The sequence below is a fragment of the Streptomyces sp. NPDC022552 genome (assembly GCF_055561875.1).
Window position 1 is genome coordinate 1 of the sequence record NZ_JBVHGJ010000008.1, and the last position, 334,045, is coordinate 334,045.

Genomic DNA, 334,045 nt, shown 5'->3' on the forward strand with positions numbered 1-334,045 from the left:
CCCTCGACCGTGCCCCAGCCGGTGATGACACCGTCGGTGTACGGCTTCTTGGCCTCCAGGCCGAAGCCGGTGGCCCGGTGCCGGCGCAGCTGCTCGACCTCGTTGAAGGAACCAGGGTCGAGCAGCAGCTCGATGCGCTCACGAGCGGTGAGCTTGCCCTTGGCGTGCTGTGCCTCGGTCGCCCGGTCGCTCGGTCCGCGCCGCGCCTCCTCGCGCAGGGCGTGCAGCTCGGCCACGCGGCCTCGGGCGTCGGTCGGCTCGCTCGGGATCTGGTCCACAACGGTCATGTACCGACCCTACGAAGCCGACCAAGGAAATCCTGCCGTTGACTCCGTACAGTCTCCTGAGTCGAATCCTGGTGGAGTAAGACAGAACCGTCTCCCGGACGGACCGAGTCGACAGCCGGACACCCCTCCCTCTTGTGGAGTTCCCACAGAGGCCCCTCCAGCGCCACCTGACAACGGTAGGTTGCCCCCGCAGTCCCGGGCGTGATCCCCAGGCCCGTCGGGCGGGGCGGTGACCGTCAGGCGCCCCACCGTACCGGCCCGCCGGAGGTTCGCGGCCGACAGCCCGGGAGGGGGACGCAGACGACCTTGCGGTTCCGCGAGGTTGTCGAGGATCCGCAACCAGGACGGGCCGGCGGCGCGTGCGAGCGGGGTGCGCGGGGAGGCGCGACGGGACCGGGGGCCGCCCTACGGGGACTGCGGGGAGCCTCCGCAGTGGAAGCGGGCGTTCCCCCAGTCCGCGTGATCGTTGCCGTTCCCGTCGCCGCCGTCGTCGGCCACGAGCTCCACGTAGGAGGCCCCGGTGACGTCGGCGGTGAGCGACCAGGCCGTGTCGGTGGCCTTCAGGACCGGCGACATCACCTTCTCCGTGCCGTCGGCGACGACGCCGAACCGCACCGTGCCGCGGCTGGACTGGACGTCGTCCACGCCGACCTCGGCGGTGAAGGAGGTGCACCTCCCGCCCAGGTAGTAGCGCACCTTCGACGGGGCGTGGGCGCCCAAGCCCTTCGCGTACGTGACTCCCCCGATCCGCAGCGGGCCGCCGTCGCCGGTGCCCGTCTCGCCGTTGGACCCGTCGCGCTCGACCGGTCCCCATCCGTTGGCGGCCGAGGTCCAGTCCAGGTCGCTCGCCCAGCTGTCCGTGGTGGGCGGCGGGGGCAGCGTACGGACGGTGGTGGCGGCGCTCAGCTTCCGTGCCTCTCCCCCGACGGTGTAGGCGAGTGCCGCACCGAGCGGGTACGGCTGGTACGTCGCGTCCACCGGAGGCGTCACCTTCCACGTGGCGGTGGCCTCGGCTCCGGCCGCGACCGTCCCGAGCGCCACGGCTGCGGCCGGCTCGGCGGTCCAGCCCGCGGGAAGCGCCAGCGTCGCCGTGGCAGCGTCGGCCGCGCCGGCCTCGTCGTTGGTGAAGGTGGCCGTGACCTGGTTCGGACGGCCCGGCTCCAGCGTCTCCGGGGCGGCGAGCGCGAGCGTGCCGCAGGCGGCCTTCTCGGGCGCCGGGCCGAGGTCGGTGACGGCGAAGGAGTCGAGGACGAAGTCGGCTCCGTCGGGCGCGTCGGCGCGCTTGCGCAGTCCGGTCCAGGTGTCGCCGCAGCCGGCCGTCACGGTCTCGGAGAAGTGGCCGGTGGTCCGCTGCTGTCCGACGGGCGTTCGACGGGTCTCGACCGCGGTCCCGTTGGTACGGTCGTAGCCGGTGACCCACTCGTAGGCGCCCGCGTGGCTCGACTGGTAGGCGAACTCGACGCGGTAGCTGCGCCCCTCCTTCATGGGCACGGTCCACGGCGCGGTCCGGTAGACCAGGCCGCTGTTCTCGTCATGGGACTTCAGGGACTCCGCGCCGCCGATGACGTCGTCGACGAGCTTCCCGTTCCAGCCCGCCTGGGTGTACGGGGCGTGGAGCTGGGCGATGTGGGTGCGGGGGTCGGTCGTCCCTCCGGAGTCGCCCTTGAGGAAGGGGCCCCAGCCCTGGTCGACGGCCTCGAAGTCCTCGTACGCGAGCGCTCCGGCCCTGGTCGCCGGGTTGTTGGCGACGACCCGGACGTCGTCGACGCGGACGCCCGCCGTGCTGCCCCCGGCGGCCTCGATCGCGAGCGTGGTGGAGCCGCCGGCGGGGGCGTTGAAGGTGACCTTGGCGCGCTGGAGGCGAGTGCCGTTCCAGTCGGACGCGGCGACCCGGTCCTCGATCGACGAGCGCTCCACGGTGACCGACTTCCCGCCGATGGAGAGGGTGGTCGGGCGGCTCCTGCCCGGCTCGACCTCGATCAGGGCGGAGGCGGTGTAGCGGGAGCCGGGGGTGAGGCCGCTGATCCGCTGGCGGACGGAGGCGGCGGCGGAGCCGGTGAGCTCGGCGCTGTTGCGCCCCTGGTCGTCGGTGTCACGGGCGACCGCGCCCGTCGTGGACCAGGCGTCGAGCCCGGCGTCGTTGAAGCCGGGGTCCTCGACCGGGGTGCCCTGGCCCCAGCGCGGGTCGCGGGGCTCGGGGGCGCGGTCGGGGTAGAGGACGTAGGGCTGACCGGCGACGGCGTCGAGGGTGATCGTGCCGCCGCTCGGCCGGACGGTCGCGGTCTTGACGCGTCCGTTGTCGGTGAGCTTGTAGACGCTGTACGAGCGGGTGCCGGGCACCGCCCAACTCGTCTTCCCGCCCTTCTTGTTGTAGTGGTACAGCTTCTTCCCGCCGTCCCACGGCAACAGGTAGTTCTCGCCGTCGAGGACCTTACGGCCGTTCTCGTAGAACGTGCGCCGGCCGTCCTCGACGGCGCCGCGGACACCGCCGGTGAAGGTGAGGTCGTTGCCGTCCCAGCGGGTGATCCGCTGCTGCTGGAGGTACTTGGCGGGCAGGTTCTTCTGCCAGATGTTGGCGTAGAAGTGGTTCCAGTCGGTCTCGCCGGTCCAGCCCTCGAAGTCCTCCAGGGCGGTCTGGCCGAGGACCGGGTGGTTGTTCCAGACGTCCTTCTCGCCGTTGCGGATGAAGCGGACGATCTGGGAGTTGAGGCCCTTGTTGGTGGCGCCGCCGTAGTTCAGGTCGTTGGCCCAGTGGGACCAGAGCGAGGCCCGCTCGAACTTCTCGGACCACTCGGTGGCCACGTTCCAGCCCTGGGACTGCACGGCCCGCAGTGTCTTGTCGGCGATCCAGCCGTGCGTGTAGTAGACGTCGATGTAGAGCATCGACAGGTTCGGGTCGGTCTCGTCGCGCAGCTGCTGGAAGCGGCGGGCGAGGTCGCCGCTGTTGATGTCCCGGCGCTGGTCGATGTAGTAGCTCTGGTTGAGCCAGTTCCAGCCGGGTTTCGTCTTGTCGACGAGGGTCTCGCTGAAGTTCTTCGCCTCGGGGTACGACTCGGTGGCGTTGACGTGGACGCCGAAGCCCGCACCCCACTTCCTGCCCTCCTTGAGGAGGGTGTTGAGGTCCGCGAGGCCGCCTGCGCGCTTGTTGTAGTTGCCGCCGTAGTCGGGGTGGGCGGAGTCGTGGCCCTCGGAGCCGTACCCCTTGAGCAGGGCGAACTGACCGAGTCCGTCGGTGGCGAGAGAGATCCGCTTGACGTCGTCGAGGGTGCGCAGGAAGGGGTGGGTGGCGTTGGAGGCGAAGTTGAACGGGATGTGGGCGATCACCCGGTCCGGGGTCTGCTCGCCGCCGGGGGCCTTGATGCCGATGGCGGGGAAGGCGAGGGCGCCGTCCTGCCAGTCCACCGTCCCGTCGGCGTTGGCGTCGGGGGTGACGACGACCTTGGCCCAGGGAAGGTCCTTCCCCTTCTCGGGGGCGGGGGCGCCCTCACCGCGGTAGGTCCACTGGCCGGACCAGACGCCGACGCGGGTCTCGGTGCCGCGCTTGCGGGCCTGGTGCCAGAATCGGGCGCCGTCGCGGGCGCTCGGGCCGGAGGGCTTGTCGTAGGAGGAGTTGGACTCGACCGCGGCGGCGAGGGAGCCGGTGTTGACGATCGCGTAGCTCGCGCCGGTGGCGGTGGTCTCGGCCGGGGTGGCGTCGGTGATGCCGGCAAAGACGTCGGCGGTACGGGTGGAGTCGGGGTCGAGCCGGGTGAAGGCGGTCTCGGCGCCCGCGTCCGAGGAGCCGACGGAGACCAGGTCGTGGCCGGGTATGTCGATCGTGCCGACCCGGAAGGCCTCGGTGTCCCGGACGGCGGTCACCCTGAAGGTGGTGGCCCGGCCGCTGACGCTCAGGCTCGCGTCGATCTCGACCCCGGGCAGGTCCGGGAAGGCCAGGGTGTAGGCGGCGGAGGAGGCGGTCAGGACGGGGGCGCCGGTGACCCGGACGGCGTGGGCGGTGCCGTTGAGGACGACCTGGGTGACCGGGGCCGTACTGCCGAGGAGGCGGGCGCCGGTGGCGCGGTCCGTGTAGGAGACGACGCGCGGGAAGTCCTCGGCGACGGCGACGGAGAGCTGGGCGGAGCCGATGCGGGCCTCGGCGGCCGAACGCCCGGGTTCCTCGGCGAGGGCCGGTCCCGACAGGGCGAACACGGCGGATGACGCGGCGGCGAGCGCGCAGGCCACACGGATTCTTGGCGACTTGGGGAGGGACATGGGGACTAGTTGGGCCCGTTCGGCAGGACACCGTCAACGAGATCGTGTCCCGGCGGCCCCGCCAGTCCAAGAACCCCCTTCGGTTAGTCCAAGCGGATGAACATCTCGCCGGGATGTTGAATGTTGAACGGAATAGCGCTACAGTCGTTCTCGTTGAAGGTTCAACGAAACGAAGTACAGCCTCCGCGCCACCCCCGCGCACCGTCCCCAAGGAGCACGTCATGGGCATCTTCAACCGCAAGAACGACACCGCCACCGCCGTCGCCACCCTCCCCGTCGACCCGGCGCTCGCCGCGCTGACCGGCGAGTACGCGATCGACCCGGCGCACAGCAGCATCGGCTTCACCGTCCGTCACGCCATGGTCACCAACGTGCGCGGCTCCTTCGCCGAGCACGAGGGCACCCTGCGGCTCGACGGCTCGGACCCGGGCGCCTCGGCCGCCTCGATCGAGGTCAAGATCGCCTCCATCGACACCGGCATCGGCGACCGCGACAACCACCTGCGCAGCGGCGACTTCTTCGACGCCGAGCAGTTCCCGCTGATGACCTTCCGCTCGACCGAGGCGGAGCAGCTGGGTGGCGACAAGTACCGCGTGACCGGCGACCTCACCATCAAGGACGTCACGAAGCCGCTCTCGATCGACCTGGAGTTCAACGGCGCCGCCACGGACGTCTACGGCAACGAGCGCGTCGGCTTCGAGGGCTCGGCCGAGATCCTCCGCTCCGACTGGGGCCTGACCTGGAACGCGGCGCTGGAGACCGGCGGTGTGATGGTCAGCGACAAGGTGAAGCTGACCTTCGACATCTCCGCGATCAAGAACGCCGCCTGACCCCCGGCCCCCGCCCGCGAGGGCACCCACGAGCGCGCCCGCCTCTCCGTCACGACGGAGGGCGGGCGCTCGGCGTTGCTCGTCCGGAGCACCCTGCACGGCCTCGCCTCCCTCGACGGAACCGACCGACTCCGTCCCGACCTCGCAGAAGGACGCCGGGAGCGCCTGGTCGGCGCCGTTGTCAGTGGGGGCCGTTAGCGTCGTCGGCATGGAATTCCGTATCGACAGCAGTGTGTTGACCGACGCGGTGGCCTGGGCTGCCCGCGTGCTTCCGGCCCGGTCGCCCGTCCCTGTGCTCGGCGGGCTGCTCCTGGACGCCGCTGACGGCCGGTTGCGCGTATCCGGCCTCGACTACGAGGCGTCGGCGCGCATCGAGGTCGAGGCGGACACCGTGCGGGTCGGCCGGGCGCTCGTCCTCGGGCGGCGGCTGCTCGACATCTGCAAGGTGCTGCCCAAGGGGCCGGTCGAGTGCGCGGTCGAGGGGGCGCGGCTCTCGGTGACGGGCGGGGACGCCCGCTTCGGGCTCTCCCTGCTGCCGCTGGACGACTATCCGGCGCAGCCCGAACTGCCCGCGTTCCGGGGCGTCGTGGACACCGAGGCGTTCGCGGCGGCGGTCGGGCAGGTGGCGGTGGCGGCCGGCCGGGACGACTCGCTGCCGGTGCTGACGGGGGTACGGCTCGCCCTGGACGGTACGACGATGACGCTCGCCGCGACCGACCGCTACCGCTACGCGGTCCGCACGCTGGAGTGGGAGCCGGAGGGCGACGAGCCGGGGGAAGGTGGCGGCGCGGACGTCGTCGTACCGGCCCGTCGGCTGACCGAGATCGCCCGCTCCCTGACCTCGGCGGGGCCCGTCCGTCTCGCCCTCGACGGTGGCTCGATCGGCTTCGAGAGCGAGGGGACGCGGACGACGACCCGGCTGCTCGACGGCCGTCTCCCCCGCCACGACAAGCTCTTCTCCCTCGGTGAGCACGCTGTGGCCGTGACGGAACGGGCCCCGCTGGTCGAGGCCGTGAAGCGGGTCGCGGTGGTGGCGGAGGGAGACAGCCCGGTCCAGCTCGCGTTCAGCGGCGACGCCGTCCACCTCCAGGCGGGCTACGAGGACGACGTCGCCTCCCAGCGGCTCCCGGCGCTCCTGGAAGGCGCGACCGCGATGACGGTCGCCTTCAACCCCGGCTACCTGCTGGACGCGCTCGGCTCCTTCGGTACGGACTCCGTCCGCTTCCATCTCCTCGGCCCGGGGCAGCGCGCCCTGATCACCGACCGGGAGGACGGGGTCCACCAGCATCTGCTGATGTCGGTGAAGCCCCTGGTGTAGCCCCTGGTGCAGCTCCTGCCCCGGCTCTCCGTGGCGGCCGCCCCTCGGGGTGACGCCGACGCCCCAAGTGGAGCCCACGAGTGGTGGGCCTCCTCCCTCGCGCTCAGGCTGACGTACGCAGTGCCCGCCCCGATCATGCGGCAGCGGGCTGAGCCACGCGACGTCGCCCCGGTCGGGGCGGGTGGGGACGTCAGAGAGACGGGATCACATGACGGAGCAGGGCATCAGAGCAGGGCACCTGCCGTTCGCTCGCGGGAGCGACAGGTCCGTACGAAAGCGGGTGCAGCACCGCCGCGCACCGCGACCCGCCCGCCGGTCGCCCACCGGGGTGGCGCTCGTCGCCGCCGGGCTGGCATTCCTGAGCGCGGCCGGTACGACATCGAGCAGTGCCGCGTCACCCCCCTTCACCGAGCCCCAGCCGGGAGGTCCGGCGAGGTTCGTGCCCGGTCCCTGCCCGCAGGCGCCCGAAGAGATCCCCGGACGGTGCGGGGTCCTGGAGGTGCCCGAGAACCGGCAGCACCGCGGTGGACGGACCATCAAACTAGCCGTCGCCATCATTCCGGCCACGTCGGCGAAACCGGCCGGGGACCCGGTGGTGTTCATGGAGGGAGGTCCCGGCGGCGACGCGATCGGAGCCATCCCCTTCCTGATCGACTCCGGGGTGAACCGGGATCGCGACCTGATCGTCATGACCCAGCGCGGCGGGCCCTACTCGGAGCCGTACCTCGCCTGCCCGGAGATCGACCGGTTCAACGCGAGCGCCGTGGGGCTGCCCTACGACGCGCCCTCGACCGGACGGCTGCTGGTACGAGCGGCGAAGGAGTGCCGGGACCGTCTGACCGCCGACGGAATCCGGCTGAGCAGCTACAACACCACCGAGAACGCCGCGGACTTCGCCGACCTGCGCAAGGCGCTCGGCATCAAGAAGTGGAACGTCTACGGCTACTCCTACGGCACCGACCTGGCCCTCACCTACCTGCGCCGGCACCCCGACGGGATCCGCTCGGTGACCATCGACTCGGTCGTGCCGCCACAGATCGTGAGCCTGCCGTGGGCCTGGGACAGCGCCCAGGAGGGGATCAACACGATCTTCGCGGCGTGCGAGGCCCAGCCGAGCTGCAAGAGCCGCTACCCGGACCTCTCCCGCACGCTCACGGAGCAGGTCCGGCGCCTTGAGGCGAACCCCCTGACGCTGACGGTGCAGCCGCCCGGGGGCGGCAGCCCGGTGAAGGTCGTCCTCGACGGGGGCGCGCTGGTGAACCTGCTGGTCACCAACGGCGGCGCCCTGCCGGCCGCCGAGGTCCCCGCGGCGCTCGACGAACTCGCCCGCGGCAATCCGGAACGCCTGGCGCAGGCACAGGCCGCCGGCGCTGCGCCGCCCGCCGTCCCCCAGGCCCACGGTCTGACGCATTCGGTGGTGTGCGCCGAGTGGGCGCCGGGCTTCACGGAGTCCGACGTCCTGGAGGCGGGGCGCCGGGCCTTCCCCGGGTGGCCGGACACGGTCCTCGCCCACGCGCCGCAGCTGCCCTTCGAGTACGACCTGTGCCGTGTCTGGAACGTCCGGGACCGCACCTCGATCCAGCGCGTGGCCACCTACAGCAAGGTGCCGACGCTGATCATCTCAGGGACGTTCGACGCGAAGACGGGCGCGAGCTGGGGACCGTACGCCGGTCGCACGCTGCCCCGCTCGACCGCCGTGCGGATTCCCGGGATCGGCCACTTCGTGGTCCCCCAGTCGCCCTGTGCGCAGAGCGTCCTGGCTTCCTTCCTCGCGCGTCCGACCTCGCCCGACACCGGGTGCGTGGCGGGACTCGCACCGGGTCCGTTCACCATCACCCCCGAACCGGAGAGAGCATGATGTCCATCCGCCCGCCCCACGACCGTCGCGCCCCGCGCCGGTTCCCCGCCACGCTGGCCGGAGCCACGGTCGGTGCCCTCGTCGTCGGCCTGGCCGCGATGCCCGCCCGAGCCGAGTCCGACGCCGGAGCTCCGCTCGGCACGGTCGCCCGGACGGCGGGCGACGCCCGCTTCGAGCCCGGACCCTGCCCGCGGACGGCGGACCCGATCCCCGATCTGGCGCGCGCCCGCTGCGGCACGCTCACCGTTCCCGAGAAGCGCTCCCACCGCAAGGGACGGAAGATCACCCTCGCGGTCGCGATCATCCCCGCGGTCACCAGCAGACCGGCACCCGACCCGATCATCTGGCTCGCCGGCGGACCCGGCGACGACGCGGTCTCCGAGATCCCGATGGCGGTCGGCGGCGGCCTCAACCGCGACCGCGACGTGATCTTCATGTCGCAGCGAGGGACCTACTCGGCCGACCCGGAGCTCACCTGCCGGAACGTCGACGAGTTCGCCGCGGACTCCCTCGATCTCGTCTTCGGTGCGCCGTCCACCGGACGCCTGCACGTCGCGGAGACGCGGAAATGCCGTGACCAGCTGGTGCGCCGTGGGGCCGACCTCAGTGCCTACAACGGCACCGAGAGTTCCGCCGACTACGACGGCCTGCGCAAGGCACTGGGCATCAGGCAGTGGAACGTGTTCGGCATCTCCTACGGCACCGACCTGGCGCTCCAGTACATGCGTCTGCACCCGAAGGGCATCCGGTCGGTCGGCATCGACGGCGTCCTGCCGCCGTCCCTGGCCGGCGGGGCCGTGACCTGGAAGGCCGCACGAGAGGGTTTCGACGGCATCTTCAAGGCCTGCGCGGACCAGTCCGCCTGCAACACCCGCTATCCGAACCTCAAGGCCACCTTCGAGCGCCTGGTGGTCGAGCTCGAGGCCCGACCGGTCACCACCACCGTCACGGTCCCGGGCCAACCGGAGCCGGTGAAGGTCGTGCTGGACGGCGGGCTCCTGGTGAACTGGCTGACCTTCGCCAGCCATCTCGCGGCCGGAGTGCCCCGCTCCATCGACGAACTGGCCCACGGCAACCCGCAGCGGATCGCCGAGCAGTACGCGGGCGGAAAGCTCAGCCCGCAGGCCATCGGGAGGGTCTCTCACGGGCTCGTCTTCGGCGTCTTCTGCAGCGAGTGGACACCGTTCGAGAGTGAGGCCGACGTGATCCGGGCAGGGCGGCGGCTGTTCCCGTCGTTCCCCCGCTCGGTGCTGGCCAACGCTCCGCTTCTCAGCTGGATGCACGCGGACTGCCGCGCCTGGGACATCCCCGCGGCGCCCCGCTCGATCCGGAGCGTGACGCGCAGCGACATCCCGACGCTCGTCCTGTCCGGCGGGTTCGACGCCCAGACCGCGCCGAGCAGCGGGCCGTACGCCGCCCGTACGCTGAGCCGGTCCACGGCCGTCACGGTCCCCTACGTCGCCCATGTGGTCTTCGCGGACTCGCCGTGCGCGCAGAGGATCACCCGCTCGTTCTTCGACACTCCGACCGCGCCGGACACGGGATGTCTCGCCGGTCTCCAGCCACCCGTGTTCGAGATCGCACCGTGAGGGACGGCCCGGTGGTGACCCGGGGAAGCCCGGCGGCCTAGAAGCCGCCGCCGCCGAAGTCCCCGCCGCCACCGAAGTCGCCGAAGCCTCCACCACCGCCGCCGAAGTCGCCCGACCCGAAGTCGCCGGAGTTGAAGTCGCCCCCGGAGACGTCGCCGCCCCCGAACTCGCCTCCGCCGTACTCACCGGCGTAGGCGGGGGTGGCGAGCATCGAGCCGAGCAGGGTGCCGGCGAGGAGGCCGGGCAGCAGGCCGCCGCCGAAGTAGCCGCCTGCCCACGGGCCGTACGCCGGTCCCGCCTCCCAGTACGGGCGGCGGCCGGTGTCGGTCTCGACCGTACGGGCCAAGGGGTCCTGCCCGTCGTCGAGGCGGGTGGCGTCGGCGGCGCACACCGGGACCTCGCGCGCGGTGCCACCGGCCGGGATCCAGGTGCGGTCCTCGGTCGAGGGTCCGTGGCGCGGGTCGAAGAAGCAGGGCGGACGGCGCTCGGGCAGCGGCCGGGACTCGCGGCGGGCGGCCAGGGCGGCGAGCGAGAAGCGGCCGTCCTCCAGCGCCTGGGTCACGGCCTTGACGTCGTGCGGGTGCGTGGCCGAGCCCATCAGGGACTTCGCCTTGTCGTACGAGTCGAGCGCGCGCTCGTAGTCGGCGCGCATCGCGTCGTCGGCGCCGGCCTCGGCGGGGTGGAAGTCGAGCCGTTCGAGTTCCTCGCCGAAGGCGGTGATGTCCTCGTCGACGACGACCCGGAGCTTGTCGAGGGCCTCGCGCTCCTCGGCCTGCTTGCGGAGCCGGTTGCGGCGGACGATCGCGTAGGCGCCCGCGCCACCGGCGGCGAGGAACGCGCCGAGGGTGATCAGACCGCCGACCGGCACACCGTTGTCGGCGCCGACCGAGCCCCAGGAGGCGGGGGCGGTCCCGTCCATGGTGGGCAGGGCCTGGTCGACGAAGTTGTTCAGCTCGGTGGCGGCGTCCACCCCGGGCTGGCGCACGGAGGTGACCAGGTTGTCCACGGCCTGCGCGGACATCACCCTACGGTCGGCGGCGGCGTCGAACCCGTCACCGAGCCGGACGGCGTACAGCCCCGTCACCCCGGTCTGGGTGCGCAGATTGCGCAGCAGGTTCTCGGGCGGATACTCGCTGTTCGCGGGCAGCACGGCGATGAAGAGCGGCTTGTCCGCGTCCTCGATCTTCTGGGCGAGGGCATCCGCCTGGGCCGTCGAGAGCTGGTCGGCGGCCCCTGGATCGACGTAGACCGGCCCCTGCTTCAGGGCCGCTCCGGCGTCCGGGATCCCGGTGATCCCGGCCCCCGCGGAGGGGGCCAGGACCAGGAGCAGCAGCATGGCCAGCCCCGCGAGGGCCGACAGAAGGTGGAACGGCCTGGTCCTCATACCATCGAAACTACCCCCAAAGGGGGATTCCGAGACATTGTGGACCGAAGGTTATGACCGATTCCGTGCCTACTCCGCGGGGTCGATGCCCACACGCAGCAGTCCGTAGGTGAACGCGTCCTCCAGCGCCTGCCAGGAGGCGGCGATCACGTTCTCCCCGACGCCGACCGTCGCCCACTCGGCGTTGCCGTCGCTGGTGGTGATCAGGACGCGGGTCGTGGACTCCGTACCGTGGCGCCCCTCCAGGATGCGGACCTTGTAGTCCACCAGCTCGAACTTGGCGAGCTGGGGGTAGATCCGCTCCAGACCGACCCGCATCGCCCGGTCGAGGGCGTTGACGGGGCCGTTGCCCTCGGCGGTGGCGACGATCCGCTCGCCCTTGGCCCAGAGCTTCACGGTCGCCTCGTTGGCGTGGGTGCCGTCCGGCCGGTCCTCGACGATCGCGCGCCAGGACTCCGTACGGAAGTAGCGGCGGGCGCGGCCCTCCACCTCCTCGCGGAGCAGCAGTTCGAAGGAGGCGTCGGCGGCCTCGTAGGTGTAGCCGGAGAGCTCGCGCTCCTTGACGCGCTCGACGACACGGGCGACCAGCGCGCGGTCGCCGCCCAGGTCGACGCCGAGCTCCTTGCCCTTCAGCTCGATGGAGGCGCGGCCGGCCATGTCGGAGACGAGCATCCGCATGGTGTTGCCGACCAGCTCGGGGTCGATGTGCTGGTAGAGGTCCGGGTCGACCTTGATCGCGGAGGCGTGCAGCCCGGCCTTGTGCGCGAAGGCCGAGACACCCACGTACGGCTGATGCGTGGAGGGCGTCAGATTGACGACCTCGGCGATGGCGTGCGAGATCCGGGTCATCTCGGCGAGCGCGCCCTCGGGCAGCACCCGCTTGTCGTACTTGAGTTCCAGGGCGGCGACCACCGGGAAGAGGTTGGCGTTGCCGACCCGCTCGCCGTAGCCGTTGGCGGTGCACTGGACGTGCGTGGCGCCCGCGTCGACCGCGGCGAGCGTATTGGCGACGGCGCAGCCGGTGTCGTCCTGGGCGTGGATGCCGAGCCGGGCGCCGGTGTCGGCGATCACGGTGGCGACGACGGCCTGGACCTGGGCGGGGAGCATGCCGCCGTTGGTGTCGCAGAGGATCACGACATCGGCGCCGGCCTCGGAGGCGGCCCGGACGACGTCCTTGGCGTACTGCGGATTGGCCTTGTAGCCGTCGAAGAAGTGCTCGCAGTCGACGAAGACGCGGCGGCCCTGGGAGCACAGGTAGGAGACGGTGTCGCGGACCATCTCCAGGTTCTCGTCCAGGGTGGTGCGCAGGGCCAGCTCGACGTGCCGGTCGTGCGACTTGGCGACCAGGGTGATCACAGGGGCGCCGGAGTCCAGGAGCGCCTTGACCTGCGGGTCGTCGGCGGCGTTGCCGCCGGCCCTGCGGGTCGCGCCGAACGCGACGAGCCGCGCGTTCTTGAACGTGATCTCCTGCTTCGCCCGGGCGAAGAACTCCGTGTCGCGCGGGTTGGCTCCGGGCCAGCCGCCCTCGATGAAGCCGACGCCGAAGTCGTCGAGGTGCCGCGCGATGGTCAGCTTGTCCGCGACGGTGAGGTTGATGCCTTCACGCTGCGCTCCGTCGCGCAGCGTCGTGTCGAAGACATGGAAGCTGTCGTCGAGGCGCGAGCTCTCGTCGGTCTCCGTGGTCATGGCTTGGATGGCTCCTGTCGGATGTGGCTCCGGAAGGTCTGGATCCACTTGCCCCCATTCTCACGCGCTGTCCGTTTCCGGCGACGGTGGGGCCGGAAAACGAAAAAACCTCTCGCGGGTGCGAGAGGTCTGCGCGCGGGTCTGGGGCACGGTGTCCACTGCCGCGGGGGTGGAGTCGCGGTTCAGTGGCCACTGCGGACCGGCGCGCTGCTGTCCATAATCATGGTGGTAGCAAGCACGCTCGCAGTCTGCCATACCCCAGCCGCACGCGGGACGCCGGTCTCAGGATGCGGTCACCTGGTCGGCCGCCGTCCGCTCCGCCCGCCGGGACGCCCCGGTGCCGACCCTCCCGAGGTCGATGTCCCGGGTCTCGCGCATCGTCAGGTAGACGATCAGGGAGACGGCCGCGCAGCCCGCCACGTACCAGTAGTAGCCGGACTCGATCCCGGCGTCCTTGAACCACAGCGCCACGTACTCGGCCGTGCCGCCGAAGAGGGCGTTGGCGATGGCGTACGGCAGGGCGACGCCCAGGGCGCGGATGCCGGTCGGGAAGAGCTCCGCCTTCACGCACGCGTTGATCGAGGTGTAGCCGGTGATGACGACCAGCGCGAGCAGCGAGAGGCCGAGGGCCGGCCAGAAGGAACCGGCGTCCTGGAGCAGCGTCATGATCGGCACCGTGAGGAAGGTCGAGCCGAGCGCGAAGGTGATCAGCAGAGGACGCCGCCCGATCCGGTCGGAGAGCCGTCCCGCGAGGGGCTGCAGACAGGCGAAGACGATCAGGGCGCAGAAGGAGACCAGGGTGGCGGTCTGCTTCGGCAGTCCCGCCGAGTTCGAGAGGTACTTCGTCAGATAGGTGGTGTACGTGTAGTAGGCCACAGTGCCGCCCATGGTGAGGGCGACGACGAGGAACGCCTCGCGGCGGTGCGCCCACAGCGCCGTGAGCGTGCCCTTCTCGCCGCTCGCCACGCCGTCGTCGGCCGTCTCCTCGTACACCTCCGTCTCCAGCATGTTGCGCCGCAGATAGAAGACGACGGCCGCGCCGAGCGCACCGATGATGAACGGGATGCGCCAGCCCCAGCTGTGCAGGGCCTCCGCGGACATCGTGCGCTGGAGGACGATCTGGAGACCGAGGCCGAGGATCTGGCCGGCGGTCATCGAGACGTACTGGAAGCTGGAGGCGAAGCCCCGGTGCCGCGGGGCCGAGGCCTCCGTCAGGTAGGTCGCGCTGGCCGCGTACTCGCCGCCGACCGAGAGGCCCTGGAGGAGCCGGGCGATCAGCAGGACGGCGGCGCCGCCGTAGCCGGCGACGGCGTACGTGGGCGCGATCGCGATCAGGAGGGCCGAGGCGGACATCAGCGTCACGGTGAGCGTGAGCGCCGCCTTGCGGCCCTTGCGGTCGCCGACCCGGCCGAGCAGCCAGCCGCCGACGGGGCGCATGAAGAAGCCGACGGCGAAGATGCCGGCGGTGTTCATGAGCTTGGCGGTGTCATTGCCCTCGGGGAAGAACGCCCCCGCGAAGTACGTGGCGAAGCTCGCGTACACGAACCAGTCGAACCACTCGACCATGTTGCCTGCCGAGCCGACCCAGATCTTCTTCCAGTGCTCTCGTCCCATGATCCGGAACCGTGCCGGAGGTGACGGCCGGGCAACAAGGGTGTAGTCCGCAACGATCGGGAGTACTTACGTTCGTTGTGTTCGCAGCAACAAGGTTTCGGCGACGAACTCCCCTACGTGCGCGAGAACTTGCTCACGCCCCGTGCCCGGGATGCCGACCGCGACATGGACACTGAAGCCGTCGAGCAGGGCCCGCATCCGCGCCGCGTACCGGTCGGGGTCGACGGGCCGGAACTCCCCGCGCGAGACGCCTTCGGCGATCAGGGCGACCAGGTCACGGTGCCAGGCGCCCTCGATGGCGGCCTGCCGGGCGCGCGCGTCGTCGTCGGCGTTCTGGGACCGGTTCCAGACCTCCAGCCAGAGGGTCCAGTGGGGGTCGCGCGGGCCGTCCGGGACGTAGACGTCGATGTATCCGTCGAGCCGCTCGCGGGCGGTCCCGGGCCGTGAGAGCAGCGCGCTGCGTTCGGCACCGAGCCGCCCCTCGCTCCACTCCAGGGTCTGCAGCAGCAGCTCGTCCTTGGTGCGGAAGTAGTAGAGGAGGTGCCCGCTGCTCATCCCGACCTCGCGCCCGAGCCCGGCCATGGTCAGCCCGTCGAGACCGCGCTCGGCGATGGTGTCCATGGCGGCGGCGAGGAGCTCCTCACGGGGAGGGGCGGCGTTGTTGCGTCGCCGGGGTCCGGCGGGGCTGATGCGGGTCACTCGTCTGTTCTACCTCACGCCTCCGCCGACCCCCGGCCGAAGGCCGCCTCCAGCACAGCGGGGACGTCCTCGACGGGCACGGTCGCCCGCAGCTCCGCCGACACGCGCCGGAACCGCTCGTCGTCGATCACGCCGAGGTACTCCTCGCGCAGCTCGCGGATGATCTCGACGAGCTCGGGCCTCAGCCGCATCCACCCCCGTGACGTGCGGATCTCCTCCTCCACGTGCTCCATGAACCAGCGCATGACGTCGTACGGGACGGAGTGGTGCCCCGACACGGGGTCGACGCACACGGTCGGCTCCCGGGCCGGGTCCTCGTCCGGCACGACGGCCGTCAGCACGGTCCGGTTGCCGGCGACGTGGTCCAGCTCCAGGTACCAGGCGTCATCCGGTACGGAGTACAGGATCTGGAGCGCGTAGTCGGCGCCGTCGTGGGTGATCAGTGGCATGGCCGCAGGCTGTCACGCCGCCCGCGGCCGTCGCCAAGGGGTTTCAGACCTTCGGCTGCTGCTGCGTGATGCAGTGGATGCCGCCGCCGCCCGCGAAGATGCCGCGCGCGTCGACCAGCGTGACGATCCGCTCCGGGAACAGCCGGCGGAAGATGCCCGCGGCGATCTCGTCGTTCGGGTCGTCGAAGCCACACAGGACGACGCCGCCGTTGCAGAGGTAGTGGTTGATGTACGAGTAGTCGACCCAGTCGCCCTCCTCGTCCTTCAGGACCGTGGGGGCCGGGATCTCCACGACCTCCAGCCGACGGCCCTTGGCGTCCGTCTGGCGGCTGAGGATGTCGACGTACATCCGGGAGCGCTCGTAGTCCGGGTGGGCCGGGTCCTGCTGGCTGTGGACGACCACGGTGCCGGGCCTGGCGAAGGCGGCGACGATGTCGACGTGGCCCTGCGTGCCGTACATGCCGTAGTCGCCGGAGAGGCCGTGCGGGAGCCAGATGGCCTTCGTGGTGCCGAGCTTCGCGTGGATCTCCGCCTCGACCTGCGCCCGGGTCCACTCGGGGTTGCGGCCGGAGCCGAGCTGGACGGTGTCGGTCAGCAGGACCGTTCCCTCACCGTCGACGTGGATCGCGCCGCCCTCGTTCACCAGGGGGCTGCTCAGCACCGGCACGTCGACGAGATCGGCGACATGGCGGGCGATCTTGGAGTCGTGCTCCCAGCGGGCCCAGTCCTGCGCGCCCCAGCCGTTGAAGACCCAGTCGACGGCGGCCAGCTCGGTGCCGTCGGTGACGAAGGTCGGGCCGATGTCGCGCATCCAGGCGTCGTCGAGCTCGCGCTCGACCAGGTCGACCGCGTCGCCGAGCAGGGCCCGCGCGGATTCCAGCTGGCCGGGGCCGACCACCATGGTGACCGGCTCGAAACGGCGTACGGCACGGGCCACGGAGGCCCACGCGGTACGGGCCTCGGCCAGCTCCTCGTCGTTGGTGAAGGTGGGGTTGGGGCCGGGCCAGGCCATCCACGTGCGCTCGTGCGGGGCCCACTCGGGCGGCATACGGAAGGTCTCGGAGGTCATGGGTCAGGTCCTAGAGGAAGTAGAGGCGGTTGAGGGAGACGGACTCGGCCGGCTCGGAGCGGAGCGGGTCGCCGTCCAGCGACACCAGGCCCGTCCGGCCGTCGACCTGGACGTCTCCGACGCGGGAGTTGAGGAGCAGGTCGCCGGGTCCGATGCCGCGTGTGCCGCGGACGGCGACCCGGCGGCGCCGGGTCGGCATCCGGTCGGCGCCGAGGTCGACGGCGGCCTGGGCCACGAACGCGACCGAGATGTCGGCCGGGGTCGCGCCATGGGCGCCGAACAGCGGTCCGAGGACGAGGGGTTCGCAGGTGTCGGTGGCGGCGTTCGGATCGCCCACGACCCCCCACGCGGGGAAGCCGTTCTTGATGACCATCTGTGGTTTGGCGCCGAAGAACTCGGGCCGCCACAGCACGATGTCGGCCATCTTGCCGGCCTCGATCGAACCGATCTCGTGCGCGAGGCCGTGGGCGATCGCCGGGTTGATGGTCAGCTTCGCCATGTACCGCAGCACACGCGCGTTGTCGTCGTGCGCCCCGTCGCCCTCCAGCGGGCCCAGCTCGGCCTTCATCTTCCCGGCCATGGCGAAGGTCCGGCGTACGGTCTCGCCGGCCCTCCCCATCCCCTGGGCGTCGGACGAGGTGATCCCGATCGCCCCCAGGTCGTGCAGGACGTCCTCCGCGCCCATCGTCCCCGCCCGGATCCGGTCCCGCGCCATGGCCGCATCGCCGGGCAGATCGGTCTTCAGGTCGTGGACGGAGACGATCATCCCGTAGTGCTCGGCCACCGCGTCCCGCCCGAACGGCAGCGTCGGGTTGGTGGACGAACCGATGACGTTCGGCACACCCGCCATCTTCAGCACGTTCGGCACATGACCGCCACCACAGCCCTCGATGTGGAACGCGTGGATGGTCCGCCCGTCCAGCACCCGGAGGGTGTCCTCCACGGACAGGCACTCGTTCAGGCCGTCACTGTGCAGGGCGACCTGCACATCGTGCTCGTCCGCGACCCGCAGCGCGGTGTCCAGCGCGCGGGTGTGGGCGCCCATGTCCTCATGCACCTTGAAACCGGACGCACCGCCCTCGGCCAGCGCCTCCACCAGCGGAGCCGGGTCCGAGGACGACCCACGCGCCAGGAAGCCGATGTTGACCGGCCACGCGTCGAAGGCACTGAACGCGTGCTTGAGGGCCCATGGCGAGTTGACGCCAACCCCCCAGACAGGACCGAACTCCTGTCCGATGATGGTGGTGACACCAGAGGCGAGGGAGGCCTCCATGATGCGCGGGGACAGCAGGTGGACATGGGTGTCCACGGCACCGGCGGTGGCGATGAGGCCCTCGCCGGAGACGATCGACGTGCCGGTGCCGACGACGACGTCGACACCGTCGAGCGTGTCCGGGTTGCCCGCACGCCCGATGGCGTGGATCCGGCCCTCGCGAATACCGATCGACACCTTGCGGATGCCCTGGACGGCGTCGATCACCAGCACGTTGCTGATCACCACGTCACAGGTCTCACGGACGGCAGCGGCCTTGAGGTGAAGACCGTCGCGGGCGGTCTTGCCGAAGCCGGCGAGGAACTCGTCGCCCGGCTTCTGCGAGTCGGACTCGACGCGGACGACGAGCCCGGAGTCGCCGAGGACGACCCGGTCGCCCGCGCGGGGCCCGTGCACCGATGCGTACTCGTACGGGTCCATCACGCCTCAACTCCCAGGTAGCCGCAGGCCGCGGCGCGTCGCAGTGCCTCTTCCTTCGCGCCGGGCGCGTCGAGCGGGCCGTCGACCAGGCCCGCGAAGCCGATGGCGACACGCGCGCCGCCGATGGGCACGAGGCCGACCTCGGCCTCGCCGCCCGGATCGAAGCGGAAGGACGCTCCCGCGGCGATCGCGAGCCGCATGCCGTAGGCGGCGGCCCGGTCGAAGTCGAGGCGCGGGTTGGCCTCGAAGAAGTGGAAGTGCGAGGTCACGCTGACCGGCACCGCCGCGGTGTTGCGGACGTTCAGGGTCAGCGCGGGCGGCTCCTCGGCCACCGTGGGGGCCGGCAGCAGCGCGCCCGGCGCACTCTCGCCCAGCGAAGGACCGCCGATCGGGTCGGAGACGACCGCGAGCCGCGAGCCGTCGTCGAAAACGGCCTCGACATGCACTTCGGTGACGACATCGGCCACACCCGGCAGTACGTCGTCCGGACCGAGCACGGACCGGGCGGCCGCGATCGCCTCGGCGAGCCGCCTGCCGTCGCGGGCCGCCTCGCAGACCGTGTCCGCGATGAGCGCGGTCGCCTCCGGCACATTGAGCCGCAGGCCCCGTGCCCGGCGGGCCCGGGCGAGCTCCGCTGCGCCGAAGAGCAGCAGCCGGTCTCGTTCCGTGGGGGTCAGTCGCACGTCCACACACCTCCTGTTTGAGCGACACTCTAAACGTTCGGTGCGCCGTATCCAAGCATTGACGTACGCGTCGGTAGTGGGTCACATTGAGCGCCACTCTAAATCCCGTCCGCCCGCTTGCCCCGCAGGGAGCCCCATGCCGATCGAACAGCGCGGAGTCGACACCATCCCCGAAGCGGAACGCACCAGCGGTCCCCGTGACCTGCTGGCGATCCTCCTCGGCTCCAACCTCTGCCTCGGAGTGATCGTCTTCGGCTGGCTGCCGGTCTCCTTCGGCCTCGGGCTGTGGGCGTCGGTGACCTCCGTCGTGACCGGAACGCTCGTCGGCGTCGCCGTGACCGCCCCGCTCGCCCTGGTCTCGCTGCGCACCGCGACCAACCTCTCGACCTCCAGCGGCGCCTTCTTCGGCGTCCGCGGCCGGCTCGTCGGCTCGGTGGTGGGGCTGCTGCTCTCCCTCGGCTACACGGCGCTGACGCTGTGGATCGGCGGCGACGTGGTGGTCGGGACCCTCGCCCGGCTGACCGGTCTGCCGACCGGCGACACCACGCACGCGGTGGTGTACGCGGTGCTCGCCGCCTGCACGGTCGTCTTCGCCGTCTTCGGCTACGGGCTGCTGCTCCGCCTCAGCAAGGGGCTCGCGATCGGCATGACCCTGCTGCTCGGCCTCGGCCTCGTCGCGTACGCGGGCGATGTCACCGCGGCTCCGGTGCCCGAGACCCCGTATCTGCTCGGCTCGTTCTGGCCGACGTGGGTGCTCTCGGCGGTGGCCGCCGGACTCAGCGGCCCGGTCGCCTTCATCACGCTGCTCGGCGACTACACCCGCTACATGTCCCCCGAGCGGCACAGCCCGAAGACCGTCTGGCGGACCACCTGTATCGGCCTGGTCTTCGGCCTGCTGATCCCTCAGCTCTTCGGTACGTACACGGCGTTGGCGGCCCGCGGCGCCCTGGACTACGCGGGCCCGCTCGTCGCGGCCTCCCCCGCCTGGTACGTGGTGCCGCTGCTCCTCGCGGCGACCGCGGGCACGGTCGGCAACGCGGGTCTGATGCTGTACTCGATGGGCCTGGACCTGGACGCGATCCTGCCGCGGGCGACCCGGGCGCGGGCCACGCTGGTGGTGGCGGCGGTGGCGACGGCCTTCGTCTTCCTCGGCCACTTCGCCTCGGACGCGCAGTCGGCGATGACGTCGTTCGTGCTGCTGCTGACGGCCATCGGCACGCCGTGGGCCGTGATCACGCTGATCGGTCACGCGCGCTGCCGTGGGGCGTACGACCCGGAGGCGCTCCAGGTGTACAACCGCGGGGCGCGGGGTGGCGCGTACTGGTTCTCGGCGGGCTGGCACCCCCGGGCGACGGTCTGCTGGGCCCTGGGGGCGGCGGTGGGCCTCGCGTCGGTGTCGACCCCGCTGTACGAGGGCCCGCTGCTCGCCCTGACGGGCGGGATCGACTGCAGCTTCGTCCTGTCGGCGCTGGTGGGTGGAGTGCTGTACGCGGTGCTGACGCCGGGCCGCGCGGCGGCGGTCGTACGCGAGCGGGCGGCGGAGAAGGAAGTCGCCGTCTCCTGAATCCCAGGCAGGCCCGAGAAGTGACCGGGCCTGCACGCACAGCAGCCCCGGGCATGCCCACCCCGGCCCCCGGGCGTGCCACCCGTTCCGTCCCGCGGAACGGGTGCCCACACCCGGGGGAAGAGATCCCCTCAGCCCAGCTGGTGCGTCCAGCCGTGGACGTCCTCGGACTTGCCCGTCTGGATCGCGAGCAGCGCGTCACGGAGCTTCATCGTGACCTCGCCGGGCTGCCCGCCCGACTGCTGCCACTCGCCGCGCGCCGACTTCACCGTGCCGACGGGCGTGATGACGGCGGCGGTGCCGCAGGCGAAGACCTCGGTGAGGGTGCCGTTCTCGCTGTCGGCCTGCCACTGGTCGATGGAGACGCGGCCCTCCTCCGAGCTGTAGCCGAGGTCCTTCGCGAGCTGGAGGAGCGAGTCACGGGTGATGCCGGCGAGCAGGGAGCCCGTCAGCGTCGGGGTGACGATCTTGTCCCCGTACACGAAGTACAGGTTCATGCCGCCGAGCTCCTCGACCCACTTGTGCTCCACGGCGTCGAGGTAGGCGACCTGGTCGCAGCCCTTCGCGGCCGCCTCGGCCTGGGCCAGCAGGGAGGCCGCGTAGTTGCCGCCGGTCTTGGCGTCGCCCACGCCGCCCGGGACGGCGCGGACGCGGTCCTCGGAGAGCCAGATCGAGACGGGCTTCACGCCACCGGGGAAGTACGGTCCGGCGGGCGAGGCGATGACGACGAAGAGGTACTCGTTCGCCGGGCGCACCCCGAGGCCGACCTCGGTCGCGATCATGAAGGGGCGCAGGTAGAGCGACTCCTCGCCGCCGTGCGCCGGGACCCATGCCTTGTCCTGCTGGACGAGGACGTCGCACGCCTCGATGAAGGTCTCGACGGGCAGCTCCGGCATGGCCAGCCGGTGGGCGGAGGCCTGGAAGCGCCGGGCGTTGGCGTCGGGGCGGAAGGTGGCGACGGTGCCGTCGGGACGGCGGTACGCCTTGAGGCCCTCGAAGATCTCCTGGGCGTAGTGCAGGACGTTCGTGGCCGGGTCGAGCGAGAGCGGGCCGTACGGAACGAGCTGGCCGTCGTGCCAGCCCCGCCCCTCGGTCCAGCGGATGGTCACCATGTGGTCGGTGAAGTGGCGGCCGAATCCGGGGTTGGCCAGGATCGCCTCGCGCTCCGCGTCGGACAGCGGGCTGGAGGAGGGCTTGAGCTCGATCGTGGGCGTCGTCATGAGTGCTAGTCCTTCACCGGTTGTGTGTGACGGACCGCGCTCACGCCGCTATCAGTGCTCTGCTAGGACGTCCGAGCTTTCCCGCATGCCGCGGCCCCACGTTCGATTATCGCCCGTGGGGACCGGTGCACGAAACGGTGTGTGGTGCGGTCCAGGGTTTGATGGTGGCACCCCGCGACCGCATAGGTACAGCCGCCGGGTGCTCGATGCGACCCGGCGGCTGTGTGACGTTCAGTCGACGGGTCAGCTCGCTACGCGTACCGCGAGCGCGTCGCCGATCTCGGCCGTCGTACGGACGGAGTCGCCGCGCTCGGTCAGATCCGCGGCGACGGCGGCCTCGACACGGCCGGCCTCGGCCTCGTGGCCGAGGTGGCGCAGGAGGAGGGCGACGGAGAGCACGGTGGCCGTCGGGTCGGCCTTGCCCTGGCCCGCGATGTCCGGCGCGGAGCCGTGGACGGGCTCGAACATGGAGGGGAACTCGCCGCTCGGGTTGATGTTGCCCGAGGCGGCGACCCCGATGCCGCCGGAGACGGCCGCGGCGAGGTCGGTGATGATGTCGCCGAAGAGGTTGTCGGTGACGATCACGTCGAACCGCTCGGGCTGCGTGACGAGGAAGATCGTCGCCGCGTCCACGTGCAGGTAGTCGGTGGTGACCTCGGGGAACTCCTCGGCCACCTTGTTGAAGATGTTGGTCCAGAGGTGACCCGCGTACGCCAGGACGTTGTTCTTGTGGACCAGCGTCAGCTTCTTGCGCGGGCGGGCCTGGGCGCGGGCGAAGGCGTCACGGACGACGCGCTCGACACCGAAGGCCGTGTTGACGGAGACCTCGGTGGCGACCTCGTGCGGGGTGCCGGTGCGGATCGAGCCGCCGTTGCCGGTGTACGGACCCTCGGTGCCCTCGCGGACCACGATGAAGTCGATCTCGGGCTGGCCCTTGAGCGGGGTCGAGACACCCGGGAGCAGCTTCGACGGACGCAGGTTGACGTGGTGGTCGAAGAGGAAGCGGAGCTTCAGCAGGAAGCCGCGCTCCAGCACGCCGGACGGGACCGACGGGTCGCCGATCGCGCCGAGCAGGATGGCGTCGTGCTCCTTGAGGGCCTCGACGTCGGCGTCGGTGAGGGTCTCACCGGTCGCGTGGTAGCGCTTGGCGCCGAAGTCGTACTCCTTCGTCTCCAGCTTCACGTCCTGCGGGAGCGCGGCAGCGAGGACCTTGAGGCCCTGGGCCACGACCTCCTGACCGATGCCGTCGCCGGGAATGACTGCGAGATTGATGCTGTGAGACATGTCGGCACCCTACTCCTCGTCCCACCGTCTGACACTCGTAGTCCACGATGCGGACGACCGCGAGCCTTCGAATGTCGTCCGTCCCGCGTCCTGGACACGTTCCACTGGACCAGGCTGCGACTGCCGGACCCGGACACGGTGGAGTGGTCGCGGGTCCGGGGTCCTCGCGGTCCTCAAGGTGTCCGCGCTCGCCGAGAGCGGCGAGCGCATCGACCACTTCGAGGTCAGGCGGACGGCTTAAGGGCTTGCGGTGGATCAGCGCGTCAGTGCCCGGTGGAGCCGCCGTTGTCACGGCGGTCGAGGGCGCGCTGGAGGGCGGCGGCGGCGTTCTTACGGGCGTCGTCACCGCTGGGGCGGGCGACGGAGTGGCGGACACGGCGGGTGGTCTCAGCGGCCATGAGGGATCGACTCCTTGAGATCAGTGATGATCCGAGATCAGTGGTGATCGAAGGCGCCGGAAGGGGCGGGAAGCGGGCCCGCAGGGGTTGCCTGCAGAGGGGCAGCGCGCTCACGACCGCCATTCGCTGATGGAGCGAGACGTTCGGCTCCTACAAAGCTAGGACAGGCGGCCGCATCTGTCTCCACAATTACTCGGACTTCCTACTATCTGAGACGGCGCTCGGCTCACACCGGCCGGCCGACGGCCCGCAGCTCCCGGATGAGAGCGCGCACGGCGAGGGATTTCGCCAGCTCAGGGGTGGTGACATAGCCCACGGACCGGGTCGGGCGCTCCGGACCGAGATCGGTGATCTCCACCGAGGGCGGTGCTCCGATCAGGGAGAGTTCCGGCATCACGGCCATACCGAAACCACTGCTCACCATCGAGAGCACCGCTCCGTCGTCCTCGGCCTCGACGGTCGCCGCCGGCAGCCACTCCTGCTCCGCCCACCACCGGCGGGTGTAGGAGGTGCAGTTCTCCGCCCAGTCGACGAGCGGCAGCGAGCGCGGCGCCGCGTGCCCGGCCGGGTGCACCAGCGCGTACGCCTCCTCGACCAGCACACCCCCGACGAGCTGCGGCGGTACGGGCGAGGTCGTCCCGATCGTCGCGATACCGAGGTCCGCCCGCCCGTCCAGGACCTCGCCGGCCGTCCCGCGCCCCACCTCCCGTACGATCCGCACCTCCGGGACGAGGTCCGGGTGGTGGGCGGTCAGCCGTTCCAGGGCGCGCGGCAGCAGATGCAGGGCCGCGCTGCGGAAGGCGGCGATCCGCAGCGGCCCGGCGACGGTGCCGCTCCCGGCCTCGCGCACCTCCGCGCCCATGACGTCCAGGAGCCGCAGCACCCGCCGGGCATGGGCGAGAGCCCGCTCCCCGGCGGCGGTGGGCGTGGCCCCGGACCGCCCGCGGTCGAAGAGGACCGCACCGAGCTTGCGCTCACTGGTCCGTACGGAGTGGGAGACGGCGGACTGGGTCGTTCCGAGGGCCCGGGCGGCGGCCGAGAAGCCGCGCTCGCTCCCGACGGCGAGGAGAACGCGCAACTCGTGCGGCGCGAGGTCGGTCATCGGGTCTTCCACCTCGGAGTATGAGGAACTTCGATGGATCGGGGCGATCCATCGAAGCAACCTACTGCCCGGCCTGCTGATTCCTTCCTACGGTCTCCCCCATGACGCACGACACCATGATCACCGTCCACCAGACCGCCCGGCCCGACGGCTTCCCCACCCCCGGTCACTTCGCCTTCGTCGAGGCCCCGGTCCCCGCCCCGGCGCCCGGCACCGCACTCGTCGAGAACCTCCTCTGGTCCGTGGACCCGTACCACCGCGAGGCGATGGACGGGGACTCCCTGTGGACGCTCGGCTCCCCCATGGAGGGCCGCACCCTGGGCCGCGTCCTGGACTCCCGTACCCCCGCACTCTCCCCCGGCGACCTGGTCCTGCACCGCAAGGGCTGGCGTACGCACTCCCTCGTCGCGCCCGACGAGGTGCGCGCCGTTCCGGACTTCGAGGGAGTGCCGCTCACCGCGCATCTGAGCGTCCTGGGCGGTACGGGCCTCTCGGCGTACGTCGGCCTGGCCCGGATCGCGCGGCTCCAGCCGGGCGAGGACCTGTTCGTCTCGGCCGCCGCCGGCGGGGTCGGCACGGCGGCCGGCCGCTTCGCCCGGCTTCTGGGCGCCGGGCGGCTCGTCGGCAGCGCCGGTTCGGCCCGGAAGGTCGCGTACCTGACGGAGGAGGCGGGCTTCGACGCGGCCTTCGACTATCACGACGGGCCGGTGAAGGAGCTGCTCGCGAAGGCGGCGCCGGCGGGTCTGGACGCGGTGCTGGACGGGGTGGGCGGGGACCATCTGGAAGCCGCGATCGCCTCGCTGCGCGAGCACGGCCGGATCGCCTGGGTGGGCGCGGTCGCGCAGTACCACGCGCTGTCCGCTCCCCCGCCGGCGCCGCGCAATCTCTTCGACCTGGTGGAGAAGAGCATCCGCCTCGAAGGCTTCCTGGTGAGCAACCACGCCGACGCGCAGCAGGAGTTGTACGACTTCGCCGTGCCGCATCTGCGGAGCGGGCGGCTGCCTCTGGACGTGACGGTGGTGGAGGGCTTCGAGCACATCGTGGACGCGTTCCTGGGGATGCTGCGCGGCGAGAACATCGGGAAGATGCTGGTGTCCCGATCCAGCTAGCGATGCCAGCTAGGTTGCATTCCTACCTAGCTGGTGGTGGAATACAGCCATGGCCGCAGACCGCAGATCGAGTTGGCTCAAGGGCGTCCTGGATCTCCTCGTCCTCTCCTGCCTCACGGAGGAGGAGAGTTACGGGTACGAGATCTCCAAGGCGCTCGCCGAGGCGGGGCTCGGGGAGATCAAGGGCGGGACCCTCTATCCCGTACTGAACCGGCTGGAGGAAGCCGGGCTGGTGGAGGCCGAGTTCCGGGCCGCGGAGCGGGGACCGGGGCGACGCTACTACTGCCTCACCGAGCAGGGCCGGAGCCACCTCACCACCGAGAGCGGGGCGTGGCTGACCTTCCACACCGCCGTTCGCACCATGCTGAAGACCGGGGGAACACGATGAACACCGAGCCGAGCACGTACTTCGACGAGCTGACCACCGTGCTGCGCGGGGCCGGCGTACCGGCGGAGCAGATCGCCTCCACCGTCTCCGAACTGCGCGGGCACCTCGCCGATACGGGCACGTCGCCGGAGGAGGAGTTCGGCCCGGCCGCCGACTTCGCGGCACGCCTGGGCGGCACGGTGCCTGCGGCGGCGGAGCCCGCCGAGAAGGCCGAGACCTGGCTCTGGACGGCCGACATCTACAACGACCGGCGGCTGCTCGCACTCCACGGCGACCAGGGCTGGGAGGTCGAAGGGCTCGACACGCTCGGCCGGTTCATGTGCCGGCGGGTGCCGGGCGCCGCTCTGCGCTGGGAGTACCGCCGCGAGCTGATCAGCGGGAAGCGGCGTGACGAGGTGCTCGACCGGCTGACGCCGGAGGGGTGGGAGATGTGCGGGGAGTGGATGCTCTTCGCCTACTTCAAGCGCCCGAAGGCCGCGAGCGAAGGACCGGCCGGGGCCCTCGACACGCTGCCGCAGCGGCCCGGCCGCTGGCTCTTCCTCAGCCGCAAGGGGAAGGCGCTCTTCGCGGTCTGGCTGCTGCTGGTCGTCGGCGCGGCCGTGACGACCACCGTCGGCGCCTTCGACCTGCCGCCGTCGGTGGCGATCTTCGCCGCGCTGTTCGGACTGGCGGGCGGGATGATCGGCCTGAAGCGGGACGCCGCCAAGGGCTGCCAGGGCTGAGGCCTCCGCCCACTCAGAGCACGTCGCCGTCGCGCCAGTCGAAGAGGAGCGCGACGGCGGGGTCCGGCAGCCGCCGACCGGCCGCCGGCCGTACATAGGTCGACCCCTCCTCCTCGGGCAGCCGGGCGATCCCCTGGGGGCCGAGCACCTCGATCCGGCCCTCCCACAGGCGCCAGCCGCGCGCCGTGTAGAGCGTGGCCCCGCCCTCGGAGGCGGACAGCGCCCCGAACGCGAACGCGCCGTCGATCACCCGCTCCAGCTCGGCCATGACGAGCCCGCCGAGTCCCTGCCGGCGCCGGTCGCCGCGCACGCCCACGCCTTCGACGTAACCGACGCGGCACGAACGCCCCTCGTGGAGCACGCGCCGCATGACGACGCTGCCGTGGGCGGCGATGCCACGCTCGTCCTCGATCCACGCATGGACGCCCCCGAGGGCATGGTCCCAGTCCTCGTCCGAGAAACCACCCCCGAAGGCGTCGTCGAGCATCTCCCGTACGGCACGCAGACGTTGGGGCCCGAGCCGGTGGGTGGGGTCGATGTGCAAGGAGTCCGCCATGCCCCCAGTCTGACGCACCCACGGAGAGACTTCTAACCTCTTTGAGTTCATTGACAGGTTACACACAGTACTGCTTGACTCATTTCATAACCACTCACCGCTCTTTAGGAGGTTAGGGATGACGAATGCGGCGCGGGTCCACCAGGTTCACCACCGCACCACCAGCGTCCGGGGCCACGAGGTCTTCTACCGGGAGGCCGGCCCCGCCGACGCGCCCGTACTGCTTCTGCTGCACGGCTTCCCCACCAGCTCGCACATGTTCCGCGACCTGATCCCACGGCTCGCCGGCCCGTTCCGGCTGATCGCCCCCGACCATCTCGGCTTCGGCCGCAGCGCGGCGCCGCCGGCCGGGGAGTTCGACTACACCTTCGCCGAACTGGCCGCCGTCACGGCGGAGTTCACCGAAGCCCTCGGCCTGGAACGGTTCGCCCTCTACATCCAGGACTACGGCGCCCCCATCGGCCTCCGTCTCGCCCTCGCCCACCCCGAACGCGTCACCGCGATCGTCACCCAGAACGGCAACGCGTACGAGGAGGGTCTCGGCGCCGACGCCTGGGCTCCCGTCCTCGCGATGATCGCCGACCGCACCCCCGAGACCGAGGAGCCGGTGCGCGGCATCCGCTCCCTGGACGGCATCAGGTGGCAGTACGAGACGGGCGTCCCGCCCGAGTTCCGTGACCTGCTCAGCCCCGACGCCTGGCACCACGACGCCACCCTGATGGCGCGGGACGGCCAGGACGCAGTCCAGCTGGACCTGATCGGCGACTACGGCTCCAACTTCGCCCTCTACCCGGCCTTCCACGAGTACTTCCGCACCACGCAGGTCCCTCTGCTCGCCGTCTGGGGCGAGGGCGACGAGGTCTTCGTCCCGGCGGGCGCCAAGGCCTTCCTCCGCGACCTTCCCGACGCGGAGGTCCACCTCCTGCCGACGGGTCACTTCGCCCTGGAGACGCACGCGCCGGCGATCGCCTCGCTGATCGGCGACTTCCTCGCGCGGCGCGTCCTTCTCAGGCCGTAGCCTTCTCCAGGTCGCGGGCCATGCGCTCCACCCAGTCGGTAAGGCCCTCCCGATGGTGGGCTTCCCCGCTCAGGGCCGCGACCTGCGCGTCCGTGAACCGGTCGGATCCCGCCTCGGTCAGCAGCCGGTGCAGCTCCTTCATCAGGGACATCATCCGCAGCGCGTCGAGGTGCTCGATCGCGTCGACCCCGTGCCCGGGGCCGAGCGTCGTCGAACCAGGCATGTCGTCCTCCTCACCGAGCCCCCTCCCAGCAGCGTAAGCCCCCCGCATGAGAACCGCCCCCGTCCTGGTTTGGGGGTCCAGGAGGGGGGCGGTGTCAGGGGTGGGCCGCACTGGCGGCCCAGGGGGCTTCAGCCCATGTGGGGGTAGCCGTACTCGGTCGGCGGGACCAGCGTCTCCTTGATCGCGCGGGTCAGCGTCCAGCGCATCAGGTTCTGCGGGGCGCCCGCCTTGTCGTTCGTACCCGAGGCGCGGCCGCCGCCGAAGGGCTGCTGGCCGACGACGGCGCCGGTCGACTTGTCGTTGATGTAGAAGTTGCCCGCGGCGAAGCGGAGCTTCTCCATCGTGTACGCCGTGGCGGCACGGTCGCCGGAGATGACCGAGCCGGTCAGCGCGTAGTCCGAGGCCGACTCCATCTGGGTCAGCATCTCGTCGTACGTGTCGTCCTCGTAGACGTGGATCGCGAGGATCGGGCCGAAGTACTCGGTCGTGAAGACCTCGTTCTCCGGGTCGGAGCACTCGATGACGGTCGGGCGGACGAAGTAGCCCTCCGAGTCGTCGTACGTGCCACCGGCGACGATCGTGCAGGTCTCGTCGGCCTTCGCACGGTCGATCGCGGCCTTGTTCTTGGCGAACGCACGCTCGTCGATGACGGCGCCGATGAAGTTCGTCAGATCGGTGACGTCACCCATCTTGATGCCGTCGACCTCGGCCGCGAACTCCTCCTTGAAGCCCGAGTTCCAGATGGAGGCCGGGACGTACGCACGCGAGGACGCGGAGCACTTCTGGCCCTGGAACTCGAAGGAGCCGCGGGTCAGCGCGGTCTTCAGGATCGCGCGGTCGGCGCTCGGGTGGGCGACGACGAAGTCCTTGCCGCCGGTCTCGCCGACGATCCGCGGGTAGGAGCGGTACGACTCGATGTTGTTGCCGACCGTCTTCCACAGGTGCTGGAAGGTCTTGGTCGAACCGGTGAAGTGGATGCCGGCCAGGTCGCGGTGGTTCAGGGCCACCTCGGAGACGGCGATGCCGTCGCCCGTCACCAGGTTGATGACGCCCTTCGGCAGACCGGCCTCCTCCAGGAGCTCCATGAGGAGCACGGCGGAGTGGGTCTGGGTCGGGGACGGCTTCCAGACCACCACGTTGCCCATGAGGGCGGGGGCGGTGGGCAGGTTGCCCGCGATGGCCGTGAAGTTGAACGGCGTGATCGCGTAGACGAAGCCCTCGAGCGGGCGGTGGTCCAGGCGGTTCCACACGCCGGGCGAGTTCGCCGGCGGCTGCTCGGCCAGGATCTGGCGGGCGTACGCCACGTTGAAGCGCCAGAAGTCGACGAGCTCGCAGGGGGTGTCGATCTCGGCCTGCTGCGCGGTCTTGGACTGGCCGAGCATCGTGGAGGCGGCCAGGGTCTCGCGCCAGGGGCCGGCGAGCAGCTCGGCGGCGCGCAGGATGATCGCGGCGCGGTCGTCGAAGGACATCGCGCGCCACGCCGGGGCGGCGGCCAGGGCGGCGTCGATGGCGTCCTGGGCGTCCTGCTGGGTGGCACCGGCGAAGGTACCGATGACGGCCTTGTGGTTGTGCGGCTGCACGACGTCGACGCGCTCGCCGCCGCCCATGCGCTTGACGCCACCGATGGTCATCGGCAGGTCGCGCGGGTTGTCGGCCAGCTCCTTGAGCGCCGCCTCCAGACGGGCGCGCTCGGCGGAACCGGGGGCGTAGCTGTGCACCGGCTCGTTGACCGGAGCGGGGACCTGGGTCACAGCGTCCATGAGTCTCGTAACTCCTTTTGAGGGGTGGGCTCAGCCCTTGGTGAGGATGGAGCGGACGAAGAAGAGGAGGTTGGCCGGCTTCTCCGCGAGGCGGCGCATGAAGTAGCCGTACCAGTCGGTGCCGTACGCGGTGTAGACACGCATGCGGTGTCCCTCGGCGGCGAGACGGTTCTGCTCCTCGCTGCGGATGCCGTACAGCATCTGGAACTCGTACTCGTCCAGCTTGCGCCCCGCGCGGCGGGCGAGCTCCTGTCCGACGGAGATCAGACGGGGGTCGTGGGAGCCGATCATCGGGTAGCCCTCGCCCTCCATCAGGATCTTCATGATCCGGACGTAGGCCTTGTCGATCTCGGGCTTGGCCTGGATCGCGACGGAGGCGGGCTCCTTGTAGGCGCCCTTCACGATCCGGACGCGGGAGCCGTTGGCGGCGAGGCGGCGGGCGTCGTCCTCCGTGCGGAAGAGGTACGCCTGGATGACGCAGCCGGTCTGCGGGAAGTCCTTCCGCAGCTCCTCGTGGATGGCGAACATCGAGTCGAGGGTGGTGTGGTCCTCGGCGTCCAGGGTGACCGTGGTGCCGATCTCCGCGGCGGCCGCGACGACCGGGCGGACGTTGGCGAGGGCGAGCTCGTGGCCGCCCTCCAGCGCTTGTCCGAACATCGAGAGCTTCACGGACATCTCGGCGCGCTCGCCGAGGCCCAGCTCCTTCAGGCGGCCGATCAGCTCCAGGTACGCGTCGCGCGCGGCGTGGGACTGCTCGACGGTGGTGATGTCCTCACCGACGACGTCGAGGGTGACCTCCAGGCCGCGGCCGGTGATGTCCTGGACGATCGGGATGACGTGATCGACCGTCTCGCCGGCGATGAACCGGTCCACGACCTGCTTGGTCCCGGGGGCGGCCGACACGAAACGGCGCATCTTGTCGCTGCGGGACGCGGCGAGGATCACGGGACCCAGCACGGGGACCTCCAGAAGGGCAGGGTGACGAAGGGTGCCTACCCGAACTTTCGTAAGCAATCGGGAACAGCACGGAGAACCACCGTGAAACCTAAGGATCGCTCCGATCCTCTGCCATCGACAGCTGTCACGCATCCGTGCGCGGCATCTCATACAAATGTCTGAAGGGGTGCGAGAATGGCGCCGTGAAGGGCGATTACCAAGAACTGGTGGACGAGATCTCCGCGCTTCTGGGAGCGCCGGCGACGCTGGAGAACCGTGACTTCGGGCTGATCGCCTTCGGCGCCCACGACAGCGACGACGACACCGCCATGGACCCCGTCCGGACACGGTCGATCCTGACGCGGAAGTCGACCCCGGCGGTCCGCGCCTGGTTCGAGGGCTTCGGCATCACGCGGGCGACGGGCCCGGTCCGTATCCCGGCGGCCCCCGACGCCGGGGTGTTCCGCGACCGGATCTGCCTTCCCGTACGTCATCGGGGCGTCGTCCTCGGATACGTCTGGCTGCTGGACGCCGAGCCGCATCCCACGCACGCCCAGCTCACGGCGGCCATGGAGGTCGCCACCCGGATCGGCGGCCTGCTCGCCGACGAGGAACGCGCGGGCTCGGACCTCTCCCGGGAGCTGCGGGCGGCCCTGACCGCCGAGCGCGGCTGGCAGTACGACATGGCACTCACGGCGCTGCGTACGGCCCTGGGCCCGGACGCGGACGGGCTGCACGCGATGGTGTGCGTGGCGCCCTGGCCGGGCGAGGACAGCCCGTCGTCCCGTACGGTCCCGGCCGCGGCGGCGCTCTGCACGGTGCCGTGGCACCTCCCCGTGGGCCCGAGGAGACGGGGAGGCGGCCGGACCGGCGGGCCGGACGGCGAGCCGGAGCCGGCACCGGACACGGCGCTCGGCGGCGAGGGCACGTGGGCGCTCGGGGGGCTGGTGCGGCTGCGGGCCGCGGACAACCTCGCGCCCGCCGCCTCGGCGGCCGGGCGGCTGCGGGACACCGCGGGCCCGGGCGCCGTCGCCGGCGTCTCGCTCCCGCGCCGAGGGCTCGCCGACCTGGACACCGCCTGGCGCGAGGCCGCGGCGGGCGCGCGGGCGGCGACCGCCCAGCCGGGGCTCGGCCCGCTCGCCGAGTGGTCGGCCATCGGCCCGTACCGCCTGCTCACCGCCCTCCCGCGAACCGCCCCGGACCCGGCGGTCCGCGCCCTGCTCACCCCCGCCCATGCCGAACTGGCCCACACCGCCGAGGTGTTCCTCGACCACGCGGGCCAGGCGGGCCGCACGGCGGCGGCCCTCGGCATCCACCGCCAGACGCTCTACTACCGCCTCTCGCGCGTCGAGCAGCTGACGGGCCTCGACCTGGACGCGGGCGAGGACCGTCTGCTGCTCCACATGGCACTCAAGGCGGCGAAGTTGTAGTCATCTTTCGGCTTTTCCGTCCCCGGGACTTTCTCAGGGATCCGCAGGGGTGTTCTGGGGGCCGTCCCCGATACCCCCGGGCGCCGGGAGCTCGTACCTTCGCAGAAGAGGCGGGGGAAGGCGGAGGACCATGAAGGCAATCGTTCAGGACCGGTACGGCTCGGCCGATGTGCTGGAGTTCGGCGACATCGGGACGCCGGTGCCGGGCGACCGCGAGGTGCTCGTACGGGTCCACGCGGCCTCGGTCAACGCGCGCGACTGGCATCTGATGCGAGGCGATCCGTATCTGGCGCGTCTGGCGCTCGGCGTCCGCAGACCGAAGGAGCGGATCCCGGGTACGGATTTCGCGGGCCGGGTGGAGGCGGTGGGCGCGGGGGTGACACGGTTCCGCCCCGGTGACGAGGTGTTCGGCGAAGCCCCAGGAGCGTTCGCCGAGTTCCTGTGCGCCTCCGAGGACGTCGTGGAGCGAAGACCGGCGAACCTGTCGTACGAACAGGCGGCCGCGATTCCGCTGGCCGGCACCACCGCACTCATGGGGCTGCGCGATGCGGGGCGCGTGCGGCAGGGGCAGAGGGTGCTGATCAACGGTGCGTCGGGAGGGGTGGGGACCTTCGCCGTCCAGATCGCGAAGGCCCTCGGCGCGGACGTCACCGGCGTGTGCAGTACGAGGAACGTGGACCTGGTCCGCTCGCTCGGCGCGGACCGCGTCGTCGACTACACGCGGGAGGACTTCGCCACCGGCGCCGAGCGGTACGACCTCCTGTTCGACCTGGTGGGGAACCGTTCGCTGGCCGAGTGCCGACGCGTCCTGACCCCCACCGGGACGCTCGTCCTGTCCGGCGGCGGTGTCTTCGAAGGGGGCAGCCTGGTCGGGCCGATGGCGCTCCTCCTCAAGGGGCAGCTGATGTCGCGCTTCGTGCGCCAACGGCTGCTCGTGCTCTCGGCCTCCCCCGGCAGCGAGAAGCTCGCGGTACTGCGGGACCTCGCCGAGAGCGGCAGCGTCACCCCGGTGATCGACCGGACCTATCCGTTGAGCGAGGCGGCCGAGGCCATCCGCTACGTGGAGATCGAGCACGCGCGCGCCAAGGTCGTCGTCAGCTCCCCTCCCCCATCAGCACCTTGAGCCCCTCGGTCAGGTCGTCCGCCGTCGGAGCCGTCTCCGGGTCGACCATCCACTGGATCATCACTCCCGTCGCGAGCGCCTGGCAGAGCAGCCCTGCGACCCGGGCCTTCTCCGGGTCCGCCTCCGGGTCCAGGCCGAGGAACACCTCGGCCATCCCCAGCCGGCCCTCGCGCTGCGGCTCCTTGATGGCCTCGCGGAGCTTCGCGTCGTCGTCGAGGCGGGTGACGACCTCCGTCTGGAGCTTCCAGACCGGACGGCTGGCGTCGGCGGCCGCGATGACCTGCTCCCAGACCGTGTGGAATCGCTCGTACGGGTCGGCCGGGAGCGTCTTCCTGTCCTCGCCGCTCCCCGCCGGGCCCACGCGGTTGCCCCACTCCTCGGTGAGCGCGAGGAACGCCTTCTGGAGCAGGGCCTCCTTGGAGCCGTAGTGGTAGCCGATGGAGGCCAGGTTGGTGCCCGAGGCGGCGACGATGTCGCGGGCCGTGGTGCGGGCGTAGCCCTTCTCCAGGAGGCAGCTCTTGGCGCCCTCCAGCAGGTCTTCCTTGTGTCCCATGACAGCACTGTACCCGGCGGCTAGACGCTCGTGTAAGACGATCGTCTAGCGCACCGGGTACGGGTACCTGTGCGGGACCGGGCGGCCGGGCCCGGACCGGGATCAGACCAGGTTGACCGAGCGGGCCGAGGCCGCGCCGATCTCCTCCGAGATCTCCGCGAGCACCGCCGGCGGGACGGTGTCGTCCACGGTGAGCACGACGAGCGCCTCGCCGCCCTCCTCCGCGCGCGCCACCTGCATGCCCGCGATGTTCAGACCGGCCTCGCCGAGGATGCGGCCCACGGTGCCGACGACACCCGGGCGGTCCTCGTAGCGGAGCACCACCATGTGGTCGGCGAGCGCCACGTCCACGTCGTAGTCACCGACGGCGACGATCTTCTGGAGGTGCTTGGGGCCGGCCAGCGTGCCGGAGACCGCGACCTCCTCGCCGCTCGAGAGCGTGCCGCGCACGGTCACCACGTTGCGGTGGTCGGGGGACTCGCTGGAGGTCGTCAGACGGACCTCGACACCGCGCTCCTGCGCGAACAGCGGGGCGTTGACGTACGAGACGGTCTCGTCGACGACGTCCTCGAACACGCCCTTGAGCGCGGAGAGTTCGAGCACCTTGACGTCGTGCTGGGTGATCTCGCCGTACACCTCGACGTCGAGACGGGCCGCGACCTCGCCCGCGAGCGCGGTGAAGATCCGGCCGAGCTTCTCGGCGAGCGGCAGACCGGGCTTGACGTCCTCGGCGATGACACCGCCCTGGACGTTGACCGCGTCCGGGACCAGCTCGCCGGCGAGCGCGAGGCGCACCGAACGGGCGACCGCGATACCGGCCTTCTCCTGGGCCTCGTCCGTGGACGCGCCGAGGTGCGGGGTGCAGACGACCTGGTCGAGCTCGAAGAGCGGGGAGTCCGTGCAGGGCTCCTTCGCGTACACGTCGAGACCCGCGCCGGCGACCCGGCCCTCCTTGAGCGCCGAGTACAGCGCCTCCTCGTCCACGATCCCGCCGCGCGCGGCGTTGACGATGCGGACGGACGGCTTGACCTTGTGCAGGGCCTCGTCGCCGATGAGACCGAGGGTCTCGGGGGTCTTCGGCAGGTGGACGGTGATGAAGTCGGCGACCTCCAGGAGCTCGTCCAGGGCCAGCAGCTTCACCCCCATCTGCGCGGCGCGGGCGGGCTGCACGTAGGGGTCGTACGCGACGATCTTCATGCCGAACGCGGACATCCGCTGGGCCACGAGGACGCCGATGCGGCCGAGGCCGACGACGCCGAGAATCTTCTCGCTGAGCTCGACGCCCGTGTACTTGGAGCGCTTCCACTCGCCGTTCTTCAGCGCGGTGTTGGCCTGCGGAATGTTGCGCGCGGTGGCGACGAGCAGACCGCACGCGAGTTCGGCGGCGGTGACGATGTTGGAGGTCGGGGCGTTCACGACCATCACGCCGGCCTTGGTGGCGGCGGAGACGTCGACGTTGTCCAGACCGACACCGGCCCGGGCCACGACCCGGAGCTTGTTCGCGGCGGCGATGGCCTCCGCGTCGACCTTGGTGGCGGAGCGGACCAGGATCGCGTCCACGTCGGCGATGGCGGGGAGCAGCTCGGCGCGGTCCGCGCCGTTGCAGTGCCGGATCTCGAAGTCCGGGCCCAGTGCGTCGACGGTGGCGGGCGACAGCTCTTCAGCGATGAGTACGACGGGTTTCGAGCTCACGTGAGTCCTCACAGATCCAGTGCGGACGGCCGTCCCGACGGCCGCAGGCGGTGGAGGGGGCTTGCCGCGTGAAAGCGCACGACGCTGTGGGCCTGAACGCGAATGTTGTTGAGCAGTGTAGTGGTGCGTCGGCGCCGTTCATGCGCCTCGTTGGAAGGATCACCCGTCCGTGGTTGGACGGCCTGTCCAACGGTGTGGCGCGGGGCCGGACGGTGTGTCCGGCCCCGCGCCGAAGGCTTACGCCTCCTCGTCGTTAACCCAGCTCATGAGCTTGCGCAGCTCCTTGCCGGTGGTCTCCAGGAGGTGCTTCTCGTCCTGGGTCTTGTACTCGTTGTACTTCTTCAGACCGCCGTGGTACTCGTCCATCCAGTTCTGGGCGAAGGTGCCGTCCTGGATCTCCGTGAGGACCTTCTTCATCTCGGCCTTGGTGGCGTCGGTGATGATCCGCGGGCCGGTGATGTAGTCGCCCCACTCGGCGGTCTCGGAGACGGACCAGCGCATCTTCTCCAGGCCGCCCTCGTACATGAGGTCGACGATGAGCTTCAGCTCGTGCAGGCACTCGAAGTAGGCGATCTCCGGCTGGTAGCCGGCCTCGACCAGGGTCTCGAAGCCCGCCTTGACGAGGGCGCTGGCGCCACCGCACAGGACGGCCTGCTCACCGAACAGGTCGGTCTCGGTCTCCTCGGTGAAGGTCGTCTTGATGACACCCGCACGCGTGCCGCCGATGGCCTTGGCGTACGAGAGCGCCAGGGCGAAGGCGTTGCCCGTCGCGTCCTGCTCGACCGCGGCGATCGCGGGGACGCCGCGACCCTCCTCGTACTGGCGGCGGACCAGGTGACCCGGGCCCTTCGGGGCGACGAGCGCGACGTCGACGCCGGCCGGGGGCTTGATGAAGCCGAAGCGGACGTTGAAGCCGTGCGCGAAGAAGAGGGCGTCGCCGTCCTGCAGGTTCGGGGCGATCGACTCCTCGTAGACCTTGGCCTGGATCGGGTCCGGGATCAGGATCATGATGACGTCGGCCTCGGCTGCGGCCTCGGCGGGCGTCACCACGCGCAGGCCCTGCTCCTCGGCCTTGGCCTTGGACTTGGAGCCCTCGTGCAGACCGACACGGACGTCGACACCCGAGTCACGGAGCGACAGCGCGTGGGCGTGGCCCTGGCTGCCGTAACCGATCACCGCGACCTTGCGGCCCTGGATGATGGACAGGTCGGCATCGTCGTCGTAGAACAGCTCGGCCACTGGGATTCTCCTTGGTGTGCTGGTGTTGCGTCCCACCGTACGGCGGGCGGGGGAAGGGAAGTCTTCTGTCTCGTCAGGCGGACCGGTCGGCGGACGAGCCGTCGGACCGGTCCGACGGCCGGCCGGGAAGGCCGGTCAGGCGCTGCGGTCGAGGGCCCGCAGGGAACGGTCCGTGATGGACCGCGCACCACGCCCTATGGCGATCGTGCCGGACTGCACGAGCTCCTTGATGCCGAACTGCTCCAGCATCTTGAGCATCGCGTCGAGCTTGTCACTCGAACCGGTGGCTTCGATGGTGACCGCCTCGGGCGAGACGTCCACGGTCTTGGCGCGGAACAGCTGGACGATCTCGACGATCTGGGAGCGGGTCTCGTTGTCGGCGCGGACCTTCACCAGGACGAGCTCGCGCTGGATCGCAGCGGAGGGCTCGAGTTCGACGATCTTCAGGACGTTGACCAGCTTGTTGAGCTGCTTGGTCACCTGCTCCAGCGGCAGGTCCTCGACATTGACCACGATGGTGATGCGGGAGATGTCGGGGTGTTCGGTGACACCGACGGCGAGCGAGTCGATGTTGAAGCCGCGGCGGGAGAAGAGCGCGGCGATCCGGGCGAGGATGCCGGGGGTGTTCTCCACCAGGACGGAGAGCGTGTGCCTAGTCATGTGCGTGGTACCTCTTCCTACGGCTCTCGGTCTCAGTCGTCTTCGTTGTCGCCGAAGTCGGGGCGGACGCCCCGGGCGGCCATGACCTCGTCGTTGGAGGTGCCTGCGGCGACCATGGGCCAGACCTGGGCGTCCTCGTGGACGATGAAGTCGATCACGACCGGGCGGTCGTTGATGGCGTTGGCCTCTTCGATGACCTTGTCCAGGTCGGCCGGGTCCTCGCAGCGCAGGGCGACACAGCCCATGGCCTCGGACAGCTTGACGAAGTCCGGGATACGGGTGCCCTTGCGGGGCGCCGTGCTGGCGCCGACCTGGGAGCCGGTGGCCTCGTGGCCGGTCTCGTCGGAGTGCAGGACCGTGCTCGAGTAGCGCTGGTTGTAGAAGAGGGTCTGCCACTGGCGGACCATCCCGAGGGCGCCGTTGTTGATGATGGCGACCTTGATCGGGATGTTGTTGAGCGCGCAGGTGACGAGCTCCTGGTTCGTCATCTGGAAGCAGCCGTCGCCGTCGATCGCCCAGACCGGGCGGTCCGGCATGCCGGCCTTGGCGCCCATGGCGGCCGGGACCGCGTAGCCCATCGTCCCGGCGCCGCCGGAGTTCAGCCAGGTGGCCGGCTTCTCGTAGTCGATGAAGTGGGCCGCCCACATCTGGTGCTGGCCGACGCCGGCCGCGTAGATGGTGTCGGCGGGGGCGAGCTGGCCGATGCGCTGGATGACCTGCTGCGGCGAGAGGCTGCCGTCCTCCGGCAGGTCGTAGCCGAGCGGGTAGGTCTCGCGCCAGCGGTTCAGGTCGCTCCACCAGGAGGTGTAGTCGCCCTGGTTGCCCTCGCTGTGCTCGGCCTGGACGGCCTGGACCAGGTCGGCGATGACCTCGCGGGCGTCACCGACGATCGGGACGTCGGCGGCGCGGTTCTTGCCGATCTCGGCCGGGTCGATGTCGGCGTGGACGATCTTGGCGAAGGGGGCGAAGCTGTCCAGCTTGCCGGTGACGCGGTCGTCGAAGCGGGCTCCGAGGGCGACGATCAGGTCGGCCTTCTGCAGCGCGGTGACGGCGGTGACCGCACCGTGCATGCCCGGCATTCCCACGTGCAGCGGGTGGCTGTCGGGGAACGCGCCCAGCGCCATCAGGGTGGTGGTGACGGGGGCTCCGGTGAGCTCGGCGAGAACCTTCAGCTCGGCGGTGGCGCCGGCCTTCAGGACGCCGCCGCCGACGTACAGGACGGGGCGCTTGGCGGCGGTGATCAGCTTCGCGGCCTCGCGGATCTGCTTGGCGTGCGGCTTGGTCACCGGGCGGTAACCGGGCAGGTCGGTCTGCGGCGGCCAGCTGAAGGTGGTCTTCGCCTGCAGGGCGTCCTTGGCGATGTCGACCAGGACCGGGCCGGGACGGCCGGTGGAGGCGATGTGGAAGGCCTCGGCGATCGTCCTCGGGATGTCCTCGGCCTTGGTGACCAGGAAGTTGTGCTTGGTGATCGGCATCGTGATGCCGCAGATGTCCGCCTCCTGGAAGGCGTCCGTGCCGATGGCCTTCGAGGCGACCTGGCCGGTGATCGCGACCAGCGGGACGGAGTCCATGTGGGCGTCGGCGATCGGGGTGACCAGGTTGGTCGCGCCGGGACCTGAGGTCGCCATGCAGACGCCGACCTTGCCGGTCGCCTGGGCGTAGCCGGTGGCGGCGTGGCCCGCGCCCTGCTCGTGGCGGACCAGGATGTGGCGGACCTTCTGCGAGTCCATCATCGGGTCGTACGCGGGGAGGATGGCGCCGCCCGGAATACCGAAGACGGTGTCGGCCCCCACTTCCTCGAGAGAACGGATGAGGGACTGCGCACCCGTGACGTGCTCGACGGTGGTGGCGGACTGTCCGCCGCTACGGGCCCGCGGCTGCGGATGGTGCCCGGTGGCCTGCTCGGTCATCAGCATTCTCTTCTCGAAGCAGAGGGTTTTTGCGAGGGTTTGGGAGGAGCCGGTGCAACAAAAAACCCCTCGTGCCGGGAGGCAAGCGAGGGGAGCGCGTCGGTAGCGTTTCAAGCCGGGCCGTCTTGGCCCTGCTTCAGCCGACGCGCTTTCCAAGTACGAGAATTCGGGTGCGCATGGCACTGACCCTCCCCCCGACGCACCATCAGTGTCAAGTGGGTGGGACGGGCGTCTCATTATTTGAGCGGATCGGGGGACGGTTTCCGGCTGGAACCGCCTCTCCACCAGGGACGGGGTACTCGTCCCGTACGAGCGCGCGGCGCAGCCGGTACTCGTCGAGGGGACCCGAGAAGGCCATGCCCTGGCCGTGGGTGCACCCCATGGCGCGCAGGGCGAGCACCTGCTCGGGGACGTCCACGCCGTCGGCGACGGACTGCAGGCCCAGGTCGGAGGCGATCCGGAGCAGCCCGCTGGTGATCTTGCGCAGCCGGGCGGACTCCACCACGCCCTCGACGAGCCCTCTGTCCAGTTTCAGTACGTCGACGGGGAGGCGGCGCAGCGCGTTGATGGCCGCGTAGCCGCTGCCGAAGCCGTCGAGCGCGATCCGTACCCCGAGCCGGCGCAGAACGACCAGGCGCTGCTCCAGGTCGTCGAAGGAGACCCGGGGGTCGCTGTCGGCCAGCTCGATCATCAGGGAGCCCGAGGGGAGCTCGTAGCGGGTCAGCAGCGCCTCGACGGAGCCGAGCGGCAGCGAGCGGTCGAGCAGGCGGCGGGCGGAGAGCCGGACGGAGACCGGGGTCCGGTGGCCGAGCCGGGCCCGCTCGGCGGCCTGCTCGACGGCCTGCTCGAGGAGCCAGCGGCCGAGCTGGGCGACGCGCTCTCCGTCCTCGGCGACCCGCAGGAACTCGGCGGGGGTGAAGAGGATGCCCTGAGCGGAGCGCCAGCGGGCCTGGGCGGCGACGGCGGTGATCCGGCCGGTGGAGAGGTCCACGACCGGCTGGTGGAGCAGGGCGAACTCGCCGTCGTCCAACGCGGTGCGCAGCCGGGTGGCCAGCTCGGTCCTGCGGACGATCTCGGCCTGCATCTGCGGGGCGTACATCTCGACGCGGTCCTTGCCTGCGGCCTTGGCCCGGTACATGGCCAGGTCGGCGTTGCGCAGCAGATCGCCGGCGCTGATGCCGGGCTCGGCGAAGGCGACGCCGATGGAGGCGGCGACCCGCACCTCGTTCCCTCCCTCGACCTGGTACGGCTGGGAGAGCGTGAGGCGCAGCCGGTCGGCGATCTCGTGGACCTGGTACTCGCGGGCGGAGCGGTCCCGTGAGCCGTCGCCGAGGATCAGCGCGGCGAACTCGTCGCCACCGAGCCGGGCGGCGGTGTCCCCGGCCCGTACGGAGTCCTGGAGGCGGCGTGCCGCCTGGACGAGCAGCTCGTCGCCCGCCTGGTGGCCGAGCCGGTCGTTGACCGCCTTGAAGCCGTCGAGGTCGATGAAGAGCACGGCGGTGCCGGGGTCGGAGGAGCGCCGGCCGGCGAGCGCCTTGCGGACGCGCCGGGTGAACAGCGCCCGGTTGGGCAGGTCGGTGAGCGGGTCGTGCTCGGCGTTGTGCTGGAGCTGGGCCTGGAGGCGGACCCGTTCGGTGACGTCCCGGCTGTTGAAGATCAGACCGCCCTGGTGACGGTTGACGGTGGACTCGACGTTGAGCCAGTCGCCGCGGCCGGAGCGGAAGCGGCACTCGATCCGTGTGGTGGGCTCCTCCGAGGGAGGAGCGGCGAGGAAGCGGCGGACCTCGTGGACGACTCCGCCGAGGTCCTCGGGATGGATGAGCGAGGCCAGCTCGGAGCCGATCAGGTCCTCGGCCTCCCGTCCGTAGACCCCCGAGGCGGCGGGGCTGACGTAGCGGAGTATGCCGGTGGGCGCGGCGATCATGATGACGTCGCTGGAGCCCTGCACCAGGGACCTGAAGTGGTTCTCCTTCTGGGCCAGTTCGTGGGTGAGGGCGATGTTGTCGAGGAGCATGATGCCTTGGCGCACGACCAGGGCGAGCACGACCGTACAGCCGGTGAAGACGACCACGCGGTCCACTCTGCGTCCCTCGACGACGTTGTACAGGATGCCGAGCGTGCAGACCGCCGCGGCGAGATACGGGGTGAGAGCGGCCAGCGAACCGGCGACCGGCCGGCTGTGCGGGCGCTGGCCGCGCGGGGAGGAGACCCCCTCGGTGGTCCGGCGCACCCCCCAGGGGGCGTATGCCAGGAGCAGCGAGCCGGCGAACCAGCCGGCGTCGAGCAGTTGGCCGGAGGTGTAGTTCTCGCGGAACAGCGGCGAGGTGAACAGGGCGTCGCACAGCACGGTGAGGGCGAGGGCGGCGATGGCGGTGTTGGTCGCCGAGCGGTTCACCTGAGAGCGGCGGAAGTGCAGGGCGAGGACCATGCTGACGAGAACGATGTCCAGCAGGGGGTACGCCAGGGTGAGCGCGGCCCGGGCGACGCTCTCGCCCTCGAAGTGGGCGGTGTGCGCGAGGGCGAGGCTCCAGGAGAGGGTGAGCAGCGAGCCGCCGATGAGCCAGGCGTCGAGGGCGAGGCAGACCCAGCCGGCCCGGGTGACGGGCTTCTTGGCGAGCACGAGCAGGCCGACGATGGCGGGCGGCGCGAAGAGCAGGAAGAAGACGTCGGCGAGGGAGGGGCTTGGGACCTCCCTGCCGAGCACGACTTCGTACCACCCCCAGACGGCGTTCCCGGCGGCGGCCATGCCCGAGGAGAAGGCGAACAGCAGCCAGGCGGGGCGGAAGCGGCTGTCGTGCAGGCGGGCGTAGAGGAAGCAGGAGACGCCCGCGGCGAGGGCGGCGGCGCTGAGGCCGAAGTCGCCCATGATGAGGGCCAGTTTCTCGGATCCCCAGCCGAGGGCGGCACCGGTCGCGTATCCGGCGCAGACCAGCCCGAGGAGGACCTGGGTCAGGACCACCGGGCTCCCGGAGCGGGCGGGGCCGCGGCGGCCCTCCCCCGGCCCGGGGGCGACGCCGGCTCGCGCGACGCGGCCGCGCTCGATGAGCGCGCCGGGGGCGCTCATCGCCGCCACCGGGGTTTCGTGCCCGTCAGAGCGCGGGGACGCGGTGAAGCGCCGGACCCACGAGCGGACGGCGCCCGGGGCGGGGTCTGAGGCGGCCGGGGGCGGACCCGAGGCGGCCAGGGCGGGGTTCGGCGAGGCGAGCGGGCCTGGGCCCGGTGTGTCCGCGTCGCGGTCCGGGGCGCCTGGGCCCTGGACCGCGGCCGGGTCCGAGGCGTCCGGCTCGGAGGTGCGCCGGTCGGCCTGGACGGGGAGACCGGCTCCGCCGGTCGACCTGCGGAGGCCGGGGCCCTGCGGGTGCGGCCCGGTGCTGTCGTCGCGTGCGAGGGTCGTCGACGGCGGCCCCGCCGCGTCGGCTCGTCGGTCCATCGGCCGTACATCACCCGTCGCCCCCCTCGGAATCTGATGTCCCGTCACTTCGCTCCCCGGCGTCAGCTCGTACTCGACGCAGCCCCCCGCTTCGGGACGATACACCAGGACCGTCACTCAGGGACAGGGGTGCTGTACTCTGCGTGACGGTCCGGAGGCTCGCGAGAGGCGCACTGAGGGGGCGCTCTGCACGGCCGCGCGGCTCAGGTCGTCAGGACCACGTTCGCCAGCCGCTCCCCCGCCGCGAACCGGGTGAGCTGGGCGGCGATCAGCCGCTTGGCGCGGGGCATGAACGCCGAAGTGGAACCACCGACATGGGGACTCAGCAGAACACCGGGAGCGTGCCACAACGGGTGACCCGGCGGCAGGGGTTCGGGGTCGGTGACGTCCAGCGCCGCGGTGATCCTGCCGCTCTCGACCTCCTTGAGCAGCGCGGCGGTGTCCACGACGGGACCGCGGGCCACGTTCACCAGAAGGGCGCCGTCCTTCATCCGGCCGAGAAACCCCGCGTCGGCGAGGTGCCTGGTCCCGGGCGTGAGCGGAGTGGAGAGGACGACCACGTCCGCCTGCGGGAGAAGGGCGGGGAGCTCCGTGAGGGGCAGCACGGGACCGCGCTCCGTGGTGCGTGCGGAGCGCGCGACGCGCACCACCCGCGCGCACTCGAACGGCACGAGCCGGTCCTCGATGGCGGCGCCGATCGATCCGTACCCCACGACGAGGACCGACTTGTCGGCGAGCGCCGGATAGAAACCGGCCCGCCACTCCTCCTTGTCCTGGCCCCGGACGAAGCCGGGGATCCCGCGCAGGGAAGCGAGGATCAGGGCGAGCGTCAGCTCGGCGGTGCTGGCCTCGTGGACGCCCTTGGCGTTGCACAGCTCGACGCCCGGGGGCAGTGAGCCGAGTCCGGGCGTCACATGGTCCGTGCCCGCCGAGAGCGTCTGCACCGCGCGCACCGAGGTCATCCCGGCGAGCGGCCGCACGGCGATCTCCGAGCCCTTCATGTACGGGACCACGTAGAAGGCGCAGCGCGCCGGATCGGCGGGGAAGTCGGGACCGCCGTCCCAGAAGCGGTAGTTGAACCCCGACGCACCCGGATCGGGAAGTCCTTCGATCTCGTCCGCGGGAATCGGAAGCCAGACGTCGGCGGTCGTCTCATCGAGTGTCATGACCGGGAGGCTATGCGAAGAATCCCGGTCGCCATTGGTTACTTTGGGGACGGCACAGGGAGGGGTACCGGCAGGTGGAGCGCAGGACTATCGGGGCGGCGGCGCTCGACGTGGGCGCGGTCGGCCTGGGCTGTATGCCGATGAACTGGGCGTACAGCGCCTCGCAGCAGCGCGGGGACCGCTCGCTGCGTACGGTGCACGCGGCGCTCGACGCCGGGGTGAGCCTGCTCGACACCGCCGACATGTACGGGCCGTTCACCAACGAGCTGCTGGTGGGGCGGGCGCTGAAGGAACGCCGGGCGGAGGCGTTCGTGTCGACGAAGTGCGGTCTGCTCGTGGGCGATCAGCATGTCGTGGCCAACGGCCGGCCGGGGTACGTGCGGCGGGCGTGCGACGCCTCACTGCGGCGGCTGCAGACGGATGTGATCGATCTCTACCAGCTGCACCGGGCGGACCCGGAGGTGCCGGTCGAGGAGACCTGGGGCGCGATGGCCGAGCTGGTGTCGGCCGGCAAGGTGCGGGCGCTCGGGTTCTGCGCGGTCGGGGCGCGGGCTGCGCGGCGCGGTGGAACCGCACACCTGCATGACGAAACGATCCGGCAGTTGGAGCGGATCCAGCAGGTCTTCCCGGTGAGCGCGGTGGAGGCCGAGCTGTCGGTGTGGTCGCCGGAGGCGCTGGAACGGCTCCTGCCGTGGTGCGAGGCGCGGGGTGTGGGGTTCCTGGCGGCGATGCCGCTGGGGAACGGTTTCCTGACCGGGACGCTGACGCCGGGCGGGGGTTTCGAGCCGGACGATCCACGGGCCCGGCATCCTCGGTTCACGGCCGAGATGATGGCGGCGAACCAGCCGCTGGTGGCGGGGCTGCGGCGGGTGTCGGCACGGCACGGGGAGGACGTCACTCCGGCGCAGGTGGCGCTGGCGTGGGCGCTGGCTCAGGGGCCGCACGTGGTACCGATCCCCGGGGCGAAGCGGGAGTGCTGGGCGGTGGAGAACGCGCGGGCGGCGGAGCTGGTGCTCACGGCCGGGGATCTCGCCGAGATCGCGCGGCTGCCGGCGCCGCGTGGATCGTGGGACTGAGCGGGGCCGGGAGTGTGGGGCCGAGCGGGGCCGGGAGTGTGGGCCCGAGTTCGTGGGAGTGAGGTTGCCGGGGTGAGCGCGGGAACCTGATCGGGCCGAGCGGTGTATCAAGGGTAGTGATCGCCGCTCGAAGGGATCGGGACCGTGAGCCGAGCTTTTGTGGGAGCCGTGGGGGCCGCCGCCGTGCTGGGGCTGCTGGCGGGTTGCACGTCGGGGGGAGACGGGGGCGGGGAAGGAGCCGCGTCGCCGTCAGGAGCCCCCTCCGTGTCCGTGTCCGCGCCGGAATCGGGGACGCGGGGCTCTCCGGGCTCCGTGCGCGTCGCCGGGACGCTGACCGAGGATCTGGAGTCTCCGTGGGGTGTGGCCGCGCTGCCGGACGGTGATCTCCTCGTCGCCTCGCGTGACGAGCGCACGATCACCCGGGTCGACGCGGGGACGGGCAGGAAGACGCCGGTCGGAGAGGTGCCCGGGGTGGTTCCCGGCGGCGAGGGCGGCCTCCTCGGCCTGGCCGTGCGGGACGGCCATGTGTACGCGTACTTCACGGCGGAGTCGGACAACCGCATCGTCCGCATGCCCTACGGAGGCGGGGCGTCGGACCGTCTCGGCGCGCCCGAGGTGGTCCTCTCGGGCATCCCGAAGGGGAACGTGCACAACGGCGGGCGGATCGCGTTCGGCCCGGACGGAATGCTGTACGCGGGCACGGGCGAGCGCGGCGAGACGGGGCTCGCCCAGAACGTGGAGTCGTTGGGCGGCAAGATCCTGCGGATGACACCGGAGGGGAAGCCGGCGCCCGGCAATCCGTTCCCCGGCTCGGTGGTCTACTCGTACGGTCACCGCAATGTGCAGGGGCTGGCCTGGGACGCGGACGGGCGGCTGTGGGCGGCCGAGTTCGGCCAGAACACCTGGGACGAGCTGAATCTGATCGAGGCCGGGAAGAACTACGGCTGGCCGAAGGCCGAGGGCACGGCGAACGTGTCGGACTTCGTGGACCCGGTGGCCCAGTGGAGGACGGAGGAGGCGTCGCCGAGCGGTATCGCCTATGCGGAGGGCGCGATCTGGATGGCGGGCCTGAGAGGCGAGCGCCTGTGGCGGATCCCGCTGTCCGGAGCGGAACGCTCCGGCGACCCCGAGGCGTTCCTCGTGGAGGAGTACGGCCGGCTGCGCACGGTCCTCGCGGCGGGTGACGGCAGGCTCTGGCTGACCACGAGCGAGACAGACACCCGGGGCACGCCCGAGCGCGGCGACGACAAGATCCTCCGCCTGGAGGTCGGATAGGGGCCCGATGTTCAACCTGATGGAAGAACTGTTCGCGCCGAGCCAGAAGCACACCGCCGACGAGCGGCAGCGGCTCGAACTGACCCGGGAGGACCTGGGCGACGCCGACCCCGGCCGCGGGCCGATCGACCTCGGCTCGGGCGCGGTGACGATACGGGTGCCGGCCCTGGTGACCCGCGACGACGACGAGGGCAACGGGGACGGGGACGACGACGGGGACGAGGGGCCCTGACCGTGGGGACGGTGCCGGCTTCTAGGGCGCCGGCTCCAGCAGGCGGAGACGGTGGGCCAGGGCGGCCGCCTCGCCTCGGCCGGAGACGCCCAGCTTGGCCAGGATGTTGGAGACGTGGACGCTCGCCGTCTTCGGGGAGATGAAGAGCTCCTCGGCGATCTGACGGTTGGTGCGGCCCGCGGCGACCAGCCGCAGGACGTCCTGCTCACGGGGGGTCAGACCGAAGGCGTCGTCGTCCGGTTCGGGTTCCGGGGTGCGGTCGGGCGAGGTCAGCGGGAGGCGGGCCCGGCCGGCCAGGAGCTCGACGTCCTCACGGAGTGGGTGCGCGCCGAGACGGACGGCCGTGGTGTGGGCCTCGCGGAGCAGCGCGGCGGCCTCGTCGCGCCGGCCGCCCTCGGCGAGGAGGGCGTCGGCGAGGCGGTGCCGGGCGAGGGCCAGCAGATGGGGCCGCTCGAGCGGCTCGTGGGCGGCGACGGTCTCCGCCCAGCGGTCCACGGGTTGGCGGCCCTCGGCGCGGTCCAGCTCCGCCGAGGTGTGCAGGGCGTACGCCTCCCAGACGGGTGCCGGGGTCGCCGTCCCCCGGGCGGCGCGGCGGAGCAGTGCGAGCGTCTCCGCCCGGCCCTCCTCGGCGGCGGGCAGGCCGAGGGCGTCCGCCTCGGCCGTCGCGGCGGCGAGGAGCAGCGGCCAGGCCTCGCGGTGCGTGCCGGGCGGGAAGCCGGCCTCGACGGCGGCGGCGAGCACGGTCCGCACGTCCTGGATCCGTCCGGTGACAGCGGCGAGGCTCAGCTCGACCATGCGGGTCGGGATGACGTACTGAGGCATCGGGTCGGCCTCGCCGAAGTACTCGCCTGCGACGGCGAGCTGGGTGACGGCCGTGGCCGGCTCGCCCCGGACGAGGGCCAGTTGGGCGAGCCGGAGCGCTACGGAGCCGCGCGGCTTGGACCGGGTCCCGGCCCGCTCCAGCCACTCGCAGTTGCGCTGTGCCTCGCACCACAGCCCCAGCGCGAGCTGTGACTCCGCCAGGTTGGAGCGGATCCAGCCCTCGCTGTCGAGGAGCCCGTGGTCCCTGGTGAGCCGGATGCCCTCCTCGGCGACCTGGGCGGCCTCCCGGGAGCGGCCGAGGTTCTCCAGGGAATGGGAGAGGTTGACATAGGCGCGGGAGGCCTCGTGGTGGAGGCCGAGGGCGCGGGTGCGATCGCGTACCTCGCGCATGGTGGCCAGCCCGACCTCGCGGTCGCCGGCGCCGACCTGCAGGGTACCGAGGGTGAGGCGGGCGGCGAGTTCGATGGACTCGTCCTTGACGAGACGGGCGTATTCGACGGCCCGTTCGGCGGCGGTGAGGCTCTCGGGGCCGGGCTGGTGGAGCATGCCCCAGCCCGCGGCCACGACGAGAACACGCGCGTGCACGCTGGACGGGGGAAGGCCCTTGACGAGTTCCTGGGCGGTCGCGATCTCGGCCCAGCCGTCGGAGCGGCCGAGTCCGGAGACGATGCGGGAGCGTTCGGTCCAGAACCAGGCGGAACGCAGCGGGTCGAGCTCCTCGGCCTCGTCCCCTTCGAGGAGCCGCAGCGCCATCTTGCCGATCTTCAGGGCGCGTTCGCGCTCTCCGCACAGGCGGGCGGCGTACGCGGCCTCGGCGAGCAGGTCGAGATAGCGCAGGGGGGTGGTCTCGGGGTCGCAGCCGCACGGCGGGTACGCCTCGGCGTAGTCCATCGGTCGCAGGGAGCGGCGCACCTCGTCGGGGACCTCGTCCCAAAGCTCCATGGCCCGTTCGAGGAGCCGGAGTTGCTCGGCGTACGCGTAGCGCTTGCGGGTCTCGACGGAGGCGCGGAGCACGGCCGGCAGCGCCTTGGCGGGGTCGTGGGCGCGATACCAGTAGGTGGCGGTCCGGGTCGCGCGCTCGTCGGCGCGGACGAGGGAGGGATCGGCCTCCAGGGCCTCGGCGTAGCGCCGGTTGAGGCGGGAGCGTTCGCCGGGCAGCAGGTCGTCGCTGACGGCCTCGCGGACCAGCGAGTGCCGGAAGCGATAGCCGTCGCCGTCGGGGACGGCGAGCAGGATGTTGGCGCCGACGGCGGCCCTGAGCGCCTCGATGAGCTCGTCCTCGGAGAGCCGGGCGACGGCGGCCAGCAGCGCGTACTCGACGGTGGAGCCGCCCTCGGCGACGATCCGGGCCACGCGCTGGGCGTCCTCGGGGAGCGCCTCGACCCGGACGAGCAGCAGATCGCGCAGCGAGTCGCTGAGGGAGCCGGGGGCGCAGCCGGCCTCGTGGGAGACGACGAGCTCCTCGACGAAGAAGGCGTTGCCGTCGGACCGGTCGAAGACCCCGTCGACGAGGGCCGCGTCGGGTTCGGCGGCGAGGATGCCGGTGAGCTGGCGGCGCACCTCGGCGCGGGTGAAGCGGGCGAGTTCGATGCGGCGGATGGTCCGCAGCCGGTCGAGTTCGGCCAGGAGCGGGCGCATCGGGTGGCGGCGGTGGATGTCGTCGGAGCGGTAGGTGGCGACGACGACGATCCTGCCGCGGCGCAGGGTGCGCAGGAGGTAGGCGAGGAGGTGCCGGGTGGAGGCGTCGGCCCAGTGCAGGTCCTCCAGGACGAGCACGATCGTACGGTCGGCGGCGAGGCGTTCCAGGAGCCGTACGGTCAGTTCGAAGAGGCGGGCGGTGGAGTCCTCGTGGGAGGGCTCGTGGCTGCCGACGTCGCCGAGTTCGGGGAGGAGCCGGGCGAGTTCGCCCTCCTGCCCGGCCGCGGCGGCGGCGAGTTCGTCCGGGAGCCGGCGGCTCAGGGCGCGCAGAGCCGTGGAGAAAGGCGCGAACGGGAGCCCATCCGCGCCGATCTCGACACAGCCCCCGACGGCGACGTACGCGCCGCGGTCCTGGACCGTGGCCACGAACTCCTCGATGAGCCGGGTCTTGCCGACGCCCGCCTCGCCGGCGACGAGCAGAGCCTGGGGCTCTCCGTCGGCGGCGCGGACGAAGGCGTCGGTGAGGGCGGTGAGTTCACCGGCCCGGCCGACGAACACGGGGCTGACTGACCTGGTCTCCACGGCGCCGAGCATCGCACAGACGTCCGTCGTCCGGGCCATGCGGGTTCACGCGGCCTTGACGAACCGGCCGGGCCGGGCGCTCACCCGCCCCTCGGCTTCATGGTCGCCGGACCGCTCGGCCTTCGCGGCCCGCCGCGCCTGGACGGCCTGGCGGACCAGGCGCTGGGCGGCGGCCTCACGGACGAGCTCGGAGTGGTGCATGCGGTGCAGTTCGTACGCGAACATCTCGTTCTCCCTGGTGTCGGTATCGCTCCTTGCGATGCCTCGACTCTCGTCTCCCAGGGGGTGCGGCCACATCGGGCGTGTGCCGCATGTTCGGCGTACGGGGGGCCTTAGGCGGGCCTCAGGGGGCCTTAGGACGCGGTCGGGAGGTTCAGGAACAGGTCGAAGAACATGCCCGCCGACAGGAACAGGCCGATCGCGCCCAGGACGGCGCCGGCGAGGGCCACGGCGCGGACCCAGGTGGGCCGCTGCGGGCGGACGAGGACGAGCAGGGCGACGACGAGGGCGAGGAACGCGAAGACGCCGTTGACCAGTGCGGTGCTGTGCCAGGCGTCGGCGTAGATCTCGTTGATCTGCTGGGCCGCGGTGCCGCCCTGGGCCTTGATCTGCCCGATGAGGGTCTCCCGCTCGCTGACGACCTTGCCCATCCAGGTGCCGGTCAGGGCGGCGAGCCCGAGGCCGGCGGAGACGACGGCCGCGGCGGCCGCGCCGACTCCGTCGCCGGAGGCCGCGGCGGAAGCCGCCTCGACCTCGTCGATGTCCTCGTCGTCGTCCAGCTCGTCGAACTCGTCCGACTCCTCAACAGACTTGGCGGTCCCGGCGTTCTCGGCCGCCTCGGCCTTCTCGGCCGCCTCGGCCTTCTCCGCCGTCCCGGCCTTCTCCGCCGTCTCGTCGGGCGCCGGCGTCTCGTCAGTCTTGATAGTCATGCGCCGCACGCTAGGTGCCACATATGAGAAGCGCCTTAACGAACGGCCTCGGACCGGGGCTTCAGGACGCCGGCTCGGCCTTCTGGGCCTGCCACTCCGGTGCGAGCACCGACCAGACCTCCATGTCGAGGCGCCGGCCGCGGTACGCGTAGCTCTCGCGCAGCACGCCGTCCTTGGTCATCCCCAGCCGCCGGGCCACCGCGATGCTGCTCTCGTTCTTCGAGGAGACCAGCCACTCGACACGGTGGATGCCGCGTTCCCCGATCGCCCAGTCGATGATCGTCCGCGCGGCCCGGGTGACCAGACCCTTGCCGACGGCCGAAGGCTCCAGCCAGCAGCCTGCCTCGGCCGTCGCCTGGTCCACGTCCATCGCGCGGAAGAGCACGCCGCCGACGAGGGTGCCCTCGGTCCAGATGCCGTAGATCCGGCCGGCGTCGTTCGCGGCCTTCTCGGCGTACGCCTGGAGGAAGGAACGGGCCGAGTCGAGGTCCGCCACGACGTCGGCGAGGGCGATGTGCTGCCCGACGAACTCGCGCCCCCGGTCCATGTGGGTGAGGAACTCCTCGGCGTAGGAGGGCTCCAGCGGCCTCAGTTCGGCGCCGTCGTCACCCAGCGATATCGCGAACACTGTTCTCGTCCTCCGCAGTCGAAACCGTCACACGCTGTGTGGGGATCTTCGCACGGGCGTCGGCGGCGGCGCGGGACTCCGGAGGTTCGATGCTGATGCGGGGCAGCCGGCGGTCGAGCCAGCGGGGCAGCCACCAGTTCGCCCCACCCAGCATGTGCATGAGGGCGGGGACGAGCAGGGTCCGCAGGACGAAGGCGTCCAGCGCGACGGCCGCCGCGAGCGCGATGCCGAACATCGCCACGACCCGGTCGCCGGAGAGCACGAAGGCGAGGAAGACGGAGATCATGATGACCGCCGCGGAGTTGATCACGCGGCTGGTCTCGGCGAGCCCGACCCGGACCGCCCGCCGGTTGTCGCCGGTCTCCAGCCACTCCTCGTACATCCGGCTGACCAGGAAGACCTGGTAGTCCATGGAGAGCCCGAAGAGCACCGACACCATGATGACCGGCAGGAAGGGTTCGATCGGGCCCGCGCTGCCGAGGCCGAGGAGCTCGCTCCCCCAGCCCCACTGGAAGATCGCGACGACGATGCCGAAGGCGGACGCGACGGCGGCGACGTTCATCAGCGCGGCCTTCAGCGGGATGCCGAGGGAGCGGAAGGCGACCAGGAGCAGCACGGAGCCGAGGGCGACGACCACGCCCACGAAGAGCGGCAGCTTGCCGACGATGATCTCGGCGAAGTCGTCGTACGAGGCGGTGACGCCGCCCACGTGCACATCGAGCGAGGTGCCCTGCTCGGCCGCAGGCAGCACGTCCGTGCGGAGCCGGTCGACGAGTTCGCTGGTGGCCTTCGACTGCGGCGAGGAGTCCGGTACGACGGTCAGGGCGGCGGTGTCCCCGGCGCTGTTGTAGACGACCGGGGAGACGGCTTCGACACCGCGGGTGTGTGCCAGCTCGGCCGGCAGCTCACCCATCGCGACACGGTCGTCGGCGCCGTCGATCTCGGCGACGAGGGTGAGCGGCCCGTTGACCCCGGGCCCGAAACCGTCGGCGAGCAGGTCGTACGCCTGCCGGGTGGTCGAGGTGGCGGGGTCGTTGCCCTGGTCGGAGGTGCCGAGGTGGAGCGAGAAGGTCGGCAGCGCCAGGACCAGCATGACGACGGCGGCGACCGCGCCGAGCAGCTTGGGGTGGCGCTCGACGAAGGCGGACCAGCGGGCGGCGAAGCCGGTCGGCAGCTCGGGCTGGGGCCCGTGCTCGGCGAGATGCCGGCGCTCGCGGCGCGAGAGCGCCCGCATCCCGATGAGCGAGAGCAGCGCGGGCAGCAGGGTGACGGACGCGGCGACCGTGAGGACGACCGTCAGCGAGGCGGCGATGGCGACGCCGTTGAGGAAGCTGAGTCGCAGTATGAGCATGCCGAGGAGGGCGATGCAGACGGTTGCGCCGGCGAAGACGACGGCACGGCCGGTGGTCGCGACGGCGATCTGCGCGGATTCGGGGACCGAGAGCCCGCGTTTGAGCCCCTTGCGGTGGCGCGTGACGATGAAGAGCGCGTAGTCGATGCCCACGCCGAGGCCGATGAGCATGCCCAGCATGGGGGCGAAGTCGGCGACGGTCATGACATGGCCGAGGAGCACGATCCCGGAGTACGCGATGCCGACGCTGACGAGCGCGGTGGCGATGGGGAGTGCGGATGCGGCGAGCGAGCCGAAGGCGAGGAAGAGGACGACGGCCGCGACGACGACGCCGACGGCCTCGGCCACATGGCCGCCGGAGGCCTCGGTGAGGGCGACGGCGCTGCCGCCGAGCTCGACCTGGAGGTGGTCGTCGGCGGCCCCGCGGGCCGTGTCGACCAGGGCCTGGGCCTGGGACTTCGGGATGTCGTCGGCCTGCTCGTGGAAGATCACCGGGGCGTAGGCGGTCCGCCCGTCCTCGCTGATCTGCGCCTGGGCGGCGGGGCCGTCGTCGTAGGGCGAGGTCACGGACGCGATGCCGGGCAGTTCGGCGACCTCGTCGAGCATCTCGGTCATGCGCTGCTCGACACCGGTGGCGCGGACGCTGCCCTGGTCGGTGTGCCAGACGATGGTGTTGCTGTCGCCCCCGGAGCCCGGGAAACCCTTCTCGAGGAGGGCGGTGGCACGGCCGGACTCGGTGCCGGGGACCTCGTAGTCGTTGGAGTACGCCGAGCCCGCGACCGATGCTCCGGCGACGGATCCGCCGAGGACGGTGAGCCAGAGCAGAACGGCGACGAGGCGGTGCTTGATGCACCACCGTGCGATGGCTGCCAAAGGACGTGCTCCCTGGTGGGTGGTTCGTGGATCTTTACCGGGGAACAGCCCGCAAAGAACGCATGACCTGGATAAGGCCACTGTTACAGCCTTAAGAGATCCTTTGTCCCTTTCGTGTCGTTACTCACAGCGCTGCGCGGAAGCTCAGGCCTTTGGTCCTGTGCTCCCGCGCGGGCCCTGCACGGAGGGGTCAGCCGGAGACGCTCGCCCGCCCGTTCTCGATGTGCCCCATGAGCCGTCGGCGGAAGCCGCCGGGAACGGTCACCTCGACGTCGTACCAGCCGTGCGCGTCGGCCGCCGAGTGCACGAGGGTACGGCTCCTGCCGGGCTTCACCTTGACCGTACGGGTCCAGTCGCGGAGGTCGTCCCGGTCCACGTAGCCGAGCGGGCGGACGGTGAAGGAGACCGGCGCGGTGCCCGTGTTCCGTACGGTGAGGTGCAGGTCACGGTCACGATGATCGATGTGCGTGGCGAGGTCGGCGCCGCCCGCCGCCGGGCCCTCGAACTCGCGGCGGAAGCCGTTGGGGCCGGTGATCGTGAACCGGTAATGATCACGCGTAAGGGGTACGGCCCATCGCGCCGTGCCCCTTACATCCCGGTGCTGGGGGACGGCGAACTCACCGGCGTACGGGTACAGCGCGAAGTGTGCGGAGGCCTTCCCGCTGTTCGTGAGGTCGACGGTGAGCGCACCGCCGCCGACCCGCGCCTGGGCGTCCGGCTGGTACGGCAGCGGGCGGGCCGGGCGGGTGCCCGGCTCCTGGACCGGCATCTGCTGGACGGCCGGGGGCTGCGGGCGCCAGCGGCCGGAGAACGGCGGGATCGGGCCGGGCTCGTCGACGTCGGGCTGCCGGTGGGCGCGCCGGAAGTCGAAGGCGGAGGTGAGGTCGCCGGTGACGGCGCGCCGCCACGGGGTGATGTTGGGCTCCTTGATGCCGGTGAGCTGCTCCAGGAACCGGATCACGGAGGTGTGGTCGAAGGTCTCGGAGCAGACGTAGCCGCCGACCGACCAGGGCGAGACGACGAGCAGTGGGACGCGGATGCCGAGGCCGGTGGGCAGGCCCTTCCAGCGCTCGTCCGTGTTGTCGGCCGGCGGGACGGGCGGCGGCACGTGGTCGAAGAAGCCGTCGTTCTCGTCGTAGTTGATCAGGACGACGGTGTGGCGCCAGACGTCCGGGTGCGAGCCGAGGGCGTCGAGCACCTTGTAGACGAGCGAGGCGGAGGCGATCGGCGAGGAGGAGCCGGGGTGCTCGGAGTCGATCGCGGACGGGACGAGGTACGAGACCTCGGGGAGCGTTCCGGCGGCCACGTCGGCGCGGAAGGCGTCGGCGAGCCTTCCGGTCTCGACGCGGCGCAGGCCGCGCTCGAAGAGCGAACGCTCGGAGGTGGTGAGCGTGGCGACGCCGTCCTCGAGGGCGGCGAGCAGACGGGCCCGCTCGGCGGCGTCGTCCGTGTCGCGGACGGCGGCGTAGAAGGACTCCATGAAGGTGTGCCCGCCGGTGGGGGCCAGGGCCTTGCGGGCGATCTTCTTGAACGAGGTGAAGAACTCGATGTTGTTGTCGGTGAAGTTCTCCCACTCGGTGTACGTCTTCCAGGTCCGCCCGGCCGCTTCGAGACGCTCGGCGTAGGTGGGCCAGGGGTAGCCGGGGTGGGTGCCCTCGGCGTACGCGGCGTTGGTCACGGCGCGGCTGCCGTCGGCCTCGTAGCCGGTCCAGCCGGACCAGAGGTGGTTGCGGTTGGGGCTCGTCGAGGTGTGGGTGGACGAGTGGTAGGCGTCGCAGATGGTGAAGGTGTCGGCGAGCTCGTAGTGCAGCGGGATGTCCTGGCGGTCGTAGTACGCCATCGTCGCCGCGGTCTTGGCGGAGACCCAGCCGTCCATCCAGCCGTCGTGCCAGGCCTTGGCGCCGCCGCTCCAGGAGTGGTCGAGGTCGCCGATGTACTGGAGGTCCTTCTTCTGCGTCTCGGCGGCGCCGCGGATCGGGAACGGCAGCACGGTCCGGCCGAGCGCGGCGGGCTGCTCGAACACCGGTGTACCGGAGGGGAGCTCGATCGCGTTGCGGTCGCCGAAACCGCGGACACCGCGGAGGGTGCCGAAGTAGTGGTCGAAGGACCGATTCTCCTGCATGAGGATCACGACGTGGCGGACGGCCGACATACCCCCGGCCGGCGGTCCCGCGGCGATCGCTTCCTGGAGCGACGGCGGGAGCAGCGAGCCCGCAGCGGCGGCGCCGAGCGCGCCTCCGCCCAGCGCGAGGACCCTGCGGCGGGACATCCGGGACTTCTCGGGGGACAAGACCGACCTCCAGTCGACGGCCAATGGTTCGCCTTCGAGCCATTGGGTGGTACCCCGGGGACGGTAGTGAGGCCGGATGACGCGCGGAAGACCCGACGCGGGCCGCGCGGTGAACGTCCAACACCCGGTGACAGGAGTCCAAGCGCGGAGATATTCGCTGCCGTGCCGGTCGATGGGCGTGCAGACTCGATCCATGGCGGACATGTGGGCGTTCCGGGACGCGGTCGGTGAATGGGCGGCGGGCGGTCCCGGCGGACCGGCGAGCGAGCTGGCGGTCCGACTGGGGCTGCGGACGGCGGTGTTGCTGGAAGGTCCGAGCGACCTCGCGGCCGTCGAGACGCTGGCCGCCCGGCGGGGCCGGGACCTCGGCGCCGAGGGCGTGTGCGTGGTGTCGATGGGCGGGGCGATGAACGTGGGCCGGTACGCGGGCCTCCTCGGGCCGCCCGGTCTCGGTCTGCGCCTGACAGGGCTGTGCGACGGGCGCGAGGAGCGGTACTACGACCGCGGTCTGGAACGGGCCGGGGCTCCGCGCGACGGCATCTTCGTGTGCGTGGCGGACCTGGAGGACGAACTCATCCGCACCCTGGGCACGGAGAGGGTCGAGGAGATCGTCCGCGCCGAGGACGACGACCTGCGCGCCTGGCAGACGTTCCTACGCCAGCCGGCCCAGCACGGCCGGGACCGCCATCAGCAGCTGCGGCGCTTCCTCGGTACGAAGAAGGGCCGCAAGATCCGCTACGGCACTCTGCTGGTCGAGGCCCTCGCCCCCGACCGGGCCCCGGCCCCGCTCGACGGCCTCCTCGGGAGCCTGTGACCGCCGGGCTCAGATGCCGGTGGAACTCGCACCAGACGATCTTGCCGGGGTTCCGCTCCCCCACACCCCACCGGTCGGCCAGCGCCGCGACGAGGAGGAGCCCGCGCCCGGACTCGCGGCGGGTTCACGGAGGGCCGGGGTGCCGTCGCCGCTGTCGTGGACCTCGATACGGAGCGTGGGGCCGGGGCAGCCGGGGCCCCTCAGGGCGAGGTGCAGGGCGTAGCCGCGGCCGGGCGGGGCTCCGTGGAGGAGGGCGTTGGTGGCGAGTTCGCTCACGCACAACAGTACGTCGTCCGCACGGGCCTCCAGGCTCCATTCGGTCAGGACCTTGCGCGTGAAGTCGCGGGCGAGGGGGACGGATCGGCGCTCACAGCGGAAGAACGCCTGGTGTTGAAGGGTGAGTTGGTCGGTCATGGCGTCACGATGACGACTCGCGCCTCATGCGCCCCAGGGGGGAAGCCGTACAAATTCTTTGTACGGGACGGAAATGCGTCGGGTACGCGCGCGGAGGGGAAGGCAGTGCCCATGCAGCCAGGGAAGAAACCCGAGAAGAAGGTCCCTTCGTGGGAAGTGGTCGGCGCGCTCGTGGGCCTCTACCGGAAGCACGCGGGCATGACACAGCCACAGCTCGCGTCGCTCGTCTGCGTCGGACTGGAGACGCTGGGGTCGATCGAGCAGGGGCGGCGGCCGTTACGGCTGAAGCTCGCGGAGGGGCTGGACGAACTGCTCCAGACGAAGGGGGCGTTGACGGCGACGGTGGAGAAGGTCCCGCAGAGGGAGCGGTATCCGGCGTTCGCGCAGGAGTTCATCGATCTTGAAGAAGCGGCGCTCAGCCTGCTCTCGTACGAGAACCAGGTCGTGCCCGGTCTCCTCCAGACACCTGAGTACGCGGGCGCCGTCTTCGACTGCCTCTATCCGCCCATCACCGAGCAGGAGGCCAAGGAGCGGCTGCTGGGCCGAATTGACCGACAGCGCATCTTCGAGCAGAAGCCCTGGCCGCCGATGATGACCTTCGTTCTGGACGAGTCCGAACAGTCGCACCACGCACGCGGGGCTCGACGGGCCCATGGCCCTTATCGAGACCCCGGAGCATCAGCACCTCGCCTACATCGAAGGCCAGCGCGTCAGCTTCCTCATCGAGGATGCCGACGAGGTCGGGATCCTTCAGCTGAAGTATGGAATGCTGCGATCACAGGCCTCACGCCAGAGGAAACCAAGGGCCTGCTGGATCGTCTGGCAGGAGTGACATGAGCGCAGCAGAACTTTCGTGGTTCAAGTCCAGCTACAGCGGAAGCGACGGCGGCAACTGCCTCGAAGTCGCCTACGACTGGCGCAAGTCGAGCTACAGCGGCAGCGAGGGCGGGGCCTGCGTCGAGGTCGCCGCTCACCCCGCCGCCGTCCACGTCCGAGACTCCAAGCTCGCCGACAGGAGCCCCGTCTTCACCGTCTCCCCCACCGCCTGGGCCGAGTTCATCGCGGAAGCGACGTGTTAGAGGAGTCGCTGACCGCCCTGGCCGCCGCCGGTGGCGGGGCCGTTGTCGCCGCCATGGCCTCCGACGCCTGGCAGGTCACCCGGGACGGAGTCGTACGGTTGTTCCGGGGGCGCGCGGAGGTCGCAGGGCGGCTTGAGGAGGACGCCGCCCTGGTCGCCGGAGCCGAGGACGCCGACGAGGCGCGGCAGGCGCTCGTGCCCGCCTGGGCCCTGCGGCTCCGCGCTCTCCTCGCCGAGCACCCGGAGTACGCCGACGAACTGCGCGAGCTGATACGGGACGCCCCGGGCGCCCAGCACTCCGTGCAGCGCAACACCGCCCACGACAACGGGCGCGTCTTCGGGGTCCAGTACGGGAACATCGTCTTCCATCGCGACCCGGGCGCGTGAGCTTCGAGCAGCACGTCACCGCGCTCTCCGGATACGCGTACGGCGTCATCGGGGCCGACATCCATGTGTTCGGAGACGGGTCGCCCGTCTACCTCCTCCAGAACTGGCGTCCCGCGCCCTCGGCCGACCCCGAGTGGCTGCGGGAGTTACCGAGCCGGATGCTCAACTCCCGTTTCGAGGTGGTGCCGTTCACCGGGCGGGAGGCCGAGCTCGCCGACCTGCGCGCGTGGCGTGACCAGGGGACCCGGCTCTCCGTCCGCTGGATGCACGCGCCCGGCGGGCAGGGCAAGACCCGCCTCGCAGCACGGTTCGCGAACGAGACCCTGCAAGCGGGCTGGCGGGTCGTCGCCGCCACCAACGGCCCGGGGTCGGTCCAGCCGCCGCCCGGCAGCCAGGACCTGACGATCGACGGGCACCCCGGCGTCCTGCTGGTCGTCGACTACGCGGACCGGTGGCCGCTCACCCACCTCACCTGGCTGTTCAGCAACGCCCTGCTCCACCGGCCCGGGCTGCCGACGAGGGTTCTGCTGCTCGCCCGTACCGCCGATGCCTGGCCCGCCCTACGCGCCTCGCTCGCCAACCACCAGGCCGCCACCTCCAGCCATGCCCTGGGCGAGCTTCCCGGCGGCACCAGCGCTCGCGCCGCGATGTACACGGCCGCCCGGGACGCCTTCGCCGTACGGTACGCAGTCCCGGCCGCGCCCGGCCCCCCTCCCCCGTACGGGCTGACCCTCGCCCTCCACATGGCCGCCCTCGTCTCCGTGGACGCCCATGCGCGCGGACGCCGGCCGCCCACCGATCTCGCCGGTCTGACCGTCTACCTGCTCGACCGCGAGCATCTGCACTGGGGCACCCTCTTCGCCCGGGGCGGGCCGTACGCCACCCCTCCCCCGGCCATGAACCGGGCCGTCTTCGCCGCCGCGCTCACCGGGTCGCTCGACCGGCTCGCCGGCTCGGCCGTCGTGGCCGGGCTCGACACCGGCCTGGCCCCCGGCCGGGTCCTCGACGACCACGCCTTCTGCTACCCGGCCGCCGAGCCCGGGCGCGCTACCGTCATGGAGCCGCTCTATCCCGACCGGCTCGCCGAGGACTTCCTCGCCCTCACCCTCCCGGGGCACAGCGCCGACTACCCGGCCATGGACTGGGCCGCGCCCACCACCGCGAACCTGGTCGGTCCGCACGCCGAGCGCGCGGTCACCTTTCTGGCGGCCGCGGCCCAGCGCTGGCCGCATCTCGGGCCACGGCACCTCTACCCGCTCCTGGCCGCCGAGCCGGGCCTCGCGCTCGCCGCCGGCGGCGCCGCCCTGAGCGCGCTCGCCGCCCTGGACGACGTACCGGCCCAACTGGTCTCCGCCATCGTGGGCCGATTCCCGGTACGTCGCCATGTCGACCTCGACGCGGGCATGGCGGTCCTCACCGAGCGGCTCGCCGGCCATCTGCTCGTCCTCGACAACGGTCCGGCCGCACGCGGGGTGGCCTACGCCGAGCTGGCCAACCGGCTCGAGAACGCCGGTCGTCCCGACGAGGCCCTGACGGCGGCCCGGCGGGCCGTCGACGCGTACGGCGAGACCGACGACATCGGCTCACTCGCCGGCGCTCTGAGCCGTCTCGCCACCTGCCTGGGCCTCCTCGGGCAGCACGAGGAGGCCCATGACACGGCCGTCGAGGCCGCCGCCCTGACGGGGCGACTCGCCCGGACCGAACCCGCGCTGTACGAAGGTACGCATGCCGGGCTCATCAGCAACGTCGGTATATGGCTCGCCGCGACGGGTCGCCCGGAGGAGGCCCTCGCCACGGGTGAGCGGGCGGTGGCGATCTGGCGGCGGATCGCCGCGGCGGACCCCGTCCACGAGGAGTTCCTGGCGAACGCGCTGCACGGCCTCGCCAACTATCTCTCCGACCTCGGCCATTGGCCGGCGGCGGCCGAGGCGGGGCGGGAGGCGGTGGCGACCCGTCGGCGGCTCGCCGCACAGGACCCTGCGGCTCACGAGCCCGACCTCGCGAAGTCGCTCACCAACCTGGCCGACCACCTCGCCCTCCAGGGCCACCGGGCGGAAGCCCTGGCGCTCTCCGAGGAGGCGACCTCGCTCCTGCGCCGGCTCGCGAAGGTCAACGCGGCCGCGCACGAACCGGACTTCGCCAACGCCCTCCTGAGTCTGGGCGTCGACCTCGGGGAGGCGGGTCGGACGGCCGAGGCCGTCGACGCCACCGCCGAGACCACCGCGATCCGCCGCCGTCTCGCCGCAGCGAACCTCGCCGGCCACGAGAAGGTCCTGGCGATGTCGCTGTCGAACCTGAGCAGGTTCCTCGTGGAAGCGGGGCGTCCGGCCGAAGCCCTGGGACCCGTGGAGGAGGCCGTCGCGATCCACGAGAGGCTGTTCGCCGGGAATCGTGACCTCCACGGGGCCGACCTCGCCATGTCACTCTCCAACCTGGGCCTGTGCCTGGAGGCGGCGGGGAGGCGCTCCGAGGGGCTCGCCGTCACCCGGCGCGCCGTCGAGCTGTACCGCGCGGCAGTGGCCCGCACCCCCGCCGCGTACACCTTCGACCTGGCGAGGATCCTCAACAACCTGGGGCGCTTCCTCGCCCTCGACGGTCGGTGGCAGGAGGCGCTGGGGCCGGTAGACGAGGCGATCGGCCTGGCCGAACGGTCCTCGCCCGCCAACCCGCCCGCTTACGCCGAGCTGCTCGCCCATCTGAGGAAGACCCGCTCCGGCTGTCTCACGATGCTACGAAGAGGGCGGCGTCCCGGGTCGTGAGACCCGGGACGCCGCCCTTGTTCGCGTACCAGTCAGACGCTCAGCCCTCGGAGACGCCCAGGCGCTCCAGGATCAGGTCCTTCACGCGCGCCGCGTCCGCCTGGCCGCGAGTGGCCTTCATGACCGCGCCGACCAGGGCGCCGACCGCGGCCACCTTGCCGCCGCGGATCTTGTCGGCGATGCCCGCGTTGGCCGCGATGGCCTCGTCGACGGCCGTGCCGAGCGCACCCTCATCGGAGACGACCTTCAGGCCGCGCTTCTCGACGACCTCGTCCGGGCCGCCCTCGCCGGCCAGCACGCCCTCGATGACCTGGCGGGCCAGCTTGTCGGTGAGGTCGCCGGAGGCCACCAGCTCGGTCACCCGGGCCACCTGCGCCGGGGTGATCGGCAGCTCGTCCAGGGCCGTGCCCGACTCGTTGGCGGAGCGGGCCAGCTCGCCCATCCACCACTTGCGGGCCTGGTCCGCCGGAGCACCGGCGTCCGTGGTCGCGACGATCAGGTCGACCGCGCCCGCGTTGAGGATCGACTGCATGTCGTGCTCCGACACACCCCACTCCTCACGGAGCCGGTTGCGGCGCACGCGCGGCAGCTCGGGCAGCCCGGCACGCAGCTCCTCGACCCACTCACGGGCCGGGGCGACGGGGACGAGGTCGGGCTCCGGGAAGTACCGGTAGTCCTCGGCGTTGTCCTTGATCCGGCCGGAGGTGGTGGAGCCGTCGTCCTCGTGGAAGTGACGGGTCTCCTGCACGATCGTGCCGCCCGACTGGAGGACGGCCGCGTGGCGCTGGATCTCGAAGCGCGCCGCCCGCTCCACCGAACGGAGCGAGTTGACGTTCTTCGTCTCCGAGCGGGTGCCGAAGGTCGTGGTGCCGTGGGGGCGCAGCGACAGGTTCACGTCGCAGCGCATCTGGCCCTTGTCCATCCGCGCCTCGGAGACGTCCAGCGCGCGGATCAGCTCGCGCAGCTCGGCGACGTACGCCTTGGCGACCTCGGGGGCACGCTCGCCCGCGCCCTCGATCGGCTTGGTGACGATCTCGATGAGCGGGATGCCGGCCCGGTTGTAGTCCAGCAGGGAGTGGGACGCGCCGTGGATCCGGCCGGTGGCGCCGCCGACGTGCAGCGACTTGCCGGTGTCCTCCTCCATGTGGGCGCGCTCGATCTCCACGCGGAAGATCTCCCCGTCCTCCAGCTGGACGTCCAGATAGCCGTTGAAGGCGATCGGCTCGTCGTACTGCGAGGTCTGGAAGTTCTTCGGCATGTCCGGATAGAAGTAGTTCTTCCGGGCGAAGCGGCACCATTCGGCGATCTCGCAGTTCAGCGCGAGACCGATCTTGACGGCCGACTCGACGCCGATCGCGTTGACGACCGGGAGCGAGCCGGGCAGACCCAGACAGGTCGGGCAGGTCTGCGAGTTGGGCTCGGCGCCCAGCTCGGTCGAGCAGCCGCAGAACATCTTGGTCTTCGTGCCGAGCTCGACATGGACCTCCAGGCCCATGACGGGGTCGTACGCAGCGAGCGCCGCGTCGTACGACAGCAGTTCAGTGACGGTCACAGTGAGACTTTCCCTCTCAGCCCAGCAGGACGTCGTCGTCGCCCAGGCGCTTCAGCTCCCGGTAGAGGATCGCCAGGCCGGTAACGATGGCGGCGGCGGACACGGCGGAGTCGATCAGCCGCAGCATGTCGTTGTCGTTGCGGGCCATCTTGGCCTGCTTCGCGACGCTGATGGCGCCGAACGCGGTGGTCGCCAGCGAGACGTAGACGCCGGTCTTGGACTTCTTGAAGTTCTTGGCCTTCTTTGCCATGGCACTCATAGCGACGGAGCCTCCTCAAGCAGCGGGTGACCCCACTTTTCCACGAAGGCGGCCTCGACGGCGGCGCCGACCTTGTACAGCCGGTCGTCCTTCATGGCGGGGGCGATGATCTGCAGCCCGACGGGGAGGCCGTCCTCCGGCGCGAGGCCGCAGGGCAGCGACATGGCGGCGTTGCCCGCCAGGTTGGTCGGGATGGTGCACAGGTCCGCGAGGTACATCGCCATCGGGTCGTCGGCGCGCTCGCCGATCGGGAAGGCGGTGGTGGGGGTCGTCGGGGAGACGATCACGTCCACCTGCTCGAAGGCCTGCTCGAACTCACGGGTGATGAGCGTGCGGACCTTCTGCGCCGAGCCGTAGTACGCGTCGTAGTAGCCGGAGCTCAGCGCGTACGTACCGAGGATGATGCGGCGCTTGACCTCGTCGCCGAAACCGGCCTCACGGGTGAGGGCGGTGACGTCCTCGGCCGACTTCGTACCGTCGTCGCCGACCCGCAGGCCGTAGCGCATGGCGTCGAAGCGGGCCAGGTTGGAGGAGCACTCCGACGGCGCGATCAGGTAGTACGCCGAAAGGGCGAGGTCGAAGGTCGGGCAGTCCAGCTCGACGATCTCGGCACCCAGCTCCTTGAGGAGCTCGACGGACTCGTCGAAGCGCTGCACGACACCGGCCTGGTAGCCCTCGCCGCGGAACTGCTTGACGACACCGACACGCATGCCGGCGACGGAGCCGTTGCGGGCGGCCTCGACGACCGGCGGGACCGGGGCGTCGATGGAGGTCGAGTCCAGCGGGTCGTGCCCGGCGATGGCCTCGTGCAGCAGGGCCGCGTCCAGGACCGTACGGGCGCAGGGGCCGCCCTGGTCGAGGGAGGAGGAGAAGGCCACCATGCCGAAGCGGGAGACCCCGCCGTAGGTCGGCTTGACGCCGACGGTGCCGGTGACGGCGGCGGGCTGGCGGATCGAGCCGCCGGTGTCCGTGCCGATGGCGAGGGGCGCCTCGTACGCGGCGAGGGCGGCGGAGGAGCCACCGCCGGAGCCGCCGGGGATCCGGGTCAGGTCCCAGGGGTTGCCGGTGGGGCCGTAGGCGCTGTTCTCGGTGGAGGACCCCATGGCGAACTCGTCCATGTTGGTCTTGCCGAGGATGACGACGTCGGCGGCCTTCAGGTTCTTCACCAGGGTCGCGTCGTACGGCGGGATCCAGCCTTCGAGGATCTTCGAGCCGACGGTCGTCGGCACGCCGACGGTGGTGAAGATGTCCTTGAGCGCCAGGGGGACGCCGGCCAGCGGGCCGAGCTTCTCGCCCTTGGCGCGCTTCTCGTCCACGGCGCGGGCCTGGGCGAGGGCGCCCTCGCGGTCGACGTGCAGGAAGGCGTGGACCTTCTCGTCGACGGCCTCGATCCTGGCGAGGTGGGCCTCGGTCACCTCGACGGCGGTGAGCTCGCCGGAGGCGATCTTCGCGGCGATCTCGGCGGCCGTGAGCTTGATGATGTCCGTCATGTGATTAGTCCTCCCCCAGGATCTGCGGCACCTTGAAACGCTGCTGCTCCTGGGCCGGGGCGCCGGAGAGCGCCTGCTCGGGGGTGAGCGACGGACGGACCTCGTCCGCGCGCATGACGTTCGTCAGCGGCAGCGGGTGGGAGGTCGGCGGTACGTCTTGGTCGGCGACCTCGGAGACGCGGGCGACCGCGCCGATGATGTCGTCGAGCTGACCGGCGAAGTGATCGAGCTCTTCGCCCTTCAGCTCCAGACGCGCCAGCCGTGCGAGGTGGGCGACCTCCTCGCGCGTGATGCCAGGCATGCGATCCTCACGGGGTGAGTTTGATGGTGTTGGCCCAATCCTATGGGGCCCGCACCGCTACCCGTGAAACGGTTGCCCGCCGCCCGCCGCGCGGCTACTGCACCACCTGGCCGGAGGACTGGTCGAGGTCCACGGCAGCGGCCGCCTCGGCGGCCTGCATCGCGGCCTCCTCCGAGGGGCGGCGCCAGCCGCGTTCGCCGCGGGCGAGCAGCCAGGCGGTGGTCTCGGCCGGGGGCATCGCGGCGGCCACCAGCCAGCCCTGGACGGCGTCGCAGCCCAGGTCCCGCAGGCGCTCCCAGGTCTCGTCGTCCTCGACGCCCTCGGCGACCACGAGCAGGCCGAGCGAGTGGGCGAGGTCGAGGGTGCAGCGCACGATCTCGGCGTCCTCGGCGTCGACGGCGAGCCGGGCGACGAAGGAGCGGTCGATCTTCAGCTCGCTCACCGGGAGGCGCCGCAGGTGGACCAGGGAGGAGTAGCCGGTGCCGAAGTCGTCCAGGGACATCTTCACGCCGTGGCCGGTCAGCCCGGCCATGGTGTCGGCGGCGCGCTGCGGGTCCTCCAGGAGCACGTGTTCCGTTATCTCCAGCTGCAGGGCCCCTGCCGGGACGCCGTGCCGGGCCAGGCGGGCGGCGACCGCGCCGGCGAAGCCGGGGGTGTGGACGTCCCGGGGCGAGACGTTCACGGCCACAGGAACGTTCAACCCCTGGGCACGCCACCGGGCCACCTGCGCGAGCGCGGTCTCCAGGACGTACTCGGTGAGGTGGGGCATCAGGCCCGAGGACTCGGCGATGGCGATGAACTCGTCCGGGGGGACCCGCCCGCGCTCCGGGTGCACCCAGCGCACCAGAGCCTCCAGGCCGGCGACCTGTCCGTCGAAGCGGACCTTGGGCTGGTAGTGGAGCTCGACCTCGCCGGCGTCCAGGGCGCGCCGCAGGTCGCCGAGGAGTCCGAGCCGGTCAGGGGTGTTGGAGTCGCGCTTGGACTCGTACACCTCGACGCCCGTACGGTCCCGCTTGGCCTGGTACATGGCGACGTCGGCCCGGCGCAGGAGCCCCTCGGCGTCGAGCGCGTGGTCGGGGAAGACCGCGACGCCGGCGCTGGCCTCCAGGACGAGGGTGAGGCCGTCCAGGTCGAGCGGCGAGGAAAGCTCGGCGACCAGGTGGCGGGCGACGCGCTGGGCGCTGGTGGTGGAGTCGGCGGTGGGGAGCAGGACGGCGAACTCGTCGCCGCCGAGCCGCGCGGCCTCCGCCCCGCGCGGCAGGGCGAGCTTGAGCCGCTCGGCGATCTGGAGGAGCAGCCGGTCCCCGGCGAGATGGCCGAGGGTGTCGTTGACCGAGCGGAAACGGTCGAGGTCGATCAGGACGAGGGCCGAGCGGGCGCCCTCCCCCTCGGCCTCCTCAAGGGCGGTCCAGGCCCGCTCCAGGAGCCACTGGCGGTTCGGCAGCCCGGTGAGCGGGTCGCGCAGCTGCTCCTCGGCGCGGGCGCGGGCGATCCAGAGGGTGGAGTCGAGGGCGATGAGCGGGACGGCGAAGAGCGGCAGCAGGATCGGCTGGGCGACGGCGACGACGCAGATCAGCGGGGCGATGCCGAGCAGGGCGACCGCGACGAGGCCCTGCCGGAGCAGGGCGGTGCGGGCGACGGTCGGCAGTCCGCCGCTGCGGGGCGAGAGGGCGTACCAGAGGAGCAGCCGGGTCACCATGAGGTAGGTGCCGGCGGCGAGCACGACTTCCGGTACGTCGGCGATCCCCCAGTCGGGGGGCTGCCAGGGGTGCTCGACCGTCGGTACGTCTCCGAACGCGGCGAGCACCAGGGCGGCGGCGCCGACGCCGAGGACGTCCACGGCGCCGTGCAACAGGCCCTGGCGCCAGCGGTGCCGGCGGGCCGCGCCGACCAGGAGGACGACGGCCATGGAGACGAGTCCGGCGGGCACCCAGCCGTAGAGGAGCAGGACGGCGAGGGTGAGGGCGGCGCCGGAGCCGGTGCCGCCCCACCAGCGGTCGCGGCCGAGGGCGACCAGGTGTCCGACGATGAGTCCGGTGAGGACCGCGAGGGACCAGCCTTCGGCGCCGCCGGGGAAGAGTCCGTGGCCGGCGCTCAGGACGTGGTAGAGCCCGGTGACGAGCGCGCCGGCGGCGAGCCCCACCACCGCTCCGGGCAGCCCGGAGGTGATGCCCACGAAGGCCGCGCGGGCACGCGGCCGTGAGACCGGGGCGGCGGCACTCTCGGTCGGTTTCATTCCGTCCCTCTCACAGCCGGCGGTGCCGATGCAACGCGATGGGCCGTTGTCATGCCGCCACGACCGGCAGAGCCCTCACGCGGCCGTGCGCGACAGACGCACGGTCTCAACACTAGGCCGCGGAGGGCTCCGACGGGCAGCGCTCTCCATGTCTTGCCCGAATGCGACCTGGCCACCCGTAACGATCTGGTATGCGCCAAACGGGTGACGTTCGCGCGGCCGCCGCTCCGGCTCCCTCCCGGCTATCCCTCGACCGGAACCGCGGCCTCCCGAGCGGCCTCGGGCCCTTGTTCGAGCAGCACGCCGAAACCGTCCTCGTCGAGAACCGGAACCTTCAGCTGCATCGCCTTGTCGTACTTGGACCCGGGGTTCTCGCCGACCACCACGAAGTCGGTCTTCTTCGAAACGGAACCGGTGACCTTCGCACCGCGGCTCTGGAGCGACTCTTTTGCGCCATCCCTGGTGAAGTTCTGCAGGGTGCCGGTGACGACGACGGTCAGTCCCTCCAGCGGACGCGGCCCCTGCTCCTCGCCGGCGCCCTCGTCCTCGAACGCCACTCCCGCCGCACGCCACTTGCGCACGATCTCGCGGTGCCACTCCTCGGAGAACCAGTCCTTCACCGCCGTGGCGATGATCCCGCCGACCCCGTCGACGGCCGCCAGCTCCTCCTCGCTCGCCTGCTCGATCCGCTCCAGGGAGCGGAACTCGCGGGCCAGCGCCTGGGCGGCGACGGGGCCCACGTGCCGGATGGAGAGGCCGTTGATGAACCGGGCGAGCGGGCGGGCCTTGGCCGCCTCGATGTTCGCCAGCATGGCAAGCGCGTTCTTCTTCGGCTCGCCCTTCTGGTTGGCGAAGACCGTGACGACCTTCTCCTCGCCGGTCTTCGGGTCCCGCTTGGGCAGCCCGCTGTCGGAGTCGAGGACGTACGCCTTGATCGGCAGGAGCTGCTCGATGGTGAGGTCGAAGAGATCGCCCTCGTCGACCAGAGGCGGCTCGGCCGGCTCCAGGGGGCGCGTCAGCGCGGCCGCGGCCACCGAGCCGAAGTTCTCGATGTCCAGGCACTCACGGCCCGCCAGATAGAAGAGACGTTCACGCAGTTGGGCGGGGCAGGTCCGCGCGTTGGGGCAGCGCAGATCGATGTCGCCCTCCTTCATGGCCCGCAGCGGCGTCCCGCACTCGGGGCACTCGGCGGGCATCACGAACTCCCGCTCGGTGCCGTCCCGCAGGTCGGCGACGGGGCCGAGGATCTCCGGGATGACGTCACCGGCCTTGCGCAGCACGACCGTGTCACCGATCAGCACGCCCTTGGCCTTCACGACCTCCTGGTTGTGGAGCGTGGCGAACTCGACCTCCGAACCGGCGACCGTGACCGGCTCCACCTGGGCGTACGGAGTGACCCGGCCCGTCCGGCCGACACCGACCTTGATGTCGACCAGCTTGGTGTTGACCTCCTCGGGCGCGTACTTCCAGGCGATCGCCCAGCGCGGGGCGCGCGCGGTGGAGCCGAGCCGGCCCTGGAGCGGGATCTCGTCCAGCTTGACGACGACCCCGTCGATCTCGTGCTCCACGGAGTGGCGGTTCTCGCCGAAGTACGCGATGAACTCCCGTACCTCGTCGAGCGAGGCCACGACCTTGTTGTGCCGGGCGGTCGGCATGCCCCACTCGCGCAGCAGCTCGTACGCCTGGCTGAGGCGGTCGATGTCCAGGCCCTCGCGGGCGCCGATGCCGTGAACGACCATCCGGAGCGGGCGGGTCGCGGTGACCTTCGGGTCCTTCTGCCGGAGCGAACCGGCCGCCGCGTTGCGCGGGTTGGCGAAGGGCTTGTCGCCCGCCTCCACCAGACGCGCGTTCAGCCCTTCGAAGGCCTCCATCGGGAAGTAGACCTCGCCGCGGATCTCGACGAGCTCCGGGACGCGGTCCCCGTGCAGCCGGTCCGGGATGTCGGCGATCGTGCGGACGTTGGGCGTGATGTCCTCGCCGGCCCGGCCGTCGCCCCGGGTGGCCGCCCGGGTCAACCTGCCGCGCTCGTACGTCAGGTTGACCGCGAGGCCGTCGACCTTCAGCTCGCACAGCAGGTGGTAGTCGGGCGTGCCGACGTCACGGGCGGTCCGCTCGGCCCAGGCGGCCAGTTCCAGGTCGTCGAAGGCGTTGTCGAGGGAGAGCATGCGCTCCCGGTGCGCGACGGAGGTGAACTCCGTCTCGTACTGCCCCGCGACCTTCTGCGTCGGCGAGTCCGGCGTGCGCAGCTCGGGGTACTCCTCCTCCAGCGCCTCCAGGGAGCGCAGGAGCTTGTCGAACTCGCCGTCGCTGATGACCGGCTGGTCCCTCACGTAGTACCGGAAGCGGTGCTCCTCGACCTGCTCGGCCAGGTCCGCGTGCTTCTCCCGTGCCTCGGCGGGCAGGGCCCCCTGTTCGACTGCCACCGTTACTCGTCCTCCCGTTGCCTCTGACCGAAGTCACTCAGGGTTGTCCGCGAGCGATCTCGCCGCCCGGGCGCAGTGGGCGAGGGCCGCGCGGGCATACGCGGGCGAAGCGCCCGCGAGACCGCACGTGGGGGTGACCACCACGGACTCGGCGAGAGTCCCCGGATTCAGCCCCAGCCTGCGCCACAGCGTCCTGACACCCATGACGCTACCGCCCGGGTCGGACAATGCCGTGTCGGTGGACGGCACCACGCCCACGAAGAGCTTGGTGCCGGCCTCGACGGCCTCGCCGATCGGCTCCTCGTCACGTTCGGTGAGGAGACCGAAGTCGAACGAGACCCCGGAGACACCGGTCCGCCGCAGCAGCCCGAACGGCACCTCGGGGGCGCAGGAGTGGACGACGACCGGGCCGTCGTGGACCGCGACCACCTCGCGCAGCGCGCTCTCGACGACCTGCCGGTCGACGGCGCGGTACGTGCGGTAGCCGCTGGCGGTACGGACATGGCCGCGCAGGACGGCCGTGAGGGAGGGCTCGTCGAGCTGGAGGACGAGCCGGGCGCCCGGGATCCGCTTGCGGAGTTCGGCGAGGTGGGCGCGGAGGCCCTCGGTGAGGGAGCCCGTGAGGTCCCGGCAGGCGCCGGGGTCGCCGAGGGCGGCCTCGCCACCGCGCAGTTCGAGCGCCGCGGCGAGCGTCCATGGGCCCACGGCCTGGACCTTGAGCGGGCCCTCGTAGCCCTGGGTGAACTCCTCCAGGGCGTCGAGGTCCTCGCCGAGCCAGGAGCGGGCACGCCGGGTGTCGCGGCCCGGCCGGTCGCTGACCCGCCATCCGCTCGGCTCCACGTGCGCGTACATCTCGACGAGCAGTCCGATGGTCCGCCCGATCATGTCGGCACCGGGGCCGCGCGCGGGCAGTTCGGCGAGGAAGGGGAAGTCCTCGAAGGAGCCGGTGACGGTCCTGGCGGCCTCGCGGGCGTCACCGCCCGGCAGGGAGCCGACGCCGGTGGCGGGCCCCCAGGGGAACTCTTGCTGCTCGCTCGTCTCGCTCAATGTTCCTGGCGTCTCGCTCACTGTTCCTGGTTCCTACCGTCCCGGACGGACGGTCAGGTCGTTGATCTCCGCGTCACGCGGGAGGTCGACGGCCGTGAGGATCGTGGTCGCGACCGATTCGGGGTCGATCCACTGCGAGGGGTCGTACTCCTTGCCCTCCTGGGCGTGGACCTTCGCCTGCATCGGGCTGGCGGTGCGGCCCGGGTAGACGGAGGTGACCCGCACCCCGTTGCCGTGCTCCTCGTGGCGCAGGGAGTCGGCGAGCGCCTTCAGGCCGTGCTTGGAGGCGGCGTAGGCGCTCCACTCGGCGTGGGCGTTGAGCCCGGCGCCGGAGTTGACGAAGACCACGTGGCCCTGGGAGACGCGGAGCTGGGGCAGGAAGTGCCGGGTCAGCTCGGCCGGGGCGACGAGGTTGACGTTGAGCTGGTGGCGCCAGGTCTTGGGGGTGAGGTCGCCGACCGGGCCGAGGTCGACCACACCCGCGATGTGCAGGAGCGTGTCGACCCGCTCGGGCAGGCTCTGGTGCGAGAACGCCCAGGACAGCCGGTCGGGGTCGGCGAGGTCGCCGACGAGGGTCCTGGCGCCGGGGAACTCGGCGGCGAGCTCCTTGGCCCGGCCGGCGTCGCGCGCGTGGAGCACGAGTTCGTCCCCGCGCGCGTGGAGCCGTCGCGCGACCGCCGCGCCGATGCCGGAACCTGCCCCGGTGATCACATGAGTAGCCATGGGGACCATGGTCCCATCACCGTGCGGCGATCGACTCCTCAAGGTGGGCGAGAGCGGATTCGCCGTCCTCGGCGAAGAACACCAGGTCGGCGAGGGGCAGCGGCAGGAAGCCCTCCGCCTCCATGCGCTGGAACTGCGCCTTCAGTCCGTCGTAGAACCCGGCCGTGTTCAGCAGGACCACCGGCTTGGTGTGCTTGCCGTGCTTCCTCAGCTCCAGGACCTCGGTGGCCTCGTCCAGGGTGCCGGTGCCACCGACCATGATCACGATCGCGTCGGACTTGGCCAGGAGCAGCGCCTTCCGCGCTGCGAGGTCCTTGGTGACGATCATCTGGTCCGCGCCGGGCCGGGCCTTCGCGGCGAGGAACTCGACCGAGACGCCGACGAGCCGGCCGCCCGCCTCCTCCACCCCGTCCGCGACGACCTTCATCAGGCCGACGTCGGAGCCGCCCCACACCAGGGTGTGGCCCGCCTTCCCGAGCCGTTCGGCGAAGTCGCGGGCGGGGGCGGTGTAGCGCTCGTCGAGGTCGGCGGCGGAGAGGAAGACGCAGATGTTCATGGCTCCCACCGTATCCCTCACATCCCTGACCTCGGCTTTCAAGATTCTTTCGGGAATTTCCTTGCCACGCCGATGAGTTCCGGGAGCGCGTCCGGTCAGCACTGGCATGGACGAGATGAGCGACACTCTGCACAGGGTCCGGGGGCGGGTCAGGTCGGCGGACGGGACGAGGATCGCGTACGAGCGGCGCGGGGAGGGGGCCGCGGTGATCCTCGTGGGCGGGGCCCTGTCGACGGCCGGTACGGAACAGCCGCTGGCCGATCTTCTGGCGCCGCACTACGCGGTCGTGACCTACGACCGGCGGGGGCGGGGCGGGAGCGGCGACACGGGGCCGTACGGGGTGCGGCGGGAGGTCGACGATCTGGCGGCGCTGATCGACGAGGTGGGTGGCCGGGCCTTCGTGCACGGCGTCTCGTCGGGCGGGGCGCTGGCCCTCGCGGCGGCGGCCGGCGGGCTGCCGATCGAGCGGCTGTCGGTCTTCGAGCCGCCGTTCTCCACGGAGGCCGGGGCCCGGGACGCCTTCGCATGGCGCCGGCGGCGGCTGGCCGGGCTCCTCGACGGCGGGCAGCGGGGTGCCGCCGTCGAGCTGTTCCTGAGGGAGGGGGCGGGACCGGAGCGGGGAGGGCCGCAGCTGGAGGCCGTCGCGCACACCCTCGCGTACGACCACGCGGTCCTGGGCGACGGGACCGTACCGGCGGCGCGGCTGGGACGGGTCCACACGCGGGCGCTCGTGGTCGACGGCGGGGCGAGCCCTGCCCGGACGCGCCGCGCGGCGATGGCGGTCGCGACGGCCCTCCCGCGCGGCCGCCATCGCACCCTGACCGGTCAGACGCACCAGGTGGCACCGCACGTCCTGGCGCCGGTCCTGGAGGAGTTCTTCGAGGAGGAGTGACGGGATCCGTCGGAGACCCGCCGGGCAGGTACGCGTACCCGCGTCAGACCGTCGCCGTCGCCTCGCGTCGTACCGTCGTCGCGATCGTCGCCGAGCCCACCACGCGCGTGTCGTCGTACAGCACGATCGCCTGGCCGGGGGCCACGCCCCGGACCGGCTCGTCGAAGGTGACCGTCAGCTCGCCGTCCTCCAGCGCCGCCGTCACCGCCGTCTCGCCGCCGTGGGCGCGCAGCTGGGCGGTGTAGCGGCCGGAGCCCTCCGGAGCCGTGCCGCACCAGCGCGGCTTGATCGCCGTCAGGCCGGTGACGTCGAGCGCCTCGACCGGACCGACCGTGACCGTGTTGTTCACGGGCGAGATGTCCAGGACGTAGCGCGGCTTGCCGTCCGGCGCCGGGTGGCCGATCCGCAGGCCCTTGCGCTGGCCGATGGTGAAGCCGTACGCACCCTCGTGGGTGCCCACCTTCGCCCCCGACTCGTCGACGATGTCGCCCTCCGCCCGGCCGAGTCGGGAGGCCAGGAAGCCCTGGGTGTCGCCGTCGGCGATGAAGCAGATGTCGTGGCTGTCGGGCTTCTTCGCCACCGCGAGACCGCGCCGCTCCGCCTCCGCCCGGATCTCGTCCTTGGTGGTGAGGGTGTCGCCCAGCGGGAACATCGCGTGGGCGAGCTGCTTCTCGTCCAGGACACCGAGGACGTACGACTGGTCCTTGGCCATGTCGGAGGCGCGGTGCAGCTCGCGCGAGCCGTCCTCGTTGAGCACGACGGTGGCGTAGTGACCGGTGCAGACCGCGTCGAAGCCGAGTGCGAGCGCCTTGTCGAGCAGGGCCGCGAACTTGATCTTCTCGTTGCAGCGCAGGCACGGGTTGGGGGTGCGGCCCGCCTCGTACTCCGCGACGAAGTCGTCGACGACGTCCTCGCGGAAGCGCTCGGCGAGGTCCCAGACGTAGAACGGGATGCCGATGACGTCGGCCGCGCGGCGGGCGTCGCGGGAGTCCTCGATGGTGCAGCAGCCGCGCGCACCGGTACGGAAGGACTGCGGGTTCGCGGAGAGCGCCAGGTGGACGCCGGTGACGTCGTGCCCGGCTTCGGCGGCGCGGGCGGCGGCGACGGCGGAGTCGACGCCGCCGGACATGGCGGCGAGGACACGGAGGGGGCGCTGCGGCGGAGTCTGAGTCATAGCCCTACCAGGGTACGGGGCTCCGGGAACCGCGGTCGCGTGAGTAAGCGTTGTCCTGCACATGGGGAGCGAGAAGAAGCGGGGGGTGGGGCGGCGAGCCGTCCTGCTCGGCGGCGGCGCGGCCGTGCTCGGTACGGCGGCGCTGGCACGGGACGAGCTGGCTCGTGCCTGGTGGCGGCTGCCGGGGACGGAGAAGGACCGGGTGGAGGGCGAGCTCGACCACAAGGGCGCGGACTGGTCGGCGGCGTCCCGGGCGAACTGGCGGCGGGCGGACCGCCCGGCCGACTTCACGATCGACCGGGTGGTGATCCATGTCGTCCAGGGCAGCTACGCGACGGCCCTGAAGGTCTTCAAGAACCCGGGGCACGGGGCCGCCACGCACTACGTCGTGCGGAAGGACGGTCATGTGGCGCAGATGATCCGCGAGCTCGACGTGGCGTTCCACGCGGGGAACCGGGACATGAACGAGCGGAGCGTCGGGATCGAGCACGAGGGCTTCGTGGACCGTCCGCAGGACTTCACGGCGGCGATGTACGCGTCCTCGGCGCGGCTGACGGCGGGGATCTGCGCCCGGTACGGCATCCCCGTGGACCGGGAGCACATCGTCGGGCACGTCGAGGTGCCCGGGACCGACCACACGGACCCCGGGCCGCACTGGGACTGGGACCGCTACATGGAGCTCGTACGGGAGGCTTCGAAGAGGGTCACGTGAGACCGGCGGTGCGCGCGCGCTCGACGGCCGGGCCGATGGCGCCGGCGACCGCCGCGACGTCCTCCTTGGTGGAGGTGTGGCCGAGGGTGAAGCGCAGGGTGCCGCGGGCGAGGTCCGGGTCGGTACCGGTGGCGAGCAGGACGTGGCTGGGCTGGGCGACACCGGCGGTGCAGGCGGAGCCGGTGGAGCACTCGATGCCCTGGGCGTCGAGGAGCAGGAGGAGCGAGTCGCCCTCGCAGCCGGGGAAGGTGAAGTGGGCGTTGGCGGGGAGCCGGTCGACCGGGTCGCCGCCGAGGATCGCGTCGGGGACGGCGGCGAGGACGGCCGCGACCAGGTCGTCGCGGAGGGCGCCGATCTCGCGGGCGAACTCCTCGCGCCGCTCGGCGGCGAGCCGCCCGGCGACGGCGAAGGCGGCGATGGCGGGCGCGTCCAGGGTGCCGGAGCGGACGTGGCGCTCCTGGCCGCCGCCGTGCAGGACGGGGACGGGGCTGTACTCGCGTCCGAGGAGCAGCGCCCCGATGCCGTAGGGGCCGCCGATCTTGTGGCCGGAGACGGTCAGGGCGGCGAGGCCGGAGGCGCCGAAGTCGACCGGGAGCTGACCGAAGGCCTGGACGGCGTCGGCGTGCAGGGGGACGTCGAACTCGCGGGCGACGTCGGCGAGTTCGCGTACCGGCATGACCGTGCCGATCTCGTTGTTCGCCCACATGACGGTGGCGAGCGCGACGGTCCCGGGCTCGCGGGCGATCGCCTCGCGCAGGGCGTCGGGGTGGACGCGGCCGTGGCCGTCGACGGGGAGGTACTCGACGGTGGCGCCCTCGTGCGTGGCGAGCCAGTCGACGGCGTCGAGGACGGCGTGGTGCTCGACGGGGCTGGCGAGGACGCGGGTGCGGGCGGGGTCGGCGTCACGGCGGGCCCAGTACAGGCCCTTGACGGCGAGGTTGTCGGCCTCGGTGCCGCCGGAGGTGAAGACGACCTCGCTGGGCCGCGCGCCCAGGGCGGCGGCGAGGGTCTCGCGCGCCTCCTCGACGACACGCCGGGCGCGCCGCCCGGCCGCGTGCAGGGAGGAGGCGTTGCCCGTGACGGCGAGCTGGGCGTTCATCGCCTCGATCGCCTCGGGAAGCATGGGCGTGGTCGCGGCGTGGTCGAGGTAAGCCATGGTGCCTTGATTCTACGAGGGCGCAGCCGGCCACTCGGTCACGGCCCCGGGCCGGGGAGGCCACGCGACCGCCACCGGACGGCGGGGCGGCACGCCCGGGCCCCGGCCGTCGGCGCCACGCCCTCCGGCTTCGGCGCCCTCAGGGCGGGTCCGTGTGGAGGGCCAGGATCTCTGCGGCCGCCTGGGCCAGGAGGGTTCGGATCTCCGGCGGGGAGAGGACCTGGATGCTGCCGCCGAGGGCCAGGAGGGGTCGGGTGTCGCCCGGTTCGGGGAAGGCCAGTTCGACCTCCGTCCACTCCTCGTCCCCCTCCGGCGGCGGCGCCGTCATACGGTCGCCGTGGAGGCGGAGGAAGCGGTCGAGGCGGTCACGGCGGATCCGGGCCCGCACCAGGACGCCGGCCGGCCGGGTCTCGACGCGGCGGCGCAGGGCCTCCCACACCTCCGCCAGCTCCACCCCGTCCCGCCGCCGCACCGGGTCGTCGAGCAGTTCGGCGCTCCGGACCCGGTCGGCGCGGAAGAGGCGGGGTTCCGTGCGGTGGTCGGCGACCAGGTACCAGACGCCCGCCTTCACGACGAGCCCGTACGGGTCGACCGTGTACGTCTTCGGGGCCTGCGCCCCGCTGCTCCGGTACCGCAGCCGTACGCGCCGGTCGGCGAAGACGGCCCGGTCGAGGACGTCCAGGTCCACGGCGGGACGAGGCGCCCGCATCCAGCGGTCCGGGTCGACCAGGATCCGGCGGCTCGTCAGTTCGGCGGCGGGCCGGTGGGGTTCCGGCAGGGCGGCCATGACCTTGCGGAGGGCCGAGCCGAGTGCCCGGTCGAGCCCGAGGGCCTCATGGGCGCCCTGCGCGGCGAGGACGAACAGCGCGCGGGACTCGTCGGCCGTCAGCCCCGTGACGTCCGTACGGAAGCCGGGGAGCAGCGCGATACCCCCGTACCGGCCGCGCTCGGCGTACACCGGCACCCCGGACGCCGAAAGCGCCTCGACGTCCCGGTAGATGGTGCGTACGGAGACTTCGAGGCGCTCGGCGAGCTCCGCGGCGGGCACCCGGCCTCGCGTCTGGAGCAGCAGCAGGAGGGAGAGGAGGCGGTCGGACTTCACCGCCTCACGCTAGTCGCCTAGGCGCGCGGGGCGCGGGCCAGCTGACGGGACTGGGCGACGAGGCGGTCCGCGCTGTCCCAGACCTCCGCGTCCTCCTCCAGGAAGCCGCCGGCGAGGTTCCGCGTGGTGATGGAGACCCGCAGCGGTCCGGGGGCCGGGCGGCAGCGCACGTGCGTGGTGAGTTCGACCGTGGGGGTCCAGCCCTTGAGGCCCAGTTCGAAGGAGGTCGGCGGCAGCGCGTCGACGGTCAGGAGCAGGGAGAGCGCGTCCGGCTCACGGCCGTCGGCGAGGCCGAACCAGCCGCGCATCTCGCCGTTCCCGGACGGCGCGCCGATCGCCCAGCCGACGGTCGCCGGGTCGAGCTTGAGGGCGAGGCGGTCGGTGATCGCGTTGGAGCCGGGGATCGGGGGCCGCGGGCCGTCGGACGGGCCGAAGCACTGGTCGATGGGGGCGATCGCCGGGGGCGCGGCGGAGGTGCGGACGTCGTCGCTGAGCGCGTCGAGGTCGCCGTACGAGGCGAGGACGCGGATGCGCTCGACCTCGGTGCCGTCCTCGGCGTACTGGAAGAGCGAGGCCTGGCCCGTGGAGAGGGTGCGGCCGGTGCGGACGGTCTCCGTGCGGATCACCGCGGGGCCGGGCACGGACGGTGTGAGGTAGTGCGCCGAGATCGTGAACGGGTCCGGGTGCGGCAGGTGGTCGCCGAGCGCGCGGCCGAGCAGGGCGAGGAGGTAGCCGCCGTTGACGGCGTTGATGATCGTCCAGCCGGCGGAGAGGTCGGCGTCGTAGACACCGGGGGCGCGGAGGGTGACGGCGGTGTCGCGGTCGAACTCGCTGACCGTCGTCGTCGCGTCGGGCGTCGTCTCGATGCTCGTGCTCATGTCCTGACCGTACAACAGGATGCTACTGAGCGGTAGCTTTTTCGGGCTCCTCGCGGGCGGACGTACGGCGGTTCCAGGCGCGGGGCGCGCGCCAGTGGTAGCGCATGGCGAGCAGACGGAGGGCGAAGGCCATGAGCACGGCGGCGCCGGTCGTGAACGTGTTGAGCGCGTCGAAACGGATGCAGAGGACGACCGTCGTGGCGCCGACCATCGCGGGCACGGCGTAGAGGTCGCGGTCCCAGCGGAGCAGGGAGGGCACCTCGTTGGCGAGCACGTCACGCAGGACACCGCCACCGACGGCGGTCGCGAGACCGAGGGCGGCGGAGGCGGTGAGGCCGAGACCGTACTCGTACGCCTTGATGGTGCCGGTGACGGAGAAGAGTCCGAGCCCGGCCGCGTCGAAGACGTTGACGGCGGTCTGGGTGCGCTCGACCTCGGGGTGCAGGAAGAAGACGAGTGCGGTGGCGACGAGCGGCGTGAGGAAGTAGCCGAGGTCGGTGAAGGCGGCGGGGGGCACGGCGCCGATGATCATGTCGCGCAGGAGCCCGCCGCCCAGGGCGGTGACCTCGGCGAGGACGGCGATGCCGAAGACGTCGAAGTTCTTCCGGACGGCCAGGAGGGCGCCGGAGATGGCGAAGACGAAGATGCCGACGAGATCGAGGGCGTGTTGTACGGAGGGACTGAACAGATCGTGGAACACGGCGCCCATTGTGACGGGTCCGCGACGGCGAGGGGCGGGCGGCGCCGGGGACCGGGGGCGGCGCGGGAAGGGGCGGGGTGGGAACTCCCCACCCCGCCCCTTCCCCAGAGCTTCGCCCGGGAGGTACCCCGTACCGGAACCCTGACGGGACCGGGGGCTCCGTCCCCGGGACCCCGGGGGCACGCAGCCGCGCGCCGCGCTACTCCTTGGCCGTACCGCCCTCGGACGGCGCCTCGGGCTCGGCCGGGGCGTCCGCCTTCGGGACGTCCTCCGAAACCGGGGCCTCCGCGACGGCCTCCGGAGCCTCCCGCTTCGTGATCGACACCTCCACCGACTCCCTCGCCGCCGGCACCGTCACGCCCTCCGCGTTCTCCGGGTGGTGGCATGCGACCCGCTGGCCCGGGCGGAGCTCGATCAGCGGCGGCTCGACCGTCTTGCAGACCTCCGTCGCCTTCCAGCAGCGCGTGTGGAAGCGGCAGCCCGGCGGCGGGGCGATCGGGGACGGGACGTCGCCCTTCAGCAGGATGCGCTCGCTCTTCGCGCCCTTGCGGCGGGGGTCCGGGATCGGGACCGCCGACATCAGCGCGCGGGTGTACGGGTGCATCGGCGACTCGTACAGGGACTTGCGGTCCGCGAGCTCCACGATCTTGCCGAGGTACATCACCGCGATCCGGTCCGAGACGTGCCGGATCACCGACAGGTCGTGGGCGATGATCACGTACGTGAGGCCCAGCTCCTCCTGGAGGTCGTCCAGGAGGTTCACCACCTGCGCCTGGATCGAGACGTCCAGTGCCGAGACCGGTTCGTCGGCGACGACCAGCTTCGGCTTCAGGGCGAGCGCCCTCGCGATGCCGATGCGCTGGCGCTGGCCGCCCGAGAACTCGTGCGGGTAGCGGTTGTAGTGCTCCGGGTTCAGGCCGACCAGGCCGAGGAGGCGCTGGACCTCCTTCTTGACCCCGCCCTCGGGCTCCACGCCCTGGAGCTTGAACGGCGCCGAGACGATCGTGCCGACCGTGTGGCGCGGGTTCAGCGAGCCGTACGGGTCCTGGAAGATCATCTGGATGTCGCGGCGCAGCGGACGCATCTTGGCCACACCGAGGTGCGAGACGTCCACGCCCTCGAACTCGACGGTGCCGCCGGTCGGTTCGAGCAGCCGTGTGATCAGCCGGCCCATCGTCGACTTGCCGCAGCCCGACTCGCCGACGACGCCGAGGGTCTCCCCGGGGTACACCTCGAAGTCGATGCCGTCGACCGCCTTGACCGCCCCGACCTGGCGCTGGAGCAGCCCCTTCTTGATCGGGAAGTGCTTCACCAGGCCGTTGACCTTGAGCAGGGGCTCAGTGCTCTTGTTGTCGCTCACAGCTTCGGCGCAATCTCTTCGGTCCAGATCCGGGTCCGCTCCTCCGTCGACATGTGGCAGGCGGAGTAGTGACGGTCGGCGTGCTCGCCGCCCGTCGGCGCGAGCCGCAGCTCGGGGCGCTCGGTGCGCGTGATGCCGCCCTTGGGGACATCCGCGTACGGGCATCGCGGGTTGAAGGCACAGCCGCTGGGCACGTTGATCAGGCTGGGCGGGTTGCCCTTCACCGGGATGAGCCGGTCGGTCTGCTCGCGGTCGATCCGCGGCATCGAGCCGAGCAGACCCCAGGTGTAGGGGTGCTGGGGCTCGTAGAAGACCGCCTCGGCCGGGCCGCGCTCCACGCACCGGCCGCCGTACATCACGAGGATGTCGTCGGCGACCTCGGCGACGACGCCGAGGTCGTGGGTGATGATGACGACCGCGGAGCCGAACTCCTTCTGCAGGTCCCGGATCAGGTCCAGGATCTGCGCCTGGACCGTCACGTCGAGCGCGGTGGTCGGCTCGTCCGCGATGAGCAGTTCGGGGTTGTTGACCAGCGCCATCGCGATCATCGCGCGCTGGCGCATACCGCCGGAGAACTCGTGCGGGTAGTTGTCGAACCGCTTGGCCGGCTCGGGGATGCCGACCCGGTCGAGGAGTTCGACGGCGCGCCTGCGCGCGGTCTTCTTGTCGACCGGGTGGTGGACCCGGTACGCCTCCACGATCTGCGCGCCGACGGAGTAGTACGGGTGCATCGCGGACAGTGGATCCTGGAAGATCATCGCCATGTCGCGGCCGCGCAGCCTGCGCACCTCTTCGGGGTCGGCCGAGAGCAGCTCACGGCCGTTCAGCCAGATCTCGCCGGAGATCCGCGCCTTCTGACGGCCGTACTGGCCGACGGTGTGCAGACCCATGATGCCGAGCGAGGTCACCGACTTGCCGGAGCCGGACTCGCCCACGATGCCGAGGGTCTTGCCCTTCTCCAGCTGGAAGGAGAGCCCGTCGACGGACTTGACCAGACCGTCGTCGGTCGGGAAGTGGATCTTCAGGTCACGGACGTCGAGGAAGGCGTCGGACGGGGCGTTCCCGGACGCGACCGGTTCCCCCAGGGCCGCGCCGGTCTTGGTCAGCTTGTCCGTCATGCGAGCCTCACTCGGGGGTCGATCACCGCGTACAGAAGGTCCACCACGAGGTTGGCGATCACGACGGCGGCCGCGGTGATGAGCGTGACCGCCAGGATCAGCGGCAGGTCGCGGTCGCTGACCGCCTTGAAGGCGGCGTTGCCGAGGCCCGGCAGGCTGAACGCGGTCTCGGTCAGGATCGCGCCGCCGACGAGGGCGCCGAGGTCCATGCCGAAGATGGTCAGGATGGGAGTCATGGTGGAGCGCATGGCGTGCTTGCCGAGCACGACCCGCTCCGGCAGACCCTTGGCCCGTGCGGTACGGATGTAGTCCTCGCCGAGGACCTCCAGCATGGTGGCGCGGGTGAGCCGCGCGTACATCGCCGCGTACAGGAAGGCGAGGGTGACCCAGGGCAGCAGCAGTCCGCCGAACCAGCCGCCGAAGGACTCGGTGATCGGTACGTACTTGGCGTCGAGCCAGCCCAGCTGGGTGCGGAAGGCGAACATCGCCAGCATGGCGGTGAAGTAGATGGGGAGCGAGACGCCGGCCAGCGCGGTGATCATGGCCGCGCGGTCGACGACGGTGCCCCGCTTGAGCGCGGAGAGGACGCCGGTGGCCACACCCATGACGAGCCACAGGAGGGCCGCACCGATGACCATGGAGATCGTGACCGGGATCCGGTCGACGAGCAGCGTCCAGACGTCCTGTTCCGTACGGAAGGAGTAGCCGAAGCAGGGCGCCGCGCAGTGGATGGTGTCGCCGCCGCCGGTGTAGTCCCGGCCGACGAAGATGCCGGAGACGAAGTGCCAGAACTGCACCAGGATCGGCTCGTCCAGGCCCAGCTTCTGGCGGACGCCCTCGATGGAAGCCGGATCCGCCTGCTTGCCGACGAACATCGCGGCAGGGTCGCTGCCGGTCAGCTTGGGGATGAGGAAGAAGATGCTGAGCGTCACCAGGGTGACGACCATCAGCATCACTGCGACGGCGAACAGCCGTCGTACGAGATATGCAAGCATGCGGTCGGCCGTCCGGTGGCCGGGGATCCCGATCGGGATCCCCGGCCACCGTGGGCGGCCATCACCTGCCCTTCGGACCTAGCGGCGGGTGGTGCGCCGTTGGAGCGGGTGGATTGACTCTGGCACTTACTTCATGACGCCGAGCGACGCGTAGTCGTAGCGGCCGTTGTAGGCGTCGGCCGTGTAGACGTTGGTCAGTCGCGAGGAGCGCCAGATGATGTTCTTCTCGTGGGTGAAGGGCAGGTAGATCGCGGCCTCGGAGACCTTGGTGTTGATCTGCTTGTAGAGCTCGCCGGCCTTCTCCGGGTCGGTCTCCTTCAGCGCCTGGTCGAACAGGCCGTTGACGGCCGGGTCGTTCAGCTCCGAGAAGTTGTTGTTACCGCTCTGCAGGATGAAGCGGCCGTCGACCAGCGGCTGCAGGAAGCCCTGGCCCGACGGGAAGTCGGCGCCCCAGCCCATGATGATGATGCCGTAGCCCTTGTCCTTGACCACCTTCGGCGAACCGATGATGCCGGAGGTCTGGGCGCCGTCGAACTGGTCGATCTGGGCGTCGATGCCGACGGCCTTCAGCGACTGCTGGAGGGACTCGGCGGTGGCGATCTCGATCGGCTTGTTGTTACGAACCGCGATGGTGGTCTTGAAGCCGTTCGGCTTACCGCACTTCTGCAGCGCCTCCTTGGCCTTCGCGACGTCCGCCTTGCCGGCCAGCTTGCCGTACGGGTCGGCCTTCGGGTCGGCACCCTTGATCGCCGGGGGCAGCATGTTGGAGGCGATGTCGCCACCGGCCTGCGGGCCACCACGGGCGGTCTGGAGGGACTTGGAGTCGGCCGCGTAGATGATCGCCTTGCGGCACTCGACGTTGTCGATGACCGTCTGCGGGAAGACCGCGTAGCGGATGAATCCGGTCTGCGGGTTGTCCGCGTTCTCCTTGTGCTGCTGGAGCACCTTGGCACGGGCCGCCGCGCCGACGCCGGTGGCGTTGAGGTCGAGGTCGTACTCGCCCTCGATCAGGCGGTTGTCCATGTCGTCGGCGTTGGTGGTGAACGCGACGCTGATCTTGTCCGGCAGGGCCTTGCGGACGGTGTCCGTCTTGGCGTCCCACTTGTCGTTGCGGACCAGCAGCATCGACTTGTTGGGGGTGTACTCCTGCCACTTGTACGGGCCGGAGGAGAAGGGCTTCAGGCCGTACTTGGCCTTGGTGTCCTTGTCCTGGCGGACCGGGGAGGCGGCGGGCATGGCCAGCATCTGCAGGAAGTCACCGTTGGCGACCGGCAGCTTGAAGATGATGGTCTTGTCGTCCGGGGTCTCGATCGCCTTCAGGCCGAGCTTGTCCGCGGAGGTGTCCTTGTAGGGACCCTTGTACTCGCCCTTGGGGTCGAGGACCTGCTGGAGGTAGATCGGGCCGCCGGAGATGACGTCCTGGGCCCAGATGCGCTCGATGCCGTACTTGATGTCCTTGGAGGTGATCGGCTTGCCGTCCTCCCAGGTCACCCCGTCCTTCAGCGTGAAGGTGTAGGTCAGACCGTCGGGCGAGACCTTGCCGGCGTCGGTGGCGAGGTCGGGGACCAGCTCGGTGGAGGCGGCGCCCGGCTCGGCCTTGAAGGTGACCAGCTGACGCGTGTAGTAGCGCGCGAAGTCCCACACGAAGCCGTAGTAGCCGCGCTGCGGGTCCCACGAGTCGGCCTCCTGCGAGCCGATGAACTTCAGCTCGCCGCCCTTCTTGTCCGAGGGGTTGGCGACCTTGTTCACGGCGGCGTTGAAGCCGGCCGCGCCGGTCTTGCCCTTGTCGCCACCGTCGCCGCTGCCGCCGCCACAGGCGGTGGTGACGACCATCGTGGCCGCGGCGAGCAGCGCACCGGCGGCGATTCTGCGCCGCGAAGAGCTGTTCAGAGTCATGGTCTCGCAACCTCCGGAATAGTGGCGGCCGTCGAAACGGTCCGCCGGTCTTGACTGCCTCCTGTCACCAGCGGCAGGGGCGGGGTCTGTACGGGCGTGCGGGCGGTCGGTGGGTGCCGAGCGGGGTGCTCAGCGGGCGCCCTTCGGGTCGAGCGCGTCGCGCACGCCGTCGCCGAAGAGGTTGAACGCCAGAACGGTGATGAAGATGGCGAGGCCGGGGAACACCATGAAGAGCGGATCCGCCTCATAGGTGTTGACGGCCTTCGACAGCATCTGTCCCCAGGAAGCGGTGGGAGGCTTCACGCCCGCGCCGAGGAAGCTGAGCGCGGCCTCGGTGAGGATGTTGGTGGGGATCATGAGGGTCGCGTACACCGTGATCGGGGCGATCAGGTTCGGCAGCAGCTCCCGGCGCAGGATGTAGAGCCGGCCGGCGCCCAGGCTGCGGGCGGCCTCCACGTACTCGCGCTCGCGCAGCGAGAGGGTCTGGCCGCGGACGATGCGGCCGACGTACGGCCAGCCGAAGAAGCCGATCACGACCACCAGAGCGCCGATGCGTACGCCCGAACCCTCGATCCCGAGCAGCTCGTTGGGGAGCACGGAGACCAGGGCGATGGTGAAGAGCAGCTGGGGGAAGGCGAGCATGACGTCCATGACGCGGCTGAGCGCCGCGTCGACCCAGCCGCCGAAGTAGCCCGCGACGATGCCGAGGATCGTGCCGAGGACGACCGCGAAGACCGCCGCGAGGAAGGCGACGAGCAGGGAGATCCGGGCTCCGTAGACGATGCGGCTGAAGACGTCACGGCCGTTGACCGGCTCGACTCCGAGCAGGAAGTCGGAGGAGATGCCGCCGTAGGAGCCGATCGGGGTGCCGAAGAGCGGGTCGATCTGGTCCTCGTGGAACTCGTCCGGCGGGTGGCCGAGGAGACCCACGATGAGCGGTGCGCAGATGGCGACCAGGATCAGGAACAGCACGACCGCGCCGCCCACGAGGGCGACCTTGTCCCGCTTCAGCCGCAACCAGGCGATCTGCCAGGGGGAACGGCCCTCGATCGCCTTGCCTGGCGCCTCGGGCACGGCGTCGACGGCGGTGGTCGACTCGACCGCACTCGTCTCGTGCAGTGGTGCCGTCATCGTGGTCAGGACCCCTCTCGGCCGCCGGTAGCCGGCCCTTGCCCGCCGCGGGTAGCGGCTTGGTGGAACAACTGCGAGGCACCGGCCAGGAGGCCGAACGCCCGGTGTTCCGGGGAGTCTTCAATGGGTTCGCGATCACCCGCCAGACCTCACGGTGAATGTTTGCTCAACCGTGATGCGGTTCGTTGCCTTCCGTTATCCGGACGCTGGGAACGCGTCAGCGGACCATGTCACCCGCTATTCGGTCAGAACGGACATGCGCCCCAACCCCTCTGATGCAGCAGTGAATTGGGGTGACGGAAGGGACGTATCAGTACGTGCGGGGCACGGCCGGAGGGTAGCCGTAGCCGGGGACGGGCGGCGCGGGCGCGGCGTGCGCGTCGCGGTCGTAGAACGGCCGCGCGTTGGCCCGCAGCCACATCGCGACGGGGTCGTACGCGTCGGACATCGCGACCGTCGAGACGGGCAGCCCGTCGGGTACGGCGGAGATCGACTGGCGCATCATCGCCCGTACCGATTCGACGGAGGCGGCGGAGGTGTCGTACAGGTCGAGACCGATGGCGAGGTACGGAGATCCCACCGCCGGCTGCACCCAGGCGCGGCGCAGCGCCCTGACGGCCGGGGTGCGATGGGCGTTCTGGGTCAGAAGGGCATAGAACTGGGGGATTTCCAGGGCGGGCTCGGAGAGCCGCAGCGGTCCGGCCGGCATCCGGTCGAGACCGGTGGCGATCCGGCGCAGGTCGGCCCAGGGGATGCCGACGCCGCCGCCCGCGTCGTGCGGATTCAGCCAGATGCCCCAGCGGTCGGGGTAGAGCGCGCGGGCGATCTCCTGCCCGGTGACCACCTCGTGGGCACGGGTCCAGCCGGAGGCGGCGAGCTCCTGGGCGGAGGTGACGCACGGGGCGTACCCGAAGCCGTCGACCTCCATGTTCCCGTACTGGGCCTCGGGCGCGCCGGGCGTGCCCTGCCAGAGCAGCATCCAGACGCTGCCGTCGGCGAGGGCGTGCAGCAGCTGCTCGTACGCGTCGTAGCGTCCGGGTGCCACCTGGCGCAGCATGTGCTCGACCTGTCCGGCCGCAGCGGTGCCTGACGCGCTCACCCTGGTTCCCGCCCCTCTTCCGTCCACCGCACCAGCTTAATTACAGGGAGGCCCGCTGATAGAAGGGGCGCACCCGCTCCAGCATCCAGTCGCCGACCGGGTCCTGCGCGACGTCGAGCAGGATGAGATTGACCGGCCAGGCGACCTCGATCCGCCCGAGCGCGCGGCCGAGGGCGTCGAGCGGGGCGTTCCGGTCGACACCCTCCCAGGCGACGAGCTCGACGCCGACGAAGAGGGCCGGTTCGGTGCCCTCGACGCTGGCCAGGGCGCGGCGGGCGGAGACGACGACGCCGGTGGCCTCGAACTCGGCGGCCGCGGCGGAGAGGAAGTCGACCGGGTCGTCCTGCCAGTCGGGCTCGAAGAGCCGGACCCGGCCGCCGCTCGCGGGGCCGTCCAGCGGGGTGCGACCGACGCGGCAGAGCTCGGCGACGGCGGGCGGCGGCAGCGGGGCGCCGACGGTACCGCCGGGGTTCACGGCGATGCCGAGCTGCGGGGGCAGACCACGGGCGAACTCTCGGGCGGGCGCGACGGTGAAGGACATATGGCTGCCGACGCAGGCCAGAAACTGCTGCTCGGAGCTGAAGACGGGGACGTACGGGAGTCCGTCGATCTCCATCGTGGGAAGGTCGAGGTCCCGGCTCTCGGGGCTGCCGCCGTTGGGCAGCGGCACCCAGACGGGGCTCCGGCCGAGCACCTCCACGAGCCGGCCCCCGGCGGAGGCGTTGCCGAGCGAGGCCGCGAGGACCTCTTCGAGCTCGTTGCCCGGCCACGTAACGTCCACGGTTCCCGTTTCCCCTTCTCGCGCGCCCTGGTCACGACGCCCTCGGGGCAGAACCCTAACGCCGCCCTGAGGCCGTCGTGGCCAAAAGTACTCAGTGCGCGGTACGGAACGCGATCGTCCGCAGAGCTCCGGCCGCGTCCCGGTCGAGCAGGGTCGCCGAGGCGCAGCCGCGGGGCAGCCGGCCGGACTCGACGGAGCCGATCATCCGGCCGACGGCCCGGCGGTGGCGGGCGAAGGCGTACCCGGAGACTCCGCGGCCGCGCTCGCGCTGTCCCGCGCGGGCCGTGTCGGGGGTGACGTCGAGCAGGATCAGGTGCAGGGCGTGCCCGCGCCGGCGGGCCTCGCGGGCCAGCCATTTCCGCACCCAGGACTGGGTGCCGCAGTCATGGACGACCACGCTCCGCCCGGAGCGCAGCGCCCGCCACAGCCCGGCGTAGTGGGCCATCCGGGCCAGCGGCCGGTACGTCGCGTACGGCAGGAAGCCGGGCAGCCGGGCCTCCCAGCGCTCGCGGGCGTCCTGGGAGTCGATGCCCAGCCCCTGGGCCGCGCGCCGCATCAGCGTCGACTTGCCGCTTCCGGGCAGCCCGGAGACCACCACGAGGTCCCCGGCGGCGAAGGCGAGCGTCCGCGGCCCTCGGCCGCCGCGCTCGCGCAGGTCCCGCAGCAGGGGCGCGGCGGAGCGGCGCCTTCGTGTCCTGGCGCGGGCGCGCTGGGCCGGTATGCCCGTGCCCGTCGCGTACGCGCCGCTGTGCTGGAACGTCATCTTTTCTCCCCCTGTCGGGTCCCGGAGACCCCCTGCCCACAAAGTGTAAAGAAGGGGTAATCAGTCACAAGCGATTTGCCGATCGGACACCGCGTGCAATGATGTGCGCGCCAAGCGCACACAACCTCATACCGGCCGCTCGAATCCGCGCGGGAGAGTCCCGGAACCACCACGGTGGGCCCCGGGCGCCGAAGGAGCAAGACCCTCCCTTGAATCTCTCAGGCCCCGTACCGCGTGGATGAGGCAGATCTGAAAAGCGGGACGCCCCCGGCGTTCCCACCCAAGGTGCAAGCCGACCTCTCGGAGACGAGATGCCCTCGGTGAACCTCTCAGGTTCCATGACAGATGGGGAGGACGTCCTCGCCCGTCATGTTTTCCGCCCTTGGGACCCGGGAGCCACCCATGAGCACGTCTGCCCCCCGTCTGACCGCCCTCGATGCCCTGCATCGCTCCCTGGGCGCCACCATGACCGACTTCGCCGGCTGGGACATGCCGCTGCGCTACGGCAGTGAGCGTGACGAGCACAACGCCGTCCGCACCAAGGCGGGCCTCTTCGACCTCTCCCACATGGGCGAGATCACCGTCACCGGCCCACAGGCCGTCGAGCTCCTCGACTTCGCCCTGGTGGGCAACATCTCCACGGTCGGTGTGGGCCGCGCCCGCTACACGATGATCTGCCAGGAGGACGGCGGCATCCTCGACGACCTGATCGTGTACCGGCTCCAGGAGCAGGAGTACATGGTCGTCGCCAACGCCTCCAACGCGCAGATCGTCCTCGACGCGCTGACCGCGCGCGCGGCCGGCTTCGACGCCGAGGTGCGCGACGACCGTGACGCGTACGCCCTGCTCGCCGTCCAGGGCCCGGAGTCCCCCGGCATCCTGAAGTCGCTCACCGACGCCGACCTGGACGGCCTGAAGTACTACGCCGGCCTGCCGGGCACGGTCGCCGGGGTCCCCGCGCTGATCGCCCGTACCGGCTACACCGGCGAGGACGGCTTCGAGCTGTTCCTGAAGCCCGAGCACGCCGAGGGCGTCTGGAAGGCGCTGACCGAGGCGGGAGCCCCCGTCGGCCTGATCCCCTGCGGCCTGTCCTGCCGTGACACGCTCCGCCTGGAGGCGGGCATGCCGCTGTACGGGCACGAGCTGACGACCTCGCTCACCCCCTTCGACGCGGGCCTCGGCCGGGTCGTGAAGTTCGAGAAGACGACCAACGAGGGACGCTTCGTCGGCCGCGAGGCGCTCGAGAAGGCCGCCGAGCGCGCCGAGACCGCCCCGCCGCGCAAGCTGGTCGGCCTGATCGCCGAGGGCCGCCGCGTCCCGCGTGCCGGCTTCTCCGTCGTCGCGGACGGCCAGGTCATCGGCGAGGTCACCTCCGGTGCCCCGTCGCCCACCCTCGGAAAGCCGATCGCCATGGCGTACGTGGACGCGGCGCACGCCGAGCCCGGCACCCAGGGTGTAGGTGTGGACATCCGCGGCACCCACGAGCCGTACGAGGTCGTGGCGCTGCCGTTCTACAAGCGCCAGAAGTGACGCATCCGTCCCGCTCCGCGTCTCAGCCCGCAAGACCCACGTTCATCAGCACTCCCTCGATCCAGGAGAATCAGGTCATGAGCAACCCCCAGCAGCTGCGCTACACCAAGGAGCACGAGTGGCTGTCGGCCGCCGAGGACGGCGTCGCGACGGTCGGCATCACGGAGTTCGCGGCCAACGCGCTCGGTGACGTCGTCTACGCCCAGCTCCCGGAGGTCGGTGACACGGTGACCGCGGGCGAGACCTGCGGCGAGCTGGAGTCGACCAAGTCCGTCAGCGACCTGTACTCCCCGGTCACCGGTGAGGTCGTGGCGGCCAACCAGGACGTGGTGGACGACCCGTCGCTGGTGAACACCGCTCCGTTCGAGGGTGGCTGGCTGTTCAAGGTGCGCGTCACCGGAGAGCCGGACGACCTGCTGACCGCCGACGCGTACGCCGAGTTCTCCGCCGGGAACTGAGACCCCTTAGGGATCGAATTCATGTCTGTGCTGAACACCCCTCTCCACGAGCTGGACCCGGAAGTCGCCGCCACGGTCGACGCCGAGCTCCGCCGCCAGCAGTCCACCCTCGAGATGATCGCCTCGGAGAACTTCGCTCCGCTGTCGGTCATGGAGGCCCAGGGCTCGGTCCTCACCAACAAGTACGCCGAGGGCTACCCGGGCCGCCGCTACTACGGCGGCTGTGAGCACGTCGACGTGGCCGAGCAGATCGCCATCGACCGGATCAAGGACCTGTTCGGCGCCGAGTACGCCAACGTCCAGCCGCACTCCGGCGCGTCCGCGAACCAGGCCGCGCTCTTCGCGATGGCCCAGCCGGGCGACACGATCCTGGGCCTGGACCTGGCCCACGGCGGTCACCTGACCCACGGCATGCGCCTGAACTTCTCGGGCAAGCAGTTCAACGTGGTCGCGTACCACGTGGACGAGGCCGGTCTGGTCGACATGGCCGAGGTCGAGCGGCTGGCCAAGGAGCACCGCCCGAAGGTGATCATCGCGGGCTGGTCCGCCTACCCGCGTCAGCTGGACTTCGCCGAGTTCCGCCGGATCGCCGACGAGGTCGAGGCATACCTGTGGGTCGACATGGCCCACTTCGCGGGTCTGGTCGCGGCCGGTCTGCACCCGAACCCGGTCGAGTACGCGGACGTGGTGACCTCCACCACGCACAAGACGCTCGGCGGCCCGCGCGGCGGCGTCATCCTGGCGAAGCAGGCCTTCGCCAAGAAGATGAACTCCTCGGTCTTCCCCGGCTTCCAGGGCGGCCCGCTGGAGCACGTGATCGCGGCCAAGGCCGTCTCGTTCAAGATCGCGGCCTCGGAGGAGTTCAAGGAGCGCCAGCAGCGCACGCTCGACGGCGCCCGGATCCTCGCCGAGCGCCTGGTCCAGGACGACATCACCGCGCACGGTGTCTCGGTCCTGTCCGGCGGCACGGACGTGCACCTGGTCCTGGTCGACCTGCGCAACTCCGAGCTGGACGGCCAGCAGGCCGAGGACCGCCTCCACGAGCTCGGCATCACGGTCAACCGGAACGCGATCCCGAACGACCCGCGTCCGCCGATGGTCACCTCGGGTCTGCGCATCGGTACGCCGGCGCTCGCCACCCGTGGCTTCGGCACCGAGGACTTCCGTGAGGTGGCCGACATCATCGCGGAGGCCCTGAAGCCCGGCTTCGACGCCGAGGCGCTCAAGGCCCGGGTGACCGCGCTCGCGGACAAGCACCCGCTGTACCCCGGCCTGAAGTAATTTCGTACGCTTTAGTTCCGGTTTCATTCGTACGAAAGCTCCGGGGCACCGCGCACACTGGACAGTGAGCGCGGTGCCCCACCCCCTTTCCGCTCTTCCTGCTGTTCTGCACCACCCCGGCAGACAACGGCGTCTAGCCCCCACAAGGAGTTCCCCGTGGCCATCTCGGTCTTCGACCTGTTCTCGATCGGCATCGGCCCGTCCAGCTCCCACACCGTGGGCCCGATGCGCGCGGCCCGGATGTTCGCCCGCCGGCTGAAGAACGAGGGCCTCCTCGCCCACACCGCGTCGATACGCGCCGAGCTGTACGGCTCGCTGGGCGCGACCGGCCACGGCCACGGCACCCCGAAGGCCGTCCTTCTCGGCCTGGAGGGGAACTCCCCGCGCACGGTCGACGTCGAGTCGGCGGACGACGAGGTCGAGCGGATCAAGTCCAGCGGCCGGATCAACCTGCTCGGGGCGCACGAGATCCCCTTCGACTTCGACGAGGACCTGATCCTGCACCGCCGCAAGGCGCTGCCGTACCACGCCAACGGCATGACGATCTTCGCGTACGACGCGGAGGGCGCGCTCGTCCTGGAGAAGACGTACTACTCGGTCGGTGGCGGCTTCGTGGTCGACGAGGACGCCGTCCAGGGCGAGAACCCGATCGTCCCGGACGACACCGTCCTGAAGTACCCCTTCCGTACGGGCGACGAGCTGCTCCGTCTCGCGAAGGAGACCGGCCTGTCGATCTCCGCGATGATGATGGAGAACGAGAAGGCCTGGCGCACCGAGGACGAGATCCGTGCGGGCCTGCTGGAGATCTGGCGGGTCATGCAGGCCTGTGTCTCGCGCGGCATGTCCCGCGAGGGCATCCTGCCCGGCGGTCTGAAGGTCCGCCGCCGCGCCGCGAACACGGCCCGCAAGCTGCGCTCCGAGGGCGACCCGGCGTCGCTGGCGATGGAGTGGATCACGCTCTACGCGATGGCCGTGAACGAGGAGAACGCCGCGGGCGGCCGCGTGGTCACCGCCCCGACGAACGGCGCGGCCGGCATCATCCCCGCCGTCCTGCACTACTACATGAACTTCGTCCCTGGCGCGGACGAGGACGGCGTGGTCCGCTTCCTCCTCGCGGCTGGCGCGGTCGGCATGCTCTTCAAGGAGAACGCCTCGATCTCCGGCGCCGAGGTCGGCTGTCAGGGCGAGGTCGGCTCGGCCTGCTCGATGGCGGCGGGCGCCCTCGCCGAGGTCATGGGCGGCAGCCCCGAGCAGGTCGAGAACGCGGCCGAGATCGGCATGGAGCACAACCTGGGCCTGACCTGCGACCCGGTCGGCGGCCTGGTCCAGATCCCGTGCATCGAGCGCAACGGCATGGCGGCGGTCAAGGCGGTCACCGCGGCGAAGATGGCGCTGCGCGGCGACGGCAGCCACATGGTCTCGCTCGACAAGGTCATCAAGACGATGAAGGAGACCGGCGCGGACATGTCGGTCAAGTACAAGGAGACCGCGCGCGGCGGTCTCGCGGTGAACATCATCGAGTGCTGAGGCCGCGGGGCGCCCCGGCCGGCCGGGGCGTGGAGCGGTCGGGAAGCATGGGACGCGTGATCGGGGGCACCCGCTCGGGCGAGTCCCTATGCCGGAGGTGCCGCCATGGTTCCGCTGCTTCTCGTACTGCTCGTGATTCTCATCCTCTTCGGAGCTGGATTCGCGCTCGACGTGCTGTGGTTCATCGCCATCGCGGTCCTGGTCCTGTGGCTGCTCGGGTTCTTCGTGCGCAGCAGCGGGTCGCGTTGGTACCGCTGGTGATCTCACCAGCGCCCGGACGGGCGGCGAGTGACTCGCCGCCCGTCCCGTTCCGGTCTTCCGGTGGGGTCACGCCTTGTTGAGGTGCGCCCAGAACTCGTCCCAGGACAGCTTGCCGTCGGCGTTGTCGTCCCGCTGCTTGATGAGCGCCTCGGCGACCGTCTCGGTGACGTTGAAGTCACCCAGCTGAGCCATGACGCTCTTGTACTCGGCGGCCGTGATGAGACCGTCCCCGTCCACGTCGAACCGCTCGAACGCCGTGCGTGCCGACTCGATGTCCGCCACTGTTTCCGCCCCTTCTCGATGCTTCGATGACGGAGCAAAGATTATCGGGCGGTCCGCCGGGTCCGGCCGCCGGGCCATGCCGGATCATGGGGATATGAGCGACGACGTGGCACGGATCCTGGCGGCTGCGGCGCGGGGGCAGTTCCCACCGCCGGACGGTTCGACGACCGTGGTACCGCCGCCGAACGCCCGGGACTCCGGTGTCCTCGCCTTCACGGCTCACTCGGTGGTCTTCACGGACGCGGATCCGGCATGGGTACGGGCGGAGCTGGCGGCCACGTCCAGCGACCCGCTGGCCGCCTCGATGAACCCGGGCTTCCTGCTGGCCCTGATGCGGCACACGGACCGGCGGATGAACACCATCGACCTGCTGACGGTCGCCACGGCGCTGCCCGGGGATCCGGAAGTGCCGCTGCGGGAGATCGAGGACCCGGAGCACCCGCGGGTGGCGCGGGCGCTGAAGTTCCGCGACGACGTGCGGGTGTGGGCCGCCGACGGCGGGGTGGTGATCCTGGGACGTGGCGTGGCGGGCCGCTGGGAGGCCGCGATCGAGGTCGACGAGGACGTCAGGCACCGCGGGATCGGCCGGGCGCTGGCCCTCGCCGCCCGGCATCTGACGCCGGGCGACGTGGTGTGGGCGCAGCAGTCCCCGGGCAACGCCCGCAGTGTCCGCGTCTTCCAGGCGGCGGGCTACCGCCCGGTGGCCTCCGAGGCCCTGCTGACCGCGGGCTGATCAGCGGAAGACGCCCGTGTGCCCGAGGGAGTAGCGGCCGGGCTGGGGGTAGACGGCGAGGCCGTGGGGGCCGCCGCCGACCGGGATGCGGGCGAGCTGCTCGCCGGTCGTGGTGTCGATCGCGTAGACCTCGGAGTGGTAACGGCCGGACAGCCACAGCACCTTGCCGTCGGCGGAGACTCCGCCCATGTCCGGGGAGCCGCCGTTCGGCAGACGCCACTTCTTCGTCAGCTCGTTCCGGCCGAAGTCGAAGACCGAGACGGATCCCTCGCCGCGGTTGGGGATGTACATCTCCTTGGAGTCGCGGGAGATGTAGAGGCCGTGGGCTCCCTTGCCGGTCGGCATCAGCTGCGGCGTGGTGAACTTCTCGCCGTCCAGGACCCACATGCCGTGGGCCATCATGTCGGCGATGTAGAAGGTCTTGCCGTCCGGGGAGATCTTCACGTCCTGCGGCATGGCTCCCTGGAAGGGCAGCTTCTGCTGGCCGATGACCTCCATCTTCGCCGTGTCGACCTTCAGGAGTTCGCCGGAGAACTCGCAGGAGACGACGAAGTACCGCCCGTCCGCGGAGAAGTCCGCGTGGTTGACGCCGTAGCAGGAGACCGGGACGGTCTTCTTCCGCTCCATGGTGTGCGGGTCGCGGAAGACCAGCTCACGGTCGAGGGAGGCCATGACGACGGCGTACTTGCCGTCGGGCGTGAAGTACAGGTTGTACGGGTCGTGGACCTCGACGGGCTTGCCCGCGACGCCGGTGGCGGGGTCGATCGGGGTGAGCGTGTGGCCGCGGTTGTTGTTGACCCAGAGGGTCTTCATGTCCCAGGACGGGACGACGTGCTGGGGCTGGATGCCGACCGGGATGGTCTCGACGACCTTGTACGTCGCCGGGTCGATGACCGAGACCGTGTTGGAGTTGGTGTTGGGCACGTAGACCCGGGACGGGAAGTCCTTGACGACGGGCGAGAGCATGCCCGGCCGGTCCGCCGCGTAGATGTCCTCGGGGTCGAGGACCGGCGGCATGCCGGGCAGTCCGGCGGGGGCGGCCTTCTTCGGTGCGGCGGGGACCGCGGCGGCCTCCTTCTTGGCGCCGCCCCGGGGCTCGGGCGGCTCGTCGGCGATGCCGCATCCCGCGAGCGCGGTGAGCAGGGCGGCGGCGAGGAGGCTCTTCGTACGCGTGGTGAGAGGCAGCATCAGGTCAGCAGCTCCGTGGTCGTCACCGCGCGCAGGCCGCGGCGGTCGAGGTCGGCGAGGAGGGGCGGCAGTGCGGCGAGGGTGCCCGGATAACCGAGGTGCAGGCTCACCACGGATCCGCCCCGGATCTGTCCGCTGACGTTGCGGACGACGGCCGGGGCGCCGGGCGAGGTGTGGTCGAGGGAGTCGACGTCGTACGAGAGGACGTGCGGGTAGCCGGCGCGGCCGGCGGCCTGCCGGACGGTCTCGGCCGCGTGCCGGGTCCGGGAGGGCCGGAACCAGGTGCCGATGGAGCCGGTGAGACGGCGCAGCCGGGTGGCGCAGGCGGCGATCTCGTCGTACGCCTCCTCCTCGGTCATCGCGTTGACGTCGAGGTGGCGCTGGGTGTGGTTGCCGAGGTCGTGGCCGCCGTCGAGGATCCGGCGGGCGATCTCGGGGTACCGGTCGAGCCACTCCCCCACGGCGAGGATCGTGACCCTGGCCCCGCCCTTCTCGGCCTCGGTGAGCACGGCGCGGGCGAGGGCGGGGTCGCCGTGGCCGTGGAAGGTGAGGGCGACCCGGGGGCGGTCGCGCGGGCCGTGCTCGATCTCGGCGGGGTGGCCGGGGAAGTGGCGGGGGGCCGGGGCGGCGGGTTTCGCGGCGGGGGCGGGGCCGCGCGGCGCGGGGCGGCGGGTCTCCGTACCGCAGGCGGTGGTGAGGGCTCCCGCGAGGGCGGCCGCCGCACCTGCCCGCAGTGCGCCACGGCGGTCGGGGAGGGTCACGCGCCCATTAAAGAGGCGGGATGCCCGAAAAGTAACGATTGGGCCAATTCAGGACGTTTACAGGTCGCGCCCGGGTGTCCGACATGCGGACGCGGCGAGGAAACACCCGATGAACGCCATACTTATTCAGTATTTATAAGGGCGGTGCTCCATGTCACCAACGATTCATCGGTGAACTATGCCGGTATGACCGGTTTTGGCCTGATAGGGACTTTTGGCGACGAGGCCCGCCGTCTGCCATAGTCGGAGCCACGACCCCCATTGACCCGGGCCAGGTCGTCTTCACGGCCGTGGATTACACCCCCCCGATCCACGGCCGTCTCACGGAAGCCCCCAGGCGCCGCATGACGGCGGACGGGGGCTTCTGTGCATCCAGGGCGGGCGGTCAGCGGTCGGTCAGCGGTCGGACACGCGCATCTCGAACCAGGTGGTCTTGCCGCGCGGCTGCAGATCGACGCCCCAGCGGTCGGAGAGCTTGTCGACGAGGAAGAGCCCGCGGCCGCTGATGTCCAGCTCCTGGACGGGCATCAGGCAGGGCAGACCGCGCGAGGGGTCGCGGACCTCGACGCGGATCCAGCCGCGGCGGCGCATCAGCCGCAGGGCGAAGACGCGCGCCCCCGTGTGCCGGACCGCGTTGCCGACGAGTTCCGAGACGAGTAAGACGGCGTGCTCCGAGATCTGGGGAGTCAGCGCCCACTGACGCAGCACGACACACTGGGTGAGCCGGCGGGCCACGGCGGCGGACTCGGGACGGGACGGCAGCCGGACGTCGTCCTCGGCCGGATTCCCGTACAACTCCAGGGCTTTGAGGGCCTGTTCGTCCTCGACGGTCGGTACCCACCGTGCGGCGGTCGCACCGCCGTGCTGCCGCGGTTGTTCCACACCCTCCAGGCCCGCCATGCCCCCATCATGGCCGGACGGACAGGGGCCGCGTGGCCGTTCCGGAGGATTCGATACCCCGGAATCGACAATTCCGGATGATTCCTCCGGCATATGCCAGAGGCGGGCGGCGGTACCCGCGAGTAGGTAGGGGACCGCCGCCACCGCCGGTCAGACGAACTTGGCCTTGCCCGGCCCCTCCTCGACGAAACTGCGCATTCCGCGCTCCCGGTCCTCGGTCGCGAACAGCCCGGCGAACCAGGTGCGCTCGATCGCGAGCCCGGTGTCGATGTCGGTCTCCAGGCCCTGGTCGATCGCCTCCTTCGCGGCACGCAGCGCGATGGCGGGGCCCTGGGCGAGCTTCGCGGCCCAGGCGTGCGCCTGCTCGTACACCTCGGCAGCCGGGACGACCCGGTCGACCAGACCGAGCGCGAGGGCCTCGTCGGCCTTGACCATCCGGCCGGTGAAGATGAGGTCCTTGGCCTTGGAGGGGCCGATCAACCGGGACAGCCGCTGGGTGCCGCCGGCGCCCGGGATCAGACCGAGCAGGATCTCGGGCTGGCCGAGCTTGGCGTTGTCCGCGGCGATCCGGTAGTCGGCACAGAGCGTCAGTTCGCAGCCTCCGCCCAGGGCGTAGCCGGTGATCGCGGCGACGACGGGCTTGGGGATGCGGGCGATCGCGGTGAAGGAGTCCTGGAGCGCGCGCGACCGCTTGACCATGGCCGCGTGGTCCATGACCTGCATCTCCTTGATGTCCGCGCCGGCCGCGAACACCTTCTCGCCGCCGTACAGGATCACGGCCCGTACGTCGTCGCGGTCGGTCGCCTCCTGGGCCAGCTCGCGCAGCCGGTCCTGGACGGCGATGTCGAGGGCGTTCATCGGAGGGCGGTCGAGGCGGATCGTACCGACGCCTTCGGCGACTTCGAGGTTCACAGTCATACCCGGCAGGTTAGCCGCCGTTAACGACAAGGGACCCGGTGCTGTTGCTCACAGCACCGGGTCCCTCGCTCGGTCGGGCCCGGGGACTACTTGATCCACTCCGACCAGGACATGTTCCAGCCGTTCAGGCCGTTGTCCGGAGCGATCTGCTTGTCCTTCGAGTTCTTCACGACCACCACGTCGCCGATGAGCGAGCGGTCGTAGAACCAGGCCGCCGGGGTGGTGCTGTCGCCCGCGCCGCGCGCGTCGCGCAGACCGACGCAGCCGTGGCTGACGTTGGCGGAGCCGAAGGTCCCGGAGGACGCCCAGTAGTTGCCGTGGACGAACGTGCCCGAGGTGGACAGGCGCATCGCGTGCGGCACGTCCTTGATGTCGTACTCACCGCCGAAGCCGACCGTGGCGCCGTTCATCCGGGTCACCTTGTACTTCTCGCTGATGACCATCTGACCGTTGTACGTGGTCGTGGACGGGGCGCCCGCGGTGATCGGGATCGTCTTGATGATCTTGCCGTCGCGCTCGACCTTCATGGTCTTGGCGCTGGCGTCGACCGTGGAGACCTGGCGGCGGCCGATGGTGAAGGAGACCTTCTTCTTCTGCTTGCCGTAGACGCCGGGGCGGCCCTCGACACCGTCGAGGTTGAGCTCGACGGTCACCTTGGTGCCGGCGGCCCAGTAGTTCTCCGGGCGGAAGTCGAGGCGGTCGTTGCCGAACCAGTGGCCCTCGACCTGCACGGCGGGCGTCGCGGTGACCTTGATGGCCTTCTCCACGGCCTCCGGGTCGGTGATGCCCCGGGTGAAGCGGATGGAGACCGGCATGCCCACGCCGACGGTCGAGCCGTCCTCGGGCGTGTAGTGGCCGATGAAGGTGTTCTTCGGGACGAGCGTGGTGAAGGTGGTGTCCTTGGCCGACTCACGCCCGTCGGTGTCCTGCGCGACCGCGTGGACCTTGTACTGCGTACCGGCGGCGAGGTGGCCGACGGGCTGCCAGCTGGCGCCGTCCGCCGATATCTTGCCCTCGACCTCGGCGCCCTTGCTGTCGGCGACCGTGACCGTCGTCAGCTTGCCCTGCTCCGCCGTCACCTTCAGCGCGCCGCTGGTGGCGACCGAGTCGGCGCCGTCCTTCGGAGCGATCGTGACGACCGCCTTCGACGCGGCGATCTCCTGCTTGCCGCCCTGCGCCGGATCCTGCCCGCCCTTGCCCCCGTCGGCCGGGTCCCCGCCCCCGCACGCCGTCAGGACCAGGAGCAACGCCCCCACAGCCAGAGCCTGCAGACGCGCGCCCCCGCGTCGCCGTCCGCGCCCCACCCCGGCCGATATCGGCTGCCCGTTCAAAATGGTCGTCTCCCCTCGCACGGCCTGGTCTCACCACGGCCCGCACCCCCGTGCGCATCCATCGCGCGCACGGCGATAGATAATCACACCGCAGGACACGAAAGTTCCACGTGAATGTCACCGTTCAGTCCCAGTTGCACCAGGAACCGTGCACGTGGGACCGGTCGGCGAGGGGTCGACGGGCTCATCGCAGAGCGGAGCCCTCCGTCCACTCCGCCCACTCCATGTTCCAGCCTCCGAGGCCGTTGTCGGGAGCGACCTTTCGGTCACGGGAGTTGACCACCTCGACGACGTCGCCGATGAGCGTACGGTCGAAGAACCACCCCGCCGGGGAGTCCGGGCTGCCGCCCTTGTCGTCCCGCAGACCGACACAGCCGTGGCTCACGTTGGCCGAGCCGAACGTGGAGGGATCGGCCCAGTAGTTGCCGTGCAGGAACGTTCCGGAGCTGGTGAGCCGCATCGCGTGCGGCACGTCCTTGATGTCGTACTCGCCGCCGAAGCCGACCGTCCTGCCGTCCATCCGCGTCACGTCGAACAGCTCCGTGACGACCATCTTCCCGTTGTACGTCGTCGTCTTGGGCGCCCCGGCCGTGATGGGCACGGTCGCGAGCAGCTCGCCGTCCCGGTGGACCTTCATGGTGTGCTCGGCCGCGTCGACCACCGAGACCTGGGAGCGCCCGACCGTGAACCCGACCGTCTTGCTCTGGATGCCGTACACGCCGGGCGCGCCCTCGAGGTCACGCAGCGCCAGCTCGACCGTCACCTTGGTACCGGGACGCCAGTACTCCTCGGGGCGGAAGTCCAGCCGCTCCTTGCCGAACCAGTGGCCGACCACCTCGACCGGCGGGTCGGAGGTGATCCTGATGGCCCGTTCGACGGCCTCGCGGTTCTCGATGGCCCGGTTGAAGCCGAAGGAGACGATCATGCCCGTGCCGACCGTGGAACGGTTCTCCGGCTTGAAGTAGCCGATGAAGCGGCTCTCGGGGACGACGGTGGTGAAGGTCGAGTGCCGGGCGGAGCGCCGGCCGTGCGCGTCGAGCGCCACGGCGTCCACGCTGTACTTGGCGGCCAGCGCGAGCCGGGAGTCCGCCGTGGGCCGCCAGCGCAGCCCGTCCTCGCTGATCTCACCGGCCACCTGGGTCCGCTGCGCGTCCTCGACCCGGACGACGGTGACCCGCTCCAGGCGGCCGCTGTCGACCCGTACCTCGATCGGCCCCTCGGCCGGCACGCCCTTGCTGCCGTCCTCGGGGCTGATCCGGATGACGTCACCCGGTGCCCGCGCCTTCCCGGGCAGCGGGAGGTCGATACCGCCGCCACCACCGCCGCCGCCGTCGCCCTTGTCGGTGCAGCCCGCCAGGCCCGCCATCAGTGCCGCCACCGCGAGGGCGTAACCCGCCCGCTTCCATACAAGTGTCACGCTCAGCCCAACGACGGCCACCCTCCAGGGGAAACGTGCGTGCGGGTCATGTTGGGAGTACGGCGGTACGGGCAGAACAGGTGGGAGGACCCCGTACGGGGCGCCGCGGCCGGGACGCCGCGGTGTCCGCCCGGTACGGGGCCCGACGAGCCGCGGGAGGCCGACAGGTGTCGAGCGCAGCCGAGCAGGAGGCGGTACGGGACGGAGTGGGGCTCCCGCCTGCCCCGGAGCAGGTCCGGCCGGTGGTGTGGCCGGGGGCTCCGACGCCGTTGGGGGCGCGCTGCCGGGTCGGACCGGACGGCGTGGCGGGGACGAACTTCGCGCTGTGGGCCGGCGGGGCGGAGGCCGTCGAGCTCTGCCTCTTCGACGCCGACGGGGCGGAGAGCCGGCTCCCGCTGACCGAACTGACCCATGAGATCTGGCACGGCTTCGTGCCCGGGGTGGGCGCCGGGCAGCGGTACGGCTTCCGGGTCCACGGCCGCTGGGACCCGTGGACGGGCGCCCGCTGGAACCCGGCGAAGCTGCTCCTCGACCCGTACGCGCGGGCGGTGGACGGCGACTTCACGCTGCCGCCGGAGGTGTACGGGCATGTGCGGGACTGGCCGCAGCAGCATGTGGCCGACACGGTGCGGGACGGCCGGGACTCCGCTCCGCACGTACCGAAGGGTGTCGTCGTCCTGGACGACGACGACTGGTCGGACGACCGCAGGCCGAAGACGCCCTGGCCCGACTCGGTCATCTACGAGCTGCACGTGAAGGGCTTCACCAAGCGGCATCCGGGCATCCCCGAGGAGCTGCGCGGCACCTACGCGGGCCTCGCGCACCCGGCGGCCGTCGACCATCTCGTACGGCTCGGGGTGACGGCCGTGGAGCTCCTCCCCGTACACCAGTTCGCGCACGAGGACCATCTGCTGCGGCGGGGGCTGCGGAACTACTGGGGCTACAACTCCATCGGGTACTTCGCCCCCCACGCCGGTTACTCCTCGTCGGGGACCACCGGGCAGCAGGTCGGCGAGTTCAAGCGGATGGTGCGGGCCCTGCACGCGGCCGGGATCGAGGTCATCCTCGACGTCGTCTACAACCACACGGCCGAGGCGGGCGAGCTGGGGCCGACGCTGTCGCTGAAGGGCATCGACAACCGGGGCTACTACCGGCTCCAGTCCGACGCCCGCCGCTACGCCGACTACACCGGCTGCGGCAACACCCTGCACGTGGTGCAGCCGCAGGTGCTGCGGCTGATCACCGACTCGCTGCGGTACTGGGTGACGGAGATGGGCGTCGACGGCTTCCGCTTCGACCTCGCGGCCGCGCTCGCCCGCTCGATGCACGACGTCGACATGCTCTCCCCCTTTCTGGCGGTCATCGCCCAGGACCCGGTGCTGCGGCGGGTCAAGCTGATCGCCGAGCCGTGGGACGTCGGCAACGGCGGCTACCAGGTCGGCGCGTTCCCGCCGCTGTGGACCGAGTGGAACGACCGCTACCGCGACGCGGTGCGGGACTTCTGGCGCGGTGCGCTGCCCGACGTACGGGATCTCGGCTACCGGCTCTCCGGATCGAGCGACCTGTACGCGTGGGGCGGCCGGCGGCCGTACGCCTCGGTCAACTTCGTCACCGCCCACGACGGCTTCACGCTGCGGGACCTCGTCACGTACGAGCGGAAGCACAACGAGGCCAACGGGGAGGGCAACCGGGACGGCACCAACGACAACCGGGCCTGGAACTGCGGGGCGGAGGGCGAGAGCGACGACCCGGAGGTGGGCGCGCTGCGGCTGCGGCAGCTGCGCAACCTGCTGACGACGCTGCTGCTGTCGACGGGCGTGCCGATGCTGGTCGCGGGCGACGAGATGGGCCGTACGCAGGGCGGCAACAACAACGCGTACTGCCAGGACAACGAGACGAGCTGGCTGGACTGGTCGCTGCCCGAGGACCCGGGGCGTGCCGGGCTGCTCGCCCTGACGCGGCGGCTGCTCGCGCTGCGCCACCGCCATCCGGTGCTGCGCCGCCGCGCGTTCTTCTCGGGCCGACCGCAGGGCGCGGACGGGCTGCGGGACCTGGCGTGGTTCTCGGCGGACGGCACGGAGATGACGGAGGGCGACTGGTACGCGCCGGCGGCGACGCTGGGCCTCTATCTCTCGGGCCGCGACATCCCGGGCCGCGACGCGCGTGGCGCCCAGGTCACCGACGACAGCTTCCTGGCGATCCTGCACGCGGGGTCCCGTCCGGTGGAGTACCGGCTGCCGGGTCCGCCGTGGGCGGAGTCGTACGAACTGGTCCTGGACACCGCCCTGGAGGACCAGACGCGTCCCCCGGGGACGGTCCACGCGGGCGGGGGGACGGTGACGGTGGGGGCGCGCTCGGTCTGGCTGCTGCGGGTCGGGGGGTGAGGGGACCGGCGGTCAGCCGCGGCCCAGGATGCCGCGGTCGTACCCGACCGCCACCGCGGCGGCTCGGTCCTTGACGCCCAGCTTGGCGTAGATGTGCGTCAGATGGGTCTTCACCGTCGCCTCGCTGATGAAGAGTTCGGCGGCGAGGGTGCGGTTCGAGGTGCCCTTGGCGACGAGTTCGAGGACTTCGCGCTCGCGGGCGGAGAGCGTCTCGTCGGCGGGCGCGGTGGGGGTGCGGACGCGGGAGACGAGCCGGGAGGCGACGGCCGGGGACAGGACGGTACGGCCCTCCGCGGCGGCCCGGACGGCGGCGAACAACTCCTCGCGGGGCGCGTCCTTGAGGAGGTAGCCGGTGGCGCCCGCCTCGATCGCCTGGAGGGTGTCCGTGTCCGTGTCGTACGTGGTGAGGACGAGCACCCGGGAGCGGGCGCCGCACCGGGTCAGTTCGGCGATGGCGTCGACGCCGTTGCCACCGGGCATCCGCAGGTCCATGAGGACGACGTCCGGGTCGAGGCGCAGGGCGAGTTCGACGGCCTCGACGCCGTCGGCCGCCTCACCGAGGACGTCGAAGCCGGGTTCGGCCGCGCCGGGGCCGGCCGCGGTGAACATGCCGCGCAGGCCGTCACGTACGACGGGATGGTCGTCGACGATCAGCAGGGTGATGCTCGTTCGGTCAGCCATGGTGCACCAACGGTACGCGGGCGGAGATCGCCGTGCCCTCGCCGGGCGCCGTCTCCACGGTGACGCAGCCGGCGAGGCGTTCGGCCCGGGCCCGCATGCCGTCGAGGCCGAACCCGCCTCCGCCGTCGGCGGTGGTGGAGCGGGCGGGGACGCTCCGGGGGTCGAAGCCGTGCCCGTCGTCCCGTACGTCGAGGGTGACCTCGTCGCCCATGTACGAGAGGGTGACGCCGGCCCGGGAGGCGCCGGAGTGGCGCTCGGCGTTGGCCAGGGCCTCCTGGGCTATCCGCAGCAGGGTGGCGGCGACCTCGTCGTGGAGGGGCTCCTGCGTGCCGGTGACCGTGAACCGGGTGGTGACGCCGGTCCGTTCGGACCAGGTGGCGACGGTCTTCTTCAGCGCCTCGGGAAGGCTGTCGTGCTCCAGGGCGGCCGGGCTCAGGTTCTGCACGGACCGGCGGGCCTCGCCGAGGCTGTGGCGGGCGAGGTCGGCCGCGCGCTGGACGTGGACGCGTGCGAGGCCGGGGTCGGGGGTGGCGGTGACGACCTGGAGCTGGGCGATGATCCCGGTCAGGCCCTGGGCGATGGTGTCGTGGATCTCGGCGGCCAGGCGGCGCCGCTCGTCGGCGACCCCCGCCTCGCGGGCCTGCAGGAGCAGTTGGGCCTGGAGGGCGGCGTTCTCGGCGAGGGCCTCTTCCAGCCGGGCGTTGGTGCGGGCGAGTTCGGTGATGGTGACGGCGCGTTCGGAGGCCTTCTCGATCTCTTTCGTACGGAGGTGGGAGAAGACCATGGCGAGGCAGGCGTTGAGGGCGAAGAGGCCGCCGAAGGCGACCCAGTTGACGAGCGCCGCGGGCGGCAGGCCGCCGGACTGGGCGCCCGCCATGGTGACGGCGGTGCACAGGAGTCCGGCGCGGGCGAGGCGGCGGGGCAGGAGCTGTACGGCGTCGAAGAAACCGATGCAGGCGTAGACGGAGAAGAACGGGTTGAGCCAGGTGAGCGCGAACGCGAGGGCGGTGCGCACGACGAAGTAGCAGAGGGACGCGGCGCTGGGGGCGCCGGGGACGAGGTGGGGCGTGGTGTCGTCGGCGTCCTCGGTGGTGTGCGGGGGCGCGATGCCCTGCGCGACCGCACGGCGCCGGTGGACGTCCCATCCCGCCTGGAGGGCGAGGGCGGCGACGACCAGGACCGCGGCCGTCGTCGGCTCCGTACCGTGCATGACCAGGTCGGCGGCCGCGGCGGCGAGGACCGTGGCGACGGCCAGCAGGCCGTACGGTCCCCAGCGGAAGAACTGTTGCCAGCGTTCCTCGACCGTCGTCGCCGTCATCGGCTCTCGCCCCCCGTACCGTCGTTCCCGGCTGTCACTCCCAGCGGAACCAGCGGGCCGCCGTCGCGGTCAGCAGCACCGTCCACAGGGCCATGGTCCCGAGCGCCGCCCACCCCGGCCAGCCGCCGGACGTCGCGGCGTCGAGGGCCTGCGAGGCCGCGCCGAACGGCGTGACCTGGACGATGCGTTGCAGCGTATCCGGCATGGCCTGGACCGGGACCCAGACGCCCGCCGTGAACATCGTCGGGAAGAAGACGGCCGACCCGACCGCGGTGGCGATCTTCTGGGTACGGGAGACGGCGCAGACGGCGGCGCCCAGGGCGAGACCGCCGGCGATCGCGAGCAGCAGCGCGAGCACGTACCCGGGGAGGTTCTGCGGCAGCCGGACGCCGAAGGCCAGCCGGCCGACGACGATCACGAGCGCGGAGGAGACCAGGGCCGCGGCGCCGTGCAGGGCGATCTGGGCGGTGAGGAGGGAGGCCGGCCGGACCGGGGTGGTCGACATCCGTCGCAGGATGCCGCGTTCGCGGTAGCCGGCGAGGACGGGCGGCATGGCCTGGAGACCGGACATGATCATGGCGAAGAGGACGGAGACGGGGACGTAGAGGTCGATGACACGGCGGCCGCCGAGGTCGTCGGACGCCTCGCGGAAGGACGGGATCAGCCCCAGGATCACCAGGAGGACGGTCGGCGAGACCATCACCCAGAACAGGGAGCCGGGTTCGCGGGAGAAGAGGCGGGCCTCGGTCTTCAGGACCATGGTGGTGGCGGCGCTCATCGGTGGTCGGCTCCTGTCAGGTCGAGGAAGGCGTCGTCGAGGGTGGCGTCGGTGACCCGGAGCTGTTCGGCGGTGACGGCGCGCCGGGCGAGGAGCTGGATGAACGCGTTGACGGTCGCGTCGGTGCCGGTGACGACGGTCCGGCCGTCCTTGGTCTCCACGGACGCGGCCTGCGGCAGGGCGCGGAGTTCGGCGGGGTCCAGGGCCGTCTCGGCGGCGAAGGAGATCACCCTGGAGGCGGCGGCCCGTCCGATCAGCCCGTCGGGGGTGTCGAGCGCGGCGATCCGTCCCTGGTCGATGACGGCGATCCGGTCGCAGAGGCGCTGGGCCTCCTCCATGAAGTGGGTGACGAGCAGGACGGTCACTCCGCCCGCCCGGATGTCCTCGATGAGGGTCCAGGTGTCGCGCCGGGCGCGCGGGTCGAGCCCGGTGGTGAGCTCGTCGAGGACGACGGCCCGCGGGTTGCCGACCAGGGCGAGGGCGATGAACAGCCGCTGCTTCTGCCCGCCGGAGAGCTTCCCGAACCGTGCCTTCAGATGGGCCTCGAGTCCGAGGCGCTCGGCGAGCGTCCGCCAGTCGGCGGGCCGCTCGTAGAAGGAGGCGTACAGCTCCAGGGCCTCCCGTACCGTCAGCTTGGCCTGGAGCTCGCTCTCCTGGAGCTGCACCCCGAGGATCCGCGTGACGTCGGCGTGCCGGGCGACGGGGTCGAGCCCGCCGACCCGCACGGTCCCGGCGTCCGGGCTCCGCAGCCCCTCGACGCACTCCACGGTCGTGGTCTTGCCGGCCCCGTTGGGCCCGAGGATCCCGAAGATCTCCCCCTCGTCGACCGCGAACGACACACCGTCGACGACCGTCCGGCCGCCGTAGGCCTTGCGCAGGCCCTGAACCTCGATCATTGGCATGCCCCCAGACTGGCCGCGGGGGCCGTACGGGGGTATCGGCCATCACGCTCGAAGCGCGATCAACCGATCGGTTGATGCCGGTACGACCCGTGGCCTCCCCCGCGGCCGACAACCCGGCCTCGAGCCGCGCCACCACGCACTCCTCAGCGCTCGAAGTACGCCTCGGCCGTCGTCATCCGGTTCCCGCCCCTGTGCTCGTAGCCCGGATGGTCCACGGGGTCGGGAAAGTCTCCGGCCTGCGGGTATGCCGGTCAAGGGGTGGATCGGGAGGGCCCGGGGCGGGGAAATTCGGGTGAGGGATGTCAGTGGTGAACCCTAGGCTCGGACCTGATGCCCGGAGAACATGCAGTAGACAACGATTCCCCCGATCCCCGCCGCTCGACCGTGCGCTCCTTGGCGCGGCTGTGGCCCTATGTGCGGCCTGTGCGCGGGCGGTTGGCGTGGGCCGCCGTCGTCGCGATCGTCGCCTCGTGTCTGTCGCTCGTCATCCCGCTCGTCCTGAAGTGGATGGTGGACGGGCCCGTCGCCGAGGGCGACCCGGGCGGGGTGTGGCTCGGGGCCCTGTATCTGCTGCTGCTCGGCATCGCGGAGGCCGTGCTCTTCGGGTTCCGGCGGTGGCTGGTGGCCCGGCCGCTCGCCGGGGTCGAGGCGGGCATGCGGGCCGCGCTGTACCGGCGGCTGCAACGGCTGCCGATCGCCTTCCACGACCGGTGGGCCTCGGGCCAGCTGCTCTCGCGCGCCACCACCGATCTGATGCTGCTGCGGATGTTCCTCGCGTTTCCGCTGACGTTCTTGCTGGTCAACGCCGTGACGATCCTCGCCGGTTACGTCCTGCTGCTCGGCCAGGACTGGACGCTCGGGCTCGTGCTGCTCACGCCCGTCGTCCCGCTGGTGATCCTCTGCGCGCTGTTCGAGACGAAGTACTCCATGGTGGCGCGCCGCGCCCAGGACCAGGTCGGCGATCTGACGACCGTGGTCGAGGAGAGCGTCCTCGGCATCCGGATCGTGAAGGGCTTCGGGCGGCACCGCAGCCAGGCCCTCGCGTTCCGCGCGCTGGCCGAGCGGCTGCGCGGCACGGAGCTGGTCAAGGCGCGGATGCTCGCCGGGATCTGGGCGCTCATCACGATCATCCCCGAGCTGGCGATCGGCGCGGCCCTGGTGCTCGGCACCGTCCAGGTCGCCGACGGGGAGCTGTCGGCGGGCACGCTCGTCGCGTTCCTGTCGACGGCGCTCGCGCTGCGCTGGCCGGTGGAGTCGATCGGCTTCCTGCTCGCGATGAGCCAGGAGGCGGCGACGGCGACGGAACGGTACTTCGAGGTGATGGACGCGGCGGAGGAGAGCCAGGGACCCGAGCCGGCCAAGGGTCCGAGCGCCGCGTCCTCGTCCGCGTCCTCGTCCTCGTCCGCCGACGGGGTGCGGTTCGAGAACGTGTCGTTCCGCTACCCCGACGCGCCCCCCGACGCCCCTCCCGTGCTCGACCGCGTCGATCTGCACATCCGGCCCGGCGAGACCCTCGCCCTCGTCGGCGGGACCGGTTCGGGGAAGACGACGCTCACCGCCCTCGTACCGCGGCTGCACGAGCCGACCGGCGGGCGGATCCTGCTGGACGGCGAGGACATCACGCTCATGGAGCGCGAACGGCTCCGCACGCTCGTGTCGATGGCCTTCGAGGAGCCGACCCTCTTCTCGGCGAGCGTCGGCGAGAACGTCCTGATGGGCGGTACGGAGGGAGCAGGCGAGCCCGAACTGTGGCGCGCGCTCGACGTCGCCCAGGCGGACGGCTTCGTGGGGGCGCTGCCCGAGGGGGCGGCCACCCAGGTCGGCGAGCAGGGGCTGAGCCTCTCCGGCGGCCAGCGCCAGCGCCTCGCCCTGGCCCGCGCGGTGGTCGGCCGGCCCCGCTTCCTGGTCCTCGACGACCCGCTCTCCGCGCTCGACGTCCACACGGAGGCCCTCGTCGAGGCCGCCCTCCGCGAGGTCCTCCGCGACACGACGGCCCTGGTGGTCGCCCACCGCCCGTCGACGGTGCTGCTCGCCGACCGGGTGGCGCTGCTGTCGGGGGGCCGCGTCGCCGCGGTCGGCACCCACCACGAACTGCTGCGCGGCAACGCCGAGTACGCCTGGCTGATGTCCGGCGAAGGGGCTGAGGAATGATGACGGATCCGATGACGGCGACGAAGACGGCGAAGGCGAAGGGGACGCGTACCGCCGAGATCGCCGACGCCGGACGCCGCGACGGCGGCGGCGATCCCTTCGACCGGGACGACCTGCCCACCGCGCCCGGGGCCACCGGCGTCCTGCTGCGGTCGCTGCTCGCCGCCCACCGCGCCCGCGTGGCCGTCGCCGCGCTCGTCCTGCTCCTCCAGCAGGCCGCCGTGCAGGCCGGTCCGCTGCTCGTCGCGTACGCCATCGACCGCGGCGTGCCCGCCTTCCGTGACGGGGACTACGGCCCCCTGGTGGCCGTCGCGGTCGGGTACCTGGTCTGTTCCGTGGCCGGCGGACTCCTCCAGTACGCCTTCGTGCGCGGCGCCGCCCGGGTCAACCAGGACGTGCTGCTGGACCTGCGCGGGCGGATCTTCCGGCACGCACAGGTGCTGAGCGTCGACTTCCACGAGCGGTACACCTCCGGCCGGCTCATCTCGCGGTCCACCACCGACGTGGAGTCCCTCCGCGAGCTGCTCGCCGAAGGGCTCCAGGAGCTGATCGGCGTCGTCCTCGCGTTCGTCTACATCTCGGCGATGCTGCTCTGGCTGGACCTGGGCATCGGCGCGGTCGCCGTCGCCTCCTTCGTGCCGCTGTTTCTGCTGGTACGGATCTACCAGCGGCGCGCGGGCGTCGTCTTCGCCGAGCGGTCCACCGCCATCGCGGGCGTGATCGTGAAGTTCGCCGAGACGATGAACGGGATCCGGCCCGTGCGGGCGTTCCGCCGCGAGCGGGCCAACGACGCCGAGTTCGCCGCGCTCAACCGGCGGCACGAGCGCTCCAACGGCGACGCGCTCCTGGAGATGGCGCGCTATGTCGTCGGCTCGCGGCTCGTCGCGAACACGGCCGTGGCCGGCATGTGTCTGTGGGGCGCGTACCGGGTGGCCGGCGGGACGCTGGCGCTGGGTGTGCTCGCGGCGGCGGTGCTGTACATGCGGCGGCTGTACGACCCGATCGACCGGCTCGGCATGTTCCTCAACTCGTACCAGTCGGCCGCCGCCTCCCTCGCCAAGATCGCGGGCCTGCTGGCGCAGGAGCCGGGGGTCCCGGAGGCCGACGCGCCGCGTGAGCTTCCGGAGCGCCGGGGCGGGCGTCCCGGACGGGAGGTCGTCTTCGACGGGGTGCGGTTCGCGTACCGGACGGGTGGCGAGGTGCTGCCCCGCTTCGACCTCGCGATCCCGGCGGGTCAGACGGTCGCGGTGGTCGGCTCCACGGGCGCGGGCAAGTCGACGCTCGCCAAACTGCTGGCCCGGTTCTACGACCCGACGGAGGGGCGGGTGCTGCTCGACGGCGTCGACGTCCGCGACCTGGAGACGGCCGAACTGCGGCGGGGCGTGGTGATGGTGACCCAGGAGGCGTTCCTGTTCTCCGGGACGGTCGCCGAGAACATCGCGATCGGGCGGCCGGACGCGACCCGGGAGGAGATCGAGCAGGCGGCGAAGGCGATCGGCGCGCACGACTTCATCGCGGGGCTGCCGGACGGGTACGACACGGACGTACGGAAGCGGGGCGGCCGGATCTCGGCGGGTCAGCGGCAGTTGGTGGCCTTCGCCCGCGCCCTGCTCGCGGACCCGGCGGTCCTGATCCTGGACGAGGCGACCAGCTCGCTGGACGTGCCGGGGGAACGGGCGGTGCAGCGGGCGATGGACACGGTGCTCGCGGGCCGTACGGCCGTGGTGATCGCCCACCGCCTCTCGACGGTGGAGATCGCGGACCGGGTGCTGGTGATGGAGGCCGGCCGGATCGTGGAGGACGGCACCCCGTCGGACCTGGTGGGCGGCGAGGGCCGCTTCGCGACCCTCCACCGCGCCTGGCGGGACAGCCTGGTGGGATGAGCCCAGGCGTCACGCGCGCCCCGGGTGGACCTCAGGCGGACGTCACGTACTCAGCCGTTCCCTCAGCCGTTCCCTCCGCCGTACGCCGTCCCCTGAGCAGGCCCACGCACAGCGCCGCCGCGCAGAGCATCACCACGGCCGCGCCGCCCGCCGCCCAGTTCAGGGCGTCGGTGAAGGCGGTGCGGGCCGCGTCCAGGACCGGGCCCGGGGTGGCGAGCGCGCCGCCCAGGGTCTCGCGGGCCGCCGCCGGGGCCGAGGCGGGCATGGCGGCGGTGTAGACGGCGGCTCCGATCGAGCCGAGGGCCGCCATGCCGAGCGCCCCGCCGAGCTCCGAGCCCGATTCGAGGACGGCGGCCGCGGCGCCCGCCCGCTCGGGCGGGGCCGCGCCCAGGGCGCTCTCGTTGGCCAGGGTCATGGCGGAGACGAGACCGGAGGCGTAGACGGTGGCGCCGGTCACGACCGCCCAGAGCGGGGTGCCGGTGCCGATGAGCGTCAGCGAGGCGAAGCCGCCCGCGGAGAGCAGGAAGCCGCCCGCCATCACGTACGCCCGGTCGATCCGCTGGGCGAGCGCCGCGCCGGCGGGGGCGGCGACCATGACGCCCGCCGACGGGACGAGGCTCCACAGCGCCGCCTCGAACGGGCTCCGGCCGAGGACGGACTGGAGGTACTGGGTGAGGAAGACGGCGAAGCCGACGGTGGCGAGCATCGCGAGCAGGTTGGCGAGGACCGAGCCGCCGTAGGCCCGTGTGCGCAGCAGTCTGAGGTCCACCATCGGTTCCGCGAGCCGGGTCTGACGGCGCAGGAAGACCAGGGCGAGGAGCAGGCCCGCCGCGATCGTGAGGAGTGGCAGCGGCCGTGCGCCGTCCTCGGCGAGTTCCTTGATGCCGTGGATCAGGGGCAGCAGCGCGGCCAGGGAGAGGAGCGCGCTCGCCCAGTCGAAGCGGCCGCGGGCTTCCGGCCCCCTGGACTCCGGCAGGAGGACCGGGCCGAGGAGCAGGAGCAGGAGCATCGCCGGCAGGTTGACGAGGAACACCGAGCCCCACCAGAAGTGTTCGACGAGCGCGCCGCTGACGACCGGGCCGAGCGCGATCCCGCCGGCCATGACGGCCGTCCAGGCGGTGACGGCCTTGGCGCGCTGGGCGTCGTCGCGGAAGAGCGTGCGGATCAGGGCCAGCGTGGACGGCATCAGGCAGGCGCCGCCGACGCCGAGCAGCGCGCGGGCGGCGATCAGCGTGCCGGGGCTGTGCGCGTAGGCGGCGGCGAGGGAGGCGGCGCCGAAGAGTCCGGCGCCGGCGAGGAGCAGCCGGCGGCGGCCGATCCGGTCCCCCAACGCCCCCATGGTGATGAGGAGTCCGGCGAGGACGAAGCCGTACATGTCGAGGATCCACAGCTGTTCGGTGGCTCCGGGGCGCAGGTCGGCGCTGATGGAGGGGATGGCGAAGTACAGGACGGAGACGTCCATGGAGACGAGGAGCAGCGGCAGCATCAGCACGCCGAGCGCGGTCCATTCGCGGCGGCCGGCGAGGGCCGCTTCCGGTGGTGTCGTGAGCGTCATGCGGGGAGCGAAGCAGCCCGGCGCGTACGGTGCCACCCTCGCCCTAGTGCACCCTCGCAGGGGCGATGAACCACCAGCTCATCCGTGCGTACGGGCGCGAGGTGCACTAGTACACTGCCCGCCGTGACGACTCCGCCGCCCTACCTCGCCATCGCCGCCGAGATCCGTCGGAGGGTCCACGCGGGGGAGCTCTCCCCCGGCGACCGCGTCCCCTCCACCCGGGCCATCACGCGTGAGTGGGGCGTGGCGATGGCGACGGCCACGAAGGCGCTCGCGGCGCTGCGCCAGGAGGGCCTCGTCCGGGTCGAGCCGGGTGTCGGGACGGTGGTCGTGGTCGGATCGGCCGGCGGCCCGGCCACGGAGGCGCTGAGCCGTGACCGGATCGTCCGGGCCGCGCTCGAACTCGCCGACAGCGAGGGCCTGTCGGCGCTCTCCATGCGCCGGATCGCCACGCGGCTCGGCACGTCGACCATGGCGCTGTACCGGCATGTGCCGGGCAAGGGCGAGTTGGTGCGGCTGATGGCGGACGCCGTCTGCGGAGAGGTGCCGCTGGGGCCGGTGCCGGCGGACTGGCGTACGGGTCTTGAGCAGGCGGCCCGCTGGCTGCGCGCGGTCTACGCGCGGCACCGCTGGATGGCGCACGCGATGGCCTCGTTCACCAGACCGATCGCCTCACCGAACGCGATGGCGTACACGGAGTGGGTGCTCGGGGTGCTGCGGGGCACGCCCCTGACGCCCTTCGAGAAGATCCACACGCATCTGGTGATCTTCGCGTATGTCCAAGGAGTGGCCATGGCCGACGACTTGGAGGAGCAGGCGCGGCAGGACTCGGGGATCTCGGACGGCGAGTGGATGGAGCGGAACGAGCCACGTTATGACGCGATCTCGGGCGGTGGCGCCTATCCGCTGCTCAGCAGTCTGAGCGAGGGCGAGGAGTTCGAGCTCGACCTGGAGACGCTCTTCGAATTCGGGCTGAGGAGAACGCTGGACGGCGTCGCGGCCATGATCGACGAAACGTCCGGTTAACGAACACGACCATTCGGGCACCGGACGATTTCCGGCCAACTTATTGACGCGCTCCTGACAGATACGTGTCATCACTGCCACTCTCTCCCCGACTCGTCAGTGAGTTCGTGCTCCACAGCTCTGTTTGCTCTGCCCGGGCGACCGACCCAGCCGTCCGGTACCCCCCTCGCAAAAGGAGTCTGCGTGAGATCCACGCCCAGCCGTCGCGCCACCGCGACCGGCGCTCTGATCGCTGCCGCCGCCATGATCGCCGTCACCGTCCAGTCGGGTTCCGCCACCGCGGCGGACGATCCGTGGACGGCCGCGCCGAAGGCCCAGGCCGCGGGCCAGGCCAACCCCGGCAAGCTGCCGGCCGACCTGTCCCCCGCCCAGCGCACCGCGCTGATACGCGCGGCCGACGCCGACAAGGCGGCGACCGCCAAGTCCCTCGGCCTCGGCGCCCAGGAGAAGCTCGTCGTCCGGGACGTCGTCCAGGACCGCGACGGCACGACGCACACCCGCTACGAGCGCACCTACGCCGGACTCCCCGTGCTCGGCGGCGACCTGGTCGTCCAGGAGACCAAGGCCGGAGTGACCCAGGGCGTCACCAAGGCCTCCCGCGCGGAGCTGAAGAACGTCGATATGACCGCCGACGTCGCCCCGGCCGCCGCCGAGAAGCAGGCGCTCGGCGCCGCCGCCGCGGAGGGCTCGAAGAAGACCTCCGCCGAGCGCGCCCCGCGCAAGGTCGTCTGGATGGCGCAGGGTTCGCCCGTCCTCGCGTACGAGACCGTCGTCGGCGGCCTCCAGCACGACGGCACCCCGAACGAGCTGCACGTCGTCACCGACGCGAGCACGGGCGCGAAGCTGTACGAGTGGCAGGCCGTCCACACCGGTACCGGCAACACGCAGTACAGCGGCCAGGTGACGCTGGGCACCGCGCCGTCGTACACGCTGACCGACACCGGCCGCGGCAACCACAAGACGTACAACCTCAACCGCGGTACGTCCGGCACCGGGACGCTCTTCTCCGGCTCCGACGACATCTGGGGCGACGGCACCCCGCAGAACGCGGAGACCGCCGGCGCGGACGCGCACTTCGGCGCCGGGGTCACCTGGGACTACTTCAAGAACGTGCACGGCCGCTCCGGCATCCGCGGTGACGGCGTCGGCGCGTACTCCCGGGTCCACTACGGCAACGCGTACGTCAACGCCTTCTGGCAGGACTCCTGCTTCTGCATGACGTACGGCGACGGCGCGGGCAACACCAAGCCGCTCACCTCGATCGACGTGGCCGCGCACGAGATGTCGCACGGCGTCACCTCGAACACGGCCGGTCTGGTCTACAGCGGGGAGTCCGGCGGCCTGAACGAGGCCACCTCCGACATCTTCGCGGCGGCCGTCGAGTTCTACGCCAACAACGCCTCGGACAAGGGCGACTACCTCGTCGGCGAGAAGATCGACATCCGCGGCAACGGCACGCCGCTGCGCTACATGGACAAGCCCAGCAAGGACGGCTCGTCCAAGGACGCCTGGTACTCGGGCATCGGCGGCATCGACGTCCACTACTCCTCGGGCCCGGCGAACCACTGGTTCTACCTGCTCTCCGAGGGCAGCGGCGCCAAGACCGTCAACGGCGTCAACTACGACTCGCCGACCTCCGACGGCCTGCCCGTCACCGGCATCGGCCGTGACAAGGCCGCGCTGATCTGGTTCAAGGCGCTCACCACCAAGTTCAGCTCGAACACCAACTACGCCGGTGCGCGCACCGGTACGGTCGCGGTGGCCACCGAGCTGTACGGCGCCGGCAGCCCCGAGGTCCTGGCCGTCGAGCACGCCTGGGCCGGCATCAACGTGGGCTCGCGCCCCGGTGGTGGCAACCCCAACCCCGGCAAGGTCTTCGAGAACGCGGCCGACGTGTCCATCCCGGACAACGGCGCCGCGGTGACCTCCACGGTCAACGTCACCGGTATCACCGGCAACGCGCCCTCCACCCTCAAGGTGGACGTGGACATCGTCCACACCTACCGCGGTGACCTCGTCGTCGACCTCGTCGCCCCCGACGGCTCGGTCTACAACCTGCACAACCGCTCCGGCGGCAGCGCCGACAACATCGTGCAGACCTACACCGTGAACGCCTCCTCGGAGGTCGCCAACGGCGCCTGGAAGCTCCGTGTCCAGGACCGGGCCTCGATCGACACCGGCTACATCAACAGCTTCAAGCTCACCTTCCCGTAACAGCGAGGCTGTGACGACAAGTGAGTGACGGACGCCCGGGGGGCTCGTGCCCTCCGGGCGTCCGTGCGTGTGTGCGGGGGCGCCTGCAAGGATGGGCCAATGGAGCCGACTGAGATCGTCCGGGGTTTCTGGGACCGTATGCAGGCGAGGGACTGGACCGGTCTTGCCGCGTTGCTCGCCGACGACCTGGTGGTGGAGTGGCCGGCCAGCGGCGAGCGGATCGTGGGCCGGGAGAACTTCGTACGGGTCAACGCGGAGTACCCGGAGGGGTGGTCGATCCGGGTCCTGCGCGTCGTGACGCAGGGCGAGGACGTGGTCTCCGAGGTCGAGGTCCCCCACGACACGATGGGGGTGCACCGGGTGGCGTCGTTCTGGACGGTCAGGAACGGGACCATCACCGGCGGACGGGAGTACTGGACCGAGGTGGGCGCGGATCCGTCGCCGGAGTGGCGCGCGGCGTACGTGCAGAGGCTGACGCCGTGATCAGGGTGCTCCTCGCGGACGACGAGACGATGATCCGGGCCGGGGTGAAGGCGATCCTCGCCGCCGACCCCGGGGTCGAGGTGGTCGCGGAGGCCGGCGACGGCCGGGAGGCCGTCGAGCTCGCGCGCCGCCACCTTCCCGACGTGGTCCTGCTCGACATCCGGATGCCGAGGCTGGACGGGCTCGGGGCGGCGGAGGAGCTGCGCCGTGCGGTGCCGGACGCGGCGGTCCTGATGCTGACCACGTTCTCCGAGGACGCGTACATCGCCCGGGCCCTCGGCTCGGGCGCGGCCGGTTTCCTGCTGAAGTCGGGCGACCCGAGGGAACTGCTCGCGGGGGTACGGGCGGTGGCCGGCGGGGCCGCGTTCCTCTCCCCCGAGGTCACCCGCCGCGTGATCGCCCACCTCCCGACCGGCCGCCTCTCCCGCGCGGCGGAGGCCCGGGAACGGCTGGAGCCCCTGACGGCCCGGGAGCGCGAGGTGGTGGCCCTGGTCGGCGCGGGCCTGTCGAACGGTGAGATCGCGGGCCGCCTGTACGTCGTGGAGGGCACGGTCAAGGCGCACGTGAGCGCGGTCCTCGCCCGCCTGGGCCTGAAGAACCGGGTACAGCTGGCGATCCTGGCGTACGAGGCGGGGTTGGTGGACGGGGCGGGCGCGGCGGAGGACTGACGGCCGGTCGGCGCGGCGGGCAGCCCGGGCGTCACTTTCGTCAGGGGTCCCCGGACCGCACGTGCGGGAAGCTGGGGGGATGCGGCGTGAACGACTTCGGGAGCTGGTCCTCGACCTGGGGCTGTGGGGGGTGCTCGTCTGTCCCGTCCTGCTGCGGCTCGATCCCGACGACGGCGGATCGTGGGGGCAGGTCGCCGTGGGGGTCGTCGGGCTCGGGGCCGGGGTGGCCGTCTGCCGGGTCCTGCCGCTGCTCGCGCTCGCCCTCGCCGTCGCGCTGAGCCTCGCCACCTCGCCGGAGCTGTTCACCCCTCCGTACGCGCTCGCACTCGTCGTCTTCGGCTATCTCGCCGGGCGGCGCCAGCGGCACACCCGTGCCGCGCTCGCCCTCTTCGCCGCGATCGCGGTCCTCGGCTTCGCCCTCGTCCCGCTCTCGGACGGGAACGTCTCCCAGGGCTTCACCGTCGTCCTGGTCCTCGCCCTGGCGATCGTCGCGCCCTGGCTGACGGGCCGGTACGTGCGCCAGTACGCCCGGCTCGTGCGGGCGGGCTGGGAGCTGGCCGCCCGCATGGAGGGCGAGCAGGCCGCCGTCGCCGACCGGGAGCGGCTGCGCGAACGCTCCAGGATCGCGGGCGACATGCACGACTCCCTCGGCCACGACCTCGCGCTGATCGCGCTGCGGGCCGCCGCCCTCGAGGTCGACCCGGGACTCGGCGCCCGGCAGCAGGCCGCGGCCGGTGAGCTGCGCGTGGCGGCCGCCGACGCGACCGCCCGGCTGCGCGACATCATCGGCGTCCTGAGGACCGGCGAGGACGGTGAGGGGAGGGGGACGAGCGCCCCGATGACCCCCGTCGGGGAGACCGTCGAGGAGGTCGTGGAGCGGGCGCGCGCCTCCGGGCTGCGGGTGGAGCTGACGGTGACGGGTCCGGGCGGTGAGACACCGCCGATGGTCGACCGGGCGGTCCACCGGCTGGTGGTGGAGTCCCTCACGAACGCGGCCAAGCACGCCCCGGGCGCCCCGGTCCGGGTCGCGCTGGAGCGCGCGGCCGACACGCTGACGGTCTCGGTGTCCAACGGCCCCGGGACGGGGGCGCACGGGGAACGGGGCCCCTCCGGCGGCACCGGCCTCGTCGGGCTCGACGAGCGCGTCCGGCTGGCCGGGGGTCGGCTGACCCATCGCGCCCGGGCGGACGGGGGGTTCGCCGTCCGGGCGGTACTGCCCCTGGCGCCCGGCGCGACGGCGGCGGCCCCCGCCCAGCCCGCCGCGCCCACCTCCGTACGGGAAAGGGACCGCGCGCGGCAGCAGGTGCGGCGCGGGCTCGCGCAGGCGATCTGGATCCCGCTCGCGCTGGTCGCCGCGCTCGGTGTCGTGATGCTGGTCTTCGGCCTCTGGACGCAGTCCCGGTCCTTCCTGGACCGGGACGACTACGTCTCCCTGCGCGTCGGCGACCCCCTGTCCGCCGACGCCGAGCGCCTTCCGCCGCACCCGCTCGACGGGCCGCCCGCCGACGCCCCGCCGGAGCCGTCCGGCATGGACCGGTGTCTGTACTACCGGGCGACGCTGACGGCGACGGTGCCCGTCTACCGCCTCTGCCTCGTCGACGGGAGGCTCGCGGGCAAGGCGGTCGTGGAGTGAGGGGGCGCCGGGGTCAGTTCGGGTTCCCCGCGTGCGTCAGGGTCTCCCAGGACACGAAGTAGTTGTCCGTGCCGGAGGGCCTGTGCGACTCCGTGTACCGCGCCGTGTTCGTCATGGGGATCCCCATCCGGCCGTGGAGCGCGTTGTAGCCGACCTCCGTCACCCGTCCCAGGCCCGGCTTCACCGTGCCGCCGCACAGCCAGGACGGGATCGCCGCGCCGTTCTCGTACGTGGTGTGGAAGCCGAGCGCGTGCCGCAGCCGCTCGGAGACCTGGGGATAGAGGTCCGCGCCCTGGATACGGCTGGTCTCGGCGGTGTGGACGGCCGCGGCGAGGCCCCAGCCGGTGTGGCCGAAGTCCCGGCAGGTCTCCTGGGAGAGGCCGTCGGCGAAGGTGGACTGGCCCTGCCAGTACTTCACGATCTCGTCGCGGGTGTCGATGCTGCTGTTCGGCGGCGGCTTGGGCGTGGAGCCGTCGCCGGTCAGATAGATGTACGCGGGGACCCGCCCGAGATAGGTCTTCACGGCCTTGTCGTAGGCCGCGCGGTCCTCCAGGTGGACGGCGATGCCCAGCGCCGCCTCGGTCATGATGAGTTCCCAGTTGCCGTTCTTCGTCGCGGCCCCGTTGATGATCTCGGGGAGGTAGACGGTGCGCAGCATGGTCGCGAAGCGACCGGAGCCGGCCCATCCGCCGGTGTAGGTGTGCTTGATGATCTCGGCGGCCCGGGGCCAGGAGGAGCCGGCCCAGCCGGTCTGGAGCGGGGCGTTGGAGTTGGTGTGGTCCCGGATCACGGCCGACCAGGCGTCCATGATCTCGATCGCCTTGCGGGCGTGGCGGTCGTCTCGGGTGATGTACCAGGCCAGCGCCTGGGTGTACGCGGCGACGGCGTCCTGCCGCTCGTCCGTGCAGCCGTAGTTGGGGTTGGAGGAGGAGCCGCACTCGACGATCGCGCGCGGCTTGGGGGCGCGCGTGAGGGAGGCGTAGGAGCTCGCCATCATCTGGTCGTAGGCGGCCTTCCAGGGCTGCGCCCCGGCCTGCACCTTCGACCTTACGAAGTCGAGTTGCGGGCGCGACACGACCACGCCGGGGTGGGTGAAGGTCGCGGGAGCGGCGACCTGGGCCGGGGCGGCCGGGGCCGCCGCGGCCTGTTCGGGTCCGGCGGCGGCCGTCGGGGCGAGCGTGACGGCGAGGGCCGCCGCGAGAGTGGCCGCGAGGGCGGGGACCAGGGCTTTGAGGCGCATGTGGGGGGTGCCTTTCGTTCCTGTATGTGAACGACGCGCGGGTGAATGAACTCCGCGTCGAGCGTGGAACCTAAAGGCGGTTCATGGACACGTCAAGGCCCTGGTCCATACCTGTCAGCGCATCAGAACACCCGCCCCCTCGCGCGTCGTCTCCGTCGGCAGGGTCACCAGGCCCAGCTCCGCCGTGGAGGCCAGCAGCCGGTGGGCGGGCAGCACCCGGACCGTGCAGCCGAAGGAGCCCGTACGGTCCAGGACGAGGGAGCCCTCGTAGGGCAGCCTCCCCTCCAGGTCCGGGCCGCCCGCGGGCTTCAGCACGCACACCCGGGCGTCCACGAGCGCGTCGTCCGGGGTGACCCGGCCGGCCACCGCCTGCACCTCCACGTCGTCCGGCAGCAGTTCGCCGAGCGCCACCCTCACCCGTACCGCCGTGGTCGCGCCCAGCTCCGCGTCGGCCAGGTCCTCGCCGATCTCGCCCACCTCGATGTGGTCGACGGCGATCTTCGACCAGGCGCCCCGCAGCCGGGACTTCCACTCCGCGAGCTCCCGCGCGGCCGCCGGCATCAGCGCCCGGTGGGCCCGCGCCGCCGGCGCGTACAGCCGGTCGACGTACTCGCGCACCATGCGGTCGGCGAGCACCTTCGGACCGAGGTCACGAAGCGTCCTGCGGACCATCTCCGTCCAGCGGACCGGCACCCCGTCCGCGCCCCGGTCGTAGAAGCGGGGCGCGACCCGGCGCTCGATCAGCTCGTAGAGCGCGGCCGCCTCCAGGTCGTCGCGGCGCTCCTCGTCCGTGGCCGAGGCCCCGTCGGCCGTGGGGATCGCCCAGCCGAAGTCGGACTCGTACCACTCGTCCCACCAGCCGTCCAGGACGGAGAGGTTGAGACAGCCGTTCAGGGCCGCCTTCATCCCGCTCGTCCCACAGGCCTCCAGCGGGCGCAGCGGGTTGTTCAGCCAGACGTCGCAGCCCGGGTACAGCCTGCGCGCCATGGCCATGCCGTAGTCGGGCAGGAAGACGATCCGGTGCCGCACCCGCGGGTCGTCGGCGAACCGCACCAGCTCCTGCACCAGCCGCTTCCCGCCGTGGTCGGCCGGGTGCGCCTTGCCCGCCACGACGAGCTGCACGGGCCGCTCGGGGTGGAGCAGCAGCGCCCGCAGCCGGTCGGGATCGCGCAGCATCAGCGTGAGCCGTTTGTACGACGGGACCCGGCGCGCGAACCCGATGGTGAGCACGTCCGGGTCCAGGACGGTGTCGGTCCAGCCGAGTTCGGCGGCGCCGGCACCCCGCTGCCGCCAGGAGCGCCGCACCCGCTCCCGTACCTCGGTCACGAGCTGTTCGCGCAGGGTGCGGCGCAGCTCCCACAGCTCCCGGTCGTCGGCCTCCTCGGCGCGACGGCCCACCTCCGGCGCGGTCCAGGTCGGCGCGTGGACGCCATTGGTGATCGAGCCGATGGGCACCTCCTCCGGGTCGAAGCCCGGCCACAGTCCGGCGAACATCTCACGGCTGACGGACCCGTGGAGGGTGGAGACGCCGTTGGCGCGCTGCGCGAGCCGCAGGCCCATCGCGGCCATGTTGAAGAGACCGGGCTCGCCGCCGAGCGGGGTCTCGTCGCCGAGGGCGAGGATCCGGCCGACGTCGACACCGGAGAGCTCGCCGTCCTCGCCGAGATGACGGGCGACGAGGCTCCGCTCGAAGCGGTCGATACCGGCGGGTACGGGCGTGTGGGTGGTGAACACCGTCCCGGCGCGGACGGTCTCCAGGGCCGCGTCGAAGTCGAGACCCCGGTCGGCCAGTTCCCGGATGCGTTCGAGGCCGAGGAAACCGGCATGGCCCTCGTTGCTGTGGAAGACCTCGGGCGCGGGGGTGCCGGTGAGCCGGCAGTACGTACGGACGGCGCGGACGCCGCCGATGCCGAGCAGCATCTCCTGGAGCAGCCGGTGCTCGCTGCCGCCGCCGTACAGCCGGTCGGTGACCTCGCGTTCGGCCGGCGCGTTCCCCTCGACGTCGGAGTCGAGCATCAGCAGCGGCACGCGGCCGACCTGCGCGGTCCAGATGTGGGCATGCAGGGAGCGGCCGCCGGGCAGTGCGAGGGTGACCCGGGCGGGGCTGCCGTCGCTCTCGCGGAGGAGGGTGACGGGCAGCTCGCCGGGGTCGAGGACGGGGTACTGCTCCTGCTGCCAGCCCTCGCGCGAGAGCGACTGGCGGAAGTAGCCGTGCCGGTAGAGCAGGCCGACGCCGACGAGCGGGACGCCGAGGTCGCTGGCGGCCTTCAGGTGGTCACCGGCCAGGATGCCGAGGCCACCGGAGTACTGGGGCAGGGCCGCGGCGACCCCGAACTCGGGCGAGAAGTAGGCGATGCAGGCGGGCAGGTCGTCGCGCCGCTCCCGCTCCTCCTGGTACCAGCGGGGGGCGTGCAGATAGTGGTCGAGGTCCTCGGCCGCGGCGCGCAGCCGGGCCTGGAAGTCCTCGTCGCCGGCGAGGGCGGCGAGACGGGCGGCGGAGACGGAGCCGAGCAGCCGGACCGGGTCGAGGTCGTCGGCGCGGCGGTCCCCCGCCCGGCCGGCGTGGTCGGGGTCGACGGAGCCGAAGAGCTCACGGGTCGGGTCGTGCCAGGACCAGCGCAGGTTCCGCGCGAGGTCGGTGAGAGGTCGAAGGGTGTCGGGGAGGACGGGACGCACGGTGAATCGACGGATTGCCTTCACGTGTTCCACCTTCGCAGGGGATGACGGAGCGGAGCCGACGCACCACGCTGTGCAGCCGGTTGTGCATCCACCGAAGGTAGGCCACCCCGCGCTCCCGGGCCACGGCGCACGGGGGTGGTGCCGTGGCCCGGGAGGGCGTCAGCGCGGCGCGCCGACGGACAGGTCGCCGGGTCGCACCTCGTAGGGCGAGCCCTCGTTGACGGTGGCCGGGTCGGCCGCGCCGCTGACGGCGTAGCGTGCGGCGACGGCGGCCAGTTCGGCGGCGGGGATCACCTGGTGGATGTCGGTGAAGCCGTGCGGGGCCCGCTCGTGCGCCATGTTGATGACGACCTCGGGGCCGAGCCTGCGGTTGGCCCGCTGCAGTTCGGTGGTGACGGGCCTGCGGTCCGCTTCGTAGGCGGCGAGTGCCTCGGCCGGGTCGTGGTGGAGCGCGAGGGAGTGGGCGAGGGCGCGCGCGTCGAGGATGGACTGCGAGGCGCCGTTGGATCCGACCGGGTACATGGCGTGGGCCGCGTCGCCGATGAGGGTGGTCCGGCCGTGGCTCCACCGCGTCAGGGGCTCGCGGTCGACCATCGGGTACTCGTGGGCGGTGTCGGCCGCCCTGAGGACGTCGGTGACGCTGACGCCGTCGAACTCCCAGCTCTCGTAGTGGTGCAGGAACGACTCCACCGGGACCGGGCGGTTCCAGTCGCCGAGGTAGCGCTCGTCCGCCGCCTCGGACGGCCGGGCGAGGGCCCAGTTCACCAGGACCTCGCGGGAGGGGCCCGAGGGCCCGCTCATCGGGTAGACCACGGCCTTCTGCCGGTCGTCGCCCGCGATGAGCATGAAGGCGCCGACAGATCGGGCCGGCATCCGGGAGACCCCCCGCCACACCAGGGTCCCGTTCCACGGCGGGGCGCCCTCACCTGGGTTGAGCGCCGCCCGTACGGCCGAGCGGATGCCGTCCGCGCCGACGAGGACGTCCGGCTCGAGGGAGGCCCGGCCCCGGACGGCGCCGTCGCGGTGGACCAGCTGGATCCGGGGACGGCCGTCGGGCAGCGGCTCGACGCCGGTCACCCGGACGCCCGTCACCAGGGCCGCGGCGCCGAGCCGTTCCCGTACCGCCTCCGCCAGGACCTGCTGGAGGTGGGCGCGGTGGATGGAGAGCTGGGGCCACCGGTACCCGGCCCCCACGCCGCGGGGTTCCCGGGCGATCAGGCCGCCGGAGCGGTGGTAGTAGCGCAGCTCGCGGGTGCGCAGGGCGCCGGCTTCGAGGCGGGGGAGGAGACCCAGCGCGTCCAGTTCGCGGACCGCGTGGGGCATCAGGTTGAGACCCGCGCCGACCGGGCGGCTCTCACGGACGGACTCGACGACGGTGACGCGGTCGAATCCGGCGGCGTGGAGGGAGAGGGCGGCGGTGAGACCTGCGATGCCACCGCCCGCGACGACGATGTGGAGCAGTCCGCCGTCCGGTGTGGGCGGGGTGAACGGAGCGGGGGGCGTCATCGGAGCTCCCCTGGGCGGCCGGCGGCATGGACCCCGGACGCGTGCGCACGGGCGGCGGCGACCACGGGGGAAGGGGCCGGGGAGGCGGCGGGGGCCGTCGTGGACCGGGCTGCCTTGGACCGGGCGGCCGTGGAAGGGGCCGCCCCCGGTACGCCCTTGGACGCACGGCGTACCAGCGTCTCGTTGTCCCTGGTCAGGTCGAGTATCGAGCGCAGCAGGGCGACGGGTGCGCCGCCGCTGCCCTCCTCGTAGAGCCGCACGTCGTCCGCGTACGCCTTGCGGGCGATGCCGATGTGCCGGGCGCGGAAGGTCTTGAGGATCTTCAGGACCCGGCCGAGCGCGTGGGCGGAGGCGGCCAGTTGCGGGGGCAGCCGGTCGCCGCTCTCCCAGCTGACGGCGGCCGAGAGCTTGCTGACGGCGGAGATCCCGCCGGCGTACCGGACGTGGAAGTCCCGCCAGGACGGCAGGCTGTACTGGACGGATTCGGCGAGGAACGCGTCGTAGGCCGCGTCGGAGCGGTCGCACTGCCAGAGCGTCAGGTCCACCAGCCAGAGGGGGACCTGGGCGGCGGCGGGGCCGAGGTAGTCGCGCCCGTCGACGTCGATCTCCTCGAAGTACGGGCGCAGGGTGAGCGCGAAGTACTCCGGGCTGACATGGGCGACGGTGAAGTCGATGGCGTCGACGATGGACTGGACGTGGTGGGCGATGCGGTCGAGCGCGACGGCGAAACCGGGATCGTACGGTTCGAGCGTGGTGAGCCGCGCGCAGGTGTCCAGGGCGGCGACCAGGCCCGGGAACGACATCCGGACGGCCTCCTGGAGGCGGCCCTCCATGGGGTCGCCGGTGTACATGCGCTGACGTGGGCCGAGCGGGTTCCAGGTCGTGTAGTGGTGGACGGTGTCGCGGGGCACCATGTCGGTGCGGCGGCCGAGGAGTTCGAGGATCGGCAGGACCTCGGGGACGGCGGCCGTGGGCTGCGTGCCGTGACGTTTCAGCGAGCCGAGCAGGATGCCGAGGTCGCGCATCGCGGCGAGCGCGTCGACGACGCTCCACTCGGCGGCCAGTTCACGGTCCGGGAGGAGCGCCCGCAGCGCGACGGTGAGCGCGGGCACATCGGCGCGGGCGTTCATGGCGGGCACCGCGGCGAGCAGGGCGTCGGCGCCGAGCGGGTCGGCGTCGCGTATGTCGGCTATGCGATAGCGCGGGTCGCCGCGTTCCTCGAGACGGGGTGCGACAAGGTCGTACAGGGCCAACGGAATGCCCCCTCCATTTGGGGCGCGTTCACCTCCGGACGCCTCGCGCGCGCGTCGGCCGGTCGATCGCGCATCGGTCCCGCGTTCCTCGGGACCTGCGCGCGATCTCCCCTTTCGACACCCGCGACGTCCTTCGGTTCACTCGCCGGGTCTACGTGGTCACCGCGGTCACCGTGGTCATCGCGGTTCGGCCACGCGCCCCTGGCGTGGCGGCGCCGGGGTGGGCGTGGGCGTGGGCAGGCGCAAGCGTAAGGAGATCACCGCGGCGACGGCGGCGAAGGCCCCGCCGACGAGCAGAGCGGCCCGGAACCCGCCGGTCTGGGCGGCCGCGGTGGCTGATTCGTTACGGGTGGCGGCGACGGCCACGAGGACGGCGAGGCCGAGCACCGAGCCGAACTGCTGGGCGGTGTTGACGAGTCCGGAGGCGAGCCCGGTCTCCTCGGGGGCGGCGTCGGCGGTGGCGGCCACGTTGGTGGCGACCATGACGAGCGGGAGGGCGGCCCCGAGGAGCAGGCTGGGCGCGAGGACTGTGGTGAAGAACGTGCCGTCGGGCCGGAGCGCGAGCGCGAGCCATACGGTCCCGGCGCACAGCAGCACGAAGCCGAGGGTCATGGTCCGGGTCAGGCCGAGACGGAAGATGAGCCGCCCGGTCTGCGGGGCGACCGCGACGACGACGAGGGAGAGCGGGAGGAGCCCGAGGCCGCCGCCGAGCGGGGCGTACCCGAGAACGCTCTGCAGGTAGAGGCTGACCAGGAAGAACATCGGAAACAACGTCATCTGGACGAGGGCGCTGAGGAGGTTGGCGAGCCGGAGCGCGGGACGGGCGAGGACGGCGGGCGGGACGAGGGGCCGGGCGGTACGGGTCTCGACGACGGCGAACACGGCGAGAAGGACGAGTCCGGCGCCGCCCGCGCCGAGGGTCGGCACGGACACCCACCCATGGGCGGCGGATCCGACGAGCGCGTACGCGACGAGGGCGAGCCCGGCGGTGACGGAGAACGCACCGGCGACGTCGAAGCCGGACGCGCGGGAGCTCGTCCCGCCTCCTCCCAGGACGGCCGATCCCCACAGGATCAGCAGGGCCGCGGCGAGGACGTTGAGCCAGAAGGTGGAACGCCAGCTCAGGAGGTCGGTGAGGACCCCGCCGAGCACGGTGCCGAGGACGCCGCCCAGACCGCCCATCGCGGCGAACGCGCCGAGCGCCTTGTGCCGGGCGGGCCCGTCGGGGAAGAGGACGAGCAGCAGGGCGAACGCGGCGGCCGCGGCGAACGCGGCGCCGACTCCCTGCACGGCCCGGGCGGCGACCAGGACACCCGCGCTCGGCGCGAGCCCGCCGAGCGCGGAGGCGGCGGCGAGGAGCGCGAGCCCGGCGAGGAACACGCGCCGGTGGCCGAGCAGGTCGGCGGCGCGTCCGCCGAGCAGCAACAGCCCGCCGAAGGCGATCAGATAGGCGTTGGCCACCCATGACAGGCCGGCGGACCCCGCCCCGAGGTCCGCCCCGATCGAGGGCAGCGCGACGTTGACGATCGCGGTGTCGAGGATCAGGAGGAGCTGGGTGGTGGCGAGCAGAAAGAGAGCACCGCGGAAGGCGTGGGCGTCCTTCACGGCGCGGCCTCCGCGTCTCCGCCGCGCGCCGCGCGCGGGGCCGCGGCCGGCACGGCACCGACCGGGCCCTCGGGCCGGCCGGGGCGCCGGGTCGCGCTCCGCCGGCCCCCCGGCGGGCGGAGCGCGACGTCCCGGCCGTCCGGCCCGCGACGCGGCCGCCCGGTCGACCGCACCGCGCGCGGCGCGCGCGGCCCGTCACCGGACCGGGCGACGGACGGCGGCTCGACGGCGACCGAGCACCGCCCCCAACCGGGATCGAGATCCCCGAGCCGGGCCCCACCGGGATCGAGGTCCCCGAGCCGGGCATGGCCGGGGGCGGAGTTTCCGCGCCGCCCCCAACCGGGATCGAGGTCACGGCATCGGGCCGGGCCAGGGGCCGCGCCCCGTCGATACGCACCCGACCCGGCGGCGGGAGACGTTCCGTCGTCACGGGGCCGTATCGCGCCCACCCCAGGCCGCCTCACTTCGTCGTGCCCAGGTCGTAGCCGTCCAGGCAGGTCCGCGCGAGGCTCTCGCAGGCGTCGGCGGCACCGGCCCAGGTCTGCATCGTGAGGTAGACGTGAGGGGCGCCCTGGTAGAAGCGTTCGTACTGCTCGTGGCGGCCGGCGAACTCCGAACCGAGGGCGTCCCAGGCCAGCTTGAGGAGCTTGAGCCGGTCCTCGGCGGGGTCCCCGGGGGTACGGACGTACCGCTGGATCAGCGGCCCGAGCTCGGGGTGGAGCAGATCGCGCCCACTGGCGGGAGTCTGGATGATCGCCCCGCCGGCGAGCAGCTTGATGTCCGCCACGGCACGCGGGTACAGCTCACCGGCCATGATCCGCTGGGCGAAGGAGATCTCCTGCCCGGGCCGCACCCCACCGCGTCCGCCGCCGACGGGCTCGAAGGACGCCTCCGCGCCGAGGACGAACGCCTTGGCCTGGGCGACCATCCCGAGGAGCCGGCCGATGGCCTGGGTGACCTGAGGGATGCCGTCGGTGCCGTTCGACCGCGCGAGGAGGATCGCGATCCCGGTGAGGAACTCCAGCTTGGTCCAGAAGCGGGTGGACGACTGGTGGGTGAAGTTCAGATAGGCGGGCGTCTCCCACCACATGGCGGCGGTCGAGGTGACGTCCCGGTAGGTCAGCACGCGGTCCCAGGGGACGAACACGTCGTCGCAGACGAGCAGCGCGTCGTTCTCGTCGTACCGCGAGGAGAGCGGGTGGTCGAAGACGGACCGGGCGTTGGCCTCGTAGGACGTCCGGGAGACGAGCTTGAGCCCAGGTGTGTCGACCCTGACGGAGAACGAGACGGCCCTCTCGACCTCCCCGTCCGGCAGCGGCTCGATGGTCCCGACGAGGATCTCGTCGGCGAAGACGGCCCCGGTGCCGATGGTCTTGGCACCACGCACGACGATCCCGCCGTCACGCTCCTCGACGACCCGCACGCCCTCGCAGGCGGGATCGGTGATGGTGAAGGCGCAGTACAACCCGCCCTCGGCGAGACGGCGGTGGTAGGCGAGCGCGTTCTCCGCGCCGTCGAACCGGTCGGTCGTGAACACCTCGGGCGCGGCGGCGAACCCGGCGGCACCTGAGGCCATGTAGTCGGGGGTACGGCCGAGGAAGCCGTAACTGGCCTCGGCCCACACCTTGTACGCCCGCCGCCGAGCCACGAGATCCTCGTACGACCGGGGCACGGCGTACGCGCGATGCACGCCACCCGACATGAGGTCCGGTGCGTGCGGTGAGTCACGGGCGAGGTCGAAGAGCCCGGCGAAGGAGGCCGCGGTGGCCCGGAAGGCGGGGTGCGCGCTGACGTCCTTGACCCGCTCCCCGTCGAGCCAGACCTCGCGCCCGTCGCGCAGTGCCTCCAGATATTCCTGCCCGGACCTCGTCACGGTGATATCGCCTCTCCTCATGTGTCACGCCTTGTACCGGACCCGAGCCTTCCCGTCACAGGACACAAGAAGCAATGAACGACCGTCCACCGGTCCTTAAGAACCGGCCAGTCCGCGCCCGTTCACGCGGCATTTGTACGGATCACGCACGGTGAAGAATCGATCACCGCGCTACGTGGCGGCGAACGACCCAGCCGCTGCTCATGAGAAGAGTCCCTGGAGCGCCATCGCCTCCAGGGACTCTTTCTGTCCGACAGCGGGACACCTGAGTCTCCCCGTCCGCAGTGCACCGCGGACGACGCAGGGATTCACGCCGCCCGCTCCACCCCCGACCGGTACTCCCCCGGTGTCATCCCGAACCACTTCCGGAACGCCAGGTGGAAGCCGACCGCGCTCTGGTAGCCGACGCGGGCCGGGACCGCTGACTGGGGCAGGGTGGTCTCGGCGAGGAGGCGGGCCGCTTCCTGCATGCGGCGGGACGTGAGGTGGCGGGCCGGGGACTCGCCCACCAGGTCGCGGAAGGCCGCCGTGAACGCCGAGCGGGACATGCCGACCTCGCGGGCGAGGGAGTCGATCGTCCAGGGCTGGGCGAAGCGGGTGGCGATCATGACCATGGCCTGGCTTATGCCCGGGTGGCGCAGCAGCGGCAGTGACGTCGGGTTGTCGGCGAGGTCGCGCAGCAGGGGGCGGAGCGCGAGGACGAGGGCCATCTCGAAGGCACGCAGGGTGATGAGGCGGTCTCCGGGGCCGACCGGTCGGTCCGGCGAGGCCAGGAGGCGGAGCGTGTCGCGGAGCAGGGGCTCGCGGTCGACCTGGGCGCCGTCGAGGACGAGGGCCCAGGGCAGCGAGGTGTAGAGCGTGCTGGCGGCGCTGGCGTCGTAGTGGAGTCCGGCGCACAGCAGTCGGCTGACCGCACCGGTGCCGTCGATGCGGATCTCCCCCGACGTGCCGGGCCGGCGCTCGGGCAGTACGGCCCTGAGCGGCACCCCCTGGCGGTCGGGGCGGTCGGAGAGCCGGTGGGCGGTGCCGGTCGGGAAGACGATCAGGTCGCCGGCGTGCAGCTCCAGCGGGGCCTGGCCCTCGCCCGTGATCCAGCAGCCGCCCTCGACGATGTAGTGGAGCACGGCACAGCTCTGTTCGGCGTCGCCCTCGATGGCCCAGGGCGCGCGAACGTGCCAGCGGCTGTCGAAGACGCCGGTCAGGCGGAGCGGTTTGAGCAGTTCGCTCAGGAGGTCCTCGGCCTCGTCGTCCTCACGCCGGTCGTCACGGTCGGTTGCCACGGTGTCCATGGACGATCCTTCAACTTCCGCCCCGGTTTGTTAATTGAACGGTGTGAGCCGCCGCCGCCAGCCTGAGAAAGACGTCACGGCAGCACCACACCCTACCGAAGGGCCCCAACCACACATGTCCAGTCAGATTCCGATGCGGGTCGCGGTCGTCGGAGCGACCGGTTTCCAGGGCGGCGCGATCGCGCGTCTGCTGGTCGAGCGCCACCACCGGGTCAGGACGCTCACCCGGCGCCCCGCGGGCGACCGTCCGCCGCTGCCCGGCGCCTTCTTCGTCGCGGGCGACCTTTCGACCCCCGCCGACGTGCGGCGGCTCTTCGAGGGGACCACGCACGCCGTGGTGACGATGCCGCTGGTGTACGACGAGGAACGGATTCGCCGTTACGCGCGGAACGTGGCGCACGCGGCCCTGGCCGCGGGGACCGTGAGGCTGGTCTTCAACGCCAACACCCGTGTCCCGCAGGGGCCGAACGCGGTCGCCGCGTTCGAGACCCGGCGGATCGCCGAGCAGGAGCTGCGGGACAGCGGTGTCCCGCTGGTCGTCGTACGGCCGCCGGTGTACCTGGACAACCTGTTCTCGCCCTGGAACGGGCCGGCCCTGGTGAACGAGGGGATTCTGGCCTATCCGCTCCCCGCGACCGCGCCGACGGCCTGGATGTCGCACCGGGACCTGGCCGAGGCGGTGCACCAGGCGCTGACCGTCGAGGGGCTGGAGGGCCGCACCTTCGACATCGGCGGGGCTCGGTCGCTGACGGGCGAGGAGCTGGCGGCCGCGTTCAGCCGTGGGCTCGGGCGTGCGGTGCGGTATCTGCAGCTTCCGCCCGAGGCGTTCGAGCGCGGGCTCGCCCAGCTGCTCGGGCCGGAGACGGCGGCCGGTGTCGCGGGGATCTACCACTACATGGCGACGGGCGCCGATCCGCTGCTCCTGGCGGCCGACGACGGGGTGTCGGCGGAGGTGCTCCGCGTACGGCCGGCGCCGGTGGAGGAGTGGGTGACGCGTCAGCCGTGGCAGATGTGGTCCGGCGACACGGAGGAGCAGTCCCCGTCCCCGCAGGGCTGACGCGGCGACACGGGCGCCCGATGGGGCGTACGGCCGTCAGGCAAGCGCCCCCGCGGCGATCCGGCCTCGACGAGCCGCCGCAGAGATTCGGCCATCCGGCCCCGTCCCACAAGGACGGGGCCGGATTGTTGTGGGCACCGTGTCCTTGCACGCGCCACTACGCCCGAGTAGGTAACAAAGCGCCGGATTGCCCACCCCGAGTGGGTGGAAGGCTCCCCCGGTACACCCCCGTACACCCCGGTACACCCCCGTACGTACATCCCGTAGACCCGCCATCCGAGTGAACGCGGACAGGAGCGGCCATGCCCGCAACCCGCAAGCCGTCGACGGAGCTACAAAGAGCGCACCACCACCCGCACCCCCGTACCCCCTCAGGTGATGCTGTGAATCCGCTCATGGGACGCATTCCCGTTCTGGACGTCCGCCCGCTGGTCGACTGCGGTCGCCGCCCCGCGAAGGCGGTGGCAGGTGAGACCTTCGAGGTGTCGGCCACCGTCTTCCGCGAGGGCCACGACGCCGTCGCCGCCAATGTCGTGCTGCGCGGCCCGTCCGGCCGTCCCGGCCCCTGGATCCCGATGCGCGAACTGGCCCCCGGTACCGACCGGTGGGGAGCCGAGGTCACGCCGGACGCCGAGGGCCGGTGGACGTACACGGTCGAGGCGTGGAGCGACCCGCTGGCGACCTGGCGGCACGCCGCGAAGATCAAGATCCCGGCCGGGATCGACTCCGAGCTCGTGCTCGCCGAGGGCGCGGAGCTGCACGAGCGCGCCGCGAAGGGCGTCCCGAAGAAGGGCGGCGGCCGTGAGGCGGTGCTGGCCGCGGCGGACGCCATGCGCGACGAGTCCCGGCCGGCGGCGGCCCGGCTCGCGGCGGCGCTCGCCCCGCGGGTGACCGAGACCCTGGACCGGCACCCGCTGCGCGAACTGGTCAGCTCCTCCCCCGCGTTGCCGCTCCAGGTGGAGCGCGAGCGGGCCCTGTTCGGTTCCTGGTACGAGTTCTTCCCGCGCTCGGAGGGCGTGAAGAAGGTCCGGGGCCGTACGAAACCGGGTACGTTCCGGACCGCGGCCGAACGTCTTCCGGCCATCGCGGCGATGGGTTTCGACGTCGTCTACCTCCCGCCCATCCACCCCATCGGCACCACGCACCGCAAGGGCCCCAACAACGCGCTCTCGGCGAGCCCCAGCGACGTCGGCGTGCCGTGGGCGATCGGCTCCCCCGAGGGCGGCCACGACGCGGTCCACCCGGACCTGGGCACGATCGAGGACTTCGACGCCTTCGTGGCCCGGGCCCGCGAACTGCGCCTGGAGATCGCGCTCGACTTCGCGCTGCAGTGCTCGCCGGACCACCCGTGGGTGGAGAAGCACCCCGAGTGGTTCCACCACCGCCCGGACGGCTCGATCGCGTACGCCGAGAACCCGCCGAAGAAGTACCAGGACATCTATCCCGTGGCGTTCGACAAGGACATGGACGGGATCGTCGCCGAGACCGTCCGGGTGCTGCGGCACTGGATGGACCACGGCGTACGGATCTTCCGCGTCGACAACCCGCACACCAAGCCCGTGGTGTTCTGGGAGCGGGTCATCGGTGAGATCAACGGGGCCGACCCGGACGTGATCTTCCTGGCGGAGGCCTTCACCCGGCCCGCGATGATGCACACGCTCGGCGCGATCGGCTTCCAGCAGTCGTACACGTACTTCACCTGGCGCAACACCAAGGCCGAGCTCACGGAGTACGCGACCGAGCTGTCCGGCGACGCGGCGGCGTACATGCGGCCGAACTTCTTCGTGAACACCCCCGACATCCTGCACGCCTACCTCCAGACCGGCGGCCGGCCGGCCTTCGAGGTACGGGCGGTGCTGGCGGCCACCCTCTCCCCGACCTGGGGCATGTACGCCGGTTACGAGCTCTGCGAGGGCGCCGCGCTGCGGGAGGGCAGCGAGGAGTACCTGGACTCGGAGAAGTACCAACTCCGGCCCCGGGACTGGGAGTCGGCGGAGCGTAGGGGCGCCACGATCGCGCCCCTGATCACCACGCTCAACCGGGTCAGGCGCCGCCACCCGGCCCTCCGCCGGCTGCGGAACCTGCACTTCCACACCACCGACAACGACGCGGTGATCGCGTACAGCAAGCGGTCGGGTTCGAACACCGTTCTGGTGGTCGCGAACCTCGATCCTCACCACACCCAGGAGGCCACGGTCTCGTTGGACATGCCGGAGCTCGGCCTGGACTGGCACGAGACCGTACCGGTGCGCGACGAGCTCACCGGCGAGACCTATCACTGGGGCAGGGCCAACTATGTGCGCCTCGAGCCGGGTGTCACGCCCGCGCACGTCTTCGCTCTGCGACCGTCCCCGTCGACCGGAGGGTCACCCACACCATGACAGTCAACGAACCCGTCCCTGACACCTTCGAGGACACGCCCGCCAAGGACCGTGATCCGGACTGGTTCAAGCGGGCCGTCTTCTACGAAGTGCTCGTACGGTCCTTCCAGGACAGCAACGGGGACGGCGTAGGCGATCTCAAGGGCATCACGTCCAGGCTGGACTACCTGCAGTGGCTGGGCGTCGACTGCCTCTGGCTGCCGCCGTTCTTCAAGTCCCCGCTGCGGGACGGCGGCTACGACGTCGCCGACTACACCTCCGTGCTGCCGGAGTTCGGCGACCTCGCCGACTTCGTGGAGTTCGTGGACGCGGCGCACCAGCGCGGCATGCGCGTGATCATCGACTTCGTCATGAACCACACGAGCGACGCGCACCCGTGGTTCCAGGAGTCGCGCGCCCACCCCGACGGGCCGTACGGCGACTACTACGTCTGGGCCGACGACGACAAGCAGTTCCAGGACGCACGGATCATCTTCGTCGACACGGAGACGTCGAACTGGACCTTCGACCCGGTGCGCAAGCAGTACTACTGGCACCGCTTCTTCTCGCACCAGCCGGATCTCAACTACGAGAACCCGGCGGTGCAGGAGGAGATCCTCTCGGCGCTGAAGTTCTGGCTGGACCTCGGCATCGACGGCTTCCGGCTGGACGCCGTGCCGTACCTGTACCAGCAGGAGGGGACCAACTGCGAGAACCTCCCGGCCACGCACGCCTTCCTCAAGCGGGTCCGCAAGGAGATCGACGACCACTATCCGGACACGGTGCTGCTCGCCGAGGCGAACCAGTGGCCGGAGGACGTGGTCGACTACTTCGGGGACTTCCCCTCGGGCGGCGACGAGTGCCACATGGCGTTCCACTTCCCGGTGATGCCACGGATCTTCATGGCGGTACGGCGTGAGTCGCGCACTCCGGTCTCCGAGATCCTGGCCAAGACCCCGGCGATCCCGGACGGCTGCCAGTGGGGCATCTTCCTGCGCAACCACGACGAGCTGACGCTCGAGATGGTCACGGACGAAGAGCGCGACTACATGTACGCGGAGTACGCCAAGGATCCCCGGATGCGGGCGAACATCGGCATCCGGCGGCGGCTCGCCCCGCTCCTCGACAACGACCGCAAGCAGATGGAGCTGTTCACCGCGCTGCTGTTCTCGCTGCCCGGTTCGCCGGTGCTGTACTACGGCGACGAGATCGGGATGGGCGACAACATCTGGCTCGGCGACCGGGACGGGGTGCGGACCCCGATGCAGTGGACACCGGACAGGAACGCGGGCTTCTCGTCCTGCGATCCGGGCCGGCTCACGCTTCCGGCCATCATGGACCCGGTCCACGGCTACCAGGTCACCAATGTGGAGTCGGGGATGGCCTCGCCGTCCTCGCTGCTGCACTGGACGAAGCGGATGATCGAGATCCGTAAGCAGAACCGGGCCTTCGGGCTCGGCTCGTACACGGAGCTGCCGTCGTCGAACCCGGCGGTGCTCGCCTTCCTCCGGGAGTCCGGCGACGATCTGGTGCTCTGCGTGAACAACTTCTCGCGGTTCGCGCAGCCGACGGAGCTGGACCTGCGGCAGTTCGACGGGATGAGCCCGGTCGAACTGATCGGCCAGGTGCGGTTCCCGGCGATCGGGCAGTGGCCGTATCTGCTGACGCTGGCGGGTCACGGCTTCTACTGGTTCCGTCTGAAGAAGGCCCGGTCGGCCAAGAGCTGACCGAAAATCGCCCAACTGCCCGGGGTGGGGCGGGTTTCCCCCGCGTCACCCTGGGCACTGTGACCCACACACGGTCGATTCAGGTCCATACGGGCCTTCTTGTCGGGCCCATACGGATCTTCCCCTCCCGACACGTCCCGCACTTCCGGACAGTCGATGCTGCCATCCGGGACACTCTGCGCATTTGAACTCGATTCACGCGAACTCGAATCTGCGCCCCCCGGGGAAAGGACGCGATGCCATGCCGGAGACCGCATCCACCACCCGGGCCCCGGCCGCCCTCCTCCCGTCACTCGCTCCCCTGCTCCATGAATGGCTGCCCCGGCAGCGCTGGTTCGCGGGCAAGGGCCGCCGGGTCATCGGATTCACACTGGAAGCGGCCACCGAGCTGCTGCCGCTGGACGGTACGGGTCCCGGGCTGCTGCATCTGCTGGTACGGGTCGAACAGCCGGGACGCCCGGCCGGGACGCCCGCCGACTGCTACCAAGTGCTCCTGGGCGTACGGACCCAGCTGCCGCCGCGCCTCGCCCCCGCCCTGATCGGGCGGATCCGGCAAGGTCCGTTGGCCGGGCGGGCGGTCTACGAAGGGCTGCGGGACCCGCGGCTCGCCGGACTGATCTACGAGCGGCTGCGCACCCCGGGCCGGATCGGCCCGCTGACGTTCCACGGCTCGGGGCCGCTGCCCCCGTCGCTGGCGCCACGGGTCCTGGACGCCGAGCAGTCCAACTCCTCGCTCGTGTACGGCGATACGTACATCCTGAAGATCTTCCGTCGCGTCAGCCCCGGCGTGAACCCGGATCTGGAGCTGCCGCTCGCGCTGGCCCGGGCCGGGTGCGCGCGGGTACCGGCGCCGGTGGCCTGGTTCGAGTCGGGCGCGAGCACGCTCGGCGTCCTCCAGCCGTATCTGGCGGACTCGCGCGACGGATGGCGGCTGGCCCTCGACGCGCTGGCGGAGGGCCGCGAGTTCACGGCCGAGGCGCACGCGCTCGGCCGGGCGACGGCCGAGGTGCACCTCGCGCTGGCGAACGCGCTGCCGACGGAGCGCCTGCACCGGACGCAGACGGAGCATCTGGCCGCCGAGATGGACCAGCGGCTGCACGCGGCGGCGCAGGCGGTACCGGCGCTGCTGCCGTACGTGCCGGGGCTGCGGGCGGTCTTCGCCGCGGCCGGGGACACGGTCGGCGCGGGGCGGCTGCAGCGGGTGCACGGCGATCTGCACCTGGGGCAGACGCTCCGGGCGACGGACGGCGGCTGGGCGGTGATCGACTTCGAGGGTGAGCCCGCGAAGCCGCTCGCCGAGCGGTGCCGCCCGCAACCGGCGGTCCGTGACGTCGCGGGGATGCTCCGCTCCTTCGACTACGCGGCACGCACGCACCGCCCGTGGAAGCCCGAGTGGGCGTCCCGCTGCCGGGCGGCGTACTGCGCGGGCTACGCGGAGGCCTCCGGCACCGACCCGCGCTCGGACCCGGCGCTGCTGCGGGCGTACGAGACGGACAAGGCCGTCTACGAGGTCCTCTACGAGGCCCGCCACCGTCCGGACTGGCTCCCGGTCCCCATGGCCGCGATCGAACGTCTCGCGGGAGCGGAATGACCCCGGACCCCCGTCGTGGGCGCGCGCAGCCCGTTCGGCGGAGTGTCCTGTGCGGGACCCGCGCCGTTGCGGTTGCGTGGGAACCGGCGCATCTTCATCGGCCCATCCTTCCGACACCCTTGCAGGAGGCATCCCCGTGACCGCCCGATCCGCTCGCAAGACGGCAGCGCCCCCGGCCAAGACGCCCGCACCCCGGGCCGCCCAGGAGGTACGCAAGGCGCCGCCGCTCGACCCCGGGGACCGGGCGAGGCTGCTCGCCGGGGAGCACCACGACCCGCACGCCCTCCTCGGCGCGCACCCGGTCCGCGGGGGCGTCGCGATCCGGGTCCTGCGCCCGTACGCCCGTGAGGTCGCCGTCCTCGCCAAGGGCAAGCGCGTCGTCCTGCACGACGACGGCGACGGCCTCTTCTCCGGGCTCCTGCCGCTGCTGCGCAAGATCCCCCCGTACGAGCTGCGCGTCCGCTACGACGGCGACGAGCTGCCCGTGGAGGACCCGTACCGCTTCCTGCCCGCGCTCGGCGACCTCGACCTGCATCTGATCGGCGAGGGCCGGCACGAGGAGCTGTGGAAGGCGCTCGGCGCCCGGCCGATGGTCCACCAGGGAGTCACCGGCACCCGGTTCACGGTCTGGGCGCCCAACGCCCGTGGTGTCCGCGTCACCGGCGACTTCACCCACTGGGACGGCACCGCGCTGCCGATGCGCTCCCTCGGCGCGACCGGGATCTGGGAGCTGTTCGTGCCCGGGATCGGCGAGGGCGCGGTGTACAAGTTCGACATCACCCGCCCCGACGGCTCCCACACGCTGCGCGCCGACCCGATGGCCCGCCGCACGGAGTGCCCGCCGAACACCGCTTCGATCGTCACCGACTCGTACCACGAGTGGAGCGACGCCTCGTGGATGGCGAGCCGTGGCGCCCGCCCGCACCACGAGGCTCCGCTCTCCGTCTACGAGGTCCATCTTCCTTCCTGGCGGCCGGGGCTGACGTACCGGCAGCTCGCCCAGCAGCTGCCCGGCTACGTCAGCGATCTCGGCTTCACGCACGTGGAGTTCATGGCCGTCGCCGAGCACCCCTTCAGCGGCTCCTGGGGCTACCAGGTCACCGGCTTCTACGCGCCGACCGCCCGCATGGGCACGCCCGACGACTTCAAGTACCTCGTCGACGCGCTGCACCGGGCCGGGATCGGCGTCCTGATGGACTGGGTGCCGGCACACTTCCCGCGCGACGACTGGGCGCTGGCGGAGTTCGACGGCCGGCCGCTGTACGAGCACGAGGACCCGCGCCGGAGCGCTCACCCCGACTGGGGGACGCTGGAGTTCGACTACGGCCGCAAGGAGGTGCGGAACTTCCTGGTCGCCAACGCGGTGTACTGGTGCGAGGAGTTCCACCTCGACGGCCTGCGCGTGGACGCGGTCGCCTCGATGCTCTACCTCGACTACTCGCGCGAGAACGGCGAGTGGCTGCCGAACGAGTTCGGCGGGCGGGAGAACCTGGACGCGGTCGCCTTCCTCCAGGAGATGAACGCGACGGTCTACCGGCGCTGCCCCGGGGTCATCACCTTCGCCGAGGAGTCGACGGCCTGGGACGGCGTGACGAGGGCGACCGACCAGGTCGGACCCGGCGGCTTCGGCGGTCTGGGCTTCGGCATGAAGTGGAACATGGGCTGGATGCACGACTCCCTCGGCTATGTCTCCAAGGAGCCGGTGCACCGCAAGTACCACCACAACGAGATGACGTTCTCGATGGTGTACGCGTACAGCGAGAACTACATCCTGCCGATCTCCCACGACGAGGTCGTGCACGGCAAGCAGGCCCTGGTCTCGAAGATGCCCGGCGACTGGTGGCAGCAGCGGGCCAACCACCGCGCGTACCTCGGCTTCATGTGGGCCCACCCGGGCAAGCAACTGCTCTTCATGGGGCAGGAGTTCGCCCAGGGCGCGGAGTGGTCCGCCGAGCACGGGCCGGACTGGTGGCTGCTCGACCCGTCGTACGGCGCGGAGGCGGACCACCGGGGCGTACGGGACCTGGTGCGCGATCTGAACACGGTGTACGGGGCGACGCCGGCGCTGTGGGAGCGGGACACCGCCCCCGAGGGCTTCCAGTGGGTGGTCGGCGACGCGGCCGAGGACAACGTCTTCGCCTTCCTCCGCTACGACGCCGAGGGCTCGCCGCTGCTCGCGGTCTGCAACTTCTCCCCGGTCGTACGGCACGCCTTCCGGCTCGGGGTCCCGGACGCCTTCGCGGCCTGGGTGGAGGTCCTGAACACGGACGAGACGCGGTACGGCGGCGGTGGCGTGGTGGGGACCGACCCGGTGAAGACCGAGTCGGTGCCCTCCCACGGCCGTTCGGCGAGCGTACGGATGACGCTGCCGCCGCTGGCGACGGTATGGCTCAGGCCCGCGTGAGTCAGGCCGCCTGCGTCAGGATTCCCCGACTCAGGCCTGCTTGATGACGCCGAGCCGCTGGGTGGCCCGGGTCAGCGCCACGTACAGGTCGTTGATGCCGTGCGCGGCGCCGGCCCGGATGCCGTCCGGGTCGACGACGAGGACCGTGTCGAACTCCAGGCCCTTGGCCTGACGGGGGTCGAGGAGGACCACCGGGCGGGTCAGGTCGGGCGCCGCGCCGTGCGAGGCGTCCGGCAGCGCCGCCATCAGCTCCGGGTGGAGCTCCGGCGGGGCGATCACGGCGAGGCGGCCCTCGTCGCGTACCTCGGCGGCGACGGCGTCGGCGGTCTCCTTCACCGGGTCCTCGACGGTCCGCTGCCAGGGCTCGACGCCGGTGGAGCGCACCGAGCGGGGCGGCTCGAACCCCGGGTCGGCCTCGCGCCGGACGTCGGCGGCGACCGCCATGATCTCGGCGGGGGTGCGGTAGTTGACGCCGAGCCGTACCAGCTCCCAGCGGTCCTCCACGTACGGCGCGAGGATCCGTTCCCACGCCCCGACGCCCGCCGCGTCACCGGTCTGGGCCGGGTCCCCGACCAGGGTCATCGACCGGTTCGGGCTGCGGCGCATCAGCAGCCGCCAGGCCATCGCCGAGAGCTCCTGCGCCTCGTCGACGATGATGTGGCCGAAGGCCCAGGTGCGGTCGGCCGCGGCACGTTCGGCGGCGCTGCGGTGGTCGGCCTCCTCGTGCCGCTCGGCGAACCGCTCGGCGTCGATGATGTCGTGCGCGGCGAGGACCTCGGCGGCGTCCCTGTCCTGCTCCTCCTTGTCCTCGAACTCGTAGGTGCGGGAGGCGTACGAGACGTCGAGCACGCCCTGCGCGTACTGGATCTGCTTCTCCCGCTCGGCCTCGGCCGCGGCGCGTGCGGCGGAGTCGTCCACGCCGAGGAGTTCGGCGGCCTCGTCGAGCAGCGGTACGTCGGCGGGGGTCCAGGGGCCCTCCTCGCGCCGGATCGCGGCCGCGTCCTCGTCGGTGAGGTGGGTCGGCTCGGCGAGGTAGCCGGCGAGGAAGGACTCGGGGGTGAGCGGCGGCCAGAGGGTGTCGATCGCGGCGTGGACGTCCCGGCTGGCGGCGATGCCCTTGGCGAGCAGGGCGATGTCGTCGGGGCCGAGGAAGTTGGGGCCGCCGTAGGGGTCGGCGCCGATGCGGTCGGCGAGCTGTTCGGCGAGCGCGTCGAGGATGTTGAAGACGAAGTAGGGGCGGGCCAGGTTGTGCGGGAGGGCGGTCTCACGGGCCTTGTGCCGGGCCTCCAGGGCCATGTCCCAGTCGATGATCAGGTCGCCGTCGTCGTGCGGGACGATCAGCGGCTCGCCGCGCTCGGGGACCTGCTGCCGGTCGCGTACGGCCCGGGCGAGCGCCTCGGCCATGGTGGCGGCGCCCTTGACGGCGGCGGCGCGCGGGGTGTCCGTACCGGTGGCGCGGACGCCGGGGAAGAGTTCGGCGGGGGTGGCGAGCAGGACGCCGGTCTCGCCGAGGGAGGGCAGGACGTTGCCGATGTAGCCGAGGAAGGCGGGGTTGGGGCCGACGATGAGGACGGCGCGCTTGGCGAGCTGCTCGCGGTGGGCGTAGAGGAGGTACGCGGCGCGGTGCAGGGCCACGGCGGTCTTGCCGGTGCCGGGGCCGCCCTCGACGACGAGGACGCCGCGGTGCGGGGAGCGGATGATGCGGTCCTGCTCGGCCTGGATGGTCTGCACGATGTCGTGCATGCGTCCGGTGCGGGCCGCGTCGAGCGAGGCGAGCAGGACCTCGTCGGCGTCCCGGTTCTCGTGCCCGGTGCGGGTCCGGTCGGTGAGGTCGAGGACCTCGTCGTGGAGGGCGGTCACCTCGCGGCCCTGGGTGGTGATGTGCCGGCGGCGGCTGAGCCCCATCGGCTCGTATCCGGTGGCGAGGTAGAACGGCCGGGCGACGTCGGCGCGCCAGTCGACGACGAGAGGGGTGCGGTTCGGGTCGTCCTTCCGGATGCCGATCCGGCCGATGTGATGGTCGCGCCCGTCCCGGAAGGCGAGCCGCCCGAAGCAGAGGCCGCTCTCCCCCGCGTTGAGGGCGCCGAGCACCCCGGACTGTTCGGCGACCAGCACGTCACGCTCGAGACGTCCCTGATTGCCGACCCAGGGCGTCTTCAGGGCCTGGCCGACGGCCGCCTCGGCCCGGTCCCTCAGGTCGTCGAGTCGTGCGTAGAGCTCTGTGATGAATTGCTGCTCTTTCCGAAATTCCTCGGTTGACAATTCGACTCCCGGCGCGATACAGTGCGTTTATTGAACTTCTCCGCGTCTCTTGTTGTGCGTAGACACGGAATCCAAGAATATACGCGAGCGACAACCCCGACTGCAATTCTAGTCGGGGTATTTTCATGTCTCATGGGGAGAGACATGAGGAAGGACGCGGCGCGCGATCTGCTGATCGCGCGGGGAGCGGACGGGATGGACCACCCGGGCGGCACGCTGCTCGCCCACCTGGACCGGGTCGAGGCCCGGCTGACCGCCTGGGGCGCCCGGGAGGCACTCCGGCTCGCAGGCCTGTGCCACGCCTTCTACGGTACGGACGGCTTCGCCGGGCATCTGCTGCCGCTGGAACGGCGGGCTGTCCTGGCGGCGGCCATCGGCGCGGAGGCCGAGGAGCTCGTGTACTTCTACGCGAGCTGCGACCGGAATGTCTCGTACACGGAACTCGGGAACGAGGACGGCCGCTTCCGGGACCGTTTCACGGGCGAGACCTTCATACCGACGCAACGGCAGCGGAGGGATTTCGCGGAGCTGACGGCGGCGAACGAAGTGGACGTGCTGCGGGAGAACCGGGAACTGTGGTCCCGGTACGGCGGCGGGCTGCTGAAGCTGTTCACCCGGTGGCGGTCGCTGCTGAGCGAGCCGGCGTTCGAGGCCGCCCGCGAGCTGCTGACGCTGCGGGGCGCGGAGCGTGAGGCGTTTCTGCGGGGGCTGGAGCGGGGCGAGGTCCGCACGGGCGTCGTCTCACGGATCGAACGATTCGGCGCCTTCGTCGAACTGGGCGGCCTGGACGGCCTGGTCAATGTCGCCGAGCTGTCCTGGAGCCACATCGACGCCGTCTCGGACGTGGTGCGGGAAGGCCAGGAGGTCACGGTCGAGGTCCTGGACGTCGACATGGACCGGGAGAGGATCGCGCTCTCGCTCAAGGCCCTGGAGCCCGATCCGATGACCGCGTTCGCCCGCGCCGGGTTCGACGGCGCCCGCACCGGGAGGGTCACCAAGGCCGTGCCCATCGGGGTCTTCGTCAGGGTGGCGCCCGGCGTCGAGGGGCTCGTCCACGAGAAGGACCTCGGGGGCCTGGCCCCGCGCGAGGGGGACGAGCTCGCCGTCGAGGTCACCTCCGTCAACCTCGTCACGCGTCGCGTCGCGCTCCGGCTCCACGGATAACCCCGTGCGGCGAGGAAGCGGAGTCGCTACCGTCGTCCGTATGAAGCGTGCCGCGATCATCACGACGACGCCGGAGAGTGTCCCGGCGCGCTGACCGATGTCTACGTCACGAAGCCCCGGGGCCGAGCGCCCCGGGGCTTCGTCGTACCTCCGGCCGCTCGCCCCCGGGCTGCCACCCCCAGGAGGGCGACATGCACCACGACCACCGCAGGCTCGGCCGTGAGCTGGACCTGTTCGACACCGACCCGTTGATCGGGGCCGGTCTGCCGTACTGGCTGCCCGACGGGGCCGTCGTACGGCACGCGCTGGAGGAGTACGTACGGGAGGTCGAGCGGCGGGCCGGGTACCGGCACGTGTACTCGCCCGTCCTCGGCAAGCGGGAGCTGTACGAGATCTCCGGGCACTGGGCGCACTACAGCGACGACATGTTCCCGCCCATGGAACTCGGCGGCGAGCAGGTCGTCCTGCGGCCCAGCCTCTGCCCCCACCACGCCGTCATCTACCGCTCCCGCCCCCACAGCCACCGCGACCTCCCGCTGCGCATGGCCGAACTCGGGCCCATGTACCGCTCCGAACTCTCCGGCGTCCTCGGCGGGTTGACCCGCGTCCGGGCCATCCAGCTCAACGACGCACACATCTTCTGCGCCCTGGAGCAGGTCGAGGAGGAGGCCGCGGGCGCCCTGGAGCTGATCCGTCGGGCGTACGAGGCGATGGGCATCGTCCCCGCGCGCTACCGGCTCTCGCTGCCCGGGCCGGGCGGGAAGTACGTCGACGCCCCCGAGCTGTGGCGGCGCTCCGTCGACCTGCTCCGGGAGGTGCTCGACGATTCGGGGCTGCCGTACGAGTCCGCCGAGGGCGAGGCCGCCTTCTACGGTCCGAAGATCGATGTACAGGTCGCCGACCGGGCCGGGCGTGAGTCCACCCTGTCGACCGTGCAGATCGACTTCCACCAGCCGGAGCGGTTCGACCTGCGCTACGTCGGCGCGGACGGCGCGAGGCACCGTCCGGTCATGATCCACCGCAGTGTCGTCGGCAGTGTGGAGCGGGCCGTCGCCCATCTCCTCGAACAACACGGCGGCGCGTTCCCCGGCTGGCTCGCCCCCGTCCAGCTGGTCGTCCTGCCGGTCTCGGAGTCCGAGCGGGCCGTCGCCGAGGCGCTGGCCGCCCGGTGCGTACAGCGCGGGCTGCGGGCAGAGGTGGCGGGCCCTGACCGGGGCAGCCTCGGCGCCCGCGTCCGCGAGGCCCGCCTCGTCCCGTACCAGGCCGTCATCGGCGCGCGGGAGGCCGCCGACGGTCTGGTGGCGCTGCGGCTGCGCGACGGCCACAGGCTCGCCCCGCTGCCGGCCGACGAGGCGCTGCGGCGGATCGAGGGTCTGGTGGGGGCGCACAGCACCGTGCTGTGGGACGAGTAGGGGGTGACCGGTCATCGGTCGATACCCGTGCCGCGCGTCGGCCCCGCGGGCGGCCGGGGGCCTATGCCGGTGTGAGTACGTCCTCCAGTTCCTGGAGGAGGCGGCGCTTCGGGCGGGCGCCGACCAGGGATTTCACGGGTTCACCGGCGTGGAACACCATCAGCGTCGGTGTGGCCAGGACGCCGTAGCGGACCACGGTGTCCGGGTTGTGGTCCACGTCGATCTGGACGATCTTCAGCCGGTCCCGCTCCTCCTCCGCGATCGCCTGGAGCACCGGCACCAGTTGGCGGCACGGGCCGCACCAGTCCGCGGTGAACTTCACGAGGACGGGCAGTTCCGCGCCGAGGACCTCGGTGTCGAAGTCCGCGTCGCTCACGTCCGTCACGTCCGTCACGTCCGCCATGTCGGCCATTCCGTCAGCCTCCGAGTTCGCATGTGGGTTCCGGGCCGCCCGGCAGTTCCGCCTCGGCCCGCAGCAACTGCGCGGCGACCTGCGCGCGTACGGCCTGGAGCTGGTCGACCAGGGCGTCCAGCTCCGCCAGCTTGCGGCGGTACACGTCGAGCGAGGCGGGACACGCGTCCCCCGCCGGGTGGCCGGCGCGCAGACATTCGACGAACGGCCGGGTCTCCTCCAGCTCGAACCCGAAGTCCTGCAGGGTCCTGATCTGCTGGAGGAGACGCAGGTCGTCCTCGTCGTACGTGCGGTAGCCGTTCTCCGTGCGCCGGGCGGCCAGGAGGCCACGGGACTCGTAGTAGCGCAGAGTCCGCGTGGTCGTTCCGGCACGCTCGGCCAGCTCGCCGATTCGCATGTCCTGGAACGTACGCCTTGACGCCGACGTCAAGGCAAGCCTGTTGCCGTACCGGTGCCTTGCTCGGCGGCCGACTGTCGGGATGGTGGCGGCAGGACGGATCGTCGCAGGAGGTGGGTACCTCCCACCGGCTGCCTTTGCGAGCCTGGCACCGTGGCAGTACTAGGGGGCGAGGCCGCGCAGGAGGGGGATGATTTCCGATTCCTCGTACGCGAAGTGCTCCACCAGCTCCGTGTGGAGCCGGTCGAACTCCGCGTGCAGGTCCTCCGGCCGGGCCTCGTCGAGGCGGGAGAGGAGGCCTTGGAGTTCGTCCAGGATGCGGGCCACCGTGCCGTGCTCGGCCCGCATCCGGTCGAAGGTCCTGGCCTTCTCCGGGAACTCCCGTGCCAGGTAGGGGAAGAGGCCCGCGTCCTCGCCGCCGTGGTGGACGGCCATCGCCGAGCAGAAGGTCAGGCAGTGGCGGCGCAGTTCGACGGTGAGGTCCGGGGCGCCGGTGGCGGTGCGGGCGCCGATGCCGTCGCGGAGCGCGGTGAGCTCGTCGCGCAGCCAGTCGTGGATCTTGACCAGCTCGTCGGCGAGGGCGTCCAGCCGGTCCGGTGGGGTGTAGGTGTCCTCGGGGATCCGGTGGAGGACGACGACCGGGATGGTCCGGTCGGTGCGCCGCTGGTAGTCGGCGTAGCCGGGGGCCTCGGCGACCACCTTCGCGAAGAGTGCGTCGCGCTCGGCGCCGGTGGCGGCGACGGCCGTCGCCTGCCAGGTGTCGGTACCCGTCTCGACGGTGACCGTGGGGTTCGCCAGGAGGTTGCGGTACCAGTCCGGGTGCCGGTCGGAGCCTCCGGCGGAGCCGACGACCAGGATCCGGTCGCCGTCCCCGACGAAGCCGAGCGGGGTGGTGTGGGGTTCTCCCGACCGGGCGCCGGTGGTGGTGAGAAGAAGGAGCACCCATCCCTCGAAGGGGCCGCCGCGCTTGCCGGCGTTGGTGCGGAATTCATCGATGATCGGGGTGTTGAAGTGGAGAGGCAAAGCCGTCCCTCTGTCCTCTTGCCTCCATGCCTCCGCTTTCCAGCGCGGACCGGCACGCGACGCGAGTTCCTTCATCTCAACGGCACGACAGACGCGCTGTCAAGACTCGCTTCCCGCTCCGGGAGGAAGGAGGGGTTTGCGCTCCACCGGGGACGAAAGGACGATCGAGGTGGTCGTCCGGCCGAGCGCCGAGGTCTGCTCCAGGACGTCTTCGAGGTGGATGGTGTCGGTGACGGCGACCTTGAGGATCCAGCAGTCCTCACCGACGACGTGGTGGACCTCAAGAACCTCCGGGCGGGCCGTCAGCTCCAGTGTCCTGGGGTGTCCGAGAGTGTAGCCGCCGTGCGGGTTCACGCGGATGAAGGCCTGGATGCCGTAGCCGAGGCGGGCCGGGGAGACATGGGCGCCGTAGCCGGTGATCGCCCCGCAGGCCTCCAGCCTGCGCACCCGTTCGGTGACGGCCGCGGGGCTCAGCCGGACGCGCCGGCCGAGCTCGCTCAGCTTGATCCGGCCGTCCTCCTGGACGAGCTCCAGGATCTGCCGGTCGATGGGGTCGAAGGCCCCCGCCGAGGTTTCGTTGGCGGCAGGACGCAGATGCCGTGGTTCCTTCGGTGCGGCGGCGTGGACTCCCATGTTTCCCCCTTCAGTCAACGAGCGCTCAACGTAACACTTGTCGCATGAACGTTTTGATCATCGGCGGAAACCGCTACATAGGAAAGCGATTGACGTCCCGTCTCCTGGAATCCGGGCATGGCGTGACGATTCTCAACCGGGGTTCTTCGGGCGTTCCGGAAGGCGTGGAACACCTGATCGCCGACCGGAACGACGAGGCCGCTCTGGAAAGCGCGCTGGGCGCCCGGACGTTCGATGTCGTCGTCGACCAGGTGTGTTACACCCCGCGCCAGGCGGACATCGCCCGGCGGGTTGTCGGGCCGCGCACACGACGTTATGTGATGACGTCGACGGTCGAGGTGTACGAGTACGAGCATGCCGCCGAGCCCGTACGGGAAGAGGCGGTCGACCCGCGTACCGTCGCCGTCGATCCCGGCCTTCCGTGGGGCGACCCGGAGTTCCTCGACGCGCACTACGGGGAGGGGAAGCGGCAGGCGGAGGCGGTCTTCGCGGCCGAGCCGGCGTTCCCGTACACGGCGGTGCGGGTCGCCCATGTGCTGGGCGGCGAGGACGACTTCACGGGACGGATCGGCCACTACGCGGACCGTATCCGGGCCGGCGAGCCGATCTCCGTACCGGCGGAGAACCACCCGGCCACCTTTGTCCATGTGGAGGAGATCGCGGAATTCCTGGCGTGGGCGGCGGAGGCCTCCTTCACCGGGCCGGTCAACGCGCATTCCCACGGCCCGCTCACCACCGCCGAGATATGCGCGGAGATCGAGCGCCGGACCGGTGGACGGACCGTATTCCAGGAGGTGGAGGTCGGCGAGGTGTCGCCGTTCTCCTTCGCCCGCTCGTACGGAATGGACAACTCCCGCGCGACGGCTCTCGGATTCACCTTCCGGCATTCCACGGAGTGGCTGGGGCAGGCCGTTTCCGAGACGCTGGGGGTGCGCTGATGGGGTACCGCATGCTCGGAGATGTACGGGTCGGCGCGGTCGGTCTCGGCGCCATGCCGCTCTCCATCGAGGGGCATCCGGACGAGGCCCGCGCCCTGGCCACGGTCCACGCGGCCCTGGACGCGGGCGTGACGCTGCTCGACACAGCGGACTCCTACCATCCGCCGGGCGGTGAGCCGGGCGCCGGCGAACTGCTGGTGGCGCGGGCGCTGGCCACGTACGGGGGTCGTGGCCGGACCGACGACGTGCTGGTGGCGACGAAGGGCGGGCGGGGGCGGACCGCCGACGGCGGCTGGACGGTCGACGGGCGGCCGGAGCATCTGCGGCGGGCGGCCGAGGCGTCGGCGCGGCGGCTCGGCGTCGAGGCGATCGGGCTGTACCAGCTCCACAAGCCCGATCCGGACGTGCCGTACGCGGAATCGCTGGGTGCGATAAGGGAGTTGCTGGATTCGGGCACGGTCCGGCTGGCCGGGATCTCGAACGTGGACGTCGGTCAGATCCGGCTCGCTCGGGAGATCCTGGGCGAGCGGCTCGTCTCCGTGCAGAACCGGTACTCCCCGGCGGACCGGACCGCCGAGCCGGAGCTGCGGCTCTGCGCGGAACTCGGTCTCGCGTTCATGCCGTGGAGCCCGCTGGGCGGGATCTCGCGCAGCTCGCTGGACGGGGCGTCGGCCCTGGAGACGGACCCGCAGTTCGGGGCGTTCCACCGGGTGGCGCGGGAGCGCGGGGTGAGCCCGCAGCGGGTGGCGCTCGCCTGGCTGCTGGCCCGATCGGAGACGGTGCTGCCGATCCCGGGGGCGAGCCGGCCCGAGACCGTGCGGGATTCCGCTGCCGCCTCCGAACTCGTGCTGAGTACACGGGAGTTGGGCGAGCTGGACGTTCGATGGTCGTTCGGTAGTCGAAGGCACCGGACCCATTGACGGGTCCGGTGTCTCCATCTACAAAAGCTTCCTGAGAGCGCTCTCACGCCCTCAACCCCCACCGGAGGTGTTCTCCTTGAGCCGCGTCCGACGCACCCCTCTCCTTGCCTCACTCCTTGCCGCCGCCCTCGCCGCGGGCGCCCTGATCGGCCTCGGCGGGGCCGGCACCGCCAGCGGCGCCGTACCGCCGGCGCCCGGCTGGTCGCTCCAGTGGAGCGACGACTTCAACGGCCCCGACCGGTCCCTGCCGAACGGTGCCGACTGGCAGATCGACACCGGCCACGGCTATCCCGGCGGCCCCGGGAACTGGGGCACCGGGGAGATACAGAACTACACGTCGAGCCCCGACAACCTGCGCCTCGACGGCACGGGCAACCTCCGGATCACCCCGCTCAAGGACGGCGCGGGCAACTGGACCTCGGCCCGGATCGAGACGAAGCGGGCCGACTTCAAGGCTCCGGCGGGCGGCACGCTCCGTATCGAGGGCCGGATTCAGATGCCGAACGTGACGGGCGAGGCCGCCAAGGGCTACTGGCCCGCGTTCTGGGCCCTCGGCGCCCCCTACCGGGGCAACTACTGGAACTGGCCCGCCATCGGCGAGTTCGACATCATGGAGAACGTCAACGGGCTCAACTCGGTCTGGGGCGTGCTGCACTGCGGCGTGAACCCGGGCGGGCCGTGCGGTGAGACCACCGGCATCGGCGCCAGCCGTGTCTGCCCGGGCGCGAGCTGCCAGTCGGCCTTCCACACGTACCGCTTCGAGTGGGACCGCTCGGTCTCCCCCAACGAGCTGCGCTGGTACGTGGACGACCAGCTCTTCCACAGCGTGAACGAGACCCGGGTGGGCGCCCAGGCGTGGGCCGACATGACCAGTCACGCGGGCTACTTCCTGCTGCTCAACGTGGCGATGGGCGGTGCCTTCCCGGACGCCCTGGGCGGCCCGACTCCGACGGCCGCGACGGTGTCCGGACGGCCGATGCTCGTCGACTACGTGGCGGTGTGGACGAAGGGCGGCGGTACGACGACCCCGCCGACGACGCCTCCGCCGACCACCCCGCCGCCCTCGGGCTCCTCGCAGCTGTACCTGCGGACGGGTTCGGGCGCGGGCGACGCCCAGGCGACCGCTTCGACGGTGACCCTTGCCTCGGCGGGCGGTGGCAACCACGACGGGGCGCCGGCCGACCCGCAGGTCTTCACCTCCGGTCCGATCACGCGGACGTACAACGGCGGTGCGACCCAGTTCGACCTGTTCGTGGACGCCGGATCGGTGGTCGCCAACGGGCAGCAGGTCCGGGTCAGCTACGACCGCACGGGCGACGGGAGCTGGGAGCGGGTGGAGACGTACCAGTACTTCGCGACCGATCCGGTGCCGGGGTACGAGCACTACACCCAGGCGAGCGGCCTGAAGTCGGCGACCGGCAGCCACGGGAACCTGTCCGGCGGACGGGTTCGGGTCGAGGTGTGGAACGCGATCGGGAACGGGGCGAGCACGGTCGGTGTCGGGAACCAGTCGGTGGTCAGGATCCCGTTCGCCTGACCGGTGACGTACGGGAAAGGCGCCCCCGGCCGTGTGTACGGCCGGGGGCGTCCCGTACCCCGGAGCCCGGATCCGGCTCAAGGCCCGGGAGCCGGGGTGGTCTTCGGATCCAATGTCCTGGATCCGATGTCCAGGATCCAGTGTCCGGAATCATGGATTCTGGACATTGGATCCTGGATCCGATGCCGCTCAGACGCTCACGTGGGCCTTCTCGTCGCCCTTGCCGAGGCGCTGGTCCGGCACGTCCGAGCCCTCGTCCGGCTCCGGCAGCGGCGCGTGGTCGTCGACGAGGGTCTTCTCGTCGAAGGGGGCCCGGCCCGCCAGCACCTCCGCGACCCGCTCCTTGTCGATCTCCTTGGTCCAGGTGCCGACGAGGACGGTCGCGACCGCGTTGCCCGCGAAGTTCGTCAGGGCGCGGGCCTCGCTCATGAAGCGGTCGATGCCGACGATCAGGCCGACGCCGTCGACGAGCTCGGGGCGGTGCGACTGCAGGCCGCCGGCGAGGGTCGCCAGGCCCGCGCCGGTGACACCGGCGGCGCCCTTCGACGCGATGATCATGAAGACGAGCAGGCTGATCTGCTCGGCGACGGAGAGCGGGTTGCCCATCGCCTCGGCGACGAAGAGCGAGGCCATCGTCAGATAGATCGCCGTGCCGTCCAGGTTGAAGGAGTAGCCGGTCGGGACGGTGATGCCGACGACGGGCTTGCTGACACCCAGGTGCTCCATCTTCGCGATCAGTCGCGGCAGCGCGGACTCGGAGGACGAGGTGGAGAGGATCAGCAGGAACTCACGGCCCAGGTACTTGAGGAGCGTGAGGATGTTGACGCCCGCGACGAGCCGCAGCAGCGCGCCGAGCACCACGAAGACGAAGAGCGCACAGGTGACGTAGAAGCCGATCATGATGACCGCGAGCGACTTCAGCGCGTCGATGCCGGTCGCGCCGACGACCGCCGCCATGGCGCCGAACGCGCCGATCGGTGCGACCCACATGATCATGGCGAGGATACGGAAGACCAGCCGCTGGATGTGCCCGATCCCGCGCAGCACGGGCTCACCGGCGCGCCCCATGGCCTGGAGCGCGAAGCCCGCGAGGAGCGCGACGAGCAGGGTCTGCAGGACCTCGCCCTCGGTGAAGGCGGACACCAGCGTCTTGGGGATGATCCCGAGCAGGAAGTCCGCCGTGGACTCGCTCGCCCCGTCGGCCTGCTGGGCGCCCGCCTCGGCGACCTCCTTGGTCAGGTGGAGACTGGAGCCCGGCTCCAGGATGTTGCCGACGACCAGGCCGATGGCGAGGGCGACGGTCGACATCACGAGGAAGTACCCGAGCGCCAGCCCGCCGACCGCCCCGACCTTCGCCGCCTTGCGGACCGATCCGACGCCGAGAACGATCGTGCAGAAGATGATCGGCGAGATCATCATCTTGATGAGGTTCACGAAGCCGGTGCCCAGCGGCTTGAGCTCGACGGCGAAGTCCGGCGCCACGAAGCCGACCGTGACGCCGAGGATCACGGCTCCGATGACGGCCAGATAGAGATAATGGGTGCGGTCCCGCTGTGCGGCCACGGGGTCCTCCTCGTGCTGATGGATGTCCACGTCCCGGTGGATCCCAGCGAATATCCATCAGCCTGTGACCCGGGTCACGCTTACGTTCGTTTCGTTCACGGCCGAACTGTCACACTTACCGCCATGCGCATACCCGTCCCCCGTCCACGGAGCCTCGCCGGCCAGCTCTTCGCGATGCAGGTCGTGCTGGTGGCGGCCGTCGTGGCGGGGTGCGCCGTCTTCGCGTACCTCACGGACCGGAGCCAGGCGGAGGAGACCGCGCGCCGCCAGGTCACCGCGCTCGCGACGGCGGTCGCCGAGTCCCCCTCGGTGCGGGAGGCCGCCGGCTCCCCGGACCCGAGCGCACGGCTCCAGCCGTACGCCGAGTCGCTGCGGAAGCGCTCCGGGGTCGCGTTCGTGGTGATCATGGCCCCGGACGGCACGCGCTGGACGCACCCGGAGCCGGATCAGATCGGCCGCACGTACCTCGGCCACATCGAGCCCGCCCTGCGGGGGACGGCCTTCTCCGAGACGCACAGGGGCACGCTCGGCCGCTCGGTCCGCACGGTCGCGCCGGTGCGCGACGACGGCCGGGTCGTCGCCCTGGTCAGCGCGGGCATCACCATCGAGAAGATCAGCGAGCAGGTACGGGAGCAGGTGGCGGCCCTCCTGGGCATGGCGGGGGCGGCGCTCGCGCTCGGCGGCGCCGGTACGTACGTCATCAACGCCCGGCTGCGCCGGCACACGCACGGGATGAACGCGACCGAGCTGAGCCGCATGCACGACTACCACGAGGCCGCGCTGCACGCGGTGAGCGAGGGCCTGGTGATGCTGGACGGGCAGCGGCGGATCGCGCTCATCAACGACGGCGCGCGGGAGCTGCTCGGTCTGGACGCGGAGGTCGTGGGCCGCTCGGCGGCCGATCTGGGCCTTCCGGTCTCGCTCACCACCGCGCTGCTCGCCTCCGAGCCCCGGGTGGACGAGCTGCATCTGACGGCGGAGCGGGTGCTCGTGGTCAACACCCGGCCGGTGGTGGGCGGGGAGCGCCGTGGGACGGTCGTGACGCTCCGGGACCGTACCGAACTCCAGGCGCTGTCAGGCGAGTTGACCTCGGAGCGGGGGTTCACCCAGGCGCTGCGCTCACAGGCGCACGAGGCGGCGAACCGGCTGCACACGGTGGTCTCGCTGATCGAACTCGGCCGGGTGGACGAGGCGGTGGGTTTCGCGACGGCGGAGCTGGAGCTGGCCCAGGCGCTCACCGACCGGGTCGTCGACGCGGTCGGTGAGCCGGTCCTCGCGGCGCTGCTCCTGGGCAAGGCGGCGCAGGCCAACGAGCGGGGTGTGGAGCTCGTCCTGACCGAGGACAGCCGGATCGACGACGGACTCCTGCCGCCGGAGATCCCGTCGCGGGACCTGGTGACGATCCTCGGCAATCTGATCGACAACGCGGTGGACGCGACGAGCGGCACCCCGCACGCGCGCGTGACGGTCACCGCCCGCACCCGCGACGGCGAGCTCCTCCTGCGGGTCTCCGACACCGGGCCGGGGATCGCCGAGGCCGACCGCGAGACGGCCTTCGACCGCGGCTGGTCCACCCACGGTCCCGGCCGTGGCCTCGGCCTCGCCCTGGTCCGCCAGGCGGCCACCCGCGCTTCGGGCACGGTGACCCTGACCGACACCGCCGAGGGCGGCGCCGAGTTCACCGTACGACTGCCGCTGATGCGGGAGCCCGCCGCCGGCGAGCTGCCGGAGCCGAGGCGGCACGCCGGGGGCGGGACGACGACGGAGGTTCCCGTATGAGCCAGGACATCCGCGTACTGGTCGTCGAGGACGACCCCGTCGCCGCCGACGCGCACGCGCTCTACGCCGGCCGGGTGCGGGGGTTCACAGTCGTCGGGGTCGCGCACTCACGGGCCGCCGCCGCCCGTGTCCTCGACCGGGCGCCCGTCGACCTCATCCTGCTCGATCTGTACCTCCCCGACGGTCACGGTCTCCAGCTGCTCCGCTCGCTGCGGGCCGGCGGCCACTCCGCGGACGTGATCGCGGTGACCTCGGCCCGGGATCTGGCGATCGTGCGGGAAGGGGTGTCGCTGGGCGTGGTCCAGTACGTCCTGAAGCCGTTCACCTTCGCCACGCTGCGGGACCGGCTCACCCGGTACGCCGAGTTCCGCGCCACCGCCGGTGAGGCGTCCGGCCAGGACGAGGTGGACCGCGCCCTGGCCACCCTGCGCGCACCGCAGCCGGCCTCGCTCCCCAAGGGCCTGAGCGCCCCCACCCTGGAGGCCGTCACCCGCACCCTCCGGGACGCCCAGGACGGCCTGACCGCCACGGAGGCCGCCGCGGCCGTCGGGATCTCGCGGATCACGGCCCGCCGCTATCTTGAACACCTGGTCACGGACGGCCGCGCCGCCCGGGCCCCGCAGTACGGTCAGATCGGCCGACCCGAGCTCCAGTACCGGTGGATCACGACGATCGTCCGCTGACCGGACACCCGTCGCCGGTCACCGAACCCGGGGGTGATCACTACGGATGGTTACCACCGGGTTCCCATGTTTCTACGACATCTGGCCTTGGGTGAACGCACCGTAGCCAATGGTCACGTTCCGCTTCTACGGTGTGGGCGTGCACCACACCCCTCCCTCCCCTCCCTTCAACGCGCTCGCCGCACGCCAATTGCGTGAAGGCCTCGGCATGGCCCCGGGCCATGTCGCCTACGGCCTCCGCGCGCAGTACGGCCTCGCCATCACCCCCGACACCGTCGTCGCCTGGGAACGCGGGCGCCTCGCCCCCACCGCACAGGAGCTCACCGCCCTCGCGGGTGTCCTCTGGTGCGCCCCCGGCGATCTCATAGCCGCCGCCACCACCCTGCGCGAACACCGGATCGCCCGCGGCATCGGCTCCGACGACCTGGCCCGGCGGGTCGGTCTCGACGCGGCAGGCTATCTGCGCATGGAGGAGTCCGGCCGCTGGCGCGGCAACGAACGCCAGACCGCCGCCCTCGCCGAGGCCCTCGGCCTCGGGCCGCGCGCCCTGCTTCAGGCGACCGGCCGTGACGAGGAGCTGGCGGGGCTGCTGCGGGACGCGGCCACGACGCGCTGGCAGGCGTACGTCCGCCCCGTGGTGAAGCTGCTGCCGCTGCCGAAGCGGACCCTGGAGCCCGCGCTCCAGCGGCTGCACACGGACTACCACGCCAGGATGGCGGCGACGAGCAGCTGGGGCGCCTCGGGCGACAGCGGCGCCTCGGGCCGGGAGTACCTGGACGGGATCGTGCAGCATTTCTGGGACGCCGTCGGCTCGTAGAGCGCCCGCCGGAGCCGGTTTCCCGTCGGTACCCTCCGAGCCATGGACATGACCAACTCATCCGAGAAGCTCTCCACGGCCCTCGACGACACGGACGTCGCGGTGGCCGCGGTGAGCGCCGGCGCGGACGTCGTGCGCACTCTGTACGGCCGGCGGCTCGCCCGTATCGACAAGGGCGACGGGGATTTCGCCACCGCCGCCGACGTGGCCGCCGAGAAGGCGATCCTCGACATCGTCCGCGCCGCTCGGCCCGACGACGCGGTGCTCGGCGAGGAGAGCGGGCGGCAGGGTGCGGCCGACGCCGCGCGCCAGTGGCTGGTGGACCCTCTCTGCGGAACGCTGAACTACGCCGTCGGCAACATGCTGGTGGCCGTCAACGTGGCGCTGCGCGAGGGGGCGGCGGCGGTGGCCGACCCCTTCAGCGGCGAGGTCTTCTTCACCGACGGCGAAGCCGCCTGGGTGCGGCGCGGCGGCGCATTCGACGGCGCGGGCGACGACGCCGTCACGGAGCTCGCGCCCACGGCCGCCACGCGCCTCGTGGACGTCAACCTGGATCCGCCGTTCCCGAGCGCGCCGGGGTTCCGGGCGGTGGACCTGCTGGCCCACCCGGGATTCGTCGAGCGGTTCCGGCCGCGGGTCGTGTCCACGACGCTGGCGCTGGCCTGGGTCGCGGCGGGCAAGCGGGCCGCGTACGTCACCGACGGCGGTGACCTGTCGGGGAGTGTCCACTTCGCCGCGGGCATCGCCCTGTGCCGGGCGGCCGGCTGCGTCGTCACCGGGATCGACGGCGCGCCGATCGGACCGGCCGGCCGCGGGCTCGTCGCGGCCGCCGATGCCGAGACCCACGAACAGCTGATGTCGATGATCCGGGGCTGATGCGGGTTGTGCCGACGGAGGCGGTCCAGCGCCGGTCGAAGCTGAAGAGCTGACCCCGGGCGTCCGCGCGGCAGGGTGCCTGGGCCAGCTTCGCCCAGGTGGCGGTCCGGTCGCCGACGACGGTCACGCAGGAGTTCGCGGTCGCCGAGCCCGAGGGGACGATGCGGTAGCCGGCCACCGGGGTGCCGAAGGGCTCCAGGCGGAACGTTTCGACGCGGGACGGATCCCCGCACTCGGAGTCCTCGAACGCGGCGTCGGGGATCCGGCCGCCGGAGGGGATGCCGGAACAGCCGGGGCCGTGGTCGGGGTGGTCGGAGACGATCCGCCACTGCCCGGAGCCGAGGTCCTTGAGGGAGTACAGGGGCACGTCGGCGCCCTCGCACTCCCGCTGGTGGATCTGGCCGCTGCGGCCGCCGCGCCGCTCGTTCAGGCAGAGGCCCGAGCCGATCACCCGTATCCGTACGTCCCCGGCGGCGGGCGCGGTGAGCGCCGCGGCCACGGCCTTCGGGCCGTCGCCGCCCCGGTCGTGCACGAGGGCGGCGACCACGCTGACGGCGGCGAGGACCAGGCCGGTGACGGCGACCAGCGCGACGAGCGTCCGGCGTATCCGGGAGTGGGGGCCGGGGCCGAGGTCAGGGTCGAGGCCAGGGTCCGGGGGCGAGAGGTCCGCCACGGAGCCGGGTGCCTGGGTCGTATCGGCCGGCCACGCGATCCCCGGTTCCTCGCTCCCGCCCGCGTACACCCCTCGTACCGCGATCTCCTTGCGGACCGTCTGCCAGTCCTCCAGCTCTCCGGGCGACACTCCGCACGCGCGGACGAAGGACGTCAGCAGCTCCTCGCGGGGGACGGTCGAGCGGGCCAGCATGTTCGCCACGGTCGAGCGGGGCAGGACGTCGCCGAGTGCCTCGGCTCGGGCCGACAGCTCGCGGTAGGTCAGTCCCGACCAGTCCTTGAGCGCCTGGAGCCGCGCGATGAACGAGGCGGCGTCGGTGGCCCCGTGCGGGTCGGGGGCGCCGTCCCCGTCGGCGTGTCCCTCGGTCATGCCTGCCCCCCGCCCCTCCCCCGGACAGGGTTGGGACATGTCCGGGACAGCCCCAAGCCTTGTTGATCCGGCAGTCCAACTCAAGAGTGGAAACCGGCAATTCCGATCCGGGGCCGGAACCGCCACGGGGGGAAACACGGGGGAACGGAAGGGCCCCGATCGTCCACGGGGGGACGATCGGGGCCTTTCGAGGTCGGGACGGATCCGGGACCGAAGTCCCGGCCGGCCGGGTCAGAAGACCGACTCGGCCTCGGACATCCGGCTCGACGGTACGGTCTTCAGCTGCGTGACGGCCTCGGCCAGCGGGACCATGTGGATGTCGGTGCCGCGCAGCGCCGTCATCTTCCCGAAGTCGCCCCGGTGCGCGGCCTCCACGGCGTGCCACCCGAAGCGGGTCGCGAGCACCCGGTCGTACGCCGTCGGTGTGCCGCCGCGCTGGACGTGCCCGAGGATGACCGGCCGGGCCTCCTTGCCGAGGCGCCGCTCCAGCTCGACCGCGAGCCGGTTGCCGATGCCCTGGAAGCGCTCGTGACCGTACTGGTCGATCGCGCCCTTCTCGTACGCCATGGAGCCCTCGGCGGGGTGCGCGCCCTCGGCGACGCAGACGACGGCGAACTTCTTGCCGCGCGCGAAGCGCTCCTCGACCATCTTGACGAGGTCGTCGACCTGGAAGGGGCGTTCGGGCAGGCAGATGCCGTGGGCGCCGCCGGCCATGCCGGACTCCAGCGCGATCCAGCCGGCGTGCCGGCCCATCACCTCGACGACCATCACGCGCTGGTGGGACTCGGCGGTGGTCTTGAGACGGTCTATGGCCTCCGTCGCCACACCCACGGCGGTGTCGAAGCCGAAGGTGCGGTCGGTGGAGGAGATGTCGTTGTCGATCGTCTTGGGGACGCCGACGACGGGCATACCGGCGTCCGCGAGCATCCTGGCGGCCGTCAGCGTGCCCTCGCCACCGATCGGGATGAGCACGTCGATGCCGTACTCCTTCGCCAACTCCGGCGCGGACGCGGCGGCTTCGGCCAGCCGGTTGCGCTCCAGGCGTGCGGAGCCGAGGATGGTTCCGCCGCGGGCGAGGATGCCGCTGACCGCGTTGAGGTCGAGGGGACGGAAGTGTCCGTCGAGGAGACCCTTGAACCCGTCCTCGAAGCCGATGACTTCGTCGCCGTGGCCGGTGAGCGCCCGGTGCACGACCGACCGGATCACTGCGTTCAGGCCCGGACAGTCGCCGCCTGCGGTGAGAACTCCGATGCGCATCGTGCCGTGTCTCCTGCTCGGTAGTGGTACATGTGAGCTCTGTCGATTCTCCCACGCCCGGCCTGGCTCCCGCGCTCCCGGCTACTCCGCGCGCCCGGCCCTCAGGGCCTTTCGTCCCCTTTTACAGGGCCTTCGCCCGGCGGGCGTCCTATCCACCCCGAGAGGTATTGTCAAGAGGGCTATGCCACCCTATCGGGGTTTTTTGGACACACTCGGTTGACGATATCGAGTGGACAGGACGGGACAGGAGACCACGGCGTGACGCGCAGCGTGTACGTGACCGGGATCGACCGCGGAGACGGCCGGCAGGTCGTCGAGCTGGGAGTCATGGAGCTCCTGACCCGCCAGGTGGACCGGGTGGGGGTGTTCCGGCCCCTGGTGCACGACGGCCCCGACCGGCTCTTCGACCTGCTGCGGGCCCGCTACCGGCTCTCCCAGGACGCGTCGAGCGTCTACGGCATGGACTACCACGAGGCGTCCGCGCTCCAGGCCGAGCAGGGTACCGACGAGCTGGTCTCCCGGCTCGTCGAGCGCTTTCACGCGGTGGCCCGCGACTACGAGGTCGTCCTCGTCCTCGGTACGGACTTCGCCGCCACCCAGCTCCCGGACGAGCTGGCGCTCAACGCGCGCCTCGCCAACGAGTTCGGCGCCTCGGTGATACCCGTGGTGGGCGGCAAGGGCCAGCCGTCCGAATCGGTACGGGCCGAGGCGCGCAACGCCTTCCGGGCGTACGACGGGCTGGGCTGCGACGTGCTCGCGATGGTCGTCAACCGGGTGGCGGGCGACGACCGCGCGGCCATCGCCGAACGGCTCTCGGCCCGGCTGCCGGTGCCCTGTTACGTCCTGCCCGACGAGCCCGCGCTCGCCGCCCCCACGGTCGCCCAGATCACCCATCACCTGGGCGCCTCGGTCGTGCTCGGCGACGACGCGGGCCTGGCGCGCGACGCCCTGGACTTCGTCTTCGGCGGCGCGATGCTGCCGAACTTCCTGAACGCGCTGACCCCCGGCTGTCTGGTCGTCACCCCCGGGGACCGCGCCGACCTCGTCGTCGGCGCACTGGCGGCGCACTCGGCCGGCACCCCGCCCATCGCCGGCGTCCTGCTCACCCTGAACGAGCGCCCCAGCGACGCGATCCTGACCCTGGCGGCCCGGCTCGCGCCCGGCACCCCGGTCATCTCGGTCCCGGGCACCAGCTTCCCCACCGCCGCCGAACTCTTCTCCCTCGAAGGGAAGTTGAACGCGGCCACGCCACGCAAGGCGGAGACCGCGCTCGGTCTCTTCGAGCGGCACGTGGACACCGCCGATCTGCTCAAGCGGATCTCGGTGGCGCGCACCGGCCGGGTCACCCCGATGATGTTCGAGCACGACCTCCTGGAGCAGGCCCGCGCCGACCGCCGTCGCGTGGTCCTGCCGGAGGGCACCGAGGAGCGCGTGCTGCGCGCGGCCGACGTGCTGCTGCGCCGGGACGTCTGCGACCTGACGCTCCTCGGTGACGTCGAGGTCATCCGCAAGAAGGCGGCCGACCTCGGCATCGACCTGTCGTCGCCGTCGACCCAGCTGATCGACCCTCAGACCTCCGAGCTGCGCGACACGTTCGCCACGAAGTACGCCGAACTGCGCGCGCACAAGGGCGTGACGGTGGAGCTGGCGTACGACGTCGTCTCGGACGTCAACTACTTCGGGACGCTGATGGTCGAGGAGGGGCTCGCCGACGGCATGGTCTCCGGCTCGGTCCACTCCACGGCGGCGACGATCCGTCCCGCGTTCGAGATCATCAAGACCAAGCCGGAGGCGTCGATCGTCTCCTCGGTCTTCTTCATGTGCCTGGCCGACAAGGTGCTGGTGTACGGGGACTGCGCGGTCAACCCGGACCCGAACGCGGAGCAGCTCGCGGACATCGCCGTGCAGTCGGCGGCCACCGCGGCCCGTTTCGGCGTCGAGCCGCGGATCGCGATGCTGTCGTACTCCACCGGCACCTCGGGCTCCGGCGCGGACGTCGACAAGGTCCGCGAGGCGACGAAGCTGGTCCGGGAGTCCCAACCGGAGCTGCGGATCGAGGGGCCCATCCAGTACGACGCGGCGGTCGAGCCGTCCGTCGCGGCGACCAAGCTGCCGGGTTCGGAGGTGGCCGGACAGGCGACGGTGCTGATCTTCCCGGACCTCAACACCGGCAACAACACGTACAAGGCCGTGCAGCGGTCGGCCGGCGCCGTGGCCGTCGGCCCGGTCCTGCAGGGTCTGCGCAAGCCGGTGAACGACCTCTCGCGCGGCGCGCTCGTCAGCGACATCGTCAACACGGTCGCCATCACGGCGATCCAGTCCCAGATCCCCCAGGCCCCCGAGGGCCAGTCCCAGGAGCTCCCCGCATGACCGGCACCGGCACCGCGACCCGCGTTCTCGTCCTCAACTCCGGCTCCTCGTCGGTGAAGTACCAGCTGCTCGACATGCGCGACCGGAGCCGGCTCGCGGTCGGCCTGGTGGAGCGGATCGGCGAGGAGACCTCGCGCCTGGTCCACACCCCGCTCCAGGGCGGCGGGGGCGCCAAGCGGGAGCGGAACGGGGCGATCGCCGACCACGCGGCCGCGCTGAAGGCGGTGGCGGAGGAGCTGGCGGCGGACGGCCTCGGCCTCGACTCCCCCGAACTGGCCGCGATCGGCCACCGGGTGGTGCACGGCGGGCTCCGGTTCAGCGCGCCGACCGTGATCGACGAGGAGGTGCTCGCGGAGATCGAGCGGCTCGTCCCGGTCGCGCCGCTGCACAACCCGGCGAACCTGACCGGGATCCGTACGGCGATGACGCTCCGCCCCGACCTGCCGCAGGTCGCCGTCTTCGACACCGCGTTCCACACGACGATGCCGGAGTCGGCGGCCCGGTACGCGATCGACGTGGAGACGGCGGACGCGCACCGCATCCGGCGGTACGGCTTCCACGGCACCTCGCACGCCTATGTGTCGCGCGAGACGGCGAAACTGCTGGGCAAGGAGCCGGAGGAGGTGAACGTGATCGTGCTGCACCTGGGCAACGGGGCCTCCGCCTCGGCCGTCAGGGGCGGCCGCTGCGTGGACACCTCGATGGGGCTCACCCCCCTGGAGGGCCTGGTCATGGGCACGCGCTCGGGCGACGTCGACCCGGCGGTGACCTTCCACCTCAAGCGGGTGGCGGGGATGACGGACGACGAGGTGGACGTCCTGCTCAACAAGAGGTCGGGGCTCGTCGGGCTCTGCGGCGACAACGACATGCGGGAGATCCGCCGCCGGATCGACGAGGGCGACGAGCGGGCGGCGCTCGCCTTCGACATCTACATCCACCGGCTGAAGAAGTACATCGGGGCGTACTACGCGGTACTCGGGCGGGTGGACGCGGTCGCGTTCACGGCGGGTGTCGGGGAGAACGCGGCTCCGGTGCGGGAAGCTGCGATCGTGGGCCTGGAGGAGCTGGGCCTTGCGGTGGACACCGATCTCAACGCCGTACGGTCCGACGAGGCACGGATCATCTCGCCGGCGTACGCACGGGTGGCGGTCGCCGTGGTGCCGACGGACGAGGAGCTGGAGATCGCGCGCCAGAGCTACGACCTGGTGGCCCCGGCCGCTCCGGAAGTGAACGCCTGAGCGACCTCGCGCCCATTTGTACTTTCCACCAGACGGAATATTCCGCAGTGAAACAAACCGATAGGATCCGCCTCATGCGCCGTTCCAAAATCGTCTGCACGCTGGGCCCCGCCGTCGACTCGTACGAGCAGCTGAAAGCGCTCATCGAGGCCGGTATGAACGTGGCCCGATTCAACATGAGCCACGGGACCCAGGCAGAGCACCAGGAGCGGTACGACCGTCTCCGCAGGGCGGTGGCGGACACCGGCCGCGCCGTCGGTGTGCTCGCCGACCTCCAGGGCCCCAAGATCCGTCTGGAGACCTTCGCGGAAGGTCCCGTCGAGCTGGTGCGCGGTGACGAGTTCACCATCACCACGGAAGACGTCGCGGGTGACAAGTCCATCTGCGGCACCACGTACAAGGGCCTGCCGGGTGACGTCTCCAAGGGCGACCAGATCCTGATCAACGACGGCAACGTCGAACTGCGGGTCGTCGAGGTCGAGGGCCCGCGGGTCAAGACCGTGGTCATCGAGGGCGGTGTCATCTCGGACCACAAGGGCATCAACCTGCCGGGTGCCGCGGTCAACGTCCCGGCCCTGTCCGAGAAGGACGTCGAGGACCTCCGTTTCGCGCTCCGTATGGGCTGCGACATGGTCGCCCTCTCCTTCGTCCGTGACGCCAACGACGTCAAGGACGTCCACAAGGTGATGGACGAGGAGGGCCGCCGGGTCCCGGTCATCGCCAAGGTGGAGAAGCCGCAGGCGGTGGAGAACATGGCCGCCGTGGTGGCCGCCTTCGACGCCGTCATGGTGGCCCGTGGCGACCTCGCCGTGGAGTACCCGCTGGAGAAGGTCCCGATGGTGCAGAAGCGCCTCGTGGAGATGTGCCGCCGCAACGCCAAGCCGGTCATCGTCGCCACCCAGATGATGGAGTCGATGATCACCAACTCCCGCCCCACGCGCGCAGAGGCCTCCGACGTGGCCAACGCGATCCTGGACGGCGCGGACGCGGTCATGCTCTCGGCGGAGTCCTCCGTGGGCGCCTACCCGATCGAGACCGTGAAGACGATGTCGAAGATCGTCGCCGCGGCCGAGGAGGAGCTGCTCTCCAAGGGTCTGCAGCCGCTCGTACCGGGCAAGAAGCCGCGTACGCAGGGCGGCTCGGTCGCCCGCGCGGCCTGCGAGATCGCCGACTTCCTGGACGGCAAGGCGCTGATCGCCTTCACCCAGTCCGGCGACACCGCGCGCCGCCTCTCGCGGTACCGCACGATCCAGCCGATCCTGGCCTTCACCACGGACGAGGCCACCCGCAACCAGCTCACGCTGAGCTGGGGCGTGGAGTCCTTCCTCGTGCCGTTCGTGGAGACCACGGACGCGATGGTCGACATCGTCGACGCGGAGCTGCTGAAGCTCCAGCGCTACAACGAGGGCGACACCATGGTCATCACGGCCGGCTCGCCCCCCGGCGTCCCTGGCACCACGAACATGGTCCGGGTGCACCACCTGGGCGGCGCCGAGCGCGACTGACGCGCCGCGCCCGGCCCCTGGCATGACGAGGGCCCCCGTCCGGATCGGACGGGGGCCCTCGTCGTGTGCGGCTCCCTGACGGGCTCGTGAGGCGCGCGCCGGTGCGCTCGGGCCGGTGCGATCAGCTGGGCTCGACCGTGTTGCGCAGGCCGGGGACCGTGAGCGTGCCGCCGAACTGGCCGGCCTGGCGGACCTCGACGTCCGTGAAGATCGCGAACGGCACGTCGAGCGGCGGCGGGGTCTCCGGGCTGAAGGTGACCGGGATGATGCCGAAGAGGTTGCCCTTCAGCCTCTCCGTGTACATGGTCACGGTGCCGTTGCTCATGGTCGACGTCGAGCCCTTGTCGGAGCGGACGTGTCCCGTGTAGCCCTCCGAGTGGACGGTGCGCTGGTGCAGGTCCTTGATGTCCACGCCGTCCTTCGCGGTGAACTTCAGGACCTTCTTGATCTTCCCGCTGCCCGTCTTGACCTCGACGATGCCGTGGTACTTGAGTCCCTTGAGCGTGAGCCTCGTGCTGTTGAGGATCCACGGCTCGTCCGGGAGCAGCGGGACGCCCGGCTCCAGCTCCGCGGCCGCGAGCGCCTCGGGGTCGGGCTCGGGGCACGGGAAGCGCGGCTTGGCGCCCTCGGGTATGTCCTCGTCCTTCTTGGCGTCGAGGCCCTTGGCGTCGTCCGGCAGCTCCTCGACCTTGGCGCCTACCTTGGCGGCGGCCTCCTCGATCGCGGTCCTGGTCCTGTCGACCGGGTCGTCGGCCGTGGCCTTGCCCGTCTTGGGCGCCGTGGTCGCCGGCTTGTCACCGGGCTCGGTCGTCGCGGGCTTCTCGGCCGGTTCCTCGGCCGCCGGCTTCGTCGGGGAAGCGGTCGGCGTCGGCGTGGCCGTCGGGGTGGCGTCCGACCCGTCGAAGAGGTCCTTGATCTTGTCGCCGATACCCAGCGGGTCGAGCGGGTTGACGCTCTTCGTCGGGGTGGGCGTCGGGGCCGGGGCCTGCTGCTCGGCGGCGTTCTGCTCCTTCGCGGCCGTCGCCGAGGGGCTGGATGTCGGCTTGGGCGACTCCGGCTCCTCCGTGGTGTCCGGCTTCGGCGAAGCGGTCGGGTTCGGGCTCTCGCTCGCCTCGTCCGTGGGCGTGGCCGTCGGCTTGGGCGTCTCGGCGGGCTTCGTCGTCTCCTCGGCCACCGGCTCGTCCGAGCGGGTCACGCACGGACCGGGCGCGAAGGGGATGTCCTTCTCGTCGGCGAGGGCGAGCTTGGGCGCCATACCCATGCCCATCAGGACCGCGGTCGGCATGGCGGCCAGGGCCATCGCCTTGCCCGCCGGCCCCTGGATCTTGTTCAGCAGCGACTTGCGCGGAGCCGCGTGCCGCGGACCCCTGCGAGCCAGAGTGGCGCCGTCCGCAGCCGACTGCGCCGACTGTGTTTCGTCACCCCGCACTGTTCCTCCCGCCGTTGGCGTCGATCGTCGATTCGGTCGCCTGCGCACCGGGACCCGCCTGCGGGTCCGGCTCCTCACCGGCGCGCTGCTCCGGGACTCCGGCCTTCCCGAAGTCGACCGCCAGGGTCTCCTCCGGCGCCTCGGATCCCTGCGGCTGACCGTCGTACTCGTGTTCGCCCGCGTCGGCGCCCGTCGGCTCGCCGGCCGGCTTCGCGGTCTCCTCCACCGGAGCGCCCGGGGCCCAGGCGACGGAGAGCCCGCCACCGACCAGGGCCAGCAGGAAGCCCATGAAGAAGCCGCCGAGGTTGGAGACCGGGATGGAGACGAGCGCCAGCACGATCGCCGCGACGCCCGCGAAGACCCGTACGACGGGCTGGAACCACATCGTCAGTCCGAGCGTCACCAGGAGTACGCCGATGATCAGCGCTCCCGCGCCGCCCGTCGTCGCCATGGCGATCGTCATGTTGCCGAGTCGCAGGTCGGCGTACGGGAAGTAGGCGATCGGTACGCCGCCGATCATGGTGAACAGACCGGCCCAGAAGGGGCGGCTGCCTCGCCAGTCGTGGAAGCGGCGCACGCGCTGGTTCGGGACTCCGCGGGAAGCAGTGGACTCGGCGCTCATGGAAAACAGCTCCCTGGAAGCGGTGTTGCTGAGAAGTAGAGATGGTGGCGCTGTGGCCGGGAACGGGCGGGGCCGTACGGAACGAACGACGGCCCTCGCCCGCCGGGCGGTTGTGCCAGGTACCGCACCGAGTACTACTCGGTGAAGCACTCCTTGGTGCCCTTGTGCAGCTTCAGGCTCAGGTTGCTGAGCTTGAACGTTCCGGCGGTGGTCGCCCACGCCTTCTGCTCCACGTTGGTGAGCTTCGCCGTCTCGGCGCGCTGCGAGAAGCCGTAGGGGTTGGCCTTCGTACCGGGCTGGATGCCCGGCTTGCCCTCGGACTTCGGGAGCGAGCCCGCGGCCACACCGATGTCGATGTTGCCGAACTCGGCGTCCGCCTTCAGCGAGGAGACATCGAGGTAGATGTCCTTCGCGTAGACCGGCTTGTTCTTCTCCGTACCGGCGCGCAGCTCGAGCGACACGTTGCCGATGAACGGAACGTCCGGCGTCACGACGGACTGGCACATGTTGGTGATCCAGGCCTCGGAGAAGCCCGAGACACCGACCGGCTCCGCGAACGGCTTGCCGTGCAGGTCCTTGCCGGACGCCACGCTGCCGTACTGCACGAAGTCATTGCCGACAAGGCTGTCGGCCTTCACCTTGAACTCCTGGCCGGAGATGCTGAAGGACGCGGCAAGCGCGCCCTGAGCCAGGCCGACACCGATCGCGGCCGTCGCGGCCACACTCGGCACCATGACGACGGCGAACCGCTTCCATCTGGTCCCGCCACGAACCTGGGACTTCATGAGAATCCTCCTTCTCGGACGTACATCTCCGGATGGGCCCAGGGCCCGTCCTGGGATGGGAGAAGTGCTACGTCCTCGGGAAGGAGCGCCGAACACCGGGCGCGAGGAGCGTCCGACTTCACCGGCGATCACCCCCGAGCGACAACCACTGGCCACGCCTTGCGCGCAACCTCTTGGACAGGCCCTGCCGGTGAGAGCAGGAACCCCCCTGTCCACGGCCGGCGCCACTGTCGCCGGCCCGCTCGGTGGGGACCCTCGCCGCCGCCCCGGTTGGGTGCCGGGGTGCGGTACAGGACCGAGCGTCGCCGATCGTGGTCCATTACGGGCCGGGGCACAAGGGGGTTCGTTACTGACTAGTAACGGCTGGATAACCGCGTCACGACGGGGCGATGTCGCCCGGCCACACAGGGTGCAGTCAAGGGCGGCGACATAGGAGGAGGATGTCGGTGAAACTCGGACAGAAATCGAGGTTCGATTTACTGCAAGTAACAGCGGCCGCGATTACCAAGTTTTGGTAAAGCGCGGCCGCGTTATGTCACTGTGTCGCCAAATCGGCGCTGTCCCGGGCGGGATGGAACGGGTCAGAACAACACTCGGGCGAGCGCCTGACGGGCCGTCGTGACCCGCGGGTCGTCCGGACCGATGACCTCGAAGAGCTCCAGGAGCCGCAGCCGCGCCGCGTCCCGGTCCTCACCGGCCGTGCGCCGCACGGCTTCCACGAGGCGGCCGAAGGCGTCCTCGACATGACCGCCCACCAGATCGAGATCGGCGGCGGCGATCTGCGCGGTGACGTCGGCCGGGTTGTCGGCCGCGTTCCTACGGACCTGCTGCGGGTCCATGTCCTGCACCCGGGCGAGCAGTTCCGCCTGCGCCAGGCCCAGCTTGGCCTCCGGGTGACCGGGGTCGTCGGCGAGCACGTTCTTGTACGCCTGGACGGCACCGGCCAGGTCACCGGCGTCCAGCGCCGACATGGCCGCTTCGAGCAGCGCGTCGTACGGACCGGCCGGCGCGGCGGACGCGGCGGGCGCACCGTCGGCCTCGGCGTTCGGGTCGACGGCGATACCGGTGAGACCGAAGCGCTCCTCACCGACCTGGATCAGCTGGTCGAGGGTCTCGCGGATCTGGGCCTCGGGCGCCGCACCCTGGAAGAGCGGAAGCGCCTGGCCGGCGACCACCGCGAAAACGGCCGGAATCCCCTGGATGCCGAACTGCTGCATCAGCATCTGGTTGGCGTCGACATCGATCTTCGCCAGCAGGAAGCGGCCGTTGTACTCGACGGCGAGCCGCTCCAGGAGGGGGCCGAGCTGCTTGCAGGGCTCACACCACTCGGCCCAGAAGTCGATGACGACCGGAACCTCGGCGGAGCGCTGGAGCACATCACGCTCGAAGCCGGCCTCGTCGACGTCGATCACCAGGGCGGAAGGGGCGACGGCCGCGGGCCCGCCCTGCCGGGCGGCCTGAGCGCGCGCCTGCTCCGCCTTGGCCTTGGCCTCTCCGGCCGCCTTCACCGCGGCGAGGTCGACGACGCCGCTCATGGACATGTTTCTGGGCTGCATGAGTACATCCTCCCCCTTCCGCGCGCGTAACCGGTAAGTCATGGCTGAACCGCACACCAAGGTGCACGGTTCCCTTCGGTCGCGCCGGGTCCCCACCCGGCGCATGTGGTTGTCGCTCAAGGCTCGTCACAGCCTTTCGCTACGGGTCGTAGCGTAACTGTCCCGGTCGGCCGAGGGGAAGGACTCCCCGGTGAACTGGCTCACATCGCGCACCTCTGGCGCAATACCTACCGGCGGGTATGGTCGACCTCCATGTGTAGCCGCACCAGCTCCCGCAGTTCCCGCAGCCGTACCGGACGCCCGCGCAGTGTCGAGGCCGACGCCGCGATCCTCGAGGCGACCCGGGCCGCGCTGGTCGAACTGGGCTGGTCCAAGCTGACGATGGGCGATGTGGCCGGCCGCGCGGGGGTGGCCAAGACGACCCTCTACCGGCGCTGGGCGAGCAAGAACGAACTGGTCGTCGACGCGGTCGCCGTCCTCTTCGACGAACTCGAACTCCCCGACCTCGGTTCCCTCCAGGCCGACATCGAGCACGTGGTCCTCCAGTTCGCCGCGCTGCTCCAGCGGCCGGAGACCAAGACGGCGCTGATGGCCGTGGTGGCGGAGTCCACCCGGGACGAACCGCTGCGTGAGCGCATCCGCACCTCCATCGTCGACCGGCAGAAGCGGCTGGTCCTCGAAGGCCGCCAGCGCGCCCAGGAGCGCGGCGAACTCCCCTCGGACCGGGACCCGACGTCGGTCGACAGCACCGACGACCTGATCTTCGACGTGATCGCCGGCGCGGTGGTCCACCGCGCCCTGGTGAGCGCGGAACCGGTCGACGAGGCGTGGGTCCAGCGCTTCACGGCCCTGCTGATCGGCGGCCTGGGCGCGGCGGCGGCCACGCCCTAGGGTGATCGCCGTGACGATCACTCTGAACAGCTCGGTACGCGCACTCCTGGACGACGTCAACCCGGTGATCCTGGGCACCGTCCACCCCGACGGCTCCCCGCAGACCTCGGTGGTCTGGGTGGGCAGGGACGGGGACGAGCTCCTCGTCTCGACCCAGGACGGCCGCCGCAAGGTCCGGAACATCGAGGCCGACCCCCGGGTCAGCCTGACCGTGTACGACCGCGAGGACCCGCTGGTGTACGCCGAGATACGGGGCACGGCCACGGTCACCGAGGACGAGGGCCGCGCGCTCGCGGTCGCGCTCGCGGAGCAGTACGAGGGTCCGGGCGCCGGTCAGGAGTACCTCGAGCTGCCGCCGGAGGTGGTGCGGGTGGCCATCCGGATCACGCCGACGAAGGTGCTCGGCACGGCGGCGAAGTAGCCCGAGGGGGAAACGCCGGTAGGGGAAGGGGCGGTACGGGAAGTCCCGTACCGCCCCTGCTCGTCCCTACGCCTGCGGCTAGAAGCCCGGGGGCTCCGTGTAGATGCCCCACTCCTCGCGGAGCACGTCGCAGATCTCGCCGAGCGTGGCCTCCGCCCGTACCGCGTCCAGCATCGGGCCGATCATGTTCGAGCCGTCACGGGCCGCCGCCAGCATGGCGTCCAGCGCGGCGCTGACCTGGGCGTCGTCGCGGCGGGCCTTGCGCTCGCCGAGGACCCGGACCTGCTCCCACTCGACCTCGTGGCTGACGCGGAGGATCTCCAGGTCGCCGGTGACCGAGCCGTGGTGCACGTTGACGCCGACGACCCGCTTGTCACCCTTCTCCAGGGACTGCTGGTACTGGAAGGCGGACTCGGCGATCTCGCCGGTGAACCAGCCGTCCTCGATCCCGCGCAGGATGCCGGAGGTGATCGGCCCGATCGGGTGCTGACCGTCCGGGTGGGCCCGGCGGCCGCGCTCCTTGATCTGGTCGAAGATCTTCTCGGCGTCGGCCTCGATCCGGTCGGTCAGCTGCTCGACGTACCAGGAACCGCCCAGCGGGTCGGCCACGTTGGCCACACCCGTCTCCTCCATCAGCACCTGCTGCGTGCGGAGCGCGATCTCGGCGGCCTGCTCGCTGGGGAGCGCCAGAGTCTCGTCGAGGGCGTTGGTGTGCAGCGAGTTGGTGCCGCCGAGGACGGCGGAGAGCGCCTCGACCGCGGTCCGTACGACGTTGTTGTACGGCTGCTGGGCGGTGAGCGAGACACCGGCGGTCTGGGTGTGGAAGCGGAGCCACTGCGCCTTGTCGGTCTTGGCGCCGTAGACCTCCTTCATCCAGCGGGCCCAGATCCGGCGGGCGGCGCGGAACTTGGCGATCTCCTCGAAGAAGTCGAGGTGCGCGTCGAAGAAGAAGGAGAGGCCGGGGGCGAAGACGTCGACGTCCAGGCCGCGGGAGAGTCCGAGCTCCACGTAGCCGAAGCCGTCGGCGAGGGTGTACGCGAGCTCCTGCGCGGCCGTCGCCCCGGCCTCGCGGATGTGGTAGCCGGAGACGGAGAGCGGCTTGTAGGCGGGGATGCCCTGCGCGCAGTGCTCCATCAGGTCGCCGATGAGGCGCAGGTGGGGCTCGGGCTGGAAGAGCCACTCCTTCTGCGCGATGTACTCCTTGAAGATGTCGGTCTGGAGCGTGCCGTTGAGCACGCCCGGGTCGACACCCTGGCGCTCGGCGGCGACCAGGTACATGCAGAAGACGGGCACGGCGGGCCCGGAGATGGTCATCGAGGTGGTGACGTCGCCGAGCGGGATGTCCTTGAAGAGGACCTCCATGTCGGCGGCGGAGTCGATGGCGACACCGCAGTGGCCGACCTCGCCGAGCGAGCGCGGGTCGTCGGAGTCGCGGCCCATGAGGGTCGGCATGTCGAAGGCGACCGAGAGTCCGCCGCCGCCGGCGGCCAGGATCATCTTGTACCGCTCGTTGGTCTGCTCGGCGTTGCCGAAGCCGGCGAACTGGCGGATGGTCCAGGTCCGGCCGCGGTAGCCGGTGGGGTGCAGGCCACGGGTGAAGGGGTACTCGCCGGGCCAGCCGATGCGCTCGAAACCCTCGTAGGTGTCTCCGGGCCGGGGGCCGTAGACGGGCTCGACCGGATCACCGGAGAGCGTGGTGAAGTCTGCGTCCCGCTTGCGGGCCTTGTCGTAGCGGGCCTGCCAGCGTCGGCGGCCTTCCTCGATCGCGTCAGCGTCCATGCTTCGAATTTACTAGGACGTCCTAGTAAATGTCGATGGCAAACCCCCGCACATCCGTGCGGGGGTGCGGTGCCGGGCTGGGTCAGGCCTTGACGGGGGCCGGCTGCGCGCCGCTGACCAGCGGAAGCGTCTCGCGGACGACCTTGCGCTCGACGAAGAAGGCGGCGAAGGGAATCGTCCCGGACAGCAGCACCCACAGGAGCTTGCCGAACGGCCACTTCGCCTTGGAGCCCAGGTCGAAGGCGAAGATCAGGTAGATGATGTAGAGGACGCCGTGGGTCTGGGAGACCGCGAAGGTCACGTCCTCGCCCATGTCGAACCCGTACTTGAAGACCATGCACGTGCACAGCACGAGCAGCATGACGGCGGTGATGTACGCCATGACGCGGTAACGGGTCAGCACGCTGGATTTCATGCCGTCGAGCGTAACGGCACGTTCCGGGCGATCTTCCGGCGGGCCCGGTTCCTGTCGGCTCTCGCCGGGGCCGGTCCGGTCGGCTCCCGGCGGGGCCGGCGGTCGGGTCAGCTTTCGTCGAAGTCGTGCGCGTCCACGCGGAGCGGGCGCAGCATCGCGAAGATCTCGGCGCACTCCTCGGCGTCGTAGGCTCCGAGCCCGAAGTCCATCGCCATCAGGTCGCGGGTGGCGGCCTCGACCACCTCGCGGCCCTTCTCGGTGATGGAGGCGAGGGTGCCGCGGCCGTCGTTGGGGTTGGGGCGCTTGTCGACCAGACCGGACTTCACGAGCCGGTCGACGGTGTTGGTGACCGAGGTCGGGTGGACCATGAGCCGCTCGCCGATCTTGGACATCGGCAGCTCACCGGCCTTGGAGAAGGTGAGCAGCACCAGCGCCTCGTAGCGCGCGAAGGTCAGTCCGTACGGCTTGACGACGGCGTCGACCTCGGCGAGGAGGATCTGGTGGGCGCGCATGATCGAGGTGATCGCGGCCATCGAGGGGACCGGCCCCCAGCGCTTCTGCCAGAGTTCGTCGGCGCGGGCGATGGGATCGAAGGGGAGACTGAGCGGCTTCGGCACGCGTCGACCTTACCCACTGGTCACATGGTGGTCAGCCCCGTCTCGCACTTCGGTCGCACGGACGTGGAGAACGGCGGCGAGGAGACAGAGGGTGCCGAGCACGCCCGTGCCGGCGACCACCAGGTGGACGGGGAGGAACTCGGCGGCGAGGCCGGCGCCCGCCATGCCGACACCCTGCGCGGTCATCATGCCCGCGGTCATCAGGGTCATGGCCCTCCCCCGCCGCTCCTCGGGGACGGCGGCGACGAACCAGGCGTCGAGGCCCAGCGTGTACGCGCCGGTGGCACCGGCCAGGAGGAGGGCGAGGCCCGCGAGGACGGCGCCGGGCTCCACGACGTAGAGGAGATAGGGGAGGACGCCGGTCAGGACCAGGGGGTACACGATCCGGGAGCGGGTCGCGGCGCTCAGCCTGGACCCGGCGAACAGCTCGCCCGCGACGGTGCCGACGGGCAGGGCGCACATCAGCAGCCCGAGCGCGGCGGTGGAGACGCCGGCCCGGTCGGCGTACGGGGCGGCGAGGGCCTCCGGGACGACGGCGAAGAGGGGCGGCAGCCAGAACAGGAGCATGAGCGCGCGGACGCGGCGGTCGCGGAGGAGGGCGAGGTTGGCGCGCTCGCGCGGGGCGGCGGCGCCCCGGGCCGGCCGCTCGGTGGTGCCGAAGCGGAGGAGGAGGGCGGAGGCGAGGAAGGTGACGGCGGTGACGGCGATGGCGCCGCGCGCCGGCACGACGGTGAGGAGCACACCACCGACGCCGAACCCGACGAGCAGGGCGCTCTGCGAGACGATCCGGAGGAGGGAGCGCCCGAGGACGAAGAGGTCGCCCTCGCCGAGGACGTCGGCGAGGGCCGCGGTCCGGGTCCCGTGGAAGACGGGCGCGACGGCGGCCACGGCACACCGCAGCATGAGGAGCCCGGCGACGGGGGTCACGGGCACGACCATGAGCGCGACGCACCCGGCGCAGACGAGATCACAGACGACGAGGACCCGGCGGGGCGGGAATCGGTCGGCGACGCCGGCGAGGAGGGTGCCGCCGAGGAGATAGGGGAGGAAGCCGAGGGCGAAAGTGAGGGAGGAGAGGAGGGGGGAGCGGGTGAGGTCGTAGACGAGCACAGTGAGCGCGATCTCGCTGACGACGACGCCGAGGAGGGAGAGCAGGTGGGCGACGAAGACGGTCCGGAACTCCCTTACGGCGAACACGGCGCGATAACCGGGACGCGACTCCTCCCCGGAACCGCCCTCCGGAGCCACGACACCGGGTCCGGCTTCGCAGGGGGCGGGGGCGGGGGCGTGGGCGGGCGCGGGGGCTCCGTGGGGCTCGGGGGCGGCGGCTTCGTCGGGGTCGAGGACGCCGACGCCGGCTTCCGCGGGGGCGTGGGCGGGCACGGGAACGCCGGCTTCCGCGGGCGTGGGCGCGGTGGCGGGCGGGGGGCCCGGGGTGTCGGACCGGGGCGGGGTCCCGGATTCCCGGGAACGGGCGGCGTCGTGCTGCGGCATGCGGGCAGCGTGCCCGCCGGCTCGGGAGCGGCCTAGACTTTCGGCTCCAGCCGAATCTTCCGCGAGGCCCGCCATGCCGTACCACCTCCACTTCGGCGAGGCCGACCCGCTGCGGATCCGGTTCGCGCTCTCACCGCTCTGGGAGACGCATTCCGCCGTGCGCGTGCTGGCGCGGCCCCGGCCGCACGGGTACCACCTGCCGTGGCTGCGGCGTATCCGGGTCGCCGCCCAGGGGCTCGGTCTCGCGCCCCTGCACCTCCTCATGCCCCAGCGCGGGCACAGTCCGGACTTCCTCTATCCGCCGCCCCTCGGGCCCGCCGCCTCCTTCGCGGAGGAGATCACGGCCGTACGGGAGACCGATCCCGCCCTCGCCCGGGACGACTTCGCGCGGGCGCTCGCCGAGACCCCCGGCGCCGCGGCGACCGACGAGGGGCGGCGGATGCTGGCTGATCCCGCGGGGGCCGTCCAGCGCCTCGCCGATCTGCTCCACGCGGCCTGGGAGGCCCTGATCGCGCCCGAGTGGCCGCGGCTGCGGGCCGTCCTGGAGGCCGACGTGGCGTACCACTCGCGCCGGCTCGCCGAGGGCGGCCTGGAGCGGCTGCTGGGCGAGCTCCACCCCGGGTTCGGCTGGGAAGCCGAGCGCGCCACCCTCACCGTCGCCTACCGCGGCGACCACGCCCGCTCCCTCGACGGCCAGGGCCTCGTCCTGATGCCCTCCGTCTTCACCTGGCCCGACGTCGTGAGCGGCTTCGACCCTCCCTGGCAGCCGACCGTCGTCTACCCCGCGCGCGGGATCGGCGGGCTGTGGACCGAGGCCCCCGAACGGACCCCCGACGCGCTGGCCCGGCTGCTCGGGCGGGCCCGCGCGGACGTCCTGTGCGCGCTGGACGAGCCGGCCGGCACGACCGCGCTCGCCCACCGCCTCGGCCTCGCGCCCTCCTCCGTGTCGGCGCACCTGTCCGTCCTGAGGGAGGCCGGGCTGCTGACCTCGCGCCGGTACGGGCACCAGGTCCTGTACGAGCGCACCCCGATCGGCATCGCCCTGACCGCGCCCGGCGGCACGTACGACTGAGCCCCCGAACCGACAGGGGGTTCGGGGGCTCGAAGGCTCGGGCCGGCGGTCAGTCCGCCAGGTGGCGTTCCACGGTCGCGACCTTCGAGGCGAGGCCGTCCGTGACGCCCGGGCGGATGTCGGCCTTGAGGACGACGGAGACCCGGGGCGCCCGCGCCTCCACCGCGGCGACGGCGCGCTTGACGACGTCCATCACCTCGTCCCACTCCCCCTCGACGGAGGTGAACATCGCGTCGGTGCGGTTCGGCAGACCCGACTCGCGTACGACCCGGACGGCGTCGGCGACGTACTCGCCGACCTCCTCCCCGACGCCGAGCGGGGTGACCGAGAAGGCGACGATCATGCCTCTACCGCGCTCTCGCGGCGGGCGCGGGAGGCGATGACCGCGTCCTCGGCCTCACGCTTCAGCTTGCGCTCCGCGAAGAAGCCGCCGAACGGCAGCACCGAGAGCACGAAGTAGAGGGCGGCCGTCTTGAACTGCCACTTCGTGCGGTTCCAGGCGTCCAGCCAGAACAGCACGTACAGGATGAAGAGGATGCCGTGGACCGCGCCCATCACGGGCACGGCGTTGAAGTCCGTCGTGCGCTTGAGCACCGAGCAGACGAGCAGTAGCAGGAAGGAGACGGCCTCCGGCGCGGAGACGAGTCGGAGGCGGTGGAGGGAGGAGGCGGTCTTGATGTCCACGGAGGGGGTCACCTTCGTTCGATCTTGTGAACGGATGCACAAGGGTGGGCGGGTCCATTGTGCACGCCGACTTTGCTGTTCCTTTAGCCGGGGGGCCCGTAATCTCCCTCCGTGGCAACGTTCCGACTCCAAGGCAGCAAAGTGCTCGCCGTGTCCATGACCGGCGACGCCGTCAAGGCCAAAAACGGCTCCATGGTCGCCTACGACGGCCAGATGGCCTTCAAGAAGATGTCCGGCGGAGGCGAGGGCCTGCGCGGCATGGTCACGCGCCGGCTCACCGGTGAGCAGATGGAGGTGATGGAGGTGAAGGGCCAGGGGACCTGCTGGTTCGCCGACCGCGCCTCCGAGATCAACCTCGTCTCGCTCCACGGCGACAAGCTCTTCGTCGAGGCGAGCAATCTGCTCTGCACGGACGCGGGGCTGCGCACCGGTACGAGCTTCACCGGTCTGCGCGGCGGAGCGACCGGCAACGGCCTCTTCACCACGACCGTCGAGGGCACGGGCCAGGCGGCGATCATGTCCGACGGCCCGGCGGTGGTGCTGCGGGTGACCCCGCAGTACCCGCTCTCCGTCGACCCCGGCGCGTACATCGCCCATCAGGGCAACCTCCAGCAGAGCTTCCAGTCCGGTGTGACGTTCCGCACGTTCCTCGGTGAGGGCGGCGGCGAGGCCTTCCAGATCCGCTTCGAGGGCGACGGCATCGTGTACGTCCAGCCGAGCGAGCGGAACACGATCGGGGGCGACGTCTGATGCCGTTCCGCGAGATCAACTCGAAGATGGTCGAGGCGACCGTCGTCCCCGGACAGCGCATGTTCAGCCAGCGCGGCGCGATGCTCGCGTACCGAGGCGACGTCACTTTCACGCCGAACATGGCCGGCGGCCAGGGTGGCGTGATGTCGATGATCGGCCGCCGGGTGGCGGGCGAGGCGACGCCGCTGATGACCGTCGAGGGCAACGGCACGGTGATGTTCGGGCACGGCGGCCACCACATCCAGGTGATCCAGCTGACCGGCGACACCCTGTACGTCGAGGCCGACCGCCTCCTCGCCTTCGACGGCACCCTGCAGCAGGGCACCATGTTCATGGGCTCCCAGGGCGGGGTCATGGGCATGGTGCGCGGCCAGGTGACGGGCCAGGGGCTCTTCACGACGACGCTCAAGGGTCACGGCGCGGTAGCCGTCATGGCCCACGGCGGCGTGATCGAGCTGCCGATCACCCCGGGACGCGCGGTCCACGTGGACCCGCAGGCGTATGTCGCGCACCACGGCGACGTACGGAACAAGCTCTCCACCGCGCTGGGCTGGCGCGACATGGTGGGGCGGGGCTCCGGCGAGGCGTTCCAGCTGGAGCTGACCGGCAGTGGTGCGGTGTACGTGCAGGCCTCGGAGGAGAAGCTGTGACCGGTCCCGTCGTTCTCGACCCCCAGTCGCTCCCGTCCGACGACAACGTCAATCCGTACACCTTCTGCGTGGAGCTCAAGGGCTCCCAGTGGTTCCTGCAGAAGGGCAAGATGATCGCCTACTACGGGCGGATCGACTTCAACGGCATCGGCCACGGACGCCTGGACCGCCTGGTCCGTACGTCGTTCCACTCGCCGCTGCACGCGAGCGACTGGGTGGTGGCGGAGGGCAGCGGCAAGATGCTGCTGGCCGACCGGGCCTTCGACGTGAACTCGTTCGACCTGGACGAGGGCAATCTGACGATCCGTTCGGGCAATCTGCTGGCGTACCAGCCGACGCTGGCACTGAAGCAGTCGATCGTGCCGGGCTTCGTGACGCTGATCGGCACGGGCAAGTTCGTGGCGGCGTCGAACGGCCCGGTGGTCTTCATGGAGCCGCCGATGCGGGTGGACCCGCAGGCCCTGGTCGGCTGGGCGGACTGCCCGTCCCCGTGCCACCACTACGACCACGGCTACATGACGGGCGTGATGGGCGGAGTCCGGGCGCTGACGGGGATCGGCGGGACCTCGGGCGAGGAGCACCAGTTCGAGTTCGTGGGGGCGGGTACGGTACTGCTCCAGTCGACCGAGATGCTGATGGCCGACCGGGCGATCGGTGAGGTCGGCGGGCAGCCGGGCGTGCCGGGCGGCGGCGTTCCCGGAGCGCATGGTTCCGGCCAGGGGTCGCACGGTTCGGCACCGCGCCTTCCCGGACAGCTCGGGGACCTCCAGCGTCGCTTCGGGCTGTAGCCGGTAGTCTGCGGAGTGTGACGCCCTCGAACGTCTGCGCCCGTCGGGGTCCTGGGTGCCCGGCGTCACACTCCCTTACTTCGTCCAGTATTCAACTTCTTAGGTAGAATCCATATATGGAGACCGAGACGGCCACCCCCTGGCTCACCGACGCCGAGCAGTGTGCGTGGCGCACCTATCTGGACGTCAACCGGATGCTGACGTACCAGCTGGAGAAGGACCTCCAGCCCTTCGGCCTGACCATGAACGACTACGAGATCCTGGTGAACCTCTCGGAGTCGGCCGAACGGCGTCTGCGCATGAGCGACCTCGCGACGGCCACTCTGCAGTCCAAGAGCCGGCTCTCGCACCAGATCACACGCATGGAGAACGCCGGCCTCGTGCGCCGCGCCAACTGCGAGTCGGACCGGCGCGGGCTGTACGCGGTCCTCACGGACCAGGGCATGGAGACCATGCGCAAGGTGGCGCCCCACCACGTGGAGTCGGTGCGCAAGCACTTCATCGACCAGCTGTCGCCGGAGGCCCTCGGTGACCTGCACGAATCCCTGAAGCCCGTCGCGGAGCAGCTCCGCGGCCGTCGGGGCAAGCCCTAACGGCTTTCCGTCCTCCACTGACAGGTGACCGCCGGGAGACCCCCGGCACGCCGAACAGGCCCCGCCTGGCCGCCTCGGCCGTGGTCCGGCGGCCGCCCGGTGCCCAGGAGCGGGTGCTCGCGCCACGGGCCGGAACGACCCGTCGACGCCGGGCATCGGCGCGATCGCCCGGCGACCGCTGCGTCAGGCACGCGTTGCCCCGCGGCACGACCGCGTCACGAAGGCGGCACAAGCTCAAGGGCGTGCTCGTGGGACGACCGCGCCGTCGCCCGGGCCCATGCCCGGCCGACGGCGCGGTCGTCTCTCAACCCTCCGGCCGTCAGGCCTCGGTCAGGCTCTCCACCAGCTCGTCCGCCGCACGGTACGGGTCCAGCTCGCCCGACACGATGCGCTCCGCCAGCGCGTCCAGCCGGCGGTCGCCGTGGAGGTCGCCGATGCGGGAGCGCAGCGCCGTGACCGCGATCGTCTCGACCTCGCGCGCCGAGCGGGCCCGGCGGCGCTCCGCCAGGACCCCGTGCTCCTCCATCCACGCGCGGTGCTTCTCCAGGGCCTCGACGACCTCGTCGATGCCCTCGCCCCGCGCCGCGACCGTCTTGACGATCGGCGGCCGCCAGTCCCCGGCGCCGCGGGCCTCGCCCAGGCCCAGCATGTGGTTCAGCTCGCGGGCCGTCGCGTCCGCGCCGTCCCGGTCCGCCTTGTTCACCACGTACACGTCACCGATCTCCAGGATGCCCGCCTTCGCGGCCTGGATCCCGTCGCCCATGCCCGGAGCGAGGAGCACCACGGACGTGTCGGCCTGGGAGGCGATCTCCACCTCCGACTGCCCGACACCGACGGTCTCGACGAGGATCACGTCGCAGCCGGCCGCGTCCAGGACGCGGATGGCCTGCGGCGCCGACCAGGCGAGCCCGCCCAGGTGGCCACGGGTGGCCATCGAGCGGATGTAGACGCCCGGGTCGGAGGCGTGCTCCGACATCCGGACCCGGTCGCCGAGCAGCGCTCCCCCGCTGAACGGGGACGAGGGGTCGACGGCCAGGACGCCGACCCGCTTGCCCGCCCGCCGGTACGCGGAGACCAGCGCGGACGTCGACGTGGACTTGCCGACGCCGGGCGAGCCCGTCAGGCCCACCACGTACGCACCGCCGGTCAGCGGCGCGAGCGCCGCCATCACCTCGCGCAGCTGCGGGGACGCCCCCTCCACGAGCGAGATCAGCCGGGCCACGGCGCGCGGCCGGCCCTCCCGTGCCTGGGCGACCAGTTCGGGGACGTCCACCATTGCCGATGCTCCTTGCTTGACGGGAACTACTTGCCGGGAACGCGAACGATCAGAGCGTCGCCCTGACCGCCGCCGCCGCACAGCGCCGCCGCGCCGACACCGCCGCCGCGCCGCTTGAGCTCCAGGGCGAGGTGCAGCACCACACGGGCGCCGGACATGCCGATGGGGTGGCCCAGCGCGATCGCGCCACCGTTGACGTTCACCTTTTCCGGGGTAACGCCCAGGTCCTTCATTGACTGGACGGCGACCGCCGCGAACGCCTCGTTGATCTCGATCAGGTCGAGGTCCTCGACGCCCAGGCCCTCCTTCTTCAGGGCGTGCTGGATCGCGTTGGACGGCTGCGACTGCAGCGAGTTGTCCGGGCCGGCCACGTTGCCGTGGGCGCCGATCTCGGCGATCCACTCCAGGCCCAGCTCCTCGGCCTTCGCCTTGCTCATGACGACGACCGCGGCGGCGCCGTCGGAGATCTGCGAGGAGGTGCCGGCGGTGATGGTGCCGTCCTTGGCGAAGGCCGGGCGCAGCTTGCCGAGCGACTCGGCGGTCGTCTCGGCGCGGATGCCCTCGTCCTTCGAGAAGATGACCGGGTCGCCCTTGCGCTGCGGGATCTCGACCGGGGTGATCTCGGCCTCGAAGATGCCGTTCTTCTGCGCGGCGGCGGCGCGCTGGTGCGACAGCGCGGCGATCTCGTCCTGCTCGGGGCGCTTGATGCCCAGGTGGGTGTTGTGCCTCTCCGTGGACTCGCCCATGGCGATGTTCTCGAAGGCGTCGGTCAGGCCGTCGTACGCCATGGCGTCGAGCATCTCGATCGCGCCGTACTTGAAGCCCTCGCGGGACTTCGGCAGCAGGTGCGGGGCGTTGGTCATCGACTCCTGGCCGCCGGCGACGACCACGTCGAACTCACCCGCGCGGATCAGCTGGTCGGCGAGCGCGATGGCGTCCAGACCGGACAGGCACACCTTGTTGATGGTGAGCGCCGGGACGTTCATCGGGATGCCGGCCTTGACGGCGGCCTGGCGGGCGGGGATCTGGCCGGCGCCCGCCTGGAGCACCTGTCCCATGATCACGTACTGCACCTGGTCGCCGCCGATGCCGGCCCGGTCGAGCGCGGCCTTGATGGCGAAGCCGCCCAGGTCGGCGCCGGAGAAGGACTTGAGGGAGCCGAGCAGGCGTCCCATGGGCGTGCGGGCGCCCGCGACGATCACTGAGGTGGTACCGGTCGTTCCAGACATGAGGCACGGCCCCTTGGGATGAGGAGTGAACGAGGGTTTACCGCCAATGTACTGAGCGGTGCCGTACGCGGTCACCGGCCTGCCGGTGTGACGGCGCGCACGTTGCGTAACCATCCCCCTGGCGCTGCACTGGAGGAATGCTGACGCGAATCGACCACATCGGGATCGCCTGTTTCGACCTCGACAAGACTGTCGAGTTCTACCGTGCGACCTACGGTTTCGAGGTGTTCCACTCCGAGGTGAACGAGGAGCAGGGCGTCCGCGAGGCCATGCTCAAGATCAACGACACCTCCGACGGCGGAGCCTCGTACCTCCAGCTCCTGGAGCCCACCCGCGAGGACTCCGCGGTGGGCAAGTGGCTGGCCAAGAACGGTGAGGGTGTCCACCACATCGCCTTCGGCACCGCCGACGTCGACGGGGACGCCGAAGCCATCCGCGGCAAGGGCGTCCGGGTCCTCTACGACGAGCCGAGGACCGGTTCCATGGGCTCCCGCATCACCTTCCTCCACCCCAAGGACTGCCACGGCGTACTGACCGAACTGGTCACCTCGGCTGACCCCTCCTCAGCGGAGCACTGACCTCCGGATTCCTGGCCCGGTAGAGTGGGCGACTCCGGGCCGGGGCCGGTCGGTGCCGCATGCCATGCGGCGTCGAAGTCGGGGTATCCGATCTGCCACGATTCCCCGGGGGGCCGTTCTCCGGGGAACGGTGCTCGTTGGAGTGTTGCGACCAGGGGACGGATGGGACCGCGCAGTGCGGGGCTACGAACGCCAGGAGAGCCACCGAGCTGAAGACGACCATCTTTCGCGGTTCGAAGCCGAGATGGACCGGCTGAAGACCGAGCGGGAGAAGGCCGTCCAGCACGCCGAGGACCTCGGTTACCAGGTCGAGGTGTTGCGCGCCAAGCTCCATGAGGCGCGGCGCACCATCGCGTCCCGTCCCGCCTACGACAGCGCGGACATCGGCTACCAGGCCGAGCAGATGCTGCGTAACGCGCAGATCCAGGCCGAGCAGCTCCGCCAGGACGCCGAGCGCGAGCTGCGCGAAGCCCGCGCCCAGACCCAGCGCATCCTCCAGGAGCACGCCGAGCACCAGGCCCGGCTCCAGGCCGAGCTGCACGCCGAGGCCGTCCAGCGCCGCCAGCGCCTGGACCAGGAGCTGGCGGAGCGCCGCCAGACCGTCGAGGCGCACGTCAACGAGAACGTCGCCTGGGCCGAGCAGCTGCGCGCCCGTACGGAGTCCCAGGCCCGTCGTCTCATGGAGGAGTCCCGCGCCGAGGCCGAGCAGGCGCTCGCCGGTGCGCGTGCCGAGGCGACCCGGCTGGCCGAGGAGACCCGTCAGCGGGTGGGCTCGGAGGCGGAGGCCGCCCGTGCGGAGGCCGAAGCGATTCTGCTGCGCGCCCGCAAGGACGCCGAGCGGCTGCTGAACGCCGCGTCCACGCAGGCGCAGGAGGCCACCAGCCACGCCGAGCAGCTGCGGTCGTCCACCACCGCCGAGACCGAGCAGGCCCGTCAGCAGGCCACCGAGCTGTCCCGTGCCGCCGAGCAGCGGTTGCAGGAGGCCGAGCTGCGGCTGCGCGAGGCCCGCGCCGAGGCCGAGAAGGCGCTGGCCGAGGCCAAGGAGGCGGCGGCCAAGCAGCTGTCCTCCGCGGAGTCCGTCAACGAGCAGCGCACGCGTACGGCGAAGGCCGAGATCGCCCGGCTCGTCGCCGAGGCGACGAAGGAGGCCGAGACCCTCAAGGGCGAGGCCGAGGAGAAGCTGCGCGAGGCCGGCGCCGAGGCCGAGAAGCTGGTCGCGGAGGCCTCCGACAAGGCGCGTACGGTCGCGGCCGAGGACTCGGCCGCCGCGCTCGCCAAGGCCGCCCGTACCGCCGAGGAGGTCCTCACCAAGGCGTCCGAGGACGCCCAGGCGACCACCCGCAAGGCCTCCGAAGAGGCCGAGCGGATCCGCCGCGAGGCGGAGGCGGAGGCCGACCGGCTGCGCAACCAGGCCGAGGAGCAGGCCGGCGAGCTGCTCGGGTCGGCGAAGGACGACACCAAGGAGTACCGCGCCAAGACGGTCGAGCTTCAGGAGGAGGCGCGCCGGCTGCGCGGCGAGGCCGAGGGGCTGCGGGCCGAGGCGATCGCCGAGGGCGAGAAGATCCGCGGCGAGGCCCGGCGCGAGGCCGTCCAGCAGATCGAGGAGGCGGCCAGGACCGCCGAGGAGCTGCTGACCAAGGCCCGTACGGACGCCGACGAGCTGCGCGCGAGCGCGGGCGCCGAGGGCGAGCGGGTCCGCTCGGAGGCCATGGAGCGCGCCCAGACGCTGCGCACCCAGGCCGAGGAGACCCTGGAGCGCACCCGCGCCGAGGCCGAGCGGATGCGGGCCGAGGCCGAGGAGCAGGCCGAGTCGGTCAAGGAGGCGGCCGAGCGGACCGCCACCGAGCTGCGCGAGGACGCCGAGCGGGCCGCGCGGGCGCGGCACGCGGAGGCGGCCGATGAGCTGTCCAGGCTGCACACCGAGGCCGAGACACGGATCGAGAGCGCCGAGCAGGCGCTGACCGACGCGCGCGCCGAGAGCGAGCGGCTCCGGCGCGAGGCCGCCGAGGAGACCGAGCGGCTCCGCACGGAGGCCGCGGAGCGGATCCGTACGCTCCAGGCGCAGGCCGAGCAGGAGGCCGAGCGGCTCCGTACGGAGGCGGCGTCGGACGCGTCCACCTCGCGCGCCGAGGCGGAGGCCGCGGCCGTACGGCTGCGGACGGAGGCGTCGACGGAGGCCGAGCGGCTGAAGTCGGAGGCCCAGGAGACCGCGGACCGGGTCCGCGCCGAGGCCGGGGCCGCCGCCGAGCGGGTGGCCGCCGAGGCCGCCGAGGCGCTGGCCGCCGCCCAGGAGGAGGCCAACCGGCGGCGCCGGGAGGCCGAGGAGACGCTGGAGTCGGCCCGTTCCGAGGCCGGCCGGGAGCGCGAGCACGCCCGCGAGCAGTCCGAGGAGCTGCTCGCCTCCGCCCGCAAGCGGGTGGAGGAGGCGCAGACCGAGGCGCAGCGTCTGGTCGAGGAGGCGGACCGGCGGGCCACGGAGATGGTGTCCGCGGCCGAGCAGACGGCCAAGGAGGTACGGGACTCCGTCGCCGGCCTCCAGGAGCAGGCCGAGGAGGAGATCGCCGGGCTGCGCAGCGCGGCCGAGCACGCGGCGGAGCGCACCCGTAGCGAGGCGCAGGACGAGGCGGACCGGGTCCGCGCAGACGCGTACGAGGAGCGGGAGCGGGCCACCGAGGACGCCAACCGCATCCGGAACCGCGCCCAGGAGGAGACCGAGGCCGCGAAGGCGCTGGCCGAGCGGACGGTCGCGGACGCGATCTCCGAGTCGGAGAAGCTGCGCGCGGACACGGCCGAGTACGCCCAGCGGGTACGGACCGAGGCGAGCGACGCGCTGGCGTCGGCCGAGCAGGACGCGGCCCGCACCCGTGCGGACGCCCGCGAGGACGCCAACCGGATCCGTTCCGAGGCGGCCGCGGAGTCCGAGCGGCTGACCACCGAGGCCGAGGAGCTGGTCACGCTCGCCCGTACCGAGGGCGACCAGATCCTCGACGAGGCGCGCAAGGCCGCCGACAAGCGGCGCGCGGACGCCGCCGAGCAGGCGGACACGCTCATCACGGAGGCGGTGGGCGAGGCCGAGCGGCTGACGGCCGAGGCGGACGCGCTGCGGGCCGAGGCCGAGCAGCTGAAGACGGACGGCGAGGCGCACGCGCAGGCGCTGCGGGTCGCCGCGCTCACCGACGCCGAGCAGGTCCTCGACGAGGCGCGTAAGGCGGCCGACAAGCGGCGTTCGGACGCGGCCGAGCAGGCCGACGCGCTCGTCGGCGAGGCCACGGGCGAGGCCGAGCGGATCACCGCCGAGGCGGTGGCCCTCCTCGAGTCGACGGAGCAGGACGCGCTGCGGCTGCGTACCGAGGCCGAGCAGGTCAAGGCGGAGGGCGAGGCCGAGGCGGAGGCGCTTCGGGCCGCCGCGCGGGCGGACGGCGAGGGCGTCCTCGACGAGGCGCGCAAGGCCGCCGACAAGCGGCGCGCGGACGCCGCCGAGCAGGCGGACACGCTCATCTCGGAGGCGGCGGGCGAGGCCGAGCGGATCCGGTCGGAGGCCGAGCGGGTCAAGGCCGACGCCGAGGCGGCGGCGGAGCAGATGCGTGCCGAGGCGCGCGAGGAGGCCGACCGTACGCTCGACGAGGCGCGCGAGGCCGGTGCCAAGCGCCGTTCGGACGCGGCCGAGCAGGCCGACCAGCTGATGGCGAAGGCCCAGGAGGAGGCGCTGCGCGCCACCACCGAGGCGGAGTCGCAGGCGGACACGATGGTCGGCGCGGCCCGTCAGGAGGCCGACCGGATCGTGGCCGAGGCGACGGTCGAGGGCAACTCCCTCGTGGAGAAGGCCCGTACGGACGCGGACGAGCTCCTGGTGGGCGCGCGCAGCGACGCGACGGCCATAAGGGAGCGGGCCGAGGAGCTGCGGGCCCGCGTCGAGGGCGAGATCGAGGAGCTGCACGAGCGGGCGCGGCGTGAGACGGCCGAGCAGATGAAGACGGCCGGCGAGCGCGTCGACAAGCTGGTGAAGGCCGCCGAGGAGCAGCGGGCCGAGGCCGAGGAGAAGTCCAAGGAGATGCTCTCCGAGGCGAGTTCGGAGGCGAGCAAGGTTCGTATCGCCGCGGTGAGGAAGGCCGAGGCGCTGCTCAAGGAGGCCGAGCAGAAGAAGGCCTCGCTGGTCGCGGAGGCGGAGAAGGTCAAGGGGGAGGCCGAGGCCGAGGCCGAGCAGATGATCTCCGAGGGCAAGCGCGAGCTGGACGTCCTGGTGCGCAGGCGCGAGGACATCAATGCCGAGATCTCCCGTGTCCAGGACGTCCTCGAGGCGTTGGAGTCTTTCGAGGCGCCGACCGCAGGGACGAAGGAGGGGGTCAAGGCGGGTGTTCCGGCGGGAGCGACACGTTCGAGTGGCAAGTCCTCCGAGGGCTAGCCACTCAAAAGGCTGGACATTCTCCATATCAAACGGGCATCCGCTCGATGACACGCCGCTTCGGCCCCTAGGATTCCCCCTAACACCTCACCGGTCTCATTCGACAGGAACCCCATGAGCGACACTTCCTCCCCCTTCGGCTTCGAGCTCGTGCGGCGTGGTTACGACCGCGGTCAGGTGGACGACCGCATTACCAAGCTCGTCGCCGACCGTGACAGTGCTCTGGCCCGAATCACCTCTCTGGAAAAGCGCATCGAGGAACTCCACCTCGAGACGCAGAACGCCCAGGCCCAGGTCACCGACGCAGAGCCGTCGTACGCCGGCCTCGGCGCCCGCGTCGAGAAGATCCTCCGGCTGGCCGAGGAGGAGGCGAAGGACCTGCGCGAGGAGGCCCGCCGCGCCGCCGAGCAGCACCGCGAGCTGGCCGAGTCGGCCGCCCAGCAGGTGCGCAACGACGCGGAGTCGTTCGCTGCGGAGCGCAAGTCGAAGGCCGAGGACGAGGGCGTTCGGATCGTCGAGAAGGCGCAGGGTGAGGCCAACTCGCTGCGTGCCGAGGCACAGAAGGACGCGCAGTCCAAGCGCGAGGAGGCGGACGCCCTCTTCGAGGAGACCCGCGCCAAGGCCGCCCAGGCCGCCGCGGACTTCGAGACCAACCTGGCCAAGCGCCGGGAGCAGTCGGAGCGTGACCTGGCCTCGCGTCAGGCCAAGGCCGAGAAGCGCCTCGCCGAGATCGAGCACCGCGCCGAGCAGCTCCGCCTGGAGGCCGAGAAGCTGCGTACGGACGCGGAGCGCCGGGCCCGCCAGACGGTGGAGACCGCGCAGCGCCAGGCCGAGGACATCGTGGCCGACGCGAACGCCAAGGCCGACCGGATCCGCTCGGAATCGGAGCGCGAGCTGGCGGCGCTGACGAACCGCCGCGACTCGATCAACGCCCAGCTGACCAACGTCCGCGAGATGCTGGCGACGCTGACCGGTGCCGCCGTGGCGGCCGCCGGTTCCCCGATCGACGACGAGCCGGCCACCCGTGGTGTCCCGGCGCAGCAGACCCGTTGATCCCTCCGGTCCCGTAGTCCGGTAACCGGAACGCGAACACCCAAAAAACCCTCCGTCATTCCAGTGGCGGAGGGTTTTTCGCACCCGTAGCGTGGTCGCATGATCGAGCTCGAGGGCCTGACGAAACGGTTCGGAACGAAGACGGCGGTCGACCATCTCTCCTTCCAGGTGCGGCCCGGTGTGGTCACCGGCTTCCTGGGGCCCAACGGCGCGGGCAAGTCGACGACGATGCGCATGATGCTCGATCTGGACAATCCGACCAGCGGAACGGTTCGGATCGACGGCAAGCACTACCGCGAGCTCCAGGAGCCGTTGAAGTACATCGGGGCGCTCCTGGACGCCAAGGCGATGCACGGCGGCCGGTCGGCGTACAACAATCTGCTCTGCCTGGCCCAGTCGAACCGTATTCCGGAGAGGCGGGTCGGCGAGGTCCTGGATCTGGTCGGCCTCACGGCGGTCGCGCGGAAGAAGTCGAAGGGCTTCTCGCTCGGCATGGGGCAGCGGCTGGGAATCGCGTCGGCGCTGCTCGGCGATCCCGAGATCCTGATGTTCGACGAACCCGTCAATGGTCTGGACCCCGAGGGAATTCACTGGATCCGCAATCTGATGAAGGCGCTCGCCTCCGAGGGCCGCACGATCTTCGTTTCCAGCCATCTGATGAGTGAAATGGCTCTGACGGCCGATCATCTGATCGTGATCGGGCAGGGAAAGCTGCTGGCCGACACGACGATGGCCGATTTCATCCACCAGAATTCGCGGAGCTACGTACGGCTGCGCTCGCCGCAGCAGGAGCGGCTGCGGGACATCCTCCACGCCAACGGCTTCACCCCGGTGGAGGCGGGCAACGGCACGCTGGAGGTGGACGGCGCCACGACCGAGAAGCTCGGTGAACTGGCCGCCGAGCACGGACTCGTCCTTCACGAGCTGAGCTCCCAGCGCGCCTCCCTCGAGGAGGCGTTCATGCAGATGACCGCGGGCGCGGTGGAGTACCACGCACACGGCACGGACGTCCACGGGGCGGACGCGCCCGGCCCCCACTGGGGCGACACCACCAAGGGAGCCTGAACGATGGCAGCGGTATCGGCGGTCCTCCAGTCGGAGTGGACCAAGATCCGGACGGTCTCGTCGACGGTCTGGACCCTGGCGAGCGCGCTCCTGGTGACGGTGGCGATGAGCGCGGCTCTGTGCGCCCTGCTGAAGTCGACCTTCGACGACCTCTCTGAGGCGGAGCAGGCGACCTTCGACCCGACGTTCGTCAGCTTCTCCGGGATGGTTCTCGGCCAGCTGGCGATGGTGGTCTTCGGCGTCCTCGTGGTCGGCACGGAGTACAGCTCGGGCATGATCCGTACGTCCCTGGCCGCGGTCCCGCAGCGGGCGACGTTCCTCTTCTCCAAGATCGCGGTGGCCGGGGTGCTCGCCCTGGTGGTGGGCCTGGCGACCAGCTTCCTGTCGTTCTTCCTCGGGCAGGCGCTCCTCGGCGAACACCGCACCTCCCTCGGCGCGGACAACGTCCTGCGGGCGGTCGTCGGCGGCGGGCTCTACATGGGGCTGATCGCGCTCTTCTCGATGGGTGTGGCGGCGATGCTGCGCTCCTCGATGCTCTCCCTCGGCATCCTGGTGCCGTTCTTCTTCCTGGTCTCGCAGATCCTCTCCGCGGTACCGAAGGCCAAGGAGGTGGCGCTCTACTTCCCCGACCAGGCCGGATCCAAGATCATGCAGGTCGTTCCGGACGCGATGAACACGGAGGAGGCGCCGTACGGCCCCTGGGGCGGGCTCGGGATCATGCTGATCTGGGTGGCCGCGGCGCTGCTCGGCGGCTACCTGGTGATGAAGAAGCGGGACGCGTAGCGCGTACATGACGATCCATGCTTCGCCGGAACCGTCAATGGCTGGATAAGCTCCTAGCTCATACGGGGGTTCCGGCCCGAGCGGCCACGACCCCGACGACCTGACCTGTCGATGGGGCTGGAGAATGATCGAGGCAGTCGGCCTGACGAAGCGCTATGGCGCCAAGACGGCCGTGTACAACCTTTCCTTCCATGTGCGGCCGGGCACCGTCACCGGCTTCCTCGGTCCCAACGGCTCCGGCAAGTCGACGACGATGCGCATGATCCTGGGGCTGGACCGGCCGACGTCCGGGCACGTCACGATCGGCGGCCATCCGTTCCGGCAGCTGCCGAACGCGCCCCGCCAGGTGGGTGCGCTGCTCGACGCCAAGGCCGTGCACGGCGGGCGGAGCGCCCGCAGCCATCTGCTGTCGCTCGCGCAGCTCGCCGGGATCCCGGCGCAGCGGGTCGACGAGGTCCTCGGGGTCGTCGGCCTCCAGGACGTCGCCAAGCGCCGCTCCAAGGGCTTCTCGCTGGGCATGGGTCAGCGGCTCGGCATCGCCGCCGCGCTGCTCGGCGACCCGCAGGTGCTGCTCTTCGACGAGCCGGTCAACGGCCTCGACCCCGAGGGCATCCTCTGGGTCCGCAACCTGATGAAGAAGCTCGCCGCCGAGGGCCGGACCGTCTTCGTCTCCAGCCACCTCATGAGCGAGATGGCGCTGACCGCCGACCATCTGATCGTGATCGGCCGCGGCCAACTGCTCGCGGACATGAGCGTCAAGGACTTCATCTCGGCGAACTCGGCGGACTTCGCCCGGGTGCGCACGCCGCAGACGGAGCCCCAGCAGCGCGAGAAGCTGACGGCCGCGCTCACCGAGGCCGGCGGCCAGGTGATGTCCGAGCCGGACGGCGCGCTGCGCGTGACCGGGCTGCCGCTGCCGCGGATCAGCGATCTGGCGCACGGCGCGGACGTACGGCTCTGGGAGCTGTCCCCGCACCAGGCCTCGCTGGAGGAGGCGTACATGCGGATGACGCAGGGCGCCGTGGACTACCGCTCCACCGAGGACCAGCTGGCGCATCTCCAGCAGCCGCAGCCGCACCACCTCCAGCACCTCCAGCAGCCGGCCCCGCCGGTGGTGCAGGACGTGCCGCAGCAGGGGTGGTACGCCCCGCCGCCGCCCGGACAGAACCCGTACGCGACGCAGAGCGAGCCCGCCAAGAACGACACCGAGGACGCCCGATGACCGCCCCCAGCCCCTTCCCGGCCTCGTACGTCTCGCCGATCCCGGTGCGCCGGGCGCACCTCGGGGACGCCCTCGCCTCGGAGTGGACCAAGATCCGTTCGCTGCGCTCCACCATGTGGACGCTCGGTGTGATGGTGCTGCTGATGCTGGCCCTGGGTCTCGGTGTCGCCGCGGTCGTGGCGAGCACCGAGGCGCCCACGGAGAACGAATCGGCGCTCACGCTCGGCTTCTTCGGTGTGCTGCTCGGTTCGATCTGCGTGATGACGCTCGGCGTGCTGACCATCGCCTCCGAGTACGGCACGGGCATGATCCGCACCACGCTGACCGCCTGCCCGAGCCGCAGCCGGGTGCTGACGGCCAAGGCGATCGTCTTCTTCCTGCTCGTGTTCACCGTCACCACCGTCACGGCGGCGGTGGTGGGGCTGGCGCAGGTGGCGATGGTGAGCACCGCCGCCGAGCCCACCTCGGGCGAGTGGCTGCGGGCCACGGTCGGCGTCGGCCTGTTCCTCGCCCTGCTCGGCCTGCTGTCGCTGGCCGTCGGCGCGATCATCCGGCACTCGGCGGGCTCGATCACGATCATGATCGGCGTGCTGCTGCTGCCGCTGGTGGCGGCGATGTTCATGTTCTCGGAGTCGCTGGCCACGGTGCAGGAGTGGCTGCTCGACTACGCGATCCCGAGTCAGCTCATCGCGCTGTACGCGGGCCGGGCGACGGTCGGCGAGGGCGGCCCCTCGGGCTGGGACCCGATCTGGATCATGGCGATCATCGTGGCGGCGGCGATGGCCGGCGCGTACGCCCTGCTGAACCGCCGGGACGTCTGACCCTGTGGCCCGAGAGCGGGCACGTCTGACCCGGGGCTAGTACCTCGGCGCGTTACGGGACCGCTGCACCCGCGTGGTGCGGCGGTCCTTCGCGCTCCAGCAGGCCTTGTGCCAGTGGCGGCGGTCGTCCACTCCCCCGTACTCCGGCCATGCGACGACGTGCGGCGCGCCCCCGGGGATCTCCTGGTCGCAGCCGGGGCAGCGGTAGCGCTTGCCGGGCGCGCTCGCGCCCGCCACGTGCCGGACGAACCACTCCTCGCCCTGCCAGCTCTCGCTGCGCTGCGATCCGCCGTACCGGTCGCCCGGCTCGCCCGGCTCGCCCGAACGGTCCGGCTTCTCGCCGCCCTGGGGACGGTTGCGACGGGGGGACACGTATTCACCTCACGGGGCCGGGTACACGGAACGTTCCATCAAGCGTACGGGCCGCGACGCAGTGGCCCTTCCACCCTCCGAGCCGAATCAGCGGAAAATCGCAAGAACTTCATGAGAGGCCGTTGCCTTTGGCACGTGTCAGACGTTGTTGCCGGTACGAGGGAGAGAACCGCGTCGGCCGCAAGGAGGCAGAAGGCGATGCGCGTGGGTACGTTTGTTCTGGCCGCCCAGTTCCCGGGCCAGGGTCAGGGCGAGGCACTGCACCGGGCGGTGCGGACCGCAGAGGTCGTCGAGGAGTCGGGGCTCGACTCCGTCTGGCTCGCCGAGCACCACTTCGTTCCGTACGGCGTCTGTCCGTCGGCCGTGACGCTGGCGGCGTTGCTCCTGGGACGGACGCGCCGGATCCGGGTCGGCACGGCGGTGAGTGTGCTGCCGACGGTCCATCCGGTCGCCCTGGGCGAGCAGGCCGCCCTGCTCCATCTGACGTCCGGGGGCCGGTTCACGCTCGGTGTGGGCAGAGGCGGTCCGTGGGTCGACCTGGAGGTGTTCGGCGCGGGTCTGCCGGCGTACGAACAGGGATTCTCCGAGTCGCTCGATCTGCTGCTGCGCTGGCTGACCGAGTCCCGGGTGTCGGCCGAGGGAGAACGATTCGCCTTCCGAGAGGTGGCCGTCGTGCCGCGCCCCGGGGAGCTCATCGGCGGGGACGCGTCGCCCGAGGTGGTCGTCGCCTGCACCTCCCCGAAGAGCGTCGAGCTGGCCGCCAGGCGCGGGCTGCCGATGCTGCTCGGGATGCACTGCGGCGACGGGGAAAAGGCCGAGATGGTGGCAGCGTGGGAACGTTTCTCCCGCGACGCGGGCCGCACTCCCGACGAGATCGCTCGGATCGGGGCCGGTCATGTCTCGGCGGGCGTGGTCCAGCTCGCGGACGGTCCGCGGGACGCGGCCGAGGCATTGGTGAAGGCGATGCCGGGCTGGCTGAAGCAGGGGCTCGAAGCCCATGTGACCGTGGACGGCCGGCACCGCGCGATGCGGGATCCCGTCGCCTACACGGAGCTGCTCTGCGGACTGCACCCGGTCGGCACACCCCGGCTCGCGGCGGACCGGCTCGCGGCGACGGCGGAACGGACGGGCATCACGCGCTTCGCGCTGCTCGCCGAGGGCACGGGCGATCTCGCGGCCACCGAGGAGAACGTACGGCGGCTGGGGGCCGAGGTGCTCCCCCTGCTGGTCTGAGTCCATGAGCGAGGTGCGGTGTGCGGGTGCGGTGCCGCCGCCCCGGCATCTCTCGCATCGATCGCGTCTCCCGCGATGCGGAGCGGCGGCACCGTGCCTCAGCAGTCGCGCAGTTCCGGCGACTGGTTGAGCAGCTGTCCCCGTACGGAGGTGAAGCGGGCGAGCCGCTCGTCGACCGCGGGGTCGAGCGGGAACACCGCCACACGGTGGCAGTTCTGGAAGGCCAGACGCACCCCGAAGTGCCGCTGCAGCGCACCACGGATGGCATCACTCGCGAGTGCACGCAACAGCTGACCACGTGCCTGCTCGTTCGGCGGCGGCGTCTGGTTGTCGGCGAACTCGCCACCGTCGACCTTCAGCTGGGCCACCAGAGAACTGATCATCTCCCATGCGTAGGGCAGGGAGGTCCGGACGCAGTCGACGAAGTCGGCTTCGTCGACCTCGCCTCGCTCGGCCTGTTCCAACAGCGCCGGTGAGACGTCGAGCGACATGGGTTCTCCTCTCGCGACCCCGACGGACGGGGTCTTACGGGCAGGGATGAAGGACCCCCGTGCGACACGCAGCGTGCACGGACGGCGACCTCCTGTCTCCACGGTAAGCGCGGCGTCCGGAGCGCACCAGGAGAATGGGAACACAACCGGCCAATAAGTGACGGTCGTCCAGCGGGCGTTAAGAGCCGAATCGCGCGGAAGAGCGTGTGTCTTGTAGCGTTGCCGACCATGCGTCTCGTCATCGCCCGCTGCTCCGTGGACTACGCCGGCCGGCTCACCGCCCACCTGCCCTCCGCTCCCCGTCTGATCCTGGTCAAGGCAGACGGCAGCGTCTCCATCCACGCGGACGACCGCGCGTACAAACCGCTCAACTGGATGTCGCCCCCGTGCACCCTCAAGGAAGGTGCCGACGGAGAGGCCGGCATCTGGACCGTGGTGAACAAAGCGGGCGAGAAACTGATCATCACGATGGAGGAGATCCTCCACGACTCCTCGCACGAACTCGGTGTGGACCCCGGCCTCATCAAGGACGGCGTGGAAGCGCACCTCCAGGAGCTGCTGGCCGATCGCATCGAGACGCTGGGCGAGGGCCACACCCTGATCCGCCGCGAGTACCCGACCGCGATCGGCCCGGTGGACATCCTCTGCCGGGACGCCGACGGCGCGACGGTGGCGGTGGAGATCAAGCGGCGGGGCGAGATCGACGGCGTGGAGCAGCTGACCCGCTATCTGGAGCTGCTGAACCGCGACCCGCACCTCGCGCCGGTGAAGGGCGTCTTCGCGGCGCAGGAGATCAAGCCGCAGGCGCGGGTGCTCGCGACGGACCGCGGCATCGACTGTGTGGTGCTCGACTACGACGCGATGCGCGGCATCGAGGACGACAAGCTGCGGCTGTTCTAGGACGACTTCAGGACGTACGGATACGTCGACGGCCCCGGGTGCGGTGAACGCACCCGGGGCCGTCGTGGTGTCAGGCCGGTGTACCGGTGGAGTCGCCGGAGGCCGAGTTGCTGGGGCTGCCCTGGCTCTCGGTCGGCGGCGTGGTCGGCGGGGTCGTCGGCGGCGTGGTCGGCGGGGTCGTGGGAGGCGTCGTCGGCGGCGTCGGCGACGTCTTGGTCGGCGTCGGCGTCGGCTTGGGTGACGTCGTCCGCGTCGGGCTCGTCGTCGGCCGCGGAGGCGTCGTCGACGGTGCCCCCGTCGTGGACGTCGTCGCGCTCGGCGAACCGGACGTCGGGGCGGACGGGGTGCCCGAGGAGCCGGGCGTGCCCGGGCTCGCCGATCCGGACGGTGTGGGCGAGGCGCTGTCCGAGGGGCGACCCGTGGTGCCCTCGGTCGGCTCGTCGGCGTCGAGGATCTCGTCGCCGCCCTCCTCACTGGCCGTACGGTCGGAGGTGACCCGTCCGGTGCCCGGGTCCCCGGCGTCGCCCGAGGTGGCCCCGATGGTCACGACCGTGCCGAGCACGGCGGCCAGGAGCGCTCCCGTACCGACCGCGACGAGGTTACGGCGGGCCCCGGCGACGATGCCGAAGCGGCCGCCCCGCTTCGTGTCCTGCTCGCCCGGCCGGGTGTCCGGGCGGGCGATGAGCGTCGGGCCCTCGTCGGCGAAGTCCGGGAAGGCGGGGATCGGCGAGGTCGGGGCCGCGCCGCCGGAACGGGGGACGACGGTGCGGGGCACGACGGGCGGGGCGACGGCCTTCGGGATGCCGCGCGGCGGGGAGACGGACTCCTCGTGGCGCGCGGCGGGCAGCGCGTCGTCGCCGCCCAGCGGACCGCCGCTGCGGTCGGCGACCAGGGCCAGCGCCCGGCGCCCGGCGACGGTGCCGCGCTTGTCGGCGAGAACGCCGCGCATGCCGACGGACGCCTCCAGTTCGGCGCGGGCCCGCTCCAGGTTTCCGGCGCAGAGCGCGAGGACGCCCAACTCATGGTGGAAGTACGCCTCTTCGGCGACCTCACCGGCCAGCCGGGCGGCCTCCTGGCCGCCGCGGAGGACCCGCTCCCAGGCGCCCCAGTGCAGTCCGGCGGCGAAGGCCGGGGCCGCGCTGCGGGCGAGCAGGATGGCGGTGGCGGGGTGTTCGGGCTCCGAGCCGGGCACCAGCGCGGCCAGGGCGGCGAGGACGGCGTCGGCCTCGGCGGCCGCGCGGGCGGGGGTGACGGAGGGGTGTCCGGCCCACCATGCGTAGTGCTGGGCGACGGTGTGGGCGCGGCCGAGGGCGTCCTCGTCGTATCCGTGGGCGACGAGCTGGGTGAGGATGCCGGCGGCGAGGCGGTAGCGGGTGCCGACCGGGGTCAGCAGTCCGCAGGCCATGAGTTCGCCGAGGGCTGCGTCCGCGTGGGTGTCGCCGACGAGGGCCGGGAGGTGGGCCTGGTGCGGCACCTCGCCGCCGAGGGCGACGGCGAACCGCAGGGTGTCCTGGGCGGAGCGGCCGAGCCGGGAGGCGAGCAGGGCGGCGGGAGCCGCGCCCTCGCCGAGGCTGGGCAGGGGTATCTCGCGCACGTCGACGTCGACGGGGTCCTGCGGTGCCGGTGCCGCGGGGGCGTCCGCGCCCGGTCCGAAGGCGTCGTCGAGGGCCCCGAAGGCGTCGAACTCCGAGGGGACGGCGTCCTCCTGTGCCCCGAACGCGTCGAACTCGGCCGGTGTGACCCGGAGCCGGTCGCGCTGCCGGAGCAGGGCGCCGGCCTGGACGAAGCGCAGCGGCAGCCCCTCGGACTCGAACCAGAGGTCGCCCGCCCAGTTGGCCTCGTCGTCGGTGAGCGGCCGGTCGACGGCGCGCTCCAGGAGTTCGAGGGAGGCGGCGCGGCCGAGGCCGGCGAGCGGGACCTCTTCGAGGTGGGCGTCGGGCGAGGGGGCCGGGACGTCGGGGGTCGCGGCGAGCAGGAAGGCGCACTCGGGGGCGGCGGTGAGGAGCTCGTCGAGCGTGGCGCCGCCGAGTTCCAGGTCGTCGACCACGACGACGGCGCCGATGTCGTGGACCAGGGCGAGCAGGCCCGGGCGGTCCGGCCGGTGGTCCGGGGCGTGCTGGACCGTGGCGAGGAGTTCGTACAGCAGCTCGGTGGCGGTCCGGTGGTGGCCGGAGAGCCGCACGACACCGTCCGGCGCGAGGTCGGCGCAGTCGGCGGCGACGGCGTCGAGGAGTGCGGTGCGGCCGGAGCCGGCGGGGCCGGTGACCCGGACGGAGCGGCCGCGGGCGAGGAGCTGGACGAGCCGCTCGTGCTCCTCCTGCCGTTCGAGCAGCGGCAGGGGCGGGGCGGCGGGGCCGGGCGGTACGGGCGGGGTGGCCGCGCGGGCCGCCTCGGCGCGCTCCTGGGCGGTGCGGCGGCGCGAAGGCTCGGGCTGTTCTCCGGGCGGGCAGGCCTCGATCTCGCTGCCGTCGACGGGGTTGACGGTGAGCAGCAGGTCGCCCGAGACGACGCGGGCGGTGCGGACGCGGGCGGGTGTGGCCGGACCGCGTTCGGGCAGGAGGCCGCCGCGGACGTCGTCGCCTTCGTGGTCGTAGCCGTACTCTTCCGGCTCCCGGTTCATCGGGTCCATGGTTCAAGCCCCCCAAAAGCGGTGCGTGCGGAAGCCCCTCCGGCCGATCTGCACGCGCGCTGTCGCTTCTGGTCCGGTGCCCGCCGGGTGGGTCCGTCAATGGGCGGGCGACCGAACCCTAGACGTTCAACGAGTATCCGGGAACAGGCGGGGTACCACCCCGCCCAAGACGTCACGGTCCGCTAAGGATTGGCCCGGGACGCCGGTTTCGCACAGCAGCTTCACAGGCGGTACGGCGTCGATCCACGCCGCGGCCCGCCCCGCCCCGCCCTGGGACAGGACACGGATCAGACGCGGGGCAGCGACTCCGCGGCGAGGCCGCCCTCGATGGCGAGGATGCGGTGCAGCCGGGTCGCCACGAGCAGGCGCTGCATCTGGGGCGGTACGCCGCGCAGCACGAGCCGCCGTCCGCAGCGGCCCGCCCTGCGGTGCGCGCCCATGATGACCCCGAGCCCGGTGGCGTCCCAGGAGTCGAGACCGGTCAGGTCGAGCACGAGGTCGCCGACTCCGTCGTCGACGGCCGAGTGCAGGACCGTACGGGCGTCCGCCGCGCTCCGGACGTCGAGGCGGCCCCCGACGACCAGCTCGACATGGTCGCCCCTGATGTGCATATGCGCTCCCCTGGAGTGCTCCGTCTTTTCATCAACTGACTGTCGTTGGCGCAGAAGCGTTGCGCCTTGTAAGCGAACTGATACCGAATTCACCCGTCGGAGTGATAGCCGACTGGCTTTCGGGACTCAGTGCTTGTAGAAGCCCTGCCCGCTCTTGCGGCCGATGTCACCGGCGTCCACCATCCGGCGCATCAGCTCCGGCGGCGCGAACTTCTCGTCCTGGGTCTCCGCGTAGATGTTGCTCGTGGCGTTCACCAGGATGTCGATGCCGGTGAGGTCCGCGGTGGCGAGCGGCCCCATGGCGTGGCCGAAGCCCAGCTTGCAGGCGATGTCGATGTCCTCGGCGGTGGCGACGCCGGACTCGTTGAGCTTGGCGGCCTCGACGATCAGCGCGGAGATGAGGCGGGTGGTGACGAAGCCGGCGACGTCGCGGTTGACGACGATGCAGGTCTTGCCGACCGACTCGGCGAACTCCCGCGCGGTGGCGAGGGTGGAGTCGCTGGTCTTGTAGCCGCGGACGAGCTCGCAGAGCTGCATCATCGGGACCGGCGAGAAGAAGTGGGTGCCGACGACGGCCTCCGGACGCTCCGTCACGGCCGCGATCTTGGTGATCGGGATGGCGGAGGTGTTGGAGGCGAGGACCGCGCCGTCCTTGGCGATCTTGTCGAGGGCGCGGAAGATCTCGTGCTTGACCTCGAGCTTCTCGAAGACGGCCTCGACGACGATGTCGGCGTCGGCGACCGCGTCCAGCTCGGTGGTGGCGGTGATCCGGCCGAGGGCGGCCTCGGCGTCGGCGGCGTCCAGCTTGCCCTTGGCGACGAAACGGTCGTACGACGCCTTGATGCCGTCGGTACCCCGGGTCAGCGCGGCGTCGGTGACGTCACGCAGGACGACGTCCCAGCCCGCCTGGGCAGAGACCTGCGCGATTCCCGACCCCATGAGTCCGGCTCCGATGACGGCGAGCTTCCTGGCCACGTCTTCCACCCCTCAACACCTGTTCACTTCTGACTCTCCGGCGGAGATTAGCGGGCGTGGGGCGGGATGTGACCGTGAAGTAACGCGCGTCACGCCCGGTTTGACGGACGTCACACTCGCGACAGGCCGGCTACCCCCGTACGGCGTACGTCAGCACGCGCTCGCTCAGCAGCTCCTCGATCTCGTCGAGGAGGACGAGAGCCTCCCGGGAGACCTGGGTGGCCTTGCGGCCGGCCGTCATCTCGCGGGTGATGTAGCCGACGACGGTGTTCTCGATCCAGGCGAGCTGACCGCCGACGAGCAGGGGCAGCGGATCGTCCTCGGCCGCGCCGGTCTCCTCGCGCAGGGTGGCGACGACGGCGTCGTGGACCTGCTGCTGGAGGTAGAAGAGCCGGGCCTTGAGGGTGGGCGCGTGCTCGATGACGTTCATGAAGGCGTCGAAGCCGTCCATGAGTCCGTACGCGGGTGACACCGCGCCGATCTGCTGGCGCATCTCGCGCAGGATCGCGTCGGCGGCGGACTCCCCGTGGTCGCGGCCGCGGATCATCCGCGCGAGGCGGAGGGTGACGCCTTCCATCCGGTCGAGGAAGAGGTCCTCCTTGGCGGGGAAGTAGTTGTACACCGTGTTGACGGAGACGTCCGCGGCGTCCGCGATCTCCGCGATGGTCACGGTCACGAAGCCGTGCTCCAGGAAGAGCCCGGTGGCGATGTCGGAGATCCGCTGCTTCGTCTGGCGCTTCTTGCGCTCCCTCAACCCCTCGGCCATGGCGCCATCCTAGGTGCCCCTGAATTTTTGGATGCGTTGCAAAATTTCAGTGACTCTGTTTTTGTAGTCGTCATGCCCATCATCAGTACGGCCGGGCTCGCCCGGACCTTCCAGACGAAGAACGGCCCCGTGGAGGCGGTCCGCGGGATCGACCTCACGGTGCGGCCGGGCGAGATCCTCGGCCTCCTCGGCCCCAACGGCGCGGGGAAGACCACGACCCTCCGCATGCTCACCACGCTGCTCCCGCCCACCGGCGGCGCGGCCACCGTCGCCGGCCACGACCTCCTCGCCGACCCCGCGGCCGTACGCCGGCGGATCGGGTACGTCGCCCAGGCCGGCGGGGTCGACCCGCAGGAGACCGTGCGCTCCGAGCTCGTCACCCAGGGCCGTCTCTACCGGCTGTCACGGACCGACGCGGCCGCCCGCGGCGAGGAACTGGCGCGGGAGCTCGGACTCACCGAGCTCCTCGACCGCTCCACGGCCGCGCTCTCCGGCGGCCAGCGCCGCCGCCTCGACATCGCGCTCGGCCTCACCCACCGGCCCGACGTGCTCTTCCTCGACGAGCCGACGACGGGACTCGACCCGGGCAGCCGCGCCGACCTGTGGGCGCTGGTGCGCCGGCTGCGCGACGAGCACGGCACGACCGTCGTGCTCACCACCCACTACCTCGACGAGGCCGACGCCCTCGCCGACCGCCTGGTGATCGTGGACAAGGGAGTCGTCATCGCGGAGGGCGCCCCGGCCACGCTCAAGGCCGAGCACGGGGTGACCACCCTCCAGGACGCCTTCCTGGCCGTCACCGGGCGAGGCCCGGCCCCCGTCGACCCCACCCCCGTCGCCGTATAGGACCCGAGAGACCCCGAGGCTTCCCTTGCTGCTCCACGACACCGCGATCGTCTTCGGTCGCTACGCCCGCCAGACGCTGCGCTCCCGGTTCCAGATGCTGTTCGGCGTGCTGATGCCCCTGCTGTACCTGTTCTTCTTCGGGCCGCTGCTCGCCGATCTGCCGCTCGGCCGCGAGGGCGACTCCTGGCAGATCCTCGTCCCCGGTCTGCTGCTCCAACTCGGGCTCTTCGGGGCCTCGTTCGCCGGCTTCTCGCTCATCATGGAGAAGAACTGGGGCGTGGTGGAGCGGATGCGCGTCACCCCCGTCAGCCGGCTCGCCCTGCTCCTCGGCCGGGTCCTGCGCGACGCCTCGCTCTTCGTCTTCCAGGCCGTGCTCCTGGTCCTCGCCGCGCTGGCCATGGGCCTGCGGGCGCCGCTCGCCGGGATCCTGATCGGCTTCGTGTTCGTCGCCCTGCTGACGTTCGCGCTGGCCTCGCTCTCGTACGCGCTGGCGATGAAGGTCCGTACGCCGCAGGAGTTCGGCCCCACGGTCAACGCGCTCTCGCTGCCCGCGATGCTGCTGTCCGGGCTGATGCTGCCGATGGCGCTCGCCCCCGGCTGGCTGGACGTGCTCTCGCACCTCATGCCGTTCCGCTATCTGGTGGACGCGGTACGGGACGCGTACGTCGGGGAGTACGCGACGGCGACCATGCTGTACGGCGTCCTGGTGGCCGTCGGACTGACGGTGCTCGCCGTGACGGTCGGCACACGGACGTTCCGGAGGGCCGGAGCGTAACTACGCTGGGCCCATGGTCAATCTGACGCGCATCTACACCCGTACCGGCGACCAGGGCACCACCGCTCTGGGCGACATGAGCCGGACCGCCAAGACCGATCTGCGGATCTCGGCGTACGCCGACGCCAACGAGGCCAATGCCGTCATCGGTACGGCCATCGCCCTCGGGCAGCTCGACCAGGAGGTCGTGAAGGTCCTCGTCCGCGTCCAGAACGACCTGTTCGACGTCGGCGCGGATCTCTCCACCCCGGTGGTCGAGGACCCGAAGTACCCGCCGCTTCGGGTCGAGCAGAGTTACGTCGACAAGCTGGAGGCGGACTGCGACCGCTTCCTGGAGGAGCTGGAGAAGCTCCGCTCCTTCATCCTGCCGGGCGGAACGCCCGGTGCGGCCCTGCTGCACCAGGCGTGCACGGTGGTCCGCCGGGCGGAACGCTCGACGTGGGCGGCGCTGGAGGTCCACGGCGAGACCATGAACCCCCTGACGGCGACCTACCTCAACCGCCTCTCGGACCTGCTCTTCATTCTTGCGAGGACGGCGAACAAGGAGGTCGGCGACGTGCTCTGGGTCCCCGGCGGAGACCGGTAGCCGCGATCCCGTCCCCGGGCCCGGGTCGCTGGACCTCGGCCCCGGGCCCCGGCCGGGCCCCGGCGCCGGGGCCCGGCTCGTCAGACCCTGTCCCGGTCCCGGGTGGGCTGCGGTGCCTCCGGCTCGCCCTCCGGGGCCTTCCTCGGCCAGATCGTGTAGCTCAGGGCGATCAGGCCGTGGATACCGGCCGCCCGCCAGGCGGCGCCGATCCAGCCCTTCAGCGACTGCGTGTCCCCCGCGTTGCCGACGTACCAGATCGCGAGCAGCAGCAGTCCGGACGCGACCGCGGCCGCCGTCACCGAACCCAGCCAGATCCTGCCCTCGTGACGGGCGCGCGCCTTGCCGTAGCGCGGCGGGCCGACGGGCGGCGGCGCGCCACCCAGGCGGTGGGCGGCGTGGCCGTCGAGCCACTTCACGGTGCGGTGGCCGTGGCCGACGGTGTAGCCGATGTACACCGCCGCAAGTCCGTGCCGCCAGCTCGGTTCCGCGCCGTTCTTCAGGTCGATCGCGGTCACGACGAGCAGCAGGACCTCCAGAAGCGGCTCGCAGAGCAGCAGGGCGAGGCCCGCCCGGGGCATCTTCAGCAGGTAGCGGGTGGCAAGGCCGGCGGCCAGCAGCACCCAGAAGCCGACTTCGCAGATCACGATCAGCGTGACGATCACGGCGGAACTCCCCTCTCGGTTCCCCTCCAGCGTCCCGTGGCATTCCGGCCAGGTCGTCGTCGCCGATGACGAAGTACGCCTACATCCTTCGACGGAGGGCCGGATCGGCCCGCACGGCGAGGCCCGGAGTCCGCCAGCCGTGTTGGATGGGAACGTGACATTCCCCCGACCGCACCGCGACGACCTGCTCATCGCCGCCGGCGGCCTCGCCATCGGCCTGCTGATGTGGTCGTTCGGGCTGCACACCCAGACCGACCGGCTGATCACCGCGCGGTGGGCGACCCTGATCCCGCTCGTCGTGATGGCCTCGATGGAGGCCCTGCGGCGCACGATGCCGCAGACCGCCCTGACCGTCGGCACGGTCGCTCTCGTGGCGGACCAGTTCACCTACGGCAGCCTCGTGACCGCGCTGATGTTCACGGACCTGGTCTACTCGTCCGTCGTCTACGGGAACCCCGCCGCCGCCCGGCGCATCCCGTACACGACCGGGCTGATCACGATCGGGGTGACCATCGGCTTCCTCGTCTGGTGGCAGAACGCGATCGCCCTGGTGGTCGGCCTGATCACGGGCATGGTGTCGTTCCTGCCCGCCGTCACCGGAGCCGTCGTACGCAACCACCGTCAGGCCGCCGACGCCGCCCGCCTCCGGGCCGAGCAGACCGCGCTGCTCGCCGAGATGGACCGCAGCCAGGCTGTCGTGGCCGAGCGTGCCCGGATGGCCCGGGAGCTGCACGACATGGTGGCCAACCATCTCTCCGCGATCGCGATCCACTCCACGGCCGCGCTGTCGCTCGACGATCCGGGGACCACCCGGCAGGCCCTGACCGTGATCCGGGAGAACAGCGTCGAGGGTCTCGCGGAGATGCGGCGGCTGATCGGGCTGCTCCGGGACAGCAGCGGGGACGTGACGCCCGCGGCCGCGCCCACCCTGGACGGCCTGGACGCGCTGGTGGCCCAGGCCGCTGCGAACGGGCGGAGCAGCGGGCTGACGTTCGCGGTCGACGACACCCGCGCGGAGGACGACGAGGCGCCGCCGGCCCCGGTCGGGCTCGCCGCGTACCGGATCGTGCAGGAGTCGCTGACGAACGCCCTCAAGCACGCGGCGCCGGGCGAGGTACGGGTGGAGCTCGGCTGCCGCCCGGACGGCGCTCTCACGGTGGGTGTGACCAGTGCGCTCGGCGGGCAGCCGGGGCCGCGCGCGCCCGGCTCGGGGGCGGGTCTGGTGGGGATGCGGGAGCGGGTGGCGCTGCTCGACGGGGAGTTCGAGGCCGGCCCGGTGACGGACGGCGCCGGACGGAAAGAATGGCGCGTGCGGGCCGTCCTGCCCGTCGGTACGAACGACAAGGAGCCGTCGGCATGGTACGGGTGATCGTGGCCGAGGATCAGAGCGCGGTCCGGGCGGGGCTGGTCCTGATCCTGGGCAGCGCACCGGACATCGAGGTGGTCGGGGAGGCCGCGGACGGCGAGCGCGCGGTGGAGCTGGCCCGGGAACTGCGCCCGGATCTGGTCCTGATGGACATCCAGATGCCGCGGATGGACGGAGTGACGGCGACCGGCCTCGTGGTGTCGGAGGGGCTGGCCGATGTGCTCGTGCTGACGACCTTCGATCTGGACGAGTACGTCTTCGGGGCGCTGCGGGCCGGGGCGGCGGGCTTTCTGCTGAAGAACGCCGAGGCGAAGGACCTGATCGAGGCGGTTCGGACGGTGGCGCGCGGGGAGGGCCTGATCGCCCCGGCCGTGACGCGGCGGCTGATCGCCGAGTTCGCGTCCCCGCGCGGGCCCGCGCCGGCGCGGAGTGCGGCGGACGCGTCCGCGCTGGACGCCTTGACACCCCGGGAGCGCGAGGTGCTGTCGGTGCTGGCCAGGGGGATGTCGAACGCGGAGATCGCGGGGCGGCTGGACATGGCGGAGGCGACGGTGAAGACGCACGTCAGCAAGGTGCTGGGCAAGCTGGGTGTGCGCAGCAGAGCTCAAGCGGCCGTTCTCGCACGGGAGTTGGGTGTCTGAACGACGCTCGTCGACGTTGGTCTGGACCTCTTGACGGTTGGTCCAGACCTTTCTACGCTCGCGGGGCGCGCGCACTTCACGGACCCACCCCCATCTCTCGTTCGTCCGTCCGCAACTTGAGGAGCACCGTTGAGCACTCAAGCACCGACGCGCAGAACAGGGTTCAGACACCGGGCCGCCGCCGGTCTGACCGCCCTGATCCTGCCCCTGGCCGCCATGGTCGGCCTCGCCGCCCCCGCCGAGGCCGCCACGGCGGCCACCGCCACGTACACCAAGGTCTCCGACTGGGGCACCGGCTTCGAGGGCAAGTGGACGGTGAAGAACACCGGCACCACCACCCTCTCCTCCTGGACCGTCGAGTGGGACTACCCCGCCGGCACGGCCGTCACCTCCGCCTGGGACGCCACCGTCACCAGCTCCGGCACCCACTGGACCGCCAAGAACGTCGGCTGGAACGGGACCCTCGCCCCCGGCGCCACCGTCTCCTTCGGCTTCAACGGCTCCGGCTCCGGCGCCCCCAGCGGCTGCAAGATCAACGGCGCCTCCTGCGACGGGTCCACCCAGCCCGGTGACAACGCGCCCTCCGCCCCCGGCACGCCCGTCGCCTCCGACATCACCAACACCTCGGTCAAGCTGACCTGGACCGCCGCGACCGACGACAAGGGCATCAAGAACTACGACGTCAAGCGCGACGGCACCACGGTCGCCACGGTCACCGGACTGACGTACACGAACACCGGGCTGACCGCCGGCACCGACTACAGCTACACGGTCGTCGCCCGCGACACCATCGACCAGACCGGCCCGGCCAGCGGCACCGCGAGCGTCCGCACCACGGGCGGCGGGGGCAACCCCAACCCCGGTTCCACCGTGAAGCTGGGCTACTTCACCAACTGGGGCGTCTACGGCCGGAACTACCACGTCAAGAACATCGTGACGTCCGGCTCCGCGTCCAAGATCACGCACATCAACTACGCCTTCGGCAACGTGACCGGCGGCAGGTGCACGATCGGTGACTCCTACGCGGACTACGACAAGGCCTACACCGCCGACCAGTCCGTCGACGGCGTCGCGGACACCTGGGACCAGCCGCTGCGCGGCAACTTCAACCAGTTGCGCAAGCTGAAGAAGGCGTACCCCAACATCAAGGTGCTGTGGTCCTTCGGCGGCTGGACCTGGTCCGGCGGCTTCGGCCAGGCCATGCAGAACCCGACCGCCTTCGCCCAGTCCTGCTACGACCTGGTGGAGGACCCGCGCTGGGCCGACGTCTTCGACGGCATCGACCTGGACTGGGAGTACCCGAACGCCTGCGGCCTGTCCTGCGACAGCAGCGGCCCGGCCTCGTTCAAGAACATGATGCAGGCCATGCGCGCCAAGTTCGGCAGCAGCGCCCTGGTCACGGCGGCCGTCACGGCCGACGCCTCGTCAGGCGGCAAGATCGACGCCGCCGACTACGCGGGCGCCGCGCAGTACATGAACTGGTTCAACGTGATGACGTACGACTTCTTCGGCGCCTTCGCGGCGCAGGGCCCGACGGCCCCGCACTCCCCGCTGACGTCGTACGCCGGCATCCCGCAGGCGGGCTTCAACTCCGCCGAGGCGATCGCCAAGTACAAGGCGAAGGGCGTCCCGGCGAACAAGCTGCTGCTCGGCATCGGCTTCTACGGCCGCGGCTGGACCGGCGTCACCCAGTCCGCCCCGGGCGGCACGGCGACGGGCGCGGCGCCGGGCACGTACGAGCCGGGCATCGAGGACTACAAGGTCCTGAAGAACACCTGCCCGGCCAACGGCACGGTGGCCGGTACGGCGTACGCGCACTGCGGTTCCAACTGGTGGAGCTACGACACCCCGGCGACGGTCACGTCCAAGATGAGCTGGGCGAAGAACCAGGGCCTGGGCGGCGCGTTCTTCTGGGACTTCACCGGTGACACCGCCAACGGCGAGCTGGTGAGCGCCATCAACAACGGGCTGAACTAGCCCCACGGAAAACGCGGCGGGGACGGTGCAGCACACCGTCCCCGCCGTCGTACGTTCTGATGCAGACATCAGATGCGGCTCCCCCGAACGTCGTCCGCGGGACCCATCGGATCAGTGCCGATCAGGCCACATTCACCCGTTGGCCCGGAGGCGCAGCCTCCAGCCATGCGAGAAAGCCGGTGAGAGCGTCCTCGCTCATCGCCAGCTCGAGCCGCGTCCCCCGGTGCATACAGCCCTGGATCACGGCGTCGGAGAGCAGCGCGAGCTCCTCCTCGCCCTCGGGCATCCGGCGCTCCAGGACCTCGATGGCCGAGCGCTCCAGGACACGGCGGGGGCGAGGGGCGTACGAGAAGACCCGGAACCAGGCGATCTCGTCACCGCTGTAGCGGGCGACGCCGTACACCCAGCCCTTGCCGGAGGCGTCCGGCTCCTCGGGGAGATTCCAGCGCAGGGAGCAGTCGAAGGTGCCCCCGGCACGCTGGATCAGCCTGCGGCGCAAGCCGAAGACGAAGAGCCCGATCACCACCAGTGCGACGACCAGGCCGCTCAGGAGCAGAGCGAGGAACATCTTCACCGACCTCCTCGCTGCGTCCCGTGACCGGCGTCGCCGGCGTAACCGAATACAACCTGCATCTGCATCGCCTCAGCCGCGACACGGTCTGGAAAATTCCAGCCGTGCCGCGGCTGAGGGCACAACTCTCGGCGCGGTCCGCTAGCGGACCGCTACCGCACGCAACCGGACATCGGCGCGACGCTCGGCGGCGGCGTCCGACTCCGACTTGGCGCGCTCCAGCGCACGCTCGGCGCGCTGGGCGTCGATCTCGTCCGCCAGCTCGACGATCTCCGCGAGCAGAGACAGCTTGTCGTCGGCGAACGAGATGAATCCACCGTGCACAGCGGCGACGACGGTCTCGCCCTCGCTGGTACGGATGGTCACCGGGCCCGACTCCAGCACACCGAGCAGCGGCTGGTGGCCGGGCATGACGCCGATGTCGCCGGAGGTGGTACGTGCGATGACCAGGGTGGCCTCGCCGGACCAGACACTCCGGTCCGCGGCGACCAGCTCGACGTGCAGCTCAGCAGCCAAGGGTGGCTCCTCGGGTCACCACCCGGCGGTCGTGCCGGGTGTTGGGGTCAATTCTAATGGGCGTGACGAGGGGGGCGGGACACACCCGCCCCCCTCACGAGAGCACGGGGCTCAGGAGACGCCGAGCTCCTTGGCGTTCTTCTTGAGGTCCTCGATGCCACCGCACATGAAGAAGGCCTGCTCGGGGAAGTGGTCGTACTCACCGTCGCAGATCGCGTTGAACGCGGCGATCGACTCGTCGAGCGGAACGTCCGAACCGTCCACACCGGTGAACTGCTTCGCCGCGTGGGTGTTCTGGGACAGGAAGCGCTCGACACGGCGGGCGCGGTGGACAACGAGCTTGTCCTCCTCGCTCAGCTCGTCGATACCGAGAATCGCGATGATGTCCTGGAGGTCCTTGTACTTCTGCAGGATTCCCTTGACGCGCGTGGCGGCGTCGTAGTGGTCCTGCGCGATGTAGCGCGGGTCCAGGATCCGGGACGTGGAGTCCAGCGGGTCCACGGCCGGGTAGATGCCCTTCTCGGAGATCGGACGGGAGAGAACCGTCGTCGCGTCGAGGTGGGCGAAGGTGGTGGCCGGAGCCGGGTCGGTCAGGTCGTCCGCGGGGACGTAGATCGCCTGCATCGAGGTGATCGAGTGACCGCGGGTCGAGGTGATGCGCTCCTGGAGGAGACCCATCTCGTCGGCCAGGTTCGGCTGGTAACCCACGGCGGAGGGCATACGGCCGAGCAGGGTCGAGACCTCGGAGCCGGCCTGCGTGAAGCGGAAGATGTTGTCGATGAAGAACAGCACGTCCTGCTTCTGCACATCGCGGAAGTACTCCGCCATGGTCAGACCGGCGAGGGCCACGCGCAGACGGGTGCCCGGGGGCTCGTCCATCTGGCCGAAGACCAGCGCGGTCTTGTCGAGAACGCCGGCCTCCTCCATCTCGACCATGAGGTCGTTGCCCTCACGGGTGCGCTCGCCGACGCCCGCGAAGACCGACACACCGTCGTGCAGCTTGGCCACACGGACGATCATTTCCTGGATCAGAACGGTCTTGCCGACACCGGCACCACCGAACAGACCGATCTTTCCACCCTTGACGTACGGGGTGAGAAGGTCGACGACCTTCAGGCCGGTCTCGAACATCTCGGTCTTGGACTCGAGCTGGTCGAAGGCCGGGGCCTTGCGGTGGATCGTCCAGCGCGGCGCGTCGGCCACGGTGGAGGCGTCGGCGTTCAGCACCTCACCCAGCGTGTTGAACACACGGCCCTTGGTGACATCGCCGACGGGCACGGTGATGCCCGCGCCGGTGTCGGTCACCGGGGCCTGGCGGACCAGGCCGTCGGTGGGCTGCATGGAGATGGTGCGGACGACGCCGTCACCGAGGTGCTGGGCGACCTCGAGGGTCAGCGTCTTGGTCGCGCCCTCCTCGGCCGGGTCCGGAACCTCGACGTTCAGCGCGTTGTAGATCTCCGGCATCGCGTCGACGGGGAACTCCACGTCGACGACCGGGCCGATGACCCGGGCGACGCGGCCCGTGGCGGCGGCCGTCTCAACAGTGGTCGTCATTACTTGTCACTCCCCGCGGTCGCGTCGGCCAGGGCTGCGGTGCCACCGACGATCTCGCTGATTTCCTGGGTGATTTCGGCCTGGCGGGCCGCGTTGGCAAGTCGGGAGAGGTTGTTGATCAAGTCTCCCGCGTTGTCGGTCGCCGACTTCATCGCACGGCGCGTGGCGGCGTGCTTGGAGGCAGCCGACTGGAGCAGCGCGTTGTAGATCCGGCTCTCGACGTAGCGCGGCAGAAGGGCGTCGAGGACGTCCTCCGCCGACGGCTCGAAGTCGTACAGCGGACGGAGCGTGTCCTGCTCGCCCGCCTCCTTCGCCACCTCGTCGAGGCTGAGGGGCAGCAGCCGGGCCTCGACCGCCGTCTGCGTCATCATCGAGACGAACTCGGTGTAGACGATGTGGAGCTCGTCCACTCCGCCTTCGGCCGTGTCCTTCTCGATCGCCTCGATCAGCGGAGCCGCGATCTTCTTGGCGTCCGCGTACTCCGGCTGGTCCGTGAAACCGGTCCACGAGTCGGCCAGCTTGCGCTCACGGAAGTTGTAGTGCGCGATGCCACGACGGCCGACGACATAGATGTCGACCTCGCGTCCCTCGCTCTCCAGCTTCTTCGTCAGCGCTTCCGCCGCCTTGATGGCGTTGGAGTTGAAGGCGCCGGCCAGACCGCGGTCGCTCGCGAGGAGCAGGACCGCGGCACGGGTCGGGTTCTCCGTCTCGGTGGTCAGCGGGTGCTTGTCGTTCGCACCCGTGGCCACCGCGGTGACCGCGCGGGTCAGCTCGGTGGCGTACGGGGTCGACGCCTGCACCTTGCGCTGCGCCTTGACGACACGCGAGGCGGCGATCATCTCCATCGCCTTGGTGATCTTCTTCGTCGCGGTGACGGATTTGATGCGACGCTTGTAGACCCGGAGCTGCGCTCCCATGAGTCAGGTCCCTTCCGTCGTCACTTCGAGACGTTGACGGCAGCGGAAGCGTCGTCGCCCAGCAGCTTCCCGTCAGAGGTCTCGAACTGCTTCTTGAACTCCGCGATGGCGTCGGCCACGGACTGCAGGGTGTCGTCCGACATCTTGCCGCCCTCACGGATGGAGGTCATGAGACCGGAGTGGCTCTGGCGCAGGTACGCCAGCATCTCGGCCTCGAAGCGGCGGATGTCGGCCACCGGGACGTCGTCCATCTTGCCGGTGGTGCCGGCCCAGACGGAAACGACCTGGTTCTCGGTGGGCATCGGCTGGTACTGAGCCTGCTTGAGCAGCTCGACCATGCGCTGACCACGCTCCAGCTGCGCCTTCGACGCGGCGTCCAGGTCCGAACCGAAGGCGGCGAACGCCTCCAGCTCACGGAACTGGGCCAGGTCGACACGGAGGCGACCGGAAATCTGCTTCATCGCCTTGTGCTGGGCGGAGCCACCGACACGCGAGACCGAGATACCGACGTTCAGGGCCGGACGCTGGCCGGCGTTGAACAGGTCGGACTCCAGGAAGCACTGGCCGTCGGTGATGGAGATGACGTTGGTCGGGATGAACGCCGACACGTCGTTCGCCTTGGTCTCGACGATCGGCAGACCCGTCATCGAACCGGCACCCAGCTCGTCCGAGAGCTTCGCGCAGCGCTCGAGGAGACGCGAGTGCAGGTAGAAGACGTCACCCGGGTAGGCCTCACGGCCCGGCGGGCGGCGCAGCAGCAGCGACACGGCGCGGTAGGCGTCGGCCTGCTTCGACAGGTCGTCGAAGACGATCAGGACGTGCTTGCCCTGGTACATCCAGTGCTGGCCGATGGCGGAGCCGGTGTACGGCGCCAGGTACTTGAAGCCGGCCGGGTCGGACGCCGGGGCGGCGACGATCGTCGTGTACTCGAGCGCGCCGGCCTCTTCCAGGGCGCCGCGAACGGACGCGATGGTCGAGCCCTTCTGGCCGATGGCGACGTAGATGCAGCGGACCTGCTTGTTCACGTCGCCCGAGCGCCAGTTGTCACGCTGGTTGATGATCGTGTCGACGCACAGCGCGGTCTTGCCGGTCTGACGGTCACCGATGATCAGCTGACGCTGACCACGGCCGACCGGGGTCATGGCGTCGACGGCCTTGTAGCCGGTCTCCATCGGCTCGTGCACCGACTTACGGGCCATGACGCCCGGGGCCTGCAGCTCGAGGGCGCGGCGGCCCTCGGTCGCGATCTCTCCGAGACCGTCGATCGGGTTGCCGAGCGGGTCGACGACGCGGCCGAGGTAGCCCTCGCCGACACCTACGGAGAGAACCTCACCGGTGCGCTGCACCGGCTGGCCCTCCTCGATACCGCTGAACTCGCCGAGGACGATCGCACCGATCTCGCGCTCCTCGAGGTTGAGGGCGAGACCGAGGGTGCCGTCCTCGAACTTCAGCAGCTCGTTCGCCATGGCGGAGGGCAGGCCCTCCACCTTCGCGATGCCGTCGCCGGCCAGGCTGACCGTTCCGACCTCCTCGCGCGAGGCCGCGTCCGGCTGGTACGACTGGACAAAGGTCTCCAGCGCGTCCCGGATCTCCTCCGGCCGGATCGTGAGCTCCGCCATCTGGGTTCCCTGCTCTCCTTGTTGGGCCCGAAGTCTTCTTGGGGGTCTGGGGGCCGACCCCCAGGAATCTTCTGCAATCTCTGCACGGCCCAACCGGGCCGCAGGTAATGCTGTGTTCAGTTGCCGGCCGACGTCAGCCGGCCAGTCGCCGGGTCGCCTCGTCGAGGCGCTCCGCGATGGTGCCGTTGATGACCTCGTCACCGACCTGCACCGTGATCCCGCCGAGGACCGCGGGGTCCACTTCGAGGTTCAGGTGCATCTGGCGGCCGTACAGCTTGGCCAGGACGACACCGAGGCGCTGCTTCTGCTGATCGGTCAGCGGCACCGCCGACGTCACGACGGCGACCATCCGGTCCCGGCGCGCCGCGGCGAGCTTGGAGAGGGACTCGAGTCCCGCTTCCAGGCTACGTCCACGCGGCTGGGTCACGAGACGGACGACCAGGCGCTCGGTGACCGGGTTGGCCTTCCCGCCGAGAAGGCTGCGCAGCAGCTCACTCTTGGCGGACGCCGTGGCGGCCTTGTCCGTCAGCGCCGAGCGCAGCTCGGTGCTGGAGGTGACGATCCGGCCGAACCGGAACAGCTCGTCCTCGACGTCGTCCAGTGCGCCGGCCTGCTGCGCGGCGGTGAGGTCGGCGATGTTCGCCAGCTCCTCGGCCGAGTCGACCAGGTCACGCGAGGACGACCAGCGGGAACGCACCATGCCGGACACCAGGTCGACGGTCTCGCCGCCCACCTGACCGCCGAGCAGTCGCCCGGCGAGCTCGGCCTTGGCCTCGCCCGCCTGCGCCGGGTCGGTCAGGACCCGACGCAGCGACACCTCGCGGTCGAGCAGCGTGGTGACTGCGGCCAGCTCGCCCGCGAGCTTCGCGGCGTCGACCGAGGTGTTGTCGGTCAGCGCGTCGAGGGACTCACGTGCGGCAGCCAGCGCTTCACGGCTCGCTCCGTTCATCGGACGGCCTCGGCCTTCTCCTCGAGCTCATCGAGGAAGCGGTCGATCGTGCGGCTCTGGCGGGCGTGGTCCTCGAGGGACTCGCCGACCAGCTTGCCGGCCAGGTCGGTGGCGAGCTTGCCCACGTCCTGGCGCAGCGAGGTCGCCGCGGCCTTGCGGTCGGCCTCGATCTGCGTGTGGCCGGCCGCGATGATCTCCTCGCGCTGGCGCTGGCCTTCCGCCTTCATCTCCTGGATGATCGCGGTGCCCTGCTCCGTCGCCTCCTGGCGAAGACGCGCGGCCTCATGGCGGGCCTCGGCGAGCTGGGCCTTGTACTGCTCCAGCACACTCTGGGCCTCGATCTGGGCCGACTCGGCCTTCTCGATGCCACCCTCGATGGCCGCCCGACGCTCTTCCAGAACCTTGTTGATGTTCGGGAGGAGCTTCTTGGCGAGGAAGCCGAAGACGATGACGAAGGCGATCAGGCCGATGACGAGCTCGTCAAGATGCGGGATCAGAGGAGGCTGGGGCTCCTCCGCCGCAAGAAGCAGAGCGTTCACATCAGTGCCTTCCGTAAAAAGGTGTGGGCTGTCGGTCCGATTTACTGGTAGACGAAGCCCATGACGATGCCGATGAGGGCGAGCGCCTCACAGAAGGCGAAGCCCATGATCTGGTTGGTGCGGATCAGACCGGCGGCCTCGGGCTGGCGGGCGAGGGCCTGCGTACCGTTACCGAAGATGATGCCGACGCCGACGCCGGGGCCGATCGCGGCGAGGCCGTAGCCGATCGAGGCGACGTTGCCGACGACGTTCTCCTTGGCGGAGGCCGCGAGGTTGACCATGTCGAGAGCAGCGGACATGCCGTTACTTCCTTCTCTTTCAATGACCCGGTGGGGGTTGGCCACCGGACGACTGTTGGATTGGGGGTCTAGCTGGATCCCGGGGCGGGAGTGGCTCAGTGGTGCTCGGCCAGCGCGCCCTGGACGTAGCTGCAGGCCAGGAGGACGAAGACGTACGCCTGGACGGCCTGGATGAAGAGCTCGAAGGCCGTCATCACGAGGACCATCACGAACGAGGCGCCGGCGTAGACGAAGCCCAGGCCGTTCATGAGGTACCAGGTGGCCAGCGAGAACATCACGATCAGCAGGTGACCGGCGAACATGTTCGCGAACAGTCGGACCGCGTGCGTGAAGGGCCGGATGATGAGGTTCGAGAAGAACTCGAGGACGACGACCATCGGGAGGATCGCACCGAGGGACTTGTCGTAGCCGACGATGTTCTTCCAGCCGCCGACGAAGCCGTGCTTCTTGAAGGTCAGCGAGATCCACATGACGTACACGATCAGCGCGAGACCGGCCGGGAAGGCGATCAGTGACGTGACCGGGAACTGGGCGAGCGGAATGATCGACCAGAGGTTCATGATCCAGACGAAGAAGAACAGCGACACCATGAAGGGGACGTACTTCTCGCCGTCCTTCTTGCCGATGATCTCGTAGACGATGCCGCGGCGGACGAAGTCGTAACCGGCCTCGCCGACCATCTGCATCTTGCCGGGGATCAGCTTGGGCTTGTTGAAGGCGGCCCAGAAGAACCCGACGACCACGATGGAGCCCAGCAGAGCAAGCAGCATCGGCTTGGTGATCTCGATGCCGGCCACCGTGGCGATGGGCTCGTACATGAACGTGTGCAGGCCCGGCGCCGGGAAGCCACATCCACTGAAGATGTGGCAATCCGGGTCGAAGGCAAGCGTCTGGTCAGCACTCACCGCGGGCTCCTTCAGCGTGGCGCATAGGTACGGCAACCTCGTTGTGTCGGCGCGGCACGCAGCCGCGGGTCGGCACTGGACTGGTCTTACGGATAAGGGGGCGGCGGTTCGGCGTCGAGCCTCGCGCTGGGACAGGCGTCAGCTCGGATGCCCGCGCCCGCAGTGCCGCAGTTGGCACCGGACGATAGCAGGAAGCCGAACGCGCCTTTATCCCGGCCCTACCCCTCACTGCGACGACCCCGGCTTCTTGGGGTCGTCGATGTACATGATCTTGGCCTTCATGTACGCACGTGCCTGCGCGGCGATCCAGACGAGGGTCGACGCGAGCAGAGTGAAGGCGAAGGCCTTGAAGTCGAAGAACGTCGTGTTCTTGAGCATCAGCATCAGCACGAAGAGCAGCAGCAGCTGGGTCGTGTAGAGCAGGAGGCCCATGGCCTGGAACAGGTGCGGGTACGACTTGGCCGTCCGCTGGAGCACCACGAGCCCGATCCCCATGAACGCGATCACGACCGCGCAGCCGATGACGGCGCCGATCGCGCCCTTGCCGCCGGCAACCACGCCGCTGATGACCGCGGCGATGGCGCCGGTGGCAGCAGCGGGAATGGCAGCTGACAGAAGGATGCGTGCGTCGTTGGACGGCATGGCGGTGTCTCCGCTGTTGCTGGTGGGGGCGATGGTGTCGTCAGGGACGAGCGTAAGCCCGGTCCGAGGTGTGTCTCGGGGCCAACGGACCGTCGCACTACGGTCTTTCGGCTCTGTCGCCGGGTCTCGTGAACGGTATCACAAACTATTTGAGTAGTTCTTTACCCGGGAAGTGTGCTGACTGTCACACATGAGTGTGACAGTGCGCGTGTGTGCAGCCTGCCGGGGTGTTTTGTCTGGTAATGCGGCCCAGTATGACATTCGTCAACTCGGCGTTCCGGCCTTCCGCCGGTCGGTGAAGCGCGATCGGTGGCCGATGGCGGTGGCCCCGTTGACCCCCGCGGGCACCGGTACGCGCTCCTCCGCCGGCTCCTCGACGGCCGTGGCGACCGGAGCGGCGGCCTCCGAGCGGGATCCCCGCCGCACTCCCGGGCGTCCGGCCCCGCGGCGCCGGTAGCGCGGCGGGACGAACGACTCCGCCCAGTGCGGGGCGCGCGGCGTGAAGCGCGGCAGCAGGAGCAGCACGAGACCGATCGCGCTCAGGAACACGACCACGAGCACGATCCACATCGACGTGGAGTGCACCGAGTACGCGAGCGTCCCGAAGGCGATGAGCGCCGACCAGAAGTACATGATCAGGACGGCCCGGCTGTGCGAGTGCCCGATCTCCAGAAGCCGGTGGTGCAGATGCCCGCGGTCGGCGGCGAACGGCGACTGGCCGTTCCAGGTACGGCGCACGATGGCCAGGATCAGGTCGGCCATGGGGATCGCGATGATCGTCAGCGGCAGCACGAGCGGGATGAAGACCGGCAGGGCGGCGTGGGTGGCCTCGCGGGTCGAGCCCTCGAAGAGCTTCAGCACGTCCGGGTCGACCTGGCCGGTGATCGAGATCGCCGAGGCGGCCAGGATCAGACCGATCAGCATCGAACCGGAGTCGCCCATGAAGATCCGGGCCGGATGCATGTTGTGCGGCAGGAAGCCCAGGCACATGCCCATCAGGATCGCGGCGAAGAGCGTCGCGGGCGCGGCGGCCTCGATCGTGTAGCCGTACCAGAGGCGGTACGCGTACAGGAAGAAGGCCGCGGCGGCGATGCAGACCATGCCGGCGGCGAGGCCGTCGAGGCCGTCGACGAAGTTCACGGCGTTGATGGTCAGGACGACCAGGGCCACGGTCAGGAGCGTGCCCTGCCCCTTGGTGAGCGCGACGGTGCCGACGCCCGGGATCGGCAGCCACAGGATCGTCAGACCCTGCATCACCATCACACCGGCGGAGATCATCTGCGCACCCAGCTTGATCAGCGCGTCCAGCTCGAACTTGTCGTCGAGGACACCGATCAGCCAGATCAGGGCGGCGCCGGAGAGCAGCGCGCGGGGCTCGTTGGAGAGCTCGAAGACGCTGTTGAGGTTCTGCAGGTGGTCCGCCACCAGCAGGCCGGTGCACAGGCCGAAGAACATGGCGATGCCACCGAGCCGCGGAGTCGGTTCTCGGTGTACGTCTCGGGCACGGATCTCCGGCATCGCCCCGGTCGCGATGGCGAACTTCCGCACCGGACCGGTGAGCAGATAGGTCACCGCGGCCGTGACACAGAGCGTCAGCAGGTAATCACGCACGGGCTGCCCCACAGGAATCGCTGGCCATCTAAGCCCCACACCCTAGCCGTGCTGTCCATGTGCTTGAGGACATACGGCCCGGCCGGATGGTTGCGCTCCGGGGTTCCTCACCGGCCGTACGGGGGAAATCGCCCGGCCAGATCACGTACTTCCGCGCGTACCCGGGCCGTCTCCCCCGGTTCGTCCCGTAGCGCGATCGTGAACAACGCGGCGATCCGGGCCATCTCCGGGGCGCCCATTCCCTGGGTGGTGACGGCGGCGGTACCGAGACGAATCCCACGTCCGTCCCCGTACGGCAGGGCGCAGGTGTCGAGGACCATGCCGGCGGCGGCGAGGCGCGAGCGCGCCGTGCGGCCGTCGATGCCGAGGGGGGCGGGGTCGGCGGTGATCAGGTGGGTGTCGGTGCCGCCGGTGGTGAGGGCGAAGCCCTCCGCGGAGAGCGCGTCGGCGAGGACGCGGGCATGGGCGACGACCTGATGGGCGTACGTGGTGAAGGCGGGGGTCGACGCCTCGCCCAGGGCGACGGCCTTCGCGGCGATCGTGTGCATCTGGGCGCCGCCCTGGGTGAACGGGAAGACGGCGCGGTCGACGCGGTCGGCGAGTTCGGCGCCGCAGAGGATCATCCCGCCGCGGGGGCCGCGGAGGACCTTGTGGGTGGTGGCGCAGACGACATCGGCGTACGGGACGGGGTTGGGCGCCGCTCCCCCGGCGACCAGGCCCATGGGGTGGGCGGCGTCGGCGATGAGATAGGCGCCTGCCTCGTCGGCGATCTCGCGGAAGATCGCGTAGTCGAGGTGGCGGGGATAGGAGATGGAGCCGCAGACGATCGCCTTGGGGCGGTGGTGGCGGGCGAGGGCGGCGACCTGCTCGTAGTCGACGAGGCCGGTCTCGGCGTCGACGCCGTACGGGACGAAGTCGAACCAGCGGCCGGAGAAGTTCGCGGGCGAGCCATGGGTGAGATGGCCGCCGTGCGGGAGGCCCATCGCCAGGACGGTGTCTCCGGGCCTCAGAAGGGCCGCGTACGCCGCCAGGACGGCCGAGGAGCCGGAGTGGGACTGGACGTTCGCGTGCTCGGCTCCGAAGAGCGCGGTGGCCCGTTCGACGGCGATCCGCTCGGCGGCGTCGGCGAACTCGCAGCCGCCGTGGTGGCGGGCGCCGGGGTAGCCCTCCGCGTACTTGTTGGCGAGCGGGGAGCCGAGGGCGGCGAGGACGGCGGGCGAGGTGAAGTTCTCGGCGGCGATCAGCTGCAGGCTGTCGGCCTGCCGGCGCGCCTCTCCGAGCAGTACGTCGGCGATCTCCGGGTCCTGCCGGCGCAGGACGTCGAGATCCTCTTCGGGTGGAGCGGTGACCGGCATCATGGGCTCCAGGCGGCGCGGGCTGGCCTTCAGCTCCAATGTAGGCGCGCGGGCACGGGTTTGCCCGATGTTCACCCGGACCCTGGGCCGGATGGCCCTGCCGCCCGCCTTCCGCCCCGCGGCCCCCGGCTCAACGGCGCGCGGGGACCCCGGTCAGGGCCGTCACGACAGGGTCCAGTGCCGTGTTGATCTCCTCGCCGATCGAGCGGAAGAACGTGATCGGCGCTCCGTACGGGTCGTTGACCTCGTCCGCCTCCGCGCTCGGGGCCAGGAGCCACCCGCGTAGAGCCGCCGCCGCGCGTACCAGCGCACGCGCGCGTTCGACCATGCCCTCGTCCAGCGGGTCGGGCAGGGTCGCGGGGTCTATGGCGCGGACGAGGCGGGTGAACTCCTTCAGGGTGAAGGTGCGCAGGCCCGCCGAGTGGCCCATCGAGATGACCTGCGCGCGGTGGTCGCGGGTCGCCGTCAGGACCAGGTCCGCGCGGATGACGTGCTCGTCGAGGAGCTCACGGCCCACGAAGCCGCTGTAGTCCGCGCCGAAGTCGGCGAGGACCAGCTCCGCGTTGGCCTCCATCGGGGCCCCCTCGTGGCCCCACGTGCCCGCGCTCTCCACGATCAGGCCGCCGCCCCGGGGGTCGCCCAGACGGTCGCTCAGGGCATGGCGGGTCAGCCGCTCGGTGATCGGCGAGCGGCAGACGTTGCCGGTGCTGACGTGGAGGATGCGGAAGGAAGTGCTCTCGTGCCCCGCTATGCCACGCCCCTCAGGGGCGGTCAATTGGCCACCTCGAGGTCGGGTACGACCTTCCGGAGCTCCTCCGCGGAGAGCGCGCCCGCACGCAGCAGGACCGGCACCTTGCCCGTCACGTCCACGATCGACGACGGGACGATCCCCGGCGTCGGACCCCCGTCGAGGTACACGGAGACCGAGTCGCCGAGCATGCCCTGCGCCGCGTCGCAGTCCTCCGGCGACGGGTGTCCGGTGAGGTTCGCCGAGGAGACCGCCATGGGGCCGACCTCGGTCAGCAGCTCGATCGCGACCGGGTGCAGCGGCATCCGAATCGCGACCGTGCCACGGGTGTCCCCGAGGTCCCACTGGAGCGACGGCTGGTGCTTCGCGACGAGCGTGAGCGCGCCCGGCCAGAACGCGTCGACGAGCTCCCACGCCTGCTCGGAGAAGTCCGTGACCAGCCCGTGCAGCGTGTTCGGGGAGCCGATGAGGACGGGCGTGGGCATGTTGCGGCCCCGGCCCTTGGCGTCGAGCAGGTCCGCGACCGCCTCCGAGCTGAAGGCGTCCGCGCCGATCCCGTACACGGTGTCGGTGGGCAGCACGACCAGCTCGCCACGGCGCACGGCGGACGCGGCCTCGCGCAGCCCGGTCGCACGGTCGGTCGCCTCGTTGCAGTCGTATCGCCGAGCCATTTAGCGGGCCTCCTCATACACAAGCGTGGTCATGGCAGCGCGGATCACGGCATGGCCTTGCGGGCGGTCGCGAAGCGCGGACGGTTGTTCAGGTCCGGGTGGTCGGCGGCATCCGCCCAGCCGGCCTCCTCGTTGAAGATCCACGGCACCTGGCCGCCCTGGGTGTCCGCGTGCTCGATCACGACGAGACCCCCCGGGCGCAGCAGGCGGTGCGCGGTGCGCTCGATACCGCGGATCGTGTCGAGGCCGTCCTCGCCGGAGAACAACGCCATCTCCGGGTCGTGGTCACGTGCCTCGGGCGCCACGTACTCCCACTCGGTGAGCGGGATGTACGGCGGGTTGGAGATGACCAGGTCGACCTGGCCGTCGAGCTCCGGCAGCGCGCTCAGAGCGTCGCCCTGGTGGACCGTGACGCGCGAGCCCTCCGCGTTCTTGCGGGTCCACACCAGCGCGTCGTCGGAGAGCTCGACCGCGTGCACGCGCGAGCGCGGCACCTCCTGCGCCATCGCGAGCGCGATCGCGCCCGAACCGGTGCACAGGTCGACGATCAGCGGCTCGACGACGTCCATGGCCCGTACGGCGTCTATGGCCCAGCCGACGACCGACTCGGTCTCCGGCCGGGGCACGAAGACGCCCGGCCCCACCTGGAGCTCCAGATAGCGGAAGAACGCCCGGCCGGTGATGTGCTGGAGCGGCTCCCGCGCCTCGCGGCGGGCCACCGCCTCCCAGTAGCGGGCGTCGAAGTCCGCGTCCTTGACGTTGTGCAGCTCCCCCCGCTTGACGCCGTGCACGAACGCGGCGAGCTCCTCCGCGTCGAAACGCGGTGAGGGAACGCCGGCGTCGGCCAGCCGCTGGGTGGCCTGGGCCACCTCGGCAAGCAGCAGGTTCACGCTGGTCCTCCGTGGTGCGGGTGGGGCTGACAAGTCCTACGCTGCTGCGAGCTTGGCGGCGGAGTCGGCGTCGACGCAGGCCTGGATCATCGCGTCCAGATCGCCGTCGAGCACCTGGTCCAAGTTGTACGCCTTGAAACCGACGCGGTGGTCCGAGATGCGGTTTTCCGGGAAGTTGTACGTACGGATCTTCTCGGACCGGTCGACGGTACGGACCTGGCTGCGACGGGCGTCGGCGGCCTTGGACTCCGCCTCCTCCTGCGCGGCGGCGAGCAGCCGGGACCGCAGGATACGCATGGCCTGCTCCTTGTTCTGGAGCTGGCTCTTCTCGTTCTGGCAGGAGGCCACGATGCCGGTCGGCAGGTGCGTGATGCGGACCGCGGAGTCGGTGGTGTTGACGGACTGGCCGCCGGGACCGGAGGACCGGTACACGTCGATGCGCAGGTCGTTGGCGTGGATCTCGACGTCGATCTCCTCGGCCTCGGGGGTCACGAGGACACCGGCCGCGGAGGTGTGGATCCGGCCGGCCGACTCGGTGGCGGGCACGCGCTGCACGCGGTGCACCCCGCCCTCGTACTTCAGCCGCGCCCAGACGCCCTGGCCGGGCTCGGTCGCGCCGTTGCCGCCCTTGGTCTTCACCGCGACCTGGACGTCCTTGTAGCCGCCGAGCTCGGACTCGGTGGAGTCGATGATCTCGGTCTTCCAGCCGACGCGCTCGGCGTAGCGCAGATACATCCGCAGCAGATCGCCGGCGAACAGGGCGGACTCGTCGCCGCCCGCGCCGGCCTTGATCTCCAGGATGACGTCCTTGTCGTCGCTGGGGTCGCGCGGGACGAGCAGCAGCCGCAGCTTGTCGGTCAGCTCCTCGCGCTGCTTCTCCAGGTCCTTGACCTCGGCCGCGAAGTCCGGGTCGTCGTGCATCAGCTCGCGGGCGGTCTCGATGTCGTCACCGTTCTGCTTCCAGGAACGGTAGACGGCGACGATCGGGGTCAGCTCGGCGTAACGCTTGTTCAGCTTGCGCGCGTTGGCCTGGTCCGCGTGGACCGAAGGGTCAGCGAGCTTCTTCTCGAGATCGGCGTGCTCGCCGATCAGTTCCTCGACCGCCTCGAACATCGGGGGCTCCTGGTTTTCGTACGAACGGACTGCGGGGACGGCAAAGCGCCGGTCCGGTACTCCCAGCGGGAGCGACCAAGGACCGGCGCAGTGACGTGCTACTTCTTGGCCGCAGCCTTGCCGAAGCGGGCCTCGAAGCGGGCCACGCGGCCGCCGGTGTCGAGGATCTTCTGCTTGCCCGTGTAGAACGGGTGGCACTCGGAGCAGACCTCGGCACGGATGGTGCCCTCGGTCAGGGTGCTACGGGTGGTGAACGACGCGCCACAGGTGCAGCTGACCTGGGTCTCGACGTACTCGGGGTGGATCTCGCGCTTCAAGGTGTCTCCTAGTTTCGGGAGGGCGCCGGGTCGCCGTGCGGATTGCACCTGCGTGAACCGGGGCCGACGTACCAGTCTGCCAGGACCGGCCGTATCTCCCAAAACCGGGTCCCTGGTGAAACTATTCCGAGGCCGTGGAGGGCCCGCTCACGACGCCGTCGGCCTGGCCCGTCGCCGCGCCCTTCGTCGCGGAGGCGGGGACGGGGCGGTCGGCCTTGAGCGCCTGCCAGACCTGCCGGGACCGGGCTTCCAGCGGTATGACGCGGTTCGGGTCGGCGGGGTCGTACCGGACCGGCATCGTGATCATGTGGACGTCCTCGGCGCCGAGCCCGGAGAGCCCCTGGGCGAAGCCCGTCAGCTCGTTGACGGAGTCGAGCTCCGAGTCCGGCGTGATGGCCTTGGTGGCGGTGTCGGCGATGTCCAGGAGCTTCTTGGGGTTCGTGAGGACGCCGACGTCCTTGACCTGGTCGATGAAGGCCTTCATGAACGCCTGCTGGAGCTGGATGCGGCCGAGGTCGCTGCCGTCGCCGACGCTCTTGCGGGTGCGGACCAGACCGAGGGACTGCTCGCCGTCGAGGGTGTGCGTGCCCGGGGCGAGGTCGAGGTGGCTCTTGGAGTCCTTGATGGCCTTGGTCGTGGTGATCTCGACGCCGCCGAGCTTGTCGATCAGCTTCTTGAAGCCGCTGAAGTCGACCTCGATGTAGTGGTCCATGCGGATGCCGGAGATCGACTCGACGGTCTTCACTGCGCAGGCCGGCCCACCGACCTCGTACGCGGTGTTGAACATGGCCCGCTTGTCGGCGGGGACGGCGGTGCCCCGCTCGTCGGTGCAGGCGGGGCGGTCGACGAGGGTGTCGCGCGGGATCGAGACGACGCCGGCCTTCTTGTGGCCCTCGTAGACGTGCACGACCATCGCGGTGTCGGAGCGGGCGCCGCCCTCGTCCTTGCCGTAGGCGCCGTTGTCGCCGGAGCGGGAGTCGGAGCCGAGCACCAGGATGTCCATCGAGCCGTTGTCGACGTTCTTGGGCCGGTCGGTGCCGAGCTGGGCGTTGATGTCCACGCTCTTGAGGTTGCCGTTGAGCTTGAAGTAGACGTAACCGAGTCCGGAACCGCCGACGACGACGAGCGCGGCCGCGCTCCAGGCGGCGACGGTCACCGCGCGGCGGCCCTTGGCGGGCTGCTTGCGGCGGCGGCCGCTCGGGGGTCCCACCCCGCCCCCCGGGCGGCGTATTCGGCCGCCCTTGCTCTGCTCGCTCATCTCCCACCTCAGGTCTTCGCTTCACCTTCTGTGACGGCGAAGCACCCGAAAGGGTTACATAGGAACCTGTGAGGTTTCGCAGAGCGACGGACCGCAACGCACCGCGCCCACCGTGCGGGGCACGGTGGGCGCGATGGTTCGTCCAGGTCACGGCGGGGTCACGAGGGCGATGCCCTGCCCCCGCCGTGTGACCGAGGTCTCGCCTCAGTCGTTGTTGCCGGCTCCGGGGGTCGTCTTCTGGATCTGGAGCAGGAACTCACCGTTCGACTTCGTCTGCTTCATCTTGTCGAGAAGCAGCTCGATCGCCTGCTGCTGGTCGAGCGCGTGCAGCACGCGACGCAGCTTCCAGGTGACCGCGAGCTCGTCGGCGCCGAGCAGGATCTCTTCCTTACGCGTACCCGAGGCGTCGACGTCGACGGCCGGGAAGATGCGCTTGTCGGCGAGCTTCCGGTCGAGCTTGAGCTCCATGTTGCCGGTGCCCTTGAACTCCTCGAAGATCACCTCGTCCATGCGCGAGCCGGTGTCGACCAGCGCCGTGGCCAGGATGGTCAGCGAGCCGCCGTCCTCGATGTTGCGCGCCGCACCGAAGAAGCGCTTCGGCGGGTAGAGCGCGGTCGAGTCGACACCACCGGACAGGATGCGGCCGGAGGCCGGGGCGGCGAGGTTGTACGCACGTCCCAGACGGGTGATCGAGTCGAGCAGGACGACCACGTCGTGACCCAGCTCGACGAGGCGCTTGGCGCGCTCGATGGCCAGCTCGGCGACCGTGGTGTGGTCCTCGGCCGGACGGTCGAAGGTCGAGGAGATGACCTCGCCCTTGACCGACCGCTGCATGTCGGTGACCTCTTCCGGACGCTCGTCGACCAGGACGACCATCAGGTGGCACTCGGGGTTGTTGTGGGTGATCGCGTTGGCGATCGCCTGCATGATCATGGTCTTGCCGGTCTTCGGCGGGGCCACGATCAGGCCTCGCTGGCCCTTGCCGATCGGCGACACGAGGTCGATGATCCGCGTGGTCAGCACACCCGGGTCGGTCTCCAGACGGAGCCGGTCCTGCGGGTAGAGCGGGGTCAGCTTGTTGAACTCCGGGCGGCCACGGCCGGAGTCGGCGGCCATGCCGTTCGAGGAGTCCAGGCGCACCAGCGCGTTGAACTTCTCGCGGCGCTCGCCCTCCTTCGGCTGACGCACGGCGCCGGTGACGTGGTCACCCTTGCGCAGGCCGTTCTTGCGGACCTGGGCGAGGGAGACGTACACGTCGTTCGGGCCGGGCAGGTAGCCGGAGGTCCGGATGAACGCGTAGTTGTCGAGGATGTCCAGGATGCCCGCGACGGGGATCAGGACGTCGTCGTCGGAGACCTGCGGCTCGCCGGTCGCGAAGTCGTCACGGCCACGACGGCCACGACGGTCGCGGTAGCGGCCGCGACGGCCACGACGGCCGCCCTCGTCGTCGAAGTCGTCCTGCGGACCCTGCTGACCCTGCTGGCCGCCCTGACGCTGCTGGCGCTGGCCGCCCTGGCCACCACCCTGCTGGTCGTCGCCCTTGCCGCGGTCACGGCGGTCGCGCTGACGATCGCCGCGCTCTCCGCGCTCGCCGCGGTCACGCTGACGGTCGCCGCGGTCACGGCGGCCGCGGCCCTCGGCGGTGTCGGTGGAGGTCTCGGCCTTGGCGTCGGCGGAGCCGTCCGTACGGGACTCGGTTCGGGAGTCCGTCCGGGTGTCGGCCTTGGCCTCGGTCTTCACGGCCTGGGAGGACTCGGCCTTGACGTCGCCCTCCGGGCTGCCGGCCGGGGCAGTGGCCCGACGGCGGCGGCGCTCGCCGACCGGCTGGTCGTCGGAGGGGGCACCTCCCTGGTCGAGCGAAGCCGAGACCTTGGGGGAGGGCTGGCCGGGGATGTCGATCTGCTGCTGGGCGACGGCCTTCTCGGCCTTCTCCGCCTTGGGGGCAGCGGTCTCGGCGGCGCTCTCGGCCGTACGGGCCTTGGAGGTGGCGCGGCGCTTCGGCTTGGTGTCAGCCGTGTCGGCGGCGGCCTTGGCGGGGGCTCCGCCTCCGGCCTGCGCCTCCTTGATGACCTCGATCAGCTGGCTCTTGCGCATCCGCGCGGTGCCCCTGATGCCGAGGCCGGACGCGACCTGCTGCAGCTCGGCCAGGACCATGCCCTCGAGGCCGGTGCCGGAGCGGCGGCGCCGTGCGGTGGTGCCAGTGGCAGCACCTGCGGCGGGCGCGGAGGTGTCGACGGGGTTGTCGGCAGTCACGCCCATCAGATCGGTGGTGTCGCTCACGAAGGGTCCTTCCCTGGAGCGGACGTCGGCCATCTGGCTCGGCGACCGGTTGTGCTGTCCGACGACGGTCCTGGCTTGTGGACCGGGTCGGGGCGGTGGTCCCGCCGGGTACGGCGGAAGAGAAAAACGTGCTGTGGGTCCGGCCCGAGGCCCCCTGCTCGGCCCTCACAAGGAAAGAGCGAGGGGTGTCGTGCCGGTTCCGGAGCGTGCTCGAAACTGCTCAGGCGGGCTGCTCAGGCAGTTGGGGAGGCTCCCGGAAGAATGGGTGGTCCCTGATGGGGACACTCCGCACCGCGCCACAAAAACGTCGGGTGCAGACTTGAGGTTAACACTACCGGCTCCAACAAACATTCCCCCTCTCCCTCACCGGCAATCACGTGTCCCTATGGCGCGAGCGGCAGAACACTCGCTCCGGACACATCGAGGTCGAGCCGGTTCGCGGCCCATCCCTCGCCCGCCAGCCGGGCGACCTTGTCGGCCGACCCCTGTTCGGCCAGCGCGAGCACCGTGGGGCCCGCGCCGGAGATGACCGCGGGGACGCCGTCCGCCCGCAGCCGGTTCACAAGGGCGATGCTCTCGGGCATCGCGGGAGCCCGGTACTCCTGGTGCAGCCGGTCCTCGGTGGCCGCGAGCAGCAGCTCGGGGCGGCGGGTGAGCGCCTCCACGAGGAGCGCGGCGCGTCCGGCGTTGGCCGCGGCGTCGACGTGCGGGACGGTGCGCGGCAGCAGACCACGGGCGGTCTCGGTCAGTACGGGCTTACCGGGGACGAAAACCACCGGAACGATGGAATCGGAAGGGTCCATCCTGATCGCCCGCGCGGCACCGGACTCGGTCCACGCGAGGGTGAAACCGCCGAGCAGACAGGCGGCGACGTTGTCGGGGTGCCCCTCGATCTCGGTGGCCAGTTCGAGGAGCGCGGCCTCGTCGAGGCGGGTGTCGCCGCCTATGGTCACGGCGCGGGCGGCGACGATGCCGGCGCAGATGGCGGCGGAGGAGGAGCCGAGGCCGCGGCCGTGCGGGATGCGGTTGGCGCAGACGACCTCGAGGCCGCGGGGCTGTCCGCCCAGCAGGTCGAAGGCGGTACGCAGGGAGCGTACGAGCAGGTGGCTCTCGTCGCGCGGGAGCGTGTCGGCGCCCTCTCCGGCGATGTCGATGTGCAGCCCGGAGTCGGCGACCCGGACGACGACGTCGTCGTAGAGCCCCAGCGACAGGCCGAAGGCGTCGAAGCCCGGGCCGAGGTTGGCGCTGGTGGCGGGAACGCGCACCCGTACGGCGGCGGCGCGGAACGCGGGACCGGCCATCGCTCGATGACTCTCCTTGACTTGCGACTACGGGATTTCAAGAGAAGTACACGGAAACCCGGGGGCCGCGTCTGCCTCGGGGGCGACAACGGCAACGACACCGCGCATATGCAACGGGGCGGGTTCGGTACAGCCTATCGAAGGAAGGTTCTGTGGCGACATAGGGCGCACAGGAGGCGCACGATGCGTGTCGCAAGCCTTCCTGTGCGCCTATGTACGTTCCTGATCGGGTTTGCCTCTCCGGGGATTCCCGGAGAGGCGTTTCCCGTCAGGGACTTGCCTGCTGTGGGCCTTTTACGCGAGGCCGAGGCGCTCGGCGGCGGCGGCCGCGTCGACCGGGACGGTGACCGGCTGCGGGGCGCCGGCGACGGCCCAGTCGGGGTCCTTCAGGCCGTTGCCGGTGACGGTGCAGACGATCCGCTGGCCGGGGTCGACCTTGCCCTGCTCGGCGGCCTTCAGCAGACCGGCGACGGACGCGGCGGAGGCGGGCTCGACGAAGACGCCCTCCTGGGAGGCCAACAGCCGGTAGGCGCGCAGGATCTCACGGTCCGTCACCTCGTCGATGAAGCCGCCGGACTCGTCCCGGGCGGCGATCGCGTAGTCCCACGAGGCCGGGTTGCCGATACGGATCGCGGTGGCGATGGTCGACGGGTCCTTGACGACCTCACCGCGTACCAGCGGCGCGGAGCCGGAGGCCTGGAAGCCCCACATGCGCGGGGTGTGGGTGGCGAGGCCGTCGGCCGCGTACTCCCGGTACCCCTTCCAGTAGGCCGTGATGTTGCCGGCGTTGCCGACGGGCAGGACGTGGATGTCGGGGGCGTCGCCCAGCATGTCCACGATCTCGAAGGCGGCGGTCTTCTGACCCTCGATACGGACCGGGTTGACGGAATTGACCAGTGCGACCGGGTAGTTGTCCGAGAGCGCGCGGGCGAGGTCCAGGCAGTCGTCGAAGTTGCCGTCGACCTGGAGGATCTTCGCGCCGTGCACGAGGGCCTGGCCCATCTTGCCGAGCGCGATCTTGCCCTGCGGCACGAGGACGGCGGAGACCATCCCGGCGCGTACCGCGTAAGCCGCCGCGGACGCCGAGGTGTTGCCGGTGGAGGCGCAGATGACGGCCTGCGCGCCCTCCTCCTTGGCCTTGGAGATGGCCATGGTCATGCCGCGGTCCTTGAAGGACCCGGTGGGGTTGGCGCCCTCGACCTTGAGGTGCACCTCGCAGCCCGTGCGCTCGGAGAGGACCTGAGCGGGAACGAGCGGCGTACCGCCCTCACGGAGCGTGACGACCGGCGTCGTGTCCGTGACCGGAAGGCGGTCCCGGTACTCCTCGATGATGCCGCGCCACTGGTGGGTGCCCTTGCTGGTCATGGGTCCTTACTCCCCTTCAACACGCATGATGCTGGCGACACCGCGCACGGTGTCGAGCTTGCGCAGCGCCTCGACGGTCCCGGAGAGGGCGGCGTCGGGCGCGCGGTGGGTGACGACGACGAGGGAGGCCTCGCCGTCCTTGCCCTGCTGGCGGACCGTATCGATCGATACGCCGTGCTCGGCGAAGACCGTCGCGACCTGGGCGAGGACGCCCGGCTTGTCGGCCACGTCGAGGCTGATGTGGTACCGCGTCACCACGTCGCCCATGGGGCTCACGGGCAGCTGGGTGTACGCGGACTCGCCGGGGCCGGTGGCCTCGTTGAGCTTGTTGCGGCACACGGCGACCAGGTCGCCGAGGACGGCCGACGCGGTCGGGGCGCCGCCGGCGCCGGGGCCGTAGAACATGAGCTGCCCGGCGGCCTCGGCCTCCACGAAGACCGCGTTGTAGGCCTCGCGGACGGAGGCGAGCGGGTGGCTCAGCGGGATCATCGCGGGGTGCACGCGCGCGGTGACGGACTCGCCGTCGGCGGCCCGCTCGCAGATCGCGAGCAGCTTGATGGTGCAGCCCATCTGCTTGGCGGAGGCGAAGTCGGCGGCGGTGACCTCGGTCATGCCCTCGCGGTAGACGTCGTCGAGGCGTACGCGGGTGTGGAAGGCGATCCCGGCGAGGATGGCGGCCTTGGCGGCGGCGTCGAAGCCCTCGACGTCGGCGGTCGGGTCGGCTTCCGCGTATCCGAGGGCGGTGGCCTCGTCGAGGGCCTCGGAGTACCCGGCACCGTTCGTGTCCATCCGGTCGAGGATGAAGTTGGTGGTCCCGTTGACGATGCCCATCACGCGGTTGATCTTGTCGCCGGCGAGGGACTCGCGCAGCGGCCGGATGAGCGGGATGGCGCCCGCGACGGCGGCCTCGTAGTAGAGGTCCTGGCCGTGCTGGTCGGCGGAGGCGTAGAGCGTCGTGCCGTCCTGGGCGAGGAGCGCCTTGTTGGCCGAGACGACGGAGGCGCCGTGCTCGAAGGCGGTGGTGATGAGGGTGCGGGCGGGCTCGACACCGCCGATGACCTCGACGACGACGTCGATGTCGCCCCGTTTGACCAGGGCGGTGGCGTCGGTGGTGATCAGCTCCGCGGGAATGCCCTCACGGACCTTGTCCGGGCGGCGGACCGCGACGCCGGCGAGCTCGACCGGGGCGCCGATGCGCGCGGCGAGGTCGTCGGCGTGCGTCGTCATGATGCGCGCCACCTCTGAGCCGACCACACCACAGCCCAGCAGCGCCACCTTCAGCGGACGCGTACGCATCATCCGACCTCGTTTCTCGTACTGCTTCTCGTACTGCTTCGTATCTCTACGGTTGGACCAGTCTCACTCACCGGACGACGGTTTCTGGCCCTCGTCCGGATCCTGAGACGTCTATTTCATCACCCGACATCGAGACGCAGGAGATCTTCCTCCGTCTCGCGCCGGACGATCACCCGCGCCTCGCCGTCGCGGACGGCGACGACGGGCGGGCGGAGTGCGTGGTTGTAGTTGCTGGCCATCGATCGGCAGTAGGCGCCGGTGGCGGGCACGGCGACGAGGTCGCCGGGCGCGATGTCGGCCGGCAGGAACGCGTCCCGTACGACGATGTCGCCGCTCTCGCAGTGCTTGCCGACGACACGGGTGAGCATGGGCTCGGCGTCACTCGTCCGCGACACGAGGGCGACGCTGTACTCGGCGTCGTACAGCGCGGTGCGGATGTTGTCCGACATGCCGCCGTCCACGCTGACGTACGTCCGCAGCCCCTCCAGGGGCTTGACGGTGCCGACCTCGTACAGGGTGAAGGCGGTGGGACCGACGATGGCGCGCCCGGGCTCGACGGAGATGCGCGGGGTGGCGAGGCGGGCGGCCTCGCACTCACGGGCGACGATCTCCTTCAGGGCCTTGGCGATGTGGTGGGGCTCACGGGGATCGTCGTCCGAGGTGTAGGCGATGCCGAGACCGCCGCCGAGGTCGATCTCGGGCAGCTCGACGCCGTGCTCGTCGCGTACCTCGGCGAGGAGCTGGACGACACGGCGGGCGGAGACCTCGAAGCCGGCCATGTCGAAGATCTGCGACCCGATGTGCGAGTGGATGCCGATGAGCTCGATACCGTCGAGCTTCAGCGCACGCCGGACGGCTTCCGCGGCCTGTCCCCCGGCGAGCGCGATGCCGAACTTCTGGTCCTCGTGGGCGGTGGCGATGAACTCGTGCGTGTGGGCCTCGACGCCGACGGTGACGCGGATCTGGACGCGCTGCCGCTTGCCGAGGGAGTCGGCGATGTGGGCGACGCGGACGATCTCCTGGAAGGAGTCGAGGACGATCCGCCCGACGCCGACCTCGACGGCCCGCCGGATCTCTTCCTCGCTCTTGTTGTTCCCGTGGTAGGCGATGCGCTCGGGGGGCATGCCGGCGGAGAGGGCGGTGCTGAGCTCGCCGGCGGAGCAGACGTCGAGGTTGAGTCCCTCCTCCGTGAGCCAGCGCACGACGGCGCGGGAGAGGAACGCCTTGCCTGCGTAGAAGACGTCGGCGTCCGCGCCGAAGGCGTCGGCCCAGGCGCGGCAGCGGGCGCGGAAGTCGTCCTCGTCGAGGAAGTAGGCGGGGGTGCCGAACTGCTCGCGGAGCTCGTCGACGGTGAGGCCACCGACGGTGAGCTGGCCTTCGTCGTTACGGCGGACGGTCCGGGCCCAGACCTTCGGGTCGAGCTGGTTGAGGTCGGCGGGCGGGGCGGTGTAGTGCCCCTCGGGGAGGACGTCGGCGTGGCGGGGCCCGGCGGGGTGGGCGGAACGGCTCATGTCGTCTGCATCTTTCAGATCTGGTCGGGTGAGCTGATGCCGAGCAGGGAGAGGCCACCGGCGAGCACCACCCCGGCGGCTTCGGCGAGCGCGAGCCGGGAGCGGTGGGCGGCCGAGGGTTTCTCGTCGCCGAGGGGCAGGACGGTGTGCTGGAAGTCGAGCAGCGCGTCCGCGACGACCTCGAGATGCCGGGCGACCCGATCGGGGGCGCGGTGGCGGGCGGCGGAGGCGAGAACGGCGGGGTGGTCGCCGAGGGCGCGGGTGAGCGCGGGCGCGTCGACGTTCTCGCAGGCATCGGCACGGAACGAGAGCTGCTCGGCGTTCCGGACGAGGGAGCGGGCCCGGGAGTGGGCGTACCGGACCCGGAAGAATGGATTGCTCTCGTCCTGCCGCAGGAGGAGGTCGTCGAGAGGGGCGCGATCGCGAGCGGCGGCGGACAGCAGCCCCCAGCGGGCGGCGTCGGGCCCGAAGCGGGCGAGCAGCTCTGCGGCGGTGTACGGGACGGGCAGCGGGGCGATGTCGGTGGCCAGGCGGCCCCGGGAGTCCTGGACCTCGATCCGTACGCCGAGGTCGGCCCAGGCGGGGTCGGCGGCGTCCTCGCAGGAGGTGCGGACGGCATACCCCTGGGACAGAAGGATGCGCCGCACGGCGTCCGCGGTGACGGCGGCCCGGACATCGGCGCGGTAGGCGGGCTGGGCGACCTGGCCGGTGGGATCGAGCCGGCCGTACCGCTCTCCGCCCCGGAGGATCTCGCGCACGAGGTCCTGCTGGGCGCCGGTGTGGAGGGTGAAGTTCAGGAACCCGGGCCCGGTGATCTCGACGGCGGCGAGCCCGGGGCTGTGCCGGAGCCGGTCGCGGAGGACGGCGGCGACGTCGAGGGGCGCGCGCTGCGCGGCGCGGGCGATGGTCAGGGCGACGTTGCTGGCGTAGTCCCCACGCCCACCGGGCCGGGGCCGCTCGACGGCGACGTGCTGGGGGACCTCCACATGGAGCGCACCGTCGTCGACCGCACGGCGCACGGCGTGCAGCACGGTGAGGGAGAGGTCCGCGGGGGTCACGGGACAAGCGTATGGGAGAAGGGGGGTGGGAATGCGAACCGGTTTCGCGATGCGGTCACCGGGGCCCCCGCCCCGCCCGAGCGCACGCTAGGGCCGGGTACGGCTGTGCCCGAGGCCGTGGCATTCGTCGTGGGCGGCGCGGGTGGTGGCGTCGCAAGGGCCACGGGTGCCGGCGTCGCGGGTGGCGCGAGGGTCGGCGTCCTGGGGGCCGTCATGAGTGGGGCCGTGGGGTCTGCCGTCGACGCCCGACGGCCCCTCCTGTCCGCCACGCCGCTGCCCGGGCTCACGCCCGTCGCGGTGCATGAGCTTGCGCACGACGCGCACGAGCTCGGCGGGTTCGAAGGGCTTGGCGAGGAACGCGTCGACACCGACGGCGACGCCGCTGTCCATCTCGTACTGCGTACATCCGCTGACGATGGCGACGGGCAGATGACTGGTACGCGGATCGGACCGAAGTCTCTCGGCGGTGCGCAACCCGTCCAACCGGGGCATGACGACGTCGAGGGTGACGACATCAGGCCGAACCTGATGCACGACATCCAGACACTCGGCACCATCGGCCGCGGTCACGACCTCGAAGCCCTCAAGCTCGAGGTTGACCCTGATCAACTGCCGGATCACCCGGTTGTCATCGACAACGAGCACCCGACCGGACATGCCTGACACACGACGAGAGTAGGTCGCGGGAAGTGGCTGCGTCCGGGTTTTGCCCACTTCCGACCCGTGAGGGGGAACGAGGGGTCGGTGACTCGACGGAAATACCTGTTCACAGGCACGGCTCGGATGCTGGTAGGGTTCTACCCGTCGCCGCCGAACGCGGCGGACGCCCCCGTAGCTCAGGGGATAGAGCAACGGCCTCCGGAGCCGTGTGCGCAGGTTCGAATCCTGCCGGGGGCACTTCGCAGGAAGTGCCTAAAGACCCCGCCACCAGCGTAATGCTGAGGACGGGGTCTTCTTGCGTCTGCGGGCGTGTGCCGCTCGGAGCGGGCGCATGTCAGCTGTCTGGCGAGGATGTGCTGGGGCCCCCGACTGATCACCGCACGTCACGGTGCGGGCCGCCACCTTCCGGCCGCGGCCGCCCAGATCAGGAATCAGTTTCGCAGATTGCGAACGCCTGGATTTCTGAATTCCAGGCACGGGCCACCCACGTGTCGGGCTTACTCTGCGACGGCCCATTGGTGAGGACGGCGAACCCTAGAAGATCCCTCGTACTGGGCGGCACTTCAACGAAACCGGTAGTACCGAAGTCGTACCCACCACCGATAAGATGAGTACCTTCGGGGCAGGTTGCCTCCGACTCTCCTGTGGTCCTGGGCCCGGCAACCACCGTTGTGTCCGCCGCTTCGGCTATGGACGGTGCCACCAAGCTGAAGCTTCCACCAACGACAGCGAGCACTGCGCCAACCGTAGCGATACGGGAACGATGACCAACTGAGCGCATGCGAATCATGGTGCCGCCCCAATCCTGTAATGCTTGTGCGAGTACGGCATCCCAATTGCCGCACCTTGACGAGATTGCACCGTCAACGTTTTGCTTCACGCAGACGAGGAAGCGGGCCCACCTCGTCAAGCTCGCGCCGTACATGGCTACTTCATTGTCTCGCGACGGGCGCGGCCTTGCGAGTGGACGGCTACCGTTCGGCTCACGACTCGAGTTCATGCAGAGAAGTCGTGGCTCCCCCTCGGAGGAAGGACCAGATCGCTATGCCACATCCCCTTCTTCCTTCAACGACTTGGCAATTTTCGCGCTAGCGGCTTCCTCGTGATGAGGCAGGCGTGCCGAAGGTCGTACGGGCGCCCGGCCAACGCGAGTCGACGCGCTTCGGCGACGGGCTTCTGTCATGCCCGGTCGTACGTCGAGGACGTAACCGCTCCCCCGCTCTCGCTGAGGGACAGTCGGCCCGAGATGCCCCCGTCCGACCCACGCCCGGACGCCGGGGACCGGAGTCTTGGTGAGGGCTGCTCCCGAGTGCTCGCCGGGGGGAGAGCGGAGAAACCGGTTCCGCCGACCCGGCGGCTCCGTGCGGTGCGTCGCGGCCCAAGTGGGCGGTAAAGAGAATCGGTTACATTCCGGCCGGGGCATTCTCTCCATGGACTACGCGTACATCCAATAGCCGACCGCGCGCGGCTGTGGGACTGCCACTACGGCGACAACCAGGGGTTCGCCATCCGGGCCGCTTGAGCCCTGGGCGGGGCGCCGGGCACCTGCCCGGCTTCCGCCCGTTCCCGCGGGTACCTGCCCCGCCGGGGGAGGTACCCGTCGGCCTCCGGGGACGTCAGGAGACGTGCGTGGTGGTCATGTTCCAGATGTTGTGTCCCGCGGACCAGTTCGTGACGAACCGCCGGGCGGGGTAGATCAGTTGTGGCATCAGCGCCCTGAGGTTCAGCCCCTCCGTCCGCGCCTCTGCGAGAAGGGCGATCGACAGTGGGCGCCTGAACTGCCCCGCGAACGCCTCGTCGAGGATCTCCACGAGGCCCATGCAGAGGTACAACAGGCCGGTGAGGGGATAGCTTCCGACGCTGTGACCGGTCTTCGACTGCATGTCGTGCAGAGCGCGGAAGGCCCTGTCGCAGCGGGCGGCGCCGGAGGTGTTCCAGTAGTCCAGGAAGCTGTCGTCCAGCCGGGGTACGTCGAGGTTCACCAACGTGTCCATGGGGTCCCCGAGTATGGCGGCCAATCCGTCGAGTGCGCGGAGCGCGTGCCCGTACTGCTGTCCGTCGGCTTCAGCGCTGCCTACGGCGTCGAAGACCCAAGCCGCCGGCGAGAGCGGTCCGAGCGAGTTCGGAGTGCCTGCCATGTCGAGCATGACGGACAGGACGTTGCTGTGTGCCGCGTCGGGCGGGCCGGCGGCATGTCGCGCTTCGGGATCGGCCAGCGTCTCGATGGTTGCCGCGCCGGTGTACAGGCTGGCTGCCCACCCGGCGGCGGATCGCCGCATACAGCTCGAGGCGACCCGCTGCAGACTTCCCAGCGTCGCCAGGTGATCCCGTACGGGATCGGCGTAGAGGCTGACTCTTCGCTGATCGGCCTGGTTCTTCTGCAGGTAGTGCACGTTCGCGACGAGCCACGCCACCGAGAGGCCGCGGGAGGTCCCCTCCAGGGATTTCTCCGACAGGAGTTCCTTGGCCACCTCCTGGAACGCCTTCCAGGCGGCTTCCGGGTAGGCCCCCGAGGGCGAGAGGAACTTCCGCAGCTCGTCCGAGTTGCTGGAGAGGTAGCTCTCGACGGCGATCCTCATGAGGAGCCGCATCGTCGTGACGTTGATCTTCACCAGGTCGAGCCAGCGGGCCATGAACTCGACGAGTGTCCGCAGCCCTTTTCCCTCGGCCGTCCTCCCGCGCTCCAGCAGGCGTGTCACGACTCGGCTGCTTCCGCCGGCCCACTTCTCGTCAGCCAGATTCATGCAGATCTGGGCGAGGATCTCCCACCGGCCGCCCATCAGCTCGGGCAGGAGGTGATCCGCCAGCAGCTCGGGCGTACCGCTGTTCCGCGCCAGGTGCAGGGCGGCGAAGTACTCCTGAAGGCTCTGGTGGGTGAAGCCGAAGATCCCGGATCCGTCCGCCTCCGTTCCCAGTTCCGTGAAGATCCACGCCCGCCCGCGGCAGAGGTCGACGAGCGCGTCGGCCAGGCGGCGCGCCTCCTCGTGGGCGGGTACCGACTCGTCGGCCATGGCTGACGAGGCGACCAGCTTCACGTCCGCCTCGGGCATGCCCGCCAGCCACTGGGGGTCGGTGATCGATCTGTAGGCCAGCGCGGCGAGCGTGTGCCGCACGGTGTCCAGGTCCGTACCGCTGTCGACCGGTAGCCCCTGGAAGTTGTCCCAGTCGGCCAGAAGCAGTTCCGCGCATTTCCTGTACAGCTGTGCCCGGCTGCGGGGTATGAAGCGGTGCCCCCTGTAGAGGACGCATATGTAGGCCAACAGCAGCGGATTGCAGCGCAGATCAGGGATGCTCGCGCTTTCCCGCATGAACCCGTCGGTCACTCGGTCGGGCCCCTCCGGAAGGCGTGATCCCACCGAGAACCATTTGGAGACGTACTCACGGACCTCGCCGTTGCTCCGGACGTCCCCGTCGTCGAACGGGAGGATACGGAACTCGCGGAACGTCGCGGTGTTGAGCTTCGCCGAGTTGTATCCAACGATGCGTGATGTGGCGAGAATCCGGGACAAGGGGTAGAGGCGGCTCGCTGTCTCGATGATCTCGGACGACCTGCGTCGCAGGCTCTCCGATTGCACCTCGTCCAGGCCGTCGAACAGGAGCAGGGCGGATCCGTCGAGGAGCATCTCCTCGACGAGCCCCTCCGGAACGTTGATCTGGTACCGGTGGGACAGTTGCCCTTCGATCACGTGGATCAACGAGAAACCGGAAGCGGTGAAGTCCACTTCGCGCATCACCACGTAGAAGGGTACCGATCGGCCGTTCTGGAACATGAGGGACGCCGACAGGGAACTACTGGTGGACTTGCCGGCACCGGGATCACCCAGCAGCACTGTCCGGTCGATGGAATCGACGAACGCGTCGAAGGAGAGGACTCCTCCGACCTGTCGGTCGACGAGCCGCGGCTTGACGAAGATCTTGCTGAAGTGGATTCGGCGTCGATTTCCGAGATCCGGCAGCGGTATTTCCTCGTGCAGCGCGAACGCCTTCCGGTAGCGCTCGGTCCATTCCTCCCGTTCCCCGGTTCTCAGCCTGCCTGGACGGGCCAGTGCCGAGAGATATGAATCGATGGAGTCGACGGTCGTCCTCGCCAGGGTGACATGGGCCCAGTCAAGGCTGTTGGTGTCCAACCTCTGTGCTGCGCGAAGCGAGCTCACAAGACCCGCGCACCTGCGATGCAGATGAGTGAAGACGAGGTCCGCATAGATGTTCATGGCGGCGGGGTCGATGTTCGGGAACTGCTCCCGGAAGTGCGACCGCAGAGCGACTTTTATCTTCGTCGTCGCCCGTCGTTGATCCTCGTCGACTATCTCGATGGCCACCAGGTGGCGCGCGACGGCCTCGAGCTCGGGGGTCTCGATACACCTGAGCACGTCACGCTCGGTCACTCCGCCCGGAGGTGCGTTCACCAGGGCGGCCGAGGGGACGGTGGAAGGTTCGGAGTCGACAAGGCCGGCCAGGGTCCCGGCCAGGCTTCCCCCCGCCCTTCCGCGACGGGCGAGTTCACGCTCCACGCGGCCTATGAGACGCCCCGCGGCCGCGCCTGCCAGCCGGCCCTCGATGGCTGATGTGATGCTCACGCGTTCCCCCCACGCTGATCGCGGCTACGGCCGCTGCCCCTTGAACGCCGCAGAGCGCGGCGTTCCCCCGCCGAGGTGCTCGTTGTGTTCAGAACCCGATCGGGATCCCCAGGAAGCCCGCGACCGCCTGCGCGGAGCCCGTCGCGAGGACAGGGGGCAGGTAGGTCTTGGCGCCCTGCCAGACCTTCTGCGTCAGCCGGCGGACGCGTCCCGCGTCGGGCTCCGTGAGGGCGAGCTCCGCCTGCAGCGCCTCGGCGTCGGCCACGACGTGCGCCCGGTCCGCGGCGGACAGGTCCGCGGTGTGGGCAGCGGCCAGGACCTCACGGGCGAAGGCCGCGAGCTGTTGGGGCTCGTAGCCGAACGTGTTGTGCTGAACGTTGCCCTGACCCATCTGGGGCGCCCCGTTGTTGACGGTGACGTTCCAGGTGTTCTGAATGCCGGACTGCTGCTGCTCGCTCACATGATCCTCGCTGTGATGTGGGTGTGCTTCTGTTGTCGGCGAGGGCGCGCCGCCGCGGGCCACGACCTCGGCTCACAGGAGGCGTTCGACCGCCATGAGGGCCATCTGGGCGCCCGACGTCGCGAGATTCTCCTGGAGGCTTTCGAGAAGCCTCCGGACGCGGCTGGGCTGTGGCATCTCCAGGCCCACCTCCCGCTCCAACGCCTCGGCATCCTCGACGATCTGATCCCGGAGGGTCTCGGCGACGGGCATCGACCCCTTCGAGACCAGGTCGTGCAGTTCTCGCGCGAACCGCATGACCTGGTCCAGGTCCGGTCCGTGGTGGTGCTGCACGTTGCCGTGACCGATCTGAGGAGCTCCCCCATGAACCGCGATGTTCCAGTTCTGGTGGATTCCGCTCGGCTGCCGGCCGGTCAGATAGTTCCTGACATCGGTCTTGTCGGCCCACCCGCACTCCCGTCCGCGTGACGTGAGCGTCACCGCCGTCGGCCGGCCGTCCGTCCGCTCGACGGTGATCAGCTTCTCCGTCTCGAGGAACGTGACCGCACTGGAGATCTCGTCGAGGGTCAGCACCGTGTCCAGGACCTCTGCGTGCCGGGAGCGGGCGAAGTCGGCCAACTCCAGCCGGTGCTCGGGGAACTCGTCGACGGCCGCGGTCACCAGCCCGTTGACCGCCGTGTCGTACCGCACGATCGGACGGTCCCGGTCGTGCAGCAGCTTCTCTGCGCGGACCACCCCGACAGGGGTGAGCCGCCAGGCCATCATGCTTGCGGCACTTATGGGTTGGACGAGGCCGGCCTGCTGAAGGTGGCCGATCACCACGCGGAGCCGGGGAAGCCCCAGTTCCCCCCAGCCGGGCAGCCGGTCGATGACGGCGTACTCGACCGGATTGGCCTCGTTGTTCTGGTACATGGCCACGAGCAGCAGGGCCGAGGCCCGTTCCGTATCCACGCGCTGATCGTAGATGGCCGGACGGGCCGCGGTCCTCCGGATGGGGGAATGGTCAGAAGAAGGTCTTGTACGTGGTGGAGTCGCTGCGCAGGGGGAGGATGTCCGCCTTGTGGAAGGGGCGGGTGGTGTCGCCCGTGGGTGAGTAGTGCGCGGAGCCGGAGGGGCCGATCGCGTAGAGGTCGGCCAGGCCCCTGGTGTCCACGCCCGCGGGGACGACGTGGTGGTACTTCTGCCAGCCTCCGCCGATCTTGCGGCGGGACGTGAAGGTGCCGTCGCCCTTGCCGAGGTAGAGCCACAGGGTGCCGGAGGCGTCGCGGGCGAGGAGGTCTCCGCTGCGGGCTCCGGCGATGTTGCCGGGAGCGGTCAGGAGGTTGTAGATGCCCCAGCCGCTGCCGATCCTCTTGCGGGCGCTGAAGGGGGCCTTGGCGTTGCCGGTGGACCTGTAGAGCCACAGGACGCCCGAGGTGTCGGTGGCCAGGAGGTCGCCGCGGCCGTCGCCGTCGAGGTCCGAGCCGCCGACGAGCTTCTTGTAGATGTTCCAGCCGCCGCCGACCTTCGTGCGGGGCAGGAGCTTCTGCTTGTCGCTCTGGTGGAGCCACAGCACACCGTCACGGTCGCGGCCGACCACGTCGTGCGCGGAGGAGCCGGCGAGGTTCCCGGGAGACGCCATCAGCGTGTACGTGTTCCAGCCGGTGCCCAGGACGTCCGCATCGGGCTTGTGGACGACCGGGAGGCAGAACTCCTCGTAGCACTCGTCGTCGCGCATGCCGCGCAGCTGCCGGACGTCGTACGCGGAGAGGTTTCCGGCACTGTCGCGGACGAGCACGTCGGACGAGGCGTTGTCGGTGAAGTCGCGCGGCGTGGTGCCGCGGGCCACGGTGAAGGTGCCGGTCCGTACGACGTCCGGGCCGAAGCCGTCGTGCGGAGTCGCGGTCAGCTTCCAGGTGTAGGCGCCGTTGTAGGCGAGCAGCGCGTTGTCGAGGTAGCCGTTCCAGTCGACGTGGTCGTACATGTGGTCGTGGAAGCTCCCCCTGCGGCCGGTGGCGGTGTGCGTCACCTCCATGCGTACGCCGGCCGACTCCTGGTTGAACCCGTAGGTCACCAGCTCCCGCTCGCCGCTGCCATAGCCGGGGAAGCGGTACACGCTCGGCACGTCCAGCCACTCCAGGACGAGCTCCAGTCGCTGGTCGCTGTCCCCGACCATGGTCGCCACCGGAGTGCCGTTCGCGTCGAGGGAGACGCGGAAGAGTCCCCGTCCCTGTGCGAACGTGCCGCCCTCCACGAGCAGTGTGCCGTCGGCGACCGGTGTCACATCGCGGGCGTAGTCGAGCAGCGGGACCGTCCGGCCGTCCTTCAGCGAGCGGAGGATGATCGGCTTGTCGGGGTACGTGACGCCGTCGACCGCGCCGGCGCCCCGGATCGCCAGCCAGTCGCCGCCCAGTGCGAGGTACGCGGCGTACGGGAGGGACTGCTGCTTCTTGGTCTTCCGGTCCACCAGCGTGGACGTGGTGTACGAGGCCGCCCAGACGAGGTGATCCGGACCGATCTGCACCCGGGACGCGGAGGTGGGAAGGTCGTACGTCTCGACGACCGTGGCCGTGGCGACGTCGACCAGGTCGAGGCGGTGGGCGCGGGGGTCGTCCGCCACCGTCTGCACGGCGACCGTGCCGGGCGTGGTGGGGAATACGGTGACGTCGCCGGACGGGGCGAGACCGGCCACCTTGCGGTCGACGATCTCACCGCCCGCTGCCCTGCTGACGAGGTGGAGCTCGCCGGTGGCCGCGTCGCGCATCACGAGCGTCGAGCCGTTGACCCGCTCCAGTGCGTAGGGGCTGTCGATGAGGACGGGGTCGCCGCCCTTCGCCATGTCGTGGACGAGATGGCGGGTCCCCTCACTCTCCACCACGATGTCGCTTTCGGCGGCGCCCGCGTACGTCGTCGAGGCGTTGCCGGGGAGTGTGGTGACGGTGCCGTCGGCGTACCGCGTCCAGGTGTAGGACGACGGATTGGGTGTGGATGCGAGGTAGCCGGTGAGGCCGGCGCTGAGGACTGTCGCGCTCAGGGGGAACGGGGCGACCACGTCGGCGGAGGCCTGCCGCGCGGCGGCGGGCGGGAGGGCCGCCGGGGATGCCAGGGCCGTCGGTGCCGCAAGAAGCGTGCCGGCGACGGCCGTGACGGTGGAGACGGCGAGCACCGTGGTGGCCAGGCGACGCCTGGAGATGCGGTGGTTCACGCTTCCTCTTCCTTCGAGGGACGGATCCGCGGAGCGAGGCCCGGATCAGGCAGGAGCGGTTGGGGCGAAGGACGCCACACGCAAGACCCGTGCGGAGATCGAAAGGTTGTACGCCGGTGGGACGCGTACGCGGTCGATCCGGGGCTGTCCGGGCCGCCGTGGCGGGCCCAGGGCTCGACGGTCGGGCGGGTCCCCGTCTCGCCTGCGAGGAGTGCGGGCTCGCGGTGGCGGCGAGGGTGGACCACTGCTCGCTGTGGCAGGCGGTGTGGTTCGAGCCGGACGCGTACGCGCAGCGGGCACCTCGCGGGGCGTGACCAGATCCGCCCGCGGGTGCACGTGGAGGAGCCGGTCCCGTCTCGCCGGGGCCGGCTCCTCCCTGTCTTCGTCCGCCGGCGGACGTCAGCCCCTCTTGAAGAACTCGACCTCCGCCAGGGCAATGTGGCGGCCCTCGGAGAGGCCCGTCGCGTCGCGGAGGGTCAGTTGGACCGAGACGACGTCGCTGTAGCCCGTCTGGATCGTCTGGGGGCCCGGTTTGTCGGCCAGGGTGATCGTCTTCGTCTTGGTCGTGCCGTCCGCCATGGTCACCAGGAGGTCCGCCCGGATCGGGCGGGCCTGCTGACGGTGTGCTTCCGCCTTCTTCGACACGCCCGTGTGGAGCACCACGTCCACCAGGCGGAACGGGGAACGGAACTCGAACGACACCGCGTCACCGACCTTCGGCGCGCCCCAGTACGTGTTGCTCAGGCCGTCCGTCGCCAGCGTCGCCCCGTGCTTCGGGACCGATGCCGTGGCCTCCACCGAGGCCGGGGTGATGGGTGTCGCCTTCGAGAGCTTGTCCCTCACGTCCTCGTACAGCCAGCGGCCCGCCGGGATCAGGAAGTAGCCCCCCACCAGGAGGCCCAGCACCACCACCGCGATCACCGAGCGGCGCACCCACGCGCCCGAGCCCGATCGCACCCTGCGGCGGAACGGCCACACCGTCCGCCACCACGGCAGCGGCGCCGCCTTCGCCGTCGGGCGCAGCGGCGCCGCGCAGCGGCGGCAGAAGCGGCGGTCCGGGGCGTTCGGCGTTCCGCACTGCGGGCACGGCGGGCCCGCCTGCCGGTCCTGTGCCGCCGCCGCACGTACCTTCGGGCGTTGCGCGATCGGCTTCGCCGGCTTCACCGCACCCACCGCGCCCACCTCGGGCTCCTCAGGCTGCGGTGCCGGTGTGCGGGCGGGGATCGGGGGCGGAGTGGGGGTGGTCGTGGGCCTGTGTGCGGGCCTTGGTGGGGTCGTGGGCGCGGGGCGGGTCGCGGGCGCGGGGCGGGTCGCGGGAGCCGAGCGGTCCTTGGGGGTGTCCTCCTCCTGCTCCTCCGCCGGAGCATCCGGCGAAAGGCCCTCCGGGAGGTCCGACGCAAGTCCCGTCGGGAGATCCACCGGGAGGTCCTGCTGGAATCCCCTCAGCAGTCCCCTCAGGAATCCCGGCTGAGGCTCCGTCGGGAGCTCCGTCGGAAGTCCCGACGGGAGTTCCGACGCGAGCGCCGCCGTCGGTACCGACGGCAGTAGCGACGGGAGCTCGGGTGCCGCCACGGATGGCGGTGGGAAGGGAAGCTGTGCCTCCTCCCTTTCCTGCCTCTCCGACCCTTCCTGCCTCTCCGACCCTTCCTGCCTCTCCGGCCTTTCCTGCCTCTCCTCCCTCGGCTCCTGCTCCTTCTTCTCCTCCTGCGACCAGCCCAGGTACGCCCCGCAGTTCCCGCAGAAGTCGTCCGTCTCGCCGTTCGCCGTCCCGCAGTCCGGGCATGAGCGCATGACCTCAGCTACCTCCGTCTTCCGGTGGGCCGGTGAGGATCTCCACCCGGCACGTCAGGTGGACCGGGCAGGACGCCGCGACCACGTCCAGGACCTGGCGGGCGTTCACCGTCGGTGTACGGACCGGCCAGACCAGGAGCAGGAGTTCGCCCGGTGGCGCCGGGGGCAGGTCCGAGCCCGCCGTCGTCGACCAGGTGGCGCCGCCCCCGTCGACGATCCGCGCCTCCACCCCGAGGCAGAGGCGCAGGCTCTCCACGAGGCCGCGGCGGGTGCCGCGCCGGCGATGGAGTTCCATCGCTCGGGCGACGACCGTTCTGGCCAGTTCCTCCGGCCACTCCTCGTCCAGCTCGACGCCCAGCCAGGTCGAGAGCCAGTGCAGGAAGTCCGGGGGCGTGAGCGCGGGGTCGAAGTACGCCGGGAGGTTGTCCAGTGTCGCGAACACCGGGGCCAGGACCGTGTCCAGGCCCGACGTGAAGCGCTGCGCGAAGTCGTCCTCCGCGTACAGGGCCGGGAGCAGGCCGCCGATCGGGTGGCGGCTGGGCAGGCCGGGGACCGCTGCTCTGGTCACGTCACGCCGCCCAGGTCCCCGGGGGCCACGACCACCTGGTGCTGGTACGAGAAGACCAGGGCGTTGCGCGCCACGTCGATCCGCTCGACCGGCGCGCCGCGGCGGCCGGTCACCGGGTCGGCGGGGAAGAGGCGGACCTCCTCCACCAGGGCGTTCTGAGCGGCCCGTTGGAGGACCGCGAAGACCTCTCCGTACTGGACCGGGCGGCCGAACGGCCAGCCCCTGCCGTCGGCGCCGCCGTGCAGCGGGTTGAGGTGCCGGAACAGCGCGGCGAGCGCGTCCTCCCGCACGCGGTCCACGTCCTGCGGCTCGGCGACCAGCCTGGCCACCACCGTGATGCCCTGGTACGCGGGGGGTTCCACGACCAGCCGCGTACCCACCAGCCGGCGCTCGTCGAGGCGGGCGGTGATCGCCGACAGGACCTGCTCGGAGGGGATCAGCTGCTCGAACCTGAGCCGGTCGTCCCCCTCGTCGGCGACCGCGTCCGGGACGATCAGTACGCGTACGGCACCGCCCTCCCCCGCCACCGCCGGCAGACAGCGCACCCGCCGTACCGAGGGGGCCGCCTCGCGGGCGATGAACTCGTAGTCCTGGGCGGTGACCGCCCGGTCCCGTATCCGCAGCACGTGCGGCGCCCGCACCTTGGCGTTGTCGACGGTCTCGCCGTCCACCCCGCCCCGTGCCGCCTCGCGGTTCTCGACCCGGGCGATGTACGGGACGGAGCTGCGCAGGACCGAGATCGCACCGCGCGCCACATTGCCGCCGGCTCCGCCGCCCGTGCGGTAGCGCGGGACCCGCACCTGGGCGCCCTGGTCGGGCACCGCGCCGTAGGTGCGCACCGTGCCGTCGGGCTCCCGCAGCGCGGGCGGGAAGGTGAACTCGCCGGTCGTCGCGTCCACGACCACATGCCGGTCGGTGGGCGACGAGTCGCCGAAGTGGTCCACCGCGGTCCAGGTCTGCCAGCCCTCGGCCGAGGACACCTCGACCTCGACCGGTGCGCCGTCGAGCAGCAGCGGCGGGCGGGGGAGCCGGAACCGCTGGCCCGCGACCCCGTCGGAGGCGCCGAGCAGGGTGTCGTGCACGACCTCCGCGTGCTCGACCGTCATCGTGCCGCCCACGGTGAACACCTCGGCCTCGCGGATGGTCGGCGACTCGGAGTAGAACGGCTGGCCCGCCTCCGGCGCGGTGACCCGGCAGCGCAGCCAGCCGGCGCGCGTGCCCGCGACCACGGACGCGGTGTGTCCCGCCGGTACGAACACGATGATCTCGCCGGGCCTGTTGAGCCCGCCCGTGGTGTCCGGCCCGGTCTCGCAGACCACCCACCGCGCGCCGTCCCAGGCCTCCCACACGAGGGGAGGCTGCCGGGGGTCGACACCGACGCCCTCGACCCGGCTGTCGAGCCGGACGGCGACGATGCAGTGCGGCACGGCCGTCGGCAGGCCGAACAGCAGCGCGTCACCTGGGGCCGGGGCCGCCTGGAAGCAGGGGATGTCCCGGCCCTCGCCGAGCGCGGTCGTCCGGTCCGTCTGTTCGCCGCCGGCCGGGGCGGTCACCAGGCGGGTCAGGGAGCTGGGCACGATCGGGAGGTCGGCGGCGGTGCCGAACACCACCGCCTCCTCCGTCTCGCTCCGTACGGTGGCCACCTCGACGCCCGCCCGCAGCATCACCGTGTCGGGCTGGGGCGCGGACAGCCAGAAGTCGACCTCCGCCGTCGCGGCCGTCGGCGGGAACAGCCGTACGCCCAGCAGGTCGAGGAACGCGGCGTAGTTCTTCTCCGGCACCCGGTTCAGCCGGTAGAGCAACTGGTCGACCATGTACGCGAAGGTCTCGATGAGCGTGACCCCGGGGTCCGACACGTTGTGGTCGGTCCACTCCGGCGCCGCCTGTTGCACGTACCGCTTCGCCTCGTCGACGAGCTGCTGGAACCGTCGGTCGTCAAGGTTCGGTGAGGGCAGGGCCATCAGCGGACTCCCATCTCGTCGGAGCCCTCGTGGGAGGGGATGGAGTAGAACGGAAAGACCAGGTTCCGCAGGTCGTTGGTGGACCGGACGGTGTACCGGACGTCGATGTAGAAGATGCCGTCGTCCACCGCGTCGAACGCGACGACCACGTCGTCGACCTCGATCCGCGGCTCCCAGCGCTCCAGCGCCGTCCGCACCTCGTGGCCGATCCGGCCGGCCGTCTCGCCGTCACCCGGCGCGAAGACGTACTCGTGGATACCGCAGCCGAACTCGGGGCGCATCGGGCGCTCGCCCGGCGCCGTGCCGAGGACCAGGCGGATCGCCTCCTCGATCTCCCGGTCGCGCTCCACCATGCCGATCCCGCCGGTGGGGCTCACCCGGAGCGGGAAGCCCCAGCCCCGGCCGATGAACCGCTCGCTCACATCGGCCCCCCGATGAGGACGTTGGGCGCGCCGGCCACGATCTGCGCCCCGCAGCTCGTCTGGTCGCGTGCGCAGGCCGCGGGCAGTCCGCCGATCAGTACGGTCCCGCCCACGGCGGCGCGCGGGTTCGGCATGATCACGTTGGCCGGGCCGAGGTAGGCGTGCGGCACGCACGCGTGCAGGCTTCCGGTCACCGCGGCCGGCTTGCCGCCGATGAGCACGGTGGGGACCATGAGGGCACCGGGCGGCGGGGTGCCGATGACACCGCCGTGTGCCGTGGGGTCTCCGACGCGGGCTGCGGGAGGCATTCTCTTTCTCCTTGTCGACGATGACGATGACGATGAAGCGGTAGTGCTGCGGGGAGGGCGGGCACCCGCCGCCGTGTGCGGGGTTGCCGCGCCGCCGTGTGCGGGGTTCCCGCCCCCGGCCCCGTCAGTTGAGGCGGATCATCCGTGCCTTGATCGTCGCCAGCAGCCCGCCGTCGACCGTGACCCCCGTCTTGCCGTCGATGTTCACCGACGCCTTGCCGTTGATGTTCACCGTCCGGCCGTTCAGGTCGAGCGTTCCCATCCCCGCGTCCACCGTGATGCCCTTGGGCGTCATCGTCACGGAGCTCAGGGGCCGTTTGCCGCCCGGCCCGAAGACGGTCAGTTCGATCTGGTTGAGGCGTTCGTCGAGCTTCACCTCCAGCCGCTTGTTGCCACTGGCCAGGCGTACCCCGGATGTGCCCCGCGGGGTGTCGAGCAGTTCGAGGCGGTGGCCCGAACGGGAGACCAGGGAACGGCGCTGTACCTTGCCGCTCGTCGGGTCGACCAGCGGAACGTCGTGCCTGGACGGCTTGTCCACGCCGTTGTAGAGGCCGCCGATCACGTACGGGCTGTCCAGGAGCCCCTGTTCGAAGCCGACGAGCACCTCGTCGTTGACCTCCGGGCTGAACACCCCGCCGCCGCCCTGGCCGCCCCACTGGACGGTCCGTACCCAGTCCGTCACGTACGTGGCGTCGAGCCAGGGGAACTTCAGCTTCACCCAGCCGCGCTGGGCCCCGCCCGTCTCCCGGATGTCGGTGACCACGCCGATCGCCAGACCCGGCATGCGCGAGCCGCGCGCGGGCGCGTTCCCGCCCGTGGCGAGGCCGGTCAGGGAGCGGTCGGGCGAGGCGCCGACCACGACCGTCGTGCGGTAGCCGCCGTGCGGCTCGAGGACGTGGTGGACCGCGGTCGCCGTGTACCGGCCGGAGAACGCGGCGCCCACGTTGCCGAGGGCGACCGGCTTGCCCGCCCGCAGCATGGGGTTCCCCTCGACGACCGCCTCGAACTCGCCGAACCCGGCGCTGACCGACGCGGCCACCGAACCGGCGACGGCCCTCGTCTCGGCCTGCGTGCGGTAGGGGGTGTCGGTGACAGTGACCTTCGCGGCCTTGCCGAACGTGGACGCCACCGAGGGGTTGAGGCCCGGGGTGACGGTGGTGCTGCGGACGGCGGGCCGGCTGGCCACCAGCGGGGTCTTGGCGGTCACGTTCCAGCCGCGCACCTCCACGTTGCTCGCCCCGTCGGCGCCCGTCAGGACGGCGCGCAGGGCCAGCAGGTTGCGGCCGTACTCCAGGACCATCGGGTCGTCGGTCGCCCGGGTGGACGGGGCCGGCGCGGACGAGGCGGGCTTCGGCTTCACGAACTGGAGCAGGCCCTTCTCGTCGACCCGCACGTGGGCGCCGCTCTCCCCCGCGAGGTACTGGAGGAACTCCCAGTCGGAGACGTTGGGTTGGGAGAGCTGCTGATGGGTGACCGGCGCGGCCTCGACCTTGCCGACGGCCAGACCGGCCCCGGCGGCGATCTTCCGGACGATGTCCGCCGTCGTCATGTTGCGGAACGCGACGACCTTACGGCCCCGCTGGAGGCGGTGGACCTTGGAGTACGCCCGGATCACCGTGAACGAACCCGTGGTGTCGGAGTCCAGCTCCAGGGCCGTCACCTCGCCCGTGAACAGCCGCTCCCTCGCCTGCCCCTGGACCGTCGCGACCGAGATCTTCAGCGGCGTGCCGATGGTGATGCCGGTGGCGGTGAGCAGTTCGTGGTTCGGGTCGCGGTACGTCACCATGGCGGTGTCCGGCAGTCCGACGTTCTCGTCCACGACACAGCTGACCAGCTGGGCGACCCAGGCGGGCGGCAGTTCGGCCGGCGCCTCGACGATCGGGTCGGCCGCGAACGACCGGCCTCCGCGTTCGGGGCTCATCGTCCCTCCTCCGGGGTCGCGTCCTCGGTGCCGGGCACGACGAGTTCCGTGCCGGGCGCGAGCACCATGGGGTCGTCGATGCCGTTGGCCTCGGCGATGACGCGCCAGGCGGTGGCGTCGCCGTACTCGCGCCAGGCCAGGAGCGGGAGGCTGTCGCCCGCGACGACGCGGTGCGTACGGCGTGCCTCGCGCGAGCCCGACGTCGGGTTCTGGCCCGCCGGGTCGACGCTCGCCTCCTCGATGGAGAGCGAGCAGGTGGCGCGCAGCGGCTTCCCGTCGACGTCGAACAGGGTGTAGCTGACGGAGAGGTTGGACAGCACGCCGTCGAACGAGGTCGTCTTCGACGTGCCCCATTCGAACCGCACCCAGGGGCTGGCCGGCGTCTTGCGCGCCAGGCTGGCCTTGGTGGGCACGCAGGCCGTCATCATCTGCTGCACGGCCTGCTCGACGGAGTTGTCGTGCTTGGCGGTCGCGTCGAGGAAGACCTCCAGGGAGAGCGAACGCGGCCCGCTGCCGACGAACTCGGGCAGGGCCGACTGGCCCGCCATCCGTGACGGCGTGCGCCGCCACTCGGTGGTCTTGCTCAGGGACAGGCTCGACGGGTTGAACTGGAGCTTGACGCGGGCGAGGGTGCCGCCCGGCTTGGCGCCGACCTTCGCGGGCGGCTCCATGATCGTCAGCTGGGCTCGGGCGCGGCTCGCTCGGGCGCGTGCCATCGTGTGCGTACCTCCTCTCCGTGGGTGGGCGTGGGTGTCAGGACGGGCGCAGGCCCTCGTGGGCGATCTCCAGGGTCTCGATCGCGGCCTGGGAGTTGGCCGGGTCGAAGGACGGACCCTGCCAGCGCACGGGGACGATGCCGAGGACCTGCCAGCTGACGATGCGGCTGAGGTCGGGCCTGAGCGCGACGATCTCCCCGTCCTTGGGCTCGACCCGCTCGATGATCTCGTCGAGCCAGCGGGCGATCTTGGCGGTGTCCGCGGTGACGGGCCGGGTCAGGGTGATGTTGGACCAGGTGATGCGGCCGGGGAGCTGCCAGGAGAACCCGTTGTTGCCGCCCTCCGCGTACTGGTGCATCTCCACCTCGGCGCCGAGGCCCGAGCAGGTGTGGAAGGCACCCAGGTCGTTGCCGCCGATCGCGAGGCGGAAGAACACGCTCGTCGCGACGATGCTGTCCGTCATCTCTCTCCTTGCCCCGGGGGGCGCGTTCTGTGTGCGGGGTCTGGCGGGGTGTCACGGGTTCCGGTGGGGGTGCTGCGGGTCACCGGGCCCGGGTCAGCGGCGGTTGTCGTAGGGGCGGCCGGTGCGTTCCCGGCCGCGGCGCATCTCGGCCCGGAGCAGGCGGGCCACCGGGTCGATCAGTGCCCTGGCGAGTTCGTCGAGTTCTTTGCCGCGGGGGGTGGCCGGTGGGGTCTGAGTGCCGGTGGAGGTGGAGGTGCTGGTGTTCGTCGTGGTGGTCGAGGTCGAGGTGGAGGTGGAGGTGGACGAGACGTCGCGGGCGACCGGGATCACCGGGACGCCGCTGAGGCCCGCGTCCGCCATCCGCTGGACGGCCTTCGCCCGGAGCCGCTGGTCGGCGGCCGGTGCGCGCGCGACGGGTGGCGCGGGCGGCTCCGCCACGGCCCCGGGTACGGCGCCCCTCGTGTACGTCAGGGGGTGAGCCAGGCGCTGGACGGGGGCGTCGGTCCGCCCGGTGTCCGGCCGGCCGGACACCTGGTGCGCGGCGAGGCGTACGACGGGCACGGCGGGGCTGGCCGGGGCGGTCCGCGCCACCGGTTCCGGGCGAGTGGCGCGTTGGACCGGGGCCGGGGGCGCCGGGTGTACGGGCGTGGTGGCGCCGGGCGGGACCGGCGAAACCGGGTGGTCCGCCGGGCCGTTCGGGAAGCCTGCGGCCGGTGCCGGACGCAGCCGGGCGAGCAGTCCGCGCGAGGACGGTGCCGGTGCCGGGCCGCCTGCGGAACCGGCCTGGCGCGGGGCCGCGCCGGTGCGCTGTACGGAAGCGGACGTGGTTGCGGAAGTGGGCGCGGAGGCGGGCGCGGGGGCCGCTTCCGGATCGGGTGCGGGTTCGCGGCGCCAGGAGGCGGCGACGACGGGGCGGGAGGCGCGCCCGGCCGCCTGGGCGGGGCCGGGCTGCGCCGAGAACCCCTCGGGCACACCCGTACTGACGACGAGCGGGCGGTCGGCGAGCAGCCGACGCGAGCGCTGGACGGCGGGGGCGGCGGGCGCGGCGGTACGTGGTGTGGAGCCGACCCGGCCGACCGGGGCGGCGGTACGGGCGGCAGCCGGTCCGGTCGGCGAGCCGCCGGAGGGCGGGGTGGACCCGGCCGAGGCCGTCGCCCTCCCCGGCGCACGGGACACCGGCTGCGGATCCGGGCGCGTCCCGGACGCGCCCGCAGCCGGGACCACCGCAGCGGGCCCCGCCGCAGACGCCGAACCGCCCCGCGCCCCAGCCTGACCGGCCGTGCTCTCCACCACCGCACGGGACACCGGAACCAAAGGATCCGGGCGCGTCCCGGACGGACCCGCGACCGGGACCACCGCAGCGGGCCCCGCCGCAGACGCCGAACCGCCCCGCGCCCCAGCCTGACCGGCCGTGCTGTCCACCGCCGCACGGGACACCGGAACCAGCGGATCCGGACGCGCCCCGGACGGGACCACGGGAGTGTTCCCCGAGGCCACGGGAACGCCCGGGTTCGCCACGTCACGCTGCACGGAGCTGCCGTGCGCGGGCGCGGGCGCGTGCGTGGAGGGCGTGGGCGGTCGCCGGTCGGGTCGCGCCATCGGAGTGGCGCCGCCGAGCAGGGGCGCCGCAGGCATGGCCGTCGGCGGGAGTTCCCGGAGCGGGGCACCGAGACCGGAGCGCGTCGTGGGCTTCGGTCCGGTCGTCGCTCCCTGCCGGGTCGGGGTTCCGCCCGTCGTGCCCTCGGCCTCCGTCGTCCGCCGCATGACGGTCAGCGGCGGCGCGTCGCCCGCCGGGGCGGGCGACGGGGTCGTCGTGTTCGTCGCGTCGGTCGCCTTCGTGGGGTCCATACGCCGTGCCGTGACGGGGAGTTCGGTGAGCGGTTCGCCCAGACCCGGCCGCGCCGGTGTGCGCGGGCTCCGGTCCGCCTTGGCGGCCGGTGCCGGCTCCTCTCGTACGGAACTCTCGGCGGTCGTGTCCGAGGCGCGCGGCGGAACCGCAGCGAGCACGCGCGGTGCCGTCGCCGGGCGCCTGGCCACGACCAACGGCGCGCCGACAGGGCGCGGCCGGACAGGAGCCGGCCGGCTCCGGGGGGTGGCGGACGACTCGGGACTCCTGGGCGCCCCGTCCGGGCCGCCGGAGGAGTCCGGGCTCGGTCCCAGGAGGGGCAGGGAAGTGGGTCCGTTCGCCTCGGGCCGCTTCGGCGCCACGGGCGCGATGCGGCGGAGGATCGTGGGCGCGCCGGAGGGCCCGGCCGTGGCCGAGTCGCGCGGCGTGCGCGTACCTGCGTCGCCGGGCGTGGCCGAGTGGCTGGGCGTGGCCGAGTGGCTGGGCGGGCCGTCCGGCGTACCCGGGTCGGTGCGCGCCGACGCGTTCCCGGCCGCACCCGGGCCCTTGGCCGTCCCGGAGTTCCTGGGCGTACCCGGATTCCCGTACGTGCCCCCGTCCTTGGGCCCCCCGGTCGGCTTCGGGGGCTCGGGGGACGGGCCCGCACCGGGCTCGCTTCCCGTGCGCCGGGACACGACCAGCGGGTCGCCCGCCCCCGCACCGCCCGGTCCCGACGGAGGTACGGGGTCGGAACCGCCGCCCGCGCTCCCGTCCGTCGTCCGGCGGGACACCATCAGCGCGTCCGTCGCTCCGGAGTCCGCACCCAGCACGGGCGCGGTGGCCGTGGGGCCGCTCTTCGCCGCTCCCTCCGGGGCCGGCGTCGTCCGCCGGGGGGAGGCGGACGACGCCGGGGTTCCGGGTGCCACGGCAGGGCCGCTCCCCCTGCTCCGGGAGACGACCAGCGGGTCGGCGGCCTCGGGCCGCCCCGGGCTCCGCGCGGGTACGGCCGCCGGAACCGTCGTACCGGTGCGTCGCTGGACCGCGTGCTCGGGGCCCGGGGACGTCGTCCCCGACCCCGTCGCGAGGCCCGCGTCGGCCCCCGCGTCGGCGTCCGGGTCCGCGTCCGGCCGCACCGCGCGCAGCAGGAGCGGGCCGCCGCCCTCGACCGTCGTCGTACGCGGGGCGCCGGTGGGACGGGCGACCCCGTGGATCAGGCCGGCGGGCGCGGACGGCATGAGGCCGTGGCCGAGCCCCGACGTGAGCGTCGGGTCCTGCCAGGAGGCGAGGCCCGAGCGGAAGCGCAGCCCGTCGCTCACGCCCAGGGGCGACCGCGCGATGGTGACCGGCGGCGGGGCGACCTCCCGCCAGCCTCCGTCCCAGCCCGGGCGCCCGGCCGGAGTCTGCGGCTCGGCGACCCGGCCGGGCTCCGCCACGGCCGTGTCGCTCGGCGCGGGCGCGGCGGGCGCCTGTGCGCCGCCCCGCCGGAGCCTGTCCCAGAAGCCCATGCCCTCACCTCACCCGCCTTCGTTCACCCGTGTGTTGATCCGCGCGATCTCCCTCACCCACTGCTGCCGCTCGGCGTGGGTGAGGTCGAGGATGTCCTCGCGCTGCCAGTGGAAGTGGTAGGCGACGTACGCGATCTCCTCCCGCAGCCGGGGAAGGGCGTACGTCACGATTCCCCCAGGCGCCCGCCCGAGAGGTCCACCTCGAAGTCGCCCTGGCAGTGGGGGCAGGTGACCGCCGCGTGCGTGTGCCCCTCGCTGTTGATCCGCCGGTAGAAGTCCTGGAGGAAGGCGACGTCGGTCGCGTACATGCGCTCGACGACCCCGGCGTGGATGTCGGTGATCGTGCCGAGCGTGGTGATCACCTGGCTGAGGAGGACCACGCTCAGGTACGCCGGGTTCTCCTTCACCCGCAGGTCGATCTGCGGGCGCAGCTCGTCCCTGGCCGTCGCGAGCCGCATGGTGCCGGTGCGATGGACCGTTCCCTCGTCGTCGACGTACCCGCGCGGCAGCTCGAAGGTGAACTCGGTCCGGAGTTGTTCGCGCTGCCGCGCCGGCGGCGGGGCCGCCGCCGGGGCGGGGGCGGCCGCCGGAGTGGCGGCCGCCGCGCGCTCTGCCGACGAGGCGGCTTCGAGGAGTTCCTCGAGGTTGCCCGAGGTGACCGTCCTGCGCCTCATTCGATCACGATCTCCTCGAAGGTGATGGTCACCGTCTCGGTGGCGGCGCTGGACTCTCCGGCCTTGAGCGAGGGCCCTTCCCACTTGCTCGCCCAGCCCTGCATCAGCTGGATGCGGCGGACGGTCTCGCCGGCGGCGTCCTTGACCTCGATCGTGAGGTTCTGCCGGGCGGAGTCGACCGCGCCGTTCTCCAGCGTCTCCTTGACCCACTTGGTGAACTCGGTGCTCTTGTCCATGCCGCGGGTGATCGTCACCTCGCCGGCCTGGCGCGCACCCGGCTGCTTGCGGATGAGCAGCTTGCCGTCGGGGGTCACCTGGCGGACCTCGACAACGTCCTCCTCATAGGTCAGGCCGCTGATCTCCTGGATCGACTCGACCATGTAGCCGCCCAGCTGGACGCCGAAGACATGAGTGGAAAGAGCGTCGCCCTCTGCCATGACTGCTTTCACCTTTTCTGTTACTCGTTGACGAGGCTGGTGCTGTCGGAGAACTGGGAGAGCCGGAAGATCACGAACTCGGCGGGCTTGACGGGTGCGACGCCGATCTCGCACACCACCTGGCCGAGGTCGACAGACTCCGGCGGGTTGTTCTCGCGGTCGCACTTGACGTAGAACGCCTCCGCCGCGGTGCTCCCGAAGAGCGCGCCCCGGCGCCATTCCTCGGTGAGGAAGGCGGTGACGTTCCGGCGGATGCTCGCCCACAGCCGGTCGTCGTTCGGCTCGAAGACCACCCACTGGGTGCCCAGGAGGATGGACTCCTCCAGGTAGTTGAAGAGCCGGCGGACGTTGAGGTAGCGCCAGGCCGGGTCCGAGGACAGGGTGCGGGCACCCCAGATGCGGATGCCGCGGCCGGGGAAGGCGCGGACGCAGTTGACGCCGATCGGGTTGAGCAGGTCCTGCTCGCCCTTGGTGAGCCGGATGTCCAGGTCGACGGCGCCGCGGATGACCTCGTTCGCCGGGGCCTTGTGCACACCGCGCTCGCCGTCGCTGCGCGCCCAGACGCCCGCGACGTGGCCGCTGGGGGGCACGGTCGTGTTGCGGCCGGTGGCCGGGTCGAAGACCGAGATCCAGGGGTAGTACAGCGTGGCGTAGCGCGAGTCGTAGCCGGCCTCGTCCTGGCGCCAGGTGCGGATCTGCTGCGCGTTCATGCTCGGCGGGGAGTCGAGGACCGCGACGCGGTCGCCCATCTGCTCGCAGTGGGAGATGACGGCGAGCTGGACGGTCCTGACGCCCTCGGCGTCGATCTCACCGCGCTGGTGGGCACCCATCAGGTCCGGTACGGCCACCATGGTGATCTCGTCGATGGCCTCCAGACCGGCGAAGCCGGTGCGGGCGGAGGAGTCGCCGACGTACTCGGTCGGGTCGACCCGCACGACGCTGCCGGGGGCCGAGGCGGCCGGGGTCGCGGCGGGGGCCGCCGGCAGGGTGAGAGTCTGCTTCTCGGGGCGGGTCTGCGCGGTGCCGGGCTGTTCGGCGACCTCGATGAGCTTCGACTCGCGTACCAGGTTGAGCAGATAGCCCTTGACGTTCTTGCGGACGGAGGCGTCGTACGTCTCCACCACCTTGCCGCTCTGGCGGACGAGCAGCTTGAACTTGTCCTCCGGCGGGTTCTCGCCGTCGGCGTCGGCGATCTCGACGGAGACCTCCGGTCCGGTACCGGGGCGGGCCGACAGCAGGAAGCCGCCGAGCGCGGTGGGCGCGGGCGCCTGGAGGGCCGCGGGCCGGCCGCTGTCCGCCTGGCCGGCCGCCGGGCCACCGACACGGACGACGTAGGCCGTGCCGCCGCCGTTGGCGAAGTAGCCGTAGACGGCGTGGGCGAGATAGGTGCCGGCGGTGAAGCCGCCGAACGTCTGGACGTACTGGTCCCAGTTGGTCACCAGCGTCGGCCGGTGGAAAGGTCCCTGCTCCGCGAAGCCGACGAAGGCGGCAACCGCGGTGCCCACTCCTTCGATCGGCCGCGCACCGGACTGCACCTCCTCCACATACACGCCCGGGGTGAGGTACGACGGCATACTCGCTCCTTCAAGTGGCCTCTGGGTCACCACGAGTCTCACCGCCCCGACGTGCCTGGTCATAGGCCCGCAGGTCCCCGCCGAAGGGCAACGGCTCTGCCTGAACGGGCAGGTGGGAGGGGGCGAACCGGCAGCTCGGGGGGCCGTCGGCCCGTCGCCGGTCCCCGTCCCCTCCGGAGCCAGGCCCGTCGTCAGGACCTGTCCCCTCCGCAGGCAGCGCCCGTCGTCAGGCCCTCTGTTCCCCGCGCAGCCAGGGGCCGAACTCGCTCTCCAGAACCAGACGTCCGAGCTTGCGGTACTCCTGGAGCACGGCGGAGACGAGCTGGGCCATGCCGAGCGGCCGGCCCGCCTCCGCCGCGAGGTAGGCCGCGGTCACCGCGCAGGCGCGGATCGAGCCGCCCGCGAGCTCGAAGCGGTCCGCGCAGAACGGCAGGTCGAGGTCGTCGCCCCGGGGCATCTCGGGGCCCAGGCAGCGGTCCCACAGTGCCAGCCGCTGCGGCGCGTCGGGCATGGGGAAGTCTGCGATGACGTCGATGCGGCGGGTGAACGCCTCGTCCAGATTGGCCCGGAGGTTGGTGGTGAGGATCGCGATCCCGTCGAAGGACTCCATGCGCTGGAGCAGGTACGCCGACTCGACGTTGGCATGGCGGTCGTGCGCGTCCTTCACCTCGGAGCGCTTGCCGAAGATCGCGTCCGCCTCGTCGAAGAGGAGGACGCCGTTGACCTCGGAGGCCTCGACGAAGATCCGCTCCAGGTTCTTCTCCGTCTCGCCGACGTACTTGTCGACGACCGTGGAGAGGTCCACCACATAGAGCTCCATGCCCAGTTCGGCGGCCACGACCTCCGCGGACATCGTCTTGCCCGTACCGGACTCACCCGCGAACAGGGCGATCACCCCGCGTCCGCGCCCGCCGCCGGGGCGCATCCGCCACCGGCCGAGGACCTGGTCGCGATGGCGTGCGCGCAGGGCGAGTTCGCCGAGCTGGCGGCGGGTGGGCGGGGGCAGCACGAGGTCGTCCCAGCCGACGGCGGGGTCGATGCGGCGGGCGAGACGTTCGAGGCCGGCGCCGTTCTGGGCGCGGACGGCGGCCCGCAGGTCCTGCGGGCCGACCGGGCGCCGCTGCGCGACCGCCGTACGGACGGCGACCGTCGCGGCCTTGCGCACCTGCTCGGCGTCGAGGCGGTACGAGGCGACTGCGGCGTCGAGCTCGTCGTCGTCCGGCAGGGTCACGGGCGCCGGGTGCGGGGCCTCGACCTGGGCGGCCGTCGCCGTGTCCGCTGAGGCCGCCATCGCTGCCGCGTCCGTCAGGGCCTGGCGCCATTGGGCGACCCTGCGTCCGGTGGCGGGCGGGCCGACCGTGAAGGGGACCGGGCTGTACCGGGACCAGAGCGGGTCCCAGCTCTTCGCGCCGTGGGTGATCAGCGGGACGCCCACCGAAGCGGCGCACAGGTCGCGCAACCACCGGGCCCGCTCCGGGCGTTCCGGTTCGAGGGCTTCGAGCGGGCCGACAACGATGCCGCCGCCGCACAGCCGCGCCTCGGTCGCGAGGAGGTGCGGCACCCGGGCCGCCTCGGGGTCCGTGGTGAGCGCGCCGACGTCGAGGACCACGGGCCGGCGGCCCGCGGCGGTGAGCGCCTCGACGGCGACCCGGCCGGCGTCGCCGCCCCGGGCCCGGAGATGGACCGGGCCGGTGCCGGGGGCGGCGGCCGCCGCGACGCGCAGCACCGTCTCGTCGTACGGCCCCGGGGCGTCCGCGCCCGTGTCGACCAGGCCCGCGAGCCGGCCGTCGGGCGCGTCGTCCCCGAGCAGATGGGCGGCGACGCGGTCGGGGACGCGCAGGGTGCGCGAGAGGAGCGGACGGTCGGGTTCTGTGATCTCCAGGAGGCCGCCGCGCATCAGGGGCGCGGCGGTGGAGAAGCGGAACCGCCCCGGGCCCGCGACGGGTTCCCCGCACAGCTCCAGGGCGAGGCCGATCGTCGGCCGGCGCCGGGTGAGGTCGTCGTTGAGGTAGCCGTAGAGCGGCTCGAAGCGGGCGTCGACATCGGGCGCGAGGGCGACGAGCAGCAACTCCTCGTCCAGCGGGAGGAGTCCGAAGTCCTCGGCGAGGCGGCGCAGCCGGGACCCGGGTGCCGCGAGGGGCCCGTCCGCGGGAGCGGCGGCGGAGCCCGGGAAGAAGGCCGCCGGGGCGCGGAGGATCCGCTCCGCGCCCTCCGGGGTGAGGTACTGGCCACGGTACGGGTCGTCCGGAGCCGGATCGGTCGCGTGGCGGGCCGCCACCGCGTCGCGGACCCGCAGTTCGACACGGGCCAGGCGCTCCCAGAGGTGGGTGAGCCCGGCGGGGTCCCCGGCCCCTTTCCCTTCTCCTCGGACATCCGCGTCCACGTCCGCGTACGTCCGTACGTCGTCCTGGATCACCGGACGGGCCCCCGGTGGCGGCGGGTCGGCGCGGGCCTGTCGCGCGGGACGGCGAAGCCCTGCGGGCCGGGGTCGCCGGCACCGTCGTAGCGCAGGCGCCGGCCGGGGCCCGACGGGGTGTCGTCGGAGGCCGCCGGGGCGACCCGTACCTCAAGACCTTCGGTGACCGGAGGCGCGGCGTCGAGGAGCTCGCCGGCCAGCGGGGCGAGGACCTTGAGGTCGATCGCGGCCTTCAGCTCGCCGCCGAGGGCGGACCACACGTCTCCGGCCGACCGGCCCTGCGTGCCGCCCCCGGCCACCTCGATGGGCACGGCGAGGCCCAGCTCGGCCAGGGTGCCGGTGCGCAGACGGGCAGGCAGCACGTCCGTGCGGGCCATGCACCGCAGCACCTCGGAGAGCAGCCGGTGCTCGTCCTGGGGCCGGTTGGTCCAGGCCGTGACCAGGTAGGTGAGGTCGAACCAGCGGGGCGGGGTGCGGTAGGCCACGATCCGCCCGGTGTCGTCGTACTCCTCGAGCCTGCCGGTCCGCCGCCGTTCGATGTCCTCCCTGATGTCGTAGAGGAAGACGCTGATGGTCGGGGCGTTGCGGCGCGCCGCCCACTCCCGCGTCGGCGGGTCGAAGACCAGGTCGACCCCGCTGTCGGTCAGGCCGGCCTGGGTGAGCAGCAGGCGCAGCCCCTCGTCGACTTCGTGGATCACCGGCGCGCCACCTCGTCGGGCGGAGCGACGTTGCCGGTGACGACCAGGAAGGGCGTGGTGACCGGGGAGAACCCGGCCCCCTCGGCGGTGATGATCCGCGGTCCTGTCTCGTCCTTGGCGAGGATCAGCAGCTGGGAGATGAACGTTCCGTCGGCCTTGGGGACGGTGGGCACGGCCGCGGCGGTGATGCCGGGCTTCCAGGTGAGCGTGACGGCGGTGCCGGGCGGGAAGTCCTTGCCGCGCACGGAGGTCACGAACCCGGGCTTGCCGACGGCCGGTACGGCCACGATCTTCGGCTGGAGGATCCGGATCCGCTGCCGGTCGGCGTTGTCGGACGGGTCGGCGTCGGTGCCTGAGGTGGTGATCCGGCCGGTGGCGGTGGCCGTCAGTGCCTTGTTCGGGGACAGGACGATCGTGACGACGGTGGAGGCGCCGGGGGCGAGGTCACCGAGGGCGCACACGCCGTCGACGCAGCCGGCGGGGGCCTTCCCGGCCGGGATGCCGCGCGGCAGACCGAGCCGCAGGGAGACGCCGGTGGCCAGCGCCTCACGGCCGTTGCGGACGGTGTACGTGAGGACCACGCGGCCTCCGACGTACCCCGGTTCGGGCTGGGCGGTGATGGTCAGCGCGGGGCCGGCCTCGGGCGCGGGCGGCGGCGGGGTGGGCTTGGGCGGGGTCGGCGTGGGCGTGGGTGCCGGAGTGGTCGGGGTCGGCGTCGGCGTCGGTGTCGGGGGCACCGGGGCGTCCTCGACGGGGACGAGGGTCCGGGTCGCGTTGTCGGCCGGGCTGCGGTCGATCACGGCCCCGGTGACGGACCAGTCGATGACCTGGTCGCCGGGGGTCACTCCGGTCAGCCGCGCGATCACGGTGACGCTCTCCCCCGGGTCGAGGACGCCGAGGTCGCACTGCGGCGACCCGGGCTCGCACCGCCCCTTCGACGGGGTCAGCCCGTCGAGCCGTACGCCCGGGGGGACGGCGGCGGTGAAGGTCGTGCCCGGGGCGGCGGAGGGGCCCTGGTTGGTGACGGTCACGGTCACCGTGCCGGACTCGCCCTCGGTCACGGGGTCGGCGGCGGGCGGCGCGGTGACGGTCAGGTTCACCGACTGCTGGTAGGCGGGCTCCTTCTGACGGCCCGGGAGGGCACCGGTCAGGGACGTGACGGCACCCGTGGCGAGTTCGACGGTGGACAGGGCCTCCGGCGAGTTGGGCGCGAGCGCCCGGCGGGAGCTGAACACGAGCCGGCTCGCGTCCGGCGACCAGGCCACGTCACGCGGCTGGAAGGGGCCGGTGGCGGAGGTGTCGGGGACGTCCCGGCGGCATCCGTCGGGGTCGCCGTCGCGGCCCGTCGGCAGGACGACCTGGCAGCCGCCCTCGGTCAGGTCGGTCAGGAGGACGCTGTTGCGCTCGTTGATCCGGCCGCCTCCGTCCTTGCGGTTGAAGGCGAGGCGCTTGCCGTCGGGCGAGAACGCGGGGCTGTCGTCGATCACCTGGCAGTTGCCGGGGCAGAGCTCGACGCTCAGGTTCCGCTGCTGGTCGAGCGCCTTCACGGGCACGGTCCAGATGTGCTTGTTGCCGCCCGTTCCGTCGATGACGTGGTTACGGGTGAAGGCGAGGGTCGTGCCGTCCGACGACCAGGTCGGCTGGGCGTCGCCGCCGGTCTGTCCGGCGGGCGGGCGTACCTCGCCGACGAGGGCGCCGGTCGTGGCGTCCGCGACGAGGATGCGGCCGGGGCCGGACGCCTGGCCGACGCCGCCGGGCGAGGTGCGGGTGAAGGCGAGGAGCTTGCCGTCGGGCGAGAAGGTGGGGTCGGTGTCCCAGTCCTTGGCTCCCCGTCCGGCGAGCGGCATCAGGGTGGTGTTCGATCCGTCGGCGTCGGTCAGCCAGATCTGCTCGGTCCGGCCGGTCTCGGGGTCGCCCTGGAAGCGGGTGACGACGATCCGCCGGCCGTCGGGGGTGTAGTTCTGCCGCTCGGTCCACGGGTCGTAGCCCGCGGACGGGTTGAAGAGCGGGTCGGCCGCCGGGTCGGTGGTGGTCCTGGCGGCGGGGTCCTCCCGCAGGACCTTGACGCCGAGGTCGCGGGGGTCGGAGCCGTCGGGCCGTACGTCCTGGAGGTACGCGTGGTAGCGGGCCTCGGCGGTGGTGCGGGTGACGACGACGGAGCCGCCGTTCTGCGGGCCGAGCCAGGTCGGCGAGTCGACGACCCGGTCTTCGTAGAGGACGACCTCGGCGGTGGCCGTGGAGTGGGCGACGGCCCGGTAGACGCTGTCGTACGGGTTGGTGCAGCCGCACGGCCCGTTGGGGCTGAGGAAGAGAATGGTGTCGCCGTCGGGCTGCCAGGCGGCGGACCGGGTGTTCCAGCCGGCCTGTTCGCCCGAGAGGAGCGGCCCGTCGGCGCCCCGGCCCGAGGTCACCCGCAGCCGCGGTCCGGTCTCCTGACCGCCGGGCGCGAAGGTGAGGGTGTAGGCGACGAGGTCGCGGTTGACGGTGTCGTCGACGGGGTTCCAGGCGGGGTCGTCGGCGTTGCCGGCCGGACCGTCGCTGATCCGTTCGGACACGCCGCCGGCCAGCTGCCTGCGGTGGATCTGTCGGCCGCGCAGGGGGTCGGCGTCACTGGCGTACGCGATCCTGGCGCCGTCCGGCGAGACGGTGGGCGCGGTCTCGTTCGCGGGGGTCTCGGTAAGGGGGCGGGCTCCGGACCCGTCCGTCCCCACGATCCACAGATCGCGCTGGGTGCCGCCGGGTCCGGGTTCGGCGGAGTCGAACACCACGAACCGGCCGTCCGGGGTGAGTTCGGGGTTGGCCGCGTCGCGGTCGGAGGTCAGCTTGTGGATGCCCCCGGCGGCGTCCCGCAGGTACACCTGGGGACGCGTGCCGTCGCGCAGACTGGTGAAGACGACCTGGTCCCCGCGTGCCGAGGCCTCGGTGTCGTAGTGGGCCGGGCCGCCGCCGAGCAGCGGTTCGCTCGTGGCCGGGGTGCCGGTGACGCGCCCCATGGAGCGGTGCTCGGTGCCCGCGAAGGCGATGCGGCCGGTGTCGTCGGCGTCCGCCGCCGCGCGGGCGGGCGCGGCGGCGGGGGTGGCGGCACGGGGTGAACTCACCGCGAGCAGGGGCACGATCAGCGCCACGGCGACGGACAGTCTGCCCAGCCTGATACGGCCCACCGGGCCGGGGGTGCCGGTCACGTCCACCTCACAGTCTGGGAGCGGTTCACCGTCGTCGAGCGTCACAGCCGGTGCCGGGCGGCACCAGGGCCCGAGTACCCGTCCCGGGGGAAGCGTGGGCTGCTCTTTCGGGCATTCATATGAGTCCGTGCCTCATCGCGTAGCCCACCGCGTGGGCCCGGTTGCGCAGTTGCAGCCGGGTGGTGACCTCGTGCAGCACGTTCTTGACGGTCCGTTCGGAGTACGAGGTCTTCTGCGCGATCTCCACGGTGTCGAAGCCCTCGGACACCAGCCGGAGCATGTCGGCCTCACGTGTCGTCAGGGTGGAGAGGGTCAGACCGCGCGGGTCGAGCACCGTCCGCTGGAGGCTGCTGACATGGGCGAGCAGCTTGCCCAGCAGGTCGCCGGGGAGGACGCCCTCGCCCTTGGCCAGCGCGGTTACCAGGTGGACCAGCCGGTCCTGGTCGGCCTCGGAACGGCGCAGTACGGCGGCGACCGAGCATTCGATCATCGTCTGGAGCGAGCCGGCCTCGAAACGTCCGACGACGAGCCCGGTGCTGGTGGCGGTGTTGCGCTGGAGCCGGCGCAGCAGTTGGACGGTGGAGTCGTCGACCGTGTCCACCACCACCAGGGTGGCCCTGGCCCGGTCGGCCTCGGACTCGGGCAGCAGCTCCACCTCGGGGCGCCTGCGCAGTTGTTCGGTGATACCCGCCTGAAGGATCAGGTCCTCGGCGTAGACCGAGACCGACACCCTGGCATTGCACTGATCGCTGTTTGTCATGTCATTCCACCCGTTTCATGGTCGTCCGCCGGCCGGAGGGTCTACGGCCGGCGGGTGGTTCAGATGCGGCGCGTGGCCGTGCGGCGATGGTCCGTGGGGGCATCCGTGTTGCCCGGTCGTTGTCCCCCGCGTCCCTGGAGAAGGGCCCGTTGGCGGCCTAGGTTCCCAGCGTGACGACTTCTGCCGAACTCGAAATGCCGACCGTGACGGTCTCGCCCGGCGGCGAGGCGACGACCACCCTGAACGTCCGTAACGACAGCGACATCGTCGAGGCGTACACGTTCACGGTGGTCGGTGACTGCGCCGCGTGGAGCACCGTCGAGCCGGCCCGTGTCTCGCTCTATCCCGGCACCTCCGAGACGGTGACGGTGCGGCTCGCTCCGCCGCGCTCCCCCGACGTCCGCGCCGGGGAGAAGCCGCTGGGCGTGCGTGTCCTGCCCGTGGAGCACCCGGAGAACGTGGTGGTCCCGGAGACCACGGTGCGTGTGGAGGCGTTCCGCGAGGTCCGCCAGGAGCTCGCACCTCGCCGTCGACGCGGCTGGCGCGGGGCGCGTTACCGGATCGCCCTGCGGAACCAGGGGAACACGCCCGTGTCGCTCGCTCTCGCCGGCCGGCAGGCCGGGGAGGAGCTGAGCCTGCGCACCACTCCGCAGCGGAAGCGCCTGGAGCCCGGTGAGTCCGCCGAGGTCGCGCTGAAGGCGGGCGTCCGGCCGCTGATCTGGTTCGGCGAGCCGGTGAGCCACCCCTTCGAGATCGAGGTCGCCGAGGCCGCCGAGGGGGCGGAGGGCGGCACGGATGCGTCGGGGATCGCCAAGACCTCGGGGTCCACGCAGAGTTCGTGGAGCTCGGAGAGCGGCGGGGAGCCCGCCGTGTCGGGTGTCGTCGAGGGCGAGTTCGTCCAGCTGCCGGTCCTGCCGAAGTGGCTGCTGATCCTGCTCGCGCTCCTCGTGGCGCTGCTGGTCGCCTGGTTCGCGCTGGTCCGGCCGGCGGTGCGCAGCGCCGCGAAGGAGGCCGCGACCGCCGCGCAGAAGGAGGAGTCCGCGAAGCAGCAGGAGGCCGCCGAGCAGGAGAGGGCGCGGGCCAAGCCGAGCGACAGGCCCGGTGGGCAGGACCAGGGTTCCGGCGGTCAGGGCGACGGCGGGTCCGGTACGGTCCGGACGGGTCCCGGTCAGCAGAGTTCCGCCACCATCGACGTCCAGACGGGCGCCGGCGGCAAGAAGGTGGGGACGTACCGGGTGCCCGAGGGGAAGGTGTTCGGCATCACCGACATGGTCGTGGCGAACTTCCAGGGCGACGAGGGCGTCATCACGATTTCGTTCGGCGAGCGGAAGGTCACGACGATCGCGCTGGAGACCTTCCGGAATCAGGACTACCACTGGGTCACCCCCATCGAAATTCCCGAGAACTCGACCGTCACCGCGGAGGTGACCTGCGCGAAGCCGGGCACGCCGGCGACCGGGAAGCAGGCATCCGGCTGCCACGAGGTTCTGAACGTCAGCGGTGTGCTCCGTGACCTGCGTCCGTAAAGCGGAACGTAAGGACATCATTCTTCTCGGTTTCGTCAACGGGAAGACCGGGCAGATGGATTCGTCCTGAAACCATCGTCCATATCGGCCGTCCCGTATGCGCATCGGAGAACGGCGTGGCCCGTTCCGGTCGTCGGCCACGGCATGATCATCCGTGATCGGTCCGAGGGCAGCGTAGGCAGGGTCCAGTGCCGAAAAAGTGACGTCCCGCTTCACCGCGGCTCCAGCGGTGTGAACAGTTCGGGTCCGGCGAGCCGTTCCCTCACCTGCTGAGCGTCGGGATGCCCCAAGTGCTCGAAAAGTTCCAGGGCTTCGCGCCACGCGACGGCGGCCGCGGCGGTGTCCCCCGCGGCCGCGTGGCTGTCGCCCAGGTGCGCCAGGGTGTCGGCCTGCAGGCTGAGGTCCCCGATGTCGCGGTAGAGGGCGATCGCCTGTGCGTAGGCGTCGAGCGCCTCGGGATGTTCGCCGCGGTGGTGTCTGGCGTAGCCGACGCTGTCCCAGGCCGCGGCCTCGCCGTTGCGGTTCCCGTTCCGCCGGTGCAGGAGGACGGCCCTGCCGCAGTCGTCCAGCGCCTGTTCGTAGGCGCCGGTGAGGATATGGGTCCAGCCGATCTCGTTGAGTACGGCCGCGGCTCCCGTGCGGTGTCCGGACAGCTCGTAGAGGGCGGACGCCAGCGCGTAGTGCTCCAGCGCCTGCGCGTGCTGTCCCCTGGCGTTGCTCAGGAACGCCAGATTGCGGTGGGCGGTCGCCTGTCCGTCCGGTGCACCGGCGGCGGTGAAGCGGTCGAGCGCGCGCGAGAGCGTCTCGTGGGACTCCTCGTACAGGCCGAGCCGGCAGTACGCGAATCCCAGCGCGCGCAGGATGTACGCCTCGCCCGTGGTGTCACCGGCCTGGCGGGCGGCGCGCAGGGCCCGTTCCTGGATGACCCGCTGCTCCTCCCAGCGTCCGGCCCGGTCGAGGAAGAGCTCCAGAGTGGCGGCCAGCCGCCAGCAGAGCCCCTCGCCGTCGTCGCCGTCCGCGGCCGCGCGCTCCACGGCCGCGAGCAGCACCTGACGCTGCCGGTGCAGCCACCGCGCGGCCTGGGTCTCGCCGGTCAGCTCCTCCGGCACCACACCGTCGCCCAGGGACGGCAGGGGAATCCGGTCCCGGTACGGGGCGAGGAGCGCGTCGGCCGCCCAGGCACTGTGCAGATGGTGCTCGACCAGCCGGCGCCGGGCCCGGGCCCGCTCCGCCTCGTCGTCCCGTTCCTCGCTCAGCTCCTTGGCGTACGCGCGCAGCAGCTCGTGGCAGGAGAAGCGGCCCGGCGCCTCCTCCAGGAGCAGCTGGCTCTCCAGCAGTTCGCCGATCTGTCGGCGGGCCTCCCGTACCGGCACCCCCACCAGGCTCGCGGCGGCGGGAACGGAGAGCTCCGGCCCCTCGTGCGCGCCGCCGAGCAGCCGGAAGAGGCGCGCGGCGGCCGGGCTGAGAGCACGGTAGGACCAGGAGAAGACACTGCGGGCGTCGGCGCTCGCGTCGCTGCTGGCGAAGGAGTCCAGGCTGCCCCGGGTGGCGCGCAGTTCGGTGGCGATCGCCTCCAGGGCGAACCGGGGGTTGAGCAGGGCGCGCGCGCAGACGATCGCGAGGGCGAGCGGCAGATGGCCGCAGAGCTCGACGATGTCACCGGCGGCCTCGGGCTCGGCCGCGATCCGGTCCAGGCCGAGCCGCCGCGCCAGGAACTCGATGCCCTCGGCGCGGGAGAGCACGTCCAGACCGAGGAAGCGCACGGCGTGGGTGATGACCAGCCCGTCGAGCCGGTGGCGGCTCGTGACGAGGGTGAGACAGCCGGGGGTGCCGGGGAGCAGGGGCCTGACCTGCTCGGAGTCCCGTGCGTTGTCCAGCAGGATCAGCAGTCGGCGGGGCGCGAGAAAGCTGCGGTAGAAGGCCGGGAGGGCCCGGGGGTCCTCCGGGACCCGCTGGGGCGGGACCCCGAGCGCCGAGAGCACCTCGCGCATGACGTCGGGGGCGCCGAGCGGGGCCATGGTGGGGTGGAAGCCGCGGAGGTTCACATAGAGCTGGCCGTCCGGGAAGAGGTGCGCCACGCGGTGGGCCCAGTGCACGGCGAGCGTGGTCTTGCCCACGCCGGCCATGCCGCTGATCGCCGCGATCACCGCGGCCCCGCCGGCGGCAGGGGTGCTCTGCCCGGCCTCCGACCCCTCCGGCCCCTCCGATCCCTCCAGCAGCTCGCGTGACAGCGCCAGTTCGGTCCGTCGCCCGGCGAACGTGGCGATGTCGGAGGGGAGTTGGGCGGGGAGGAGCGAGGGTGCGGGCGGGCGGGTCTCCGGTTCCGCCGCGTCACCCCGCGGGTCCGCGGCGCGGACCACGACGGGCACGGTCTGCCGCAGGACCCGTTCGTGCGCCGTACGCAGCTCCGGCCCGGGGTCGACGCCGAGTTCGCCCACGAGCCGGGAGCGGACGGAGTCGTGGACGGCCAGGGCCTCGGCCTGCCGTCCGAGTGCGGCGAGCGCGGTGATGAGCCTGGCGTGCAGCGCCTCGTCGAACGGGTGGTGGTGGGTGGCCTGTTCGAGCAGGGTCAGCACCCGCTCGCCGTGGGCGTGCCCGGGCGCCGGCGCGTGCTCGCGCTCCGGCGCCAGGGCGGCGTCGGCGGCCTCCTTGACGGTGGCCAGGTACTCGTGGTTGAGCGCGGTGAAGAGCGGGTGCGCGGCGACCGTCGGCGCCAGGCCCGTACCGGCGGGTCCGCTCCACATCCCGAGGGCGTCGACGAGGAGTGCGCCCTTCGCGCGGTCGCCCGCCGTGGCACGGCCGGCCTCTTCGCGCAGCGACCGGAAGCGCAGCAGGTCCAGCTCGCCCGGTTCGACCCGCAGCCGGTAGCCGCCGGCCCCCCGAAGCAGCCGCCTCGCGGCCGCCCGGCTGGGCAGTTCGGGCTCCAGGAGCCTGCGCAGGGCCCCGACATGGCGGTGCACGACGTTGACCGCGCTACCGGGCGGCTCCTCCCACAGGGCGTCGATCACCTCCTGTGGCGTGAGGAGCTCTCCCGCCCTCGCCAGCAGCAGGGCCAGCAGGGCCTGCTGCTTCGGGGGGCCCAAGGTCAGTTCGGCGTCTCCCCGCCAAACCCGCACCGGCCCCAGGATCCGGTAGCGCATGCTGCCGCCTCACCTCTCGCTCTTCGTACCTGTGTTCGCTCACGTTAAGTGTCGGAGCAGTCCGATCCGTTACAGCTGACGTCGCCGCGTTTCCGTCACGTAACCTTTGGCGATCCGGCCACGGACGCGAAGCGGAGGAAAGGGGACCAGGCATGGCGACGCTTCTCTACGTCACCGACCTCGGCTATCAGGCGCGCGGGCGGCGGTACTGCGACGAGGACATCTGGCTCTCCGGGCGGCTGCGCGAGGAGTTCGACGTCGCGCTCTGCCACCCGCTGGACGCGGCCGCGCTGATGGACCGCTTCGACGCCGTGGTCGTACGCAACAGCGGACCCGTCCTCCACTACCAGGAGGCGTACGACGCCTTCACCCGTGCGGCGCGCGAGGGCGGGGTGCGGGTGTTCAACTCACTCAGCGGCAAGGGAGACATGGCCGGAAAGGACTATCTCCTCCAGCTGTCGAGGGAGGGATTTCCGGTCATTCCCACGGCGGGCCGGCGCGAGGAGTTCGCGCGGCTGCCGGAGGCCGAGGAGTACGTCGTCAAGCCGCTGCTCGGGGCGGACTCGGTCGGTCTGCGGTTCGTGGAGCGGGCGGCCCTCGGGGACGTGGACCCGGCCGGGATGCTCGTACAGCCCCGGATCCCGTTCGTGTACGAGGTCTCGTTCTACTTCGTCGGGGACGCCTTCCAGTACGCGCTGTACGCGCCCGACCCGGACGCCCGCTGGAGGCTGGAGCGGTACGAACCGACCGGTGCCGACCTCGCGTTCGCGCGCCGGTTCGTGGACTGGAACGGCCTGGAGTACGGCATCCAGCGCGTCGACGCATGCCGGGCTCCGGGCGGGGAGCTGCTGCTCGTGGAGCTGGAGGACCTCAATCCGTACCTCTCGCTCGATCTGGTGGGCGACGCGGAGCGGGAGGCGTTCGTGACCGCCATGAAGGGGTCGCTGCGGGAGCTGCTGAAGAGTTAGTCCGCCGCCCGCCGTGAGCGGGGCCGGAGTCAGGGCGCCCCGGCGGCGGAGCCGGGCGGGGAACTCCGTCCCCCGCCGCCGCTCCCGGCCTCGCCGCTACGCCGACCGCTTGCGCGGCGTCGCCTTCTTCGCGGACGCCGTCTTCTTCGCCGCCGTCTTCTTCGCGGCCGTCTTCGCGGTCGACTTCGCCGTGGGCTTCTTCGCCGCCGCCTTGCCACCGGCCGCCCCGGACCCCGCCCCCGCCGTCTTCGACGTCGACTTGCGGGCCGGGGCCGCCTTCTTCGCCGCCGTCTTCGACGTGGACTTCCGCGCGCCCGTCTCCTTCGGCGTACGCGAGGAGGTCTTGCGGGGAGACAGCTCGGTCACACCGGCGACGCCGCCACCCTCCCCGCGCGCCTCCTTCGCCGCGCGGACACTGCTCTCCAGGGCCGCCATCAGGTCGATGACCTGGCCGCCGCCCGCCGCCTCGGGCTCCGGGGGCGCCACCGCGGCGCCGCCCTCCGCCTTGGCGGCGATCATCTGCTCGACCGCCTCCCGGTAGTCGTCGTGCAGCGTGGCGATGTCCACCTCGCCGAGCGTCGCCATCAGGGCGTCCGCCAGGTCGAGTTCCGCGTCCCGTACCGTGACGGGGGTCTCCGGGGCCACCCCCTCCGGCGCCCGGATCTCGTCCGGCCAGAGCAGTCCGTGCATCGCGATCACGTCGTCCACGACCCGCAGCATCCCGAGCCGTTCCCGCCCGCGCAGCGCGTACTTCGCCACGGCCACCTTGTCGCTCCGCTTCAGCGCCTCCCGTAGCAGCGTGTACGGCTTGGCGGCCGGCGCCCCGCTCGCCGAGAGGTAGTAGGCGGCGTCCATCTGGAGCGGGTCGATCTCCCCGGCCGGCACGAAGGCCACGATCTCGATCGTCTTCGCCGTCGGCAGCGGCAGCGCCGCCAGATCCTCGTCCGTGATCGGGATCATGGTCCCGTCGGACTCCTCGTAGGCCTTGCCGATCTCCGCCTGGGAGACCTCCTCGCCGTCCAGCTCGCACACCTTGCGGTAGCGGATCCGGCCGCCGTCGGCGGCGTGGACCTGGCGGAAGGACACGGACCGGCTCTCGGTGGCGTTCACCAGCTTGATCGGGATGCTCACCAGACCGAAGGAAATGGCGCCGTTCCATATGGATCGCACGTTTCATCCCTTTCGCACGACACTTCCGGATTCGTGGGATTCTCATCGTATGACGCCGATCACGGAGGTGGAGGGGCGGCGCCTCCCGCTCAGCAACCTGGAGAAGGTCCTCCACCCCTCCACCGGCACCACCAAGGGCGAGCTGCTGCACTACTACGCCACCGTCGGCACCGCACTCCTCCCGCATCTGCGCGACCGCCCGGTGTCCTTCCTGCGCTATCCGGACGGCCCCGACGGGCAGCTCTTCTTCACCAAGAACCCGCCGCCCGGCACACCCGCCTGGGTGAAGACCACCCCGGTCCCCCGCTCCGACGACCCGCGCGCACGGCAGGTCATGATCCAGGACCTCGCCTCCCTGATGTGGGCGGCCAACCTGGTCGTGGAGTTCCACACCCCCCAGTGGCGGGCCGGCTCGCAGGCCGTCGCCGACCGCCTCGTCCTCGACCTCGACCCCGGGCCGCCCGCCACCGTCGTGGAGTGCTGCCGGGTGGCCCTCTGGCTGCGCGAGCGGCTGGCGGCGGACGGCCTGGAGGCCTTCGCCAAGACCTCGGGCGCCAAGGGCCTGCACCTGCTCGTACCGCTGGAGCCGACCCCGTCCGACCGGGTCTCGGCGTACGCGAAGCAGCTGGCCGTCCAGGCGGAGGCGGACCACCCGGCGCTCGTCGTCCACCGGATGACGCGGTCCCTCCGCCCGGGGAAGGTCTTCGTCGACTTCAGCCAGAACGCGGCCGCCAAGACCACCGCGACCCCCTACACCCTGCGCGCACGCCCCCGGCCCACCGTCTCCGCCCCGGTGACCTGGGAGGAGGTCGAGGCGTGCGACGCGCCCGAGCGGCTCGTCCTTCTGATGGACGACATCGCGCCACGTCTGGAGCGGTACGGGGACCTCCTCGGGCCGCTCTTCGACCCGGACCGGGCCGGAGCCCTGCCATGACGACCGCCCCCGCGGCACCCGGGGAGGGCCCCGTCCTGCGGCCCCCGGTCGACGTCATGCGCCCGCGTCCGGCCGACGGGATCCCGGCGCAGGGCAGCACGCCCGGGGGACTGCAGTACACCCTCAAGCTCGACGGTTTCCGCGCCCTCGCCTTCGTCCTCGAGGGCCGCAGGGTCTTCCTGCAGTCGCGCTCGCACCGGGACCTCTCTCCGGAGTTTCCCGAGATCGCGGCACATCTGGGCGCCCATCTGCCGGCCGGGGTCGTCCTGGACGGGGAGCTGTGCGCGTACCGCGAAGGGCGGCTGAGCTTCACCGATCTGCTCCGCTCGCACACCGACCGCAGACAGGCCGGCGTGCCGGTCTCGTACATCGCCTTCGACATCCTCGCCCTCCCGGGCCGGGACGTCCGGGCGCTTCCGCTCATCGAGCGCTGGAAGCTGCTGGGCGTCGCGCTGCGGGACATCGGACCGCCCGTGCAGCCCGTGCTCGCGACGCTGGACGAGGAGACCGCGCGGGGGTGGTTCCGCGATCTGCGGGCGGTGGGCGTCGAGGGGATCGTGGCGAAGGCGCTGCGCTCGCCCTACCGGGCGGGCGAGACATGGGCCTGGCGGAAGGTGCGGCACGCGGACACGCTCGACGGCACGCTCCTCGGCCTGGTCGGACCGGTGGACCGGCCGCGGGCGCTGCTCGTCCGCCTCCCCGACGACCGTACGGTGACGACCTCGCCGAAGCTGACTCCGGCGCAGGCCCGCGAGGTCGGCGCGCTGGCAGCGGGGCGGCTCGGGGCTCCGGTGGACGATCCCGAGCACGGTCCGGTGACCCCGCTCGCCGACCCGCTGCCCGTCGAGCTGCGCCGGCAGGCCGGGCGGCACGAGACGGCCCGCTTCCTCCGCGTACGGTCCGACGGATAGGCCGCGGCGAGGGCGACGCGCGCGCCGGTCCCCGCCTCCGTGCGCCCGTTTCCGCGCGCCCTCCGTGCGCCACTCTCCGTACCGGCGCGCGCAACTCCGCGTAGCGCTCCCGCAGATGGCGCAAAGCGAGCGGCTCGCGGGCCCTTCGGGGACCGCGTCCGGTCAGCGGGTCCTTGTTCCCTGTGTGGTGGTGCACACTTGCTGCCTGGTACAGCGCTCACGGGGAAGGCGGCGGCCGCATGCTGACGGGGATCGAGGAGGTCGACTGGGCCTCGCTGGGGCATGCCTACGGACCAGCCGACGATGTACCGGGGATGCTGCGCGGACTCGCCTCGCCCGACCCCGGTGAGCGGGAGCTCGCCCTCGACGGGATGTACGGCGCGGTGCACCACCAGGGGGACGTGTACGACTCGACGCTCGCCTGCATCCCCTTCCTGCTCGAACTCGTCGCCGATCCCGAGGTCCAGGACCGGGGCGGCATCGTCGAGTTGCTGACCAGCATCGGCGGGATCGATCTGAGCGGCGAGGAGGAGCTCGACGAACTCGACCCGGACGACGAGGACTTCATCCCCGCGGCGAACTACGCGATGGCCGCCGCCGCGGTCGCCGCGGGCGCCGACGTCTTCCTCGGGCTCGTCGGCGACCCGGACCCCGAGGTGCGGCTCGCCGCCCCCTGCGCGCTCGCCTCGCTGCACCCGGACCCGGCCCGGGTCCTGACCCTGCTGCGGGAGCGGCTGACGGTCGAGCGCGACACGGAGGTGCGGCTCGCGCTGGTGGAGGCCGTCGGGCGGATCGCGCGGCGGCACGAGTCACTGCGGGACGAGACCGTCGACTGGCTCGGCTGGCTCACCCGCGCGGCCCAGGCGCCCGGCCTGCGGCTGGCGGCGCTCGCGCAGCTGGCCCGGTGCGCGCCGGGCGAGGTCCCGGACGACGTGGTGGAGCGGGTGACGCGACTGCTCGACGAGGTGCGGACCGCGCCGCCCGAGCCGGCCGCCCCGGAGAGCACCCGGCCGTCCACGCCCACCCTCGTCGGGCAGGTCCGCGAGCTCTTCGAGGAGCGTTCCGCAGGCCGCCCGACCCCGTGGACCGACGAGCTGATGCGCACCCTGCACACCGCGCTCGACGACCGTGTCGAGGACCGGATCGCGCTGATCCTCGCCCAGCTGCGCAGCCCGGACCGGTGCCAGCGCGCGGACGCGATCTGGCTGAGCGGCGGTCTGATACGGGTCTGGCGCGGGGGGTACGAGGAGGTGGTGCGGCTGATCGGGACGCAGCTCGCCGACCCCGACCCGCGGCTGCGCGAGGCCGCCACCTCGTTCCTCGAGGGGCTCTTCGAGCTCACCGGCCCCGCGACCGACGCCCTCGCGGCCCGGCTCACCGCCCGCCCCGGACGGCCCGAGCGGCCCGAGTGGGAGGAGTGGGCCGAGCCGGAGTGCCCGTCCGGGGCGGCGGACGTGCGCGGCAGAGCGCTGCTCGCCCTCGCCCGCTCCGGTGACGCCCGGGCCGTACCGCTGCTCGCCCGTGCCCTGGTCGAGCCGGAGGTACGGCGCGACCTGCTGTACGCCGTGCCCACGCTGGGGCCGGCCGCCGCGCCGCTCGCGCCGCTGCTGCGCCGCCGCCTTGCCCGCGTCGACCTGGACGACCGGCTGTACGAGCACGCGGCGCCGCTGCTGCACGCGCTGGCCTCGGTCCGGGGCGTGCAGGCGATGCCCGAGGTGTTGCGGGTGCTGCGCGGGGCGCCGTCGAACCGGCGGGACTGGGTGCAGGAGGCGGCGCTGCGGACGCTGGCCGCGTTCGGGCCCCCGGCGCGGGAGGCGATCCCGGACGCGCGGGCCCTGCTGGAGAGCGAGTCGGCGGCGGTCTCCGCGCAGGCGGCGCTCACGCTCTGGTCGATGGAGGGTGTGCGCGAGGCCGTGCTGCCGACCCTGACGGCCTGGCTCGGCCCGGACGCGCCCGCTCCGGACCGGTGCGCGGCGGCCAGAGCCCTGGGGGCGATCGGCCCGGCGGCGGCGAGCAGCGCGCCCGCCCTGCTCCCCGGGCTCGCCGCCCGGGACCTGTGGGTACGGGTGCGCAGCGCGGCGGCTCTGTGGCGGGTGTCCGGGGACGCGGGGTCGGCGCTGCCGGTGCTGCTCGCGGCCTGGGAGGAGAACCGGCACGCGCGCGTGGACATCGCGGAGTGTCTGGCGGAGATGGGGCCGGAGGCGGTGGAGGCGCGATGGGTGATCCGTACGGAACTGCTCCGGGTGCGCCGGCACAACGTGCGCGAGAGCGGCTACAGCAGCCACGACGTCCACGAGGACGAGAAGCTGCTGACGTTCTGCCGCGCCGCGCTCGATCGGATGGAGCGCTAGGAAACCGGGGCCGTGACGGCTTCGTCGTGGCACCTACGGGTCACTGTTACATAGCCGCAACAGCGGACATTTACCTTCGAATCGATCGGCGTCGGCGCCTCGGGCGCAGTCGGTCGAGCAGGCGGGACGGGCAGGCCGGACGCGCCTGCGAGGTGCGGACCGGGGACCCGATCGAGGCGGACCGGGCGGACGGCTCCACGGCCGGCTTCGAGGTCCGGGCGATCCAGCCGGTCGACAAAAAGGACTTCCCTACGAATAAGGTCTACGGGAAGACCGACCGTCCCGAGCTGTGGCTGATCACCTGTGGCGCCCGATCGGGGACGGTCACCGCGGTGACGACATCATCCTCTTCGCCTACCCGGTGAAGCAGCGAACCCTTCAGCCCCCGAGGAGCAGAGTGAGACCGCGCGGACGGCCGCTCGTCGCCGCCGTGGCCCTGGCCGCGGCGGCGCCGCTCGTGCTCTCCGGCTGCGGCGCGGAGGGCGAGCTCAAGAGTGCGGGCGCCACCCCCACGGCCGTCGGACCCGTCCGCCTCTGGCCCGAGCTGCCACCCGCGACCGCGCCGCCGCTCGACTACGGCGAGACCGACACCGAGTCCGTCCCCGGCATCGAGGTCCCCGACAACGACGTCCACCGGGTGGACGCCGTCGCCGTGGTCCGCGCCGAGGTGAACGCCCACCCGGACACGTACTCCGGCGCCGACGGCATGTACCAGGAGACGGCGCGGCAGATCGGCCGGTGCGCGGCGGAGCCCGCGAAATGCCCGGTCATGAAGCCGTACTACCGCGATCTGACCGGCAACGGCCGTGACGAGCTGATCGTCGGCATCCGGATGCCCGAGCAGCAGGTGGGCGTGCGGGTGTACCTCGCCGAGAACGGCGGGCTCACCCGGATCATGTCCACCGTCGACCAGGTGATCAGCGTGGAGCTGGCGGGCCGGGACCTGATCGTGCGGGCCGCCTCGGCCGGCATCCCGGGGTACGAGTACCGCACGGCCTGGTCCTGGGACGAGCAGCAGGGCGCGATGCTGCCGGCCCGGGACGAGATCGTCCGCGTCAAGCCGCCCGGCCCGTCCGCCTCGCCGGCCCCCGAGCCCCGGCTCGTCGAGCCGACGCCCACGCCCGGACCGACCAGCTCCTCCCCCGCGCCCTCCGACACCGACGACGTCTTCGGAGAGGTCCCGTGACCGCGCGCAGGCGGCCCCGCCTGCCCGCCTGGACCGCGACGCTGACCTGGAAGTCGGCGGTCTTCATCACCGTCATGTGCTGCGCCCTGGCGGCGCTGCTCGGCGCTCTCGTCCATGTGTCCGTGTCCGGGCAGACCGAGGACGACTTCCGCGAGCGGGCCCTGACCCGGCTGACCACGGCCTCCCGCGCGTACGAGGCGGGCGACCCGCTCCCCCGGGCCACCGGGATCGACCCCGAGGGCCTGCCCGACGAGCTGCGCGCACTCGCCCTGACGGGGCGGCGCGGCACGATGGTCGGGGAGTACGAGGACCGGCCGACGATGTGGGCGGCGGGGCCGGCCGACGGCCGCGCCCTCGCCGTCCGGGTGGACTACTCCACGGGCTCGGAGATCATCGACGGCCTCGACCGGTCGATCCTGGGCTCCTCGGTCCTGGCGATCGGGGCGACGCTGCTGGTGGGCGCGTTCGCGGTCACCCGGGTCACTCGGCGGCTGCACCTGACGGCCCAGGTGGCCCGGCGGATCAGCGCGGGCGATCTCGACGCGCGCGTCGACGACCCCCGTACGAAGGACCCAGGACGCCCGCAGGACGAGGTGGCCACGGTCTCCGGGGCGCTCGACACGATGGCCTCCTCGCTCCAGCACAAGCTCCAGACCGAGCAGCGCTTCACGGCGGACGTGGCGCACGAGCTGCGCACCCCGCTGACCGGGCTGTCGGCCGCCGCCGAACTGCTGCCGGAGGGGCGGCCGTCGGAGCTCGTACGGGACCGGGTGAAGGCGATGCGCGGGCTGACCGAGGATCTGCTGGAGATCTCTCGGCTCGACGCCCGTAACGAGACCGTCGATCTGGCGATGCACGATCTCGGGCCGCTCGCGCGCGGGGTGGTGCGGGCGTCCGGGACCGGGACGGAGGTACGGGTGCTGCGGGACGCGACGGTCGAGACGGACCGGCGGCGTCTGGAGCGGGTGCTCGGCAATCTCGTCGCCAACGCGCACCGGCACGGCGCCCCGCCGGTCGTCCTGACCGTGGACGGCGCCGTCGTCACGGTGCGGGACCACGGCGCCGGGTACCCGGAGTACCTGCTGGCGTCCGGGCCGCAGCGGTTCCGTACCGAGAGCGGCGGCAAGGGGCACGGCCTCGGGCTCACGATCGCGGTCGGCCAGGCCGAAGTGATCGGCGCGGAGCTGGTCTTCGGCAACGCGCCGGACGGCGGTGCCGAGGCGCGGCTGACGCTGCCGGAGTACGTGCGGTTCACCGGCCCCTGACGGCACACCGTCACACATAAGGGATATAAGCCATATCGCTTGCTACGTTGCGGACCATGACCGCAACGACGGCGGACGCTCCCCCGCCCGGGCTACGCATCCCGAAGCGCCGCGGCGTGGAACTCTCCCTCCTCGTCTGCGCCGTCCTCATCTCCGTCCTCGGCTACGCGGGCGTCGGCCTGGCCAGGAACGGCGCCGTCCCGCCGGACGCCCTCCGCTACGGCGCCGGTCTCGGCGCGCTCGCGCTCCTCGCCCATCTCGCCGTACGGTTCCGCGCGCCGTACGCGGATCCGCTGCTGCTGCCCATCGGCGTGCTCCTCAACGGCCTCGGCCTGGTGCTGATCTACCGGCTCGACCTGGAGACGCCGAAGGACCAGGCGGCCTTCACCCAGCTGGTCTGGTCGGCGCTCGGGGTGGCGCTCTTCGCCGCCGTCGTCGTGCTGCTGCGCGACCACCGGGTGCTGCAGCGGTACGCGTACCTGTCGATGGCCAGCGCCCTGTTCCTGATGCTCGTGCCGATCCTCTTCCCGGCGGTGAACGGGGCCAAGATCTGGATCCGGATCGGCGGACTCTCCTTCCAGCCGGGCGAGTTCGCCAAGATCCTGCTCGCGGTCTTCTTCGCCGCCTACCTGGCCGCCAACCGCAACGCGCTGGCGTACACCGGCCGCAGGGTCTGGCGGCTCCAGCTCCCCACCGGCCGGGTGCTCGGGCCGATCGTGGCGATCTGGGTGCTGAGCGTGGGCGTCCTGGTCCTGGAGCGGGACCTCGGCACCTCGCTGCTCTTCTTCGGACTCTTCGTGATCATGCTGTACGTCGCGACGGGCCGGACCGGCTGGATCGCGGTCGGGCTGCTCCTGGCGGGCGTCGGGGCGTTCGCGGTCGGCTCGCTCGAACCCCATGTCCACAGCCGCGTAGAGGACTGGCTGAACCCCTACGCCTCCATCGAGGCGGGTGACGGGCCGAGCCAGCTCGCGCAGTCGCTGTTCTCCTTCGCCGCGGGCGGGATGCTCGGCACCGGGCTCGGCCTCGGACACTCCATCCTCATCGGCTTCGCCGCCAAGTCCGACTTCATCCTGGCGACGGCGGGCGAGGAGCTCGGACTGGTCGGTCTCACCGCCCTGTTCCTGCTGTACGCGCTGCTCGTCGCGCGCGGGTACCGGGCGGGTCTCGCCCTGCGCGACCCGTTCGGGCGGCTGCTCGCGATCGGCCTCGCCTCGATCCTGGCGCTCCAGGTCTTCGTCATCGCCGGCGGGGTGATGGGCCTGATCCCGCTGACCGGCATGGCGATGCCGTTCCTGGCGCAGGGCGGCTCGTCCGTCGTCACCAACTGGATCATCGTGGCGCTGCTGATCCGGGTCAGCGACTCGGCCCGCGCACCGCTTCCCGACACGGTCGAACCCGGCGCCATCGCGCCGGTGGTGGAGGACGCCCGGTGATCCCGTACATCCGGCGGGCGGCCGCGCTCTGCCTGATCCTGCTGGCGGCGCTGCTGGTGAACGCGGCGCGGGTGATGGTCTTCCAGGCGGAGTCGCTGGACGCGAACCCGGCCAACCGGCGGGTGGCGATCACCCGCTGGGGCGAGCCCCGGGGCGAGATCGTGGTCGAGGGACGGCCGGTGACCGGCTCCCGGGACAGCGGCCAGCAGCTGCGCTACGAACGGACCTACAAGCAAGGCCCGTTGTACGCACCGGTGACCGGCTACGCCTCGCAGACGTACGGCACGACACTCGTCGAGCACACCGAGGACGACATCCTCGCCGGTACGAGCGCGCTGCTCGCCCCGCTGCCGTTCTGGAACGACATCAGCCGGGGGCGGCTGCCGGGCGGCGACGTGGTGACGACGGTCCGGGCGTCGATGCAGGAGGCCGCGTACCGGGGGCTCGGCGGGAAACGCGGCGCGGTGGCGGCGATCGAGCCGTCGAGCGGGCGGATCCTGGCGCTGGTCTCCTCCCCCTCGTACGATCCGGCGCTGCTGTCCGGGACGGGGGCCGCGGTCAAGGGGGCCTGGGCCCGGCTGAACACCTCGCCGAACCAGCCGATGCTGAACCGGGCGATCCGGCAGACCTATCCGCCCGGCTCCACGTTCAAGATGGTGACCGCGGCGGCCGCGCTGGACGCGGGCGTGGTGACGGACGTCGACGCGCCGACGGACACCCCGGACCCCTTCGTGCTGCCGGGGACGCGGCAGGTGCTGCCGAACGAGGCGAAGGGGTGCGGGAACGCCTCGCTCGCGTACGCGATCCAGTGGTCGTGCAACACGGTGATGGCGGGGCTCGGGGTGGAGGTGGGGCTCTCCGGGATGGTGGACACGGTGGAGAAGTTCGGCTTCAACGACACGGGCCTGTCGGTCCCGTCCTGGGTCGCGAAGTCCAACTTCGACCGGGAGATGAGCGACGACCAGCTGGCCCTGTCGTCCATCGGCCAGTTCGACACGACGGCCACGCCGCTCCAGATGGCGCTGGTGGCGGCGGCGATCGCCAACAACGGGGAGATCGCCCACCCGTACCTGGTGGAGCGGACGACGACGGCCGGCGGTACGACGGTCGACACGACGGGCCGGCGCAGCTACCGCCAGGCGATGCGCCCCTCGACCGCGAACCAGTTGCAGCGGCTGATGGTCAAGGCGGTCGAGGAGGGCACGGGCACCAACGCGGCGATCCCGGGGGCGACGGTCGGCGGCAAGACCGGCACGGCCCAGCACGGCCTGGGCAACACGGGTACTCCGTACGCCTGGTTCATCGCCTGGGCGCAGGCGGCGGACGCGGCCCAGCCCGCGGTGGCGGTCGCGGTCGTCGTGGAGGACGCGGAGGCCAGGCGTACGGAGATCAGCGGCGGTGGCAGCGCGGCGCCGATCGCCCGGGCCGTGATGGAGGAGGCACTGGCCGCGCGCCCGGGAGGCTAGCCGATCGGCTTGCGGATCTCCGCGCGGATCTTGGCCGTGGTCTCGGCGAGTTCGGCCAGGTCGATGTCCTTCGGGTCGGCGGTCGCCGACTCGGGGGTGACCAGGGCGACGGCGGCGGCGGTGTTGTCGTCGCCCCAGGCGCACATGGGGAGCGTGGTCGCGGCGAGGCCGTCCTTCGACGTGGTGACCTGACAGCTGACGGTCACGCCGTACCCGGCGGGGGTGAACTCCTTGGGCCGGACGACGAGCGTGGAGCCCTTCTCCGTGGCCGCGCCCTTGAGGATGGACGATCGGGTGGAGTCGGCGTTCATGATGCGCCCGTGCATGCCGGAGACGACGAGGGCGGACCCGTCCTTGCCGCTGTACTGCCCGACCGCCGCCTTGGCGTCCTTCACGGTGAGGTCGGGGGTGTCCTCGATCTCCTTGCCCTCGGTCTCGGAGAGGTCGGAGACCAGCGTGTACTCACCGGCGAGGAGCGTCTTGGGGACGACGAGCTTGTGCGTCGCCTCGGGGAAGGAGCCGCTGACACCGGAGAGCGCGGACTTCACCCCGAACCCGAGACCGCCGACCAGGACCAGGGAGCCCAGGACGATGGCGACGATCGCCCCCGCCGAGAGCCCCTTCTTCGGCGGCGGCCCCATGGGCGGCTGCCCCCAGCCCCCGGCGCCCGGCCCCTGGTACTGCGGCGGGACACCCTGTGGAGGGAAGCCCTGCGGGGGAACGCCCTGCGGAGGAACACCCTGCGCGGGGTACCCCTGCGGAGCCCCGAACCCGCCGGGCTGCTGCGGGGGCGGCACGGGCCCGCCGTACGGGTGGTGGGGCGGCTGGCTCGGCGATGGCGGCATGGTCATGCCCGGCACGCTACGGGACGCGTATGAACTCCCGGGGCCCGGGGGCCGCCCCTGCGCCTATCCCTCCGCCGCGCCCTGTGCGATGGCCTCCTCGACCTCCGCCACCCGCTCCCCCTCCTCCTTCGCGAACCGCTCGCGGTCCAGCGCCTCCGCGATCTCCTCGTCCTGGGTCATCAGGAGGTCCAGGTTCGAGTCGCCGAGATCGAAGACGCCCATGTCCAGGTAGGCCTTCTGGAGGCGTTCGCCCCAGAGGCCGATGTCCTTCACGCACGGGACGATCCGGCTGAACAGCAGCTTGCGGAAGAGGTGCAGGAACTCGCTCTGCTCGCTGAGTTCCTCCGCCTCCTTCCTCCCGATGCCGAAGTTCTCCAGGACCTCGACCCCGCGCAGCCGGTCCCGCATCAGATAGCAGCCCTCGATCACGAACTCCTCGCGTTCGCGCAGTTCCGCGTCCGACAGCTGCTTGTAGAAGTCGCGCAGCGCCATCCGGCCGAAGGCGACGTGCCGGGCCTCGTCCTGCATCACGTACGCCAGGATCTGCTTCGGGAGCGGCTTGTCCGTCGTGTCACGGATCATGCCGAACGCGGCCAGCGCCAGGCCCTCGATGAGGACCTGCATGCCGAGGTACGGCATGTCCCAGCGCGCGTCGCGCAGGGTGTCGCCCAGCAGGCCCTGGAGGTTGTCGTTGATCGGGTAGAGCATCCCGATCTTCTCGTGCAGGAAACGTCCGTAGACCTCGGCGTGCCGTGCCTCGTCCATGGTCTGCGTCGCCGAGTAGAACTTGGCGTCGAGGTCGGGGACGGACTCGACGATCCGCGCGGCGCAGATCATCGCGCCCTGCTCGCCGTGGAGGAACTGACTGAACTGCCAGGAGGCGTAGTGCCGTCGCAGCTCGGCCTTGTCCTTCTCGGTCATCTTCGCCCAGTGGCGCGTGCCGTAGAGGGTGAGGACGTCGTCGGGGGTGCCGAGGGGGTCGAACGGGTCGACCTCCAGCTCCCAGTCGATGCGCTTGGAGCCGTCCCACTGCTTGTCCTTGCCCTTCTGGTAGAGGGCGAGAAGGCGTTCGCGGCCGTCGTCGTAATCCCAGCTGAAGCGCGCCGAACCGGTCGCCGGGACCTGCCAGATGGGCTCTTCCGTGGCTTTCGTGTAGAGGTCGTGCGTCGACACTGACGACTCCTTGCTCTCACGTGGACGGGGTCCTCCGGGCAGGCTGACACCTTGATAGACATCGAGTCAACAAGTCGCGCACAGGGGATTGACGCACTTACTGACGAGCAGTCTCATAAAGGCGACCGCCGGTAGCCGGTAACCCGACCGCGAGCACAGCGAGGTGTCTCACCGTCATGACCACCCGTACCGAGCAGGACTTCACTCTCCTCCGGGACGCACTCGGCCCGCTCCGCGACCGGGAACAGGTCGCCGCGCGGCTGCTGGAGTCCTCTCTCAAGCACTCCTTCGACCCCGAGACCGAACTCGACTGGGCCGCACCCCTCGAGGACGGCAAGTGGTTCTGGCCGCCGGAGCTGGTCTCGCTCTACGACACCCCGATGTGGCGGCGGATGTCCGAGGAGCAGCGGATGGACCTCGCCCGGCACGAGGCCGCCTCGCTCGCCTCGCTCGGCATCTGGTTCGAGATCATCCTGATGCAGCTGCTCGTCCGGCACATCTACGACAAGTCCCTCACGAGCGACCATGTCCGCTACGCGCTCACCGAGATCGCCGACGAGTGCCGGCACTCGATGATGTTCGCCCGGATGATCCAGAAGGGCGGCGCGCCCGCCTACCCGGTGCCGCGGATCTACCACAATCTCGCCCGCGTCCTGAAGACCGTCTCGACCACCCCCGGCTCGTTCGCCGCCACCCTCCTCGGCGAGGAGATCCTGGACTGGATGCAGCGGCTGACGTTCCCGGACGAGCGGGTCCAGACGCTGGTACGGGGCGTGACCCGCATCCATGTCGTCGAGGAGGCACGGCATGTGCGCTACGCCCGCGAGGAGCTGCGGCGCCAGATGGTGACCGCGCCGCGCTGGGAGCAGGAGTTCACCCGGCTCAGCTGCGGCGAGGCGGCCCGGGTCTTCTCCACCTGCTTCATCAACCCCCAGGTGTACGACAACGTGGGCCTGGACCGCCGCGAGGCGGTCGCCCAGGTCAGGGCGAGCGGCCACCGCCGGGAGGTCATGCAGTCGGGCGCCCGGCGGCTGACCGACTTCCTCGACGACATCGGGGTGCTGCGGGGGCCGGGGCGGCGGCTGTGGAAGGCCTCGGGGCTGCTGGCGTGAGGGCCGACCCGCACGTGAGCGCCGACTTTTGCGTGAGCGCCGACCCGCACGTGAGCGCCGACTTTCACGGGAGCGCCCGCCCGCGCGTGACTGGCCGCACGCACGGGCCGGCGGCCGTGGGCTCCTCCCCTGCGTGTCACCTCGCGGAGCTACCCTGCGAGGCATGACCAGTGCCGCCTCGCCCGCGTACCGCCGGCTCAGCGTCGAGGAGCGACGGGTGCAGCTCCTCGCCGCCGCCCTGACGCTCTTCGCGCACCGGGCGCCCGACGAGGTCTCCCTCGACGACGTCGCCGAGGCGGCGGGCGTCTCACGGCCGCTCGTCTACCGCTACTTCCCCGGCGGCAAGCAGCAGCTGTACGAGGCGGCCCTGCGCTCCTCCGCCGACGAGCTGGAGCTCTGCTTCGCCGAGCCGCCGGTCGGCCCGCCGACCGAGCGGCTCGCCCGGGTCCTCGACCGCTATCTGGCCTTCGTCGACGAGCACGACGCCGGGTTCAGCGCCCTCCTCCAGGGCGGCAGCGTCGCCGAGACCTCCCGGACCACGGCGATCGTCGACGAGGTGCGGCGCGCCGCGGCGGAGCAGATCCTCGTCCACCTGGGAGTGGACCGGCCCGGCCCACGGCTGCGGATGATGGTCCGCACCTGGATCGCCGCGGTGGAGGCGGCCTCGCTGATCTGGCTCGACGAGGAGAAGCAGCCGCCGGCCCGGGAGCTGCGGGACTGGCTGGTCGACCATCTGGTCGCCCTGCTCGCGGCCACGGCGGCGAGCGACGAGGAGACGGGGTCGGTCGTCTCCCTGCTCCTCGCGCAGGAGACGGCCGGGGGCCCGGTCGGCGCGCTGGCGCGGCGGGTGACCCCCGTGGTGAGCGCGGCGGCACACCTCATATGAGACTGGTCCCGTGAGAAGCGAGAACACCCCTTTCCGCGGCGGTCCCCTGGACGGCCGGGTCCTGCCCGTCCTCGTCGGACACACGGGGCACCCACCGAAGTGGTACGAGGTGCCCGTACCCGACGCGGACGGCGGCCCCCCGACGGTCCACGCCTACCGCCGCGAACCGGCCGGGCACACCAAGCGGCTCGGGATCCAGCGCGGCTGGGTCTACGAGTACGTCCCCGAGGGCCGCGAGCGGCAGCAGCTGAAGTGGCCGTGGTCCAAGCCGAACGGGTGAGCCGATTGGGCCGATTCGCCCCTTTGTGAGTTCATCGGACCACTCCGTCCCTCCATCATCACGGTGGAGGTGATGACGTGTCAGGAAGGCTGCTGCGCACGGTCTGCACGGGGGTGCTCGCCGCGACGACGGCGCTGGCGGGGGTCCCGGTGGCCACGGCGGACGACCCGGCGGACGCGGGGGTGGAGACGCCGGTGGAGACACCGGCGAACGTACCGGGCGAGGAGGCGGCCGATTCCGACGGCGCCGAGGCCCCCACCGCCACCACCGATCCCGCCGACGGCACGCCCCTCGACGACGCCGCCGAACTCCCGCCCTCCGGGGGTGACTCCGTCGCGGCGCTCCTCGGACGGCTGCAGACCCTCTACCGCCAGGCCGAGCAGGCCACCGAGGCCTTCAACGCCACCGACGAGGCGCTACGCCTCCAGACCGCCGACACCAAGAAGGTCACCGGGGCCCTCACCGAGGCCCGCGAGCGTCTCGCCCAGGGGCGGAACGCGGCCGGGCGGCTGGCCAGGGAGCAGTACCAGGGGCGGGCCACGACCTCGGCCTTCTCCTCGTACCTGCGGCTGCTGCTCGCCGACGACCCCCAGCACGCCCTGGACCAGGGTCATCTGATGGCCCGCGCGGCCCGCGACCGGGCGACCACCGTGGCCCGGCTCACCCGGGCCGAGAAGGAGGCCGACCAGCTCGCGAGCACCTCCCGCAAGGCCCTGGACCGGCAGCAGACGCTCACCGCGCGGCGGCTGAAGCAGCGCGACGACGTCCGGAAGCGGCTCGCGGACGTCCAGAGGCTGCTCGCCTCGCTCCCCGCCGAGCAGCTCACCCGGCTGACCGAGCTGGAGCGGACGCAGACGGCGGGGGCGCAGCGCGAACTCCTCGGCTCCGGCGTTCTGGACGGCGCCCGGACGCCGTCGCGGGAGGGCGGCGAGGCCCTGCGGTTCGCGGTGGGGCAGATCGGCAAGCCGTACGTGTGGGGCGCCGAGGGGCCGGAGTCGTACGACTGCTCGGGTCTTACGTCCCAGGCGTGGGCGAGCGCCGGCCGGGAGATCCCGCGCACCAGCCAGGAGCAGTGGCGGACCCTCCCGAGGGTGGAGCTGCGCGAGCTGCGCCCCGGCGATCTGGTGGTCTACTTCCCCGAGGCCACGCATGTGGCGATCTACCTCGGGCACGGCCTGGTCGTCCAGGCCCCCCGCCCGGGCGCCAAGGTCAAGGTGTCCCCCATCGCCGCCAACCCGCTCCTGGGGGCGGTCCGTCCGGACCCGGGCGGCGAGTCCCTGAAGTCGTACACGCCGCCCGAGCTCCCGGCCGGGGCCCGGGACGGCGCGGACGAGGGGCTCGACCGGACGCCCGCCTGAGCGTGTCGGTGGGCACCCGCTGTTCCGACCGGCCCCGAACCGGGTACGGCAAACGGCCTCCGTCCTTCGTGGACGGAGACCGTTGTCCTGTCGGCCCGGTCCAGGAGCACCCATGCCAGCGCCCCGCCATCCCGCACCCCGGCCCACCCGCCCGGAGGCGCCGCCGCCGCACGTCTGGTACGCCTCGTACGGCTCCAACATGCACATCGCGCGGCTGCTCCACTACGTCACCGGGGGCCATCCCCCGGGCTCCGCCCGGACGTACCCCGGCTGCCGGGACCGGACGCCTCCGGCGCGGTCCGTGCCGCTCGTCCTCCCGGGGGCGGTGTACTTCGCCACGGAGTCGGCCGTCTGGACCGGTGGCCGCGGCTTCTACGATCCGGAGGCTCGGGGTCCGGCCTTCGCACGCGCCCATCTGATCACCGCCGGCCAGTTCTCCGACATCGCCGCCCAGGAGATGTACCGGGAGCCGGGGGACGACCTGGACCTGACCGAGGCCCTCACCGAGGGCCGCTCCGCACTCGGGCCGGGACGGTACGAGACGCTCGTATGCCCCGGCGCGCTCGACGGCGTCCCGGTCCTGACGTTCACCGCGCCGTGGCGGATGACCGACGTGGCGCTGCGCAAGCCGTCCGCGCCCTACGTCCAGCACCTGGCGGCCGGGCTGAACGAGTCCGGAGCGTGGCAGCCGGCCGAGATCGCCGCCTACCTGGGCACCTGCCCGGGGGCTGCGGGCCACTGGACGGCCGAGGACGTCCTGGCCCTGATCGACCCCGACTGACGGCGGCCGGCTTCAGCGCGTTCCCGTGTGCGAGTTCCTGGCGACTGTACGAAGAAACGTGCAGAACAGCCGTTACCCAGGCCCGCCACCTGATCGGCCCAAGCGCGTCGGGTGGCGCGACCGGTGGCGCCCCCAAGCCCACAAGGGCTTGCCGTTGATCATTCAACGCATGGGTGCAGCAGACAGTGAATGTCAGGGCCACGCCCGCCGGGGATGTTTGATCGGTACAGGCGACAGTTACAGAAATGTCCGTAATCAGTAACTGGTCCCGGTTGGCGTTCCGATGTGTCGGGCGAGGGCGCAGAGTCTGGGTCCTCGGCCCGCACCGGACCGGGACCCGCACCGCTCTCGCCAGCCTGTTCTGGCTGCTGAGCCACCGTTCTTGAGGAGACATCACACATGTCTGCTTCTTCGACCGCCCGCCGGATCGCCGCCACCGCTCTCGCGGCCGGCGCCATGGTCTCCATCGCCGCCCTGCCGGCCGCCGCCCATGACGACGACCGACACCGTCAGCCGCGGGTCGAGATCAGCCGCGTCCAGGCCGACAGCCCCGGACGCGAGAACCGCACCAACCGGTCGCTGAACGCCGAGTGGGTCGAGATCACCAACAACTCGCGCCACGCGGTGAACCTGGACGGCTGGACCCTGCGCGACAACGACGGCAACCGCTACCGCTTCGACGACTACCGCCTCGCCGGCCGCGCCACCGTCCGCATCCACACCGGCGAGGGCCGCGACACCCGCACCGACCTCTACCAGGACCGCCACGACTACGTCTGGGACAACCACCGCGACAAGGCCACGCTCCGCGACGACCGCGGCCGCACCGTCGACACCGAGTCCTGGGGCCGCCACCACCACCGCCGCTGACCACACGCACCGGTGCCCCGGCTCCCGCACCTCCATGCGGAAGCCGGGGCACCGGCCTGTCGAAGCACCGTGGACGGCCGCTCGAACGGCAGGCCGTGGCGGCGGAGCCGCAGGCCAGAGGAAACGTCTCAGCCCTGAGTCACCGAGGCCAGGTACGCGGACGTCTTCTCCGGGTCGAAGAAGAAGTTCTCGAAGTCCGCCGGGTCGTTGAAGCCGTTCGCGAAGCGGTCGGCCACCGGCGGGAGGGCGCCGGCGGCGCCGATCAGGTTGAGGACGTGCTCCGGCGGTACGCCGAGCATGGCGTTCGTCCACTTGGTGACGTGCTGGGCCGTGTCCCAGTAGCGGTCGAACGTGGCCTGCATCCATTCCTCGTCGAACGGCTTGTCGCCCTGCTCGACGATCGACGCCAGGTAGGCGGCGGCGCACTTGGAGGCCGAGTTCGAGCCCTGGCCGGTGATCGGGTCGTTGGCGACGACGACGTCCGCGACGCCCAGGACCAGACCGCCGCCGGGGAGCCGGCCGATCGGGTTGCGGACGGTCGGGGCGTAGCGGCCCGCGAGGGTGCCGTTGGCGTCGGTCAGCTCGACCTTGGTCGCCCGCGCGTACTCCCAGGGCGTGAACTTCTCCATCAGCTCCAGGGTCAGCGACAGGTGCTCCGCCGGGTCCTTGACGCCCTGGAAGACGTCGAGCGGACCGCCGGGGATGCCCTCCCAGAAGAGGATGTCCGCGCGGCCGGAGGTGGTCAGGGTCGGCATGACGAAGAGCTCGCCGACGCCGGGGACCAGGTTGCACCGCACGGCGTCGAAGTCCGGGTGCTCGGGGCGCGGGCCGAGGCCGTGGACGTACGCGACGGCCAGCGCGCGCTGCGGCTCGCTGTACGGGGAACGGGCGGCGTCCCGGCCGAACATGGAGACCAGCTCGCCCTTGCCCGCGGAGACGAGTACCAGGTCGTACGTACGGGAGAAGAAGTCCAGGTCGGAGACTGCCGCGCCATGGATGACGAGCTGGCCGCCGCGCTGCGCGAAGGTCTCCATCCAGCCGGCCATCTTCACGCGCTGGTCGACGGACTGCGCGTAGCCGTCGAGCTTCCCGACCCAGTCGACGGCCCGGCTCGCGTCCGGGGCGGCGACGGAGACGCCGAGACCCTCGATCCGCGGGGCCTGGGACTCCCAGAAGTTGATGCCGAGGTCGCGCTCGTGCTGGAGCGCGGTGTGGAACATGCACTGCGTGGACATGACCCGGCCGGACCGGATCTCGTCCGCCGTGCGGTTGGACATGAGGGTGACTTCGTACCCCTGCGACTGGAGTCCGAGGGCGAGCTGGAGACCGGACTGACCGGCTCCGACGATGAGTATCTTCCGCATGGCGGGTGTTCCTATCGAATCAATCGGACTATTCAGGGGCGGATTCGAGCGCGTGCGCGACCATCGCGAGCAGCGTTTCGACGACGCTGTACCGCTTGCGGGCGTCCATGATCACGACGGGTACGTGCGGGGGCACGGTGAGCGCCTCCCGGACGTCCTCGGGCTCGAACCGCTCGGTGCCCTCGAAGTGGTTGACGGCGACGATGTACGGCAGCCCGCAGCTCTCGAAGTAGTCGAGCGCGGCGAAGCAGTCGGTCAGCCGGCGGGTGTCGGCGAGCACGATCGCGCCGATCGCTCCGCGCACCAGGTCGTCCCACATGAACCAGAAGCGCTGCTGGCCGGGCGTACCGAAGACGTACAGGACGAGGTCGTCGTCGAGGGTGATCCGGCCGAAGTCCATCGCCACGGTGGTGGTGAGCTTCTCGGGCGTCGCGGAGAGATCGTCGGTCTCCTCGCTGGCCTGCGTCATCAGGGCCTCGGTCTGCAGCGGAGTGATCTCCGAGACGGCCCGGACGAGGGTCGTCTTGCCGACGCCGAACCCGCCCGCGACGACGACCTTGGTCGCGATGGGGGCGCGGGTGTGGTCGAGCTGCCAGTCCTGGGCGCCGTCCTCGGTGCCGACACCGGCGGGTACGGGCTGTGCGGGGATTCCGGCGGACGCCGGGGCAGCGGCTTCAGAGACGGCGGAGTCCACTCAGCACCCTTTCGAGGAGCGCGCGGTCGGGCTGGCCGGTGCCGTGACCGGTCCCGTACACACGGATCTTTCCCTGGTCGGCCAAGTCGCTGAGCAGCACCCGGACGACGCCCAGCGGCATCTTCAGGAGCGCCGAGATCTCCGCGACGGTACGCATCCGTCGGCAGATCTCGACGATGGCCCGCATCTCCGGCATGAGCCCGCGGGCGCCGGGGCCGCCGTCCGTCAGGACCTTCCTCTCCGGCGCGGCCTCGAGCGCCGCGACGAACGTCTCGACGAGCAGGACGTGACCGAAGCGGGTGCGGCCGCCGGTGAGGGAGTACGGGCGTACGCGCGCGGGGCGGCGGCCCTCACCCCGTACCGGGAGCTTGTAGGCGTGATAGACCGACGGCACAGACGTCACTGGGTGCTCTCCATCGATTTGCGCAGCTCGCTGCGGAGTTCGGGGGTGAGTACATGTCCGGCACGGCCGACGAAGAGGGCCATGTGGTACGCCACGACGCTCATGTCGCAGTCCGGTTCGGCGTGCACGCCGAGCAGCGAGCCGTCGCTGATGGACATGACGAAGACGCTGCCCTCGTCCATGGCCACCATCGTCTGCTTGACCCCGCCGCCGTCCATCAGCCGGGCGGCGCCGACGGTGAGGCTGCCGATGCCGGAGACGATCGTGGCGAGGTCGGCGCTCGACCCCCGCGGGCCGGTCGGTCGGTCCTCGGCGGGCGTGGCGTTCTGGACCGCCGGGTCGGACGAGAGCAGGAGGAGTCCGTCGGAGGAGACGACGGCGACCGAGCGGACCCCGGGCACCTCCTCGACGAGGTTGCCCAGCAGCCAGTGCAGATTGCGGGCTTCCCTGCTCAGTCCGAATGTTCCGGTCGCAGTCAACTGCGTGCCTCCTCGACTGTGTCCCCCGTCTTCTCCTCGGTACGCGCGGTGTCCACGGCCGCGTTCTCGGTCTCGGCCCTGGTCTCGGCCCTGGTCTCGGCCTTCGTGCTGTCGGTGCTGGTCTCGGTCCCCGCCCCGATCTCGGCCTCCACGTCCCGGCGGCCCTCCTTGGCCCCCTGGTGGAAGCCGCCGAGCCGGCGGCGCAGGGCCTCGGCGTCCACACCGCCCGTACGAGGGACGGGCGAGGTGTCGGGCTGCTGGACGATCTTCGGCGTTCGCTTGGGAAGACCCTTGTCGGTGACGCGCTGGGCGCCGGCACCGGTCTCCTCGGGAGCGCGCTCGTGGGCCTCGGGCTCCGCGGGCGGGTCGGGCAGGCGGACCTGGAGGGTGGTCTCGGCGACGGTCGGTTCGGCGTCCTCGACCGGCTCGACGGGCTCGGCCGGCACGGCGGACTGGGCCGGCACGGCGGGATCGGCCGGCACGGCGGGATCGACGGACTGGGCGGCCTGCTCCGGAGCCGCCTCGGCAGCCTCCGCGCCCTCCGCGGCCGTCCTCGTCTCCTCCGCCGCCTCGAAGGCGCGCTCCGCGGCCTCCACGAGCGGGTCCCGGGTGCGGGACGGCAGGGTGTTGGAGTTGGCCTCGGCGACCGAGCCCGGGAGGTTCAGCGTGGGGGCCGCGCCCGCGACCGGGACGGTCGGCGGACCCGCGGCCGGCGGGGCCGCCGGGAGGAGCGGGAGCGGCAGGACGACGACCGCCGCGATGCCGCCCTGCTTCTGCTCCCGCAGCTGCACCCGTACGCCGTGACGGGCGGCGAGCAGGGCGGCGACGCGGATGCCGAGCCCCTCCCCCGCTACGTCGGCCGGGTCGGCCTCGGCGAGCCGCGCGTTGAGCTCGGTGAGCCGGGACTCGGTCATGCCGATGCCCTCGTCCTGGACGGAGAGCATGACCTCGCCGGACTCCAGGAGCCAGCCGGAGAGCTGGACCTGGGTGTCGGGCGGCGAGAAGGAGGTGGCGTTCTCCAGGAGTTCGGCGATCAGATGGCTGAGGTCGTCCGCGGCGAATCCGGCGATCTGGGCGTGCGGCGGCAGGGACTGGATGGCGACCCGCTCGTACCGCTCGATCTCGCTGACGGCGGCGCGCAGCACGTCGACGAGCGGGACCGGGCCGGGGTGGCCGTGGACGTGCTCGTGGCCGGCGAGGACGAGGAGGTTCTCGCTGTGGCGGCGCATGACGGTCGCCATGTGGTCGAGCTTGAAGAGGGTTGCGAGCCGTTCCGGGTCCTGCTCGCGCTCCTCCAGCTTCTCGATGACGCCGAGCTGGCGCTCCACCAGGCCGAGGCTGCGCAGCGAGAGGTTGACGAAGGTGTGGTGGACGCTGTGCCGGAGCCGTTCGAGCTCGGCGGTGAGGAGCGCGGTGTGGCCCTGGAGTTCGGCGCGCTGGGCGGCGAGCTCGGCGGTCAGGGCCTCGCGGGACCCGGTGAGGTCGGCGCGCTCGCTGTCGAGCTGGGCGGTGCGCCGGCCGAGGTCGGCCAGCTTGCCCTGGAGCGTGTTGAGGGACCGTACGACCTGGGCGAACTCGTCGTTGCGGCCGGTGAAGCGGACCGGCTCCTCGGTCTCCGGCTCCGGGGCTGCGGCGAGGCGCGCGGCGCCGATGCGCAGGACGGCGAGCGGGCGGGTGAGGCTGCGGGCGACGTAGGTGGAGATGCCGATCGCGACCAGGAGGCAGCCGCCGAGGAAGGCGATGCGTACTTCGAGGGCGGTGACGTCGTCGTCACGGAGCTGGGCGAGGCGCTCCACGCGGGTGGCGGCGAGGGCCGATTCGACGCCGCGCATCTGCTCGACACGGGCGGAGAGCGCGGCCTCCAGCTTCTCCGGGTCGGTCTTGCGCTCGGACTTGGTGAGCTCCGGCTGGTCGGTGAGCCGGGCGAGGAGCCGCTCGGCGTTCTTGACGTCGGGGCCGGTGACCTTGGCGGCGAGGGAGTCGCGTCCGGTGCTTGAGGCTGCCTGGTCGAAGTCGGCGAGGGCGGCCAGTTCACGGACCCGGGCCTGCTGGGCGGCGGCCGTGAGGGCGTTGCGGGTCCGGTCGGCCTCGTCGGCGCCCTCCGCCTTGATGGGGACGTACGTGCCGGTGATCGGGTCGTACGTGACACCGCTCGACTCGGGCTGGGGCACGGCCAGGGCCGCGAGGAGCAGCCCGCGGGTGGCGGAGGCCTGTTCGACGGCGCGGCCGAGGGAGGCGGGCGCCCGGGTGTCCTGGGCGGCGCGGGCCGGGGTCTGCTCGGCGAGCTCGTCGGCGAGGGCCTGGAGCTTGGCGATGACGTCCGTGTACGCCTTGTGGGCCTCCAGGGCGGTGCCCTTGCCGGTGAGCGCGGTACGGCGGATGGAGGGCACGCCCGCGAGGTCACGGCGCAGCTCGGCGGGGGCGGCGGGCCGGATCTCGTCGATCTGACGGTCGACGCGAGTGGACCGCGTGCTGGTGACCTGCCGCTTCTTGTCGCTGTCGCCCTGCTGCTCGTCGCGGCCGGCGGCGACGTACGCGACGACCTCGTCGCGCTCGTCGGCGAGGGAGTGCGCGAGGGTGACGGCCTGGCGGTCGAGCTCGGCGAGGGTGACCAGACTCTGGGAGTCGGTCAGTTCGCCGGAGGCGGTGAGGACCGCGGGGGCGCCTGCGGCGAGGACGGTGACGCCGACGAGGGCGACACCGGCGACGAGGCGGTTACGGACGCGCTTGGGGCGGCCCTTCTTCGCGGGCACGGGGGCTGCGGCGGGCGCCGTGGCGGTCGGCGCGGCGGTGGGGCCCGGGTTCGTCGGTGCGGCGGCGGGGCCCGGGTTCGCCGGTGCGGGTACGGCAGTCGGGCCCGGGGTGCCGCCCGTGTTCAGCGGGTCACCGGGGGCCTGGCTCCGCGTGCCGTTGTTGCTCCGAGGCCGCTTCTTCTGCACCGGTGCTCGCATTCTCGACTCGTCCGCCCATGAAGCAGAGGTGACGACCGGTCACGTGATGGAGCGCCCCCACCCCTGGTACGGCTTCCGACCATTCCAGCGCTTCTGGGAAGGGGACGCGCATCGGCCGCTCGGCCACCCGAACGAGTGAACAACACTCCTGAGTTGGTGAACAACTTCACGCGGAGCCCGCCGCACGTCCGCGCGGTGCGCCGGTTGGATCTTCCGCGCGGGCTTTGGCAGGATGCCCGCCCGCAGCTCCCCGGAGGCTCCGCTTCCGCCTCTCGTACGGCCCTGGAACGCTCGGTGCAGGCCTCGTTCGGCCCTATGGAGACGCCGTGAAGGCGCGGTGCGGACCCCGTCGGCCGGAGGCAGACTGGGGATCATGCGCACCGAAGTCGTCACCCTCCCCGGCCGCCCCGAACGCCCCAACGAGGACTGGGCAGCAGCCGCTCAACCCGCGTCCGGCGGGGGCGGGACGGTGGTGGTACTCGACGGTGTGACACCGCCGGCCGGTGATGACGGTTGTGTGCACGGCGTGCCGTGGTTCACCGCCCGCCTCGGCGGCGCACTGACCGAACTGTCCGCTTCGCGACGTGACATGACGCTGCTCGGGATCCTGGCGGAGGCAATCCGGCGCACCGCGGACGCCCACCGGGACACCTGTGACCTTTCTCACGTCCGTACGCCCCAGGCGACCGTGGCGATGGCCCGCTGGGACGCGGCGACCGTCGAGTACCTGGTGCTGTCGGACGCCGTGCTCCTCCTGGAGGCGCCGGACGGTTCCGTGCGGGCCGTGCTCGACGGCCGTCTCGACCTGGTCCCGGACGAGATCCGGCGGTCGCTGGAGGCGACGGACCGGCTGCGGAACCAGGAGGGCGGCTTCTTCACGGCCGCGGCCGACCCGGACGTGGCACGGCGGGCGGTCACAGGGACGGCGCCCCGGAAGGCCGTACGGGCGCTGGCGGCGCTCACGGACGGGGCGGCGCGCTGGGTGGAGCTGTTCGGGGAGGGCGACTGGGCGGCCTGCATGGAGGTGCTCGGGAAGGAGGGCGCGCACGGGCTGCTGGCGCGCGTCCGTTCGCTGGAGACGGCCGACGCGGCGGCGGGCGGGGCCCTCCGCTGGAAGCTCCACGACGACGCGACGGCGGTGTACGCGGTCCTCTGACGGGCGCTCGGCGGAGGGCCGGGTGAGGGCCGGGAGAGGGCCGGGCCGAGTGCACGGCACCCTGAGCCGGCCGAGCGCACGGCCCCCTGAGCCCGGCCGAGGGCCCGGCCTGGGGCTCAGCCCTCCGCGCGGGTGTTCAGCTGGTGGAGCAGGCGGGCCAGTTCGGCGACCTCGCCGCGGTCCCAGTCCGCGAGCTTGCGGACGTACCGCCCGCGCCGCGCGTCCCGCACCCGCCGGAAGCGGAGCCGCCCCTCCTCCGTCAGCCGGACGAGCGAGGCGCGTCCGTCGGCCGGGTCGGGGTCGCGGGCGACGAGTCCGAGGTCCTCCAGGGCGCGGAGCTGGCGGCTCATGGTCGCCTTGCCGACGCCGAAGTACCCCGCGAGTTCGGTGGCGCGCTGCGGCCCGGTGTCGTCCAGCCGCACGAAGAGTCCGTACGCGGAGGATTCGAGCTCGGGGTGGACCTCGCGGGCCATCTCGCCGGACTGGGCGCGGGCGCGGCGCAGAAAGACCGCCAGTTCCCGTTCCAGGGCCAGGAATTCCTGGTCCACACCACTCCTCGTCGTGGGCTCGCCTTCACTCCCCGTACCGCTTCCGTGCACGTCAGCACCCCTCGCACGCTTTCCGGTCGCTGAAAGTTTCTTTCGTCCGCGGCCATCGCCGCAGCTCCTTCAGTATTTCGCAGGAGTAGACCAACGGCAGCACCCGGACCCCCTTCCGCCGAACCGGTCTACGTGCGTAGCGTCATCGATGACATGTCCACACCAGGACTGTCCCGGCACGCTCCCCCACCGAGCCTTTCGGAGGCACGCAATGCCCGTGCACAGATCCGGAAACACCCTCGCCGGCGCCGCACTCGCGGCCCTGGCCCTCCTCCTGCCCCTCACGTTCTCCGGCCCGGCCAGCGCGGCCGACGCCGACGCCGTTCCCCCACGCGGCTCCGCCCACATGGGCATGGGCGTCATCGAGCACGACGGCCGGAACGGCACGCCAGGAACGCCCCGGGCCGCCCAGACCGAAGGCGTGGACGTCTCCAGCCACCAGGGGAACGTGGCCTGGTCGACGCTGTGGAACAGCGGGGTGAAGTGGGCCTACGTCAAGGCGACGGAAGGCACCTACTACAAGAACCCCTACTTCGCGCAGCAGTACAACGGCTCGTACAACGTGGGCATGATCCGCGGCGCGTACCACTTCGCCACCCCGGACACGACGACGGGCGCGGCGCAGGCCGACTACTTCGTCAACAACGGCGGCGGCTGGTCCCGGGACGGCAAGACCCTGCCGGGCGCGCTGGACATCGAGTGGAACCCGTACGGCGCGACCTGTTACGGCAAGTCGCAGTCGGCGATGGTCACGTGGATCCGCGACTTCCTCAACCGCTACAAGGCGCGGACCGGCCGGGACGCGGTGATCTACACGGCGACGAGCTGGTGGACGCAGTGCACGGGCAACTACGCCGGCTTCGGCGCGAGCAACCCGCTGTGGATCGCCCGGTACGCCTCGACGGTCGGCACGCTCCCGGCCGGCTGGCCGTACTACACGATGTGGCAGTACACCTCGACCGGTCCGACGGTCGGTGACCACAACCGCTTCAACGGCGACCTCTCGCGCGTACAGGCGCTGGCGAACGGCTGATCCGGCCTTAGCCCTCGTTCGACGGACGGCGGTCGGCGGCTTCGGCGGTCTCCCAGGTGCGCGGCGGCGCGTCCGGGAGGCCGCCTTCGCTTTCACCGCCCTCCCCTCCGCCTTTCTCGCTCCCCCCTCTTGCCGATTGGTATGGACCAATGCGAGTCTCTTGGGCGGCGCGTGCGGCTTTCAACTTCCGTACGCCACCCGCTCATTGCTCGTTCCGTCCTCCCCCACGCACGAGAGAGAGCCCCGACATGCCGTCCTCGTACCGCCGCACCGCCGCAGCCGTCACCCTGTCCGCGGCCGCGCTGATCCCCCTCACCCCGTCCGTCGCGGGCGCGCACGGGGCCGTCTTCAACCCGGTGAGCCGGGTGGCGGCCTGTTACGCGGAGGGGCCCGAGTCCCCCGACTCCCAGGTCTGCAAGGACCTCGTCGCCGACTCCGGCACCCAGCCGCTCTACGACTGGAACGAGGTGAACATCGCCAACGCGAACGGGCAGCACCAGGTGGTCATCCCCGACGGCAAGCTCTGCTCGGCCAACCGCGTGAAGTACCGGGCGCTGGACTGGGCCCGGACGGACTGGCCGGCCACGGCGGTCGGGGCGGGCTCCTTCGACTTCAAGGTCCGGGTCACGGCGGCGCACTCCGGCACGATGACGGTGTACATCACCAAGCAGGGCTTCGACCCCACGAAGCCGCTGAAGTGGTCGGACCTGGACGCGACCCCCGTCGCCACCTACGCCACACCGCGCACCTCCGCGGACGGCTACTACAACTTCACCGGCACCCTGCCCGCGCGCACCGGCCGCCACATCGTCTACAAGGTCTGGCAGCGCAACGACAGCCCGGAGGCGTTCTACAGCTGCTCGGACGTCACCTACGGCGGTACGGCGAAGGTGGCCGGCTCGGCACCGAGCGAGGCGAAGATCGCCGCGGGCACCGACCGTTCGACGGTGAGCCACGCGGGTCACGGCGGGGACGAGCAGGCCCCCGCGCTCTCGGCCGAGGCCGCGCGGACCTCCCCGTCCCCGCTCCCGCTCGCCCTCGCGGGAGCCGGGGCCCTGGCGGCCTTCGGGGCGGGCAGCCTGCTCCTGACGCGGCGGCGGAACGTGTCGTAAGGGCCGACGACCTCCTCGGTCAGACGCCGCGGCCCGTGGTGGAGGCGAAGCCCAGCCAGGTGTGCCGGTTGTTCCACCAGCACCAGCCGACCTTCGGGGCGTTACGCCGCTCGCGGCCGTCCCGCCCGGTGCCGTTGCTGATCCAGATCGCCGGGGTGCGGGCGTCGAAGGCGCCGTTCGCCTTGCGGAGCCGCGAGCCGATGGTCATGAAGCAGAGGTTGCGCTCCAGGGCCGCCGGCTGCTGGAGGACCCAGTGGATGCCCTCGCTGAGCAGCAGCGGGGTCCGGTCCTCCTTGGCGAGGGCGGGCAGCGCCTCGTCCGGGCTCCAGTTGGACATGTGGTCGCCGCGGTCGACGCCCGAGACGAGGTAGAGCGGCGCGTCGGGCAGCTCGACGGTGTCGAGCGGGGCGAAGTCGTCGACGTCCGGCATGTCGACGACGACGAATCCGGGCTTGTCGTCGCGGCGGAGCAGCGGCGCGAGGGCGGAGGCGGGCGCGCGGTCGGGGTGCACGGCGAGCAGGGCGTCATCCCGTCCGCCGCCGGCTCCCTCGGCGAAGGCGCGCAGTTCGTCCGCCGGAATCCCCGCGAGCTCGTGCACCCCGAGCTCGATCAGCCGCTCCGCCTGGGCGGCGAGCGACGGGAGCGCGGGCACGGTGGGACTGGTCGGCGAGGTCTCGGTCAAGGCACTCCTTGGTCGACGTTGCGAAGATCAGGCAGCACGTCAACGGCGCACCCTCCGGCGATGTTCCCGCCGGGCCCGACTCCCTGGCCACGGTGGGCAGATGGCGCTCGGGCCACGCGGGGCGGGACCGTCGGACGGCGAGAAGCGGGGCGCCCCCGCTGGAGGGGCGCCCCGCTTCTCGTACCACCGGGACGGGTACGGCCGGAACGCCGTGCCACGTCACCCGGCGCACCACCCGAACCGCTTACGCGGCCGCGCTCACCCGCACCTCCGCCGGGGCGAGGGCGATCTCCAGGACCTGGCGGACGTCCGTCACCGGGTGGACCTCCAGCTTCTCCAGGATCTCCGCGGGGACGTCGTCCAGGTCGGCCTCGTTCCGCTTCGGGATCACGACCGTCGTGATGCCCGCCCGGTGCGCCGCCAGGAGCTTCTGCTTCAGGCCGCCGATCGGGAGGACCCGGCCGGTCAGCGACACCTCACCGGTCATCGCCACGTCCGTCCGGACGAGCCGGCCGGAGAGCAGCGACGCGAGGGCCGTCGTCATCGTGATGCCCGCGCTCGGGCCGTCCTTCGGCACCGCGCCCGCCGGGAAGTGGATGTGCACGCCCCGGTCCTTCAGACCGGTCACGGGCAGCTCCAGCTCCGCGCCGTGCGAACGCAGGAAGGAGAGCGCGATCTGCGCGGACTCCTTCATCACGTCGCCCAGCTGGCCCGTCAGGGTCAGCCCCGCCGCGCCCGTCTCCGGGTCCGCGAGCGACGCCTCCACGAAGAGGACGTCACCGCCCGCACCCGTGACGGCCAGGCCGGTCGCCACGCCCGGCACCGACGTACGGCGCTCGGCCGGGTCCTGCGCGGACTCCGGAATGTGGTGCGGACGCCCGATCAGCCCGCGCAGATCGTCCACGCCGACCGTGAACGGCAGCTCCCGGTCGCCCAGTTCGTGCTGCGCCGCGACCTTCCGCAGCAGCCGCGCGATGGACCGCTCCAGGTTCCGTACACCCGCCTCACGGGTGTACTCGCCCGCCAGCTTCCGCAGCGACGCGTCCTCCAGGACCACCTCGCCCGGCTCCAGGCCCGCGCGCTCCAGCTGCCGGGGCAGCAGGTGGTCGCGGGCGATGACGACCTTCTCGTCCTCCGTGTACCCGTCGAGCCGCACCAGCTCCATCCGGTCGAGCAGCGCCTCCGGGATGGCCTCCAGGACGTTCGCCGTCGCCAGGAAGACGACGTCGGAGAGGTCGAGTTCGACCTCCAGGTAGTGGTCGCGGAAGGTGTGGTTCTGCGCAGGGTCCAGGACTTCGAGGAGCGCGGCCGCGGGGTCGCCGCGGTAGTCGGAGCCGACCTTGTCGATCTCGTCGAGCAGGACCACCGGGTTCATCGACCCGGCCTCCTTGATCGCCCGTACGATCCGGCCCGGCAGGGCGCCGACGTACGTCCGCCGGTGGCCGCGGATCTCCGCCTCGTCCCGTACGCCGCCGAGCGCGACCCGGACGAACTTCCGTCCCATCGCGTGCGCGACGGACTCGCCCAGCGACGTCTTGCCGACGCCGGGCGGGCCGACCAGGGCCAGGACGGCGCCGCCGCGACGGCCGCCGACGACCCCGAGGCCGCGCTCGGCGCGCCGCTTGCGGACCGCCAGGTACTCGGTGATCCGTTCCTTCACGTCCTCCAGGCCCGCGTGCTCGGCGTCGAGGATCGCCTTGGCGCCCTGGATGTCGTACTGGTCCTCGGTCCGTTCGTTCCAGGGCAGTTCGAGGACGGTGTCGAGCCAGGTGCGGATCCAGGAGCCCTCCGGGGACTGGTCGCTGGACCGCTCCAGCTTCTCGACCTCCTTGAGGGCCGCCTCACGGACGTTCTCGGGCAGGTCGGCGGCCTCGACACGAGCCCGGTAGTCGTCGGACTCGTCGCCGTCCGTCTCGCCGTTGAGGTCGCGCAACTCCTTGCGTACGGCATCCAGCTGGCGCCGCAGCAGGAACTCGCGCTGCTGCTTGTCGACGCCCTCCTGGACGTCCTTCGCGATGGACTCGGCCACGTCCTGCTCGGCCAGGTGCTCGCGGAGCTGGGCGGTGGCGAGCTTGAGCCGGACCACCGGGTCGGCGGTCTCCAGGAGCTCGACCTTCTGCTCCAGAGTGAGGAAGGGCGAGTAGCCGGAGTTGTCGGCGAGGGCGGACACGTCGTCGATCTGCTGGACGCGGTCCACGACCTGCCAGGCGCCGCGCTTCTTCAACCAGCTGGTGGCCAGCGCCTTGTACTCCTTGACCAGGTCGGTCACGGAGCCGGGCAGCGGGTCGGGCAGGGTCTCCTCGACGGCGCTGCCCTCGACCCAGAGCGCGGCGCCGGGGCCGGTCGTACCGGCGCCGATCCTGACGCGGCCACGGCCGCGGATGAGCGCGCCGGGGTCGCCGTCGGACAGCCGCCCGACCTGCTCGACGGTGCCGAGGACACCGGTCGCGGCGTACGTCCCGTCGACCCGGGGCACGAGGAGCACCCTGGGCTTGCCGGCCCCGGAACGGGCGGCGGCCTGGGCGGCCTCGACCGCGGCGCGTACGTCGTTGTCGGACAGGTCCAGCGGCACCACCATTCCGGGCAGCACGACCTCGTCGTCGAGCGGCAGCACAGGCAGAGTGAGCGGTGAGGACGTCGAAGCCATGATCTCCCCTTCGGCAGTCAAGTTGAGCTATGTGGACTCAATGCACGTGAGCCCGTGGATGTTCCCCGAGCGTTGTTCGCTCTGAGCGATCACTCTGGCGCAGGGCGAAGCGAGGGCCATGTAATGCCTCCATGGACACCATGACTATTACGTCTGCCTGGGTGGCGGGCTGGACCGTCTCGCGGGGCGCTCCGCCCGCCGTCGTCGAGCCCTGGGGCTGGCGGATCGACGTCGGCCTGCCGACGCACGTGTTCCGGCACGTCCTGCCCGCGCCGGACGCGGTGTCCGTGCGCAAGCTCTGCCAGGAGATCACCGAGCCGCACGCATGGCTGAAGGTGATGGCCGGACCGGAGGAGGTCGCGGAGTGGATCACCCCGGGGTGGACCGTCCCGGACGACCCGGGCTACATGATGTGGAAGCTCCTGGACGCGGGCACGCGGCCGCCGGCTCCGGAGGGGTACGCGCGGACGACGGAGACCAGGGACGGTGTGATCCGGGTCCGGATCGTGGCGCCTGACGGCACGCTCGCGGCCCGCGGCCAGATCGCCCCGACGGGGGCGACGGCGGTCGCGGACCAGATCGAGACGCACCCCGGCCACCGCCGCCGCGGTCTCGGCGCGAACGTGATGCGCACGCTGGAGGCGGCGGCCGCACAGGCGGGCGCGGCGACGGGCGTGCTCTCGGCGACTCGGGACGGCCTGGCGCTGTACGACACGCTGGGCTGGCGTCACACGTGCCCGCTGACGGGGATCGTGCGGGACGCGTAGCGGCGCGGGGGTGGACGCGTACGCGCGCGGGGAGCTCTCCCCCGACCTCCTCGGCCACGCCGAGGCTCATCTCGACCGGTGCCGGGCGTGTGTGGACGCCGTCGACCTGGCGGACGGGGCGGGCCTCACGGGCCCCGTCTCGACGCCGTGCACGCGGCCCTGGTCAACCGGATCGGGTGAGGGCAGGATCGTGTCCATGACGCTCAAGGGTGGTAACGCGAGGCTGTGGGCCGCGTCGGCGGCACTGGTTCCGGCACTGGCGCTGACCGGCTGCGGCGACCAGGGCACCCCGCCGGGGCCGGTCGCGGCCCAGGAGGAGACAGCGCAGCCGACGCCCCCGGGGACGGGCGGCGTCTCCGTCCCGCCGGCCCCGACCGCGCCGGACGGGACCGTCAAGAACGACCATGAGCCCGGTCCGCGCGAGGTCCTCGTCGAGGTGAACGTCAACGGCGGGCTGGCCGGTGTCCGCAACCAGCTGATCGTGCACTACGACGGCAGCTACACCACCCGGTCCGGCACGGAGTCGCCGCGCACGGGCCGTATGACCGCCGCCGAAGTGGCCGAGCTGCGCGCGGCGTTGGAGGATCCGGCCTACGCGAAGGTGCCCACGCGGCCGACGGGGCAGCCGGTGCACGACGGGTTCCAGTACGTCTTCACGTACCGGTACCGGGTCGTCGTCGCCGCGGACGGCGAGCGCCCTCCAGCCCTGCAGCGCGTCTTCTCGGCCCTCCCCGACGGCGGCCCCCCGACCGGCCCCTGACCCCCACCCCGCCCCGGATCGACACGGCCACGGCCCCGGCGTGAACCGCCGGCCGTCCGCCGAGCGATAGAGGGGCGTGAGACTGTTGCGCCCCGAACGGGCAGAAGAGCGGGACGACTCAGCGCTGTTGCGCGCCGTCGCCCGCGGGGACACCGAGGCGCTGGCCGTGCTGTACGACCGGCACGCGGGATGGCTGCACGCACGGCTGGCCCGGCGCTGCGCGGACGAGGAGACCGTACGGGAGGTTCTCCAGGACACCTTCGTGACGGTCTGGCGCTCCGCCGGCTCCCACCGCGGCCGGGGCGAGGCCGGGGGCTGGCTCTGGGTCGTCGCCGCGCGCCGCCTGGTCGACGCACAACGCGCCCGGGCCCGTGCGGAGCGCGCGGCCCCCGAACCGATCGCCCCCGCCCCCTCCGCGGAGGACCGGGTCCTCGCCGGCCTGGAGTACGGGGACGTCGGCGCCGCGCTCGACCGGATCTCGCCCGAGCTGCGCGAGGTCCTGCGGGCCACCGTCGTCGACGGCCTGACCACCCGCGAGACGGCCCGGCTGCTCGGGATACCTGAGGGGACGGTGAAGACCCGCGCCCTGCGGGCCCGTCGCGAACTGCGTGCCGCCCTCGGCCCGCACGCCCTGGGAGGCACCGCATGACCGCGCCCTGGCACGTGACCGATGCACTGGCCCACCGGTACGCGTCGGGTGCGGCGGCCGAGCCCGACGCGTGGTCCCTGGAGAAGCACGTCGAGGTGTGCGGGGACTGCGCGGCCCGCGTCTCGGCCGCGGTCCGGGCGGGGGGATCGGGTCCGGTCCTCGCGGACGTCCGGGCCTCGCTCCTGGCGACGGTACGCGCAGAGACGGCCACCGCGCCCCGGCGCCTGGGCGTGGGCTCGCGCCTGAGCGTGGGCCGGGGCAGGGGCCCGGGCGCGGGCGGCCTGGGCCTCTCCCCCGCGTCCCGTGGGGCACGCCTGCTGTGGGCCGTCGGCCCCGCGCTGCGCGGGGCCTGGGTGGTGGCGCTGCTGGTCGTGGTCGCCGCCGCGGTGGGCCTCGCGTACGGCGCCGGGTTCCGGGGGGCGCGTCCGGCGCTGCTCGCCCTCGCTCCGGTCCTGCCGCTCGCCGGGGTGGCCGTCTCGTACGGACGTCACGCGGACCCGATGTACGAGATCGGCGTGGCGACCCCCTCCGGCGGGCTGCGCCTGCTGCTCACCCGGGCGGCGGCCGTGCTCGGGGTCTGCGTGCCGGTGCTGACCGCGGCCGGGGCGGTGCTGCCGCCGGTCACCGGCGTGCCGGGCGCCGCGGCCTGGCTGCTGCCGGGGCTCGCGCTGACGCTCGCGGCCCTGGCCCTCGGCTCGTTCGTGGGCTGCCGGGCGGCGTCTGTCGGCCTCACCGCCGGCTGGCTGCTCGCGGTGGCCGGGCCGGTGCTCGGGCGGCCCGGGGCCACGTCCGAGCTGGCCCGGTACCTCTCGGGCCCGGCCGCACAGGGCGGTTGGGCCGCAGCCGCCGCCGTCTGCGCGGGCCTCGTGGCCCTGCGGCGCCGTTCCTTCGACCATCTGGAGACCCGGTGACCACACCCAGCCCACGGGCCGTACGGAGCACACGGAGCACGGCGACCCCCTCGGGCACGACGGTCGCGGCGCGCGGGCTGACCGTCAGGCACCGCCGTACCGTCGCGCTCGACCGCCTCGACCTGGACCTCGGTCCCGGCGTCCACGGCCTGCTCGGCCCGAACGGTGCCGGAAAGACCTCCCTCATCCGTGTCCTCGCGACCGTGGCGGCGCCGTCGGACGGTCGGGTGGAGCTCCTGGGCCGGGACTCCGGAGCCCACCGGGAGCGGTCGGAGATCCGGCGCCGGCTGGGCTATCTGCCGCAGGAGTTCGGGTACTACGCCGGCTTCACGGTCCGCGAGTTCGTGGCGTACGTGGCCTGGCTCAAGGAGATGCCGACGGACCGCGCCCCGGCCGCCGTGGAGCGCGCCGTGGAGCGGGTGGGCCTGGCGGACCGCATCGACGCACGGCTGAAGACGCTGTCCGGGGGCATGGTCCGGCGGGCCGGGATCGCCCAGGCCATCGTGAACGAGCCGGAGTTGCTCCTCCTCGACGAGCCGACAGCGGGTCTCGACCCCGAGCAGCGGGTCGAGTTCAGGACGCTCCTGCGAGAGATCGGCGCGTCCTCCACGGTGATCGTCTCCACCCATCTGGTGGAGGACGTGGCCGCGGCCTGCTCGGAGGTCACGCTGATCGAGTCGGGCCGTATCGCCTTCCGGGGCACGACCGCGGAACTGACCACCCTGGGCGAGGAGTCGGGCGCCGCCGGGGAGGCGGCGAACGCGATCGAGCGCGGATACACGGCGGCCCTCCGCGCCCACCGCGCGCCGCGGCGCGCTCCCGCTCCCGCCACCGGCCCGGAGAAGGGCGGCGCCCACCAGCAGCCGGCCCCGCCCGCGCGCACGACCGCACCACCCACGACCACGCCCCCACCCTCGCCGCCCGCGCCCCCCGCGAACGCCCTCGCTCCCGTCACACCCGTCACTCCGACTTCGCCCGTCTCCCCCGAGGACCCCCGGTGACCGCGACCGCCACACCGCCCCGCCCCGCCGCGCCCTCACGCCACCCGTCCGTCGTCCGCACCGAGCTGAGGCGGGGCGTCGGCCCCTGGGCCGGTGCGGCCGTGGCGGTCACGATCCTCGTCACGATGTACGGCAAGGCGCCCGCGTGGCAGGCGCGGTGGACCGATGCCACCGACATGCTGCACGTCGCCGGCGGGCTGCTCGGGGGCCCGCTCGCGCTCGCCGCCGGCTGCTGGCAGGGCGGCCGGGAGCGGCGCCGCGGGACGGTGGAGCTGCTCCGTTCCATCCCGCGCGGCCGACTGCGCCGTACGCTGCTCGCCGTCGCTCCCTCAGCGCTCTGGCCGCCCGCCGGACACCTCCTCGCCGCGGCGGTGTGCCTGCTCGCGACCTGGCCGTACGTCGGCGGAGGCCGGCCGTACCTCGAACTCGTCGCCGCCGACGCGATCGCGCTGGCCGCTCTGGGCACGCTCGGCCATCTCGTCGGACTGCTGGTGCCGTGGCGGCTGACGGCTCCGCTGCTCGCGGTGACCGGATACGTCGGGCTCGCGATCGGCTCGTACACGGAGAGCCCCGCGCGCTGGCTCGGTCCGGCCGCCGATCACTCCTCCCCCTGGCACGAGCCCGTGTGGTGGTACGCCCCGGCCTCGGCCGTCTGGACCGGCGGCCTCGCCCTGGGGGCGCTCCTGGCGTACGCCGCCCGCCCCGCGCGGCGGCGGCTGCTCGCCCTGATCCCGCTCGCCGCGGCGGTCGCCGCCGCCGTGCCCGTACTCCGGCTGCCGGCGGACGGCCCGTGGCGCCCGGACCCGGAGGCGATACGCCCGGTCTGCGACGACGGATCGCCGCAGGTCTGCGTGAACGCCCTCGACCGCACGCTGCTGCCGGACATCTCCCGGGCACTCGCACCGCTCAACGAACGGCTGCGCGGGGTGCCGGGAGCCCCGGTCCGCTGGTCCCCGGGGCCGAGCGGCCCCGGCCCGGGGGAGGCCGAGCTGCCCGACCACGAGGCGGACGCGGTACGGGGCAGGCTCAGGAACCCGGACCTGTACCTGAACTCGGCGGTCCAGTGGCTGTTCTCGGACACGTGCTCCTCCGAGGGCTTCGCGGGGCCGGACGCCGAGCGGGTCGGCGAGATCCATCTCGCCGTGTCGGAGTGGCTGGCGCCGACACCGGAGTACTACGGGGTTCCGGTCGGGCCGGCCGCGCGGCGGCACCTCGACGCCCTGCGCGCGAAGTCCCCGGCCGCCCAACGGGAGTACCTCGGCCGCTACCTGAAGGCGGACCGCTGCCGTCCCGAGGAGGTGCCGATCCCGTGAGCGTCCTCGGCCTCGGCCCCGCCCTCTACGTCCGCTCGCGCACACTTCCGGCCACGGTCGCCGCCGTGCTGGGGACGGCCGCCGCGGCGGCCTGGTCCGCGGCCTGGCTCCAGTCGCAGCCGGGCTTCGACCACACGGCCCGGGTGCCGGTCATCGTCCTCGGCCCGCTGCTGGCCGCGTCGGCGGTCGGCACGAGCCTGTACGCGGCGAGCGACGAGCTGGACCGTACGGCGACCCGTCCCTGGCCCCTGCGCCGCACCGCGCACGTCCTCGCCCTGACGGTCCTGGCCGTCGCCCTTCTGGCGCTCTCCGTGCCCGGTCACCCGGAGGAGTTCGGCGGACCGGCGATCGTCCGCAACACCCTGGGCGCGGTCGGCGTCACGGCCGCGGCGGCGGCGCTGATCGGCGCCCGGGCGAGCTGGCTGCCGATCACGGTGTACGTCGGCTCGGTCTATGTGGCGGCGCCGTCCACGCCGGGGGGCGCGGCGGCGCTGTGGGCGTGGCCGATGCAGCCGGGCCCGGAGGCCGGCGCCTGGGCGGTGGCGCTGGGCGCGTTCGCCGGGGGCACGGCGCTCCACGCGTTCCGCGGCGCCCGTCCCGTACGCGCCTGACGCACGCGTCGCCCGTGCCTCAGCCGGCGACCCCCGGCAGGCCCTCCCCCGTCACGCGGCCCCCGGCAGGCCCTCCCCCGTCACCGAGATCTCCCGCAACTGCCGGTCCAGGAAGGCCCGTACGCGGCCCGGCATGTCCATCGACCCCGGGTCCAGCGCCCACTGGATCTGCAGGCCGTCCATCACGGCCAGCTGTTCCTGCCCGACGGCCCGGCAGTCGATGCCCTCCCGCAGCTCTCCTCGCCGCACGGCCGCCTCCATGAGGTCGACGGTGTGGCGCAGCACGCGCGCGTAGCGCTCCTTGAAGTACTGGTGCGCGGGGTGGCCGACGTTGCCGGACTCACCGGCCAGGACGTTGAACATCCGCACGATGCCGGGGCGCCGGGTGTTGTCCTCGACGAGACCGACGACGGTCTCCAGGTATGCGGCGTACGACTCCGGTTCGTCGGCGAAGAGGCGCTCGACGTCGTGCTGCTCGCTCTGCGCGAGGACCGAGAGCAGGAGGTCCTCCTTGCTGCGGAAGTGGTGCAGCAGTCCGCCCTGGGTGATGCCGCAGTCGTTGGCGATCCGGGCGAGCGAGGAGGCGTGGAAGCCCCACCGGCCGAAGTGTTCGACGGCGGTGTCGAGGATCTTCCGGCGGCGCTCGTCGCCCACCGCGTAGCTGCCCCTGCCCGCGCCTCCGCGGGTCGTTCGGGCCTTGTTCTCCGACATGGGGGCCACCTTAGAGGCTGTCCGAAACGCCCCTTCCACCCCGTGATCCAGGTCACATGACAGAAACCTAGTACCCACTCGGTTTTCGACCCTAGCCTGAGGCCGCTTCCTCCTCACGCAGCCCTCAGGAGCCTCGACATGCACCCGTACCAGGACGCCACCCGCCCTGTCGCCGAGCGGGTCGAGGACCTGCTCTCCCGGATGACGCCGGAGGAGAAGGCCGGCCAGCTCTTCCACTCGATGCTGATGATGAACGCGGACGGCACCCCGGTGACCGAGACGGACGGCTCGATGCTGCCGTTCACCACGCCGGAACTCGTCGAGGGCCGCCACCTCACCCACTTCAACCTGCTCGGCACCTACGGCGCCCGCGAGATGGCCCTCTGGCACAACGCGGTCCAGGAGATGGCCGCGAACACCCGGCTCGGCATCCCGGTCTCGCTCTCCACCGACCCCCGTCACGCCTTCACCGACAACGTCGGTGCCTCCTTCAACGCCGGCGCGTTCTCCGCCTGGCCCGAGGCGCTGGGGCTCGCCGCGATCGGCGACCCGGAGCTCGTGTTCCGCTTCGCCGACACCGTGCGCCGCGAGTACCTCGCGGTCGGCTTCCGTACGGCCCTGCACCCGCAGATCGACCTCGCCACCGAGCCCCGCTGGGCACGCCAGTCCGGCACCTTCGGCTCGGACGCCAAGCTGACCGGCGAGCTGGTCAGGGCGTACGTCCGCGGACTTCAGGGCGAGGAGTTGGGGCCGGACTCGGTGGCCGCCATGGTCAAGCACTTCCCCGGCGGCGGACCGCAGAAGGACGGCGAGGACCCGCACTTCCCGCACGGCAAGGACCAGATCTACCCGGGCGGGATGCGGGAGCACCACCTGGAGCCGTTCAAGGCCGCCATCGCCGCCGGCTGCTCGCAGATGATGCCGTACTACGGCCGGCCGGTCGGCACCGACTGGGAGGAGGTCGGCTTCGGCTTCAACAAGGGCGTGGTCACCGGGCTGCTGCGGGAGGAGCTGGGCTTCACCGGGATCGTCTGCACCGACTGGGGGCTGCTGACGGACGCGGTGATCTTCGGCGAGACGCACGAGGCGCGGGCGTGGGGCGTGGAGCACCTGAGCGTGGCGGAGCGGGTGGCGAAGGCGCTGGACGCGGGCTCGGACCAGTTCGGCGGCGAGCAGTGCCCCGAGGTGATCGTGGAGCTGGTCGAGTCGGGCCGGATCTCCGAGGCCCGGATCGACGCGTCCGTACGACGGCTGCTGCGCGAGAAGTTCGTTCTCGGGCTCTTCGACGAGCGGCGGTACGTCGACCCGGACGAGGCGGCCGAGACGGTCGGCCGCGCCGACTTCAAGGCGGCGGGCGCGGCGGCCCAGCGCCGCTCGCTCACGGTCCTCACGAACGGACCACTGCCGCTGACCGGGCGCCCGAAGCTGTACGTCGAGAACGTCGACCCGGCCGTCGCGGCGGCGTACGGGGACGTCGTGGCCGCCCCCGCCGAGGCGGACCTGGCGGTGCTGCGGCTTCGCACACCGTACGAGGAGCGGCCGAACCGCTTCGAATCCTTCTTCCACTCCGGCTCGCTCGCCTTCGAGGAGCCCGAGCTGACCCGGATCCTCTCGCTGCTCGCCACGGTCCCGACGGTGGTCTGCGTCAACCTGGAACGTCCGGCCGTCCTGCCGGAGATCGCCGAGCGGGCGGCGGCGCTGATCGCCGACTACGGGGCGAGCGACGACGCCCTGCTCGACGTGGCGTTCGGCCGGGCGAGCGCGGAGGGGCGCCTCCCCTTCGAGCTGCCGCGCTCGATGGCGGCGGTGGAGGCGGCCCGCCCGGACGTCCCGAACGACACGGCGAACCCGGTCTTCGCCCACGGCCACGGCCTGGCGATCTGACACCGGATCCGGTCCACCGGATCCTCCGGATCGGATCCACGAGACCGGATCCAGCACGTTGGATCCACAGATCGGATCCATTCGATCGGATCTCGGATCCAACATCTCGGATCCAACATCCGATATCCAAGATCCGATCCCCCTGACCGCGGGGTTCCTGACCGACCCCGCACCCCGGTCCGGGGCCGGCCCGTGGGGGGCCCGGCCCCGGACCGTTCCCTTCCGGTTGTCCCCGCCACCGGCATCCCGCAAGGATGGACGGCCACAACGACGCCGAGTCCGATCGGAGCGAGCCCCCATGCCTCTGCCCGTCACCCTCGACCGCCGCGAAGGACCGTACGGAGAAGTCGTGCTGCGCCGGCGCGACGAGCATTTCGAGATCATCGCCAACGGCACCTTCCTGATGGACACCTCCGACGGACGGTCGGAGCGCCTGCTGGTCGACGCGGCGATGGACGCGCTCGGCGGCCGGCACGGCTCCTCCGTACTGATCGGCGGCCTCGGTGTCGGCTTCTCCCTCGCGCACGCCACCGCCGACCCCCGGTGGGCCAGGATCGCGGTCGTCGAGCGCGAGCAGGCGATCATCGACTGGCACCGCGAGGGACCGCTGGCCGCCATCTCCGGAGCAGCTCTGGCCGATCCGCGCAACGTGATCCTTCACACGGACCTGGTCGGGTACCTCCACACCTCCCCCGACACCTACGACGCACTCTGTCTGGACATCGACAACGGACCCGACTGGACGGTCACCGAGGACAACCAAAACCTTTACTCCACCGAGGGGTTGGAGGCCTGCGCCCGGCGCCTGAACCCGGGCGGAATCCTCGCCGTGTGGTCGGCCCAACCGTCCGTCGATTTCGAAGAGTCGTTGCGGAATGCCGGATTCAGCGGGGTACGGACCGAAGAGATCACGGTTGCCCGGGGCGTCCCTGACGTGGTGCACCTCGCCGTCAGGCCTGCGTAGCCGGGACGCTCCCCGTGCCTCTAGGCTGCTGGCCGACACCAGCGATGCGAGGCGGGGCAATGGAGCAGACACACACCACTCACCACGGTGCGGCGGCCACTCCGGGTGCGCAGCGACGAGTGCTGGTCGTCGAGGACGACACGACGATCGTGGATGCGATCGCCGCGCGGCTGCGGGCGGAGGGCTTCCTCGTCCAGACGGCCACCGACGGCCCGGCGGCGGTCGACGCGGCCGAGGCCTGGCAGCCCGACCTGATGGTCCTCGACGTGATGCTGCCCGGTTTCGACGGCCTGGAGGTCTGCCGCCGGGTCCAGGCCCAGCGTCCGGTCCCGGTCCTGATGCTGACCGCGCGGGACGACGAGACGGACATGCTGGTGGGGCTGGGCGTCGGCGCCGACGACTACATGACCAAGCCGTTCTCGATGCGTGAGCTGGCCGCGCGCGTGCACGTCCTGCTGCGCCGCGTGGAGCGTGCCGCGCTGGCGGCCGTCACCCCGCGGAGCGGGATCCTGCGCCTCGGCGAGCTGGAGATCGACCACGCGCAGCGCCGGGTCCGGGTCCGCAACGAGGACGTGCATCTGACGCCGACCGAGTTCGACCTGCTGGTCTGCCTGGCGAACACCCCGCGCGCCGTCCTCTCGCGCGAGCAGCTGCTCGCCGAGGTCTGGGACTGGGCGGACGCGTCCGGCACACGGACGGTCGACAGCCACATCAAGGCGCTGCGCCGGAAGATCGGGGCGGAGCGGATCCGTACGGTCCATGGCGTCGGTTACGCGCTGGAGACGCCGGCGTCATGAGCCGTCGGGGGCAGCGCCCCGAGCGCCGGAGCAGGCGCCGGATCGTGATCTCGATCAAGACCAAGCTGGGCACGCTGGTCGTCGGGGCGGTCCTGCTGACCTCCGGGCTCGCGCTGGTGGCGATCCGGACCTCCACGGAGTTCCGCTACATCACGATCTTCGCGATGATCGCGACGCTGTTGATCACCCAGTTCGTGGCGCAGTCCCTGACGGCGCCGCTGGACGAGATGAACACGGTGGCCGGGTCGATCTCGCGCGGCGACTTCAGCAGGCGTGTGCGCGGCGCGGACCGCCGTGACGAGCTGGGCGACCTCGCTTCGACGATCAACCGCATGGCGGACGACCTGGAGGCCGTCGACCGGCACCGCAAGGAGCTGGTCGCCAATGTCTCGCACGAGCTGCGCACCCCCATCGCCGCCCTCCGCGCCGTACTGGAGAACGTCGTCGACGGCGTCTCCGAGGCGGATCCGGAGACCATGCGGACGGCCCTGAAGCAGACCGAGCGGCTCGGCCGGCTGGTCGAGACCCTGCTCGACCTGTCACGTCTTGACAACGGTGTCGTCACGCTCAAGGCACGGCGTTTCGAGGTCTGGCCGTACCTGTCCGGCGTGCTCCGCGAGGCCAATCTCGCCGCCTCCCAGCGCGGCCTGTCCTCGACGTCCGGTCTGCACAACCGTACGGACGTCCATCTGCACCTGGACGTCTCGCCGCCCGAGCTGACCGCGCACGCGGACGCGGAGCGGCTGCACCAGGTGATGGCCAACCTGATCGACAACGCGGTGAAGCACTCGCCGCCGCACGGCCGGGTGACCGTACGGGCGCGGCGGGGCGCGTGGCCCGACTCCCTGGCCCTCGAAGTCGAGGACGAGGGTCCGGGCATCCCGGAGTCGCTCCGGCACACGGTCTTCGAGCGGTTCAACCGGGGACAGGTGCCGGCCCAGTCCGGCAAGGGCAGCGACGGCGGCACGGGGCTGGGGCTGGCGATCGCCCGCTGGGCGGTGGATCTGCACGGCGGCGAGATCGGCGTGGCCGAATCGTCACGCGGCTGCCGGATCCAGGTCACTCTTCCGGGAAGCCTTCCGGCACGCGATTGACGTAGGGTCGAACCGGAAGCACATGTTCTGCGTGTACATGGACAGGACACGATCAGGACGTGGTCAGGGATGCGTGCCTCAGGGCCGCAACCCGGGTTCCTCGTACCCGCGAGGGGGCAGAACCACGCTTGTTTCCCGCCATTCCCTGCCCCGAAACACCGCGTCAAGTGTGACTTGCGCGACGTTGGCGCTGCCCGGCCTGCACCTGTCGGCCAGGGAGGCGTAGCCTTTATTTCCGCTGTCCATCACCTTGTGAAGCGGAAGAGGGCGGTTACCGCCGTGTCGTCTCAGTCCCCCAGTAACTCGAGCATCTCCACCGGCCAAGACGGGCAGGGTCAGAACCCTGCGACCGCCTTCGGCGCCAATGAGTGGCTCGTCGACGAGATCTACCAGCAGTACCTCCAGGACCCGAATTCGGTCGATCGTGCCTGGTGGGACTTCTTCGCCGACTACAAGCCCGGCACGACGGAGGCTCCCGCCGCCGCGCCGCAGGTGAGCCCCGCACAGGCCGCACCTGCCGCGCCCGCCGCTCCGGTGCCCGCTCCGGCTCCCGCCAAGGCCGCTCCGGCCGCCCAGGCCCCGGCCCCGGCCGCCGCCCCGGCCGCTCAGGCTCCGGCCGCCCCTGCTCCGGCGAAGCCCGCCGCCGCTCCGGCGCCGGCCAAGGCCGCACCCGCCGCCAAGGCCCCCGCCGCCCCGGCCCCCGAGGCGCCCGCCGGTCCCGAGCTGATCACGCTGCGCGGCCCCGCCGCCGCCGTCGCGAAGAACATGAACGCCTCGCTGGAGGTGCCGACGGCCACGTCCGTCCGCGCCGTCCCGGTGAAGCTGCTCTTCGACAACCGGATCGTGATCAACAACCACCTGAAGCGCGCCCGGGGCGGGAAGATCTCCTTCACGCACCTGATCGGCTACGCGATGGTGCAGGCGATCAAGGCCATGCCGTCGATGAACTACTCCTTCGCGGAGAAGGACGGCAAGCCGACCCTGGTCAAGCCGGACCACGTGAACTTCGGTCTCGCGATCGACCTGGTGAAGCCGAACGGCGACCGCCAGCTCGTCGTCGCGGGCATCAAGAAGGCCGAGACCCTGAACTTCTTCGAGTTCTGGCAGGCCTACGAGGACATCGTCAAGCGCGCCCGCGTCGGCAAGCTGACGATGGAGGACTTCTCCGGCGTCACCGTCTCGCTGACCAACCCCGGCGGCCTCGGCACCGTCCACTCCGTGCCGCGTCTGATGCCCGGACAGTCCGTGATCATGGGCGTCGGCTCGATGGACTACCCGGCCGAGTTCCAGGGCACGTCCCAGGACACCCTGAACAAGCTGGGCATCTCCAAGGTCATGACCCTGACCTCGACGTACGACCACCGGGTCATCCAGGGTGCCGCCTCCGGCGAGTTCCTGCGGGTCGTCGCCAACTACCTCCTCGGCGAGGAGGGCTTCTACGACGACATCTTCAAGGCCCTGCGGATCCCCTACGAGCCGGTCCGCTGGCTCAAGGACATCGACGCCTCGCACGACGACGACGTCACCAAGGCCGCCCGCGTCTTCGAGCTGATCCACTCCTACCGGGTCCGCGGCCACGTCATGGCCGACACCGACCCGCTGGAGTACCGCCAGCGCAAGCACCCCGACCTGGACATCACCGAGCACGGCCTCACCCTGTGGGACCTGGAGCGCGAGTTCGCGGTCGGCGGCTTCGCCGGCAAGTCGATGATGAAGCTCCGGGACATCCTCGGCGTGCTGCGCGACTCGTACTGCCGCACCACGGGCGTCGAGTTCATGCACATCCAGGACCCGAAGCAGCGCAAGTGGATCCAGGACCGCGTCGAGCGCTCGCACTCCAAGCCGGAGCGCGAGGAGCAGCTGCGGATCCTGCGCCGGCTGAACGCGGCCGAGGCGTTCGAGACCTTCCTGCAGACCAAGTACGTCGGTCAGAAGCGGTTCTCCCTGGAGGGCGGCGAGTCCGTCATCCCGCTGCTCGACGCGGTCATCGACTCCGCCGCCGAGTCCCGTCTGGACGAGGTCGTCATCGGCATGGCCCACCGCGGCCGGCTGAACGTCCTCGCGAACATCGTGGGCAAGTCGTACGCGCAGATCTTCCGCGAGTTCGAGGGCAACCTCGACCCGAAGTCGATGCACGGCTCCGGCGACGTGAAGTACCACCTGGGCGCCGAGGGCACCTTCACCGGCCTGGACGGCGAGCAGATCAAGGTCTCGCTCACCGCCAACCCCTCGCACCTGGAGGCGGTCGACCCGGTCCTGGAGGGTGTCGTCCGCGCCAAGCAGGACGTCATCAACAAGGGCGGCACGGACTTCACCGTCCTCCCGGTCGCCCTGCACGGTGACGCGGCCTTCGCCGGCCAGGGTGTCGTCGCCGAGACGCTGAACATGTCGCAGCTGCGCGGCTACCGCACCGGCGGCACGGTCCACATCGTCATCAACAACCAGGTCGGCTTCACCGCCGCCCCGGAGTCGTCGCGTTCCTCGATGTACGCGACCGACGTGGCCCGCATGATCGAGGCGCCGATCTTCCACGTGAACGGCGACGACCCGGAGGCCGTGGTCCGCGTCGCGCGGCTCGCCTTCGAGTTCCGCCAGACGTTCAACAAGGACGTCGTGATCGACCTCATCTGCTACCGCCGGCGCGGTCACAACGAGGGCGACAACCCGCAGTTCACCAACCCGCAGATGTACAACCTGATCGACAAGAAGCGTTCGGTGCGCAAGCTGTACACCGAGTCGCTGATCGGTCGCGGTGACATCACGCTGGAAGAGGCCGAGCAGGCGCTCCAGGACTTCCAGGGCCAGCTGGAGAAGGTCTTCGCGGAGGTCCGCGAGGCCACCTCGGCGCCGGCCCCGGCGCACGTCCCGGACCCGCAGCCGGAGTTCCCGGTCACCGTCACCACCGCGGTCTCCCAGGAGGTCGTGAAGCGGATCGCCGAGTCGCAGGTCAACATCCCCGACAGGATCACGGTCCACCCGCGTCTTATGCCGCAGATGCAGCGTCGCGCGGCCTCCATCGACGACGGCACCATCGACTGGGGCTTCGGCGAGACCCTCGCCATCGGCTCGCTGCTGATGGAGGGCACCCCGGTCCGGCTCTCCGGCCAGGACTCCCGCCGCGGCACCTTCGGTCAGCGGCACGCGGTCCTGGTGGACCAGGAGACCGGCGAGGACTACACCCCGCTGCTCTACCTGGCCGAGGACCAGGCCCACTACAACGTCTACGACTCGCTGCTCAGCGAGTACGCGGCGATGGGCTTCGAGTACGGCTACTCGCTGGCCCGTCCGGACTCCCTGGTCGTCTGGGAGGCCCAGTTCGGTGACTTCGTCAACGGCGCGCAGACCGTCGTCGACGAGTTCATCTCCTCGGCCGAGCAGAAGTGGGGCCAGACCTCCGGCGTCACGCTGCTCCTGCCGCACGGCTACGAGGGCCAGGGCCCGGACCACTCGTCCGCTCGCCCGGAGCGCTTCCTCCAGATGTGCGCCCAGGACAACATGACGGTCGCGATGCCGACCCTGCCGTCGAACTACTTCCACCTGCTGCGCTGGCAGGTCCACAACCCGCACCACAAGCCGCTGATCGTCTTCACCCCGAAGTCGATGCTGCGTCTGAAGGCCGCGGCGTCGAAGGTGGAGGAGTTCACCACCGGCGGCTTCCGTCCGGTGATCGGCGACGACTCGGTGAACGCTGCCGACGTCCGCAAGGTCGTCTTCTGCTCCGGCAAGGTCTACTACGACCTGGAGGCCGAGCGGCAGAAGCGCGGTGTCACGGACACGGCGATCATCCGTCTGGAGCGCCTGTACCCGCTGCCGGGTGCCGAGCTCCAGGCCGAGATCGCCAAGTACCCGAACGCCGAGAAGTACCTGTGGGCGCAGGAGGAGCCGGCGAACCAGGGTGCGTGGCCGTTCATCGCGCTCAACCTGATCGACCACCTGGACCTGGCGGTCGGCGCCGACATCCCGCACGGCGAGCGCCTGCGCCGGATCTCGCGTCCGCACTCCTCGTCCCCGGCGGTCGGTTCGGCAAAGCGTCACCAGGCCGAGCAGCAGCAGCTGGTCAACGAGGTCTTCGACGCCTGATCCGCTGTTCCGGTACGCGTACGACGAGAGGCCCGGCACCCCGCGAGGGGTGCCGGGCCTCCGGCGTGTGCGGGGTTCTCAGCCGAGGTTGGCCTCGAAGTCCCAGTAGGGGCGGTTGCGGTGGCGGGCGGAGACGGTGTGCGGGTGCTGGGCGCCCAGCGTGCGGGTGAGGGAGAGCAGGGCGGCCTCCTCCAGCTTTCCGGCCTCCTCGACCTCGCGCAGTCCGCGCAGGTCGGTGGCGAGGGCGATCTGGCCGGACAGGGTGAGCGGGTGCTCGTGGCCCAGGGTGTGGCGGGCCCTGCGCAGGGTCTCCCTGCTGAGTTCGGCGGCGTCGGCGACCCGCCCGTTGAAGTTGCGGGCGGCGGTGGTGTTGAGCGCGCAGCCGAGGACCCAGGGGTGGTCGGCTCCGAGGGAGGCGGTGAGACCGGCGAGGGCGCCCTCCAGGATGGACAGGGCGTCGGCCCGTTCGCCGGCGGCCTGCATGACGAGCGCGGTGTTGGCGAGGACGCCGGTGGCGACGGGGTGGGCGGGCCCGAGGAGGGAGCGGTAGCCGGCCTCGGCCTCCGTGACGAGCTCCCTCGCGTGGTCGAGGTCGCCGTGCTCACGCAGGTAGTTGGCGTAGTTGTTGATGGCGGCGAGCGTGATGTAGTGCCCGCGTCCGTGCACCTGCTCCAGCTGTTCGAGCAGGCTGGCCATGGTGGCTCCGAGGTCCTGCTGGAAGCCGCCTTCGCGACGCCGGCACAGGGCCAGCTGGGTGCGTGCGTACAGGGTCTGCAGATGCTGCGGTCCGAGGACCTGCACATGCACCCGGACGTTGGCCTCCTGGCGGGCGAGTGCCTCGCGGTACTGGCCGAGCAGCCTGAGGTCGTGGGCGAGGGCGTTGCCTGCGCCCAGGGTGTGGGCGTGGCGGGTGCGCAGCACGGTCTCGCAGCGGACGAGGGACTCCGCGTCGAGGTCGTACGCCTCCTGGTAGCGGCCGAGCATCCGCAGGACGACGCCGAGGTTGTGGCGGGCGACGAAGGTGGAGAACTCGGTGTCGCCGAGGAGGCGTTCCGCCTCGGCGAGCACCTGGCGCTGGAGCTTCTCGGACTCCTGGTACTGGCCGAGGAAGCGGAGGTCGCTGGCGATGGCGCTGCCGGACAGGAGGGAGCCGAGCTCGTTGGGGGGTGTGGCGGCGCTGAGCCGCTCGCGCTGGGCGAGGTCGAGTTCGTAGGCCTCGCGGAAGCGTCCGAAGGAGCGCAGGACGTTGCCCTGCTGGGTGGTCAGGTCGAGCATGGGCTGGTCCAGCGGGTCCATGAAGGTGGACCAGGCGTCCCGGATCCGCTCGGCGAGCTGGGCGCCCGCTCGGAACTCGCCGCTGCGGTAGCAGTAGCGCAGGCTGTTGAGGACGGCGGTCTGCACGCGGGCGTTACGGCTGGTGAGGGCGCCGGACGGGCCGATGTGCGGAAGGAGTTCGGCGTACCGGGGCCAGTTCCGGCTGTCCATCGGGTTGCCGGGGTCGGCCTCGGCGAGCAGGGAGCGGACGGCCTTGCGGTGTGCCTCCCGGTTCTCGCCGTCGGTGAGGCGGGCGACGATGTCGTGGACGAGCCGGTGCATGTGCACGGACTCCTGGTGCGGTCCCACCTCGACGTTGGTGGCGGGCCCCCGGGTCTCGCGGGTGAGCACCGAGTAGTTGACGAGGGTGTCCAGGGCGCGGGTCCAGGCGGGCAGGTCGGTGGCCATCCAGCGCAGATCCTCGGGCAGTTCGGCCTGCGGGTAGGCGCGGACGAGTCCGAGGGGGATGCGGCCCGGGGCGAAGGAGGCGCACAGGCTGAGGACGTCGATGGCCTGCGGCTGGGAGCGTCGGAGTCGGTTGATCAGTATCGACCAGGAGGTGAGGGAGGCGTTGGGGTAGCCGTCGACGGCCGAGGGCTCCTCGACGGTGGAGAGACGTCCGTCGCGGACCATGCGCAGGTACTCGGGGACCTCCATGCCGGACTCGCCGAGCCAGGCGGCGGCCTGGACGAGCGGCAGGGGTACGTCCCCGAACTCGGCGGCGACCTCGTCGGCCTGGGGCGCGGTGATGTGGGAGGCGCGGCGCATCAGGTAGGCGGTGGACTCGGCGCGGTCGAAGCTGGGGACGTCGAGGACGTCGGTGTAGTCGCCCCAGCCGCGGTTGCGTGAGGTGATCAGTACGTGTCCGGGTCCGTGGGGCAGCAGGACCTGGGCGCCGTCGGTGTCGTCCCACCCGTCGAAGATGACGAGCCAGCGGGAGTGCGGGTCGCCGCGGCGCAGCGCCTCCCGTACGGCGCGGATGCGTTCGCCGGGTTCGTTGCCGCTGGGCAGGCGGAGTTCGGCGGCGAGTTCGCCGAAGCGGTCGCGCTGGACGTTGCGGTCGTCGGAGTTGACCCACCAGACGACGTCGTAGTCGGGGCTGAAGCGGTGGGCGTACTCGGCGGCGATCTGGGTCTTGCCGATGCCGGACATGCCCAGCAGGGTGCAGGCCGCGTTGCCGCGGTCGGCGTCCATGAGCCGTTCCTGGAGCTCGGTGAGGAGGTCGTCCCGGCCGGTGAACCGCGGGTTCCGGCGCGGGATCTCGCCCCAGATCTCGGGTGGGGTGTCGGGGTAGCGGACGGGTGTCCCGGGCAGGGCGCGGCGTCCGGAGGAGCGGCGGGGTTCGATGCCGAGCCGGCTCAGCAGCCGTGCTTCGGCCTCGTCCTCGCCGACGCCCCAGAGGCTGACGGGTTCGAGTACGGCGGTGGCGGGGAGCAGCGGCCGGTTGGTGAGGTTGACTGCGGCGAACCGGTCGGCCCGGGAGGCGACGAAGCCGCGCAGGACGTCGTTCCACTCTCCGGCCGGCCGGGGGCCGAGCTGGAAGAACCAGTCGTTGAGCACGAGCAGCACCTGCCCGCTGGCGAGCAGCAGGTCGCTGAGGGAGTCCTCCAGGGGTACCTCACGCGGCGGGTCCCAGCGCTGCAGGGTCGCGCGCACTCCGTGGGCTTCGAGGCGCTGGTTGATCCAGGCCGCCCACGGCCGGTGGTAGCCGGGGAAGACCACAAGGACGTGCTCGGGGGCGCCCCTGCCCCCGTCGTCCGCCGCGCCGCCACCCGACCGCTGTTCCGCCATCTGATACGTCTCCCGTCCCGCTCACGCGCAACGCAGTGTCATGTGCCCTGGGCACAGTGTTACCCAGCTGCCCGGGGGGCCGCGCCGAGGCTCGCGTGATGCCGCCTCATTTGCTGGGCGAACTCCCGTCCCTCATTGGTCAGTTCATCGGATTCAAGCAGGATCGTCAGCGCCTCGCCCACCTGATCGTGCATATGGTCGAACTGTTGCCCGGCGCTCGACCGCCAGGGCCGGGGCGCCGCGTGGGCGGTCGCGGCGCGCCGCCAGAGATCGGTCAGGGCGAGGTGCGCGTACGCGCCCTGGAGCACTCCGCCGATGGGCCGGGCGTCGGAGCGCCAGCCCACCCGGTGCACGGCAGCCCTGCCCTGCCGGTACAGCGGTACGAGTTCGTGCAGGGTGGCGAGCTTGCTGTGGTGGAGCTCGTGGACGAGCGTCTCGGCCATGTCCTGCGCCCCGGCGGGCAGGGAGGTCAGGACGGCGCCCGGTGCCGAGCGCAGGGTGGCTCCGAGGGAGCGGGGGCCGTGCGGCAGCAGCGGGACGACGGCGCGCAGGGCGCGCCGGATCTCGGCGGCGCGTCCCGGGTCGGTGTCGGCGAGCAGCGCCTGCGCCCCGCGCCAGCGCGCCGACCAGAGGGCGGGGTCGGTGTCGGTGGGGTCGGCCGCGGTACGGGGCGGGGTGCCGATCCCGCCGGGCGGCACCCGGTACGGGTCGAGGTCGTCGAGGCGCGCGGTGGAGCCGGGCAGGGTGTGCAGCCCGTCCCAGCCCGGGCCCCGGCCGACGAGGGTGCCGGTGCGCCGGTCGGTGAGCAGCAGGACGGTGGGGGCCGAGGGTGTCGGGCCTTCGGGGTGGATGCGCGCGACACGGGATCCGGCCCTGATCCGCAGGCGCCGGCCGTCCGTGGTCTGCCGGCCCACTCCGGGCAGCGACAGCAGACCGTCGGGGGGCTCCAGGGTGAGGTCGAGGGAGCAGTCGGCGCGGAGGGCGGCGGTGACCGCGACGCTTTCCAGCCGGGCGAGGTGGCGGTCGAGGGCCGGGCCCACCGGCTCGGCGAGCGCGGCGGCCAGCCAGGCACCCGTCATGGGGTAGTCGAGCACGTCCCGTACCACGTCGGGGTTGCGGCTCTCGGCCCGTTCGAGCAGGTGCCAGGAGTCCTCGAAGCGGCGGAACACGGCGGCGTCGACCGCCTCACGGTGCCGGTGGACGCGGACCAGGAGGGCCTTGAGCAGCAGCAGGCGCCGCGCGTGGAGCGCGGAGCGCAGCAGGGCGACGTCGGCGGGGGCCGGGCGGGTGCGGGCCAGCTCGGTGAAGACCCCCGCGGGCAGGGGCGCGAAGTTCATTCCCGCCTCCTTCGGCAGACCCTCGGCCATCGTGAGGATCCGGCCGGAAACAGACGGTCGACGCGGCGTTCGTCAGGCGGCTCGGTCCCCCGCGCCCTCGCACCACGCGTCGACCAGCTCGGGTGAGCGCAGCAGCACCAGCTCGACCGCGGCCGCGAGTTCGGGATCGTCCAGGCCACGCAGGGTCCGCAGGTCCACAGCGGCGAGATCGGGCAGGTGCGCGGACCGGCCGTTGTCACGGTCGACACCGGTCGCCCACTCGTTGTGCTCCGACACCCTCGGCTCCTCCCCACCGACGCATGTCCCCCACGGTCGTAGCGGCGGAGCGGTTCTTCCCGACGCCAGGAAGTCAGAAACCCGTTCGACTCAACTGCGCCCATTCGCGCCCCCGTTATCCAGCCGTTCTCCGTGTCGGCTCTCCGGCCTCGCCTACCCGCCCGAATCGCTCCACGCCCACCACGGCGGCGCGGTCCGGCGTCGGTCCTCACCGGACGGCGGTGCATGGGGCAGGTCCTGGTCCGCGCTCACCTCCGCCAGGAGCCTCCTGGTCCGTTCGACGTCGCTCCAGTCCACCTCCACCAGCGCGGCGGTCAGCCGCTGCCACTGCTCGGCCGCGGCACGCAGCACCTCGCGCGCCCTGCCCGTACGGCCCATGAGCCGGAGCACCGCTCCCTGCGCGTGCAGCGCGCGGGCACCGGTGATCGTGCCCGGCGTGTCGCCGTGCGCCGACCGGGCGTCCTCCCAGGACCGTTCGTACGCCGTGAGCGCGTCACCGAGGACACCGTCCCGGGCGGACTCACTCAACTCCAGTCTCACCCGTCCCAGTTGCAGCCACACCTCCGAGCGCAGCCCGATGTCCTGGGTGGTGCGGGCGGCCTGCTCCAGAAGGTGGCGGCCCTCGAAGAGGTCGGGCAGGAACCCGGCGCGGTGGAAGCGCAGGGCGAGGACGCTGCCGATCAGGATCCTGGCCCGGGCGCGCTCCGGCGCGTCGGCCGGGAGGCGGGTGAGTGCCTCGCGCAGGACCCCCTCGGCCCGGTCGACCGGGGCCTGGCCCGGGGTGACCGCCGCGCGGCGCATCAGGGACTCCCCCCAGGACATCAGGATCCGGCCGCGCTGTCCGCTGTCGGCGGGGGCGAGCAGGGTGGCCTCCTCGTAGGCGGTGTCCGCGGCAGGTCCGTCGCCGGCCGTGTCGTACAGCCGGGCGCGCGCCGTCGTCCAGCGCAGCCGCAGGGCGACGTTGTCGCCGAGGTGCTCCTCGGCCCGGTCGAGTACGGGGGTGATCTCGGCCGGGCCGGATCCGGCGAGGTGCAGGGCGTCGGCCAGGTCGAGGAGTGCGGCGCCGCTCTCCCGGAGGGAGAGCGCGGTGGTGAGTTCGGTCGCCGCGGCGGCCCCGTCGCCGCGCGCCAGCAGCAGGCGCCCGCGGCGCAGGTGGAGGGTGTGGTGGTGGTCCTCGGGCCAGTCCGGTACGTCTCCGAGGAGCGCGGCGAGGGCGTGGTCGAGGTGCACGGGGTCGGTGGTGTGGCGCCACAGCCCGTGGTGCGCGACGGCCTGTTCGAGCCGGGCCTCGGCCCACTCCGCGCTGCCCGGCGCGGCGCGGCCTCCCGCACGCTCCAGCTCGGACAGTGCGCGGGTCAGCAGCTCCCGGCGCCGTTCGCTGCCCCGGGCGGCGGCGGTGCCGGACTCCGCGTACAGCACGCGCCCGAGCAGGATCCCGGCCTCGACGGGGTGCTCCGGCAGCGCGGCCTCGGCCTGTTGGCGGGCCCGGACGAGGAGCGAGGGGTCGGACTGGCCCAGCCACTGGTCGAAGAGCCGTCGTGCGGCGGCCAGCGGATCGGGGGTGATCAGGTCGGGGTGGTAGAAGCGGAGCACGCGCGCGGGGATACGGGCGAAGAGTTCGGGTTCCGTGCCGACCGGTCCGGTCGGTTCGTCGGTCCCCTCGATCGTGCCGGCCGCCGCCGCCCGGCCGTCGTCCGTGGAGTGGCCGGCCAGCTGGGCGGCCGCGAGCGCCGGGAAGTTGCGCATGCCCTGGCCGAAATTGCGTTCCACGTACTCGGAGCAGTGCTTGAGGACCAGCGCGGCGGCGCTTCGGTCCAGGGAGCCGAGCAGATGCTGCTGGACTCCGGGCGAGTAGCTGAAGCAGGGGTACGGGGAAGGGCCGGGCAGCTGGCGCAGCAGTCCGCTGAGCAGGACCTCGGCGAGCTCCATGGGGCCGGTGTCGGGCAGCATGGCGCGCTGCACGAGCTGCATCACGGGAAGGGCGAGCGGGGCGGCGGCGAGATGGACGGCGAGCCGCAGCGCGCCGGGTGAGGCGCCGGCGGTGAAGGCGCGCAGCAGCTCCTCGTCGCTGCGCGGGACGCGGGCCCGGCCGGGAGGCGTGGTCCGCGCGGTGCCCGTCGACGGCGCGGACGGTCGCGGTGGTTCGGGGGCGATCATGGCGGCCCAGCCGCGCACCGCGCCCGAGCCGTGGCCGGCGTGCAGCCGCGCCCAGGAGGCGAACGCCTCGGGCGTGGGCGTGAGCACGGGCACCGCGCGGATGTCCGGGGCGGCGGGCTCCCAGGGCTCCTCGTCGGCCTGGAACCCGGTGTGTCCGCCGGGGGACGCGGGGCGGAGCAGCAGGCCCGCTTCGACGGACAGCGCGGTCCGGGGCCAGAGCCTCGGAGGCAACGGCTGGACGAGGGCGAGCGGGGACTGCCGGGGCCACTGGTGGATGAGCCGCTGGGCCGCGCCGCGCTGCCAGAGGGGGCCGACGCAGTCGCTGACGATCAGGGTGAGGCGGCGGCCGGTGGGGTCGTGGAGCTGGTCGCCGGGGCGCAGCCGGGGCCTGCCGTCGGCCCCCGAGGTGGTGGTGACCAGCGGGGCGCCCTCGCCTGTGTCGTACAGCCGGTGGACCTGGACGTCGCGGAAGGCGCCGGACTGCTGGCAGGCCTGGCGCAGCTCCTCGACCATGCGGGTCCAGACGACCATGGCGGGGCCGGAGTCCATGAGGAGCTGGATGTCGGGGCGGCGGCCCGCGGCGGGGCGCAGGACGGGGGTGAGGATGCCCGCGGCGGCGCTGCGTTCGGCGGTCGCCTCCTCGTCGAGGAGGCCTTCGCCGGGCCGGGCCGGGAAGTGGGCGTAGTGGCGCAGCGGGCGGAGCGCCTTCTGGAGGCCGAGGAGGCCGGGCAGGGCGTTGGCCCCGGGTGCGCGGACGGGGAGGGTCCTGCTGCGCTCCGTACGGGCGCCGCCGTGGCCACCGGGTCCGACGAGCAGCGCGATGTCGACGTCGTCGGAGGGGCGCGTGGGCCGGGCTCCGTCACCGGGAGTCGCGGCGGCGCCCGTGCCCTGGCCCGGTCCCGTACCGGTGTTGTGCCCCGGAACGTCCTCGCCGTCCGCGGCCGTACCCGTCAGGGGATCCCCGGGGTCGCCGCCGCCCTGTCCCGTGGCCGGATCTCGCCCCTCCTCGGGCCCCCGGGTGTGGTCCGAATCCTCAGCCCGACCGTCTTCCGCGCCGTCGACGGCTCCGTCCGACGGGTCCCGGGCAGCACGCGGCAGCCACTGGGCGAGCCAGACGGCGTCCGCGACCTCCTCGGCCGTGGGGTCCTGGCCACCGGCCCGCAGTCTGCGGGTGAGCTCTTCCAGATGCATCCGGTGCATCCGGCCATCACCTCGGCTGATCGAGCGGCTGCATGAGCATGTCCGCGATGCGTTCCCGGGTCACCCGCTCGGTGCGCGGGGCGTGCTGGGTCAGATAGATCGCGTTCAGGAGCTGGTCGGTGGCGATGACCTCGCCGGGCTCCCGGTTCAGGAAGCGGCTTACCAGGCCCTCTTCGCCGGCCGCCGCGTCGGGCCCGAGGTGCGCCTCGATCATGGCGCCGAGCTGCTCCTCACCCGGCGGTTCCAGTTCCAGGCGGATGCAGCGGCGCAACAGGGCGGCGGGGAAGTCCCGTTCGCCGTTGGACGTGAGCACGATGAACGGGAACGTCGAGCAGCGGATCCGTCCGCCCTGGACGGGCACCTTGCGGCCGTCGTCCGTCAGCACCTGGACCACCGGCTCGCGGTCGGCCAGCCGCTCCAGCTCCGGAATGGCGAACTCGCCCTCCTCCAGGGCATTCAGCAGGTCGTTCGGCAGGTCGAGGTCGCTCTTGTCGAGCTCGTCGATCAACAGGACGCGGGGCTGCTCGGAGGGGAGCAGCGCCGTGCCGAGCGGTCCGAGCCGGATGTACGAGCCGATGCCGGCGGGCGTCGCGGCGGGCACCGTCGACCCGGCCTGGGCGCGCTCCAGCTGGACGTCCTGGAGCCGACCGATGGCGTCGTAGCGGTAGAGCCCGTCCTGGAGGGTGGAGCGGCTCACGATCGGCCAGCGCAGCACGCGGCCCAGGCCCAGTTCATGGGCGACGGCGTGGGCGAGCGTGGACTTCCCGGTGCCGGGGTTGCCGGTGACCAGGAGCGGCCGGCGCAGATAGAGCGCCGCGTTGACGGCGTCGGTCTCGGCGGGGCGGGGGTGGTGGTTCTGGACCAGGCGGCGGCGCACCCCGAGCCGCCGGTCGGACCCGGCGAGGGTGTCGTCGGCCCCGCCGGTCGAGAAGTCCCGCCACGGCGGCGGTGCGGGCAACCGCTGTATCTCGTCGTGCGGGTGGCCGGCACCACGGTAGATCCGCCAATCGTTCACGATGAACTCCTCCTGGCTGTGGTGTCATGGCCCGGCCCGTCGAAAATACCGCCCGGCCCCCGGCGCTGCCGACGCTCAAACCGGACCAATTGTCCGGGTGTTCGCGGAGTCGCTCGCACGGTCACCACTCCTCCTCGCCGAGCATCGGCGGGCCCTGGAGTGGATCTTCGTGCGGGGGCCGGTCCGGCGGGTCGAACAACACGGCGAGATGCTCCGCCCAGGCATGCGCGGAACGGACGGGCGGCGGAACGGCCTCCACGGTCCCGGTCCCGCTCCCGGCCCCGGCCCCGGCCCCGGCCCCGGCTCCGGCCCCGGCTCCGGCTCCGTTCGCTGCCTCCGCCCCGGTTCCGGCTGCGGTCCCGGGCGCCTGGCTCCCGTCCGCGCCGGCGTCCAGGTCCGCGTCCCACAGCGTGTCCAGACCCATGAGGTCCGCGTCCGCGGCCACCCGTTTACGCAGCGAGATGACCGGCCCGTGCAGCGCGTCGGCCCGTCCCGCCTCCGCGAGCAGCCCGTCCGCCCGCGCATGGAACTCGGCGCAGTCCGCGTGGTCGTGGGCGCCGCTGCGCCACAGGGCGATGGGGTGCCCGGCGGCCAGCGCGGCGGCCATGGCCTTGAGTCCGTCGCCGCTGCCCACGGGGCCGCAGTACACAGGCACCGAGCCGGCCTCGGCCTCGGAGAGCCGTACCCACGCCTGACGCGGGGACTCCCGGCGGGTCCGCGCCGCGTGGGCGGCGTCCCCTCCCGCCGTGAGCACCTCGGCGCGCAGCGGTACCGCCCGCAGCGGCCCCAGACCGGCCGTCCGCCAGCGCGTGTGCCACTCGGGCGCCGGTGGTCGCGCGTGGCGGGCCGCGTCCCGTATGACGACGATCCTGCGGTGGCCCAGGGGCAGCGAGCGCTCGTCGAAGAGCTCGTCGTCGGGTGAGAGCCGCCAGGTGTCGAGGGGTTCGTCGAAGAGCTCGCGCGGCAACAGCGCCTCGACGGCGGCCAGATGCTCCCCGCGGTCGCCCCGGGCCAGCGCGTCCGCCAGTGGCTCGCGCAGGGTGTCCCGGAGCCACTCGCGCTCGACGCCCTCGTCGTCCCCGTGCAGCGGGGTGATCGTGTGGCCGTCGAAGAGCAGCTTCACCCGCCAGGGGAACTTTCTGCCGTACCGGGGTCTGTCGATCTCGACCAGGACGTCGGCCCGGGCCCCGGACCCACGGACCGGGAGGCCGCCGGTGGGCCGGCCGGCCGCCAGCACCGCGGCGATCGCCTGCCGGGTGAGCAGCGGGGTCTCCGCGGCGGCGTCGGTGACCCAGCCGGCCAGGCTCCGGATCGCCTGGCTTTCCCCGTGCCGCTCCCTGACGTGGCGCACGACCTTCGCCGCGTAGACGAGCACGGCGTTCAGCCCGAGGCCGGACGCGGTCTCCTGCTCATGGGTCGGATCGTGGAGCTCGTGGAGCAGTCCGACGCCCTCCCGCCAGGTCCGCGGGGCGACTTCGAGCACGGGCCGTAAGTCGTGGCCGACCGTCAGCCGCCTGGCCTCGTCCACGAGGTGCAGCACGTCGCCCGGCCCGCCGGGCTGGGGCAGTTCGGCCAGCCGTCCGTACAGATGGATCCGGCGTCCGGGGTCGAGGCCGCCCTGGACGGTGGGCGGTCGGTGCCGGAGCTGCGCCCTGGTCCAGTCGGGCTCGCCGGAGAGCGAGCGGTAGCGGGCGAGGTGGTGCCGGTCGTGCTCGCGCATGACCTCGGAGAGCACTTCGCCGCCGCGCTCCCGGTAGAGCCGGCGCAGGGAGGTGATGGGGACGGCGGCGCCCTCGTCCGCGCCGCGCCCCTTGTTGAGGCCGATGACGGCCGCGCGGTCGAGGTCGACCACGGGTCCGCCGGAGAGTCCTTCCACGGGCTGGGTCCCGCGCAGCAGGAGCGCCTCGCCGTCGACACCGTGGACCTCGCCGACGGCTTCGCGGATGCCGAGCCGGCCGGTCACCCGGGACCAGCCGTGCAGCCCGACCGGGATGGGCTCGGCGATCACGGGCCGGCGCTCACTGAGCCGTACGCAGCTCGCGTCCCTGGCGTCGGGGACGCGGACCAGCGCGAGGTCGGGGAAGTCCCACCGGTGGAGCTCCTCTTCGGGCACGGCGGGGCGCGGGCTGGCCAGAACGACCTCGCCGGTCGTCACGCCGCCGTCCCAGACGATGCCGACGGCCCGCTCGCCCTTCCACACCGCGCTTCCCCCCTTTGCCACGACATGGGCGCAGGTCAGCACCCAGCCGGGGGCGATGAAGAAGCCGGTGCCCCAGTACCGGTCGCCGAGCGGGTCATACCCGTCACCGGGAGCCGCGACGCGTACCAGTGCGGGGCGCACGAGTGATTCGAAGGCGCTCATACGGCGCCATCGGCCGCCGGACGGTGGAGCGGTCCGGTGTCGGGCGCCGGCGCGGGACCGGGCACGCGCGCGGGACCGGATCCGGGCGCCGCGGCCGGGTCGGCCTCGTGGCCGGGAGCCACGGACTCCGCGTCGGGAGCCGCCGTGGGGGCAGGGCCCGGTTCGGTCCAGGTGAGGGAGACCGAGATGGAGGCCGTACCGCCGCCCTCCGCGAGGACGCTGATCACCTTGCCCGCCTGGGCGGAGAGTTCGATGCCGAAACTGACGGCCACCTCGACCGGCGACTGGGGGTCGAGCCCGCCCCGCAGCGAACCGACGACCCCGCGCACGACGTCGGTGAGCCCCCCGGCCATCGAGATCACCCGGTCGCCGATGCCGGTGTCCGTGAAGCCGCCGCCCCGGCCGATCTCCTCCGGCTCGCTGATGCGGGCCCAGACGGGTGTGCCGTCGTCCAGTCGTATCCGAGCGATCCCGTGCGTCACAGCGGCCCCCCGCTCCCCGAAACGATGATGAAGCAGGCTAGTCCCTGCCGCTGACGAGCGCGAGGGGCCGTCGGGGCCACGGCCTATCCTGATCACATGTACTTCACTGACCGTGGCATCGAGGAACTGGAGAAGCGGCGCGGCGAGGAGGAGGTCTCCTTCGAGTGGCTCGCCGAGCAGCTGCGTACGTTCGTCGACCTCAACCCCGACTTCGAGGTGCCCGTCGAGCGCCTCGCGACCTGGCTGGCCCGTCTGGACGACGAGGACGAGGACGAGTGACGACGAGCCGGGGCCCCGTCCGGGGTCACTGACCGAAGGGGCGTCCACCGCGTGATCGCGGTCGGACGACGCCCAGCCGGTCACCGCGCAGCCGGTCGTACGCGAGTCCCAGCGCGCCGTGCGCGACGAGCAGCACCCCCGCCGCCGTCCAGCCGCCGCTGCGGCGGCCGACCCCCCAGACGAGCAGCGGCAGCCCCGCCCCGAGTTGGGCCGCGCCGAGCAGCCGGGCCCTGGGGCCGCGCAGATACGGGCCGAGCGGGCCGCCCTCCACCGCGTCGAGTTCGGCGCGTACGGCGTCGCGCCAGCCGGCCCATTCGAGCTCTTCGGCCCCCTGCGCCAGGGCGACGGAGCGGAGCCGGTCGGCGCTCTCGCCGGGGGTGAGTCCGGTGGGGAGGGCCAGGCCGAGGCGGGCGAGGACGGCGGTCAGGCCGACGAGCCGGGCGTGCGCGTCGGCGTCCTTGTCGGGCCCGGTGAGCCGGTCCAGCGCCTGGACGTCCAGTACGGGGTCGAGGGCGAGCCGGGCCGCGAAGGTGCGCATGGCCTCGTCCTCGCCGACCGGTGTGCCGTCCGCGAGCCAGGTGTAGCCGACGGTGCGGCGGAATCCGGCGGCGAGGACGAATCCGGCCCGGTCCGCGTCCCACCAGAGCGCGAGGACGGGCCAGGTGGCGGCGGAGACGGCCAGCGCGGTGGCCCAGCCGCTGACGACCCGTTCGACGGGCTCGCCGCCGTGGAGCCAGGGCTTTCCCTCCGGGACGAGGACGCTCCATTCGGTTCCGGCCGGGGCGAGGAGGAGTTCTTCGCGCAGCAGTTGGGCCGGTGGGCGGACCGCCGCGGGCTCGGCGCGGCAGAGCAGCAGCGCGCCGACGGGGTTCGGTCCGGATGTCGCGTTCATGGGCCTTACGCTAGGCCAATTTGTCCGGGTACGAGGTTGATTGCTCACCCGCGTCCCCGTCGAACGGGGGTTGACTTCCCGGTACCGCGATATATCGTGTCTATCGAGGACGCGATATGTTGCGTCACCGAACCGGGAGGTCAGCACGATGACAGAGTGGTCCGTGGCCGAGCCGACGAGACTCATGCTGACCGACCCCGTGCGCCGCCTCCAGGTGCGTGTCGTCGGTGGCACGGTGAACGTGGTGGGCACCTCCGAGAGCACCGCCCGCCTGGAGGTGTCCGAGATCCAGGGCCCGCCGCTGATCGTGACCCAGGAGGGCTCCACCCTGACCGTCACGTACGAGGACCTGCACTGGCAGGGCTTCCTCAAGTGGTTCGACCGCAAGGGGCACCGCCGCAGGGCCGTCGTCTCGGTGGCCGTCCCGGCCGGTGCGGACGTCGAGGTGGGCGTGGTGAGCGCGGGCGCGGTGATCTCCGGCATCAAGGGGCGTACGGACGTCAAGGGCGTCACGGGCGACACCACGCTCGTCGGGCTCTGCGGCCCGGTCCACGCGGAGAGCGTCTCCGGCTCTCTGGAGGCCCAGTCGGTCACGGGCGCGCTGCGGGTCAACACGGTGACCGGCGATCTGACGGTCATCGACGGCTCGGGATCCTCCGTGCGCGCCGACTCGGTCAGCGGGGACATGGTGATCGATCTCGACGCCGTCGATCTGGACGGCCCGCCCGCCGACATCCGGCTCACGAGCGTCTCCGGCGAGGTCGCCATCCGGATCCCGCATCCGACGGACGCCCGGGTCGAGGCGAGCACCACGAGCGGCTCCGTCTCCAACGCGTTCGACGACCTGCGGGTCACCGGGCAGTGGGGGACCAAGACCATCACCGGCACCCTCGGCGAGGGCCGCGGCACGCTCAGGGCCACGACGGTCTCCGGCTCGATCGCCCTCCTGCGCCGCCCGGACCCGGTCCCGTCCGACGACCTCGATCACGCCTCCGGAAAGGTGCTCTGACATGCCGCCCGTCTTCGCCCACGGCCGACTGCGCCTCTACCTCCTCAAGCTCCTCGACGAGGCCCCTCGCCACGGCTACGAGGTGATCAGACTCCTGGAGGAGCGCTTCCACGGGCTGTACGCCCCCTCCGCCGGCACGGTCTACCCCCGGCTCGCCAAGCTGGAGGCCGAGGGCCTCGTCACGCACGCCACCGAGGGCGGCCGCAAGGTGTACTCGATCACCGACGCGGGCCGGGCGGAGCTCGCCGGCCGCGGCGGCGAGCTGGACGATCTGGAGCGGGAGATCCGCGAGTCGGTCTCCGAGCTCGCCGCCGAGATCCGCGACGACGTGCGCGGGGCGGCGGGCAAGCTGCGCAACGAGATGCGCGCGGCAGCTAGCGAGACCCGGCAGAAGGGTTCCTCGTTCGCCGACGCCAAGGACGAACTGCGCCGTGCCAAGCAGGAGTGGCGGGAACAGACCCGCCAGGCCCGCGAGGAGGCGCAGTCGGCGCGCAGACAGGCCAGGGAGTTCCAGCGGATCGCCCAACAGGTCCAGGAGCAGGTCCAGGACCGCTTCTCGCGCGGCGACTGGCCGTCAGGGGTCTGGGAGGGCATCTCGGACATCACCGCGCAGCTGGGCGGCCTGGTCACGGGCACGACGCACCCCAAGGCGTCGGGCCGTGCCTCCTCCCCGGAGGAGGCCGTCTCGGAGTGGGCCACGACGGTCGAGTCGACGGGCGAACCGGCCCGCGATCTCGACCGGCTCCTGGACCGCTTCCGTGACGACGTCCGCGACGCGGCCCGGGACCACGGGGTGACGGCGGCCCAGCTGACCGAGGCCCGCCGCCATCTGTCCACGGCGGCGGACCGGATCACCTCCCTGCTGCGCCCGGAGCGTAAGGACGCCTAGCGGGCCTCCCGGGTGACCGTCACCGCCACCCGGGCCCCGGGCGCCGCGAGCACCCAGGCCCTGCCGGCGACCTCGCCCTTGCCCGCGCCCTTGCCCTTGCCCGCGCTCTCGCGGAGCACCACCGCCTTCCCCCGGGCCGCCACCTGCCAGGCGCCCGGGGGGAGCGACAGTTCGGTGAGCCGGGCGCCGCGCCGGGACGACTCGTACGCGAGGCGGTAGACGCCCGCTCCGGAGTCGTACGACGAGGAGGTGACCGTGCCCGCGACCGCCTCCGCGTACGGCTCGGCGGTCAGCTCCTTGTTCGTACGGAAGACCCCGGCGCCGTCCACCGCGCAGTACCCGCCGCCGTAGCACCAGACGTAGCCGGCCCACCCACTGCCGTACCGGCCGAGGGAGGCCATCGCCTCACGGTAGAAGCGGTTCATGTTCGGCAGGGAGTTGTTGAGCGGCCCCCACTCCCCCACGACGACCGGGACCTTGTACTCCTCGGGGTATCGGGTCACTGCCTGCTCGTACGTCTCGATCCAGCCCGCCGCCGGGTCGTAGTCGGCGCCCGCCTCCATGGCGGTGTTGTAGAAGTGCGGGGCGTAGACGATCTTCCGGTCGTCGATCCTGCCGAGGCCCGTCGGCACGCCCTCGCCGACGATGGGGGTCGGCTCGACGAAGATCCAGGTGTCCCGGTCGACCGAACGGACGGCGTCCGCGAGCCGGTTGTACATCGGTGTCAGCTGCTCGCGCTCGATCCGCCGGGCGGCCGTCGGCAGGTCCTCGCCCTCGCGCAGCTCCCCCATCGGCTCGTTGATCAGGTCGTAGCCGAGGACGGCCGGGTGGTCCTCGAAGCGGTCGGCGAGCACGCGCCACATCGCCGCCTGGGCGCGGCGCAGGTCCTCGTCCTCGTAGAGATGGGTGAACGCGCGCTGCACGGCCGGCTCGAAGTACTCGGCGAACCAGTCGTCCGGGTGCGGGGTGAAGGGCAGGCCGTCCGTCCTGGTCGCCCACGCGGGCACACCCCGGTGGCCGAAGGCGGGCCCGAACACGTCCTGGTGGGCGTCGATGAGGACGTGGACGTCGTACTTCTCAGCCCAGTCCAGAACGCGCTCGATCTTGCGCAGATAGGCCTGGCTGTACTGGCCGCGCTTCGGTTCCAGGTCGTCCCAGAAGACGAGCAGCCGGGCGAAGTTGAAGCCCTGGGCGCGCATGTCCCTGAAGTGCCGCTCGGTGACGGCGGACAGGGCCTGGTCGCCGCGGTTCACCTTGTCCTCGACGTTCCAGCCGCGCAGGGTGAGTGCGCGGCCGCGGTCGTCGGTGAGGACGGGTACACCGGTCCCTCCGGCCGCTCCGGCCGTCGTCCCGGCCGCTTCGACTGTTCCGCTGTCGGCGCGGGCGGCCGCGGGGGCGAGGAGCGCGGCGACGACGGCGCCCGCGGCAAGGGTCGTTCGTAACAAGGAAACCTCCGGCACGAGGCGCTCGGCATGAGCGCGGTGCCGGAGATCCCATCAGCAGATCTGACGATCCATCAAGGGTTCGTCAGGACGATCTTCCCGAAGAGCTCGCCCGAGGCCATCTTCTCGAAGCCCTCGCGCGCCCGGTCCAGCGGCAGCACCTCGTCGATCACCGGCCGGACGCCCGTGGCGGCGCAGAACGACAGCAGGTCCTCCAGCTCGTCCTTGGTGCCCATCGTGGAGCCAACGACCTTCAGCTCCAGGAAGAAGATCCGGGTCAGCTCGGCGTGCGAGGGGCGGTCGCCGCTCGTGGCGCCCGAGATCACCACGGTGCCGCCGGGGCGCAGCGACTTGACCGAGTGGGACCAGGTGGCGGCGCCGACGGTCTCGATGACGGCGTCCACGCGCTTCGGGAGCCGTGCGCCCGGCTCGTACGCCTCGACGGCGCCGAGTTCGACGGCCCGCTTCCGCTTGGCCTCGTCCCGGCTGGTGGCGAAGACCCGCAGGCCCGCGGCCTTGCCGAGGACGATGGCGGCGGTGGCGACCCCGCCGCCCGCGCCCTGCACGAGGATCGAGTCGCCGGGGCGCACGCCCGCGTTGGTGAAGAGCATGCGGTACGCGGTGAGCCAGGCGGTCGGGAGGCAGGCGGCCTCCTCGAACGAGAGCTCCTTGGGCTTGGGGAGCACGTTCCAGGAGGGCACGGTGACACGCTCGGCGAAGGTGCCCTGGTAGCGCTCGGTCAGGATGGAGCGGGGCTCGTCGGGGCCGACCCCGTGGCCGGACTGGCCGATGACGGAGTGCAGGACGACCTCGTCGCCGTTCTCGTCGATGCCCGCGGCGTCGCAGCCGAGGATCATCGGCAGCCTCTCCTCGGGCAGTCCGACCCCGCGCAGCGACCAGAGGTCGTGGTGGTTGAGCGAGGCGGCCTTGACGGTGACGGTGGTCCACCCGGGACGCACCTCGGGCTCGGGCCGTTCCCCCAGCTCAAGGCCGTTCAGGGGCTGGTCGCGGTCGATTCGGGCGGCGTAGGCAGCGAACATGGGCCGAGCGTAGGGTCCCCCACCCGCGCGACGGAACCACACACGGATGTGACACACGCATCAGCGCGCGCCCGCCGCGACCCTGCCGGGAGCGGGCCGGGCGCCGGAATCAGAGCCTCCGCGCGCGCCCGGAGCGGCCTCCACGTGACGAAGGGCCGCCCCGGGTTCCGGGACGGCCCTTCGCTGCGTACCGGACGCGTCAGCGACGCGCCACGCCCTCGGCGCGCGCGGCGGCGGCGACCGCGGCCGCGACGGCCGGGGCGACGCGCTCGTCGAACGGCGACGGGATCACGCACGCGGCGGAGAGCTCGTCGGCGACGACGTCGGCGATCGCGTTGGCGGCGGCGATCTTCATGCCCTCGGTGATCCGGGAGGCGCGGACCTGAAGGGCGCCCGCGAAGATGCCCGGGAAGGCGAGCACGTTGTTGATCTGGTTCGGGTAGTCCGAACGGCCGGTCGCCACGACGGCCGCGTACTTGTGCGCGACGTCGGGGTGGACCTCCGGGTTCGGGTTGGCCATGGCGAACACGAACGCGTTCGGCGCCATGGACGCCACCGCGGCCTCCGGGACCGTACCGCCGGAGACGCCGATGAAGACGTCCGCGCCGGCCAGGGCGGTCTCCAGGGAGCCGGAGAGGCCCGCCTTGTTCGTGATCTCCGCGAGCTCGCGCTTGACCGGGGTCAGGTCGTCCCGGTCCAGGCTGACGATGCCCTTACGGTCCGCGACGGCCACGTCACCGAGCCCCGCCTCGAGGAGGAACTTGGCGATGGCGACACCCGCCGCACCGGCGCCGGAGATGACTCCGCGCAGGTCGCCGAGGGTGCGGCCGGTCAGCTTCGCGGCGTTACGGAGCGCTGCGAGGGTGACGACGGCGGTGCCGTGCTGGTCGTCGTGGAAGACGGGGATGTCGAGGCGCTCCTGGAGCTTGCGCTCGATCTCGAAGCACCGCGGCGCCGAGATGTCCTCCAGGTTCACTCCACCGAAGGACGGGGCGAGCCTGACGACGGTCTCCACGATCTCGTCGGTGTCGGTGGTCGCGAGCGCGATCGGCACCGCGTCCACGCCGCCGAACTGCTTGAAGAGGATCGCTTTCCCCTCCATGACCGGAAGCGAGGCCTCCGGGCCGATGTCGCCGAGTCCGAGCACTGCCGTACCGTCGGTCACCACCGCGACGACCTGAGACTTCCAGGTGTACTCGTGGACCAGTTCCGGCTGCTCGGCAATCGCGGTGCACACCTTGGCGACGCCGGGCGTGTACGCGAGGGACAGGTCGTCCTTGTCGCGCAGCGGCACCGTGGCCGAGATGGCCATCTTGCCGCCGCGGTGCAGCGCGAAGGCCGGATCGAAGGGCTCCTGAGCCCCTTCCGTACCGCTCTCGCTGCGAGGATTGACGATCTCCGCTGCCATTGGGTTGACCCCTTAAGTCTTCTTCATTTGAGGGTGGCCACTCCTGGTTGAGGGGTGGGCGGGTCCCGCGGTCGCCGTGTCTGGCAACCGCGCGGGCGCGCCGCACAACGCGCCCTGAGCCCCGGATGAGGGGTGTAAGGATCCTTCTTACCGGACGTACATCACCGTAGACGAGTCCAATACGGAGCGGTGATGTGGCTCATACAGCCGTATTGGCACCTTGCGTACATCAGGCGGGTCACCCGATGTCCGGATACGTTCGGGGGTAGACCGAATCGTGGTCTTCGTGTCGTCCGAATGGCGAGATCAACCGCAGATTTTCCGGCGGTAGGGAGATATCTCCGGAGAAGGTCCGGCCTTGATGTACCGGCCTGTCGGGATTCGGGGGTCACCCGTTATCCGATTTTGACATGCGAGGCCGTCCGATTCGGGTAGTCCGAATGGCAAGATGCGCGTAATCACACGAGGTCGCGACACCCGAAGGTGCGTGCTGCGGCCTATGGCAACTCCCTCACACGCCGGAGGAACCCGACCATGACCGCACGCTCCACGCGCTGTACGACCGCCAAGACCCGCACCTCCCGTCTTGCCGCGGTCGCCGCCATCGCGGTCGCCGGCTCCATGCTGCTGACCGCCTGCGGCGACCAGACCGAGGGCGGCTCGACCCCCGAGGGCGGCACGACCAGCGGCGCCGCCAGCAACGCCCCGCTCTTCTCGAAGCTGCCGGCCGACATCCAGAAGTCCGGTGTCGTGAAGGTCGGCACGGACGCCTCGTACGCCCCCATGGAGTACACCGAGGGCGGCAAGATCGTCGGCGTCGACCCCGACATCGCCGAGGCGCTCTCCAAGCAGCTGGGTGTGAAGTTCCAGTTCACCTCCGGCACCTTCGACGGCCTGATCACCTCGCTGGAGACCGGCCGCCAGGACCTGATCATGTCCTCGATGACGGACAACAAGAAGCGGCAGGAGGGCCTGGACGACAGCGGCAAGAAGATCGGCAAGGGCATCGACTTCGTCGACTACTTCAGCTCCGGCGTCTCGCTCCTCGTCAAGAAGGGCAACCCGCAGGGGATCAACTCCCTCGACGACCTGTGCGGCAAGACGGTCGCCGTCCAGCGCGGCACCATCTACGAGGACACCTTCAAGGCGCAGGCCGAGAAGTGCGGCGCGAACAAGCTCACCATCCAGGCCTTCGACACCGACGCCGAGGCCCAGACCCGCGTCAAGGCCGGTGGCGCCGTCGCCGACCTGAACGACTACCCGGTCGCCGCGTACATCGCGAAGACCTCGGGCGGCGGCAACGACTTCGAGGTCGTCGGCAGCCAGAGCGACGTCGGCCTCTTCGGCATCGGTGTCTCCAAGGACGACACGCAGCTGCGTGACGCCGTCAAGGAAGCTCTCGACGCGATCATCAAGGACGGCTCGTACGAGAAGGTCCTGGAGAAGTGGGAAGTCCAGGACAGCGCCGTCAAGCAGGCCACCGTCAACGCCGGTCAGTGATCGCCACGCTCCGCTGAAGGGCAGTCATCGTGACTGACAAGATCGACAAGGGTCCGGCCGACAGTCCGGTCGGGCCCGGCGCCTCGGGTTCTCCGTACGAGGCGATCAAGGCAATTCCCGTGAGGCACGTCGGCCGCTGGATCAGCGCCGTCGTCGTCGTCGCGCTGCTCGGCTGGCTCGTCTACGCCTTCTCCCAGGGCAACGTCCTCTGGGACACGGTCTGGGACAAGCTGTTCGACCCCTCGGTCCTCGAGGGCCTCGGAAACACGATCATCATCAGCGTCGCCTCCATGGCGCTCGGCCTCGTCCTCGGCGTCGTCTTCGCCGTGATGCGGCTCTCGAAGAACCCGGTGACCGGCGCGGTCGCCTGGCTCTACATCTGGTTCTTCCGCGGCACGCCGGTCTACGTCCAGCTGCTGGTCTGGTTCAACCTGTCGCTGATCTTCGAGTACATCAACCTCGGACCGATCTACAAGAACGAGACCGTCGACGTCATGACGCCGTTCATGGTCGCGCTCCTGGGCCTCGGCCTGAACGAGGGCGCGTACATGGCGGAGATCGTCCGCGCCGGCATCCAGTCGGTCGACGAGGGGCAGACCGAGGCGGCGCACGCGCTCGGCATGTCGCAGACGAAGACCATGCGCCGGATCGTTCTTCCGCAGGCGATGCGCGTGATCGTGCCGCCGACGGGCAACGAGTTCATCAACCTGCTGAAGACCTCGTCACTGGTCTCGGCGGTGCAGTACACGGAGCTCCTGAGGGCCTCCTCGAACATCGGCAGCACGGCCGGTGCCGTCATGGAGATGCTGTTCGTGGCCTCCATCTGGTACCTGGCCCTGACCAGCGTGTTCAGCGTCGGTCAGTACTACCTGGAGCGCCGCTTCGCCCGTGGTTCTCTGCGCAGCCTGCCGCCTACCCCGCTGCAGCGCATCCGGACCAACCTGACCATGTTCAAGCGTTCCCCGGAGGCGACGCGATGACCGCCATGGTGAAGGCCGAGGGCGTCCACAAGTCCTACGGCGCGGCGCACATCCTGCGTGGCATCGATCTCGAGGTCGCTCCCCGTGAGGTGTTCTGTCT

Annotated in this window: 278 protein-coding genes, 1 tRNA gene, 3 pseudogenes and 1 riboswitch; of the genes and pseudogenes, 112 read left to right on the forward strand and 170 right to left on the reverse strand. The window is 71.7% G+C overall.

Translation table 11 applies throughout. From position 1 onward, the window contains the following. Positions 1 to 287, reverse strand: a 287-nt coding sequence (locus tag ACZ3OF_RS21310; protein WP_361672181.1) for a carboxyl transferase domain-containing protein, incomplete at its 3' end; no start/stop codon positions are given. A 405-nt stretch (positions 288 to 692) separates the two neighbouring features. Further along, positions 693 to 4,538, reverse strand: a complete 3,846-nt coding sequence (locus ACZ3OF_RS21315) for an endo-alpha-N-acetylgalactosaminidase family protein (protein ID WP_467306190.1) — start codon at positions 4,536 to 4,538, stop codon at positions 693 to 695. Positions 4,539 to 4,759: 221 nt separating this feature from the next. Between ACZ3OF_RS21315 and ACZ3OF_RS21320 the strand changes: the two genes are divergently transcribed. The 4 genes from ACZ3OF_RS21320 to ACZ3OF_RS21335 all read left to right on the forward strand — a co-directional run bounded on the left by ACZ3OF_RS21320 (position 4,760) and on the right by ACZ3OF_RS21335 (position 10,133). Then, positions 4,760 to 5,368, forward strand: coding sequence for a YceI family protein (locus ACZ3OF_RS21320; protein WP_467306192.1), 609 nt, complete (start codon positions 4,760 to 4,762; stop codon positions 5,366 to 5,368). A 208-nt stretch (positions 5,369 to 5,576) separates the two neighbouring features. Next, the gene (gene dnaN, locus ACZ3OF_RS21325; protein ID WP_361672188.1) at positions 5,577 to 6,686 is read left to right on the forward strand and encodes a DNA polymerase III subunit beta; all 1,110 of its coding nucleotides are present in this window, start codon (positions 5,577 to 5,579) and stop codon (positions 6,684 to 6,686) included. A gap of 439 nt (positions 6,687 to 7,125) precedes the next feature. Then, the gene (locus ACZ3OF_RS21330; protein ID WP_467306195.1) at positions 7,126 to 8,544 is read left to right on the forward strand and encodes an alpha/beta fold hydrolase; all 1,419 of its coding nucleotides are present in this window, start codon (positions 7,126 to 7,128) and stop codon (positions 8,542 to 8,544) included. Then, positions 8,541 to 10,133: an alpha/beta fold hydrolase gene (locus tag ACZ3OF_RS21335; protein ID WP_467306197.1), complete on the forward strand. Its 1,593-nt coding sequence runs from the start codon at positions 8,541 to 8,543 to the stop codon at positions 10,131 to 10,133. Before ACZ3OF_RS21330 ends, ACZ3OF_RS21335 begins: the two co-directional genes overlap by 4 nt. Positions 10,134 to 10,170: 37 nt before the next feature. Here ACZ3OF_RS21335 and ACZ3OF_RS21340 read toward each other — a convergent pair whose 3' ends face one another. From ACZ3OF_RS21340 to ureA, 8 genes are all read right to left on the reverse strand, one after another. Continuing rightward, positions 10,171 to 11,517, reverse strand: a complete 1,347-nt coding sequence (locus tag ACZ3OF_RS21340; protein WP_361672195.1) for a hypothetical protein — start codon at positions 11,515 to 11,517, stop codon at positions 10,171 to 10,173. A gap of 69 nt (positions 11,518 to 11,586) precedes the next feature. Then, complete coding sequence (gene cimA / locus ACZ3OF_RS21345; RefSeq protein WP_361672197.1) at positions 11,587 to 13,203, reverse strand: citramalate synthase; 1,617 nt, start codon at positions 13,201 to 13,203, stop codon at positions 11,587 to 11,589. Between the two features lie 282 nt (positions 13,204 to 13,485). Continuing rightward, positions 13,486 to 14,817, reverse strand: a complete 1,332-nt coding sequence (locus ACZ3OF_RS21350) for an MFS transporter (RefSeq protein WP_361672200.1) — start codon at positions 14,815 to 14,817, stop codon at positions 13,486 to 13,488. Between the two features lie 66 nt (positions 14,818 to 14,883). Continuing rightward, on the reverse strand, positions 14,884 to 15,507 hold the full coding sequence (locus ACZ3OF_RS21355; protein ID WP_361672699.1) for a TetR/AcrR family transcriptional regulator: 624 nt from the start codon (positions 15,505 to 15,507) through the stop codon (positions 14,884 to 14,886). Between the two features lie 23 nt (positions 15,508 to 15,530). Next, positions 15,531 to 15,965: a hypothetical protein gene (locus ACZ3OF_RS21360; RefSeq protein WP_361672201.1), complete on the reverse strand. Its 435-nt coding sequence runs from the start codon at positions 15,963 to 15,965 to the stop codon at positions 15,531 to 15,533. Between the two features lie 43 nt (positions 15,966 to 16,008). Next, complete coding sequence (locus ACZ3OF_RS21365; protein ID WP_361672203.1) at positions 16,009 to 17,034, reverse strand: agmatine deiminase family protein; 1,026 nt, start codon at positions 17,032 to 17,034, stop codon at positions 16,009 to 16,011. A 10-nt stretch (positions 17,035 to 17,044) separates the two neighbouring features. After that, positions 17,045 to 18,727 (reverse strand): urease subunit alpha, encoded by a 1,683-nt coding sequence (locus tag ACZ3OF_RS21370; RefSeq protein WP_361672205.1) that lies wholly within the window; start codon positions 18,725 to 18,727, stop codon positions 17,045 to 17,047. Further along, the gene (ureA, locus tag ACZ3OF_RS21375; RefSeq protein WP_361672208.1) at positions 18,727 to 19,410 is read right to left on the reverse strand and encodes an urease subunit gamma; all 684 of its coding nucleotides are present in this window, start codon (positions 19,408 to 19,410) and stop codon (positions 18,727 to 18,729) included. The genes ACZ3OF_RS21370 and ureA overlap by 1 nt, the downstream gene beginning before the upstream one ends. 136 nt (positions 19,411 to 19,546) lie before the next feature. On the opposite strand from ureA, the gene ACZ3OF_RS21380 reads away from it, so the two are divergent. Then, entirely contained in the window at positions 19,547 to 20,974 is a 1,428-nt protein-coding gene (locus ACZ3OF_RS21380; RefSeq protein WP_361672210.1) for a cytosine permease, read from the forward strand. 131 nt (positions 20,975 to 21,105) lie between these two features. Here ACZ3OF_RS21380 and ACZ3OF_RS21385 read toward each other — a convergent pair whose 3' ends face one another. From ACZ3OF_RS21385 to ACZ3OF_RS21400, 4 genes are all read right to left on the reverse strand, one after another. Beyond that, entirely contained in the window at positions 21,106 to 22,194 is a 1,089-nt protein-coding gene (locus ACZ3OF_RS21385) for a branched-chain amino acid aminotransferase (protein ID WP_361672213.1), read from the reverse strand. 243 nt (positions 22,195 to 22,437) lie between these two features. After that, positions 22,438 to 23,478, reverse strand: a complete 1,041-nt coding sequence (locus ACZ3OF_RS21390) for a 3-isopropylmalate dehydrogenase (RefSeq protein ID WP_361434552.1) — start codon at positions 23,476 to 23,478, stop codon at positions 22,438 to 22,440. Positions 23,479 to 23,741: 263 nt separating this feature from the next. Next, positions 23,742 to 23,876: a hypothetical protein gene (locus ACZ3OF_RS21395; RefSeq protein WP_361599877.1), complete on the reverse strand. Its 135-nt coding sequence runs from the start codon at positions 23,874 to 23,876 to the stop codon at positions 23,742 to 23,744. 226 nt (positions 23,877 to 24,102) lie between these two features. Further along, positions 24,103 to 24,978: a LysR family transcriptional regulator gene (locus ACZ3OF_RS21400; RefSeq protein WP_467306206.1), complete on the reverse strand. Its 876-nt coding sequence runs from the start codon at positions 24,976 to 24,978 to the stop codon at positions 24,103 to 24,105. Positions 24,979 to 25,079: 101 nt separating this feature from the next. Between ACZ3OF_RS21400 and ACZ3OF_RS21405 the strand changes: the two genes are divergently transcribed. From ACZ3OF_RS21405 to ACZ3OF_RS21415, 3 genes are read left to right on the forward strand one after another with little or no spacing between them, the layout of a single operon-like run. Next, entirely contained in the window at positions 25,080 to 26,087 is a 1,008-nt protein-coding gene (locus ACZ3OF_RS21405) for a zinc-binding dehydrogenase (protein WP_467306208.1), read from the forward strand. A gap of 49 nt (positions 26,088 to 26,136) precedes the next feature. After that, on the forward strand, positions 26,137 to 26,475 hold the full coding sequence (locus ACZ3OF_RS21410) for a PadR family transcriptional regulator (protein WP_467306210.1): 339 nt from the start codon (positions 26,137 to 26,139) through the stop codon (positions 26,473 to 26,475). Next, positions 26,472 to 27,197: a hypothetical protein gene (locus ACZ3OF_RS21415; protein ID WP_467306212.1), complete on the forward strand. Its 726-nt coding sequence runs from the start codon at positions 26,472 to 26,474 to the stop codon at positions 27,195 to 27,197. The genes ACZ3OF_RS21410 and ACZ3OF_RS21415 overlap by 4 nt, the downstream gene beginning before the upstream one ends. Before the next feature lie 13 nt (positions 27,198 to 27,210). On the opposite strand, the gene ACZ3OF_RS21420 is transcribed toward ACZ3OF_RS21415, so the two are convergent. Further along, positions 27,211 to 27,753, reverse strand: a complete 543-nt coding sequence (locus tag ACZ3OF_RS21420) for a GNAT family N-acetyltransferase (RefSeq protein WP_361672224.1) — start codon at positions 27,751 to 27,753, stop codon at positions 27,211 to 27,213. Between the two features lie 118 nt (positions 27,754 to 27,871). Between ACZ3OF_RS21420 and ACZ3OF_RS21425 the strand changes: the two genes are divergently transcribed. Then, on the forward strand, positions 27,872 to 28,771 hold the full coding sequence (locus ACZ3OF_RS21425) for an alpha/beta fold hydrolase (RefSeq protein ID WP_467306214.1): 900 nt from the start codon (positions 27,872 to 27,874) through the stop codon (positions 28,769 to 28,771). On the opposite strand, the gene ACZ3OF_RS21430 is transcribed toward ACZ3OF_RS21425, so the two are convergent. The 3 genes from ACZ3OF_RS21430 to ACZ3OF_RS21440 form a co-directional block, all read right to left on the reverse strand. Beyond that, positions 28,761 to 28,994, reverse strand: coding sequence for a hypothetical protein (locus ACZ3OF_RS21430; RefSeq protein ID WP_361672229.1), 234 nt, complete (start codon positions 28,992 to 28,994; stop codon positions 28,761 to 28,763). The two genes, ACZ3OF_RS21425 and ACZ3OF_RS21430, sit on opposite strands and share 11 nt — an antisense overlap. 128 nt (positions 28,995 to 29,122) lie before the next feature. Then, positions 29,123 to 30,754 (reverse strand): L-glutamate gamma-semialdehyde dehydrogenase, encoded by a 1,632-nt coding sequence (gene pruA / locus ACZ3OF_RS21435; RefSeq protein WP_361672232.1) that lies wholly within the window; start codon positions 30,752 to 30,754, stop codon positions 29,123 to 29,125. 30 nt (positions 30,755 to 30,784) lie between these two features. Beyond that, entirely contained in the window at positions 30,785 to 31,711 is a 927-nt protein-coding gene (locus ACZ3OF_RS21440) for a proline dehydrogenase family protein (RefSeq protein ID WP_361672234.1), read from the reverse strand. Positions 31,712 to 31,893: 182 nt separating this feature from the next. On the opposite strand from ACZ3OF_RS21440, the gene ACZ3OF_RS21445 reads away from it, so the two are divergent. Further along, positions 31,894 to 33,120 carry a PucR family transcriptional regulator gene (locus ACZ3OF_RS21445; RefSeq protein WP_361672236.1) on the forward strand — a complete coding sequence of 409 codons (1,227 nt, stop codon included), beginning with the start codon at positions 31,894 to 31,896 and terminating at the stop codon, positions 33,118 to 33,120. Positions 33,121 to 33,250: 130 nt separating this feature from the next. Beyond that, entirely contained in the window at positions 33,251 to 34,243 is a 993-nt protein-coding gene (locus tag ACZ3OF_RS21450) for an NAD(P)-dependent alcohol dehydrogenase (protein WP_467306219.1), read from the forward strand. Here ACZ3OF_RS21450 and ACZ3OF_RS21455 read toward each other — a convergent pair. The 7 genes from ACZ3OF_RS21455 to ACZ3OF_RS21485 all read right to left on the reverse strand — a co-directional run bounded on the left by ACZ3OF_RS21455 (position 34,215) and on the right by ACZ3OF_RS21485 (position 44,893). Further along, positions 34,215 to 34,796, reverse strand: coding sequence for a TetR/AcrR family transcriptional regulator (locus tag ACZ3OF_RS21455; RefSeq protein WP_467306221.1), 582 nt, complete (start codon positions 34,794 to 34,796; stop codon positions 34,215 to 34,217). The genes ACZ3OF_RS21450 and ACZ3OF_RS21455 overlap by 29 nt on opposite strands. Before the next feature lie 102 nt (positions 34,797 to 34,898). Next, complete coding sequence (gene serA / locus ACZ3OF_RS21460; RefSeq protein WP_361434565.1) at positions 34,899 to 36,488, reverse strand: phosphoglycerate dehydrogenase; 1,590 nt, start codon at positions 36,486 to 36,488, stop codon at positions 34,899 to 34,901. Between the two features lie 237 nt (positions 36,489 to 36,725). Then, positions 36,726 to 37,727: a ketol-acid reductoisomerase gene (gene ilvC, locus ACZ3OF_RS21465; RefSeq protein ID WP_361672243.1), complete on the reverse strand. Its 1,002-nt coding sequence runs from the start codon at positions 37,725 to 37,727 to the stop codon at positions 36,726 to 36,728. A gap of 135 nt (positions 37,728 to 37,862) precedes the next feature. Beyond that, entirely contained in the window at positions 37,863 to 38,387 is a 525-nt protein-coding gene (gene ilvN / locus ACZ3OF_RS21470) for an acetolactate synthase small subunit (RefSeq protein ID WP_215065241.1), read from the reverse strand. Positions 38,388 to 38,419: 32 nt separating this feature from the next. Next, positions 38,420 to 40,297, reverse strand: coding sequence for an acetolactate synthase large subunit (locus ACZ3OF_RS21475; protein ID WP_361672246.1), 1,878 nt, complete (start codon positions 40,295 to 40,297; stop codon positions 38,420 to 38,422). Positions 40,298 to 40,508: 211 nt separating this feature from the next. Further along, positions 40,509 to 43,361: a putative bifunctional diguanylate cyclase/phosphodiesterase gene (locus tag ACZ3OF_RS21480; RefSeq protein WP_361672702.1), complete on the reverse strand. Its 2,853-nt coding sequence runs from the start codon at positions 43,359 to 43,361 to the stop codon at positions 40,509 to 40,511. Positions 43,362 to 43,930: 569 nt separating this feature from the next. Next, positions 43,931 to 44,893: a 2-hydroxyacid dehydrogenase gene (locus ACZ3OF_RS21485; protein ID WP_361672249.1), complete on the reverse strand. Its 963-nt coding sequence runs from the start codon at positions 44,891 to 44,893 to the stop codon at positions 43,931 to 43,933. Positions 44,894 to 44,967: 74 nt separating this feature from the next. Between ACZ3OF_RS21485 and ACZ3OF_RS21490 the strand changes: the two genes are divergently transcribed. The 3 genes from ACZ3OF_RS21490 to ACZ3OF_RS21500 all read left to right on the forward strand — a co-directional run bounded on the left by ACZ3OF_RS21490 (position 44,968) and on the right by ACZ3OF_RS21500 (position 47,476). After that, positions 44,968 to 45,969, forward strand: coding sequence for an aldo/keto reductase (locus ACZ3OF_RS21490; protein WP_467306225.1), 1,002 nt, complete (start codon positions 44,968 to 44,970; stop codon positions 45,967 to 45,969). A 144-nt stretch (positions 45,970 to 46,113) separates the two neighbouring features. Next, positions 46,114 to 47,244 (forward strand): PQQ-dependent sugar dehydrogenase, encoded by a 1,131-nt coding sequence (locus tag ACZ3OF_RS21495; RefSeq protein WP_467306227.1) that lies wholly within the window; start codon positions 46,114 to 46,116, stop codon positions 47,242 to 47,244. Between the two features lie 19 nt (positions 47,245 to 47,263). Continuing rightward, entirely contained in the window at positions 47,264 to 47,476 is a 213-nt protein-coding gene (locus tag ACZ3OF_RS21500; protein WP_467306229.1) for a DUF6191 domain-containing protein, read from the forward strand. Positions 47,477 to 47,497: 21 nt separating this feature from the next. On the opposite strand, the gene ACZ3OF_RS21505 is transcribed toward ACZ3OF_RS21500, so the two are convergent. The 6 genes from ACZ3OF_RS21505 to ACZ3OF_RS21530 all read right to left on the reverse strand — a co-directional run bounded on the left by ACZ3OF_RS21505 (position 47,498) and on the right by ACZ3OF_RS21530 (position 56,568). Next, on the reverse strand, positions 47,498 to 50,557 hold the full coding sequence (locus ACZ3OF_RS21505) for a helix-turn-helix transcriptional regulator (protein ID WP_467306231.1): 3,060 nt from the start codon (positions 50,555 to 50,557) through the stop codon (positions 47,498 to 47,500). A gap of 6 nt (positions 50,558 to 50,563) precedes the next feature. Continuing rightward, the gene (locus ACZ3OF_RS21510; protein WP_467306233.1) at positions 50,564 to 50,743 is read right to left on the reverse strand and encodes a hypothetical protein; all 180 of its coding nucleotides are present in this window, start codon (positions 50,741 to 50,743) and stop codon (positions 50,564 to 50,566) included. Between the two features lie 128 nt (positions 50,744 to 50,871). After that, positions 50,872 to 51,447 carry a hypothetical protein gene (locus ACZ3OF_RS21515; RefSeq protein ID WP_467306235.1) on the reverse strand — a complete coding sequence of 192 codons (576 nt, stop codon included), beginning with the start codon at positions 51,445 to 51,447 and terminating at the stop codon, positions 50,872 to 50,874. Positions 51,448 to 51,508: 61 nt separating this feature from the next. Beyond that, complete coding sequence (locus ACZ3OF_RS21520) at positions 51,509 to 52,075, reverse strand: GNAT family N-acetyltransferase (protein WP_361672264.1); 567 nt, start codon at positions 52,073 to 52,075, stop codon at positions 51,509 to 51,511. Next, positions 52,053 to 54,299, reverse strand: a complete 2,247-nt coding sequence (locus ACZ3OF_RS21525) for an MMPL family transporter (protein WP_361672267.1) — start codon at positions 54,297 to 54,299, stop codon at positions 52,053 to 52,055. Before ACZ3OF_RS21525 ends, ACZ3OF_RS21520 begins: the two co-directional genes overlap by 23 nt. Before the next feature lie 190 nt (positions 54,300 to 54,489). Next, a complete protein-coding gene (locus tag ACZ3OF_RS21530; protein WP_467306238.1) occupies positions 54,490 to 56,568 on the reverse strand; it encodes a phosphocholine-specific phospholipase C in 2,079 nt (692 codons plus the stop codon). Between the two features lie 214 nt (positions 56,569 to 56,782). On the opposite strand from ACZ3OF_RS21530, the gene ACZ3OF_RS21535 reads away from it, so the two are divergent. Beyond that, positions 56,783 to 57,403 carry a TOPRIM nucleotidyl transferase/hydrolase domain-containing protein gene (locus tag ACZ3OF_RS21535; protein ID WP_467306240.1) on the forward strand — a complete coding sequence of 207 codons (621 nt, stop codon included), beginning with the start codon at positions 56,783 to 56,785 and terminating at the stop codon, positions 57,401 to 57,403. 22 nt (positions 57,404 to 57,425) lie between these two features. On the opposite strand, the pseudogene ACZ3OF_RS21540 reads toward ACZ3OF_RS21535, so the two are convergent. Further along, positions 57,426 to 57,817, reverse strand: a pseudogene (locus ACZ3OF_RS21540) (ATP-binding protein); the annotation flags it as partial. Positions 57,818 to 57,928: 111 nt separating this feature from the next. On the opposite strand from ACZ3OF_RS21540, the gene ACZ3OF_RS21545 reads away from it, so the two are divergent. From ACZ3OF_RS21545 to ACZ3OF_RS21560, 4 genes are read left to right on the forward strand one after another with little or no spacing between them, the layout of a single operon-like run. Beyond that, positions 57,929 to 58,654: a Scr1 family TA system antitoxin-like transcriptional regulator gene (locus tag ACZ3OF_RS21545; protein WP_467306242.1), complete on the forward strand. Its 726-nt coding sequence runs from the start codon at positions 57,929 to 57,931 to the stop codon at positions 58,652 to 58,654. Next, positions 58,651 to 58,896, forward strand: coding sequence for a DUF397 domain-containing protein (locus ACZ3OF_RS21550; RefSeq protein WP_361672275.1), 246 nt, complete (start codon positions 58,651 to 58,653; stop codon positions 58,894 to 58,896). Before ACZ3OF_RS21545 ends, ACZ3OF_RS21550 begins: the two co-directional genes overlap by 4 nt. Then, positions 58,890 to 59,282, forward strand: a complete 393-nt coding sequence (locus tag ACZ3OF_RS21555) for a hypothetical protein (protein WP_361672277.1) — start codon at positions 58,890 to 58,892, stop codon at positions 59,280 to 59,282. Before ACZ3OF_RS21550 ends, ACZ3OF_RS21555 begins: the two co-directional genes overlap by 7 nt. Next, positions 59,279 to 62,041, forward strand: a complete 2,763-nt coding sequence (locus ACZ3OF_RS21560; protein WP_467306246.1) for a tetratricopeptide repeat protein — start codon at positions 59,279 to 59,281, stop codon at positions 62,039 to 62,041. Before ACZ3OF_RS21555 ends, ACZ3OF_RS21560 begins: the two co-directional genes overlap by 4 nt. A gap of 40 nt (positions 62,042 to 62,081) precedes the next feature. On the opposite strand, the gene gatB is transcribed toward ACZ3OF_RS21560, so the two are convergent. The 9 genes from gatB to ACZ3OF_RS21605 all read right to left on the reverse strand — a co-directional run bounded on the left by gatB (position 62,082) and on the right by ACZ3OF_RS21605 (position 72,628). Continuing rightward, entirely contained in the window at positions 62,082 to 63,593 is a 1,512-nt protein-coding gene (gene gatB, locus ACZ3OF_RS21565; RefSeq protein WP_361672283.1) for an Asp-tRNA(Asn)/Glu-tRNA(Gln) amidotransferase subunit GatB, read from the reverse strand. 16 nt (positions 63,594 to 63,609) lie between these two features. Beyond that, positions 63,610 to 63,852, reverse strand: a complete 243-nt coding sequence (locus ACZ3OF_RS21570) for a hypothetical protein (RefSeq protein WP_361434582.1) — start codon at positions 63,850 to 63,852, stop codon at positions 63,610 to 63,612. Next, complete coding sequence (gene gatA, locus ACZ3OF_RS21575; protein WP_361672286.1) at positions 63,849 to 65,342, reverse strand: Asp-tRNA(Asn)/Glu-tRNA(Gln) amidotransferase subunit GatA; 1,494 nt, start codon at positions 65,340 to 65,342, stop codon at positions 63,849 to 63,851. The genes ACZ3OF_RS21570 and gatA overlap by 4 nt, the downstream gene beginning before the upstream one ends. A gap of 4 nt (positions 65,343 to 65,346) precedes the next feature. Further along, on the reverse strand, positions 65,347 to 65,643 hold the full coding sequence (gatC, locus tag ACZ3OF_RS21580) for an Asp-tRNA(Asn)/Glu-tRNA(Gln) amidotransferase subunit GatC (protein WP_015036350.1): 297 nt from the start codon (positions 65,641 to 65,643) through the stop codon (positions 65,347 to 65,349). A 94-nt stretch (positions 65,644 to 65,737) separates the two neighbouring features. Next, positions 65,738 to 67,879: a putative bifunctional diguanylate cyclase/phosphodiesterase gene (locus ACZ3OF_RS21585; protein WP_467306250.1), complete on the reverse strand. Its 2,142-nt coding sequence runs from the start codon at positions 67,877 to 67,879 to the stop codon at positions 65,738 to 65,740. A gap of 242 nt (positions 67,880 to 68,121) precedes the next feature. After that, complete coding sequence (ligA, locus tag ACZ3OF_RS21590) at positions 68,122 to 70,302, reverse strand: NAD-dependent DNA ligase LigA (RefSeq protein WP_467306252.1); 2,181 nt, start codon at positions 70,300 to 70,302, stop codon at positions 68,122 to 68,124. A 33-nt stretch (positions 70,303 to 70,335) separates the two neighbouring features. Next, entirely contained in the window at positions 70,336 to 71,370 is a 1,035-nt protein-coding gene (locus ACZ3OF_RS21595) for a methionine synthase (protein WP_467306254.1), read from the reverse strand. 12 nt (positions 71,371 to 71,382) lie between these two features. Beyond that, the gene (locus ACZ3OF_RS21600) at positions 71,383 to 72,081 is read right to left on the reverse strand and encodes an SDR family oxidoreductase (protein ID WP_361599790.1); all 699 of its coding nucleotides are present in this window, start codon (positions 72,079 to 72,081) and stop codon (positions 71,383 to 71,385) included. Positions 72,082 to 72,088: 7 nt separating this feature from the next. Further along, positions 72,089 to 72,628: an LOG family protein gene (locus ACZ3OF_RS21605; RefSeq protein WP_467306256.1), complete on the reverse strand. Its 540-nt coding sequence runs from the start codon at positions 72,626 to 72,628 to the stop codon at positions 72,089 to 72,091. Between the two features lie 106 nt (positions 72,629 to 72,734). Between ACZ3OF_RS21605 and ACZ3OF_RS21610 the strand changes: the two genes are divergently transcribed. Beyond that, positions 72,735 to 73,520 (forward strand): alpha/beta fold hydrolase, encoded by a 786-nt coding sequence (locus ACZ3OF_RS21610; protein ID WP_467306258.1) that lies wholly within the window; start codon positions 72,735 to 72,737, stop codon positions 73,518 to 73,520. Between the two features lie 43 nt (positions 73,521 to 73,563). Here the strand turns inward: ACZ3OF_RS21610 and mnmA are convergent, their stop codons facing one another. After that, positions 73,564 to 74,694 (reverse strand): tRNA 2-thiouridine(34) synthase MnmA, encoded by a 1,131-nt coding sequence (gene mnmA, locus ACZ3OF_RS21615; protein ID WP_361672296.1) that lies wholly within the window; start codon positions 74,692 to 74,694, stop codon positions 73,564 to 73,566. Positions 74,695 to 74,755: 61 nt separating this feature from the next. Between mnmA and ACZ3OF_RS21620 the strand changes: the two genes are divergently transcribed. Then, positions 74,756 to 75,406: an N-acetylmuramoyl-L-alanine amidase gene (locus tag ACZ3OF_RS21620; protein ID WP_361672298.1), complete on the forward strand. Its 651-nt coding sequence runs from the start codon at positions 74,756 to 74,758 to the stop codon at positions 75,404 to 75,406. On the opposite strand, the gene ACZ3OF_RS21625 is transcribed toward ACZ3OF_RS21620, so the two are convergent. From ACZ3OF_RS21625 to ACZ3OF_RS21680, 12 genes are all read right to left on the reverse strand, one after another. After that, a complete protein-coding gene (locus tag ACZ3OF_RS21625; protein WP_467306261.1) occupies positions 75,399 to 76,562 on the reverse strand; it encodes a cysteine desulfurase family protein in 1,164 nt (387 codons plus the stop codon). The two genes, ACZ3OF_RS21620 and ACZ3OF_RS21625, sit on opposite strands and share 8 nt — an antisense overlap. A gap of 139 nt (positions 76,563 to 76,701) precedes the next feature. Then, positions 76,702 to 77,664: a helix-turn-helix transcriptional regulator gene (locus ACZ3OF_RS21630; RefSeq protein ID WP_467306263.1), complete on the reverse strand. Its 963-nt coding sequence runs from the start codon at positions 77,662 to 77,664 to the stop codon at positions 76,702 to 76,704. A 17-nt stretch (positions 77,665 to 77,681) separates the two neighbouring features. Further along, positions 77,682 to 78,542 (reverse strand): thioesterase family protein, encoded by an 861-nt coding sequence (locus ACZ3OF_RS21635; protein ID WP_361672305.1) that lies wholly within the window; start codon positions 78,540 to 78,542, stop codon positions 77,682 to 77,684. Positions 78,543 to 78,564: 22 nt separating this feature from the next. After that, positions 78,565 to 79,242 carry a trimeric intracellular cation channel family protein gene (locus ACZ3OF_RS21640; protein ID WP_361672307.1) on the reverse strand — a complete coding sequence of 226 codons (678 nt, stop codon included), beginning with the start codon at positions 79,240 to 79,242 and terminating at the stop codon, positions 78,565 to 78,567. 199 nt (positions 79,243 to 79,441) lie between these two features. Then, positions 79,442 to 80,629 carry an ABC transporter ATP-binding protein gene (locus ACZ3OF_RS21645; RefSeq protein ID WP_361672707.1) on the reverse strand — a complete coding sequence of 396 codons (1,188 nt, stop codon included), beginning with the start codon at positions 80,627 to 80,629 and terminating at the stop codon, positions 79,442 to 79,444. Then, a complete protein-coding gene (locus tag ACZ3OF_RS21650; protein WP_361434595.1) occupies positions 80,599 to 81,720 on the reverse strand; it encodes an ABC transporter ATP-binding protein in 1,122 nt (373 codons plus the stop codon). Before ACZ3OF_RS21650 ends, ACZ3OF_RS21645 begins: the two co-directional genes overlap by 31 nt. Then, entirely contained in the window at positions 81,717 to 82,715 is a 999-nt protein-coding gene (locus ACZ3OF_RS21655; protein ID WP_361434596.1) for an ABC transporter permease, read from the reverse strand. Before ACZ3OF_RS21655 ends, ACZ3OF_RS21650 begins: the two co-directional genes overlap by 4 nt. Before the next feature lie 126 nt (positions 82,716 to 82,841). Continuing rightward, positions 82,842 to 84,611: an ABC transporter substrate-binding protein gene (locus ACZ3OF_RS21660; RefSeq protein ID WP_361672310.1), complete on the reverse strand. Its 1,770-nt coding sequence runs from the start codon at positions 84,609 to 84,611 to the stop codon at positions 82,842 to 82,844. 129 nt (positions 84,612 to 84,740) lie between these two features. Further along, positions 84,741 to 85,742 (reverse strand): ABC transporter permease, encoded by a 1,002-nt coding sequence (locus ACZ3OF_RS21665; protein WP_361434598.1) that lies wholly within the window; start codon positions 85,740 to 85,742, stop codon positions 84,741 to 84,743. 310 nt (positions 85,743 to 86,052) lie between these two features. After that, the gene (locus ACZ3OF_RS21670; RefSeq protein ID WP_467306268.1) at positions 86,053 to 86,841 is read right to left on the reverse strand and encodes an enhanced serine sensitivity protein SseB C-terminal domain-containing protein; all 789 of its coding nucleotides are present in this window, start codon (positions 86,839 to 86,841) and stop codon (positions 86,053 to 86,055) included. A 40-nt stretch (positions 86,842 to 86,881) separates the two neighbouring features. Next, positions 86,882 to 87,622 carry an enhanced serine sensitivity protein SseB gene (locus ACZ3OF_RS21675; protein WP_361672315.1) on the reverse strand — a complete coding sequence of 247 codons (741 nt, stop codon included), beginning with the start codon at positions 87,620 to 87,622 and terminating at the stop codon, positions 86,882 to 86,884. A 91-nt stretch (positions 87,623 to 87,713) separates the two neighbouring features. Then, positions 87,714 to 88,385 (reverse strand): AAA family ATPase, encoded by a 672-nt coding sequence (locus ACZ3OF_RS21680; protein ID WP_361672317.1) that lies wholly within the window; start codon positions 88,383 to 88,385, stop codon positions 87,714 to 87,716. Positions 88,386 to 88,525: 140 nt separating this feature from the next. Then, a riboswitch (glycine riboswitch) is annotated at positions 88,526 to 88,628 on the forward strand. Positions 88,629 to 88,787: 159 nt separating this feature from the next. Here ACZ3OF_RS21680 and gcvT point away from each other — a divergent pair. The 5 genes from gcvT (at position 88,788) to ACZ3OF_RS21705 (ending at position 93,442) form a co-directional block, all read left to right on the forward strand. Beyond that, a complete protein-coding gene (gene gcvT / locus ACZ3OF_RS21685; protein ID WP_361672319.1) occupies positions 88,788 to 89,915 on the forward strand; it encodes a glycine cleavage system aminomethyltransferase GcvT in 1,128 nt (375 codons plus the stop codon). A 77-nt stretch (positions 89,916 to 89,992) separates the two neighbouring features. Continuing rightward, a complete protein-coding gene (gene gcvH / locus ACZ3OF_RS21690; RefSeq protein WP_260227860.1) occupies positions 89,993 to 90,373 on the forward strand; it encodes a glycine cleavage system protein GcvH in 381 nt (126 codons plus the stop codon). Between the two features lie 21 nt (positions 90,374 to 90,394). Continuing rightward, a complete protein-coding gene (gene glyA, locus ACZ3OF_RS21695; RefSeq protein ID WP_361434603.1) occupies positions 90,395 to 91,654 on the forward strand; it encodes a serine hydroxymethyltransferase in 1,260 nt (419 codons plus the stop codon). A gap of 156 nt (positions 91,655 to 91,810) precedes the next feature. Further along, complete coding sequence (locus tag ACZ3OF_RS21700; protein WP_361672321.1) at positions 91,811 to 93,181, forward strand: L-serine ammonia-lyase; 1,371 nt, start codon at positions 91,811 to 91,813, stop codon at positions 93,179 to 93,181. A 105-nt stretch (positions 93,182 to 93,286) separates the two neighbouring features. Next, positions 93,287 to 93,442 (forward strand): hydrophobic protein, encoded by a 156-nt coding sequence (locus tag ACZ3OF_RS21705; RefSeq protein ID WP_361434605.1) that lies wholly within the window; start codon positions 93,287 to 93,289, stop codon positions 93,440 to 93,442. 66 nt (positions 93,443 to 93,508) lie between these two features. Here the strand turns inward: ACZ3OF_RS21705 and ACZ3OF_RS21710 are convergent, their stop codons facing one another. After that, on the reverse strand, positions 93,509 to 93,724 hold the full coding sequence (locus ACZ3OF_RS21710; protein WP_361434606.1) for an EF-hand domain-containing protein: 216 nt from the start codon (positions 93,722 to 93,724) through the stop codon (positions 93,509 to 93,511). Between the two features lie 94 nt (positions 93,725 to 93,818). Between ACZ3OF_RS21710 and ACZ3OF_RS21715 the strand changes: the two genes are divergently transcribed. Continuing rightward, positions 93,819 to 94,457 (forward strand): GNAT family N-acetyltransferase, encoded by a 639-nt coding sequence (locus tag ACZ3OF_RS21715; protein WP_361672324.1) that lies wholly within the window; start codon positions 93,819 to 93,821, stop codon positions 94,455 to 94,457. On the opposite strand, the gene ACZ3OF_RS21720 is transcribed toward ACZ3OF_RS21715, so the two are convergent. The 6 genes from ACZ3OF_RS21720 to ACZ3OF_RS21745 form a co-directional block, all read right to left on the reverse strand. Continuing rightward, a complete protein-coding gene (locus tag ACZ3OF_RS21720) occupies positions 94,458 to 95,645 on the reverse strand; it encodes a YVTN family beta-propeller repeat protein (protein WP_467306274.1) in 1,188 nt (395 codons plus the stop codon). Further along, positions 95,645 to 96,406, reverse strand: a complete 762-nt coding sequence (locus ACZ3OF_RS21725; RefSeq protein WP_467306275.1) for a polysaccharide deacetylase family protein — start codon at positions 96,404 to 96,406, stop codon at positions 95,645 to 95,647. The genes ACZ3OF_RS21720 and ACZ3OF_RS21725 overlap by 1 nt, the downstream gene beginning before the upstream one ends. Before the next feature lie 396 nt (positions 96,407 to 96,802). After that, entirely contained in the window at positions 96,803 to 97,306 is a 504-nt protein-coding gene (locus tag ACZ3OF_RS21730) for an ATP-binding protein (RefSeq protein WP_361672332.1), read from the reverse strand. A gap of 150 nt (positions 97,307 to 97,456) precedes the next feature. Beyond that, complete coding sequence (locus ACZ3OF_RS21735) at positions 97,457 to 98,224, reverse strand: enoyl-CoA hydratase/isomerase family protein (RefSeq protein WP_361672335.1); 768 nt, start codon at positions 98,222 to 98,224, stop codon at positions 97,457 to 97,459. 86 nt (positions 98,225 to 98,310) lie between these two features. Continuing rightward, entirely contained in the window at positions 98,311 to 99,555 is a 1,245-nt protein-coding gene (locus ACZ3OF_RS21740) for a L,D-transpeptidase (protein ID WP_361672338.1), read from the reverse strand. A 184-nt stretch (positions 99,556 to 99,739) separates the two neighbouring features. Continuing rightward, complete coding sequence (locus tag ACZ3OF_RS21745) at positions 99,740 to 100,921, reverse strand: L,D-transpeptidase (protein ID WP_361672709.1); 1,182 nt, start codon at positions 100,919 to 100,921, stop codon at positions 99,740 to 99,742. A gap of 218 nt (positions 100,922 to 101,139) precedes the next feature. On the opposite strand from ACZ3OF_RS21745, the gene glgX reads away from it, so the two are divergent. Continuing rightward, complete coding sequence (gene glgX, locus ACZ3OF_RS21750) at positions 101,140 to 103,356, forward strand: glycogen debranching protein GlgX (protein ID WP_467306279.1); 2,217 nt, start codon at positions 101,140 to 101,142, stop codon at positions 103,354 to 103,356. Between the two features lie 12 nt (positions 103,357 to 103,368). Here glgX and ACZ3OF_RS21755 read toward each other — a convergent pair whose 3' ends face one another. From ACZ3OF_RS21755 to ACZ3OF_RS21770, 4 genes are read right to left on the reverse strand one after another with little or no spacing between them, the layout of a single operon-like run. Continuing rightward, positions 103,369 to 104,037, reverse strand: coding sequence for a response regulator transcription factor (locus ACZ3OF_RS21755; RefSeq protein WP_361672341.1), 669 nt, complete (start codon positions 104,035 to 104,037; stop codon positions 103,369 to 103,371). After that, complete coding sequence (locus ACZ3OF_RS21760) at positions 104,030 to 105,355, reverse strand: sensor histidine kinase (RefSeq protein WP_467306282.1); 1,326 nt, start codon at positions 105,353 to 105,355, stop codon at positions 104,030 to 104,032. Before ACZ3OF_RS21760 ends, ACZ3OF_RS21755 begins: the two co-directional genes overlap by 8 nt. A gap of 34 nt (positions 105,356 to 105,389) precedes the next feature. Further along, positions 105,390 to 106,133, reverse strand: coding sequence for an ABC transporter permease (locus tag ACZ3OF_RS21765; protein WP_467306284.1), 744 nt, complete (start codon positions 106,131 to 106,133; stop codon positions 105,390 to 105,392). After that, complete coding sequence (locus tag ACZ3OF_RS21770; RefSeq protein WP_361672350.1) at positions 106,130 to 107,035, reverse strand: ABC transporter ATP-binding protein; 906 nt, start codon at positions 107,033 to 107,035, stop codon at positions 106,130 to 106,132. Before ACZ3OF_RS21770 ends, ACZ3OF_RS21765 begins: the two co-directional genes overlap by 4 nt. A gap of 330 nt (positions 107,036 to 107,365) precedes the next feature. Here ACZ3OF_RS21770 and ACZ3OF_RS21775 point away from each other — a divergent pair, with 330 nt between their 5' ends. Together ACZ3OF_RS21775 and ACZ3OF_RS21780 are read left to right on the forward strand one after the other, a co-directional pair. Continuing rightward, complete coding sequence (locus ACZ3OF_RS21775; RefSeq protein WP_467306287.1) at positions 107,366 to 109,186, forward strand: ABC transporter ATP-binding protein; 1,821 nt, start codon at positions 107,366 to 107,368, stop codon at positions 109,184 to 109,186. A gap of 11 nt (positions 109,187 to 109,197) precedes the next feature. After that, positions 109,198 to 111,069: an ABC transporter ATP-binding protein gene (locus tag ACZ3OF_RS21780; RefSeq protein ID WP_467306446.1), complete on the forward strand. Its 1,872-nt coding sequence runs from the start codon at positions 109,198 to 109,200 to the stop codon at positions 111,067 to 111,069. Positions 111,070 to 111,100: 31 nt separating this feature from the next. Here ACZ3OF_RS21780 and ACZ3OF_RS21785 read toward each other — a convergent pair whose 3' ends face one another. Further along, a complete protein-coding gene (locus tag ACZ3OF_RS21785; protein WP_467306288.1) occupies positions 111,101 to 112,624 on the reverse strand; it encodes an MFS transporter in 1,524 nt (507 codons plus the stop codon). 123 nt (positions 112,625 to 112,747) lie between these two features. On the opposite strand from ACZ3OF_RS21785, the gene ACZ3OF_RS21790 reads away from it, so the two are divergent. From ACZ3OF_RS21790 to ACZ3OF_RS21810, 5 genes are all read left to right on the forward strand, one after another. After that, the gene (locus tag ACZ3OF_RS21790) at positions 112,748 to 113,650 is read left to right on the forward strand and encodes a TetR/AcrR family transcriptional regulator C-terminal domain-containing protein (protein ID WP_467306290.1); all 903 of its coding nucleotides are present in this window, start codon (positions 112,748 to 112,750) and stop codon (positions 113,648 to 113,650) included. Between the two features lie 183 nt (positions 113,651 to 113,833). Then, positions 113,834 to 115,864 (forward strand): M4 family metallopeptidase, encoded by a 2,031-nt coding sequence (locus ACZ3OF_RS21795; protein ID WP_467306293.1) that lies wholly within the window; start codon positions 113,834 to 113,836, stop codon positions 115,862 to 115,864. Positions 115,865 to 115,963: 99 nt separating this feature from the next. Further along, entirely contained in the window at positions 115,964 to 116,347 is a 384-nt protein-coding gene (locus tag ACZ3OF_RS21800; protein WP_467306295.1) for a nuclear transport factor 2 family protein, read from the forward strand. Next, entirely contained in the window at positions 116,344 to 117,015 is a 672-nt protein-coding gene (locus ACZ3OF_RS21805; RefSeq protein WP_361672370.1) for a response regulator transcription factor, read from the forward strand. The genes ACZ3OF_RS21800 and ACZ3OF_RS21805 overlap by 4 nt, the downstream gene beginning before the upstream one ends. Positions 117,016 to 117,094: 79 nt before the next feature. Further along, complete coding sequence (locus tag ACZ3OF_RS21810) at positions 117,095 to 118,648, forward strand: sensor histidine kinase (RefSeq protein ID WP_467306297.1); 1,554 nt, start codon at positions 117,095 to 117,097, stop codon at positions 118,646 to 118,648. A gap of 13 nt (positions 118,649 to 118,661) precedes the next feature. Here the strand turns inward: ACZ3OF_RS21810 and ACZ3OF_RS21815 are convergent, their stop codons facing one another. The 7 genes from ACZ3OF_RS21815 to ACZ3OF_RS21845 form a co-directional block, all read right to left on the reverse strand. Continuing rightward, positions 118,662 to 119,888: an alginate lyase family protein gene (locus ACZ3OF_RS21815; protein ID WP_361672374.1), complete on the reverse strand. Its 1,227-nt coding sequence runs from the start codon at positions 119,886 to 119,888 to the stop codon at positions 118,662 to 118,664. A gap of 114 nt (positions 119,889 to 120,002) precedes the next feature. Next, on the reverse strand, positions 120,003 to 122,588 hold the full coding sequence (gene glgP / locus ACZ3OF_RS21820; protein WP_361672376.1) for an alpha-glucan family phosphorylase: 2,586 nt from the start codon (positions 122,586 to 122,588) through the stop codon (positions 120,003 to 120,005). A 138-nt stretch (positions 122,589 to 122,726) separates the two neighbouring features. Beyond that, positions 122,727 to 124,073, reverse strand: a complete 1,347-nt coding sequence (locus ACZ3OF_RS21825) for an FAD-dependent monooxygenase (protein ID WP_467306301.1) — start codon at positions 124,071 to 124,073, stop codon at positions 122,727 to 122,729. Continuing rightward, positions 124,070 to 125,326 carry a monodechloroaminopyrrolnitrin synthase PrnB family protein gene (locus ACZ3OF_RS21830; protein ID WP_361672381.1) on the reverse strand — a complete coding sequence of 419 codons (1,257 nt, stop codon included), beginning with the start codon at positions 125,324 to 125,326 and terminating at the stop codon, positions 124,070 to 124,072. Before ACZ3OF_RS21830 ends, ACZ3OF_RS21825 begins: the two co-directional genes overlap by 4 nt. A 177-nt stretch (positions 125,327 to 125,503) precedes the next feature. Next, positions 125,504 to 126,931 (reverse strand): MFS transporter, encoded by a 1,428-nt coding sequence (locus tag ACZ3OF_RS21835; protein WP_467306303.1) that lies wholly within the window; start codon positions 126,929 to 126,931, stop codon positions 125,504 to 125,506. A gap of 460 nt (positions 126,932 to 127,391) precedes the next feature. After that, a complete protein-coding gene (locus ACZ3OF_RS21840; RefSeq protein WP_467306305.1) occupies positions 127,392 to 128,825 on the reverse strand; it encodes a 4-hydroxyphenylacetate 3-hydroxylase family protein in 1,434 nt (477 codons plus the stop codon). Positions 128,826 to 129,112: 287 nt separating this feature from the next. Next, on the reverse strand, positions 129,113 to 130,093 hold the full coding sequence (locus ACZ3OF_RS21845; protein ID WP_361672392.1) for an AraC family transcriptional regulator: 981 nt from the start codon (positions 130,091 to 130,093) through the stop codon (positions 129,113 to 129,115). Positions 130,094 to 130,208: 115 nt separating this feature from the next. Between ACZ3OF_RS21845 and ACZ3OF_RS21850 the strand changes: the two genes are divergently transcribed. The 5 genes from ACZ3OF_RS21850 (at position 130,209) to glgB (ending at position 139,232) form a co-directional block, all read left to right on the forward strand. Beyond that, entirely contained in the window at positions 130,209 to 131,150 is a 942-nt protein-coding gene (locus ACZ3OF_RS21850; protein ID WP_361672395.1) for an SDR family oxidoreductase, read from the forward strand. A 395-nt stretch (positions 131,151 to 131,545) separates the two neighbouring features. Further along, a complete protein-coding gene (locus ACZ3OF_RS21855) occupies positions 131,546 to 133,531 on the forward strand; it encodes an alpha-1,4-glucan--maltose-1-phosphate maltosyltransferase (protein ID WP_361672398.1) in 1,986 nt (661 codons plus the stop codon). Further along, the gene (gene treS, locus ACZ3OF_RS21860; RefSeq protein ID WP_361599651.1) at positions 133,528 to 135,237 is read left to right on the forward strand and encodes a maltose alpha-D-glucosyltransferase; all 1,710 of its coding nucleotides are present in this window, start codon (positions 133,528 to 133,530) and stop codon (positions 135,235 to 135,237) included. The genes ACZ3OF_RS21855 and treS overlap by 4 nt, the downstream gene beginning before the upstream one ends. A gap of 241 nt (positions 135,238 to 135,478) precedes the next feature. Beyond that, the gene (locus tag ACZ3OF_RS21865) at positions 135,479 to 136,828 is read left to right on the forward strand and encodes a maltokinase N-terminal cap-like domain-containing protein (protein WP_467306310.1); all 1,350 of its coding nucleotides are present in this window, start codon (positions 135,479 to 135,481) and stop codon (positions 136,826 to 136,828) included. Between the two features lie 136 nt (positions 136,829 to 136,964). Then, positions 136,965 to 139,232 carry a 1,4-alpha-glucan branching enzyme gene (glgB, locus tag ACZ3OF_RS21870; RefSeq protein WP_467306312.1) on the forward strand — a complete coding sequence of 756 codons (2,268 nt, stop codon included), beginning with the start codon at positions 136,965 to 136,967 and terminating at the stop codon, positions 139,230 to 139,232. Positions 139,233 to 139,262: 30 nt separating this feature from the next. On the opposite strand, the gene ACZ3OF_RS21875 is transcribed toward glgB, so the two are convergent. Further along, entirely contained in the window at positions 139,263 to 141,494 is a 2,232-nt protein-coding gene (locus tag ACZ3OF_RS21875) for a HelD family protein (protein WP_361672405.1), read from the reverse strand. A 144-nt stretch (positions 141,495 to 141,638) separates the two neighbouring features. Here ACZ3OF_RS21875 and ACZ3OF_RS21880 point away from each other — a divergent pair, with 144 nt between their 5' ends. Both ACZ3OF_RS21880 and thrS read left to right on the forward strand, forming a co-directional pair. After that, positions 141,639 to 142,658, forward strand: a complete 1,020-nt coding sequence (locus ACZ3OF_RS21880; protein ID WP_361672409.1) for a DUF6817 domain-containing protein — start codon at positions 141,639 to 141,641, stop codon at positions 142,656 to 142,658. Positions 142,659 to 142,849: 191 nt separating this feature from the next. Further along, complete coding sequence (gene thrS / locus ACZ3OF_RS21885; RefSeq protein WP_361672412.1) at positions 142,850 to 144,070, forward strand: threonine--tRNA ligase; 1,221 nt, start codon at positions 142,850 to 142,852, stop codon at positions 144,068 to 144,070. Between the two features lie 61 nt (positions 144,071 to 144,131). Here the strand turns inward: thrS and ACZ3OF_RS21890 are convergent, their stop codons facing one another. The 4 genes from ACZ3OF_RS21890 to ACZ3OF_RS21905 form a co-directional block, all read right to left on the reverse strand. After that, on the reverse strand, positions 144,132 to 144,473 hold the full coding sequence (locus tag ACZ3OF_RS21890; protein WP_467306448.1) for a thioredoxin family protein: 342 nt from the start codon (positions 144,471 to 144,473) through the stop codon (positions 144,132 to 144,134). Positions 144,474 to 144,486: 13 nt separating this feature from the next. Beyond that, positions 144,487 to 144,879: a MerR family transcriptional regulator gene (locus ACZ3OF_RS21895; protein ID WP_361434646.1), complete on the reverse strand. Its 393-nt coding sequence runs from the start codon at positions 144,877 to 144,879 to the stop codon at positions 144,487 to 144,489. Positions 144,880 to 145,041: 162 nt separating this feature from the next. Continuing rightward, positions 145,042 to 145,902 (reverse strand): nitroreductase/quinone reductase family protein, encoded by an 861-nt coding sequence (locus ACZ3OF_RS21900; protein ID WP_467306317.1) that lies wholly within the window; start codon positions 145,900 to 145,902, stop codon positions 145,042 to 145,044. A 99-nt stretch (positions 145,903 to 146,001) separates the two neighbouring features. Beyond that, entirely contained in the window at positions 146,002 to 146,535 is a 534-nt protein-coding gene (locus tag ACZ3OF_RS21905; RefSeq protein ID WP_361672421.1) for an Lrp/AsnC family transcriptional regulator, read from the reverse strand. Positions 146,536 to 146,579: 44 nt separating this feature from the next. Here ACZ3OF_RS21905 and ACZ3OF_RS21910 point away from each other — a divergent pair, with 44 nt between their 5' ends. The 3 genes from ACZ3OF_RS21910 (at position 146,580) to ACZ3OF_RS21920 (ending at position 149,930) form a co-directional block, all read left to right on the forward strand. After that, positions 146,580 to 147,473, forward strand: a complete 894-nt coding sequence (locus ACZ3OF_RS21910) for an NAD-dependent epimerase/dehydratase family protein (RefSeq protein WP_467306319.1) — start codon at positions 146,580 to 146,582, stop codon at positions 147,471 to 147,473. Continuing rightward, positions 147,473 to 148,393 carry an aldo/keto reductase gene (locus ACZ3OF_RS21915; RefSeq protein WP_467306322.1) on the forward strand — a complete coding sequence of 307 codons (921 nt, stop codon included), beginning with the start codon at positions 147,473 to 147,475 and terminating at the stop codon, positions 148,391 to 148,393. Before ACZ3OF_RS21910 ends, ACZ3OF_RS21915 begins: the two co-directional genes overlap by 1 nt. 76 nt (positions 148,394 to 148,469) lie before the next feature. Continuing rightward, positions 148,470 to 149,930, forward strand: coding sequence for a glycoside hydrolase family 16 protein (locus tag ACZ3OF_RS21920; RefSeq protein WP_361672428.1), 1,461 nt, complete (start codon positions 148,470 to 148,472; stop codon positions 149,928 to 149,930). 189 nt (positions 149,931 to 150,119) lie between these two features. On the opposite strand, the gene ACZ3OF_RS21925 is transcribed toward ACZ3OF_RS21920, so the two are convergent. Further along, entirely contained in the window at positions 150,120 to 151,493 is a 1,374-nt protein-coding gene (locus ACZ3OF_RS21925) for a cation:dicarboxylate symporter family transporter (protein ID WP_361672713.1), read from the reverse strand. A 123-nt stretch (positions 151,494 to 151,616) separates the two neighbouring features. On the opposite strand from ACZ3OF_RS21925, the gene ACZ3OF_RS21930 reads away from it, so the two are divergent. The 4 genes from ACZ3OF_RS21930 to ACZ3OF_RS21945 all read left to right on the forward strand — a co-directional run bounded on the left by ACZ3OF_RS21930 (position 151,617) and on the right by ACZ3OF_RS21945 (position 155,648). Then, positions 151,617 to 153,272 carry a sensor histidine kinase gene (locus ACZ3OF_RS21930; protein WP_361672430.1) on the forward strand — a complete coding sequence of 552 codons (1,656 nt, stop codon included), beginning with the start codon at positions 151,617 to 151,619 and terminating at the stop codon, positions 153,270 to 153,272. After that, positions 153,269 to 153,955: a response regulator gene (locus tag ACZ3OF_RS21935; protein ID WP_361599601.1), complete on the forward strand. Its 687-nt coding sequence runs from the start codon at positions 153,269 to 153,271 to the stop codon at positions 153,953 to 153,955. The genes ACZ3OF_RS21930 and ACZ3OF_RS21935 overlap by 4 nt, the downstream gene beginning before the upstream one ends. 109 nt (positions 153,956 to 154,064) lie before the next feature. After that, positions 154,065 to 154,772 (forward strand): helix-turn-helix transcriptional regulator, encoded by a 708-nt coding sequence (locus tag ACZ3OF_RS21940; RefSeq protein WP_467306326.1) that lies wholly within the window; start codon positions 154,065 to 154,067, stop codon positions 154,770 to 154,772. Positions 154,773 to 154,820: 48 nt separating this feature from the next. Further along, positions 154,821 to 155,648 carry an inositol monophosphatase family protein gene (locus ACZ3OF_RS21945; RefSeq protein WP_361672433.1) on the forward strand — a complete coding sequence of 276 codons (828 nt, stop codon included), beginning with the start codon at positions 154,821 to 154,823 and terminating at the stop codon, positions 155,646 to 155,648. On the opposite strand, the gene ACZ3OF_RS21950 is transcribed toward ACZ3OF_RS21945, so the two are convergent. After that, positions 155,545 to 156,690, reverse strand: a complete 1,146-nt coding sequence (locus ACZ3OF_RS21950; protein ID WP_361672436.1) for a helix-turn-helix domain-containing protein — start codon at positions 156,688 to 156,690, stop codon at positions 155,545 to 155,547. The two genes, ACZ3OF_RS21945 and ACZ3OF_RS21950, sit on opposite strands and share 104 nt — an antisense overlap. 231 nt (positions 156,691 to 156,921) lie before the next feature. Further along, complete coding sequence (locus ACZ3OF_RS21955; protein ID WP_361672439.1) at positions 156,922 to 157,947, reverse strand: ATP-dependent 6-phosphofructokinase; 1,026 nt, start codon at positions 157,945 to 157,947, stop codon at positions 156,922 to 156,924. Between the two features lie 258 nt (positions 157,948 to 158,205). Here ACZ3OF_RS21955 and pta point away from each other — a divergent pair, with 258 nt between their 5' ends. The 3 genes from pta to pyk all read left to right on the forward strand — a co-directional run bounded on the left by pta (position 158,206) and on the right by pyk (position 163,060). Continuing rightward, the gene (gene pta, locus ACZ3OF_RS21960) at positions 158,206 to 160,317 is read left to right on the forward strand and encodes a phosphate acetyltransferase (RefSeq protein ID WP_361672441.1); all 2,112 of its coding nucleotides are present in this window, start codon (positions 158,206 to 158,208) and stop codon (positions 160,315 to 160,317) included. Further along, positions 160,314 to 161,555, forward strand: coding sequence for an acetate kinase (locus ACZ3OF_RS21965; protein WP_467306329.1), 1,242 nt, complete (start codon positions 160,314 to 160,316; stop codon positions 161,553 to 161,555). Before pta ends, ACZ3OF_RS21965 begins: the two co-directional genes overlap by 4 nt. Before the next feature lie 74 nt (positions 161,556 to 161,629). Continuing rightward, positions 161,630 to 163,060, forward strand: a complete 1,431-nt coding sequence (pyk, locus tag ACZ3OF_RS21970) for a pyruvate kinase (protein WP_361672446.1) — start codon at positions 161,630 to 161,632, stop codon at positions 163,058 to 163,060. Positions 163,061 to 163,181: 121 nt separating this feature from the next. On the opposite strand, the gene ACZ3OF_RS21975 is transcribed toward pyk, so the two are convergent. The 4 genes from ACZ3OF_RS21975 to ACZ3OF_RS21990 all read right to left on the reverse strand — a co-directional run bounded on the left by ACZ3OF_RS21975 (position 163,182) and on the right by ACZ3OF_RS21990 (position 167,452). After that, complete coding sequence (locus tag ACZ3OF_RS21975; protein WP_467306331.1) at positions 163,182 to 164,489, reverse strand: hypothetical protein; 1,308 nt, start codon at positions 164,487 to 164,489, stop codon at positions 163,182 to 163,184. After that, complete coding sequence (locus ACZ3OF_RS21980; RefSeq protein WP_361672451.1) at positions 164,479 to 165,111, reverse strand: DUF6114 domain-containing protein; 633 nt, start codon at positions 165,109 to 165,111, stop codon at positions 164,479 to 164,481. Before ACZ3OF_RS21980 ends, ACZ3OF_RS21975 begins: the two co-directional genes overlap by 11 nt. A gap of 134 nt (positions 165,112 to 165,245) precedes the next feature. Then, entirely contained in the window at positions 165,246 to 165,896 is a 651-nt protein-coding gene (locus tag ACZ3OF_RS21985; protein ID WP_260227914.1) for a DUF6230 family protein, read from the reverse strand. A 581-nt stretch (positions 165,897 to 166,477) separates the two neighbouring features. Continuing rightward, a complete protein-coding gene (locus ACZ3OF_RS21990; protein ID WP_361672453.1) occupies positions 166,478 to 167,452 on the reverse strand; it encodes a tetratricopeptide repeat protein in 975 nt (324 codons plus the stop codon). 252 nt (positions 167,453 to 167,704) lie between these two features. Here ACZ3OF_RS21990 and ACZ3OF_RS21995 point away from each other — a divergent pair, with 252 nt between their 5' ends. Next, positions 167,705 to 168,343: a TetR/AcrR family transcriptional regulator gene (locus ACZ3OF_RS21995; protein WP_361672456.1), complete on the forward strand. Its 639-nt coding sequence runs from the start codon at positions 167,705 to 167,707 to the stop codon at positions 168,341 to 168,343. A 10-nt stretch (positions 168,344 to 168,353) separates the two neighbouring features. Then, positions 168,354 to 168,764 carry a PPOX class F420-dependent oxidoreductase gene (locus ACZ3OF_RS22000; protein ID WP_467306335.1) on the forward strand — a complete coding sequence of 137 codons (411 nt, stop codon included), beginning with the start codon at positions 168,354 to 168,356 and terminating at the stop codon, positions 168,762 to 168,764. Between the two features lie 78 nt (positions 168,765 to 168,842). On the opposite strand, the gene ACZ3OF_RS22005 is transcribed toward ACZ3OF_RS22000, so the two are convergent. The 4 genes from ACZ3OF_RS22005 to ACZ3OF_RS22020 all read right to left on the reverse strand — a co-directional run bounded on the left by ACZ3OF_RS22005 (position 168,843) and on the right by ACZ3OF_RS22020 (position 172,772). Beyond that, a complete protein-coding gene (locus ACZ3OF_RS22005; RefSeq protein WP_361672460.1) occupies positions 168,843 to 170,543 on the reverse strand; it encodes an acyl-CoA mutase large subunit family protein in 1,701 nt (566 codons plus the stop codon). Between the two features lie 82 nt (positions 170,544 to 170,625). After that, positions 170,626 to 170,958, reverse strand: coding sequence for a DUF3817 domain-containing protein (locus ACZ3OF_RS22010; protein WP_361434667.1), 333 nt, complete (start codon positions 170,956 to 170,958; stop codon positions 170,626 to 170,628). A gap of 107 nt (positions 170,959 to 171,065) precedes the next feature. Next, entirely contained in the window at positions 171,066 to 171,575 is a 510-nt protein-coding gene (locus tag ACZ3OF_RS22015) for a MarR family winged helix-turn-helix transcriptional regulator (RefSeq protein WP_361434668.1), read from the reverse strand. Positions 171,576 to 171,584: 9 nt separating this feature from the next. Further along, on the reverse strand, positions 171,585 to 172,772 hold the full coding sequence (locus ACZ3OF_RS22020) for an MFS transporter (protein ID WP_467306450.1): 1,188 nt from the start codon (positions 172,770 to 172,772) through the stop codon (positions 171,585 to 171,587). Positions 172,773 to 173,142: 370 nt separating this feature from the next. On the opposite strand from ACZ3OF_RS22020, the gene ACZ3OF_RS22025 reads away from it, so the two are divergent. Further along, the gene (locus ACZ3OF_RS22025; protein WP_467306338.1) at positions 173,143 to 174,141 is read left to right on the forward strand and encodes an ArsR/SmtB family transcription factor; all 999 of its coding nucleotides are present in this window, start codon (positions 173,143 to 173,145) and stop codon (positions 174,139 to 174,141) included. Between the two features lie 49 nt (positions 174,142 to 174,190). Here the strand turns inward: ACZ3OF_RS22025 and ACZ3OF_RS22030 are convergent, their stop codons facing one another. Both ACZ3OF_RS22030 and ACZ3OF_RS22035 read right to left on the reverse strand, forming a co-directional pair. Then, a complete protein-coding gene (locus ACZ3OF_RS22030; RefSeq protein WP_361599573.1) occupies positions 174,191 to 174,484 on the reverse strand; it encodes an MTH1187 family thiamine-binding protein in 294 nt (97 codons plus the stop codon). Next, complete coding sequence (locus ACZ3OF_RS22035; RefSeq protein ID WP_361672469.1) at positions 174,481 to 174,825, reverse strand: DUF3817 domain-containing protein; 345 nt, start codon at positions 174,823 to 174,825, stop codon at positions 174,481 to 174,483. The genes ACZ3OF_RS22030 and ACZ3OF_RS22035 overlap by 4 nt, the downstream gene beginning before the upstream one ends. A 111-nt stretch (positions 174,826 to 174,936) precedes the next feature. Here ACZ3OF_RS22035 and ACZ3OF_RS22040 point away from each other — a divergent pair, with 111 nt between their 5' ends. The 4 genes from ACZ3OF_RS22040 (at position 174,937) to ACZ3OF_RS22055 (ending at position 177,606) form a co-directional block, all read left to right on the forward strand. Further along, positions 174,937 to 175,575 (forward strand): AIM24 family protein, encoded by a 639-nt coding sequence (locus tag ACZ3OF_RS22040; protein ID WP_361672472.1) that lies wholly within the window; start codon positions 174,937 to 174,939, stop codon positions 175,573 to 175,575. Continuing rightward, on the forward strand, positions 175,575 to 176,225 hold the full coding sequence (locus ACZ3OF_RS22045) for an AIM24 family protein (RefSeq protein ID WP_361434672.1): 651 nt from the start codon (positions 175,575 to 175,577) through the stop codon (positions 176,223 to 176,225). The genes ACZ3OF_RS22040 and ACZ3OF_RS22045 overlap by 1 nt, the downstream gene beginning before the upstream one ends. Beyond that, positions 176,222 to 177,013: an AIM24 family protein gene (locus ACZ3OF_RS22050; RefSeq protein WP_361672475.1), complete on the forward strand. Its 792-nt coding sequence runs from the start codon at positions 176,222 to 176,224 to the stop codon at positions 177,011 to 177,013. Before ACZ3OF_RS22045 ends, ACZ3OF_RS22050 begins: the two co-directional genes overlap by 4 nt. 116 nt (positions 177,014 to 177,129) lie before the next feature. After that, the gene (locus ACZ3OF_RS22055) at positions 177,130 to 177,606 is read left to right on the forward strand and encodes a MarR family winged helix-turn-helix transcriptional regulator (RefSeq protein WP_352191697.1); all 477 of its coding nucleotides are present in this window, start codon (positions 177,130 to 177,132) and stop codon (positions 177,604 to 177,606) included. A 319-nt stretch (positions 177,607 to 177,925) separates the two neighbouring features. Here ACZ3OF_RS22055 and meaB read toward each other — a convergent pair whose 3' ends face one another. Continuing rightward, the gene (gene meaB / locus ACZ3OF_RS22060; protein ID WP_467306344.1) at positions 177,926 to 178,882 is read right to left on the reverse strand and encodes a methylmalonyl Co-A mutase-associated GTPase MeaB; all 957 of its coding nucleotides are present in this window, start codon (positions 178,880 to 178,882) and stop codon (positions 177,926 to 177,928) included. A 26-nt stretch (positions 178,883 to 178,908) separates the two neighbouring features. Next, a complete protein-coding gene (locus ACZ3OF_RS22065; RefSeq protein WP_467306346.1) occupies positions 178,909 to 180,111 on the reverse strand; it encodes an acetyl-CoA C-acetyltransferase in 1,203 nt (400 codons plus the stop codon). 137 nt (positions 180,112 to 180,248) lie between these two features. On the opposite strand from ACZ3OF_RS22065, the gene mce reads away from it, so the two are divergent. The 7 genes from mce (at position 180,249) to ACZ3OF_RS22100 (ending at position 190,035) form a co-directional block, all read left to right on the forward strand. Then, on the forward strand, positions 180,249 to 180,689 hold the full coding sequence (gene mce / locus ACZ3OF_RS22070; RefSeq protein ID WP_361672481.1) for a methylmalonyl-CoA epimerase: 441 nt from the start codon (positions 180,249 to 180,251) through the stop codon (positions 180,687 to 180,689). Positions 180,690 to 180,864: 175 nt separating this feature from the next. Beyond that, a complete protein-coding gene (gene scy, locus ACZ3OF_RS22075) occupies positions 180,865 to 185,091 on the forward strand; it encodes a polarized growth protein Scy (protein ID WP_467306349.1) in 4,227 nt (1,408 codons plus the stop codon). A gap of 114 nt (positions 185,092 to 185,205) precedes the next feature. Then, a complete protein-coding gene (locus tag ACZ3OF_RS22080; RefSeq protein ID WP_352191692.1) occupies positions 185,206 to 186,144 on the forward strand; it encodes a coiled-coil domain-containing protein in 939 nt (312 codons plus the stop codon). A gap of 99 nt (positions 186,145 to 186,243) precedes the next feature. Then, complete coding sequence (locus ACZ3OF_RS22085) at positions 186,244 to 187,209, forward strand: ABC transporter ATP-binding protein (RefSeq protein WP_361434679.1); 966 nt, start codon at positions 186,244 to 186,246, stop codon at positions 187,207 to 187,209. A 3-nt stretch (positions 187,210 to 187,212) separates the two neighbouring features. After that, on the forward strand, positions 187,213 to 187,992 hold the full coding sequence (locus ACZ3OF_RS22090; RefSeq protein ID WP_361599543.1) for an ABC transporter permease: 780 nt from the start codon (positions 187,213 to 187,215) through the stop codon (positions 187,990 to 187,992). A 124-nt stretch (positions 187,993 to 188,116) separates the two neighbouring features. Further along, positions 188,117 to 189,214, forward strand: coding sequence for an ABC transporter ATP-binding protein (locus ACZ3OF_RS22095; protein WP_361672485.1), 1,098 nt, complete (start codon positions 188,117 to 188,119; stop codon positions 189,212 to 189,214). Continuing rightward, complete coding sequence (locus ACZ3OF_RS22100; protein ID WP_361672487.1) at positions 189,211 to 190,035, forward strand: ABC transporter permease; 825 nt, start codon at positions 189,211 to 189,213, stop codon at positions 190,033 to 190,035. Before ACZ3OF_RS22095 ends, ACZ3OF_RS22100 begins: the two co-directional genes overlap by 4 nt. A gap of 36 nt (positions 190,036 to 190,071) precedes the next feature. Here the strand turns inward: ACZ3OF_RS22100 and ACZ3OF_RS22105 are convergent, their stop codons facing one another. Then, entirely contained in the window at positions 190,072 to 190,407 is a 336-nt protein-coding gene (locus ACZ3OF_RS22105) for an ATP/GTP-binding protein (protein WP_361672489.1), read from the reverse strand. A gap of 198 nt (positions 190,408 to 190,605) precedes the next feature. On the opposite strand from ACZ3OF_RS22105, the gene ACZ3OF_RS22110 reads away from it, so the two are divergent. Then, a complete protein-coding gene (locus ACZ3OF_RS22110) occupies positions 190,606 to 191,640 on the forward strand; it encodes an LLM class flavin-dependent oxidoreductase (protein WP_361672492.1) in 1,035 nt (344 codons plus the stop codon). Between the two features lie 98 nt (positions 191,641 to 191,738). On the opposite strand, the gene ACZ3OF_RS22115 is transcribed toward ACZ3OF_RS22110, so the two are convergent. Continuing rightward, on the reverse strand, positions 191,739 to 192,131 hold the full coding sequence (locus ACZ3OF_RS22115; protein WP_017236120.1) for an SCO5389 family protein: 393 nt from the start codon (positions 192,129 to 192,131) through the stop codon (positions 191,739 to 191,741). 228 nt (positions 192,132 to 192,359) lie between these two features. Between ACZ3OF_RS22115 and nucS the strand changes: the two genes are divergently transcribed. Further along, positions 192,360 to 193,031 carry an endonuclease NucS gene (gene nucS, locus ACZ3OF_RS22120; RefSeq protein WP_361434685.1) on the forward strand — a complete coding sequence of 224 codons (672 nt, stop codon included), beginning with the start codon at positions 192,360 to 192,362 and terminating at the stop codon, positions 193,029 to 193,031. Positions 193,032 to 193,101: 70 nt separating this feature from the next. On the opposite strand, the gene ACZ3OF_RS22125 is transcribed toward nucS, so the two are convergent. From ACZ3OF_RS22125 to ACZ3OF_RS22140, 4 genes are all read right to left on the reverse strand, one after another. Further along, the gene (locus ACZ3OF_RS22125; RefSeq protein ID WP_361672494.1) at positions 193,102 to 195,660 is read right to left on the reverse strand and encodes an ATP-binding protein; all 2,559 of its coding nucleotides are present in this window, start codon (positions 195,658 to 195,660) and stop codon (positions 193,102 to 193,104) included. A 287-nt stretch (positions 195,661 to 195,947) separates the two neighbouring features. After that, on the reverse strand, positions 195,948 to 196,271 hold the full coding sequence (locus ACZ3OF_RS22130) for an STAS domain-containing protein (RefSeq protein ID WP_024761898.1): 324 nt from the start codon (positions 196,269 to 196,271) through the stop codon (positions 195,948 to 195,950). A gap of 126 nt (positions 196,272 to 196,397) precedes the next feature. Continuing rightward, positions 196,398 to 197,246 (reverse strand): 3-hydroxyacyl-CoA dehydrogenase family protein, encoded by an 849-nt coding sequence (locus ACZ3OF_RS22135; RefSeq protein ID WP_361672497.1) that lies wholly within the window; start codon positions 197,244 to 197,246, stop codon positions 196,398 to 196,400. A gap of 130 nt (positions 197,247 to 197,376) precedes the next feature. Further along, positions 197,377 to 198,012: a TetR/AcrR family transcriptional regulator gene (locus tag ACZ3OF_RS22140; RefSeq protein WP_467306356.1), complete on the reverse strand. Its 636-nt coding sequence runs from the start codon at positions 198,010 to 198,012 to the stop codon at positions 197,377 to 197,379. A gap of 72 nt (positions 198,013 to 198,084) precedes the next feature. Here ACZ3OF_RS22140 and ACZ3OF_RS22145 point away from each other — a divergent pair, with 72 nt between their 5' ends. The 3 genes from ACZ3OF_RS22145 to ACZ3OF_RS22155 are packed head-to-tail and all read left to right on the forward strand — an operon-like array spanning position 198,085 to position 200,219. Further along, a complete protein-coding gene (locus tag ACZ3OF_RS22145) occupies positions 198,085 to 198,858 on the forward strand; it encodes an ABC transporter ATP-binding protein (RefSeq protein ID WP_467306358.1) in 774 nt (257 codons plus the stop codon). Positions 198,859 to 198,883: 25 nt separating this feature from the next. Further along, positions 198,884 to 199,633 (forward strand): ABC transporter permease, encoded by a 750-nt coding sequence (locus tag ACZ3OF_RS22150; protein ID WP_361672503.1) that lies wholly within the window; start codon positions 198,884 to 198,886, stop codon positions 199,631 to 199,633. Positions 199,634 to 199,646: 13 nt separating this feature from the next. Further along, complete coding sequence (locus ACZ3OF_RS22155; RefSeq protein WP_361434691.1) at positions 199,647 to 200,219, forward strand: cob(I)yrinic acid a,c-diamide adenosyltransferase; 573 nt, start codon at positions 199,647 to 199,649, stop codon at positions 200,217 to 200,219. An 80-nt stretch (positions 200,220 to 200,299) separates the two neighbouring features. Here the strand turns inward: ACZ3OF_RS22155 and ACZ3OF_RS22160 are convergent, their stop codons facing one another. Continuing rightward, complete coding sequence (locus ACZ3OF_RS22160; RefSeq protein ID WP_467306362.1) at positions 200,300 to 200,881, reverse strand: hypothetical protein; 582 nt, start codon at positions 200,879 to 200,881, stop codon at positions 200,300 to 200,302. Positions 200,882 to 201,035: 154 nt separating this feature from the next. Here ACZ3OF_RS22160 and ACZ3OF_RS22165 point away from each other — a divergent pair, with 154 nt between their 5' ends. From ACZ3OF_RS22165 to ACZ3OF_RS22175, 3 genes are all read left to right on the forward strand, one after another. Beyond that, a complete protein-coding gene (locus ACZ3OF_RS22165) occupies positions 201,036 to 202,250 on the forward strand; it encodes a sensor histidine kinase (RefSeq protein ID WP_361672509.1) in 1,215 nt (404 codons plus the stop codon). After that, positions 202,238 to 202,888, forward strand: a complete 651-nt coding sequence (locus ACZ3OF_RS22170; protein ID WP_361672511.1) for a response regulator transcription factor — start codon at positions 202,238 to 202,240, stop codon at positions 202,886 to 202,888. The genes ACZ3OF_RS22165 and ACZ3OF_RS22170 overlap by 13 nt, the downstream gene beginning before the upstream one ends. A 129-nt stretch (positions 202,889 to 203,017) precedes the next feature. After that, the gene (locus tag ACZ3OF_RS22175; RefSeq protein WP_467306364.1) at positions 203,018 to 204,865 is read left to right on the forward strand and encodes a glycosyl hydrolase family 18 protein; all 1,848 of its coding nucleotides are present in this window, start codon (positions 203,018 to 203,020) and stop codon (positions 204,863 to 204,865) included. Positions 204,866 to 204,986: 121 nt separating this feature from the next. Here ACZ3OF_RS22175 and ACZ3OF_RS22180 read toward each other — a convergent pair whose 3' ends face one another. From ACZ3OF_RS22180 to ACZ3OF_RS22300, 25 genes are all read right to left on the reverse strand, one after another. Further along, positions 204,987 to 205,433: a DUF2550 domain-containing protein gene (locus tag ACZ3OF_RS22180; RefSeq protein ID WP_361672513.1), complete on the reverse strand. Its 447-nt coding sequence runs from the start codon at positions 205,431 to 205,433 to the stop codon at positions 204,987 to 204,989. 144 nt (positions 205,434 to 205,577) lie between these two features. Further along, entirely contained in the window at positions 205,578 to 205,952 is a 375-nt protein-coding gene (locus ACZ3OF_RS22185) for a F0F1 ATP synthase subunit epsilon (protein WP_352188973.1), read from the reverse strand. A gap of 111 nt (positions 205,953 to 206,063) precedes the next feature. Continuing rightward, positions 206,064 to 207,506, reverse strand: coding sequence for a F0F1 ATP synthase subunit beta (atpD, locus tag ACZ3OF_RS22190; RefSeq protein WP_361434696.1), 1,443 nt, complete (start codon positions 207,504 to 207,506; stop codon positions 206,064 to 206,066). Beyond that, positions 207,506 to 208,423, reverse strand: coding sequence for a F0F1 ATP synthase subunit gamma (locus ACZ3OF_RS22195; protein ID WP_361434697.1), 918 nt, complete (start codon positions 208,421 to 208,423; stop codon positions 207,506 to 207,508). Before ACZ3OF_RS22195 ends, atpD begins: the two co-directional genes overlap by 1 nt. Before the next feature lie 20 nt (positions 208,424 to 208,443). After that, positions 208,444 to 210,042, reverse strand: coding sequence for a F0F1 ATP synthase subunit alpha (atpA, locus tag ACZ3OF_RS22200; protein ID WP_361434698.1), 1,599 nt, complete (start codon positions 210,040 to 210,042; stop codon positions 208,444 to 208,446). Positions 210,043 to 210,175: 133 nt separating this feature from the next. Next, positions 210,176 to 210,991, reverse strand: a complete 816-nt coding sequence (locus ACZ3OF_RS22205; RefSeq protein WP_361672516.1) for a F0F1 ATP synthase subunit delta — start codon at positions 210,989 to 210,991, stop codon at positions 210,176 to 210,178. Continuing rightward, a complete protein-coding gene (locus ACZ3OF_RS22210; protein ID WP_352188978.1) occupies positions 210,988 to 211,530 on the reverse strand; it encodes a F0F1 ATP synthase subunit B in 543 nt (180 codons plus the stop codon). Before ACZ3OF_RS22210 ends, ACZ3OF_RS22205 begins: the two co-directional genes overlap by 4 nt. Before the next feature lie 41 nt (positions 211,531 to 211,571). After that, complete coding sequence (gene atpE / locus ACZ3OF_RS22215; protein ID WP_158990502.1) at positions 211,572 to 211,829, reverse strand: ATP synthase F0 subunit C; 258 nt, start codon at positions 211,827 to 211,829, stop codon at positions 211,572 to 211,574. A gap of 95 nt (positions 211,830 to 211,924) precedes the next feature. Further along, on the reverse strand, positions 211,925 to 212,734 hold the full coding sequence (atpB, locus tag ACZ3OF_RS22220) for a F0F1 ATP synthase subunit A (RefSeq protein ID WP_361672518.1): 810 nt from the start codon (positions 212,732 to 212,734) through the stop codon (positions 211,925 to 211,927). A gap of 225 nt (positions 212,735 to 212,959) precedes the next feature. Further along, on the reverse strand, positions 212,960 to 213,376 hold the full coding sequence (locus ACZ3OF_RS22225; RefSeq protein WP_361434700.1) for a hypothetical protein: 417 nt from the start codon (positions 213,374 to 213,376) through the stop codon (positions 212,960 to 212,962). A gap of 264 nt (positions 213,377 to 213,640) precedes the next feature. Then, entirely contained in the window at positions 213,641 to 214,987 is a 1,347-nt protein-coding gene (locus ACZ3OF_RS22230; RefSeq protein WP_361672521.1) for an MraY family glycosyltransferase, read from the reverse strand. 107 nt (positions 214,988 to 215,094) lie between these two features. Further along, entirely contained in the window at positions 215,095 to 216,342 is a 1,248-nt protein-coding gene (locus ACZ3OF_RS22235) for a serine hydroxymethyltransferase (protein WP_361672524.1), read from the reverse strand. 130 nt (positions 216,343 to 216,472) lie between these two features. Continuing rightward, entirely contained in the window at positions 216,473 to 217,117 is a 645-nt protein-coding gene (locus tag ACZ3OF_RS22240) for an arsenate reductase/protein-tyrosine-phosphatase family protein (protein WP_361434702.1), read from the reverse strand. Next, positions 217,114 to 217,761, reverse strand: a complete 648-nt coding sequence (locus tag ACZ3OF_RS22245) for an L-threonylcarbamoyladenylate synthase (protein ID WP_361599495.1) — start codon at positions 217,759 to 217,761, stop codon at positions 217,114 to 217,116. Before ACZ3OF_RS22245 ends, ACZ3OF_RS22240 begins: the two co-directional genes overlap by 4 nt. Before the next feature lie 44 nt (positions 217,762 to 217,805). After that, on the reverse strand, positions 217,806 to 218,651 hold the full coding sequence (prmC, locus tag ACZ3OF_RS22250) for a peptide chain release factor N(5)-glutamine methyltransferase (protein WP_352188985.1): 846 nt from the start codon (positions 218,649 to 218,651) through the stop codon (positions 217,806 to 217,808). Between the two features lie 36 nt (positions 218,652 to 218,687). Then, entirely contained in the window at positions 218,688 to 219,764 is a 1,077-nt protein-coding gene (prfA, locus tag ACZ3OF_RS22255; RefSeq protein WP_361672528.1) for a peptide chain release factor 1, read from the reverse strand. Between the two features lie 98 nt (positions 219,765 to 219,862). Next, positions 219,863 to 220,081, reverse strand: a complete 219-nt coding sequence (rpmE, locus tag ACZ3OF_RS22260; RefSeq protein WP_046909139.1) for a 50S ribosomal protein L31 — start codon at positions 220,079 to 220,081, stop codon at positions 219,863 to 219,865. Between the two features lie 121 nt (positions 220,082 to 220,202). Then, on the reverse strand, positions 220,203 to 221,339 hold the full coding sequence (locus ACZ3OF_RS22265) for an LCP family protein (RefSeq protein WP_361672530.1): 1,137 nt from the start codon (positions 221,337 to 221,339) through the stop codon (positions 220,203 to 220,205). A gap of 204 nt (positions 221,340 to 221,543) precedes the next feature. Further along, complete coding sequence (rho, locus tag ACZ3OF_RS22270; protein WP_361672533.1) at positions 221,544 to 223,619, reverse strand: transcription termination factor Rho; 2,076 nt, start codon at positions 223,617 to 223,619, stop codon at positions 221,544 to 221,546. Positions 223,620 to 224,002: 383 nt separating this feature from the next. After that, complete coding sequence (thrB, locus tag ACZ3OF_RS22275) at positions 224,003 to 224,920, reverse strand: homoserine kinase (protein WP_361599483.1); 918 nt, start codon at positions 224,918 to 224,920, stop codon at positions 224,003 to 224,005. A 294-nt stretch (positions 224,921 to 225,214) separates the two neighbouring features. Continuing rightward, positions 225,215 to 226,285 (reverse strand): threonine synthase, encoded by a 1,071-nt coding sequence (gene thrC / locus ACZ3OF_RS22280; protein WP_361672536.1) that lies wholly within the window; start codon positions 226,283 to 226,285, stop codon positions 225,215 to 225,217. A 6-nt stretch (positions 226,286 to 226,291) separates the two neighbouring features. After that, on the reverse strand, positions 226,292 to 227,584 hold the full coding sequence (locus tag ACZ3OF_RS22285; RefSeq protein WP_361434710.1) for a homoserine dehydrogenase: 1,293 nt from the start codon (positions 227,582 to 227,584) through the stop codon (positions 226,292 to 226,294). A 116-nt stretch (positions 227,585 to 227,700) separates the two neighbouring features. Continuing rightward, positions 227,701 to 229,092 (reverse strand): diaminopimelate decarboxylase, encoded by a 1,392-nt coding sequence (gene lysA / locus ACZ3OF_RS22290; RefSeq protein ID WP_467306376.1) that lies wholly within the window; start codon positions 229,090 to 229,092, stop codon positions 227,701 to 227,703. A gap of 14 nt (positions 229,093 to 229,106) precedes the next feature. Continuing rightward, entirely contained in the window at positions 229,107 to 230,150 is a 1,044-nt protein-coding gene (gene nrtL, locus ACZ3OF_RS22295) for an ArgS-related anticodon-binding protein NrtL (RefSeq protein ID WP_467306378.1), read from the reverse strand. A gap of 87 nt (positions 230,151 to 230,237) precedes the next feature. After that, positions 230,238 to 230,807: a response regulator gene (locus ACZ3OF_RS22300; protein ID WP_467306452.1), complete on the reverse strand. Its 570-nt coding sequence runs from the start codon at positions 230,805 to 230,807 to the stop codon at positions 230,238 to 230,240. A gap of 168 nt (positions 230,808 to 230,975) precedes the next feature. Here ACZ3OF_RS22300 and ACZ3OF_RS22305 point away from each other — a divergent pair. Then, positions 230,976 to 231,047: transfer RNA gene (locus ACZ3OF_RS22305), tRNA-Arg, on the forward strand. A gap of 1,379 nt (positions 231,048 to 232,426) precedes the next feature. Here the strand turns inward: ACZ3OF_RS22305 and ACZ3OF_RS22310 are convergent. The 21 genes from ACZ3OF_RS22310 to ACZ3OF_RS22410 all read right to left on the reverse strand — a co-directional run bounded on the left by ACZ3OF_RS22310 (position 232,427) and on the right by ACZ3OF_RS22410 (position 260,252). Continuing rightward, on the reverse strand, positions 232,427 to 235,195 hold the full coding sequence (locus ACZ3OF_RS22310; RefSeq protein ID WP_467306380.1) for an NACHT domain-containing protein: 2,769 nt from the start codon (positions 235,193 to 235,195) through the stop codon (positions 232,427 to 232,429). Between the two features lie 280 nt (positions 235,196 to 235,475). Continuing rightward, a complete protein-coding gene (locus ACZ3OF_RS22315) occupies positions 235,476 to 235,847 on the reverse strand; it encodes a hypothetical protein (RefSeq protein WP_361672544.1) in 372 nt (123 codons plus the stop codon). 72 nt (positions 235,848 to 235,919) lie between these two features. Further along, entirely contained in the window at positions 235,920 to 236,798 is an 879-nt protein-coding gene (locus ACZ3OF_RS22320) for a hypothetical protein (RefSeq protein WP_361672546.1), read from the reverse strand. Positions 236,799 to 236,850: 52 nt separating this feature from the next. Beyond that, entirely contained in the window at positions 236,851 to 239,031 is a 2,181-nt protein-coding gene (locus ACZ3OF_RS22325) for an FG-GAP repeat domain-containing protein (protein WP_467306383.1), read from the reverse strand. Positions 239,032 to 239,430: 399 nt separating this feature from the next. Then, entirely contained in the window at positions 239,431 to 240,213 is a 783-nt protein-coding gene (locus ACZ3OF_RS22330) for a zinc ribbon domain-containing protein (RefSeq protein ID WP_467306385.1), read from the reverse strand. A gap of 613 nt (positions 240,214 to 240,826) precedes the next feature. Next, the gene (locus ACZ3OF_RS22335) at positions 240,827 to 241,390 is read right to left on the reverse strand and encodes a phage tail protein (protein WP_467306387.1); all 564 of its coding nucleotides are present in this window, start codon (positions 241,388 to 241,390) and stop codon (positions 240,827 to 240,829) included. Next, positions 241,387 to 243,351, reverse strand: coding sequence for a putative baseplate assembly protein (locus tag ACZ3OF_RS22340; RefSeq protein WP_361672555.1), 1,965 nt, complete (start codon positions 243,349 to 243,351; stop codon positions 241,387 to 241,389). The genes ACZ3OF_RS22335 and ACZ3OF_RS22340 overlap by 4 nt, the downstream gene beginning before the upstream one ends. Then, a complete protein-coding gene (locus ACZ3OF_RS22345) occupies positions 243,351 to 243,773 on the reverse strand; it encodes a GPW/gp25 family protein (RefSeq protein WP_361672557.1) in 423 nt (140 codons plus the stop codon). The genes ACZ3OF_RS22340 and ACZ3OF_RS22345 overlap by 1 nt, the downstream gene beginning before the upstream one ends. Further along, entirely contained in the window at positions 243,770 to 244,081 is a 312-nt protein-coding gene (locus ACZ3OF_RS22350; protein WP_361672559.1) for a PAAR domain-containing protein, read from the reverse strand. Before ACZ3OF_RS22350 ends, ACZ3OF_RS22345 begins: the two co-directional genes overlap by 4 nt. 124 nt (positions 244,082 to 244,205) lie before the next feature. Further along, positions 244,206 to 246,002 (reverse strand): VgrG-related protein, encoded by a 1,797-nt coding sequence (locus ACZ3OF_RS22355; RefSeq protein ID WP_361672561.1) that lies wholly within the window; start codon positions 246,000 to 246,002, stop codon positions 244,206 to 244,208. Next, the gene (locus tag ACZ3OF_RS22360; RefSeq protein ID WP_361672563.1) at positions 245,999 to 246,718 is read right to left on the reverse strand and encodes a CIS tube protein; all 720 of its coding nucleotides are present in this window, start codon (positions 246,716 to 246,718) and stop codon (positions 245,999 to 246,001) included. The genes ACZ3OF_RS22355 and ACZ3OF_RS22360 overlap by 4 nt, the downstream gene beginning before the upstream one ends. Before the next feature lie 37 nt (positions 246,719 to 246,755). Further along, positions 246,756 to 247,181 carry a phage tail protein gene (locus ACZ3OF_RS22365; protein WP_361434743.1) on the reverse strand — a complete coding sequence of 142 codons (426 nt, stop codon included), beginning with the start codon at positions 247,179 to 247,181 and terminating at the stop codon, positions 246,756 to 246,758. A gap of 93 nt (positions 247,182 to 247,274) precedes the next feature. Further along, positions 247,275 to 250,511: a hypothetical protein gene (locus ACZ3OF_RS22370; RefSeq protein WP_467306392.1), complete on the reverse strand. Its 3,237-nt coding sequence runs from the start codon at positions 250,509 to 250,511 to the stop codon at positions 247,275 to 247,277. Between the two features lie 9 nt (positions 250,512 to 250,520). Further along, positions 250,521 to 250,679 carry a DUF6760 family protein gene (locus ACZ3OF_RS22375; protein WP_018492281.1) on the reverse strand — a complete coding sequence of 53 codons (159 nt, stop codon included), beginning with the start codon at positions 250,677 to 250,679 and terminating at the stop codon, positions 250,521 to 250,523. Beyond that, the gene (locus ACZ3OF_RS22380) at positions 250,676 to 251,185 is read right to left on the reverse strand and encodes a hypothetical protein (protein WP_361599444.1); all 510 of its coding nucleotides are present in this window, start codon (positions 251,183 to 251,185) and stop codon (positions 250,676 to 250,678) included. The genes ACZ3OF_RS22375 and ACZ3OF_RS22380 overlap by 4 nt, the downstream gene beginning before the upstream one ends. After that, positions 251,182 to 251,622, reverse strand: coding sequence for a phage tail protein (locus ACZ3OF_RS22385; RefSeq protein WP_361434746.1), 441 nt, complete (start codon positions 251,620 to 251,622; stop codon positions 251,182 to 251,184). Before ACZ3OF_RS22385 ends, ACZ3OF_RS22380 begins: the two co-directional genes overlap by 4 nt. Before the next feature lie 20 nt (positions 251,623 to 251,642). Then, a complete protein-coding gene (locus ACZ3OF_RS22390; RefSeq protein WP_467306395.1) occupies positions 251,643 to 253,196 on the reverse strand; it encodes a phage tail sheath family protein in 1,554 nt (517 codons plus the stop codon). Positions 253,197 to 253,422: 226 nt separating this feature from the next. Further along, complete coding sequence (locus tag ACZ3OF_RS22395) at positions 253,423 to 255,579, reverse strand: ATP-binding protein (protein ID WP_467306454.1); 2,157 nt, start codon at positions 255,577 to 255,579, stop codon at positions 253,423 to 253,425. Positions 255,580 to 255,608: 29 nt separating this feature from the next. Beyond that, positions 255,609 to 256,310 (reverse strand): Pvc16 family protein, encoded by a 702-nt coding sequence (locus tag ACZ3OF_RS22400; RefSeq protein WP_361672570.1) that lies wholly within the window; start codon positions 256,308 to 256,310, stop codon positions 255,609 to 255,611. Beyond that, positions 256,307 to 259,492 (reverse strand): hypothetical protein, encoded by a 3,186-nt coding sequence (locus ACZ3OF_RS22405; protein ID WP_467306398.1) that lies wholly within the window; start codon positions 259,490 to 259,492, stop codon positions 256,307 to 256,309. Before ACZ3OF_RS22405 ends, ACZ3OF_RS22400 begins: the two co-directional genes overlap by 4 nt. Positions 259,493 to 259,607: 115 nt before the next feature. Then, positions 259,608 to 260,252 carry a helix-turn-helix transcriptional regulator gene (locus ACZ3OF_RS22410; protein WP_361672575.1) on the reverse strand — a complete coding sequence of 215 codons (645 nt, stop codon included), beginning with the start codon at positions 260,250 to 260,252 and terminating at the stop codon, positions 259,608 to 259,610. 194 nt (positions 260,253 to 260,446) lie between these two features. Here ACZ3OF_RS22410 and ACZ3OF_RS22415 point away from each other — a divergent pair, with 194 nt between their 5' ends. Further along, positions 260,447 to 261,778, forward strand: coding sequence for a COG1470 family protein (locus ACZ3OF_RS22415; protein WP_361672723.1), 1,332 nt, complete (start codon positions 260,447 to 260,449; stop codon positions 261,776 to 261,778). Positions 261,779 to 261,990: 212 nt separating this feature from the next. Here ACZ3OF_RS22415 and ACZ3OF_RS22420 read toward each other — a convergent pair whose 3' ends face one another. After that, positions 261,991 to 264,918 (reverse strand): AfsR/SARP family transcriptional regulator, encoded by a 2,928-nt coding sequence (locus ACZ3OF_RS22420; RefSeq protein ID WP_467306399.1) that lies wholly within the window; start codon positions 264,916 to 264,918, stop codon positions 261,991 to 261,993. A 152-nt stretch (positions 264,919 to 265,070) separates the two neighbouring features. On the opposite strand from ACZ3OF_RS22420, the gene ACZ3OF_RS22425 reads away from it, so the two are divergent. Continuing rightward, complete coding sequence (locus ACZ3OF_RS22425; RefSeq protein WP_467306401.1) at positions 265,071 to 265,886, forward strand: ATP-grasp domain-containing protein; 816 nt, start codon at positions 265,071 to 265,073, stop codon at positions 265,884 to 265,886. Positions 265,887 to 265,982: 96 nt separating this feature from the next. Here the strand turns inward: ACZ3OF_RS22425 and ku are convergent, their stop codons facing one another. After that, positions 265,983 to 267,056: a non-homologous end joining protein Ku gene (gene ku, locus ACZ3OF_RS22430; RefSeq protein ID WP_361672582.1), complete on the reverse strand. Its 1,074-nt coding sequence runs from the start codon at positions 267,054 to 267,056 to the stop codon at positions 265,983 to 265,985. 49 nt (positions 267,057 to 267,105) lie between these two features. Between ku and ligD the strand changes: the two genes are divergently transcribed. The 8 genes from ligD (at position 267,106) to ACZ3OF_RS22470 (ending at position 276,605) form a co-directional block, all read left to right on the forward strand. Further along, positions 267,106 to 267,990: a non-homologous end-joining DNA ligase gene (ligD, locus tag ACZ3OF_RS22435; protein ID WP_467306402.1), complete on the forward strand. Its 885-nt coding sequence runs from the start codon at positions 267,106 to 267,108 to the stop codon at positions 267,988 to 267,990. After that, on the forward strand, positions 267,987 to 268,901 hold the full coding sequence (locus ACZ3OF_RS22440) for an ATP-dependent DNA ligase (protein WP_361672586.1): 915 nt from the start codon (positions 267,987 to 267,989) through the stop codon (positions 268,899 to 268,901). Before ligD ends, ACZ3OF_RS22440 begins: the two co-directional genes overlap by 4 nt. 239 nt (positions 268,902 to 269,140) lie before the next feature. Beyond that, entirely contained in the window at positions 269,141 to 271,252 is a 2,112-nt protein-coding gene (locus ACZ3OF_RS22445; RefSeq protein WP_361672588.1) for a HEAT repeat domain-containing protein, read from the forward strand. 152 nt (positions 271,253 to 271,404) lie between these two features. Next, complete coding sequence (locus ACZ3OF_RS22450) at positions 271,405 to 271,617, forward strand: sortase domain-containing protein (protein WP_361672590.1); 213 nt, start codon at positions 271,405 to 271,407, stop codon at positions 271,615 to 271,617. Between the two features lie 32 nt (positions 271,618 to 271,649). Then, on the forward strand, positions 271,650 to 272,438 hold the full coding sequence (locus tag ACZ3OF_RS22455) for a hypothetical protein (protein WP_361672592.1): 789 nt from the start codon (positions 271,650 to 271,652) through the stop codon (positions 272,436 to 272,438). Further along, on the forward strand, positions 272,435 to 273,703 hold the full coding sequence (locus ACZ3OF_RS22460; RefSeq protein WP_467306405.1) for an ATP-binding protein: 1,269 nt from the start codon (positions 272,435 to 272,437) through the stop codon (positions 273,701 to 273,703). Before ACZ3OF_RS22455 ends, ACZ3OF_RS22460 begins: the two co-directional genes overlap by 4 nt. Before the next feature lie 56 nt (positions 273,704 to 273,759). Then, entirely contained in the window at positions 273,760 to 275,139 is a 1,380-nt protein-coding gene (locus ACZ3OF_RS22465; RefSeq protein ID WP_361672597.1) for an FtsW/RodA/SpoVE family cell cycle protein, read from the forward strand. After that, a complete protein-coding gene (locus ACZ3OF_RS22470; RefSeq protein WP_467306407.1) occupies positions 275,136 to 276,605 on the forward strand; it encodes a penicillin-binding transpeptidase domain-containing protein in 1,470 nt (489 codons plus the stop codon). The genes ACZ3OF_RS22465 and ACZ3OF_RS22470 overlap by 4 nt, the downstream gene beginning before the upstream one ends. Here the strand turns inward: ACZ3OF_RS22470 and ACZ3OF_RS22475 are convergent. After that, the gene (locus ACZ3OF_RS22475; RefSeq protein ID WP_361672603.1) at positions 276,602 to 277,456 is read right to left on the reverse strand and encodes a proline-rich domain-containing protein; all 855 of its coding nucleotides are present in this window, start codon (positions 277,454 to 277,456) and stop codon (positions 276,602 to 276,604) included. The two genes, ACZ3OF_RS22470 and ACZ3OF_RS22475, sit on opposite strands and share 4 nt — an antisense overlap. Positions 277,457 to 277,513: 57 nt before the next feature. Next, the gene (locus tag ACZ3OF_RS22480; RefSeq protein WP_467306410.1) at positions 277,514 to 278,623 is read right to left on the reverse strand and encodes a ferritin-like domain-containing protein; all 1,110 of its coding nucleotides are present in this window, start codon (positions 278,621 to 278,623) and stop codon (positions 277,514 to 277,516) included. A gap of 176 nt (positions 278,624 to 278,799) precedes the next feature. On the opposite strand from ACZ3OF_RS22480, the gene ACZ3OF_RS22485 reads away from it, so the two are divergent. The 6 genes from ACZ3OF_RS22485 to ACZ3OF_RS22510 all read left to right on the forward strand — a co-directional run bounded on the left by ACZ3OF_RS22485 (position 278,800) and on the right by ACZ3OF_RS22510 (position 283,910). Further along, positions 278,800 to 279,735 (forward strand): AurF N-oxygenase family protein, encoded by a 936-nt coding sequence (locus ACZ3OF_RS22485; RefSeq protein WP_361672608.1) that lies wholly within the window; start codon positions 278,800 to 278,802, stop codon positions 279,733 to 279,735. Between the two features lie 163 nt (positions 279,736 to 279,898). Next, positions 279,899 to 280,621, forward strand: a complete 723-nt coding sequence (locus tag ACZ3OF_RS22490; RefSeq protein WP_361672610.1) for a TetR/AcrR family transcriptional regulator — start codon at positions 279,899 to 279,901, stop codon at positions 280,619 to 280,621. A 10-nt stretch (positions 280,622 to 280,631) separates the two neighbouring features. Beyond that, positions 280,632 to 280,901 (forward strand): hypothetical protein, encoded by a 270-nt coding sequence (locus ACZ3OF_RS22495; protein ID WP_361434764.1) that lies wholly within the window; start codon positions 280,632 to 280,634, stop codon positions 280,899 to 280,901. 77 nt (positions 280,902 to 280,978) lie between these two features. Next, positions 280,979 to 282,259 (forward strand): C40 family peptidase, encoded by a 1,281-nt coding sequence (locus tag ACZ3OF_RS22500; RefSeq protein ID WP_361672612.1) that lies wholly within the window; start codon positions 280,979 to 280,981, stop codon positions 282,257 to 282,259. Between the two features lie 112 nt (positions 282,260 to 282,371). Next, the gene (locus ACZ3OF_RS22505; RefSeq protein WP_361672614.1) at positions 282,372 to 283,040 is read left to right on the forward strand and encodes a histone deacetylase; all 669 of its coding nucleotides are present in this window, start codon (positions 282,372 to 282,374) and stop codon (positions 283,038 to 283,040) included. Positions 283,041 to 283,439: 399 nt separating this feature from the next. Then, positions 283,440 to 283,910 carry a lamin tail domain-containing protein gene (locus ACZ3OF_RS22510; RefSeq protein WP_361672616.1) on the forward strand — a complete coding sequence of 157 codons (471 nt, stop codon included), beginning with the start codon at positions 283,440 to 283,442 and terminating at the stop codon, positions 283,908 to 283,910. 128 nt (positions 283,911 to 284,038) lie between these two features. Here the strand turns inward: ACZ3OF_RS22510 and ACZ3OF_RS22515 are convergent, their stop codons facing one another. The 5 genes from ACZ3OF_RS22515 to ACZ3OF_RS22535 are packed head-to-tail and all read right to left on the reverse strand — an operon-like array spanning position 284,039 to position 289,801. Then, entirely contained in the window at positions 284,039 to 285,274 is a 1,236-nt protein-coding gene (locus tag ACZ3OF_RS22515; RefSeq protein ID WP_361672619.1) for a styrene monooxygenase/indole monooxygenase family protein, read from the reverse strand. 28 nt (positions 285,275 to 285,302) lie between these two features. Further along, the gene (locus ACZ3OF_RS22520) at positions 285,303 to 285,968 is read right to left on the reverse strand and encodes a GTP-binding protein (RefSeq protein ID WP_361672620.1); all 666 of its coding nucleotides are present in this window, start codon (positions 285,966 to 285,968) and stop codon (positions 285,303 to 285,305) included. Beyond that, positions 285,949 to 286,371 carry a DUF742 domain-containing protein gene (locus ACZ3OF_RS22525; RefSeq protein WP_361436656.1) on the reverse strand — a complete coding sequence of 141 codons (423 nt, stop codon included), beginning with the start codon at positions 286,369 to 286,371 and terminating at the stop codon, positions 285,949 to 285,951. Before ACZ3OF_RS22525 ends, ACZ3OF_RS22520 begins: the two co-directional genes overlap by 20 nt. Continuing rightward, positions 286,368 to 286,850, reverse strand: a complete 483-nt coding sequence (locus ACZ3OF_RS22530; RefSeq protein WP_361436653.1) for a roadblock/LC7 domain-containing protein — start codon at positions 286,848 to 286,850, stop codon at positions 286,368 to 286,370. The genes ACZ3OF_RS22525 and ACZ3OF_RS22530 overlap by 4 nt, the downstream gene beginning before the upstream one ends. Then, the gene (locus tag ACZ3OF_RS22535) at positions 286,847 to 289,801 is read right to left on the reverse strand and encodes a sensor histidine kinase (protein WP_467306416.1); all 2,955 of its coding nucleotides are present in this window, start codon (positions 289,799 to 289,801) and stop codon (positions 286,847 to 286,849) included. Before ACZ3OF_RS22535 ends, ACZ3OF_RS22530 begins: the two co-directional genes overlap by 4 nt. Before the next feature lie 373 nt (positions 289,802 to 290,174). Here ACZ3OF_RS22535 and ACZ3OF_RS22540 point away from each other — a divergent pair, with 373 nt between their 5' ends. Beyond that, positions 290,175 to 290,957 (forward strand): hypothetical protein, encoded by a 783-nt coding sequence (locus ACZ3OF_RS22540; protein WP_361672626.1) that lies wholly within the window; start codon positions 290,175 to 290,177, stop codon positions 290,955 to 290,957. Between the two features lie 116 nt (positions 290,958 to 291,073). Here ACZ3OF_RS22540 and ACZ3OF_RS22545 read toward each other — a convergent pair whose 3' ends face one another. Continuing rightward, complete coding sequence (locus tag ACZ3OF_RS22545) at positions 291,074 to 291,556, reverse strand: MarR family winged helix-turn-helix transcriptional regulator (RefSeq protein WP_361436644.1); 483 nt, start codon at positions 291,554 to 291,556, stop codon at positions 291,074 to 291,076. Between the two features lie 211 nt (positions 291,557 to 291,767). Between ACZ3OF_RS22545 and ACZ3OF_RS22550 the strand changes: the two genes are divergently transcribed. Next, entirely contained in the window at positions 291,768 to 292,589 is an 822-nt protein-coding gene (locus ACZ3OF_RS22550) for a lysozyme (protein WP_361672628.1), read from the forward strand. A 248-nt stretch (positions 292,590 to 292,837) separates the two neighbouring features. Continuing rightward, positions 292,838 to 293,701 carry a lytic polysaccharide monooxygenase auxiliary activity family 9 protein gene (locus ACZ3OF_RS22555; RefSeq protein ID WP_467306419.1) on the forward strand — a complete coding sequence of 288 codons (864 nt, stop codon included), beginning with the start codon at positions 292,838 to 292,840 and terminating at the stop codon, positions 293,699 to 293,701. 19 nt (positions 293,702 to 293,720) lie between these two features. On the opposite strand, the gene ACZ3OF_RS22560 is transcribed toward ACZ3OF_RS22555, so the two are convergent. Together ACZ3OF_RS22560 and lon are read right to left on the reverse strand one after the other, a co-directional pair. Next, positions 293,721 to 294,383, reverse strand: coding sequence for a DUF5701 family protein (locus tag ACZ3OF_RS22560; RefSeq protein ID WP_361672632.1), 663 nt, complete (start codon positions 294,381 to 294,383; stop codon positions 293,721 to 293,723). 244 nt (positions 294,384 to 294,627) lie between these two features. After that, positions 294,628 to 297,030 (reverse strand): endopeptidase La, encoded by a 2,403-nt coding sequence (gene lon / locus ACZ3OF_RS22565; protein WP_361672634.1) that lies wholly within the window; start codon positions 297,028 to 297,030, stop codon positions 294,628 to 294,630. A gap of 131 nt (positions 297,031 to 297,161) precedes the next feature. Here lon and ACZ3OF_RS22570 point away from each other — a divergent pair, with 131 nt between their 5' ends. The 7 genes and pseudogenes from ACZ3OF_RS22570 to ACZ3OF_RS22600 all read left to right on the forward strand — a co-directional run bounded on the left by ACZ3OF_RS22570 (position 297,162) and on the right by ACZ3OF_RS22600 (position 303,042). Then, positions 297,162 to 297,797 (forward strand): GNAT family N-acetyltransferase, encoded by a 636-nt coding sequence (locus tag ACZ3OF_RS22570; RefSeq protein ID WP_467306422.1) that lies wholly within the window; start codon positions 297,162 to 297,164, stop codon positions 297,795 to 297,797. Positions 297,798 to 297,807: 10 nt separating this feature from the next. Further along, entirely contained in the window at positions 297,808 to 298,557 is a 750-nt protein-coding gene (locus ACZ3OF_RS22575) for a zf-HC2 domain-containing protein (protein ID WP_467306424.1), read from the forward strand. 76 nt (positions 298,558 to 298,633) lie between these two features. Beyond that, entirely contained in the window at positions 298,634 to 299,206 is a 573-nt protein-coding gene (locus tag ACZ3OF_RS22580; protein ID WP_361672640.1) for an RNA polymerase sigma factor, read from the forward strand. After that, positions 299,203 to 300,117: a zf-HC2 domain-containing protein gene (locus tag ACZ3OF_RS22585; RefSeq protein WP_361672642.1), complete on the forward strand. Its 915-nt coding sequence runs from the start codon at positions 299,203 to 299,205 to the stop codon at positions 300,115 to 300,117. The genes ACZ3OF_RS22580 and ACZ3OF_RS22585 overlap by 4 nt, the downstream gene beginning before the upstream one ends. Before the next feature lie 77 nt (positions 300,118 to 300,194). After that, positions 300,195 to 300,926, forward strand: a pseudogene (locus ACZ3OF_RS22590) (ABC transporter ATP-binding protein); the annotation flags it as partial. 188 nt (positions 300,927 to 301,114) lie between these two features. Further along, positions 301,115 to 302,431, forward strand: coding sequence for a hypothetical protein (locus ACZ3OF_RS22595; RefSeq protein WP_467306427.1), 1,317 nt, complete (start codon positions 301,115 to 301,117; stop codon positions 302,429 to 302,431). After that, positions 302,428 to 303,042 carry a hypothetical protein gene (locus tag ACZ3OF_RS22600; protein ID WP_467306429.1) on the forward strand — a complete coding sequence of 205 codons (615 nt, stop codon included), beginning with the start codon at positions 302,428 to 302,430 and terminating at the stop codon, positions 303,040 to 303,042. Before ACZ3OF_RS22595 ends, ACZ3OF_RS22600 begins: the two co-directional genes overlap by 4 nt. 51 nt (positions 303,043 to 303,093) lie before the next feature. Here the strand turns inward: ACZ3OF_RS22600 and ACZ3OF_RS22605 are convergent, their stop codons facing one another. Next, positions 303,094 to 303,753, reverse strand: a complete 660-nt coding sequence (locus ACZ3OF_RS22605) for a TetR/AcrR family transcriptional regulator (RefSeq protein ID WP_361672650.1) — start codon at positions 303,751 to 303,753, stop codon at positions 303,094 to 303,096. 138 nt (positions 303,754 to 303,891) lie between these two features. On the opposite strand from ACZ3OF_RS22605, the gene ACZ3OF_RS22610 reads away from it, so the two are divergent. The 5 genes from ACZ3OF_RS22610 to ACZ3OF_RS22630 all read left to right on the forward strand — a co-directional run bounded on the left by ACZ3OF_RS22610 (position 303,892) and on the right by ACZ3OF_RS22630 (position 312,572). Further along, entirely contained in the window at positions 303,892 to 305,637 is a 1,746-nt protein-coding gene (locus ACZ3OF_RS22610) for a glycoside hydrolase family 3 protein (RefSeq protein WP_467306431.1), read from the forward strand. A 298-nt stretch (positions 305,638 to 305,935) separates the two neighbouring features. Continuing rightward, positions 305,936 to 306,601: a spermidine synthase family protein gene (locus tag ACZ3OF_RS22615; RefSeq protein WP_361672656.1), complete on the forward strand. Its 666-nt coding sequence runs from the start codon at positions 305,936 to 305,938 to the stop codon at positions 306,599 to 306,601. A gap of 59 nt (positions 306,602 to 306,660) precedes the next feature. Continuing rightward, on the forward strand, positions 306,661 to 307,398 hold the full coding sequence (locus ACZ3OF_RS22620; RefSeq protein WP_361672658.1) for a response regulator transcription factor: 738 nt from the start codon (positions 306,661 to 306,663) through the stop codon (positions 307,396 to 307,398). Continuing rightward, on the forward strand, positions 307,395 to 308,492 hold the full coding sequence (locus ACZ3OF_RS22625) for a HAMP domain-containing sensor histidine kinase (RefSeq protein WP_361599328.1): 1,098 nt from the start codon (positions 307,395 to 307,397) through the stop codon (positions 308,490 to 308,492). Before ACZ3OF_RS22620 ends, ACZ3OF_RS22625 begins: the two co-directional genes overlap by 4 nt. A 279-nt stretch (positions 308,493 to 308,771) precedes the next feature. After that, positions 308,772 to 312,572, forward strand: a complete 3,801-nt coding sequence (locus ACZ3OF_RS22630; RefSeq protein WP_361672661.1) for a multifunctional oxoglutarate decarboxylase/oxoglutarate dehydrogenase thiamine pyrophosphate-binding subunit/dihydrolipoyllysine-residue succinyltransferase subunit — start codon at positions 308,772 to 308,774, stop codon at positions 312,570 to 312,572. Between the two features lie 78 nt (positions 312,573 to 312,650). Here the strand turns inward: ACZ3OF_RS22630 and fxsT are convergent, their stop codons facing one another. The 7 genes from fxsT to ACZ3OF_RS22665 form a co-directional block, all read right to left on the reverse strand. Then, positions 312,651 to 315,677 (reverse strand): FxSxx-COOH system tetratricopeptide repeat protein, encoded by a 3,027-nt coding sequence (gene fxsT, locus ACZ3OF_RS22635; RefSeq protein WP_361672663.1) that lies wholly within the window; start codon positions 315,675 to 315,677, stop codon positions 312,651 to 312,653. A 59-nt stretch (positions 315,678 to 315,736) separates the two neighbouring features. Beyond that, a complete protein-coding gene (locus tag ACZ3OF_RS22640; protein WP_361672665.1) occupies positions 315,737 to 317,014 on the reverse strand; it encodes an aKG-HExxH-type peptide beta-hydroxylase in 1,278 nt (425 codons plus the stop codon). Positions 317,015 to 317,086: 72 nt separating this feature from the next. Then, on the reverse strand, positions 317,087 to 317,290 hold the full coding sequence (locus ACZ3OF_RS22645) for a hypothetical protein (RefSeq protein WP_361672668.1): 204 nt from the start codon (positions 317,288 to 317,290) through the stop codon (positions 317,087 to 317,089). Between the two features lie 153 nt (positions 317,291 to 317,443). Further along, positions 317,444 to 320,647 carry an SAV_2336 N-terminal domain-related protein gene (locus tag ACZ3OF_RS22650; RefSeq protein ID WP_361672670.1) on the reverse strand — a complete coding sequence of 1,068 codons (3,204 nt, stop codon included), beginning with the start codon at positions 320,645 to 320,647 and terminating at the stop codon, positions 317,444 to 317,446. Positions 320,648 to 320,654: 7 nt separating this feature from the next. Then, complete coding sequence (locus ACZ3OF_RS22655) at positions 320,655 to 321,662, reverse strand: AAA family ATPase (RefSeq protein ID WP_361672672.1); 1,008 nt, start codon at positions 321,660 to 321,662, stop codon at positions 320,655 to 320,657. Between the two features lie 121 nt (positions 321,663 to 321,783). Continuing rightward, positions 321,784 to 324,024, reverse strand: coding sequence for a VMAP-C domain-containing protein (locus tag ACZ3OF_RS22660; RefSeq protein WP_467306439.1), 2,241 nt, complete (start codon positions 324,022 to 324,024; stop codon positions 321,784 to 321,786). Further along, entirely contained in the window at positions 324,021 to 324,506 is a 486-nt protein-coding gene (locus ACZ3OF_RS22665; RefSeq protein WP_361672676.1) for a CU044_2847 family protein, read from the reverse strand. Before ACZ3OF_RS22665 ends, ACZ3OF_RS22660 begins: the two co-directional genes overlap by 4 nt. Positions 324,507 to 324,602: 96 nt before the next feature. Between ACZ3OF_RS22665 and ACZ3OF_RS22670 the strand changes: the two genes are divergently transcribed. Beyond that, positions 324,603 to 324,785 carry a DUF6104 family protein gene (locus tag ACZ3OF_RS22670; RefSeq protein ID WP_037695221.1) on the forward strand — a complete coding sequence of 61 codons (183 nt, stop codon included), beginning with the start codon at positions 324,603 to 324,605 and terminating at the stop codon, positions 324,783 to 324,785. A gap of 25 nt (positions 324,786 to 324,810) precedes the next feature. On the opposite strand, the gene ACZ3OF_RS22675 is transcribed toward ACZ3OF_RS22670, so the two are convergent. Then, positions 324,811 to 325,677, reverse strand: a complete 867-nt coding sequence (locus ACZ3OF_RS22675) for a hypothetical protein (RefSeq protein ID WP_361672679.1) — start codon at positions 325,675 to 325,677, stop codon at positions 324,811 to 324,813. Between the two features lie 148 nt (positions 325,678 to 325,825). On the opposite strand from ACZ3OF_RS22675, the gene ACZ3OF_RS22680 reads away from it, so the two are divergent. Both ACZ3OF_RS22680 and ACZ3OF_RS22685 read left to right on the forward strand, forming a co-directional pair. Next, positions 325,826 to 326,686 (forward strand): DUF4097 family beta strand repeat-containing protein, encoded by an 861-nt coding sequence (locus ACZ3OF_RS22680; RefSeq protein ID WP_361672681.1) that lies wholly within the window; start codon positions 325,826 to 325,828, stop codon positions 326,684 to 326,686. A 1-nt stretch (position 326,687) separates the two neighbouring features. Beyond that, complete coding sequence (locus ACZ3OF_RS22685; RefSeq protein ID WP_361672683.1) at positions 326,688 to 327,575, forward strand: PadR family transcriptional regulator; 888 nt, start codon at positions 326,688 to 326,690, stop codon at positions 327,573 to 327,575. Here the strand turns inward: ACZ3OF_RS22685 and ACZ3OF_RS22690 are convergent. From ACZ3OF_RS22690 to ACZ3OF_RS22700, 3 genes are all read right to left on the reverse strand, one after another. Next, positions 327,572 to 329,020 carry a cellulase family glycosylhydrolase gene (locus tag ACZ3OF_RS22690; protein WP_361672685.1) on the reverse strand — a complete coding sequence of 483 codons (1,449 nt, stop codon included), beginning with the start codon at positions 329,018 to 329,020 and terminating at the stop codon, positions 327,572 to 327,574. The genes ACZ3OF_RS22685 and ACZ3OF_RS22690 overlap by 4 nt on opposite strands. A 71-nt stretch (positions 329,021 to 329,091) precedes the next feature. Further along, complete coding sequence (locus ACZ3OF_RS22695; RefSeq protein WP_361672688.1) at positions 329,092 to 330,057, reverse strand: zinc-binding dehydrogenase; 966 nt, start codon at positions 330,055 to 330,057, stop codon at positions 329,092 to 329,094. A 199-nt stretch (positions 330,058 to 330,256) separates the two neighbouring features. Continuing rightward, on the reverse strand, positions 330,257 to 331,465 hold the full coding sequence (locus ACZ3OF_RS22700; RefSeq protein WP_361672690.1) for an NAD(P)-dependent malic enzyme: 1,209 nt from the start codon (positions 331,463 to 331,465) through the stop codon (positions 330,257 to 330,259). A 534-nt stretch (positions 331,466 to 331,999) separates the two neighbouring features. Here ACZ3OF_RS22700 and ACZ3OF_RS22705 point away from each other — a divergent pair. From ACZ3OF_RS22705 to ACZ3OF_RS22715, 3 genes and pseudogenes are all read left to right on the forward strand, one after another. Then, entirely contained in the window at positions 332,000 to 332,965 is a 966-nt protein-coding gene (locus ACZ3OF_RS22705) for an ABC transporter substrate-binding protein (protein ID WP_361672693.1), read from the forward strand. A 29-nt stretch (positions 332,966 to 332,994) separates the two neighbouring features. Beyond that, entirely contained in the window at positions 332,995 to 333,945 is a 951-nt protein-coding gene (locus ACZ3OF_RS22710) for an amino acid ABC transporter permease (RefSeq protein WP_361672696.1), read from the forward strand. Positions 333,946 to 333,950: 5 nt separating this feature from the next. Continuing rightward, positions 333,951 to 334,045, forward strand: a pseudogene (locus ACZ3OF_RS22715) (ectoine/hydroxyectoine ABC transporter ATP-binding protein EhuA); the annotation flags it as partial.

Excerpts from the sequence above, each read along its gene's own strand:
- ACZ3OF_RS21315 (WP_467306190.1), bottom strand. The coding sequence starts at position 4,538 with ATGTCCCTCCCCAAGTCGCCAAGAATCCGTGTGGCCTGCGCGCTCGCC.
- ACZ3OF_RS21320 (WP_467306192.1), top strand. The coding sequence starts at position 4,760 with ATGGGCATCTTCAACCGCAAGAACGACACCGCCACCGCCGTCGCCACC.
- dnaN (WP_361672188.1), top strand. The coding sequence starts at position 5,577 with ATGGAATTCCGTATCGACAGCAGTGTGTTGACCGACGCGGTGGCCTGG.
- ACZ3OF_RS21335 (WP_467306197.1), top strand. The coding sequence starts at position 8,541 with ATGATGTCCATCCGCCCGCCCCACGACCGTCGCGCCCCGCGCCGGTTC.
- ACZ3OF_RS21340 (WP_361672195.1), bottom strand. The coding sequence starts at position 11,517 with ATGAGGACCAGGCCGTTCCACCTTCTGTCGGCCCTCGCGGGGCTGGCC.
- cimA (WP_361672197.1), bottom strand. The coding sequence starts at position 13,203 with ATGACCACGGAGACCGACGAGAGCTCGCGCCTCGACGACAGCTTCCAT.
- ACZ3OF_RS21350 (WP_361672200.1), bottom strand. The coding sequence starts at position 14,817 with ATGGGACGAGAGCACTGGAAGAAGATCTGGGTCGGCTCGGCAGGCAAC.
- ACZ3OF_RS21360 (WP_361672201.1), bottom strand. The coding sequence starts at position 15,965 with ATGCCACTGATCACCCACGACGGCGCCGACTACGCGCTCCAGATCCTG.
- ACZ3OF_RS21365 (WP_361672203.1), bottom strand. The coding sequence starts at position 17,034 with ATGACCTCCGAGACCTTCCGTATGCCGCCCGAGTGGGCCCCGCACGAG.
- ACZ3OF_RS21370 (WP_361672205.1), bottom strand. The coding sequence starts at position 18,727 with ATGGACCCGTACGAGTACGCATCGGTGCACGGGCCCCGCGCGGGCGAC.
- ACZ3OF_RS21380 (WP_361672210.1), top strand. The coding sequence starts at position 19,547 with ATGCCGATCGAACAGCGCGGAGTCGACACCATCCCCGAAGCGGAACGC.
- ACZ3OF_RS21385 (WP_361672213.1), bottom strand. The coding sequence starts at position 22,194 with ATGACGACGCCCACGATCGAGCTCAAGCCCTCCTCCAGCCCGCTGTCC.
- ACZ3OF_RS21390 (WP_361434552.1), bottom strand. The coding sequence starts at position 23,478 with ATGTCTCACAGCATCAATCTCGCAGTCATTCCCGGCGACGGCATCGGT.
- ACZ3OF_RS21395 (WP_361599877.1), bottom strand. The coding sequence starts at position 23,876 with ATGGCCGCTGAGACCACCCGCCGTGTCCGCCACTCCGTCGCCCGCCCC.
- ACZ3OF_RS21400 (WP_467306206.1), bottom strand. The coding sequence starts at position 24,978 with ATGACCGACCTCGCGCCGCACGAGTTGCGCGTTCTCCTCGCCGTCGGG.
- ACZ3OF_RS21405 (WP_467306208.1), top strand. The coding sequence starts at position 25,080 with ATGACGCACGACACCATGATCACCGTCCACCAGACCGCCCGGCCCGAC.
- ACZ3OF_RS21410 (WP_467306210.1), top strand. The coding sequence starts at position 26,137 with ATGGCCGCAGACCGCAGATCGAGTTGGCTCAAGGGCGTCCTGGATCTC.
- ACZ3OF_RS21415 (WP_467306212.1), top strand. The coding sequence starts at position 26,472 with ATGAACACCGAGCCGAGCACGTACTTCGACGAGCTGACCACCGTGCTG.
- ACZ3OF_RS21420 (WP_361672224.1), bottom strand. The coding sequence starts at position 27,753 with ATGGCGGACTCCTTGCACATCGACCCCACCCACCGGCTCGGGCCCCAA.
- ACZ3OF_RS21425 (WP_467306214.1), top strand. The coding sequence starts at position 27,872 with ATGACGAATGCGGCGCGGGTCCACCAGGTTCACCACCGCACCACCAGC.
- ACZ3OF_RS21430 (WP_361672229.1), bottom strand. The coding sequence starts at position 28,994 with ATGCCTGGTTCGACGACGCTCGGCCCCGGGCACGGGGTCGACGCGATC.
- pruA (WP_361672232.1), bottom strand. The coding sequence starts at position 30,754 with ATGGACGCTGTGACCCAGGTCCCCGCTCCGGTCAACGAGCCGGTGCAC.
- ACZ3OF_RS21450 (WP_467306219.1), top strand. The coding sequence starts at position 33,251 with ATGAAGGCAATCGTTCAGGACCGGTACGGCTCGGCCGATGTGCTGGAG.
- ACZ3OF_RS21455 (WP_467306221.1), bottom strand. The coding sequence starts at position 34,796 with ATGGGACACAAGGAAGACCTGCTGGAGGGCGCCAAGAGCTGCCTCCTG.
- ilvN (WP_215065241.1), bottom strand. The coding sequence starts at position 38,387 with ATGACTAGGCACACGCTCTCCGTCCTGGTGGAGAACACCCCCGGCATC.
- ACZ3OF_RS21475 (WP_361672246.1), bottom strand. The coding sequence starts at position 40,297 with ATGACCGAGCAGGCCACCGGGCACCATCCGCAGCCGCGGGCCCGTAGC.
- ACZ3OF_RS21480 (WP_361672702.1), bottom strand. The coding sequence starts at position 43,361 with ATGAGCGCCCCCGGCGCGCTCATCGAGCGCGGCCGCGTCGCGCGAGCC.
- ACZ3OF_RS21485 (WP_361672249.1), bottom strand. The coding sequence starts at position 44,893 with ATGACACTCGATGAGACGACCGCCGACGTCTGGCTTCCGATTCCCGCG.
- ACZ3OF_RS21500 (WP_467306229.1), top strand. The coding sequence starts at position 47,264 with ATGGAAGAACTGTTCGCGCCGAGCCAGAAGCACACCGCCGACGAGCGG.
- ACZ3OF_RS21505 (WP_467306231.1), bottom strand. The coding sequence starts at position 50,557 with ATGGCCCGGACGACGGACGTCTGTGCGATGCTCGGCGCCGTGGAGACC.
- ACZ3OF_RS21510 (WP_467306233.1), bottom strand. The coding sequence starts at position 50,743 with ATGTTCGCGTACGAACTGCACCGCATGCACCACTCCGAGCTCGTCCGT.
- ACZ3OF_RS21515 (WP_467306235.1), bottom strand. The coding sequence starts at position 51,447 with ATGACTATCAAGACTGACGAGACGCCGGCGCCCGACGAGACGGCGGAG.
- ACZ3OF_RS21530 (WP_467306238.1), bottom strand. The coding sequence starts at position 56,568 with ATGTCCCGCCGCAGGGTCCTCGCGCTGGGCGGAGGCGCGCTCGGCGCC.
- ACZ3OF_RS21535 (WP_467306240.1), top strand. The coding sequence starts at position 56,783 with ATGGCGGACATGTGGGCGTTCCGGGACGCGGTCGGTGAATGGGCGGCG.
- ACZ3OF_RS21545 (WP_467306242.1), top strand. The coding sequence starts at position 57,929 with ATGCAGCCAGGGAAGAAACCCGAGAAGAAGGTCCCTTCGTGGGAAGTG.
- ACZ3OF_RS21550 (WP_361672275.1), top strand. The coding sequence starts at position 58,651 with ATGAGCGCAGCAGAACTTTCGTGGTTCAAGTCCAGCTACAGCGGAAGC.
- ACZ3OF_RS21570 (WP_361434582.1), bottom strand. The coding sequence starts at position 63,852 with ATGAGTGCCATGGCAAAGAAGGCCAAGAACTTCAAGAAGTCCAAGACC.
- gatA (WP_361672286.1), bottom strand. The coding sequence starts at position 65,342 with ATGACGGACATCATCAAGCTCACGGCCGCCGAGATCGCCGCGAAGATC.
- gatC (WP_015036350.1), bottom strand. The coding sequence starts at position 65,643 with ATGCCTGGCATCACGCGCGAGGAGGTCGCCCACCTCGCACGGCTGGCG.
- ACZ3OF_RS21585 (WP_467306250.1), bottom strand. The coding sequence starts at position 67,879 with ATGAAACCGACCGAGAGTGCCGCCGCCCCGGTCTCACGGCCGCGTGCC.
- ACZ3OF_RS21600 (WP_361599790.1), bottom strand. The coding sequence starts at position 72,081 with ATGGTCCCCATGGCTACTCATGTGATCACCGGGGCAGGTTCCGGCATC.
- ACZ3OF_RS21605 (WP_467306256.1), bottom strand. The coding sequence starts at position 72,628 with ATGAACATCTGCGTCTTCCTCTCCGCCGCCGACCTCGACGAGCGCTAC.
- ACZ3OF_RS21610 (WP_467306258.1), top strand. The coding sequence starts at position 72,735 with ATGGACGAGATGAGCGACACTCTGCACAGGGTCCGGGGGCGGGTCAGG.
- mnmA (WP_361672296.1), bottom strand. The coding sequence starts at position 74,694 with ATGACTCAGACTCCGCCGCAGCGCCCCCTCCGTGTCCTCGCCGCCATG.
- ACZ3OF_RS21620 (WP_361672298.1), top strand. The coding sequence starts at position 74,756 with ATGGGGAGCGAGAAGAAGCGGGGGGTGGGGCGGCGAGCCGTCCTGCTC.
- ACZ3OF_RS21625 (WP_467306261.1), bottom strand. The coding sequence starts at position 76,562 with ATGGCTTACCTCGACCACGCCGCGACCACGCCCATGCTTCCCGAGGCG.
- ACZ3OF_RS21635 (WP_361672305.1), bottom strand. The coding sequence starts at position 78,542 with ATGAGCACGAGCATCGAGACGACGCCCGACGCGACGACGACGGTCAGC.
- ACZ3OF_RS21650 (WP_361434595.1), bottom strand. The coding sequence starts at position 81,720 with ATGACGGACAAGCTGACCAAGACCGGCGCGGCCCTGGGGGAACCGGTC.
- ACZ3OF_RS21655 (WP_361434596.1), bottom strand. The coding sequence starts at position 82,715 with ATGCTTGCATATCTCGTACGACGGCTGTTCGCCGTCGCAGTGATGCTG.
- ACZ3OF_RS21660 (WP_361672310.1), bottom strand. The coding sequence starts at position 84,611 with ATGACTCTGAACAGCTCTTCGCGGCGCAGAATCGCCGCCGGTGCGCTG.
- ACZ3OF_RS21665 (WP_361434598.1), bottom strand. The coding sequence starts at position 85,742 with ATGACGGCACCACTGCACGAGACGAGTGCGGTCGAGTCGACCACCGCC.
- ACZ3OF_RS21680 (WP_361672317.1), bottom strand. The coding sequence starts at position 88,385 with ATGACGTTCCAGCACAGCGGCGCGTACGCGACGGGCACGGGCATACCG.
- gcvT (WP_361672319.1), top strand. The coding sequence starts at position 88,788 with ATGAGCACGTCTGCCCCCCGTCTGACCGCCCTCGATGCCCTGCATCGC.
- gcvH (WP_260227860.1), top strand. The coding sequence starts at position 89,993 with ATGAGCAACCCCCAGCAGCTGCGCTACACCAAGGAGCACGAGTGGCTG.
- glyA (WP_361434603.1), top strand. The coding sequence starts at position 90,395 with ATGTCTGTGCTGAACACCCCTCTCCACGAGCTGGACCCGGAAGTCGCC.
- ACZ3OF_RS21705 (WP_361434605.1), top strand. The coding sequence starts at position 93,287 with ATGGTTCCGCTGCTTCTCGTACTGCTCGTGATTCTCATCCTCTTCGGA.
- ACZ3OF_RS21715 (WP_361672324.1), top strand. The coding sequence starts at position 93,819 with ATGAGCGACGACGTGGCACGGATCCTGGCGGCTGCGGCGCGGGGGCAG.
- ACZ3OF_RS21720 (WP_467306274.1), bottom strand. The coding sequence starts at position 95,645 with ATGCTGCCTCTCACCACGCGTACGAAGAGCCTCCTCGCCGCCGCCCTG.
- ACZ3OF_RS21730 (WP_361672332.1), bottom strand. The coding sequence starts at position 97,306 with ATGGCGGGCCTGGAGGGTGTGGAACAACCGCGGCAGCACGGCGGTGCG.
- ACZ3OF_RS21735 (WP_361672335.1), bottom strand. The coding sequence starts at position 98,224 with ATGACTGTGAACCTCGAAGTCGCCGAAGGCGTCGGTACGATCCGCCTC.
- ACZ3OF_RS21745 (WP_361672709.1), bottom strand. The coding sequence starts at position 100,921 with ATGGCGGGCCTGGCGGGCTGCACCGACAAGGGCGACGGCGGCGGCGGT.
- ACZ3OF_RS21755 (WP_361672341.1), bottom strand. The coding sequence starts at position 104,037 with ATGGCTGACCGAACGAGCATCACCCTGCTGATCGTCGACGACCATCCC.
- ACZ3OF_RS21760 (WP_467306282.1), bottom strand. The coding sequence starts at position 105,355 with ATGACGGCGACGACGGTCGAGGAACGCTGGCAACAGTTCTTCCGCTGG.
- ACZ3OF_RS21765 (WP_467306284.1), bottom strand. The coding sequence starts at position 106,133 with ATGAGCGCCGCCACCACCATGGTCCTGAAGACCGAGGCCCGCCTCTTC.
- ACZ3OF_RS21770 (WP_361672350.1), bottom strand. The coding sequence starts at position 107,035 with ATGCCAATGATCGAGGTTCAGGGCCTGCGCAAGGCCTACGGCGGCCGG.
- ACZ3OF_RS21775 (WP_467306287.1), top strand. The coding sequence starts at position 107,366 with ATGCCCGGAGAACATGCAGTAGACAACGATTCCCCCGATCCCCGCCGC.
- ACZ3OF_RS21780 (WP_467306446.1), top strand. The coding sequence starts at position 109,198 with ATGACGGCGACGAAGACGGCGAAGGCGAAGGGGACGCGTACCGCCGAG.
- ACZ3OF_RS21785 (WP_467306288.1), bottom strand. The coding sequence starts at position 112,624 with ATGACGCTCACGACACCACCGGAAGCGGCCCTCGCCGGCCGCCGCGAA.
- ACZ3OF_RS21800 (WP_467306295.1), top strand. The coding sequence starts at position 115,964 with ATGGAGCCGACTGAGATCGTCCGGGGTTTCTGGGACCGTATGCAGGCG.
- ACZ3OF_RS21810 (WP_467306297.1), top strand. The coding sequence starts at position 117,095 with ATGCGGCGTGAACGACTTCGGGAGCTGGTCCTCGACCTGGGGCTGTGG.
- ACZ3OF_RS21815 (WP_361672374.1), bottom strand. The coding sequence starts at position 119,888 with ATGCGCCTCAAAGCCCTGGTCCCCGCCCTCGCGGCCACTCTCGCGGCG.
- ACZ3OF_RS21825 (WP_467306301.1), bottom strand. The coding sequence starts at position 124,073 with ATGACGCCCCCCGCTCCGTTCACCCCGCCCACACCGGACGGCGGACTG.
- ACZ3OF_RS21840 (WP_467306305.1), bottom strand. The coding sequence starts at position 128,825 with ATGAGGAGAGGCGATATCACCGTGACGAGGTCCGGGCAGGAATATCTG.
- ACZ3OF_RS21845 (WP_361672392.1), bottom strand. The coding sequence starts at position 130,093 with ATGGACACCGTGGCAACCGACCGTGACGACCGGCGTGAGGACGACGAG.
- ACZ3OF_RS21850 (WP_361672395.1), top strand. The coding sequence starts at position 130,209 with ATGTCCAGTCAGATTCCGATGCGGGTCGCGGTCGTCGGAGCGACCGGT.
- ACZ3OF_RS21855 (WP_361672398.1), top strand. The coding sequence starts at position 131,546 with ATGGGACGCATTCCCGTTCTGGACGTCCGCCCGCTGGTCGACTGCGGT.
- treS (WP_361599651.1), top strand. The coding sequence starts at position 133,528 with ATGACAGTCAACGAACCCGTCCCTGACACCTTCGAGGACACGCCCGCC.
- ACZ3OF_RS21865 (WP_467306310.1), top strand. The coding sequence starts at position 135,479 with ATGCCGGAGACCGCATCCACCACCCGGGCCCCGGCCGCCCTCCTCCCG.
- ACZ3OF_RS21880 (WP_361672409.1), top strand. The coding sequence starts at position 141,639 with ATGAGGAAGGACGCGGCGCGCGATCTGCTGATCGCGCGGGGAGCGGAC.
- thrS (WP_361672412.1), top strand. The coding sequence starts at position 142,850 with ATGCACCACGACCACCGCAGGCTCGGCCGTGAGCTGGACCTGTTCGAC.
- ACZ3OF_RS21890 (WP_467306448.1), bottom strand. The coding sequence starts at position 144,473 with ATGGCGGACGTGACGGACGTGACGGACGTGAGCGACGCGGACTTCGAC.
- ACZ3OF_RS21895 (WP_361434646.1), bottom strand. The coding sequence starts at position 144,879 with ATGCGAATCGGCGAGCTGGCCGAGCGTGCCGGAACGACCACGCGGACT.
- ACZ3OF_RS21905 (WP_361672421.1), bottom strand. The coding sequence starts at position 146,535 with ATGGGAGTCCACGCCGCCGCACCGAAGGAACCACGGCATCTGCGTCCT.
- ACZ3OF_RS21910 (WP_467306319.1), top strand. The coding sequence starts at position 146,580 with ATGAACGTTTTGATCATCGGCGGAAACCGCTACATAGGAAAGCGATTG.
- ACZ3OF_RS21915 (WP_467306322.1), top strand. The coding sequence starts at position 147,473 with ATGGGGTACCGCATGCTCGGAGATGTACGGGTCGGCGCGGTCGGTCTC.
- ACZ3OF_RS21930 (WP_361672430.1), top strand. The coding sequence starts at position 151,617 with ATGCGCATACCCGTCCCCCGTCCACGGAGCCTCGCCGGCCAGCTCTTC.
- ACZ3OF_RS21935 (WP_361599601.1), top strand. The coding sequence starts at position 153,269 with ATGAGCCAGGACATCCGCGTACTGGTCGTCGAGGACGACCCCGTCGCC.
- ACZ3OF_RS21940 (WP_467306326.1), top strand. The coding sequence starts at position 154,065 with ATGGTCACGTTCCGCTTCTACGGTGTGGGCGTGCACCACACCCCTCCC.
- ACZ3OF_RS21945 (WP_361672433.1), top strand. The coding sequence starts at position 154,821 with ATGACCAACTCATCCGAGAAGCTCTCCACGGCCCTCGACGACACGGAC.
- ACZ3OF_RS21950 (WP_361672436.1), bottom strand. The coding sequence starts at position 156,690 with ATGACCGAGGGACACGCCGACGGGGACGGCGCCCCCGACCCGCACGGG.
- ACZ3OF_RS21955 (WP_361672439.1), bottom strand. The coding sequence starts at position 157,947 with ATGCGCATCGGAGTTCTCACCGCAGGCGGCGACTGTCCGGGCCTGAAC.
- ACZ3OF_RS21965 (WP_467306329.1), top strand. The coding sequence starts at position 160,314 with ATGACCGGCACCGGCACCGCGACCCGCGTTCTCGTCCTCAACTCCGGC.
- pyk (WP_361672446.1), top strand. The coding sequence starts at position 161,630 with ATGCGCCGTTCCAAAATCGTCTGCACGCTGGGCCCCGCCGTCGACTCG.
- ACZ3OF_RS21980 (WP_361672451.1), bottom strand. The coding sequence starts at position 165,111 with ATGAGCGCCGAGTCCACTGCTTCCCGCGGAGTCCCGAACCAGCGCGTG.
- ACZ3OF_RS21985 (WP_260227914.1), bottom strand. The coding sequence starts at position 165,896 with ATGAAGTCCCAGGTTCGTGGCGGGACCAGATGGAAGCGGTTCGCCGTC.
- ACZ3OF_RS21990 (WP_361672453.1), bottom strand. The coding sequence starts at position 167,452 with ATGCAGCCCAGAAACATGTCCATGAGCGGCGTCGTCGACCTCGCCGCG.
- ACZ3OF_RS21995 (WP_361672456.1), top strand. The coding sequence starts at position 167,705 with ATGTGTAGCCGCACCAGCTCCCGCAGTTCCCGCAGCCGTACCGGACGC.
- ACZ3OF_RS22005 (WP_361672460.1), bottom strand. The coding sequence starts at position 170,543 with ATGGACGCTGACGCGATCGAGGAAGGCCGCCGACGCTGGCAGGCCCGC.
- ACZ3OF_RS22010 (WP_361434667.1), bottom strand. The coding sequence starts at position 170,958 with ATGAAATCCAGCGTGCTGACCCGTTACCGCGTCATGGCGTACATCACC.
- ACZ3OF_RS22025 (WP_467306338.1), top strand. The coding sequence starts at position 173,143 with ATGCCGTACCACCTCCACTTCGGCGAGGCCGACCCGCTGCGGATCCGG.
- ACZ3OF_RS22030 (WP_361599573.1), bottom strand. The coding sequence starts at position 174,484 with ATGATCGTCGCCTTCTCGGTCACCCCGCTCGGCGTCGGGGAGGAGGTC.
- ACZ3OF_RS22045 (WP_361434672.1), top strand. The coding sequence starts at position 175,575 with ATGCCGTTCCGCGAGATCAACTCGAAGATGGTCGAGGCGACCGTCGTC.
- ACZ3OF_RS22055 (WP_352191697.1), top strand. The coding sequence starts at position 177,130 with ATGGAGACCGAGACGGCCACCCCCTGGCTCACCGACGCCGAGCAGTGT.
- meaB (WP_467306344.1), bottom strand. The coding sequence starts at position 178,882 with ATGGTGGACGTCCCCGAACTGGTCGCCCAGGCACGGGAGGGCCGGCCG.
- ACZ3OF_RS22065 (WP_467306346.1), bottom strand. The coding sequence starts at position 180,111 with ATGTCTGGAACGACCGGTACCACCTCAGTGATCGTCGCGGGCGCCCGC.
- mce (WP_361672481.1), top strand. The coding sequence starts at position 180,249 with ATGCTGACGCGAATCGACCACATCGGGATCGCCTGTTTCGACCTCGAC.
- ACZ3OF_RS22080 (WP_352191692.1), top strand. The coding sequence starts at position 185,206 with ATGAGCGACACTTCCTCCCCCTTCGGCTTCGAGCTCGTGCGGCGTGGT.
- ACZ3OF_RS22085 (WP_361434679.1), top strand. The coding sequence starts at position 186,244 with ATGATCGAGCTCGAGGGCCTGACGAAACGGTTCGGAACGAAGACGGCG.
- ACZ3OF_RS22090 (WP_361599543.1), top strand. The coding sequence starts at position 187,213 with ATGGCAGCGGTATCGGCGGTCCTCCAGTCGGAGTGGACCAAGATCCGG.
- ACZ3OF_RS22095 (WP_361672485.1), top strand. The coding sequence starts at position 188,117 with ATGATCGAGGCAGTCGGCCTGACGAAGCGCTATGGCGCCAAGACGGCC.
- ACZ3OF_RS22100 (WP_361672487.1), top strand. The coding sequence starts at position 189,211 with ATGACCGCCCCCAGCCCCTTCCCGGCCTCGTACGTCTCGCCGATCCCG.
- ACZ3OF_RS22110 (WP_361672492.1), top strand. The coding sequence starts at position 190,606 with ATGCGCGTGGGTACGTTTGTTCTGGCCGCCCAGTTCCCGGGCCAGGGT.
- ACZ3OF_RS22115 (WP_017236120.1), bottom strand. The coding sequence starts at position 192,131 with ATGTCGCTCGACGTCTCACCGGCGCTGTTGGAACAGGCCGAGCGAGGC.
- nucS (WP_361434685.1), top strand. The coding sequence starts at position 192,360 with ATGCGTCTCGTCATCGCCCGCTGCTCCGTGGACTACGCCGGCCGGCTC.
- ACZ3OF_RS22125 (WP_361672494.1), bottom strand. The coding sequence starts at position 195,660 with ATGGACCCGATGAACCGGGAGCCGGAAGAGTACGGCTACGACCACGAA.
- ACZ3OF_RS22130 (WP_024761898.1), bottom strand. The coding sequence starts at position 196,271 with ATGCACATCAGGGGCGACCATGTCGAGCTGGTCGTCGGGGGCCGCCTC.
- ACZ3OF_RS22140 (WP_467306356.1), bottom strand. The coding sequence starts at position 198,012 with ATGGCCGAGGGGTTGAGGGAGCGCAAGAAGCGCCAGACGAAGCAGCGG.
- ACZ3OF_RS22145 (WP_467306358.1), top strand. The coding sequence starts at position 198,085 with ATGCCCATCATCAGTACGGCCGGGCTCGCCCGGACCTTCCAGACGAAG.
- ACZ3OF_RS22155 (WP_361434691.1), top strand. The coding sequence starts at position 199,647 with ATGGTCAATCTGACGCGCATCTACACCCGTACCGGCGACCAGGGCACC.
- ACZ3OF_RS22170 (WP_361672511.1), top strand. The coding sequence starts at position 202,238 with ATGGTACGGGTGATCGTGGCCGAGGATCAGAGCGCGGTCCGGGCGGGG.
- ACZ3OF_RS22180 (WP_361672513.1), bottom strand. The coding sequence starts at position 205,433 with ATGTTCCTCGCTCTGCTCCTGAGCGGCCTGGTCGTCGCACTGGTGGTG.
- atpD (WP_361434696.1), bottom strand. The coding sequence starts at position 207,506 with ATGACGACCACTGTTGAGACGGCCGCCGCCACGGGCCGCGTCGCCCGG.
- ACZ3OF_RS22195 (WP_361434697.1), bottom strand. The coding sequence starts at position 208,423 with ATGGGAGCGCAGCTCCGGGTCTACAAGCGTCGCATCAAATCCGTCACC.
- atpA (WP_361434698.1), bottom strand. The coding sequence starts at position 210,042 with ATGGCGGAGCTCACGATCCGGCCGGAGGAGATCCGGGACGCGCTGGAG.
- ACZ3OF_RS22205 (WP_361672516.1), bottom strand. The coding sequence starts at position 210,991 with ATGAACGGAGCGAGCCGTGAAGCGCTGGCTGCCGCACGTGAGTCCCTC.
- atpE (WP_158990502.1), bottom strand. The coding sequence starts at position 211,829 with ATGTCCGCTGCTCTCGACATGGTCAACCTCGCGGCCTCCGCCAAGGAG.
- ACZ3OF_RS22225 (WP_361434700.1), bottom strand. The coding sequence starts at position 213,376 with ATGCCGTCCAACGACGCACGCATCCTTCTGTCAGCTGCCATTCCCGCT.
- ACZ3OF_RS22235 (WP_361672524.1), bottom strand. The coding sequence starts at position 216,342 with ATGCCGGTCACCGCTCCACCCGAAGAGGATCTCGACGTCCTGCGCCGG.
- ACZ3OF_RS22245 (WP_361599495.1), bottom strand. The coding sequence starts at position 217,761 with ATGGCTCGGCGATACGACTGCAACGAGGCGACCGACCGTGCGACCGGG.
- prfA (WP_361672528.1), bottom strand. The coding sequence starts at position 219,764 with ATGTTCGAGGCGGTCGAGGAACTGATCGGCGAGCACGCCGATCTCGAG.
- ACZ3OF_RS22265 (WP_361672530.1), bottom strand. The coding sequence starts at position 221,339 with ATGAGCGAGCAGAGCAAGGGCGGCCGAATACGCCGCCCGGGGGGCGGG.
- thrB (WP_361599483.1), bottom strand. The coding sequence starts at position 224,920 with ATGGCCGGTCCCGCGTTCCGCGCCGCCGCCGTACGGGTGCGCGTTCCC.
- thrC (WP_361672536.1), bottom strand. The coding sequence starts at position 226,285 with ATGACCAGCAAGGGCACCCACCAGTGGCGCGGCATCATCGAGGAGTAC.
- ACZ3OF_RS22285 (WP_361434710.1), bottom strand. The coding sequence starts at position 227,584 with ATGATGCGTACGCGTCCGCTGAAGGTGGCGCTGCTGGGCTGTGGTGTG.
- lysA (WP_467306376.1), bottom strand. The coding sequence starts at position 229,092 with ATGAGCCGTTCCGCCCACCCCGCCGGGCCCCGCCACGCCGACGTCCTC.
- ACZ3OF_RS22300 (WP_467306452.1), bottom strand. The coding sequence starts at position 230,807 with ATGTCCGGTCGGGTGCTCGTTGTCGATGACAACCGGGTGATCCGGCAG.
- ACZ3OF_RS22340 (WP_361672555.1), bottom strand. The coding sequence starts at position 243,351 with ATGGCCCTGCCCTCACCGAACCTTGACGACCGACGGTTCCAGCAGCTC.
- ACZ3OF_RS22350 (WP_361672559.1), bottom strand. The coding sequence starts at position 244,081 with ATGCCTCCCGCAGCCCGCGTCGGAGACCCCACGGCACACGGCGGTGTC.
- ACZ3OF_RS22355 (WP_361672561.1), bottom strand. The coding sequence starts at position 246,002 with ATGAGCCCCGAACGCGGAGGCCGGTCGTTCGCGGCCGACCCGATCGTC.
- ACZ3OF_RS22360 (WP_361672563.1), bottom strand. The coding sequence starts at position 246,718 with ATGGCACGCGCCCGAGCGAGCCGCGCCCGAGCCCAGCTGACGATCATG.
- ACZ3OF_RS22365 (WP_361434743.1), bottom strand. The coding sequence starts at position 247,181 with ATGACGGACAGCATCGTCGCGACGAGCGTGTTCTTCCGCCTCGCGATC.
- ACZ3OF_RS22370 (WP_467306392.1), bottom strand. The coding sequence starts at position 250,511 with ATGGGCTTCTGGGACAGGCTCCGGCGGGGCGGCGCACAGGCGCCCGCC.
- ACZ3OF_RS22380 (WP_361599444.1), bottom strand. The coding sequence starts at position 251,185 with ATGAGGCGCAGGACGGTCACCTCGGGCAACCTCGAGGAACTCCTCGAA.
- ACZ3OF_RS22385 (WP_361434746.1), bottom strand. The coding sequence starts at position 251,622 with ATGGCAGAGGGCGACGCTCTTTCCACTCATGTCTTCGGCGTCCAGCTG.
- ACZ3OF_RS22390 (WP_467306395.1), bottom strand. The coding sequence starts at position 253,196 with ATGCCGTCGTACCTCACCCCGGGCGTGTATGTGGAGGAGGTGCAGTCC.
- ACZ3OF_RS22410 (WP_361672575.1), bottom strand. The coding sequence starts at position 260,252 with ATGACAAACAGCGATCAGTGCAATGCCAGGGTGTCGGTCTCGGTCTAC.
- ACZ3OF_RS22415 (WP_361672723.1), top strand. The coding sequence starts at position 260,447 with ATGCCGACCGTGACGGTCTCGCCCGGCGGCGAGGCGACGACCACCCTG.
- ACZ3OF_RS22420 (WP_467306399.1), bottom strand. The coding sequence starts at position 264,918 with ATGCGCTACCGGATCCTGGGGCCGGTGCGGGTTTGGCGGGGAGACGCC.
- ACZ3OF_RS22425 (WP_467306401.1), top strand. The coding sequence starts at position 265,071 with ATGGCGACGCTTCTCTACGTCACCGACCTCGGCTATCAGGCGCGCGGG.
- ligD (WP_467306402.1), top strand. The coding sequence starts at position 267,106 with ATGACGCCGATCACGGAGGTGGAGGGGCGGCGCCTCCCGCTCAGCAAC.
- ACZ3OF_RS22440 (WP_361672586.1), top strand. The coding sequence starts at position 267,987 with ATGACGACCGCCCCCGCGGCACCCGGGGAGGGCCCCGTCCTGCGGCCC.
- ACZ3OF_RS22445 (WP_361672588.1), top strand. The coding sequence starts at position 269,141 with ATGCTGACGGGGATCGAGGAGGTCGACTGGGCCTCGCTGGGGCATGCC.
- ACZ3OF_RS22465 (WP_361672597.1), top strand. The coding sequence starts at position 273,760 with ATGACCGCAACGACGGCGGACGCTCCCCCGCCCGGGCTACGCATCCCG.
- ACZ3OF_RS22475 (WP_361672603.1), bottom strand. The coding sequence starts at position 277,456 with ATGACCATGCCGCCATCGCCGAGCCAGCCGCCCCACCACCCGTACGGC.
- ACZ3OF_RS22485 (WP_361672608.1), top strand. The coding sequence starts at position 278,800 with ATGACCACCCGTACCGAGCAGGACTTCACTCTCCTCCGGGACGCACTC.
- ACZ3OF_RS22490 (WP_361672610.1), top strand. The coding sequence starts at position 279,899 with ATGACCAGTGCCGCCTCGCCCGCGTACCGCCGGCTCAGCGTCGAGGAG.
- ACZ3OF_RS22505 (WP_361672614.1), top strand. The coding sequence starts at position 282,372 with ATGCCAGCGCCCCGCCATCCCGCACCCCGGCCCACCCGCCCGGAGGCG.
- ACZ3OF_RS22510 (WP_361672616.1), top strand. The coding sequence starts at position 283,440 with ATGTCTGCTTCTTCGACCGCCCGCCGGATCGCCGCCACCGCTCTCGCG.
- ACZ3OF_RS22515 (WP_361672619.1), bottom strand. The coding sequence starts at position 285,274 with ATGCGGAAGATACTCATCGTCGGAGCCGGTCAGTCCGGTCTCCAGCTC.
- ACZ3OF_RS22535 (WP_467306416.1), bottom strand. The coding sequence starts at position 289,801 with ATGCGAGCACCGGTGCAGAAGAAGCGGCCTCGGAGCAACAACGGCACG.
- ACZ3OF_RS22540 (WP_361672626.1), top strand. The coding sequence starts at position 290,175 with ATGCGCACCGAAGTCGTCACCCTCCCCGGCCGCCCCGAACGCCCCAAC.
- ACZ3OF_RS22550 (WP_361672628.1), top strand. The coding sequence starts at position 291,768 with ATGCCCGTGCACAGATCCGGAAACACCCTCGCCGGCGCCGCACTCGCG.
- ACZ3OF_RS22555 (WP_467306419.1), top strand. The coding sequence starts at position 292,838 with ATGCCGTCCTCGTACCGCCGCACCGCCGCAGCCGTCACCCTGTCCGCG.
- lon (WP_361672634.1), bottom strand. The coding sequence starts at position 297,030 with ATGGCTTCGACGTCCTCACCGCTCACTCTGCCTGTGCTGCCGCTCGAC.
- ACZ3OF_RS22570 (WP_467306422.1), top strand. The coding sequence starts at position 297,162 with ATGGACACCATGACTATTACGTCTGCCTGGGTGGCGGGCTGGACCGTC.
- ACZ3OF_RS22585 (WP_361672642.1), top strand. The coding sequence starts at position 299,203 with ATGACCGCGCCCTGGCACGTGACCGATGCACTGGCCCACCGGTACGCG.
- ACZ3OF_RS22605 (WP_361672650.1), bottom strand. The coding sequence starts at position 303,753 with ATGTCGGAGAACAAGGCCCGAACGACCCGCGGAGGCGCGGGCAGGGGC.
- ACZ3OF_RS22610 (WP_467306431.1), top strand. The coding sequence starts at position 303,892 with ATGCACCCGTACCAGGACGCCACCCGCCCTGTCGCCGAGCGGGTCGAG.
- ACZ3OF_RS22615 (WP_361672656.1), top strand. The coding sequence starts at position 305,936 with ATGCCTCTGCCCGTCACCCTCGACCGCCGCGAAGGACCGTACGGAGAA.
- ACZ3OF_RS22620 (WP_361672658.1), top strand. The coding sequence starts at position 306,661 with ATGGAGCAGACACACACCACTCACCACGGTGCGGCGGCCACTCCGGGT.
- ACZ3OF_RS22625 (WP_361599328.1), top strand. The coding sequence starts at position 307,395 with ATGAGCCGTCGGGGGCAGCGCCCCGAGCGCCGGAGCAGGCGCCGGATC.
- fxsT (WP_361672663.1), bottom strand. The coding sequence starts at position 315,677 with ATGGCGGAACAGCGGTCGGGTGGCGGCGCGGCGGACGACGGGGGCAGG.
- ACZ3OF_RS22640 (WP_361672665.1), bottom strand. The coding sequence starts at position 317,014 with ATGAACTTCGCGCCCCTGCCCGCGGGGGTCTTCACCGAGCTGGCCCGC.
- ACZ3OF_RS22650 (WP_361672670.1), bottom strand. The coding sequence starts at position 320,647 with ATGCACCGGATGCATCTGGAAGAGCTCACCCGCAGACTGCGGGCCGGT.
- ACZ3OF_RS22660 (WP_467306439.1), bottom strand. The coding sequence starts at position 324,024 with ATGAGCGCCTTCGAATCACTCGTGCGCCCCGCACTGGTACGCGTCGCG.
- ACZ3OF_RS22670 (WP_037695221.1), top strand. The coding sequence starts at position 324,603 with ATGTACTTCACTGACCGTGGCATCGAGGAACTGGAGAAGCGGCGCGGC.
- ACZ3OF_RS22675 (WP_361672679.1), bottom strand. The coding sequence starts at position 325,677 with ATGAACGCGACATCCGGACCGAACCCCGTCGGCGCGCTGCTGCTCTGC.
- ACZ3OF_RS22680 (WP_361672681.1), top strand. The coding sequence starts at position 325,826 with ATGACAGAGTGGTCCGTGGCCGAGCCGACGAGACTCATGCTGACCGAC.
- ACZ3OF_RS22685 (WP_361672683.1), top strand. The coding sequence starts at position 326,688 with ATGCCGCCCGTCTTCGCCCACGGCCGACTGCGCCTCTACCTCCTCAAG.
- ACZ3OF_RS22695 (WP_361672688.1), bottom strand. The coding sequence starts at position 330,057 with ATGTTCGCTGCCTACGCCGCCCGAATCGACCGCGACCAGCCCCTGAAC.
- ACZ3OF_RS22700 (WP_361672690.1), bottom strand. The coding sequence starts at position 331,465 with ATGGCAGCGGAGATCGTCAATCCTCGCAGCGAGAGCGGTACGGAAGGG.
- ACZ3OF_RS22705 (WP_361672693.1), top strand. The coding sequence starts at position 332,000 with ATGACCGCACGCTCCACGCGCTGTACGACCGCCAAGACCCGCACCTCC.